485 protein-coding genes, 22 tRNA genes, 3 rRNA genes, 18 pseudogenes, 3 riboswitches and 7 other annotated features (2 of these 538 only partly in view) are annotated in these 461,373 nt (G+C 36.6%); of the genes and pseudogenes, 372 read left to right on the top strand and 156 right to left on the bottom strand.

Going from position 1 to position 461,373, the window contains the following annotated elements:
• From MKX37_RS24570 to MKX37_RS24545, 6 genes are all read left to right on the top strand, one after another.
• On the top strand, window positions 1-561 hold the 3' portion of the coding sequence (locus MKX37_RS24570; protein WP_002129765.1) for a hypothetical protein. The gene continues 6 nt to the left of window position 1, outside the view; 561 of the gene's 567 nt are visible here — the last part of the coding sequence; its start codon lies off the left edge, out of view; it ends in the stop codon at window positions 559-561.
• A 463-nt stretch (window positions 562-1,024) separates the two neighbouring features.
• Window positions 1,025-1,738, top strand: coding sequence for a CPBP family intramembrane glutamic endopeptidase (locus MKX37_RS24565; protein ID WP_002129764.1), 714 nt, complete (start codon window positions 1,025-1,027; stop codon window positions 1,736-1,738).
• Between the two features lie 143 nt (window positions 1,739-1,881).
• Window positions 1,882-2,067: a hypothetical protein gene (locus tag MKX37_RS24560; protein WP_001180552.1), complete on the top strand. Its 186-nt coding sequence runs from the start codon at window positions 1,882-1,884 to the stop codon at window positions 2,065-2,067.
• A gap of 13 nt (window positions 2,068-2,080) precedes the next feature.
• Window positions 2,081-2,329, top strand: coding sequence for a spore coat protein (locus MKX37_RS24555; protein WP_002015950.1), 249 nt, complete (start codon window positions 2,081-2,083; stop codon window positions 2,327-2,329).
• 247 nt (window positions 2,330-2,576) lie between these two features.
• A complete protein-coding gene (locus tag MKX37_RS24550) occupies window positions 2,577-3,527 on the top strand; it encodes an L-lactate dehydrogenase (RefSeq protein WP_438263245.1) in 951 nt (316 codons plus the stop codon).
• Window positions 3,528-3,549: 22 nt separating this feature from the next.
• Window positions 3,550-4,563 (top strand): PTS transporter subunit IIC, encoded by a 1,014-nt coding sequence (locus MKX37_RS24545; RefSeq protein WP_002089394.1) that lies wholly within the window; start codon window positions 3,550-3,552, stop codon window positions 4,561-4,563.
• Window positions 4,564-4,616: 53 nt separating this feature from the next.
• Here the strand turns inward: MKX37_RS24545 and MKX37_RS24540 are convergent, their stop codons facing one another.
• On the bottom strand, window positions 4,617-5,264 hold the full coding sequence (locus tag MKX37_RS24540; protein WP_002129758.1) for a phosphatase PAP2 family protein: 648 nt from the start codon (window positions 5,262-5,264) through the stop codon (window positions 4,617-4,619).
• A gap of 144 nt (window positions 5,265-5,408) precedes the next feature.
• On the opposite strand from MKX37_RS24540, the gene MKX37_RS24535 reads away from it, so the two are divergent.
• The 15 genes from MKX37_RS24535 to sufB all read left to right on the top strand — a co-directional run bounded on the left by MKX37_RS24535 (window position 5,409) and on the right by sufB (window position 18,375).
• Complete coding sequence (locus tag MKX37_RS24535; RefSeq protein ID WP_078422097.1) at window positions 5,409-5,936, top strand: hypothetical protein; 528 nt, start codon at window positions 5,409-5,411, stop codon at window positions 5,934-5,936.
• A 648-nt stretch (window positions 5,937-6,584) separates the two neighbouring features.
• On the top strand, window positions 6,585-6,950 hold the full coding sequence (locus tag MKX37_RS24530; protein ID WP_002124230.1) for an arsenate reductase family protein: 366 nt from the start codon (window positions 6,585-6,587) through the stop codon (window positions 6,948-6,950).
• Between the two features lie 41 nt (window positions 6,951-6,991).
• The gene (gcvH, locus tag MKX37_RS24525) at window positions 6,992-7,375 is read left to right on the top strand and encodes a glycine cleavage system protein GcvH (protein ID WP_000026895.1); all 384 of its coding nucleotides are present in this window, start codon (window positions 6,992-6,994) and stop codon (window positions 7,373-7,375) included.
• A gap of 618 nt (window positions 7,376-7,993) precedes the next feature.
• The gene (locus MKX37_RS24520) at window positions 7,994-8,338 is read left to right on the top strand and encodes a toprim domain-containing protein (RefSeq protein ID WP_000640865.1); all 345 of its coding nucleotides are present in this window, start codon (window positions 7,994-7,996) and stop codon (window positions 8,336-8,338) included.
• Window positions 8,339-8,341: 3 nt separating this feature from the next.
• The gene (locus tag MKX37_RS24515) at window positions 8,342-8,650 is read left to right on the top strand and encodes a thioredoxin family protein (RefSeq protein ID WP_002015940.1); all 309 of its coding nucleotides are present in this window, start codon (window positions 8,342-8,344) and stop codon (window positions 8,648-8,650) included.
• 152 nt (window positions 8,651-8,802) lie between these two features.
• Window positions 8,803-9,147, top strand: a complete 345-nt coding sequence (locus MKX37_RS24510; RefSeq protein ID WP_002015939.1) for a hypothetical protein — start codon at window positions 8,803-8,805, stop codon at window positions 9,145-9,147.
• Window positions 9,148-9,272: 125 nt separating this feature from the next.
• A riboswitch (SAM riboswitch) is annotated at window positions 9,273-9,380 on the top strand.
• 178 nt (window positions 9,381-9,558) lie between these two features.
• Window positions 9,559-10,584, top strand: a complete 1,026-nt coding sequence (locus MKX37_RS24505; RefSeq protein WP_002015938.1) for a methionine ABC transporter ATP-binding protein — start codon at window positions 9,559-9,561, stop codon at window positions 10,582-10,584.
• A complete protein-coding gene (locus MKX37_RS24500) occupies window positions 10,577-11,242 on the top strand; it encodes a methionine ABC transporter permease (RefSeq protein WP_002129754.1) in 666 nt (221 codons plus the stop codon). The genes MKX37_RS24505 and MKX37_RS24500 overlap by 8 nt, the downstream gene beginning before the upstream one ends.
• 22 nt (window positions 11,243-11,264) lie before the next feature.
• Window positions 11,265-12,077: a methionine ABC transporter substrate-binding lipoprotein MetQ gene (metQ, locus tag MKX37_RS24495; protein WP_002015935.1), complete on the top strand. Its 813-nt coding sequence runs from the start codon at window positions 11,265-11,267 to the stop codon at window positions 12,075-12,077.
• 73 nt (window positions 12,078-12,150) lie between these two features.
• Window positions 12,151-12,957: a methionine ABC transporter substrate-binding lipoprotein MetQ gene (metQ, locus tag MKX37_RS24490; protein WP_003192184.1), complete on the top strand. Its 807-nt coding sequence runs from the start codon at window positions 12,151-12,153 to the stop codon at window positions 12,955-12,957.
• A gap of 237 nt (window positions 12,958-13,194) precedes the next feature.
• On the top strand, window positions 13,195-13,980 hold the full coding sequence (gene sufC / locus MKX37_RS24485; protein ID WP_002034576.1) for a Fe-S cluster assembly ATPase SufC: 786 nt from the start codon (window positions 13,195-13,197) through the stop codon (window positions 13,978-13,980).
• Between the two features lie 15 nt (window positions 13,981-13,995).
• Window positions 13,996-15,288 (top strand): Fe-S cluster assembly protein SufD, encoded by a 1,293-nt coding sequence (gene sufD, locus MKX37_RS24480; RefSeq protein ID WP_002129751.1) that lies wholly within the window; start codon window positions 13,996-13,998, stop codon window positions 15,286-15,288.
• Complete coding sequence (sufS, locus tag MKX37_RS24475) at window positions 15,288-16,508, top strand: cysteine desulfurase SufS (RefSeq protein WP_002015930.1); 1,221 nt, start codon at window positions 15,288-15,290, stop codon at window positions 16,506-16,508. Before sufD ends, sufS begins: the two co-directional genes overlap by 1 nt.
• Entirely contained in the window at window positions 16,498-16,929 is a 432-nt protein-coding gene (gene sufU / locus MKX37_RS24470; protein ID WP_002089369.1) for a Fe-S cluster assembly sulfur transfer protein SufU, read from the top strand. The genes sufS and sufU overlap by 11 nt, the downstream gene beginning before the upstream one ends.
• A gap of 48 nt (window positions 16,930-16,977) precedes the next feature.
• Entirely contained in the window at window positions 16,978-18,375 is a 1,398-nt protein-coding gene (gene sufB / locus MKX37_RS24465; RefSeq protein WP_002015928.1) for a Fe-S cluster assembly protein SufB, read from the top strand.
• 78 nt (window positions 18,376-18,453) lie between these two features.
• Here the strand turns inward: sufB and MKX37_RS24460 are convergent, their stop codons facing one another.
• Together MKX37_RS24460 and MKX37_RS24455 are read right to left on the bottom strand one after the other, a co-directional pair.
• Window positions 18,454-19,200, bottom strand: a complete 747-nt coding sequence (locus tag MKX37_RS24460) for a VanZ family protein (protein WP_078422099.1) — start codon at window positions 19,198-19,200, stop codon at window positions 18,454-18,456.
• Window positions 19,200-19,529, bottom strand: a complete 330-nt coding sequence (locus tag MKX37_RS24455; RefSeq protein WP_078177962.1) for a PadR family transcriptional regulator — start codon at window positions 19,527-19,529, stop codon at window positions 19,200-19,202. Before MKX37_RS24455 ends, MKX37_RS24460 begins: the two co-directional genes overlap by 1 nt.
• A gap of 352 nt (window positions 19,530-19,881) precedes the next feature.
• Here MKX37_RS24455 and MKX37_RS24450 point away from each other — a divergent pair, with 352 nt between their 5' ends.
• The 3 genes from MKX37_RS24450 to yunB all read left to right on the top strand — a co-directional run bounded on the left by MKX37_RS24450 (window position 19,882) and on the right by yunB (window position 22,452).
• On the top strand, window positions 19,882-21,297 hold the full coding sequence (locus tag MKX37_RS24450; protein WP_206764595.1) for a bifunctional metallophosphatase/5'-nucleotidase: 1,416 nt from the start codon (window positions 19,882-19,884) through the stop codon (window positions 21,295-21,297).
• Between the two features lie 65 nt (window positions 21,298-21,362).
• Window positions 21,363-21,665 (top strand): YunC family protein, encoded by a 303-nt coding sequence (locus MKX37_RS24445; RefSeq protein WP_002015926.1) that lies wholly within the window; start codon window positions 21,363-21,365, stop codon window positions 21,663-21,665.
• Between the two features lie 55 nt (window positions 21,666-21,720).
• Window positions 21,721-22,452, top strand: coding sequence for a sporulation protein YunB (yunB, locus tag MKX37_RS24440; RefSeq protein ID WP_002129745.1), 732 nt, complete (start codon window positions 21,721-21,723; stop codon window positions 22,450-22,452).
• 57 nt (window positions 22,453-22,509) lie between these two features.
• On the opposite strand, the gene MKX37_RS24435 is transcribed toward yunB, so the two are convergent.
• A complete protein-coding gene (locus MKX37_RS24435; RefSeq protein WP_078422100.1) occupies window positions 22,510-23,493 on the bottom strand; it encodes a M23 family metallopeptidase in 984 nt (327 codons plus the stop codon).
• Between the two features lie 189 nt (window positions 23,494-23,682).
• Between MKX37_RS24435 and lipA the strand changes: the two genes are divergently transcribed.
• Window positions 23,683-24,579 (top strand): lipoyl synthase, encoded by an 897-nt coding sequence (lipA, locus tag MKX37_RS24430; RefSeq protein ID WP_002034580.1) that lies wholly within the window; start codon window positions 23,683-23,685, stop codon window positions 24,577-24,579.
• Between the two features lie 20 nt (window positions 24,580-24,599).
• Here lipA and MKX37_RS24425 read toward each other — a convergent pair whose 3' ends face one another.
• Together MKX37_RS24425 and MKX37_RS24420 are read right to left on the bottom strand one after the other, a co-directional pair.
• The gene (locus tag MKX37_RS24425; protein ID WP_002184734.1) at window positions 24,600-25,079 is read right to left on the bottom strand and encodes a YbaK/EbsC family protein; all 480 of its coding nucleotides are present in this window, start codon (window positions 25,077-25,079) and stop codon (window positions 24,600-24,602) included.
• Window positions 25,080-25,153: 74 nt separating this feature from the next.
• Window positions 25,154-25,708 carry a histidine phosphatase family protein gene (locus MKX37_RS24420; RefSeq protein ID WP_002184735.1) on the bottom strand — a complete coding sequence of 185 codons (555 nt, stop codon included), beginning with the start codon at window positions 25,706-25,708 and terminating at the stop codon, window positions 25,154-25,156.
• 133 nt (window positions 25,709-25,841) lie between these two features.
• On the opposite strand from MKX37_RS24420, the pseudogene MKX37_RS24415 reads away from it, so the two are divergent.
• Window positions 25,842-26,153: pseudogene (locus MKX37_RS24415) on the top strand (hypothetical protein); the annotation flags it as partial.
• A gap of 301 nt (window positions 26,154-26,454) precedes the next feature.
• On the opposite strand, the gene MKX37_RS24410 reads toward MKX37_RS24415, so the two are convergent.
• Window positions 26,455-27,270 carry a YhfC family intramembrane metalloprotease gene (locus MKX37_RS24410; RefSeq protein WP_002184736.1) on the bottom strand — a complete coding sequence of 272 codons (816 nt, stop codon included), beginning with the start codon at window positions 27,268-27,270 and terminating at the stop codon, window positions 26,455-26,457.
• Window positions 27,271-27,378: 108 nt separating this feature from the next.
• Here MKX37_RS24410 and MKX37_RS24405 point away from each other — a divergent pair, with 108 nt between their 5' ends.
• Window positions 27,379-28,110 carry a MerR family transcriptional regulator gene (locus tag MKX37_RS24405; RefSeq protein WP_002143625.1) on the top strand — a complete coding sequence of 244 codons (732 nt, stop codon included), beginning with the start codon at window positions 27,379-27,381 and terminating at the stop codon, window positions 28,108-28,110.
• Window positions 28,111-28,138: 28 nt separating this feature from the next.
• On the opposite strand, the gene MKX37_RS24400 is transcribed toward MKX37_RS24405, so the two are convergent.
• Complete coding sequence (locus MKX37_RS24400) at window positions 28,139-28,717, bottom strand: YhcN/YlaJ family sporulation lipoprotein (RefSeq protein ID WP_002129737.1); 579 nt, start codon at window positions 28,715-28,717, stop codon at window positions 28,139-28,141.
• 118 nt (window positions 28,718-28,835) lie between these two features.
• Here MKX37_RS24400 and MKX37_RS24395 point away from each other — a divergent pair, with 118 nt between their 5' ends.
• Window positions 28,836-29,138, top strand: a complete 303-nt coding sequence (locus MKX37_RS24395; protein WP_002015914.1) for a YutD family protein — start codon at window positions 28,836-28,838, stop codon at window positions 29,136-29,138.
• A gap of 124 nt (window positions 29,139-29,262) precedes the next feature.
• Here the strand turns inward: MKX37_RS24395 and MKX37_RS24390 are convergent, their stop codons facing one another.
• From MKX37_RS24390 to glpX, 3 genes are all read right to left on the bottom strand, one after another.
• On the bottom strand, window positions 29,263-29,760 hold the full coding sequence (locus MKX37_RS24390; protein WP_002129735.1) for a hypothetical protein: 498 nt from the start codon (window positions 29,758-29,760) through the stop codon (window positions 29,263-29,265).
• A gap of 373 nt (window positions 29,761-30,133) precedes the next feature.
• On the bottom strand, window positions 30,134-30,400 hold the full coding sequence (locus MKX37_RS24385) for a DUF3055 domain-containing protein (protein ID WP_002034592.1): 267 nt from the start codon (window positions 30,398-30,400) through the stop codon (window positions 30,134-30,136).
• 16 nt (window positions 30,401-30,416) lie between these two features.
• Window positions 30,417-31,388 (bottom strand): class II fructose-bisphosphatase, encoded by a 972-nt coding sequence (gene glpX / locus MKX37_RS24380; protein WP_002015911.1) that lies wholly within the window; start codon window positions 31,386-31,388, stop codon window positions 30,417-30,419.
• A gap of 147 nt (window positions 31,389-31,535) precedes the next feature.
• Between glpX and MKX37_RS24375 the strand changes: the two genes are divergently transcribed.
• The 4 genes from MKX37_RS24375 to MKX37_RS24360 all read left to right on the top strand — a co-directional run bounded on the left by MKX37_RS24375 (window position 31,536) and on the right by MKX37_RS24360 (window position 34,202).
• A complete protein-coding gene (locus tag MKX37_RS24375; protein ID WP_078422102.1) occupies window positions 31,536-31,976 on the top strand; it encodes a DUF86 domain-containing protein in 441 nt (146 codons plus the stop codon).
• A gap of 78 nt (window positions 31,977-32,054) precedes the next feature.
• A complete protein-coding gene (locus MKX37_RS24370; protein WP_002139296.1) occupies window positions 32,055-32,687 on the top strand; it encodes a helix-turn-helix transcriptional regulator in 633 nt (210 codons plus the stop codon).
• 107 nt (window positions 32,688-32,794) lie between these two features.
• Window positions 32,795-33,559 carry a TIGR01457 family HAD-type hydrolase gene (locus MKX37_RS24365; protein WP_002089349.1) on the top strand — a complete coding sequence of 255 codons (765 nt, stop codon included), beginning with the start codon at window positions 32,795-32,797 and terminating at the stop codon, window positions 33,557-33,559.
• 112 nt (window positions 33,560-33,671) lie between these two features.
• Window positions 33,672-34,202 carry a hypothetical protein gene (locus MKX37_RS24360; RefSeq protein ID WP_002184742.1) on the top strand — a complete coding sequence of 177 codons (531 nt, stop codon included), beginning with the start codon at window positions 33,672-33,674 and terminating at the stop codon, window positions 34,200-34,202.
• Window positions 34,203-34,234: 32 nt separating this feature from the next.
• Here MKX37_RS24360 and MKX37_RS24355 read toward each other — a convergent pair whose 3' ends face one another.
• On the bottom strand, window positions 34,235-34,816 hold the full coding sequence (locus MKX37_RS24355) for an NAD(P)H-dependent oxidoreductase (protein WP_002129727.1): 582 nt from the start codon (window positions 34,814-34,816) through the stop codon (window positions 34,235-34,237).
• Between the two features lie 286 nt (window positions 34,817-35,102).
• Between MKX37_RS24355 and MKX37_RS24350 the strand changes: the two genes are divergently transcribed.
• The 3 genes from MKX37_RS24350 to MKX37_RS24340 all read left to right on the top strand — a co-directional run bounded on the left by MKX37_RS24350 (window position 35,103) and on the right by MKX37_RS24340 (window position 39,449).
• On the top strand, window positions 35,103-35,891 hold the full coding sequence (locus MKX37_RS24350; RefSeq protein WP_002129726.1) for an ABC transporter ATP-binding protein: 789 nt from the start codon (window positions 35,103-35,105) through the stop codon (window positions 35,889-35,891).
• Complete coding sequence (locus MKX37_RS24345; RefSeq protein WP_002129725.1) at window positions 35,875-38,448, top strand: FtsX-like permease family protein; 2,574 nt, start codon at window positions 35,875-35,877, stop codon at window positions 38,446-38,448. Before MKX37_RS24350 ends, MKX37_RS24345 begins: the two co-directional genes overlap by 17 nt.
• Window positions 38,449-38,969: 521 nt before the next feature.
• Window positions 38,970-39,449 carry a GNAT family N-acetyltransferase gene (locus MKX37_RS24340; RefSeq protein ID WP_002015903.1) on the top strand — a complete coding sequence of 160 codons (480 nt, stop codon included), beginning with the start codon at window positions 38,970-38,972 and terminating at the stop codon, window positions 39,447-39,449.
• Window positions 39,450-39,468: 19 nt separating this feature from the next.
• On the opposite strand, the gene MKX37_RS24335 is transcribed toward MKX37_RS24340, so the two are convergent.
• Window positions 39,469-39,960, bottom strand: a complete 492-nt coding sequence (locus MKX37_RS24335; RefSeq protein WP_002015902.1) for a phosphatidylglycerophosphatase A family protein — start codon at window positions 39,958-39,960, stop codon at window positions 39,469-39,471.
• Window positions 39,961-40,080: 120 nt separating this feature from the next.
• On the opposite strand from MKX37_RS24335, the gene yutH reads away from it, so the two are divergent.
• On the top strand, window positions 40,081-41,082 hold the full coding sequence (gene yutH, locus MKX37_RS24330; protein WP_002089339.1) for a spore coat putative kinase YutH: 1,002 nt from the start codon (window positions 40,081-40,083) through the stop codon (window positions 41,080-41,082).
• Between the two features lie 59 nt (window positions 41,083-41,141).
• Here yutH and MKX37_RS24325 read toward each other — a convergent pair whose 3' ends face one another.
• Together MKX37_RS24325 and MKX37_RS24320 are read right to left on the bottom strand one after the other, a co-directional pair.
• Window positions 41,142-41,357, bottom strand: coding sequence for a hypothetical protein (locus MKX37_RS24325; RefSeq protein ID WP_001137788.1), 216 nt, complete (start codon window positions 41,355-41,357; stop codon window positions 41,142-41,144).
• A gap of 190 nt (window positions 41,358-41,547) precedes the next feature.
• Window positions 41,548-41,784: a NifU family protein gene (locus MKX37_RS24320; protein ID WP_000431159.1), complete on the bottom strand. Its 237-nt coding sequence runs from the start codon at window positions 41,782-41,784 to the stop codon at window positions 41,548-41,550.
• 206 nt (window positions 41,785-41,990) lie between these two features.
• On the opposite strand from MKX37_RS24320, the gene MKX37_RS24315 reads away from it, so the two are divergent.
• Window positions 41,991-42,299: a YuzD family protein gene (locus MKX37_RS24315; protein WP_000248590.1), complete on the top strand. Its 309-nt coding sequence runs from the start codon at window positions 41,991-41,993 to the stop codon at window positions 42,297-42,299.
• Window positions 42,300-42,351: 52 nt separating this feature from the next.
• Complete coding sequence (locus MKX37_RS24310; RefSeq protein ID WP_002015900.1) at window positions 42,352-43,146, top strand: nucleotidyltransferase domain-containing protein; 795 nt, start codon at window positions 42,352-42,354, stop codon at window positions 43,144-43,146.
• A 350-nt stretch (window positions 43,147-43,496) separates the two neighbouring features.
• Here the strand turns inward: MKX37_RS24310 and MKX37_RS24305 are convergent, their stop codons facing one another.
• Window positions 43,497-43,973 carry an SMI1/KNR4 family protein gene (locus MKX37_RS24305; RefSeq protein WP_002015882.1) on the bottom strand — a complete coding sequence of 159 codons (477 nt, stop codon included), beginning with the start codon at window positions 43,971-43,973 and terminating at the stop codon, window positions 43,497-43,499.
• 89 nt (window positions 43,974-44,062) lie between these two features.
• On the opposite strand from MKX37_RS24305, the gene MKX37_RS24300 reads away from it, so the two are divergent.
• The 4 genes from MKX37_RS24300 (at window position 44,063) to phnA (ending at window position 46,478) form a co-directional block, all read left to right on the top strand.
• Window positions 44,063-44,317: a DUF7660 family protein gene (locus tag MKX37_RS24300; RefSeq protein WP_078422103.1), complete on the top strand. Its 255-nt coding sequence runs from the start codon at window positions 44,063-44,065 to the stop codon at window positions 44,315-44,317.
• A 36-nt stretch (window positions 44,318-44,353) separates the two neighbouring features.
• Complete coding sequence (locus MKX37_RS24295; RefSeq protein ID WP_078422104.1) at window positions 44,354-44,728, top strand: hypothetical protein; 375 nt, start codon at window positions 44,354-44,356, stop codon at window positions 44,726-44,728.
• A gap of 353 nt (window positions 44,729-45,081) precedes the next feature.
• Window positions 45,082-45,855: a DUF2628 domain-containing protein gene (locus MKX37_RS24290; protein ID WP_078422108.1), complete on the top strand. Its 774-nt coding sequence runs from the start codon at window positions 45,082-45,084 to the stop codon at window positions 45,853-45,855.
• A 281-nt stretch (window positions 45,856-46,136) separates the two neighbouring features.
• Window positions 46,137-46,478, top strand: a complete 342-nt coding sequence (gene phnA, locus MKX37_RS24285) for an alkylphosphonate utilization operon protein PhnA (protein ID WP_002089332.1) — start codon at window positions 46,137-46,139, stop codon at window positions 46,476-46,478.
• A gap of 50 nt (window positions 46,479-46,528) precedes the next feature.
• Here phnA and MKX37_RS24280 read toward each other — a convergent pair whose 3' ends face one another.
• The 3 genes from MKX37_RS24280 to MKX37_RS24270 all read right to left on the bottom strand — a co-directional run bounded on the left by MKX37_RS24280 (window position 46,529) and on the right by MKX37_RS24270 (window position 49,300).
• Window positions 46,529-47,323: an ABC transporter permease gene (locus MKX37_RS24280; RefSeq protein WP_002129719.1), complete on the bottom strand. Its 795-nt coding sequence runs from the start codon at window positions 47,321-47,323 to the stop codon at window positions 46,529-46,531.
• The gene (locus tag MKX37_RS24275) at window positions 47,307-47,966 is read right to left on the bottom strand and encodes an ABC transporter ATP-binding protein (RefSeq protein ID WP_002129718.1); all 660 of its coding nucleotides are present in this window, start codon (window positions 47,964-47,966) and stop codon (window positions 47,307-47,309) included. Before MKX37_RS24275 ends, MKX37_RS24280 begins: the two co-directional genes overlap by 17 nt.
• Window positions 47,967-48,229: 263 nt before the next feature.
• Window positions 48,230-49,300 (bottom strand): NAD(P)/FAD-dependent oxidoreductase, encoded by a 1,071-nt coding sequence (locus MKX37_RS24270; RefSeq protein ID WP_002015890.1) that lies wholly within the window; start codon window positions 49,298-49,300, stop codon window positions 48,230-48,232.
• Window positions 49,301-49,728: 428 nt separating this feature from the next.
• Between MKX37_RS24270 and MKX37_RS24265 the strand changes: the two genes are divergently transcribed.
• From MKX37_RS24265 to MKX37_RS24235, 7 genes are all read left to right on the top strand, one after another.
• On the top strand, window positions 49,729-49,968 hold the full coding sequence (locus MKX37_RS24265; RefSeq protein WP_002015892.1) for a YuzB family protein: 240 nt from the start codon (window positions 49,729-49,731) through the stop codon (window positions 49,966-49,968).
• A 329-nt stretch (window positions 49,969-50,297) separates the two neighbouring features.
• Complete coding sequence (gene dapF, locus MKX37_RS24260) at window positions 50,298-51,164, top strand: diaminopimelate epimerase (RefSeq protein WP_002015893.1); 867 nt, start codon at window positions 50,298-50,300, stop codon at window positions 51,162-51,164.
• Between the two features lie 41 nt (window positions 51,165-51,205).
• A complete protein-coding gene (locus tag MKX37_RS24255; RefSeq protein WP_002034566.1) occupies window positions 51,206-51,559 on the top strand; it encodes a HesB/IscA family protein in 354 nt (117 codons plus the stop codon).
• 268 nt (window positions 51,560-51,827) lie between these two features.
• Window positions 51,828-52,586 carry a hypothetical protein gene (locus MKX37_RS24250; RefSeq protein WP_002129714.1) on the top strand — a complete coding sequence of 253 codons (759 nt, stop codon included), beginning with the start codon at window positions 51,828-51,830 and terminating at the stop codon, window positions 52,584-52,586.
• An 87-nt stretch (window positions 52,587-52,673) separates the two neighbouring features.
• Window positions 52,674-52,865 (top strand): hypothetical protein, encoded by a 192-nt coding sequence (locus MKX37_RS24245; RefSeq protein ID WP_002166530.1) that lies wholly within the window; start codon window positions 52,674-52,676, stop codon window positions 52,863-52,865.
• Window positions 52,866-52,897: 32 nt separating this feature from the next.
• The gene (locus MKX37_RS24240; protein WP_078203757.1) at window positions 52,898-53,083 is read left to right on the top strand and encodes a hypothetical protein; all 186 of its coding nucleotides are present in this window, start codon (window positions 52,898-52,900) and stop codon (window positions 53,081-53,083) included.
• 177 nt (window positions 53,084-53,260) lie between these two features.
• Entirely contained in the window at window positions 53,261-53,614 is a 354-nt protein-coding gene (locus tag MKX37_RS24235) for a YxeA family protein (protein ID WP_050001071.1), read from the top strand.
• A 30-nt stretch (window positions 53,615-53,644) separates the two neighbouring features.
• Here the strand turns inward: MKX37_RS24235 and MKX37_RS24230 are convergent, their stop codons facing one another.
• Complete coding sequence (locus MKX37_RS24230; RefSeq protein ID WP_002089319.1) at window positions 53,645-54,106, bottom strand: DUF523 domain-containing protein; 462 nt, start codon at window positions 54,104-54,106, stop codon at window positions 53,645-53,647.
• 231 nt (window positions 54,107-54,337) lie between these two features.
• Between MKX37_RS24230 and MKX37_RS24225 the strand changes: the two genes are divergently transcribed.
• Window positions 54,338-55,219 (top strand): helix-turn-helix domain-containing protein, encoded by an 882-nt coding sequence (locus MKX37_RS24225; RefSeq protein ID WP_078203759.1) that lies wholly within the window; start codon window positions 54,338-54,340, stop codon window positions 55,217-55,219.
• A gap of 16 nt (window positions 55,220-55,235) precedes the next feature.
• Here the strand turns inward: MKX37_RS24225 and MKX37_RS24220 are convergent, their stop codons facing one another.
• The 3 genes from MKX37_RS24220 to MKX37_RS24210 all read right to left on the bottom strand — a co-directional run bounded on the left by MKX37_RS24220 (window position 55,236) and on the right by MKX37_RS24210 (window position 58,456).
• Window positions 55,236-56,483 (bottom strand): MFS transporter, encoded by a 1,248-nt coding sequence (locus MKX37_RS24220; protein WP_003192140.1) that lies wholly within the window; start codon window positions 56,481-56,483, stop codon window positions 55,236-55,238.
• A 328-nt stretch (window positions 56,484-56,811) separates the two neighbouring features.
• Window positions 56,812-57,288 carry a GyrI-like domain-containing protein gene (locus MKX37_RS24215; RefSeq protein WP_078422105.1) on the bottom strand — a complete coding sequence of 159 codons (477 nt, stop codon included), beginning with the start codon at window positions 57,286-57,288 and terminating at the stop codon, window positions 56,812-56,814.
• A 178-nt stretch (window positions 57,289-57,466) separates the two neighbouring features.
• On the bottom strand, window positions 57,467-58,456 hold the full coding sequence (locus MKX37_RS24210) for an NAD(P)/FAD-dependent oxidoreductase (protein ID WP_033734311.1): 990 nt from the start codon (window positions 58,454-58,456) through the stop codon (window positions 57,467-57,469).
• A gap of 461 nt (window positions 58,457-58,917) precedes the next feature.
• Between MKX37_RS24210 and MKX37_RS24205 the strand changes: the two genes are divergently transcribed.
• The 5 genes from MKX37_RS24205 (at window position 58,918) to pepA (ending at window position 63,470) form a co-directional block, all read left to right on the top strand.
• Window positions 58,918-60,126: an NAD(P)/FAD-dependent oxidoreductase gene (locus MKX37_RS24205; protein ID WP_002067919.1), complete on the top strand. Its 1,209-nt coding sequence runs from the start codon at window positions 58,918-58,920 to the stop codon at window positions 60,124-60,126.
• Window positions 60,127-60,246: 120 nt separating this feature from the next.
• Complete coding sequence (locus MKX37_RS24200; RefSeq protein WP_002015875.1) at window positions 60,247-60,753, top strand: NUDIX hydrolase; 507 nt, start codon at window positions 60,247-60,249, stop codon at window positions 60,751-60,753.
• Entirely contained in the window at window positions 60,750-61,067 is a 318-nt protein-coding gene (locus MKX37_RS24195) for a YuiB family protein (RefSeq protein ID WP_002089308.1), read from the top strand. Before MKX37_RS24200 ends, MKX37_RS24195 begins: the two co-directional genes overlap by 4 nt.
• Window positions 61,068-61,153: 86 nt before the next feature.
• Window positions 61,154-61,780, top strand: a complete 627-nt coding sequence (locus MKX37_RS24190; protein ID WP_002129706.1) for a 3D domain-containing protein — start codon at window positions 61,154-61,156, stop codon at window positions 61,778-61,780.
• Between the two features lie 205 nt (window positions 61,781-61,985).
• Window positions 61,986-63,470, top strand: coding sequence for a cytosol aminopeptidase (gene pepA, locus MKX37_RS24185; protein WP_002129705.1), 1,485 nt, complete (start codon window positions 61,986-61,988; stop codon window positions 63,468-63,470).
• Window positions 63,471-63,638: 168 nt separating this feature from the next.
• On the opposite strand, the gene cdaS is transcribed toward pepA, so the two are convergent.
• The gene (gene cdaS / locus MKX37_RS24180) at window positions 63,639-64,244 is read right to left on the bottom strand and encodes a sporulation-specific diadenylate cyclase CdaS (RefSeq protein WP_002129703.1); all 606 of its coding nucleotides are present in this window, start codon (window positions 64,242-64,244) and stop codon (window positions 63,639-63,641) included.
• A 143-nt stretch (window positions 64,245-64,387) separates the two neighbouring features.
• On the opposite strand from cdaS, the gene MKX37_RS24175 reads away from it, so the two are divergent.
• Together MKX37_RS24175 and galU are read left to right on the top strand one after the other, a co-directional pair.
• On the top strand, window positions 64,388-66,112 hold the full coding sequence (locus MKX37_RS24175; protein ID WP_033709550.1) for a phospho-sugar mutase: 1,725 nt from the start codon (window positions 64,388-64,390) through the stop codon (window positions 66,110-66,112).
• 152 nt (window positions 66,113-66,264) lie between these two features.
• Window positions 66,265-67,152, top strand: coding sequence for a UTP--glucose-1-phosphate uridylyltransferase GalU (gene galU, locus MKX37_RS24170; RefSeq protein ID WP_002015869.1), 888 nt, complete (start codon window positions 66,265-66,267; stop codon window positions 67,150-67,152).
• Between the two features lie 106 nt (window positions 67,153-67,258).
• Here galU and MKX37_RS24165 read toward each other — a convergent pair whose 3' ends face one another.
• From MKX37_RS24165 to MKX37_RS24155, 3 genes are all read right to left on the bottom strand, one after another.
• A complete protein-coding gene (locus MKX37_RS24165) occupies window positions 67,259-68,107 on the bottom strand; it encodes a hypothetical protein (protein WP_002166534.1) in 849 nt (282 codons plus the stop codon).
• A gap of 149 nt (window positions 68,108-68,256) precedes the next feature.
• Window positions 68,257-68,850, bottom strand: a complete 594-nt coding sequence (locus MKX37_RS24160; RefSeq protein ID WP_002015867.1) for a biotin transporter BioY — start codon at window positions 68,848-68,850, stop codon at window positions 68,257-68,259.
• Window positions 68,851-68,900: 50 nt separating this feature from the next.
• On the bottom strand, window positions 68,901-69,644 hold the full coding sequence (locus MKX37_RS24155; RefSeq protein ID WP_002129698.1) for a DUF3298 and DUF4163 domain-containing protein: 744 nt from the start codon (window positions 69,642-69,644) through the stop codon (window positions 68,901-68,903).
• A 96-nt stretch (window positions 69,645-69,740) separates the two neighbouring features.
• Here MKX37_RS24155 and MKX37_RS24150 point away from each other — a divergent pair, with 96 nt between their 5' ends.
• The gene (locus MKX37_RS24150; RefSeq protein WP_002034550.1) at window positions 69,741-70,124 is read left to right on the top strand and encodes a hotdog fold thioesterase; all 384 of its coding nucleotides are present in this window, start codon (window positions 69,741-69,743) and stop codon (window positions 70,122-70,124) included.
• 36 nt (window positions 70,125-70,160) lie between these two features.
• Here MKX37_RS24150 and MKX37_RS24145 read toward each other — a convergent pair whose 3' ends face one another.
• Together MKX37_RS24145 and MKX37_RS24140 are read right to left on the bottom strand one after the other, a co-directional pair.
• On the bottom strand, window positions 70,161-71,537 hold the full coding sequence (locus tag MKX37_RS24145; protein WP_002015863.1) for a glycine--tRNA ligase: 1,377 nt from the start codon (window positions 71,535-71,537) through the stop codon (window positions 70,161-70,163).
• A gap of 345 nt (window positions 71,538-71,882) precedes the next feature.
• Window positions 71,883-72,596 carry a DNA alkylation repair protein gene (locus tag MKX37_RS24140; RefSeq protein WP_002015862.1) on the bottom strand — a complete coding sequence of 238 codons (714 nt, stop codon included), beginning with the start codon at window positions 72,594-72,596 and terminating at the stop codon, window positions 71,883-71,885.
• 118 nt (window positions 72,597-72,714) lie between these two features.
• Between MKX37_RS24140 and MKX37_RS24135 the strand changes: the two genes are divergently transcribed.
• Entirely contained in the window at window positions 72,715-73,182 is a 468-nt protein-coding gene (locus tag MKX37_RS24135; protein WP_002015861.1) for a hypothetical protein, read from the top strand.
• Window positions 73,183-73,285: 103 nt separating this feature from the next.
• Here the strand turns inward: MKX37_RS24135 and MKX37_RS24130 are convergent, their stop codons facing one another.
• Window positions 73,286-74,611: an ArsB/NhaD family transporter gene (locus MKX37_RS24130; RefSeq protein ID WP_002129696.1), complete on the bottom strand. Its 1,326-nt coding sequence runs from the start codon at window positions 74,609-74,611 to the stop codon at window positions 73,286-73,288.
• 290 nt (window positions 74,612-74,901) lie between these two features.
• Between MKX37_RS24130 and kapD the strand changes: the two genes are divergently transcribed.
• A complete protein-coding gene (kapD, locus tag MKX37_RS24125) occupies window positions 74,902-75,525 on the top strand; it encodes a 3'-5' exonuclease KapD (protein ID WP_002034559.1) in 624 nt (207 codons plus the stop codon).
• Window positions 75,526-75,565: 40 nt separating this feature from the next.
• On the opposite strand, the gene MKX37_RS24120 is transcribed toward kapD, so the two are convergent.
• Window positions 75,566-75,949 (bottom strand): kinase-associated lipoprotein B, encoded by a 384-nt coding sequence (locus MKX37_RS24120; protein WP_001209324.1) that lies wholly within the window; start codon window positions 75,947-75,949, stop codon window positions 75,566-75,568.
• A gap of 165 nt (window positions 75,950-76,114) precedes the next feature.
• On the opposite strand from MKX37_RS24120, the gene MKX37_RS24115 reads away from it, so the two are divergent.
• Together MKX37_RS24115 and MKX37_RS24110 are read left to right on the top strand one after the other, a co-directional pair.
• Window positions 76,115-76,291, top strand: a complete 177-nt coding sequence (locus MKX37_RS24115; RefSeq protein ID WP_000982764.1) for a hypothetical protein — start codon at window positions 76,115-76,117, stop codon at window positions 76,289-76,291.
• A gap of 68 nt (window positions 76,292-76,359) precedes the next feature.
• Complete coding sequence (locus tag MKX37_RS24110; RefSeq protein WP_002089287.1) at window positions 76,360-76,899, top strand: superoxide dismutase family protein; 540 nt, start codon at window positions 76,360-76,362, stop codon at window positions 76,897-76,899.
• Between the two features lie 117 nt (window positions 76,900-77,016).
• On the opposite strand, the gene MKX37_RS24105 is transcribed toward MKX37_RS24110, so the two are convergent.
• The gene (locus MKX37_RS24105; protein ID WP_063218138.1) at window positions 77,017-78,168 is read right to left on the bottom strand and encodes a MalY/PatB family protein; all 1,152 of its coding nucleotides are present in this window, start codon (window positions 78,166-78,168) and stop codon (window positions 77,017-77,019) included.
• Between the two features lie 117 nt (window positions 78,169-78,285).
• Here MKX37_RS24105 and MKX37_RS24100 point away from each other — a divergent pair, with 117 nt between their 5' ends.
• Window positions 78,286-78,537, top strand: coding sequence for a YugE family protein (locus MKX37_RS24100; RefSeq protein ID WP_002015854.1), 252 nt, complete (start codon window positions 78,286-78,288; stop codon window positions 78,535-78,537).
• Window positions 78,538-78,752: 215 nt separating this feature from the next.
• On the opposite strand, the gene MKX37_RS24095 is transcribed toward MKX37_RS24100, so the two are convergent.
• Together MKX37_RS24095 and MKX37_RS24090 are read right to left on the bottom strand one after the other, a co-directional pair.
• The gene (locus MKX37_RS24095; protein ID WP_002034539.1) at window positions 78,753-79,592 is read right to left on the bottom strand and encodes an alpha/beta fold hydrolase; all 840 of its coding nucleotides are present in this window, start codon (window positions 79,590-79,592) and stop codon (window positions 78,753-78,755) included.
• Window positions 79,593-79,855: 263 nt separating this feature from the next.
• On the bottom strand, window positions 79,856-80,848 hold the full coding sequence (locus MKX37_RS24090; RefSeq protein ID WP_033707944.1) for a 2-hydroxyacid dehydrogenase: 993 nt from the start codon (window positions 80,846-80,848) through the stop codon (window positions 79,856-79,858).
• 296 nt (window positions 80,849-81,144) lie between these two features.
• Between MKX37_RS24090 and MKX37_RS24085 the strand changes: the two genes are divergently transcribed.
• The 3 genes from MKX37_RS24085 to yugI all read left to right on the top strand — a co-directional run bounded on the left by MKX37_RS24085 (window position 81,145) and on the right by yugI (window position 83,426).
• Window positions 81,145-81,642 (top strand): Lrp/AsnC family transcriptional regulator, encoded by a 498-nt coding sequence (locus tag MKX37_RS24085; protein WP_002129688.1) that lies wholly within the window; start codon window positions 81,145-81,147, stop codon window positions 81,640-81,642.
• A complete protein-coding gene (locus tag MKX37_RS24080; RefSeq protein WP_002129685.1) occupies window positions 81,639-82,829 on the top strand; it encodes an aminotransferase in 1,191 nt (396 codons plus the stop codon). The genes MKX37_RS24085 and MKX37_RS24080 overlap by 4 nt, the downstream gene beginning before the upstream one ends.
• Before the next feature lie 252 nt (window positions 82,830-83,081).
• Window positions 83,082-83,426 carry a S1 domain-containing post-transcriptional regulator GSP13 gene (gene yugI, locus MKX37_RS24075; protein WP_002015848.1) on the top strand — a complete coding sequence of 115 codons (345 nt, stop codon included), beginning with the start codon at window positions 83,082-83,084 and terminating at the stop codon, window positions 83,424-83,426.
• A 112-nt stretch (window positions 83,427-83,538) separates the two neighbouring features.
• On the opposite strand, the gene MKX37_RS24070 is transcribed toward yugI, so the two are convergent.
• Window positions 83,539-83,772 carry a DUF378 domain-containing protein gene (locus MKX37_RS24070; RefSeq protein ID WP_002034535.1) on the bottom strand — a complete coding sequence of 78 codons (234 nt, stop codon included), beginning with the start codon at window positions 83,770-83,772 and terminating at the stop codon, window positions 83,539-83,541.
• A 281-nt stretch (window positions 83,773-84,053) separates the two neighbouring features.
• On the opposite strand from MKX37_RS24070, the gene MKX37_RS24065 reads away from it, so the two are divergent.
• Window positions 84,054-85,406 (top strand): glucose-6-phosphate isomerase, encoded by a 1,353-nt coding sequence (locus tag MKX37_RS24065; RefSeq protein ID WP_002015845.1) that lies wholly within the window; start codon window positions 84,054-84,056, stop codon window positions 85,404-85,406.
• Window positions 85,407-85,514: 108 nt separating this feature from the next.
• Window positions 85,515-85,928: a YugN-like family protein gene (locus tag MKX37_RS24060; protein ID WP_002131278.1), complete on the top strand. Its 414-nt coding sequence runs from the start codon at window positions 85,515-85,517 to the stop codon at window positions 85,926-85,928.
• Here MKX37_RS24060 and MKX37_RS24055 read toward each other — a convergent pair.
• Window positions 85,915-86,910, bottom strand: a complete 996-nt coding sequence (locus MKX37_RS24055) for a potassium channel family protein (RefSeq protein WP_002167466.1) — start codon at window positions 86,908-86,910, stop codon at window positions 85,915-85,917. The two genes, MKX37_RS24060 and MKX37_RS24055, sit on opposite strands and share 14 nt — an antisense overlap.
• 95 nt (window positions 86,911-87,005) lie before the next feature.
• Window positions 87,006-87,689: an MgtC/SapB family protein gene (locus tag MKX37_RS24050; protein WP_002034530.1), complete on the bottom strand. Its 684-nt coding sequence runs from the start codon at window positions 87,687-87,689 to the stop codon at window positions 87,006-87,008.
• Window positions 87,690-88,241: 552 nt separating this feature from the next.
• Here MKX37_RS24050 and MKX37_RS24045 point away from each other — a divergent pair.
• From MKX37_RS24045 to MKX37_RS23900, 30 genes and pseudogenes are all read left to right on the top strand, one after another.
• Window positions 88,242-89,793, top strand: a 16S ribosomal RNA gene (locus MKX37_RS24045).
• A gap of 146 nt (window positions 89,794-89,939) precedes the next feature.
• A 23S ribosomal RNA gene (locus tag MKX37_RS24040) occupies window positions 89,940-92,861 on the top strand.
• Window positions 92,862-92,962: 101 nt separating this feature from the next.
• A 5S ribosomal RNA gene (gene rrf / locus MKX37_RS24035) occupies window positions 92,963-93,078 on the top strand.
• Together the 16S, 23S and 5S rRNA genes with 22 tRNA genes alongside form the textbook arrangement of a ribosomal RNA operon.
• A 5-nt stretch (window positions 93,079-93,083) precedes the next feature.
• A tRNA-Val gene (locus MKX37_RS24030) sits at window positions 93,084-93,159 on the top strand.
• A 4-nt stretch (window positions 93,160-93,163) separates the two neighbouring features.
• A tRNA-Thr gene (locus MKX37_RS24025) sits at window positions 93,164-93,239 on the top strand.
• 10 nt (window positions 93,240-93,249) lie between these two features.
• Window positions 93,250-93,325, top strand: a tRNA-His gene (locus MKX37_RS24020).
• 24 nt (window positions 93,326-93,349) lie between these two features.
• Window positions 93,350-93,430 (top strand) — tRNA-Leu (locus tag MKX37_RS24015).
• A 29-nt stretch (window positions 93,431-93,459) separates the two neighbouring features.
• Window positions 93,460-93,534: transfer RNA gene (locus MKX37_RS24010), tRNA-Gly, on the top strand.
• A 16-nt stretch (window positions 93,535-93,550) separates the two neighbouring features.
• Window positions 93,551-93,639, top strand: a tRNA-Leu gene (locus MKX37_RS24005).
• 3 nt (window positions 93,640-93,642) lie between these two features.
• A tRNA-Arg gene (locus MKX37_RS24000) sits at window positions 93,643-93,716 on the top strand.
• Between the two features lie 11 nt (window positions 93,717-93,727).
• Window positions 93,728-93,801 (top strand) — tRNA-Pro (locus MKX37_RS23995).
• A gap of 14 nt (window positions 93,802-93,815) precedes the next feature.
• Window positions 93,816-93,888, top strand: a tRNA-Ala gene (locus MKX37_RS23990).
• 20 nt (window positions 93,889-93,908) lie between these two features.
• A tRNA-Met gene (locus MKX37_RS23985) sits at window positions 93,909-93,985 on the top strand.
• Between the two features lie 4 nt (window positions 93,986-93,989).
• A tRNA-Ile gene (locus tag MKX37_RS23980) sits at window positions 93,990-94,066 on the top strand.
• 17 nt (window positions 94,067-94,083) lie between these two features.
• Window positions 94,084-94,176: transfer RNA gene (locus MKX37_RS23975), tRNA-Ser, on the top strand.
• Window positions 94,177-94,203: 27 nt separating this feature from the next.
• Window positions 94,204-94,280, top strand: a tRNA-Met gene (locus MKX37_RS23970).
• A 3-nt stretch (window positions 94,281-94,283) separates the two neighbouring features.
• Window positions 94,284-94,359 (top strand) — tRNA-Asp (locus tag MKX37_RS23965).
• 15 nt (window positions 94,360-94,374) lie between these two features.
• Window positions 94,375-94,450: transfer RNA gene (locus tag MKX37_RS23960), tRNA-Phe, on the top strand.
• Window positions 94,451-94,464: 14 nt separating this feature from the next.
• Window positions 94,465-94,540, top strand: a tRNA-Thr gene (locus MKX37_RS23955).
• Window positions 94,541-94,550: 10 nt separating this feature from the next.
• Window positions 94,551-94,626: transfer RNA gene (locus MKX37_RS23950), tRNA-Lys, on the top strand.
• A gap of 13 nt (window positions 94,627-94,639) precedes the next feature.
• A tRNA-Gly gene (locus MKX37_RS23945) sits at window positions 94,640-94,710 on the top strand.
• Window positions 94,711-94,716: 6 nt separating this feature from the next.
• Window positions 94,717-94,793 (top strand) — tRNA-Ile (locus MKX37_RS23940).
• A 7-nt stretch (window positions 94,794-94,800) separates the two neighbouring features.
• Window positions 94,801-94,875 (top strand) — tRNA-Asn (locus MKX37_RS23935).
• Between the two features lie 6 nt (window positions 94,876-94,881).
• Window positions 94,882-94,972 (top strand) — tRNA-Ser (locus MKX37_RS23930).
• Between the two features lie 6 nt (window positions 94,973-94,978).
• Window positions 94,979-95,050: transfer RNA gene (locus tag MKX37_RS23925), tRNA-Glu, on the top strand.
• A gap of 137 nt (window positions 95,051-95,187) precedes the next feature.
• Window positions 95,188-95,250, top strand: a pseudogene (locus MKX37_RS23920) (RNA polymerase sigma factor); the annotation flags it as partial.
• A gap of 309 nt (window positions 95,251-95,559) precedes the next feature.
• Complete coding sequence (locus MKX37_RS23915; protein WP_012261907.1) at window positions 95,560-96,090, top strand: sigma-70 family RNA polymerase sigma factor; 531 nt, start codon at window positions 95,560-95,562, stop codon at window positions 96,088-96,090.
• Window positions 96,083-97,111, top strand: coding sequence for a DUF4179 domain-containing protein (locus tag MKX37_RS23910; protein ID WP_012261906.1), 1,029 nt, complete (start codon window positions 96,083-96,085; stop codon window positions 97,109-97,111). Before MKX37_RS23915 ends, MKX37_RS23910 begins: the two co-directional genes overlap by 8 nt.
• A gap of 170 nt (window positions 97,112-97,281) precedes the next feature.
• Window positions 97,282-97,538: pseudogene (locus tag MKX37_RS23905) on the top strand (IS4 family transposase); the annotation flags it as partial.
• A 423-nt stretch (window positions 97,539-97,961) separates the two neighbouring features.
• Window positions 97,962-98,906: an L-lactate dehydrogenase gene (locus MKX37_RS23900; RefSeq protein WP_002129674.1), complete on the top strand. Its 945-nt coding sequence runs from the start codon at window positions 97,962-97,964 to the stop codon at window positions 98,904-98,906.
• 173 nt (window positions 98,907-99,079) lie between these two features.
• Here the strand turns inward: MKX37_RS23900 and MKX37_RS23895 are convergent.
• Window positions 99,080-99,433: pseudogene (locus MKX37_RS23895) on the bottom strand (dockerin type I domain-containing protein); the annotation flags it as partial.
• Window positions 99,427-99,546, bottom strand: a pseudogene (locus MKX37_RS23890) (TasA family protein); the annotation flags it as partial. The pseudogenes MKX37_RS23895 and MKX37_RS23890, both read right to left, overlap by 7 nt.
• A 470-nt stretch (window positions 99,547-100,016) precedes the next feature.
• On the opposite strand from MKX37_RS23890, the gene glgB reads away from it, so the two are divergent.
• From glgB to glgP, 5 genes are all read left to right on the top strand, one after another.
• Window positions 100,017-101,954, top strand: coding sequence for a 1,4-alpha-glucan branching protein GlgB (gene glgB / locus MKX37_RS23885; protein ID WP_002167470.1), 1,938 nt, complete (start codon window positions 100,017-100,019; stop codon window positions 101,952-101,954).
• Window positions 101,902-103,032 (top strand): glucose-1-phosphate adenylyltransferase, encoded by a 1,131-nt coding sequence (glgC, locus tag MKX37_RS23880; RefSeq protein ID WP_002129671.1) that lies wholly within the window; start codon window positions 101,902-101,904, stop codon window positions 103,030-103,032. The genes glgB and glgC overlap by 53 nt, the downstream gene beginning before the upstream one ends.
• A gap of 18 nt (window positions 103,033-103,050) precedes the next feature.
• A complete protein-coding gene (gene glgD / locus MKX37_RS23875) occupies window positions 103,051-104,085 on the top strand; it encodes a glucose-1-phosphate adenylyltransferase subunit GlgD (protein WP_078206441.1) in 1,035 nt (344 codons plus the stop codon).
• A 137-nt stretch (window positions 104,086-104,222) separates the two neighbouring features.
• Window positions 104,223-105,653, top strand: a complete 1,431-nt coding sequence (glgA, locus tag MKX37_RS23870; protein ID WP_002129669.1) for a glycogen synthase GlgA — start codon at window positions 104,223-104,225, stop codon at window positions 105,651-105,653.
• Between the two features lie 18 nt (window positions 105,654-105,671).
• Window positions 105,672-108,080 carry a glycogen phosphorylase gene (gene glgP / locus MKX37_RS23865; protein WP_002129667.1) on the top strand — a complete coding sequence of 803 codons (2,409 nt, stop codon included), beginning with the start codon at window positions 105,672-105,674 and terminating at the stop codon, window positions 108,078-108,080.
• A gap of 249 nt (window positions 108,081-108,329) precedes the next feature.
• Here the strand turns inward: glgP and MKX37_RS23860 are convergent, their stop codons facing one another.
• Window positions 108,330-109,052 carry a lipase family protein gene (locus MKX37_RS23860; RefSeq protein WP_002089241.1) on the bottom strand — a complete coding sequence of 241 codons (723 nt, stop codon included), beginning with the start codon at window positions 109,050-109,052 and terminating at the stop codon, window positions 108,330-108,332.
• Between the two features lie 141 nt (window positions 109,053-109,193).
• On the opposite strand from MKX37_RS23860, the gene MKX37_RS23855 reads away from it, so the two are divergent.
• The gene (locus MKX37_RS23855) at window positions 109,194-109,964 is read left to right on the top strand and encodes a MerR family transcriptional regulator (RefSeq protein WP_002167472.1); all 771 of its coding nucleotides are present in this window, start codon (window positions 109,194-109,196) and stop codon (window positions 109,962-109,964) included.
• 23 nt (window positions 109,965-109,987) lie between these two features.
• Here MKX37_RS23855 and MKX37_RS23850 read toward each other — a convergent pair whose 3' ends face one another.
• Window positions 109,988-110,770, bottom strand: a complete 783-nt coding sequence (locus MKX37_RS23850; protein ID WP_002015806.1) for a TIGR00266 family protein — start codon at window positions 110,768-110,770, stop codon at window positions 109,988-109,990.
• Between the two features lie 321 nt (window positions 110,771-111,091).
• Between MKX37_RS23850 and cspD the strand changes: the two genes are divergently transcribed.
• Window positions 111,092-111,292 (top strand): cold-shock protein CspD, encoded by a 201-nt coding sequence (gene cspD, locus MKX37_RS23845; protein ID WP_001193051.1) that lies wholly within the window; start codon window positions 111,092-111,094, stop codon window positions 111,290-111,292.
• A 43-nt stretch (window positions 111,293-111,335) separates the two neighbouring features.
• On the opposite strand, the gene MKX37_RS23840 is transcribed toward cspD, so the two are convergent.
• Window positions 111,336-112,067 carry a yteA family sporulation protein gene (locus MKX37_RS23840; protein WP_002129658.1) on the bottom strand — a complete coding sequence of 244 codons (732 nt, stop codon included), beginning with the start codon at window positions 112,065-112,067 and terminating at the stop codon, window positions 111,336-111,338.
• 124 nt (window positions 112,068-112,191) lie between these two features.
• On the bottom strand, window positions 112,192-113,145 hold the full coding sequence (locus tag MKX37_RS23835) for a 1,4-dihydroxy-2-naphthoate polyprenyltransferase (protein ID WP_002129656.1): 954 nt from the start codon (window positions 113,143-113,145) through the stop codon (window positions 112,192-112,194).
• 193 nt (window positions 113,146-113,338) lie between these two features.
• Between MKX37_RS23835 and MKX37_RS23830 the strand changes: the two genes are divergently transcribed.
• From MKX37_RS23830 to MKX37_RS23750, 17 genes are all read left to right on the top strand, one after another.
• Entirely contained in the window at window positions 113,339-114,733 is a 1,395-nt protein-coding gene (locus tag MKX37_RS23830) for an isochorismate synthase (protein WP_002015812.1), read from the top strand.
• Entirely contained in the window at window positions 114,730-116,484 is a 1,755-nt protein-coding gene (menD, locus tag MKX37_RS23825; RefSeq protein WP_078421887.1) for a 2-succinyl-5-enolpyruvyl-6-hydroxy-3-cyclohexene-1-carboxylic-acid synthase, read from the top strand. The genes MKX37_RS23830 and menD overlap by 4 nt, the downstream gene beginning before the upstream one ends.
• Window positions 116,481-117,293 carry a 2-succinyl-6-hydroxy-2,4-cyclohexadiene-1-carboxylate synthase gene (menH, locus tag MKX37_RS23820; protein WP_002129651.1) on the top strand — a complete coding sequence of 271 codons (813 nt, stop codon included), beginning with the start codon at window positions 116,481-116,483 and terminating at the stop codon, window positions 117,291-117,293. The genes menD and menH overlap by 4 nt, the downstream gene beginning before the upstream one ends.
• A 68-nt stretch (window positions 117,294-117,361) precedes the next feature.
• The gene (gene menB / locus MKX37_RS23815; RefSeq protein WP_002089233.1) at window positions 117,362-118,180 is read left to right on the top strand and encodes a 1,4-dihydroxy-2-naphthoyl-CoA synthase; all 819 of its coding nucleotides are present in this window, start codon (window positions 117,362-117,364) and stop codon (window positions 118,178-118,180) included.
• Between the two features lie 121 nt (window positions 118,181-118,301).
• Window positions 118,302-118,460 (top strand): hypothetical protein, encoded by a 159-nt coding sequence (locus MKX37_RS23810; protein ID WP_033713152.1) that lies wholly within the window; start codon window positions 118,302-118,304, stop codon window positions 118,458-118,460.
• 212 nt (window positions 118,461-118,672) lie between these two features.
• Window positions 118,673-120,118: an o-succinylbenzoate--CoA ligase gene (locus MKX37_RS23805; protein ID WP_078421886.1), complete on the top strand. Its 1,446-nt coding sequence runs from the start codon at window positions 118,673-118,675 to the stop codon at window positions 120,116-120,118.
• On the top strand, window positions 120,119-121,225 hold the full coding sequence (gene menC / locus MKX37_RS23800) for an o-succinylbenzoate synthase (RefSeq protein WP_002129645.1): 1,107 nt from the start codon (window positions 120,119-120,121) through the stop codon (window positions 121,223-121,225).
• A 246-nt stretch (window positions 121,226-121,471) separates the two neighbouring features.
• A complete protein-coding gene (locus MKX37_RS23795; protein ID WP_002015820.1) occupies window positions 121,472-122,170 on the top strand; it encodes a response regulator transcription factor in 699 nt (232 codons plus the stop codon).
• The gene (locus MKX37_RS23790) at window positions 122,163-123,269 is read left to right on the top strand and encodes a HAMP domain-containing sensor histidine kinase (RefSeq protein WP_002164874.1); all 1,107 of its coding nucleotides are present in this window, start codon (window positions 122,163-122,165) and stop codon (window positions 123,267-123,269) included. The genes MKX37_RS23795 and MKX37_RS23790 overlap by 8 nt, the downstream gene beginning before the upstream one ends.
• A gap of 82 nt (window positions 123,270-123,351) precedes the next feature.
• Window positions 123,352-124,212 carry a D-Ala-D-Ala carboxypeptidase VanY gene (locus MKX37_RS23785; RefSeq protein WP_002167478.1) on the top strand — a complete coding sequence of 287 codons (861 nt, stop codon included), beginning with the start codon at window positions 123,352-123,354 and terminating at the stop codon, window positions 124,210-124,212.
• Between the two features lie 276 nt (window positions 124,213-124,488).
• Window positions 124,489-125,589 (top strand): amidohydrolase/deacetylase family metallohydrolase, encoded by a 1,101-nt coding sequence (locus tag MKX37_RS23780; protein WP_078421885.1) that lies wholly within the window; start codon window positions 124,489-124,491, stop codon window positions 125,587-125,589.
• A complete protein-coding gene (locus MKX37_RS23775; protein ID WP_033731546.1) occupies window positions 125,567-126,670 on the top strand; it encodes a DgaE family pyridoxal phosphate-dependent ammonia lyase in 1,104 nt (367 codons plus the stop codon). Before MKX37_RS23780 ends, MKX37_RS23775 begins: the two co-directional genes overlap by 23 nt.
• Window position 126,671: 1 nt before the next feature.
• Window positions 126,672-127,427 (top strand): 2-dehydro-3-deoxy-phosphogluconate aldolase, encoded by a 756-nt coding sequence (gene dagF, locus MKX37_RS23770; RefSeq protein ID WP_050000926.1) that lies wholly within the window; start codon window positions 126,672-126,674, stop codon window positions 127,425-127,427.
• Window positions 127,420-128,436: a sugar kinase gene (locus MKX37_RS23765; RefSeq protein WP_002129637.1), complete on the top strand. Its 1,017-nt coding sequence runs from the start codon at window positions 127,420-127,422 to the stop codon at window positions 128,434-128,436. The genes dagF and MKX37_RS23765 overlap by 8 nt, the downstream gene beginning before the upstream one ends.
• A complete protein-coding gene (locus MKX37_RS23760; protein WP_002015828.1) occupies window positions 128,436-129,161 on the top strand; it encodes a GntR family transcriptional regulator in 726 nt (241 codons plus the stop codon). The genes MKX37_RS23765 and MKX37_RS23760 overlap by 1 nt, the downstream gene beginning before the upstream one ends.
• A gap of 65 nt (window positions 129,162-129,226) precedes the next feature.
• The gene (gene gntP / locus MKX37_RS23755; RefSeq protein WP_002167483.1) at window positions 129,227-130,552 is read left to right on the top strand and encodes a gluconate permease GntP; all 1,326 of its coding nucleotides are present in this window, start codon (window positions 129,227-129,229) and stop codon (window positions 130,550-130,552) included.
• Window positions 130,553-130,731: 179 nt separating this feature from the next.
• The gene (locus tag MKX37_RS23750; RefSeq protein WP_002129632.1) at window positions 130,732-130,944 is read left to right on the top strand and encodes a YjcZ family sporulation protein; all 213 of its coding nucleotides are present in this window, start codon (window positions 130,732-130,734) and stop codon (window positions 130,942-130,944) included.
• A gap of 53 nt (window positions 130,945-130,997) precedes the next feature.
• On the opposite strand, the gene MKX37_RS23745 is transcribed toward MKX37_RS23750, so the two are convergent.
• The 6 genes from MKX37_RS23745 to MKX37_RS23720 form a co-directional block, all read right to left on the bottom strand.
• Complete coding sequence (locus tag MKX37_RS23745) at window positions 130,998-132,977, bottom strand: FtsX-like permease family protein (protein ID WP_078421884.1); 1,980 nt, start codon at window positions 132,975-132,977, stop codon at window positions 130,998-131,000.
• Window positions 132,974-133,726 (bottom strand): ABC transporter ATP-binding protein, encoded by a 753-nt coding sequence (locus MKX37_RS23740; RefSeq protein ID WP_000393251.1) that lies wholly within the window; start codon window positions 133,724-133,726, stop codon window positions 132,974-132,976. The genes MKX37_RS23745 and MKX37_RS23740 overlap by 4 nt, the downstream gene beginning before the upstream one ends.
• Before the next feature lie 19 nt (window positions 133,727-133,745).
• A complete protein-coding gene (locus MKX37_RS23735; protein WP_078421883.1) occupies window positions 133,746-135,704 on the bottom strand; it encodes an FtsX-like permease family protein in 1,959 nt (652 codons plus the stop codon).
• A gap of 68 nt (window positions 135,705-135,772) precedes the next feature.
• A complete protein-coding gene (locus MKX37_RS23730) occupies window positions 135,773-137,752 on the bottom strand; it encodes an FtsX-like permease family protein (RefSeq protein ID WP_078421882.1) in 1,980 nt (659 codons plus the stop codon).
• 94 nt (window positions 137,753-137,846) lie between these two features.
• Window positions 137,847-138,869: a sensor histidine kinase gene (locus MKX37_RS23725; RefSeq protein WP_002167488.1), complete on the bottom strand. Its 1,023-nt coding sequence runs from the start codon at window positions 138,867-138,869 to the stop codon at window positions 137,847-137,849.
• A 2-nt stretch (window positions 138,870-138,871) separates the two neighbouring features.
• A complete protein-coding gene (locus MKX37_RS23720; protein WP_000276730.1) occupies window positions 138,872-139,567 on the bottom strand; it encodes a response regulator transcription factor in 696 nt (231 codons plus the stop codon).
• A 414-nt stretch (window positions 139,568-139,981) separates the two neighbouring features.
• Between MKX37_RS23720 and MKX37_RS23715 the strand changes: the two genes are divergently transcribed.
• From MKX37_RS23715 to MKX37_RS23695, 5 genes are all read left to right on the top strand, one after another.
• Window positions 139,982-140,254 (top strand): autorepressor SdpR family transcription factor, encoded by a 273-nt coding sequence (locus MKX37_RS23715; protein ID WP_078421881.1) that lies wholly within the window; start codon window positions 139,982-139,984, stop codon window positions 140,252-140,254.
• The gene (locus tag MKX37_RS23710; RefSeq protein WP_078421880.1) at window positions 140,251-140,889 is read left to right on the top strand and encodes an SdpI family protein; all 639 of its coding nucleotides are present in this window, start codon (window positions 140,251-140,253) and stop codon (window positions 140,887-140,889) included. The genes MKX37_RS23715 and MKX37_RS23710 overlap by 4 nt, the downstream gene beginning before the upstream one ends.
• A gap of 24 nt (window positions 140,890-140,913) precedes the next feature.
• Window positions 140,914-141,552, top strand: coding sequence for an SdpI family protein (locus MKX37_RS23705; RefSeq protein WP_002034494.1), 639 nt, complete (start codon window positions 140,914-140,916; stop codon window positions 141,550-141,552).
• Between the two features lie 160 nt (window positions 141,553-141,712).
• The gene (locus MKX37_RS23700; RefSeq protein ID WP_002167491.1) at window positions 141,713-142,429 is read left to right on the top strand and encodes an ABC transporter ATP-binding protein; all 717 of its coding nucleotides are present in this window, start codon (window positions 141,713-141,715) and stop codon (window positions 142,427-142,429) included.
• Window positions 142,419-143,993: a putative ABC transporter permease subunit gene (locus MKX37_RS23695; protein WP_078421879.1), complete on the top strand. Its 1,575-nt coding sequence runs from the start codon at window positions 142,419-142,421 to the stop codon at window positions 143,991-143,993. The genes MKX37_RS23700 and MKX37_RS23695 overlap by 11 nt, the downstream gene beginning before the upstream one ends.
• A 65-nt stretch (window positions 143,994-144,058) precedes the next feature.
• On the opposite strand, the gene MKX37_RS23690 is transcribed toward MKX37_RS23695, so the two are convergent.
• A complete protein-coding gene (locus tag MKX37_RS23690) occupies window positions 144,059-144,931 on the bottom strand; it encodes an AraC family transcriptional regulator (protein ID WP_078421878.1) in 873 nt (290 codons plus the stop codon).
• A 305-nt stretch (window positions 144,932-145,236) separates the two neighbouring features.
• On the opposite strand from MKX37_RS23690, the gene MKX37_RS23685 reads away from it, so the two are divergent.
• Both MKX37_RS23685 and MKX37_RS23680 read left to right on the top strand, forming a co-directional pair.
• Entirely contained in the window at window positions 145,237-146,007 is a 771-nt protein-coding gene (locus tag MKX37_RS23685; RefSeq protein ID WP_000859658.1) for an ABC transporter ATP-binding protein, read from the top strand.
• Complete coding sequence (locus tag MKX37_RS23680) at window positions 145,994-147,943, top strand: ABC transporter permease (protein ID WP_033731526.1); 1,950 nt, start codon at window positions 145,994-145,996, stop codon at window positions 147,941-147,943. Before MKX37_RS23685 ends, MKX37_RS23680 begins: the two co-directional genes overlap by 14 nt.
• Window positions 147,944-148,008: 65 nt before the next feature.
• Here MKX37_RS23680 and MKX37_RS23675 read toward each other — a convergent pair whose 3' ends face one another.
• Window positions 148,009-148,467, bottom strand: a complete 459-nt coding sequence (locus tag MKX37_RS23675; RefSeq protein WP_001064712.1) for a hypothetical protein — start codon at window positions 148,465-148,467, stop codon at window positions 148,009-148,011.
• Window positions 148,468-148,775: 308 nt separating this feature from the next.
• On the opposite strand from MKX37_RS23675, the gene MKX37_RS23670 reads away from it, so the two are divergent.
• The 11 genes and pseudogenes from MKX37_RS23670 (at window position 148,776) to MKX37_RS23620 (ending at window position 160,578) form a co-directional block, all read left to right on the top strand.
• Complete coding sequence (locus MKX37_RS23670) at window positions 148,776-149,354, top strand: class I SAM-dependent methyltransferase (RefSeq protein WP_002129619.1); 579 nt, start codon at window positions 148,776-148,778, stop codon at window positions 149,352-149,354.
• The gene (locus MKX37_RS23665; RefSeq protein WP_000418950.1) at window positions 149,354-149,968 is read left to right on the top strand and encodes a DedA family protein; all 615 of its coding nucleotides are present in this window, start codon (window positions 149,354-149,356) and stop codon (window positions 149,966-149,968) included. The genes MKX37_RS23670 and MKX37_RS23665 overlap by 1 nt, the downstream gene beginning before the upstream one ends.
• A gap of 28 nt (window positions 149,969-149,996) precedes the next feature.
• The gene (locus MKX37_RS23660) at window positions 149,997-150,698 is read left to right on the top strand and encodes a response regulator transcription factor (RefSeq protein WP_000033680.1); all 702 of its coding nucleotides are present in this window, start codon (window positions 149,997-149,999) and stop codon (window positions 150,696-150,698) included.
• The gene (locus tag MKX37_RS23655; protein WP_078421877.1) at window positions 150,682-152,190 is read left to right on the top strand and encodes a sensor histidine kinase; all 1,509 of its coding nucleotides are present in this window, start codon (window positions 150,682-150,684) and stop codon (window positions 152,188-152,190) included. Before MKX37_RS23660 ends, MKX37_RS23655 begins: the two co-directional genes overlap by 17 nt.
• Before the next feature lie 115 nt (window positions 152,191-152,305).
• Window positions 152,306-152,671: a YxeA family protein gene (locus tag MKX37_RS23650; protein WP_078421876.1), complete on the top strand. Its 366-nt coding sequence runs from the start codon at window positions 152,306-152,308 to the stop codon at window positions 152,669-152,671.
• A gap of 200 nt (window positions 152,672-152,871) precedes the next feature.
• A complete protein-coding gene (mreC, locus tag MKX37_RS23645; RefSeq protein WP_003192006.1) occupies window positions 152,872-153,633 on the top strand; it encodes a rod shape-determining protein MreC in 762 nt (253 codons plus the stop codon).
• Window positions 153,634-154,307: 674 nt separating this feature from the next.
• Window positions 154,308-156,170 (top strand): annotated as a pseudogene (locus MKX37_RS23640) (FtsX-like permease family protein).
• A 77-nt stretch (window positions 156,171-156,247) separates the two neighbouring features.
• The gene (locus MKX37_RS23635) at window positions 156,248-157,069 is read left to right on the top strand and encodes a peptidoglycan-N-acetylglucosamine deacetylase (protein ID WP_078421875.1); all 822 of its coding nucleotides are present in this window, start codon (window positions 156,248-156,250) and stop codon (window positions 157,067-157,069) included.
• Between the two features lie 14 nt (window positions 157,070-157,083).
• Window positions 157,084-157,743, top strand: coding sequence for a YkyA family protein (locus tag MKX37_RS23630; protein ID WP_429721394.1), 660 nt, complete (start codon window positions 157,084-157,086; stop codon window positions 157,741-157,743).
• A gap of 210 nt (window positions 157,744-157,953) precedes the next feature.
• Complete coding sequence (locus MKX37_RS23625) at window positions 157,954-158,715, top strand: ABC transporter ATP-binding protein (protein WP_002143529.1); 762 nt, start codon at window positions 157,954-157,956, stop codon at window positions 158,713-158,715.
• 15 nt (window positions 158,716-158,730) lie between these two features.
• Window positions 158,731-160,578, top strand: coding sequence for an FtsX-like permease family protein (locus MKX37_RS23620; RefSeq protein WP_078421873.1), 1,848 nt, complete (start codon window positions 158,731-158,733; stop codon window positions 160,576-160,578).
• A 217-nt stretch (window positions 160,579-160,795) separates the two neighbouring features.
• Here MKX37_RS23620 and MKX37_RS23615 read toward each other — a convergent pair whose 3' ends face one another.
• Window positions 160,796-160,975: a cold-inducible protein YdjO-related protein gene (locus MKX37_RS23615; protein WP_002015777.1), complete on the bottom strand. Its 180-nt coding sequence runs from the start codon at window positions 160,973-160,975 to the stop codon at window positions 160,796-160,798.
• Between the two features lie 311 nt (window positions 160,976-161,286).
• Between MKX37_RS23615 and MKX37_RS27495 the strand changes: the two are divergent.
• The 4 genes and pseudogenes from MKX37_RS27495 to MKX37_RS23595 all read left to right on the top strand — a co-directional run.
• Window positions 161,287-161,457, top strand: a pseudogene (locus tag MKX37_RS27495) (FtsX-like permease family protein); the annotation flags it as partial.
• Between the two features lie 121 nt (window positions 161,458-161,578).
• The gene (locus MKX37_RS23605; protein WP_002143525.1) at window positions 161,579-161,833 is read left to right on the top strand and encodes a hypothetical protein; all 255 of its coding nucleotides are present in this window, start codon (window positions 161,579-161,581) and stop codon (window positions 161,831-161,833) included.
• 55 nt (window positions 161,834-161,888) lie between these two features.
• Window positions 161,889-162,647: pseudogene (locus tag MKX37_RS23600) on the top strand (hypothetical protein).
• A gap of 105 nt (window positions 162,648-162,752) precedes the next feature.
• A complete protein-coding gene (locus tag MKX37_RS23595) occupies window positions 162,753-163,262 on the top strand; it encodes a DUF2199 domain-containing protein (protein WP_078421872.1) in 510 nt (169 codons plus the stop codon).
• Window positions 163,263-163,303: 41 nt separating this feature from the next.
• Here the strand turns inward: MKX37_RS23595 and MKX37_RS23590 are convergent, their stop codons facing one another.
• Both MKX37_RS23590 and hpt read right to left on the bottom strand, forming a co-directional pair.
• Window positions 163,304-164,206, bottom strand: a complete 903-nt coding sequence (locus MKX37_RS23590) for a diacylglycerol/lipid kinase family protein (RefSeq protein ID WP_003192029.1) — start codon at window positions 164,204-164,206, stop codon at window positions 163,304-163,306.
• A gap of 84 nt (window positions 164,207-164,290) precedes the next feature.
• Complete coding sequence (hpt, locus tag MKX37_RS23585) at window positions 164,291-164,818, bottom strand: hypoxanthine phosphoribosyltransferase (protein WP_000687586.1); 528 nt, start codon at window positions 164,816-164,818, stop codon at window positions 164,291-164,293.
• Window positions 164,819-164,979: 161 nt separating this feature from the next.
• On the opposite strand from hpt, the gene MKX37_RS23580 reads away from it, so the two are divergent.
• The 6 genes from MKX37_RS23580 (at window position 164,980) to MKX37_RS23555 (ending at window position 169,707) form a co-directional block, all read left to right on the top strand.
• Window positions 164,980-165,195, top strand: coding sequence for a hypothetical protein (locus MKX37_RS23580; RefSeq protein ID WP_002129607.1), 216 nt, complete (start codon window positions 164,980-164,982; stop codon window positions 165,193-165,195).
• Window positions 165,196-165,380: 185 nt separating this feature from the next.
• Window positions 165,381-165,713, top strand: coding sequence for a hypothetical protein (locus MKX37_RS23575; protein WP_000410949.1), 333 nt, complete (start codon window positions 165,381-165,383; stop codon window positions 165,711-165,713).
• A 186-nt stretch (window positions 165,714-165,899) separates the two neighbouring features.
• On the top strand, window positions 165,900-166,379 hold the full coding sequence (locus MKX37_RS23570; protein WP_078421871.1) for an LPXTG cell wall anchor domain-containing protein: 480 nt from the start codon (window positions 165,900-165,902) through the stop codon (window positions 166,377-166,379).
• Between the two features lie 89 nt (window positions 166,380-166,468).
• On the top strand, window positions 166,469-167,089 hold the full coding sequence (locus MKX37_RS23565) for a class D sortase (RefSeq protein ID WP_000217367.1): 621 nt from the start codon (window positions 166,469-166,471) through the stop codon (window positions 167,087-167,089).
• A 54-nt stretch (window positions 167,090-167,143) separates the two neighbouring features.
• Complete coding sequence (locus MKX37_RS23560) at window positions 167,144-167,833, top strand: response regulator transcription factor (RefSeq protein WP_002143515.1); 690 nt, start codon at window positions 167,144-167,146, stop codon at window positions 167,831-167,833.
• On the top strand, window positions 167,830-169,707 hold the full coding sequence (locus MKX37_RS23555; RefSeq protein ID WP_002184777.1) for a sensor histidine kinase: 1,878 nt from the start codon (window positions 167,830-167,832) through the stop codon (window positions 169,705-169,707). The genes MKX37_RS23560 and MKX37_RS23555 overlap by 4 nt, the downstream gene beginning before the upstream one ends.
• A 208-nt stretch (window positions 169,708-169,915) precedes the next feature.
• Here the strand turns inward: MKX37_RS23555 and MKX37_RS23550 are convergent, their stop codons facing one another.
• Entirely contained in the window at window positions 169,916-170,587 is a 672-nt protein-coding gene (locus MKX37_RS23550; protein WP_002129599.1) for an energy-coupled thiamine transporter ThiT, read from the bottom strand.
• Between the two features lie 86 nt (window positions 170,588-170,673).
• Window positions 170,674-170,775: riboswitch (TPP riboswitch) on the bottom strand.
• Window positions 170,776-170,969: 194 nt separating this feature from the next.
• On the opposite strand from MKX37_RS23550, the gene MKX37_RS23545 reads away from it, so the two are divergent.
• The 3 genes from MKX37_RS23545 to MKX37_RS23535 are packed head-to-tail and all read left to right on the top strand — an operon-like array spanning window position 170,970 to window position 173,366.
• Complete coding sequence (locus tag MKX37_RS23545; protein ID WP_000060512.1) at window positions 170,970-171,197, top strand: FeoA family protein; 228 nt, start codon at window positions 170,970-170,972, stop codon at window positions 171,195-171,197.
• Window positions 171,194-173,182 (top strand): ferrous iron transport protein B, encoded by a 1,989-nt coding sequence (gene feoB / locus MKX37_RS23540; RefSeq protein WP_002167503.1) that lies wholly within the window; start codon window positions 171,194-171,196, stop codon window positions 173,180-173,182. Before MKX37_RS23545 ends, feoB begins: the two co-directional genes overlap by 4 nt.
• Before the next feature lie 16 nt (window positions 173,183-173,198).
• Entirely contained in the window at window positions 173,199-173,366 is a 168-nt protein-coding gene (locus MKX37_RS23535) for a FeoB-associated Cys-rich membrane protein (protein ID WP_000989601.1), read from the top strand.
• 35 nt (window positions 173,367-173,401) lie between these two features.
• Here the strand turns inward: MKX37_RS23535 and MKX37_RS23530 are convergent, their stop codons facing one another.
• Window positions 173,402-173,980, bottom strand: coding sequence for a lipoprotein BA_5634 family protein (locus MKX37_RS23530; RefSeq protein WP_002184778.1), 579 nt, complete (start codon window positions 173,978-173,980; stop codon window positions 173,402-173,404).
• A gap of 403 nt (window positions 173,981-174,383) precedes the next feature.
• Here MKX37_RS23530 and MKX37_RS23525 point away from each other — a divergent pair, with 403 nt between their 5' ends.
• The 5 genes from MKX37_RS23525 (at window position 174,384) to MKX37_RS23505 (ending at window position 177,210) form a co-directional block, all read left to right on the top strand.
• Complete coding sequence (locus MKX37_RS23525) at window positions 174,384-175,049, top strand: PspA/IM30 family protein (protein ID WP_002015754.1); 666 nt, start codon at window positions 174,384-174,386, stop codon at window positions 175,047-175,049.
• Window positions 175,050-175,129: 80 nt separating this feature from the next.
• On the top strand, window positions 175,130-175,534 hold the full coding sequence (locus MKX37_RS23520; protein WP_002015753.1) for a DUF350 domain-containing protein: 405 nt from the start codon (window positions 175,130-175,132) through the stop codon (window positions 175,532-175,534).
• Between the two features lie 21 nt (window positions 175,535-175,555).
• On the top strand, window positions 175,556-176,062 hold the full coding sequence (locus MKX37_RS23515) for a DUF4178 domain-containing protein (RefSeq protein WP_002129592.1): 507 nt from the start codon (window positions 175,556-175,558) through the stop codon (window positions 176,060-176,062).
• Between the two features lie 13 nt (window positions 176,063-176,075).
• Window positions 176,076-176,894, top strand: a complete 819-nt coding sequence (locus MKX37_RS23510; protein ID WP_078421870.1) for a DUF4247 domain-containing protein — start codon at window positions 176,076-176,078, stop codon at window positions 176,892-176,894.
• Window positions 176,895-176,991: 97 nt separating this feature from the next.
• Window positions 176,992-177,210, top strand: coding sequence for a hypothetical protein (locus MKX37_RS23505; protein WP_002167505.1), 219 nt, complete (start codon window positions 176,992-176,994; stop codon window positions 177,208-177,210).
• Window positions 177,211-177,348: 138 nt separating this feature from the next.
• On the opposite strand, the gene MKX37_RS23500 is transcribed toward MKX37_RS23505, so the two are convergent.
• Both MKX37_RS23500 and MKX37_RS23495 read right to left on the bottom strand, forming a co-directional pair.
• Window positions 177,349-178,221, bottom strand: a complete 873-nt coding sequence (locus MKX37_RS23500) for a YitT family protein (protein ID WP_000738210.1) — start codon at window positions 178,219-178,221, stop codon at window positions 177,349-177,351.
• Window positions 178,222-178,423: 202 nt separating this feature from the next.
• Window positions 178,424-179,458, bottom strand: coding sequence for a YdcF family protein (locus MKX37_RS23495; RefSeq protein ID WP_002129589.1), 1,035 nt, complete (start codon window positions 179,456-179,458; stop codon window positions 178,424-178,426).
• A gap of 745 nt (window positions 179,459-180,203) precedes the next feature.
• Between MKX37_RS23495 and MKX37_RS23490 the strand changes: the two genes are divergently transcribed.
• Window positions 180,204-181,016: an S-layer homology domain-containing protein gene (locus tag MKX37_RS23490; protein ID WP_002089166.1), complete on the top strand. Its 813-nt coding sequence runs from the start codon at window positions 180,204-180,206 to the stop codon at window positions 181,014-181,016.
• 84 nt (window positions 181,017-181,100) lie between these two features.
• A complete protein-coding gene (locus tag MKX37_RS23485; RefSeq protein WP_002129587.1) occupies window positions 181,101-181,334 on the top strand; it encodes a spore germination protein in 234 nt (77 codons plus the stop codon).
• A 169-nt stretch (window positions 181,335-181,503) separates the two neighbouring features.
• Here the strand turns inward: MKX37_RS23485 and cydB are convergent, their stop codons facing one another.
• Window positions 181,504-182,532: a cytochrome d ubiquinol oxidase subunit II gene (gene cydB / locus MKX37_RS23480; protein ID WP_033731502.1), complete on the bottom strand. Its 1,029-nt coding sequence runs from the start codon at window positions 182,530-182,532 to the stop codon at window positions 181,504-181,506.
• Window positions 182,522-183,871, bottom strand: a complete 1,350-nt coding sequence (gene cydA / locus MKX37_RS23475; protein WP_002129584.1) for a cytochrome ubiquinol oxidase subunit I — start codon at window positions 183,869-183,871, stop codon at window positions 182,522-182,524. Before cydA ends, cydB begins: the two co-directional genes overlap by 11 nt.
• A gap of 224 nt (window positions 183,872-184,095) precedes the next feature.
• Between cydA and MKX37_RS23470 the strand changes: the two genes are divergently transcribed.
• The gene (locus MKX37_RS23470; RefSeq protein WP_002015742.1) at window positions 184,096-184,659 is read left to right on the top strand and encodes a beta-class carbonic anhydrase; all 564 of its coding nucleotides are present in this window, start codon (window positions 184,096-184,098) and stop codon (window positions 184,657-184,659) included.
• Here MKX37_RS23470 and yidD read toward each other — a convergent pair.
• Window positions 184,656-184,892, bottom strand: coding sequence for a membrane protein insertion efficiency factor YidD (yidD, locus tag MKX37_RS23465; RefSeq protein WP_002112460.1), 237 nt, complete (start codon window positions 184,890-184,892; stop codon window positions 184,656-184,658). The genes MKX37_RS23470 and yidD overlap by 4 nt on opposite strands.
• Window positions 184,893-185,020: 128 nt before the next feature.
• On the opposite strand from yidD, the gene luxS reads away from it, so the two are divergent.
• The 4 genes from luxS to MKX37_RS23445 all read left to right on the top strand — a co-directional run bounded on the left by luxS (window position 185,021) and on the right by MKX37_RS23445 (window position 187,500).
• Window positions 185,021-185,494, top strand: a complete 474-nt coding sequence (gene luxS / locus MKX37_RS23460; RefSeq protein ID WP_001141371.1) for an S-ribosylhomocysteine lyase LuxS — start codon at window positions 185,021-185,023, stop codon at window positions 185,492-185,494.
• Between the two features lie 236 nt (window positions 185,495-185,730).
• Window positions 185,731-186,492 carry a MerR family transcriptional regulator gene (locus MKX37_RS23455; protein ID WP_002034457.1) on the top strand — a complete coding sequence of 254 codons (762 nt, stop codon included), beginning with the start codon at window positions 185,731-185,733 and terminating at the stop codon, window positions 186,490-186,492.
• Complete coding sequence (locus MKX37_RS23450) at window positions 186,489-187,184, top strand: DMT family transporter (RefSeq protein WP_002129582.1); 696 nt, start codon at window positions 186,489-186,491, stop codon at window positions 187,182-187,184. Before MKX37_RS23455 ends, MKX37_RS23450 begins: the two co-directional genes overlap by 4 nt.
• Window position 187,185: 1 nt before the next feature.
• A complete protein-coding gene (locus tag MKX37_RS23445) occupies window positions 187,186-187,500 on the top strand; it encodes a DMT family transporter (protein WP_002129581.1) in 315 nt (104 codons plus the stop codon).
• 27 nt (window positions 187,501-187,527) lie between these two features.
• On the opposite strand, the gene MKX37_RS23440 is transcribed toward MKX37_RS23445, so the two are convergent.
• The 6 genes and pseudogenes from MKX37_RS23440 to ytzI all read right to left on the bottom strand — a co-directional run bounded on the left by MKX37_RS23440 (window position 187,528) and on the right by ytzI (window position 189,212).
• On the bottom strand, window positions 187,528-187,758 hold the full coding sequence (locus MKX37_RS23440) for a YczI family protein (RefSeq protein ID WP_002129579.1): 231 nt from the start codon (window positions 187,756-187,758) through the stop codon (window positions 187,528-187,530).
• A gap of 11 nt (window positions 187,759-187,769) precedes the next feature.
• Window positions 187,770-187,992 (bottom strand): annotated as a pseudogene (locus MKX37_RS23435) (hypothetical protein).
• A gap of 29 nt (window positions 187,993-188,021) precedes the next feature.
• Window positions 188,022-188,255, bottom strand: coding sequence for a hypothetical protein (locus MKX37_RS23430; RefSeq protein WP_002129577.1), 234 nt, complete (start codon window positions 188,253-188,255; stop codon window positions 188,022-188,024).
• Window positions 188,256-188,595: 340 nt separating this feature from the next.
• Window positions 188,596-188,826 (bottom strand): DUF3953 domain-containing protein, encoded by a 231-nt coding sequence (locus MKX37_RS23425; protein WP_002089156.1) that lies wholly within the window; start codon window positions 188,824-188,826, stop codon window positions 188,596-188,598.
• 13 nt (window positions 188,827-188,839) lie between these two features.
• A complete protein-coding gene (locus MKX37_RS23420; protein WP_048517047.1) occupies window positions 188,840-189,070 on the bottom strand; it encodes a DUF3953 domain-containing protein in 231 nt (76 codons plus the stop codon).
• The gene (gene ytzI / locus MKX37_RS23415) at window positions 189,063-189,212 is read right to left on the bottom strand and encodes a YtzI protein (protein WP_002129575.1); all 150 of its coding nucleotides are present in this window, start codon (window positions 189,210-189,212) and stop codon (window positions 189,063-189,065) included. The genes MKX37_RS23420 and ytzI overlap by 8 nt, the downstream gene beginning before the upstream one ends.
• An 83-nt stretch (window positions 189,213-189,295) precedes the next feature.
• On the opposite strand from ytzI, the gene MKX37_RS23410 reads away from it, so the two are divergent.
• From MKX37_RS23410 to MKX37_RS23400, 3 genes are all read left to right on the top strand, one after another.
• Window positions 189,296-189,613 carry a hypothetical protein gene (locus MKX37_RS23410; protein ID WP_002089150.1) on the top strand — a complete coding sequence of 106 codons (318 nt, stop codon included), beginning with the start codon at window positions 189,296-189,298 and terminating at the stop codon, window positions 189,611-189,613.
• 84 nt (window positions 189,614-189,697) lie between these two features.
• A complete protein-coding gene (gene mutTA, locus MKX37_RS23405; RefSeq protein WP_002015736.1) occupies window positions 189,698-190,177 on the top strand; it encodes an antimutator 8-oxo-(dGTP/GTP)ase in 480 nt (159 codons plus the stop codon).
• A 108-nt stretch (window positions 190,178-190,285) separates the two neighbouring features.
• Window positions 190,286-190,822, top strand: a complete 537-nt coding sequence (locus tag MKX37_RS23400; protein ID WP_002167507.1) for a DUF3267 domain-containing protein — start codon at window positions 190,286-190,288, stop codon at window positions 190,820-190,822.
• A 108-nt stretch (window positions 190,823-190,930) separates the two neighbouring features.
• On the opposite strand, the gene MKX37_RS23395 is transcribed toward MKX37_RS23400, so the two are convergent.
• Window positions 190,931-191,605 carry an HAD family hydrolase gene (locus MKX37_RS23395; protein ID WP_002143495.1) on the bottom strand — a complete coding sequence of 225 codons (675 nt, stop codon included), beginning with the start codon at window positions 191,603-191,605 and terminating at the stop codon, window positions 190,931-190,933.
• A 93-nt stretch (window positions 191,606-191,698) separates the two neighbouring features.
• Between MKX37_RS23395 and MKX37_RS23390 the strand changes: the two genes are divergently transcribed.
• Both MKX37_RS23390 and MKX37_RS23385 read left to right on the top strand, forming a co-directional pair.
• Window positions 191,699-192,817, top strand: a complete 1,119-nt coding sequence (locus tag MKX37_RS23390) for a hypothetical protein (protein WP_002129569.1) — start codon at window positions 191,699-191,701, stop codon at window positions 192,815-192,817.
• A 226-nt stretch (window positions 192,818-193,043) separates the two neighbouring features.
• Window positions 193,044-193,271 (top strand): hypothetical protein, encoded by a 228-nt coding sequence (locus tag MKX37_RS23385; RefSeq protein ID WP_002129567.1) that lies wholly within the window; start codon window positions 193,044-193,046, stop codon window positions 193,269-193,271.
• Window positions 193,272-193,305: 34 nt separating this feature from the next.
• Here MKX37_RS23385 and MKX37_RS23380 read toward each other — a convergent pair whose 3' ends face one another.
• Genes MKX37_RS23380 through MKX37_RS23370 form a run of 3 tightly spaced genes read right to left on the bottom strand, consistent with a single transcriptional unit; the run spans window position 193,306 to window position 195,888 of the window.
• Window positions 193,306-194,112 (bottom strand): ABC transporter permease, encoded by an 807-nt coding sequence (locus MKX37_RS23380; protein ID WP_002129566.1) that lies wholly within the window; start codon window positions 194,110-194,112, stop codon window positions 193,306-193,308.
• Window positions 194,105-194,869, bottom strand: coding sequence for an ABC transporter ATP-binding protein (locus tag MKX37_RS23375; protein ID WP_002015726.1), 765 nt, complete (start codon window positions 194,867-194,869; stop codon window positions 194,105-194,107). The genes MKX37_RS23380 and MKX37_RS23375 overlap by 8 nt, the downstream gene beginning before the upstream one ends.
• 11 nt (window positions 194,870-194,880) lie before the next feature.
• Window positions 194,881-195,888: an ABC transporter substrate-binding protein gene (locus MKX37_RS23370; RefSeq protein ID WP_002089139.1), complete on the bottom strand. Its 1,008-nt coding sequence runs from the start codon at window positions 195,886-195,888 to the stop codon at window positions 194,881-194,883.
• Between the two features lie 120 nt (window positions 195,889-196,008).
• Here MKX37_RS23370 and MKX37_RS23365 point away from each other — a divergent pair, with 120 nt between their 5' ends.
• The 3 genes from MKX37_RS23365 to MKX37_RS23355 all read left to right on the top strand — a co-directional run bounded on the left by MKX37_RS23365 (window position 196,009) and on the right by MKX37_RS23355 (window position 197,358).
• Window positions 196,009-196,305: a DUF3986 family protein gene (locus tag MKX37_RS23365; protein ID WP_002089138.1), complete on the top strand. Its 297-nt coding sequence runs from the start codon at window positions 196,009-196,011 to the stop codon at window positions 196,303-196,305.
• Window positions 196,260-196,547: a hypothetical protein gene (locus MKX37_RS23360; RefSeq protein WP_048517045.1), complete on the top strand. Its 288-nt coding sequence runs from the start codon at window positions 196,260-196,262 to the stop codon at window positions 196,545-196,547. The genes MKX37_RS23365 and MKX37_RS23360 overlap by 46 nt, the downstream gene beginning before the upstream one ends.
• A gap of 193 nt (window positions 196,548-196,740) precedes the next feature.
• A complete protein-coding gene (locus tag MKX37_RS23355) occupies window positions 196,741-197,358 on the top strand; it encodes a YwbE family protein (RefSeq protein WP_078421869.1) in 618 nt (205 codons plus the stop codon).
• A gap of 43 nt (window positions 197,359-197,401) precedes the next feature.
• On the opposite strand, the gene MKX37_RS23350 is transcribed toward MKX37_RS23355, so the two are convergent.
• On the bottom strand, window positions 197,402-198,655 hold the full coding sequence (locus MKX37_RS23350) for a glycosyltransferase family 39 protein (protein WP_050000948.1): 1,254 nt from the start codon (window positions 198,653-198,655) through the stop codon (window positions 197,402-197,404).
• Window positions 198,656-198,946: 291 nt separating this feature from the next.
• Between MKX37_RS23350 and MKX37_RS23345 the strand changes: the two genes are divergently transcribed.
• Both MKX37_RS23345 and MKX37_RS23340 read left to right on the top strand, forming a co-directional pair.
• On the top strand, window positions 198,947-201,013 hold the full coding sequence (locus tag MKX37_RS23345; RefSeq protein WP_002184787.1) for an LTA synthase family protein: 2,067 nt from the start codon (window positions 198,947-198,949) through the stop codon (window positions 201,011-201,013).
• Window positions 201,014-201,243: 230 nt separating this feature from the next.
• Window positions 201,244-201,450, top strand: a complete 207-nt coding sequence (locus MKX37_RS23340; protein ID WP_078421868.1) for a peptide ABC transporter permease — start codon at window positions 201,244-201,246, stop codon at window positions 201,448-201,450.
• Between the two features lie 49 nt (window positions 201,451-201,499).
• Here MKX37_RS23340 and MKX37_RS23335 read toward each other — a convergent pair whose 3' ends face one another.
• Both MKX37_RS23335 and MKX37_RS23330 read right to left on the bottom strand, forming a co-directional pair.
• Complete coding sequence (locus tag MKX37_RS23335; protein ID WP_002129555.1) at window positions 201,500-202,309, bottom strand: alpha/beta fold hydrolase; 810 nt, start codon at window positions 202,307-202,309, stop codon at window positions 201,500-201,502.
• Window positions 202,310-202,330: 21 nt separating this feature from the next.
• On the bottom strand, window positions 202,331-204,358 hold the full coding sequence (locus tag MKX37_RS23330; RefSeq protein ID WP_003193647.1) for a catalase: 2,028 nt from the start codon (window positions 204,356-204,358) through the stop codon (window positions 202,331-202,333).
• Between the two features lie 172 nt (window positions 204,359-204,530).
• Between MKX37_RS23330 and MKX37_RS23325 the strand changes: the two genes are divergently transcribed.
• The gene (locus MKX37_RS23325) at window positions 204,531-205,760 is read left to right on the top strand and encodes an ATP-binding protein (RefSeq protein ID WP_002167513.1); all 1,230 of its coding nucleotides are present in this window, start codon (window positions 204,531-204,533) and stop codon (window positions 205,758-205,760) included.
• A 25-nt stretch (window positions 205,761-205,785) separates the two neighbouring features.
• On the top strand, window positions 205,786-207,003 hold the full coding sequence (locus tag MKX37_RS23320; protein ID WP_002143485.1) for an ATP-binding protein: 1,218 nt from the start codon (window positions 205,786-205,788) through the stop codon (window positions 207,001-207,003).
• 258 nt (window positions 207,004-207,261) lie between these two features.
• On the opposite strand, the pseudogene MKX37_RS23315 reads toward MKX37_RS23320, so the two are convergent.
• A pseudogene (locus tag MKX37_RS23315) lies at window positions 207,262-208,192 on the bottom strand (collagen-like protein).
• Between the two features lie 137 nt (window positions 208,193-208,329).
• Window positions 208,330-208,551: pseudogene (locus MKX37_RS23310) on the bottom strand (Nif3-like dinuclear metal center hexameric protein); the annotation flags it as partial.
• A gap of 455 nt (window positions 208,552-209,006) precedes the next feature.
• On the opposite strand from MKX37_RS23310, the gene MKX37_RS23305 reads away from it, so the two are divergent.
• The gene (locus tag MKX37_RS23305) at window positions 209,007-209,330 is read left to right on the top strand and encodes an iron-sulfur cluster biosynthesis family protein (RefSeq protein ID WP_002089124.1); all 324 of its coding nucleotides are present in this window, start codon (window positions 209,007-209,009) and stop codon (window positions 209,328-209,330) included.
• Between the two features lie 113 nt (window positions 209,331-209,443).
• Complete coding sequence (locus tag MKX37_RS23300) at window positions 209,444-210,349, top strand: DMT family transporter (protein WP_002167515.1); 906 nt, start codon at window positions 209,444-209,446, stop codon at window positions 210,347-210,349.
• Between the two features lie 28 nt (window positions 210,350-210,377).
• Here the strand turns inward: MKX37_RS23300 and MKX37_RS23295 are convergent, their stop codons facing one another.
• On the bottom strand, window positions 210,378-210,599 hold the full coding sequence (locus MKX37_RS23295; protein WP_002123250.1) for a hypothetical protein: 222 nt from the start codon (window positions 210,597-210,599) through the stop codon (window positions 210,378-210,380).
• Between the two features lie 292 nt (window positions 210,600-210,891).
• On the opposite strand from MKX37_RS23295, the gene MKX37_RS23290 reads away from it, so the two are divergent.
• A complete protein-coding gene (locus tag MKX37_RS23290) occupies window positions 210,892-211,275 on the top strand; it encodes an ATP synthase subunit I (protein WP_002129542.1) in 384 nt (127 codons plus the stop codon).
• Window positions 211,276-211,737: 462 nt separating this feature from the next.
• Here MKX37_RS23290 and MKX37_RS23285 read toward each other — a convergent pair whose 3' ends face one another.
• Together MKX37_RS23285 and pckA are read right to left on the bottom strand one after the other, a co-directional pair.
• On the bottom strand, window positions 211,738-211,935 hold the full coding sequence (locus MKX37_RS23285; RefSeq protein ID WP_002089120.1) for a hypothetical protein: 198 nt from the start codon (window positions 211,933-211,935) through the stop codon (window positions 211,738-211,740).
• A 296-nt stretch (window positions 211,936-212,231) separates the two neighbouring features.
• On the bottom strand, window positions 212,232-213,818 hold the full coding sequence (gene pckA / locus MKX37_RS23280) for a phosphoenolpyruvate carboxykinase (ATP) (RefSeq protein ID WP_002089118.1): 1,587 nt from the start codon (window positions 213,816-213,818) through the stop codon (window positions 212,232-212,234).
• 228 nt (window positions 213,819-214,046) lie between these two features.
• Window positions 214,047-214,168, top strand: a riboswitch (SAM riboswitch).
• 169 nt (window positions 214,169-214,337) lie between these two features.
• On the opposite strand from pckA, the gene metK reads away from it, so the two are divergent.
• Window positions 214,338-215,537 (top strand): methionine adenosyltransferase, encoded by a 1,200-nt coding sequence (gene metK, locus MKX37_RS23275; protein ID WP_002129540.1) that lies wholly within the window; start codon window positions 214,338-214,340, stop codon window positions 215,535-215,537.
• Window positions 215,538-215,578: 41 nt separating this feature from the next.
• Here metK and MKX37_RS23270 read toward each other — a convergent pair whose 3' ends face one another.
• Both MKX37_RS23270 and MKX37_RS23265 read right to left on the bottom strand, forming a co-directional pair.
• Window positions 215,579-215,758, bottom strand: coding sequence for a hypothetical protein (locus tag MKX37_RS23270; protein ID WP_000488702.1), 180 nt, complete (start codon window positions 215,756-215,758; stop codon window positions 215,579-215,581).
• Between the two features lie 6 nt (window positions 215,759-215,764).
• Entirely contained in the window at window positions 215,765-215,944 is a 180-nt protein-coding gene (locus MKX37_RS23265; protein ID WP_000424810.1) for a hypothetical protein, read from the bottom strand.
• A 237-nt stretch (window positions 215,945-216,181) separates the two neighbouring features.
• On the opposite strand from MKX37_RS23265, the gene MKX37_RS23260 reads away from it, so the two are divergent.
• A complete protein-coding gene (locus MKX37_RS23260; protein WP_002129538.1) occupies window positions 216,182-216,325 on the top strand; it encodes a hypothetical protein in 144 nt (47 codons plus the stop codon).
• Window positions 216,326-216,749: 424 nt separating this feature from the next.
• Here MKX37_RS23260 and MKX37_RS23255 read toward each other — a convergent pair whose 3' ends face one another.
• Window positions 216,750-217,475: a hypothetical protein gene (locus tag MKX37_RS23255; protein WP_254865749.1), complete on the bottom strand. Its 726-nt coding sequence runs from the start codon at window positions 217,473-217,475 to the stop codon at window positions 216,750-216,752.
• Window positions 217,476-218,112: 637 nt separating this feature from the next.
• Between MKX37_RS23255 and MKX37_RS23250 the strand changes: the two genes are divergently transcribed.
• Window positions 218,113-218,622, top strand: coding sequence for a MogA/MoaB family molybdenum cofactor biosynthesis protein (locus tag MKX37_RS23250; RefSeq protein WP_002129536.1), 510 nt, complete (start codon window positions 218,113-218,115; stop codon window positions 218,620-218,622).
• Window positions 218,619-219,221, top strand: a complete 603-nt coding sequence (locus MKX37_RS23245) for a molybdenum cofactor guanylyltransferase (protein ID WP_002129534.1) — start codon at window positions 218,619-218,621, stop codon at window positions 219,219-219,221. The genes MKX37_RS23250 and MKX37_RS23245 overlap by 4 nt, the downstream gene beginning before the upstream one ends.
• A gap of 282 nt (window positions 219,222-219,503) precedes the next feature.
• Here the strand turns inward: MKX37_RS23245 and MKX37_RS23240 are convergent, their stop codons facing one another.
• The 3 genes from MKX37_RS23240 to MKX37_RS23230 all read right to left on the bottom strand — a co-directional run bounded on the left by MKX37_RS23240 (window position 219,504) and on the right by MKX37_RS23230 (window position 221,847).
• Window positions 219,504-220,646, bottom strand: a complete 1,143-nt coding sequence (locus tag MKX37_RS23240) for a glycosyltransferase family 4 protein (RefSeq protein ID WP_002129533.1) — start codon at window positions 220,644-220,646, stop codon at window positions 219,504-219,506.
• A 12-nt stretch (window positions 220,647-220,658) separates the two neighbouring features.
• Complete coding sequence (locus MKX37_RS23235; RefSeq protein WP_002167520.1) at window positions 220,659-221,189, bottom strand: phosphatase PAP2 family protein; 531 nt, start codon at window positions 221,187-221,189, stop codon at window positions 220,659-220,661.
• Between the two features lie 145 nt (window positions 221,190-221,334).
• Window positions 221,335-221,847, bottom strand: a complete 513-nt coding sequence (locus MKX37_RS23230; protein WP_078421867.1) for a gamma carbonic anhydrase — start codon at window positions 221,845-221,847, stop codon at window positions 221,335-221,337.
• 74 nt (window positions 221,848-221,921) lie between these two features.
• Between MKX37_RS23230 and MKX37_RS23225 the strand changes: the two genes are divergently transcribed.
• Together MKX37_RS23225 and MKX37_RS23220 are read left to right on the top strand one after the other, a co-directional pair.
• A complete protein-coding gene (locus MKX37_RS23225) occupies window positions 221,922-222,725 on the top strand; it encodes an alpha/beta hydrolase (RefSeq protein WP_002129529.1) in 804 nt (267 codons plus the stop codon).
• 37 nt (window positions 222,726-222,762) lie between these two features.
• On the top strand, window positions 222,763-223,827 hold the full coding sequence (locus MKX37_RS23220) for a tetraprenyl-beta-curcumene synthase family protein (protein ID WP_002089107.1): 1,065 nt from the start codon (window positions 222,763-222,765) through the stop codon (window positions 223,825-223,827).
• A gap of 34 nt (window positions 223,828-223,861) precedes the next feature.
• Here the strand turns inward: MKX37_RS23220 and MKX37_RS23215 are convergent, their stop codons facing one another.
• The 6 genes from MKX37_RS23215 to MKX37_RS23190 form a co-directional block, all read right to left on the bottom strand.
• The gene (locus MKX37_RS23215) at window positions 223,862-225,163 is read right to left on the bottom strand and encodes a PepSY-associated TM helix domain-containing protein (RefSeq protein ID WP_078177749.1); all 1,302 of its coding nucleotides are present in this window, start codon (window positions 225,161-225,163) and stop codon (window positions 223,862-223,864) included.
• Between the two features lie 155 nt (window positions 225,164-225,318).
• The gene (locus MKX37_RS23210) at window positions 225,319-225,993 is read right to left on the bottom strand and encodes an aspartate/glutamate racemase family protein (protein WP_002184795.1); all 675 of its coding nucleotides are present in this window, start codon (window positions 225,991-225,993) and stop codon (window positions 225,319-225,321) included.
• A 24-nt stretch (window positions 225,994-226,017) separates the two neighbouring features.
• Window positions 226,018-226,698, bottom strand: a complete 681-nt coding sequence (locus MKX37_RS23205) for a hypothetical protein (RefSeq protein WP_002067629.1) — start codon at window positions 226,696-226,698, stop codon at window positions 226,018-226,020.
• A gap of 18 nt (window positions 226,699-226,716) precedes the next feature.
• Complete coding sequence (locus MKX37_RS23200; protein WP_078421866.1) at window positions 226,717-227,550, bottom strand: ABC transporter ATP-binding protein; 834 nt, start codon at window positions 227,548-227,550, stop codon at window positions 226,717-226,719.
• Window positions 227,551-227,735: 185 nt separating this feature from the next.
• Window positions 227,736-228,308 (bottom strand): class I SAM-dependent methyltransferase, encoded by a 573-nt coding sequence (locus MKX37_RS23195; protein WP_002184797.1) that lies wholly within the window; start codon window positions 228,306-228,308, stop codon window positions 227,736-227,738.
• Complete coding sequence (locus MKX37_RS23190; protein WP_002167527.1) at window positions 228,305-229,264, bottom strand: TIGR01212 family radical SAM protein; 960 nt, start codon at window positions 229,262-229,264, stop codon at window positions 228,305-228,307. The genes MKX37_RS23195 and MKX37_RS23190 overlap by 4 nt, the downstream gene beginning before the upstream one ends.
• Before the next feature lie 111 nt (window positions 229,265-229,375).
• On the opposite strand from MKX37_RS23190, the gene MKX37_RS23185 reads away from it, so the two are divergent.
• The 9 genes from MKX37_RS23185 (at window position 229,376) to leuS (ending at window position 239,517) form a co-directional block, all read left to right on the top strand.
• Window positions 229,376-229,639: a YtzC family protein gene (locus tag MKX37_RS23185; RefSeq protein ID WP_002089099.1), complete on the top strand. Its 264-nt coding sequence runs from the start codon at window positions 229,376-229,378 to the stop codon at window positions 229,637-229,639.
• Window positions 229,640-229,654: 15 nt separating this feature from the next.
• Window positions 229,655-229,804 (top strand): hypothetical protein, encoded by a 150-nt coding sequence (locus tag MKX37_RS23180; protein WP_001129345.1) that lies wholly within the window; start codon window positions 229,655-229,657, stop codon window positions 229,802-229,804.
• A gap of 129 nt (window positions 229,805-229,933) precedes the next feature.
• Window positions 229,934-230,695, top strand: a complete 762-nt coding sequence (locus tag MKX37_RS23175; RefSeq protein WP_002129519.1) for an ABC transporter ATP-binding protein — start codon at window positions 229,934-229,936, stop codon at window positions 230,693-230,695.
• A gap of 16 nt (window positions 230,696-230,711) precedes the next feature.
• A complete protein-coding gene (locus MKX37_RS23170) occupies window positions 230,712-232,571 on the top strand; it encodes an FtsX-like permease family protein (protein WP_002129517.1) in 1,860 nt (619 codons plus the stop codon).
• A gap of 345 nt (window positions 232,572-232,916) precedes the next feature.
• The gene (locus MKX37_RS23165; protein ID WP_000454225.1) at window positions 232,917-233,483 is read left to right on the top strand and encodes a tyrosine-type recombinase/integrase; all 567 of its coding nucleotides are present in this window, start codon (window positions 232,917-232,919) and stop codon (window positions 233,481-233,483) included.
• A gap of 34 nt (window positions 233,484-233,517) precedes the next feature.
• Window positions 233,518-234,015, top strand: a complete 498-nt coding sequence (locus MKX37_RS23160; protein WP_001026048.1) for a cation:proton antiporter regulatory subunit — start codon at window positions 233,518-233,520, stop codon at window positions 234,013-234,015.
• Between the two features lie 3 nt (window positions 234,016-234,018).
• Window positions 234,019-235,242: a cation:proton antiporter gene (locus tag MKX37_RS23155; RefSeq protein ID WP_078421865.1), complete on the top strand. Its 1,224-nt coding sequence runs from the start codon at window positions 234,019-234,021 to the stop codon at window positions 235,240-235,242.
• A 190-nt stretch (window positions 235,243-235,432) separates the two neighbouring features.
• A complete protein-coding gene (locus MKX37_RS23150; protein WP_002129512.1) occupies window positions 235,433-236,626 on the top strand; it encodes an MDR family MFS transporter in 1,194 nt (397 codons plus the stop codon).
• 198 nt (window positions 236,627-236,824) lie between these two features.
• Window positions 236,825-237,043, top strand: a binding site (T-box leader).
• Between the two features lie 65 nt (window positions 237,044-237,108).
• Window positions 237,109-239,517, top strand: a complete 2,409-nt coding sequence (gene leuS / locus MKX37_RS23145; RefSeq protein WP_078421864.1) for a leucine--tRNA ligase — start codon at window positions 237,109-237,111, stop codon at window positions 239,515-239,517.
• Window positions 239,518-239,544: 27 nt separating this feature from the next.
• Here the strand turns inward: leuS and MKX37_RS23140 are convergent, their stop codons facing one another.
• Complete coding sequence (locus MKX37_RS23140) at window positions 239,545-239,973, bottom strand: GNAT family N-acetyltransferase (RefSeq protein ID WP_033731463.1); 429 nt, start codon at window positions 239,971-239,973, stop codon at window positions 239,545-239,547.
• Window positions 239,974-240,139: 166 nt separating this feature from the next.
• On the opposite strand from MKX37_RS23140, the gene MKX37_RS23135 reads away from it, so the two are divergent.
• Complete coding sequence (locus MKX37_RS23135) at window positions 240,140-241,141, top strand: VrrB protein (RefSeq protein WP_078421863.1); 1,002 nt, start codon at window positions 240,140-240,142, stop codon at window positions 241,139-241,141.
• A 44-nt stretch (window positions 241,142-241,185) separates the two neighbouring features.
• On the opposite strand, the gene MKX37_RS23130 is transcribed toward MKX37_RS23135, so the two are convergent.
• The 5 genes from MKX37_RS23130 to MKX37_RS23110 form a co-directional block, all read right to left on the bottom strand.
• On the bottom strand, window positions 241,186-241,608 hold the full coding sequence (locus MKX37_RS23130; RefSeq protein WP_002034433.1) for a haloacid dehalogenase: 423 nt from the start codon (window positions 241,606-241,608) through the stop codon (window positions 241,186-241,188).
• Window positions 241,609-241,706: 98 nt separating this feature from the next.
• Window positions 241,707-241,892 carry a hypothetical protein gene (locus MKX37_RS23125; protein WP_002129504.1) on the bottom strand — a complete coding sequence of 62 codons (186 nt, stop codon included), beginning with the start codon at window positions 241,890-241,892 and terminating at the stop codon, window positions 241,707-241,709.
• A gap of 90 nt (window positions 241,893-241,982) precedes the next feature.
• Complete coding sequence (locus tag MKX37_RS23120; protein ID WP_016095960.1) at window positions 241,983-243,062, bottom strand: Ger(x)C family spore germination protein; 1,080 nt, start codon at window positions 243,060-243,062, stop codon at window positions 241,983-241,985.
• Entirely contained in the window at window positions 243,038-244,132 is a 1,095-nt protein-coding gene (locus MKX37_RS23115) for a spore germination protein (RefSeq protein ID WP_078421862.1), read from the bottom strand. The genes MKX37_RS23120 and MKX37_RS23115 overlap by 25 nt, the downstream gene beginning before the upstream one ends.
• Before the next feature lie 16 nt (window positions 244,133-244,148).
• On the bottom strand, window positions 244,149-246,353 hold the full coding sequence (locus tag MKX37_RS23110) for a spore germination protein (protein ID WP_078421861.1): 2,205 nt from the start codon (window positions 246,351-246,353) through the stop codon (window positions 244,149-244,151).
• A 152-nt stretch (window positions 246,354-246,505) separates the two neighbouring features.
• Here MKX37_RS23110 and MKX37_RS23105 point away from each other — a divergent pair, with 152 nt between their 5' ends.
• Complete coding sequence (locus tag MKX37_RS23105) at window positions 246,506-247,630, top strand: alpha/beta fold hydrolase (protein ID WP_016120921.1); 1,125 nt, start codon at window positions 246,506-246,508, stop codon at window positions 247,628-247,630.
• Between the two features lie 48 nt (window positions 247,631-247,678).
• Here MKX37_RS23105 and MKX37_RS23100 read toward each other — a convergent pair whose 3' ends face one another.
• On the bottom strand, window positions 247,679-247,861 hold the full coding sequence (locus MKX37_RS23100) for a hypothetical protein (protein ID WP_002129493.1): 183 nt from the start codon (window positions 247,859-247,861) through the stop codon (window positions 247,679-247,681).
• 199 nt (window positions 247,862-248,060) lie between these two features.
• Between MKX37_RS23100 and MKX37_RS23095 the strand changes: the two genes are divergently transcribed.
• From MKX37_RS23095 to MKX37_RS23070, 6 genes are all read left to right on the top strand, one after another.
• Entirely contained in the window at window positions 248,061-248,366 is a 306-nt protein-coding gene (locus MKX37_RS23095) for a rhodanese-like domain-containing protein (protein ID WP_000141214.1), read from the top strand.
• Window positions 248,367-248,442: 76 nt separating this feature from the next.
• Window positions 248,443-248,667, top strand: coding sequence for a spore germination protein (locus tag MKX37_RS23090; protein WP_000512595.1), 225 nt, complete (start codon window positions 248,443-248,445; stop codon window positions 248,665-248,667).
• Window positions 248,668-248,687: 20 nt separating this feature from the next.
• On the top strand, window positions 248,688-249,011 hold the full coding sequence (locus tag MKX37_RS23085; protein WP_002129489.1) for a hypothetical protein: 324 nt from the start codon (window positions 248,688-248,690) through the stop codon (window positions 249,009-249,011).
• A gap of 121 nt (window positions 249,012-249,132) precedes the next feature.
• The gene (locus MKX37_RS23080) at window positions 249,133-251,919 is read left to right on the top strand and encodes a BclA-related collagen-like exosporium protein (RefSeq protein WP_078421860.1); all 2,787 of its coding nucleotides are present in this window, start codon (window positions 249,133-249,135) and stop codon (window positions 251,917-251,919) included.
• A 197-nt stretch (window positions 251,920-252,116) separates the two neighbouring features.
• The gene (gene moaA, locus MKX37_RS23075; RefSeq protein WP_002129486.1) at window positions 252,117-253,130 is read left to right on the top strand and encodes a GTP 3',8-cyclase MoaA; all 1,014 of its coding nucleotides are present in this window, start codon (window positions 252,117-252,119) and stop codon (window positions 253,128-253,130) included.
• Window positions 253,131-253,146: 16 nt separating this feature from the next.
• Window positions 253,147-254,160 carry a molybdopterin-synthase adenylyltransferase MoeB gene (locus tag MKX37_RS23070; RefSeq protein ID WP_002067678.1) on the top strand — a complete coding sequence of 338 codons (1,014 nt, stop codon included), beginning with the start codon at window positions 253,147-253,149 and terminating at the stop codon, window positions 254,158-254,160.
• Window positions 254,161-254,202: 42 nt separating this feature from the next.
• Here MKX37_RS23070 and moaC read toward each other — a convergent pair whose 3' ends face one another.
• Window positions 254,203-254,688, bottom strand: coding sequence for a cyclic pyranopterin monophosphate synthase MoaC (gene moaC / locus MKX37_RS23065; RefSeq protein ID WP_002129484.1), 486 nt, complete (start codon window positions 254,686-254,688; stop codon window positions 254,203-254,205).
• A gap of 83 nt (window positions 254,689-254,771) precedes the next feature.
• On the opposite strand from moaC, the gene MKX37_RS23060 reads away from it, so the two are divergent.
• The 7 genes from MKX37_RS23060 (at window position 254,772) to MKX37_RS23030 (ending at window position 259,454) form a co-directional block, all read left to right on the top strand.
• A complete protein-coding gene (locus tag MKX37_RS23060) occupies window positions 254,772-256,061 on the top strand; it encodes a molybdopterin molybdotransferase MoeA (RefSeq protein ID WP_002129483.1) in 1,290 nt (429 codons plus the stop codon).
• Complete coding sequence (gene mobB, locus MKX37_RS23055) at window positions 256,025-256,546, top strand: molybdopterin-guanine dinucleotide biosynthesis protein B (protein WP_002164943.1); 522 nt, start codon at window positions 256,025-256,027, stop codon at window positions 256,544-256,546. The genes MKX37_RS23060 and mobB overlap by 37 nt, the downstream gene beginning before the upstream one ends.
• Window positions 256,543-257,007, top strand: a complete 465-nt coding sequence (gene moaE / locus MKX37_RS23050; RefSeq protein ID WP_002129479.1) for a molybdopterin synthase catalytic subunit MoaE — start codon at window positions 256,543-256,545, stop codon at window positions 257,005-257,007. Before mobB ends, moaE begins: the two co-directional genes overlap by 4 nt.
• Window positions 257,008-257,009: 2 nt before the next feature.
• The gene (gene moaD / locus MKX37_RS23045) at window positions 257,010-257,243 is read left to right on the top strand and encodes a molybdopterin converting factor subunit 1 (protein ID WP_002089064.1); all 234 of its coding nucleotides are present in this window, start codon (window positions 257,010-257,012) and stop codon (window positions 257,241-257,243) included.
• 99 nt (window positions 257,244-257,342) lie between these two features.
• Window positions 257,343-257,765, top strand: coding sequence for a DUF3888 domain-containing protein (locus tag MKX37_RS23040; RefSeq protein ID WP_002089063.1), 423 nt, complete (start codon window positions 257,343-257,345; stop codon window positions 257,763-257,765).
• Between the two features lie 33 nt (window positions 257,766-257,798).
• The gene (gene glcU / locus MKX37_RS23035; RefSeq protein WP_002129475.1) at window positions 257,799-258,656 is read left to right on the top strand and encodes a glucose uptake protein GlcU; all 858 of its coding nucleotides are present in this window, start codon (window positions 257,799-257,801) and stop codon (window positions 258,654-258,656) included.
• A gap of 12 nt (window positions 258,657-258,668) precedes the next feature.
• Complete coding sequence (locus MKX37_RS23030) at window positions 258,669-259,454, top strand: glucose 1-dehydrogenase (protein WP_002129473.1); 786 nt, start codon at window positions 258,669-258,671, stop codon at window positions 259,452-259,454.
• 74 nt (window positions 259,455-259,528) lie between these two features.
• Here MKX37_RS23030 and MKX37_RS23025 read toward each other — a convergent pair whose 3' ends face one another.
• Window positions 259,529-260,008, bottom strand: a complete 480-nt coding sequence (locus tag MKX37_RS23025; protein ID WP_002143447.1) for a CarD family transcriptional regulator — start codon at window positions 260,006-260,008, stop codon at window positions 259,529-259,531.
• 280 nt (window positions 260,009-260,288) lie between these two features.
• Between MKX37_RS23025 and MKX37_RS23020 the strand changes: the two genes are divergently transcribed.
• Both MKX37_RS23020 and MKX37_RS23015 read left to right on the top strand, forming a co-directional pair.
• On the top strand, window positions 260,289-260,525 hold the full coding sequence (locus tag MKX37_RS23020; protein ID WP_002089059.1) for a DUF2553 family protein: 237 nt from the start codon (window positions 260,289-260,291) through the stop codon (window positions 260,523-260,525).
• A 1-nt stretch (window position 260,526) separates the two neighbouring features.
• Complete coding sequence (locus tag MKX37_RS23015; RefSeq protein WP_000621751.1) at window positions 260,527-260,709, top strand: sporulation protein Cse60; 183 nt, start codon at window positions 260,527-260,529, stop codon at window positions 260,707-260,709.
• A 33-nt stretch (window positions 260,710-260,742) separates the two neighbouring features.
• Here the strand turns inward: MKX37_RS23015 and MKX37_RS23010 are convergent, their stop codons facing one another.
• Window positions 260,743-260,970: a DUF3973 domain-containing protein gene (locus tag MKX37_RS23010; protein WP_078421859.1), complete on the bottom strand. Its 228-nt coding sequence runs from the start codon at window positions 260,968-260,970 to the stop codon at window positions 260,743-260,745.
• Window positions 260,971-261,394: 424 nt separating this feature from the next.
• Here MKX37_RS23010 and MKX37_RS23005 point away from each other — a divergent pair, with 424 nt between their 5' ends.
• Together MKX37_RS23005 and MKX37_RS23000 are read left to right on the top strand one after the other, a co-directional pair.
• Window positions 261,395-261,826: an SRPBCC family protein gene (locus MKX37_RS23005; protein WP_078421858.1), complete on the top strand. Its 432-nt coding sequence runs from the start codon at window positions 261,395-261,397 to the stop codon at window positions 261,824-261,826.
• On the top strand, window positions 261,827-262,150 hold the full coding sequence (locus tag MKX37_RS23000; RefSeq protein ID WP_002015665.1) for an ArsR/SmtB family transcription factor: 324 nt from the start codon (window positions 261,827-261,829) through the stop codon (window positions 262,148-262,150).
• Between the two features lie 40 nt (window positions 262,151-262,190).
• On the opposite strand, the gene MKX37_RS22995 is transcribed toward MKX37_RS23000, so the two are convergent.
• Both MKX37_RS22995 and MKX37_RS22990 read right to left on the bottom strand, forming a co-directional pair.
• Complete coding sequence (locus tag MKX37_RS22995; protein ID WP_002112346.1) at window positions 262,191-263,633, bottom strand: MDR family MFS transporter; 1,443 nt, start codon at window positions 263,631-263,633, stop codon at window positions 262,191-262,193.
• Between the two features lie 212 nt (window positions 263,634-263,845).
• Window positions 263,846-265,117, bottom strand: a complete 1,272-nt coding sequence (locus tag MKX37_RS22990; RefSeq protein ID WP_002129466.1) for a BaiN/RdsA family NAD(P)/FAD-dependent oxidoreductase — start codon at window positions 265,115-265,117, stop codon at window positions 263,846-263,848.
• A gap of 283 nt (window positions 265,118-265,400) precedes the next feature.
• Between MKX37_RS22990 and MKX37_RS22985 the strand changes: the two genes are divergently transcribed.
• Together MKX37_RS22985 and MKX37_RS22980 are read left to right on the top strand one after the other, a co-directional pair.
• Entirely contained in the window at window positions 265,401-267,053 is a 1,653-nt protein-coding gene (locus MKX37_RS22985) for a putative polysaccharide biosynthesis protein (protein WP_002129465.1), read from the top strand.
• Window positions 267,054-267,094: 41 nt separating this feature from the next.
• A complete protein-coding gene (locus MKX37_RS22980) occupies window positions 267,095-267,823 on the top strand; it encodes a pseudouridine synthase (protein WP_002034388.1) in 729 nt (242 codons plus the stop codon).
• Window positions 267,824-267,905: 82 nt separating this feature from the next.
• Here MKX37_RS22980 and MKX37_RS22975 read toward each other — a convergent pair whose 3' ends face one another.
• Complete coding sequence (locus MKX37_RS22975; RefSeq protein WP_000805512.1) at window positions 267,906-268,127, bottom strand: DeoR family transcriptional regulator; 222 nt, start codon at window positions 268,125-268,127, stop codon at window positions 267,906-267,908.
• A gap of 357 nt (window positions 268,128-268,484) precedes the next feature.
• Here MKX37_RS22975 and pepV point away from each other — a divergent pair, with 357 nt between their 5' ends.
• The 4 genes from pepV to MKX37_RS22955 all read left to right on the top strand — a co-directional run bounded on the left by pepV (window position 268,485) and on the right by MKX37_RS22955 (window position 274,012).
• The gene (pepV, locus tag MKX37_RS22970) at window positions 268,485-269,891 is read left to right on the top strand and encodes a dipeptidase PepV (protein WP_002129463.1); all 1,407 of its coding nucleotides are present in this window, start codon (window positions 268,485-268,487) and stop codon (window positions 269,889-269,891) included.
• Between the two features lie 103 nt (window positions 269,892-269,994).
• A complete protein-coding gene (gene thpR, locus MKX37_RS22965) occupies window positions 269,995-270,540 on the top strand; it encodes an RNA 2',3'-cyclic phosphodiesterase (RefSeq protein WP_002129462.1) in 546 nt (181 codons plus the stop codon).
• A 287-nt stretch (window positions 270,541-270,827) separates the two neighbouring features.
• Complete coding sequence (gene pulA / locus MKX37_RS22960; RefSeq protein WP_002129461.1) at window positions 270,828-272,969, top strand: type I pullulanase; 2,142 nt, start codon at window positions 270,828-270,830, stop codon at window positions 272,967-272,969.
• Between the two features lie 245 nt (window positions 272,970-273,214).
• Window positions 273,215-274,012, top strand: coding sequence for a phosphotransferase family protein (locus MKX37_RS22955; RefSeq protein WP_002034382.1), 798 nt, complete (start codon window positions 273,215-273,217; stop codon window positions 274,010-274,012).
• Window positions 274,013-274,015: 3 nt separating this feature from the next.
• On the opposite strand, the gene MKX37_RS22950 is transcribed toward MKX37_RS22955, so the two are convergent.
• On the bottom strand, window positions 274,016-274,294 hold the full coding sequence (locus MKX37_RS22950; protein ID WP_002015625.1) for a YtzH-like family protein: 279 nt from the start codon (window positions 274,292-274,294) through the stop codon (window positions 274,016-274,018).
• Window positions 274,295-274,526: 232 nt separating this feature from the next.
• On the opposite strand from MKX37_RS22950, the gene trmB reads away from it, so the two are divergent.
• Both trmB and MKX37_RS22940 read left to right on the top strand, forming a co-directional pair.
• On the top strand, window positions 274,527-275,180 hold the full coding sequence (gene trmB / locus MKX37_RS22945; RefSeq protein ID WP_002015624.1) for a tRNA (guanosine(46)-N7)-methyltransferase TrmB: 654 nt from the start codon (window positions 274,527-274,529) through the stop codon (window positions 275,178-275,180).
• A 70-nt stretch (window positions 275,181-275,250) separates the two neighbouring features.
• Window positions 275,251-276,105 (top strand): YtnP family quorum-quenching lactonase, encoded by an 855-nt coding sequence (locus MKX37_RS22940; RefSeq protein WP_098632350.1) that lies wholly within the window; start codon window positions 275,251-275,253, stop codon window positions 276,103-276,105.
• 128 nt (window positions 276,106-276,233) lie between these two features.
• Here MKX37_RS22940 and MKX37_RS22935 read toward each other — a convergent pair whose 3' ends face one another.
• Window positions 276,234-276,545, bottom strand: a complete 312-nt coding sequence (locus MKX37_RS22935) for a PepSY domain-containing protein (protein WP_002015622.1) — start codon at window positions 276,543-276,545, stop codon at window positions 276,234-276,236.
• Between the two features lie 148 nt (window positions 276,546-276,693).
• Between MKX37_RS22935 and MKX37_RS22930 the strand changes: the two genes are divergently transcribed.
• The 15 genes from MKX37_RS22930 (at window position 276,694) to MKX37_RS22860 (ending at window position 291,267) form a co-directional block, all read left to right on the top strand.
• Window positions 276,694-277,767 carry a M42 family metallopeptidase gene (locus MKX37_RS22930; protein WP_002089046.1) on the top strand — a complete coding sequence of 358 codons (1,074 nt, stop codon included), beginning with the start codon at window positions 276,694-276,696 and terminating at the stop codon, window positions 277,765-277,767.
• 289 nt (window positions 277,768-278,056) lie between these two features.
• Window positions 278,057-278,566 (top strand): DUF84 family protein, encoded by a 510-nt coding sequence (locus MKX37_RS22925; RefSeq protein ID WP_002089045.1) that lies wholly within the window; start codon window positions 278,057-278,059, stop codon window positions 278,564-278,566.
• Window positions 278,567-278,649: 83 nt separating this feature from the next.
• The gene (locus MKX37_RS22920) at window positions 278,650-278,964 is read left to right on the top strand and encodes a thioredoxin family protein (protein WP_002015619.1); all 315 of its coding nucleotides are present in this window, start codon (window positions 278,650-278,652) and stop codon (window positions 278,962-278,964) included.
• A gap of 79 nt (window positions 278,965-279,043) precedes the next feature.
• Entirely contained in the window at window positions 279,044-279,856 is an 813-nt protein-coding gene (locus MKX37_RS22915; RefSeq protein WP_002129459.1) for a DUF1444 domain-containing protein, read from the top strand.
• On the top strand, window positions 279,853-280,467 hold the full coding sequence (gene ytpR / locus MKX37_RS22910; protein WP_002089041.1) for a YtpR family tRNA-binding protein: 615 nt from the start codon (window positions 279,853-279,855) through the stop codon (window positions 280,465-280,467). The genes MKX37_RS22915 and ytpR overlap by 4 nt, the downstream gene beginning before the upstream one ends.
• A gap of 144 nt (window positions 280,468-280,611) precedes the next feature.
• On the top strand, window positions 280,612-280,956 hold the full coding sequence (locus MKX37_RS22905; protein ID WP_002015616.1) for a hypothetical protein: 345 nt from the start codon (window positions 280,612-280,614) through the stop codon (window positions 280,954-280,956).
• A 40-nt stretch (window positions 280,957-280,996) separates the two neighbouring features.
• Window positions 280,997-281,953 (top strand): N-acetylmuramoyl-L-alanine amidase, encoded by a 957-nt coding sequence (locus tag MKX37_RS22900; protein WP_002015615.1) that lies wholly within the window; start codon window positions 280,997-280,999, stop codon window positions 281,951-281,953.
• Window positions 281,954-282,109: 156 nt separating this feature from the next.
• Window positions 282,110-286,204, top strand: a complete 4,095-nt coding sequence (locus MKX37_RS22895; protein ID WP_341089284.1) for a DNA translocase FtsK — start codon at window positions 282,110-282,112, stop codon at window positions 286,202-286,204.
• Between the two features lie 61 nt (window positions 286,205-286,265).
• A complete protein-coding gene (locus MKX37_RS22890; RefSeq protein ID WP_002015597.1) occupies window positions 286,266-287,384 on the top strand; it encodes a nicotinate phosphoribosyltransferase in 1,119 nt (372 codons plus the stop codon).
• Window positions 287,385-287,635: 251 nt separating this feature from the next.
• Window positions 287,636-288,946 carry a UDP-N-acetylmuramate--L-alanine ligase gene (murC, locus tag MKX37_RS22885; protein WP_002015598.1) on the top strand — a complete coding sequence of 437 codons (1,311 nt, stop codon included), beginning with the start codon at window positions 287,636-287,638 and terminating at the stop codon, window positions 288,944-288,946.
• Between the two features lie 172 nt (window positions 288,947-289,118).
• Window positions 289,119-289,667, top strand: a complete 549-nt coding sequence (locus MKX37_RS22880; RefSeq protein ID WP_078421856.1) for a GNAT family N-acetyltransferase — start codon at window positions 289,119-289,121, stop codon at window positions 289,665-289,667.
• Window positions 289,664-290,155 (top strand): GNAT family N-acetyltransferase, encoded by a 492-nt coding sequence (locus MKX37_RS22875; protein ID WP_078421855.1) that lies wholly within the window; start codon window positions 289,664-289,666, stop codon window positions 290,153-290,155. Before MKX37_RS22880 ends, MKX37_RS22875 begins: the two co-directional genes overlap by 4 nt.
• A gap of 77 nt (window positions 290,156-290,232) precedes the next feature.
• The gene (locus MKX37_RS22870) at window positions 290,233-290,637 is read left to right on the top strand and encodes a PH domain-containing protein (protein ID WP_078203656.1); all 405 of its coding nucleotides are present in this window, start codon (window positions 290,233-290,235) and stop codon (window positions 290,635-290,637) included.
• Complete coding sequence (locus MKX37_RS22865) at window positions 290,634-290,816, top strand: hypothetical protein (protein WP_078175974.1); 183 nt, start codon at window positions 290,634-290,636, stop codon at window positions 290,814-290,816. Before MKX37_RS22870 ends, MKX37_RS22865 begins: the two co-directional genes overlap by 4 nt.
• A 16-nt stretch (window positions 290,817-290,832) precedes the next feature.
• Complete coding sequence (locus MKX37_RS22860) at window positions 290,833-291,267, top strand: hypothetical protein (protein WP_002129451.1); 435 nt, start codon at window positions 290,833-290,835, stop codon at window positions 291,265-291,267.
• Between the two features lie 37 nt (window positions 291,268-291,304).
• On the opposite strand, the gene MKX37_RS22855 is transcribed toward MKX37_RS22860, so the two are convergent.
• The gene (locus MKX37_RS22855; RefSeq protein ID WP_002184819.1) at window positions 291,305-292,420 is read right to left on the bottom strand and encodes an aminopeptidase; all 1,116 of its coding nucleotides are present in this window, start codon (window positions 292,418-292,420) and stop codon (window positions 291,305-291,307) included.
• Window positions 292,421-292,607: 187 nt separating this feature from the next.
• On the opposite strand from MKX37_RS22855, the gene MKX37_RS22850 reads away from it, so the two are divergent.
• From MKX37_RS22850 to ccpA, 5 genes and pseudogenes are all read left to right on the top strand, one after another.
• Window positions 292,608-293,117, top strand: coding sequence for a DUF948 domain-containing protein (locus MKX37_RS22850; protein ID WP_050001013.1), 510 nt, complete (start codon window positions 292,608-292,610; stop codon window positions 293,115-293,117).
• Window positions 293,118-293,119: 2 nt separating this feature from the next.
• A complete protein-coding gene (gene ytxJ, locus MKX37_RS22845) occupies window positions 293,120-293,446 on the top strand; it encodes a bacillithiol system redox-active protein YtxJ (RefSeq protein WP_002145356.1) in 327 nt (108 codons plus the stop codon).
• Window positions 293,447-293,559: 113 nt separating this feature from the next.
• Window positions 293,560-294,576 (top strand): CamS family sex pheromone protein, encoded by a 1,017-nt coding sequence (locus MKX37_RS22840; RefSeq protein ID WP_002129446.1) that lies wholly within the window; start codon window positions 293,560-293,562, stop codon window positions 294,574-294,576.
• Between the two features lie 170 nt (window positions 294,577-294,746).
• Window positions 294,747-295,226 (top strand): annotated as a pseudogene (locus MKX37_RS22835) (bifunctional 3-deoxy-7-phosphoheptulonate synthase/chorismate mutase); the annotation flags it as partial.
• A 275-nt stretch (window positions 295,227-295,501) separates the two neighbouring features.
• The gene (gene ccpA, locus MKX37_RS22830) at window positions 295,502-296,500 is read left to right on the top strand and encodes a catabolite control protein A (protein ID WP_002034370.1); all 999 of its coding nucleotides are present in this window, start codon (window positions 295,502-295,504) and stop codon (window positions 296,498-296,500) included.
• 34 nt (window positions 296,501-296,534) lie between these two features.
• Here the strand turns inward: ccpA and MKX37_RS22825 are convergent, their stop codons facing one another.
• Both MKX37_RS22825 and MKX37_RS22820 read right to left on the bottom strand, forming a co-directional pair.
• Window positions 296,535-296,897: a DUF4288 domain-containing protein gene (locus MKX37_RS22825; RefSeq protein ID WP_078421854.1), complete on the bottom strand. Its 363-nt coding sequence runs from the start codon at window positions 296,895-296,897 to the stop codon at window positions 296,535-296,537.
• A 15-nt stretch (window positions 296,898-296,912) separates the two neighbouring features.
• A pseudogene (locus tag MKX37_RS22820) lies at window positions 296,913-297,020 on the bottom strand (DUF3949 domain-containing protein); the annotation flags it as partial.
• 111 nt (window positions 297,021-297,131) lie between these two features.
• Here MKX37_RS22820 and MKX37_RS22815 point away from each other — a divergent pair.
• On the top strand, window positions 297,132-297,404 hold the full coding sequence (locus tag MKX37_RS22815; RefSeq protein WP_002129437.1) for a DUF3917 domain-containing protein: 273 nt from the start codon (window positions 297,132-297,134) through the stop codon (window positions 297,402-297,404).
• 50 nt (window positions 297,405-297,454) lie between these two features.
• On the opposite strand, the gene mscL is transcribed toward MKX37_RS22815, so the two are convergent.
• From mscL to MKX37_RS22800, 3 genes are all read right to left on the bottom strand, one after another.
• Complete coding sequence (gene mscL / locus MKX37_RS22810) at window positions 297,455-297,856, bottom strand: large-conductance mechanosensitive channel protein MscL (RefSeq protein ID WP_002015591.1); 402 nt, start codon at window positions 297,854-297,856, stop codon at window positions 297,455-297,457.
• A 128-nt stretch (window positions 297,857-297,984) separates the two neighbouring features.
• Window positions 297,985-298,911, bottom strand: a complete 927-nt coding sequence (locus MKX37_RS22805) for a Gfo/Idh/MocA family protein (protein ID WP_002129436.1) — start codon at window positions 298,909-298,911, stop codon at window positions 297,985-297,987.
• A 136-nt stretch (window positions 298,912-299,047) separates the two neighbouring features.
• Window positions 299,048-299,728, bottom strand: a complete 681-nt coding sequence (locus tag MKX37_RS22800) for an ankyrin repeat domain-containing protein (protein ID WP_002167563.1) — start codon at window positions 299,726-299,728, stop codon at window positions 299,048-299,050.
• 171 nt (window positions 299,729-299,899) lie between these two features.
• On the opposite strand from MKX37_RS22800, the gene MKX37_RS22795 reads away from it, so the two are divergent.
• The 3 genes from MKX37_RS22795 to MKX37_RS22785 all read left to right on the top strand — a co-directional run bounded on the left by MKX37_RS22795 (window position 299,900) and on the right by MKX37_RS22785 (window position 302,438).
• On the top strand, window positions 299,900-301,354 hold the full coding sequence (locus MKX37_RS22795) for a sensor histidine kinase (protein WP_078421852.1): 1,455 nt from the start codon (window positions 299,900-299,902) through the stop codon (window positions 301,352-301,354).
• Between the two features lies 1 nt (window position 301,355).
• Window positions 301,356-302,045, top strand: a complete 690-nt coding sequence (locus MKX37_RS22790) for a response regulator transcription factor (protein ID WP_078421851.1) — start codon at window positions 301,356-301,358, stop codon at window positions 302,043-302,045.
• Between the two features lie 123 nt (window positions 302,046-302,168).
• Window positions 302,169-302,438 carry a hypothetical protein gene (locus MKX37_RS22785; protein ID WP_002129432.1) on the top strand — a complete coding sequence of 90 codons (270 nt, stop codon included), beginning with the start codon at window positions 302,169-302,171 and terminating at the stop codon, window positions 302,436-302,438.
• 66 nt (window positions 302,439-302,504) lie between these two features.
• Here MKX37_RS22785 and MKX37_RS22780 read toward each other — a convergent pair whose 3' ends face one another.
• The 4 genes from MKX37_RS22780 to acuA form a co-directional block, all read right to left on the bottom strand.
• A complete protein-coding gene (locus MKX37_RS22780) occupies window positions 302,505-303,365 on the bottom strand; it encodes an alpha/beta fold hydrolase (protein WP_078213659.1) in 861 nt (286 codons plus the stop codon).
• Between the two features lie 134 nt (window positions 303,366-303,499).
• A complete protein-coding gene (acuC, locus tag MKX37_RS22775; protein ID WP_002167566.1) occupies window positions 303,500-304,666 on the bottom strand; it encodes an acetoin utilization protein AcuC in 1,167 nt (388 codons plus the stop codon).
• On the bottom strand, window positions 304,663-305,307 hold the full coding sequence (locus MKX37_RS22770) for an acetoin utilization AcuB family protein (protein ID WP_002123078.1): 645 nt from the start codon (window positions 305,305-305,307) through the stop codon (window positions 304,663-304,665). The genes acuC and MKX37_RS22770 overlap by 4 nt, the downstream gene beginning before the upstream one ends.
• Before the next feature lie 17 nt (window positions 305,308-305,324).
• Window positions 305,325-305,957: an acetoin utilization protein acetyltransferase AcuA gene (gene acuA / locus MKX37_RS22765; RefSeq protein WP_002112293.1), complete on the bottom strand. Its 633-nt coding sequence runs from the start codon at window positions 305,955-305,957 to the stop codon at window positions 305,325-305,327.
• A 176-nt stretch (window positions 305,958-306,133) separates the two neighbouring features.
• On the opposite strand from acuA, the gene acsA reads away from it, so the two are divergent.
• The 7 genes from acsA (at window position 306,134) to tyrS (ending at window position 312,111) form a co-directional block, all read left to right on the top strand.
• Window positions 306,134-307,852: an acetate--CoA ligase gene (acsA, locus tag MKX37_RS22760; protein ID WP_002199135.1), complete on the top strand. Its 1,719-nt coding sequence runs from the start codon at window positions 306,134-306,136 to the stop codon at window positions 307,850-307,852.
• Window positions 307,853-307,996: 144 nt separating this feature from the next.
• Complete coding sequence (locus tag MKX37_RS22755) at window positions 307,997-308,461, top strand: GNAT family N-acetyltransferase (RefSeq protein ID WP_078421850.1); 465 nt, start codon at window positions 307,997-307,999, stop codon at window positions 308,459-308,461.
• Between the two features lie 185 nt (window positions 308,462-308,646).
• Window positions 308,647-309,204 carry a maltose acetyltransferase domain-containing protein gene (locus tag MKX37_RS22750; RefSeq protein ID WP_002129424.1) on the top strand — a complete coding sequence of 186 codons (558 nt, stop codon included), beginning with the start codon at window positions 308,647-308,649 and terminating at the stop codon, window positions 309,202-309,204.
• A 67-nt stretch (window positions 309,205-309,271) separates the two neighbouring features.
• Window positions 309,272-309,727, top strand: coding sequence for a hypothetical protein (locus MKX37_RS22745; protein ID WP_002129423.1), 456 nt, complete (start codon window positions 309,272-309,274; stop codon window positions 309,725-309,727).
• Window positions 309,708-310,253, top strand: a complete 546-nt coding sequence (locus MKX37_RS22740; RefSeq protein WP_078421849.1) for an RNA polymerase sigma factor — start codon at window positions 309,708-309,710, stop codon at window positions 310,251-310,253. The genes MKX37_RS22745 and MKX37_RS22740 overlap by 20 nt, the downstream gene beginning before the upstream one ends.
• On the top strand, window positions 310,234-310,479 hold the full coding sequence (locus MKX37_RS22735) for a hypothetical protein (protein WP_002129419.1): 246 nt from the start codon (window positions 310,234-310,236) through the stop codon (window positions 310,477-310,479). Before MKX37_RS22740 ends, MKX37_RS22735 begins: the two co-directional genes overlap by 20 nt.
• Before the next feature lie 77 nt (window positions 310,480-310,556).
• Window positions 310,557-310,785: a binding site (T-box leader), on the top strand.
• Window positions 310,786-310,854: 69 nt separating this feature from the next.
• Window positions 310,855-312,111, top strand: a complete 1,257-nt coding sequence (gene tyrS / locus MKX37_RS22730) for a tyrosine--tRNA ligase (protein WP_002015575.1) — start codon at window positions 310,855-310,857, stop codon at window positions 312,109-312,111.
• A gap of 78 nt (window positions 312,112-312,189) precedes the next feature.
• Here tyrS and MKX37_RS22725 read toward each other — a convergent pair whose 3' ends face one another.
• Complete coding sequence (locus MKX37_RS22725) at window positions 312,190-312,492, bottom strand: YjdJ family protein (RefSeq protein WP_002167568.1); 303 nt, start codon at window positions 312,490-312,492, stop codon at window positions 312,190-312,192.
• A 185-nt stretch (window positions 312,493-312,677) separates the two neighbouring features.
• On the opposite strand from MKX37_RS22725, the gene MKX37_RS22720 reads away from it, so the two are divergent.
• A complete protein-coding gene (locus MKX37_RS22720; RefSeq protein ID WP_000050938.1) occupies window positions 312,678-312,806 on the top strand; it encodes a hypothetical protein in 129 nt (42 codons plus the stop codon).
• Between the two features lie 379 nt (window positions 312,807-313,185).
• On the opposite strand, the gene rpsD is transcribed toward MKX37_RS22720, so the two are convergent.
• Window positions 313,186-313,788 (bottom strand): 30S ribosomal protein S4, encoded by a 603-nt coding sequence (rpsD, locus tag MKX37_RS22715; RefSeq protein WP_002015568.1) that lies wholly within the window; start codon window positions 313,786-313,788, stop codon window positions 313,186-313,188.
• A gap of 398 nt (window positions 313,789-314,186) precedes the next feature.
• Between rpsD and megL the strand changes: the two genes are divergently transcribed.
• Window positions 314,187-315,365 carry a methionine gamma-lyase gene (gene megL, locus MKX37_RS22710; protein ID WP_002015566.1) on the top strand — a complete coding sequence of 393 codons (1,179 nt, stop codon included), beginning with the start codon at window positions 314,187-314,189 and terminating at the stop codon, window positions 315,363-315,365.
• Window positions 315,366-315,564: 199 nt separating this feature from the next.
• On the opposite strand, the gene MKX37_RS22705 is transcribed toward megL, so the two are convergent.
• Window positions 315,565-316,044: a GAF domain-containing protein gene (locus MKX37_RS22705; RefSeq protein WP_002129416.1), complete on the bottom strand. Its 480-nt coding sequence runs from the start codon at window positions 316,042-316,044 to the stop codon at window positions 315,565-315,567.
• A 147-nt stretch (window positions 316,045-316,191) separates the two neighbouring features.
• Here MKX37_RS22705 and refZ point away from each other — a divergent pair, with 147 nt between their 5' ends.
• Window positions 316,192-316,830 carry a forespore capture DNA-binding protein RefZ gene (gene refZ / locus MKX37_RS22700; RefSeq protein WP_002088994.1) on the top strand — a complete coding sequence of 213 codons (639 nt, stop codon included), beginning with the start codon at window positions 316,192-316,194 and terminating at the stop codon, window positions 316,828-316,830.
• An 11-nt stretch (window positions 316,831-316,841) separates the two neighbouring features.
• Here refZ and MKX37_RS22695 read toward each other — a convergent pair.
• Window positions 316,842-317,150, bottom strand: a pseudogene (locus MKX37_RS22695) (EamA family transporter); the annotation flags it as partial.
• Between MKX37_RS22695 and MKX37_RS22690 the strand changes: the two are divergent.
• The 8 genes and pseudogenes from MKX37_RS22690 to MKX37_RS22655 form a co-directional block, all read left to right on the top strand.
• Window positions 317,149-317,667, top strand: a pseudogene (locus MKX37_RS22690) (LysR family transcriptional regulator substrate-binding protein); the annotation flags it as partial. The pseudogenes MKX37_RS22695 and MKX37_RS22690 sit on opposite strands and share 2 nt — an antisense overlap.
• A gap of 248 nt (window positions 317,668-317,915) precedes the next feature.
• Entirely contained in the window at window positions 317,916-319,625 is a 1,710-nt protein-coding gene (ezrA, locus tag MKX37_RS22685) for a septation ring formation regulator EzrA (RefSeq protein ID WP_002129414.1), read from the top strand.
• 422 nt (window positions 319,626-320,047) lie between these two features.
• Window positions 320,048-321,190, top strand: a complete 1,143-nt coding sequence (locus tag MKX37_RS22680) for a cysteine desulfurase family protein (RefSeq protein ID WP_002167571.1) — start codon at window positions 320,048-320,050, stop codon at window positions 321,188-321,190.
• Between the two features lie 6 nt (window positions 321,191-321,196).
• A complete protein-coding gene (gene thiI / locus MKX37_RS22675; RefSeq protein ID WP_002129411.1) occupies window positions 321,197-322,411 on the top strand; it encodes a tRNA uracil 4-sulfurtransferase ThiI in 1,215 nt (404 codons plus the stop codon).
• 79 nt (window positions 322,412-322,490) lie between these two features.
• A complete protein-coding gene (locus tag MKX37_RS22670; protein ID WP_000168891.1) occupies window positions 322,491-322,685 on the top strand; it encodes an alpha/beta-type small acid-soluble spore protein in 195 nt (64 codons plus the stop codon).
• 221 nt (window positions 322,686-322,906) lie between these two features.
• On the top strand, window positions 322,907-324,493 hold the full coding sequence (gene mbcS / locus MKX37_RS22665; RefSeq protein ID WP_002167572.1) for an acyl-CoA synthetase MbcS: 1,587 nt from the start codon (window positions 322,907-322,909) through the stop codon (window positions 324,491-324,493).
• 103 nt (window positions 324,494-324,596) lie between these two features.
• On the top strand, window positions 324,597-325,028 hold the full coding sequence (locus MKX37_RS22660; protein ID WP_003191807.1) for a VOC family protein: 432 nt from the start codon (window positions 324,597-324,599) through the stop codon (window positions 325,026-325,028).
• Window positions 325,029-325,116: 88 nt separating this feature from the next.
• On the top strand, window positions 325,117-326,685 hold the full coding sequence (locus tag MKX37_RS22655; RefSeq protein ID WP_050001020.1) for an amidohydrolase: 1,569 nt from the start codon (window positions 325,117-325,119) through the stop codon (window positions 326,683-326,685).
• 221 nt (window positions 326,686-326,906) lie between these two features.
• Here the strand turns inward: MKX37_RS22655 and MKX37_RS22650 are convergent, their stop codons facing one another.
• Window positions 326,907-327,710 carry an NAD kinase gene (locus MKX37_RS22650; protein WP_002015552.1) on the bottom strand — a complete coding sequence of 268 codons (804 nt, stop codon included), beginning with the start codon at window positions 327,708-327,710 and terminating at the stop codon, window positions 326,907-326,909.
• Window positions 327,711-327,915: 205 nt separating this feature from the next.
• Between MKX37_RS22650 and MKX37_RS22645 the strand changes: the two genes are divergently transcribed.
• The 5 genes from MKX37_RS22645 to ackA all read left to right on the top strand — a co-directional run bounded on the left by MKX37_RS22645 (window position 327,916) and on the right by ackA (window position 332,289).
• Complete coding sequence (locus tag MKX37_RS22645; protein ID WP_002129404.1) at window positions 327,916-328,554, top strand: DUF2953 domain-containing protein; 639 nt, start codon at window positions 327,916-327,918, stop codon at window positions 328,552-328,554.
• Between the two features lie 12 nt (window positions 328,555-328,566).
• The gene (ytfJ, locus tag MKX37_RS22640) at window positions 328,567-328,962 is read left to right on the top strand and encodes a GerW family sporulation protein (RefSeq protein ID WP_000350005.1); all 396 of its coding nucleotides are present in this window, start codon (window positions 328,567-328,569) and stop codon (window positions 328,960-328,962) included.
• Window positions 328,963-329,097: 135 nt separating this feature from the next.
• Window positions 329,098-329,598 carry a thiol peroxidase gene (gene tpx, locus MKX37_RS22635; protein WP_002015549.1) on the top strand — a complete coding sequence of 167 codons (501 nt, stop codon included), beginning with the start codon at window positions 329,098-329,100 and terminating at the stop codon, window positions 329,596-329,598.
• A gap of 211 nt (window positions 329,599-329,809) precedes the next feature.
• Entirely contained in the window at window positions 329,810-330,796 is a 987-nt protein-coding gene (locus MKX37_RS22630; RefSeq protein ID WP_002088985.1) for a class I SAM-dependent methyltransferase, read from the top strand.
• 299 nt (window positions 330,797-331,095) lie between these two features.
• The gene (gene ackA / locus MKX37_RS22625; RefSeq protein WP_002129402.1) at window positions 331,096-332,289 is read left to right on the top strand and encodes an acetate kinase; all 1,194 of its coding nucleotides are present in this window, start codon (window positions 331,096-331,098) and stop codon (window positions 332,287-332,289) included.
• Window positions 332,290-332,317: 28 nt separating this feature from the next.
• Here the strand turns inward: ackA and MKX37_RS22620 are convergent, their stop codons facing one another.
• Together MKX37_RS22620 and MKX37_RS22615 are read right to left on the bottom strand one after the other, a co-directional pair.
• Window positions 332,318-332,752, bottom strand: coding sequence for an NUDIX hydrolase (locus MKX37_RS22620; protein WP_050001021.1), 435 nt, complete (start codon window positions 332,750-332,752; stop codon window positions 332,318-332,320).
• Window positions 332,753-332,823: 71 nt separating this feature from the next.
• Window positions 332,824-333,459 carry a DUF1796 family putative cysteine peptidase gene (locus MKX37_RS22615; protein WP_002129398.1) on the bottom strand — a complete coding sequence of 212 codons (636 nt, stop codon included), beginning with the start codon at window positions 333,457-333,459 and terminating at the stop codon, window positions 332,824-332,826.
• Window positions 333,460-333,596: 137 nt separating this feature from the next.
• Here MKX37_RS22615 and MKX37_RS22610 point away from each other — a divergent pair, with 137 nt between their 5' ends.
• A complete protein-coding gene (locus MKX37_RS22610; RefSeq protein ID WP_002129397.1) occupies window positions 333,597-334,430 on the top strand; it encodes an EcsC family protein in 834 nt (277 codons plus the stop codon).
• 30 nt (window positions 334,431-334,460) lie between these two features.
• On the opposite strand, the gene MKX37_RS22605 is transcribed toward MKX37_RS22610, so the two are convergent.
• Window positions 334,461-335,123: a YitT family protein gene (locus MKX37_RS22605; protein WP_002015542.1), complete on the bottom strand. Its 663-nt coding sequence runs from the start codon at window positions 335,121-335,123 to the stop codon at window positions 334,461-334,463.
• A gap of 856 nt (window positions 335,124-335,979) precedes the next feature.
• On the opposite strand from MKX37_RS22605, the gene MKX37_RS22600 reads away from it, so the two are divergent.
• Window positions 335,980-336,174 (top strand): hypothetical protein, encoded by a 195-nt coding sequence (locus tag MKX37_RS22600; RefSeq protein WP_002034321.1) that lies wholly within the window; start codon window positions 335,980-335,982, stop codon window positions 336,172-336,174.
• Window positions 336,175-336,202: 28 nt separating this feature from the next.
• On the opposite strand, the gene MKX37_RS22595 is transcribed toward MKX37_RS22600, so the two are convergent.
• Window positions 336,203-336,520 (bottom strand): hypothetical protein, encoded by a 318-nt coding sequence (locus MKX37_RS22595; protein ID WP_002129395.1) that lies wholly within the window; start codon window positions 336,518-336,520, stop codon window positions 336,203-336,205.
• Window positions 336,521-336,687: 167 nt separating this feature from the next.
• Between MKX37_RS22595 and MKX37_RS22590 the strand changes: the two genes are divergently transcribed.
• The 3 genes from MKX37_RS22590 (at window position 336,688) to MKX37_RS22580 (ending at window position 339,730) form a co-directional block, all read left to right on the top strand.
• Window positions 336,688-337,893, top strand: coding sequence for an argininosuccinate synthase (locus MKX37_RS22590; protein ID WP_002164979.1), 1,206 nt, complete (start codon window positions 336,688-336,690; stop codon window positions 337,891-337,893).
• Window positions 337,890-339,278: an argininosuccinate lyase gene (gene argH, locus MKX37_RS22585; RefSeq protein WP_002129392.1), complete on the top strand. Its 1,389-nt coding sequence runs from the start codon at window positions 337,890-337,892 to the stop codon at window positions 339,276-339,278. The genes MKX37_RS22590 and argH overlap by 4 nt, the downstream gene beginning before the upstream one ends.
• 98 nt (window positions 339,279-339,376) lie before the next feature.
• Entirely contained in the window at window positions 339,377-339,730 is a 354-nt protein-coding gene (locus MKX37_RS22580; RefSeq protein WP_078421847.1) for a DUF3139 domain-containing protein, read from the top strand.
• Window positions 339,731-339,767: 37 nt separating this feature from the next.
• Here the strand turns inward: MKX37_RS22580 and MKX37_RS22575 are convergent, their stop codons facing one another.
• Complete coding sequence (locus tag MKX37_RS22575; RefSeq protein ID WP_002138616.1) at window positions 339,768-340,334, bottom strand: DinB family protein; 567 nt, start codon at window positions 340,332-340,334, stop codon at window positions 339,768-339,770.
• Between the two features lie 98 nt (window positions 340,335-340,432).
• Window positions 340,433-340,612, bottom strand: a complete 180-nt coding sequence (locus MKX37_RS22570) for a hypothetical protein (RefSeq protein WP_002129390.1) — start codon at window positions 340,610-340,612, stop codon at window positions 340,433-340,435.
• A 244-nt stretch (window positions 340,613-340,856) separates the two neighbouring features.
• Between MKX37_RS22570 and MKX37_RS22565 the strand changes: the two are divergent.
• Window positions 340,857-341,530 (top strand): annotated as a pseudogene (locus tag MKX37_RS22565) (hypothetical protein).
• Window positions 341,531-341,573: 43 nt separating this feature from the next.
• Here the strand turns inward: MKX37_RS22565 and MKX37_RS22560 are convergent.
• Window positions 341,574-342,032 (bottom strand): universal stress protein, encoded by a 459-nt coding sequence (locus MKX37_RS22560; RefSeq protein WP_001066676.1) that lies wholly within the window; start codon window positions 342,030-342,032, stop codon window positions 341,574-341,576.
• 147 nt (window positions 342,033-342,179) lie between these two features.
• Here MKX37_RS22560 and MKX37_RS22555 point away from each other — a divergent pair, with 147 nt between their 5' ends.
• On the top strand, window positions 342,180-342,971 hold the full coding sequence (locus MKX37_RS22555; protein WP_002034312.1) for an SDR family oxidoreductase: 792 nt from the start codon (window positions 342,180-342,182) through the stop codon (window positions 342,969-342,971).
• A gap of 214 nt (window positions 342,972-343,185) precedes the next feature.
• A complete protein-coding gene (ald, locus tag MKX37_RS22550; RefSeq protein WP_002015529.1) occupies window positions 343,186-344,319 on the top strand; it encodes an alanine dehydrogenase in 1,134 nt (377 codons plus the stop codon).
• 51 nt (window positions 344,320-344,370) lie between these two features.
• Here the strand turns inward: ald and MKX37_RS22545 are convergent, their stop codons facing one another.
• On the bottom strand, window positions 344,371-344,796 hold the full coding sequence (locus MKX37_RS22545; protein WP_078421846.1) for a hypothetical protein: 426 nt from the start codon (window positions 344,794-344,796) through the stop codon (window positions 344,371-344,373).
• Complete coding sequence (locus MKX37_RS22540) at window positions 344,786-345,055, bottom strand: helix-turn-helix transcriptional regulator (protein WP_002088966.1); 270 nt, start codon at window positions 345,053-345,055, stop codon at window positions 344,786-344,788. The genes MKX37_RS22545 and MKX37_RS22540 overlap by 11 nt, the downstream gene beginning before the upstream one ends.
• A gap of 132 nt (window positions 345,056-345,187) precedes the next feature.
• Between MKX37_RS22540 and MKX37_RS22535 the strand changes: the two genes are divergently transcribed.
• The 7 genes and pseudogenes from MKX37_RS22535 (at window position 345,188) to MKX37_RS22505 (ending at window position 348,322) form a co-directional block, all read left to right on the top strand.
• Window positions 345,188-345,616 carry a hypothetical protein gene (locus MKX37_RS22535; RefSeq protein WP_002129381.1) on the top strand — a complete coding sequence of 143 codons (429 nt, stop codon included), beginning with the start codon at window positions 345,188-345,190 and terminating at the stop codon, window positions 345,614-345,616.
• A 44-nt stretch (window positions 345,617-345,660) separates the two neighbouring features.
• On the top strand, window positions 345,661-345,993 hold the full coding sequence (locus MKX37_RS22530) for a cupin domain-containing protein (protein ID WP_016120887.1): 333 nt from the start codon (window positions 345,661-345,663) through the stop codon (window positions 345,991-345,993).
• Entirely contained in the window at window positions 345,990-346,784 is a 795-nt protein-coding gene (locus MKX37_RS22525; RefSeq protein ID WP_002129377.1) for a GNAT family N-acetyltransferase, read from the top strand. Before MKX37_RS22530 ends, MKX37_RS22525 begins: the two co-directional genes overlap by 4 nt.
• A gap of 3 nt (window positions 346,785-346,787) precedes the next feature.
• Entirely contained in the window at window positions 346,788-347,132 is a 345-nt protein-coding gene (locus MKX37_RS22520) for a DUF6176 family protein (protein WP_016120886.1), read from the top strand.
• 71 nt (window positions 347,133-347,203) lie between these two features.
• On the top strand, window positions 347,204-347,659 hold the full coding sequence (locus MKX37_RS22515; protein WP_016120885.1) for a GNAT family N-acetyltransferase: 456 nt from the start codon (window positions 347,204-347,206) through the stop codon (window positions 347,657-347,659).
• Between the two features lie 102 nt (window positions 347,660-347,761).
• Window positions 347,762-348,052, top strand: a pseudogene (locus MKX37_RS22510) (anti sigma factor C-terminal domain-containing protein); the annotation flags it as partial.
• 63 nt (window positions 348,053-348,115) lie between these two features.
• Entirely contained in the window at window positions 348,116-348,322 is a 207-nt protein-coding gene (locus tag MKX37_RS22505; RefSeq protein ID WP_002129372.1) for a hypothetical protein, read from the top strand.
• 45 nt (window positions 348,323-348,367) lie between these two features.
• On the opposite strand, the gene pepQ is transcribed toward MKX37_RS22505, so the two are convergent.
• Complete coding sequence (gene pepQ / locus MKX37_RS22500) at window positions 348,368-349,465, bottom strand: Xaa-Pro dipeptidase (protein WP_002184836.1); 1,098 nt, start codon at window positions 349,463-349,465, stop codon at window positions 348,368-348,370.
• A gap of 149 nt (window positions 349,466-349,614) precedes the next feature.
• Here pepQ and MKX37_RS22495 point away from each other — a divergent pair, with 149 nt between their 5' ends.
• Complete coding sequence (locus MKX37_RS22495; RefSeq protein ID WP_002129370.1) at window positions 349,615-350,298, top strand: metal-dependent hydrolase; 684 nt, start codon at window positions 349,615-349,617, stop codon at window positions 350,296-350,298.
• Window positions 350,299-350,338: 40 nt separating this feature from the next.
• On the opposite strand, the gene MKX37_RS22490 is transcribed toward MKX37_RS22495, so the two are convergent.
• Window positions 350,339-350,497, bottom strand: coding sequence for a hypothetical protein (locus MKX37_RS22490; RefSeq protein WP_002184837.1), 159 nt, complete (start codon window positions 350,495-350,497; stop codon window positions 350,339-350,341).
• A gap of 247 nt (window positions 350,498-350,744) precedes the next feature.
• On the opposite strand from MKX37_RS22490, the gene MKX37_RS22485 reads away from it, so the two are divergent.
• Window positions 350,745-352,058: a DRTGG domain-containing protein gene (locus MKX37_RS22485; RefSeq protein ID WP_002034295.1), complete on the top strand. Its 1,314-nt coding sequence runs from the start codon at window positions 350,745-350,747 to the stop codon at window positions 352,056-352,058.
• A gap of 213 nt (window positions 352,059-352,271) precedes the next feature.
• Complete coding sequence (locus MKX37_RS22480; RefSeq protein WP_002034294.1) at window positions 352,272-352,535, top strand: DUF3949 domain-containing protein; 264 nt, start codon at window positions 352,272-352,274, stop codon at window positions 352,533-352,535.
• Window positions 352,536-352,543: 8 nt separating this feature from the next.
• Here MKX37_RS22480 and MKX37_RS22475 read toward each other — a convergent pair whose 3' ends face one another.
• Window positions 352,544-352,849, bottom strand: a complete 306-nt coding sequence (locus tag MKX37_RS22475; protein WP_078421844.1) for a YtpI family protein — start codon at window positions 352,847-352,849, stop codon at window positions 352,544-352,546.
• Window positions 352,850-353,164: 315 nt separating this feature from the next.
• Here MKX37_RS22475 and MKX37_RS22470 point away from each other — a divergent pair, with 315 nt between their 5' ends.
• Window positions 353,165-354,097, top strand: coding sequence for a DHH family phosphoesterase (locus MKX37_RS22470; RefSeq protein WP_002167586.1), 933 nt, complete (start codon window positions 353,165-353,167; stop codon window positions 354,095-354,097).
• Between the two features lie 51 nt (window positions 354,098-354,148).
• Here the strand turns inward: MKX37_RS22470 and ytrI are convergent, their stop codons facing one another.
• Together ytrI and MKX37_RS22460 are read right to left on the bottom strand one after the other, a co-directional pair.
• The gene (ytrI, locus tag MKX37_RS22465; RefSeq protein WP_002088948.1) at window positions 354,149-354,652 is read right to left on the bottom strand and encodes a sporulation membrane protein YtrI; all 504 of its coding nucleotides are present in this window, start codon (window positions 354,650-354,652) and stop codon (window positions 354,149-354,151) included.
• Complete coding sequence (locus MKX37_RS22460) at window positions 354,649-355,062, bottom strand: YtrH family sporulation protein (protein ID WP_002015507.1); 414 nt, start codon at window positions 355,060-355,062, stop codon at window positions 354,649-354,651. Before MKX37_RS22460 ends, ytrI begins: the two co-directional genes overlap by 4 nt.
• 42 nt (window positions 355,063-355,104) lie before the next feature.
• On the opposite strand from MKX37_RS22460, the gene dnaE reads away from it, so the two are divergent.
• From dnaE to MKX37_RS22420, 8 genes are all read left to right on the top strand, one after another.
• Complete coding sequence (gene dnaE / locus MKX37_RS22455) at window positions 355,105-358,437, top strand: DNA polymerase III subunit alpha (RefSeq protein WP_033707218.1); 3,333 nt, start codon at window positions 355,105-355,107, stop codon at window positions 358,435-358,437.
• 133 nt (window positions 358,438-358,570) lie between these two features.
• Complete coding sequence (locus MKX37_RS22450) at window positions 358,571-359,779, top strand: NAD(P)-dependent malic enzyme (RefSeq protein ID WP_161793975.1); 1,209 nt, start codon at window positions 358,571-358,573, stop codon at window positions 359,777-359,779.
• Window positions 359,780-359,793: 14 nt separating this feature from the next.
• The gene (locus tag MKX37_RS22445; protein ID WP_002129364.1) at window positions 359,794-360,438 is read left to right on the top strand and encodes a FadR/GntR family transcriptional regulator; all 645 of its coding nucleotides are present in this window, start codon (window positions 359,794-359,796) and stop codon (window positions 360,436-360,438) included.
• 185 nt (window positions 360,439-360,623) lie between these two features.
• Window positions 360,624-361,493, top strand: coding sequence for an acetyl-CoA carboxylase, carboxyltransferase subunit beta (gene accD / locus MKX37_RS22440; protein WP_002015500.1), 870 nt, complete (start codon window positions 360,624-360,626; stop codon window positions 361,491-361,493).
• A complete protein-coding gene (gene accA / locus MKX37_RS22435) occupies window positions 361,481-362,455 on the top strand; it encodes an acetyl-CoA carboxylase carboxyl transferase subunit alpha (protein WP_000818787.1) in 975 nt (324 codons plus the stop codon). The genes accD and accA overlap by 13 nt, the downstream gene beginning before the upstream one ends.
• A 128-nt stretch (window positions 362,456-362,583) precedes the next feature.
• Complete coding sequence (pfkA, locus tag MKX37_RS22430) at window positions 362,584-363,543, top strand: 6-phosphofructokinase (protein ID WP_002015498.1); 960 nt, start codon at window positions 362,584-362,586, stop codon at window positions 363,541-363,543.
• 53 nt (window positions 363,544-363,596) lie between these two features.
• Window positions 363,597-365,354, top strand: coding sequence for a pyruvate kinase (gene pyk, locus MKX37_RS22425; protein WP_002015497.1), 1,758 nt, complete (start codon window positions 363,597-363,599; stop codon window positions 365,352-365,354).
• A 231-nt stretch (window positions 365,355-365,585) separates the two neighbouring features.
• A complete protein-coding gene (locus MKX37_RS22420; protein WP_002129362.1) occupies window positions 365,586-365,975 on the top strand; it encodes an FxsA family protein in 390 nt (129 codons plus the stop codon).
• A 474-nt stretch (window positions 365,976-366,449) separates the two neighbouring features.
• On the opposite strand, the gene ytvI is transcribed toward MKX37_RS22420, so the two are convergent.
• Complete coding sequence (ytvI, locus tag MKX37_RS22415; RefSeq protein WP_002129361.1) at window positions 366,450-367,568, bottom strand: sporulation integral membrane protein YtvI; 1,119 nt, start codon at window positions 367,566-367,568, stop codon at window positions 366,450-366,452.
• A 431-nt stretch (window positions 367,569-367,999) separates the two neighbouring features.
• Here ytvI and MKX37_RS22410 point away from each other — a divergent pair, with 431 nt between their 5' ends.
• The 5 genes from MKX37_RS22410 (at window position 368,000) to MKX37_RS22390 (ending at window position 373,097) form a co-directional block, all read left to right on the top strand.
• Window positions 368,000-368,461, top strand: coding sequence for a DUF441 domain-containing protein (locus MKX37_RS22410; protein WP_000625507.1), 462 nt, complete (start codon window positions 368,000-368,002; stop codon window positions 368,459-368,461).
• 419 nt (window positions 368,462-368,880) lie between these two features.
• Window positions 368,881-369,996, top strand: a complete 1,116-nt coding sequence (gene citZ, locus MKX37_RS22405) for a citrate synthase (RefSeq protein WP_012261808.1) — start codon at window positions 368,881-368,883, stop codon at window positions 369,994-369,996.
• Window positions 369,997-370,156: 160 nt separating this feature from the next.
• Window positions 370,157-371,449: an NADP-dependent isocitrate dehydrogenase gene (icd, locus tag MKX37_RS22400; RefSeq protein ID WP_002088934.1), complete on the top strand. Its 1,293-nt coding sequence runs from the start codon at window positions 370,157-370,159 to the stop codon at window positions 371,447-371,449.
• Window positions 371,450-371,468: 19 nt separating this feature from the next.
• A complete protein-coding gene (gene mdh, locus MKX37_RS22395; protein ID WP_002131240.1) occupies window positions 371,469-372,407 on the top strand; it encodes a malate dehydrogenase in 939 nt (312 codons plus the stop codon).
• Between the two features lie 216 nt (window positions 372,408-372,623).
• Window positions 372,624-373,097, top strand: coding sequence for a MaoC/PaaZ C-terminal domain-containing protein (locus MKX37_RS22390; RefSeq protein ID WP_002015489.1), 474 nt, complete (start codon window positions 372,624-372,626; stop codon window positions 373,095-373,097).
• Window positions 373,098-373,151: 54 nt separating this feature from the next.
• Here the strand turns inward: MKX37_RS22390 and MKX37_RS22385 are convergent, their stop codons facing one another.
• Complete coding sequence (locus MKX37_RS22385) at window positions 373,152-373,283, bottom strand: hypothetical protein (RefSeq protein ID WP_274606769.1); 132 nt, start codon at window positions 373,281-373,283, stop codon at window positions 373,152-373,154.
• 91 nt (window positions 373,284-373,374) lie between these two features.
• On the opposite strand from MKX37_RS22385, the gene MKX37_RS22380 reads away from it, so the two are divergent.
• The 19 genes from MKX37_RS22380 to MKX37_RS22290 all read left to right on the top strand — a co-directional run bounded on the left by MKX37_RS22380 (window position 373,375) and on the right by MKX37_RS22290 (window position 393,651).
• Window positions 373,375-373,611 (top strand): hypothetical protein, encoded by a 237-nt coding sequence (locus MKX37_RS22380; RefSeq protein ID WP_002129357.1) that lies wholly within the window; start codon window positions 373,375-373,377, stop codon window positions 373,609-373,611.
• A gap of 164 nt (window positions 373,612-373,775) precedes the next feature.
• Window positions 373,776-374,495: a two-component system response regulator PhoP gene (phoP, locus tag MKX37_RS22375; RefSeq protein ID WP_002129355.1), complete on the top strand. Its 720-nt coding sequence runs from the start codon at window positions 373,776-373,778 to the stop codon at window positions 374,493-374,495.
• Window positions 374,488-376,251, top strand: a complete 1,764-nt coding sequence (phoR, locus tag MKX37_RS22370; protein ID WP_002167588.1) for a sensory box histidine kinase PhoR — start codon at window positions 374,488-374,490, stop codon at window positions 376,249-376,251. The genes phoP and phoR overlap by 8 nt, the downstream gene beginning before the upstream one ends.
• 284 nt (window positions 376,252-376,535) lie before the next feature.
• The gene (gene polA, locus MKX37_RS22365; RefSeq protein WP_050001025.1) at window positions 376,536-379,169 is read left to right on the top strand and encodes a DNA polymerase I; all 2,634 of its coding nucleotides are present in this window, start codon (window positions 376,536-376,538) and stop codon (window positions 379,167-379,169) included.
• A gap of 12 nt (window positions 379,170-379,181) precedes the next feature.
• Entirely contained in the window at window positions 379,182-380,012 is an 831-nt protein-coding gene (mutM, locus tag MKX37_RS22360; RefSeq protein ID WP_002015480.1) for a DNA-formamidopyrimidine glycosylase, read from the top strand.
• Between the two features lie 72 nt (window positions 380,013-380,084).
• Window positions 380,085-380,717, top strand: coding sequence for a sporulation membrane protein YtaF (gene ytaF, locus MKX37_RS22355; RefSeq protein ID WP_016127523.1), 633 nt, complete (start codon window positions 380,085-380,087; stop codon window positions 380,715-380,717).
• A 53-nt stretch (window positions 380,718-380,770) separates the two neighbouring features.
• The gene (coaE, locus tag MKX37_RS22350; RefSeq protein WP_002129351.1) at window positions 380,771-381,373 is read left to right on the top strand and encodes a dephospho-CoA kinase; all 603 of its coding nucleotides are present in this window, start codon (window positions 380,771-380,773) and stop codon (window positions 381,371-381,373) included.
• Between the two features lie 109 nt (window positions 381,374-381,482).
• Window positions 381,483-382,511, top strand: a complete 1,029-nt coding sequence (locus MKX37_RS22345) for a glyceraldehyde-3-phosphate dehydrogenase (protein ID WP_078421843.1) — start codon at window positions 381,483-381,485, stop codon at window positions 382,509-382,511.
• A 385-nt stretch (window positions 382,512-382,896) separates the two neighbouring features.
• Window positions 382,897-383,280: an adenosylmethionine decarboxylase gene (gene speD, locus MKX37_RS22340; RefSeq protein WP_002003660.1), complete on the top strand. Its 384-nt coding sequence runs from the start codon at window positions 382,897-382,899 to the stop codon at window positions 383,278-383,280.
• A gap of 196 nt (window positions 383,281-383,476) precedes the next feature.
• The gene (gene nrdR, locus MKX37_RS22335; RefSeq protein ID WP_001203686.1) at window positions 383,477-383,938 is read left to right on the top strand and encodes a transcriptional regulator NrdR; all 462 of its coding nucleotides are present in this window, start codon (window positions 383,477-383,479) and stop codon (window positions 383,936-383,938) included.
• Between the two features lie 145 nt (window positions 383,939-384,083).
• Window positions 384,084-385,490 carry a replication initiation and membrane attachment family protein gene (locus tag MKX37_RS22330; RefSeq protein ID WP_002184851.1) on the top strand — a complete coding sequence of 469 codons (1,407 nt, stop codon included), beginning with the start codon at window positions 384,084-384,086 and terminating at the stop codon, window positions 385,488-385,490.
• Between the two features lie 33 nt (window positions 385,491-385,523).
• Window positions 385,524-386,462: a primosomal protein DnaI gene (dnaI, locus tag MKX37_RS22325; protein ID WP_002015473.1), complete on the top strand. Its 939-nt coding sequence runs from the start codon at window positions 385,524-385,526 to the stop codon at window positions 386,460-386,462.
• Between the two features lie 389 nt (window positions 386,463-386,851).
• Window positions 386,852-387,733 carry a putative sporulation protein YtxC gene (gene ytxC / locus MKX37_RS22320; RefSeq protein ID WP_002088921.1) on the top strand — a complete coding sequence of 294 codons (882 nt, stop codon included), beginning with the start codon at window positions 386,852-386,854 and terminating at the stop codon, window positions 387,731-387,733.
• A gap of 31 nt (window positions 387,734-387,764) precedes the next feature.
• Window positions 387,765-387,992, top strand: a binding site (T-box leader).
• Window positions 387,993-388,040: 48 nt separating this feature from the next.
• Entirely contained in the window at window positions 388,041-389,978 is a 1,938-nt protein-coding gene (thrS, locus tag MKX37_RS22315; protein WP_002034275.1) for a threonine--tRNA ligase, read from the top strand.
• A gap of 206 nt (window positions 389,979-390,184) precedes the next feature.
• Window positions 390,185-390,305: a sequence feature (ribosomal protein L20 leader region), on the top strand.
• A 63-nt stretch (window positions 390,306-390,368) separates the two neighbouring features.
• On the top strand, window positions 390,369-390,872 hold the full coding sequence (gene infC / locus MKX37_RS22310; protein ID WP_002015470.1) for a translation initiation factor IF-3: 504 nt from the start codon (window positions 390,369-390,371) through the stop codon (window positions 390,870-390,872).
• Between the two features lie 21 nt (window positions 390,873-390,893).
• Window positions 390,894-391,094, top strand: a complete 201-nt coding sequence (rpmI, locus tag MKX37_RS22305; protein ID WP_001125945.1) for a 50S ribosomal protein L35 — start codon at window positions 390,894-390,896, stop codon at window positions 391,092-391,094.
• 38 nt (window positions 391,095-391,132) lie between these two features.
• Window positions 391,133-391,489 carry a 50S ribosomal protein L20 gene (gene rplT / locus MKX37_RS22300; RefSeq protein ID WP_001138364.1) on the top strand — a complete coding sequence of 119 codons (357 nt, stop codon included), beginning with the start codon at window positions 391,133-391,135 and terminating at the stop codon, window positions 391,487-391,489.
• Between the two features lie 515 nt (window positions 391,490-392,004).
• A complete protein-coding gene (locus MKX37_RS22295) occupies window positions 392,005-392,496 on the top strand; it encodes a dUTP diphosphatase (RefSeq protein WP_002015469.1) in 492 nt (163 codons plus the stop codon).
• Window positions 392,497-392,565: 69 nt separating this feature from the next.
• Window positions 392,566-393,651, top strand: coding sequence for a M42 family metallopeptidase (locus tag MKX37_RS22290; protein ID WP_002129347.1), 1,086 nt, complete (start codon window positions 392,566-392,568; stop codon window positions 393,649-393,651).
• Window positions 393,652-393,692: 41 nt separating this feature from the next.
• On the opposite strand, the gene MKX37_RS22285 is transcribed toward MKX37_RS22290, so the two are convergent.
• Window positions 393,693-394,310: a TetR/AcrR family transcriptional regulator gene (locus MKX37_RS22285; RefSeq protein WP_002015467.1), complete on the bottom strand. Its 618-nt coding sequence runs from the start codon at window positions 394,308-394,310 to the stop codon at window positions 393,693-393,695.
• A gap of 295 nt (window positions 394,311-394,605) precedes the next feature.
• Between MKX37_RS22285 and MKX37_RS22280 the strand changes: the two genes are divergently transcribed.
• Window positions 394,606-395,259 (top strand): HlyD family secretion protein, encoded by a 654-nt coding sequence (locus MKX37_RS22280; protein ID WP_002129345.1) that lies wholly within the window; start codon window positions 394,606-394,608, stop codon window positions 395,257-395,259.
• A gap of 12 nt (window positions 395,260-395,271) precedes the next feature.
• Window positions 395,272-397,065, top strand: coding sequence for a DHA2 family efflux MFS transporter permease subunit (locus MKX37_RS22275; protein WP_002129344.1), 1,794 nt, complete (start codon window positions 395,272-395,274; stop codon window positions 397,063-397,065).
• A 21-nt stretch (window positions 397,066-397,086) separates the two neighbouring features.
• Here MKX37_RS22275 and MKX37_RS22270 read toward each other — a convergent pair whose 3' ends face one another.
• Both MKX37_RS22270 and MKX37_RS22265 read right to left on the bottom strand, forming a co-directional pair.
• Window positions 397,087-397,449, bottom strand: coding sequence for a hypothetical protein (locus tag MKX37_RS22270; RefSeq protein WP_002129343.1), 363 nt, complete (start codon window positions 397,447-397,449; stop codon window positions 397,087-397,089).
• Window positions 397,450-397,462: 13 nt separating this feature from the next.
• On the bottom strand, window positions 397,463-397,837 hold the full coding sequence (locus tag MKX37_RS22265; RefSeq protein WP_078421842.1) for an ammonia permease: 375 nt from the start codon (window positions 397,835-397,837) through the stop codon (window positions 397,463-397,465).
• A 146-nt stretch (window positions 397,838-397,983) separates the two neighbouring features.
• On the opposite strand from MKX37_RS22265, the gene MKX37_RS22260 reads away from it, so the two are divergent.
• Together MKX37_RS22260 and MKX37_RS22255 are read left to right on the top strand one after the other, a co-directional pair.
• The gene (locus tag MKX37_RS22260) at window positions 397,984-398,526 is read left to right on the top strand and encodes a sigma-70 family RNA polymerase sigma factor (protein WP_002129342.1); all 543 of its coding nucleotides are present in this window, start codon (window positions 397,984-397,986) and stop codon (window positions 398,524-398,526) included.
• A 21-nt stretch (window positions 398,527-398,547) separates the two neighbouring features.
• A complete protein-coding gene (locus tag MKX37_RS22255) occupies window positions 398,548-399,576 on the top strand; it encodes a DUF4179 domain-containing protein (protein ID WP_016127522.1) in 1,029 nt (342 codons plus the stop codon).
• 26 nt (window positions 399,577-399,602) lie between these two features.
• Here MKX37_RS22255 and MKX37_RS22250 read toward each other — a convergent pair whose 3' ends face one another.
• From MKX37_RS22250 to sspI, 3 genes are all read right to left on the bottom strand, one after another.
• The gene (locus tag MKX37_RS22250) at window positions 399,603-400,316 is read right to left on the bottom strand and encodes a CPBP family intramembrane glutamic endopeptidase (protein WP_002167594.1); all 714 of its coding nucleotides are present in this window, start codon (window positions 400,314-400,316) and stop codon (window positions 399,603-399,605) included.
• Window positions 400,317-400,455: 139 nt separating this feature from the next.
• Complete coding sequence (locus MKX37_RS22245) at window positions 400,456-401,013, bottom strand: HD domain-containing protein (protein WP_002129339.1); 558 nt, start codon at window positions 401,011-401,013, stop codon at window positions 400,456-400,458.
• A gap of 179 nt (window positions 401,014-401,192) precedes the next feature.
• A complete protein-coding gene (gene sspI / locus MKX37_RS22240; RefSeq protein WP_000009511.1) occupies window positions 401,193-401,402 on the bottom strand; it encodes a small acid-soluble spore protein SspI in 210 nt (69 codons plus the stop codon).
• Between the two features lie 82 nt (window positions 401,403-401,484).
• Here sspI and MKX37_RS22235 point away from each other — a divergent pair, with 82 nt between their 5' ends.
• From MKX37_RS22235 to MKX37_RS22210, 6 genes are all read left to right on the top strand, one after another.
• Window positions 401,485-402,282, top strand: a complete 798-nt coding sequence (locus MKX37_RS22235) for a TrmH family RNA methyltransferase (protein WP_002015458.1) — start codon at window positions 401,485-401,487, stop codon at window positions 402,280-402,282.
• 92 nt (window positions 402,283-402,374) lie between these two features.
• Window positions 402,375-402,603 (top strand) — a binding site (T-box leader).
• Between the two features lie 43 nt (window positions 402,604-402,646).
• Window positions 402,647-403,681: a phenylalanine--tRNA ligase subunit alpha gene (gene pheS / locus MKX37_RS22230; protein WP_002015457.1), complete on the top strand. Its 1,035-nt coding sequence runs from the start codon at window positions 402,647-402,649 to the stop codon at window positions 403,679-403,681.
• Window positions 403,682-403,699: 18 nt separating this feature from the next.
• Window positions 403,700-406,120 carry a phenylalanine--tRNA ligase subunit beta gene (gene pheT, locus MKX37_RS22225; protein WP_002129337.1) on the top strand — a complete coding sequence of 807 codons (2,421 nt, stop codon included), beginning with the start codon at window positions 403,700-403,702 and terminating at the stop codon, window positions 406,118-406,120.
• 151 nt (window positions 406,121-406,271) lie between these two features.
• Window positions 406,272-406,523, top strand: a binding site (T-box leader).
• 52 nt (window positions 406,524-406,575) lie between these two features.
• Window positions 406,576-407,967: an asparagine--tRNA ligase gene (asnS, locus tag MKX37_RS22220; RefSeq protein ID WP_002129336.1), complete on the top strand. Its 1,392-nt coding sequence runs from the start codon at window positions 406,576-406,578 to the stop codon at window positions 407,965-407,967.
• A 131-nt stretch (window positions 407,968-408,098) separates the two neighbouring features.
• Entirely contained in the window at window positions 408,099-409,001 is a 903-nt protein-coding gene (locus MKX37_RS22215) for an SDR family oxidoreductase (RefSeq protein ID WP_002129335.1), read from the top strand.
• Window positions 409,002-409,083: 82 nt separating this feature from the next.
• Window positions 409,084-409,218, top strand: a complete 135-nt coding sequence (locus MKX37_RS22210; RefSeq protein ID WP_002112167.1) for a YuzL family protein — start codon at window positions 409,084-409,086, stop codon at window positions 409,216-409,218.
• A gap of 217 nt (window positions 409,219-409,435) precedes the next feature.
• Here MKX37_RS22210 and rnhC read toward each other — a convergent pair whose 3' ends face one another.
• Window positions 409,436-410,374 (bottom strand): ribonuclease HIII, encoded by a 939-nt coding sequence (gene rnhC / locus MKX37_RS22205; protein WP_078421841.1) that lies wholly within the window; start codon window positions 410,372-410,374, stop codon window positions 409,436-409,438.
• Between the two features lie 123 nt (window positions 410,375-410,497).
• Here rnhC and zapA point away from each other — a divergent pair, with 123 nt between their 5' ends.
• The 13 genes from zapA (at window position 410,498) to srtB (ending at window position 426,592) form a co-directional block, all read left to right on the top strand.
• Window positions 410,498-410,767, top strand: coding sequence for a cell division protein ZapA (gene zapA, locus MKX37_RS22200; RefSeq protein ID WP_002112165.1), 270 nt, complete (start codon window positions 410,498-410,500; stop codon window positions 410,765-410,767).
• Between the two features lie 2 nt (window positions 410,768-410,769).
• On the top strand, window positions 410,770-411,309 hold the full coding sequence (locus MKX37_RS22195) for a CvpA family protein (RefSeq protein WP_002129333.1): 540 nt from the start codon (window positions 410,770-410,772) through the stop codon (window positions 411,307-411,309).
• Window positions 411,310-411,364: 55 nt separating this feature from the next.
• Window positions 411,365-413,083, top strand: a complete 1,719-nt coding sequence (gene polX, locus MKX37_RS22190) for a DNA polymerase/3'-5' exonuclease PolX (RefSeq protein ID WP_002129332.1) — start codon at window positions 411,365-411,367, stop codon at window positions 413,081-413,083.
• A gap of 19 nt (window positions 413,084-413,102) precedes the next feature.
• The gene (locus tag MKX37_RS22185) at window positions 413,103-415,463 is read left to right on the top strand and encodes an endonuclease MutS2 (protein ID WP_078213675.1); all 2,361 of its coding nucleotides are present in this window, start codon (window positions 413,103-413,105) and stop codon (window positions 415,461-415,463) included.
• Between the two features lie 196 nt (window positions 415,464-415,659).
• Window positions 415,660-416,349, top strand: coding sequence for a 23S rRNA pseudouridine(2604) synthase RluF (locus MKX37_RS22180; protein WP_078421840.1), 690 nt, complete (start codon window positions 415,660-415,662; stop codon window positions 416,347-416,349).
• Window positions 416,350-416,456: 107 nt separating this feature from the next.
• Window positions 416,457-416,707: a binding site (T-box leader), on the top strand.
• Window positions 416,708-416,820: 113 nt separating this feature from the next.
• The gene (brnQ6, locus tag MKX37_RS22175; RefSeq protein ID WP_002184862.1) at window positions 416,821-418,146 is read left to right on the top strand and encodes a branched-chain amino acid transport system II carrier protein BrnQ6; all 1,326 of its coding nucleotides are present in this window, start codon (window positions 416,821-416,823) and stop codon (window positions 418,144-418,146) included.
• A 460-nt stretch (window positions 418,147-418,606) separates the two neighbouring features.
• Window positions 418,607-419,341: a heme uptake protein IsdC gene (gene isdC, locus MKX37_RS22170; protein WP_002184863.1), complete on the top strand. Its 735-nt coding sequence runs from the start codon at window positions 418,607-418,609 to the stop codon at window positions 419,339-419,341.
• Window positions 419,342-419,364: 23 nt separating this feature from the next.
• Window positions 419,365-419,823 carry an NEAT domain-containing protein gene (locus MKX37_RS22165; protein WP_002167601.1) on the top strand — a complete coding sequence of 153 codons (459 nt, stop codon included), beginning with the start codon at window positions 419,365-419,367 and terminating at the stop codon, window positions 419,821-419,823.
• 32 nt (window positions 419,824-419,855) lie between these two features.
• The gene (locus MKX37_RS22160; protein WP_078421839.1) at window positions 419,856-423,074 is read left to right on the top strand and encodes an NEAT domain-containing protein; all 3,219 of its coding nucleotides are present in this window, start codon (window positions 419,856-419,858) and stop codon (window positions 423,072-423,074) included.
• A gap of 75 nt (window positions 423,075-423,149) precedes the next feature.
• Window positions 423,150-424,025, top strand: coding sequence for a heme ABC transporter substrate-binding protein IsdE (gene isdE / locus MKX37_RS22155; protein WP_002184866.1), 876 nt, complete (start codon window positions 423,150-423,152; stop codon window positions 424,023-424,025).
• Window positions 424,026-424,052: 27 nt separating this feature from the next.
• On the top strand, window positions 424,053-425,036 hold the full coding sequence (locus MKX37_RS22150) for a FecCD family ABC transporter permease (protein ID WP_050001077.1): 984 nt from the start codon (window positions 424,053-424,055) through the stop codon (window positions 425,034-425,036).
• Window positions 425,026-425,796, top strand: coding sequence for an ABC transporter ATP-binding protein (locus MKX37_RS22145; protein WP_078421838.1), 771 nt, complete (start codon window positions 425,026-425,028; stop codon window positions 425,794-425,796). Before MKX37_RS22150 ends, MKX37_RS22145 begins: the two co-directional genes overlap by 11 nt.
• Before the next feature lie 31 nt (window positions 425,797-425,827).
• Complete coding sequence (gene srtB / locus MKX37_RS22140; protein WP_002129321.1) at window positions 425,828-426,592, top strand: class B sortase; 765 nt, start codon at window positions 425,828-425,830, stop codon at window positions 426,590-426,592.
• A gap of 69 nt (window positions 426,593-426,661) precedes the next feature.
• Here the strand turns inward: srtB and isdG are convergent, their stop codons facing one another.
• Window positions 426,662-426,985: a heme oxygenase gene (isdG, locus tag MKX37_RS22135; RefSeq protein ID WP_002015426.1), complete on the bottom strand. Its 324-nt coding sequence runs from the start codon at window positions 426,983-426,985 to the stop codon at window positions 426,662-426,664.
• A gap of 247 nt (window positions 426,986-427,232) precedes the next feature.
• Between isdG and MKX37_RS22130 the strand changes: the two genes are divergently transcribed.
• Window positions 427,233-428,432, top strand: coding sequence for a class I SAM-dependent rRNA methyltransferase (locus MKX37_RS22130; RefSeq protein WP_002067464.1), 1,200 nt, complete (start codon window positions 427,233-427,235; stop codon window positions 428,430-428,432).
• Window positions 428,433-428,475: 43 nt separating this feature from the next.
• Here MKX37_RS22130 and MKX37_RS22125 read toward each other — a convergent pair whose 3' ends face one another.
• The gene (locus MKX37_RS22125; RefSeq protein WP_001014315.1) at window positions 428,476-428,670 is read right to left on the bottom strand and encodes a YwbE family protein; all 195 of its coding nucleotides are present in this window, start codon (window positions 428,668-428,670) and stop codon (window positions 428,476-428,478) included.
• Entirely contained in the window at window positions 428,671-428,844 is a 174-nt protein-coding gene (locus tag MKX37_RS22120) for a hypothetical protein (RefSeq protein WP_002015431.1), read from the bottom strand.
• Window positions 428,845-429,015: 171 nt separating this feature from the next.
• Between MKX37_RS22120 and MKX37_RS22115 the strand changes: the two genes are divergently transcribed.
• From MKX37_RS22115 to MKX37_RS22090, 6 genes are all read left to right on the top strand, one after another.
• On the top strand, window positions 429,016-429,708 hold the full coding sequence (locus tag MKX37_RS22115) for a response regulator transcription factor (protein ID WP_002184873.1): 693 nt from the start codon (window positions 429,016-429,018) through the stop codon (window positions 429,706-429,708).
• 1 nt (window position 429,709) lies between these two features.
• Window positions 429,710-430,645 carry a HAMP domain-containing histidine kinase gene (locus MKX37_RS22110; RefSeq protein WP_002184875.1) on the top strand — a complete coding sequence of 312 codons (936 nt, stop codon included), beginning with the start codon at window positions 429,710-429,712 and terminating at the stop codon, window positions 430,643-430,645.
• 125 nt (window positions 430,646-430,770) lie between these two features.
• The gene (locus tag MKX37_RS22105; RefSeq protein WP_002184876.1) at window positions 430,771-431,694 is read left to right on the top strand and encodes an ABC transporter ATP-binding protein; all 924 of its coding nucleotides are present in this window, start codon (window positions 430,771-430,773) and stop codon (window positions 431,692-431,694) included.
• Window positions 431,687-431,848: a hypothetical protein gene (locus MKX37_RS22100; protein ID WP_002184877.1), complete on the top strand. Its 162-nt coding sequence runs from the start codon at window positions 431,687-431,689 to the stop codon at window positions 431,846-431,848. The genes MKX37_RS22105 and MKX37_RS22100 overlap by 8 nt, the downstream gene beginning before the upstream one ends.
• Window positions 431,849-431,882: 34 nt before the next feature.
• Window positions 431,883-432,587, top strand: a complete 705-nt coding sequence (locus tag MKX37_RS22095) for an ABC transporter permease (protein WP_002165013.1) — start codon at window positions 431,883-431,885, stop codon at window positions 432,585-432,587.
• A 104-nt stretch (window positions 432,588-432,691) separates the two neighbouring features.
• Entirely contained in the window at window positions 432,692-433,387 is a 696-nt protein-coding gene (locus MKX37_RS22090; RefSeq protein WP_002184878.1) for an ABC transporter permease, read from the top strand.
• A 63-nt stretch (window positions 433,388-433,450) separates the two neighbouring features.
• Here the strand turns inward: MKX37_RS22090 and MKX37_RS22085 are convergent, their stop codons facing one another.
• Both MKX37_RS22085 and MKX37_RS22080 read right to left on the bottom strand, forming a co-directional pair.
• On the bottom strand, window positions 433,451-433,783 hold the full coding sequence (locus MKX37_RS22085) for a YfjL-like protein (protein WP_002165015.1): 333 nt from the start codon (window positions 433,781-433,783) through the stop codon (window positions 433,451-433,453).
• Window positions 433,784-433,917: 134 nt separating this feature from the next.
• Window positions 433,918-434,421: a DinB family protein gene (locus tag MKX37_RS22080; protein WP_002015442.1), complete on the bottom strand. Its 504-nt coding sequence runs from the start codon at window positions 434,419-434,421 to the stop codon at window positions 433,918-433,920.
• 185 nt (window positions 434,422-434,606) lie between these two features.
• Here MKX37_RS22080 and MKX37_RS22075 point away from each other — a divergent pair, with 185 nt between their 5' ends.
• Together MKX37_RS22075 and MKX37_RS22070 are read left to right on the top strand one after the other, a co-directional pair.
• Window positions 434,607-435,161, top strand: coding sequence for a sigma-70 family RNA polymerase sigma factor (locus tag MKX37_RS22075; protein ID WP_050001079.1), 555 nt, complete (start codon window positions 434,607-434,609; stop codon window positions 435,159-435,161).
• The gene (locus MKX37_RS22070; RefSeq protein ID WP_002165017.1) at window positions 435,154-435,825 is read left to right on the top strand and encodes a hypothetical protein; all 672 of its coding nucleotides are present in this window, start codon (window positions 435,154-435,156) and stop codon (window positions 435,823-435,825) included. Before MKX37_RS22075 ends, MKX37_RS22070 begins: the two co-directional genes overlap by 8 nt.
• Before the next feature lie 40 nt (window positions 435,826-435,865).
• On the opposite strand, the pseudogene MKX37_RS22065 reads toward MKX37_RS22070, so the two are convergent.
• A pseudogene (locus MKX37_RS22065) lies at window positions 435,866-436,279 on the bottom strand (ABC transporter substrate-binding protein); the annotation flags it as partial.
• A gap of 276 nt (window positions 436,280-436,555) precedes the next feature.
• Between MKX37_RS22065 and MKX37_RS22060 the strand changes: the two are divergent.
• From MKX37_RS22060 to uvrC, 8 genes are all read left to right on the top strand, one after another.
• Window positions 436,556-437,773 (top strand): BclA C-terminal domain-containing protein, encoded by a 1,218-nt coding sequence (locus MKX37_RS22060; RefSeq protein WP_341089250.1) that lies wholly within the window; start codon window positions 436,556-436,558, stop codon window positions 437,771-437,773.
• Between the two features lie 193 nt (window positions 437,774-437,966).
• Entirely contained in the window at window positions 437,967-439,652 is a 1,686-nt protein-coding gene (locus MKX37_RS22055) for a long-chain-fatty-acid--CoA ligase (RefSeq protein ID WP_002167615.1), read from the top strand.
• 106 nt (window positions 439,653-439,758) lie between these two features.
• A complete protein-coding gene (locus MKX37_RS22050) occupies window positions 439,759-440,346 on the top strand; it encodes a TetR/AcrR family transcriptional regulator (protein ID WP_012261773.1) in 588 nt (195 codons plus the stop codon).
• A gap of 11 nt (window positions 440,347-440,357) precedes the next feature.
• Window positions 440,358-441,134, top strand: a complete 777-nt coding sequence (locus MKX37_RS22045; protein WP_002088868.1) for an enoyl-CoA hydratase — start codon at window positions 440,358-440,360, stop codon at window positions 441,132-441,134.
• A gap of 78 nt (window positions 441,135-441,212) precedes the next feature.
• Window positions 441,213-441,986, top strand: a complete 774-nt coding sequence (gene etfB, locus MKX37_RS22040) for an electron transfer flavoprotein subunit beta (RefSeq protein WP_002184882.1) — start codon at window positions 441,213-441,215, stop codon at window positions 441,984-441,986.
• Between the two features lie 36 nt (window positions 441,987-442,022).
• The gene (gene etfA / locus MKX37_RS22035) at window positions 442,023-443,000 is read left to right on the top strand and encodes an electron transfer flavoprotein subunit alpha (protein WP_002015402.1); all 978 of its coding nucleotides are present in this window, start codon (window positions 442,023-442,025) and stop codon (window positions 442,998-443,000) included.
• A gap of 211 nt (window positions 443,001-443,211) precedes the next feature.
• On the top strand, window positions 443,212-443,526 hold the full coding sequence (gene trxA / locus MKX37_RS22030; RefSeq protein WP_000974757.1) for a thioredoxin: 315 nt from the start codon (window positions 443,212-443,214) through the stop codon (window positions 443,524-443,526).
• A 154-nt stretch (window positions 443,527-443,680) separates the two neighbouring features.
• Window positions 443,681-445,465, top strand: coding sequence for an excinuclease ABC subunit C (gene uvrC, locus MKX37_RS22025; protein ID WP_002129304.1), 1,785 nt, complete (start codon window positions 443,681-443,683; stop codon window positions 445,463-445,465).
• A 115-nt stretch (window positions 445,466-445,580) separates the two neighbouring features.
• Here the strand turns inward: uvrC and MKX37_RS22020 are convergent, their stop codons facing one another.
• On the bottom strand, window positions 445,581-446,030 hold the full coding sequence (locus MKX37_RS22020) for a YslB family protein (RefSeq protein WP_002015405.1): 450 nt from the start codon (window positions 446,028-446,030) through the stop codon (window positions 445,581-445,583).
• A gap of 309 nt (window positions 446,031-446,339) precedes the next feature.
• Between MKX37_RS22020 and sdhC the strand changes: the two genes are divergently transcribed.
• The 4 genes from sdhC (at window position 446,340) to MKX37_RS22000 (ending at window position 450,064) form a co-directional block, all read left to right on the top strand.
• The gene (gene sdhC / locus MKX37_RS22015; protein WP_002015407.1) at window positions 446,340-446,966 is read left to right on the top strand and encodes a succinate dehydrogenase cytochrome B558; all 627 of its coding nucleotides are present in this window, start codon (window positions 446,340-446,342) and stop codon (window positions 446,964-446,966) included.
• A gap of 13 nt (window positions 446,967-446,979) precedes the next feature.
• Window positions 446,980-448,773: a succinate dehydrogenase flavoprotein subunit gene (gene sdhA / locus MKX37_RS22010; RefSeq protein WP_078422019.1), complete on the top strand. Its 1,794-nt coding sequence runs from the start codon at window positions 446,980-446,982 to the stop codon at window positions 448,771-448,773.
• Window positions 448,766-449,527 (top strand): succinate dehydrogenase iron-sulfur subunit, encoded by a 762-nt coding sequence (gene sdhB / locus MKX37_RS22005; protein WP_002088861.1) that lies wholly within the window; start codon window positions 448,766-448,768, stop codon window positions 449,525-449,527. Before sdhA ends, sdhB begins: the two co-directional genes overlap by 8 nt.
• Window positions 449,528-449,620: 93 nt before the next feature.
• A complete protein-coding gene (locus tag MKX37_RS22000) occupies window positions 449,621-450,064 on the top strand; it encodes an acyl-CoA thioesterase (RefSeq protein WP_002088859.1) in 444 nt (147 codons plus the stop codon).
• Window positions 450,065-450,100: 36 nt separating this feature from the next.
• Here the strand turns inward: MKX37_RS22000 and MKX37_RS21995 are convergent, their stop codons facing one another.
• Window positions 450,101-450,880: a M15 family metallopeptidase gene (locus MKX37_RS21995; protein WP_002088858.1), complete on the bottom strand. Its 780-nt coding sequence runs from the start codon at window positions 450,878-450,880 to the stop codon at window positions 450,101-450,103.
• A 264-nt stretch (window positions 450,881-451,144) separates the two neighbouring features.
• Here MKX37_RS21995 and motA point away from each other — a divergent pair, with 264 nt between their 5' ends.
• On the top strand, window positions 451,145-451,939 hold the full coding sequence (motA, locus tag MKX37_RS21990) for a flagellar motor stator protein MotA (RefSeq protein WP_002129301.1): 795 nt from the start codon (window positions 451,145-451,147) through the stop codon (window positions 451,937-451,939).
• Entirely contained in the window at window positions 451,929-452,717 is a 789-nt protein-coding gene (motB, locus tag MKX37_RS21985) for a flagellar motor protein MotB (RefSeq protein WP_002184884.1), read from the top strand. Before motA ends, motB begins: the two co-directional genes overlap by 11 nt.
• Window positions 452,718-452,745: 28 nt before the next feature.
• On the opposite strand, the gene MKX37_RS21980 is transcribed toward motB, so the two are convergent.
• On the bottom strand, window positions 452,746-453,573 hold the full coding sequence (locus MKX37_RS21980) for a 5'-nucleotidase, lipoprotein e(P4) family (protein WP_078422018.1): 828 nt from the start codon (window positions 453,571-453,573) through the stop codon (window positions 452,746-452,748).
• Window positions 453,574-453,918: 345 nt separating this feature from the next.
• Between MKX37_RS21980 and MKX37_RS21975 the strand changes: the two genes are divergently transcribed.
• The 3 genes from MKX37_RS21975 (at window position 453,919) to MKX37_RS21965 (ending at window position 456,582) form a co-directional block, all read left to right on the top strand.
• Window positions 453,919-454,803: an ABC transporter ATP-binding protein gene (locus tag MKX37_RS21975; protein ID WP_016120853.1), complete on the top strand. Its 885-nt coding sequence runs from the start codon at window positions 453,919-453,921 to the stop codon at window positions 454,801-454,803.
• Window positions 454,804-454,805: 2 nt separating this feature from the next.
• Window positions 454,806-456,032, top strand: a complete 1,227-nt coding sequence (locus tag MKX37_RS21970) for an ABC transporter permease (protein ID WP_002167617.1) — start codon at window positions 454,806-454,808, stop codon at window positions 456,030-456,032.
• A 118-nt stretch (window positions 456,033-456,150) separates the two neighbouring features.
• Window positions 456,151-456,582 (top strand): Rrf2 family transcriptional regulator, encoded by a 432-nt coding sequence (locus MKX37_RS21965; protein ID WP_078422017.1) that lies wholly within the window; start codon window positions 456,151-456,153, stop codon window positions 456,580-456,582.
• Window positions 456,583-456,643: 61 nt separating this feature from the next.
• Here MKX37_RS21965 and MKX37_RS21960 read toward each other — a convergent pair whose 3' ends face one another.
• Together MKX37_RS21960 and MKX37_RS21955 are read right to left on the bottom strand one after the other, a co-directional pair.
• On the bottom strand, window positions 456,644-457,309 hold the full coding sequence (locus MKX37_RS21960; protein WP_002067333.1) for an aquaporin: 666 nt from the start codon (window positions 457,307-457,309) through the stop codon (window positions 456,644-456,646).
• 142 nt (window positions 457,310-457,451) lie between these two features.
• On the bottom strand, window positions 457,452-458,417 hold the full coding sequence (locus MKX37_RS21955; RefSeq protein WP_078422016.1) for a DMT family transporter: 966 nt from the start codon (window positions 458,415-458,417) through the stop codon (window positions 457,452-457,454).
• Window positions 458,418-458,518: 101 nt separating this feature from the next.
• On the opposite strand from MKX37_RS21955, the gene MKX37_RS21950 reads away from it, so the two are divergent.
• On the top strand, window positions 458,519-459,091 hold the full coding sequence (locus tag MKX37_RS21950; protein ID WP_002034214.1) for a helix-turn-helix domain-containing protein: 573 nt from the start codon (window positions 458,519-458,521) through the stop codon (window positions 459,089-459,091).
• A gap of 70 nt (window positions 459,092-459,161) precedes the next feature.
• On the opposite strand, the gene MKX37_RS21945 is transcribed toward MKX37_RS21950, so the two are convergent.
• Window positions 459,162-459,347 carry a PspC domain-containing protein gene (locus MKX37_RS21945; protein ID WP_002129290.1) on the bottom strand — a complete coding sequence of 62 codons (186 nt, stop codon included), beginning with the start codon at window positions 459,345-459,347 and terminating at the stop codon, window positions 459,162-459,164.
• A 213-nt stretch (window positions 459,348-459,560) separates the two neighbouring features.
• Here MKX37_RS21945 and MKX37_RS21940 point away from each other — a divergent pair, with 213 nt between their 5' ends.
• Together MKX37_RS21940 and MKX37_RS21935 are read left to right on the top strand one after the other, a co-directional pair.
• On the top strand, window positions 459,561-460,802 hold the full coding sequence (locus MKX37_RS21940; protein ID WP_002143281.1) for an amidohydrolase family protein: 1,242 nt from the start codon (window positions 459,561-459,563) through the stop codon (window positions 460,800-460,802).
• A gap of 112 nt (window positions 460,803-460,914) precedes the next feature.
• A protein-coding gene (locus MKX37_RS21935; RefSeq protein ID WP_078422015.1) for a purine/pyrimidine permease crosses the window boundary here: on the top strand, window positions 460,915-461,373 show its start. Its footprint extends 837 nt past the window's final position; the window shows 459 of its 1,296 coding nt (coding positions 1-459); its start codon is at window positions 460,915-460,917; its stop codon lies beyond the right edge, outside the window.

The raw sequence follows: 461,373 nt of genomic DNA, 5'->3' as shown, positions 1-461,373 counted from the left end.
GCAGGACATTTTGGCTTAGCGGCAGTAGTGAAAACAAAGTCACCTAAACTACCACTTTGGGCTCTCATGTTAAGCACACAATTATTGGATGTCATTTTTTTGCCGCTTTATGTTTTAGGAGTAGAGACAATTGAACCTATTAATAGTAATGGTTATGGTGAAGCGATCATTCACGCGGATTATTCACACTCTTTAATAGGAGCACTGTTTATTGCTTTTGTTGCAGGAATGGTGGGTATGATGTTTTGGGGCAAGCGGAGTGGCTTTGTTGTTGGGGCTGTAGTTTTTAGTCATTGGATTCTTGATTTACTTGTGCACCGTGCTGATTTGCCGCTACTTCCAGGGAATTTCGGAGACTTACCTATGCTAGGTTTTGGGTTGTGGCGATTTCCGGCTATTAGTATCATATTGGAATGTATTCTTATTGCGGTGGGTGGCATATTATACTTCAGATTTACCGTTTCCAGTGCGGGCGAACAAAAGAAATTTATAGCAAGAGTAACCGGCGGATTGGTAGTTATATTATTAATTCTTTCGTTACTTATAAGTATGGCGTTTTGAGTATGAATAGCCAGAAACCTTAGAAGCGATTCTAAGGTTTTTTAGTGCATATGATTCCAAAAGAACGGTAGGCTTTTTCTCATTAAATGATATTATCTTGCAGGTTTGAAAAATGTGTATATGGCTAAGGAAAAGCAAACGAAAATAAATGCGATAGGGTCTTGATAGGGATTAGGTTCAGAGCCCTTCTGGATTTCTGTAAGGAAGTCATGTGTTTTCATGTTCATTTCTCCTTTAATTAATAAGTTTTATATGATGCGAGGGTTATGGTGGATAGATAAGAAATTTTTGGAATTCCATCTAATAATTATTCTATAGTAATCTAGTTCCAAAAACTATATAATACAAAGCTTTCATAATATGTAAAATTGCATATTATTCTTTTTGAAAATCTTGTTATATTATCTATATATTTATATTAATAGTTTTTTGTTAAGGGAATGAAAACAAATGGAGGAATAGTATGAGAAAAACAGTGTTAGACGCGTATAATGCAGAAAGAGAAGTAGATAACATAACATATAAAAATCTATTTGTAACGATTGCAAGCATTCTAGGGTTCTCACTCTTAGGGGGATTATTCCTTGCTTTAGCCCTTGGAATTTTTGGAGAAGAGGTATTACGTGCTAATTTAGAGGGATATTATTTACTTCTATTTGATGCAGCTGTTGTTACTATTGTTTTATTTGCTTATAAACCAGTGCTTCATTTTATTAAGAACATTTGGGATGTATCTGTTTTAAAAAATGGGAAAACCTACTTGTATTTATTAATAGGTTTTATCATCATTGCATTAACTCAGTATGTAATGTTAGAGTTGTTTAACTTTGAAAGTGCAGAGCAGCAACGAGATCAATTAGGGAGCTTAGGACTTCAAAATAGTCTACAAAGTATTATATATGTGTTAAGTGTTGCTATAATTACACCAATTAAAGAAGAAATTTTATATAGAGGTATTTTGTATCGATTTTTTGAAAAGAAATATAGTTTTCTAGTTGGTACCATTATTTCTTCCTTCATCTTTGGGATTCTTCATGGTGGTTTTCCGATTACGGCAATGATTATGGGGATTGTATTTGCTATGTTATATAAGAAAACACAATCTATTGTACCTAGCATCATTTTACATATTGTATGGAACCTACTTGTGAGTATAAGTATGATTGTTTCTTTATAAAATTGAATGAATATTTAGCAGAAAAGATGAATGGCCTAGCTATTCATCTTTTATTTTGTTTATATGTGGGAAAAGTTAATGAATACAATCCAAAAAGAACCAAATACTAATGATGAATGAACAAAGAAAGGCGGGTATGTTATATGCAAAATTTAACAGAGCTTGAAGTGGAAAATTTACGTCATTTAATTGGTGGTCATGCGACGATTATTAACAAATTGGAACAGTATGCACAGGCTTGTACAGACCCACAGCTAAAGCAAATGCTACAAAAGGATGCACAAGATGCACGAAATACGAAACAACAATTAATGACTTTTCTAGGATAGGAGGAAGAGAGAAATGAATGAAAAAGATATGGTAAATGATTATTTAGCAGGGTTAAACTCAAGTTTAACAAGTTATGCAAATTATATTTCTCAGTCTGATAACGAACAGTTACATCAAACGTTAATTCAAATTCGTAATCAAGATGAGATGCGTCAACGTAATATGTATGAATATGCAAAGCAAAAAAGTTATTACAAGCCGGCAGCACCTGCTAATCCAATGATTGTGCAGCAATTGAAAAGTCAATTAAGTGCGGAATAGTGTGATGAATGAAACGAGCGAATGGATTCGCTCGTTTTTTTGTTTGGTATATGTCAATAAATACATAAAAAATATTTTTCCGGTTGTAACAAATATGATGAAAATGTAATATAACAATTCACAAAAAGGACAAAAACTTTGCTCAATATTTCACAAAGTATCCATGGTTTTTATCGTGAGAACCTCTATAATTAGGGGTGTAAAGAACGAAAGAAATAGACTACATGATCAATTAGGAGAGATTGCTATGAATAGAAACACAAGAAAAATTGCAATTATCGGTACTGGATTAGTTGGATCAAGCTGTGCGTATTCCATTGTAAACCAAGGGATTTGCGAAGAGCTATTGTTAATTGATATAAATCATGAACGTGCAGTTGGAGAAGCGATGGATTTATCGCACTGCATTAACTTTACAAATACAAGAACAAAAGTATATGCCGGAAGCTATGAAGACTGCAAAGATATGGACATTGTTATTATTACAGCAGGACCAGCGCCGAAGCCTGGACAAAGTCGTTTAGACACTTTAGGAGCCAGCGCTAAGATTATGGAGGGTGTTGTTGGCGGCGTAATGGAAAGTGGATTTGATGGCATTTTCTTACTCGCATCGAACCCAGTTGACATTATTACATATCAAGTGTGGAAGCTATCTGGATTACCTAGAAATCGTGTGATTGGTACAGGTACATCACTAGATTCTTCTCGCTTAAGAACAATTTTATCTGAAATGTTACATGTAGATCCTCGTAGTATTCATGGGTATTCATTAGGAGAACATGGTGATTCTCAAATGGTTGCTTGGTCTCACGTAACTGTTGGTGGAAAATCAATTCTGCAAATTTTAGAGGAACAAAAAGAACGCTTAGGTGAAATAGATTTAGATGAAATCGTTGAGAAGACTGCAAAAGCTGGATGGGAAATTTATAAGCGCAAAGGAACTACTTATTACGGAATCGGAAATTCTTTAGCTTATATTGCTCGCTCAATTTTCAATGATGATCACCGTGTTATCGCTGTTTCAGCCATTTTAGATGGTGAATATGGCGAATACGATATTTGTACAGGAGTACCAGCAATTATTACTAGAGATGGTATAAGAGAAGTGGTAGAACTAAACTTATCAGAAGATGAAGAAAGTCGCTTTGCAAAATCAAACGATGTTTTACGCGATTATGTGAAAACAATTGGTTACTAAATTATAGGAGAAGGTGAAACAAATGAAGGAATATATAATGTCTCGTGTGTTTAAAGCTTCAGCCGGAATCGCACAGGGTATTTTCGTATCCCTTGGAATTGGTTTACTGATCGAAAATATAGGAAGAATTGTTGATATCCCATTACTTATTACAATCGGAGTTGTTGCAAAATCACTTATGGCACCAGCAATTGGAGCAGGGATTGCCTTTATGCTCGGTGCAAACGGACTCGTAATTTTCTCAGCAATGGTAGCTGGAGCAATTGGAGCAGGTTCCATTTCAATTACTGAAGCTGGTCTCATCATTAAAACAGGTGAACCAATCGGTGCATTATTAACAGCGACTTTAGCAGTTTATATTGGTAAACGATTAAGTGGAAAAACTGCTTTAGATATGATGCTCGTTCCATTTGCAGCAATATTAGGTTCTGGTTTAGTCGGTATTTGGTTAGCTCAAAATATTAGCCCAGTTTTAAATACAGTTGGAGCATTCATTAAAGATAGTTCAGCTGGTAGCCCGTTTATCGCTTCTATCGTGATTGCTGTAGTTTGGGGATTGTTACTTATCTCTCCGGCTTCATCAGCTGCTTTAGCGATAGCACTTAGTTTAGACGGCGTTGCAGGCGGTGCAGCACTTGCAGGATGTGTTGCTCAATTTATCGGATTCTCTGTTATTTCAGCGAAAGAAAATAACTTAGGCGGCATATTAGCTCAGGCACTTTGTACTCCAAAAGTGCAGTTGCCGAACATTACTAAAAATCCAATGATTCTCGTCCCAACTGTCGTCGCCAGTGCAATAGTTGGCCCAGTATCGGCACTAATTTTCCAACTGGAAGCAGGAAAAGAAATTGCAGGTCTTGGATTAAGCTCTCTTATCGCACCAATTAATTTAATTTCCAGCCAAGGGTGGGAAGTTGTCCCAGCGATGGTAATCACTTATATCATCATTCCAGTAGCTGTTTCTTATATACTGTACATTGCTCTTAAAAAGGCAGGTCGTATTCATTCTGGTGACATGACTGTACCACAATCTTAATTTGAAAATCTCCTTAATATAGAGAAAAGCAGACTGAAGCCACAGTCTGCTTTTTACATTTTTTGATTTTGTTTTACTGGAACACGTACGGTTTCTTTTGCTAATAACAACTGAACGCCAAAGTAAAGTACGCTTGCAAGCGTCATTCCAGAAATGGCGTCTACAAATGCATGCTGCTTCGTAAATAATGTTGATAAAATAATAAGCGTACCGAAGAAAGTAAGGATGTAATATTCCAAAGTATGCTGTTCTCTACGCTTAAAGGCAGCTAACATAATTACAAATGTCGTAAGGACATGAATGCTTGGGAAGCAGTTTACTGGATGATCAATACTATAAATATAGCGGACTAGTTCGGAAAATACATCTGTTCCAACGACGGTTGGGCGTGGTACAGTTGTCTGCCAAAAAAAATAAATCGAAAAACAAGCAAGTTTTCCAAGAATTACACTACTTAAAGTGACATAATATTGCTTTCGATCAGCAAAACAGTAATAAATAAGTGCACCGTATAAGTATGGAAACCAAAGTAAGTAAGGAATAATAAATGCTTTCACAAATGGAATCCAATCATCTACTACAGTTGTGACATCTACTGCGTGAACAGTAGATTTATTTAATACATCGTAAAGGGGACTTACGAGTACGAGTAGAAGTATATAACTTAACGGAAGAAGAGATGAAAGTTTAAATTTCTTCATGATAATCTCCTATGTTTTAGTAATGTAAATAAATTCAATTGATTATAATATAGAAAATCCAATTGGGCTATCGATTTTACTTACATTTTCTTGAATTCACCTTACATTTTTGTCACTTGACTTAAAAGAGGGGGAGGGTGCTATATGAAGCGTTCACTGTATTTCTTAGTTTTTATATTGTTATGCCTAGTGAGTACTGGGTGTGCAAAGGATAAAGAAGGAGAGAATTTAGAATATAACGGGAGAGCACTCGTCATTGGAGTTGTTGGTGAAAAGCCGAAAGATACATTTAGAAATATAAAGTTTGAAAAAGTGAAGTTAGAGGAATTGGAAAAGAAAGCTAAGGAAGTGGATGGTTTTCTAATAATGAAAGATCACTTTCAAGAAGCTTCAACAGAGCAGTATAAAGATGTATTTTCATCGCTAAAGAAACCAGTATTTTTTATTGGTTTACAAGATAAATCATATTCAACTTTTATTACAAAAGGGATAGAGTATAACAGTGCACGAAAAGATGTAAATGCTATGTATGCGCAAGGTTTTGCAAATATTGGAAGTAGCGAAGGACAACAATGGGGAGTAGGTTTATCGAATGGTGGAAATACAGAAGAAAGTATTCATAATATGTATATAGTAGTATTTCAAACCATTTCGGACTATTTAAGTCGATGATGAAGGAGCCTGTAAAAGGACTTCTTATTTTTTAAATAAAGTGAAACTTTAATCAGTGGGGGGTGTCCATCCCCCCACTGATTATTAGCCCGCACCAATCAGGCTTTTACGGGCAGTTATCTCCCACCTAACTTCCTCGCATTTGCCGAATTTCGAGGTGGGAGTCTTACTGCCCGCAAATAGCGGGATAAACGTTTGTTTAAGATATATGTTCGGTATAGAAAATCATGTATTCCAAAGGTGATATAGAAAAACATGAAATTAATCAAACGTTTGTTTAAGAGGTATGTTCGGTATGGAAGAATTCATGTATTCCAAAGGTTGGGGTAGAAAAACATGAAATTAATCAAACGTTTGTTTAAGGTATATGTTCGGTATAAAAGAATCTACGTATTCCAAAGGTTGAGGTAGAAAAATATGAAATTAATCAAACGTTTGTTTAAGATATATGTTCGGCGTGGGATGAGAAAAAATTTAAAAAAATTATATATTTATTTTTTCTTAATAAATGGCGGAAAAATAAGAAAAATTAGCAGGATTATTAAAAATTATCACGAAATAAGTAAAAGTTTAGCGAATAATCGTTTGAAATAATAAAATGTTTTCTATATGATAAAGGTAAAGGTTAGTAAAAAAGTAGGTGAATTTATGACAGTAACATTTTATTCATATCCAAAATGTGGCACATGTCAAAAAGCAAAGAAATGGTTTGAGGCAAACGATGTAGCATATGAGATGATTCATATTGTTGAAAATCCACCGTCAAAAGAAGATGTACGTAATTTACATGAGAAAAGTGAATTACCATTAAAAAAATTCTTTAATACAAGTGGAATGCGTTACCGCGAACTTGGTTTAAAAGATAAGTTAAAGGATGCAAGCGAAGACGAAATGTATGAGCTTTTAGCATCTGATGGCATGTTGATTAAACGTCCAATTGTAACAGATGGAACGAGTGTAACACTTGGTTTTAACGAAGAGCAGTTTGAAAGTGTGTGGAAAAAGTACCAATAAGGTATTTTTACATAATTAATACATTCACTGGAGGTACAGTCATGAGCATTCCAAATAATTTACGTTACTCTGAAGAACACGAATGGGTAAAAACAGAAGGTAATGCGGTTGTTATCGGTATTACTCATTTTGCGCAAGGTGAGTTAGGCGATATCGTATTCGTTGAACTTCCTGAAGTAGGTGCAACAATCCAAGCTGACGAGCCATTCGGAAGCGTAGAATCTGTTAAAACAGTTTCTGAATTATACGCACCTGTAAGTGGTAAAGTTGTAGCAGTAAACGAAGAATTAAGTGACCAACCAGAACTAGTTAACGAATCTCCATACGAGGGTGCATGGATGGTTAAAGTTGAACTTTCTGATGCAAGCCAAGTTGAGAAGTTATTAACTGCAGAAAAATATGCAGAAATGACAAACCAAGACTAATTATAGTCGAAGAAAAAGGACAGCCTTTGTGCTGTCCTTTTTTATGTTGTGTACATAATGAATTTAAAAACATATATATTAATTATTATGTAGGAGAACGTTTTTGAAAAACTTTTTTCATGGAGGCTTCATGCTGAGCAAGCCGCTTGCGCTTTTCGTTATGATCCAGCTTCAGCGACTAGAACAGTCGGTCATTTCACTCCTTCACTTGAGGCAAAGAGCGCCTCTAGTTCAGGAGTTCCAATGCCCTCCTGTTCTGAACGAGCCGCTTGCGCTTTTCATTGTCTAGCTCCACCTCCTAGCCCTTCATGTCTAAGAACCTTCCGTACGAGAAGACAAAAAGCGTCTTCTGTACGAAAGAACCTTAGCCAACAGGGCTAAACAGTCGGTTCCGCTTTTCGTTATTGTCCAGCTCCAGCGGCTAGATTGTTCGGTGGCTTCGCTTCTTCCTACAAGGCAAAAAGCGCCTTTACGTCAGAAGCTCCATCCCCCTCACAATCTGAGCGAGCCGCTTGCGCTTTTCTTTTGCAAAAATAAACAGGAAACAACATGAAAATAACGAATATACTATATACTAAGTTAAAGGTTGTATAGTATATGGTGATCGGGTGATGACATATGATTTATGTGGAAAAAGTCATTATTGTAGAAGGTAAATCGGATAGAAGAAAGATTGAATCTATTATTCGTGAACCAGTGGAAATTGTTTGTACAAATGGTACAATTGGTTTGTCGAAAATGGATGAGCTCATTGATCAATTTTTTGATAAGGACGTATATGTGCTAGTGGATGCTGATGATGCAGGAGAAAAGTTAAGGAAACAATTCCGAAAAGAATTTCCGCAAGCAGAGCATATTTATATTGATCGCTCGTATCGCGAGGTGGCGACTGCACCTTCTTCACATTTAGCAAATGTATTATGGGGAGCAGACATTGACGTTTATACAGAATATTTACGGTAAGGAATGATAGAAGTGATTGATTGGACAGGTGCCGAAGCTACAGCCCTAATAGGAAATGAAGAAAAAACAGTGTTATATGTGTATACACCAATGTGTGGAACATGCCAATTGGCAAAGAAGATGTTAACGGTCGTTGAGATGACGATTGAAGATTTGAAAATTGGAATGTTAGATTTAAATTATGCCCCGCATTTAGCGAAAGAGTATGGGATAGAAAGTGTACCGTGTTTACTTATTTTTGAAAATGGGACACTGATGAAGAAAATATATGCATTTCATTCGGTTGAATATTTATATACGGAATTAAAGTAGGCGGCAAAGTTTTTGCCGCCTCGACATATTTCTTGGGAAATATGTCGACATGCGTGATAGATACAGTATTTGTCGAGCGAAAATAACAGGATTGCCCTTTAATAAGAGGGAATGGTATGTAATAGAAAGTGATATGAGGGATGTGGTTTAGGATGAAATTATATTCTTTGCTTCAATCATTTGTAAATTACGCTAATGGTCAATATCATTTAGAACCGCTTTTAAGGCAAGGAGAAAGAACTGTTAATTTTCGTTTTGGAGATGAATGCTGTTCGTTACAAATTTCAAGAGATTATATAGAACTTTTGAAAGAGGCGAGAGGAACGGAACAAATCGTTTGTTTAGAGGAAGAGGATGTACAAAAGTTAGTGACTGGAAATATGAGGTTGCAAAAGTTAATGAGTGATGGACGGGTACAATATTCTGGAACGTATCGAACGATGTTATTAGTTGAATCGATGTTTCATATATGTAAACCGATGTCAGTCGGAGCTTAAAATTCTGAAGTTTCTTTTTTTACGAAAATTTCTGTTGACAGAGCGTGTGGATATTGATACAATTCAATTCATAAAATATAGACAATTTCATAAATTTTAAATCAGACGAAAATTTAATCTGATTTCTCTTATTAAGAGAGGTGGAGGGACTGTGCCCTGTGAAGCCCGGCAACCGTCAACTTATGTTGAAATGGTGCCAATTCCTGCAAAGCAAATGCTTTGAGAGATGAGAGAGAGGGATAATGTTGTTATATACGCATATAAACCTTTCTGCTTCTCTAGAAGCGGAAAGGTTTTTTGTTGTTTGAATGCGGAGGACATTCAAATAATAAGAGGAGCTATAACGATGGACTACACGCATGAAAAATAAAAAAATGCGGAGTCTATCCAAACAAAAAAGGGGTGAACATCATGATCTTATTAGAAAATGTAAAGAAAATATATAAGGCAAAAAGCGGTGATGTCACTGCTGTAGATAACGCCAACTTAAAAGTAGATAAGGGTGAAATATTTGGTGTTATTGGATATAGTGGCGCTGGGAAAAGTTCGTTAATCAGATTGTTTAATCAGTTAGAGAAACCAACTTCTGGCCAAATTACAATTGCGAATCGTGTGATTTCAGCGATTACTGGAAATGAACTTCGTAAGGCAAGACAAGAAATCGGAATGATTTTTCAGCATTTCAACTTACTTTGGTCACGAACTGTGCGTGAAAATATCGCATTCCCACTTGAAATTGCAGGTGTCGATAAGGCGGAGAGAAGAAAACGTGTCGATGAGTTAATTCATCTTGTTGGATTAGAAGGAAGAGGAGACGCGTACCCATCTCAGCTAAGTGGTGGACAAAAGCAGCGCGTCGGGATTGCAAGAGCGTTAGCAAATAATCCACAAGTACTTTTATGTGATGAAGCAACGTCAGCTCTTGATCCGGAAACGACAGATCAAATTTTAGATTTATTGTTAGATATTAATAAGCGTCTCGGCTTAACAATTGTATTGATTACGCATGAGATGCACGTTATTCGCAAAATTTGTAATCGAGTTGCTGTAATGGAAAAAGGGAAGATCGTAGAAACGGGTCCAGTACTTGACGTATTCCGTAATCCACAGCAAGACATTACAAAACGATTTGTACAGCAGTTAACTGATTCTGAAGATACAAATGAAACGATTGAAAGTTTAATAGAAAAGTATCCAGATGGAAAAGTAATTCGTTTGCAGTTTGTCGGTGAAGCGGTAGAAAGACCGGTACTTCAAAGGTTAATGCAGCGCGGTGATATAGAAGTTAGCATTTTGCAAGGAAATATCGCGCAAACGAATAACGGATCTTACGGAAGTTTAGTCGTTCATTTAAATGGTGAAGAAACAGCGATCCAGCAAGCAATAGAAGGGATTCATCAAGATCAAGTAGAGCTGGAGGTGATTGCACATGGATAAGTTAATCGCAAATATTGATTGGAATCAAATGTTAGAAGCAACTGGTGAAACGTTATATATGACGGCAATCGCAGCACTTGCCACATTTGTTTTAGGACTTATTTTAGGACTATTACTCTTTATGACAGCGAAAGATAATTTATGGGAAAATAAAGCGATTAATACGGTGATTGGAGCGTTCGTAAACATTTTCCGTTCTATACCGTTCATCATTTTAATTATTTTATTAATCCCGTTCACAAAGATTCTTCTTGGAACAATACTCGGAGCGAGTGCAGCGCTGCCAGCTTTAATTATTGGAGCGGCACCATTTTACGCGAGAATGGTTGAAATCGCGCTTCGTGAGATTGATAAAGGTGTAATTGAAGCTTCAAAAGCGATGGGAGCAAAAACAAGCACAATTATTTTGAAGGTGTTAATTCCAGAATCGTTACCAGCGTTAGTATCTGGTATTACGGTTACGACTATTGCTTTAGTAGGCTATACAGCAATGGCAGGTGTTGTTGGTGCTGGTGGTCTTGGAACACTTGCTTACTTAGAGGGATTCCAGCGTGGAAATAACGATGTAACAATCGTTGCGACAATTTGTGTATTACTCGTTGTATTTTTAATTCAGTGGATTGGTGATAGTTTAACGACTCGAATAGATAAAAGATAATGAAAACAGGGGGATATTTCAAATGAAAAAATTATTACTTACAGCACTTATTTCAACTTCAATTTTTGGGTTAGCTGCTTGTGGTGGGAAAGATAAAGATGAAAAGAAACTTGTTGTTGGTGCTTCTAACGTACCGCACGCTGAAATTTTAGAAAAGGCAAAACCGTTACTTGAGAAAAAAGGAATTGAGCTAGAAATTAAAAAATTCCAAGACTACGTATTACCAAATAAATCGTTAGCGGATAAGGAATTAGATGCAAACTACTTCCAGCACATTCCGTATTTAGAAAAAGAGATTAAAGATAAGAAATATGATTTTGAAATAGCAGGAAAAATTCATTTAGAACCGATTGGTGTGTATTCTCAAAAATATAAGAGCTTAAAAGAACTTCCAAACGGGGCGACAATTATTATGAGTAATTCTGTTACTGATCATGGTCGTGGTTTAGCAATTTTACAAAAAGAAGGCATTTTAAAAATTAAAGACGGAGTAGAGCCAGTTAAAGCAACTCCAAAAGATATTGCGGATAATCCGAAAAACTTAAAGTTCAAAACAGATATCGAGCCTGGTTTATTGCCACAAGTGTATAACAATAAAGAAGGCGATGCGGTTCTAATTAATTCTAACTATGCAATTGATGCGAAATTAAACCCAGAAAAAGACGCGATTGCAATTGAAGGAAATGATTCTCCATACGCAAACGTAGTAGCTGTTCGTAAAGGCGATAAAGATAAAAAAGAGATTAAAGCTCTTATAGAAGTACTGCATTCTAAAGAAATTGAAGACTTTATTACTAAAGAATATAAAGGGGCAGTTGTTCCTGTAAAAGAATAATTGCGGAAAAAGGGCTGGTGTATGCCGGTCCTTTTTTTACTACATAAATATAGGGGAGAAAAGGGGACATCATATGAAAAAGATTCTATTGTCAGTTGTTACAGCACTGTCTGTATTTACATTAGCTGCTTGCGGGGGGAAAGATGAGAATAAGCTTGTCGTTGGCGCTTCTAATATACCGCACGCTGTTATTTTAGAAAAGGCACAGCCAATATTAGAGAAAAAGGGCATTAAGTTAGAGATAAAAAAATTCCAGGATTATGTTTTACCAAATAAGGCATTAGCTGATAAAGAAATCGATGCAAATTATTTTCAACATATCCCTTATTTAGATAAAGAGATTCAAGAAAAAGGATACAAAATTGTAAATGCAGGAAAAATTCATTTAGAGCCAATGGGCATTTATTCTAAGAAATATAAAAGCTTAAAAGAACTTCCAGATGGCGGAACAGTTATTATGAGTAATAACGTAGCGGAGCGTGGCCGTATGCTCGCATTGTTACAAAAAGGCGGCGCTATTAAATTAAAAGACGGTGTAGATGTTGTTAAAGCAACAGTAAAAGATGTTGTAGAAAATCCGAAAAATTTAAAGTTTAAAACAGATGTAGAACCTGGACTTTCACCGAAGCTGTACGAAAACAATGAAGGTGATGCTTTATTTATTAATTCAAACTACGCAATTGATGCGAAATTAAATCCAACAAAGGATGCAATTGCAATTGAAGGGTCAGACTCTCCTTATGCAAATATTATCGCAGTTCGTAAAGGTGACGAGAAGAAAAAAGAAATTAAAGAGTTAGTAGACGTATTGCATTCAAAAGAAATTCAAGACTTTATCAATAAAGAATATAAAGGTGCTGTACTTCCAGTAAATGAATAGGTGCTGGGAAGGACTGGGAATAACCCAGTCCTTTTTTCTTTATATATATAAGAAGAAAGGTGTATCATAAGAGGATGTAAAGGAAATACTTATATACATTTGTGAAAAAATTGTTACATTTTCTTAGTGTTTGCGATATCATTTTATTTGATATAAGATTAGAATGAGAATAAAATGAGAATATGAACGTTTTAGTAATTTTTAAAATGTATATAGAGGATTAATGGAGGTATTGAGATGGCTGGTTCTACATTAACGGTTAAAGACTTACACGTATCAATCGATGGCAAAGAAATTTTAAAAGGTGTAAACCTTGAAGTAAAAGGTGGAGAAATCCACGCAATTATGGGACCTAACGGAACAGGTAAATCAACTTTATCTTCTGCGATTATGGGTCACCCAAAGTATGAAGTAACAGAAGGTAGCATCATCATCGACGGTGAAGATGTATTAGAAATGGAAGTAGATGAGCGTGCGCTAGCAGGTCTATTCTTAGCAATGCAATATCCAAGTGAAATTAGCGGAGTAACAAACGCGGACTTCTTACGTTCTGCAATTAATGCACGTCGTGAAGAAGGCGATGAAATTTCTCTTATGAAATTTATCCGTACTTTAGATAAAAACATGGAATTCCTAGAAATGGATCCAGAAATGGCACAACGTTACTTAAACGAAGGTTTCTCTGGTGGAGAGAAAAAACGTAACGAAATTCTTCAATTAATGATGATTGAGCCAAAAATCGCAATCTTAGATGAAATCGACTCAGGTCTTGATATCGATGCATTAAAAGTTGTATCTAAAGGTATTAACCAAATGCGCGGCGAAGAGTTCGGCTGCCTAATGATTACGCATTACCAACGTTTATTAAACTACATCACTCCAGACTTCGTTCACGTTATGATGAACGGTCGTATCGTTAAATCTGGTGGCCCTGAGCTTGCACAACGTCTAGAAGCTGAAGGTTACGACTGGATTAAAAAAGAATTAGGTATTGAAGACGAAACAGCAGAGCAAGAAGCGTAAGAGAGGAGCATAAACATGACAATCGGTACATTACCTTTCGATCAAGAAACAATCCGTCAGCGCGCAAGCGAAGTAAACGAAGCTGCTTGGTTGACTGAGTTCCGCTTACAAGCTCTTGCACAAGCAACTGAACTTCCAATGCCAACGCCTGATAAAACGAAAATTGAAAAATGGGACTTTATCGGAAAAGGCGACGCTGCTAAGCAAGAGCCTGTAAGTTCTTTAACAGAGCTTCCAGAAGCAGTGAAAAACTTAATCGATGAAAATAACAGCGTATTAGTACAACGTACTGGTACAACTGCTTTCGTTTCTTTAGCAGACGAAGCAAAAGAAAAAGGTGTTATTTTTACAGACATCGTAACAGCTGCAACAGAGCATGCTGAATTAGTACAAAAGTACTTAATGAAAGACGGCGTGAAAGTAGACGAGCATCGTCTAACTGCACTTCATGCTGCATTAATCAACGGCGGTGCATTCGTATATGTTCCGAAAAACGTTGTTCTTGAAACCCCACTTCAAGCTGTATTCTTAGTAGACGGCGAAGAAGCTAACGTATATAACCACGTATTATTCGTAGCTGATGCGAACAGTACTGTAACATATGTAGAAAACTACGTTGCAAATGAAAATGCTAAAGGTATTGCAAATATCGTAGCAGAAGTAATCGTGGAACAAGGCGCACAAGTGAAATTCGGTGCGGTTGATCTATTAGCAAAAGACGTAACAACTTACGTTAACCGCCGTGGAATTGTTGGACGCGACGGCCGCATTGATTGGGCTTTAGGCCTTATGAATGACGGAAATACAATCTCAGAGAACGTTACGAACTTAATGGGCGACGGATCATATGCTGATACAAAAACAGTAACAATTGGTCGTGGTAACCAAACACAAAACTTTACAACTAAAGTTGTTCACTTCGGTAAACACTCTGAAGGTTGGATTTTAAAACACGGTGTACAAAAAGATAGTGCAACATCTATCTTTAACGGAATTGGTAAGATTGAACACGGTGCATCTAAATCAAATGCACAACAATCTTCTCGCGTTCTTATGTTAGATGAGAAAGCTCGCGGTGATGCAAACCCAATTCTTTTAATCGACGAAGATGATGTAATGGCAGGTCACGCAGCTTCAGTAGGCCGCGTAGATCCATACCAATTATACTACTTGATGAGCCGTGGGATTCCAAAACGCGAAGCAGAACGTTTAGTCATCCATGGATTCTTAGCACCTGTAGTAAATGAGCTTCCAATTGAAGGAGTAAAGGCACAGCTTGTTGAGGTAATTGAAAGGAAAGTTCGCTAATGAATATTCATGAAATACGCAAACAGTTTCCAATTCTTGATCAAAAAGTGAACGGCAAACAACTTGTTTATTTCGATAGTGCAGCAACTTCTCAAAAACCAATTCAAGTCATTGAAACGTTAGAACGTTATTATAAAGAATATAATTCTAACGTGCATCGCGGTGTTCATACGCTCGGTACGAAAGCTACGGATGCGTATGAAGGTGCACGTGAGAAAGTTCGCAAGTTTATTAATGCGAAATCAATGGAAGAGATTATTTTCACGCGCGGAACGACAACTGCATTAAATACAGTAGCAGCTAGCTATGGTCTTGATAATGTAAAAGAAGGCGATGAAATCGTCATCTCTTACATGGAGCACCATAGTAACATCATTCCGTGGCAACAAGTTGCGAAGAAAACTGGTGCAACTTTAAAATACCTTCCGCTTCAACTAGACGGTACAATTTCTTTAGAAGATGTTCGTCAAACAGTTACACCGAATACAAAAATCGTTTCTATCATGCACGTTTCTAACGTACTTGGAACGATTAACCCTGTAAAAGAAATCGGAGCAATCGCACATGAAAACGGTGCAATCATGATCGTTGATGGAGCACAAAGTGCACCTCATATGAAAGTGGATGTACAAGATTTAAACTGTGATTTCTACGCATTATCTGCTCATAAGATGTGCGGACCAACAGGTGTCGGCGTATTATATGGTAAGAAAGAATTGCTAAACAATATGGAACCAATTGAATTTGGTGGTGAAATGATTGATTTCGTAGACTTACAAGAGTCTACTTGGAAAGAGCTTCCGTGGAAGTTCGAAGCAGGTACACCGATTATCGGTAATGCAATCGGACTTGGTGCGGCAATTGATTTCCTAGAAGAAATCGGTCTTCATAATATTGAAAAGCATGAACATGAATTAGCGCAATACGCTTTAGAGAGACTATCAGAAGTAGATGGCGTTACAATTTATGGTCCAAAGCATCGCGCTGGTCTAGTTACATTTAATATTGAAGACGTACATCCTCACGATGTAGCAACTGTATTAGATGTAGAAGGCATTGCGGTTCGCGCAGGACATCACTGTGCACAACCGCTTATGAAGTGGCTAAAAGCTTCTTCTACAGCACGTGCGAGCTTCTATTTATATAATACAAAAGAAGAAATTGATACATTTGTTGAATCACTAATCAAGACAAAGGAGTATTTCACAAATGTCATTTAATAATTTAGATACGTTATATCGTCAAGTTATTATGGATCATTATAAAAATCCTCGTAACCATGGCGTGTTAGAAGATAGTGTTACCGTTAACTTGAACAATCCAACTTGCGGCGATCGTATTCAACTTACGATGAAAGTAGAAGAGGGTATTGTACAAGAAGCGAAGTTTGAAGGCGAAGGATGTTCAATTTCAATGTCTTCAGCTTCAATGATGACACAAGCAGTAAAAGGAAAGAAAATTGAAGAGGCCCTTAAGCTTTCTAAAATTTTCTCTGACATGATGCTAGGAAAAGAGTATGATGACAGCATTGATTTAGGAGATATTGAAGCATTACAAGGCGTATGCAAGTTCCCGGCACGTATTAAATGTGCAACATTAGCGTGGAAAGCGTTAGAAAAGGGCTTAAACGAAGATAAGTAATGTTAAAGGTTCCTAAAAACGAGGTTATATAAGGAGGGACACACCAACATGGCGAAGCAACTGCCAGATATCGGCGATTATAAATATGGTTTCAAGGATAAAGACGTTTCGATTTTCCGTGCTGGACGCGGTTTAACAAAAGAAATCGTTGAAGAGATTTCACGTATGAAAGAAGAACCACAGTGGATGTTAGACTTCCGTTTAAAATCACTGGATAAGTTCTATGAAATGCCAATGCCACAATGGGGCGGCGACTTAAACGACTTAGATTTCGATGAAATTACGTACTACGTAAAACCATCTGAGAAATCTGAGAAGTCTTGGGATGAAGTACCTGAGGAAATTAAAGCGACATTTGATAAATTAGGTATTCCTGAAGCTGAGCAAAAATATTTAGCTGGTGTATCTGCACAGTACGAATCTGAAGTTGTATACCACAACATGAAAGAAGACCTAGAAGATCTAGGAGTCGTCTTCAAAGATACAGATAGCGCATTAAAAGAGAACGAAGATATTTTCCGTGAGCATTTCGGAAAAGTAATCCCACCAACAGACAACAAATTCTCTGCATTAAACTCTGCAGTTTGGTCTGGTGGATCATTCATCTACGTTCCAAAAGGTATTAAAGTTGATACACCACTTCAAGCGTATTTCCGTATTAACTCTGAAAATATGGGACAATTCGAGCGTACGCTTATCATCGTAGACGAAGGCGCACACGTACACTACGTAGAAGGTTGTACAGCACCTGTTTACACGACTAACTCACTTCATAGTGCGGTAGTAGAAATCATCATTAAGAAAGATGCATATTGCCGTTATACAACAATCCAAAACTGGGCGAACAACGTATACAACCTAGTTACAAAACGTGCGGTTTGTGAAGAAAACGCAACGATGGAATGGATTGACGGTAACATCGGATCTAAATTAACGATGAAATACCCAGCAGTTATCTTAAAAGGCGAAGGCGCTCGTGGTTTAACATTATCTATCGCGATTGCTGGTAAAGGCCAACACCAAGATGCTGGTGCGAAAATGATTCACTTAGCACCAAACACGTCTTCAACAATCGTTTCTAAATCGATTGCGAAGCATGGTGGTAAAGTAACTTACCGTGGTATCGTACAATTCGGACCAAAAGCGAAAAACTCTCGCTCTAACATCGAGTGTGACACGTTAATCATGGATAACCAATCTACATCTGATACAATTCCTTACAACGAAATCAAAAACGATTACGTTTCACTTGAGCACGAAGCGAAAGTATCTAAAGTATCAGAAGAACAATTATTCTACCTAATGAGCCGCGGTATTTCTGAGCAAGAAGCTACAGAAATGATCGTAATGGGCTTCATCGAGCCATTCACTCGCGAACTTCCAATGGAATACGCAGTTGAAATGAACCGTCTAATCAAGTTTGAGATGGAAGGTTCTATTGGTTAATATTTAAAAGTGAAAGCGCCCTGCTGTGCAGGGCGCTTTTTTATGTTCTATAAGCTGAGATGGGTATATACCCCGAACCTAAATCGTATCCACCTTATCCACAGATTTAATACGCTCCCAAATATGTTTCATCCCAACGAAAGAACCATATCCAATTAAAGCACCTAGCATATTCAGTATGATGTCATCGATATCGAAAATACCACTAAAAGTAAGGAGTTGTAACGATTCGATTAATAAAATAAACTTAATAAAAATTTTGGATGCCATTTTTACATTGTTTATTTGTTTAAATAATAAAGGTAGAAGGAATCCGAATGGGATGAATATGATGACGTTTCCTAATGTATTCATAAGTACGATGTCTATATTATAAGGATCTAGTAGATGTGTTAGATCGAATCCATTTAAATAGCGGATTGTACTTTTGAGCGGAACTAAGTTTATTAATCCGCCGTGTATAAAGTGCCAGTCGCCTGTTTCAAAGAAGTACTTCAGACTATCAAAGTAAACGGCTGGCCTTCCGAGCAACAGTTTAAATAATAAAACAAAAGAATACGGTAAAAATAATCCCCAGCCAATCCACTGTACATATTTTTGCGTGGAAGATTGCATCGCTTTTTCAATTTCAGTTCCTAAAGTAGAGGCTTCTCCAAAATTTTGGATGGCTAATGTAGTAGCTTCTTCTTCTGATTTTCCTTGATTGAGAAATTCTTGCTTTAAGCTTGTAAGATGATCATAAATTTCAAAGTATAGTTCGTCTCTATCAGATTGCGATAGGCTTGTTTTTTGAACGATACTCTTTATGTATTCTTCAATCGTCATTAATTTAAAGCTCCTTTCTGACAAGTTTTAATAAGAGTTGTAACTGAATCCCATGCTGTTAGTTTTTCTTCTAAAATTTTCTTCCCGCTCGTAGTAATGCGATAAAATTTTCGTTTCATACCAGTTTCAGATTCACCCCAGTATGAATTGATGAAATCCTTTTGTTCCAAGCGTTTGAGTGCTGGGTAGAGTGTACCTTGGCTCATCGTGTATAAATCATTGCTGTTTTCTTTTAGCTTTTGAATAATTTCATATCCGTACGTATCGTGCTGTTTAATGATGGAGAGAAGTAAAATATCAATACTTCCTTTTAATATCTCTTTATCCATTTTATGGTTCACCACCTTATGATGAGATTGTAACACGACATATGTCGTATTACAAGGTATATGTGTAGGGTAATACTCCATCTAGTAGGCAGCAAAAAGCTCTTCGCCAATCCGTCCAACAAACTTCCTGACAAATAGGTCCCCAACACCGACTACAAAAAGAATCCCCCTCAAACTAATCAACAGACTAGAAAAAGTAATATAAAGTTTTCCATATTAAAAGGGCAATCTTTGGCTTTTTCTTATAATGCGAGTACAATGTAGAATAGCAAGAAAAGACGAAAAGTATTTACAGGATTATTGCGTACGTATAGCGTAAATGGCAGTAAGGAACTGAGAGGAGGTTTTTTCTCTGAATATAAATAAAGAAACAATCATCCACCTTTATCATACAAACGATATACATAGTCATTTTGAAAATTGGCCACAAATTTCTCGGTTTGTACAAGGGGAGAAAAGGAGAAGACAGGAAGCGGGAGAGACTGTTTTAACTGTGGATATTGGCGATCATGTGGATCGTTTTCATAGTATTTCGGAAGCGACAAATGGACTTGGGAATACAAAATTATTAAATGAGGCGTTATATGATTATGTAACGATCGGAAATAATGAAGGAATTACATTGGCGAAAGAGCATTTGAATCGTCTATATGATGATGCTGGGTTTGAGGTGCTCGTAGCGAATTTATTTGAAAAAGAAGGTGTACGTCCAGCGTGGGCGCAGCCTTATAAATTACATACAACGACAGATGGGATTACGATTGCCTTTATTGGATTAACGGTAGCTTATCCAGAGTTTTATCATATGTTAGATTGGCATATTGAAGATCCAATCATCCATTTAGAGTCTATTTTAGAAGAAGTTAAGGATACAGCTCATATTACTGTTGTGCTTTCTCATCTTGGAAAAAGTATGGATGAGTATATGGCGGAGCATTATGATATAGATGTTATTTTAGGGGCACATACGCATCATTTATTTGAGCGCGGTGTTCTTGTGGATAATACTTTGCTTTGCTGTTGTGAAAAGTGGGGACATTACGTTGGTCACGTTCAGCTTACTGTGGATAAAGAGACGAAGAGACTGTTGAAAAAAGACGGTAGAGCGATTAAGACAGAACGGTTAGGTGCTTATAGCGAGCCGTTATCCACAATTGAAATGCTAAAGGAAGAAAGTAAACAGATAATGGCTGAGCCTGTCGTTCATTTAAAAGAATCATTGCCGGTTGATTGGTTTAAGGAGACGACGTTTTCTCATATGTTGGCAAGTGCACTTAAAGAGTGGTGTAATGCGGATGTTGGGATGGTGAATGCTGGTGTACTTCTTGAGGGATTAAATGAAGGTGTTGTGACGCGCGGAGATATTCACAGAATTTGTCCACATCCAATTAATCCATGTTTATTAAAAGTGCCAGGAAAAACGTTACGAGAAGTTATTTTGAAAGCGCGTCGTCCGAATATGGAGAACCTTGAGGTGAAAGGATTCGGATTTCGTGGAAAAGTAATGGGGAAAATGATTTACGATGGTTTGGAAGTGATTCCAGATACGATTCCAGGGAATAAAATTTTACTAGAAGATGTATTGATTAACGGCGAATCGCTGGAATTAGACCGGATATATACGGTAGGAACGATTGATATGTTTACATTCGGATACTTATACCCAGAGCTATCCACACTTTCGGACAAACAATATTATATGCCGGAATTGCTTAGAGATGTACTAACAGACATGTTGATAACTTATACATCTTCAGTCAAACTATAGGCTAGTTAACTTGTAACACTCATTTTTCTCTTGTCATAAAGATAAGAAAGAGAGGAGTGTGAACTATGGTTAATGTAGAGCCAATTATAATTGATAACTATACGTTCATTGCTGTTAGCGTAAAACTTCCAAAGACAAATTTGCTAGCTGTAATGAGCGATAAAGGATATATTATGTGCGGTGCTTTAGATGTAGGTCTTCTAAATGAGAAGTTAGGTGATCGAGGAATTATTGCTGGCCGTGCGGTTGGTGTAAGAACGATTGAACAACTTCTTGAAGCACCGCTGGAATCAGTAACGACTGGAGCCGAAGCTTTAGGTATTCCGGTAGGCACAATCGGAAAAGATGCACTATTAAAAATGAGATAAGCATATATCATCCCTCTTTCTTGCATAGAAATAATATAAGAAGGAGGGTTTTCTGATGGGCATATTTCGTTCGAAAAATTCGCGGTTTCGAAGGGGACCGATTTCCTTTCGGTATATACTGCTTATTTCATTTATTATTTTTATCGTAATGGTAGTTCAAGGTTTATGGATTGTAAATAAAAGTATTCAGCCAACGTTAATTAAGTATGGGGAAACAGAGACTCATAAAATGGCAACAGCAGTTATGACGAAAGCGGTAAAAGACCGAATTAATGAAGGGTTTGATGTAGATTCATTAATGAAAGTACAAACGGATAGGAACGGGAAAGTATCTACAATTGATTTAAATACAAAACAAGTAAATGAAATATTAACATCGACTACTGCATACATAGAAAAATATTTACAACAAGTAGAAAAAGGGGATACGAAAGCACTTGGTATTTTTGAAGAGAATGGGGTATCTATGTCAGTTCCTTTTGGGCGCATAACTGATAATGCGCTTCTTGGTAATATAGGACCGGATATTCCGATTAATTTTACGCCAATTGGTCATGTGAATACGGATATTAAACAATTAGTTGAGCCGCAAGGAATTAATAATACAGCGATCAAAATTATTATGGAAGTGGAAGTGACGTTACAAGTTATGATTCCGTTACGCACGAAAGAAATTAAAGTGAAGCAAAACATTCCGATTGCAACGCGCATCGTTCAAGGTGAAGTGCCTACTTATTACGGAAGCGGGGGAGTTGTTGTACCAGATAAAAAGAAAACGGATAATTAGTCAGTAGTGTTCTATTGATTTATATTTATAAAAAATAACCGTAGCAATTTGCTACGGTTATCTTTTTGTATTTGCTCGTTCTTTTCGTTCCCAAAGGCTTAAATGCATGTATGGATCGAAAGCCCATTCTGTATAGCCATTGTCTTTATACATGCCGAAATGTAAGTGAGGCGGGAACTTTCCAGCTGTACCAGGAGGACCGTAGCCGGTACTACCGACAAATCCGATTACTTTTCCTGGTTCGACAATTTGTCCGAGGTGTATTTCTTTAGAGAACCCGCCTAAATGAGCGTAATAGTGGTAATTATTATGAAGGTCACGAATACCAATGCGCCATCCACCAAGGCGATTCCATCCTTTTGTTTCAATAACGCCATAGCAAGTTGATCGTACTGGTACGCCATATCCAGCAAAAATATCGGTTCCTTCATGAATCCTCCTGCCGCCAAAGCTTCTACCAGCACCGAAAGTACTACGATAGCTATGGTCACTGCGAATCGGGAGAGGGAAAGCATTACCTTCTAAATTAATGCGTCCATAATGTTTATAAATTCGGGCGTATTCTGTAATTAATTCAACTGTTTTTGCACGTCTATAATATTCCCAAAGCATAATGTTAATACGGTCTTCCGACGTTCCTTGTTTCTTTAAAATAGTTGCTGCTGTATGCAGAAGATCACGGTCGTTATTTGCATTTGCAAATCCATCTTTGTCACCATCTAAACCCATTCCGCCAAATAGAGAAATTGTATGGGGGAGAGTATCATTACTATTAACAGGTCCAGCCCATATTTCAGGTTTGAAATAAAGGGAAATGATGGCATCTGGTTTTTTCGGAATATTTTTTCTTACGCTCCGTATGTTTCTTTCGTATTGATCCATTGCGGCTAAGTAATACCACGGAATACCGGAAGATTGCTCAGTTTCTTTATATAGTGCCATGCGCTTTTCATATATGCTTTGCTGATTATCTTCACCGTAAGCGATGTTTTGGTGGAGAAGAAAGCAAATCGAAAGCAAAAGAGAAATTTTTCGAAGCATGAAATAGACTCCTTTCACAACATCACTCTTTTTAGTGTGGGATATACGGAGTATTTCATTATAGGGAACGATTGGAAAAAATCTTAGAATCTTCATTTGAGCAAATCGCTTTCATACGTTAGAATAGATATGTTACATTGAAAGAAGCGAACACGGTAAACTATTTCATATTGTGCGGAGTTGATAACCATGACAAAACAAACAGAGTATAAGCGCAAGCCCGAATGGTTGAAAATTAAGTTAAACACGAATGAAAACTATACAGGCTTAAAGAAAATGATGCGTTCTAAGAATCTTCATACAGTTTGTGAAGAGGCGAAATGTCCGAATATTCATGAATGCTGGGCTGTAAGGAAAACAGCAACATTTATGATCTTAGGTGCGGTTTGTACACGTGCTTGTCGTTTTTGTGCGGTTAAAACAGGCTTACCAACTGAGCTTGATTTACAAGAGCCAGAACGCGTAGCAGATTCTGTAGTACAAATGGGCTTAAAGCACGTTGTTATAACAGCGGTTGCACGTGATGATTTAAAGGACGGCGGAGCAGCTGTTTTTGCTGAAACAGTACGCGCTGTACGTCGTGAAAATCCATTCACGTCTATCGAAGTATTACCATCTGATATGGGTGGGGTAGAAGAAAACTTAAAAATGTTAATGGATGCAAAACCAGATATTTTGAACCATAACATTGAAACAGTACGTCGATTATCTAACCGAGTTCGCGCTAGAGCAAAATATGACCGTTCATTAGAGTTTTTACGTCGAGCAAAAGAAATGCAGCCTGATATTCCAACTAAATCGAGCATTATGCTGGGCTTAGGTGAAACGAGAGAAGATTTAATTGAAGCAATGGATGACTTACGTGCAAACAATGTGGATATTTTAACTCTTGGACAATACCTACAACCATCTAAGAAGCATTTACCAGTTATTAAATATTATCCACCAGCAGAATTTGCAGAGCTAAAAGAAATTGCACTTAGCAAAGGATTTAGCCACTGTGAAGCTGGTCCACTTGTACGCTCTTCTTATCATGCGGACGAGCAAGTACGTTCTGCAAAAGAAAAAACAGCAGAAGCGAAATAATGAAAAAAGAGAGCTAATCATTAGCTCTCTTTTTTCTTATACTCTAAAACTTTATTTTGACATGTGGATAAAATCTTTTTTAATTCCTCTGTGGATAATTCAATTGTAAATTCAGGTACACCAGGTGTAATTAAAATTTTATCGTAAGTATAAATTGAACTGTCCACAATAATCGTTACATTTTGTGAATAACCGAAAGGAGCTACACATCCAGGAGTGCAACCAGTCTCTTCTCTTAGCTCATTAGGAGAACAGAGAGATAAGCTCTCTCCTGTTATTTCCTTCATCTCTCCTCGGTTGAGGCGAGTGCCTTCTAACGTAAAGAATACGTAATGCTCCCCGGATTTTGATTTTAAAAATAAGCTTTTACTTGGAGTGCCTTGCAAACCAAGTCTTTCACGAACGATACGATCTGTTTCATAGTCAAGTACTGGTTCGTGTTCAAATTTTTCATAAGAAGCATTTGTTTTATGTAGTAAAGAAAGTACATCTTCATACATATGGAATGATACCCCTCTCTATTGTTAATACAGTCTCTTCTCATGGCGTCAACTGAGTGTTTTGGAAAGGGATACTACTTGGACGATGCTTCCCATAATCGTTTTATGAAACTTTGTTCATCGATTGTAATTTCGTAAACATCAGGATTCGTTAAAGTTCTCCATTCACTAAAGCCGATCGTACGATCAAAGTGCTTTAAAATGAGCGTAAGTAAGTTTCCATGTGTAACGAGTAGTGTTGTAGTATGGTTTAACTTTAAAACGTCTTGGATAAGCGATATAGCACGGTCCGTTGCTTGTTTTGTTGACTCTCCGCCTGAAAAGGCAATATCTATGTTTGTAAAAGTAGATTCTAGTTTTTGCATCCAATCATCCATCGGAACGTTGCTTAATATACGTTCAGCTAATCGTTCATCCTCTTCGATAGATAGGTTAGCTTGAATCGCATAGGGCCGAATGGAATCGATAGCTCGGACAAATGGGCTCGAAATAATATGATCTATTTGTAGCTGATTTTCTAAGAGGAATGCAGCAAGGGTGTTAGCTTGATCTTTTCCGGCAAACGTTAATTCGGCATCACGTTTTTGTCCAGTTGCGGAACAATGTCGTATTACAATAATTTTCTTCATAATTCATCCCCATCTTTCAAGTTGACGCTATATACTTCGACAAATGCGGAAAAAATTCCTTTTTATTGGAAACGGAATAGTGATCTAAGTATGTGGAAAAGTAATGTGGATAATGAAAATTTGAGGTGCAATTATGAAAAAAATGATATGCATTGTATTCAGTATTTGTTTTCTCGCGCAATTGTCCACAACATATGCACAATCAAATCAAAAATTAGACTATCCAAGCAATCAAAATAAGCCATTTGTGAGTGAGGATGTGTTTTACGAACAGTTAGATAAAAAGGTGTATAAAGAATATAAAAATGCAGCATATAGTGTTCGGAAAAAGATTTTATTTAAAGAAGTGCCCGATGAAGAATTTTCTTTCAGACAAAAAACAGCCGTGGGTTGTCGGAGTAGCGTGGTGTTTCAAGATTTTTTTATTCACCCTGATCGCCAAGTTTACCCCGCATTAACGGGCAGCAAGACTCCCACCGCAAAATTCAGTTTTAAAGAAAAGTAGTTAAATGGGAGATCAACTGCCCGTAAAAGCCCGATTGGTTCAACTAATAATCAGTGGATAAACCCCCACTGATTAAAGTTTCACTTTATTTTTTCGCTTCCTTTTCTCAAGATGAAGTAGATGAGTTCCATAAGTACATCGTTATAGATGCGGAAACAAAGAGGGAGCTGCAAGGGGGGAAAAGTTATCATCACTACGAAAATCCATATAAAAAATAACCCACCAACTGGTGGGTTATTTTTTACTCTGGCACACTTACTAATTTCGCTTTCATTTTACGAATAAGAATGAAACCACCAATCGCGAAGAGAAGAGTAATTCCTTCTGCTACAAAGATGTTAATCATTTTTGTTTGGTAAAGTGCCGCGAAAAAGTCTACAAGTGCGTGGAATAATATAGCGTAAACAAGGAAAATGTATTTCTTTTGTTTTACTGCGTATACGACAAGCATTGTGAAGGCAATTTGCAGCACGAGTGCCATAATTCTTTCTAGGCTACCGAGTAAGTATAAATAGGCAGGTTGTTCTATTAACATATCCTTTACAAGATTTAATTGTGGTAGTTTTTCTGCCATTTGAGCGAAGCTACCATTGTTAATAGCATTAGCGAATATAAGTGTCTGCAATGCAGAGAATCCGCCAACTAAAATGGATTCAATCCCGCCATGACCAATTCCATAAGCGAAGCCATCTTTATATTCTAGATATTTTTTTAGTAGGAAGAAGAAGGCAACGAAGCGTCCTAATTCTTCAAAAATACCAGCAGTTAGTCCGCCATAAATTGCAAAGACATACGGATTTTCTAAAAATGGAGCGATTGCTGGATTACCACGCATAAATAGGTGGAACGGTGTTTCGAGAATTTGGGTAAATCCAATAAAGATAAGAACACCAACGCCGACCACTTTCCAATTAATATTATATTTTTTACGGAAATAAACGAGTACAATAATTGGGACCAGAACCGAAACAACAAGTTGAAATATGATGCTGGCAATTACAGTATTTGAAACCATACTTTCACCGCTTTCTAATGTACGTACATATATATTATGCATGAAATGTAGGAGAATGTGGAGAGATGAATCTTTCAAAAACAAAATGAAATTTTTATTGACTCTAACGTTGCGTCATACTTTATCGTATGTATTAAGGGGGAGATACGCATGACAATGAGGGTAAAAGAAGTAGCTAATTTAGTTGGGATTAGTGTGCGCACACTGCATCATTACGATGAAATTGGGTTGTTAACCCCAGATGAGACGACAGAGTCTGGATATCGTCTGTATTCCAATGAAAATTTAGAAACGTTGCAGCAAATTTTGTTTTTTAAAGAGCTAGGCTTCCCTTTGAAGAAGATTAAAGAAATTATCATGAGTCCATCATTTGATCATGAAGAAGCACTACAACTTCATAAGAAAATGCTTCTTGAAAAGCGTGCCAGGTTAGATAAGGTGATAGCGACGATTAATAAAACAATTCAGCATACAAAAGGAGAGATTGATATGACGAATAAAGAGAAATTTGAAGGATTTGATTTTAGTCATAACCCGTACGAAGAAGAAGCACGGGAACGATGGGGAGATGAGGCTGTAGATAAAGCGAATAAAACAGCGAAGGGGATGTCTAAAGAGAAACAGGAGGAGTTTAATAATATTTACAGAAATCTAGCAACACTTCGAAATGGAGCACCTGATTCTAAAGAGGCGCAATCCGCAATCGGGGTATGGTACGATTACTTGCAAAACTTCGGTGAATATTCATTAGAGGCCTTTAAGGGACTCGGTCAAATGTATGTTGCTGATGAGCGTTTTACGAAAAATATTGATAAGTTTGGTGAAGGTTTAGCGCAGTTTATGTGTGATGCGATGGAGGTTTATGCGGATCGTAAGAAATAGTAAAAAGGTGGAGGTTTTCTCCACCTTTTTATTTTTTAATCATATCATTTAAAGTTTGATCCCCCGTATTGTTCAAATGAGGATTATCGCTCATTTCCCGTTTTAACATATCAAGACTTTGTTCATATTCTTTATCGTTTAAGCTACCAGATTGAAGACCTTGAATTTGAGAAATCAACTTTTGGTTTGTTGATACATATGCTTTATAATAGCGAGGAACGATGGACAAAGCAGTTTTATATACTTGATCTGTTACGAGTTTTGGATCCGTTGTGTTTGCACGGTATACAACGAACACTTCGTCGTCGGTAACGAGTGTAGCGGCATTGGTGACGTCAGGAAGTTTGACTGTCATGCTTGTAATCATTTCAGCGACTTTCTCACGGTTAATGGCGCCTACTTGTTTGTTAGATACTTCATGTTTTTGTTTAGATGAATAGCCCACCCTTGTGAGCCGTGTATTTGTATTTTCCGTATGATACATGTCGTTTTTGTTGGAAACAAGAACACGACTTCCTTCTTCACGCTCCATTTCGGCTTTATTAGTTGATTGGCAACCCACAAATAAGGAAAGAGTGAGAAGAGAGAGTATAATTTGTTTTTTCACGATGTAGCACCTCCTTCTCCATAGCATGCACTAATTTTCAATTTTTTGTATTTGAAATTGTTGGTTGTTATGCTTTGTGATACGATAAAAAGAAGAATGCTTAGAGAGGAAGTTCATAATGGAGCAAAAGCAAGAGATTCATACTACGGTGAGCGTTAATAATGTTCAGTACGAAGTGATTAAAAACTTTCGTGACGGTTTTAGTGAAGAAGCACTTAAAGAGCGCTATGCAGAAATTTTAAATAAATATGATTATATCGTTGGAGACTGGGGTTATGAGCAACTTAGATTGCGCGGATTCTTTGATGATAGTAATCAACGTTCGACATATGATACGAAAATTAGTACTTTATCAGAGTATTTATACGAGTACTGTAACTTCGGTTGTGCACACTTTGTATTGCGAAAAGTGAAGAAATGAAAAAATCCTCTTACGATTGTAAGAGGATTTTTTCATAGTAATTATGAGGAGACTGTTTACATTACATCTAAGTCATTCAATAAATCAATCGTACCTTTTCTCACCTTTAACATGAGAGTCCACCTTACAAACAAATTGAAATGTAATCACCTTCAGAAAGAGTTTTGTTTGGTTTCATTTGTTGTCCGTTCAATTGGATATGCCCATTTTTAATTTTATCCACAATGAGTGCACGGCTCCAATCTGAAATATATGTGGATAACACTTTATCAATCCGGTGGGAACCGAAAACTATGTCTAATACGATCGTTATTTCGGCTATACCACTTTCTTTGTATTGTGTAATGGAAATGGTAGTACTTGTTTCCGTTTGTTCTTGCTGAGTCATCTCGACAGTTTCGACGTGATCAGTAAATGATTTATAAATATGAAGTTTTTGATTCCACGTATGATCTTTCGGACATTTATAAATTGCAAATCGGTATATGTTCTTTCCGTTTGCGTTATGCCTGCGAATGTTCGTGTCGGTAAAAAGGGTAGTACGCCTGCAATTTTTACAATATTTTTCGATTGTTGCTAGTTCGTTTTCATATAAACTCCAAGAAAGTTGTACTTTCTGCATTTTCCTTCACCTCTTATATTAGTGGCAAAGGAACGTAATACAGCTATTTGGATGTCTTGTAGTATGAAGACATAAGAAGTAGAAAAAAATAAAAAGAGGTTCCCCCAAGAGGAACCTCCGTAAACATCATACTACAGATGCGTTACGTTCCTTCGTAATGGGAATGGGCAGACTACTCCCTTGAAAAAGCACGGTGCTTTTTTGAGAGTAATGCTATCCAATTGCTGATCCATTACAAAGTAAATGTTGGCATACGCAGATAACGTCCTTTCTATCCAAATAGATTTGTTCATAAGTATAACATATAAGATTGAAAATTCAAAATATAAATTGTAAAAAAACACCAGCTAACATAGCTGGTGCTCCAGATAAATTATATAAGTTCAAATAAAAATGAGCGTAATTCTTCTGCATTTTCTTCAGACATCGAAAATGCATGCTCTAAGTAGCCTTGTTCATTTAAATCGTCAGGACCGATGATAGCAAATTTGTTGCTTTGCATATCAAGGACTATCGTTTTACCGTAATGACGATCGGAGTATAGAAGCGCTAAATCATGACGCTCATTTTCCCCCAAAAAGCTAACGAAACGCGTTTTTGTAGCGACTGTATCGTCGTACAGAAAGAAACGTTCTTCCATACACATGGCTCCTTTATTAAATATCTAAGTTTAAGTGTGGTTTATGATCTAAATGGTGATGCGTTTTAATGAAACGTACTGTTCTTGTTTTGTAACGCATTACGATAGAATATGTTTCAGCTAAATCTCCGCCAAGGAATTTCACGCCGTCTAATAATTCACCAGCAGATACACCTGTTGCTGAGAAGATTGCATCATCACCAGATACTAAGTCATCTAACATAAGAAGTTGACGAGGATCTTCTAATCCCATTTCACGACAACGAGCTTCTTCTTCTTCGTTCATTGGAACTAAGCGAGCTTGCATTTCACCTTCAAGGCATTTTAATGCTGCTGCAGAAATAACGCCTTCTGGAGCTCCGCCAACACCTACGAATAAGTCGATACCTGTTCCAGGTAAAGCTGTTGCGATTGATGCACCAACATCTCCATCACCAAATAATTTTACGCGTGCACCTTTTGCACGAACACGGTCAATAATATCTTGATGACGTTCACGTTCTTGGATGATAACCGTTAGGTCACGAATTTTTTTATTGTTTGCTTCTGCTACAATATCAATTGTTTTTTCAATTGGATCATCTAAGCTAATTTTACCAGCTGCTTTTGGACCAACCGCGATTTTTTCCATGTACATATCCGGAGCATGAAGAAGGTTTCCTTTATCTGCGATTGCGATAACTGCCATTGCATTTGCAAGGCCTTTTGCAACGATGTTTGTACCTTCTAATGGATCAACGGCGATATCTACTTCTGGACCGTTACCTGTTCCTAGTTCTTCACCAATATACAACATCGGTGCTTCATCAAGTTCTCCTTCACCGATTACAACTGTACCTGCCATGTTTACTGAATCGAACATATCACGCATAGCTGTAGTTGCTGCATCATCTGCTTCGTTTTTCTTTCCGCGGCCCATCCACTGTGCGGATGCTAAGGCTGCTGCTTCTGTTACACGGACAATTTCTAGTGCGAGTTCACGTTCCAAGGTTGCATTCCTCCAATTTCAAAAATCATACAAATATAACTATAACAAATAACGAGGAAAAGGTGAATTCGAAAAATTGTCGATTTTTTCAGAAGAAAGCGTTACAATTAAAATGTAAATGCTTTAATTTCCAGGTAGGTGACATTCATGTACTTCGTAGACAGAAAGAAAATAGAACAAATGCTAGTATGTTTAGAACGAGCAACAAATACATTTCAAGAGAAAAAGACATATGAAACAGAGTTTGAATTTTATGCATTAGAGCGCATAGCCCATCTTATTATCGATTGTATATTAGATGTAGGGAATGCGATGATTGATGGATTTATTATGCGCGATCCAGGAAGTTACGAAGATATTATTGATATTTTAATGGACGAGAGAGTTATAAGTGGAGAAGAGGGAGCGCATATTAAAGAAATTATTCTTCTTCGAAAAATGCTTACGCAAGATTATATTCAAATGAATCATGATGAATTATATAAGACGATTCAAAAACATATCGCCGTGGTAGAGAAATACCCAGCGAATATTCACAGTTATTTAGAAAAGGAATTAGGACCTGTATCTGCATTTGTACCAGAATAATTGTGCTTATAAGATCCCCGGGAATTCCTTTGGGGATCTTATATTGTATAGGAGAAAGAAAAGGGAGAAGGGTGAGCTATGGGGGAAGCACGTACTACGAGAGAAGAGATTGTACAATTACTGAAGATAAAAGGAGAGCATACTGTAGCAGAATTAGCCGAAGCTTTAGAAATTACAGAGATGGCGATTCGTCGACATTTAAGTAAACTAGAAAATGATGAGCTAATTTATTCAAAGATGGTAAGGCAGCATGTTGGACGCCCAACATATTTGTATGGATTAAGTCAAAAGGGAGAAGATACATTCCCGAAAGAATATAAGCAGTTTGCTATTGATATGCTAGAAGATTTAGCTCGAATGGGCGATGAAAAAATGCTGCGTCACGTCTTGCAAGCGAGAACGAAACGAATGGAAGAACAGTTGCAAAAGAGGATAAGTAATCAAAGCAATTTAGCGTATAAAGTTCAAGAAGTAGCTGCTATGCAAGAGAGAAACGGTTATATGGTTCAAATAAAGCGAGATGGGGAGCATTCTTTCATATTTGAAAAGCAAAACTGTCCGTTAAAGGAAATTGCAGAGAGATTCCCGCAAGTGTGTGAAGATGAAAAAGATATGTATAAGCGGTTATTTGCAGATGCAAATGTGAAGACGTTAGCAAACATGTGCGTGGGCGATTGTAATTGTTCGTACCAAATAAAAGAGAAAAAATGAACGTTATGGGACGCTTTAGGGTAAAGCGTTTTTTTCTTTTGAAAAAGGGGTTAATATAAGAGTGGTATGATAGATGAGAACGTTAGCATAGAAGGAGAGACAAACAGATGTATAAAGGCTATTTAATTGACTTAGACGGTACAATGTATCGCGGTGAAGAGCAAATTGAAGAAGCAAGTGACTTCGTAAAAGCATTAGGGGAGCGCGGTATTCCATATTTATTCGTTACAAATAACTCAACTCGTAAACCAGAACAAGTTGCAGAAAAACTTGTTCGTTTCGATATTCCAGCGAAAGCGGAGCAAGTATTCACAACGAGTATGGCTACAGCGAACTTTATTTATGAGCGCAAACAAGATGCAACTGTATATATGATTGGTGAAGAGGGCTTACACGCTGCACTTGTGGAAAAAGGCTTTGAACTTGTGGATGAAAATCCTGATTTCGTCATTGTTGGTTTAGATCGCGATATCACATATGAAAAATTAGCAAAAGCGTGCCTTGCTGTGCGTAACGGTGCAACGTTTATTTCAACAAATGGGGATATCGCAATTCCGACTGAGCGCGGATTATTACCAGGTAACGGTTCATTAACATCAGTTGTTGCAGTATCAACAGGTGTGGACCCAATCTTTATTGGTAAACCAGAATCAATCATTATGGAACAAGCGTTAAAAGTGCTTGGCATAGGAAAAGAAGAAGCTTTAATGGTTGGGGATAACTACGATACAGATATTTTAGCGGGGATAAATGCTAGTATGCATACCCTTCTTGTCCACACTGGAGTAACAACTGTGGACAAGTTAACAGAATATGAAGTACAACCGACGCAAGTTGTGCACAACTTGACGGAGTGGATTGAGAAGATGTAATGAAATGCAGGTAACCGGAAGAGGTTGCCTGTTTTTTTATGCACAATTGCATATGTACTATAGGGATTTAAAATGTAAATTTTATATATAATGATGATAAGGGGGAATAAGAGTGTACTGGATGTCATGTATTATGTTTATTTTTACATTATGTGTTTTATTCTTTGTTCTATGGAAGATATATAAAATAAATGAAATGAAAAAAAGCGCGGGAAAGCTTATTGCAGCATATCCTCGGGTGAAACGACGTTGGATTGCCTTACTTGGACCAGCGTACTTTATCGGACAATGTATGTATATATATGCTCAATACGTAAGTGGTGATATTGGTACATTTGAACAGTTTCTCATTCAGTCAGGTAGTTATGCTGTAGCAAGTTGTTTTATGATTTTAATAGCGATCAATCTTATTAAAAGTGTACAAATATATGAAAAAGGTGTAATAGACGGATTGAACTATTATTCATACGAAGAATTAAAAGGCTATAAAACATCAACATGGGAAAATCCAAAAGAAAATATATTTTTATATCGCGGGCGAGAAAAAATGAATGATAATGTGAATTTACTTATTAGACAGGAAGATATGAATGAATTAGAAAGCATTCTTCAAAGATATATTCCGAAATTGATGATGAAATAAAAACTCCGGTTGTTATAACCGGAGTTTTTTTATTAAAACGCACGATTCACTACGTCTTTAACTTCTTCAAGATATTGTTTACGCACACTGTCATCCACAGAAGGAACACTTGTGTAGAATGTATGTTCCAGTGTTTCAATGCCTGTAAATTCAAAAATACCAGCATCAGTTGTTTTTTTCATTGCATCAAACATACCGCCTGCTGTGTATACTTCTTTCGAATTTCCCATCGTAGATAATAACAATCCTTTTTTACTGCTTAATAACTTTTCAATACCATTCTCACCGTAAGCATAAGCGAAGCCGTGGCTAAATACACGGTCAACGTATCCTTTTAAAATAGCAGGAAGACCCGCCCACCAAACTGGGTAAATGAATGTAATACTATCAGCCCAAGAGATATGCTTTTGTTCTTCTTTAATATCTTCTGGTGTGTTTCCTTGGGAAAATGAGATGAAATCGGAAGCACCTAATACTGGATTGAAGTTTAATTCGTATAAATCACGAACGCGTACTTCATGACCTTTTCCTTCTAATTCACTTTTTACAGTTTCTAAAATTGCATGGTTGAAGCTTTCTGTATTCGGGTGTGCATAAACGATCACATGTTTCATTGTTCTTCCTCCTAATTGTGGATATGTGAATAGTTTTTATATATTCGTGTAATTATTATGGTTACTTCCGTTGCGAGAGTCAACTTTTCTGACGTGAGAAATAAAGTGAAATTTTAATAGGTGGGGGGTGTCCATCCCGCACTGATTATTTGCTCACACTAATCGGGCACTTACTGCCGGTTAATATAAATGTTAGTATGTGACAAAAAAATACAAAATAGTAGGTATTTTGCATTTTCGAATAGAATATATAGATTGGTAAATAGAGAGAAAAGGGGATATCGGGATGAATATTATTGAAATTGAAGGGTTAGAAAAATCGTTTGATATTGGGGATAGTAAAGTAAAGATCTTAAAAGATATTAATGTTCAAATTCAAAAAGGTGACTTTGTTTGTATTATGGGGGCAAGTGGATCGGGTAAAACGACTTTACTTCAGCTGTTAGGTGGATTAGATATTCCATCGGTAGGTAGTATTCGAGTTGATGGTACGGAGATTTCAACATTAAAAGAAAAAGAGCTCGCTTTATTTAGAAGGCATAAAATCGGTTTTATTTTTCAGCAGTTTAATTTAATTCCAGTGTTTAATGCGGAGGAAAATGTAGGGTTGCCTTTACTATTAGATAATGTTTCGCAAAAGAAGGCAACGGTGACAGCAAATCGTTTATTAGAGCTCGTTGGATTGAAAGGAAAAGAAAAGCATTTACCAGCACAGTTATCAGGTGGGCAACAGCAAAGGGTTGCGATAGCAAGAGCTTTTGCAAATGAGCCGGCTATTATATTAGCAGATGAGCCAACAGGGGCGTTAGATTCAGAAAACAGCAAAAATATTATCGCGGCACTTCGCAATGCATGTGATGAATTAGGGCAAACAGCTGTCATTGTAACGCACGATCCGTTCGTAGCGGCCCATGCTGATAAAGTCGTTTTCTTATTAGATGGTGAGGTGATTCATGAGCATACTGAAAGTAAAGGGTGGAAATTTCGAAATATCCCGCAACAAGTTACTCAAATTCAAGAGATTATGAATCGTCACTTTAAAGTAGGAGGTAAAGGTGATGCGATGGGTAATTAAGTATGCGGTAAAATCGATGAAACAAAATTGGTTGCGAAATATGTTGATTGCCCTCGGTGCAGCTTTAGGTGTTATGTTAGCGACGATGTTATTACTAGGTAATCAATCAGTAGAGCAAAGTGTGAAGGAACAAGTAGTAAGTCGGTATGGAGATTATAATTTACAATTTGGCTATATAAAAAATGACATGTATTTAAATAATGAAAGTTTAAAAGGAATAGATGGCTTAGAAAATGCTGAAAAAATATCAAAAGCACTTATACCGTATCCTTTTCCACATTATAAAGAACTATCGGGAAAGCCATCTTATTGGGGTGTTGAGCAAGATTCTCCAGAAATGCATTCTTATAAAATATTAGAAGGACGATATCCGAAAGAAGGTGCTGAAGTAGCACTGACAAAAGGGTATACAGATCGTGAAAATATACGGGTAGGAGATACGATTAAACTGCCATTCCCGCAGCATGGTGAAAAGGCTGTGAAAGTTGTCGGTATTTTAAATCCACCGTTAATGGCGTCAATGGGGCATAGTGCTTATTTTCCAATCCATTGGCTTCAAAAAGAATTAAATTTACCAAATCAATTCAATCTTGTTCAAGTGAAAGTACAAGATGTAAATGTGAAAAAAGCAATTGCTTTTGATGTACATAAAAAGATTGAAAATATAAAGGTGGACCAACGTACTTATGTAGATAAGGCATTTGAACGACTAAATGTAATGAAGCCATTAATTTTTAGTTTAGGTGGTATTGCCTTATTTGTTGTAGCCCTTTTAATAATGGGAAGTTTCTTCTTATCTGTCAGAAGTCGATTTAAGCAATGGGCATTATTACGTGCACTTGGTAGTAATCCAAATCAAATTATATTAGTCGTTTTATTAGAGGCTTTATGTATTGGGGCAATCGGATCACTAGCAGGAGTTATTCTTGGAGCAGGTACGCAAACAATCGCCGCATCATTTATTAATAAATGGGTGAATATTGAGGGGGCAGTGAAAGAATCATTCTCGATTTCAGGCGAGATTTTACTCATTACGTTTTTACTAGGGATTGTTATGTCTATCATAGGGGCTATTATACCAGCCTTTATGGTTAGAAAGATTCCACCAGTTCAAGCGCTTAGGCCAGGTCTTCCTAGTAATGAGAAAAAAGAAAAAAGGTGGAGTGCTTTTAGTGGTAGCATTTTAATCATTGGTACTGTTATTGGACTAGCGGGTAACGTATTAGAGCGATATATCGGTTTTAATCCAAGTGCGATAGGTGCGCTGTTATTTGCGGTCGGTTTGTTATTTGCGATTCCGTTATTTATTCGGATGATAGCACCAGTGATTGCAAAACCACTTCAAATGATATTACGAATTGAAACGACGATTAGTAGCCGAAATGTAATTCGTTATCGAAATAAGGCAGCTGTATCGGTTGCTATACTAGCATTTGGTTTTATGTTAGCACTTGTTGGAACGATGTATATAAACTCTATTTACGAAGGCATGAAAGATGGGTTACAAAAACATTTACCAGCTGATTTAGTAATAAGAATTCCAATAGAGTCGCAAAGTACTGAAGTATTACCATTTAGTTGGATGGAGAAGGTTAAAAAAATTGATGGTGTAGAAGAGAGCGTAGCAAATGTTACTGACTTTACAGCGAAGCTTATAAATTATGATTTTAAAAAAGCGGATCAAGAGTGGTATGAAAATGTGAGGAAAGATGATTTTGAATATGATGTGATAGAAGTTGTGGGGAATGATATTGTTGCTTATCAAAAAGTAACAAAAGCGAAAGTGATTACAGGACAAGATTTAAATAAGCCATTACAAGATGGTGAGGGAGTCGTTACGAAGAGAACTGCTAAAACATTAGGGATTCAGTTGCATGATACGATTGAAGTACAAGGAAAAGGGAAAGAAAAACAAACGATTAAAGTCGTTTCGATTATTGAGCAAGGATTAAGGGGAAGAGGATTAGACATTTTCGTAAATGAACAATGGGTTCGTGATAAGTTTCACGTGCAAGGATATGAAGCAATTCAAGTTATGACAAATTCTAATCAATCATTTGAAGAGATTAAGAAGCAAGTAAAACAAATTACAAATAATAAAGAGAACGTAGAAGTTATTAATAGCCATGATTTATTAAAAGAACAGGAGCAGTTATTATCGCAAATGATGATGTTAATTCGCTTGTTAGTTGTAATTGTTTTCATTATTTCTGGTATAGGGTTAATGAATGCGATTGTCTCAAGTTTACATGAAAGACGTGCTGAAATTAGTATGATTCGTGCGGTAGGAGCTATTCCGAAGCAAATGAGACGGATTGTTTTATTAGAGGGCACTTTACTTGGAGCGATAGCTGGTTGTATTGGGGTTTTAGGTGGAATTGTATTTAGTTATATTGTGTTATCAAGCTTAGAGTTAACGGTTATTATCATTCCGTATAATCAAGTTTTAATATTGGCACTAGCTAGCATTATACTCGGAGCAGGAGCAGCAATGATTGCTTCATTACAATTAAGAAAGTTTAAATTGAGTGATACTTTAAAGGAGTTATCAGCATAAAAGATTATTATATCCCGCTCATACAAAGTACAAAGAAGACGAATAAAATGATAACAATACCGATACCAAAGTTAAATACAAGAGTACTATCCATATATGTAACCTCCTTGTTTGAAAGTAAAAAGCACTCTGGCTGGAGTGCTTTTTATTATCCGAATATGTCGCAACGAACGCCGCAACATATAGAAAGGGAATAATGCGTTTAAAGAGTTATATTAATTTATGCATTAATTTTGTAAATGAGCAGGTCCTGCTCAGGTATAGAAAAAAGACACTCTTTCGAGTGTCTTTCATGATGACAAAACGTGCCAATTGCTTGAGTTTGATAAGACGTTAATTTTCCGGTTAACAGTCTTTCTTAATCAAGAAGTGTAACAACAGCGATTCAAATAAATTTTAGCATTTTTTAAAGGGGTGTGCGTATGTAACTATGCATATTACGATTAGAGGAGAATCAAGTTTGGAAAATGAATGAGTAAATACATATAGATTAGTAGAGTATTTGATAAGGGGCGAGATGAATGGATATACATAAGTTAACAGAAGAAGAAGCGAAAGAAATAAATACGTGGAAGTATGAAAATCCCTATACGTTATATAGCTTTTCGGGAGATGCTGAAGTAATAGAAGAGTTGCTAGATGGAACGTATTACGGTTGTTGCGGAGAGAATGGAGAATTCATCGGCTATTTTTGTTTTGGAGAAAATGCACAAGTGCCAGGGGGAAGAGATGCTAATTTATATAGGGGAGAAGATGTAGTAGATATTGGGCTTGGAATGAAGCCAGAGTTAACAGGGAAAGGGATGGGAGAAATATTTTTTCAAGCGGGAATAGCATTTGCTACTGAGGAATTGAATTCGAAAATGTTTCGACTGAGTGTAGCGACATTCAATAAGAGAGCGATTAGGCTATATAAAAACATTGGATTTCAAGTAGGACCTCTTTTTTTGAGCCGTGGAAGAGAGTTCATGCTTATGGAATATGAAAGGCCGTCAGTATGAAACTGACGGCCTAGACCCCTTATTCCGAATGCTCAGCACGGTGCGCTAAACGACTTGAAGCAGCGGCAGCGATTCCGCCAACGATATCATCAAGGAATGTATGCACCTTTCCAGTTGATTTATCATTTAAGTATTCTAAAATACCTGGTTTTAATTTATCGATATATCCAAAGTTCGTGAAGCCAATTGACCCGTACACGTTAACGATTGAAAGTGCGATGACTTCATCAATTCCATATAGTCCTTCATCGCGTTTTACGATATCTTGTAACGGCTGACTTAACATTCCTTTTTCAGCAAGGACATCAAGTTCAATGCCTGTAATAAGAGCGTTTTGTACTTCTCGTTTTGATAGTACACGCTCAACGTTATAGCGACATTCTGACATCTCTAAATTTGCATGGTATTTCTTTTGAAGAAAATGAACAAGATCAGCAATATCGTCAATTGTTACACCGCGCTCTTGTAATAGTTGTAATGCTCTTTCTTGTAGTTGATTTGAGTCTTTCATGTTTATCACCTTTTTTTCTTTTTAGTATTTGTATACGTTTCGTTGCTTTATCATGTGCATAGGAATGAAAGGCGAGCACAAGCTCATATATATAAAGAAAAACCATAGGTGGCGACTGCGATGATTCAGCATATTTATGAGCATTATCACATGCATGTTAAAGAATTAATCCCCCTTGGCCCCTATAAAAGCTTTTGGATTCGCAACAAAATTTATGTACTTGTTCCAATTGGAGAAATGGAGGAAGAAGTACTTGTAGAGATGAAAAAGCTCAGTGATTATATGAACCAGCAAGGGGATATAACTGTTTCGACTTTCGTTCCGACTATACACGGCTACTATGTAAGTGAGATAGAAGAAAAAAATTACTGCTTATTAAAAGGTATGCGTATGTTAGAGCGACATGCTACATCATTAGGAAGTGAGCTTTCTATATTCCATAAACGTGGCGCATTCTTTCCAGAAGAAGTTGAGCAATTAAGCCGCATTGGTGAATGGAAAGCATTATGGGAAAAAAGGCTCGACCAATTAGAAAGGTTTTGGCAATCGCAAGTGATGAACCATCCTTCAGACGTATTCGATCAATTGTTTATTGAATCCTTCCCGTATTACTTAGGAGTTGCAGAAAATGCAATTCAATATGTTGTCGATACAGAAATGGACGATACACCACAAATAACTGACGCAGCAACAATTTGCCAAGAACGATTTACACCTTTATTATGGCAGCAAACGAAGCGTTTAAAACTTCCTTTTGATTGGGTATATGATCACCCAAGTAGAGATATAGCAGAATGTATTCGCTATATGATGATAGAAAAAAAGAAAGATTGGGAGCAAACGGTAGTTCAATTCATTACAGATTATGAACGTAATTATTCGCTCTCTTCATTTGGTTGGCGCTTATTATTCGCAAGGCTTCTGTTCCCGCTTCACTACTTTGAAACGATTGAACGATATTATCAAACAGGAAACGAAGAACAAAAAGGCATATATAGAGCCCGTTTAGAAATCATTTTACATGATGTGAAGCGCACTGAGCAATTTATGAATCATTTTTACGAGTCATTTCGTTTACCTGTTGATAAGTTAGGCATTAGGAAATTAGATTGGCTGTCTTAAAATGAAAAAAGAGACCGGGTGAGGTCTCTTTTTTATATATCACAATTGTATGTAATACATTATGCCCCTACCTGTTGATCTGCACATATATTTAAAATGAATTGATGTCTTTCGATTTTTTCATTTACTTTACTCAATAATTCTTGCTGGATTTCTTTAAATAAAAATTGATAACTTGCATTCCATGTTGGTATAACGGATGAAAGGTCTAATAAATACTCTTTTTTCTTTTCTAGTTCTTGAATTGTTAAGAAAGTGTTCCCCATTCTTGGCATGTGTCGTCCCCCTATGTTTTTTTCTGTATATGTGTGAACGATTCTATAGTATTAATTATCGCATTTTTTGAGAAGGATTTCCAATTTTGTTTTATGATGTTAAAGGGGAAGTGTTATTTGAATAAAAAAAGAGACCCATTTGGGTCTCTTTCTAGGAAGCGATTCTGAACGAGCCGCTTCTGCTTTTAGATTAAAATACTTGTTCTACTTCAATAACGCCTGGTACTTCTTCAAGTAGTGCGCGTTCGATACCAGCTTTTAGTGTGATTGTAGAACTTGGGCAGCTTCCGCAAGCACCCATAAGGCGTAATTTTACGATACCTTCTTCAATGTCTACTAATTCAACGTCTCCGCCATCGCGAAGTAAGAATGGACGTAATTTATCTAATACTTCTAATACTTGTTCTTGCATATGTGGGTTTTCCATTTTTATCGACTCCTTTCATCAGTTTTATTATAATCAAGATAGAGGGGAAAATCTATTTTTTCTGTTCTTGTTTTATTGTCGAAATTTTTTATCATGTTTACAACGTGTTTTTTCAGTATAGGGGTATAGAATAAATTTGTAAAATGATGTGCTTATGTACTAAGACATCTGAATATACTGTTGAAACAAGAAGTGGGGGAGAAGAAATGGTTAATGTGCAAGTGTATGGGACGAAAGTAATTTGTGCGAGCTGCGTTGGAATGCCATCTTCAACAGAAACGTTTGAGTGGTTACAAGCGGCGATTGGTCGTAAATATGAAGGACAAGAAAATAAATTTAATTTCGAGTATATTGATTTTCAAGAAGAACAAGAAGATGAAGATAAAAAAGCATTCGCAGAGCGCGTAGTGGAAGAAGATCTATTTTATCCGGTCGTTCTTGTAAATGGAGAAATTGTTGGAGAAGGAAATCCTCGTTTGAAGGATGTTTACGAAGAAATCGAGAAATATTTATAAAGCAGGAAGCCTTTGCGAATTTGCGAAGGCTTTTTTTATTGGAGGGATAGATGTGGAGAATGGAATAAAACATGCTTTACCAGAAGAAGTAAAGCAATTAATGGAGCAGTACATAGTAGAATTAAAAGAAATTTTTTCGGATGAAAAAATAGTCGGGGTATATATTTACGGATCAATCGCGCTAGGAGCATTTCATATAGAAACGAGCGATGTTGACTTTGTTACGGTAATAAGTGATTCCGTGAATGAAGCTGAAAAACAACAAATTATAGAACTGCATAAAAAAAATAGTAAAAGTACGTTAGGTAAAAGAATGGATGGTATGTATATTCCGCTTGCTGATTTAGGGAAATACAATGATGAAATGAATGAGTACGTGTATTGTGCAGATGGTAAGGCTGATATTGGTCATTGGGATATTAACGCGGTCACATGGTGGACATTGAAAAATCAAGGTATTACAGTTAGCGGGAAAGAAGTAGAAGACCTTTCCTTTCAAATAAAGTGGGACGATGTAGTAAATACGATGAAATACAACGTAGAACATTACTGGCTTGAAAAAGCGAAGCGTCCTTATTTATTTTTCATAGAAGAATGGGTAGAATCAGCTGTCGTTACGATGGGACGTATTTTATATACGTTAGATCATGAAACAATCGTTTCAAAAGATAGAGGATTACAATACTTATTAGAACGTTCAGCGAAAGAATGGGAGCCTTTATTAAAAGAGGTAGAGCGAATGCGAAATAATCCAAAGGGAAAGCGCAAGCTCTCTATTTGGAGGAGGGCTGATATGACGAAGAGGTATTTGCTGTGTTTGATTGAAGAGTGTAGGGGGAAGTGGTAGGTGAATAGTAAAAGCATCCTTCATATAAAGGATGCTTTTACTATTTTTACATAATGAAAAAGTACTTTGCAAGGAATGAGAAGTCGAAAGATAATCTAAAATATGGATAGTTTCATGTGAAACATTATGCAATAGACTGTTCTTTTTGATGTTTATCCCGCATTAACGGGCAGTAAGACTCTCACTTCAAAATTCGGCTGGAGCAAAGAAGTTAGATGGGAGATCAACTGCCCGTAAAAGCCCGATTGGTGAAGGCTAATAATCAGTGGTGGATGAACAAAACCCCCACTGATTAAAGTTTCACTTTATAATGAAATCTTGCACTATTGCGCACTCCTTTAGAGATAGGTTTACTCTTCATCTTCATCATAATTGTATGTAGTTAAATTTTGTAAGAAGCTTTCAAAATTAGGTGCTAATTCAATAATTTCCTCAAACTCATTATCGATAAATATAACTGGAGGATTTTCAGCTACGTTTCGATAGTCTAGTGCAATCCACGTATGTCCGTCACCAGATAAAAGCACGATATTCTCAGGCATGTCCCATTCCTGAATTAAATAATGGCTCTCTAAAATACTAGACTCATTTTCATCAAAAGAAATGCCATATAATCCAGAAACATTAACGTGATCGTCTGCCCAAGAATTTGGCTCTGAAGTAGGATGAGCATCTAATCGAAGAGTTCCTCCGTTTTGTTCTTTTAGAAGATTTATGTACGATTCTGGGAGCTTTACGTTTAGTACTTCTTCTGCTTTTTTTATTAGTTCGTCGTTAATAGGTGCTAATTTTAAATAGTCATCTTCTGCCCAAAGTGTAGTCTTCATATTTGGTCACCTCAAATAATAGTTTTAAGAATCTTATTTCATATATTATAGTTAGTTTAAATGACGAGCAATAGAAAGGGGGAATAAATATGGATGTATTTGAATACCTTGATCATGTAAATTCTAAGGAAGACTTGTTGAAGTTTCTTGTATATCTTCAAAAGGATTTCAAAGTGAATCAAGATGAATGGGAGAATATAGAGGTAGAGACTTATTTAGAGGCATTACATGGTTGGTTAGGTGCTTATGAAGGTGTTTATATAAATCAAGGGGAGAAGCTTTCAGAAAATATTCCATGGAAGTTTATTGCCCAGATGTTGCTTGCAGCAGCTTATTATGAATAAAATTAAATTTTAAAAAGATCTAATGGAGAAGATATTATGATTAACCACAATAAAATTAAACAACTTTTAGCACATGTAGATCGCGCTGAGGATAATGAAATTGAGTTAGAGTGTGAATTTGAACCTATGACAATCGAATTATTTAATAGTGAAGAAATAGAAGAAGGACAACTTGGTTATAGCTTTGATGAGGGAGGGCAAAACTTAGTCGGAAATGAAGAGGGAGATTGGAAAGACGGGTGGATTGTAATTGGGATAGATTCTTATCTCGGAGACCCGATCTTTGTAGATAGTAATGATGAGAATTGTCCGGTTTATACAGCTATGCATGGTGAGGGAGATTGGGAGCCAGAATGTATAGCTAAACGTATAGAAGATGTTATTGAGAAAGTGAAGGGTAATGTGGGATAGTTGTGTAAGTGGAAATATGTTTGAAATAGTAGAGAGCTAATTTGTGAAGTCTCTTAAGTCGAGATTTTAGGCTAGGTCATATTACAATAGTAGTTTAATAGGAGAAGGGTGTTTCAAAATGATTTTGATACATCCTTTTTTGCGAATATACAAGATGTTTAACGTAGTGTATTAAATATCTTATATATGAGTATTCTAATATATTTAATAGTAAAATGGAATATAGAATGGATAATTGTCGGAATGTATTCGATTTTTGTTCATTTTTATGAAATATAACTATTTTTTGTTAGATTCCTTCTTTTTATAGATATACAATAAAGTTATATAGAAATAAGAGAAGGATGATGTACGTGAAGGACACTGTTTTACAGGAAGCGATAGCTCCTAAAGAGTTACATAAAGTTGTGAGAAATAATACTGCATATTACGACTTTAAGTGGGGGAAAGCAAAAGATCCCGAGAAGGGAAATAGTTGGAACTGGATAGCCTTTTTCTTCCCATTATTGTGGTTAGCTTATCGCAAGATGTATAAATTATTTATTATTATTGCATTAGTAGGAGTTCCTACTTTAATTACCTCTGTTTTTATAGATATCCCGATGTGGATCGATTTTATTGTTTATTTCGGAACTATGCTATTTACTGGATGGCAAGGGAATCGTTTATATTACAAGCATACAGTTCGTGTTTTACATAAGGCAAAAGAGTTATCTGATGCACAACACAATTATTACTTCCAAACAAAGGGTGGCACTCATGTTGGGATTATGCTTGGATTAAATGCGTTATTATTTGTAGTATTTGGTGCAGCTGGTTATGGGTTATCGTATTTATCGACGGAACCAAATATAAAAGATGTAGTTCGTTTAAGTGATGAAGGGATTACATTGGAAGTTTTTACTGATGATCCAAAATGGACGTATGTAAAAAAAGAAGGACGTTTTGATATAGTAGAATTTACTGGTTATGATTATGAGGAAAAAAAGGATGTAAAGGTTAAGTTCGCTGTGTATTTAGATAAACAGAGATTTGAATGGAAAGAAATTTATTTAAACGATAAAAAGTTAAATGAAGAAGAAGCAGAAGAGTATCAATTTTATATTGAAGAAAATGCCTGGTATTAATATAAATAGATAATGATGTATCGCAAAAAGAAGAGTCTAATGAAGATTCTTCTTTTTATTTATGAGAAAGGATATGTAACAAGAAGAGAAAAACATTAGTAAACAAACGCCATACTAATTGAAATTTTGTAAAATACAATAAAAAATGAGAATTTGAGGTAGGCTTGTCAATAACGTGAGACTATGGCAGTATAAAGAAATGCTATACAAATTTTATTTATCGACATGTAAAAATCCGATTTGATTTTTACGTATAAATAATGAACGGAGGAAATGAATTTATGGCTACTTTACCAAATTGTCCAAAATGTAATTCAGAATATACGTATGAGGATGGCGCTCTTTTCGTATGTCCAGAATGTGCCCATGAGTGGGGTCAAGAAGCGGAAGCTGAAAGTAATGATGGTGCAAAAGTTGTAAAAGATGCGAATGGAAACGTTCTTCAAGATGGCGATGCTGTTACTGTAATTAAAGATTTAAAAGTAAAAGGAACTTCTTCAGTTGTAAAGATTGGTACGAAAGTAAAGAGTATCCGTCTAGTTGAGGGAGATCACGATATTGATTGCAAAATCGACGGTTTCGGAGCTATGAAGTTAAAATCACAGTTCGTTAAGAAAGCGTAAGATTAGCAAAGAAAAAAGACGCTCTGTAAGTAACTTGCAGAGCGTCTTTTTTATGATTGTACTTCAACTTCTTTCAACTGGCACCGCTTATTAAAGAACGTTTTATACCCAAGCTGTAAGAAGATAATAACAGAGAAAGCTGTACTTCCAGAAATGCCAAGTATAATCGCAATTTGATATTGGATAGCTGTAAATGGTGATACACCGGATAAAATTTGTCCTGTCATCATGCCGGGAAGACTTATAATTCCCATTCCGACCATGGAATTAATTGTTGGTAAAATAGCAGAATCGAAAGCGTCCCGTATGAGCGGAGCAGCTGCTTGTTTTGGAGTTGCGCCAAGCATAAGTGCACCTTCAATATGGTCTCTTTGTGATTTCATACTGTTTAAAAAGGTGTTTGCCCCGAGGCAAATACCTGTCATAGCATTACCGATTAGCATGCCGGCAATAGGAACGATATACTGCGGAGCATACCAAGGATCGTGTCCGATAATGACAAAGATAAATAGTAGAAGAGGGCCAATTGATCCAGCAATCATGGAGAGGGCAGCTACTCGTTTTAATTCTTTTGACATTGGAATATTAACTCGTTTATAAATATTGAAAATCGCAAAGGTAGTAATAGAAGTAATGAGAGCTATTGTATAAAACGGATTACTATTTTCAAATATGTATGTAAGAACATATGCGACTAGTACGAGCTGAATTGTCATACGTAATGTAGCAATTGTAATTTGTTTCTCACGCGGTATTCCTTTTAATTTCACAAGCCCGATTAAAATAAGGATGAAAATATATGCAGCTGCAAGTTGCCAAATTTGTAGTTCAATAACGCCCTTCAATTGATAGCACTTCCTTTCTAGTTGCACCGTTTGTTTTACTAATTTCAATAATATCGTCTGCGATTTCTTCTGGAAGTTGTTGCGAGTGCGTGATGAAGATAACTGTTTTTTTCTTTTCTCTTGCTAGCATAGTAAATTGTTTCATAACGCGGCGTTCTGTGTCACCATCTAGCGCCGAAGTTGGTTCATCTAATAAATAGACGGGCGGATCCATTAGTATAATACGAGCGAAAGCAAGTCTTTGTTTTTCGCCACCTGATAAAGAAGAGGCGTTATCTTCTAATTTTTTATCTAGGCTAACAGTCGTTAATGCGCCTTGCAGGGCGTCGTCATTTGGAAATGGCTTTTCAGAAAATCGAAGCCCCATTAATAAATTATCTTTAATTGTTCCATCAAAAATAGGCGGAGTTTGTCCGAGCATGACAACTTCACGGCGTAATTGAATGGGAGGATAATCTAAAATAGATTTTCCGTTATATTCAATTGTGCCAGATGTTGGTGATTGTAAATCGTTTAACATGCGAAGTAATGTGCTTTTACCACTACCACTTTCACCGATAATACAAGTTGTTTTTTCTTTTTGAATCTGTAAATAAGGAATGTGTAGAATATCTTTATATGTGATGTCTTTTAATATAAACATAAATTGCTCCTTTCTGATTCTAGTTATATCGTATCAAAAAGAGAGAAAAATAGAAAAATAAAGTCTCTTTAGAAGGAACATCTTTTTTCTTTGTTTTAAAACTTTGCGCGTGGCAGGAAAAGGCACTGACGGATCCTATACATAGCCAGTCCCTTTCGACCATTTAAAAAAATGCTTTTTTGTCGGTTTTTCATAGAATGACTGAGTAGTTACAAAAAATGAATAGAAAAAGGCTGTCTACTATGTAGGCAGCCTTTAAAGTATTAACCGTTATGATATTTGTACATCCAAAGAAGACCGGATTTTAATAATCTCGGTACACGTCCCATTAATGGTTGGTTTGCTAGTAAACCAAATCCATGTTTTTTGCCGAGAGAACCGAGAACACCTTTTAATTTAATAACAGGCAGTTCATCAGGAAGGGGTTCATTATTCCAACGTTTTAATAATATTTGGACAATTTGTTCTCCTTGACCTTCAGCAAGTTGAGCAGATGGTGCGTGTGGAAGTGCGGCACAATCTCCTACGACATAAACGTGCTCGTTATTTGGAATATTGTGATATTTCGTTAAAACAACCCGTCCGCTACCATCTTGTTCTACTGGAAGGTTTCGAACAACTTCATTTGCTTGAATACCAGCTGTCCAGACGATTGCATCACATTCAAGTGGTTCATCATGGTTGTATACAATGTTTGGTTCCACTTTTGTAATGTTAGAGTTTCGTATAATGGTAACTTTATGTTTTACAAACCATTCTTCTACGTATCTACTTAATTTCTCTGGATATGGGAATAAAATTCTATCTTTTCGATCAAATAAATAGATTTTTAAATCCGAACGGCTTTCGCGAAGTTCACTTGCCACTTCAACGCCGCTTAAACCAGCCCCAACGACAGCTACTGTTGCATTTGGTTCTAAGCTATTTAATTGTTCATATGTCTTACGTGTTTGTTCAATTGATTGTAGGCTATGTGTATATTCCTTTGCCCCAGGAACGTTATGATATTTATCTTCACAGCCAAGCCCGATAATTAAATCATCATATTGAATCGTTTCACCGCCATCGAGATGAACGGCTTTCGTTTCGAGGTCAATATTTGTTACTGTTCCGTATTGAATATTGAGACGTGGGTGCTCAGGAAACGGTATGCGAATATGCGTTTCTGAAATTGTACCCGCAACTAATGCATAATATTCAGTTTTAAAGCAATGATATGGTACTTTGTCGATTAATGTCACTTGTACATCATCTGGAAGTTGGTTGCTTGGAAGTAGCCGCTGCAGAATTCTCATTCCACCGTAGCCACCACCTAGTAGTACGAGGTGTTTCATGATGGATTACCCCTTTTCTGTTGAAATATCCCCTAATCATACAATTTTATATTAATAAAATATTTTGACTTTACACAATCAAATTATATCGAATTTGTGAACAAATAACAATGCATGAATGAATACTCTGTTGTACAATAAGAAGAAAAGTAAAGTAAGTGGTTTTCATTTTCTAGTTACTATTTACTATTTCATTATGAGTAGTATGTTATATAAAGAAGACCATCTATTATGAAGTGAAATAGTGAAGTAACTAAATAGTTTAGAATATATAACGAAAACAACAAGAAACAGCTTAGTTTTCTTCTTATAAATAAAGTGGAATGGTAACAAGTAGAGAGGGTTACTTATCCGTTTCGCAAATTAGGTATGCACATACCATATAAAGTAAATGGTAATTTGTTTAGAGATACAGGGGGGAGAGAGTTTTGATTAAACCATTAATCGAATTTTGTGTAGGTAACCTTGCAAGCGGTTCGCAAGCAGCTTTAGAAAAATTAGAAAAAGATCCTAATTTAGACGTAATGGAATATGGTTGTTTAGGATATTGTGGCATCTGTTTTGAAGGTCCATTTGCACTTGTAAATGGTGAAGTGGTACAAGGTGCAACAGTAGAAGAACTTGTAAATAATGTATATGATTATATGGATGAAAATCCAATGTTTTAAAGCGTTGCAAACAGGCAACGTTTTTCTTTTTTCATTTATCCCGCTATTTGCGGGCAGTAAGACTCCCACCTCAAAATTCAGCTGAAGCAAAGAAGTTAGGTTGAAGCCCTGTTGCCCGTCCCCCACTGATTAAAGTTTCACTTTATTAGGAGTGTTTATTTCGAAAAAAAAAAAGCCCTTTTAGAAGGGCTTTTTTCTTACACGATTTGTGTAAGAACGGCCTATTGCCAAAACACTGTCAAATATGAGAAACGGGGGACATTCATATTGTGTTCTAAAAGCATGCATTTTATACTTGAAATAATAAATTATTTTTGGAGTGAATAAAAATGAGCCAATTTTCTTTTACAAAAATGCATGGTCTTGGAAATAGTTATATATATGTAAATATGTTTGAGGAACAAATTAGAGAAGAAGATTTAGCAATTGTAGCGGAAAAGGTTTCAAATATTAATACTGGTATTGGTGCAGATGGAATGATTTTAATTTGTCCTTCTGACGTGGCACCAGTAAAAATGCGCATGTTTAATAACGATGGCTCAGAAGGAAAGAGCTGTGGAAATGGTTTACGCTGCGTAGCGAAATATGCGTATGAGCATAAACTAGTAGAAGGTAAAGTTTTCACAATTGAAACGTTAGCGGGTATTGTTACGGCAGAAGTAACGGTAGAAGATGACAAAGTTACATTAGCGAAAATCGACATGGGAGCACCTCGTTTAACACGTGAAGAGATACCGATGCTTGGTGAAGGAGAGACACCATTTATTCGTGAGAACTTCTTATACAATAATCACCGTTATGCATTTACAGCTGTTTCAATGGGGAATCCACATGCGGTTATTTTTGTTGATGATGTAGAAAAAGCGCCTCTTACAACGTTAGGACCGGTTCTTGAGACGCATGAAATGTTCCCAGAGCGAGTGAATGTTGAATTCATCGAGATTTTGAATGATGAAGAGATGAATTTCCGCGTTTGGGAACGAGGATCTGGTGTAACACAAGCTTGCGGGACAGGAGCATGCGCAGCTGTCGTTGCGGCAATTTTAAATGGGAAAATGGAACACGGTAAAGAAATTACGGTTCACTTAGCAGGCGGCGACTTAATGATCGCATGGACAGAAGAAGGAAATGTATTAATGAAAGGACCTGCGGAAATAATTTGCCGCGGAGTGTATGAGTACAAGATAGAAGCGTAAAGATGTATAATAGAATGAGAACAGAAAGGATGGTGTATTTCATGATTGAAGTAACAGAACAAGCAGCTTTTCAAATTAAAGATATGTTAAAAGATGCTGAAGATGGAGAGAAGTACGTGCGCCTTGCTGTACATGGCGGCGGATGTAGTGGTCTTTCTTACGGCTTAGGATTTGAAGTAGAACCAAAAGAAGACGACACAGTTCTTGAGTTTTTCGGTGTTGAATTTGTTATCGATAAAGAAAGTGCTCCGATTGTAAAGGGAGTGAAAGTTGACTATAAGCAATCTATGCTTGGCGGCGGATTCACAATCGACAATCCAAACGCGATCGCATCATGTGGATGCGGATCATCTTTCCGTACAGCGTCGAATGCTGGTAAGCCAGAAGATTGCTAAGTTTTTTCATCCCTTTATTCTAAGTGGAAATTGAATGGGTAGGTTGCATATAAAGACCTTCTTAGCGATGAAACCAAATCGTTAGGAAGGTCTTTTCTTTTGCGCTAAAAAGAAAAAGAGCATGACAAAGATAACGAATACATGCAAGAAGAAGGCTAAAGAGGATGCATGAAGGTGCAGGCTATATCGAATTGTATAGAACTGACTCGTTCCATATTAATTAAAATACGCTGATTACTAGAAATTAAAAACTACCGGAGGAATTACAATGAAGTCATTTAAGAAAGTACTGGTATTAGGGATGACGTTGGTTACAGCATCAATATTTGGAGCTTGTTCTAACGATACAGACGTGTTAACAAAAGCGGGGGCAAAGCAACAAGTGAAATCGGAAGCGGAAGTACTAAAAGAACAGAAGGAAACCCCTATGACTACGAGTGAACGTGACAGCATTAAATATGAGGACGCTACATCGTCACAGAAGCGTTATATTTCTCGTGACGAAGCCGAAAAGATTGAGGAAGGCATGACATATACGGATATCCTTAACAAGATTAACTACGGTGGTGAGAACATAAAACATTATAATAACAAGGAAAAACGCGTGTTTTATACTGAAAAGGATACGGATGGTACATATGAAATTATGGTTGAATTAAATACATATGGTTACGTTGTGAATATTGAACGCACTGCTATAAGGGATGCGGATAAAGAGAGTCCGGTATCTACGAAAAGCAGTGAAGAGCCTGTAAAGGAATATGAAGAAAAAAACGACCGCGTACCGTGGTATAAAGATGTAAATAACGATTCGGCGGAAGTAGACTATAATCACTATTTGAAAATCAAAAAAGGTATGCCTGCGAATCAAGTAAAAGCTGCGATTGGACAGCCACGTATGATTGAGAAATATAAATCGTATTCAGTATACGGCTATACCGGTTATGGCGGCGAAGGAACATTACGTGTAATCTTCGAACCAAATGGAACTGTTACGCAGGTAGTAGAAGATGGATTACAACGATAATAAATTAATTACGGGAACAATTGCAGTAAAGTTGTCGGTGGCTTTATAAAGTCTTGGAGAGAGAACCGTGAGTAATCGGAGAGGACAATGATGAACGAAGATAAGATAACGATAATTATGCTAGCAGTATTAACGATAGCGTTAGTATTTGTTGGGGTTTCATCCAAATTCAATAGCCTCATTGTGGACGCTATCGCCGTACTATTTTTGTTGATAGCTACTGCAGTAGGCGCAGCGGTTGTAACAGAACGTAGATTGCGCAAAAAGAATGGGAAGTAGCAGTTTTTTGTACGAGCGGGAGGGGACGCAAGATTGACGATGTTTTTGAATTCGTAGGGAGATATGTGATTAAACCTATAACTAAATTTGTAAGTTACATTGTAATAGATATCATAATAGAGTGCGTAATAGAGGGTGTAATAAGCGGTATAAGGAAATTACGTGATAAGATTCGTGACAAGTGGAAAAATTGGCGTGGAAGACGTTATTGGCGTTAATAGATTGTCATGACTAGGCTAGATGAGTGTCAATAACGTTTTCAATGAAAAAACACTGATTAAAGTTTTAATTTACTATCTTACAAAAGTGTAATGTTTATGTCATGTTTTTGAATTTCTTCTTTAAAGCGAAGGCCTTAAGATAACAATATAAGAAAAACATATGAGGTGAAGGAATTGAAAAGATATATTGCACTTTTTAGTATTTTAGTCGTATTTGCAAGCCTATTAGTTGGCTGTGATTTAAACCGTATGGGTAAAGATGAGTATTACGTTCAAATTACAGTAGATGGAAAAGAATATCATAGTAAAGCTGATAATGGTGAGACGTTTAAAGATTATCAATATAAGCTAACTGGTTTTGATAAAGACGGTAAAGAGAAAGAATTAGAATTCATAGCGCAAAAAAATCTTCGTAAAGAAGCATTCCTACGTGTATATCATTCAGATAAAAAGGGTGTATCTGCTTGGGAAGAAGTGAAGAAAGACGAGCTTCCTGCGAAAGTGAAAGAAAAATTAGGTGTGAAATAAGACGGATGGAAAAGGAATTGACGAACAGGGTCAATTCCTTTTTTTACTTTCAAAATCCTCTTCTGAAATGACTTTAAATCCGTGTCTTTTAAATAAAGCAGTTGTCACTCCGTAACCAGTTTGTTTATTGCCGTTAAATTCCCCTGTGTAAATAGTAGAACTACCACAAGATGGACTGCGTTCTTTTAAAATTATATATTCTGGGTTTAAATCTTTTATTTGTTCTAATGCTTTATAAGCACCACGCACGAAAGCTTCCGTGACATCTTGTCCTTCTTTCGTCATTACTTTTGCTTTTCCATCTAAAACATCATCGCCATTACCGCCGATAATTTCAGCAGAAGGGCGTGGTGTTGGTAAACCGCCTAATACTTCGGGACAAACGAGGATGGTGTCTTCCCTTTGTAATAACTCTTCTATTTGTGAAACGAGATTATCGTTACCGTCATAACGACAAGCAATACCACCTAAACAAGCACTAATTACAATCATATTTTCATCTCCAATAAAGTGAAAATTTAATCAGTGGGGGTTTTGTCCATCCCCCACTGATTATTAGTTGAACCAATCGGGCTTTTACGGGCAGTTGATCTCCCACCTAACCTCCTCGCATTCGCCGAATCTGGAGGTGGGAGTCTTACTGCCCGTTAATGCGGGATAAAAAATATTAAATATCACGCCAATTTCTCTTCCTATTTCTTACCTATAAGTGAGGTGATAAAAATGGGAAGCTTATATAATTTAATGAAACCATATAGTCAATTTCGAAGTAAAGAAGAGTTTAATACATATCAAAAACAAGTTTTGAAGTGCTATCGATTTCAATTGAATAAAACGGATTCTATCATTATTCATTTTTTAGGAAAGTATGCGGTGAATGAGAAACAAAAAACAGTTGGTGTTGCTTGTCCATTAATGGAGACGATTGCTACAAATGTTGGAAAGAGTATTCGTACGGTACGCCGCTCGATTGCAAAGTTAGAAGAACTAGGGATTATAAAACGTATTGCAACAAAAGAAAGATATAAGCGCGGGGGATATAGTGCAAACTTATATGTATTTCTTAAATCTGCAATTGACCGCATGGATGACCGTATGAAAATGTCCGCATGTGAAAGTGATGATCGTACAGATGGCTGTAGTGGAAACGAGCAAAAAAATGAGGGGGAAACAATTCTTTCTAAAAACATTCCACAAATAAAAGAGAAAAGAAAAGTAACGTACGAGCTTGATGAAACGTATTGTCGTCACGATATACCGAAGCCTTTTATATACGCACTGGTGCCGATGACGAGTAATCCGAAGAAGATTAATATATTTTGGAGTAAGGTGGAACTTGCTTATAAAAAGAGCGGATTACTAGAGCAAGGTGCTTTATTAGAGGGGATATTAGCTGATGAAGAAGCGTATGGAAATTTAATTTGGCGGGTGAAAAGTGTTGTGAGAGCGTATAAGTACGGAGAAATTCGTAAAGATGTTGGAGCACTATTGTATAGTACGATGCGAGATTTATTTTTAGAAATTGGATTAGAGTGGGGAGCGGCATTAAGGAGAAGTAAGGGAATACCGTTATTCGATCCATTTAAAAAAGAGTCATGCATATAATACATGACTCTAAGAGCTAATCGAACTTTCTTACAACTGGAACACGAATTGCTACAAATAGTACAAAGACGATAACAGCGATTGCACCGCTTTTCATAACCGTTACAATTGGAATGCCGATTCCAAGTGCAAGCGATGTAAATGCGTAAGAGAGCGGAATGAATCCCATCGATGAAAGCATGAGTAGGCTCATTACGCGTCCCATCATTTCTTCTTTTACTGTCGACTGAATCATCGCCATAAGTGGAACAATTGCCATTGCGATTGTAATACCGTAAAACATTCCAGCTAATAACGCTTGCCAAAGTACGGTGCTAAAATTGATGGCTAGGAAGAATACACCAGACAGTAGCATCATGATAATGCAAAATAGTCCACGTCTACGATTAATATTTTTTAATCCGACAATGACAGCTCCTATCGCCATCCCGCCGCCAACAGACGCTTCTAAGTAACTAAACTGAAGTGAATCACCGTGCAGAACGTTTTTTACGAAGAGCGGAAATCCTACTTGCATTGGGCCGATTAAAAATAAGTTTAAAAAGGCGCTACATATAAGGAAAGTTGAAAGAAATGGTGATTCTTTTACATATAAAATTCCCTCTTTAATAGAAGTAAACATGCCTTTATCTGTTTCATTTTTTTCGGGTACGGTAAATTGTATTTTTTGAACGAGTATTGCAGCGATAATGAGTAGCAGGATTGTAATTGAAAAAATTGTTTCATAGTTCGTAAATTTAATGAGAATACCGCCAAGTACAGGTCCTAAAATGACAGATGCTTGGTTTGTCATTTGAGTAAGTGAATTTGCTTGTGTTAAACGGCTCTTTTCTACAAGTTCAGGCAGAATAGATCCATCTGCTGACCAGAAGAAAGCGTCAGCAAGTCCGAAGAACAATGCGAATAAAGCAAATGTATATAGTGTTACATCACCGACGATGAACCAGGTGAGAATAGTTGCGACAAGAATAGCGCGAATAATATTAGAGTAAAACATGATATTTTTTTTCGGGAATTTATCAGCTAATGCTCCGCCGATAATCATAAAGATGAGCCTTGGAACACTAAGAGCCACGAAAACAATACCGAGTGAAGCCTCAAGGTTTAATGTTTTTGCTATGTACCATGTTTGTGAAAAAGTAAAAAAGGCTAAAGCAAAGCTTGAAAAGAGAGTAGCTGCCCAAAGAAAAAGGAAATTCGTATTTTTTAATAACGGTTTTCCGCTTCCTTCTAAAGCAGATTTATTTTGTTGTAGTTCCTCCATATTGCTTCCTTTCTATGTACCGATTTTAGACTGAAAAACCTATTAACAATCGTTTTATCCCGCGTTAACGGGCAGTAAAACTCCCACCTCAAAATTTGGCTAGAGCAAAGAAGTTAGGCGGGAGTCGGGCTGCCCGTAAACGCCCGATTGGTGAAGGCTAATACTCAGTGGGGGATGAACAAAACCCCCACTGAGTATAGTTTCACTTTATACAGTTTCTAATATTTCTATACTGCACTTTCTCATTGTAGACAATAATAATGAATTTGCACAGTGGCTATTTAACGACAAAAAAGAAGATACCAAAGGGTATCTTCTTTTTTGTCATTCAGGCTAAAGCAATATAAATATCCAATTGTACGTTATTTGGATCTACTGCATTTTCGTCATAAAGCTCAAAGTCTGTTGTAAAAGCACGTTTGTTTTCTTTCGACCATTGCCAAATATATTCCCAAGTTTCACAAATGACTTCAGACACAGGACCTTTTCTCGTTGTAAATACCGCATACGTAGCAGCAGGTATTGTTAAGGTTGTCATATTTTCAGGAACTTCTTCTAATGAAGAAACAGGCATGCCGATAGTAAATTGATATGTACCAGTTTCATCCGATTCGTAGTTTGAGTAGAAAGCGAATGTTTCTTTTGTTTGTTGATTTGGAATTTGATGCATGATTTTTTCTTGGAAGTATTGGTTCCAAAGTTGTGGGATTTTTCCTTCAGTAGATGCCTCTTTTTCATTTGTCGTCGTAATAGAAACGCCGATTGCTTGGAAAGCTTCTTTCTTAATGATAATAGGTTCTTTCATTATAAAATTCCCCTCCATTGAATGAAACGTACGTTCTGTTTTATTGTAACATATTCTAGGAGTATGTGGTATTTTTTTCTAAAGTACATAGCTGTGAAGAAAGAGAGGTAATTTGGATTAGGGATCTTTATAACAAAAGAACTCCTTTCACGTAAAAGGAGCTCTTTTCATTTCTATATTAAAACATACTTGAGCTATGCATTGGTTGAAGTTTTGCGTTTGGATCGAAGTAAGCTTTTGCATTGTTTACTGCTGTCGGTGCTTCACCAAAGCCGCAAGCAATGAGTTTTACTTTTCCTTCATATGTACAAATGTCACCAGCAGCGTAAATGCCAGGAATATTTGTTTCCATTTTTGAGTTCACGAGGATGCTGTTCTTTTGAATATCTAAGCCCCAATTTTTAATTGGACCAAGCGAAGAAACGAAGCCATAGTTTACGATTACGTCATCAACATCGATGATAACTTTTTCTTCTGTTTTTACGTGCTGAAGGACAACTTGTTCAATCGTGTCATCACCGATGAGTTCAACTGGAACGTAAGGTGTGCTTACTTCTGCACGGGAATTCATTAAGCTTTCTACGCTATGTTCATGTGCACGGAATTTATCACGGCGATGAACAATTGTAACTTTGTCCGCGATCGTTTCTAACATCATTGTCCAATCTACTGCTGAGTCACCGCCGCCGAATACAACGACGCGTTTTCCAGCAAATTTATTCATATCATCAACGAAATAATGTAAGTTTTTCTTTTCGTATTTTGCTGTGCCTTCTAATTCTAAGCGGCGTGGTTGGAAAGCACCATTGCCAGCAGTAATGATGACAGATTTAGAGTAGTGAGTTTGTTTATTTGTAACAAGTTTAAATATACCGTCAGCTTGTTTTTCAAGCGTATCAACAGCTTCTTCTAAGCAAATAGTTGGATCGAACTTTTTCATTTGCTCTTTTAAGTTATCAACTAACTCTTGTGCACGCACTTTTGGGAATCCAGCTACATCATAAATATATTTTTCGGGATATAGTGCGGATAATTGCCCTCCAAGTTGAGGTAAGCTTTCAATGATTTTTACACTTGCTTGTCTCATTCCGCCATAAAATGCAGTGAATAGTCCTGTTGGGCCACCACCAATAATCGTTATGTCGTAAACTTTTTGATTTTCTGTCACTTTCATTCCCCCTATAGATGGAATTTTAATATTGATTTCATATATTGTTCATATGTACACGAAAATCCTGCAAATGATGACACTTTCAAATAAATGATAGCATATTTCAGTTAATAATACTTCTGAAAACGACTGAATAATAAGTAAGTTTGCGTATAGATGTTTTAGAATCGTATAAAATACAACGGAAGGAAAATACATGAAAAAAAGGCTAAAAAACCCTTGAAAACGCTATGTTATTTTAAAATATCGATAATTCTCTAGGTGCTTGAATTATGGAATGAAACCGACTAATATAGGGAAGTATTATGTTAAATTTCTATGACAAATTTCGTACGATTTTTTGACTGCGTTTTGTTATGATATAGAATGTGATAAAATCCACATTCTTGACAAATAGAGTTTTTAGTACTTGGTATTATTTTTTATTACTATTATATAAAGAAAAGGGTTGTGATTTAGTGAAGACTCCAAAAATCGTAGTTTTAGGTGCAGGTTATGGCGGGATGATTACGACTGTTCGTCTGCAAAAAACATTATCTGTAAGTGAAGCTGAAATTACGTTAGTAAACAACAACAGCTATCACTACCAAGCAACTTGGTTACATGAGAGTGCAGCTGGTACATTACAAGATGATAAAATCTGTCTAGATATTCAAGACGTTATCGATACAAATAAAGTGAACTTTGTACAAGATACAGTAGTAGAGATTAAAGCTGCTGAAAAACGTATTATCTTAAAAGATGGTGAATTAGAGTATGATTACTTAGTAATCGGTCTTGGTTTCGAATCAGAAACGTTCGGAATTAAAGGATTAAAAGAGCATGCATTCTCAATCACTAACATTAATGCAACTCGTCAAATTCGTGAGCATATGGAAGAAAAATTCGCTCAATATGCGACTGAAAAACGTGATGAGTTAGTAACAATCGTTGTTGGTGGCGCTGGATTTACTGGTATCGAGTACGTAGGTGAGCTTGCAAATCGTATTCCTGAACTTTGCAAAGAGTACGATGTTCCACGTGAAAAAGCACGTATCATCTGTGTAGAAGCTGCTCCAACAGCACTTCCTGGTTTCGATCCAGCATTAGTAGAGTACGCTGTAAAACAACTTGAGAAAAAAGGTGTAGAATTCCGCATCGGTACAGCAATTAAGGAAGCAACTGAAGAAGGTATTATCGTTGCCAACGGTGATGATGCTGAACTTCTTAAATCTGAAACTGTAGTTTGGGCTGCAGGTGTTCGTGGTAATGGTATTGTGGAAGAGTCTGGATTTGAAGCAATGCGCGGACGTATTAAAGTGGATGAGTACATGCACGCTCCAGGTCATGAAGATGTATTCATGGTTGGTGATGCAGCGTTAATCATCAACGAAGAGATTAACCGTCCATATCCACCAACAGCACAGATTGCAATTCAAGAAGGTTATAATATTGCACACAATTTAACTGTGTTAGTTCGTGGCAAAGGTGAAATGAAAAAGTTCGCATTTGATAATAAAGGATCTGTATGTTCATTAGGTCATGACGATGCAATGGGCGTTGTTATGGGTAAAAAGTTAACAGGTTGGAAAGCTTCATTCATGAAGAAAGTAATCGACAACCGTTACTTATTCTTACTAGGCGGACCTTTATTAGTTCTTAAAAAAGGTAAATTGAAGTTCTTTTAATATATAGTAGAAAAAGCAGAAACGGCTATGAGCTGTTTCTGCTTTTTTCGTATTGAAAATATAGTATAATATATAAAAAAGAAAGAATATTCTGTTCGTTTTGATGGAGGAGGTTATATCATGGGGAAGCGAGGGAAAGTGTGGTTAGCTGTCAGTGGCTTAGTAGCTACAGAAGATGGGAGATGGCTATTCGTTAAGAAAAAATACGGTGGATTGAAAGGGCAATGGTCTTTACCTGCTGGTTTTGTTAATGAAGGCGAGACTGTTGATGAAGCTGTGAAACGTGAAATTTTGGAAGAGACAGGCATTGTTGCTCATGTAAAGGGGATTATTGGTATTCGCTCAGGTGTTATTCATAATGAAATTAGTGATAATATGATTATTTTTCTTCTAGAGCCAGAGGGAGAAGACGTTATCGTACAGGAGAAAGAATTGTCGGAAGTAGCTTTTTTACATCCAGAAAATATTGCAGATGATCAAAATACTTCTGTACTCATCAAATATTTATTAGAAGGAAGAGCAGAGTCGCATTTTGAAATGGACAAAACATTAAATCCAGGAGAGCAATTTGGTTATACGGCTTATCATGTGTTTACGGCGTATGCGAAGGAGAGGGAGAAGAAGTGAGTATACCGGTACTACTTATTTCAATGATGTTGTTCTTTATTTTATTTTTTGGAATTGGATTTTTACTCAACATGATTTTGCGAGCTACGTGGGTAATGGTTATTGTATATCCGATTATTTGTATGCTTATTATTAATAAAGCGAGTGTATGGGACTATTTTTCAAAGCCAAAAGAAACATTTTCTTCATTTGGGACAAGTGTATCGCATTTAGGACACGCAGATGTGTTTATTCTATCTACTGGATTAGTAGGTGCTGCTTTAGCAGGAATCATAATTAAAAAACTTCGAAAAAGTGGATATCAAATGTTTTAATCTCCAATCAATTTGGAGATTATTTTTTTGCATATTCCTTCATCGTATAGGGAATGATTAACGATGAAGGAGTGTGGAATATAAAAATGTTAAAACGATATTGTATTCGCATTATGATGACTTGTTTACTTGCATTCGCATTATGCGTAACATGGCAGGCTTTCACAGGAGTTTCTTTATTAGAGATTATAAAATTATATGAAGGAACAAGTGTAAAAGAAGTACATGCAGCAGAAATTGAGAAAAAAGTTGCTCCGAGTAAAGAAGTGATAAATGCTTTAGAGCAGGCAAATGACTGGTCTAAATATCGTGTTATAGAAATGACTGCAACTGGTTATACATCAGGTATAGAGTCGACTGGAAAGAGGCCGGGGCATCCAGAGTATGGCATTACATATTCAGGTGTTAAAGCAAAAAGGGATTTATATTCCACAATCGCTGCCGATTTACGCGTATTCCCGCTTGGGACAATTCTATTCGTGCCAGGTTACGGATATGGTGTTGTAGCTGATAAGGGCGGTGCTATAAAAGGAAATCGTCTCGATTTATATTATGATACGGTGAAAGATGTTTATAGCCAATGGGGTAAGAAAAAAGTAAATGTGTATATAGTGAAAATAGGAAATGGCAAGTTTTCGGAAGAAGAGTTAACGATGTTAAATCAAGACGAAACGATGCAAGTGTTTCGTGGACAATATTTAAAACAAAGATAGTCTAGTGGCAATAACGCTAGACTTTTTTCTTGTCTTATTTCACCATAGAAGATATTGGAGATAGCATCTTTATCCTGCTATTTGCGGCCGGTAAAACCCCCACTGATTAAAGTTTCACTTTATATGAAATAACAGAATTTAGAATTGTCGCATTTTATCGAAAATAAAGTTATAATGGACGTAGAGAAATTTAGGGGGTCTGAACATGTTTCAAGTACAAAAAGAATTAGTAAGTCATGAAGCGGTAATTGTTGCCTTATTTGAAGAAGATAAAAAGAGTAGCTTTGTACAAGAACTGGATAAAGCGTTTGAAGGACAATTACAAGTTTTATTAGAAGAAAAAGAACTTTCAACTAAGAAGAAAGCCATTTCAAAAGTACATAGCTTAGGAAAAACAAATGTTAAACGTTATTATTTTGTTGGTTTAGGTAAGAAAGAGTCATATACAACGGAAACGTTACGTGCTGCTCTTGGTAAGGCGTTTAAAGCATTACAAGCAGCAAAAGTACAAGATGCAGCAATCTTACTTGATTCTTTCGTGACAGATAAATTAGATGCGATTGATGTAGCTCATATTGCGGCAGAAGTACAAGGTCTTGGTACATATGAATTACAAACGTATAAAACAGATAAAAAGGATCGTGTAGAATTAGAGAAGTTTACGGCTATTACAGCAGAAGATGCACAAGAAATTGAAGCAGCATTAACTGTAGGATACGTACATGGACGTGCAACGAATTCAGCTCGTACGCTTGTAAATATGCCGCCAAACGTATTAACAGCGACAAAGCTTGCTGAGTATGCAGTTGAATTAGCAGAAAAATACGATATGGATTATAAGGTTCTTGAGAAAGAAGAGATGGAAGAGCTTGGTATGGGTGCATTACTTGCAGTAAACCAAGGATCTACTGAACCGCCAAAAATGATTGCTCTTATTTATAAAGGAAAAGAAGAGTGGAAAGATGTAATTGGATTTGTTGGAAAAGGGATTACATATGATACAGGCGGTTATTCTTTAAAACCACGTGAAGGCATGGTTGGTATGAAAGGTGATATGGGCGGAGCTGCAGCTGTTCTTGGCGCGATGGAGATCATCGGTGAACTTCGTCCAGAGCAAAATGTAATTGCTGTTATTCCATCAACTGACAACGTTGTAAGTGGTACAGCATTTAAGCCAGATGATGTTATTACATCTATGAGCGGAAAAACAATTGAAGTATTAAATACAGATGCAGAAGGTCGCCTAGCGTTAGCTGACGGTATTACGTATGCGAAGAAACTTGGCGCAAATTACTTAGTTGATGTTGCAACATTAACAGGCGGTGTAATTGTTGCACTTGGAAATCATACAACAGGCGCGATGACAAATAATGAAGAATTGTTTGAACAAGTGTTAGAGGCTTCTATGGAAACGGATGAGCCAATTTGGCAATTGCCGATTTTTGAACGTGATAAAGAACGTGTCAAAAACAGTAAATTTGCTGATTTAAATAACTCACCAGGCCGTGAAGGACATGCGGTTATGGCTGGGACATTCCTTGGTGAATTTGCAGAAGAAACACCATGGGTACACTTAGACATCGCTGGAACATCTGAAACATCAGGAGCACATGATTTAGGACCATCTGGAGCAACAGGTGCAATGGTGCGTACACTTGCAACACTTGTTGAGCGTTTCGGAGAAGAATAATTTTTGAAGAAAGGGCTGTCTCAAATTTTTGGGATAGCCTTTTCTTATTGATATGGTATGACTATTGTCAGTTTTTGTCGGTAAGTCGATATATTTGGAGTTACGGTTGATATAATTTCATTTACTATTTTACCGTTTCAAAAAGTGCTACATAGTGAAAGATTCGTCCTATAAAGAAATCGTATATAACGTCCCGCCTAAAGCGAATGAAGTACGCCCTGTTTCCTCAGAGACAACTAATATAAGTGCATCAATTTTCTCGGATAAGCCAATTGCAGCCCTATGACGTGTTCCTAGCTCAGGATTGATTTCCATGCTTTTTGTTAATGGGAGAATATTAGCTGCTGAGACAATATGATTATTTTTAATGAGAACGGCTCCGTCATGAAGAGGGTTCCCTGGATAAAAAATCGATTCAAGTAGTGGCGCGGTTAAGTGTGCGTTTAATGTCGTTCCAGTTTGAATGAAAGAATCAATAGCGTCACTTCGTTCCACAATAATAAGAGCACCGTGTTTTCGAGCGCTTAAATGTTGGACAGCTGTAGTGATGAAATGTGAACTTTCCGTATAAGGTGATAAATATGCTTGAATATAATATGTAGCTGCTAACGTCTGTACATTTGTTAACATATGATGAATATCTTCCATTTTACATAAAATACATTCATCTTCTTTATCGATTGCATGCTTCATGTTTGATAATTCTTTTTCAGCAATTTCAATCATCTGCTTTGTTTTTATTTTGAGCTCTTCTGACAAGCCCCATTCTTGCATAATCCTCATTCCCTTTGGTGGAGTATTTAACCATAGTGTATACAAATATTTATAGTAAAATCCTGCTAGATTTTAAAAAATATTGAGATTCAGGTTGTTTTTTTCATATAATGAAGGTACGACAGGCGAGAGGAGATGGAAGTATGAATTGGAAACAAGAATTTAGTCGCTGGCTTTCATATGCAGAATTAGACGCAGAATTAAAAGAACAGCTAGAAAACATGAAGCAAGATGAGAAGAAAATCGAGGATAGCTTTTATAAAAATCTAGAGTTCGGAACAGGTGGTATGCGTGGTGAACTTGGTGCTGGTACGAACCGTTTAAATGTATATACAGTTCGTAAAGCAACAAAAGGATTAGCTATGTTTATTGAAAAACTAGGTGAAGAAGCGAAAAAACGCGGTGTTGTTGTCGCGTATGATTCTCGTCATAAATCACCTGAATTCGCAATGGAAGTAGCTGCTACTCTTGGTGCACACGGTATTACAACATATGTATTTGAAAGCTTACGTCCAACACCAGTGCTTTCTTTCGCAGTTCGTCATTTACATACAGCAAGTGGAATCGTTCTTACGGCAAGCCATAATCCGCCCGAATATAACGGTTATAAAGTATATGGTGAAGATGGTGGCCAGTTGCCTCCAAAGGAAGCTGATGAGTTAATTAGCTACGTAAATGCAGTAGAGAATGAATTAACAGTTGAAGTTGCTGATGTTGAGCAATTAAAAGCTGACGGTTTATTACATATAATTGGACAAGAAGTAGATGATGCTTATGCAGCAGAATTGAACAATGTCATTATTAATAAAGAGATGGTGAAAGAAGTAGGAAAAGATTTAAAAATCGTCTTTACACCATTGCATGGAACATCAAATATTTCGGTACGCCGTGGTTTAGAAGAAGTTGGATTTACAGATGTAACAGTTGTAAAAGAGCAAGAGTTACCAGATCCAAATTTCTCTACAGTAAAATCACCAAACCCAGAAGAGCATGCAGCGTTTGAGTATGCAATTCGCGACGGTGAAAAAGTAGGCGCAGATGTGTTAATCGCAACAGATCCTGATGCAGACCGTCTAGGTGTAGCAGTTCGCAATCACGATGGTGAGTTCCAAGTATTAACTGGTAACCAAACAGGTGCGTTAATGCTTGATTACTTATTATCACAAAAGAAGGAAAACGGAACGCTTCCAGAAAACGGTGTTGTTTTAAAAACAATCGTAACGTCTGAAATTGGCCGTACAATCGCAAAAGCATACGGTTTAGATACAGTTGATACGTTAACTGGATTTAAATTTATCGGTGAAAAAATTAAGCAGTATGAAGAAAGCGGACAATATGAATTCCAATTCGGTTATGAGGAAAGCTACGGTTATTTAATCCGTCCATTCTGCCGTGATAAAGATGCGGTGCAATCCGTCCTATTTGCATGTGAAGTAGCTGCATACTACAAATCACAAGGTAAAACGTTATACGATGGTCTGCTAGAAGTATTTAAGAAGTATGGGTTCTTCCGTGAGGACCTTGTATCGTTAACGTTAAAAGGAAAAGATGGTGCCGAACAGATTCAAAAGATGATGGCAACATTCCGTGAGAATCCTCCGAAAGAAGTAGCTGGTTTAACAGTTGTTGCAGTTGAGGATTATAAAGAAAGCATCATTACAACGTTACAAGATGGAAATAAGGAAGAGATTCACTTACCGAAATCAAATGTGTTAAAATATCAATTAGAAGATGGTTCTTGGTTCTGCTTACGTCCATCTGGAACAGAGCCGAAAATTAAATTCTACTTTGGTGTACAAGATGATTCCTTACAAAATAGTGAACAAAAGTTACTTACTATTAAAGAAGATATTATGAATCGTTTATAATAGAATAGAGTGCTACTGATAGGAAAAGAGGAGAACGGAGAACGGCCTCCTCTTTTCTTGTAGTTTTGTTTGATGTAGAGGATTATTACGAGCGAGTGTTATAAATTTACACTTTACTAAGAGAATTAGAATGAAAAGCGAGGGTATTTGTCATGAAAAAAGTGAGAAAAGCAATTATCCCGGCAGCGGGATTAGGAACACGCTTTTTACCAGCAACGAAAGCAATGCCAAAAGAAATGCTTCCAATTGTAGATAAACCAACAATTCAATACATCGTAGAAGAAGCAGTAAAATCAGGCATCGAAGATATTATTATCGTTACTGGTAAAGGAAAGCGCTCTATCGAAGATCATTTTGATAACGCATTTGAATTAGAGCAAAACTTATTAGAGAAGAAAAAGTATGAGTTACTTGAAAAAGTACAAGCTTCTTCTAAAATGGTAGATATCCATTACATTCGACAAAAAGAACCAAAAGGATTAGGACATGCTGTTTGGTGCGCACGTAAATTCATTGGTGATGAGCCGTTTGCAGTATTATTAGGCGATGATATCGTTCAAGCTGAAAAACCATGTTTACGTCAATTAATGGACGAGTATGACAAAACACTTTCTTCTGTTATTGGTGTACAAACTGTTCCTGAAGCAGAAACACATCGCTATGGAATTATTGATCCGTTAGAGCAAGAGGGACGTCGTTATCAAGTTCGTAAATTCGTTGAGAAACCAGCGCAAGGTACTGCGCCTTCAAACTTAGCGATTATGGGACGTTACATTTTAACTCCTGAAATCTTTATGTTCTTGGAACAGCAACAAGTTGGAGCGGGTGGCGAAATTCAGTTAACGGATGCAATTCAAAGCTTAAATGAAATTCAACGTGTATTTGCATATGATTTTGAAGGAAAGCGTTATGACGTTGGTGAAAAATTAGGATTTGTTCAAACGACAATTGAAATGGCATTGCAACACCCAGAATTACGTGATGATATGCTAGTAATGATGAAGAAAGTTTTAGACGAGCAAATGAAGCAAGAGTCTTAATATAGTGATATAATCCCCTGTTGGATGAGTGGTAAAGGAACGTATTTACTGCTTAATCTAAAGGGGATTTTTTTGAGAAAAAAAAGACACTCTGGAAAGAGTGTCTTTAATTAGAACTTAAATTTTTATCGGTAGGATTCAATTCATTAGCCTTTGATTTAATTTCATCAGTAATAGCGATATTAATATTTCCAGCTGCTTTTTTGTATTCCTGAATTAATGTATTAACGTTTTGGTTGAATGTGATTAAACTGCCACTTGGAGATTGAGCTTGTTCATTGAGAGCTGTAATAATACCATATATTTTTTTATATTCTTCATAGGTTTCTTTATACTTATTTGGCTGTTCTTTTGCAGCTTCAGAGACTAACTTTAAATCCGTTCCCATATTGCTGTAAAACGTATCTACAGTTGCAACCGTCCCATCAATTTCTGTTCTCTTAGATCTAAGCGCATTATTGAAGTCATTTCTTTGATCAATCGCTTTTGACCATGTAGTTGAATACTCGGATAATACATAAGAAGCTGAATATCTAAAGGTTTCTATATCATTATAAAAAGATGCTGCAGCAATTAAGTAATCAGCTTCTTTTTTCTTTTGGGCTTGAATAGCTTGATATTCTTCCTCCATATTCGTTACTTTTGTTATCGTAAAGAGAAGGATGATAATTGATATAACTGATGTAAGAAAGAGTATTATAGATGTTAATAAAGATTTTTTTGCTGGTAATTTTCGTACTTTCTTAATTAACCCAATAACAATAAAGATTAAAGCTGCGCATAAACTAATTATAGTAAGTATTAAAAAGAAAAATGCTAGACCGTTTCCAAAGGTATATTGCATTCCTAACTCGCTATTTCCATATAATTTGTAACTGATGCTCATACCTAGTATGAAAAATAAAGATAGTACTCCGACACTTATTTTAATAAGTGTATTTTTTGATAGCTTCACTGATTTTCCTCCAAAATATTGTTTTAATTAGATGTGCAAAATGTAAGATTTGCTGAACTATCATAACAAAATTTATTTCTAATATGTGTCGTATATTGTCGAAAATAAAAAATGAGTTATTTCAGTATACTGAAATAACTCATTTTTTATTATGAAATCGTCGAATGAGAATGCTGATAAGCGGAACGACGTACAGCATAGTATATGCGAGGTGCGATAATAGCGCCGATAATTGTAAACGCAATATCCTTTACTGCGAACCACATCATAATCATCCAGGCAGCTTTATAACTCATATTACCACCCATGAAAATATTGACTGCCCCGTACATATAAGTAGTACCGATAATATACGTTAAAATGATTCCGACGAAAGAAGAAATTGCAAAGGTGCTGAATGTTGGTCGTTCTTTTTGTTCTACTAGTTTTCCTGATACGTAAGCAACGATAATAAATGCGATAATAAAACCACCAGTAGGATCTAAAAGTGCTCCAAATCCAGCTTTGAAGTTAGCGAAGATTGGCGCACCTGCTACTCCAACAAGCATGTAAACAGTCATTGATAATGCCCCAAGTCTACTCCCAAGAAGAAGACCTGCTAAAATTGCGAAAAATGGTTGCATAGATAATGGAATGCCCGCTATTTGTAAGAATGGTGCCCACGATACAATATTTGCACCAATAGCCATAAGAGCGACGAACATGGCAGCTAATGCTAAATCTAAAACATGAAGCTTCTTCATAATGTTAACCTCCAGTTGTGTTTAGGTTAACATTATCGTAGCGAAAATATTTACTTGTTGTCAATCAAAATATTTTGATAAGAAGGCTTTAAATAGTCTCTAAGCAATGTGTATGGAATACGAAACTGCGGAATTCCGCTTGAATAAGGAGCAATTTCATATAAAGAGAAATAAATTACAAGGTTATCCGGTTCTAAAAAGTAGTGAAACTTTTTAGTGCTCGTTACTTTTTCGACTGCATCAGGAAAATAAATGCTTTCATTTTGTTTAATTTGTCTTACAATCTCTGTGCGAATTATTTCTTTATATTTATCCTCTTGTTGAAATAAATCGTCTAAGTGTAATAATTTTTTTTCGTTTAAATCAAATGTATTTGCCTTCCACGTATACAGTCCGTGCGCTCCGCCTGTATATTGATAGTAATTCACATATAGGCTGAGGAAAGGTGGTTTGTTTAAAGCTACTTTATAGTCAACATTTGCAACGTATGGATGAAAAGGTGTGCTAGATCCTTCTGTTTCCTCATAATATTTCTTCGCTTCTTTTTCTAATTTACTTTTAAATTTAGTAGTAGAGTTTTTGTAATAGGAATTCAGCTTATTTTGAAATTTTGAATCAGAAAAGTTGTGAAAGGAAGGCCTATTAATTTGATATTCTATATAAGGTTTCTTACCTTTTTGCGTTACAGTCTTAACATTGATTGTCAGGTTGGATGCTTTGGCTGCTATTGCACAATTTGGTACAATAGTCAGCAAGGAGAACATAAGCAATAGTATACAAAATTTCTGTTTCATTTAGGTGAAACCTCCTTATATAAGTGTTATAGGTAGTTTGAAATTAAACAGGTAAAATTATACATTTGATCTAAGGTGAGAGAGGTTGAAAACGATATGTCAAAAACTTTAATGGATTCGCTTGGAATTGAGTTGTTAGAAATGACAGAGGATAAAGTAGTTGCTACAATGCCTGTTGATGAACGCACGCATCAGCCGTTTGGATTTTTACACGGTGGTGCATCTGTTGCATTAGCAGAAACTGTGGCAAGTGTTGGTTCATACAATTTAATTGATCAAGAAAAATGTATTTGTTTCGGATTAGAAATTAATGCAAATCATATTCGCTCAAAGCAAGATGGAATTGTAACAGCAATTGGAACACCGATACATAGAGGACAATCGACAATGGTTTGGGATATTCGCATCATTGATGAAAATGATGAGTTACTATGTATATCAAGATGTACAGTAGCAATTAAAGAAAAACGTGAAAAGTAAAAAGAGGCGGCTCAATAGAGCGCCTCTTTTTTATAATTAGAACTGGATTTTTTTCTCTAAGAAACCTTTTAGTTCGCTAATTGGCATACGAACTTGTTCCATTGTGTCACGGTCACGTACTGTAACAGCTTTGTCTTCAACAGAGTCGAAGTCGTATGTGATACAGAATGGAGTACCGATTTCGTCTTGACGACGGTAACGTTTACCGATAGAACCAGTTTCATCAAAGTCTACCATGAAGTCTTTAGCTAGTTCTGCGAATACTTCAGTAGCACCTTCAGATAGCTTTTTAGATAATGGTAAGATAGCTGCTTTATATGGTGCTAAAGCAGGGTGGAAACGAAGAACTGTACGAGAATCGTTTTCTAATTGCTCTTCTTCATATGCATCACATAAGAATGCTAATGTTACACGGTCTGCACCTAGAGATGGCTCGATGCAGTAAGGCACGTAACGCTCATTCGTTTGTGGATCGATATAGTTAAAGTCTTCGTTAGAGTGTTCCATATGACGTTTTAAATCGAAGTCTGTACGAGATGCAACGCCCCATAGTTCGCCCCAACCGAATGGGAATCTGAATTCAATATCAGTTGTTGCGTTACTGTAATGAGATAACTCGTCTTCACCGTGGTCACGAAGACGCATGCTTTCTTCAGTCATACCAAGTGAAAGTAACCAGTTTTTACAAGTTTCACGCCAGAATGCGAACCACTCTAAATCTTCACCAGGCTTACAGAAGAATTCAAGTTCCATTTGTTCGAATTCACGTGTACGGAATGTGAAGTTACCAGGTGTGATTTCGTTACGGAAACTTTTACCGATTTGGCCGATACCAAATGGAAGTTTCTTACGCATAGAGCGTTGTACGTTTTTAAAGTTTACGAAAATACCTTGTGCTGTTTCAGGACGAAGGAAGATTTCGTTTGTGCTAGACTCTGTAACACCTTGGAATGTTTTGAACATTAAGTTGAACTGACGGATTTCCGTGAATTCTTGGCTACCGCAATCTGGGCATTTTACTTCATGTTCTTTCATTAAGTCAGCCATTTGGTCGAAAGTAAGACCGTCAACGACCATTTCGATACCTTTTGCGTCTAATGCATCTTCAATTAATTTGTCAGCACGGTGACGAGCTTTACATTTTTTACAGTCGATCATTGGATCATTAAAGTTACCAACGTGACCAGAAGCGATCCAAGTTTTTGGGTTCATTAAAATAGCAGCATCTAAACCAACGTTGTGTGGAGATTCTTGAATGAATTTTTTCCACCAAGCTTTTTTGACGTTATTTTTTAATTCGATTCCAAGTGGACCGTAATCCCATGTGTTTGCAAGACCACCGTAAATTTCAGAACCAGGGAAAACGAAACCGCGATGTTTCGCTAAGTTTACAACTTGTTCCATTGAATACATAATAAAATCCTCCTTTTGAAAGTTAACGTATTTGCGATGACGTGATAGGTACTTTGGAAACGAGCAATATATGCTTTAAAAAACATAAAAAAACGCTCATCCCAAGGCTTAATCGCCTAGGGACGAGCGTTTGCCCGCGGTTCCACCCTAGTTGATACACAAAATGTGCATCCACTTTATCACGTATTGCTCGAGACTGCCGTTTCCTCGCAGCTTCAGGCTTTCACTATCCCTGAATCGCTTTTTATGCAAGTACTTATAAGTCCGTCATCGCTACTTATATTAATAATAATGAACATATTTTAACACGTTCTTTTTTAAATCTCAATAGAGGAACGTGCCCATCTAGGATAGAGTCTCGCCTATTTTTTCGTTATTTATTCCGTAATTTTGCTTAATATGCTTAATTGCTTCACGTTTACTAAGTGGAGCGAGCTCGTTAGTTTGAACGTATTCCCAAACTACATCTGGCTTTGTTTTTGCATATTCGCGAAGGACCCAGCCGATTGCTTTTTGAATGAAAAATTCTTTTGAGGAATGTAGTTGTCCGATAATCCAGAAAAGGAGTTCTTCATCCATTTTTTGTTTGTATTTTAGCTGGAATAAAATAGCGGCACGTTGTAACCATATGTTTTCTGATGCAATCCATTTTGGAATGTATGCAGAAATTAATTCTGGATGTTTTAAAAAGATAGCACCTAAAAATGTAGGGACGATGCTATCAACAGAATCCCACCAAGATTTTGTGACAATAAGTTCTTCTAAAAATGGGATGTGAGTTTCATTTATGTGTTTTTTATATTTTTGCATGATATCGAGTGCGGCAGCTTGAAATTCACGTTCTGGTAGGTCCCAAAGTTCACGCACGATAATTTGGAAGTCCTTTTTATCTGGGAGGGTATGTATTTGAATTACGTCTTTCAATAACTGTCTTCTCTCAGGAGTTTGAATACCGAGAAACGGGAAGTGATTTTTCATATAACGTGCCATCGGTTCTGCTTTTTCGGGATTTTGATGAGCTGTAAAATGCTCTTGTAATGCCTTTACAAATGGATGCATAGGTATGTACTCCTCTCTCATTATCTTTCTCTTCTTATTATACAAAGAGTTTGGTTAAATTTTAAAACATAACTTGCACTGTAATGAAATATGTTGAGAAGAGAGAGGAGAGGATAAGATGGAAGATCAAGGCGTACTAGCAGGTTTCTTTGCTCTTAGTTTTGCGTTTATTCTTGTTATAATAATTTGGGCAATTATTTCGTATTTGTTAACGGCTTTTGCACTTTATACGATGGCGAAAAATGATGGTGCAACTGATGGTGTTCTTGCTTTTATTCCGTTTATAAATAGTAAGATATGGGGTGATTTAGCGAAAGATAAATTACCAGATTTCTTGAAAGAAGAAGCAGGGTGGAAAGTATTTGGCATATATGTTGGATGCTTCATCTTTAATTTCGTACCAATTCTATATATATTAGCAACAGCTGTATCACTTGTACTGTCTATTTATCTTATCTATGCTATTTTGGATAGATACGGAACGAATTCCATACTGTTTACGATCATTCATACAATCACGTTTTCGGTTTTCTTGCCGATTCATTTGTTCATTATTCGGAATGAGCCGGTGAGGTATAACGAGTAGGCGTATCAAAGTTGCCCTGCGGTCGATATATTTGGTTCTATAATAATTCGGATATGCTGAAAAAAGAACGAAAGCGCCCTGCTGAGCAGGGCGCTTTTTTCTACTACATAAGATAGCGTAAGTAAATGTAAATGTGAGAAATGATTAATGAAACGATCATAATTGGGAAGCCGACTTTAAGGAATTCCATGTAGCTGAATTTATGTCCTTCACGACTTGCGATTCCGGCTACGATTACGTTAGCAGAAGCTCCGATTAATGTTCCGTTTCCACCTAAGCAAGCACCTAATGCTAATGCCCACCATAGTACGTCAATTTGTGCGTCAGAAGGTGATAAACCTAGCCCAACTGCCATATCGTTAATAAGTGGAATCATTGTTGCAACGAATGGAATGTTATCGATTGTTGCAGAGGCGATACCAGATACCCATAGAATAAGGATAGATGCGTGAGAAATATCTCCGCCTGTTATTCCAATTACTTTTTGAGCTAACATTTTGATAAGCCCGATATCGATAAGTCCTCCAACGAGTACGAATAGTCCCGCGAAGAAGAAGATTGTTACCCACTCTACACTTGCGAATACCTCTTCAATTTCATGTTCTTTCACACCGATTAACATAAGTACAGTAGCGCCAGTTAAGGCGATGATAGCTGCATCAATATGGAAAATAGAATGAGTCATGAAGCCTACAATAGTAAGGCCAAGTACTGTTAAAGATTTCTTCATTAATACTGGGTCTTTAATGTATTGTTTTTCATCTAAGCTCATTAACTTTTTAATTTGTACAGGATCAGCAATTAATTGCTTACGGTACATGAAGTAAAGCATTGTTGCCGTAACAGCAATAATGATGATCACGATAGGTGCTAAGTTGAATAAGAAAGCATTGAAATCTAAATGCTTATTTGCAGAACCAATCATAATATTTGGCGGATCACCAATTAATGTTGCTGTTCCTCCGATATTTGAAAAAATAATTTCAGAAAGTAAATATGGAACAGGATTTACTTGCAAGATGCGCGTAATAGATAAAGTAACTGGAACAACAAGAAGTACTGTTGTAACGTTATCTAAAAATGCTGAGCCAAGCGCGGTAAGTAAGGAAAGTGAAATTAAAATTTTAATTGGATTTCCTTGTGCTCCTTTTGCGGCTTTAATGGCAACGTATTGGAAGACACCTGACTTACTTGTAATGTTTACCAGTATCATCATACCGATGAGTAATGTAATTGTTCCCCATTCAATATGTTTCGTAAAGGCATTGTGTAAGTCAACGACCCCTGCAATTACCATGAATGCTGCACCAAGAAGTGCGATGACAGCACGGTTAATTTTTTCAGAAATAATAATGGCATATGTAATTAAAAAGACTGCGATAGCGAAATAATACTGCCAGTTTGCGAGTTCTTGCGTTGTTTCGTGCAAAACTCTCATCTCCTTTCATTCACTTTTCTTAGTGTGTCAAAAAATTAACTAGATGAAACACACATAACGTCATTATAAAGTAGAAAAATGGCGGATGTAAATGAAAGGGTTTATTTTGTCATATTTTCTGCATAGGTCATTTTTTCTTATTTTTAAAAATATTTGTGGGCATCTGACATATATATAAGATACATCCAATCTGAATATTTAAAATCGAATCAGCATTCGAGCTTGTTCGTGTAGGAGTGTCAAATAGAAAGGAATGACAAATATGATAAGGAAGGGATCGTATGGATGAACAACGATTTTTGTTTTTAGACTTTGAGTTTACGATGCCCCAGCATAGAAAAAAGCCAAAAGGTTTTTTCCCAGAAATTATTGAGGTCGGACTCGTTTCAGTTGTTGGTTGTAAGGTGGAAGATACGTATTCATCGCATATTAGACCGAAAACATTTCCGTCTTTAACGGATCGATGTAAAAAATTTTTAGGAATTAAACAGGAAGTAGTGGACAAAGGAATTTCTTTTCATGAACTTGTTGAGAAACTTGCAGAATATGAAAAGAGTGGTAAACCGACAATTGTAACGTGGGGAAATATGGATATGAAAGTCTTAAAGCATAACTGTGAAATGGCGGGAGTAGAATTTCCATTCTTTGGACAGTGTCGTGATTTATCGCTTGAGTATAAGAAGTTTTTTGGAGAGAGAAATCAAACAGGGCTGTGGAAAGCAATTGAGGCGTATGGAAAAGCAGGAACAGGAAAGCATCATTGTGCGCTTGATGATGCGATGACGACATATAATATTTTTAAGTTAGTAGAAAAAGATAAAGAGTATTTAGTCAAACCAGCACCTCCGACATTAGGGGAACTTGTTGATTTTTCGAAAGTGTTAAAGAAAGTGAGTACACAGTAACGACCAAATTGCAAAATATGTAATTTGGTCGTTTTGTTTTTTAAAGTTTGTAATCTTGCTTCAATTGCTGAAGTGTTTCTAGACTACGCCCCGCAAAAGGTGAATCATCTTCAGAAAATGAATTCATTTGAGTTTCTAATGCTAATTTTAGTGACTCTGTATAATCCGGAATTTCTCCTTCATATTTCTTCACCATTTGCTCTGGAATGTTCGTCTGTTCACGAAAAGCTAAAGCACGTCTTTCATGGAAGAATGGTACGTCAGCTTGTTTTACATTATGTAAATCACCTTGCACTGGATGTTTTAAAACAGCTAGTACTTTTACGACGTAACTGCCAGGACGGCTATTTGTAATTTCGCCGATGTATTTTCCAGTTTTATAAATACCAGTAACGATTTCACCAATTTCAAATGTTTCTCTCATATTTTTCACCTCAAGTTTATAGTAAGGAAAGTGCGCGAAGGAGTCAAAGAAATCATTCGCTTTCGGAACGCCCCCTTGAGAATATGAACTGGTTCAACTATAATTTAAAGATATATAACAGAAAATTCTGATGTTTTTTGAATCCTATAATAAGGAGTGTTCGTTATGATGCCTTTATATTTCCCTGAAGATAAAACGGAGTATATTATTCCAGGTATTGTTTGCGTTCTATTTATCATCGGTGCGGTTGCTACGTGGCGTATGTTTATTCGTGTATCAAAACGAGAAGCAGAGCGATTACAGAAAGTAGAAGAAAAGCTTTTAGCTGAAAAGAAACGGTAATTCATTTTTGTATGTTTCCCTCTATGCTCGGACAATCTAAGGGCAGAAAGCATTTTGGAGGGAATTGAATGAAAAGACGGCTTTTTTTCAGTTGTTGTTTATTATTTCTAATGGCGGGTTGTGACCAAGGGAAGCCGAAAGAAATTGATGTGAAATTACATAATGCTTCAGGTGATGAAGTTGGGACTGCAAAAGTAGCTCAGCAAACAAGTGGAGTGAAAATTACGATTAAAGCGGAAGGTTTTACACCAGGACCACACGGTATACATGTACACGAAATCGGAGAATGTAAAGCGCCTAGTTTCGAATCATCTGGGAATCATTTTAATCCAGATAATAAAAAACATGGGCTCTTGAATCCGAAAGGTGCGGAAAATGGTGATTTACCGAATGTAGTGGCGGATGGTTCTGGAAAGATTAAAGCAGAAATCGATGCTCCGCATATAACGCTTGAAGAAGGAAAAACGACGATTCATAGAAAAGATGGAGCGTCTATTATTATTACAGAAAACGCTGATGATGGTATGACGCAACCAACTGGTAAATCTGGTGGCCGAATTGCTTGCGGTGTTATCGTAAAAAAAGCGTCGGATCTGAAGAAAAAATAGAAGCTACCGTGAATGATAGCTTTTGTTGTAAAACCGCATGATAGTAAGTGGAATTATATCGATTTACCGAAAAAAGGAGGCTATCTCAATATCATTTTGGGATAGCCTCCTTTTTTGTTATGAGAATGTATGGTGTAGTCTGTTTAAAATTTCTTCTAAAACAGATCTAGGACAGCCAATGTTAATTCGGATATGGGCTTCCCCGCCCATTCCGTATTTCTCACCGGGCTCAATGATGATTTTACCTTTCTCTTCAAGCAATGCTGTTCGTTCATCTTGAGAAAGATCCAAGTGGGAACAATCAATCCACAGTAAAAAACTACCTTCTGGTTTAATTACAGAAAGAGCTGGTATGTGATTTTGAATATACTCACAAGCAAATTGAGCGTTATCTTCAACATACAATCGAATTTCATTTAGCCAATCATTACATTCTGTATAGGCACTTTGCATTGCTGTATAAGCAAATGTATTTAATCCGTGGAATCCTTGTCTATATTGGATAGACATAAAGGCATTACGGAGATTTTCATTCGGAATAATAATGATCGATGCTTGTAATCCAGCGATATTAAATGTTTTGCTCGGAGCCATACAAGTAATAGTGCGTGCTGCTAATTCTTCAGATAAAGAAGCAAACGGTGTATGAGTATGGCCTCTATAAATAATATCGGCGTGAATTTCATCCGCGACAACGGTTACATTATATTGCGTACATAACGTACCGAGCTTTGTTAGCTCCTCTTTCGTCCAAACGCGCCCGATAGGATTGTGAGGGCTGCAAAGAAGCATTAGTTTTACACCTTGTTTAAATTGAGTTTCTAGATGCTCGAAGTCTATCTTATATATGCCATTTTGTTTAAATAAGGGACTCTCACATAATTGTCTATTATTTGTTTTGACCATTTCAAAAAATGGTGGATAAATAGGAGGTTGTACTAGTACGGCTTCTCCTTCTTTCGTTATAGCTTGTATGCTCGTACTAAGAGCTGGAACGATACCTGCGCTAAATACAATCCATTCTTTTTGTATTTCCCAATTGTATTGGCTTTTCGTCCAATTACAAATGATATCCCCAATATTTTCAGGAGGAAGTGTATAGCCGAAAATAGGATGTTCTGTGCGTTTTTGTAATGCAGTTTGAATTGGTTTTGGTACTTCAAAATCCATATCGGCAATCCAAGCGTGGATGAGCTCTTCATTTTTATATGTATCCCATTTTGTACTATGCGTTCCGCGACGATTTACCGTTTTATGAAATAGTTGCATATGTTTGCTCCTTTCTTCTGTCAAACTGTTAAGTTATGAAAATTCTCACTCTTCTTATAGAATAGCTGATGTGATACGATAAAGAAAAGCATTAAAAAGTGAAAAGGCGGGAAGCAGATGGGTGCATATGACAAAATGATTGAGGTTGTGAAAAATTGGGATCCGTTTCAAATGGGACCGGAGTTTTATGAAACAGAAGCGAGCGATGTTGTAAACGTCGTAAGTGTGTTTGATGATCCGAAATACATCGCAAAGAAGATTCAACATATATACTTTATGTCTTTTGAAGAAGTACCTGCACTTGAAAAATGCGAAAAATTAGCAGTAGAGTTACTCGTACTAAAAGAAGGCGGAAGTTGTTCGTTATAGGCTGTCGGAATTTACGACAGCCTTTTTGTTTATTTTCATTTGTGCTGATTGATTAAAGCTTCACTTTATCCCGTTTTAACGGGCAGTAAGACTCCCGCCTCAAAATTAGGTTGAAGCAAAGAGGTTAGGCGAGAAATCAAACTGCCCGTAAAAACCCGATTGGTGAAGGCTAATAATCCGTGGGGATAGAGCCTCCCACGGATTAAAGCTTCACTTTATTGCGTCGCAAACGTAATAATTTCTTCATAAACATGATCGGGCTTTTCTTCAGGTAGTAGGTGCCCTGTATTTTCGTAAGAAATGAAAGTTGAATTAGGTAGGTCCTTATGGAGACGGTGTCCTACATGTACAGGGACGACGCGATCTTTTTCACCCCAAATGAGTAATACTGGGGTTTCGATTTTTTGTAATTCAGTTGAAGATAAGTCACCTTCACGGTCTCTTATCATTCGAGTTAAAGCAGGGAATATACGATCATCATAAAAAGGAGCAGCATAGCCTTCCATCATTTCATTGTCAATTAATGAATGGTCATGAACGACATTCATTAAGTTATGGACGATGCCCCTTCGAATAATCCAGTTCTTCACGTATAAGTGGAAGAACGGTAAATAAGAGGAGTACAGTAAAGGTAAGTTTGCGCGTGCTAAATAACTAGAGCTACATAGTAAAATCGTCTTTGAAATTAATTCAGGGCGTAGTCGGTTTACAAAGAGTGAAATTTGTCCGCCCATAGAATGGCCAACTAGTACAATATTCGAGAGAGATAAATGTTCGATTAAATCGATAATAATAGCTGCTAAATTGTGATAAGAATATTTAAAGAGATGAGATTTATCACTTTTTCCGAATGGTGGTAAATCAAGGGCAATTACTGTACCTTCCTTTGTTAGTAAAGGAATGAGTCGTCGATAGCTAAATGAGGAAGAGAGGAAGCCGTGAACGAGTACGAAAGTAGGTCGTTCTTTTTTAGTATTATGTTCATACAATTCGTAATGAATAGTAGTCCCGCGAGTGGAAAAAGTGAAGTAAGGGCATTTGCATTCATGGTTCATTTTTTGTCACTCCATTGATTTTTGTTCATATCATCTCCCGGTAAGAAACAAAATATGTTAACAAAAAAAGGCAAGATGACATCGTCATCTTGCCTTTCGCTTATTTATCCCGCTATTCGCCGGGCAGTTGACTCCCACCTCAAAATTCGGCGAATGCGAGGAAGTTAGGTGGGAGATAACTGCCCGTAAAAGCCCGATTGGTGAAGGCTGATAATCAGTGGGGGATGGGCAAAACCCCCACTGATTAAAGTTTCACTTTATAATTACCCACGCACAATATTAGGTGGTGTTTTTCCTTGTAATCCTGCTACTAAATTTTCAGCAGCTGTCATTGCCATTTGCTGCCGAGTTTTTAATGTTGCAGATCCGATGTGCGGTAAAGTTACAACGTTTTGTAATGATAAGAGCGGATTCTCTTTTTGAATCGGCTCTTGTGTAAATGTGTCGATGCCGGCTGCAAATATTTTCTTTTCTGTTAACGCATGAATTAATGCAGTTTCATCTACTGTTTTCCCGCGAGAAGCATTAATGAAAATTGCTGTTTCTTTCATTAATGAAAATTCCTTTTCACCGATAAGATGATACGTTTCATCTGTTAATGGAGTAAGAAGAATAATAAAATCAGATTGTTTGATTAAAGTTTGTAAATCACAATATGTAGCATCAAATTTTTGCTCAGCTTCTTCTTTACGGCGACGATTATAGTAAAGGACATTCATATCAAAGCCGAATTTCGCTCGTTTTGCGACAGCTTCTCCAATTCGTCCCATTCCGATAATACCAATCGTACTATGATGTACATCTAGTCCGAAGTGTTCTTTTCCAATTTCAGCGTTCCATTCACCATTTTTTACATAGGAATTGAGTTCGCAAACACGGCGACCAGCAGATAACATAAGAGCGAAAACGAGATCGGCTACTGTATCATCTAACACATATGGAGTATTCGTTCCGATAACATTTTGTTTTTCCATCGCTTTTAAATCAAAGTTATCATGGCCAACAGAAATGTTACTTACTACTTTTAAATTAGGAGCAACCTGCAATAACTCTTCATTTATAGTAGATCCGAAATTTAATAACCCATCTTTATCTTTTATTTTTTCTAATAGAACATCACGAGGTACTTTCTCATTTTGATCCCATTTTTCAAAATCACAGTGTTCTGATAAATAGTTTTCTACAAATGTTGGAACTGGTTCGGCAATATATACTTTTGGTTTCACGGTTCCATCCCCTTTCCTCTTTACCTGGATTGGTGTGTGCTAATAATCAGCGGGATAAAGCATTCCGCTGATTAAAGTTTCACTTTATCCCGCATTAATGGACAGTAAGCTTTCCGCCTTGAAGAACAGCTAAGGCAAAGAATATAAGTTGGAAAGCAACTATCCGTAAATGCCCGATTGGTGCGGGTTAATAATCAGCGGGATAGAGCATTCCGCTGATTAAAGTTTCACTTTATTTTGACATAATTCTCAAAAAAAATCTTCTTTTCAAACTGGAAAGAGTATTTGTATAATTTAGACAGAAACTAAAAGGAAGGATGATTTATATGGTGACAGAGAAAGAATTGGAATTATTAGCTTGTCTTGAAAAGAATAGTCGTTTATCTGTAGATACATTAGCGAAGTTGTTAAATATAGAAGTAGAAGAAGTGAAAAAAATGGTTGCGAAATTAGAAAGTGAAAAGATTATCGTGGACTATGTAACACATATCGATTGGACAAAAGTGAAAGAACATACTGGTTTAACGGCGATGATTGATGTGAAAGTTACACCGAAGCGTGGTGTCGGTTTTGATGCAGTAGCTGAACAAATTTATCGCTATTCAGAAGTGAAATCCGTTTATTTAATGTCTGGGACATATGACCTTTCTATTACATTAGAAGGAAAGACGATGGGAGAAGTAGCGATGTTTGTTTCTGAGAAATTAGCAACAATTGAATCTGTCGTTTCAACGACAACTCATTTTATTTTGAAGAAGTATAAACATGAGGGGATTATTTATGAAAAGACAGATGATGATAAGAGAATTGTGGTGACACCGTGAAGCAATTTGACCTATCTAGAGTAGCAGAATCTTTACAACCGTCCGGTATACGAAAGTTTTTTGATTTAGCGGCAAGTATGAAAGGTGTTATTTCACTTGGAGTGGGAGAGCCGGACTTTGTTACACCTTGGAATGTAAGGCAAGCATGTATTCGTTCTTTAGAACAAGGATATACGTCATATACAGCAAATGCAGGATTATTGGAGCTCCGTCAAGAAATAGCAAAGTATCTAAAAAAACAATTTGCAGTATCTTATGATCCGAATGATGAAATCATTGTTACAGTTGGAGCGAGTCAAGCGCTAGATGTAGCGATGCGTGCTATTGTAAACCCTGATGATGAAATACTTATTATTGAACCAAGTTTCGTTTCGTATGCACCGCTTGTTACGTTAGCGGGCGGGGTCCCTGTTCCAGTGGCGACTTCATTAGAAGATGAATTTAAAGTACAGCCAGATCAAATTGAAGCAGCTATTACAACGAAAACAAAGGCAATATTACTTTGTTCTCCCAATAACCCAACAGGCGCAATGTTAAATAAATCCGAATTAGAAAAGCTAGCTGTTATTGTTGAGAAGTATAATTTAATCGTGTTATCGGATGAAATTTATGCAGAGCTCGTATACGACGAAGCATATACGAGTTTCGCGAGTATTAAAAATATGCGTGACCATACGATTTTAATTTCAGGATTTTCAAAAGGGTTTGCCATGACGGGATGGCGTCTTGGGATGATTGCAGCCCCTGTTCAATTTTCAGAATTAATGCTCAAAATCCACCAGTATTCAATGATGTGTGCACCGACGATGTCTCAATTTGCAGCACTTGAAGCATTACGTGGGGGAAATGATGAAGTAATTCGAATGAGAGATAGCTATAAAAAACGTCGTAACTTTATGACGACATCTTTCAATGAAATGGGCTTAACATGTCATGTGCCAGGCGGGGCATTTTATGTCTTCCCTTCTATAGCTTCAACCGGACTATCTTCAGCAGAATTTGCAGAACAATTATTATTAGAAGAAAAAGTGGCTGTTGTTCCTGGAAATGTGTTTGGCGGGAGTGGTGAAGGATTTATTCGTTGTTCATATGCAACATCGCTTGAGCAACTTATGGAAGCAATGAAGAGAATGGAACGGTTCATAGAGAATAAAAAAAGGACAAAACACAATACGTTTTGTCCATAAAAGGGGGGGAATACTAGAAAGCCATGTGTTAGTATTCTATCCTAATATTGGAGAATTATACGTATTACAGGAAATTTTTTCGTGAATTTTGAATGAGTTCTATCAAAGTGGTATAATTTACTAATATAAGGTGGGAGTATCCTCGGTGTTTTACTTAGGATACTTACCACTAATCGGATATTTAACAATAAATACATCTGCTTTGCTATTTACAATTGTAGAGAAAATGGTAAACGTATGGGAGTGTTTCACATGTCAGAACAATATACAACGGGAGTGGTTGTAACAGGGAAAGTAACTGGAATTCAAGATTACGGTGCATTTGTAGCTTTGGATGCAGAAACACAAGGACTTGTGCATATATCTGAAATCACAAATGGGTATGTAAAAGACATTCATGACTTTTTAAAGGTCGGAGATACAGTAGAAGTAAAAGTACTTTCAATTGATGAAGAACACAGAAAAATGAGTTTATCGTTAAAAGCGGCGAAAAGAAAGCAAGGACGAATTCTTATACCGAATCCATCAGAGAACGGATTTAATACACTGCGAGAAAAGCTAGCAGAATGGATTGAAGAGTCGGAGGTAATAAAGTAAAAGAGGAACGCATATGAGCGTTCCTCTTTTACTGTGACTTATGATATATATATTTGCAAATATGATTGCATGCAATCATATTCGTATGTCGGAGGCGAAAAAGACATACTGACTATTGAATTTCATGTGTTTCTGGGTGAGTACCAAGATTCTCGGATGGTTTAAATAGTAAGCCGAGATTGATAAGCCCAGAAATACCAACGATGCCGTAAATAATACGTGCAAGAGCTGAGTTCTGTCCCCCGAAAATAGCTGCTACTAAGTCAAACTGGAAGAACCCGATTAGTCCCCAGTTAACAGCGCCGATTACAGTGAAGACTAATGCGATACGTTGCAAGGTACTCATGAAAAGCCCCCCTTAATGTGAAGCGTGAGCAAGCAAGGAGTTAATAAGGAAATTTAACTCCTTTATAGAATGGTATAGTTTTGTTGTTTTTATACATGAAAAATGTACGAAAAACGATGTATATACATCTATACCGAAAAATTCGAATTTTTATGCAAAAAATGAACTTTTTCTAAAAAATAAATAATGGTTACGTTTACAATTGTTGAATCGCTTGATTTACAACTTTAGTTTCGCTAAAGTGAATACAGAAATACATATACATAATTGGAGGGAAAAAGATGAGTACACATGTAACGTTCGACTATTCTAAAGCGTTATCCTTCATCGGTGAAAATGAACTAACTTATTTACGTGATGCAGTAAAAGTAACACATCATGCAATCCACGAAAAAACTGGAGCTGGGAACGATTTCCTTGGGTGGGTAGAGCTTCCGCTTCAATATGACAAAGAAGAATTCGCTCGCATTCAAAAATGCGCAGAAAAAATTAAAAATGACTCTGACATTTTACTTGTTGTAGGTATTGGTGGTTCTTACCTAGGAGCACGCGCAGCAATTGAAATGTTAAACCATTCTTTCTATAACACGCTTTCTAAAGAACAACGTAAAACTCCACAAGTGCTATTTGTTGGACAAAACATTAGCTCCACTTACATGAAAGATTTAATGGACGTACTAGAAGGTAAAGACTTTTCTATTAACGTTATTTCCAAATCAGGTACAACAACAGAGCCTGCAATCGCATTCCGTATTTTCCGTAAATTATTAGAAGAAAAGTATGGAAAAGAAGAAGCACGCAAACGTATTTATGCGACTACAGATAAAGCGCGCGGTGCTTTAAAAACATTATCTGATAATGAAGGCTACGAAACGTTCGTTATTCCAGATGATGTTGGCGGTCGTTTCTCTGTATTAACACCAGTAGGTTTATTGCCAATCGCTGTAAGTGGCCTAAACATTGAAGAGATGATGAAAGGTGCAGCTGCTGGCCATAATGATTTCGCGAAATCAGAACTTGAAGAAAACCCAGCTTACCAATACGCAGTAGTTCGTAATGCTCTATATAATAAAGGGAAAACAATTGAAATGCTTGTTAACTATGAGCCAGCACTTCACTACTTCTCTGAGTGGTGGAAACAGTTATTTGGTGAAAGTGAAGGAAAAGATCAAAAAGGTATTTTCCCATCTTCAGCAAACTTCTCAACTGACTTACACTCATTAGGTCAATACATTCAAGAAGGTCGTCGTGACCTATTCGAAACAGTTCTTAAAGTAGGTAAATCTACACACGAACTAAAAATCGAATTAGACGACAACGATTTAGATGGATTAAACTACCTTGCTGGTGAAACGATAGACTTCGTAAACACAAAAGCATACGAAGGTACATTACTTGCACATAGCGATGGCGGAGTACCAAACTTAATCGTAAACATCCCTGAATTAAATGAGTACACATTCGGTTACCTTGTATACTTCTTCGAAAAAGCATGTGCGATGAGCGGCTACCTATTAGGCGTAAATCCATTTGACCAACCAGGAGTAGAAGCATACAAGAAAAACATGTTTGCTTTACTTGGTAAACCAGGATTTGAAGAATTAAAAGCAGAATTAGAAGAGCGTTTAAAATAATGAAAAGCGATCGGGTCTCCGGTCGCTTTTTATTATTTTATTGAAAGGTACATCGGTATATTCAAACTAGAATGGGTATGCTAAAGGAAAAGTCTAGGAGGGATGGGCTTGATTCCGATTCAATCAAAATTAGAAGGATGTACATATGCGTTATATAAGTTAGAAGAGGTTATGAAACCACTTGGATATAGTATTGGCGGTAATTGGGATTATGATAAAGGATGCTTTGATTATAAAATCGACGAAGAAGAAGGGTATCAATTTTTACGCGTACCATTTACAGCGGTGGATGGGGAACTAGATGTGCCTGGTGTAATAGTCCGTCTTGAAACACCGTATATTCTTTCGCACGTATATCAAGACGAACTAGATGATAATGTTAATGCTTTAACAGCTGGAACGAGTGGATTGGATCAATTTGCGGAGCCGCAAGATCCAGATGGAGATGTGAAAAGAAAGTATGTCAATATTGGTAAAGTATTGGTACAAGAACTAGAAAATCATTTTTTTAATGGTGAATAACGATGAGTATGTCGCTTTCGATGAGAATGAAAGAATGAACTGGATTGATCATATATTGTTCGTCGCGCTTTACACCTAGTAAGAGAATGTTTTGCTTTAAAAGAGTATAGCTACAATTTGCAAAGGATTGTCCGGTGCAGGACGGGGGAATCTCCATCAGTTGTAATTTGTTATCAGAGATTTCATCGTAAAGTGAGAATAGTACACCTGAAATGGAAGGGAATAAAAGAGAAGCGGTAAATACATAGCTCGTTAATTTATTTCCTTCTATAATTTCTGATACGCCAGCTCTCGTTGCATTTTGGATTTGTTCAGAAGTAAGAAGTTCAGCGATGCAGTGAATGTTTGGATTAAGTCCTTTTGCAGTTAAAATATTTAAAATGGACTGTGTATCTGCTAAGCTTTCGTTCTTCTCTTTATCCGCTGTTATTAATATAGTGTGAGCTGTTGTAATGTTAGCTTTTAATAAAGTTTGATCGTGATGCGGACAACCTTTTATAAATTCTAAATGATGAAATGGCTTTGGAAGTAAAGAAAGTGTTTCATCAATTAAAACGATATCAAGGTTCGGTTGTAATATGTGCATTTGTTTTACAACATGTTTTGCACGCTCATTCCAGCCAACGATAATCATATGACCATTAGAGGTAGCAGCTGCTTCACCCTTAATTCTCATATATTGTTTATTAATCATGTCGGTAGCGAATAGAACCATATAATAAGAACAAAATCCCGTTCCTAATAAAATAATACATATACCAATAAGTTTTCCTATCGTTGTATGGGGGGCGAAATCGCCGTATCCAACGGTGAAAATGGTAACGATTGACCACCAAACCCCGTCGAACCATGTGGTGAAGTGAGATGGCTCTAATATATGTATAAGAAAGCCGGAGAAGGTAGTAAGTACAATAATAAAACAAATTAAACGAAATATAATGGAATCACGAAATGTATCTACTAAATTCGGACGGGATTTCAAGTTCCTATTCCTCCTTACTTTTCAGGACTACATTCATTGTTACCATTATAGAAAAAAGAAAAACTCTCTAATTAAAAAGAGAGTTCATTTCATAATTAATACATACTTTCAACTTCAGTTTGTTGAACACTTTCAAGATGCTGAAGAGCATAATAAACATCAGCAGTATGTCTTTTTTGATCGATAGACAATTTTAAATGTAAATAGTGCGAACCATTTTCCAATGTTTTGAGCTTCATGTTCTTAACTTTTATATCCATTTCTTTTATTTCTTCAATTACGGTCGGGATATTGTCCATATTTCGTACAACGAGTTTCACTGCGATATCACGTTGGCGAAATGATCTAGGACCGACGTATTTCATCGCTAATGGTATAAGTTCTACACTAATCATAAGGAAACACATTCCGAAAATAGCCTCGATATAGAAACCAGCTCCAACGGCAATGCCGATGCCAGAAGCACCCCAAATCATAGCGGCGGTCGTTAACCCCGCAATACTATCGTTTCCTCTGCGTAAAATTACACCGGCACCTAAAAAACCAATTCCTGATACAATTTGAGCGGCAAGTCGAAGTGGATCCATATTCATATGATCGGTATGTGGTAAGTTGTAAGCTGCTTTAATAGAAACAATGGTTAGGAGGCAACTAATAATAGAAATAACTAAACACGTTTTTAAGCCGAGTGGTTTACGTTTTAATTCGCGCTCTAAACCGATAGCGAATCCTAAAATAGCCGAGAGACCTAGTTTTATTAATAAGTCGGTGTAGTCCATGTATATTCCTCCTTGTATGATATGGTATATGAATAAAACGTTTATCCCACTATTTGCGGGCAGTAAGCCCCGCCTCAAAATTCGCCGAATGCGAGAAAGTTAGGTGGGGGACGACTGCCCGTAAATGCCCGATTGGTGAAGGCTAATAATCAGTGGGGGATGAATACCCCCCACTGATTAAAGTTTCACTTTATATAGAAAGAAACGTTTTTTGACAGAGTGACTTTCTATAGAATATATGTAGGAATTACTTAGAAATGAAAGAGATGTTTCGTTTAAGTATATGATATTAAAAAAGAAATGTAGTTGGTTTCAAAAAAGTTTTCAAAAGGTGTTGCATTTCATTTTTTCACATGATATATTAATAAACGTCGCTGATGCAGAAACGCAGAAAACGACAAAAAAGAAATTGAAAAACATAGTTGACATCGAAAAATGAAGATGTTAATATGATGAAGTCGCTTCTGAAGCGGCAGATAAGTTCTTTGAAAACTGAACGAAACAAACAACGTGAACGTCAATTTTTATTTTTAGATGCTAGACAAACTAACTTTATTGGAGAGTTTGATCCTGGCTCAGGATGAACGCTGGCGGCGTGCCTAATACATGCAAGTCGAGCGAATGGATTAAGAGCTTGCTCTTATGAAGTTAGCGGCGGACGGGTGAGTAACACGTGGGTAACCTACCCATAAGACTGGGATAACTCCGGGAAACCGGGGCTAATACCGGATAATATTTTGAACTGCATAGTTCGAAATTGAAAGGCGGCTTCGGCTGTCACTTATGGATGGACCCGCGTCGCATTAGCTAGTTGGTGAGGTAACGGCTCACCAAGGCGACGATGCGTAGCCGACCTGAGAGGGTGATCGGCCACACTGGGACTGAGACACGGCCCAGACTCCTACGGGAGGCAGCAGTAGGGAATCTTCCGCAATGGACGAAAGTCTGACGGAGCAACGCCGCGTGAGTGATGAAGGCTTTCGGGTCGTAAAACTCTGTTGTTAGGGAAGAACAAGTGCTAGTTGAATAAGCTGGCACCTTGACGGTACCTAACCAGAAAGCCACGGCTAACTACGTGCCAGCAGCCGCGGTAATACGTAGGTGGCAAGCGTTATCCGGAATTATTGGGCGTAAAGCGCGCGCAGGTGGTTTCTTAAGTCTGATGTGAAAGCCCACGGCTCAACCGTGGAGGGTCATTGGAAACTGGGAGACTTGAGTGCAGAAGAGGAAAGTGGAATTCCATGTGTAGCGGTGAAATGCGTAGAGATATGGAGGAACACCAGTGGCGAAGGCGACTTTCTGGTCTGTAACTGACACTGAGGCGCGAAAGCGTGGGGAGCAAACAGGATTAGATACCCTGGTAGTCCACGCCGTAAACGATGAGTGCTAAGTGTTAGAGGGTTTCCGCCCTTTAGTGCTGAAGTTAACGCATTAAGCACTCCGCCTGGGGAGTACGGCCGCAAGGCTGAAACTCAAAGGAATTGACGGGGGCCCGCACAAGCGGTGGAGCATGTGGTTTAATTCGAAGCAACGCGAAGAACCTTACCAGGTCTTGACATCCTCTGAAAACTCTAGAGATAGAGCTTCTCCTTCGGGAGCAGAGTGACAGGTGGTGCATGGTTGTCGTCAGCTCGTGTCGTGAGATGTTGGGTTAAGTCCCGCAACGAGCGCAACCCTTGATCTTAGTTGCCATCATTAAGTTGGGCACTCTAAGGTGACTGCCGGTGACAAACCGGAGGAAGGTGGGGATGACGTCAAATCATCATGCCCCTTATGACCTGGGCTACACACGTGCTACAATGGACGGTACAAAGAGCTGCAAGACCGCGAGGTGGAGCTAATCTCATAAAACCGTTCTCAGTTCGGATTGTAGGCTGCAACTCGCCTACATGAAGCTGGAATCGCTAGTAATCGCGGATCAGCATGCCGCGGTGAATACGTTCCCGGGCCTTGTACACACCGCCCGTCACACCACGAGAGTTTGTAACACCCGAAGTCGGTGGGGTAACCTTTATGGAGCCAGCCGCCTAAGGTGGGACAGATGATTGGGGTGAAGTCGTAACAAGGTAGCCGTATCGGAAGGTGCGGCTGGATCACCTCCTTTCTATGGAGAATTGATGAACGCAGTTCATCAATAAACGTTGACTTGTTTTGTTTCGTTCAGTTTTGAGAGAACTATCTCTCAAGTTTAAATGTATGTTCTTTGAAAACTAGATAACAGTGTAGCTCATATTTTTTTAATTTTAGTTTGGTTAAGTTAGAAAGGGCGCACGGTGGATGCCTTGACACTAGGAGTCGATGAAGGACGGGACTAACGCCGATATGCTTCGGGGAGCTGTAAGTAAGCTTTGATCCGAAGATTTCCGAATGGGGAAACCCACTATACGTAATGGTATGGTATCCTTACCTGAATACATAGGGTATGGAAGACAGACCCAGGGAACTGAAACATCTAAGTACCTGGAGGAAGAGAAAGCAAATGCGATTTCCTGAGTAGCGGCGAGCGAAACGGAATCTAGCCCAAACCAAGAGGCTTGCCTCTTGGGGTTGTAGGACATTCTATACGGAGTTACAAAGGAACGAGGTAGACGAAGCGACCTGGAAAGGTCCGTCACAGAGGGTAATAACCCCGTAGTCGAAACTTCGTTCTCTCTTGAATGTATCCTGAGTACGGCGGAACACGTGAAATTCCGTCGGAATCTGGGAGGACCATCTCCCAAGGCTAAATACTCCCTAGTGATCGATAGTGAACCAGTACCGTGAGGGAAAGGTGAAAAGCACCCCGGAAGGGGAGTGAAAGAGATCCTGAAACCGTGTGCCTACAAATAGTCAGAGCCCGTTAATGGGTGATGGCGTGCCTTTTGTAGAATGAACCGGCGAGTTACGATCCCGTGCAAGGTTAAGCTGAAGAGGCGGAGCCGCAGCGAAAGCGAGTCTGAATAGGGCGTTTAGTACGTGGTCGTAGACCCGAAACCAGGTGATCTACCCATGTCCAGGGTGAAGTTCAGGTAACACTGAATGGAGGCCCGAACCCACGCACGTTGAAAAGTGCGGGGATGAGGTGTGGGTAGCGGAGAAATTCCAATCGAACCTGGAGATAGCTGGTTCTCCCCGAAATAGCTTTAGGGCTAGCCTTAAGTGTAAGAGTCTTGGAGGTAGAGCACTGATTGAACTAGGGGTCCTCATCGGATTACCGAATTCAGTCAAACTCCGAATGCCAATGACTTATCCTTAGGAGTCAGACTGCGAGTGATAAGATCCGTAGTCAAGAGGGAAACAGCCCAGATCGCCAGCTAAGGTCCCAAAGTGTGTATTAAGTGGAAAAGGATGTGGAGTTGCTTAGACAACTAGGATGTTGGCTCAGAAGCAGCCACCATTTAAAGAGTGCGTAATAGCTCACTAGTCGAGTGACTCTGCGCCGAAAATGTACCGGGGCTAAATACACCACCGAAGCTGCGAATTGATACCAATGGTATCAGTGGTAGGGGAGCGTTCTAAGTGCAGTGAAGTCAGACCGGAAGGACTGGTGGAGCGCTTAGAAGTGAGAATGCCGGTATGAGTAGCGAAAGACGGGTGAGAATCCCGTCCACCGAATGCCTAAGGTTTCCTGAGGAAGGCTCGTCCGCTCAGGGTTAGTCAGGACCTAAGCCGAGGCCGACAGGCGTAGGCGATGGACAACAGGTTGATATTCCTGTACCACCTCTTTATCGTTTGAGCAATGGAGGGACGCAGAAGGATAGAAGAAGCGTGCGATTGGTTGTGCACGTCCAAGCAGTTAGGCTGATAAGTAGGCAAATCCGCTTATCGTGAAGGCTGAGCTGTGATGGGGAAGCTCCTTATGGAGCGAAGTCTTTGATTCCCCGCTGCCAAGAAAAGCTTCTAGCGAGATAAAAGGTGCCTGTACCGCAAACCGACACAGGTAGGCGAGGAGAGAATCCTAAGGTGTGCGAGAGAACTCTGGTTAAGGAACTCGGCAAAATGACCCCGTAACTTCGGGAGAAGGGGTGCTTTCTTAACGGAAAGCCGCAGTGAATAGGCCCAAGCGACTGTTTAGCAAAAACACAGGTCTCTGCGAAGCCGTAAGGCGAAGTATAGGGGCTGACACCTGCCCGGTGCTGGAAGGTTAAGGAGAGGGGTTAGCGTAAGCGAAGCTCTGAACTGAAGCCCCAGTAAACGGCGGCCGTAACTATAACGGTCCTAAGGTAGCGAAATTCCTTGTCGGGTAAGTTCCGACCCGCACGAAAGGTGTAACGATTTGGGCACTGTCTCAACCAGAGACTCGGTGAAATTATAGTACCTGTGAAGATGCAGGTTACCCGCGACAGGACGGAAAGACCCCGTGGAGCTTTACTGTAGCCTGATATTGAATTTTGGTACAGTTTGTACAGGATAGGCGGGAGCCATTGAAACCGGAGCGCTAGCTTCGGTGGAGGCGCTGGTGGGATACCGCCCTGACTGTATTGAAATTCTAACCTACGGGTCTTATCGACCCGGGAGACAGTGTCAGGTGGGCAGTTTGACTGGGGCGGTCGCCTCCTAAAGTGTAACGGAGGCGCCCAAAGGTTCCCTCAGAATGGTTGGAAATCATTCGTAGAGTGCAAAGGCATAAGGGAGCTTGACTGCGAGACCTACAAGTCGAGCAGGGACGAAAGTCGGGCTTAGTGATCCGGTGGTTCCGCATGGAAGGGCCATCGCTCAACGGATAAAAGCTACCCCGGGGATAACAGGCTTATCTCCCCCAAGAGTCCACATCGACGGGGAGGTTTGGCACCTCGATGTCGGCTCATCGCATCCTGGGGCTGTAGTCGGTCCCAAGGGTTGGGCTGTTCGCCCATTAAAGCGGTACGCGAGCTGGGTTCAGAACGTCGTGAGACAGTTCGGTCCCTATCCGTCGTGGGCGCAGGAAATTTGAGAGGAGCTGTCCTTAGTACGAGAGGACCGGGATGGACGCACCGCTGGTGTACCAGTTGTTCTGCCAAGGGCATAGCTGGGTAGCTATGTGCGGAAGGGATAAGTGCTGAAAGCATCTAAGCATGAAGCCCCCCTCAAGATGAGATTTCCCATAGCGTAAGCTAGTAAGATCCCTGAAAGATGATCAGGTTGATAGGTTCGAGGTGGAAGCATGGTGACATGTGGAGCTGACGAATACTAATAGATCGAGGACTTAACCATATAATATGAAGCAATGTTATCTAGTTTTGAAAGAATATAAAAAACTTGTTGACTTTAAATGTCGAATAAGTTATGATAATTCTTGTCTTAAATGAATACAGTCTGGTAATGATGGCAGAGAGGTCACACCCGTTCCCATACCGAACACGGAAGTTAAGCTCTCTAGCGCCGATGGTAGTTGGGACCTTGTCCCTGTGAGAGTAGGACGTTGCCAGGCAATTCGGAGGATTAGCTCAGCTGGGAGAGCACCTGCCTTACAAGCAGGGGGTCGGCGGTTCGATCCCGTCATCCTCCACCATTTAGCCGACTTAGCTCAATTGGTAGAGCAACTGACTTGTAATCAGTAGGTTGGGGGTTCAAGTCCTCTAGTCGGCACCAGAAAATCATGGCGGTTGTGGCGAAGTGGTTAACGCACCGGATTGTGGCTCCGGCACTCGTGGGTTCAATTCCCATCAGTCGCCCCATTTTTTCTTTTTAAATTATAATATGCGGGTGTGGCGGAATTGGCAGACGCACTAGACTTAGGATCTAGCGCCTTTGGCGTGGGGGTTCGACTCCCTTCACCCGCACTTTTAATAAAATAACTCAAACATGTCTTGCGGAAGTAGTTCAGTGGTAGAATACAACCTTGCCAAGGTTGGGGTCGCGGGTTCGAATCCCGTCTTCCGCTCCAATTTTCAGTATGACATGCCGGGGTGGCGGAACAGGCAGACGCACAGGACTTAAAATCCTGCGGTGGGTGACCACCGTGCGGGTTCGACCCCCGCCCTCGGCACCATATGCGCCCGTAGCTCAATTGGATAGAGCGTTTGACTACGGATCAAGAGGTTAGGGGTTCGACTCCTCTCGGGCGCGTTTTTTATTAACGGGAAGTGGCTCAGCTTGGTAGAGCACCTGGTTTGGGACCAGGGGGTCGCAGGTTCAAATCCTGTCTTCCCGATATTTTCAAAATATGGGGCCTTAGCTCAGCTGGGAGAGCGCCTGCCTTGCACGCAGGAGGTCAGCGGTTCGATCCCGCTAGGCTCCACTTATTTGAATATAACTTATGGCGGTGTAGCTCAGCTGGCTAGAGCGTACGGTTCATACCCGTGAGGTCGGGGGTTCGATCCCCTCCGCCGCTACCATAAAGGACCTTTAGCTCAGCTGGTTAGAGCAGACGGCTCATAACCGTCCGGTCGTAGGTTCGAGTCCTACAAGGTCCACCACTCAAAGTTCATATCTCGGAGGTATACCCAAGTTCGGCTGAAGGGATCGGTCTTGAAAACCGACAGGCGGCGAGAGTCGCGCGGGGGTTCGAATCCCTCTACCTCCTCCATTTTTTCTAAATTAAATATTATATCATCGCGGGGTGGAGCAGTACGGTAGCTCGTCGGGCTCATAACCCGAAGGTCGCAGGTTCAAATCCTGTCCCCGCAACCAAATGGTCCCGTGGTGTAGTGGTTAACATGCCTGCCTGTCACGCAGGAGATCGCCGGTTCGACCCCGGTCGGGACCGCCATTTTTTTTACATAAAGGCTCGGTAGCTCAGTCGGTAGAGCAGAGGACTGAAAATCCTCGTGTCGGCGGTTCGATTCCGTCCCGAGCCACCATTTTGAAATCGCAAGCCGGCTTAGCTCAATTGGTAGAGCAACTGACTTGTAATCAGTAGGTTGGGGGTTCAAGTCCTCTAGCCGGCACCACTTTCAAAATGAGCCATTAGCTCAGTTGGTAGAGCATCTGACTTTTAATCAGAGGGTCGAAGGTTCGAATCCTTCATGGCTCACCATTTTTAATTTAATGCGGGTGTAGTTTAGTGGTAAAACAAGAGCCTTCCAAGCTCTGGTCGAGAGTTCGATTCTCTTCACCCGCTTTTTATGGGCCTATAGCTCAGCTGGTTAGAGCGCACGCCTGATAAGCGTGAGGTCGATGGTTCGAGTCCATTTAGGCCCACCATAATTATTCCGCAGTAGCTCAGTGGTAGAGCTATCGGCTGTTAACCGATCGGTCGTAGGTTCGAGTCCTACCTGCGGAGCCATATTATAGAGAAGTACCCAAGTGGCTCAAGGGGCTCCCCTGCTAAGGGAGTAGATCGCGAACGCGGTGCGAGGGTTCGAATCCCTTCTTCTCTGCCAGATTTTGGCCCGTTGGTCAAGTGGTTAAGACACCGCCCTTTCACGGCGGTAACACGGGTTCGAATCCCGTACGGGTCATACTAAAAGAGATAGCATAATCTGCTATCTCTTTTTTGTTGTATAAAAGTGGACTTTGAATAGTCTGCTTTTTTTTTATGGATTTCTTGTATACTTTTTTCTATTTGAATCGTCTAACTAATAGAAAAGAGAGAGCGATGGAGTATGAAAAGCTTATTATAGAAACATCAAAAAGTATTTATAGATATTTGCTTAAAATAGAGCTAACATCACATGCCCATCAAGCTAAGATTTTAAGACACCCCCATAACGAGAATTTTACCTTTTTTACAGTTATTTATGAGAATTCAGCTCGTTTTTCCGTTTTGGGAGATCTTTTTTACTTTAAATTTGGTATGAACAAGCTATATATTTGGCTCTTATTTCTATCTGGATTTCTGGTGTCTTTTCTTTAATGCTGGATATTAATCATTGCAATAAGTTGTAGGAGATTTATGTATATGCACTTATTTTTGCAACCTTTTTATTCTCTCATTCGACTATATTAGTAAAGAGAGGAAGAAATAAAAATGGACATAGCCTATCTAGTAAAACAAGCAACAAGAGGAAATGATCAAGCATTTGAACAACTTATTACTTTTGTTCGCCCGAAATTATATCGAACAGCCTATTCTTATGTAAGAAATGAACAAGATGCACTGGATATATACCAAGAAACAATTTATGAAGCATATCTTTCACTGAGAAAATTAAAAAAGCCGGAGAAATTTCAAAGTTGGATTACCAAAATTCTTGTTTTTAAATCCATTGATTTTGTAAGAAAATCCTCTAGACAATTTGTTGCGAATGATGAAATATTTGCTAATTTATGTACAGAAGAAAGCATGAATAAATTAGAACAATCATTGGATTTAACCGAGGCATTTAATTTCTTAGATCCTACTTACAAAACTATTATTTTATTAAGGTATTATCACGATTTATCTATTAAGGAAATTGCTGAGGTTCTTAACTCTCCAGAAGGAACGGTAAAATCTCAATTACATCGAGCAAAGCAAGCCTTACGCCCCATTTTAAAGGAGGGATATAGTTATGAATAAAGAAGAATTTAATCACCATATCAATGATATTCCTATACCAGAAGACCGGTTAATTCAAAGAGAAAAAACAGCCATGCTTCAAGCTAAGAAAAATCAATACCGTAGAAAAAAAACAATCAAGTATTCTAGTCTTGTTGCTTGTGGAATATGTGTTTCTCTCTTAGGTTTTGGATTCATTTCTCCTGCTATGGCAAAGACTTTATCGAGTGTTCCAGTTATAGGCCCCATTTATGCACAATTTAATGATATTGCTTCTGATAAAATTGAAAAGGATGAGCTTGCTACATCAATTGAAAGACAAGATAACCATAGTGGTTTAACGATGAATGTGAAAGAAGCTGTTTACGATGGCGGACGTTTAGTGATCACGGTGGAATACAAAGGAGAAAATACTATTTCCAATAGCAATGAAGAGAAAGCTGGATTTAGTTATGTAACCATTAATGGGAAAGAGGTCAGAGCTGCAATTAGTTCTACTTCACAGAAGTCAAAAGGACGAAACACCATTATTGAGCAGCATGAATTCACTCTGGCTAATTACGGTGAATTTGGTGATAAAATTGATGTTTCCGTCCATGGAGAAGATTTATTTGGAAAAGCAGGAACATGGAATGTAGCATTTCCTCTTACAAAAGTTGAAGGTGAGATTCGTAAATTTACTCCTAATATAAAAACATTAACGAAAGATAATCTGTATGCATTAACAGTAGATCAAGTAACTTTTTCTTCACTTTCAACGAGGATTGATTTGACCTTTGATTATCCAAAAGAAATGGAAGCTAATGATAGTTGGCCAGCACTTGATTATACTGTCACTGATGATAAAGGAAAAATCTACGAAGGAGTCAGCTTGCAAGTTGGTAGCACGGGACTATACGGACACCATATTGTTTTAGCTCTTCCACCAATGGATAATCCTCCAAAATCCTTAACAATTAAACCTACGTATCTTAGTGGTCAAAATGATACTTTAAAAAATGGAGGTTCTGAAGATTTAAAAATGACTGTTTTACTACAATAATTGAAGGGCTTTGCTAGGTTTCCATGTCTATTGACGGTTAATAAGTGACGTTGTGTTAACTTGATGTGTATGGAAAAAACATCACTATCAAGCTAAGATAAATTTGTATCCATGTAATCAAAAAAACGCTATTCTTTTTGTAGAATTATACAGAAAGGATGGCGTTTTTGATGAAGTCTATCATTTCAAATGAACTGGACCTTTTCGCACAAGAGCTCCAGTAGTCCTACAAGAGATCGCCAAACAAGTTGGTTTTATACAGCGATCTAGCAAGTATCAAGCAAACGAACTCATTGCCCTTTGCGTATGGCTCAGTCAAGAAATTGCTAGCACATCATTTATACAATTGTGCAGTCAGTTAGAAGTTTCTACAGGTGTACTTATGAGCTCAGAAGGACTGAATCAACGCTTTAATCCAGAAGCTGTCTTTCAATAGGTGATCTACTGAAGGCAGCTTCTTTATGCTGTTATTATTATAGGGTTTTGTCGGTAAGTCGATATTCCTTGTCGAATCGTTGATATATTTTGAGTTACGGTAGATATATTCTAAAAATCGTTGATATATTTAAATAATCGTCGATATAATTTCACTTACCGATAAAAAACCTAAGAAAAACCCTTTCACAATCTAAAGAAAACGCCTCCATTGAGATGGATTTCACCCGCACTCTAATAACTTTACACCCTATGTGAAAAAGTTCACAAATAGGTCATAATTTGTGAAGGAATTCACAATAATCCGTGCTACAATATGTATGTAAAGAAGTTAAACAACATTAAATTAGTATTTTAATTAATTACTTAAACAATAATAAAAAATAGATATAAACAATTGAAAGGGGAAATTAACATGAAAAAAGGTATCAATCGCGTAGTATTAGTAGGAACAGGAGCTGTAGGTTGTAGTTACGCTTACTCAATGATCAACCAAGGTGTAGCTGAAGAATTCGTACTAGTAGATGTTAATGAAGCAAAAGCAGAAGGAGAAGCAATGGACTTAAGCCATGCGGTACCATTCTCTCCAGCACCAACAAAAGTTTGGAGCGGTAGCTATGCAGATTGTAAAGATGCAGATTTAGTAGTTATCACTGCTGGATTACCACAAAAGCCAGGCGAAACTCGTTTAGACTTAGTTGAGAAAAATACAAAGATCTTTAAACAAATCGTTCGCGGTATTATGGATAGCGGATTCGATGGAATCTTCTTAATCGCAACTAACCCAGTTGATATTTTAACTTACGTAACTTGGAAAGAATCTGGTTTACCGAAAGAGCGCGTAATCGGTTCTGGTACTACTTTAGACTCTGCTCGTTTCCGTTACATGTTAGGTGACTACTTAGATGTAGATCCACGTAACGTTCATGCTTACATCGTTGGTGAGCACGGTGACACTGAACTTCCAGTATGGAGCCACGCTACTGTAGGTGTACAAAAACTAGAAACAATCTTAGCGAACAACGAACAGTATAACCAAGAAGATTTAGATAAAATCTTTGAAAATGTACGCGATGCAGCTTACCACATTATTGAGCGTAAAGGCGCAACTTACTACGGAATCGGTATGTCACTACTTCGTGTAACTAAAGCAATCTTAAGCAACGAGAACAGCGTATTAACTGTATCGGCATACCTTGAAGGTCAATATGGTGAGAAAGATGCTTTCGTAGGTGTTCCAGCTGTTATTAACCGCGAAGGTGTACGTGAAATCGTAGAACTTGAGCTAAATGAAGAAGAAAAAGCGAAATTCGCTCATTCTGTAAAAGTATTAAAAGAAACAATGGCACCAGTACTATAATAATTGCTAAATAATTCAGAGGCGGGAAACTGCTTCCTACCTCTGAGTTTTTATATAATTTAATATAAATTCCTTTTCCGGTTTCCCTTGTATATCCCCAATATACCCCTTTTGCTGGATAAGGGTCGTTTATAGAAAAGAGCACTCTACTTTATATAGAGTGCTCTTTATTATTATTTTTTAGGTGTTAATCCTAATTTCTTTAAAATATCTGCCAGTGTACCGCTTTTTGATTTTTCTACAGGTGTTTGTGATTTTGCTGCATCTGGTCCTTTTTTCAAGAATTTCTTTTCTACGAAGCGAATGTCTTTTTCGTCGACGATGCCGTCATTATTAAGATCGCCATCTTTTACAGATACTCCTTTTTTACCATAGTTATTAGCGATAATTTCAGCATCTTTAATATCAATTATTTTATCGCCATTTACGTCGCCTGCAAGGTTTTCATCTGGACGAGCATATTAATATTGACCGAGTAGCTTACCATCTTTTTCAGTACCTAATTTCGTTGTTAGACGGTTTGAAATGAATTACCCGATGTTTCAGAATCACTGAAATAGGCGAATACACCGCCGAATGTAAGGGATAAGCCAAGTGAAGCTGTGACAACTCCCATTCCAACCTTTTGTTTTAATGACATAAGAAAGCCCCCTAATTTAATTTTTATCAGACTTTCGCCTGGAGCATCGATAGAGTAAACATAGTGTTTCAGTATGAATTATATTTGCGAAGGTTCAATGTTCTTTATTGAGAATGAGTATATGCTTATGAATTTTCCATTTCAATAAAATTGTGACAAAAAATATTGAGAAACATTTTTTTATGACAGATTATTTTGTTACGATTTTAAGTGATAAATAGCGAGTAAAATAGGATAAATCTTATGAAATAAAGGTTGAGAAATAAATAATAGGATGAAAGGCTAGTAGGAAATGAAGCGTTTGCAATGAATATTCGTCAAAATTCGATAATTTACACGGAAAATGTGAAAATTTTAAGTGAAATTTAAGAAAAAAACGAATATTTTTTAAAAAATAACAAGGATATTTCAGTTTTTCGCAGAAATGATAAAGAGTAAAAAATTTCTGTCATCTTAGTGAGGTGAACATATTGGATGTAATAAATTGTGAAGAAGTGAAACGAGATGAGTTTCATACAGAAAAGTACTATGACAGTTATAACATCTTTGGCGCACATATTGTGACGGAAGATGGGATGCGAGGTGTACGATTCACAGTATGGGCTCCTCATGCGAAAGCAATGAGTGTTGTTGGGGATTTTAATGAATGGGATTATGAGCAACATAAGATGCTACAAGTGACAGAAGAGGGGATTTGGTCCTTGTTTGTACCGCATATTGAAGAGAATGATATATATAAGTATGCGATTGAAACGATGGATGGTGACGTTATTTTAAAAGCGGATCCTTATGCAGTATATGCAGAAGTAAGACCAAATACGGCATCTGTAGTTTTTGATATAGAGGGATATGAATGGAATGATAAAAACTGGATTCGTAAGAGAAAGAAAAAATCGATTTATAAAGAAGCGATGACAGTTTATGAATTACATTTCGGTTCTTGGAAAAAGAAAGAAGATGGCGCTCTGTATTCTTACAGAGAAATGGCCGAGGAGCTCATTCCGTATGTGGTGGAACATCAATTTACACATATTGAAATTATGCCGCTTGTTGAGCATCCATATGATCGTTCTTGGGGATATCAAGGAACAGGATATTATGCAGCGACAAGTAGATTCGGCACGCCACATGATTTGATGTATTTTGTCGATGAATGTCATAAATATGGAATCGGTGTCATTTTAGATTGGGTACCGGGGCATTTTTGTAAAGATGCTCACGGTTTATATTTGTTTGATGGGACACCGACTTATGAATATAAAGATAGAGACGTACAAGAAAACCTTGTATGGGGAACTGTTAATTTTGATTTAGGGAAGAGAGAAGTACGTAATTTCTTAATTTCAAATGCGTTATTTTGGATGAAGTATTTCCATATTGATGGTTTCAGGGTAGATGCAGTTGCGAATATGCTGTACTGGAATAAAGAAGGAAAAGAGCAAAGCAATGAACACGCCGTTTCTTTCTTACGAGAGTTAAATGAAGCCGTGTTTGCAGAAGATGAAGAGTTTCTTATGACAGCGGAAGATTCAACAGCTTGGCCACTTGTAACAGCTCCAACATACGAGGGTGGACTTGGATTCAATTATAAATGGAATATGGGTTGGATGAATGACGTGCTGAAATATATGGAATGTGCGCCAGAGTACCGGAAATACATTCATGAGAAAATGACATTCTCTTTAATATATGCTCACTCTGAAAACTTCATATTGCCGCTTTCTCATGATGAAGTCGTTCATGGGAAAAAGTCGTTATTAAATAAAATGCCGGGAGATTACTGGGATAAGTTTGCTCAGCTTCGTTTATTATATGGATATTTCTTTACTCATCCAGGTAAGAAATTACTCTTTATGGGTGGAGAATTCGGGCAATTTGATGAGTGGAAAGACCTTGAAGATTTAGATTGGAATTTACATGATTTTGAAATGCATCGTAATATGCATGATTACTTTAAAGAGCTCATAGCATTGTATAAGCGCTCAAAACCACTTTGGCAGTTAGATCACTCGCCTGAAGGATTTCAGTGGATTGATGCTAATAATAATGAGCAAAGTATTTTCTCGTTTATCCGCCAAGGGGATAAGCAGGAAGATGCGTTAGTTGTCGTATGTAATTTTACGAAAGCTACATATGAAAACTATAAAGTAGGTGTACCAGATTTCGAGTACTATAACGAAATTTTAAACAGTGACTCGGCGCAATATGGCGGATCGGGGCAAGTTAATAAGAAACGTCTCAAGACGATTCTAGAGCCATATCATAATCAAGCGGCACATGTAGAAATTACAATTCCACCATTTGGCGTATCCATATTACGACCAGTGAAGACGAGAAAGGGGAGCAAAAAACAAGATGGCTCAAAAACAAAAGTGCGTAGCAATGTTACTAGCAGGGGGAAAAGGTAGTCGTTTAAGTGCATTAACAAAAAATTTAGCCAAGCCAGCTGTTCCATTTGGTGGTAAATATCGCATTATTGATTTTACGTTAAGTAACTGTGCAAACTCCGGTATTGAAACGGTGGGGATTTTAACACAATATCAACCGTTAGAACTTCATAATTATATTGGAATCGGAAATGCTTGGGATCTTGATCGTGTAAACGGTGGAGTCACTGTGTTACCTCCTTATGCGGAGTCTTCAGGTGTGAAGTGGTATACAGGTACGGCAAGTGCTATTTATCAAAACTTAAACTATTTAAGTCAGTATGAACCAGAATATGTCCTTATTTTATCAGGCGATCATATTTATAAAATGGATTACAGCAAAATGCTAGATTACCATATTGAGAAAGAAGCGGACGTTTCGATTTCTGTTATTGAAGTGCCGTGGGATGAAGCAAGTCGCTTTGGCATCATGAATACAAATGAAGAGATGGAAGTTGTTGAATTTGAGGAGAAACCGCAATTTCCAAGAAGTAATCTTGCATCAATGGGAATTTATATTTTTAACTGGGCTATTTTAAAAGAATATTTAGAGATGGATGCAAGAAACCCTGAATCTAGTAATGACTTCGGAAAAGATGTACTTCCGCTTTTATTAGATGAAGGGAAGAAGTTGATGGCGTATCCGTTTGAAGGATATTGGAAAGATGTTGGAACGGTGAAAAGCTTATGGGAAGCGAATATGGATTTACTTCGCGATGAAACATCGTTGAACTTGAACGATCGTAATTGGCGCATTTATTCTGTAAATCCAAACGAGCCACCTCAATATATTGCAGAAAAGGCAAAAGTAGAAGAGTCACTTATTAATGAAGGGTGCGTCATTGAAGGGGACGTGAAGCATTCTGTTTTATTCCAAGGAGTGACGGTGGAAGAAGGTAGTATGGTAATCGATTCTGTCGTTATGCCGGGGGCAAAGATTGGTAAAAACGTTGTGATTGAAAGAGCGATCGTTGGATCGGAAATGGTTATTGAAGATGGGACAATAATTCGTCCAGAAAAAAATGTTGATGATGTAGTACTAATTGCTGAAGGAAAATAGAAAAGGGGGATGAAATGAATGGGAGAAAAAATGTTAGGAATTATTAATGCAACGGGAAGTTTTCCTTCCTTAAAGAAAGTAACAGGGCATCGTTCATTAGCGGCGTTACCGTTTGGAGGCCGTTACCGCCTCATTGATTTCATGCTTTCAAATATGGTGAATTCTAATATTCATAGCGTGGCGGTTTTTACAAGTCATAAAAATCGTTCTTTAATGGATCATGTCGGTTCAGGAAAACAGTGGGATTTAGATAGAAAGCGTGATGGACTGTTTTTATTCCCACCGAACTGCCAATGTGATCATGACGAATTTGGATCTTTTGCACATTTTAGAAGACATATTGATTATTTTCTAAGAAGCAGAGAAGAATATGTTGTTATTACGAATAGCCATCTTGTAACAGCGTTAAACTTTCAAGCGGTGTTAGAGCGACATATACATACGTCTGCAGATATTACTGAAGTTTGTCATGAAGGGGTTTCGCTTCAAACATATGTGTTAAAGAAACAATTATTGCTAGACTTATTTGAGGCATATAAAGATGTGGAGCAATACAGTTTATTTGATGTAGTGAGAGAAAAGAGCGGGAAATCACTGCATATTACTACGTACGAACATACAGGATATGTAGCTATTATTGATTCTATTGAAAGTTACTATAAACATAGCCTAGAAATTTTGCAGCCTTCTATTTGGAAGCAATTATTTAAGAAAGAAGCACCAATCTTTACGAAAGTAAAAGATGAGCCACCAACTCGTTATATGAAGGGTGCAGTCGTGAAAAATACGATGATTGCAAACGGCAGTATTATTGAGGGTGAAGTAGAAAATAGTGTTGTCTCCCGTTCTGTTAAAATTGGAAAAGGTTCAATTGTTCGTAATAGTATTATTATGCAAAAGAGCCAAATTGGAGATAATTGCATAATAGACGGTGTTATTATCGATAAAGATGTGAAAATTGGCGACGGCGTAGTGTTAAAAGGAAATGCCGATGAGCCATATGTTGTAGAAAAAGGTAGTGTACAAAATAGTACAATCAACAGTTATTCGTAAATAGCAGGTGCATAATTAGTGGGGGATTTAGAAAACCCCCACTAATTAAGGTTTTACTCTATATGAAAACTTGAAGGGAGGAAGCTGTAAGAAGAGCGGTTTATGATGTATACGCTTTTCGTGCAGTGGAACAACAGGTGAATATTTTATTTGCAGTATCAGAATGTGTACCGTTTATTAAATCCGGAGGTCTAGCTGATGTAGCAGGAGCGCTTCCAAAAGAATTAAAAAAATTAGGAGTGAATGTTCGCATTATACTTCCAAACTACAGTCTTATCCCGAAAGAGTTAAGAGAAGGATGTACGCTTCATAAAGTAATTAGCGTTCCCCTTGGATGGAGAAATCAATATTGCGGGATTTTAAAAGGTGAGCAGGACGGGATTACGTATTACTTAATAGACAATGAATATTATTTTAAGAGAGATTCTCTATATGGCCATTATGATGATGGGGAGCGTTTTTCTTATTTTTCAAAAGCAGTTTTAGAGTGTATTCCGCATCTTGATTTCGAAGTAGATGTTCTTCATAGCCATGATTGGCATACAGCTATGGTTAATTTCTTACTTCGTGAAAAGTATCAAGATAACCCGTTATATGAGCATATTAAAACGGTATATACGATTCATAACTTGCAGTTCCAAGGTGTATTTCCTCCTGAAGTGATGTACGACTTACTGGAGCTTGGTCATGAATATTTTCATAGTGAACAGCTTGAGTTTTATGGAAACGTGAACTTTATGAAAGGCGGTATTATCGCATCTGACCAAATTACAGCGGTTAGCCCGACATATAAAGAAGAGATTCAATATGAGTTTTTCGGTGAGAAGTTAGATGGATTGCTACGAAAATATAATGATAAGCTTAGTGGCATTGTAAATGGAATTGATACGAGCGTATATAATCCAGAAACAGATCCATATATTATGGCTCAGTATAGTGCAGAATCGCTAGATGAAAAGAATGAAAATAAACGCGCATTGCAGCGTTATTTTGGTTTACCAGAAAAAGAAGATACACCAGTTATTTCGATGGTAACACGATTAACGAAACAAAAGGGGCTTGATCTAGTACGTACTGTATTCCGTGAAATAATGGAAGAAGATGTACAATGTATTATTTTAGGATCAGGCGATTCTGAATACGAGCAGTTCTTTGAATGGATGGCATACGAGTATCCAGAAAAGGTAAAAGTATATATTGGGTTTAATGAAGCGTTAGCGCACCAAGTGTACGCGGGAAGCGATTTGTTTTTAATGCCATCGCTGTTTGAACCGTGTGGACTTGGACAACTTATTGCGCTAGCATATGGCACGATTCCAATTGTAAGAGAAACAGGCGGATTAAATGATACTGTACATTCTTACGATGAGGACACTGGAATTGGGAATGGCTTTAGCTTTACGAATTTTAATGCGCATGACATGTTACATACGATTCTTCGTGCAATTGAGTTTTATCAAGATAAACCGGTATGGGATAAGCTTGTAAAGCAAGCGATGACTGAAGATTATAGCTGGGGGAAATCTGCTCTTGCATACAAGAAATTGTATAAAAGTCTCATGGAATAACATTGAGGTGGTGAAAAAATGTTTACTCATGTTGAAAGCTTCAAATCCGCTTTTCTAGAAAAATTAGAAACGATGTATGGGAAAAGTTTCAAAGATTCTACAACTCGTGATCAGTATAATACGCTCGGTCATATGGTACGTGAGTATATGAATAGTCAATGGATTGCAACGAATGAAAGGTATCGTTCTGGAGATCAAAAACAAATGTATTATTTATCCATTGAATTTTTACTTGGGCGTTTACTAGGCAGTAATATATTAAATTTAGGCATTCGAGATGTATGTGAAAAAGGACTTTTTGAACTTGGAATTTCTTTGCACGAGTTAGAAGAAATTGAAGCAGATGCTGGCCTTGGTAACGGTGGACTTGGACGTTTAGCAGCCTGTTTTCTCGATTCACTCGCTTCTTTAAACTTACCAGGACATGGCTGTGGTATTCGTTATAAGCATGGTCTGTTTGATCAAAAAATTGTTGATGGCTATCAAGTAGAATTTCCAGAACAGTGGCTTCTTCATGAAAACGTTTGGGAAGTAAGAAGGTATGACCAAGCAGTAGAAGTAAGTTATTTTGGAAACGTTGAACCACTAGAAATTGATGGACGTTTAGAGTTCAGGCATACAAATGCAGAAGTTATTATGGCAGTACCATATGACGTTCCAGTTGTAGGGTATGAAACGAGTACTGTAAATACGCTTCGGCTTTGGAATGCCGAGCCAGTTCCTTTCCCGCAAAATTGTAAAGATATTTTGAAATATAAGCGTGAAACAGAGGCCGTATCGGAGTTTTTATATCCAGATGATACGCATGATGAGGGGAAAATACTTCGTTTAAAACAACAGTATTTCCTCGTATCAGCAAGTTTGCAAAATATCGTTCGTATGCATAGGGAGAGACACGGTAGTCTTCGTCAGTTACATGAAAAAATCGCGATTCATATAAATGATACACATCCGGTTCTAGCAATTCCAGAACTTATGCGTATTTTATTAGACGAAGAAAAATTGACATGGGAAGAAGCTTGGCACATAACAACGCAGACGATTTCCTATACGAATCATACGACGTTATCAGAAGCGCTTGAGAAATGGCCAATTCGCATTTTTAAACCGTTATTACCGAGAATTTATATGATTATTGAAGAAATTAATGAACGTTTCTGTCATGAGCTTTGGGACCGTTATTCGTACGATTGGAAGCGTATTGAGGACATGGCCATTATTGCGCATGACCTTGTGAAAATGGCTCATTTAGCGATTGTTGGTAGCCATAGCGTTAACGGTGTGGCGAAAATTCATACAGAAATTTTAAAGCAGCGTGAAATGCGATTGTTCTATGAATTTTATCCAGATAAGTTTAATAATAAAACGAATGGAATTGCTCATAGGCGCTGGCTAATGAAGGCGAATCCACAGCTGACGAATCTTATTTCGGAAGCGATTGGAGAAGAATGGAAGAAAGAGCCAATTAAGCTGCAAGCACTGCAAAACTTCATACATGATACTAGTTTTCAAGAAAAGCTTGCAGGGGTAAAACAAGAGCGTAAGATTATTTTAGCGGAGAGCATTCATAATAAAATGGGGATCACTATTGATCCAAATTCTATTTTTGATGTGCAAGTGAAAAGGCTACATGCTTATAAACGACAGTTATTAAATGTTCTTCATATTTTGTACTTGTATAACCGTTTAAAAGAGGATACTAGTTTTTCATTTTACCCGCGTACTTTTATTTTTGGAGCGAAAGCATCACCTGGCTATTATTATGCGAAGAAAATTATTAAATTAATAAATGAGCTTGCAAGAAAAGTGAATACCGATCCGTACGTAAGTCAATTTATGAAAGTTATCTTTCTAGAAAACTACCGAGTTTCTTTAGCGGAAGATATATTCCCGGCGGCAGATGTAAGTGAACAAATTTCAACTGCAAGTAAAGAAGCATCGGGAACAGGTAACATGAAATTCATGATGAATGGTGCAATTACACTCGGAACGTTAGATGGAGCTAATATTGAAATAAAAGACCGGGTCGGTGATGATGCCTGCTTCATTTTCGGCTTAACAGCGGATGAGGTTCTTCATTACTACCAAAACGGTGGATATCGTGCAAGTGACTATTATCACCACAATATGCACATTAAAAAAGTAGTAGATCAGTTAACGAATGGTTTCTTTGCACAGTCGGGAGCTGAATTTGAAGCGATTTATGATTCTCTCGTTATTCAAAATGATGAATACTTCGTTCTTCGAGATTTTAGCCCATATGCTGAAAGACAAGAAGCTGTCGGAAGGGCCTACGAAAATAGGGAGAAATGGCTGGAAATGTCGATTTTGAACATTGCACAATCGGGGCATTTTGCGAGTGATCGAACAATTTTGCAGTACAGTAATGAAATTTGGGGTATTGGTAATACTGTTAAACTTTTTTAGATGAAGGCCCCTTTTGAAGGGGCTTTTATTTATTTTGCTTAAGAAAGGTAAGGCATGAACGTATATATTATACCTGTTCCGCCATATTCGCCTGTCGCAAAGTATGAAAATGTAAAGAAACCTGTAAACGAAAAAATTATTATAAGAAAAAGTGCAAAGAAAAATTTTAGCATGTAAGGTCCCCTCATCCGAAAGTAATTTCATAGATTATTATAGTATACAAATATTAAATTTCCAATTGTTTACTGGTTAAAAATGAGAGGTCAGACATGTTTTGTATGTTGTAATGGAATGGTTATTCGTAATGGATTTTGTATTTTTCGTAAATGTCATGTTGTGATGGACGTGTGCATATTCCCAGTCTTTATCATTAAAATGGACATTTCTTGGAGGGAGAAGAGGAACGACATCGAATAAATTGACAAAACGAAAGCTACTAGCTACTTGCAGTTTATAATAATTTCGAAAGGCGATATCTCCAACTTTTGGAGAGGCAAAGGTATAAAGACCGTACTGTGCGAAGGCAGTATTTATACGTGCATCTAGTATGTGTAGTGTAGCGAGTGCACCGCCTAAGCTATGGCCTGTTGCAAGAAGTTTCTTATGGGCTGGTAATGACACGAGCATATCCATAATGGAATCCCGGCAAGATTCATAAATTGAAAGAAAGCCATTATGGACATTTCCACTATTTAAAGCATATGGGTATGGCTTTTGGTTAACGAGTGAATCGATAATCCAATCTGTATCTGTTTGTGTGCCCCTAAAAGCTACAATAATTGTATCCTCAGATTCTAATATGAATCCGAACCATTCTGTCTTTTGAATGGCCTTTCCTTGAAACCCTTGTACATATTGGAACCCATCGGGTATTTCGAAAATGCCATTTTGTTTATATTGTTCATACGTTAGATCGCAGCAAGATGCTAACAATATGGCAGTGTCTTTATCAAAGGATAAAGGAGTACGCATCAAGAAAGCCCTCCTTAAGAAAAGGTATAGTTCAATATATGCAGTGAGGGACTTGATTCATTCTTTTTGAAAAAAGGCTTGAACCTACAGTTACGTGAGGGAGTATGATTTTTGTAAACATATTGTTAGGAGGAGTGTAGGATGAGCAAAAAGGAAGGCTATTCAATTGGTGAGTTTTCAAAGAGAACAGGTATATCAATACGAACACTACAGTATTACGATGAACTTGGCCTGCTTAAACCTGAAAAAAATATAAGTTCAGGACACCGTGTATATAAAGATAGAGATATATTAGCGCTCCAAAAAATAGTGAGTCTTAAAGTATTAGGATATAGTTTAGAAGAAATTCGTGTCATGCTCAATGTGAAAAGTTTGAATATAAGCTTAAAAGAAACATTACAAAATCAAAGAGTAGCCTTTGAAGAAAAGAAAAAACAACTTGAAGTTTCGATAAAGGCGATTGAACGAACAATGGTATACCTTGAGGAAGATGAAGAGGTAGATAGTAACATATTAATGAGCTTAATTAATAGTATCCAAAAAGAAAACGAACAACGTTTATGGCTTGAAGAATATGTATCAAAAGAAGTGGCTGATGGATTATATAATAAGCCGGAAGAAGAGGACATAGCACTTGATAAAGAGTTTATGCGTTTAGCAAAAGAAGTGAAAAGGTTATTTGGAAGACAAATTGAGGATTCAGAAGTGCAAAAATTGGTTGATGAACATATGAAAGCGACTCTTAAGTATGTCGGTGAAGAGACAATGTATTCTCTAGGTAAATTAGAGAATGTAGAAGAACAATATAATAATATGATGCCTTTTCCTTATACGGAAGAAGAAGGGGCGTGGCTTAATGAAGCGATGAAATACTTTATGATCCAAAATGGTTTGTATAGTCCACCTAAATAAAAAGTGCCCTATAAGGGCACTTCTTACTCTTTTCCATCTAATAAACGACCAAGTCCGCCTAAAACGCTACCTTCACCGCTGTTTTGAGCTGCTGGGCTTGTAAGGCGTGCTGCTAAGCGGCTAAGTGTTAAGGACTGAATCCAAACCGTTCCAGGACCTTCTAGCGTTGCGAAGAATAAACCTTCACCGCCAAATAGAGCTGTTTTTACTTTTCCAACGAATTGAACATCGTAGTTAACGTCTTTTGTCATTGCAACGAGACAACCTGTATCAATGCGAAGTTTCTCACCAGGTTTTAATTCACGCTTATATACAGTTCCGCCTGCATGCATGAAAGCTAGACCATCACCTTCAAGTTTCTGCATGATAAAACCTTCACCACCGAAGAAGCCAGTTCCTATTTTTTTAGTAAACTCAATTCCGATAGAAACACCTTTTGCGGCACAAAGAAATGCATCTTTTTGGCAGACTACTTTTCCTTGATATTCTGTTAAATCAACAGGAATAATTTTTCCAGGATAAGGAGCGGCGAATGATACGTGTCGTTTGCCATGACCTGTATTTGTAAATACAGTCATAAACATACTTTCACCTGTAACGAGACGTTTACCTGCGCCCATTAATTTACCGAATAGACCATTAGATGGTCCAGAACCATCACCGAAAATCGTTTCCATTTCGATATGATCTTCCATCATCATCATTGCGCCAGCCTCTGCGACAACGCTTTCTTCTGGATCCAATTCAATTTCAACAAACTGCATATCATCGCCATATAATTTATACTCGATTTCATGTGCTTGCATTTTTTCACCTCATCATATGTAGTAATTATATTGTACAGAAATCAAAGGAATTAGAATACTGTAGTTTTATTAATTTTTGAATAAAAATAGAATAAAAATTTAAGGTTATACTAGAATTATAAAAAACGATGGGACGAAAGTGTTCTCATTTGACGTTTTTGATATAGCATGATATAGTGAAAACACTATTGAGCTACATAATGTGGTACGGAAATAAAGCACGTTGTATTAAAGGCTGTAAGCTTGTTATACATTCATGTCCTTTATATCCACCTTTTCATGTGGATTCATAGTTTCATTTTTATTTAGGAGGTACATGACATGCAAACAGGTAAAGTTAAATGGTTTAACGGCGAAAAAGGTTTTGGCTTCATCGAAGTTGAAGGCGGAGAAGACGTATTCGTACATTTCTCAGCTATTCAAGGCGACGGCTTCAAAACTTTAGAAGAAGGTCAAGAAGTTTCTTTCGAAATCGTTGATGGAAACCGCGGACCACAAGCAGCTAACGTTACAAAAAACTAATTAGCTAGCGAAAAAAAGCATTCCGAATTTCGGAATGCTTTTTTTATGCTTTAGAACCAGACTCATCTGAAGATAATTCACCTTTAAAGGTGCGTTCTTCAAAGTCATCAAGCAATTGTTCATATTCTTCATGTTCTTCTGTTGCGAAAACTTGTGGGTTTTTTCCATACATATCTGTTCCAATAAAGTTTTCGAAATCCTCTACATACCCAACATTTTCTTCACTATTTACGTACATGCCATTATAGTTTTTTGAATCCTGTCTTTCTAAATCGGATGGTGTTTCTGATGTTCCGTAATTTGCGACGTCTTGCCAAGCATCTTCAGCATCGTACTCTACAGAATGATCTTCGTCGTGCTTATGAAACGAAGGATCTAGCACCTCTTCTTCAACTGGGCGCGTCTGCATATCTAATTTATTTGTAGTGTGCTGAATACACGTTGTAGCAGTTGGCATTGCTTCTAATCTTTCAAATGGAATTTCCTCACCAGACACTTCGCAAATTCCGTACGTACCAGCTTCAATTTTTTGCAGAGCATGTTTCGTATCTTCTAACTGTTTATGCCAAAATTCGATGAGTCCGAAATCTTTCTCACGTTCGTACAATTCTGTAGCCATATCACCTGGATGGTTGTCATAGCTAGACAATTCTCCTACTGAATCACGTTCAGATGCACGGTTTTCATCTTCATGAGTTTGTATCGTTTGTTCAACTTCTTGCTGTTGTTTTTCTAGAATAGATTTAAATTGATTTATTTGTTGTGGAGTTAACATAGTCGTCCACCTTCCTACAATTCAGTTTCTTTACATAGTATGAGCGTTGAGAGTAGGAATTATGAGATGAATTTCAGCCGGGAAGTCGGTATATGAAAAAAGGAGCCGCATAAGCAGCTCCTTTCTATAGGAAGTATCCAAGCAATAATCCGATTCCCATTAGGAGACCGAAAATTGTATTTGTTTTTGCTGTTGAAATCATCGCAGGTACCATTTCCATTGGAATGCTTTTGCCGATAAAGCCTTTCGTCGCTTTAAATGCTTTCGGTACACTTAAGAATACGATAAGCATCCATGGTGATACGATGTTAACGATGATTAAAGCGATTGTCCAAATGTAGGCAACGATAAACATAGAAGCAAGTACACCAACGGCTCTTTCGCGTCCAACGAGAATTGCTAACGTTTTACGACCATTTTCTTTATCACCATCTAAATCACGAATATTGTTAGATAGTAAAATTGCACCAATTAAAATGGAGCTTGGAATAGATAATAAAATCACTTCTGATGTTACTGCGCCTGTTTGGATAAAGAATGAAATACCAATAATAATGACACCCATAAATAATCCTGCTGTTAGCTCTCCAAATGGTGTGTACGCAATTGGAATAGGGCCACCAGTGTAAAGGTAAGCAACGGCCATACAAACAAGACCGATTGCAGCAAGCCACCAGCTAGAGTTCATACAAATATAAACACCTAATAGCGTTGCGATGCCTAAAAATCCGAATGCTAAGTTAAGAACGGTTTTTGGTTTAATGCCATCGCGGACGATAGCACCGCCTATTCCAACTGAACCTTCATGATCGAGTCCTCTTTTATAATCAAAGTATTCATTAAACATGTTCGTTGCTGCTTGAATGAGAAGGCAAGCAAGAAGCATCATAAAGAAAAGAGGAAGATGTATTTGATTTATACCTCCGACCTGCATTGCAAAAGCTGTTCCGATGAAAACAGGAACGAAAGCTGCTGTTAATGTATGGGGACGTAATAAACTCCACCAAATTCGCCAGCCTGTTTGTTTACTTGGCTTTGGCGACGTAGGAGAGGAATTCGTTTCGACGTTCATTTCCATGTTGAATCCTCCTTGGTCACATATTGTACACAATTAAGTGTAGAAAAAGCATCATTTAGTGTCAACGTTTATTTTCTAGGAAGAGAAGGTGAATTTCTCAGAAATGCTAAACGTTGACAGGCCTTTCCTTTGAGGTGTATCTTAAAATCAAGCGTAATTATGACTATTTTTCGCCCATAGGGGGGAGACAATTGTGATTCAAACGAAACGAAAAGGCTTACAAGAAGTTCTTGTTACAGCTATTAAGCGTGCGACTGATGAAAAAACATTAGTTAGTTTTGTAAAACAAATAGATTGGGTGGATCCACTTCTGTTTTATGCAGCAGGAAAAAGGATCGCATTCGAAAATAGATGTTATTTTGCAGACCCAGCTCAGCATGTAATATTTGCTGGAATTGGCTCTGTTTTCACTATAGCAAATTCTTCTCACAAACGCTTTCAAACTGCTCGTGACGAGTGGGATAAAGTAAAAGAGAAAGCATTCGTACAAAGAGAAGGATACGAATTTGGAACAGGTCCTCTTTTATTTGGTGGATTTTCATTTGACCAAGAAAAAGAAAAAACGAATCTTTGGAAAGAATTTGATGATACCACATTTTCACTACCAGCATTTTTATTAACTGTAAAAAATGAAAAGGCGTGGTTAACGATTAATCAGTTCGTTTCAGCTGAAGATTGTGCAGAAACTCTTTATAACGAAATTATTTCTGTAGAAGAGAGAATTTTACAAGAGAGTAAATGTGCACTAGTAGGATCAAAATTAACAGTTACTTCTAAAGTAGAAGTTGATCCGAGTGGCTGGATGAACGCGATTGGAAAAGTGCAAGATGAAATGAAGCAAGGGAACGTGCAGAAGGTTGTATTAGCAAGGGAGCTAAAATTAACGATGGATCAGCATATTGATTCCGTTCTTGTTTTAGAAGCGCTTCGCATTGGGCAACCGGATTGTTACGTATTTTCTTTTGATTATAAAGGAGCATGCTTCTTAGGGGCGACACCTGAGCGATTGATTCGAAAAGAAGGCGAGAAGTTCACATCGATGTGCCTTGCTGGTTCAATTGGTCATGGCAATTCTATAGAAGAAAGTAAACAAAATGGTGAGACGCTTCTTCATGATGAAAAGAATTTGGCTGAACACGGTTATGTAGTTAACATGATTCGAGGTGTGCTAAGTGAGCATTGCGAATCTGTTAATATTCCGGAGAGCCCAGGCTTATTAACGACGAAAAATTTAATCCATTTATATACGCCAGTAGAAGCAAAAGGTGATGCAAGTCTTTTAACGATGGTAGAAGAATTACATCCAACACCAGCTCTTGGTGGTACACCTCGTCATGAGGCGTTGAAATTAATTCGTGATGTAGAGCTTTTAGATAGAGGATTATATGGTGCACCAATTGGCTTTATAGATGATGAAGGAAATGGTGAATTTGCGGTTGCACTTCGCTGCGGATTATTAAATGGCGAGAAGGCATCCTTATTTGCCGGCTGTGGTATCGTAATTGATTCAGTAGCGCAGCTTGAATATGAAGAAACAAGTTTGAAGTTTAGACCGATGCTTGGTGCTTTGGAGGAATTAATGAAATGAACAATCATATAGAAGCATTATCATATTATTTAGGCGCGTTCGTGGACGAACTGACGCGTCTAAATGTATGTGATGTTGTCATTAGTCCTGGCTCACGGTCAACGCCGATTGCCTTACTAATGGAACAACATGAAGGAATGAAAACATATTTACATGTAGACGAAAGATCAGCAGGATTTTTTGCGCTCGGTATTGCGAAAGCAAAAAAACGTCCTGTTGCGCTATTATGTACGTCAGGGACGGCAGCAGCGAACTATTATCCAGCTGTATGTGAAGCGTTTCATTCACGAGTGCCGCTTATCGTATTAACAGCGGATAGACCGCATGAATTAAGAGATGTGGGTGCACCACAGGCGATGAATCAATTTAATTTATACGGTACTTTTGTGAAGCAATTTACAGAGATGGCACTTCCTGAAGCGAGTGAAGCAATGTATCATTACGCTCGAATGACAACGCAGCGTACGATAGCAAGTGCACTTCTAGCCCCGCAAGGACCTGTTCATCTTAATTTTCCAGTTCGCGAGCCGCTTATACCGGATTTCTCATTAGAAAGTTTATGGGATAAAGGGCGTGGTGAATATACAGGAGTAGTTCAGCAAGGGAACGTGACGATGCCGAGTGAATATGTAGATTCTCTTGTAGGGCGCCTTTCACATATGGAAAAGGGGCTTATTATTTGTGGAGACGGCAGTCATCCAGAAATAACAGAAGTTGTTATGAAAGTAGCTGAGAAAACAGGGTATCCAATTTTAGCAGATCCACTTTCTAACCTCCGTAGTGGTAATCATGATAAAACGATGGTTATAGATTGTTACGATACATTTTTACGAAATGAATTGTTAAAAGAAACGTGGAAGCCGAATGTTTTAATTCGTTTCGGAGGAATGCCTGTCTCTAAAGCATTAACGCAGTTCATCAAAAAACAAACGAAAGCTGTTCATATCGTTGTCGATGAATCTGGACAATGGAGAGATCCAGCTCTAGTTGCGACAGAAGTTGTACAAGCTAGTGACAGTGAATTTTGCAGAGCATTACTAGAGAAAATACCAGTTATGAAAAAGAATGATTGGTTCGGAATGTGGAAACAAATAAACGAGAAAACGAGAGAAACGCTTCGTGAGATGGAAACATATGAAACGGCATTTGAAGGAAAAGTAATTACGGACATTGTAAGTGTATTACCAGAAGGGGCAACGTTATTTGCGAGTAATAGTATGCCAATTCGCGATACCGATTCATTTTTCTTCACATCGGATAAAAACATTCAAGTAATGGCGAACCGCGGTGTAAATGGTATTGATGGAATCATTTCAACAGCTTTAGGAGCGAGTATTATTTGTGATCCGCTCGTATTAGTAATCGGTGATTTATCATTTTATCACGATTTAAACGGACTATTAGCCGCGAAACTACATGAGTTAAATATAACGATTGTTGTTGTAAATAATGATGGTGGAGGTATTTTCTCATTCTTACCACAATACGAGAAAAAGGAACATTTCGAATCATTATTTGGAACACCAATTGGGCTTGATTATGAACATGTTGTCAAAATGTATGGTGGTTCATTTAGCCGTGTAAATGGTTGGGAAAACTTCCGAGAAGAAGTACAAACTGGAACGAAAACGAATGGATTACACGTCGTGGAAATTTGTACGAATCGCGAAGAAAACTTGAAATTACATCGTGAACTATGGGCAAAAACAATGGACGTTATTACTACATCTTTGCAAGGTGAATCAAAATGAAAGTAACATTGCAAGGTGTATCGTATGAATATGAAGTAGCCGGAAGCGGGGAACCACTTCTACTTCTTCATGGTTTTACGGGAAGCATGGAAACGTGGGGTTCCTTTATTCCTTCTTGGAGCGAGCAGTTTCAAGTCATTCTAGTAGACATTGTTGGACACGGGAAAACGGAAAGTCCTGAAGATGTGATGCATTATGATATTCAAAATGTGGCACTGCAAATGAAAGAACTACTGGATCATCTTCATATTGAAAATGCGCACATACTTGGCTATTCAATGGGTGGTAGACTTGCGATTACGATGGCATGCTTATATCCAGAATATGTGCGTTCGCTTCTTTTAGAAAACTGTACAGCTGGACTTGAGAGTGCAAAGGAGCGAAAAGAACGCAAGGAAAAAGATGAACGACTTGCCGATAAAATTGAGCAAGAAGGCATCCGAAGTTTTGTATCGATGTGGGAAAATATTCCGCTATTTGAAACGCAAAAACGTTTAGTGCAAAACGTAAAAGAAGCGGTGCGAAAAGAACGACTTGCTAATAATCCAAAAGGACTTGCAAATAGTCTTCGCGGCATGGGAACAGGGGCTCAACCTTCATGGTGGAACGAATTGCAAAACCTAAAAATGCCTGTCCTTTTACTGAATGGAGAAAGCGATGAAAAGTTCTTTCGCCTATTAAAAAACATCGAAAAATGCATCCCTCATGCGAAATTTGTCAAAATTGATGGGGCTGGCCATGCAATTCATGTGGAACAACCGGAAAAGTTTGATACAATAGTAAAGGGATTTCTAAAAACTATGCAGTGATACTTTTTTCAGCAAGAAGGAAGTTGCACTTATAGCGGAGATCAGAAATATAAAAGGAGGTAATAGTAATGACTATTGAATGGGTAAAAGAAGGCAATTACGAAGATATTATTTATTCAACATACAATGGCATCGCAAAGATTTCGATTAACCGCCCTGAAGTACATAATGCATTCCGTCCTAAAACGGTAATGGAGTTAATCAATGCTTTTGCACACGCTCGTGATGATGCAAATGTTGGCGTTATCATTTTAACAGGTGAAGGTGGACGTGCATTCTGTTCTGGCGGCGACCAAAAAGTTCGCGGTCATGGTGGCTATGTAGGTGACGACCAAATCCCACGCTTAAACGTATTAGACTTACAACGTCTAATTCGCGCAATCCCTAAACCGGTTATCGCAATGGTAGCAGGTTATGCAATCGGTGGTGGACACGTACTTCATATCGTATGTGACTTAACAATCGCTGCAGACAACGCTGTATTCGGACAAACAGGTCCTAAAGTAGGAAGCTTTGACGGTGGATACGGAGCTGGTTATTTAGCTCGTATGGTAGGCCATAAGAAAGCTCGTGAAATTTGGTACCTATGCCGTCAATATAGTGCACAAGAAGCACTTGATATGGGCTTAGTAAACACAGTAGTACCATTAGAAGAACTTGAAGCAGAAACAGTACAATGGTCACAAGAAATTTTAGCAAACAGCCCAATGGCACTTCGTTTCCTAAAAGCTGCATTCAACGCAGACACAGACGGTTTAGCTGGTATTCAACAACTAGCTGGAGACGCAACGTTATTGTACTACACAACTGACGAAGCAAAAGAAGGCCGCGACGCGTTCAAAGAAAAACGCACTCCGGACTTCGGTCAATTCCCTCGTTTCCCGTGATCAAACCAAAAGCGGAAGCGGCTCGCTTAGAATGTGAGGGGGATGGAGCTTCTGACAGAGAGGCGCTTTTTGCCTCGTAGGAAGAAGTGAAGCCACCGAACATTCTAGCCGCTGTAGCTGGATGAAACCAAAAGCGGAAGCAGCTCGTTCAGAACAAGAGGGAGTTGGAACTCCTGAAAAAGAGGCGCTTTTTGCCTCACAGGAAGGCGTGAAACGACCGACTGTTCTAGCTGCTGTAGCTGGATGTTTTAAAAGCGGAGCCGACTGTTTAGCCCCGTAGGCTAAGGTTCTTTCGCACAGAAAGTGTTTTTTACTTTCTCGTGCGGAAGGTTCTTAGACGGAAGGGGCTAGGAGGCGCAGCTGGATGTGATGAAAAGCGGAAGCAGCTCGCACACAATGTGAGACGCAACCAAAAGATCACACCGGAAACAAAACAACTAAGAGACTTGATGTCATATCAGGTCTCTTTCTTTCATGAAAGGAGAATGAGTGATGGAGACGATGCCGAATTGGTTAATGCAACGTGCATTTTTAACACCTGATCGCACTGCAATTGAAATTGAAGAGGAGAAGGTTACTTTCGTGCAGCTGCATGAAAAAGTAGTATCTGTTTGTGAACACCTCACGCATGTAGGAGTGAAGCGGGCGCAAAAGGTGGCTGTTCTGATGAAAAATGGTATGGAGATGATTACAGTTATTCACGCCCTATCTTACATAGGTGCAGTAGCTGTGCTTTTAAATACGCGTCTTTCAAGAGAAGAGCTACTTTGGCAAATGGATGATGCGGAAGTTGTTTGTTTAGTGACGGATCAAGAGTTTGAGACGGAAAATGTTCCAGTATGTTCATTTGCTGAAGTGATGCAAGGACCGAAGGCGGAAGCATTTATACAAGAAGAATTCTCTTTAGAAGAAGCGATGACAATTATTTATACGTCAGGGACGACAGGGAAACCGAAAGGCGTTGTTTTAACGTACGGTAACCACTGGGCAAGTGCAGTCGGTTCTTCGCTTAATTTAGGGCTTCGTGATGATGATTGTTGGTTAGCTTGTATGCCAATGTTCCACGTTGGCGGGTTATCTCTTTTAATGAAAAATATTATGTACGGTATGCGCATTTTACTCGTTCCAAAATATGATGCTAATTTTATTCATAAAGCACTTCAAACGAGAGGCGTTACGATTATTTCTGTCGTTTCTAAAATGCTAACAGATTTATTAGAACGACTTGGCGAAGGTACATATCCATCTTCTTTACGATGCATGTTACTTGGGGGAGGACCAGCACCGAAGCCGTTATTAGAAACATGTGTGGAAAAAGGAATTCCTGTGTATCAAACGTACGGTATGACAGAAACATCATCGCAAATTTGTACGTTAACAGCAGATTACATGTTAACGAAAGTAGGATCAGCCGGAAAACCACTATTTCAGTGTCAGCTTCGTATTGAAAAAGACGGCGTAGTTGTGCCGCCCCGTGCTGAAGGAGAAATTGTAGTAAAAGGACCGAACGTAACAGGTGGCTACTTTAACCGTGAAGATGCGACGCATGAGGCGATCAGAAATGGATGGCTTCATACTGGTGACCTCGGTTATTTAGATGAGGAAGGATTTTTATACGTATTAGATCGACGCAGTGATTTAATTATTTCTGGCGGAGAAAATATATATCCAGCTCAAATTGAAGAAGTATTGCTCTCTCATCCGGCGGTAGTAGAAGCGGGTGTTGTCGGTATGGCTGACGAAAGTTGGGGACAAGTACCAGCTGCTTTTGTTGTAAAAAGTGGAGAGGTAACAGAAGAAGAAATTCTTCGTTTTTGCGAAGAGAAATTAGCGAAATATAAAGTGCCGAAGAAAGCATGTTTCTTAGAGGAATTACCACGAAATGCTTCGAAGAAATTGTTAAGACGAGAGTTAAGACAATTAGTGGAGGAGATGTAGGTGGAAATAAAAAAAGCGACACTTTATATAACGGAAATGCCGCTCATTATCCCGTTTGCGGCAAGTTACGGGACTTATGAAAAGCGTGAAAGTATCGTCATTGAATTAGAAGATACAGATGGATACATTGGTTTTGGTGAAGTCGTTGCATTTTCTGAACCGTGGTATACGGAAGAAACGGTGAAGACAGCGCTGCATGTACTTCAGGATTTTTTATTACCAGATTTATTGAAAGCTGAAATTTCTCATCCGAATGAAGTACCGTCTTTGTTCCAACATATAAAGAGAAACCGAATGGCAAAGGCCGGAATTGAAGGTGCTGTTTGGGATTTATATGCGAATCGTCAAAAGCAGTCGTTAGCGATATTGCTTGGCGGAAATAGGTCTGAAATTGAAGTCGGCGTTGTGATTGGGATCAATACGATTCCAGTTATGCTAAAACAAATCGAGAAGTACGCGGAAGAAGGATACGAGCGCTTTAAAGTGAAAATAAAGCCAGAACATGATTACGAATTGCTGAAAGAAATTCGTAAAGAGTTTCCGAATATCCCGTTAATGGCTGATGCAAATTCAGCTTATACATTAGCGGATACGGAGAAGTTGAAACGACTAGATGAATTCCAACTTATGATGATTGAACAACCGTTAGCGGATTACGATTTTCTTGATCATGCACAGTTGCAAAAGAAAATTGAAACACCGATTTGTTTAGATGAAAGCATCCATAGTTTAGAAGACGCACGTGTTGCGATTACGCTTGGCAGTTGCCGCGTCGTTAATATTAAACCAGGGCGAGTGGGCGGATTAACAGAGTCCGTTCAAATCCATAATTATTGTATGGAGCATAACATACCAGTTTGGTGCGGTGGTATGGTAGAAATGGGGATTTCACGAGCTCAAAATGTTGCACTTGCCTCTTTGCCAAACTTTACGATTCCTGGAGATATATCTGCTTCTAGTAGACATTGGGAGAGGGATATTATTTCACCGGAAGTGATGCTTGAAGGCGGAAAAGTAAGGGTACCGCAAAGTATTGAACGTGAGTATGAAGTAGATCGAGGCAGGTTGGAAGAAATAACAAAGCAGCGGATTATTTTTGAGCGATGAATGGGAGCTTTTATTAGTACTGACTACCTGCAAATAGCGGGATGATTTTGTCGTTAATTGTCGGTAAGTCGATATATTTAAAAAATCGCTGATATAATTTAAATTACAGTTGATATATTTTGAAAATCGCCGATATAATTTCATTTATCAAGGTTACTCTTACGGGTAGCCTTTTCTTATTGTACAAATTGGATAGACTAGTTTAAAATCGAGCGTATGAAAACAGAATAAAGTAGGGGGACTAAAATGAAGCGCATTTCAATTTTAATAGCTGATGATGAAGCGGAAATTGCTGATTTAATTGAGATACATTTAGAAAAAGAGGGTTACCACGTCGTTAAAGCAGCTGATGGAGAAGAAGCCATGCATATTATTCAAACGCAGCCAATTGACTTAGTGGTTTTAGATATTATGATGCCGAAAATGGATGGATATGAAGTGACGAGGCAGATTCGCGGCAAGCACCACATGCCAATCATTTTCTTAAGTGCGAAAACATCTGATTTTGATAAAGTGACAGGTCTTGTATTAGGCGCAGATGATTATATGACGAAACCTTTTACACCGATTGAATTAGTTGCACGTGTAAATGCACAACTGCGTAGATTTCTTACGTTAAATCAGCCGAAAGTAGCGGAGAATAAATCTGCTTTAGAAATAGGCGGAGTCGCTATTGATCCTGAGCGAAGAACAGTAAATGTGTACGGAGAGCCAATTGAATTAACACCAAAAGAATTTGATATTTTATATGTATTAGCAAGTCATCCGAAGAAAGTGTACAGTGTGGAAAATATTTTTCAGCAAGTATGGGCTGAAGGGTATTACGAAAGTGGAAATACAGTTATGGTACATATCCGTACTTTGCGAAAAAAGCTTGGGGAAGATAAAAGAAAGGATAAGTTAATAAAAACAGTGTGGGGGGTAGGTTATACTTTCAATGGCTAAAACGATGAGAAGCTTTCGCTCGAAGATGATTATGCTATTTGCGTTAAGTATGATATTAGCTGGTGGCGTAACGTATTTGATTTATGAGGGGCTACGTCTCTATTATAAATTAGCAGTTCGTTATGAGGATCCTTTAGCCCAATTTCGTTCAATGGTAAGACAAATTGGGGACATTAATTTCTTTTTAATTGTATTTATTCCTCTGTCCATTATGTTTTTCTTCTTTCTTACTAGACCGTATTTAAAATATTTTGATGAGATTTCGAACGGGATTCATCATCTTGCGAACGGAGATTTTTCAAATCAAGTTCGTGTTTCATCAAATGATGAGTTTGGATATATCGCACGCGAAATTAATGTAGCGAGTGAAAAATTAAAAGAAGCGGTTGAACGAGGAGACTTTGCGGAAAGTAGTAAAGATCAGCTAATTGTCAACTTAGCTCATGATTTAAGAACGCCGCTAACATCTGTTTTAGGGTATTTAGATTTAATTCTTAAAGATGAGAATTTGACGAAGGAACAAATTAAACATTTTTCCACAATTGCTTTTACGAAATCCGAAAGGCTTGAAATCTTAATTGATGAATTATTTGAAATAACGAGAATGAATTATGGCATGTTGCAAATTGAAAAAAGACCAATTGATATAAGTGAATTACTTATACAGTTAGATGAAGAATTATATCCGTTATTAGAAAAAAAAGGTTTAGAAGCGAGATTGAATATGGATTCGCATTTACCTATTAACGGTGACGGGAAATTGTTAGCTCGAGTATTTGAAAATCTTTTAACGAATGCGATTCGCTATGGATACGATGGAAAGTTTGTTGATGTGAACGGATATATTGATCATGAAGAGGTAGTTGTACAAATTATTAATTACGGAGATAGCATTCCAGAAGAGGATTTACCATATTTATTTGATATGTTTTATACAGGTGATAAGGCCAGGTCAGAGCAACAGGGCGGAACAGGCCTTGGGCTATTTATCGCAAAAAATATTATCGAACAGCATGATGGGACAATCTCTGCTGAAAGTAACGTAATTAGAACGATATTTGAAGTGAGATTACCAAAAGAAGAGAGCAAAGCAATTTAATAAAAATTTAAACTTTACCCCACTTTTTATTTTAATAGTTTTTTCTATTCTATACGTAAGTTACGTTAAGGAGGAACTAGAAATGAAAAAGTGGGTATTTATTTCTCTTTTTATAGTATGTACAGCATGTGTAGGCTTTTATATATTACCAGTATTTCAAAAGGAGATCGATGTTAAAATTGCAGAAAAAGATAACAAAGTAAAAGCCGCGAACACTGAAAAGATAGAGGTTACAGAGGAACAAATTTATAAAGGTGATCTATTATTAGTTAATAAAGATTACCCGGTTAAAAAAGATAGTGTTAGGTCCGATATTATAAATGTAAATCACAATAGTGAATTAGTAAGAGGCTATGTAATATTTGATAGAAATCTTCGCTTATCAAAGGGTGTTGTAAAAAAGTTTTTGAACGTTGTCGATGCAGCTGGGAAAGATGGAGTACAGCATTTCTTAATGAGTAGCGGTTACCGAGATTTTCAAGAACAAAGTAAATTATATAAAGAAATGGGATCTGATTATGCACTTCCAGCAGGATATAGTGAACATAATTTAGGTTTATCACTCGACGTTGGGTCTACTCAAAAGAAAATGGAGAAAGCTCCTGAAGGAAAATGGATTGAAGAGAACGTATGGAAGCACGGATTTGTTTTACGTTATCCGAAAAATAAAAGTAACATTACGGGCATTCAATATGAGCCGTGGCACATACGTTATGTCGGCTTACCACATAGCGCAATTATGCAAAAAAAGAAGATTACGTTAGAGGAATATTTGGACTTTTTAAAAGAGGAAAAAGAAGTTTCAACTGAGGTTGAAGGTAAGAAATATACGGTTTCTTATTATAAAGTTTCAGATCGTATGAACGTGAATGTTCCAGTAAATAAGCAATATGAAATTTCGGGGAACAATATGGACGGGGTTATTGTGACGGTTCAAGAATAGAGAAAAAGGCTGGTCCGTTTTGGGGCAGTCTTTTGGCATATAAGAAATAGATTGCCGTTTTTTGTCGGTAAATCGATATTCCTTGTCGAATCATTGATATAATTTCCTGTACTATCAACATTTTGTGGATTGTTTTTTTATTTACCATTAAACATTATAACGTTATATTTACTTTTCTTTTTTTTCGTGATACTCTAAATATGTGAAAGAGATATAAAATGAAATTTTAATGTAAGCGTATTCTTATGGCTTCTTATAGAAAAGGGTGGAAATACAATGACAGAACGATTCGTGCTACGTAATGTGAAGCGTGTGAACGGGGAAGAGATTGACATTGTAGTTGAAAATAATAAAATCGCACAGGTGACGAAAGCTGGTGCTGGCGAGGGTGGAAAGGTTCTTGATTACTCAGGTACTTACGTATCGAGTGGATGGATTGATTTGCACGTTCATGCTTTTCCAGAGTTTGATCCGTATGGCGATGAGGTAGATGAAATTGGCGTTAAGCAAGGGGTAACGACAATTGTTGATGCGGGAAGCTGCGGGGCTGATCGTATCGCAGATTTAGTACAAAGTAGAGAACAGGCAAAAACGAATTTATTTGCCTTTTTAAATATTTCTCGCATCGGTTTGAAACGAATTGATGAATTATCCAATATGGAATGGATAGATAAAGAGAAAGTAATAGATGCAGTAGAAAAGTATAAAGATGTAATCGTTGGATTAAAAGCGAGAATGAGTAAAAGTGTCGTTTGTGATAGCGGAATTGAACCGCTGCACGTAGCGAGTTCTTTATCTCGTGAAACATCATTACCGATTATGGTACATATCGGTTCAGCTCCTCCGCGTATTGAGGAAGTTGTACCTCTTTTAGAAAAAGATGATGTCATTACACATTACTTAAACGGGAAAGAAAATAATTTATTTGATGAAGAAGGCAAACCGCTACCTGTGTTGTTAGATGCAGTGAAACGCGGTGTTCATTTAGATGTTGGGCATGGTAATGCTAGTTTTTCTTTTAAAGTAGCAGAGGCAGCGAAGCGTTACGGTATTGCCTTTAATACAATTAGTACAGATATTTACCGGAAGAATCGTATACACGGTCCAGTTTACAGTATGGCCAACGTTCTTTCGAAATTCCTTTACTTAGGGTATCCGCTAGAAGAAGTAATTGATGCAGTTACGAAAAATGCGGCAGAGTGGCTGAAAAAACCAGAGCTTGGCCGTATTCAAGTAGGGGATATTGCAAACTTAACTTTATTTACGGTGAAAGATGAATCGATTACGTTAATTGATTCAGAAGGGGATCAGCGCGTTGCTGAAAGAAGAATTGATACGAAAGGGGTTGTAATCAATGGGTTATTCATTGAATGCTAAGTACGGATTAAAAAGAGTTATTAATGCGAGCGGTAGAATGAGTATTTTAGGTGTATCCGCTCCGACAAATACAGTGATGGATGCGATGAAGCATGGTGGACAAAATTATGTGGAAATTGCCGATTTAGTAGATAAAGCAGGAGACCATATTGCAAGAATTTTAGATTCAGAGGCAGCGGTCGTTGTGAACTCAGCATCGAGTGGAATTGCGCTTTCTATCGCTGGTATCGTTACAGAAGGAAATCGCCGTAAAAGTGAAAGACTTCATCAAGAAGTAATCGCGAAAAACGAAGTGATTATGTTAAAAGGTCATAACGTTCAATACGGTGCTCCTGTTGAAACGATGATTTATTTAGGCGGCGGTAAGCTCGTTGAAGTAGGTTACGCAAATGAAGGGAAAGCGGAGCATATTGAAGATGCAATTGGCGAAAATACAGCAGCTATTCTTTATGTGAAATCGCATCATGCAGTGCAAAAAAATATGATTTCTGTTGAAGAAGCGTGGGAAGTAGCGCAGCGAAATAATGTACCACTTATCGTTGATGCGGCAGCTGAAGAAGACATTCAAAAATACGTGAAGTATTCAGACCTAGCCATTTATAGCGGTTCAAAGGCGATTGAAGGACCTACTTCTGGTATTGTCGGCGGTAAACGAAAATATATTGAATGGCTAAAAGTGCAATTACATTGCAGCGGTAGAAGTATGAAAGTTGGGAAAGAAACAACTTTCGGTTTACTTCAAGCGCTTGATGAGTACGGAGTAAAAGAAGATAAGAGTGAACAAGAAAAAGAGTTGTTACAAGTACTTATGCCGCTGAAAGAGTTAAACGGTGTAAATGTAACAATCGTTCAAGATGAAGCTGGAAGAGCAATTTTTAGAGCGCGTATTCATATTAACGAGAACGAATTAAATAAAACTGCAAAAGATGTTGTGACCGCGTTACGCGAAGGGGAAATCGCAATTTACACACGTGATTACGGAGTAAGACAAGGATTCTTTGATATCGATCCACGTCCACTTCAAGGTGATGACATACATGTAATTGAAGAAAAAATGAGAGAAATTGTAGGGGGAAACTAAAATGACAAACATTCAAAAACGTTTTTATAAAGGCCGCGTAGCATTAAATGTATTAGCGAACAATATCCGAAATGCGAAAGATATTTTTGAAGCCGCAGAAGGTTATGTAGTAGTCGGAGTGTTATCAAAAGATTATCCAACAGTAGAAGAAGCAGTTACAGCGATGAAAGCATACGGAAAAGAAATTGATGACGCTGTATCAATCGGACTAGGAGCAGGAGATAATCGCCAAGCGGCAGTTGTAGCTGAAATTGCGAAGCATTATCCTGGTAGTCATATTAACCAAGTGTTCCCTTCAGTAGGAGCGACGCGCGCAAATCTTGGCGGCAAAGATAGCTGGATTAATAGTTTAGTATCACCAACAGGAAAAGTAGGTTACGTAAATATTTCTACTGGCCCAGTTAGTGCGGCTGGGGAAGAAAAAGCAATCGTTCCAATTAAAACAGCAATCGCACTTGTACGTGATATGGGCGGGAATTCATTGAAATACTTCCCAATGAAAGGTTTAGCGCATGAAGAAGAATATCGCGCTGTTGCGAAAGCATGTGCGGAAGAAGGATTTGCATTAGAGCCAACAGGCGGAATTGATAAAGAAAACTTTGAAACAATTGTACGTATTGCATTAGAAGCAAACGTAGAGCAAGTTATCCCGCACGTGTACTCTTCTATTATTGATAAAGAAACTGGCAATACGAAAACAGAAGATGTTCGTGAATTACTAGCGGTCGTGAAGAAGTTAGTTGATCAATATGCGTAAGAAAATTGCAGCATTCGGTGAAGTTATGATGCGCCTGCAAGTGCCAGGGTATGAATTGCTATCGCAAGCAAACACCTTAAATTACTCATTTTCTGGTACAGGTGTGAACGTTGCAGCAGCACTTTCTCATCTAGGGCATGAAGGTTTTCTTATTTCAACTTTACCGGAAAACTCTGTTGGGGATGCTGCGGTATCACATATTCAAAAGTTAGGCATTCAGGCACCGTTTGTTTCAAGAGGCGGTAAATATGTTGGTATGTACTTTTTAGAAAATGGATTTGGAGCACGCGCAAGCCGCGTTACATATTCGAACCGATTAGAAAGTAGTTTCAATACGGCATGTGAAGAGATGTACCAATTTGAAGAAATCGCAAAAGAAATTGATATCGTTCATTTTTGCGGGATTACCCTTGCGATGAATGATACTGTGCGCCATCATATGAAATCTTTGGCGAAGGCAGTTAAAGAAAATGGAGGCACTGTCGTTTTCGATTGCAACTATCGTCCATCGCTTTGGGGAGAAGATGGGTATGAACAGGCGAAGCCTCATTATGAAGAAATGCTAGGCCTTGCCGATATTGTAATGATGAATGAAAAAGATGCGATGTTTGTTCTCGGAATGAAAACGGAAGAGACGGAGCGAGAAGCACAGCTTGTTGATCTTATTCCAAAAGTCGCTGAAATATATAATATCGCTACAATTGCTGGGACACATCGTTCTATTAATAGCGATAATACACACTCACTTCGCGGATTCATATGTAAAGATGGGACGTTCACTTTTGCCAAAACACTTACGTTTTCTGTATATGATAGAATAGGTGCTGGAGATGCTTATACGAGCGGAATTATTCATGGCGAGATAGAAGAGTTTGCACCAGAGAAAGCTGTTTCATTTGCGTCAGCAGCTGGAATGCTTGCACATACAATCGTCGGTGATACGCCAATGTCATCAGAGAAAGATATACTTCGGGCAATGACGGCATCAGTAGGTGATGTAGAAAGGTAGTGGGTGTAACGGTGAACGTAACGAGAAAAAGAGGTCCATTATATTTACAAATTAAAAATATTATTCGTGATCGAATATTACATGGTGTTTATGCCATTCATACAAATATTCCTTCTGAACCACAATTAGAAGAAGAGTTCAAAGTGAGTAAAATTACAGTGCGAAACGCAATTAAAGAACTCGTTCAAGAAGGATATTTAGAAAAGAAAAGTGGTAAAGGAACGAAAGTCATTCGAAATACTTCTGCGACAAAGCTTTCAAAGGGAAAGAAATTTACAGAAGTGTTAGTGGAAGAAGGCTATAAAGTACAAAAGAAATTGCTAAAGGCAGAAGTGGTTCATAATGAAGAAGGAACAGTACCATTTCGTTTATTTGGTAAAGAGAGTTTTCGTATTGAGCGCCTATATGCTTTAAATGATACTCCGTACATTCATTATACGCACTATTTCTCAGCACAAATGGCAAGTACAGACTTAGCGGACTTTGACTTACAATCGCTTTATGATCTAGTCGAGGACCGTGGTATACATTTAGAAAACTTCAGAGATGAATTCGCTGTTGGATTTGCGCCTAATTTCGTTGCAGAAGCGTTAGGAGAAAAAGAGGGAACAGCGTTATTAAAACGTATGCGCTATTCTTACGATGAAGTTGGAGAAGTAATTGAATATAGTGAAGGCTACTACAATACGGAAATGCAGCATTACGTTGTAAATTATGATGTGTAAAAAGTGAAGAGGGACCAATTCCCTCTTTTTTTGTAAAAAAATTTCATATCGAAGGGGAATGGGATATGGATATATACTTATTAATCGTCACGTTAATTGCGATCGCAATTGTTATTTTAGGGGTATCATGGTGGAAATGGCATGCGTTTATTAGTCTAACAGTTGCTAGTCTATTTTTAGCTATTATGTCTGGGTTGAACTTGACCAAAATTGTTACTGCCTATGAAACTGGTGTTGGTAGTGTACTAGGGCATTTAGTTGGTATTTTGGCTCTCGGAACAATTTTAGGGAAAATGATGTCCGATTCAGGGGCTGGCATGCAAGTAGCAGATTTCTTCATTCGATTCTTCGGGGTGAAAAAATTACCTTGGGCAATGTTATTCGCCGGATTTGTTATAGGTATTCCAGTGTTTTTTGAAGTGGGAATCGTCATTTTATTACCACTTGTTATTTCAATTCGAAAAACAACGAAACAAAATATATTGTTAATTGCGTTACCTGTTATTGCTGGATTATCGATTGTACATGGGCTAGTGCCGCCGCATCCAGGTGCGATGACAGCAATCGGTATTTATAATGCGAATTTAGGAAAGGTACTATTGTATTCATTAATTATCGCGTTACCAACAGCAATTATCGCAGGACCGGTATTTGCAAAGTGGGTACATAAGAGGGTTATACCTGAAAATGAACCGGAGCTTGTTCGAGTTACGACAGTATCAACTGATTTACCGAGTCGTAAAGTTTCATTTTTTATTATTTTACTGCCAGTAGTTTTAATGATTTTATCAGTAGTCGCACCATATATTTCATTACCGAAAAAAATAACTGAATTTTTAGTGTTTGTGGGAAGTCCGGTAATCGCTTTACTTATTTCATGTTTCGCAGCGTTTTATTTGCTTGGCATAAAACAAGGAATTAATAAAAAGATGATTAAAAAATTAACAGATGAAAGTTTACTACCTGTCGGTTCCATTATTTTAATAATTGGTGCAGGCGGTGGATTTAAACAAATATTAATTGAAAGCGGCGTTGGAACAGCCATCGCTCAAATGGCAGAACATATTTCATTATCACCAATCGTCTTAGCGTTCATGGTAGCGGGATTAATCCGAATTGCAACAGGTTCAGCTACTGTAGCATTAACGACAGCAGCTGGAATTGTTTCACCGGTTATTCAGCACATGTCGGGTGTAAATTTAGAATTACTCGTTATTGCAACCGGTGCAGGTTCATTAATGTTTTCTCACGTAAATGATGCAGGATTCTGGCTTGTAAAAGAGTATTTAGGTTTGACAGTAAAAGAAACGTTTAAAACGTGGACGGTGCTGGAGACATTGTTATCATTTATTGCATTCGGCTTTGCGCTTTTACTTAATATGTTTGTTTAGAAGAAGGGGGTGCCTATTTAAAGGTATCCTCTTTTTGTGTTGGGGCTCTTTTCATGAAACAAGCCCGTTTTTAGGAGTGCCAAGCTTCCGATTTGCCCTGAAAACATAATATAAATGGAATCCCCTCATTTAGAGCAAGTTGAACTTGTTATGAATGATACTAAAGGAGGAATAGAGTAATGAGCGAAAAGTGTGAACACAGACATGATGATTGTAACCGCAGACATGATGATTGCGACCGTAGACGTGGCTGCGGCGGCGGTTTTGCGCTTCTAATCGTATTGTTTATTTTATTAATTATCATCGGTGCTAGCTGCTTCGGCGGAGGCGGCGGTGGTTGTGGTTACGGCGGTTATGGTGGATATGGCGGCGGCTATGGTGGATACTGCTAATTATTAAAAACTATTGGAAATAGCCTTGTGCAATATGCACAAGGCTATTTTATTCATATTTTTATATGCTGTGATAATTTATTAATGTACAGAGAGCGGATTAAGAAAAAGAAAATAATCTCGATAATCCCGAAAAAGGTGAGTACAATCAGTAACTCTTTTAGTAACGAGAAAGAAAACATGCTTTGTAAAAACTTAACCGCAAATAACGTGTGAACACCAGCAACGATGTAAGGAACGAAAAATAAAATTCCTAATTGAATCGTTGCGGAGTGAAACATTTCTGATTCAGTTAAGCCCAGTTTTGTAATCGTAATGTACTTTTGTTTTTCATTCGTTAAGTCGTTATACATACGGAAGTATAAAACGCTAGCCGCTCCGATAAAGAAGATAAAGCCAAGAAATGCCCAAATAAAGAATTGAGCAACTGCATTTTCTTTATTATGGAGTAACTCATCAGTAGCTGTATAAATATTAAAAGGGACGGGAGATGCATGCTTATCATCTTTATGTGCCTCATAATATTTTTCGGTGTCATTACTAATACTTTTTAATATATTTTTCGTTGGAATAATTGCATTTTCCCAATTATCCACGAAGTAGTTATAAACTGTAATGGTTTCAATATGAGGAATCATAGTATCGATTGCATAATCTTGCATAATAACTAAATTTGCTAATGCAAATGGTGGTGCTATTCCTTTGTTAATAAATCCCTTTATATAAAACTCCTTTTTATTGGATTCAAGCGTAATTGTATTTTGTTTTACAAATGGATTTGATACAAGGTTTAATAGCTCTGGTGAATAGCCAGAAATAATGTAAACTTCTTTTGAATCAAGGGTGATTGTAGGTCTCTTTAACTGCTTAGCAATTTCGTTATAATCACTCATTTTCATAATTGCAATCTCTTCTTTTGAAGCATTATCTTTTAAAAGCGTAAATTTATATTTTTTATATTGAAAATGAGCATTGGAAAGTTCGGATTCAATAGTATTAACGTGCTTTCGTTCAAGGGAATGATCCCCTTCTAATTTGTATGTGAAGGGAATAGGATATCGCTCTAGTATCGACGCTTTTGTATTATTATTCGCAGCAAATAGTCCGATAATAATCGTAAATGCAAGCGCAGATAGCATAGAAACGATAAAGAGTACATTAATATTACTACGGGTACGAGCAACTAAGTCTGAAATCCATAACATGTTTATTTGTTTCAAATAAAACTTTCTACGTTTCTTTAAAATATAGATAAGAAGAAGAAATGTTTGTGAAAAGAAAAAATATGTTCCGACTACTACGAGTGGCAAAATAGATAATATAATAAAGAAGACAGATCCGTTTTGCACATTTTTTTCGGTTACGTAGCCTTGTGGATAACCAGCAATATAATAACATAACCCTAAACAAGTTAAAGCAAATATCGAAATGAGTATAGACGGCCTTTTTTCGGCTGTCACTTTCTTGTTACCTTTAATAAGATGGACTGTTTTACGAGTCCGAATAAACATAGGTGTAAATGTAGAAACGATTAAAAATAAAATGATAAACGTTACGGTTGTCACGATAATCGCTTCTGTTGGCCAATATAAATAGAGACCTTTCGCACTTGTTAATTTTGAAGTGACTAATAAGAAAAAATTAGAGAACACTAGGCCACCTTGTATACCGATAAAGATGGACAATATCCCGATTATCATGTTTTCAGTAAATAACAGTCTTTTTAATTGTTTCTGTGAGATACCGAGAATCGTGAGTATCCCGAATTGCTGCTTCCGTACATTTAAAAATGTTCCAATTGAATATAAGAGAAAGAAGAACGAGAACATAACAATCACAAGCTGTGCTGTACTCGCTAAGTTCATTAGAGGATCCCGTTCTTGAAAGCTTTGTACATTTTGTAAGCGTGGATGATACGCGTATACAGTAAATGAAAAGAAAACCATAATAGAAAAAGCACTACTTACAAAATAAGCAAAATATGCTTTAGAATTACGCGAGACATTTTTAAATGCAAATTGCCAAAACGTCATCCACGCCTTCCTCCTAATAATGCTAAAACATCTAATATTTCTTGATAAAATTTCTCGCGATATAGTCCGCGGTGTAATTCATTGTAAAGCCCACCATCTTTAATGAAAATAACGCGGTTACAATAACTTGCTGCAAACGGATCATGAGTAACCATTAAAATTGTGGCATCCTCTTCTTTATTTAACTTCGTAAATAACTCCATTACATCGATTGCTGCTTTAGAATCTAAGTTTCCTGTCGGTTCATCCGCAAGTAGAAGTGACGGATGATGAATAACAGCGCGTGCTACCGCGGTACGCTGTGCTTGTCCTCCAGAAACTTCAAAAATACGCTTGTCCAAAATATGATCAATTCCAAGTTTCTTTGAAATGTTATCGAGTTTTTCGTCCATCTCTTTTAAAGGAACATTATCTAAAGTTAAAGGCAGTACGATATTTTCACCGATTGTTAGTGTATCTAATAGGTTAAAGTTTTGGAAAACAAACCCTAACTCTTGGCGGCGGAAAATAGCTAGTTTCTCTCTACGAAATGTGTGCGGTTTTTTTCCATTAATCACGACATCACCAGAAGTAGGGGAGTCAATTGTAGAGATAACGTTTAAAAATGTAGATTTACCGCTACCAGATGGTCCCATGATAGCAACAAATTCACCTTTATCTACATGTAAATTTATATTTTTTAAAGCGGTATGAGGGACCTTTCCTTCATACACTTTTGAGACGTTTTTTATGTGTAATACTTCTTCCATAATAATCACCTTTCTATTTTTAAAACTTAATATGTTGTGATAATTTTTGCATATAAAAGGAACGAATTAAAAGGAAAAAGATAATTTCAACCGTTCCAAAGATTACAAGTACAACTGTAATCTCAGCGAATAATGATAGATGTAATATCTCTTGTAACATCTTTGTCGCAAACATCGTATGGATCGATGCCATAATGTAAGGAACAAAGAAAAGAATCGCAAGTTGAATTGTAGCGGATTGCTTCATTTCGACTTCTGTTAAACCGATTTTTGTAATCGTTATATACTTTTCTTGCTCATTTGTTAAATCTGTATACATACGGAAGTAAAGAACACTGCCAGCTCCGATAAAGAAAATAACACCTAGGAAAGTACCAATTAAGAAAAACGAAGCAACATTTAATTTTGTTTTGTATAGAGAATCGCTTGCTTCACTTGCATGAAACGGTGGATGTTCTGCCTGAATAGCTGCATTGTCATTATCAATTTTTGTTATAAATGCTGAACCGATATTATGTGCCTTTTCCCAATCTGGAACTTTGAAGCTATATACACTCATCTGTTTTGAAGTAGTTGATAAGGCTTCTACATTTTCATCAGATAATACGAGAAGTTGTGATATTAAGCTATTCGGGAAAGGGTTATAACTGTTATATTCTTTCACTTGTAGATGTAAAGAGTTTTGAGTAAGTGTCAGAGTATTTCTCTTTTCTTGATCAAAAACTGTTCCAATGAATTGATCATCTATGTCTTTAATAAGGATATAAGACTCATTATTACTTACGGTGAGCGTTTCTAAATTTAATGCTTTAGCAAGTATATTATAGTCACTTTGTTTAATTGCATAATAGAGCTGCGCGTTATCTTCTGCCGAAGACACTTCATATATATCCGTTTTAAATTTCTTATAAGCAAACTGCTCTTCGTTAAATTTTTGTTCTAACCAATTTAAATGTTCATCGGCAAGCGTATTTTCAGTATGTGATAAATAAGTAAACGGGAAAGGATTTTGCCTTATTTCATCAAACTTTGTGAATTTCCCAAACCCATATAAGAATGTAATCATTGTGAAAGCGAGTGTCGATAACATCGTCACGATAAAGAGCATGTTAATATTTGTCCGAATCCGAGTTGCTAAATCAGAAACCCAAAGCATATTAATACGTTTCATATAAAATTTTCTTCTCGTCTTTAATATGCGAATGAGTAAGAAGCTAATTTGTGAGAAGAAAAAATATGTCCCGGCTGCAGCAAGTGATGGGATGACAAATATACAGGAGGCAGCGTACAAAAGCCCAGCGATATCTCCTAGTGACATAAAATATAGTGGGTTTGCTGCTAAAACATATCCAGATATTAAACATATCGCACCAAAGAGAGAGATGAGTACAGATGCTTTTCTTTCTTTTTGTTTTGTTCCTTCTTTTAAAAGACGTACAGCTTTTCTCGTACGGATTAGCATCGGTGTAAAAGATGATACGAGAATGAAGAGTCCAAGAAAGATAATTATAGTTAAAACGATAGCAGCTGTAGGCCACCAATATAAATATAAACCAGGCACATGCGTAATTTTGGCGGTAACTAATAAAAAGAACTGTGAAAAGACAAGGCCAAATTGAATGCCGAAAAATATGGATAGGCCACCAATTAGCATGTTTTCTAGAAATACGAGCCTCTTTAATTGCTTTGGAGATATGCCAAGTACTGTTAAAATCCCGAACTGTTTTTTTCGTACTTTTAAGAAAGTACCGATTGAATATAGTAAAAAGAAAAATGAAAAGAATACAATGACAACTTCTGAGATTGTCATTAATATGTTCAGAGCAGCATTCACGCCTGTCATATGCAATTTAGGATGAAATAAATAAACTGCAAACGAGAAGAAAATTGCAATGGAAAACGCACTGCTTATAAAATAGGCGAAATAAGCTCTAGCGTTCCGCGTCACGTTTTTAAATGCAAACTGCCAAAATGTCATTCACCTAAACCTCCTAATAGAGCGAAGATGAAAAGAGTATGAGAGATACTCTTTTCATAAAGTTTGTTTTAAATATTTTGCCCATTCGTATACTGTGATAATTTTTGCATATAAAGCGAACGAATGAATAAGAAAAATAGGATTTCAACGACTCCAAAAATAATAAGAACAGCTGAAATTTCTTTGAACAAAGATAAACCAATTACATCTTGAAGCATTTTTGTTGCGAACATTGTATGAATGGACGCCATAACGTACGGAACGAAAAATAAAATGCTAAGTTGAATGGTTGCAGATTTTTTCATCTCTGCATCTGTTACACCAATTTTTGAAATTGCTACATATTTTTCTTGTTCGTTCGTTAAATCTGTATACATTCTGAAGTAAAGAACGCTACCTGCTCCAATAAAGAAAATGACACCTAAGAATGTCCCGATTAGGAAGTATGCGGCACTTCCTGATGTTATTCTATATAGTGACCCTGCCGATTCAAAGGAGCGAATAAGAGGTCCTTTGTACTGGGATTTATCTCGATCTTTTTGCACCTTTTCTATAAAATCATCTGCAATTTTATACGTTTTTTCCCAGTTTTGTACTTTATAATTGTACGCTGATACATGTTTAGTTGTATTGGGGAAATTTTCTACAACAGCATCAGGTAAAACTAACGTTTGATATGAAAAGGTAGATGGAATTGCATTCACATATTCATAGCCTTTTACTCGTAATTTCGTATTTGTGCTAGAGAGTGTAATGTAGTCTCTGTTGTAGCTTTGCTCAAACTCATTAAATATGGTGATATAAGATGTCCCTGTTAAAACATATGCTTCGTTATCATCCATGAATAGTTGTTTTAATTGTAAAGAATCCGCAAGTTTGTTATAGTCACTTTGCTTAATTGCATATACGTCATTATAAATGGCTATACCTTGATCTTCTTTTAATGGTGCTTCATATAAATCAGCGTTTATTTTCTCATAAGAGAAATTTTCCCTTTGTAATTGCTGCTCAAGCCAATTCAAGTGTTCTGCAACAAAAGGATTCGCATCATAAGAAAAATAAGAAATTGGAAAAGGTGAAGTTTTAGTAACCTCTAGTTTAATAAATTTCCCGAATCCATATAAAAACGTAATCATTGTAAAAGCGACGGTAGATAGCATGGCCACAATAAAAAGCATATTAATATTTGTTCGAATACGGTTTGCTAAATCAGATATCCAAAGCATATTTATCCGTTTCATATAAAATTTTCTTCTTTTTTTCAAAATATAAATAAGTGAAAAACTAATTTGCGAAAAGAAAAAATACGTTCCCATTGTAACAAACGTTGGGATTACGAAGATACTTGAAACCATGTATATAACACCTATTTGCGGGCTTACTGAGACAAAATATTTAGGATTTCCAGCTAAAGCATAGCCGCCTAATAAACAGATAGCACCAAATAAAGAAATAAATATGGATGGTTTTCTTTCTTTTTGTTTTCCACCATTTGTTTTTAAAAGGTGTACCGCTTTTTTTGTACGAATAAGCATTGGTGTGAATGCAGATACAATGATAAAAAGACTAAGAAAAACGATGGTCGTTAAAATGATTGCGTTAGTAGGCCCGTATAAATATATACCTGGTACGTGCGTAATTTTCGCTGTCACTAATAAGAAAAATTGCGAAAAAACAAACCCAAACTGTATGCCGAAAAAGATAGATAAAATACCAATTAACATATTTTCCGTAAAAACGAGACGATGTAATTGCTTTTTCGATATACCTAAAATGGTTAAAATCCCAAATTGTTTTTTACGAACTTTTAAAAATGATCCAATCGAATATAGTAAAAAGAAGAAAGAGAAGAAAACAATTACTACTTCTGAAAATATCATTAACCCTGAAATTTCAGAGATCATATTGAAGTTTTGTAATTTCGGATGAAATAAATAAACAGCAAAAGAAAAGAAAACAGCAATGGAAAAGGAACTGCTTATAAAGTAAGCAAAATAAGCTCTTGAGTTGCGCGTTACATTTTTGAATGCGAATTGCCAAAATGTCATAATAAGTACCTCACGATAGAAGGCTGATATGTAGTTTTATTGCAAAAAATGTATGAGAGTAAATTCTCATACATTTTGCTAGCATATGTTACGATCATGCTTCGGTCACCTTCTCCGTATTTTCTGCTTGATTATTTGCAGCGTTGTGGAAGATGATTTTAATCGTCGTTCCTTTACCAACTTCAGAGTCTAGTTTCACAGAGTGACCTAAATAATCACAAATTTTACTTACAATATAAAGCCCCATACCAGTAGATTCTCCAAATGCACGACCGTTTTTTCCAGTGTAAAAAGGTTCAAATACTCTTCGAATATCTTCTTGCGGAATACCAACGCCTTCGTCACGAACTTCCAAAATAATATCTTTACCATTGCGATAAGCTGATAAGAAAACTTTCTTTCCGCGCTCACCAGAGTAGCGAACTGCATTTGTCATTAACTGATAAATAATGAACTTTAGCCATTTCGCATCAGAAGCAACTTTTAAATCTGAATGAACTTCTAAAACGGGGAAGACTCCGTTTCGAATGAATAGTTCTTTTAATCCGTTAATATTTTTTGTTACAGCATCTTTTAATGAAATCGTCTCAACATGGAAGTCCTCATGGAAGTTATTTAATCTTGCCATGTATAAAGCCATATCGAGCCCTTGATTTAATCGCTCTAGCTCTTTTTTGAATTTAGGGATTAAATGCTCATCTTCCATTTCAAGCACCATAAGCTGCATAACAGAAACAGGCGTTTTCATTTGATGTACCCAATGGTTAATAAATAATTGGTGTTCTTGCTGTTTTACTTCGAATGTTTGTAGGTCTTTTTGGAATAGGCGATATTGCGTACGAACGAGCTCGTTTACACTGTGGGGCATAGGAGCAGTCGCTCTTTCAATAAACGCATCTTCCATTTTCTCTGGTGGTTCACTTAATCTGTGGTACATTCTACGGTTACGAACGTAACGATAAGCGAGGAAACAGATGAATAAGTATAAGCTTAAAACGATGAAGTAAAACTTATTATTTTGAAATCCGTCTACTGCATCATAAAGAACGAAAATGATTCCGAAGTTTAATACATATAGTAGGAAAAATGCAAAATGATCACGTAAAAATAGCTTCATGTTTATTCACTCCAAGTTGCGTTAAAACGATACCCAAGTCCACGTACTGTTTCAATAGCATTTTCAATACCAAGCTCATTGAACTTTTTACGAAGACGCGTGATGTTTACGTTTAATGTATTTTCCTCAACGAAGCTTTCGTCGTCCCAAAGAGCGGCTAGTAAATCTTCACGACTCGCTGTACGCGGGAATTTAGATAATAGCATTTCTGCTAAAATTGCTTCTTTCTTCGTTAAAAGAACTTGCTCAGCTCCAAAATGAATTTCTGGACGCTCAGGGAATAGTTTTAGTCCTTCAACCTCAACGATACGTTCAGAAATATTTGGTGCATAATCACCGTAAATACGGCGTAATTGACCTTTGATTTTCGCCATTACAACGTCGTAGTGGAACGGCTTCGTAATATAATCATCCGCACCGCTTTCAATCGCCATAATTTGTTCCATTTCACCAGCACGAGCTGAAATGAAAATAATTGGACAAGTAGATTCATGACGAATTTGACGGCACCAGTAGAAACCATCGAATTTCGGTAAGTTTACATCAAGTAAAACAAGATGTGGTTTCACGGCGTTAAACGATTCCATAATATCATCGAAGTTCTCCGCAACAACAGCATCATAGCCATATTTTTGAATGTGAGATTGTAATAATGATGAAATATTTGGATCGTCTTCAACGATTAAAATTTTATACATATGTATATTCCTCCTAAAAAAACAATTGTAGCTATAGTGTATCATGTGTTTCAAGTCTTTTCATTATGTTGAAATGAGAGCTATATAAATATAAAAGTTTAAAAGACGACATAGAACTTGTCTTTTTAGGGGAGAGAGAGGATCCAGCCATGCATAGAAGCGGTCAGAGCCTTTTTTGCCCCGTACGAAGTAAAAACAAAGAAATCAAATGAATAGGCTTTCCTTTTTTGTTATACATAGCATAGTTGTGGCGTATTTATATGATGAAAGATTAAACAGGATTTATATAGTAAACAGTATGGGTCAAAAGTGGAAAAAGTAAAAAGGACCTTATATATAATTGACAATTGACTGAAATCATTTTAACATTTAGATAAATATCTAAATGTCTAATTAGTGAAAGGAAGAAAGACATTGAATCAAGCATTCAAAGCATTAGCAGACCCAACAAGGCGAAAAATTTTAGATTTATTAAAAGAAGGCGATTTAACAGCTGGGGAAATTGCTGAACAGTTCAACATGACAAAGCCAAGTATTTCACACCACTTAAATGCACTTAAAAATGCTGAACTTATTCAAGATGAAAAAAGAGGGCAATTCGTTGTGTACTCTTTGAACACAACTGTCTTTCAAGATTTATTGACTTGGGTGTTTAAGTTTACGGATAAGGGGGAAGAGGGGAAATGAAGAAGCATATATTTCCGTTATTATTAATTGCTTTAACGATTATTGCATGGTGCATCGCGTGGCCTTATTTACCGGGAGAAGTTCCAAGTCATTGGAATATTAATGGTGAGGTAGATGGACATATGTCAAAAATGGGAATGCTGATTTTTGATGTAGCAATTATGGTTTTCATATATGCACTAGTTACTGTATTGCCTAAGATAGATCCGAAGTACGACAACTACAAAAGATTTCCTAAAGCACTTGGAATGATAAATGGAGCAATTTTATTTTTCTTATTTACTATTAATATGATGACACTAGCAAATGCTTTAGGGTATAACATTCCAATTGGAATCGTTGTGAACATAATGGTCGGTATCCTTTTCATCGTACTCGGCAATTATATGCAGCAATGTAAACCAAATTTCTTCATAGGTATTAAGACGCCATGGACGTTAAGTAGTGAAAATGTATGGAGAAAAACGCATAGGATAGGATCAAAGATCATGATGATTGGCGGTATTGTAATCATATTTTCCTCGTTTCTACCGGGAATGTGGAAGATGATTTGTTTGTTAAGTGTTGTTGTTGTACTGGTTGTTGGTACGATGGTGTATTCCTATGTTGCTTATAAGAAAGAGATAGGAGCTTAATAGAAATTTTATGGGGGAGAGAGGATGAAAAGACACGTATTACCATGGAGTTTAATTATTGCAATTGCAATTGGCTGGTACATTGTATGGCCTTATTTACCGAAACAAATTCCACGTCATTATAATGCTGCAGGAATGGTAGATGGATATTTTTCTAAAGTAGAAGCGAGTTCAGTTTCAATAGGTAGTATGGTGTTGCTGTATTTGATATGGCTAGCTATGGGGTATATTGATGTAACGAAAGATAAGTATAAACAGCATGCTAAAGTCCTTTCTGCAATCCATTATGCAATTCTTTTGATAGGGTTCGGCTGTAATATATTTGCGCTATTAGCAGTGTCTAATTATATCGCATCGGGCTCCATTGCATTTAATTTCGGACTTGGAACATTGTTTTTAGTACTCGGCAATTATATGCAACAAACGAAGCCAAATGGCTTAGTAGGAATCCGGATGGACTGGACATTAGAAAATCCTGTAGTTTGGAGAAAAACACACAGATTTGCTTCGAAGGTATTTGTAATAGGTGCACTTTGTATATATGCTGGGGCGGTACTTCCAGATCCATTCAATATTTTTATGGGGATTGGAATAATATTAATATGCATCTTCATATCAACGATAAAGTCATATGCTATTTATAAAAAAGAAATGCAATTGTGAGCAATAAGGGATTGAACTGTACTAGTCAAATTTTATATTTATAGTTTCTATGTGTTAAGAAATTTTAATACTCAGTGGGGATAACGAAAAAGCTCGCTGAGTAAATTTTTCACTTTTAGGTCTGAAAATTCAGTTAAAAAGATAGTTTGGGGGAAATCACATGTTAGAAATTATAAATTTTAGCAAGACATACAAAGGTGGCAAAAAAGCAGTAGATCAGTTAAATATTACTGTTCAAGCAGGAGATATCTTTGGATTTATTGGGCATAACGGTGCGGGGAAAAGTACAACAATTAAGTCGTTAGTTGGAGTTATAGATTTTGAAGAGGGTGAAATTTTTGTTGATGGATATTCAGTAAAAAAGGATCCGATTGCATGTAAGAGAGTAGTGGCGTATATTCCCGATAATCCAGATTTATATGAGCAATTAACAGGAATTCAATATTTAAACTTTGTTGCGGATGTGTTTAAAGTGTCTGCAAAAGATCGGGAAAAGGAGATACAAAAGTATGGAGATGCTTTTGAGATTACACCGTACCTAGGTGATTTAATATCTTCTTATTCACATGGTATGAAACAAAAAGTGGCGATTATATCAGCGGTTTTGCATAAACCGAAATTATTAGTTTTAGATGAACCCTTCGTCGGTCTTGATCCAAAGGCTGCTGTAGTGTTGAAAGGTATTATGAAGGAGCTTTGTGAAAAGGGAAGTGCGATTTTCTTTTCTACGCATGTTTTAGATGTGGCGGAGAAGTTATGTAATAAAATAGCGATGATTAATAGAGGGAAATTAGCACTTTCAGGGGAAGTGAATTCTTTAATAAAGGAAGGATCATTGGAAGAGCTCTTTATGAAGGAGCTTGCTAATGAATATTAGTAGTCTAGATCTTTTAAAAATCCGCTTGATAACGCAGCTTGGTTTAAATACTTTTAAATACGAAAAAGATAAGAAAAAGAAGCAGAATAAGATTTTACTGACAGCATCTATTGCCTTAGTTGGTGTCATGTTAATGCTATATTGTGGGGCCTCGGCATATGGGTTGGTGAGACTAGGAATAAGTGAAATTATCCCAGTTTATGCACTAGTTATTAGCAGTGTATTGACGTTGTTTTTCACTATATTTAAGGCAAATGGAGAAATTTTTGCTTTTAAGGATTACGATCTTTTAATGTCATTACCGATTCGTGTAAGTACTATTATTACAAGTAGATTTTTGTATTTATATTTGCTGAATACGATCTTTTCAATCATAATTATGCTACCGATGGGGGTTGTTTATGGCATACATGAGAAGCCATCAGTTTCTTTTTACTTTATGTGGTTCGTCAGTATGTTTATAGCATCTTTAATTCCAACAACAATCGCAGCGGTCTTTGGAGCTGCGATTACGGCAATCGCTTCTAAATTTAAAAATACGAATAAAATAACTACGATTTTAAGTTTCATAGTAATTATTACATTCGGTTTCTTTATGCTAAAAAACGGAAATGCTCAATATAGCCTTAATGATATGAACGGAATAGGTGCAATTGTTTCGGAGCAATTAACTAAAGTGTATCCACTAGCTAACATGTTTCAACAAGCAATTGTTCATGCTGATATTGTAGCTTTCATCCTATTCGTTGGGATATCAGTTATTTGGTATTATCTTTTTGTAAAAATACTTTCGTTAAAATATAAGCAAATAAATACAGAGATTACCACTTATCATATGCTTTCAAATTATGAGATTCATGGCATGAGAAAAGAAAGTGTATTGGTCGCATTGTATAAAAAAGAGCTGAAACGTTTCTTCTCTTCTACAGTGTATGTCATAAATAGTGGAATGGGAGTCGTGATGGCGATAGCTTTCTCGCTAGCTATAGTTGTAGTAGGACCAAGTCAATTAATAGCGTACCCTGGAATTGAGACCCTGTTGCAAAAGGTTGCGCCATTTGCTATTGCAGCAGCGATTTCGATGACGTGTACAACATGTGTGTCATTGTCATTAGAAGGAAAAAATGTATGGATTATTAAGTCGTTACCTATTACGCCAAAGATGATTTATGACAGTAAAATACTTATGAATCTTTCATTAAGTATACCTGCATCACTTATCAGTTCCGTATTACTGATAATAGGGTTAAAACTAGATATTTGGAGTTCTCTTTTAATCGTAATAACACCGATAACATATTCATTCTTTTCGGCAGTATGGGGGATTTTTATTAATAATCGATTTGGTTATTATGATTGGGTATCAGAAACTCAAATAGTAAAACAAAGTGTAGGATCGTTTGTCGGTATGTTTGGTGGCTTAATTACGGCTGTTATACCTGCCTTGTTAATTGGTACTGCTACGATCTCGAACTATAGAGTATTTACTTTGGTAGTTATTATAGTGCTTGCGATTATTACTATTTTCTTGTATAAGAACGAGTCGAGAAGAAGTATAAAATAAAAAGCTGCTTTTCCTTTAAAGAGGAAGAGCAGCTTCTTTATTTTGAAAAATTTTAGACCTTTATATTACTTTTTTAAAACAGGTATCCATATCTCGCTTCTGAAATTCGGTGAGGATACGTCTTTACTTTCATTCCATAATATTTCGGGTCCTTCCGCTAGTTCATAATTCGAAGAAGGGAACCATTCGGAATAAATACGTCCCCACACATTTTGTAATGCATCAGGAAATGGACCGACAGCTTCAAATATAGCCCATGTTGAAGCTAATACTTCAAGTTGTGTGAATTGCTCTGGACAAGTTTTCGTTGTGGCAACTCCAATGTAGTGATCGAGTTCGCCTTTTTCTTCCATTCTTCCTTCAGAAAAATTCGTAGAAGCACTAATAATGCCTGTAGGTTCAATATTTGAAAGGGACTTTAATATGTCGATTGATTGGCTGTCTAAACTTTTCCACATAGAAGCAATTTCTTCGTTTACCCCATTAAAAACAATCGGTACTCGTTTTTGTATACCAATGATTTGAAATGGCCCTTTTTCTTCAATTCGATAGTTCATTTCATTTCCTCCTTGAATGGATAGTTGGAAGGTCATTGGTGAATAAGCTTTCAAAGAACGACTAGTACTTCGAGCTTCTGAAGGCGTTATTCCGTGCAAATTTTGAAATGCACGTGTAAATGAATCTGGTGAGTTGTATCCATATTTTATAGCGACATCAATGACTTTTGCATTGCTATCTTTTAGTTCAAAGGCAGCAAGGGTAAGACGTCTACAGCGAATATATTCTGATAGTGATATGCCAGCTAGAAAAGAAAACATTCTTTTGAAATGATATTCGGAGCAGAAAGCTATTTTTGCGACTTCTTTAAAATCAATTTCGTGTGTAAGGTTGTCTTCAATATACTGCATTGCCGCATTCATATTTTTAAGTGAATCCATTATATGACCTCCTTTGTATATAGAATATCAGGAACGAAATAGCTCCATCCGACATTTCATGCACAACTTTGTGGGGGCATTTTTAACCTTACAAAATTGTAATGTTCCTGTAAGGAGAATGAATGGATGGCATGATATCCCAATGTTATAGTAACAAAGTACTTTAGTACATTAGGTTAAATTCTGATGTCTTTACTTATGTGCCTTACATAACTGTCATGTTTGTGTAAGAAACATCGATAGTGGCAAGAGTAGAGAGTGTATATAGTTGAAAATAGAGAATAGAAGAAATGAGGGATGTCGAGATGAAAACAGTGTTAGAAGCAAAAAATATTGAAAAAGTATATGACACAGGTGGGAATAAATTTGCAGCTTTAAAAGGTATTAACTTACAAGTAAAAGAAGGTGAGTTCGTTGGAATTATGGGACCTTCTGGTTCAGGTAAGACGACTCTTTTAAATGTTCTTTCTACAATTGATAATGCGACGAACGGTGAGATTTTAATTGATGGAAAAGACATCGTGAAGATGAACGATGATAAGCTAGCGTTATTCCGCCGTGATCATTTAGGGTTCATTTTCCAAGATTATAACTTATTAGATACGTTAACGGTGAAAGAGAATATTGCGTTACCTCTTGCGTTATCAAAGGTGAAAGCGAGTGAGATTGATCGCCGCGTTCTTGAAATCTCAAAGAAATTCGGTATTGATCATATTTTAAGTCAGTTCCCATATCAAGTATCCGGTGGACAGAAGCAGCGCTGCGCAGCATCGCGTGCGATCGTTACAAGTCCTAGTATGATATTTGGGGACGAGCCGACTGGAGCACTTGATTCTAAATCAGCGACAGATTTATTAGAAAGTATGAAGTCGTTAAATGAATATGATAATTCTACAATTTTAATGGTAACGCATGATGCGTTTGCGGCTAGTTATTGTAAACGAGTTATTTTCATTAAAGATGGTGAGTTATATAAAGAATTACACCGTGGTGAATTAACACGTAAACAGTTCTTCCAAAAAGTCGTTGACGTAATGTCTTCCATTTCTGGAGGTATGGCTGATGACCTTATCTAGCATTGCCCTCCGCAACATACAGCGGAACTTTAAAGACTACTTTGTATATTTTGCATCTATGATATTTAGTATCGTAATTTACTTTACATTTAAAGCACTGCAATATAATTCACAAATGGAAAAAGCAGCGGAAGCATCAAAAAAGATTAGCGGTGCATTCCAAGTTTCCAGTGTAATGCTAATCATTTTCGTAGCAGTGTTTATTATATATTCGAACGGTTTCTTTACAAGAAAACGTAAAAAAGAAGTTGGGCTATATTCGTTACTTGGTATCCGAAAAAGACAGATCGGTAAAATGCTCTTTTATGAAAATATGTTAATGGGATTAATGTCTTTAATTATCGGGATTGCGATCGGTAGCGTCCTTTCGAAACTATTCCTTGAACTACTAGTAAGTATGATGGGATTAAACTTAAATGTTCATTTTGAAGTACCGATGGCTGCGATTATTGATACAGCAATTATTTTCTTTGTGATTATTTTATATACATCACTTCAAGGGTATCGTTTAATTTATCGCTTTAAGTTAATTGAACTTTTCCGCGCAGAGCGTGAAGGAGAAGCAATGCCAAAAGGATCCGTAATTATGGCGTTAATTTCAGTTTTCTTAATCGGCTCAGGTTATTTCTTAGCGTTAATGTTTATGAAGGCAGTTATGTATGCAAACTTTATGGCAGTCGCACTTTATATATTACTTGCGACAGTATTAGGTACGTATTTACTATTTATGTTCTTTACAGTATTCGTATTGAAACGTGCAAGAAATAATAAATCATCGTTTTATAACGGTATGAATATGATAACGACGTCACAGTTACTATATCGTATTAAAGGAAATGCAAAGTCACTTGCGACAATTTCTATTTTAAGTGCAGTAACATTAACGGCGGTTGGTACGTCAGTTACGATGTATTACAACACATTTACACAATCAAAAGCAGTTGCACCATACAGCTACTCTTATGAGAAGAAAGATGTAGAACTAGATAAGAAAGTAAATGCGATTTTTGCTGAAGAGAAAGAGAATCACCCTGTAAAAGATCAATTTGAAGTTGAGATGGTTCCTGTAAAAGGAAAGTTTGAAGGAGCTAAAGTCGATTTCATCTTTAATATGAACTACAGTATCTCAGAGAAATATCAATTTATATCTCAATCTGAATTCAACAAACTTGCGAAAAAAATCGATGCGGAAACAGTGAATATAGCTACTGGCGAAGCATTTATATATGATAGTTCTTATATTGAAGGGTATGAGTTTAGCCCTGAATATAAAGGAAATAAAGCGGTATTCCAAATTGGAAATGAAACGAAGACATTGACGATCCAAGGTGCAAATAATAATGCAATTACGAACTTAGGTGAATTAGTTGTTGTCGTTTCAGATGAAATGTATGAACAGGCGAAGCAAGCATTTGGAACACGTGTTGTAAAAAATATTGATGTAAAAGATGAAAGAAACAGTAAAGTATTAACAGAAAAATTAACAAAAGTGATGCCAGCTAGTGAATCAGAAATGGCACCACCATTTAGAGACTTCTATACTGGTTTCCATATGGGACTTGAAGCAACTGGACTAATGATGTTCATCGGAATGTTCTTAGGACTTGTATTCTTACTAGCAACAGGTTCTATTATTTACTTCAAACAGCTAACAGAAGCAAGTGCAGATCGTGAGCGTTACGTTGTCCTTCATAAAGTCGGTGTAACGAAACAAGAAATGAAAAAAGCTATTGCAAAACAAGTGAGCTTTATCTTTGCAATTCCACTAGTAATCGGAATTCTACACAGTTTGTTTGCATTAAAAGGTTTAGGGAACATACTACCATTTGAAATTATGATTCCGCTTCTAATTAGTATCGGAGTATACAGCGTTATTTATATCGGATATTACTTCTTAACAGTTCGCTCTTATTATAAGATTGTGAGCGCGAAGTAATGAAAGAGTTGTTTTATCTTAGTAAAAAAGCATCCGACTAACATGTTAGTCGAATGCTTTTTTGTCTATACGTGAGCTTTATTTTCGTCCGAACTATCAAACATGTCCATTACTTTAAAAATACCTTCCAATAGCAAGGTACATAGAATAGCGAAAATTAATACGGCATGAGGTGATAATTCAACTGATGTGAAGTTAAGGTCTGCCAACCAAAAGTAACCTACATAAAAACTTAGAAATGTGCTAACAGCCGAAAGTGTAAATCCTAAAAATCCTAATTCCTTTAATTTTTCCTCAGATAATTTACATAAACGTAAAACAATAGAGAAGAGAATTCCTACTATGAAAAATCCCATACATAATGCGAACAATGATATTATGCTTGGATACTTAACTTCATCGGGCATCCACTTTTTCATTCCCACTATTAAAAATGTAGGGACAAGAATAGGTAATAAAAGTGGTAGCACTATTTGTATAGCTGCAAATAATGCATTTGATTTATTATCGTTTTGATTATTCATAAAGCCTCCAAAAATGATTTCTATACTAATTTCAAATATCTTAGAGGATTCTAACATAAAAATAGTAACTTCGCTATACAAAATCGGAGTAGGAACATGATCATTCATGGTAAATAAACAAGCTGACTTATTTGTATATGTTTGATTCGCTTATCTTTGGAATTCAATTTTTTATGTTTGTTTATAGTAAAGATGAAGATTTCCTTCATCTTCATAAAATCTTAAGAAATCTCCTCAATATTTGTTAAGAAACGATAGTTATACTTAAACACAAGTTGAAAACTATTGAACGAATGGAGAGAGAGTATATGCAGCTCATAACATTCTTAAATGAATTTATTAAACATCCGAAACATACTGGTGCGATTGCGCCAAGTTCAAAGATATTAGCAAAGAAAATGGTAGATGTAATTGATTTTAATAGAGCGAAATGCATTGTAGAGCTAGGGCCTGGTACAGGAGCCTTTACGAAAGAAATTATAAAGAGAAAGAAGAAGGAGACAATATTTCTTCTTATTGAAATTAATGAAGTATTTTTCAAAGAGTTAAAGAGAAAATTTAAAGATGAGCAGAACGTGATTGTTATACACGGCTCAGCGGAAAATATAAAGAAGTATATGGAACAATTGAATATAGAATGTATTGATTACGTCTTATCGGGATTGCCTTTCACTTCTTTACCAGAAGAGGTTTCAAAGCGCATTTTAAACAGTGTAATGGAAACGATACATGAGAATGGAGAATTTATTACATTCCAATATTCACTTGTGAAAAAAGGATTTATACAGCATTTCTTCCCTGAAATTACACTAGAAAAAGTGTGGTTCAATTTCCCACCAGCTTACGTCTTTAGCTGTAAAAAAGAGCTAAGGGGAGCATATGCATAATGGAGCTACATGAATTAATGTCATACATTGAGCAGTATGGTTATTGGGCACTATTTTTTTGTTTATGGCTTGGTATTATCGGTATGCCGATTCCAGATGAAATGATTGTAATGAGTGGTGGATTTGTATCATCGATGGGTATATTGAATTTGATTCCCGCCTTTTTATTAACGTATTTAGGCGTTGTATCCGGCCTTTCTTTAGGGTATATACTCGGGAAAATCTTTGGCATAAAAGTGCTTAATAAATTGATGAAAAAGAAAAAGATGAAGTATCTTCTAAAATCGCAAGAGATGATAGGGAAATATGGTCATTATGCATTAGTTATAAGTTATTTTATACCTGTTGTGAGGCATATCGTACCGTATTTAGTAGGAATGAATAACATGTCTTTTAAGACATATGCGATTTATTCATATGTAACAGGATTTGTCTGGACGTTAGTTTATTTTGTACTAGGTTCTATATTTGGAAAGCATATAGAAGTGATAGTAACCCTTGCGACCGAGTACGGTATATATTTTGGTGGCATCGTTATTGTAGTTTGTAGTATTTCTTATGTGTATATGCATAAGAAGAATGCAGTAGTGAGTGAAATAAAGCAACATTCTTAGTTTGGTAAATGATGCTGGAGGAGATTTTGTGAGTAAAGGAACGATACTAATCGTGGACGATGAGAAGGAAATTAGAAAACTTATCGCTATCTATTTAAAGAATGAAGGATACGAAGTATTACAAGCTGTAGATGGTGAAGAGGGGTTAGAAATAGTAAAGAAAAGAGACGTGCATCTAATTGTACTTGATATTATGATGCCGAAAATAGATGGCATTCATATGTGTATGAAAGTGAGAGAAATAGCGGAAATGCCTATTATTATGCTGTCGGCAAAAACGCAAGATATGGACAAGATTTTAGGGTTAACAACTGGGGCAGATGATTACGTAGCAAAACCATTTAATCCGCTGGAACTCATTGCTCGGATTAAATCACAACTTCGGAGATATATGAAAATGAGCGGGACAAGCGTAAAAGATGAAAGTGTATTTGAAGTTGGAGATATAAAGATAAATATAGTAACGCGTCAGGTCATTATTGCAAATGAAGAAGTGAAATTGACACCGAGAGAGTTTGAGGTATTAGAATTGCTCGCACGAAATCAAGGAATGGTATTAAATGCAGCGCAGATTTATGAAAGAGTATGGAAAGAACAAGCTTTCCAATCCGATAATACCGTGATGGTACATATTCGGAAAATACGCGAAAAGATAGAGGCGATTCCAAGAAAGCCTCGTTATATTAAAACAGTATGGGGAGTTGGCTACAAGATTGAGAAAGATATTTGAACTGATAATATGGATGAATCAAATTTTTAAAAAAATGATAGGTAAAACAGTGAGTTATTTGGAAAAAAGTATACGGATACAGCTAATTGCTACATTTACTTTCTGTACGTTACTCGGTGTATTAGTAGGATGGTCTTCATCTTCCTTTTTCGAGGATGCGAATAAAATTTCTATCATTGATTATGCATCAGGTATGGAAGCCATTGATGGACAGACACAATGGCTTGTTGGAAGTATAACAGAGGAAGGTAAGGAAATTAATATACAAGAACTGCTTGATCAATCGAATCATCAAAATCAACTGAAAATTTTAATAATAGATGAGAATGGGAAAGTCGTTTATAAAACAAAGGGAGCGCCAGAAGAACAAATCAATCTTCATGAGACGATGCGTAATGTGATGGATTTTAAAATGGATCAAGTACGATATGTAGAGGCGCAAAATTTAATTCAAGATGGAACTGAACAAAAGCGTAAGGAGTTTACAACCTTTTACCCGGTTACTGTTAATACGAAAAATATGTATATCATTGCAAGTGGTATACCACAAGGAAATGTGAAGTATATAGTGAATGAGAGTAGCCCATTTCCATCTTTACTAGGTTTTATCACTTTTATACTGTCTTTCTTTTATATAACGAAAAGGAAGATGAATCAGATTGAAGCGATGGCAGAAGGAGTAAGGGAATTTTCGAAAGGTAATTTACAATATAAAATCAAACAGGCAGGTCAAGATGAAATAGGTTTATTAACTTCTAATATTAATCAAATGGCAGAAAAGCTTTTGGCTAATATAGAAAAGGAAAAACAAATAGAGAAGCAAAAAAGTGAATTGATTACAAATGTATCACATGATTTAAGAACACCACTTACTTCTATTATGGGGTATTTACGTTTACTAGGTGATGCGAAATATGAAAATAAAGAACAGCATGATGAGTATATAAAAATTGCTTTCTCAAAATCAGAGCAGTTGAAGATGTTAATAGAGGATTTGTTTGAGTATACAAAACTAACAGATGAAAATATGGCGTTAGATTCGCAAGAAGTGTGTATGAATGAACTACTTGATCAGTTAATAGAAGAGCTAGTACCACAAGCGGAGGAGCATAATCTTTCTTTTGTGAAAGAATTTCAGGAAGATCGTATATATGCTGTTGTGGACTCAGAAAAAATGGTACGTGTGTTTGAAAATCTTTTAATAAATGCAATTAAATACAGTATAGATAAAGCAGAAATTCGAGTTTTACTTCAAAGAGAAGAACAGCATATCAAAATTTCTATAGCGAATCATAGTGAAGAATTTACAAAAAAAGAATTAGAGAATTTGTTTGAGCGTTTTTATAAAAAAGATCAATCAAGAAGTAGAGCTGTAGAAGGTTCAGGTTTGGGGCTTGCAATTGCAAAAAGCATTGTTGAATTGCACAAAGGAGAAATTCGAGCAGAATATGAAAATGGGGTTATTCAATTTATTATCTTATTGCCAATTTAATTAGAAGAGCATTAGGAAATTTGGTTACATTTTAATAAGTAATAGCGCCGCCGCTATTGATTTAGAGGAAGTCCTTTAAGGGGAAGTATCTGAGAAGAGGAGAATAGAAAGTTTCATGAAAAATATAAGTGCGTTTATCGTATTGATTATAGTTGGAGTTACATTACTTATCGGGAAAGGTGGACCGATTGTAGATCAACTCAATCCATTTATTAAAGAAGATGTTTATTATGCTGTTGTTGATAATGATGGTAAATATGGAGCTGAAAACAAAGGTTTTGCTAGATGGGAATATAAATTCAAAGGATATAATGAATCTGGTCAAGAGCAAAAGATCGCGATGACTGCTTCAAAACATTTAAGAATAGGGTCATATTTAAAGATTAGATCTAAAGGAAGTTATGGTATGAAATGGGAGGAAGTACAAGTAGATGAAATACCTAATAAAGTAAAAGAGAAAGTACAAATAAAACATAATTAGTTATAGAAATTATAAGTTGCATTCCATGGATAAAGTAACGATCAAGCTTCGAATATAGTGGCAGTATATGATAATTTCTAAATTTTTTATAAAGAAGATAAAGTTTATCTGAACTTTATCCAAACTGCATTTCTTCTGTGTACAATGACTAGTATTCTATAGTATGTAGATAAAAAATAGTAAGGAGTAGCAGGATAATTATGCAGGTTTCTAAGAAGAAAATATTATTATTTCTTTCAATTATTCTTTTGGCTTTATTGATGGTGTATGTATGTACAAATAATAAGCATGTCCAAAATATTGTTCATAATATAGAAGACATCTATAAAGTATATAAAGAGAATCAGGTATTGAAAGGGAAAATTGAACATCAAGAATCGTTAAAGAGTAAAGTGCAAATGTTAAGTGAGGAGAAAGAAAGCCTTACTAAAATTATCAACAAAACGAAAGAATTAAAGGAACAGGGAAAATATAATTTCATTCAAGCTACAGTAGTAACCCGTGTAGCAGAAGAGTGGTATAGAGAAATTACTCTCGATAGAGGTTCACAACATGGTGTAAAGGCTGATATGGCTGTTATTACAGTGAACGGTTTTATCGGAAAGGTAGAGAGTGTAGATCAATATACATCTGTTGTGAAATTAATTACGAAAGATGAACGAACAAATCGTTTAGCAATCACCTTCCAAAATGATTCATCTATTTTAGGATTTGTTACAGGGTACGATAAGAAAAAACAAGCCCTTCGAATTGATAATATTCCATCAGATAAAGCGAAAGAAATAAAAATAGGTGATAGCGTTATTACCTCTGAATTAAGTCAGAAAATACCACCCGGTCTTGAAGTAGCAGAGGTGATAGAGCAAGAACCAGATCAATATGGTCTTGCTTATATTATTTATGCAAAACCAAAGGCAAATTTATATGATTTAGAAGATGTAATTTTAATAGAACCTAAATAATAGTTTTATATAGTGTCTATGAGAGGTGAATTAGAAACGAAGAGAATTAATGTAAAGTAAAGAGTAAGAGGGATAAGGGAAAATAAAATGGTACTAAATTTAATAATATGTAGTTATATCTTTATATCGTTTTTATTTTATCTTTATCTTATCTTTATCTCGGACAATTATAATGAAGAGGTAAACTGATGATAAGTGCAAAGTTATTAAGTATTACAGTGGGTCTTTTTTTGTCCATTTTTAATATTAATTATTTATATAACCTCTCCAGTAGGCTAGAAAACCTATACAATATCCTTCGAATTTATATTTGTAAATGCATTATTTGAGCGCGAGAATAATGGCTCTTCGAAAACGTTATTGACGCCATCTTCGTGAGAACAAAGTAATGGTATATGAATTGGGTTATAAAACATTTAATTCGTATATTATAATTTCATTAGAAATATACATTACAAAAATGTAAGGATAATGTAAGGGGAATCAATATTGCTGTTTGTAAAGAAAAGATAAAATGATAGTTAGTGTCTATAAAAATAGCATAATCGCAACACTGGCCATATGACAGGAGGCAATATGAAAAATTTAATATTTGATGAGAACGTTGTGCAAAAAGTACATAGTAAAAAGGTGAATGTAGTACACCATACTGTAGAGAAGCGTGGGCATAGAGTATGTTATTAAAACTTTCTATTTCCAGTATGAAAAAAATGATAAAGGATTACATCGTTTTACTAATAGGTCTTGTAATCTCAATTTCTATATTTTATATGTTTCAAACGCTTGCGTTAAATAAAGAATTTACAATGAATAACAGCATTATTGGTTCAATTGTATTTGTATTTCAAATAGGATCTATTTTGGTGGCGTTTATTACCTTCTTTTATATTTTTTATGCAAACTCATTTCTCCTCTCACTCCGGCGGAAAGAACTTGGCATGTATCTTGTATTAGGAGCAAAAAAGAGTAAAATCAGCCAACTCTTATTTTTTGAGACGTTAGCCATGGGAATGATTTCACTAGTATTAGGTAGTGTATTCGGAGCTATTCTTTCTAATTTCATAAGTGGGTTTTTAACAAAATAATTGGAAATATCAGCTGAAGGTTATCAAGCTTTTTATGGTCCTGCATTCAAAATAACATTTATATTCTTCAGTGCATTGTTTCTGCTTACATCTGTTGTGAATGCAATTCGAATAACACTTAAAACAGAATTAGATTTAATTCGTACAGAGCAAAAGGCGGAGCAGATACGAAAAAAGGGTCCTGTCACAAGGGCGTTAACTTTATGTAGTTTATTAGGACTAAGTGTAGGATATTATTTCGTAATCTTTGTAGGAATAAAAGGTGCTGGTGCCATTTTACTCCCATTATTCACAATTACATTGGGAACATATCTTATATTTATTTCTCTTTTACCCACGTTTGTTAATAGATTAAAAAAAACGCGCTATTTAAACGAAAAGAAATTAAGTGCATTTACATTTGCACAATTGCAGTTCCGTGTAAGTAGTTTGGCGAAAATATTAGGAACGGTAACGATGCTAATTGGACTAGGCGTGGGGGCAATGGCCGGTGGCATGTCTTTACAGAAAAATGTAATCCTTACAGCAGAAAAAATGCCAGGGTATGATATTACAATTCATGATCCAGAAGCAACGGATTATAAAGCTATGGAAAAAATGAAAATTATAGATAAAAAACAGTATAAATATAAAGTTGATAATGAGGCTGTTTACTATTTAAAAGAGGAATTATTAGAGAATCCTCCACTTCTATTCAGAAAGAAAGAGACAACACATATTTCTGAACAACTTCCATCTTCGAGCTATAGGATGTTTAAGGGAGAGGAAGTTGATCCATCTAGTTCTACGTTACCGATGAACTGGGACAAGATTGTGGATAGTGATTTTAGGTCGAATATTACTGTATATGATCGTAAGCCTGTCTATATTGTCGATAAAAACCGTTATGAAACAATTCAAGGGAATGAGCATACGTTTTTTATTGCTAAAGTAGATAATATTTTACAGTATAAAACAGAGTTAAAAGAGATGGATAATCGTCAAATTGAAAAAATAGCTGCTGCCACTAATAGGCCTAAAGCAGATGTATATTTACCAACGAACTATGGTGATTATGAATCTATGCTCGCCTTTTCAAAAGGAACTTCCTTTATGGGATTCTTTTTAGGTCTTGCTTTTTTAGCTATGATGGCAAGTTGTTTAATGTTTAAAATCCTTTCTGGGGCTACGAAAGATATAGGGCGGTATGAGATGCTTCGAAAAATTGGGGTGCGTAAAGAATTACTTATAAAATCTATGTATAAAGAATTAGGTATCGTATTTCTATTTCCAGCAATATTGGGTCTCATTCATGTTTTGGTAGGAATGAACATATTTACATTTGTTAAATTTTTTGTGAATCCATATGTGAACATATGGATGCCGATTTGTATATTCCTAGGAATTTATATAGTCTACTATTTAATCACTGTACAATTATATAAGAGGATTGTTCTTCCGAAGGAAAGATAAATATATAACGAGGAAGACTTGAAAAGCTAGATTAATATTTCATTAATAAGTAAGGGATGTAGAAAGGAATTAATAGAATGGGGAAATTGTTAAAGGTAAAAAACATAGTTGTAATGACAGTAGCTACAGTTGTAGTGGGAGGAGCTTTTTTCGTATTTCAATCGATAACCTCACCTGCAAAAGCGATAGCAAATCAAGAAAATTCAGTTCAGTATGCAAATGAACAAATAAAAGTGGAAATGAATAAGGTAGCACCAACGCAATTTAATGGTCAAACTAGGAAAATTGCCTATCTTACTTTTGATGATGGTCCAGGAAAGTATACGGCACAGTTACTAGATATATTAAAGGAAAATGATGCGAAAGCAACATTTTTTCTAATCGGTCAAAATGTAAAATCATATCCTGATTTAGTAAAACGAGAAGAAGTAGAAGGACACTATGTGGGAATGCATAGTATGACGCATAATAACAAGAAATTATATGCCCAGGGTGGCTATGTAGATGAAATGAAAGAGGATCAAAGTTTAATTGCTAGTATTCTTGGACATGCTCCAAAACTAACACGTCCGCCATATGGTTCGAAGCCTGGGTTACACGAAGAACTTCGTAATAAAGTTGTAGAAAATGGTCTTAAAGTATGGGATTGGACAATTGATTCATTAGATTGGGAATACAGTGGAATGCCGATAAATACGGCAACAGCAAAAATTGTTCAAAATGTACTGGCTGGTGCGACAGATCAAAAAGAAGTGATTTTGATGCATGACATTCATCCGCAGTCCGTTGCAGCAGTACCTGCTATTATTAAAGGTTTAAAAGAAAAAGGGTATGAATTTGAAGCGTATCATGAAGATGATCATTTCCCATTGAACTTTATGCATGATAAACGTATGTAACATAGGAGGAACTGATATTGATTTATAAAGCGTTAACGATTACGGGAATTATATCTATAAGCTTATTGACAGGGTGTTTTGGCGCAAAGCCAGAAGCAGAATTGTACGTCGCATTTGAAAACGCGATGAAGCAAGAAAAGATGGTTTCTGAAGATGTGAAAAAACTAGAGGTCTTAGAAAAAGAAGGTCAAGAGTTATACAATCAAATTATAAATGAGGGTAAAGATAGTAGCCAAGCAATTATGCCGAAGTTAGAGCAAGCTACAAAAAGTATTGATGAACGTGAAAAAGTATGGAACAAAGAAAAAGAAGCTTTTGGAAAAGCACAAGAAGAAGTAAAATTAGTTCATAAAAATATAGATAAAATGGAAGATGCAGCTCTTCAGAAACAAGCGAAAAACATACAGGATATTTATAAAAAGCGTTATGCATCTTTTAGTAAGATAAATGATTCGTATCAAAAATTAATGAAATCTGAAAGAGAATTATATAAAAGCTTAGGTGAAAAAGAAACGAACTTAAAAAAGGTTAGTGAAAAGATTAAAGATATAAATCAAATGAATGAAGAGATTCAACGAGAAAAAGAAAGCTTTAATGAATATACAAAGGAATATAATAAAGAAAAATTAGCTTTCTATAAGCAAGCAAAAATTAAAATAAAGGATGAGAAATAAACCCTTTATTTCTTACTCCAAAATAGAATAGAGAAATCAAAAGTCCCAAGCTACTAGCCTTGGGGCTTTTTCATATTCTTAAAGAAATGTTAAGAATATCCGCTGCTATTTATTAAGAAATGCTATCTATACTTAGAAATGGGTTAAGAAGTGCTCGGAAAATATGTAGGGAAAATAAAAGATAGGAAAAAGAAGTGTAGGAGGATATATATGAAAGCATCAGTTGTAGAGGTAAAGAATGTACAAAAGGTATACGGTAAAAAAGATGAGAGTCAATCACATGCACTAAAGAATGTATCGTTCTCAATTCAAGAGGGTGAATTCGTTGGAATTATGGGACCATCTGGTTCAGGAAAAACAACATTATTGAATGTAATTTCTACATTAGATAAGGCAACAGGTGGAATTGTTGAAATTGCTGGAATAGATATTACGAAAATGAAGCAGGGAGAATTATCTGATTTTCGCTCAGAGACACTAGGGTTTATCTTTCAAGATTTTAACTTACTTGAAAATTTATCAATCTATGAAAACATTGCATTACCGCTTTCTCTGCAAGGCGTTCATTCGAAAAGAATTGAATCAAAGGTGAAAAAGGTAGCAGAAATGTTAGGAATTTCAGAGATTCTTCAAAAATATCCGTCCGAAGTATCTGGTGGACAAAAACAACGCTCGGCAGCGGCCCGTGCACTTGTACATGAGCCAGCCATTATTTTAGGAGATGAGCCAACAGGAGCGCTTGATTCTAAAAATGCGAAAAGTTTATTAGAGTCGATGACCAACTTAAATGAAGAACAGGATGTTTCGATTATGATGGTTACACATGATCCATTTAGTGCGAGTTACTGCCGACGTATTTTATTCATCCAAGACGGAGAACTGTATAAAGAAATTCATCGCAGAGGTACGCGTGATGAGTTCTATAAAGAAATTTTAGATGTGCTTGCGGATTTAGGCACACAAAAAGCATAAGAAAGAAGGTTCAACATGTTATTCAAACTTTCCATGTCGGGACTAAAAAGTAAACGAAAAGACTATATGGTCTTATTAGTTGGGCTTATTATGTCTATTTCAATTTTTTATATGTTTCAAACGTTAGCGTTAAATAAAACGTTTATTGAAGGGAATTCTATGGATGGGATTTTTTCCGTCTTTCAAACGGGCTCATTTTTATTAGGATTTATTACATTATTTTATATTTTATACGCCAATTCATTTTTATTATCACTTCGGCAAAAAGAATTTGGTATGTATATGGTATTAGGGGCAAAAAAGCATAAAATTACATTGCTCATGTTTATTGAAACAATTGTATTAGGAATAGTATCTCTTATAGTAGGTGTGATAGTCGGTATAATCTTGGCACAAGGTGTTGGACATTTACTGATGAAGGAGCTGGAATTTACTGGCGGTGGTTATCATGCATTTTATGTACCATCAATCGTTGTTACTTTCATCTTTTTCATTGCATTATTTATGTTGTCCGCAATTATGAATGGTATGAAACTAGTGCGTAATTCGCCATTACAACTCGTTCACTCCAATAGTCAAACAGAGCGTACGTTTACTAAAGGGAAACTAACGAATATAGTAGCACTTTTATCAATTATTTTATTAGTAGTTGGTTATGTTTCGATGATATATATGAAGGAGCTAAAGGAATCAGGATTTATCATTGCTACAATTACAGTAACATTAGGAACTTACATGCTATTTGCATCATTTCTTCCGATTATTATTAACAGACTGAAAGCGAATAAAAATCGTAGTGAAAAAGGAATCAATGTGTTTACGTTTGCTCAGTTAAGTTTTTCTATTAATAGCTTAACGAAAGTATTAGCGACAGTTGCTATGTTAGTGGCTCTTGGTGCAGGTGCAATCTCCAGTGGTATGGCGTTTAAAAATAATGTCACAAATATAGTGGAGAGTGCAGAATACTATGATGTCGAAATTAAAAATCCCACAGCAGCAGAAAAGAAAATACTAGGTAGTATTACATTTAAAGAAAAGAATGAATATCGATACAAAGTAGATGAGCAGTTTATTTATCAGTTGAAAGAAGATTTGGAAAGAAATCGTCCGCTAACACGTACTGGAAATGACGAGAATAGTAGCCGATTCGTTCCTGTTTCGAGGGAACTAATTGCGGGATCCGTTTTAAGTCATAGCCAAGAAAAAAATGAGAATAATACCAATGTAATTCCAGAAGAATGGGGAAATGTTTTACGGTCTCTTCAAAAGACATATATGAATCCTAGTCAAAAGATAAAAATTGTAGATCAAAAGATGTATGATGGGATACAAGGTAAAGAAGAAATTATAATACTGGGGAAAACGGACAATTTTATAACGTATAAAGAAGAATGGAAAAAAATTGATGAATTAGAGCTAGCTAAATATAAAGATATGAAAGAAGTACATCTTTTGAGTAAATATATGCTGTATGAAGGATATTACAGTACTTACAGTGGAACAGTATTTATGGGTTTTTTCTTAGGCATAGCTTTCTTAGCGATGTTGGCAAGTTGTTTAATGTTTAAAATTCTTTCTGGTGCTTCAAAAGATATTATTCGCTATCAAATGCTTCGTAAAATTGGTGTACGTTATGAGCTATTAACGAAATCAATTTATAAAGAGTTATTTTTCATTTTCTTATTCCCAGCGATCGTAGGTATAACGCACGTATTAGTCGGAATGAACATGTTCTCGTTCTTAATAGATAATCCATATTTCCGTATTTGGCTGCCGATTATTATTTTCTTAGTCATTTATGTGTTTTATTATTTCATTACAGTTCAATTGTATAAAAAAATTGTTCTTCCGAAAGAAGTGTAGTGTGTAGTGAATAAGGGGGATGATGAATCGAGCTAAATTTAGGGGAATATTATATGGAATTTATAGTGATGAAGAAGTTATAAATTCAAAAAAGCAGCTATTCTACGTAATAGCTGCTTTTTTCATTATTTGTAATTAGGAAGCAACTTGTACTGTAGATAAGGAGAAACAAAATCCTCTATTTTTTCAGTATATAAAAGATAAAGAGGGAAAGGTATTATAACTTCTGTAGTAATCGTTCGCCGCTTTTCATGTCGCCTTTACACAACGGGCATTGTGGCTTATCTTCTAAAGAAAAGTTTTTACGCATCCATCCAAGGCAGTCGTCTGCTTCGCATTCCCACACAGCAATTGCTTCTGGTTCTTCTACAGGTTTATCATTTTTTCTCCAATACATGTGATCGCTTCTTTTATTTATTCATTATACTGTATTTTTTAAAAAATGCGAAGGTTAGTAATTGTTAAAGTATAGCGAAATAGCGATTATACAAGCTCAGGATTATAAATCATCGTTGAACGCCTTAGTAATAATTCAATTTGACACGGTGTATGCCGTCAACCTTCTCCGCATGTTTCTACCTCTTTTTCTTCTCTTATTTCAATTCAGATAAGCCTAAAGAACTATAAAGGAAAATGAGTATACTATCAAAAAAAATTTTAAGAGAACTGAATTAAAATAGATTTAATATGAGTAATTGAGGAATATATCCATTAGTAGTTAGAGTTTCACATAGTTTATTTGTGCTAAAAGGCTTATCGGCAGTACTTCCGTATGAAATTGCAGTCCCGTTATTAATTAGTATTGGTCTGTATAGCACCATGTATATTGGCTATTATTTCTTAACGGTTCGTTCTTATTTTCGGATTGTTAAGGAATAAAAATAGTGATGAAATTTCTCGTGAAACGAAAGGAAACATAGTGGGAATTATGTTCTCTTTCGCTTTTTTATTAGTTAAAATGAAGTGTGTATGACAATGGTATTTAAATGGAGTGTTATAATTGGGGATTTTAATTATAGTAGGATGCCTATTAATAGGCATCCTTTTGATTGGCCTAAGTATTTATAGGTTTGTAAAAGAAATAAAAGAAAAAGATTCAAAGAAAGATAAATGGACAGTAGTGGCACAAAATATTCTAGGGTTATTTAGTGATCCGCTGCACGGAGCACCATTCTACTTTTTAATTGGTGCGCTCTTTTTTGTAGTGGGGCTTTTATTTCTCTCTATGGGAATGGGCTGGGTTGAAATTGATTAGTTGGTGCTAGAGAATTAATTATATAATCGTAGTGGTATTAAGAAGGAGAGAGTAAATGCCAATTATAAGAGATATCCAATTAATGTTTCTAAAAAGAAAAGAGAATATAAGTAGCCTAGAGATATTAAAATTAACATCCTCAAGCAACTACGATGAAGAAATATCTTTTTTTAAAGAAACGAGCTGTATTACTTCTTTATATTGGCGACATATGCCAAAGTTAAGAACAGACTATGAAAAAGGTATCTTGATTCACTGTGTGGATGATATTTCATTATTAAATCAGTGGGAGAAGGAATATCAGATTTCCCCTGAATATATTAATGTTTTTGTAGATTATGGGAGTGAAAAGGATTTTTCGTATTTATCAAATCGAGAGAAAAAAGAATTAGCTCTTCGTATTGTACACTCTGAAATGAAGAATTTAGCTGTGAAATATGATTGGGATATAGAGGCGTTAGAAAAAGCATACAATAAGATACTGGATTTGGATTATAAAAATGAACTGGCATATATATAGAAGAGTAGTCCAAATAAAAAATATGTATGTAGTATAATTTGTCAGCATGAAGTGGCTTATGCTGATATTTACTTAGAAATAAGGGAGTATAGAACTAGAAGGTTAATTAGAAAAGACAAACTTATTAGAGAAGAAGACATGTATAAAATGTTTAATCATGTTAGTGACGTGGCTTGGAAATTAAACTATAAAGTGATGTTGATGAACGATAAAGGGAAAACTATGTGGATGTTAACCTTTTTGGAGAAAAACGATCCGGCTAATTTAGTTTGGAAAATTGAGAAGATAGATTAGAAAGAGGGATTCTTCCTACTATAGTAGAGTGTGATGAATATTATAAGACTCATTTAGATAATATTGAGAGTTAAATTTATATAAAAAATAGGAGAATAACAAAAGATGAAAAGAAGAAGAAAGTCCGGAGAAAAGATACAAATGACTCGCTTTACACTCCCTTTATGTTATGGAAGTGAAGCACCATATTATTACTACGAGGTAGCACCTCATGAAAGAGAGGGACGCTTCCATTTAACATCAGATCTTTGCATAATGGACGATGAACATTACTTCATTAGAGGGTGTTTAGAACTTCCTATAATTGATTACCACGAAAATTTCATCTGGGCTGTGTGGGTCTCACTTAGTAAAGAAAGTTATGATAAAGTACTAGAAAAGTGGGATGAAAGAGGGCGAGAAAATAGCGATCCTCATTTTGGCTGGTTATCTGTAGAAATACCAGTTTATCCAGAAACACTAAATTTAAAGACAAATATACATATAAGAGAAGTTGGAATGGCGCCGTATGTTGAATTAGAGCCAACCAATCACCCTTTAGCGATAGAACAAAGAAATGGAATTACTTTGGAGAGAGTGAAAGAAATACAAGAAATTATACAACGATATAATTAGATTAGAAGAGAAAAAACGAGTGATATCACTCGTTTTTTTCATTACACAATATTAGGATTATAAATCATCGTAAAGTGCGCTTGTAACAACTCAATATGACACGGTGTATGAAGAGAGCTTTCACCATCTGTATCTACTTCTTTTTCTTCTTCTGTTTCAATATGAATGGATTTAGCTTTGACGTGGAAGATGTCATTTTCATTTGAGTCTTCAAATAGTTTCTTTCCGATATAATCTTTAAACGCTTGAATGCCTGTTGATTTGACTACGAAAATATCAAGTGTTCCGTCATCACATTTTACGTTCGGAATAAAGGATGGGATACCCCCGAGATATTCACCGTTTCCAACCATCACAAGGACAGCTTCATCTTCATACACTTGTCCGTCGTAAGTAATTTTTACTGGGAATGGTTCAGCATTTTTTACAGTTCGAATGGTGCTTAAATAGTAACCAATTTTACCAAGCTTTGCTTTCTCTTCTGCATCAATATTGTTTGATACTTCAGATACGAGTCCAATGCCCCAGAAGTTTAAGAAGTGTTGTCCGTTTGCTTTTGCGACATCAATTGGTTTTACATGTCCTTTTGTAATGAGTTTCGCTGCTTCTGCAATATTTTGCGGAACGCCGAGTGTGCGAGAGAAGTCGTTGCAAGTTCCGCCTGGAATGATTGCAAGTGTAGGTCTAGTTTCAAGAGGGGCTAAGCCATTTGTGCATTCAAATACAGTTCCGTCACCACCGAAGACGATAATTAAATCTACTTTACTAGCAAACTCTTGGCAATATTTTGTTGCATCACCTTGCCTTTTCGTATGTAGGATGCGTAAATCAGGAAAAGCCGTAGCAAGAGGTGGTACGATTTTTGTTAAGTTCGTATGTAAATCGCCTTGTCCTGCTTTCGGATTTACGATGAGGAGTACTTTTTCAAATTTTGTCTTTGTCATTTTTATTCTCTCCCTTTGTCTTTTACGAATCGTGATAGAAAATAAACTTCCATCAATAATTGATGGAAGTTTACTCTATTTATATTACTCCGTTACAACTGAAGCGATAAATGGTAAGTTACGATATTTTTCTGCGCAGTCGATACCGTAGCCAACGATAAATTCGTCTGGAATTTGGAAACCAACATATTCAGCTTTTAAGTCCACTTTACGGCGTTCAGGTTTATCAAGTAACGTACAGAATTTCAATGCTTTTGGTTTATGCATGAAGAAGTGATCTTTTAAGAAGTGAAGTGTTAAACCAGAATCGATAATGTCTTCTACGACAATTACGTTTTTTCCAGTAATGTTTACATCGATATCTTTTAATAGTTTTACTTTTCCAGTTGTTTCTGTTTGATTTCCGTAGCTAGATGCAGAGATAAAATCGATAGTTACTTCGTTTTTAATATGACGAATTAAATCAGCAGCGAATACGAAAGATCCTTTTAATACAGCGATTACAACGATTTCTTCTCCTTCAAAATCACGTTCGATTTGAAGTGCTAGTTCTTTTACTTTTTCTTGTAATTGTTCTTCAGAAATTAAAGTGTCTTTTATTTCAATTTTCATTTGAATCCTCCTACAGTGTAAAACTTGTGAACATTTCGACTGTAAAGGATAGAAAGAAAAAAGTCAAAGAAGATATAAGGTTTTTACAGAAATGCCCACAAAATAGTCAGATGATATGATATACTGATCATATTAAGAAAACGCTTCCGTGAAGGGTGATTATGATGAAAAAGAAACAGTATACAAGTGTAACATTTATAAAAGCATTGCTTTTAACAATCGTTCTTGGTATGTTGGCTTACATAATTGATGTACCTGCAATTCGGATTTCATTAATTGGAATGACTTTAGTATTAGGCGCAATTTCCCACGGTATGATGTCACAGCTGCAAGAAGTTGGACTTGATGATATGAAAGATCATATAGATAAGAAATGAGAAACCTTCACGTATATAGAGTGAAGGTTTTTTCGTTTCTTACAAAAATGTAAGGTGATTTGTAAGACAAATCGATAGTTGCATAGTAGTGTTTTGGATAAACTATAAGTGTAAGGTAAAAGGCAAGCATATTTTAGGTAAATTAAGTTTTAGGCACTCTATATGTGAAAAAGGAGTAGGAGGGCATGGAGAAACATTGGACGACCTTTTCTTTTTTAGCAACTAGTAACACCGTAATGCTAGCTGGAGAAATGGATTTTTTGCATACGTTTGATCGAGAAGACGATCATTCTTCTTCTAAATTTACAATGAAATGGAGTAAGTGGAGCGATAGTTGTAAATTGGAAGAAGAGGCCCCTAACGAAAGGCAAAAAATTATTTTAACAAATCCTATTAAAGCATGGGTCGTTCAATGTCGTAAGTGTAACGTCAAAAATCACTTCAAGAAAACTGAGCCGAGACAATTAGTTATCACTCCGGCCCTTTCTACTTCTCAATCACGCGAAAGTAACAAATAAATATCGAGACACACACCCGAAAAAACATCGTATATATTACGGTGTTTTTTTATTTTTCTAAAATGAAATCTTTAACAGAATTCCATTTCATCTGCATCTTATATTTACATCTCTTGTTTATTCTAGTAATACATCCGGTGCGACGTGATGTGTTACTAGAATAAAGTATAAAAGGAGAGAAATAAAATGAAAAAAAAACTATTACCAATTTGTGCAATGGCACTTTTAACAGTAGGATATTCTTCAGTAGCGAGCGCTTCTACTGGAACATTAACAAAAGAAGAATCAGCGCAAATGCAGCAAGATAAAGCTAAAAAAGAAGAAGCAATTAAGGAACAGCAAAAGAGCGAAGTAGAGAAAAAAGAAGCAGCACAAGTACAAGAAAAAAGTGATATGGCTAAAAAAGAGGAAGCAATAAAAGCAGGGCAAAAGAATGATACAGCGAAACAAGAAGTAACACCACAAGTGCAAGAAAAGGAAGCTCTTGCAAAAAAAGAAGCAGCAATTAAGGCAGGGCAAAAGAATGATGCAGCGAAACAAGCTGTACAAGGTGAAAAATTACCAAACACAGCATCAAATAATGTAGCAATGATGGCATTAAGCGCATGTCTTGTAGCGATAGGGACATTATTTGGTTTGAACCGTCGTAATAAGATTAAGGCATAAATAAAATATTGTTCTATAAAGAATGGGATAATTTCATATATTAAAAATGGTAGGTTACTCCTACCATTTTTTGCATGGAGGGATTCACAGTGACAGTTCTAAATCGTATTGGATTTACGTTAATGATAGTAGGCTTATTAATGGGAGCCTATTACGCTTTTGAATGGTATAAAGGAAAAAGTTCTGCACAAGATTTAACGACAGAAGAAATTAAAAATTTTGAACAACAAACATCCAAGCAGCATTCTAGCGAAGTACCAGTAAATGCACAAGTACCTTCTTCTCAAATACAACATAAAGAAGGCCAAAAAGTGGCTATGTTAAATATCCCGAAAATAAAGAAGAAATTTTCTGTTTATTGGGGAGCGAATGATGCAACTTTGAAAAAAGGAGTTGGTATGTTTGTTAGTGATTTAACGACAACTCCATCTGGAGGAGGACATACTGTACTCAGTGGGCATCGAGATACTGTATTTACAGATTTAGGAGAGTTAAAAGAAAAGGATAACCTTATTTTGGAGTATGATAATAAAACTTACACATACGAAATTCAAAAGACATGGATTACACATGCGGATGATCGTACCGTTATTGTTAAAAAAGAAGAACCTACATTAACATTGACGACTTGCTATCCATTTGATTATATAGGGGATGCACCGGATCGATATATTATCGAGGCAAAGCTAATTACGAACAATTCAAAATAAAATTATAAAGTGCAAAATGCTAGCTACTTAAAATGAGAGGGGGAGACATAGATTATGTCAAAAAACATTTTAATTGTTGAAGATGAAGATATTTTACGCGAAATATTAAAGGATTACTTTTTGAGTGAACAATATAAAGTGCTTGAAGCGAGAGATGGAAAAGAAGCTTTAGTCTTATTTGAAGAAGAAGAGGTCGATTTAGTTATACTTGATATTATGTTGCCGGAACTTGATGGATGGTCTGTTTGCCGAAGGATTCGTAAGACGTCGGGGGTTCCAATTATTATGCTGACGGCACGTGTAGATGAAGATGATACATTACTTGGGTTTGAGCTTGGGGCAGATGATTATGTTGCGAAACCATATAGTCCGCCTATTTTATTAGCGAGAGCGAAACGATTATTAGAAAGCAGACAAGCATCAAAGAAACCTTTGGAAAATGAAGATGATACGTTATCAATTCATGGCATTCACGTCCATTTTCCGTCACGTACTGTTACTGTTGATGAGGCAGACATTACTTTAACACATACAGAATTTGAAATATTAGCTTATTTCATGAAAAATCAAGGGATTGTACTAACAAGAGAACAGTTAATTTCAAGAATTTGGGGGTACGAATTTGCTGGTGATGATCGAACGGTTAATAGCCATATTCGTAATTTGCGAAATAAATTAGGAGAAAAATCAAAGCACATTACAACTGTAGTGCGAACCGGTTATAAATTCGAGGGGAACATATGAGAAAAGGGATTGTACTTAAATTATTTACCCTTACAACAGCTCTATGTATGTTGATTTTAGCGACGATATTTATTGGTCAAACGATATTTTTTAAACAATATTATGCGAACCGAAAAGTAGAAGATATTAAAGTGAATTTAAATTCCTTTGAGAAGAATTATTTGAATTATGTAGGAAATGCAGAAGGAATTCAGAAGCTGGAGCAAGATTTTTTAAGAGAAAATAATACGTGGATTACGATATTAGATCAGAATGGGAATTTAAAACATGTGGATGATTTTTATTTTGAAGTAACGATAGACCGTAGGCAACAAAAGAGCTTTGGACAACAAATATTCAAGATTCCCTTAGGTAATCTCGTCAATATAGAGGAGATTGATAATAAATTATCAGAGAATTTTTCAGGACAAGAAATTTATTTTTCTGGAGTGAGAAAAGAAGAAAGTTTTATTCCATTCTCTTTCTCGTTAGGTAAGCAAAATTTAAGTGGATCTAATAAACCGTTAGAAAAAGCATTTAATGAGAAAATGATTAAATTAGATCAGGAGAAAAAGATTAAATTAGATCAGGAGAAAAAGAAAGCAGCTGAGGAACAAGTTGTTAAGGAAAAGAAGCCGGCCGTTCAGGAGCAAGCTGCTCAGGAATTAGATGCTCCCATAGTAGGACGTGTTACGAAAGTACAGTTCCCCGATGTAAAAGGTCCTGTGAATCCAATTTATAAAAATAGTTTATTCTTAGATAGCATAAAGGAATTTCAAACTGATTTATTATTAAAAGAGAATAATCATATACAGTATTCAACACAAATAATGGACTATGAAAAAAATGATATAAAATATAAATTATTAATTAAACCAAAAAAAGAAAAAGACGGATCGGTAACATATATATATGCGATGGCTTCTTTACAGCCTGTAGATGAGGCTGTACAAATGGTGCAAGATTATTACATCTATATTGTTGCATTTGTAGTCGTTCTAATTTTTCTAGCTTCGTTTTATTACTCAAAACAAATTGCAAAACCGCTACTAAAAATAAATGATACAACGAAGAAAATAGCTCATTTGGATTTCACAGAAAAAATTCCGATTACTTCAAAAGATGAAATTGGTGATTTATCGCAAAATATTAATACATTATCTAATAAACTACATTCACATATTGGACAGTTAGAACAAGATATTGAAAAAGAAAGAAAGTTAGAAAACACAAGGAAAGAATTTATTGCGGGTGTATCGCATGAACTAAAAACGCCGCTGAGTATTATGAAAAGCTGTATTTTCATTTTAAAAGATGGGGTAGCTGAACATAAGAAAGACTACTATTTTCAGGCGATGGAAAAAGAAGTAGACAAGATGGATATACTAATTTTGGATATGCTTGAATTAGCTAAATTTGAGTCTGGCACATATAACATGAAGATGGATTCTTTCTATATCGATGGAGTGATTGAAGAAATATGTGAACAGCTTTCATCGGAGATAGAGAAAAAAGAACTGAGTGTGCACAAACATATATGTCCAGCTGAAGTGGTTGGGAATCAAAATAGAATTGAACAAGTAATTGTGAACTTCATTACGAATGCAATACGTTATACACCAGATAAAGAGGATATTATTATTTCCACAATAGACGAGAAGAATTATATAAAAGTGTGTATTGAAAATAAGGGTGCCCACATTGAAGAAGAACAATTAGATAAAATTTGGGATCGTTTTTATCGAGTAGATGCGGCACGGAAACGTTCACAAGGTGGAACCGGGCTTGGCCTTGCGATTTCAAAAAACATTTTAGAGCTGCACAATGCTGAATATGGGGTCAAGAATACAAAAGATGGTGTGTTATTTTACTTCTATTTACCGAAAAAAGCGTAGACAATACTATCTACGCTTTTTTAATTTATTTTCATATTATCTTTACCTAATCTTTACTTCTAAACAGTATACTTTGAATAGAAAATGAGGTTATGTAAGGAGTCGATGAACCGTGCATAGCAATTGGCTAAGTATAATGGTATTTATTTTCTTTTGTGCATTTATTGTATTTTTAATTGATATTACGATGTGAAAAAAGAGCGCTAAGTTAAGCGCCCTTTTTTTGTGAATTTATTTGATAAGCACTTATGCTTTTGAATAATCTTGGTGAAGTGATAAATAAAAATATAAGTAAAACGGTACATAGAATATAGGAACCAATCATTGTGCTACCGTTAAATATTAAAGAATATAGAATAGCTGATTGACCTTTCGGTGCATATTGTCCCCAGAAAATAATACCGGCAATAAAGTGACAGAAGTAACGAGCTAGACTACCGATAAAAGTAGCAATGATAATGTATCCAATTACTTTCTTTCCTTGGTTTTGTTTTGATGAAGGCTTATCTTTACGGCTACTTAAGTTTGATTGTTCGTTTCCATTCTTATTAGATGCTAGAAGTGCTTTTTGAATTGGACGATAGAATAAACCAGCAAATCCAATGAATGCGAAAGCAACGAAGTATTCAATGATTACTTGAATTGGTGTGACGATAATGGCATCGCCTACGACAATTTGTAATAATCCCCAAATTAAGCCTCCTAAGAAAGCCATTTTGAAGCCCCAGCGGTATGCGATAATAAAGATAGGAATCATAGCGAATGAGATGGAACCGCCTGTTGCTGATATTTTGATTGAAAGTGGTAAAATATCGATGACCAAGGCGAAGGCTGCAAGAATAGCAGATTCGATCATCGCTTGTAAATTGGTGTTACGCATGTTGTCTCCCCCTAAATCCAAGTTGCAAAAAAAGAATAGATATCATAGGAGGATACGAAATACGTAAATAAAAAAAGAGGTGTGTATTTCGGACGTTTGCACAATTCCTGCGTTAGCATTAACTAACAGGTTCAAAGGGTCGGAACGAATTGTTCCCTCTCAGCGGTAAGGCTCCCCCTGTGATAACGAGATTCTTTATTTGCTATTGTTCATTGTAAGCGAAATGGATGAGAATGGCAAATGAATACCGTATGACAATTATTGAAATAGAATTGTAGCGAAATGTTAATAAATATGAAGCAAAAGGGTATAGTCCAATTGAAATAGAGTATGATATAATTTTCCTGAAAATAATTATCATTCTCTTCTGAGGGGGAAGGTTATGAGCTTAGTAGATATTAAAATTGGCGAGAAAGTGTTAGTAAAAAGTATTCAGTCTTTAGATCAGTTATTAAAGCGTAGACTAGCTGCTTTCGGTCTCGCGGAAGGAAGCGAACTTCGCTTGAAACAGAAAGCGATGTTTAAAGGTCCTTGTACATTGGAGTGTCGTGGACAGTTAATTAGTATTCGTCATTGTGACGCGAAAATGATAAAGGTGGAATTAGCGTGAATAAGGTTGCTTTGCTAGGGAATCCGAATACAGGGAAAACATCATTATTTAATGCACTTACTGGTTCTTATGAATATGTAGGAAACTGGAGCGGTGTAACAGTAGAAAAGAAGGTTGGTAAATTAAAAGATAAGCAAGGAACATTAATTGATTTACCAGGCGTTTATGATTTGAATCCAGTTTCACGTGATGAAGGTGTCGTTACGAATTTTCTACTAACAGATGAATTTCATCATATGTTAAATATAGTGGATTCTTCTCAATTTGAGCGAAATATGCATTTAACATTGCAATTACTTGAATTTGGTAAGCCCGTTTCAATTGGTTTAAATATGATTGATGTGGCAAAGCAAAGAGGAATTGTGATTAATGTAAAACGGCTATCAGAAATATTAGGTGTAACAGTCGTTCCTGTCATCGCAAGAACCGGAAAAGGCTGTGAAGAATTACTTACTACTCTTCATGAAGAGAAACAAAAAGAGAAAAAGCCATTCATTATTTCATATGGTGTACAAATGGATGAAGGAATTGGAGAGGTAATCGCTCTTTTAGAGACAGCGAATTATGAGCATCCGAGATGGTTAGCCCTTCAATTTTTAAGCAATAACGAAGTAGTAGAAAAAGAAATGAAAGCATTACCAATTTATAAGGAACTTATAGCCATTCGATCTCGTTTAGATGGAAAACTTGATTGTACGTTGGAAGAGCACATTTACAAGACTCGTGAAGCGTATATTGAAAAGTTAAAAACAAATGTTATGCAACATGAGAAAGAAGGAAAAATTCCTTTTTCAGAAAAAATTGATAGGTTAATTACACATAAAATTTTAGGACTTCCAATCTTTTTAGCAGTTATGTTTTTTATTTTTCAGGTTACGTTTACGTGGATTGGTACACCTTTATCTGATATGCTTGATGGATTTTTTGGCGGACAACTTACTGATTGGGTTACAGCTGGGCTCACAAGTGTTGGGGCTTCTGACTTTATTCAAGCACTCGTTACAGAAGGTATTATTGCTGGTGTTGGTGCGGTATTAGTATTCGTTCCACAAATCTTTGCACTATTCTTCTTCATTTCATTATTAGAAGACTCAGGATATATGGCACGAATTGCAGTTGTTATGGATAGAATTATGGAGTTTTTCGGTTTAAACGGAAAAGCATTTATTCCGATGATTATCGGCTTTGGATGTAACGTTCCAGGTATTATGGCAGCGAGAACGATTGAACAAGAAAAAGAAAGATTACTTACCGTTCTTGTAACACCATTTATGTCTTGTTCAGCACGTTTACCTGTATATGCATTATTTGCGGGAGTATTCTTCCCTAATAGTCAAGCGACTGTTGTGTTCTCTTTATACATTGCAGGTATTGTTCTTGCATTACTCGTTACAAAAATTATGTCTCTTACTATTTTAAAAGCAGAAAAATCTATTTTTGTAATTGAACTACCACCTTACCGTGTGCCGCAAGCGAAAACGTTATGGCTGAGCACGTGGGAGAAAGGTAAAGGATTTGTTCGTAAAGCGGGTACATTCATCTTCGGTGGTTCTGTTGTCATTTGGTTATTAAACTATGCAGGTCCATCAGGATTTGGTGTTGATATGGGAGACAGTTTCTTAGCGATGATTGGTGGATTTATTGCACCACTTTTTGCACCGCTCGGCTTTGGAACGTGGCAAGCTGCAGCATCCCTTTTAACAGGATTTTTAGCGAAAGAAGTTGTCGTTTCTACGATGGCAATTATTTATGCGGTTAAAGAAGATGTGCTAGGAAATGTAATGGGAGCACATTATACTGCGCTATCAGCCTATGCATTTATGTTCTTTATTTTATTATATGTTCCGTGCTTAGCGACAGTAGCTGTTATTAAACGTGAAACAGGATCGATGAAATGGACAGTTTTCTCTGTCGTTTATCCGCTCGTTGTTGCTTATGTATTAACGCTCATTATATACCAAGTTGGGTCCTTACTCGGATTCTAGAAGGAGATGTATCGCGGTGATGGTCAATATTATAATTGGAGCTATCATTTTTGGTTATGCAGCATATACGTTAGTTAATTTTGTAAAGAGAAGTAAAAAGGGAAAATGCGCAGCATGCTCTTTAAGTAAGTCATGTCAGTCGCAAACTTGTAGTCCAGATATGGAGCAAATTGCTCATAAATAGAAAAAAGCTTTGCGAATTTCGCAAAGCTTTTTTGTTTACTTTTTAATTTTTACAAGCTGAGAAGCTTCTACTCCGTTGTAACCAGGGAATTCTTTACTAGGGTCTTTATCGAATTTTAATACACCAACAGATTTTTCATCACCTTTTACATTTCCATAAGTTGCATCGTCAACAATTGCGAACATGTCTGCATATGCACGGCCACTTCCGATAATTGTGTTGCCTTCGTATTTTAATTTTGTCCCATCAAGTGTAGCATTTTCTACTTTCTCTTTTGCAAATAACACGCCTTCTTCTGTTGTTACAGCTGGTAATTTATCAAGTGGTTTTGTATCATCGTTTTTATCAACTTTGCTAAGTAATTCTTTTTTCACCAGTTCTTCACCAGTTTTCTTATCCATTACAAGAACTTTTTTACCCTCTAATGTTGTCATTTTCATTTTATAGAAGTCTTTTTCTTTCACTTCTTTTTTATTTTTATCTGTAACTTGTTGAATTTGCTCATCTGTTCCGTATAGTACAAAGCCGTTCGCTTTTTCTCCTAATAAAGAACAACCTGATAATGCTCCGAATGAAATTGCTGCTGCTAATCCGATTCCTACTAATTTTTTCATGATGATTGCTCCTTTTATATGTTTTATAGTAAATACATTTTTTGTATTAGTCCTGAAATTATGAGAAGCTTGTTTGTTGCTTCTGGTATTAGTGTATAAGAAATATTGAAACGTAACTATCGAGTTAGCTTACAGTAACATTACAATAATGTAATTTAGTGAAAGTGCATAAAAATATGTCAATTCTGAAGAGGATTAATGAGAATATATTAGGAATACAATGTTTTATCTAGAATGTCATATTATATTGGCTGTATTTTGGAAATAACATGTAAGGACATATTAGTTTTGTTATAATAAACACATAGGCTGTAAAAATGAATATTCTTTACTGTTAAGGGAGATTTTTCAGTTTTCCAAGTAGTGAATTTGAAATATGAGGTAAGTCATAGGAGGAATTAGAATGTCTGTATTTAAACGATTACGAGATTTAACAATGTCGAATGTATATTCATTAATTGAAAAAGCGGAAGATCCAGTTAAGATGACGGATCAATATTTACGCGATATGCAAGCGGATGTACAAGAAGCTGAGAAAAGTGTAGCAGCTCAAATTGCACTTGAGAAGAAATTCAAAATATTATTTGAAGAGCAAGAAGCACTTGTGAAAAAACGTGAAGAGCAAGCTCATATGGCTGTTCAAGCAAGCAATCTTGACCTTGCGCGTCGTGCTCTTGAAGAAAAACAAAATGCAGAGCAAAAGATGAATGAGTATAAAGCGAGCTATGAGCAAAACAAAGCAGCTGCTGATAACCTTCGTCTTAAGCTAGAAGAAATGCGTAAGCAATTAACAGAGCTGAAAAATAAACGTGAAACACTTGTTGCACGTGTAAATGCAGCGAAAGCACAAAAGAATATTAATCAGGCGATGTCTGGATTTGATTCAAATTCAGCAAAAGCTGGTTTAAGCCGTATGGAAGAGAAAGCACTTCAATTAGAGGCTGAAGCAGAAGCAAGCGGTGAAATTTACAAGAAAGAAAAGTCGTTAGATGATGAATTCGCAAGCTTAAACAAAAATTCTGTTGTTGACGATGAATTAGCTCGTATTATGAAGCAGTACGAGAAATAATATAGAATAGACAAAGAAACCGACATGTCTGAAGAGAATTCATGTCGGTTTTCTATTACTTTTTTAGAGGAGGTTTTGTAATGACGTGGATGAATGTTTTAGCTATGCTTGTATGGACTGGAGCGAGTGCGGTACTTTTATTTGCAATTATGTGGGTTGATTCGATTTTTACAAAATACAATGATTTAAAAGAAATGAAAAATGGAAATACAGCAGTGACAACGCGTTTCGTTATGAAATTATTTGCGCAAGGGTACATTTTATCTCAATCTATAACGAAAGCGAATGACTTATGGCAAGCGCTTCTTGCCTCAGCAGTTTCATTCGTTATTTTATTAATTGTAGAAATGTTCATTGAGTTTGTGTTAAAGAAAATGTCTGGTTTAGATTTAGAAGAAGGAACGAAAGAAGGCAGCTTAGCACATGCGTTGTTAGCTGGTTCATTACATATCGTTGGTGCACTTATTTTAGGTGCTTGTTTATAAAGAGAAAAGGAGGGGTAGATTGTGAGTTTATTTAAACGTATTAAAAATATAATGAAGAGTCCGGAGCCGCCGAAGCCAGAAAAGAGTCTTTTAACGTTGGCTCCTGGCGATATGATTGAAGTCTCGTTAGTCATGTACGAATTAACTGGGAAAATGAGCATGCATTCTCGCAAGGAGATTATTTTAACTTTGCAGGATGGGAAAGATATTCGTTATTTGAAAATTGAAGACCGTGAAAATACGTATTACAAATTGTATACACCGATTGATGGTCGTTTAGATTCAATCGATGAAATTCCGACGACGATTGAAATGGATGATATAGAGTATCATATGGAAGAACAATATAATGGACGTGTTGTTGTTATGGGGAAAACACCATTCGCTGCTTCAGAAGAACAGTACGTATGGGAATTCCAATCTGATAACCGCAAATTATTACGTGTTGAATGGCAAAATGGTCGCACAATGATGTATGAGGGAGAAGTAATTATTCCTGCTGATGTACAAATCATAAGAGCAACATAAGGGGGGCGTAATCATGTCAAACCGATTGTTTACCATGATTAAATCGTTCGTGATCCCTATACTTGCTATCGTTACATTACTTGTTATTGCCGGTTATGCTTTATCGGGCTGTCAAAGTGGTCAGGCGAAGTCAATTCAGGACCGTTACCCACTAGAGTCTGTCGCAAAGGATGGTAAACAAGAATCTTACGTGTATAGGGCCGCCAATCGGTCAGTTCCTGAAGTTGCAAAGGAACTTATAGCCGAAAGGAAACCGAAGCAAGCATCTAAAGAAGACGAAAATCAAATGTTCCTCGTTTATTCTGATAAAATGTATAATTTACAAAAGGATAAAGAGAAACCATCTGATACGTTAATTGAAATAAGCAATGAAGAATTTGTCCGTCAAAATTACCAACCATCCTTCTTACAAGGATATATCATGGGGAGTATATTAAACGATATATTCGGTTCACGCAAATCATCATACGGTGATTATCGCGGATATAATGACAGACAAAATCATAAACCGTTGATCCCGGAAAGACCACCTACGAAAGAGGAAAAGAAAACCCCGCCTCCAATTACGAAGGAAGGGAAAGGATCTATTATTAAGCGAGGCGATAATGTAGATCCGAAATCATCTGTAGGTGATAAAGGAAGTATTACGGAAAAAGGAAGTAAAACGACGCCACCGCCTTCTACCGGAAGCAAAGGGAAAATTACGAAAAACCCGGGTGGCTCGAGTGGATCTGATGTGAAGCCGAAATCATCCATTAAAACCCCACCAAAGAATACGTCGCCCCCGAAAACAAGGGTTGGCGGTTCAGGGAAAATTATGAAGAGAAGATAGTATAGAGACCGAAAAGTGGAATTTGCTTTTCGGTCTTTTTATTATGGGGATTAATTCCTTATAGCTGGTACAATTAAGTTATAAGGAGGAGATTATTATGAGTATATATAAAAGGTTTAGTTTGATTATGTTCCTCGTCTTATTCCTCAGTTTGTTTATTAGCACAACGATGAAATTTCACTTTATAGTAGGTATTCTATGGATACTGTGTACATGTACTCTCTTTCTATATGTTCCGCTTCGCTTTCAGCATGAAGTGCCCGCCTTTCAAAAGTACGTCGATTGGATTAAAAGCGGGGGAAGATGGGGGGAGTAAAATATATCAACGGTTTTTCGATTATATCTATCGTAGCTCAAAATATATCAACGATTCGAAAAGGAATATCGATTTACCAACTTCATAATAAAAAGAGGCTGCACCAATATTTTGGCACACCCTCTTTTTTCATAATGATTAATGAATATCACGTTTCTTAAAGTTACCGCCTTTTACTTCAGCTACGTCATAAACTGTAATAAAGGCATTAGGATCGATTTCATTAATCAGGTCCTTCATTTTACTTTCTTCTAAACGGTTAATTACACAAGAAATTTCTTTGAATTTCTCTCTTGAATAACCACCATATACTTCGTTATACGTTGCGCTTCGGCCTAAACGATCGCGAATTGTTTCTACCATTAATTCAGGCTCTTTCGTGATGATTTTAAATGTTTTCGAACCACTTAAACCAACTTCAACGATATGAATCACTTTCGAAGCGATAAAGTAAGCAATTGCCGAAAGGATAGCCCCTTGAAGACCAAATACTGTTGAAACAAAAATAAAGACAAACATATTTAAGAATAAAATAAGGTCACTTGTTCCAAAAGGTAACTTACGAGAAAGTAATACAGCTAGCATATCGATTCCATCTAATGCGCCGCCGTTACGTAAGGCTAGTCCCATACCGAAACCGATAATAATACCACCAACAACTGTAACGAGTAGTGTATCGCCTTCAATAATAGTTGGTATTCCGTGCATGACAACGGTACCTATTGCTAATGAAGCAATCCCGATGATGGAATAAATTGCAAAGCTTTTACCGATTTGTTTATATCCTAACCAAACGAAAGGAATGTTAATAACTGCGATTAGAGCTCCTAATGGCAATCCAAATAATCTTGAACTAACGATACTTAAACCAGTCACACCACCGTCGGATACGTTATTTGGAATTAAGACAGCTTCTAATCCGTACGCTGTGATAAATGCCCCAATAATAATCATCAAAGCTTTTGAAGCAATTTTCAGCTTATTGGGCTTACTCTTGATCATTTTTTTCATATAATTTCCTCGTTTCAAACTAGTTTCTTTTTCTTACATGTTTGCTAATCAGTTCGATTCATGCCTAACAACCATTTTAACATTATATTTGAAAAAATTCTCCTTTAATGGATGTATGCAGGGAATATTATCACCATAGTACCATTAAAATATTTTTGAAATTCGTATAAGAAATCCCATCCTTTTAAAGGATGGGATGTTGTTAAGAAAGTATAAAACTAACGACTGTTAGGAATAAAGCGAAACCTAAAATAGTTCCACATATTTTCATATGGCGCTTACGCCCCATAACGACAATTGCGACATATTCGCGAATCATTGCATTAGGCCAGTAATAAAAGGCTGTTTTTGATCCGATTCCTTGGCTATTAAGGCCAGCTTGTCTTGCATATATGCCAGCACGGAAAAGATGGAAATTATTCGTTGTAAAAATACTTTTATACTTACCTTCTGGTTTTAAAGAATCCATAATTTCTTTAGAGAACGACATGTTTTGATATGTGTTTACAGAACGATTTTCTTGTACCGTATGTTCAAGCGGAATGCCTTTTTCAACAGCATAATTTTGCATCGCTTCTGCTTCCGGAAGACCTTCATCAGGCCCTTGCCCACCAGAGAAAATGATTGTTGGTGGTGTATTCACAGCGGCTTGCTTCCAATAAAAGTCGATTGCTTTATTAATGCGACTTGCAAGTAAGGGTGGCACTTTGTCATTAATTAAGCCGCTACCAAGAACGATGATGAAATCTTGATTACGTCTCGGTCTATTGAATTGGTATAGAAAATAAGCGCTTAAGAAGTTAGATAAATGTATAAAGAAATACATAGTTACAAGAGAAATAGCAGCAAAAATAAATTGAAAATGCTCTGAGAATAAACTTGCTGGATTTATGATAGGGATTAGTATACAGAATAAAATCCCTAAAGCAGCAATTAAAGTTAAAGAGTTTGTAAAGCGTCTTCCTTCACGCCTCATCAAGATTCTCGCATTAAGAAATAGTCCAAACATTAGAGCAACGATGCCAAAAGGTATCATGAAAAGTAGAGCTAACATGGGTAGAATAACGATGAAATGTAAAGTGTTACTACCAGATGCAAACGAGGCGATTGCACAAAATAATAGAAATGAACAGAAAAAGGCATTAAATAAAAAGCCATTTATTATTTTTCGTGGATCTTTTAAGTAAGAGATAAGAAAAATAATAAACAATATAAGAGGAATGATTCCGAAAAACATAAATATAGTACACCTCAATTTGTATAATGTTTTATTGCATCCTTAATATTACATGATTTTGAAGATGTTGATAAAAAAATAACGATTTAGAATTTTCTCAACAATTGATATGGTTAAATATGGTAAAATGTATTCAAAGTGATATATTAAAAGTAAAATGGTTGAAGAGGCACTCTGTGGAGTGTCTTTTTCTTTTTGGTATGTAATTATGCATATTATGTTTATTTTCAAGGGAAGAGGATTAAAATATAAGTTGTGGATACACGCTATAAAGCAGAATTTTATATTAATATTTACCTCTACTCTTTTTGTACCTAACAATCTTGTAACAATTCATGATTCTGTTTTCTAGTGTGTGTTTACAAAAAGCGGGATGGGGTATATATAAACAGGGGAAAGGACGTCTTCTTGAAAGGCGTCTTTTTGTTTCTTAGTATAGATAATTTCCACTATTAACGTAGTGCAAACTATCTATACTAAACATTAGCAATCTTCCGTATAAAGATTATCAATTTACTATATATTCCAGTGGTGTTAAGCTACATATGAAAGGCTTTCTTTTTCAAAATATTACCCCTAATAAATTTTGAAAGAGTCAACTGTCTCCAAAATTGCCATTTGTGCTTAGCAAAAAAAGAATCCTTCGGGGTTCTTTTTTTGTATTCGACAGAATATGACAAAATGGATTTATATAATTTGTTATATTGTTAAATGGTTATTATGGAAAAGAGAAGGAGACTTAAGTATGGGATTTAAAAAATTACTTTTAACAGGTGCAATTGTTGCAACTACAGCATTTACTTCAATCGGGACAGCGCAGGCAAGTACTCAGTTTAAAGATGTTCCAAACAATCATTGGGCTTATAAGGCAATTATGGATTTAGCAAATAAAAACATTGTTGCTGGATATGGAAATGGGATTTTTGGATTTGGTGATGATGTAACTCGTGAGCAAGTTGCAGCCCTTATGTTCCGTCAATTAAAGCCAGCAGTAAAAGAACAGTATAATAATCCGTATAAAGATGTTACTGATCGTTCGACTCAGTTTAAAAAAGAGATTCTTGCTTTAACAGAGATCGGTGTATTCGCTGGAGATGACACAGGGAACTTTAGGCCGAAAGATTCGTTAACTCGCGATGAAATGGCACAAATTTTAACAAAAGGGTTTCAATTGCAAATTAGAGGGGATCATAATTTCCCGGATGTAGATAGAAATGGATGGGCGAATCCTGCGATTACTGCAGTTAAATCAAATTATATTACAGCTGGAACTGGTGATGGTAAATTCGCACCTAGAATGCATGTAAGTCGTGAGCAATATGTTCAGTTCTTATATAACGCGACATTACCACTTGAAGAAAGACCAGGAGCAAGACAAGAACAACCACAACCAGAGGTGAAGCCGGAACAAAAGCCAGAACCAAAACGCTTTGCTAACTGTAAAGAAGCAAATGATGCTGGAGTTTACGATATTACAAGAGATAGTCCGTATTACGGTAAGCATTTAGATCGTGATGGCGATGGAATTGCTTGTGAGAGAAAGAAGAGCGGTAAATAAGAAAAAAGCACTCAGCCTGAGTGCTTTTTTCTTATTCACACATGCTATTTTTTTAGGCGATTCTCATAGAATGGGAGTAACGAAATGAAAGTAGGTGATAAAATGCCAGCTATTGTGGAAGGGGTTATTATTGAGAACTGTAATGGGACAATTAACTTAGGTGATAAATATAACGTACATCCAATTGAAAAAACGAAAGCTTATAATGGATCGGGATCTTCAAATACCGGATTAAATGTGAGGACATTCAGTGGTATTAGTACGGCAGATGTAACGGATGACGATGTGTATGACCAAGTAATTCAATCTACGTTATAATTTTTATATGTAAAATTGCATAAAATGATGTGCTTGCCCTGTGATACAATTTAGTTGTGAGCTGTTAGTGATTCTTCTTTATCATAGTTGTTAGATTAGAAATGTAACATCTTATCGAAAATCATACGTAAAATAAAAAAGACACTTCGCTCGAAGTGTCTTTTTTATTTTAGTGATATCCTTTAGCAGAGTCTTTATGAATTTTATTTTTAAATATGCTGTAGCTCCAAAGCTGATATCCAATAACGATTGGTACCATGACGATTGCAACGAAGAACATAATTTTTAAATTTAATTGACTACCAGCTGCGTTGTATAACGTTGTACTATAAGCGTCGTTAATACGAGATGGTAACATTCTTGGGAACATACCTGCAAAACCAGTTGTCATAAACATTGCGATTGTTAAGCAAACGAATGTGAATGCAAGGCCGATTTTATGTTTGTACACCATAATAAGTGTGAGTACACTCATTAACATTGCAAGTACTGGAAGAATGAATAGTACAGGATATTCCGTGAAGTTTTGGAATAAATTTGTACGATTTGCAGTTGCGACATAGAAGATAGCTAAAATGATAGCAGCTGCCATTGAAAATGGTCTTGCGATTTTATAAGCACGATCAGATACTTCGCCAGTTGTTTTAATCATAATCCAAAGGGCACCAGATACGACGAATATAGCAGTGAAGAAAAGACCGCCTAAAATACCATAATGGTTTAGTAAGCTAAGTAAAGTTCCTTCATAACCATCTTTTCCGATTTGCAGCCCGTAATACAGGTTAGCGAATGTAACACCGAATAAGAAGGCGATTAGGAAACTACCAATTGTAAATGCCCATTTACAAGTTTTTTGCCAAATTGGTGAATCGTCTTTATGCATAAATTCAAGTCCAGCGGCACGAGCAAATAGTGCAAGTAATACTAAAAATAGTGGTGTATATAGGTAGCTAAACATATTTGCATATGTGACTGGAAAGGCAGCAAATGTTGCACCACCAGCTGTAATTAACCATACTTCATTACCACCCCAGAACGGGCCGATAGCTTCTTGTAATTGATTTCGTTCTTGTCGGTCTTTCGTAACGAATGGGAAAATCATTCCGTTACCGAGTGCGTAGCCATCAAGAATGAAGTACACTGTCCAAATTACGCCCCATAAACCGAACCAGATAATTGCAAGCATATCATGAGACATGAGCCGCACCTCCTTCAGTAGCAGGTTCTTCTAATGCAGCGGGTCCTTTTTTCGCGAACTTCAGCATTAAGTATACGTCTGCAATTAAGAGTAAAGTGTAGAACAATATTAAACTAATTAATGAGAACCAAATTTGTGGAACTGATATAGGTGACACGGATTCTGCTGTACGCATTAGTTTATAAACTGTCCACGGTTGACGACCTACTTCAGCGACAATCCAGCCAGCATTAATTGCAATATATGGAAGTAAAACAGACCACATTGTAATTTTTAAATAACGTTTTGAGTTTTCTAGTTTTCCTTTTCGGTTTAAATAGAAACCGTACCAAGTTAATGCCATAAAGAACATGCCAAGTGCAACCATTAAGCGGAAGCTATAGTACACGAGGTTAACATTTGGACGATCTTCTTTTGGAATATCTTTTAAACCAACAATTTCTCCATCAAATGAGTTTGTATAGAAGAAACTTCCGAGCTTTGGAATAGTAAGTAGTTCAAAGTTTTTTTCATTTTTCACATCCGGAATTTGAATGATTGAGAAGCCTTGTCCTTTTCCGGTTTCCCAAACAGCTTCCATCGCAGCTCCTTTTGCTGGTTGATATTTAGCAGCTGATACACCGGATTGATGGCCCATAAATGGTGTAATTGTTGCGGCGAATAAACCTAACATTAAACCAAATTTAAATGATTTTTTGAAGAATTCCACTTCGTTTTTACGTAGTAAGTGATATGCACTAATTGCCATAACGAAGAAAGCACCGACAATATAACAACCAATTACAGTGTGGAAGAACATATTCCATGCATATGGATTTGTAACAAGTGCCCAGAAGTCATTTAATTCAGCGCGGCCGTTACGTACTACGTACCCAACAGGATTTTGCATGAATCCGTTTGCAGTAATAATCCAAAGGGCAGAAATATTTGTTCCAAGTGCAACCATCCACATACAGAAAGCACGGAATTTTGGTGAGATTTTGTCTTTACCGAATAACCATATTCCCATGAAAGTAGATTCTAAGAAGAAGGCAACGAGTGCTTCGATTGCGAGAGGTGATCCGAAAATATCCCCCATATATTTGGAGTACTCAGACCAGTTTGTTCCAAATTGGAATTCCATCGTAATCCCAGTTATAATCCCCATTACGAAGTTAATTGTAAAAAGTTTTCCCCAGAAATTTGCCATTTTGCGGTATGTTGGATTCAATGTGCGGGCGTATTGAGTTTCCATACATGCTACTAAAATAACAAGTCCGATTGTCAAAGGTACAAATAAAAAGTGATAAAAAATAGTAATTGCAAATTGAAAACGACTTAGTAACAGAACGTCGGACATAATAAATATTCACTCCTTTTTTACATTATCTACAATCAGTTTATAGTGAAAAAATGTTTAAAGTATGTGAGACTTGTTACAAAGGTGTGTGTATATTTTGAAAGAATTATGTCGATTATCTGAAAATATCCTATTTTTACTATAAAGCAATATCCTTTTTGAGTTTTTCAAATTTTGGTACACTACATATGTAATGTAAATGAGAGAAAAGAGGGTTCTTTACTATGAAGTCATTAGAAGAGATTTTACAATACAATGAAAAATTCGTTGAAGAGAAAAAATACGAAGAGTATGAAACAGGAAAATTTCCAAATAAAAAAATGGTAATTATCTCTTGTATGGATACTCGTCTTGTTGAATTATTACCGAAAGCAATGAATATGCGTAACGGTGATGTGAAAATTATTAAAGTAGCAGGCGCTGTTATTTCACATCCATTCGGAAGTATTATGCGTAGTATTTTAGTCGCTGTATATGAGCTTGGAGCTGATGAAGTATGTGTTGTCGGTCATCATGATTGTGGTATGGCAAAAATTCAAGCAAGCAGCACAATTGAAAAAATGAAAGAGCGCGGCGTAACAGAAGAGAAATTAGATACACTTCGTTATTCTGGAATCGATTTAGAAAGATTCTTACAAGGGTTCTCTAGTGTAGAAGAAAGTGTAGAACATAGTGTGTCAATACTCCGCAACCATCCGTTACTTCCGGAAGAAGTACCTGTTCACGGTCTTGTTATAGATCCTGACACAGGAAAATTAGATTTAGTTGTAAATGGTTACGACAATTAAGAATTTACTTTGTCATCCTTTTTATCTGGGACAGGATCAAATCCTCCTGGATGGAAAGGGTGACATTTTAATATACGCTTACATGTAAGCCAAAATCCTTTGAAGGCACCGTGTTTTTGAAACGCTTCTAATCCATAATGAGAGCAAGTCGGATGAAAGCGGCACGTTGGCGGTGTCATCGGAGAAATGAACTTTTGATAAAAGCGTATAATACCGATAAAAATCTGTTTCATAATGGTCTCCTTTTCAGCATAGTCTTAAAGTATTATAGCACGACAGTACATAATACTTTACTAATGTGCATTTCCGTTATATCATATTGGATATAACGGAATTAAATTAAAAGCGGGAGAGATGTTGTATGCCATCAGTAGAAAGCTTTGAATTAGATCATACGATTGTAAAGGCACCTTATGTAAGACATTGCGGAGTTCACAACGTAGGTAGCGACGGTATTGTAAATAAATTCGATATTCGTTTTTGCCAACCGAATAAACAAGCAATGAAACCAGATGTTATTCATACGTTAGAACATTTATTAGCATTTAATTTACGTAAATATATTGATCGTTATCCGCATTTTGATATTATCGATATTTCACCAATGGGTTGCCAAACAGGATATTATCTTGTAGTAAGCGGAACACCGACGGTTCGAGAAATCATTGATTTATTAGAACTAACATTAAAAGATGCGGTTCAAATTACAGAAATTCCAGCTGCAAATGAAACACAATGTGGCCAAGCGAAGCTTCACGACTTAGAAGGAGCACAACGCTTAATGAACTTCTGGCTAAGCCAAGATAAAGATGAACTTGAAAAAGTATTTGGATAAAGAAAAACTGCCTGTGAAAGGGCAGTTTTTTTATTTGTAAAAGAGAAAGGTACAGATTTTATATAAAAACAATGAGTTTCACTTATGAGCATTTTTAAGAAATGAAAGGCAGTAGGTGAATATATTAATGAGAGCTCCTGTTTAAAAAACAGGAGTTTTTTGTGTGAATGGAGTATTGACTTTAACGTATACGTCAAAGTTTATAGTGAAGATAAATAAGGCGTGAGGAGGAAACGATGGATAAGTATAGCATTGGTGAAATTTCAAAAGAAACGAATGTAACGACGAGAACACTTAGATATTATGAGGAAATTGGATTATTAAAACCGTCGTACGTTGCCGAGTCAGGATATCGTTACTATTCAAAAGATGATGTAATTACATTGCAACAAATAACAACGTTTAAAAAGCTTGGTTTTAAGCTTTCGGAAATAAAAAAAGTGTTAAAAGAGGAAAAGGGAAATTCAGAAGAAAGATGGAAAAGTGCAATTCAAAATGAGATTCGAACAATACAAGCAGAAGTAAAAAGATTACAGGACTTAGAAAAACTATTATATACAACATTTCATTCCATTGAATTAACAGGGGAGCTTAAAACAGAGGATTTAATGTTATTTATAAAATCCGTACAGGGAATTGATCAGAGGGAGAAATTTTGGAAAAGGTATTTTAATGAGGAAGAGCAGCAGATTATTCAGGGCTTACCAACATTTGAAGAAAACGATAAAAGAACGAAAGAGTGGTTGCAAGTATTAAGAGAAATTCGTGAGCGTATAAATGAACCAGTAGATTCACCAGAAGTTCAACAATTGGCGGAAAAAGTAGTGGATTTTTCCATGCACGTATTTCAAGAGGATGAACAATTAATAAATAAGTATTGGGAATTAATTAGACCTGAAGAGGGGGAGATTGCAAAAGTATATGGACTTGATTCGGAAACAATGGAGTATATAGATGAAATGGTAGAGTATTATTTGAAAAAGGAGGAAGATAAATGACAGCTATGCAAAAAGAGAAGCTATATGGAAAGGAGCACGCACGATTAGAGCGGCAATACTTTTATAAACATGTGAGCATTTTCATTCTTGCACAGCTTTTATTTATTTTTGTAATAGGGCTTGTACCAGCTCAAGAGTTACCAAGTGGATCTTATATTCTTCATATGAAAGAATGGATTTTGAATAAACAAATAGGCTTTTATAAAAATGAAACTATTAATACCATTGTCAGTGTTTGGACATCGGTACTTATGATTCATTTTATATGGGCGATGTCTTACATTCTTTTTCCGAAAAAGAAACGTAGCTCTTCAAAACAAGAAATGCGACAAGAGGTAAAAGAAGAAGTGAAAAAGAAAAAGGAGATTAGTACAAATAGGGCGTGGCTGTATTTAGTATTTGGAGGCTTAATCGAAATATATTGGGCAACAGGATTAAAAACAAATTCGATGAGTATTTTGACACTTATTGCAATTTTATCTAGCTTTCATCTATTAATTGAAGCAACTAAAAGAATCCCAATTGGAACGGCATATGCAGTATTTACTGGAATTGGGACAGTGGGAACGATAGTAGTAGATATTTTATATTTTAAAGAGCCATTTTCGTTTATTAAAATTTTCCTTGTTTGTTTATTAGCATTATTTATTATCGGATTGAAATTTAGTGGCGACAAGGAAGAGGTGAAATAAAATGGCATGGATGTATTTAATTATAGCTGGGCTCTTTGAAATTGTCGGTGTAATTGGGATAAAGAAAGTAGCAAAAAATAATAGTTGGACGAATAATATTATTTTAATAGGTGGTTTTATTATTAGTTTTCAATTTTTAACGATGGCGCTTCAAGAAATTCAGTTATCCATCGCATATGCAGTTTGGACTGGAATCGGAACGCTCGGGGCAGCAGTTGTCGGTATTTTATTCTTTCAAGAACCTAAAAACGCTTTTCGGATTATTTGTATCGTTGGGATTATGGGGACGATTATTGGATTGAAAGTAGTGAGTTAAAGAAGAGCAAAATCTGCTCTTCTTTTTTTATGAAAGTAGACTAGACACCCCAACATATAAAATAAAGGCAGAACCGAGAAAATAAACAAATGCTTTTGCTTTTTGCCGCTCTTTTATTTCATCAATTCCAAAAAGGATAAACATAATACTTAAAAGGATAAATACGAATGGTAAAAGCATAGAGAAGTTTGAAAAGAGGCTAAATAGGGCGAGAATAAGAGCGATAGTCGCTATTATAATTCGAATGTTTTTTAACATGAAATCCTCCTTTAGAAGAACAGTATAAATGGAATGACAAAAATAATGGTAAACATACTTAAACCGATACTAATAGCTCCAATTTGCTTTTACTGCTTTTGAATCATCTCAATTCCTACTAAAATGCCATACAAATGGTAGGTGAAAAGATTTGTATGGCATTGTAAATGTACTGTATAAACATAGAATCAAAGTAATAAAAACGATGATTAGTTGTATTTGTTTTATGTGCATTTTAGCCCCTTTTAAGTAGAAAGAGTTAGTTACCTGGAGATAATAATTATAATAGCGACGATTAAAGTAAATACGCCAGAAAAGAAGGAGAGTGTACTATGTACTTTCTTTCCTTTCTGTTTTTCTTCTGCGCTCATGATGAAAGTCATAATAGATAAGGCAATAAGCATATAGGGCATCGTAACAAGCGGGTTTGTAGATATTCCATATAGAGCGAGAGAGATGACAATAAGAGCGGATATGATGCGAAATGTTTTTAGCATACTACCACCTATCTTCTTGTAGTTTTAAATTAGCCTTCAATGTAATAACAGTTCGTAGTTGGTATTTAAAGTTTCATTCTACATGTAACGAAGGTAGTTCGATATTACAATGAAGAGCATAAGAATAGAAACGAAAAAATGCGAGATACCCATTGATTTTCTTCCGGATTTCAGTTCATTAATTCCTAGAAGAATAAAGAAACAACTGAGAGCAAATTGCATGTATGGGAGAAGTGTGAAATTATCGGTAGCAAGAGAATAAGTGCAAAGAGAGATTGTGAGAAGCATGAAAAAATAGCGTATTCCAGTTAGCATCGAATTCCTCCTTTAAAGAGACTATTTATCGAAATATTTCTGAGAAGCCAAGAAATAAAGCAACAGCTCCTGCTAACAGAGCAAGTATGCTACCACCTTTTTGCTGTTTTAAGATTTCCTCTATACTAATAATGAAAGCCATCCCCCCTAAAAAGATGAACATATAAGGCATGATTTCCCTATTACCAGTAAAAAAGCTATAGATTGCTATAGATAAAGCAATAAGTGATAAAGTAATCCGTAATCCTTTCAGCATAAAAGACCCTCCTCTATTTTATGTAGGTAATGATAAAAACAAGCCAAATGAAAGCACCAGCAACAATGCAAATAAATCCGGTTCCTGAATCCTTCTTTTTTATTTGCTCAATTGCGATGAGAAACATTAAAGCTCCTAATAGAAATTGTGAAAGTGGTAGAAAGTTATTTTGACCTGTCAGTAAACTAATAGCGGATATGATGATGACACTGAGTGCGATTAAAATGCGTAGTATATTATGAATGCTCTTTACTGTTTTTTGTATAAGGGTTATCTTCTGGTTTATCAATCGAATGTTTGTAAGAATAGCCTTTATTAATCGTCATAACGGAGAGTACTAATACGATCAGTACGATTATAATGCCGATAATTAATATTTTGAGCATGAAATCCCTCCTTTTCTTTATTTTACATAATTTTGTAATTGATGAAAACAATAGAAATTAAAAGGATGAAAGAAGGGTGTTACATGGAGAATAAAAAAACATATTATATATCAGTTGGAAATGGTCAAATTTCGCAAGTGAAGACGGCGGATACGTATAATTTTGAAATTTATGCAAATGACGAAGAGATTACGGAGTTAAGAGAGTATTTTGATCAAGCGTATGAAGAGGACTTAGGTTCGTATGTACGCTCTCACGTTCCATTCGTTGAGTATCATCACGATTCGAATAATGATCGATATGATGAACAACTACAAAAAGCATATAAAATGATTTATGATCTAGGGAATCATGAAACGAAAGAATTAGTCGCACAAATGGGAATAATCAATGGATTGTAATTGGATAATATTATGCAGAAAAGCGAGAATATGCTACAATTTGTGGTAGGAAAAACTTGTAATCATCAATAGGGGAGTAATGGCATGTACAAATTTAAAGATTATTACCACAACACTGTACAATTATCGTTTGAACGTTACCCATTTTCTCCTGAGCCAAAGCATGTTTGGGTTGTATGCCGGTACGGGGATCAATGGTTATTAACGCATCATTTACGCCGTGGTCTTGAATTTCCAGGTGGTAAAGTAGAACTCGGGGAAACACCGGAAGAAGCGGCAGTTCGAGAAGTTCATGAGGAAACCGGCGGCATAGTTTCTGATTTAACTTACTTAGGGCAATACAAAGTATCCGGAAAAGACAAAATAATCATTAAAAACATTTATTTTGCAACAATTAGTGCGGTAGAGCAACATACGCATTACGAAGAAACGAAAGGGTCTGTGTTATTAAAAGACATTCCTGATAATATTAAAACTGATAGAAAATTTAGCTTTATTATGCGCGATGATGTATTAGCGCGTACGATGAAACATATAGAAGAAATCGGCTGTTTTACGAAGTAAAATGGCCGGTTTCTTTTTTTATGTTCAAAATGTAAATATATCTTTATATTATTTTGGGTATATTATACAATTTTGTAAAGATATATTTACATTTTAGGAGGTGAAAAGGTGGATAACAGAAAAGAAACAACTGTCTCTGTTTCAATGGTTAAATTAAATATTTATTCATTTTTTATAATATTTGCTCTGGCGATTGGAATTGGTTATTTACATGCGCTTTTTTCAGGTGAGTTTCAAATTGAAATTACATTGCCGATTATGTTTCTTTTGATTATTGGAATGATTATTCTCGTTTGTATTCATGAGGCAATACATTTAATTGGATTTCGTTATATCGGAGGTGTTCCGTGGAGTGAACTAAAATGGGGCGTCAATTGGAAATTAGGTGCTGCATATGCTCATTCTAAACAGGTGATTACAGTAAAGCAAATGAAGACAGTGTTAATGCTTCCGTTTTTACCAACTGGAATTTTACCAATTGTATTGGGATTAGCTATGAATCTGGAGCCACTCTCATTTTTAGGGATTCTACTAACAGCAGGTTGTATCGGTGACATTGCTTTATATAAAAAAGTTTCAAAGTTTCCAGATGATGCGCTAGTTAAAGATCATCCGAGCAAACCGCAGTTTACAGTATATGAATAATAAAGGAAGAGGAGGCATTTTTGAAAAATGGCCTCTTTTTTGTTTGTCAGCTTTTGTCGGTAAGCCGATGTTTCTTGTTGAATCGCTGATAAAGTGAAATTTCATTTACTATCGTCTTGTTTTTCTCTCCACCTCTAAAAACGAAAGCACCTCTAACAAATCATCCACCACACGTGAATGTTCAAAGTCACCCCAAAATGAATCTCTCTTCCAAACGCCAAGAATCCCTACTTGTTCAGAACCAAGCACATCATTTTCTGGATGGTCCCCAACGTAAAGGCATTCTTCTGCTTTTACGTTTAGCTTTTGTAAAGCCCGTTCGAAAATCTCAGGGTGAGGCTTTTTAATTCCTTCTGCTTCTGAAACAAGAATCGTGCTTGTATACGTATGTATGTTTAGTGCTCGAAGGTTGCTCATCTGAAATTTAGTAAAGCCGTTTGTAATAATACCAATTTTAATGTTTCGCTGTTTTAATTGTTGAAGTAGTTCATGCATGTTTTGGAAAGGAATACAATGATGTTGGAAGTTTGTAATGTAGTCGTGCAGCAGTTGCTCTTGCGTTAAAGTGGTAATGTTGTATTCGCAAAGGAGAGTGGAATATACCTTATCTTTCCACGTGTAACCATTATTGTCGAGTTCGAGAAAACGAGAGCAATACTCGAATTTTTCTATGTTTATCAAATGAAAGGCGAAGCGATTATATTGATCACGAATAAATTGCTCTAAAGATTGACGACGATCTAATAGTGTTCCATCTAAGTCAAATAAGACTGCTCGAATCATGGGAAACCTCCATACAGTTTTTATAATTAATTATCGCATATTCGTTAAAAAATGATTATGATATTTTTGTAGAATGGAATAATGGAGGGACGTATGAAGAAACTGTATGGCAAGTTAATGTGTTTTATGATTTCAATGGGCTTAGTAGCTGGATGTGATATGTCGGAGCAAACTTCGAAAAGAGAGAAAAAAGATGTGTGCGAAACGACAGAAGAATGCACACAAATAGGTGATAAAACACTTCAAAAAGTATATAAAAAGATAGATGGACTTTCAGAACTTGAAGTACTAGAGGATTATGATTTAGAAGGACATTCAAGTAACGATATGAAAGAAGCAGAAATGAAAAAAAAGGATGATGAAAATTATTTCTTTTTAGCTTCTTATTATATTGATGGTGATGAAATTGTAGATCCTTATTTCGATAAACTAGATCGCAAACGATTGAATAAGGCTTTTGCGGAGGATAAGGACGCGAAAGAAGAAGTATTAAAGCAACGTCAAGATAGGGATTATCATGAATCGTTATGGGAGATGTATAGCACGCTTATTCCTGCTAAGTATCGCACTGACATAAAAGAGTTTGATATGGTAACAGATGGATACGATGGAATTGTCGCTCATGTTATGCCGAGTATGGAGTATCCGAAAGAGTGGACCATTAGCTTAGATACGCTTGATTCTGCAGTAAATATCGATCAAGTGATGAAAACATTAATACATGAGACGGCTCACGTATTGACACTGGGACATAAACAAATACCAGTAAATGAAAAGTACTTAAAGGCTTTTGAAGAAGATAAAGATATTTCATCATACCAAAATAAATGTAAATCTCTTTTCTTACAAGAAGGATGTGCGAAGGAGAGCTCTTATATAAATCAATTTTATAATTCTTTCTGGAAACCAATTGACCAGGAGTGGACAGAAAAGAAAGTGGAAGAAAGCGAAGAAGCTCAAATTGAATTTTTTAAGGAAAAGCATGGTGAGTTTGTTTCACTGTATGGGACGACAAATGTAGCAGAGGATATTGCGGATACATTTACAGCGTTTATTTTACAAGATTCAAAAAAGGTGAAAGAAGGAACAGAATTAAAATATAAAAAAATTGCCTTCTTCTATCAATTCTCCGAGCTTGTAAAAATGAGAGCGGAAGTGTTAGCTGGGTTATATAATGTGTCGAAAACGATGGAACAACCAAGTGGACACTAATGCGAATTATGTGTTCGATATATTTTAGCCAAGGGAAAACGTGAAGAATTGTAGTTCTTTGCGTTTCTTCATGTTGATAAAATTGAAAATTCTGTCTTTTTTAAAAAAAGAAGAAGGAACTGAATCATTAAAATAGAATTAGTATAAAAACGTCACAAATTAGACACAATTATAATGCGCATAGTATAGGGGCTATAAGTTTACTCTCGAGGAGGTAATGAAACGTATGAAAACGATTCTTGCTGTTGCTGGTCTCATTTGGGTAATGTCTCACGGTTTTCCGATTTTTGAAGGGGAGCAAATTCGTAGTGCATTAAATAAAGAGTTTAATGATTATCATATTATTGATCGAAAAGATAATGTCGTTACGGTGCGTGTGAAAGATTGTTTCCATACAGTTACGGTTGCTAATGGGAATATTGCAGACGATTCGAAAATGTGTGATAAAAGGTAAGAGAAAGAAGCTGACTCTAGCATATCGCTCTAAGTCAGCTTTTTTTTCGTTTTCCAATAAGGAGTTTTTCAAATGCCTCGACAAATACATACATAAGAGTTGCGAGGACGCAAGTGAGCAATACACTGAGCAAGACGAGTGTGAAGTTAAAGACTTGGAATCCGTAGCTAATTAAATAGCCAAGTCCTTGTTTAGAAACGAGGAGTTCCCCGAAAATAACACCGACCCATGATAAGCCAACATTCACTTTTAACGTTGAAATAATTGCAGGGAAAGATGAAGGGAGAATAACGTGCTTATAGCATTGCCATTTATTTGCGCCAAATGTGTCCATGACCTTAATATAGTTGGAATCGACTTCTTGAAATGCGCTGTAAATAACGAGAATGGTAATGATGATAGAGATGATTACCCCCATTGCGATAGAGGATGAAATATTTGGACCGAAAATAACAATGATGATTGGACCGAGTGCAACTTTTGGCATTGCATTTAGGACGACGAGATAAGGATCAAGTACGCGGGCCAAAAGTGGCATCCACCAAAGGAGAGTAGCAATAATAGCTCCAAGTACAGTTCCGAGAATAAAACCTACTCCTGTTTCAAGTAATGTCGTCCATATGTGGACCAAAAGTGAACCGTCAATCCATTTCGTTAAAAAGAGATCCCAAATACTTGAAGGAGAACTAAAGAGTAAAGGATCAATCCATTCTTTTTTACTAGCTATTTCCCATAGTGCAAAGAAAAGAACAAGAAGTACAAGTTGTAAAGAGCGAGCTAACCATGCATGTTGTCTTTCTTTTTTTCGAAACTGTTCATGTAGTTGTTTTATATTATCCAAGTCGTTCCAGCTCCTTCCATATTTCTTGGAAGAGGGATGGGAAGTCATGGTGGTGGCGTGCTTCTAACGGCGATAAGGAACGGATACTTTCTGGGACGATGAATGTTTTTGCGATTTTTCCAGGGTTCGCCTGCAGTAAATAAATACGATCACTCATCGCAATTGCTTCTTCAATATCATGTGTCACAAGTAGGGATGTTTTCTTATAGTTACGTAGTAATGTGAAGACGAGATCTTCTAGTTTTAATTTTGTTTGATAATCAAGAGCGGAAAATGGTTCATCTAACAATAAAATTTTTGGGTCGGTCGCTAATGTTCGAACGAGTGCAGCACGTTGGCGCATACCACCGGATAGTTCACGAGGGTATTGCTGTTCTATATCATATAGGCCGACTTGTTTTAAAAGCTTTAATGTATGTTCTTTCGTATTTTCATCATAAACCTTCCGAATATGAAGTCCGAGCATAATATTTTCTTCAATTGTTTTCCACGGAAACAAGTAATCTTGCTGGAGCATATAGCCCATAGAGGGGGTCTTACTTGTAATCGGTTCACCATCTAAAAATACGATACCTTCAATTGGATCGAGTAGACCTGCGATGATGGAGAGGAGCGTTGTTTTTCCGCAACCACTTGGACCAAGGATTGAAATAAATTCGCCTTCGTCTACTTGCAAACTCATATCTTCAAGAATAAGTTTGGCATTTTCTTTTGCAAAAAAGCAGTGAGAAACGTTACGTATTTGTAAAAAGCTCATACACTTCGCCTCTATTTCTTAATAACGCTTTCGGCAATTTTTGTATTGACGAGCGCTTCATGTGGAACTTCTTTTTGTAATTCACCAGATTCTTTCATAATCGTTTGGAGTTGTTTCCATTCTGCATCATCTAATAATGGATTTGTCGCATAAGAATGTTGTTTTTTGTAGCGCTCAATTACTTTTACTGAAATGTCTTTTGAAGTGTCTTTAAATAGTGGTGAAACGGCATCGGCAATCTCTTCTGGACTATGTGTATCAACCCATTGCTGTGCTTTATATAGTGCGCGCGTGAATTTTTCTGCAGCAGCTTTATCTTTCTTTAAGAAACTTTCTTTTGCCATAAACGTTGTATAAGGGACAGTACCAGATTCAGCTCCGAAAGACGCGACGATATAACCTTTTCCTTCTTTTTCAAGTATACTTGCAGTCGGTTCAAAGAGCTGTACAAATTCTCCCGTACCAGATGCAAAGGCATTTGCAATATTAGCAAACTCGATATTTTGAATTAAGTTCGTATCTTTGCGAGGGTCAATGCCATTTTTCTTTAAAACGTATTCACCAACCATTTGCGGCATGCCGCCTTTACGCTGTCCTAAAAACGTAACGCCTTTTACGTCGTTCCAATTAAAAGAGTCTAATTTTTTACGGGAAACTAAAAATGTGCCATCTGTTTGTGTAAGCTGTGCAAAATTAATGACAGGATCTTTTGCTCCTTGTTGATGAACATAAATAGACGTTTCTGAACCAACGAGAGCAATATCAATTCCGCCAGATAAAAGGGTGGTCATCGTTTTATCTCCGCCAGCTGTTGTTTGTAAGTCAATATTTAAGCCTTCATCTTTAAAAAATCCTTTTTCAATTCCAACATATAATGGTGCGTAGAAAAGAGAGTGTGTAACTTCGCCAACGCGAATTTTTTGAGCTTGTTCTTTCGTACTTTCCTTTGTACTACTACAAGCAGCGAATGTGAAAACAGCTAGTAACATGATGCAAAAAACGGTTATTAATTTTTTCACTATATGACACCTCCTAGAAGTCAATCTACAAGCATAATATGTAGGTAAGTGCCCATATGTGAGTATATATAGCAGGAATTTTTTGGGTAGTAAAGAAGTACAAATATAAGGGGTGATAAAATGGATTACGAATACGATGATAGCGTACATTTACATCTTGATTATTTCGGAACTGAATGTGATATGGAATCGATTGCTTATAAGAGGAAGCATGAAGACGTGTGGGATGTGTATTTTAATTTTGGAGTATACGGTCTTCAGAAAGAGGAGATAGAGACAGGTCGGTTTATGGACGAATATGCTGGTTATTACGTTTTTTCTGTACATGCTCGTGATTTGAGCTGGGAATTTGGAAGTGCTCAGTTTGAGGAATGGGTTTTGAAGAACCGTATAGTAGAAAGAACGCTTCAAAAATAGGGAGGAATTTTGTATTTGAATTTCTCATCTTATTGCTTATTTGCGTAATTGGAATTTACATCATGCAAGTGCTTACTTACCGATTCGCAAAGAAAAATATTCATAAATATAAGGAAATGAAATGGATTTATATGTGGCTAGACATGACTATGAAAAAGGGTCCGAGATTAGATTTGTTTGATTTTGTACTTATAGTAATCGTAAGTATCATATGGAAAATATGGATGCTTCCTCTTGTATAGTAAACATGCTAATCATCGTATCCTAATAAATACCGAGAAGAACCTGTCACACGACAGGTTCTTCTCTATTTGGAGCATGTAGTGTTACATGGAAAATCCAATATATACGACAAATTACGACAAAGGGATTCATACATATTTGTTATTCTATTAAAGGTCATTATTTGTAATGTATATATAGGAGGATTTTTTAATGTTAAAAAAATTATTATTATTTTTACTTACGGGCTTATGTGTAGTTGTTTTAACAGCTTGTAAAGATGAAGAGGAAAAGCTGAAGGTAGCGGAAGAACAGAAAATAGATGAGAAGAAAGTTGAAGAAGATAAGAAGGTAGAAGAGGAAAGCAAACAAGAAGAGCAGCAAAAGGAAGAGGAAGAAAAACGTAAGCAGGAAGAGCAGCAAAGAGTAGAGGAAGAGAAACGTAAGCAAGAAGAGCAACAAAAAATAGAAGACGAAAAGCGTAAGCAAGAAGAGCAACAAAGAGTAGAGGAAGAAAAACGTAAGCAAGAAGAGCAGCAAAGAGTAGAGGAAGAGAAACGTAAGCAAGAAGAGCAGAAGGCTCAGCAACAGCAGTCGGCACAACAAGAGAGAACACAGAAACAAGAAAAAACAACAGAAGCAAGAGGTGGGAAACCGACAAGATCACAAATTTCGGTTGGTTCACATGTAGTTATTCAATTAGATAAAGATTATAGTAAAACAGTGAGCGGTGTTGTGAAAGATATTTTAACAAACACGGAAACACATACGTACGGAATTAAAGTCCGATTACAAGATGGACAAATTGGCCGTGTTCAAAGTGTTGGATAAATAAAAAAAGAGGTCGTCCATTTTTGGACGACCTCTTTTTTTATTATGCTTGACTAGTGCGGAAAAATGGAAGCTTCTGCACAGCGTAAACTAACCCGTATGCAAGAATTAAGCACATAAGAGGGTTAATGAAAAATCCGTAGCGATTAATCGCTAAGAATAAGTTTGAGAAGATGATGTAAATAACAGAACTTGCTACTAGCATCATAACGCGTTTATGTTTAAATGAATTTAGCATGCAGCAGAAACTGCTCAAGAATGTGCCTATGATGAAGACTTTATGACACATTTGCATAAATTTATGAATATGGTATTGGTCTACAGCAGGAGCTGTTTTGAATAATTCAATTGTTTTACCAACAGTGAACCACGAGAACCAATATGTGAAGTCCGTTTTAAATCCATTTTTGATTAAATCTTTTGCGTATGCATTTTTATCTTCTAAACCCTGGGCCTTCATTTGGTTAACTACATTTTCATAGCCGATTTTGTTAAATGGATCCGCACCGGCAATTAATGGGTCCGCACCTTGCGTTGAGAATAAGATAAATTGATTGAACGCTAAATAGTTACGAACAACCCAGGCACCGATAATAAAGAACGGGCCAATGAGCCATAATAATCCAATTCGAATTGAGTCTTTAAATCCATATGTGAACAAGACGACAAGAACAGGAATGAGCATCATTGGAGCTGGATTTGGACGGAACATAAGTAAAATGGAAACGACAATTCCGAACCATATATGGAATTTCACTTTATTATATTTCCATGCGAGAACAAATACATATATACTTAACGTTAATAAGAATATTGAAGGAACTTCGGTTAATAACGTACGGAAGTATGTATAGTTACTTGGATAAATAGCATATAAAATACTTGCGACAATTCCATAAATATTCTTTTCAAATAACTCTTTTCCTATTAAGAATACTAATAACACTGTGCCGAGGTTCAGTATCATATTAATGACGGTTGCCACGTAATAGTAAGGAAGTGATGTAACATCAGAAATAATCATAGCGCCAGCTAATAATAGTGGCTGACCTGGTGTGATGTATGCATTTTTTCCAGGAACTTCACTAGGCTCCAAATAAACATATCCAAAGACACCGTGTTTTAATAGCTGTTCAGCTGTTAACGAATAGTTGAACGCATCATATGCACCATATGTTACTTTGACTACTTCTCCATTTAATCCTGGCTGTTTTACTAGACAAAAAACATGCAACAGGAAAGAAAGTGCCAAAATTACATATACCGCTTTAGGCAAATTTTTAAACTTATTTAACAAAAATGAGCATCTCCCTTTTTATTATTTCCTTCGTATTTTCATGATAAAACCATATTAGTATTAAGGTTTTCCAAAACATAGTTATTATATCATAAAGTGGAATGAAGGAATTTAGTTTTTTAAGAATGAATAGTTGGTATTCCAAAAATTAACTGTTGATTAAGGGAGAATTAAGAAACTACAGTTATAGTAGAATCCAGTGTGAAGACGAAATGCATGAAGTATGTTATCTTAATAGCAACTGTTTTTACGGTGCGGGGTGAAATTAATAAACAGAAAAGAGGGAGTGAATTGAGGGATAATTATTCATTTCATCAGCCAAGAAGAAGTATATTAATTTCAGCGGTTTTAAGTGGTTTAGTAACCTTATATGTTGTACCCACACTTTTCTTGATTTTAAAATATTTTAGTTTAGATGCGATGAAAGATATGTTAAATCAAAAAATTGTTTTAAGTATAATGACAATTTTGATGTGGGTTGCACTACTATATGTTGCGTATTTAAATAAAGGTATAGTTAATAAATTTAAACCGATTATTCGGATTTATATTAGAATGTTTTTAGTAGCTCATGCGGTTACTTTTCTTTTTATTTTTATGCAAAATAATATGAATCTCGTAAATACACTGAATTGGATTTACAATTATAACGCACAGTTTATATTTAGTTTAATTGTAATTTATGCAATATATGTTTTGGTGTACAACGTACTTGGAAAAGTTTTTTTGAGTACTATTTTGACAAGCATTTTGCTAATCATTTTGGCTATTGTAAATCACTTCAAAATTGTTTTTAGGGGAGACCCACTATATCCTTCTGATTTTACACAGATTGGACATATGCAATCTGTTATACCGATGGTGATGGAATATTTTAGTTGGAGTTATATTTTTGTCGTTATCGTAAGTATTGTAGCTTGTATTATAGCGGGGATATATATTAGAAAATATATTCAAAGTGTAAAGATTCATCCAGGAGTAAGAGCCTTATTAGTAGTAGGATCCGTTTTTATATTATATGTGTATGGTAATTTTACGAATACGTTTATGAATAAATGGTTTCAAAAGTCAGGTATAGAGTTCGTTTTGTGGAATCAAAATGAAAATTATGCTTCAAATGGTTTTGTGCTAGGATTTATAAGTAATTTAGATACGACAGTCATTGAAAAGCCGAAAGATTATTCAAAAGAAAATATGCTTCAAATAGCAAACGATATAAAGAAACAATATAGTAGCAATATAGGGGCGCAGAAGCAAAAAGAGAAACCGAATATTATTTTTGTAATGAGTGAATCGTTTTGGGATCCAACGAAGTTAACGAACCTGTCCTTTAGTGAAGATCCTTTACCTAATTTGCATCATTATATAGAAAGTTTTCCTGGTGGACAAACTATTTCTCCTGCATTTGGAGGAAATACTGCAAACGTTGAATTTGAGGCATTAACGAGTTATTCAATGAGTTTGTTAAAACCAGGCTCTATACCATATCAGCAAGTCGTTACAAATAAGAAAGAAATTCCATCAATTCCTCGAGCATTGAAAAAAGAAGGGTATTATACAAGTGCAATTCATTCGTTCGGTCGCTCATTCTTTAAACGGGATGATGTATATAAAGTGTTAGGATTTGATAAGTTTAATGCACAAGATACGATGGAAAATGTAGAAGTTGATGGAGATTATATTAGCGATCTATCTATGAGTAAAGAGATAATAGCTGAATTAGAGAAGCAAAAGAAACCTACGTTTGTTCATGCAGTTACGATGCAAAATCATTTTCCATTTACAGAAGGAAGATTTGGTGAAAATCAAATAGAGATTAGTGGATTAGAAAATGAAGAGTCGAAGGCTGAATTAGAGACTTATACAGAAGGGTTAAGACGTTCAGATGAAGCTCTTCAATATTTAATAGAGGAGCTAGATAATTTAGATAGACCTACATTATTAGTATTCTTTGGGGACCATCTCCCATCACTAGGAACAAATAAATCTCTTTATAAAGAGACTGGTTATATAACAAATGAAAAAACGCCAAGTGAACGATTAGCGATGGCGCAAACGCCGTTATTAATGTATGCAAATTTTGATATGCCAAATGACAATTTAGGTTTAGTAAGTCCAATCTATTTTTCAAATCTTGTCTTTGATTATGCTGGATTAAATAAGGTACCGTTCTATCAATTTTTATCGAAGTTATATGGAGAAATTCCCGTACTTCGTGATGAATTGAAGATAGGAAAAGACGGAGAAGCAATAAAAAGTTTAACAGAAAAACAAAAAGAAATGTTAAAGCAATATGAGTTTATTCAATATGACTTACTCATCGGAAAGCAATATAGTAAGGATATATTATTTAAATAGGCGACAAAAAAGAACTTGTATACGATACAAGTTCTTTTTTCATAGTATTTAACGGGATAACCAGACAAGCTAGGTTTAGGGAGTATTACTTGTACATTTAGTATAAATTAAAATAGAGTCGTTTTAATAATTGATTTGTGAGAAGTATGTGAATTTTTCATCTAGTATATAATTGGACAATTTGTTTAATTTTAATAGAATCAGTTCCAGATTTGTGATTAATTTTTAGTTTGCAATTATTTGTTGTATGGATTTATAAACAAACAGGATTTCGAGTTGTTAGTATTTATGCGTTTAACGATAAGCGTGTTTATTTTTTATCTATTCTTTGTATGACTATTGTTCCAACTCTTCATTTTTTCCGCATTATCGTTTTATTTTTAATGGAAGAGAAGAATAAGTCATATGTGGAATTTGCTCGTGCAAAAGGTAGTTAAGAAAAAAGAATTTGCCGTAAGGGCAAATTCTTTTTTTACTGTAAAGGAACTATGAATTTAAAAATTTTATCAGTTCCTTATTTAATTCATCCGCTTGATCGATTGGAGAGCCGTGGCCACTATTTGTAAGAGGATATAGTTCAGAGTTTTTAATTCGCTCTTTTGTTAGCTCAGCACTTTTATAAGGGATGAGTTGGTCGTGAACACCGTGGAATATTTTTGTTGGGACGTTAATTTTACTTAAGTCTTTCGTTACGTCTTCGTTTGCAGCAGCTTGCAAAATTTTGATGAGAGCATAAGAAGCGGACTGCATACCGAGATAAGAAAACCATTCTAACGTGGCAGCGCCTAAGTTTCTATTAAAAAATGATAAAGATACATCACTTAGAAACTTAGGTAAATTTACATACATTTGAGCAATCAGAGCATCTGCTTGTTCTTTCGGTACGCCGTAAGGGGATTCTTGGTTTTTCACGAAAGAAGGAGAGACAGCATCCACTAATGCAAGTTTGGAAATACGACGCCCATTATATCGTGACATATACCGAATAGAGAGAGCGCCACCGACTGAGAAGCCGACTAACGTAGCATTTTCTATTTGAAGTGCATCTAATACAATTGCGATATCATCAGCTAAACGATCATAAGTGTAACCAGTCCATGGTTTATCAGACTGTCCGTTTCCTCGTATATCCATGGCGATGCAGCGGAAACCATGTTGTGGTAAGATATTAAATTGATATTGGTACATTTGATGATTTAAAGGCCAGCCATGAACGAAGAAGACAGGTTTACTTCCAGGGCCTGGGTTAATATCCTCAACAAAAATGTGTACATCTTTTTCCACTGTAACGAACATGATGTATCCTCCTCATGCATTTTAGTAGGCTCTCTCCCAAAATCGCTGTTTTGTCATTGCCTGAATAAATTCATTCGCAAGTAAGATAGGATTTTGTTCTGTTATAACGCCAGGTTTTCCTTCGATGTTTAAAGATTGAACAATAGTAGTTCCATTTTGGAAAGCGCCAATTGGCTTAAAGTGATTATACGATTCTACGACGAATGAACTTGCCTTGTTAAGAAAATGATCATTAATATTTCCGCCAATAAGAAGTAGCCCATCATAAAGAAGTGGTGATCCTGTTAAGAAAGTATCATTCACTTCCCACTGTCCATTTTGAGAGCCTTGAACAAAACCTAATCGTTCGGAAATAATAACGGGCTGAAGACCGGCTTGTTTGAATTGATTTATAATATATTGTGCGTTTTGACCGTCATATCCGTTTGCGACAATGACGCCTACTCGTAATGTATTTGGGCTGAATGTTGTATGTTCCATACTTAGTGCTGGTGAGGATTTTGTAACATTTGATTCTTGAACATTTGGCACTGTTGCCCCGACTGCTTCAGCTACTAAAGTAGCTAATTCTGTACTTATATGACCAATCATACCTACGACTTGTTGGCGAACTGATTTACTTTTTACTTTTCCTAATTCAAAGGAAAAGGCCTGCATAATATGGATTTTTTCGACGTGGCTCATACTATTCCAAAATAAACGGGCTTGTGAGAAATGGTCTTTAAAACTAGCGGCTGTTTCTCTTGTTTTATGTCCAGAAACAGTAGAAGGATATGTAACGAAACCGCCTTTCGTACCAGGTACAGTAAAGGGAGAGTTATTAGCTAAAGAGTTATTATGGTAAGCGACTTTTCCTTTATCAATTATATATTTAGACGCACCATCTCTTTGATTGTTATGAAAAGGACATACCGGACGATTAATCGGTAACTCTTGATAGTTTGTACCGACGCGTGCTAATTGTGTATCTGTATAAGAAAAGAGTCTACCTTGTAAGAGAGGATCATTTGTAAAATCGATACCGCGGACGATGCTTCCAGGGTGCAGTGCGACTTGTTCTGTTTCCGCAAATACGTTATCAACGTTTCGGTTTAACGTCATTTTTCCGATGATCTTAACAGGGAAGTCTTCTTCCGGCCAAATTTTTGTTGCATCTAATATATCGAAATCGTATTTAAATTCATCCTCTTCTTCTAAAATTTGAACGCCAAGTTCGTACTCAGGGTAGTTTCCGGCATTAATATTTTCCCATAAATCACGGCGATGATAATCTGGATCAGCGCCGCCTAGTTTTTGAGCTTCATCCCAAATTAACGAGTGAACGCCAAGCTTTGGCTTCCAGTGGAATTTTACGAATCGTGACTTCCCATGTTTATTAACTAAACGAAATGTATGAACGCCGAACCCTTGCATCATTCGAAAACTTCTCGGAATTGTGCGATCCGACATAATCCACATCATCATCGCAGCTGATTCTTGATTATTGGCGATAAAGTCCCAAAAAGTATCGTGTGCTGTTTGTCCTTGGGGAATCTCATTATGTGGCTCTGGTTTAAGAGCATGAATAAGATCCGGAAATTTAATACCATCTTGAATGAAGAAAATCGGAATGTTATTACCCACTAAATCGAAATTTCCTTCCTCTGTATAAAACTTAACAGCGAATCCTCGTACATCTCGGTTCGTTTCATTTGCACCTTTTGATCCAGCAACTTCAGAAAAACGAATAAAAATAGGTGTCTTTTTAGATGGGTCTTGTAAAAAATGAGCCATTGTTAAGTCTTCTAAAGAATCATATAGCTCAAAAACACCATGTGCTCCGTAACCGCGGGCATGAACGACTCTTTCAGGAATTCGTTCACGGTCAAAATGAGCGAGTTTTTCTCGCATCAGGAAATCTTCTAAAAGTGTAGGACCACGATCGCCGGCGGTTAAAGAGTTTTCATCATTTGAAATTTTGACACCCGTATTCGTTGTCATCTCTTTTCCTTCATTGTTTTTCGTAAAGGATTGTAACTGTTCTATCTTCTTATTTTCACGACCGTCCATATAAAGCACCTCCCATATTATACGTATTATTGTTCATGGTTTTTATGCTTACATATGGTATGGGGAAGTATGTTATCTATGGATTGATTTTCCTCATTTGTTCAATTTATCTTTGTTTGTCTATGAAAATCATTTATTATAATAAATGGTATTCTTTTGAAGGGGTGTTGAAGTGGAAGAGAGTTTTCTATCAGCTAAAGAAGAAAAGAAAAACGCTAAGATTTTCTTATGGGTAATACATGTTATTTTAATTGTATACGAGGTTGCATACGCGATTATATTAGAAGATACAATGCCTTTAGCAAATTGGCATAAAGGGATATGGAAGCTTGCATATATTATGGCTATATTAGGTATTAGTGTTTACTTATTTGAGAGAGAAAAAGCATATTTAGTTAAATATACATATTTATTTGCATACATGATCGCAGAGACTTTTAATATTGGATGGTATGCTTTTCATAATACAATAGCATTTGATGAAGGGAATGTAATTGAATATATTTTCATTTTCTTCGTACCGATCTTTTTGAGTAAAAGATATTTATTTGTCTTAGCGCCATTCCTTATAGGGAAATATATGATATACCTATTTGTATTTGGAGAACTTAACCTGTTTATGTCTCTTGTTATAAATATGGTGTTACTTTTCGTGTCATTTATTATTTTAAATCGATTTTTACAATATCTTTCAGCAGTAAAGGGACGTATTGCAGAGGCAAGTCAGTCACAAAAATTGGCGGTTATCGGAAAAATGGCAGCGACAGTCGGACATGAAATTAAAAACCCACTTGCTTCATTAAAAGGGTTTACGCAATTACAAAAAGAGAAACACGAAAAAGATGCAACATATGAACAAATGATTCTCGAAATCGAAAATATGAATAATATGATTAGTGAATTAATGGAGGTTGCTGCATGTAAACCTTCTGTTTATGAAAAACACATTGTAAGTGATGTTTTAGTACAAGCGGTAGAAAACATGCGCGGAAAAATGAACGAGTTAAATATAAATTGTACCTTTAATGAAGAGCAAAATAGAAGCGAAATTGAATGTGATAAACGCAAATTAAAAGGAGTATTTTTGTATATTATTAAAAATGCTTTAGAGGCAATGGAACATGGCGGAACATTAAAAATACAAGTTGAAAATAAAAAAAGAGATTATGTAATAGTAAGTATAGTAGATAGTGGTTTTGGGATAAAAAAGGATAATTTAGGACGAGTTAAGGATGCTTTTTATACAACGAAGCAAGATAGAATTGGATTAGGTCTTACGGTAGCAGAGCGAATTGTGACAGAGCACCTTGGAGAATTACACATTTCTAGTGAAGTAAAGAAAGGAACGAGAGTAGAAATACTGCTCCCGAAAAAATGTGAGCGCAATGTGACACAAGATTAAGAGGTGTTGTTAAAGGAGTTATCATATGGAAAAAGGAAATATATTTGAAAAAGAAGAGATAAAGGCATTAATAATATTTTTAAGCTTATTCTTCGTTATATTTTTTGCGTATGATTTTGCTGAAAAAGCTATTGTCCTTTTATCAGATAAAAATCAAAAACTAGCAGATGCTTTTGGAGAAGGATTAGGTTTATGGCTATATAGTTTTATGGTTGGATTATTCTTTATAGGACTTTATTTTATGAAATGGAAAAAGCCGTATATTGTGAAGTATATTATTTTAATTGGCTATAATATATTGGATTTTATTAATAACTTCATTATTTATTACGGAAGTGATGCGGAATTTGATGGCGGGAATATAGTAGAAGGATTCTTTATTTTATTTGCACCAATATTTGTGAATAAGAGGTACTTTTGGTTAGTTGCGGGAACTATTGTTGGAAAATATGCACTTATGGGATTCGTTGTTCAATCCTTTATTGTTCTTATCCCAATAGCATTATATAGCGTGTTTGTTATTATATGTTGGATTATATTTTTAAGATTCCAATCTTACGTTCGTACACTTGAAATGATGGATAAAGAAATACGAAATGTAGAGAAATTAGCAATGGTTGGAAAAATGGCGACAGTAATTGGCGATAAGATTAGAAGACCGTTAGAAAAATTGAAAAAACTTGTGAATAAGCAAGCGAAAAAATATCCAGAAGATAAAATTTATAGTGAAATTATGAGACAGGAAGTAGAGCGAATTCATACAATTGCTACAGAACTAAATGGGTTTGAGAAATCTAAATCGGTAGAATCCGAAACGTATAATATTAAAGAAATCATCTCTTATGTTATCAGGGTTATGGAAAAGCCAGCTTTAGAACAAGGAATAAAAATGCATGCTATTTATAGTAAAGATATACCATCAATTACATGTGAGGAAAAACGATTGAAACAAGTATTTTTTAATTTAATAAAAAATGCGATTGAAGCAATGTCAGTTGGCGGAACTATTACTGTAAAAGTTATAGTGGAAGATGTGATCATTGTTCAAATTATAGATGAGGGATGCGGCATTCCGAAAGATAAAATTCCGAAGCTAAATGAAGCTTTTTACACAACGAAAGAAACTGGAACAGGCTTAGGATTAGTAGTTACGGAAAAAATTATTAAAGATCACCACGGTAAATTGAACTTTGAAAGTGAAGTTGGAGTTGGAACGACTGTTGAGATTATGTTGCCGATTTAATTATAGTGGGATATTTTAAAAAGGGGAAATCACTTTCTTTAGAGTGATTTCCCTTTTCAGTGTGGAAGGAAGTACGGAATTTTAATAAACGGGATGTTTACAACATTGACAAACTGTACAAATTCATAATCCAAAATATGGGTGTTTTAAAGCGAGAGTATATAATAAATTTGTCTGTTATTTGTTTTAATTTATTTGCAATTTTTTTGGCCTCGGCATCGAGGTCCTTTTTGTAAATGAATGATTTGTAAGTGTGGATTATATATCAGTGATTAGAAAAATAGAATATACAGAACTTGCCGTAATCCCGGGGGTAATATAAAGAGATATCGCATCCCCCCTCGAAAACAGGTTTCCGGTTGTAATACTAGTCCAAGTTACAGTGGCAGGTCCAGGTGCTGGAGTAGGGTTATACACTTGAGGTTGTCTAGAGCCAATATCCGTAGGTTTAATTGAAAATGTCATAGTTCCCGTAATTTTATCTGTAGTAGTTAAAGTAATAGTAGATAGGATGTAACTAGAGGTAGGGGCAGAGAGGTTTGTTGGGACATTCCTGCAAATATCAATCGTATAAACAGCAGCGGGTAAGTTATTAATATTTATAGATGTAGCAAAACCAACTATATTTCCAGCTCCAGCAGTTACATACGGAATAACGTTAGAATCAATTCCTGGAGAACCTGCTATACGTTGAAACCCAGCATTCGTCCCTTGAAAAACAATACTTTTCGCTGTTGAACTACCAGCAGGTCCAGTAGTTCCGGTAGAACCAGTGGCACCAATAGTTCCGGTAGAACCAGTGACTCCAGTAGAACCAGTAGCTCCGGTAGCTCCGGTAGAACCAGTGACTCCGGTAGAACCAGTGGCACCAGTAGAACCGGTAGTTCCAGTAGAACCAGTAGGACCACCTTCTACCAATACGATATAATCTTGAGACACATTCGGAAATCCTTGAGGTGCATCTTTTTTTACAACATAGCCGCTCCTAACTATAAAAAGTGACAACTTGTCCCTTTTTATAGTTAGGAGCGGCTGCTAGACTAAAAGCGGTAGTACTTTGCAAACCGGCCCCGGTAGGCCCGGCATTGCCAGTAGGTCCAGTAGCACCAGTAGATCCAGTAGGTCCAGTAGCGCCGATAGAACCGCTGTTGCGTCTACCGTCACAACTAAAGCAATTGCGTTGGTACATATATTATCTCCTTTCTATATTTTTGAAAATCTAGTTTTAAAAGTAGAACTACTATATATATATTGTAGATTCTATATTTTGTGTGGTGGATCGTATTGTGTATATAGATTTTAAAAATAGGGGAGGTGTTATTAGTTTTATAACCACCAGGTCTCCTGCGGAATCAAAGTAACATCTACATCAAAATTCTCTTTAAACCAATCATACATCAATGTCTCTTTCACTAAATATTCAGAGGCAGAGTGTGACAAACCGATGAGTGACATATTTGTTTCTTTCGCATAATCCATAATGAGTGAGTATTTATGCCTACCATAATCATTGTCGATATGGCAATGGATTTCTCCTGTAATAAATGATTAAGTTATTGTTCTATTTCTTTTAAGGCTGGCATGTTTGATAATCCTCCTTAAGATAGTTCTTACTTTGTTATTTGTTTTTGTTTTTTATGGAAAAATAAGAAGCGGATAGGAAACAAATAAAACCTAGAATCCAGCCAATAGAAGGAGAATAGGGAAGTATATGTTGTAATACCATTCCGCTAGAAATAAAAAAGCTACCTAATAGACCTAAGAAAATGAGATATCGTTGTAGTTTGAACATCAGTGATACAACCTCCTTTATCACGTATTAACTGCCCGTAAAAGCCTGATTGGCGAGGGCTAATAATCAGAAGGGGATGGATACCTCCCTGATTAAAGTTTCACTTTATCACATATATTTTATAGTAGTCTTAATTTTCCGCATATAAAATTCAAGAAAAATGGTGGTACAATATATAAATGATACGAGAAGAGAGGATGTAGGTTAACACATGTACGTTACTGTAACAGAGGCAGCATATAAAAAGATTATGGATACGATTCCAAGTGAAACGAAATATATAAAGTTATTTTATGATAATGAAGGTTGCGGTTGTGTTATGAGCGGGATTATTGATTTAGTAGCCGTTTCAGAGAAAGATGAGCGCGATGTAGATATCGAATCAAGCGTACTAAACTTTATTGCAGATCGCACAAAGCTTGTATTTATGGATGATAAATTAACAGTTGATTGGCATGAAGTTGGAGGAACTTTCCAGCTGAAGAGCCCAAGCCAGTTTTATAATCCGAATATGAAGTTACATGTTCGAGTATAATGAAGAGAGAAGGAGTATATAATATGCTCCTTTTTCTTATGGATTTTTTCACATAATGAAATGTACATATAGTTGAATTTTCTGTATAATTCTCTTTGCGGAGGGGGTTGCGCATGAAAAGATGGGGAATTGAGTTATCAATTTTAAGTGTCGTTATTATTTGGGGGATTAACTATACGATTGCGAAATATGGACTTTTAGAATTTACAGCAATTGAGTTTACTGCAGTTCGAATGATGACAGCAGCACCACTACTGTTATTACTTACGTTCTTTATCGAAAAGTCACTTTATATGGAGCGAAAAGATATACCAAGATTAATCATCGTTAGCGTTGTAGGTATTGTACTGTATCAAACGTTATTTATGGAAACTGTAAAATACACATCCGCTACAAATGCTTCTTTACTCATATCTATTTCACCTATTTTTACAACTTTATTTGCGATTTTCTTGAAACAAGAAAAATTTTCTTCTCGAAAGTTAGTTGGTTCCATGATTGCCTTTATTGGTGCTACATTAGTTTTAGTAGCGGGGCATTCACTCGCTAGTTCTTTATACGGAAATGGGATTGGACTTATTACATCAATATGTTGGGGACTTTATCCCGTTTTAGCAGGGCCGCTTATTAAAAAATACTCAGCATTACGTGTTACTGCATGGTCGACATTAGTTGGAGCGATTCCGCTCTTATTGTTAAGTGGTCCACATGTATTTGTCATGCCATTTCACATTACACACGGAATGACACTATTTGCTTTACTATATTCTATTTTCTTTGTAACAGTATTCGGTTTAGTCATGTGGTATGTTGGTGTTCAAAAAATTGGTGCGTCACATACGATGGTATATATGTATATTACGCCGCTTGTAGCTGTTTTATTTGCAGCTGTATGGGCAAATGAATATGTATCGTTTCAACAAATAATTGGTGGAATCATCATTTTCTTCGGTCTATGGTTTGTGAAATCAGAGAAAGTAGAAGCTAATTCTATCGTGCAAGAACCTATATCAAAATAGGAAAACAGATCACCTATGATCTGCTTTCCTATTTTTTTATTTTTGGTAAAAATATGAGGAATAAAATGGCAGTAATAAGTGGGATTAAATTAAGAAAAGGAATGCGGAAGAGTGTAATAAGAATAATACCTGGAAGAAGAACACCGAGGACAGCATAGAAAATACTATGTTTTTTCGTGTACCAATACAAGGAAAGTCCAATAAGTGCAGGAACAATGAGATGAATGAGAGCCATTAAAAAATAAATCATTAGACGCCCCCTTTATTTATGTGCTTATTACATCATATCCGTATGTTCATAGATTGATATCAATTTTTTCATAATTGGACGAAAATGTTTTGAAAAACGTCACATTTATGAGGGATTCTATATTAGAAATCTTGTATAATATTATTTCCTAAAAGCATTTTAACAACATAAACATACCGTTTATGTTGTTTTTAATTTGAATGAAATAGATTTTAAGTAGTATGGACTCGAAAGAAATGAGTTATACAGCTTTTGTTGGATAAATATAAAAAACATTGAAGGGGAGTACAGCATGATTAGTTTGTCATTAAAATCGTTTAAAGTTCAATCATATTATCTACTAGGTATTCTGTTATTAGGCTGGATGTTAACACCGTTTTCAGCACATTTTCTAGGTGCAGGAATTGGACTTATTGTAAGCATGTATTGTGTTTGGATTTTAGGAAGGCGTATCGAAAAGCTTGGAGATAGTATAGTAAAGAAGACGAAAGCGCCGACGCTTGGTATGTTTAATCGCTTTGCAGCTGCAATTTTGGGTGCTATTATCATGTACGAAATTGAGCATCATATGGTAATGTGGGCATTTGCAGTAGGTATTCTGGGTGGTTATTTCTTAATCGTTATTAATTTAGGGTATTATAGTATGAAGGATGAGGAAGAATTAACGAAGGGCTGAAAAAGATAAAAAGATGAAAAGCCTCTTTTTAGATGGAATAGAGGATCCAGCGGTGGATAGAAGCGGTTAGGGCCTTTTTTAGCCACATGCGGTGCGAAACCAGAAGGAGCAAGTGAGCGAGAGATCTCTTTATATTTTCAAAGCCTTGATTTGTATGTGTGAAAATCCGAGTATATCAATTGAAAATTAGGTTTGGAACTTTTTTAGATGGAATAGAGGATTCGGCGGGGGATAGAAGCGGTCAGAGCCTTTTTTAGCCCCATGCGGTGTGAAACCAGAAGGATGTAGTGAGTGGGAAAATAGTTTATATGTTCGAAGCCGTGATTTATATATATGAAAATCTGGTTATTTAAATTGAAAATTGGCTTACTCTGGAATAAGGGATCCGGCGATGGATAGTACAACAGGAAGCGTAACTTTGTATAAAATATAGGTTTCCGCTTCCAATAAGTTAATATGAAATCACTTAGTAGTATGACTCTTAGGTTCTTTAAAAAAGTTGGATACAATACAACAAACTATTCCGGTAATTAGAATAATGTATTTTATCGTTTCACTTGTATGCTCGAATAAATTAACGTTAAGCATTACAAGTCCCCAAAACATTTGAATCGCTCCATAACTGAATAAAATTTTTCCTGTACGAGAAAAATTTTTCATGGGTCTCACCCTTTCCTTTATATGTAAAATATATCATAGGAAACTACAAATGAATGATTATAAAATGAATTTTCTGTAAGTTTATGGGTATTGGTATGCAATAGATGAAGAGATTAAAGTTTCACTTTATATAAGATATAGAAAGAAGCTTACGTTTTTAACGTAAGCTTCTTTTTTATGTAAGTGTGTGTAACCGTTAAGCCGCATTGGGTTTTGTCGGTGAGTACGCGGAACTTTACGGTTACACGACACTTATTCATATGAGTAAAAGGGTTATTCCAACAGAAAATTTGTAATTAAGCGATTGGACCGCCTAAGTTAATAATAGCTTCAGAAACGCTGTCGAATTTTTTGAAGTTTTCTTTAAATTCGTTTGCAAGCTCAATTGCTTTCGCCTTGTAAGCATCTTTATCAGCCCAAGTTTGTTCAGGCATTAATACTTCATCAGGTACACCTGGAACATGACGAGGTACTTCAAGGCCAAAGATGTCGTGTTTTGCAGTTTCAGCTTTAGCAAGTTCACCGCTTAGTGCTGCTTGAATCATTGCACGAGTGTAACCTAAGTTCATACGTTTACCAACGCCGTATTCGCCACCAGTCCAGCCAGTGTTTACTAAGAATACTTTCGCATCATGTTTCTCGATTTTTTCACCAAGCATTTCAGCATAACGAGATGCATCAAGCGGTAAGAACGGTGAACCGAAGCAAGTAGAGAATGTAGCTTGCGGAGATGTAACACCGCGCTCTGTTCCTGCTAGCTTACTAGTGTAACCGCTTAAGAAATGGTACATAGCTTGCTCTTTTGATAACTTACTGATTGGAGGCAATACGCCAGATGCATCAGCAGTTAAGAAAATAATTGTATTTGGATGTCCTGCAACACTTGGCAGTACGATATTGTCAATCGCATGCATAGGGTATGCAGCACGTGTATTTTCTGTTAAAGTAGTATCGTTATAGTCAGCGATGCGTGTTTGACCATCAATGACAACGTTTTCTAAAACTGAACCAAATTTGATTGCATCGAAGATTTGTGGTTCTTTCTCATGAGAAAGGTTTACACATTTTGCATAGCAACCGCCTTCAATATTGAATACACCGTTATCAGACCAACCGTGCTCATCGTCACCGATTAATTTACGGTTTGGATCAGCAGATAATGTTGTTTTGCCTGTTCCAGATAAACCGAAGAATAGTGCTACGTCGCCTTCTTCGCCTACGTTTGAAGAGCAGTGCATAGAAAGAATGTCTTGTTCAGGTAGTAAGAAGTTCATAATAGAGAAGATTGATTTTTTCATTTCTCCAGCATATTCTGTACCACCGATTAGTACGATACGTTTTTCGAATGAAACCATAATGAATGCTTCAGAATTTGTACCGTCAATTGCTGGATCTGCTTTGAAGTTTGGTGCAGAAACAATTGTGAACTCTGATTCGTGAGTTGCTAATTCTTCTTCATTTGGACGAATAAATAATTGATGTACGAACAAATTATGCCATGCATATTCGTTAACAACTTGAATTGGTAGGCGATAGTTGCGATCAGCGCCAGCAAATCCTTTGAAGATGAATAACTCTTCTTTTTCTTTTAAGTATTCTAAAACTTTTATATATAATTTATTAAAATGTTCTTCAGAGATCGGTTGGTTCACGGCTCCCCAAGCAATTTTGTCAGCAACCGATGCTTCCTTCACAATAAATTTATCCTTAGGAGAACGTCCTGTGTATTTTCCTGTTGAAGCAGAAACGGCACCAGTAGAAGTTAATTTCCCTTCGTTTCGCATTAATACTTTTTCCACTAATTGCGGAACACTTAATTGAATCTGTGCATTGCTTCCGTTCAATAATTCATGTAAACCAATTTGGACATTCACAGTACTCATATTTATATACCATCCTTTTCATTTAATGAAATATTTCTCGTAATCCCCATCAATAGTATAACACAATTATATAAATAATGTATACTATTTATTTATTTTTGTTTGTGTGAATGTATCATTTCCCTATTAATATTTCATTCTATGGGTATTGAGAAAAACTTTCAGGAAAATGTGAATATTAATTGACAAATGAATATCATTTCTTTAGTATAGGTTGGGACGGATACTCTCTTATCCCGAGCTGGCGGAGGGACAGGCCCGATGAAGCCCAGCAACCTCATTTGTAGTGGTAAATACAGGTGAATAGGTGCTAAAACCTGTGCGAGGCTAACGGTCTCGAACGATAAGAGCAAAGGGCAAAAAGCAGTATGCAAGTAGCAAATTAAACCTTTCCTCTATGTTAAGTAGGAAAGGTTTTTCTGTATGCTTGTGTGGGAGAATAAATGTATGTCGCAGTTTGTGGCAAATTAAGGATGAGTTCCGTACAATATATACAATTACTGTAGGGAGGTTTACCACATGACAAAAAAACGTCATCTGTTCACATCTGAGTCTGTAACTGAAGGACATCCAGATAAAATTTGTGACCAAATTTCTGATTCAATTTTAGATGCGATCTTAGCAAAGGACGCAAATGCACGTGTAGCTTGTGAAACAACTGTAACAACTGGTTTAGTATTGGTAGCGGGGGAAATTACGACTTCTACTTACGTAGATATTCCAAAAATCGTTCGTGAAACAATTCAAGGCATTGGTTACACACGCGCAAAATACGGATTCGATGCAGAAACTTGTGCAGTTTTAACATCTATCGATGAGCAATCTGCTGACATCGCTATGGGTGTTGACCAAGCACTAGAAGCACGCGAAGGTCAAATGACTGACGCTGAGATTGAGGCAATTGGTGCGGGAGACCAAGGTTTAATGTTTGGCTTCGCATGTAATGAAACACAAGAATTAATGCCACTTCCAATCTCGCTTGCTCACAAATTAGCTCGTCGTTTAACTGAAGTACGTAAAGATGACACATTAACATACTTACGTCCGGATGGAAAAACGCAAGTTACAGTTGAGTATGATGAAAATGGTAAACCTGTACGTGTGGATACAATTGTAATTTCTACACAACATCATCCAGATGTTACGTGGGAAGAAATCGATCGCGATTTAAAAGAGCACGTAATTAAAGCTGTAGTTCCAGCAGAATTAATGGATGGAGAAACGAAATTCTTCATTAACCCAACTGGCCGCTTCGTAATTGGTGGACCACAAGGTGATGCTGGTTTAACAGGACGTAAAATCATCGTTGATACTTACGGTGGATACGCTCGCCATGGCGGTGGTGCATTCTCTGGTAAAGATGCAACGAAAGTTGACCGTTCTGCAGCATATGCAGCTCGTTATGTTGCGAAAAACATCGTAGCAGCTGGTCTTGCTGACAAAGCAGAAGTACAACTTGCATACGCAATTGGCGTAGCACAACCAGTATCAATTTCAGTTGATACATTAGGCACTGGTAAAGTATCTGAAGACGTATTAGTAGAACTAGTTCGTAACAACTTCGATCTTCGCCCAGCTGGTATTATTAAAATGCTAGACTTACGTCGCCCAATTTACAAACAAACAGCAGCTTACGGCCACTTCGGACGTACTGATGTAGATCTTACATGGGAACGTACAGACAAAGCAGCTACTTTAAAAGAGCAAGCTGGTCTATAATATATGAAAAAAAGCTTTGCGCTGTGTGCGCAAAGCTTTTTTTATTTGGTTTTACTTACAATTTGAATGCATGAGCTACAATACACTTCGCCGTCTAGCTCAATATACTTTTTCATATTCGTCATACCACTTGCCGGAAATGGCATATGAATCCATGCTTTTTCATACGTTTGTATTTCCTTTTCACAGGATTTGCAAAGGATAGGTTTTTTACGGAACATAGGTGGTCACCCTTTCAGTTGGCGTGCTTTTCCTGCGCAAAAAGCACTGCAGAGTAAAAATAGTGTTGCGAATATAATGCTCACCAATGTAGCATACGGAATTACACCTTTTAAGGAAAAGCCAACAGTAATGGAAGCGACGAATAAGAGGATGAATGTTGTTGTTAGTTTTTTGTAAAGTTCCATAATAATTTAAGCTCCTTATTAAGAATTAATATGTTTGAAAACAAGATTTTCTATGATGAGAAAATACGTTACAATTAATTATAACATTCAAAATATTTTCAACTATATATTTTTACTCATTTTAGTTTATACCAGGAATATGGACGTGTTTTTAGTAATAATTAGGAATGTGAAGTCTAAAAAACGGTATGTTAATTTAAAGTGTGTAAAATCAATTTTTGAAGGGGGTATTTTGAAATGAATATATTTAATATTGTAACAAGAGTAATAGCACTTGTATTATTAGGGATTATAACTATAGTTTTTATTAATCTAAATAAAACACTAACTAATATGATGGAAGTTTTAGGGGCTTTACTTAATGCGTTAGGTGGTTCGTGAACCGAAGTTGAATTCTCGCTTAGGAGATATTGTTAGGTGAAAAATTAGAAATTATTAGAGAAGGTTAATAATAAAAATTTGAGAAAGACACTTAGAGATGGTTTGGGTATTGACTCGACCATCTTTTTACTGTTGATTAATAAAATGCTACTGATATTTGTTATCAAAACCATTTTTATGTAAGATAAAAAATGATTCTCTAAGTGTGTAGTTTAAATCAGTGCGCTAGGGAGAGGTATAAGTTTGTTTCTTTGGGTATGTAGAGAAGTCCTTAATTATCTTCTTAATAGCAGTTTCTTTTTAAACGGCAATAGCCTCCTAAATTGCCATATTTATTATGGAAATTTAGGAGGTGATTTTTCATGCATCACTACTTATATTCTTTTTTTTGTATATTTCCATTAATAAAAGTTTGTTAATATGTTTATCTGTCCGCTACATACATTGAAATTATATCAGTTGCATGAACAGTGCCACCTGATCTGAAGTAAGCATGACTTAATTTGACACCTAGATCACCGGATGTATTTGAAGTTCTGATACCCGGTCTCATTGTAGCGGATGTTGGCGTAGGGTTAAATAAGTTTTTATTTAATGTCCATCTACCATATTTTTCACTTAATAAAGAAGTACTTGTTATACTGAACCCACTTATATTAAAACTCCAACTAAAACTAGGAACAAAGCCAGATAAGCCGACTGATGCAGTAGGCCCTGATGTACTATCAGGACCATAATCTATTAATTTTTGGGCAGAAAACGGAACGGCTAATCTTGTCGTCCATTCTACAAAGGGAGGATTAGTTATAGTATTTTGGAGTTGGTTAGTGGAACTTACATCCCAAACAGATCCTGTAGTTCCGTTGATGTCTACATTAGAAGAGACTCTCGTAAATTGAACTTGTGATGTTAATTTTGCACCAGTTGAGAACGACCAGTTATAATCTCTAAATGCACTTCCAGAGCCAGCAGCATATGAAATATTAGAAGGTGTTTGCAATGTAGAATTTAGATTCGTACTTTTTTTATTTATTTCATTTAATGCTTCTTTTTGGATGCTTTGAATGTTTTCTGCTTTGGTATCAGATAGATAATAGCTTTTATAGTTTATATTGTTTATATAATAATCGGCAACTGCGAATAAATTCATTTCGGGATTCTCCGAACGCTCTAAAATATTAGTCTCAATTGGATTTCCATTATTATGATATAGTTGTATTTCAGCGGAATTTGTCGGCATTACAGACCGGACGTTTTTTACTGGAGTATCTTTTGATTCATTCCAGTTGGAAAGTTTTACTTGGGCAATCTCTGGCTGTTTTTCCTCAGCGCTACCAGCAGAGGCGAATGCAAATAAGGAACTTGATGCAAGTAGAAGAGAGAGAGAGAGGCTTTTTGGATAGTATTACTTTTCATTTTTATCACCCTTTTTATATTATTTAACAAGAAAGAGGGTTAAGGATATCTTTTTCTATTATCTTTCTTGTTAGGAACCATCTAATATTTCTATTTAAAGGTTTGGTATAAATAGGGAATATGATTAAGGAACTTAGATGAATAGTTATTTTTATCAATTAAAGTAATTATTTACCTTTATTGTAACAGATTACTTTTTGTTCTTGCGAGTAAAATTCAGAAAAAACAGTTTACTTATTTTTTGTGGGGAGTTTTTTTAACCTGATTAATAGTTTTTAGTCTTAAGGTAGAAGCACAAGTTTTTTACTTGCAACAGTATAAATATACGTATAATAAAGTAAAGAAAAATTTTTAGGAGGGGTAGATAAGACGTGAGCGTAACCGAACATAAAAAACAAGCTCCAAAAGAAGTGCGCTGCAAGATCGTGACGATTTCTGATACACGTACAGAAGAGACGGACAAGAGCGGACAACTATTACATGCATTATTAAAAGAAGCAGGGCATACAGTGACCTCTTATGAAATTGTAAAAGATGATAAAGAGAGTATTCAGCAAGCGGTGTTAGCTGGTTATCATCGGGAAGATGTTGATGTCGTGTTAACAAATGGCGGTACTGGTATTACGAAACGTGATGTGACGATTGAAGCAGTATCAGCGTTATTAGATAAAGAAATTGTTGGGTTTGGTGAGTTGTTCCGTATGATTAGCTATTTAGAAGATATCGGAAGCAGCGCAATGTTAAGTAGAGCGATCGGCGGTACAATTGGGCGCAAAGTTGTCTTTTCCATGCCAGGGTCTAGCGGAGCAGTTCGCCTTGCGATGAATAAATTAATTTTACCGGAATTAGGTCATATTACATTTGAGCTGCATCGCCAATGAGTAAGTATGCTGGAATTGTATTGGCAGGCGGTATGTCGAGTCGATTTGGTGAGCCGAAAGCGTTAGCGAGCTGGCAAGGGAGTACTTTTATAGAGCATATTTTGAAAGTGATGACAACTGCGTTACAAGAAGTTGTAGTCATTAGTCATTCTGATATAAAAGAGCGAGTAGAGCAACTTGTACAAGTTCCTGTTATAGAAGATATTCCGCATTATAAAGGAAATGGACCACTTGCTGGAATTGTATCAGGAATGGAATATATAGAAGCAGATTGGTACGCTATTATGCCTTGCGATGCGCCAAATGTTTCGCATGAATGGTTTACCATTTTACTAGAGCAAACGAGTAATGAATATGATGCGGTTGTTCCTATTATTAATGGAAGAAAACAACCGTTACTTGCAGCGTACCATAACCGTGTGAAAGACAAGATTTATGCTTTGCTTCAGGAAGAAAAAAGAAGTATGGGCCAACTTTTATCACAATGTAATGTGAAATATATTGTTGGTGAGGATGTACAGGCGAATGCAGATTGGTTTATAAATGTGAATACGAAAGCAGAATACGTACAGGCTCAAAAAGACCTTTCAAATGAATGAAAGGTTTTTTGATATACAGAAATTGGGGAACAATTGCTGTATATAGGTATGTGAGTAAGTAGATTTTAAGGGGAATCTCTTAAAATCTCTATACAGTAAAAATACTATATAACCATATATTAATTTTTATGGGTTTTTATTACAAGTCTGTTTAGTTATGTATCTTTTTGTTATAATGAATATAGGAATAAAATGATATTTCACCTTATGTATCATTTATTAAACTAAAATTTATAACTGTGTAATAAACTCCCTTCGTTTTTTGGAAGGGAGTTTTTCTGTTTAAGCGAGTAATTCTGATGCAGTGTGCTGAAGGACTTCTTCATATTGGTCAAGTAAGCCACGAAAGATCTCATCCCAGCTTTTTGATTTAGCATAAGACGAAGCTGCTATGCCCATTTGCATAAGCAGCTCTTCATTTTGCAATAAAGAATGGATGGAGGATAGAAAGGAATCTGTATCTTTTGGCGGACAAAGAATTCCCGTTTTTCCATCTGTAATAATATTTTTAACCCCGCCACTATTTGCACCAATGACAGGTGTACCGCATGCAAATGATTCAAGTACGACATTTCCGAACGTTTCAGTAGCTGATGGAAATACCATCATATGAGAACAAGCATATGCTTCAGCTAAATCCGTGCCTTGTAAATATCCAGTAAAAGTGACATTTGTTTTCGGAACAGCTTCACGCAAATTTGTTGCTAGAGGCCCGTCTCCAGCGATGAGCCAATGAATATCGTCACGTTCTTTGTTTGTCGTTTGAATAAGTGTTTGAAGAGTATCGATATCTTTTTCAGGAGCAAGGCGCCCGACGTAGGAAAGAATATATTTCGCTGTAATATTATATTTTTTTCGGAATAGGTCTTTATTGTAAGTTGGATGAAAGAGAGTACAATCTACACCACGTCCCCAAATATAGAGCTGTTGAAATCCTTTTTTCTTTAATTGATGTAATGTTTCAGGAGAAGGAACAAAGTTTTTTTGCATATGACTATGAAACCAGCTTAAATAGTTCCATAGCATATTGGAGAGAAATTCGATTTTGTAATAGCGTAAATAGGCGTCAAAATCAGTATGATAAGAACCGACAACTGGGATATTTAACTTTTTGGCATAATATAACCCACAAAGTCCCATATTGAAAGGCGTAGCGATGTGAATGATATCAGGTTTAAAGGCAAGAAGTTCCCGCTTAATGCGCGGAGTAGGAAAGGCAAAGCGACATTCTGGATATAATATTGTTAACGGGATACTTCTCATTTTGTTCACATTCGCTACGAAATTATCTTCTGCCGTATGCTGGGGGGCGAAAACAGAATAGGCGATATTTTCTTTTTGAAAATATTTAGTTAAACGTTCCAAAGTTTTCGCCACACCGTTGACTTGTGGTGTAAATGTATCGGTAAATATGGCGACTCTCATCATATCGCTCCTTTACATGAGTGGAATGAGTTGATAAAAAGAGATGATGCCAGAGCAAGTGCCAAGGCACATGCCTACAAATACATCTGACGGATAATGAAGCCCTAAATAAATACGGGAAATACCGACGCATAATGCTAACGGTAATAGAAAAGCAAGCAAGTTTGGATTATAGCAAATAAATGGAATGAGGACAGAGAAAACAGCCGTTGTATGTCCGGATGGAAAAGAATGATCTTTTAAAGGCTGTACTGGATATTTCGCATCTTGAATTGTTAAATAAGGACGTTTTCGTGGATACCATCTTTTTAATATTTGCACAGGAATATGGCTAATTGTTAAAGAAATAGCAGTTGCAATTGCAGCTTGATGCAAATTCCCTGTTGCGAAAATTAAAAAGAATAGGGTAAGTGCAATGGAAAAACTTGCACCACCGATATGGGTAATATTGCTGAAAAAGATGTTTAATGTTTTTTGATCAAAGTAGCGATTAATTCCTTTGAAGATGTAACATTCTATTTTATATAGTCCACTGACCTTCATGAGATTTTTCCTCCCTCATTTACATATATATGGAGTTATTAACTTCTATTTTAATAAGATTTTATTGAGGGGATAATAAGGTTTTGTAAAGAAAAAGTTAGATTTTTTCATAAAAAAAGCTGCCAGTCTTATGGCAGCGATAAAATCACTTTTGTAACGATTTATAATATTGTCCTTTTTCAACGTATTGTGTGCGGATACGTTCCATATCTTTACGGTCTTCTTCTGTTAATTCGCGAATGACCTTCGCAGGGCGACCGAAAGCTAACGTATTAGGAGGGATTTTCTTTCCTTGTGAAACGAGACTACCAGCACCGATGAAAGCTCCTTCACCAATTTCAGCGCCATCTAATATGATAGATCCCATTCCGATTAAAGCATCTTTTTCAATTTTGCAGCTATGTAAAATAACTTGATGCCCAACGGTAACGTCATCTTCTAAAATAAGAGGATACTGGGGGCTTTGGTGAAGTGTACATTGATCTTGTACATTTACTCTATTTCCAATTATCGTTGGTGATACATCACCGCGGATGACTGTATTAAACCAAATGCTAGATTCATCGCCAATTGTCACATCGCCTGTAATGGTAACATAGTCAGCGATAAAAGCACTACTCGCAATTTTTGGATTTTTTTCTTTGTAAGGATATATCATGTAAAGCCTTCCTTTCCTAGAGACTAGTTTTAGTGTATCAAATTATGAGAAAGAGTGAAATGGAGGAGGTCCGTATGTGGAATTATGAAGCAGAGGAAGCGAAAGCTGTAGTCGTTATCGTGCACGGCGCAATGGAATATCACGGACGTTACGAAGCTATAGCAGAAATGTGGAATCATATCGGCTACCACGTTGTGATGGGAGACCTTCCATCACATGGAACGACTTCGAGAAATAGAGGACATATTGATTCATTTGATGAATACATAGAGGAAGTTAAATTATGGGTGAAAGAGGCAAGGAAGTATCGATTACCTATTTTTATATTTGGTCATAGTATGGGTGGTCTTATTGTCATTCGTATGATGCAAGAAACGAAGAGAGAAGATGTAGATGGTATTATTTTAAGTTCACCATGTTTAGGTGTATTAACTGGACCTTCTGCTCCGCTTCGAGCTGCCTCAAAAATATTAAATGTTGTTGCTCCAAAATTGCAATTTGCAACGAATCTTACAGTGGAAATGTCAACTCGTAATCATGAAGTGAGAGATGCGATGGAGAATGATTCATTGTTCTTGCGCAAAGTATCAGTACGTTGGTATAGTGAATTGATTAAGTCTATCGAAATTGCGCATAAAAAAATAGGCGATTTTCCAGACGTTCCACTCTTGCTAATGCAGGCTTGTGAGGATAAACTTGTAGATAAAACACGTGTCCGTACTTGGTTTGATAATGTTAAAATAAGTGATAAGGCTTTTAAAGAATGGCCGAATTGTTATCATGAGTTATTAAATGAGTATGAGCGTGATGAAATTTTGAATTATATTCAGTCATTTACTGAAATACGCATCAATAACATAATAGAAACAAATAAGTAAATTATTTGTACATTGAATAGAGGAGATGAAGGAAGAAGTGAACGTACCGAGTAATCCCATAACGCTCATGGCGAAAGTATACCGTGATGTGTTTCCGGTAGTACACCATGAGCTAGCGATGTGGAAAGAGCGTGCCTACCATATTCCGAATGACGAGCTTCATAGTCAGGCAATCGCAAGTATTGAGAATAAAACGTTTCATTGCGAGGGCGGTGGCATTTTAGCGCTACTAGCAAATGAACATCGTGAGGAATGTATTCGTTTTATCGTAGCTTATCAAACGATTAGCGACTATTTAGATAATTTATGTGATCGTAGTACATCACTTGACCCGAAAGACTTTGCGGCTCTTCATGAGTCGATGGTAATGGCATTAAGCCCTGAAGTTGAAGGGGGCGGTAACTATTATCGTTATCGTGATGATCAAGATGATGGTGGTTATTTAGATGAGCTTGTTGAAACATGTCAGGATGTTTTAAAGAAAACGAAGCATTATGATAAAATTGCTCCAATTCTTCATGAACTTGCTTGTTATTATTGTGATTTGCAAATTCATAAACACGTGAAGTTAGAAGAAAGAGAACCACGCTTAAAAACATGGTTTGAAGCGCATAAAGAAAATTTACCACCGATGAGTTGGTTTGAGTTTTCAGCATGTGCAGGTTCTACGCTTGGAATTTTCTGTCTTGTAGCATATGCATTTCATGATGAGTTACATGAAGAAGATATTGTGAAAATTAGACAAGGGTATTTTCCATACGTACAAGGACTTCACATTTTACTTGATTATTTCATCGATCAAGAAGAAGACCGTATCGGCGGAGATTTGAATTTCTGTAGTTATTATGAAAACGAGCAAGCTATATTAGATCGTATGAAACATTTTGTAGAAGAAGCAGAGAAGAGCATTGGTGATTTGCCTCATGCGAAGTTTCATCGTCTCATAAGCCGAGGATTACTTGGTATTTATTTATCAGATCAAAAAGTATCAGCGCAAAAGAATATGCACAAAATGGCACGGCGCATTGTAAAATACGGAGGGCTCACTTCACGATTCTTCTACTGGAACGGGAAGATGTACCGAAAGAAAATGGCGCAGTGATGAAGAAAACCACTCTTGTAGAGTGGTTTTCTTATTATGATTGTATTTTTGAAAATACATATATGAGAAGTTCAATTGCGAAAATAACTAAAACAGATAGTCCGAATAAAGGCATGACAGCGCCTAGTATAACCATCATGATAAAGAAAACGATTATGCTTTTCTTATCTCTTTGCTTTGGCGGTGCTGCTAATTTTCCTTTTGGCTTTCTTGCTAACCACATTTTTATTCCGTAATAAATGAGAAGTAATAAAGATAATGTCGTTAGTAAGCATAATATTTTATTTGGCCATCCGAATAAATGTCCTTCGTGAAGCGGGATACCGTAAGTAAACCATTGTGCAAATAATCCATAATCACGATAGTCCGTTTTGGAAATAAGTTCTCCGCTATATTGATCAAAATAAGCTGTTATTTCTTCATTTGGTGCGACATGCATACCCGTAATACCGGAACCGCTTGATTTCGAAACGGTGAATACACCTTTCGGATCAGCCGGTAGTGAGATAACATATGGCTTCTTTATTTCAATTCCTTTTTGTAATTCATCGACAGAAATTGCTTTTGGCTCATTTGAATTCGATTCAGGAGGAGCTTCTTTTCTAGTTGCCCACGGTAATTCTTTTACCTTCGATTCAGGCGGTGCCATATACAATGTCGGATATCCAATCGATTCATTCGACGATGCGATTTTATAAATTTGGTTCCCCATAAATCCTGACCATGGTAATCCAGATGCGACTAACAAAACGAGTGGAATTGTAAATATAATACCGATAATAGAATGACGTCGTTTTGCTTTTTCTCGCTTAGTGGATGCGGGTGTGTTTTTGAATTGGCGTATACTCATATACAATCCAGTCACAATTAAAAAGATTGTCCAGCATGCCGCAAGCTCTACAGTATAGTTGACGACAGTACCACCAACTAAAAGAGAACTATGTAATTCCCGCATTATATTGGCAAAAGTTTCACTTGCATTTTGATCTCCAACAATTTGATTATTGCTATCTAAATACACATATTTTTGCTTTCCTGTATATTCATTTGCAATAGTAAGTCTCGTATTATAATCCCCATTAAACTCACTAATTTTCGCCACACTATAATGTGGATATTTTTTCTCTGTTAAGAAAAGCGAATCAGCCATCGAAATAGACTCTGTTTGGGCGCTCTTCCCAAAATATAAATCTTTATAGATGAAATCTTCAACTTCCTCCCGAAATAAATACCCAATTCCGCTCAGTGACAATGTAATAAGAAGCGGCGTAATAAAAAGCCCGGCGTAAAAATGCCACCTCCAAAAAATATAATGAAGCGAACGATTTACCTTCATACTTCAGTTCCCCTAACCTTCCCTATATGAATAAACTACTTATTTAATATAGCGAGATTAAGTGTGATTACTTTGAAATAATTGTGAAAAAAGTTAAAAGTTTTGGTTGTTTTTATCAAACATAAAACACATTTTAAAAAGGATGTGTTCTATGTTTATGAAGACTTTTTTATATTTGATGCATAGATCCTAACAACTGCTTTCGCAAGACATTGAGCGGAATCAACAAAGTCCTCACTCACCACCACATTCAAATCGGTACATGCGATAATAGCGGTATCTACTTCGTCTTTTAACTGTAAAACGAGCAGACTCCATAATTTACGAGCTTCCTCAATTTCTCCGCCTTTAATACAAGTAATAATTTGATTAATCATTTCTTGCCATTGTTCATTATGAATGTACTCTATATCACGTTTTGTAATTCCATCTTGGTAAATACTTGCTTGAACAGTCGCTTCTGTTGCAAGAAGAGCGACTCTTTTTGTATTTTCAGGAATTGCTTTTAACGTCTCATCGACTATATTCAAAATAGGAATGGTAATAGAACGCTGTAATTCCTCGAAATAAAGATGCGCTGTATTACATGGCATTGCGATGAAATCTACACCAGTACTTTCAAGTTTTTGCGCTCCTTCAATAATCGCTTTTTTCATCGCCGCATGATCAATAGGGCGATCCATATAAAACGGTGTTGGGCACGAATAAATCATCATATGAGGAAAGTCCATATCATGCTTTGCTCCATAAATTGTTTGGCACTCTGCTACAACTGTATCGACGAATGGTCCGGTTGATTTTGGACCCATTCCTGCTAGTATTCCAATCATTGTTTAGTCCCCTTTAATATGTAATCAAAAACGTTTTCTGCGAACGAGAAAAAGAAATAAAGTAAGTAATAAAAATGAATATACGATAGCCCAAGCTGTAAGCCATAGAGTGTGAGTAAGTATATTATATTTGTATTGTCCAAGCATTATAAAGCTTTCGACAGGTGGTAAAAACCATAGTAACTCTTTTTTTAACCGGATTGAGGCAATCGTCATAAGTAATATAAATGTAAGACTAAGCCAAGCGGTGCTTGCTTTTTGAATAATATTCCTAGTAAATAATGTTGCGATTGAAATTCCTAGTATAGATAAAGACATGTGAGCGAGAAATCCGACTAGAAATAAAGAAGCTGTCATTTTTTCATTAAACATTTGCAAAATAATTGGATAGATTACGGATATAAAAGATAAAACAGTACAAATAAGAAGAGCCGTAATATATTTACCAACGTATAATGCCGAAATATTATTTGTATGTGAAATAGTGATTTGTTCTTGTACAGGATCTTCAGTATGAAAAATTGTGACTGTAATCCAGGCGGATAATAAATAAAGTGCGAGTGCTGTTTCTAAGTATGTTGGTACAATGGGAGTTGGTTTATATGTATATACAAAAAGTAAGCTTATGCAGTACATCGCAATAGGAGGAATGTACTTATACGATTTCGTGTAGTCGAGAAAATGGTAACGAATAAGCGCAAACATAATAAACCTTCTTTCGATTTAAAAATTAGGCTGTAGCAGTGTGATAGATGCTTTTTTATGTAATAAAAACTGAAGTATTTCGTTTGCATATTCCTTTTCGATTTGTAATTGAATGAGGTTTTGATTTGAATTGTGTGTAACTTGTATAAATCCTGATTGCTTTTGTAGTTCTATAGCTGAAAATGTTTCGTGAACAATTGCCTCAATATAGACCTGTTCTGTTGATTTTTGCACAGAGGTATCTTCCGCAATTGTATGATTTGCTAATGTCACAATTCTATCGGCGAAGTTTTCTAGTAGTTGTTTTTCGTGACATGTGAAGAGTATAGATATGCCTTGTTGTTTTAATGAGAGTAAAATATGCTCTAATTCTTGCTGAGAGTTAGGGTCGAGTCCAGAAAGAGGTTCATCTAGAATTAATAAATGGACGTCCGTAAGTAATGCTTGCATAATGCCTGTTTTTTGTTTCATACCTTTTGAAAAGTTTCGTACAACGTAATGCTTTGCATGATGTAGATGAAAAGATTCAAGGAGCATCGGAATTTTATTTCTTAAATATTTTGTTGATAAACCGTGAATGTGGCCGAGATGATATAAATAATCCTCTAATGTAAAACGAATTCCTTCAGGAAAATGTTCAGGGACATAACTGATTTGTATATGTTCTTTTCTTTGAAGTGTCCCTGCCGTAGGTGGAATAAAGCCTGCAATTATTTTGAGTAAAGTACTTTTTCCAGTCCCGTTCCCACCAATAATAGCGAGTGCTTCTCCTTCTGGAATGGATAAATCGATGTTGTCTAGTATAAGTGATTTGCCATACTTCTTTTGAATTCCCCTTAGTTCTACTAGCAAAGTTCTATCCTTCTTTCTTCAAATATTGTATACATCCATTATATAGGAGAATAAGAAAAAGACGTGCAATGAATGCACGTCTTTTTTTGTTATGTTTTGTCGAATGATCGATATATCTGAAAAATCGTTGATATAATTATCCTGCTATTTGCCGGACAGTAAACCTCACTGATTAAAGTTTCACTTTATCGCTTCTCAATCGCCACAATAAATGGCGGGTTATTTTGCTGGTTAATGAAGCCGTATCGCAAAACGTGAGCTTCTTTTTGATCTAGTTCTTCTGCAAATTTAAGTACAGCGTCGCGTTCTACTTGTCCTTCTGGATGTCCGTGGTAAATGACAAGGACGATGATTCCTTCAGGTGCCATTACTCCTAGTAATTGTTCAATTGCCGAGAGTGTTGAGTTCGGTTTTGTAACGATATGCTTGTCACCACCAGGAAGGTAACCTAAGTTGAAGATAGCGCCTGTTACTTTTCCTTTTGCATCTTCTGGTAGTACGGATAGAAGCGTATCGTGACTATCGTGAACTAAAACAGTACGTTCAAAAAGCTCTTTTTCTTTTAGGCGGATAGTAGAGCTTTCAATTGCTTCTTTTTGAATATCAAATCCAAATACTTTGCCGTTATCTCCAACGATTTCAGCTAGGAAGCAAGTGTCATGTCCATTTCCTAAAGTTGCATCTACAGCGTAATCGCCTTCTTTAACAGCCGTTTGCAGCAGCGAGCGAGCAAACGGTAATACACGTTCTAATTTCATTTTTGTTTCTCCTCATTTGCATATTTTCCTTGCCAGCTTCCGCGGCGTACAAATTCTGCATCGATGGAATTTAATACTTCCCATTTATTTAAGCTCCACATTGGGCCAATCATTAAATCAGGCGGACCGTCACCTGTGATGCGGTGCACAATTACATCTTCTGGAATAATTTCAAGTTGGTCAACAACGAGACTTACGTAATCTTCAAGAGAAAGGAACTCGAGTTGTCCTTTTTCATATTGCTTCACCATTGGCGTTCCTTTTAATAAATGAAGTAAATGAATTTTAATTCCTTGTACGTCAAGCTTCGCTACTTCACGAGTTGTTTCCATCATCATGTCGTAATCTTCAAGTGGAAGACCGTTAATAATATGAGAGCAAACTCTAATGCCATGTTTGCGTAATTTATTTACGCCTTCCACATAAGATGGATAATCGTGAGCACGGTTAATAAGATTTGCAGTACGTTCATGAACAGTTTGTAGTCCGAGTTCAACCCAAAGGTACGTACGTTTATTTAAGTCCGCTAAATATTCAACGACATCGTCTGGTAAACAATCTGGACGAGTTGCGATAGAAAGACCGACAACGTCTTTTTCTGCTAGAAGCGGTTCGAATTTTTCTTTTAACACTTCAAGTGGTGCATGTGTATTTGTGTAAGCCTGAAAATAAGCGATACATTTTCCGTCTTTCCACTTTGAGTGCATTTTTTCTTTCATTTCATGATATTGCGTTATAACATCATCGCGGCGATCGCCAGCGAAGTCACCAGATCCAGCAGCACTACAAAACGTGCAACCACCGTAAGCAACTGTACCGTCACGGTTCGGGCAATCGAAGCCAGCATCTAATGAAACTTTAAAGATTTTTTCACCAAATTCATTTCGTAAGTGGTAATTCCATGTATGATAACGTTTATTGTCGTTTGTATATGGAAAAGGGTTTTGAACCTTCATTACTTTCCCTCCTAAGACGAGTCAAAATGAAACAAAATCCATTATAACATACTCATAAGGTTCATATGGAAGGGACACACTAAAGGGGAATTGAAGCAAGGAGGGACAATTATGGCAGAGCGTCAATCACTTGAAGAGTATATTACACAGGCAGAACAAGCGGTGGAATATGCGAAAGAACAATTAGACCAAGGCATGAGACAAGAGCATTACAATACGATGGAGTATTCGGATGCTCAGTTACAATTAGAACAAGCATATAACGACTTACAAACTATGCAGCAACATGCGAATGATGAGCAACGTGAGCAATTAAATAGAGCACGTATGGCAATTCGCCAATTGCAACATCAAATGATTATTACACCGCACTAATAAGGAGTGAATGTAATGGCGAAACGTTCAGATCAAAATAATCCAGAGCAAAAAACGCAAAATGGACATAACGCTGAATTTTCAAATGAACTTGATCCAGTTGTTCAAGTGAAACAGCGTAACAGTAAAAAAGGACAACCTCAAAGATCGAAGCAATCAGAGTAAACCAGGTCGAAATACGACCTGGTTTTATTTTATTACAAAAGTGTAAGGTAATTGTAATGTTAACAAATAGCAGTTCACCTCCAAAAGGAGCAAAATAGGTAATGGAAAAACAAACGTAGGAGGATATATATGACGAAACCAGTTGTAGACGTGAAAAACGTTCAAAAAGTGTACGGTAAAAAAGGTGAGAACCAATCACACGCATTAAAAGGCGTATCATTCTCAATTCAAGAGGGTGAATTTGTTGGGATTATGGGACCTTCTGGTTCTGGTAAAACGACATTATTAAATGTAATTTCAACACTAGATAAAGCAACAGGCGGCGTTGTGGAAATAGCAGGTACGGACATTACGAAAATGAAACAAGGTGAGCTTTCTGATTTCCGTTCACAAAAATTGGGGTTCATCTTCCAAGATTTTAACTTATTAGAGAACTTATCTATTTATGAAAACATTGCACTTCCACTTTCACTTCAAGGTGTTTCATCACGTAATATTGGACCGAAAGTAGAGAAAGTAGCGGATATGTTAGGGATTACAGAAATTCTTCAAAAGTATCCAACTGAAGTATCCGGTGGACAGAAACAGCGTTCAGCAGCAGCACGCGCACTAGTGCATGAGCCGGCAATTATTTTAGGAGACGAGCCAACAGGAGCTCTTGATTCGAAAAATGCAGCAAGTTTACTTGATGCGATGACAAACTTAAATGAAGAACAAGGCGTATCTATTATGATGGTTACGCATGATCCATATAGTGCAAGTTACTGTCAGCGTATTTTATTCATTCAAGATGGTGAGCTATATAAAGAAATTCATCGCGGTGGTACGCGTGAAGAGTTCTACAAAGAAATTTTAGATGTACTTGCAGATTTAGGTACACAAAAAGCGTAAGAAAGGAGGTTCCAGTATGTTATTTAAACTTTCCATGTCAGGGCTAAAGAGTAAGCTGAAAGATTATATTGTCTTACTTGTTGGTCTTGTCATGTCGATTTCAATTTTTTATATGTTCCAAACGTTAGCGCTGAATAAAGCGTTTATCGAATCCAATTCTGTTATTAAGTCTATTGGTTTCGTATTCCAAGCAGGTTCATTTTTATTAGCAATTATAACGTTCTTCTACATTTTATATGCAAACTCTTTCTTATTATCTCTTCGTCAAAAAGAGTTTGGTATGTACATGATGTTAGGTGCAAAAAAGCATAAAGTTACATTACTTATGTTTATTGAAACGATTGTATTAGGTGCTGCGTCTCTTGCGATTGGACTTACAGTTGGTGTAGGACTTGCAGAAGGTATCGGACAGTTATTAATGAAACAATTAGAATTTGCTGGTGAAGGCTATAAGGCATTTTATCTACCATCTATGACCGTTACTTGCATTTTCTTCTTTGCATTATTTGTATTATCAGCAATTATGAACAGTATTAAGTTATCACGTATTTCAGTACTGCAACTTGTACATGCAGATGCACAAACAGAACGTGTTGCGGTAAAAGGAAAAATGACAGGTGTCGTTGCAATCCTTGCTGTTATTTTATTAGGAATTGGCTATGCATCAATGATTTACATGGAAAAACTAAGAGAAATGGGAATCCTTATTGCATTAATTACAACAACAACTGGTACTTACATGCTATTTGGATCACTTCTCCCAGTTATCATTAGAAAGTTAAAGAGTAATAAAAAGCGTAGTGAAAAAGGACTTAATGCTTTTACGTTTGCACAATTAAATTTCCGTATTAATAGCTTAACGAAAGTACTTGCAACGGTAGCGATGTTAGTTGCTCTTGGAGCGGGTGCAATTTCAGGTGGTATGGCGTTTAAAAATAACGTTATAAAAATGGTTGATGGTTTAGTAATATATGATTCAGTTATTCATAACCCAACAGCTGAAGAAAAGAAAATTTTAGATGGTATTACATTTAAAGAGAAAAATGAATATCGTTACAAAGTTGATAATAAATACGTTTATTATGTAAAAGAAGATTTAGAGAAAAAACCTCCTTTCGTACAAGATACAAAACAGATGGAAAGTATGAAGGATTTAGGAAAAATAAAGAAAGTTTCAGAGGAACTACCAGTAGGTGCAGTTTCTAGAGAAATGAATGAAAAAGATGCGAGTGCTAAAGAACTTCCAGAAGAATGGAACGAGGCTTTCAGAACAATTCAGCCATTTTATCTATATGAAGATCATGCAATTAAAATTGTAGATCAGAAAATGTACGATACTGTAAATGGTAAAGAAGGAATCGTAGTTACTGGAAAAACAGACGATTTTGTAGCATACACAAAAGAATGGAAAAAACTTGACGAGTTGCAGCTAGTTAAATATAAAAATGTAAAAGCTGAAAGATTAGATAGTAAATATCAATCTTACAATGGATTCTACGGCATTGCGAGTGGAACAGTATTTATGGGATTCTTCCTTGGAATTGCGTTCTTAGCAATGATGGCAAGTTGTTTAATGTTTAAAATTCTTTCTGGTGCATCAAAAGATATTACGCGTTATCAAATGCTTCGCAAAATCGGTGTGCGTCGTGAGTTATTAACGAAATCGATTTATAAAGAATTATTCTTAGTATTCTTATTCCCAGCAATTGTGGGGATCGCTCACGTATTAGTTGGTATGAATATTTTCGGATTTATTTTAATGGATCCTTACTTCCGTATTTGGGTACCAATCGTAATTTTCGTAGTTATTTATGCGATTTATTACTTCATTACAGTTCAATTGTATAAAGGAATTGTTCTTCCAAAAGAAGATTAATAGGTAAAAAGCCGAGTGAAAGTGCTCGGCTTTTTGTATTTTCAGAAAAAACACTTTAATGTTACTGAAATATATAATATAATGTAAATAAGTAACATAATATGAAAGTATCAGCAACCGAAAAATGAAAGGAGGAATCCGATCTGTAGAAAGAAGCTGAACTTGTACTCCCCCTATTTTTTCTACCCACACCGTATTTGTACAATCATAAATTTCAAAATGAAAAATTGTCGTAAGAGTATATTGTGAAAATAATGGATAATACATGGAAATCTCATAGCATGATAAGGTAAAATGGACAGGATAATGAGAAAATTACCGTTCATAAGATGAGGAGATACATGTATGGAAGTTGTAGAGGCATTAAAAGATATAAGCCAAATTGAGGCTATGAAAAAGTACTTAAAAGAGCACTCGCAGCGAGATTATCTTTTATTTGTTATTGGAATTAACACTGGATTAAAGATTACTGAGCTACTTAGTATGAAATTTGAAGAGGTATTAAATGAAGATAAGACTGTTAAAGAGTTTTATTCTCTTCCTGTGAAAGATGAAAAATTTAAACAAGATATTTATTTAAATACAAAAGTAAAAGAAGCCCTTTTAGAGTATGTAAAATCTATTGATGCTCAAAGAGAAAACTACGTATTTCAATCTAATAAAACGACAAATTCAATCTCACGCCAACAAGCATATCGTGTTATCCATAGCGCAGCTGAAGCGGTTGGGATTGTTGGAAAGATTGGAACGAATTCAATGCGAAAAACATTTGGATTTCATGCGTACAAAAGAGGAATAGCGATTGCGCTATTGCAAAAGCATTTTCATCACGCAACTCCATCAGAAACGCTCAAGTATTTAGGAATCTCAAAAGATGAGAAGTTTAAAACAGAGATTGATGTAGATTTGTAAAAGCCGTAACTAAAAACTTTAGGAGGCGGAAAATATGAATATTAGAGAGAGTGAACTACCGGGCATTGGATGTAAATTCGAAGTGATAACAAAAGGTAATGAAAAAATGGTTATCGTTATTCATGATGATGGCCGAAGAGAAATGTATCATTTTGATGCGGATCACGATGAGAGTATTTCAAGCATTTCTCTTCGTGATTCTGAAGCGAGACAAATTGCGGCTATATTAGGCGGAATGGTATATAGGCCGCAAGCGCTAGACACAATTGAGATGGCTTTTGAAGGATTATCAATTGAATGGTTTAAGGTGGAGAATAATGCACCAGTAGTACAACAAACAATTGGTAGCTTACATGTCAGAAAAACGTATAACGTAACGATTATTGCTATTTTGAAAAAGAATATGAAGAAATTCTTTAATCCAGGTCCAGACTCTATTATTGAAGCTGGCGATATGCTCGTATTGTCGGGTGAAAGACATGAAGTGAAAAGAATTATTAATGAATTGCTTTCAGCAGGAGGTGATTCCTAATCGATGGATACTTTAATTTTTGAAGTTGGAACTGCGTTAGTATTAGTAGCTTTTGCAGCTATCCTCGCTGCGAAGTTAAAGTTCTCGATTATTCCGTTTCTCATTATACTCGGTATGTTAGTGGGGCCTCATGCCCCAGATTTAGGACTTATCGATTTAAGGTTTATTGAAAGCGGAGAAGTTATTTCCTTCCTCGGCCGTGTAGGCGTCATATTCCTCCTATTCTATTTAGGCTTAGAATTCTCAATAAAAAAATTAATTAAATCAGGAAAGTCGATTGCTTTTGGGGGTAGTGTTCATATATCGCTTAATTTCATATTAGGTTTACTTTATGGATATGTTATGGGCTTCCCCTTACTAGAAACATTAATTATTGCTGGAATTATTACAATCTCATCGAGTGCAATTGTAGCGAAAGTAATCGTTGATTTAAGAAGATCTGGTAATAAAGAGACAGAGCTAATTTTAGGAATCATTATGTTTGATGATATCTTTTTAGCTGTATATTTATCAGTTGTTTCAGGATTAGTACTCGGAGGTGCAACATCATTTGTAGGTGCTCTTACATCCGTACTAATCGCAGTAGGATATATGTTACTATTCTTTGTAATCGCTAGAAAAGCTACGCCGTTCCTAAATAAAGTATTAGATATTTCGTCAAACGAAATTTTTATTATCGTAATATTCGCTATTTTATTCTTTGTAGCAGGATTTTCAGAAACAATTCATGTTGCGGAAGCGATTGGGGCTTTATTGTTAGGACTCGTCTTTTCAGAAACAGAGCATAGTGACCGGATCGAGCATCTCGTCGTCCCGTTTCGTGATTTCTTTGGAGCTATATTTTTCTTCAGCTTCGGTTTAAGTATAGATCCGTTTTCGCTTGGAGGAGCAGTATGGTTGGCATTAGGAGCAGTTTTCATTACTCTCATCGGTAATTTTACAGCTGGAATGATTGCAGGGCGTAAAGCCGGGTTATCGCATAAGACTTCTACGAATATCGGTTTAACACTTATATCACGTGGGGAATTCTCCATTATTGTCGCGAATCTCGGAATAGCGGGTGGCTTAATGGCAACGATTAAACCATTCTCAGCTTTATATGTTTTAATATTGGCGTCGCTAGGGCCATTATTAACGAAGGAGTCTGGGAGAATATACTCTCTACTAGACAAAATATTTAAATGGAGTGCGAAAGAAAGTGCAAAACGTAAAAAGGAAGTTGGATAACCTCTCGCGAGGGAACGATTCCATTATTTATAGATTAATATTTTACAAAGACGATTAGAATACATTCTAATCGTCTTTGTGCTATTATCTGAATTTCATCAACTATTAATCAGTTGCCTTCCTATTTAAAAACGACTACAATTTTACTGTTATATATATGAACGAAAAAAAGAGAATAGGAGGGGAGACTATGCCAAGGAAAGTATGGCTATTAGTAGCTGGGATGATTATTAATGTCACGGGTGCTTCTTTTTTATGGCCTTTTAATACAATTTACTTACATGATAGTTTAGGGAAATCTTTATCAGTAGCCGGAATGGTATTAATGATCAACTCGCTTACTGGTGTAATCGGAAACTTGCTCGGCGGTGTTTTATTTGATAAATGGGGCGGTTATAAATCAATTTTAGTAGGGATTGTCATTACACTTGTATCGATTTTAGGTCTTGTATTTTTCCATGGTTGGCCATTATATGTTGTGTGGCTAGCATTAATCGGATTCGGTTCTGGAATGGTGTTTCCATCGATGTATGCGATGGTCGGTACGGTTTGGCCAGAAGGCGGGAGACGAGCGTTCAATGCAATGTATGTTGGACAAAACGTTGGGATTGCGATTGGAACAGCGTGCGGTGGATTAGTTGCGTCTTATCGTTTTGATTATATTTTCTTAGCGAACTTTATTTTATATTTTATTTTCTTCTTAATTGCGTTTATTGGATTTCGTGGTATGGAAGCAAAAAAAGAGCAAGAGGTACAAAAAGAATCCGAAACGAAAAAAGGTTGGTCACTTACACCTGGCTTCAAAGCGCTTCTAATCGTATGTGTAGCATATGCTTTATGCTGGGTTACATACGTACAGTGGCAAGGGGCAATTGCGACTCATATGCGAGAATTAGATATTAGCCTCCGCCATTATAGTTTATTATGGACGATAAACGGAGCGATGATTGTTTGTGCGCAGCCACTTGTTAGTATGTTAATTCGCTGGATGAAGCGTTCTTTAAAACAACAAATTATGATTGGAATCGTCATTTTTGCGGCGTCGTTTATTGTTTTAAGCCAAGCGCAGCAATTTACGATGTTTCTCATTGCGATGGTGACATTAACAATTGGTGAATTATTCGTATGGCCGGCAGTTCCGACCATCGCAAATATACTTGCACCGAAAGATAAGCTAGGATTTTATCAAGGTGTTGTAAATAGCGCAGCGACTGTAGGGAAAATGTTCGGACCGGTCGTTGGCGGAGCGATTGTTGACTTATACAATATGGAAGTATTGTTTATTGCGATCATGGTAATGCTTGTAGTAGCGCTTATAGCAACGAGTATTTATGATAGACGAGTAAAAGTAGAAGAAACAGTTGAAGAAAAAATTGCAGTTTAGTTTGACGGAACATGCAACATGTTTTAGAATATATTTAAATAAATAGTAATAAAATATCCTTTGGAACAAGGGAGTTAGCTCGGCTGTCCTAAGACGAATTCGTTAGTTAGCAAGAGTAACGATTAACCGAGAAGCCCTCGCTTCAAGTAAGCTCTTAAGAGATACTAAGTGGTGGGTAGTTCACATTAACTCATATTTGTAATAACAGTGAGAAGGAGTAGTAGTAATAGAAGCTGGTTTAGAGAGTTGACGGTCGGTGCAAGTCAATCCACGTTTCGTTATGAACTCGCCTTTGAGTTGCAGTTGTGAAATCATTAGTAGCAATTGCCGTTAATCCACGTTACGGATCTAAGCGAATGTATTTATTACATTAATTTAGGGTGGTACCGCGGGAATCTATAACCTCTCGTCCCTTTCTAGGGATGAGAGGTTTTTTGTATTTTGGGCGGTGAAAATAAATAGAATTTCAAGGAGGGTATCTCATGAGCTTTAATCATCAAGAAATTGAGAAGAAGTGGCAAGGGCATTGGGAAGAGAATAAAACATTCCGTACGCCAGATGAAACAGAAAAACCAAAATTTTATGCACTAGATATGTTCCCATATCCATCAGGTGCAGGCTTACACGTAGGTCATCCAGAAGGTTATACAGCGACAGATATTTTATCTCGTATGAAGCGTATGCAAGGATATAACGTTCTTCATCCAATGGGATGGGATGCATTCGGTCTTCCAGCAGAGCAATATGCACTTGATACTGGGAACAGCCCGGCTGAATTTACAGAGCTTAATATTAATACGTTCCGTAATCAAATTAAAGCATTAGGCTTCTCTTACGATTGGGATCGTGAAGTAAATACAACAGATCCAACCTACTACAAGTGGACACAATGGATCTTCCTAAAACTATTTGAAAAAGGTTTAGCTTACGTTGATGAAGTACCTGTAAACTGGTGCCCAGCACTTGGTACAGTACTTGCAAACGAAGAAATCATTGACGGTAAGAGTGAGCGTGGTGGACATCCAGTTGAGCGTCGTCCGATGAGACAGTGGATGTTAAAAATTACAGCTTACGGAGATCGTCTATTAGAAGATCTAGATGAGCTTAATTGGCCAGAAAGCTTAAAAGACATGCAACGTAACTGGATTGGTCGTTCTGAAGGTGCAGAAGTACACTTCAACATCGACGGTACAGATGAGAAGTTCACAGTTTTCACAACGCGTCCTGATACACTATTTGGAGCAAGCTACTGTGTACTGGCTCCAGAGCATGCACTTGTTGCTAACATTACAACACCAGAACAAAAAGAAGCTGTAGAAGCTTACATTAACTCTGTTAAAATGAAGAGCGATTTAGAGCGTACAGAACTTGCGAAAGAAAAAACTGGTGTATTTACTGGTGCTTACGCAGTTAACCCAGTAAACGGTGAGAAATTACCAATCTGGATCGCTGATTATGTTCTTGCAACTTACGGAACAGGTGCTGTAATGGCAGTTCCAGCTCACGATGAGCGTGACTATGAATTCGCATCAACGTTCAATCTTCCAATGAAGGAAGTTGTAAAAGGCGGAGACATTTCGAAAGAAGCATATACAGGTGATGGTGCGCACGTAAACTCAGCATTCCTTGATGGTTTAAATAAAGAAGAAGCAATTGTAAAAATGATTGAGTGGCTTGAAGTAACAAGCGCAGGAAATCAAAAAGTAACGTACCGTCTACGTGACTGGTTATTTAGTCGCCAACGTTACTGGGGTGAGCCAATTCCAGTAATCCATTGGGAAGATGGTACAATGACAGCTGTGAAAGAAGAAGAATTACCATTAGTTCTTCCGAAAACAGAGAATATTCGTCCTTCAGGTACAGGTGAATCACCACTTGCAAACATTGAAGAGTGGGTAAATGTTGTTGATCCTGAAACTGGTAAAAAAGGTCGTCGTGAAACAAATACAATGCCACAATGGGCTGGTAGCTGCTGGTACTACCTACGCTACATCGATCCAAACAACAGCGAAGCACTTGTAGACCCTGAAAAAGTAAAACAATGGCTTCCAGTTGATATTTATATCGGTGGAGCAGAGCACGCTGTACTTCACTTACTATATGCTCGTTTCTGGCATAAAGTATTATATGATATCGGTGTAGTTCCAACGAAAGAACCGTTCCAACAATTATTCAACCAAGGTATGATCTTAGGTGAAAACAACGAGAAAATGAGTAAATCAAAAGGTAACGTTGTAAATCCTGATGATATCGTAGCAAGCCACGGTGCAGATACACTTCGTCTATACGAAATGTTCATGGGACCATTAGATGCTTCAATCGCTTGGTCTGAAAATGGTCTTGAAGGAGCTCGTCGCTTCCTAGACCGCGTATGGCGCCTATTCATTCAAGAGAACGGTGAATTGAGTGAGAAAATTACTGATGCACCAAACAAAGATCTTGAAAAAGCTTACCACCAAACAGTGAAGAAAGTAACAGAAGACTATGCAGAGCTTCGCTTCAACACAGCGATTTCTCAAATGATGGTATTCATCAACGATGCATACAAAGCTGAAACACTTCCGAAAGAATATGTAGAAGGTTTCGTAAAAATGATTGCACCAGTTGCACCTCACATCGGGGAAGAACTATGGAGCAAACTTGGATACAGTGAAACAATCACATATGCAAGCTGGCCAACATTTGATGAGTCTAAACTTGTAGAAGATGAAGTTGAAATCGTTGTTCAAATTATGGGCAAAGTTCGCACAAAACTAACAATGAGTAAAGACGCATCAAAAGAAGAAATGGAACAACTTGCACTTGAGGCAATCAAAGAACAAATTGAAGGAAAAACAGTTCGTAAAGTAATTGTTGTTCCTGGAAAACTTGTTAACGTTGTTGCAAACTAATTAATTATTAATAAAAGCTCAGAGCGTTTATGCTCTGAGCTTTTTTGCGTGAAAAATAAGCTCAGGATCACCTTCATCTAAGTTTTCGATCATTCCACTACGCATAAATCCATTTGCTTTAAAAACTTTTTGCATATTTGTATTCGATTTGTTCGTTGAAGAAAATATTTTTTGAGTAGGAGAATGTCTTAACATATATGAGATTAATGAGCTTGCATGACCTTGTCTTCTTTTCGTTGGCGAAACAATGATTAATGAGAGGAAAGTATAACCAAAGAAATTTGTATCGTATGTTAGAAAACCAGAAATGGAATTGTCCTCTTTTGCAATGATGCAGGTTCCTTCATCAATAGCGTGTTTAATATAATCTCGTCTACTATCGTCTCCGATTACATTAACATCTATATGTACGATTGAATCTAAATCGTCGATGGAAGCTTTTGCTATGTTCTCCAATGGAAATGCCCCCTTTCAAGTGAAAGAAAAATAATCAGTCAATTAATCCTATCATGAATGGAGAACGAAGAAAAAGGTGCGGAATTCCTATATAGACAAACACCTATTCTTCTATAGGAAATATGATAAAAAAGGTAGGTTAAATTGAGCAGAAGAGGTGAAAGGAATGAAAGGGATGGACAATAATGCACCACATGGCTTCTTCGGAGGTGGATCGGATAGTTATGGACAAATGATGTTTATGGGAGGAGATGGTCAACACGGATATGGCGGAATCCCAAGTTGGATGGGAGGAGCAGCTGGAGGATTTCCGACGTCAGTGGCGGGTGTACAAACAGGATTCCCAACGTCAGTAGCTGGAGTGCAAACAGGATTTCCAGCAGTAGTAGGAGGTACACAAGGAGGAGTGCCTGTAGGTATGCCAACTACATTTCCATCTTTCGTTGGCGGTGTACAAACAGGATTTCCTGTACCTGGCGTTGGTGTTGTAGCTGGTGGAATCGGCGGATTCCCTCAAGGTGTTCACGGTCATCATGAGCATCACGGCCATCATCAACAACACGGTCATCATCAGCACCACGGTCATCATCAGCATCATGGCCATCATCAACAACACGGCCATCATGGTCACCAAGGCCATCATCAGCACCACGGTCATCATCAACAACAAGTACATCATCATGGTCATCATCAAATTCATCCGCAGGCTGTTCTTTTCCAAACACACCAACACCATCACCAAGGCCACCATCAGCACCAAGGCCACCATCAGCACCACGGTCATCAAGATCACCACGGCCACCATCAGCAACAAGTACATCACCAAGGTCATCATCAAATTCACCCGCAGGCTGTCCTTTATCAAACTCATCAAGGTCAACACCATCACCAAGGCCAACATCATCACCAAGGTCAACATCATCACCAAGGTCAACACCATCACCAAGGTCAACATCATCACCAAGGTCAACACCATCACCAAGGTCAACATCATCACCAAGGTCAACACCAACATCAAGGTCAACAACAACATCAAGGTCAACAACAATACCAACAGTATCAGCAGCAACAACAGCCTTGGGCAGGTGGAATTGGAGCAGGAACGGCAGCAGGAGCAGCAGCTGGTACTGCAGGAGCAGCAGGACACGCGGGACACGTGGGTCATTAATAGACCAAAGAAAAAAAGACATAATAAAAAACTGCTAGGAGATCCTAGCAGTTTTTTTCTGCCTCTTGACGTTGGCGTTCGATTTCCGCACGAAGTTGTGGTTCCGGTGCTTGCCATCCTTCTGGTTTCATAATTTTGCCGTCGCCCTCGCGGAATCGAGGCTTTCCATCAGGGAATAGTTTTGCCATGTTAGCATTGTTTACAATTTCGAATCCTTTATCTGGACGTACGCCCATTTCTGCAAACGTTCCGAATGCAAAGTAAATAAGGTCAATAAGTGCATCATATTGATCTTCAACAGTTGTTGCTTCTAGAAATTCTTCTAGCTCTTCTTGCATAAAGCTAGCACGAATTTTTGCACGCTCTTCTGTTAGTTTTGTTGGAGTACTTGTCACAGGATGTCCGAATTCTTCATGCATTTTTGCAACAAGTTCGTATCCTTTATCTAAACCTTTTTCGTTTGTCATGTTGTTTCATCCTTTCTTACGTTATGCCGAATTTTATTGTAACATAAGGTAGTTATTAAATAAAAAGAACATCTTATGAGAAATAAGATGTTCGCTCGTTATTCTTCTTTCTTAATTAAAACGGATAAAATAAGATCGATGCCAAACATTCCGATGAGTAGCATTGGTATAACTACAAGTAAATAACGTGTGAAAGAAACATTTTTTAAGTATGTATGAGCAAATAAAAAGACGCCGAGAAATAAAATACCATTTAAAATAGGTTTTACTAATTTTTTAGACATAAGCTCCCCCGTAAATATCCCTTTTCTCTATTTAAAAATAAAAACTCCTCTTTCCGTTGTATCATGCTGGAGAGAGGAGTTCAATCATTATCATTCAATTACACCAGAATTTGTAATGTTGACAGTATATTTCACTTGAATTGGAACATCTTTATACATTCTTCGCCACTCTTCTAATTTGAATGAGCGATAATGTTGTCTATATTTTGCCCCCAGTCCAAGAGGATCAACATTTAGAGATTTAAATTGTTTAATAAGTTTTGTAGCTTTCACGTCTAATTGCTTTTCGACTGACTTAGCTATTTTTGTTGTATTTTTTTTGTTTTCTAAATTAAATTTTCTAGAGAGCTCCTGAATACGAGCTTCCATTTTCACATGAATATAGAAAGAAGGTTTTCCGTTTTTTATGTTTACTTCGTAGGTAGGGACGGAACGGATATTATTAATCATTGCATAGCCAGGATTGGTTTTAAATTCATGTGAGTCTAAGCGGTGCTTTTCTAGTAGTCCTTTGAAAACAAACATATCTTGGTACTTGATTGTTCCAACTAACTTATCCTTTTTTAAGAGACCGATACCAGTAATTTTTATTTTATCTCCATGTTTTTTCAGGATAGGCATATAAGAATCTTGTCCTTCACGGTAGTACCGAAAAGCACCTAAATATAAATTGTCAGTTGGTAAAGGGCCGGTTTCCATATTATGTTCTAACATTTTTTTTATATAAATTGCAACATTATAAGATGTACTGTATTTTCCTTTAAATAGTTCAGTACCACTTCCTTCTAATAGTCCCACATACAGTGAATTACCAATATTCACATCACGAATTAATGTGTCAAAGGAGGTGGATAATCCTTTTTTAGCAACCTTTGTTGTGAATAAGGCAACACGCATTTGACCGCTTGCGAACGGTTGCGAAGATTCTAAAGATGTATCTGCCTTTACTTGTTTTACTGCGTTTCCTGTTCCCTCATAAACTTGAACTTTATTGCCCTTTTTTTGTATAGGACAAACAAATGTAACTTTTACTTTATTATCTTTTGCTGTATCGAAGACAGTTCCTTGAATGAGTTGAACATCATCAATAATATTTTTTTGTAAGCAACCAGTTAGACTGAAGATACTGATGCAAATAAGAAGTATTAATTTTCTTTTGGTTTTTTCCATTTTCTTTTCACCCACACAATAATAAATAGAATTGGGATGTATACATATATAAGCCAAAAACTAACTTTAGATGTATTGCTAATAAAATCATTAATATCATGCCTGTTCGTTAAAAGTTGTGAAACAACTAAGGTGATAAGCATAAAGGCGATTAAAATGCTACGTTGCTTAACACGAAAGATTTCATGAGTTCCTCTAGTAGCAGCCCATAAAGGTAGAATAAAGCTCGTAACAATAACGAGAGCATAAGCGGAAATAGCAATATACTCAAGTCGCTCTATAAAAGGAAGCTTAATAACTTGTGTCATTGAAAGTTGAGACCAAATTGTTTTGAGTAGTTGTTTTTCACTAAAGAAAGTAAAAGCGAGAATAGTACTAAACAAATATAAGCAGTTAGAGAATAATGCCCCATATTGTGCGAATTTATGGGACTTCTCTGGCTCTTTAACAAACGGATAAACCATAAGAAAAATTTCAAACCCTGTCATACTATAAATAGATAGTTTGGCCGCTTTCAAAATATCGGTAAAAGAATGTGAAAACATCGGAAGTAAATTATCCCAATGTGCGAATTTCAAAATAAAAAGACTTAGAAAAAGATATCCTAAGGTCCCGCCAACAGAAATGACACAAATGCCTGTAATGACGCGGAAGCCTGATGAAATAATGTAATAACTTATTAAGCATAAAAAGAATGTGAGCATCCAGGTGGATGCACTAGGAAACATCCATACTTGAATAATTTCGACATATGTTCTAACTACAGAAATACTTACAATAAAAAAATAAGCCATAAAGATGATACTAATGCCGTTTCCTAGCCATTTCCCAAATGTTTGCCGATGTAAATCAATTAAATTTCCGTTTGTTTCTTTTAATAAGAAATACATCATCCATATAAGAATATGGATACCGATTCCTGTAATTAAAACTCCCATCCAGCCGTCGTATCCAGCTGCCTTTGCAATGATTCGAGCGAATCCGAGAACACCAGCACCAAATTGTGCACCGTGAATTAAAAAGAAAACGAAGACGGGTGATATTTGGTGTTCTGCTTTAATTGTACTCATCGATGCACCTCATTTCTTAATCATCAAAATCTGACGTATGTTTTGTAGAAATTCCATTAGTTGCTTTCTTTACGTGTTGCGGTCTTGCTTGAACATCTCGAGTATCAATCATTGTTAATGGAAAACGAATCCAAGAATCTTTAAAGGATTGTTGTCTCGTTGGATAAAAGAGAGCGTACGGCTTACGTAAAGAAGTAAGCCTAAACAAATGGGTAAATAAAAAGATAAATCCAAGAGATATACCGAAGAGCCCACCTATTTCTGCAAATGCGAGAAATGGGAAACGTAGTAAACGAACAGCGTTACCCATTTTATAAATGGGCGTAATAAAGGAAGCTAACGCTGATAAAGCAACGATAATTAATAAAATATTACTCGTTAAACCAGCTTGTACAGATGCTTGCCCAATTACAATACCGCCTACAATACCTAGTGTTTGTCCAACTTTCATTGGTAATCGCGCGCCAGCTTCTCTTAATAAATCAATCGCAAGTTCCAAGAAAAGTGCTTCTATTAAAGGGGGAAATGGTACTTGAGCCCTTGATAAAATCAATGTTTCAAGTAAGTCACTCGGAACCAATTCATAATGATAATTCAAAACTGCAACGTATAATGGAGTTGCACAAATTGAGAATAGAACAGCGATCAATCTTAAAATTCTTGAGAATGTAGCGTACAGCCAAGAAACGTTATAGTCTTCTGGTGAAATGAAAAAATCGAAATATGATACAGGCGTTAATAGGACACTTGGAGAACCATCAACAAAAATAGCGATTTTTCCATCAATAAGTGCTTTTGTGACTCTATCAGTGCGTTCTGTATTTATATAGAGAGGAAAAATTGACTTTTCACCCATTAATTCCTGTATATAAGCACTATCGTTAATTTGATCATATTCAAGAGCTCGAAGTGATTCTTCTAGAAAGTCTACATTATCTTTTTCGGCAAGGTTGTCTAAATACATCATGACAACCTTTGTTTTTGAAAACTCTCCAATAATCATCTCTTTTGTGTGTAAATCTAAAACAGGAAGACGTTTTCGTACTAAATTAATATTCGTATCAATATCTTCTACGAATCCTTCTTGTGGCCCGATAACGGTGGATTCATTTAATGGAGGAGTTGGTGCACGATAATTATCAATTGCAATGTTTGCAAGCATACATTTTTGATCTTGCTGATTTAATTGAATAATTGCATGCCCCTTTAAAACCATGTCCTCAATTTTTTGTAAGTCGTTCGTAATCGTTATACCACTCATTGGAATATGTTCTTTTAATTCTTCTAATGGAGCGCAAGGACGTTCCAAAAGAGTAGGCATTAAATACTTTTGCAATTTCTCACCATCAAGTGAAGGACGATAGTAAGAAATCCAATAAGGCATCGTGTCATCGTCAGATGTATGGTAATTAACAAAGTCACTAGACTGTTTCATCTTCTCTATTAAATCTTGTAGAGAATGAATATGGTCACTTTCTGGTTTGCTAAAGTCATAAATGCTGTTACTTCCTGAGCTTTGCTGTTTGTTTTGAGAATTATCATCTTGCTTAGAATTTTGCTGTTTGTTTTGAGAAGTATCATCTTGCTTAGAATTTTGCTGTTTGTTTTGAGAAGAATCACCTTGTTTAGAACTTTGCTGTTTGTCTTGAGAAGAATCCTCTTGTTTAGAACTTTGCTGTTTGTCTTGAGAAGAGTCCTCTTGTTTAGAACCTTGCTGTTTGTTTTGAGAAGAATCCTCTTGCTTAGAACTTTGTTGTTTGTTTTGAGAATTATCCTCTTGTTTAGAGTTTTGCTGTTTGTCTTGAGAAGAATCACCTTGTTTAGAACTTTGCTGTTTGTCTTGAGAAGAATCATCTTGTTTAGAACCTTGCTGTTTGTTTTGAGAAGAATCCTCTTGCTTAGAACTTTGTTGTTTGTTTTGAGAATTATCCTCTTGTTTAGAGTTTTGCTGTTTGTCTTGAGAAGAATCCTCTTGTTTAGAACTTTGCTGTTTGTCTTGAGAAGAGTCCTCTTGTTTAGAACCTTGCTGTTTGTTTTGAGAAGAATCCTCTTGTTTAGAATTTTGCTGCTTATTTTGAGAATTATCCTCAGTTTGTTCCGTACTTTTTGGCTCGCCATTCTTATCTTTGTTATGTTCCTTTTGATCATCTGGCTGTTGTTTCGAATCATCTGTCTCTTTTGTATTTGAGTTTTTTTTCTTACGTAACCAATTCCAAATCATATGTATGCCCTCTTTGATCTTGTAATATAGTGCTATTTTGTGGCTAATTTTGTATATTATTCATTTATTTATGAAAAGAAGGAGGAGATTGGTTTGTATAGAAAAAATCCTTTAGTAAGCAGTTCATAATATGACGGGAAGAAGGCGAGTCTGTGCAAATTGTAAAAAAGGAGAAGTTTGTTTTAAAAGAATTTGTGTTTGAAAATGGTAGGGAAATTCCTGTTCAAATGGGGTATGAGACGTATGGCACTTTAAATAGAGAAAGATCAAATGCGATTTTGGTTTGTCACTATTTTAGTGCAACAAGTCATGCGGCAGGAAAATATACAGAGCATGATGAGGAAGCTGGTTGGTGGGATGGATTAATTGGACCTGGAAAAGCAATTGATACAAATAAATATTTCGTTATATGCACTGATAACCTTTGTAATGTACAGGTGAAGAATCCCTACGTAATTACAACGGGACCAAAATCGATAAATCCGATGACTGGTTTTGAGTATGCGATGGATTTTCCAGTTTTCACATTTTTAGATGTAGCACGTATGCAATATGAGTTAATAAAAGATATGGGGATTGCTAGGCTACATGCTGTAATGGGACCGTCGGCAGGTGGGATGATTGCGCAGCAATGGGCTGTTCACTATCCTCATATGGTAGAGCGAGTGATTGGAGTTATTACGAATCCACAAAATCCAATTATAACGTCGGGAAATGTAGCGCAAAATGCGATTGAAGCAATTCAGCTTGATCCAAACTGGAAAGGTGGAAAGTATGGAGAAGAGCAGCCAACGAAGGGTCTTCATTTAGCAAATCGAATGATGTTTATGAATGCGTTTGATGAACATTTTTATGAAACGGCATTCCCGCGGAACAGTATAGAAATGGCACCTTATCAGGAATTTTCTGCATTAACATCATTTGAGAAAGAGATTAATAAAGTGACATGCAAAAGTATAGATTTAGTAGATGCAAATTCGTGGATGTACACTGCGAAAGCAGTCTTATTACATGATATTGCGCATGGATTTTCTTCTTTAGAAGAGGCTCTTTCTAATATAGAAGCGAATGTACTCATGATTCCGTGCAAACAAGATTTACTTCAGCCACCTCGTTATAATTATAAAATGGTAGACATTTTGCAAAAGCAAGGGAAGTACGCAGAAGTATATGAGATAGAAAGTATAAATGGGCATATGGCAGGAGCGTTAGATGTTCATTTATTTGAAAAGAAAATTTATGAGTTTTTAAACCGGAAAGTATCTAGTTTTGTGTAGGAAATAATTAATGTGGAAAGGTGCATGATTTATAGTAGGCACCTTTTTTTACATGATTTGCAGACGGAAAATATATGAAGCGATTGATAAACCGAAGAAAGCTATACTAAGTAATAGAAATAAGAATGACATTTCTTGAGGGGATTTTATCTTTTTATTATTTTTCATACTAAGAGCAATAACTGCAAAAACTAAGAAAATGATGCCCATAATGAAAAGAAAAAGTGTCATTTTAACTGGCTCCTTTCATCAAACAAGTATATTGAGGATACAATGCGTCAGTTATGTTTGTAAAGAATAAGTTTTGCTGGAAAATTGAGAAATAAATGTTCCATTCTTTGCGTTCCTTCCTTCGCGTGCTAAAATTGATGAGAAATGATTGTTTAAAGAAGAAACTGAAGGTTTTATTGTATATAAGGAGGAACTACATATGACAGAAGTAAAAACAATTACTACAGAAGAAGTGCAAGAGCGTTTAGAAAATGGAGAAACATTATTTTTAGTAGATGTAAGGGAAGATGAAGAAGTAGCGGCAGGGAAAATTCCAGAAGCTGTACATATTAAAATGGGCGATATTCCAAATAAAGTGGATTTCTTTGAGAAAGAGAATGAATATATCTTTATTTGCCGTTCGGGAATGCGTAGTGAAAATGTATGCCATTATTTAAATGAGCAAGGGTTTAAAACGGTGAATATGGTTGGCGGTATGCTTCAATATGAAGGCGAAACTAAATAAGTAGCTGCAAAAACTTGAAACGTGTTTGTTTCAAGTTTTTTTCTTTTGCATACAGTATACAAAAGGGGGAGGCGAAATGGGAATTAACATGCGTAAAGTAAAAATTATAAATAATACAGGAGCTGTTAATGTTGGCGACTGTTATGATATCTCACCTTTAGCTGTGGCAAAAATATATGCTGGTGCTGGAGGATCGAGTGCGGCTGTTTTTTTAAATGGGAAACGACAGCCAGAAGCTGTGATTAGAACATCAGTGTTTCTTCCGCCATTAGCGACGAGTACACGTACATTAGGTGCATAAAGGAAAGGTAGAGTGTAAGTATGCCTGCACGTATTAAAGAATTTATTATCGTTAATAATACTGGGAATATATTTACAGGGGATAATTTGAGTGATACTTCATTTACTGCTTCGAAATCGTATAGTGGTTCAATGGGGTGCACTTGGATTGACGTTGTTACAGTAATAGGGACGGAGACGAAGCTTTGTTTACAACCGGGAGATTCGGTGACGACAACCTATACACGAGGTACCCCTGCTGGTACTGTAACGGGAACAAATATGGGGCAAGGTGCAAATGTATCGAGTATATCGCAAGCTGTCCCTAATACAGATAATATGGATTCAGCTGCTGGACTCCCTTAAGGAATTAAGGGAGTTTTTATTATTTAGAATAAAAATAGTCTTTGAGATTGTTTTTGTAAATACATATTAAGAAGAAGAGGTTTGTTTAAAGTAAAAAAGATGGTGTGTAGGTGGTGAAAGTGTGAAAGAGCGCGATAGACAAAATTCATTAAACTCTAATTTCAGAATTTCACCGAATCTTATTGGACCTACTTTTCCTCCCGTTCCAACGGGATTTACTGGCATTGGGATTACTGGTCCAACCGGTCCACAAGGCCCGACTGGCCCACAAGGACCAAGGGGATTTCAAGGTCCGATGGGGGAGAAGGGCCCGACAGGACCTCAAGGAGTGCAAGGGATTCAAGGACCAGCTGGACAAATGGGTGCAACAGGACCAGAAGGACAGCAGGGCCCACAAGGATTAAGGGGACCACAGGGAGAAACTGGAGCGACAGGACCTCAAGGAGTGCAAGGGTTACAAGGTCCAATTGGTCCGACCGGAGCGACTGGGGCACAAGGTATACAGGGGATACAGGGATTACAGGGGCCGATTGGAGCTACCGGGCCAGAGGGACCTCAAGGAATTCAAGGAGTGCAAGGGGTACCGGGTGCAACAGGTTCACAAGGAATACAAGGAGCTCAAGGGATACAAGGCCCACAAGGAACGAGTGGAAATACGGGAGCAACAGGAGCGACTGGTCAGGGGATTAGTGGTCCGACTGGAATAACAGGTCCAACAGGGATAACTGGCCCATCTGGAGGACCTCCAGGTCCGACTGGAGCAACTGGTGCGACAGGGCCAGGAGGTGGACCGAGTGGAAGTACAGGTGCGACGGGAGCGACTGGAAATACTGGAGTAACTGGAAGTGCGGGAGTGACTGGAAATACAGGTCCGACTGGAAGTACAGGAGAAACAGGAGCACAGGGCCTGCAAGGAATACAAGGGGTTCAAGGGCCAATTGGACCAACGGGTCCAGAAGGTCCGCAAGGTATTCAAGGTATTCCTGGTCCGACAGGAGTAACTGGTGAACAAGGAATCCAAGGGGTTCAGGGAATTCAAGGGATAACGGGGGCAACTGGAGATCAAGGTCCGCAAGGTATACAAGGGGCCATAGGACATCAAGGTATAACAGGAGCAACAGGAGATCAAGGCCCACAAGGAATACAAGGGGTACCTGGTCCAACCGGGGACACAGGCTCACAAGGAGTCCAAGGAATTCAAGGGCCAATGGGTGATATAGGACCAACAGGCCCAGAAGGCCCAGAAGGACTTCAGGGTCCGCAAGGAATCCAAGGAGTGCCAGGATCAGCTGGAGCAACAGGTCCAGAGGGCCCACAAGGAATCCAAGGAATTCAAGGACCAATAGGAGTAACAGGTCCAGAAGGCCCACAAGGAATTCAGGGAATACAAGGGATTCAAGGTATAACAGGAGCAACCGGAGCACAAGGAGCAACTGGAGTTCAAGGTGTTCAAGGGAATATAGGAGCAACAGGTCCAGAGGGCCCGCAAGGAGTGCAAGGTACTCAAGGGGATATAGGTCCAACAGGTCCAATGGGTCCACAGGGAGTTCAAGGTATCCAAGGAATTCAAGGACCGACGGGTGCGCAAGGAGTGCAAGGCCCACAAGGAATTCAAGGAATCCAAGGGCCGACAGGAGTAACTGGAGATACGGGTACAACAGGGGTGACAGGGGAAGGGACTACAGGAGCAACTGGAGTAACTGGTCCAACAGGTGTAACTGGTCCATCAGGAGGCCCAGCCGGACCGACTGGCCCAACAGGTCCATCAGGTCCGACGGGAGTGACAGGTCCATCAGGTGGACCACCTGGTCCGACAGGAGCGACAGGTGTAACGGGAGGAGTAGGAGATACGGGAGCAACAGGGGCGACGGGTGTGACCGGAGCAACTGGAGTAACTGGTGCAACCGGAGCAACGGGGCTGCAGGGTCCACAAGGAATACAAGGAGTACAAGGAGACATAGGCCCAACTGGTCCGCAAGGTGTTCAAGGTCCACAAGGGATCCAAGGTATAACGGGAGCAACGGGAGATCAAGGGCCGCAAGGAATTCAAGGCCCGCAAGGAATCCAAGGTCCAACAGGTCCTCAAGGAATCCAAGGAGGTCAAGGCCCACAAGGGATACAAGGGGCAACAGGTGCAACCGGAGCACAAGGCCCACAGGGAATTCAAGGGATACAAGGAGTGCAAGGTCCGACTGGTCCACAAGGCCCAACCGGAATACAAGGTGTGCAAGGAGAAATAGGTCCAACAGGTCCGCAAGGTGTGCAAGGTTTACAAGGTCCACAAGGCCCAACCGGGGACACAGGTCCAACAGGCCCACAAGGCCCACAAGGAATTCAAGGTCCAACGGGAGTAACAGGAGCGACAGGTTCACAAGGAATTCAAGGTCCAACGGGGGCAACAGGAGCGACAGGTTCACAAGGAATCCAAGGTCCAACGGGAGCAACGGGAGCAACGGGAGCAACGGGAGCAACAGGAGCAACAGGGGTGACTGGAGTTAGTACAACTGCAACGTATTCCTTTGCAAATAATACTTCAGGAAGTGCTATTTCCGTGTTGTTAGGCGGTACGAATATACCATTACCGAACAATCAAAATATTGGACCGGGAATAACAGTTAGTGGTGGAAATACTGTGTTTACCGTTACAAATGCAGGTAATTATTATATAGCCTACACAATTAATATAACGGCAGCTTTACTTGTAAGTTCGCGTATAACTGTAAATGGAAGTCCGCTAGCAGGAACAATAAATTCACCGGCAGTGGCTACAGGTTCATTTAATGCGACAATTATTAGTAATTTAGCTGCGGGCTCTGCTATTAGTTTACAGTTATTTGGATTACTTGCAGTGGCTACATTATCTACGACAACGCCAGGAGCTACTCTAACTATTATTAGATTAAGTTAATAAGCAAAAAAACCTTGGAACTTTTATGTTTCAAGGTTTTTTATCCCTCTATTTGTGGGCTAATAATCAGTGGGGATGGACAAAACCCCCACTGATTAAAGTTTCACTTTATTCACTTGAGCAAAAACATCGCGGTTCAAAAATATATTATAATAGAATGAAGAGAGGTATAAATTTGGCAGAAAGGGAGAGTGGCGATGCAGGAGAAGGTTAAAGATTTTTTCGGACGCCCACTTCAAGATTTACGCATCTCTGTCATTGATCGTTGTAATTTACGGTGTACGTATTGTATGCCAGCCGAAGTGTTTGGTCCTGATTATGCTTTTTTGAAAGATGAGTTTTTACTGACATTTGATGAAATAGAGCGATTAGCAAAAGTATTTGTTAGCATCGGTGTACGGAAAATTAGACTTACTGGTGGCGAACCCTTGCTCCGTAAGGACTTAGCAAAACTTATCGAACGTCTCGTGAAAATTGACGGTTTAGTAGATATAGGATTAACGACAAATGCGATTCATTTAACGAAGCAAGCGAAGGCGTTAAAAGAAGCTGGGTTACACCGAGTAAATGTTAGTTTGGATGCGATAGATGATAATGTGTTCCGCGCAATTAATGGCCGGAATATGAATACGAAGCCAGTGTTAAAAGGAATTATGGCAGCGAAAGAAGCAGGCCTTGAAGTGAAAGTAAATATGGTTGTAAAAAAAGGAATGAATGATCATCAAGTACTTCCGGTTGCTACGTATTTTAAAGAACAAGGAATCACGCTTAGATTTATTGAGTTTATGGATGTTGGCAGTACGAATGGATGGAATTTTGATCAAGTTATTACGAAACGAGAATTAATTGATATGATTCATGGGGTGTATCCAATTGAGCCAGCTGAAGCTCATTATTTTGGTGAGGTTGCGAAGCGGTATCGATACGTTGGAACGAATGTAGAGGTTGGTTTTATTACCTCCGTTTCTGAGTCATTTTGTTCTTCTTGTACGAGAGCAAGAATTTCGGCAGATGGAAAGTTTTATACTTGCTTGTTTGCGACAGAAGGAATGGATTTAAGGAAACTTCTCAGGGAAAACCTTTCGGATAATGAGTTATTAAAAGCTATACAATATGTATGGGAGAATAGAAAAGATCGATATTCAGATGAACGGACAGAAGAAAGTGCGAAAAATCGTCCGAAAATTGAAATGTCTTATATAGGAGGATAAGAAAGGGGGATGTCGTATGCAAGAGCGATATTCAAGACAAATGTTATTTTCTGGTGTTGGGGAAGAAGGGCAACGGAAAATAAGAGGGAAGCACGTGCTCGTCATCGGTGCTGGTGCGCTCGGAGCAGCGAATGCAGAAGCAATTGTTAGAGCAGGTGTTGGAAAAATTACAATTGCGGATCGTGATTATGTAGAATGGAGTAATTTACAAAGGCAACAATTATATACAGAAGAAGATGCGAAGCATTATAAGCCGAAAGCAATAGCGGCAGCAGAACATTTAAAGGCAATTAATTCCGAAGTAGAAATTGTACCGGTTGTGACTGATGTAACGGTGCAAGAAATGGAAGAGTTAATTAAAGGTGTAGATTTAATATTAGATGCGACAGACAATTTTGAAACGCGCCTTCTTATTAATGATATATCCCAGATGTATAACGTTCCATGGATATACGGAGGATGTGTTGGAAGTTACGGAGTAACTTATACAATCTTGCCAGGAAAAACGCCGTGTTTTCGATGTTTAATGGAACATCCGGCGAGCGGAGCGACATGTGATACGGCCGGTATTATACAGCCAGCAGTGCAATTAGTAGTTGCACATCAAATAACGGAAGCCTTGAAAATATTAGTAGAAGATTTTGAGGCACTTCGTGAAACGATGCTATCATTTGATCTTTGGAATAATCAACAGATGGCATTTAAAGTGAATAGGCAGAAAAAGGATACATGTTTATCCTGTGGAAAGTTACGTACATATCCGAGTTTAACATTTGAAGCACAAACGAAAACAGAAGTATTATGTGGGCGAAATACAGTTCAAATCCGTCCAGGTGTGCGTCAGGGTTTTAATTTAGAAGAAATTAAAAAGCGCTTACAAAAAAGTGTGGATGTAAAAGCAACGCCGTATTTATTATCATTTCCAGTGGAAGAATATCGTTTTGTTTTATTTACAGATGGCAGGGCGTTTATTCATGGTACGAATGATATGAATGTTGCGAAACGACTATATGCAAGATATATAGGTTGAACCTAAAGGGGAATCCTTTAGGTTCAAATGGAAAAGGTAGGATTAAGAATTTCTAATATAATCTCCATTTTTTCCGCCCGTTTTTTCAAGTAAGTACGTTTCGCCAATAATCATACCTTTATCAACGGCTTTACACATGTCATATACAGTAAGAGCGGTAGCGGAAGCGGCTGTTAAAGCTTCCATCTCAACGCCGGTACTACCTTCTGTTTTAACTTTTACTTCAATAAGTAGCCGATACTGTTCTTCTGACTGTTTCCAATCGAAAGAGACGTCAACACCTTTTAATAATAAAGGATGGCACATTGGGATAATATCAGAAGTACGTTTTGCAGCCATAATACCTGCGATTTGTGCGACGGCTAATACGTCACCTTTACCAATTTCGTTGCGTGAGATTTTATCAAAAATTTCTTTTGTAACGAGAATGCTAGAGCATGCTATTGCTGTTCGAACGGTTATTTTTTTGTCACTTATATCAACCATTTTAGCGCGCCCTTGGTCGTTGAAATGTGTGAATGAAGACATGGAATTCCTCCTTGAAGTAATTGCGATTTAATATATAAAGTGTAATCGAGATTAGATATTTTGCAAATATGAGGTGAGAAACAATGGTAGAAAAACGAATCCCGATTCAAGTTGCTGAGGCTGTAGAGCGGGTTATGAAATATGCTAAGCATGGTGAAGTAGAAGAAGTTTCTATTACAGAAAGTTATGGGAGGATTCTTGGAGAGGATGTTGTCTCAGATCACGACGTTCCTCACTTTGATCGTTCTCCTTACGATGGTTTCGCAATTCGAGCAGAAGACACGAAGGAAGCGAGTCAAGAGCAGCCGATTGAATTTGAAGTAATAGGAGAGATCGGAGCAGGATCTGTTTTTACAGAAGAAGTAGGGGCTTTTCAGGCGGTTCGTATTATGACAGGAGCAGCTATTCCAGAAGATTGCAATGCAGTCGTAATGCTAGAACTGACGGAAGGATTCGAGAGGAACGAAAGTACATATATGAAGCTAAAACGTCCTTTCCAAAACGGTGACAATGTGTCATTTAAAGGAGAAGATATAAAACAAAATCAAGTCCTCGTTAAGAAAGGTGTTGTAATCAATCCAGGTGTTGCCGCATTATTAGCGACGTTTGGATATAGCACTGTGAAAGTTGTAAAACAGCCTGTTGTCGGTATTGTAACGACAGGAAGTGAATTACTAGAAGTGCATGAGGCGTTAGAGCCAGGGAAAATTAGAAATAGTAACTCTTACATGATTGCCGCTCAAATTATGAAAGCTGGCGGGAAAGTGCGTTACTATGGACAACTTGCCGATGAGTTAGATGCATGTTTTACAGCTGTTAAATCAGCGATGGATGAGGTTGATATTTTAATTACAACGGGCGGTGTTTCAGTAGGGGATTACGACTATTTGCCAGCTATTTATGAAAGGTTACAGGCGAATGTACTCTTTAATAAAATAGCGATGAGACCGGGGAGTGTAACGACAGTAGCTGAAGTTGATGGAAAGCTACTCTTTGGTTTATCAGGTAATCCGTCAGCTTGTTATGTAGGTTTCGAATTATTTGTGCATCCAATTATGAAAACGTATTTGCATGTGAAGGAGCCTCACGTATATAGAACTGATGCTATTTTACAAAAAGATTTCCCGAAACCAAATCCGTTTACTCGTTTTGTAAGAGCAAAAGCGAGTATTGTTAATGGGGCACTACAAGCGATGCCAGTCGGTTTAGATAAATCGAGTGCAGTCTCTTCACTTGCGGATGCAAATGCTTTTATCGTGCTGCCTGGAGGAACGAGAGGATTTGAAGCAGGAATGAAAGTGTCTGTATTATTGTTAGAATGCTCTGAGGGAAGTGATTGGCCGTGGACAAAGCCTCTTCAATCTTACAAATAGTAGGGTATCAAAATAGCGGGAAAACAACACTTGTAGAGAAGATGGTGCATGCATTAACTGAAAGAGAAATGAAGGTTGCTACAATTAAACATCATGGTCACGGGGGCTTTCCTGAAGTAGCGCAAAAAGATAGTGAAAGACACAGAAAAGCTGGTGCTGTAGTAAGTAGTGTAGAAGGTGCCGGATTACTATCTTTGTCCTCTTTGCGAGATGAATGGTCCTTGCAAGAAATTATCCGCTTGTACGAATTTTTTGAAGTAGATACGATTTTAATAGAGGGCTATAAAGCTGAGAACTATCCGAAAGTAGTGTTACTTCGTTCTGCGGAAGACGCTGAACTTTTACATAAAGTAGAAAATATAGCGGCAGTTATTACGTGGTATGATGCTTCGTCAAATGTACGAGAAGAATATAAAGTATTTCATATAACAGAAGAAAAATTGTATATAGACTGGTTTTTACAAACGGCTAGGGGTGCAAAATGATAAATACGTATTATGAAGTAATTGATACAGAAATCTCGATTGAAGAGGTGACAAAGAAAGTAGTTCGCCGTGAATGTGGTGCTGTTACAACATTTATCGGGACAGTTAGGGAGTTTACGAAAGGGCGTCGTACACTATACTTAGAGTATGTAGCTTATAAGACGATGGCAGAAAAGATGCTACAGAAAATTGGGTCAGAAGTGAAGGAGAAGTGGCCCGGTACACATGTTGCGATTACGCATCGCATCGGCACGCTGCAAATTTCTGATATAGCGGTTGTTGTTGCTGTATCAACGCCTCATCGCAAAGAGGCTTATGAAGCGAATGAATATATTATGGAGCGTATTAAGCAAATTGTTCCAATTTGGAAAAAGGAGTTTTGGGAAGATGGTGACTCATGGATTGGTGACCAATTAGAAAAAACACCATATCCAGCAGGAGAGCCTGGGAAGGAGTTATAAATATGATTCGAGTATTGTTATTTGCGAACTTGCAAGAAGAAGCAGGAACGAGTGAATTACAAATAGAGAAAGAAAATATTACTGTTGCAGAGTTAAAAGATATTGTTGCGAAAGAATATAATGTACCAGTGTCAGCGCCAATTATGGTTGCGATTAATGAAGAGTACGCAAATGAAGATGACACGATACACACTGGTGATGTAGTTGCACTAATACCACCAGTGAGTGGTGGTTAATATTGGATTTATGCTATAAAAAACGACTTTCCTAAATAGGGAAAGTCGTTTTTTTATGGCATTTTGGAGAACACTATCTTATAGGAAAAGGAGGAAGTTATGAAAAAGATATGTGTAATGATTGCAATGATATGTTCTGTTTTTTTCTTTTCTCCAAGCAATTCTTTGGCAAAGGAATCGACGGAACAGCTTTTAGAAAGTGCGTTACTGAATCGATATTACTCGGTTATAAGGCAAGTGACAGAAGATCAATATGAATGTGACTCAGTTACAAATATAAAGCGTCTAGGCAAGAAAGATGAGTTTGTTCCTAGGTTTGAAGTTACGATACAATTTCTTACATTTCAAGGGGCACATAATCCGCCGAATGATAAAGTTACACTTACTTTGGAAGACAATTTAGATCACATAAAGATAAAGAAAGTGGAGCGAGAAAAGAATGTTTCTGGTGCTATTGTAGAAAAGATTTGTGCACGAAAAAACGAAAAAATAAAAGCTCACTCTAATGATTTAGAGCGATAACCTATGACATTTTGTAGAGAAAGGTAATGAGCGATGGATATACTTTTAGCGATTTTACCAGCTATATTTTGGGGGAGTATTGTGCTATTTAACGTGAAACTGGGTGGGGGACCGTATAGTCAAACGCTCGGTACAACGTTCGGTGCACTTATCTTCTCAATTGTTGTTTATATTTTTATGAAGCCGGTATTAACTCCGACCGTTATTGGAGTTGGAATTGTATCTGGCTTATTTTGGGCACTTGGTCAAGCGAATCAATTAAAAAGTATTGATTTAATGGGTGTTTCTAGAACGATGCCGATTTCAACAGGGCTTCAATTAGTCGCAACAACATTATTTGGGGTTATCGTGTTTCATGAATGGTCAACGACGATATCGGTCGTTCTTGGAGTTTTGGCGCTCGTTTGTATTATTATCGGGGTTATTTTAACATCGCTTCAAAGTAAAGAAGAGAAGAATGCAGAGCAAGCAGGAAATTTTAAAAAAGGAATTATTATTTTATTAATTTCAACAGTCGGTTATTTAGTTTACGTAGTAGTTATCCGGTTATTTAACGTGAACGGTTGGTCGGCTTTATTACCACAAGCGGTCGGTATGGTATTAGGCGGGATTTTACTCACATTTAAACATCATCCATTCAATAAATATGCGATTCGAAATATTCTTCCAGGATTGATTTGGGCAGCTGGAAATATGTTTTTATTCATTTCGCAGCCAAGAGTTGGGGTCGCAACAAGCTTTTCCCTTTCACAAATGGGAATTATTATTTCGACGCTTGGCGGGATTTTTATATTAGGTGAAAGGAAAACGAAGCGTCAATTAATTGGGATTGTTATTGGTATCGTTTTTATCATTGCAGCTGGAATTATGCTGGGGATTGCGAAAGGTTAAGGAGGTATTAAAATGTATAGCGATTTAGAAGGGAAAGTCGTCGTTATTACAGGATCAGCAACTGGTCTTGGAAGAGCCATGGGAGTAAGATTTGCTAAAGAGAAGGCGAAAGTTGTTATTAACTATCGCTCAAGAGAGTCAGAAGCGAACGATGTATTAGAAGAAATAAAAAAGGTAGGTGGAGAAGCGATTGCTGTAAAAGGTGATGTGACGGTCGAGGCAGATGTTGTGAATCTCATTCAATCTGCTGTGAAAGAGTTTGGTACGCTCGACGTTATGATTAATAATGCAGGGATAGAAAACGCGGTACCCTCGCATGAAATGCCGTTAGAGGATTGGAATAAAGTAATTCATACAAATTTAACAGGTGCTTTTTTAGGAAGTCGTGAAGCGATTAAATATTTTGTGGAACACGATATTAAAGGTTCGGTTATTAATATGTCTAGTGTTCATGAGAAAATCCCGTGGCCATTATTTGTGCATTATGCGGCTAGTAAGGGAGGTATTAAGCTTATGACAGAAACGTTAGCGTTAGAATATGCACCAAAAGGTATTCGGGTAAATAATATTGGTCCTGGTGCAATTAATACGCCAATTAATGCTGAAAAATTTGCTGACCCGAAAAAACGTGAAGACGTAGAAAGTATGATTCCAATGGGGTACATTGGAAAACCTGAAGAAATCGCAGCAGTAGCAACGTGGCTCGCTTCAGCAGAGGCAAGTTACGTAACTGGAATTACGTTATTTGCAGATGGTGGAATGACTTTATATCCATCGTTTCAAGCGGGGCGTGGGTAATATGAAAGGCCAAAGAGATTTAACTCTTTGGCCTTTTTTACGCAAAAAAAAATAGCGGTCGGCTATTTTTAAAATTAATGATTGATTGTATCTTGAAGAAATTCTGTTGCTTGATGTTCTGAAACATTCTGTACGAGCGCAACTTCACTAATAACCATTTTACGCGCATTATCTAGCATTTGTTTTTCGCTCGCATTTAATGCTCTTTCTTTATTGCGACGAAGTAAATCACGAACAACTTCTGCACTATCTTGAAGATTGCCGTTCTTCATTTTTTCCATATTCATTGTATATCTTTGTTTCCAAGAGAGTGAGGGGTCTGATTCCCCATGATGAAATTCAAGAAGTATACCATCTAACGTACCTTTATCGACGATATAACGTATACCTGATTTTTGTAATTGATTTATCGGAAGCATTACTTGCATATCTTTACTAATGATGCGTATAACACAATATTGACGCGTAGTGCCTAATATTTCTTTCTCTTCAATTGCTTCGATGATTCCTGCACCGTGCATTGGATAAACGATTTTATCACCAATTTGAAACAAATCATCCACCTCCGTATGTGGTAACTACTTTTAATGATAACATACTAGGATAAAAATGTCAAATTTTATATAATATCACATCTGATATACTGTAGTCAATATATAAAAGTCGTTTTTTTGTTTGTTTTTTTGCTCTTATAAGTTGAATAAATAGGGGGAATTTTTTTAGAAAAATAGTACAGGCGCAGAAAGAGGGCATATCCACTTATTTTTAAGCATAAAATATAAAATCGCTAATACAATATACCTAAATCCGTTCTTTGCAAGGGAGGGAGAGAAGGTGGGGCGCACAATTAGAATTGATATTACAAATAAAGTTGTAGCTAAATTTAGGCAAGATTATTTGGAATTATATACGAGTAAGTTTATGATAGGTAAGTTTTATGTCTATACTGAAGATAAACAATATGTGTTAGAAGACGGATATATATATGAAGATGGAAAGTTTTATCGCATCATAGATACGCACCGTGGCAATAAACAAGCGGCGGAGGGCTGCGATCTAGGATGGTGTTAACATGATTCGTGTGAAAGTGTTTGATGAAAGTCATGAAAAAGACTTAGAAGACGCTGTAAATGTATTTTTGAAAAAAATTGATGATAGTAACTTTGTAGATATTAAGTACCAAGTCGGTGTTTCTATTAACGATGACGAAAACCAAATTTATTGTTTTTCAGCAATGATCGTTTATAAAGCATAAAAAAGAGCTGGGGAGCCAGCTCTTTTTTATGCTTTACGTTGGGACAACATGTGTCGGTAATACGTTCATAATAGATTGAGTTGTGCCTAATTTCTTTGTCGCTAAAAGAGGCGCCCTTGTTTCATGGTTTTGGGCATCTGTACACATACCAAGGTGATAACGATCACCTAAAAATGGATCAATATAAAAACCGTTTTTAAAAACTTTATCATTCGGGTGTTTTTCATGGTGAATTTCAGAACAGTTAATGCAATAGAACATAGCTTTCATCTCCTTTTTATTTTTGTTTGAAAAAGTGGGTCGGTAGTCATTTCGCTCCTAAGGAAATGTTGAGGAGAAGAGAAATAACTACCTACCCAAATGGCGGGCATACTCCTTCTGATTTTTACATATCTCGCGTATTGTCCCCGAGGGAAGGAGGAGAGACGAAGTACAGATGAGATAAGTTAGGCGCTTCTCTCAATAGGAGTGATAGAGTTTCATATTGAGGGAATTTTCTATTTTTCATTGCCTTTGTGAGTATATTATGAAGGAATGGTGAGAGGGTGTTTGTCCTGTTGAAAAAATGTTGAGAATTTCTCAACAGTGAAAAAGAGTCTTTCTTGACATGAAACCAAAAGGTGTTATATTGTTGATGTGAAACTAAAAGGTGTTATATTTTAATGCCGAATAAAGGAGATATAAAATGGAACAACAAAATACATTAAATGATATTAAACAAACAATCGTTTTTAACGCGCCTATTCAAAAAGTATGGAATGTAGTATCGACTGCAGAAGGAATTGCGTCATGGTTTATGCCAAATGATTTCGAATTGGCGGTAGGATATGAGTTTCATGTGCAATCACCTTTCGGACCATCACCATGTAAAGTGTTAGAGATTGATGAGCCGAATTATTTATCTTTCTCATGGGACACAGATGGCTGGGTTGTTTCATTTAATTTGAAAGACCTAGGAGATAATAAAACAGAATTTACGTTAATTCACGGCGGCTGGAAACATCCTGATGAAATCCTTCCGAAAGCGAATGCGAAGAGCTCTATTATTCGCGATAGAATGAATGGTGGCTGGGTAGCGATTGTAAATGAAAAACTGAAAAAGGTTGTCGAAGGTTAAGTGTCCTCGTCAGCAGCGAAATATGATGTATTTCAAGCAATTGCTGATCCAACCCGCCGAGAAGTGTTACGGTTATTAAGTGATAAAGAGTTACCAATTTCAAAAATAACGGATCATTTTCCGATGAGCCGTACTGCAGTTGTAAAGCACCTTCATATTCTTTCAGAAGCGAATTTAGTGAGTGGAAGAAAGAGTGGAAGAGAGAAGATATATCGTTTGCACCCAGAACCATTAGAGGAATTACAGCAGTGGCTCTCGTACTATGAACGATTTTGGGATAATAAATTGTCCGTGCTTAAACATATTGTGGAGAATGAAGAGTAGATTTTATGCAAAAAGGATGACCAAAATGGTCATCCTTTTTTTATTGTTCACTTGTTTGTTTAGCTGGCTTTAATAGGATCCAAGCGATAATTAATGTGAATACCGCTAATACGAAAGTGCTCATATAAATGACGTGTACACTTGATGCTAATGCGGATTGTGACTCGGTTGCTACGTTTGCTGTAGCCCCTCCATGTCCGCCAGAAGAAACAAGATCAAGGTTTTTAATGCCACGTGCATGAATCATCGTATTGAAGATCGTTCCGAAGATTGCAGCTCCTAGTGTTTGACTAAATGTATTAATAAATGTATTTAAACCAACTGCCGTTCCGCGCGTATGGGCCGGTACAGCTGCTTGAATTGTTACCATGTAAATTGGTGTAACAAGCCCCATTCCTAAGCCGAATAATCCGACTGCAACATAAATAAGGAATGATGGTGAATCTGTTGATAATGTAAATAATAAGAAAGTAGCAACTGATAAAATGCTAGCTCCAAGTAAAATAATTTGTTTCGTTTGTAACTTGCCAACTAAGTTACCGGAGAACATAGCACCGAATGTCCACATAACAGGAATCGGCATTAAAATGAGTCCAGCCTCTGTCGCATTTTTTCCTAAAACACCTTGGCTCCAAATTGGAAGATACACTGTAATACTAATAATCATTGCGCCAGCAATAAGTGTTAGTATGTTTATTGTAGATAATGTACGGTTAGAGAAAAGTGCTAGCGGAATTAATGGCTCCGGAGACTTTTTCTCGATGTATAAGAAAATAATGAATGAAACAGCGGCAAAGATTAATAGGCCGATAATTGAAATGTCTCCCCAGTTTTGCTTACTGCTACCTGTTAATAATGCGTATAGTAAAGCAATTGTACTTAATGAGAAAACTGTCGCACCAAGATAGTCGATATGTTGCTTAGCGGCGGACTTAACAGATTCCTTATAAGAAGTGGCAAACATTAAGCAAGCGATAATTCCAAAAGGAACGTTTAAGAAGAAAATATAGCGCCAAGAAAGAGAATCGACTAAAAATCCACCTACTAACGGCCCAATAACACCAGATACACCCCAAACGGCACTCATCCAGCCTTGTGCTTTCGCGCGGTCTTTCGCTTCGCTATATAGATCTCCAATAATCGTCATTGTGATCGGCATAACAGCACCAGCCCCTATACCTTGAAGAGCACGGAAGAAGATTAATTGTTCCATTGATGTAACGACTCCGCAAAGTGCAGAACCGATTAAGAAGATTGTTGCTCCGATGAGCAGAACTTTTTTACGGCCGAATAAATCAGCTAGCTTTCCGTATATTGGAGTCGAAACAGCTGTTGCAAGCATATAGATTGCATATACCCAACTAACAAGTTCGACACCTGACAAATCACTCGTTATACGAGGGATCGCTGTACTAACAATCGTTCCTTCTACCGCAGAAAGAAACGTCATTAGCATTAAAGACATCATGACTTTTTTTCTCATTTGTTTTCCCCTTACCCTTTTTCGAATATTCAACAATATAAAATATAAAGGTACTAAGGTATATAAAGCAACAAAAAAGCAATGGGAAGTTAGGAGGAAGGGATATTTTTGAAGAAACGGTCGACATATTTAAAGTATCGCCGATATAATTTCGTGTATTACTTTGCTATTTCAACATACTAAAAAAAGAAACAGGAGTCCCTGTTTCTTCTTTAATATTGCATTTTTGAATTTTGTCCTGCTGTTGTTCCGGCAATTCGGCCAGTAACAAGGGCAGATGTAATGTTATAGCCGCCAGTATAACCGTGAATATCAAGAACTTCTCCACAGAAGTATAAACCATTCGTGAATTTCGAAGCCATTTCTTTCGGGTTAATTTCTTTAACGGATACCCCTCCGCCAGTAACGAATGCTTTTTCAATTGACTGCGTACCATTTACATGGACGGTAAATTCTTTAAAATCTTTCACAAGTGCGCGAATCTTCTCATGAGAAACTTGTCCAGCTTGTTCGCTACCGTCAATTTCATTTTTTTCTAATAAGAATAGGAAGTAACGTTCAGGAACATAGCCTTTTAAAACGTTTTTAATTCCTTTTTTCGGATCTTCTTTCATTTGTTTCAGCATGCGCTGGAACAGTTGCTCACTATTTTCTTCTGGCAATGCATCGATACTCATGTGCACTGTGTTCGTTTTAAACTTTTTCATCGCTTTCACAACGAATTGGCTACAGCGAAGAGCAGCAGGACCAGATAGGCCGAAGTGAGTGAAAAGCATGTCCATTTTATGAGAAATGATAACTTTTCCTTTCGGGTTTAATACACTTAAGTTTACATCTCGTAAAGCAAGACCTTGTAATGTGCGGTCACGAATAAACGGTTCGTTTGAAAGAATTGGTACTTCTGTTGGGAAAAGTTCTGTAATTGTATGCCCAGCTTTTTCAGCCCAAGCGTATCCGTCTCCAGTAGAACCAGTTTGAGGAACAGATTTTCCGCCAACAGCGATAACGACGTGATTCGTTTCTAACACTTCACCTGTTTGCAGAATAACAGCCTTCGTTTGACCGTTTTCATACTCGATCGTTTCGACAGGCGTATTCGTACGTATTTTCACACCTAAGTCTTTTAATCGTGTTAACAGTGCATCTACAACAGATTGCGCTTTATTTGATACTGGGAACATGCGGCCATGATCCTCTTCTTTCAGTTGTACACCGAGATTTTCGAAGAATGTAATAATATCTTCATTACTGAAAATAGAAAAAGCACTGTATAAGAAGCGACCATTTCCAGGTATATGTTTAACGATTTCATCAAGTGGTAGACGGTTCGTTACGTTACAACGACCACCACCAGAAATCGCAAGTTTACGTCCTAGTTTATTTCCTTTATCAAGAAGTAAGACGCTTGCGCCTTCTTCAGCAGCACCGATTGCAGCCATTAGCCCTGAAGGACCGCCGCCGATGACAATAACATCATAATGCATAATATATCGACCTCATTTTCTACATTTCCTGCCTAAAAGAATAGCATGTTTTCCCTTAAAAGAAAAATAGAGTGAAGTACTGCTTAAGAGGAGAATTGTGGTACAATACAAAAGTTAGAGTTCAGCATTATCCTGCTATTTATGGGCAATAAGACTACTACCTTAAGATTTTGGAGAAGTAAAGAGGGAGTTAAAGCAGCCTGTAAATGCTTGAATGGTTAGTAGGAGGAGAGTCTCCCACTAATTATAGTTTCACTTTATGTAGATGTAGGAGGATTTTCGTATGTCCGATTCAAAATTTCTGCGCGGAACGCTTATTGTGACGTTAGGGACATTTTTAGTAAAGTTCTTAGGCATGATTTACGTTTTTCCGTTTCATGCATTAGTAGGCACAGAAGGCGGAACGCTCTATACATATGGATACATTCCATATACGATATTTTTAAGTATCGCAACGGCAGGAGTGCCGCTTGCTGTTTCTAAGTTTGTTTCCAAATATAATGCACTTGGAGATTATAAAACGAGCCGGAGAATGTTCCGCTCGGGAATGGTTATGATGATAGTAACAGGAGTTCTTTCCTTCTTAGTACTGTACATGACCGCACCATTATTTGCAGAAGCAATGCTTGGTAAACAAAGTTTACAAAATAAGATAGAAGAAGTTACGACGATTATTCGCCTCGTAAGTTTTGCGCTTATTGTTGTGCCGGCAGCAAGTTTGATTCGTGGTTATTTCCAAGGCCACCAATCGATGGGACCGACTACGGTTTCACAAATTATTGAGCAAATTATTCGTATCGTCTTTTTATTAGCGGGTAGTTTCATCGTTATTAAAGTACTTGGCGGTACAGTAGCAACGGCAGTTGGGGTTGCGACATTCGCTGCGTTCGTTTCAGCAGTTGGAGCACTTGGCGTATTAATTTGGTACTGGTTAAAACGTAAAAAATATTTGGATCAATATTTAATTGAGCAAACTGTACCAGAATCGACGGTAAGTACCGCTCAATTGTTTAAAGAGTTGTTTGCATATGCAATCCCTTACGTTGTAATTGGATTAACAATTCCTTTATATCAACAAATTGATACATTGACATTTAACTCTATTATGCAGGCGATTGGTCAAGGAGATATCGCAGAGCGAGCACTCGGTATTTTCACGATGTGGACGCATAAATTAATTATGATTCCAGTATCACTTGCAACAGCGTTTAGTTTAACGCTCGTGCCAGCGATTACAAAGTCGTTTACTGAAAAGCAATACCGTTATTTGAAATTACAAATTACACAAACATTCCAGGCGAATATGTTTTTAACATTGCCAGCAGTTGTCGGTATTTCTACACTTGCATATCCGATTTACACTGCTTTCTACGATTCAGACCCACTAGGTGGACAAGTATTAATGTGGTATGCGCCAGTTGCATTGTTATTCGCTTTATTCACAGTAACAGCAGCAATTCTGCAAGGGATTAACCAGCAGAAACATGCGATTGTTGCGCTTGTGATGGGTGTTATTTTGAAATTTGCATGTAACGTAATCTTTATTCGTTATTTCGGTACAGTTGGGGCGATTTTGGCTACTGCAGTCGGCTTCTTAGCTTCCGTATGGTATACGAATAGACAAATTAAAAAACACGCACACTATTCATTTGGTGTTGTATATAAGAGAACATTCCAAATTGCAGTCTTAACACTTGTAATGGTTATTGCTGTAAAACTATCACAATGGCTTCTATCCTTCATGATTTCGCCTGATGGCCGTATTGGTGCTCTTATTACAGTTGCGATTTGTGCAGGTATTGGTGGTCTTGTTTACGGATTGTTAGCGATTCGCACAGGAGTACTAGAAAGAGTATTTGGCGGAGAAGCTTTAGAGAAAATCCAGCGTAAACTTGGTAGTAGATTCAAAATAAAGTTGAAATCAAAAGGGGCGTAAATACGTCCCCTTTTCTATGATAAATAAAGAAGGTGAAGAACATGAGATTAGATAAATTATTAGCGAATATGGGACACGGAAGTAGAAAAGAAGTAAAGAAATTACTGAAAGACGGCGTTGTGAAGATTGATGGAACGCCAGTGAAAGATGCGAAGTTTCATGTGAATGTAGAAGAGCAAGAGGTTATGATTCACGGTGAAGTTGTGGAATATAAAGAGTTTGTTTATTTAATGATGCATAAACCACAAGGTGTTATTTCAGCGACAGAAGATGATAACCACGAAACAGTAATAGATTTATTAGAATTAGAAGATGCGATTTTCGATCCATTCCCTGTTGGAAGGCTCGATATTGATACAGAAGGTTTCTTATTAATCACAAATGATGGGAAGTTAACGCATCAACTATTATCTCCGAAAAAGCATGTGCCGAAAAAATATTATGCACACATTTCAGGTGTTGTAACGGAAGAGGATGTAATAGAATTCGCTAAAGGTGTTATTTTAGAAGATGGCTATGAAACGAAGCCAGGCGAACTTACAATTTTAAAAAGTGATGATATTTCTGAGATTGAACTCGTTATTACAGAAGGAAAATTCCATCAAGTGAAGCGTATGTTTGAAGCGGTAGGGAAAAAAGTAGTTTATTTAAAGAGAACAGAGATGGGACCTTTAATGTTAGATGAAGAGTTAGAACTTGGGCAATATCGTGAATTAACAGATGAAGAAGTAGAAATGTTAAAGACGTATCAAGTAGATAACGAAAAGTAATGCCAATTTCAGAGCATAGAAAAGACCCCTTTCTAATGAGTTAGAAAGGGGTATGTATTTATTTACATACAATTATTTTTTATTATGAGGTCATTCTCACTTTCTTTCCTGTCGTTGTCCACTTGCCGCGGCAAGGGCTATACACGAGTTCATTAAACTGCAACACATTTAGATCACGTTGTATTGTTCGCGGTGTGATCCCGAACTCATCTACAAGGTCTTTCGTTGTTACCGTACCGTTTTCATTGATGTACATATAAATCGATTTAATGCGTGTTAGCATACGAGTAGTTGTAGGTTTCAAGAGAAAACCGCTCCTCTACTAGTTTTTTTGACCCCATTCAGGAAAGAAGGTCGTTACTACCATTGTACTCTACATGATAAAATTCATGCTTTAACTTACTTAAATTTTACAAAAGTTTAACAAATATTCATATAGAAAAATATTGGTAGTTGACATTGTATGTCTGGTCAGTCAACTAACTCATAAATTTCTACGTAAAACGCCAAATTCCTGCAAATTTTTTTAAAAAAATAAAAGAAAAACTAATAAGAAATATCTGAAATATTACAATTGTCCGTTATTAGGTTTTCATGTATGGCATAAGAGATTTTCGTTTGCTATGATGAAAGAGACAATATAGTGAAGGATGGATGCGTAATGTCGACGATTAATTGGACAGAAGAAGTTACAAAACGAAAAGATGATTTAATTCGTGATACACAAAAATTTTTACAAATTAAAAGTGTATGGGAAGAAGAATCTGCGAAAGAGGGCGCACCATTTGGTGAAGGTGTAGAAAAAGCCTTATCTTTCATGTTACATAAAGGAGAAGCAGAAGGTTTCTGTTCTAAAAATTTAGAAGGATATGCAGGTCATCTTGAAATGGGACAAGGAGAAGAATTAGTAGGTATTCTTTGTCACGTTGATGTTGTACCAGAAGGAGATGGCTGGACAACGCCTGCGTATAGTGCGGATATTCGCGACGGGAAGATTTTTGCACGCGGTGCAATTGATGATAAAGGGCCGACGATGGCAGCTTATTATGCGATGAAAATCGTTAAAGAATTAGGCTTACCTCTTTCAAAACGTGTTCGTATGATTTTAGGAACAGATGAGGAAAGTAATTGGAAGTGTGTAGATCATTATTTTAAAAATGAAGAAATGCCAACAATCGGTTTTGCGCCGGATGCAGATTTTCCGATTATTAATGCGGAAAAAGGAATTTCTGACATACAAGTTGTGCAAAGTGGTGGCGAAGAGAAAGAAGGCACATTTAAGCTTATTTCATTTGAGTCAGGTCGTCGTTTAAATATGGTTCCTGATTTTGCAGAAGCAGTTATTACAGGAGAAGATGTAAATACACTTACAGTAGCATATGAAGAGTATTTACAAACTGCTAAAAAAATAGGTAAAGCAATTGTAGAAGGAAAGACGGTGACGTTGCAAATCAAAGGGATTTCAGCTCACGGATCTACTCCGGAAAAGGGAGAAAATGCAGGTTTATTATTGGTAAACTTCTTAACGAAAGTTTCTCTTGATGGAAAAGGGGCTTCATTTGCCTCGTTTGTAGCAGAAACATTTACAGGTGATATTATTGGAGAAAAAGCTGGTATTTCTTATAAAGACGATATTAGCGGGCCGTTAACAGTGAATGTTGGTCGCCTGTCTTACTCGCAAGAAAACGGTGGTAATTTAGGATTAAATGTACGCTATCCAGTTACAACTAACTTTGAAGAAACAATTGCAAAGTTAAAAGAATATGTTGGTACTCATGGATTTGAAGTAGCGGATTATTCTAACTCTCGCCCGCATCACGTTGACAAAGATCATACGTTAATTCGTACTTTGCAACGTGTATATGAAGAACAAACTGGTGAAAAAGCTGAATTGTTAGCAATTGGCGGTGGTACTTATGCTCGTTCATTGAAAGCTGGTGTTGCATTTGGCCCGTTATTCCCAGGAAAAGAAGAACTTGCGCATCAAAAAGATGAGTACATTGAAATTGAAGATTTATTAAAAGCGACAGCGATTTATGCTCAGGCAATTCATGAATTAGCGAAATAAAAGATATTTAAATAATGACCGCTCTCTACTTTAGAGGGCGGATTCTTTTTAGCTGAATGAGATAAGGAAGAAAAGCAACAATAACATAAAGGAGACGATGTAGATGGTGCCGCATTATTTTGTCGCAGTAACTTTACCACGTCATATAAAAGAAATTCTTTCTAATTATAAAGAGGAAATGAAGGATGAATTAACATTTCGCTCGTGGGTACATGAAGAAGACTATCATATTACCCTTTCATTTTTAGGAAGTGCGACAGAGGAACAGTTAGAAGGAATAAAGAATGGATTACAAACACTTACAGAAAAAACGGAATTATCGTTCACGTTACAAGGACTTTCTACATTCGGACAGGTGGACCAGCCGCGTATATTTTGGGCGGGGATAAGTGATAATCAAGATTTGTTTAGTTTACAAAAGCAAGTGCATACAATTTGTGAAGAAAATGGCTTCTCTCTAGATACACGTCCTTATCATCCACATATTACTGTTGCGCGTAAATGGGTAGGAGAAAAAGTGTTTGATCTGACAAATGTAAAAGAGTTACCTGTAACATCATTTCAAGCAGATACAATTACTTTGTATGAATCTCACGTTAAGGAAACGCCGAAGTATAAATCGATTACTGAAATAAAACTACAAAAATAGAATGTATGAAAACGTTTTTTATACAGGTGAATATACTATAGGGAATAATGTGTTACTGTATAGAGCTTCGCTGATAAGAAAACCCTTATCACTTGCAGCTCGTTTCACCCCCTATTTGCGGGCAGTAAGACTCCCATCTCCAAATTAGGATGAAGCAAAGAAGTTAGGTGGGAGATCTACTGCCCGTAAAGGCCCAATTGGTGAAGGCTAATAATCAGTGGGAGTAAAGCGTTCCCATTGATTAAAGTTTCACTTTATTTTAATTTTGAGAATGATGGTGATTTTTTATGTTGAAAGTAAAACGTCCATTTGATGCCTATTTAGATGAAATGAATAAAATTACAATTTTGCTCCCGCATGCGTATGGAACAAGCCGGACATTTCGTTTACAAGAAGGAAGCAATGTGAAAGAGTTACCGATTGTTCATACTATTGCTCTTCCAGATGCAACGAAGTATGAATGCTTTATAGAAGAGCCGATAGATGTGGGGAAGTATTATACAGTACGGGATGAACGGAATGAAGAAACAGATTTACAAATAGGCGCTGTGATTCGAACAGTAGTTTTCGATGAAAAATATTATTACGAAGGTACCGACTTAGGTGCTGTGTATAAAAAAGAAGAAACAATATTTAAAGTATGGGCTCCGACTGCAAGGCTTGCGAAAGTACGGATTTATAAAAGTGATAAAGAATATATTGATTATGAAATGTACAGAGAAGAAAACGGAGTGTGGATTCATACATTACAAGGTGATCATGATGGAGCACGATATACATTCCTTGTTTGTATTAATTTAATATGGAACGAAGCGGTTGACCCTTATGCAAAGTCTGCGACGATAAATGGAAAATACGGCGTCGTTATCGATTTGGAAAAAACGAATGTGACAAAACGAGTAGAATTATCACCATTACAGTCAATGACAGATGCCATATTGTATGAACTGCATATTCGTGACGCTACTATTCACCCAAACAGTGGGGTGAATAAGAAAGGGACATATAAAGGGCTAATGGAAGAGGAGACAGTAGGGCGAAATGGGACATTAACAGGATTGTCTTATATAAAAGATTTAGGCGTTACACATGTTGAACTATTACCTTTACATTGTTTTGGTGGTATAGATGAAGTGAATCCTGCTTCCGCATATAATTGGGGCTACAATCCGTTATATTACAATATACCAACAGGATTTTATGTTACAAACCTTTCTGATCCATATAACAGGATAGTAGAGTGTAAACAACTAATTGAAACATTTCATGATCACGGCATTCGAGTGATTATAGATGTTGTATATAATCATGTTTATGAAAGAGAATTATCATCATTTGAGAAGCTTGTCCCGGGATATTATTTTCGTCATGGGGAAGACGGTATGCCTTCTAATGGGACGGGAGTTGGAAATGATATAGCATCTGAACGGAAAATGATGAGGAAATTTATTATAGAATCTGTTTTATATTGGCTTACTGAATACAATGTTGATGGATTCCGATTTGATTTAATGGGAATTTTAGATGTTGAAACGATGAATGAATTAGAAAAAGAAGTACGAAAAATAAAGCAGGATGCGCTGTTATTAGGTGAAGGATGGGATTTGCAAACACCGCTTCCTCTTGAAGAGAAAGCGACGTTAAATAATGCGAATAAAATGCTATGTATCGCACAGTTTAATGATCAATTTCGTGATGGAATAAAAGGAAGTACTTTTAATATAAATAAACGTGGCTTTGCATTTGGTGGGCATGTAGACTGTAATCATTTGCAGTATATAGTAGCTGGTAGCCTTTTAAGTATGAAAGAAACAGGATTGTTCCTAGAGCCAGTACAAAGCATCAACTATGTAGAATGTCATGACAATATGACGATGTGGGATAAACTAGTGCAAAGTAATCCAGAATCAGAAGAAATTTTGAAAAGGCGTCATCGTTTAGCAACCGCAATGGTTATTCTTTCACAAGGGATTCCTTTCTTACATGCGGGGCAAGAGTTTTATCGTACGAAGCAAGGGAACGAAAATAGCTATAATGCAAATGATGAAATTAATCAATTAGATTGGGATCAAAAAGAGAAAGAGATGGAGACCGTTAACTATATAAAAGGGTTAATTGCGATTCGCAAAGGGCACGGGGCATTCCGATTACAAAATGCGGACCTTATAAAAAAGCATATGACTTTTTTGCAAACATCTACAGAAGTACTGGCATACCACCTAGAGCATGTAGAATTATTTGGACCGTGGAAAGAGATTGTAGTTTTATTTAATAGCGGTTTAGAAGCTAAAACGGTGCAGCTTCCAAAAGAAGAAACGTGGCATGTGTTAGTAAACGAAAAGCAAGCGAAAATAGAGCCAATTTCTTCATTTAGAGGAAAGGAACTTCAATTGGCTCCAATTAGCACGTATATATTGACGATAATGTGACAAATCGCTACTTGACGATGAGAATGTAATAAATGTAGAATTGACAAAGGTGACGATTTTCATAAGTTGTCATTCTATGATTGATTTTGTAAAATAAACTAGAAGAACAGGTGATTTATCCTGTTTTCGGCTTATGCCAAGTTTTTTCATTCAAATACAGTAAAATATATGAATCCACAACATGCGTAGAAATGTTGCGGTTTTTCTTTTCATAACTATAAAAGATAAGGATTTGTTAACGGGTAATGAATATGGAATGGTTGGAACAATTATTAGGAAAAGAGTGGAGTCTTATACCGGCTGGTGGAGTAACGGGCGATGCATATATTGCGCAAAACGGACAACAAAAGTTATTTTTAAAGCGGAATACATCGCCCTTTTTAGCGGTATTGTCAGCAGAAGGAATTGTTCCAAAATTACTTTGGACAAGAAGGGTAACGAACGGTGATGTAATTTCTGCTCAAAAATGGCTTCCGGGACAGAAGTTAGAGCCAGAGGATATGAAACTAGAACGTGTTGCGAAACTTTTGAAGAAAATACACTCCTCTAAAGCGCTTGTGCAGATGATTCAAAGGCTAGGAAAGCAGCCGCTTCATGCGCAAGAGTTATTACAACAATTACAGCTCGTTTTAAGAGGAGATATAAGAGTTGATGAAACAATTCAGCAAGGCCTGCAATATTTAACGGAGTCATTAAAAGATATTGAGTACAATGAATTCGTTGTATGCCATTGTGATGTAAACCATAACAATTGGATATTGTCGGACGAAGATGAATTGTTTTTAATTGATTGGGATGGGGCTGTTATTGCTGACCCAGCTTTAGATCTTGGTATGTTATTATATTGGTATGTTCCGCGCCATGAATGGAGTGAGTGGCTCGGATATTATGAGATTGAACTAGATGAATCATTGCTTAGGCGTATGAGATGGTATGTGATAGCACAAACGATTTTATCTATGCAATGGCACACAACAAAAAAGCAGCAAGCAGAAGCTAAATATTGGCATCAATATTTACAGCAACTACTTGCTTCAGAATAATACTTAAGAAAAATTGTCCATTCCAGCAATCCACTGAGTAAGTTGTTCTTGATTATTGGAAATATGGTTGTCCAAATTAGAGGAAGATTTACCCGATTGACTATAAGAATATACATCGTTTAGCATTACTTTAGTGTCACTACTTATACTATCGTTTGCGAGTAACGATTGAATGAGTCGCTCTAATTGCTCGCATTCAGAAACTGTCCCGCAGCAATCACTTTGATGGTTGATTAAAATATCTTTTAACACTTCTAATTGATGCTGTTGATTAATTGGCATGAACGGATCATCCTTTCGAGTGTTTTTCTCTCCCTAGAAATGTAAGAGAAAAAGCTGTTTCGTCATGGAATGTTTAATGCTTTATGTAGTTTTTATCAAAATGGTACATCTTATACTTGAGAGAAACGGACCGAGTGCTCGTACGTACTTGGTTTTTTGTTTGATAGATTGATTAAAACAGAAAGAAGGAATTTTTCCTTTAAAATAGTTTTGTAAAGAGAGGGAGACATCTATGCGTTTAAGACATAAGCCTTATGCAATGGATCGAATTAATGAGTATTCACATATCGTAATTGGAAACCCAGAGGAGAGCGCTGGTAACTGGAAAGAAATATTTGGAAATGAACAGCCAATTCATATTGAAGTAGGTACAGGACGTGGCCGCTTCATGTATGATATGGCAAAAGCAAATCCGCATATTAACTATATTGGAATTGAAAAATTCACAAGTGTTGTTGTAGATGCACTTGATAAATTAATTGAAGAAGAAGTACCGAACTTAAAGTTAATTAATAAAGATGCTGAAGATTTAACAGTTTTCTTTGCGAAAGGTGAAATTGACCGCGTTTATTTAAACTTCTCAGATCCATGGCCGAAGAATCGTCATACGAAGCGTCGTTTAACGTATAAAACATTTTTACGCAATTATGAAGAAGTGTTAGTAGATGGCGGAGAAATTCATTTCAAAACTGATAACCAAGGTTTATTTGAATATTCTATTATGAGTATGGCTGAGTATGGTATGTTATTAACTTACCTTAGCCTAGATCTTCATAATAGTGATTATGAAGGAAACATTATGACAGAATACGAAGAGAAATTTTCTAGTAAAGGTCATCGTATTTATCGAGTTGAAGCAAAATATCGTACGGAGCCTATGCAGTAATGCATAGGTTTTTTATATGAAAAATAATCGGAATATTATGTTAAAATTAAATGAAAAAGGGGGATGGGATATGGAACAGTTACAAATTGGAAATATAAAAGTGACGTGGCTAAAAGGTGGGAATACACATTTAGATGGAGGCGCGATGTTTGGAGTTGTGCCAAAAATACTTTGGTCACGAAAATATAAACATAATGATACAAATCATATTTATTTACGAACAGATCCGTTACTCTTACAAACGAAAGAAGGAAACATACTTATTGATTCAGGGATAGGGAATGGTAAATTGAATGAGAAAATGAAGCGAAATCAAGGTGTAACAGAAGAATCATCAGTTAAGGAATCTTTGGAAAAATTGGGACTGTATACTGAAGATATTCATTACGTCTTAATGACGCATCTTCATTTTGACCATGCATCTGGTTTAACAAAATGGGAGGGAAATCACCTTGTTCCGGCGTTTCCGAACGCAACGATTTATGTAAGTGAGACTGAATGGAATGAAATGAAAAATCCGAATGTTAGATCGCGTAATACATATTGGAAGGAAAATTGGGAGCCAATCGTTGATAAGATTGTTACGTTCAGGAAAGAAATAGAAATTACGGATGAAATAAAGATGGTGCATACGGGTGGTCATAGCGATGGACATGCCGTTGTCATCCTTGAAAGTCAGGGTGAAACGATGCTTCATTTAGCGGACATTTTACCGACGCATGCACATCAAAATGTATTATGGGTAATGGCATACGATGACTATCCAATGACATCGATTGAACATAAACAAAAGTGGATGAAGTATGGTGCTGAAAAAGAGGCGTGGTTTACTTTTTATCATGATGCATATTACCGTGCAGTAAAGTGGAATGAGGAAGGGCATATAGTGGAGAAAATAGAGAGACAAACAAATATAGAAGCTTAATATTAATAAGAGGAAGGTGTCCAAAAATATTTATTGGAACAATCTCCACTTATTATGTATTGCTGTTATTATCAGCTTTTGTTGGTAATTCTAAAAAAAAAGAGGTTCACCTAATGGGAAACCTCTTTTTATGCTGCTATAACCTCTAAAACAGTACCTGTTTTAGCATCAACTAAAAATTCAAATCGTTCTTGTATTTCATCTAACATCGTTGTAAGACCGCCGCGATAAACTTCGTACGCGACATCATATTTTTCAAATGCCTCTGGAACCATATGTACCCAAGAGCCAGTAATTTCACCTTTATGACTTAATGCTTGTTTCACCATTTTCAATGCTTTTTCTGAAGAAATATGGGATTGTTCTTGTACTTTGTTTGCAACGAAATAACCAGCTGCGAATCCAACGCCAAGACCTGTGACTAAACCTTTCCAGCTCATATATTCACCTCAATTCTGTAAAATAAAAATAGTGTACCAATAATAATTATAATGCAAATGCAACTAAAAAAGAAGAAACTAGAAACATTTCGAAAATTTCGTTACAATAAAAGAGGTATTCTACTAAGGTTTGAAAGAAGGGGACTTCGTGAATAAAGAGACATTACAATTATTTCGTACGTTAACAGAATTACAAGGTGCATCAGGTTTTGAACATGATGTGCGCAGTTTTATGAAGCAAGAATTAAGCAAATATGCTGATGAGATTGTGCAAGACGGTTTAGGTAGCGTATTTGGTCTGAAAAAAGGGGACGAAACTGGCCCGCGCGTTCTTGTAGCAGGTCATATGGATGAAGTAGGTTTCATGGTTACGCAAATTACGAAAAATGGGATGCTTCGTTTTCAAACGTTAGGTGGCTGGTGGAGCCAAGTACTATTAGCTCAGCGTGTACAAGTTATGACGAAGAATGGTCCTGTTATTGGGGTTGTTGGTTCCATTCCTCCTCATTTATTAAGTGATGCGCAACGTGCAAAACCGATGGATATAAAAAATATGTTAATTGATATAGGTGCAGATAGTTATGAAGATGCGATTGAAATTGGCATAAAGCCAGGGCAACAAATCGTTCCAATCTGCCCATTCACGCCAATGGCAAATGAAAAGAAAATTATGGCGAAAGCTTGGGACAACCGCTATGGATGTGGCCTTGCTATCGAATTGCTAAAGGAATTAAAAGATGAAACATTACCAAACACATTATACTCTGGTGCGACTGTACAAGAAGAAGTAGGTCTTCGCGGAGCACAAACTGCTGCAAATATGATTCAACCAGATATTTTCTATGCGCTTGATGCAAGTCCAGCAAATGATGCATCTGGTGATAAGACGCAGTTCGGTCAATTAGGAAAAGGCGCTCTTCTTCGTATTTATGACCGTACAATGGTAACACATAGAGGAATGCGTGAATTCATTTTAGATACAGCAGAAACACATAACATTCCGTACCAATACTTTATTTCACAAGGTGGTACAGATGCGGGCCGTGTGCATACAAGTAACTCTGGTATCCCATCAGCAGTAATTGGTGTTTGTGCACGCTACATTCATACACATGCTTCTATTTTACATGTTGATGATTATGCGGCAGCGAAGGAATTAATTACGAAGCTTGTGAGAGCAACGGACAAAACGACGTTAGAGACAATTAAGAATAACGCGTAAAGAGGAAGGGTGAAAAACCCTTCTTTTTTTAGGTTGAATAGATGACCCAGCGATGAATGGGAGCGGTCAGTGCCTAGTTGGTGCTCGAATGGTGTATTAAGACCTTGGATAGGAAGAGAGAGGAAGGCTGTTTTTGGAAAACCTTTTCTTTTTTTAGGTGGGAGAGATGACACAGAGATGCGTGTGTGCGGTCAGGCGCACTACGGTATAAATCTCAGTCATGAAGACTGATTTGGTGTTCGAGGCTAGTATTAGGATAGAATGATGAATTTATATAGAGGTGAATGAAATGAAGGTAGTAGTTGGATCGAAGAATAAGACGAAGGTTGGGGCTGTAGAGAAGGTTTGGGAAGATGCTGAAATTACATCTCTTTCTGTTCCATCAGGAGTAGCAAATCAGCCTTTTTCAGATGAAGAGACGATGCAAGGAGCAGTAAATAGAGCGAAGAGAGCATTGCAGGAAGGTGCAGCTCATATCGGCATTGGGCTAGAAGGCGGCGTTATGAAAACGGAGCATGGGTTATTTATGTGTAACTGGGGTGCTTTAGCGACGATTGAAGGTAAAACATTTGTTGCGGGCGGGGCGCGTATTAAGTTACCAGACGATTTTTTAGCACCGCTTGAAGAAGGAAAAGAGCTAAGTGAAGTGATGGAAGAGTTTGTAGAGCGAAAAGATATTCGTAGTCACGAAGGTGCTATCGGTATTTTTACAGATGATTATGTCGACCGAACGGAATTATTTGTACACGTTGTTAAGTTACTTGTTGGGCAATATAAGTATGATGAAAAGCAAGCATAAACCTTGCACCATGCGCGATGTATGGTAGTATAAAGAAAAGATTATAGTGTGAAAAAGTGCACTCGTTAGAGGAGGAAATATAGATGAAATCATTAGAAAGCATGGAACAATTCCAAGAATTAAAAAATGAAGAGAATGTAGTCTTCATGTTCTCAGCAGAATGGTGCCCAGATTGCCGTTTCGTTGATCCATTTATGCCAGAAGTGGAAGAGAAGTATAGTGACTTCTCATTTTACTATGTAGATCGTGATGAATTTATTGATTTATGCGTGAAAGTAGACGTATTTGGCATTCCAAGCTTTGTAGCGTACAATAAAGGTGAAGAAACTGGACGCTATGTAAATAAAGATCGTAAAACACAAGAGCAAATCGAAGAGTTTATTGAAGGTTTAAAATAAGACAATTAGCCAATTGAATTGTAAAAACAACCTCTACCTTCGCGGGGGAGGTTATTTTTTTGGAAGGGAGGAAAAAGAGATGAAAATGACAAGTAAAAAGATGAAAGACGAGTTAATGAAGAAATTATCTCGACCAGAATGGGACTTTCATTATGATAGCGAGAAAGAAGTTCTTCGTATTGAACAAACAGACTCGAAAAAAGGTATTAATGTATCACTTCCAGGAGTAGTTGCAAAATGGGAAGTGAACAAAGAAAAAGCAATTGAAGAGGTCGCTTATTACGTACAAGAAGCGCTAATTGCAATGCATAAAGAAGAAAATAGCACGGCGAAAATTTTACCTGTTATTCGCTCTACTTCTTTCCCGAAACAATCAGAAGAAGGAAATCCGTTTATTATGACGGACCATACGGCGGAAACACGTATTTACTATGCGCTAGATTCTAATAAAACATATCGATTAATTGATGAGCGCTTATTGCAAAAATTAGAGCTTACAGAGGAACAAGTACGTGAAATGGCATTATTTAATGCTCGCTCATTAGGCTATGAATTTAAGCAGGAGACAGTAGCAGGTAATACATTCTACTTTTTAAACACAAATGATGGATACGACGCGAGTCGTATTTTAAACGAATCGTTACTACACTCGATGCGTGAAAAGATCTCTGGTGATATGGTTGTTGCAGTTCCTCACCAAGATGTATTAATTATTGCTGATATCGTCAACGAAATCGGTTATGATATTATTGCACAAATGACAATGAAATTTTTTGCCGAAGGGCATGTTCCGATTACATCACTTTCATTCGTATATGAAGATGGGGACTTTGAACCAATCTTTATTTTAGCGAAGAATCGGAAGAAGACAGATGGAAAAGAGAAAGGATGAACGAAGTGAACGTTTTTTACAACCTTGAAGGAATTGGTGACACTTTAATTGTTACCTTACAAGATATTACTTTAGAAAACCGTACATTTGACCGCAAAGGAGATGTTGCTCGCGTATACGATCGTGAAAGCAACGTAACAGCAGGATTCAACATCTTTAATGCGTCTTCTTATGTAGAAGTAACAGACAACGGAAACGTTACATTAACGAAAGAGTTTGTTGAAAAAATTAACGGAATTTTAGCGAAGAATGGCTTTGAAGAAAAAGTAGAAGCTGATTTCACGCCGAAATTTGTTGTAGGCTATGTAGCTGAAAAAGAGAAGCATCCAAATGCTGATAAATTAAACATTTGTACAGTAGAAATCGGTACAGAAACATTACAAATCGTATGTGGTGCACCAAACGTTGATGCAGGACAAAAAGTTGTTGTTGCAAAAATCGGTGCTGTAATGCCAAGTGGTATGTTAATTAAACCAGCTGAACTTCGCGGTGTTCCTTCTTCTGGAATGATTTGCTCTGCACGTGAATTAGAGCTTCCAGATGCTCCAGAAGAAAAAGGTATTCTTGTATTAGAAGATAGCTTTGAAGTTGGACAAGAATTTAAATTTTAATTGATGTTAGAAAAAGTAGTCTCGCATATGTGAGGCTATTTTTTTTGTACGAAATTTCTAGGATTGTAACGTTTCCTCTCAAAATCTATATTGTATTTCAAAAATGGATTAGGTAAAATTTAGAAAAAAGAAGGGGGTAGACGTATGAAACAACAACCAAAAATTGCAGAACTTCTGAAACGAATTGAAACTTCAAAACAGCAAGATATCGAACTAGGTTCCTATGAAATATATGTGTTTAGCGAAAATGAATTAGAAAAAGGACAAATCGGTTATCGATATGATAAACATAAAAATTCATTAATAAGTGAAGAAAGTGGAAAATGGAAAGAGGAATGGATTGTTATCGGATATGAAACGGATATGGGGGATCCTGTTTTCGTAAATGTAGCTGATGATGCTTATCTAGTCTATACCGCAGAGCGTGGTACAGAAACGTGGCAACCCGTTCATATTGGAAATATGGATGAAATTATAAAACAATTATAAGAAAAACTTTGAGACCGGTGCAAAGTGATAGGAGAGAAAAATGAAGTATATAAAAATAATGAGCGCTATTGCAGTCATTGGAATATATATGGGAGGTTGTTCGCAAGAAGAGCCGAAAAAAGAAACAACATCTTCTATACAAGAAAAAAACAAAGATAATAAGGAAGACGCACCGGTAGAAAAGCAGCAAGAAGAACAAGAAAAGAAAGAACAACCGCAAGCAATTCAAACGAATGAGCAAGTGGAACATAAGCAGGAGGAAGTGCCGGCCGAGGAAAAGAAAGAGGAAACTACGCCGCTGCAGCCAACTGAGCAACCAGTACAAAATAATGAACAAAAAGTAGAGAGTAATGAAAAACAAGAAAAGTTTCTCGTCGTTATTGATCCAGGGCATCAACAAAAAGCGAATTTAAATTTAGAGGCAATTGGTCCAGGAGCAACTACGCAAAAATATAAAGTAACAGACGGAACAGCGGGGGTTGTAACGAAAAAGAGGGAATCAGTTCTTGTATTAGAGATGGCTTTTATATTGAAAGAAAAACTGGAAGCAAAAGGTATACAAGTATTGATGACGAGAACGTCACATGAGGTTGATATAAGTAATAAGGAACGAGCAACATTCGCGAATGATCATAAAGCGAATTTATTTTTGCGCCTTCATGCAGATGGTTCTGAAAATCCAAATCAAAGTGGATTTGCTGTATTGACACCGGCAGAAGGAAGTCCGTATACGAAAGAGATTTATGCTGAAAGTCTTCAAATCTCTCAAACGATAGTAAATAAAATGAGAGAGAATCATCAAGTGAAAGTAAATGGAATTAAATTTCGGGATGATCTTTCTGGATTTAATTGGTCAAAAGTTCCAGGAGTACTATTAGAACTTGGATTTATGTCAAACCCTGAAGAAGACAAAAAATTATCTGACCCACAGTATGTAAATTCTTTATTGCAAAGTGTAACGGATAGTGTGGATGAATATCGGAAGGGTAAAGATTAAACGAGGTCTTACATGTAAGACCTCGTTTTTCTATATGAAAAACAATCGTGAATTAGAATATTATGGATAAAACTAATATGCTTAATTTTACCTGCACTTTTTGCCGAATGCTGATACAATAAAGGATGTTACTATTTAGTAGAAAGAGTGGTAAACATGTTAGATTGGATGAAAAAGCTGTTTAACAAAGAGGAAGAAAAAACAGTGATGAATAAAGAAGTACCGGCACAAATTGAAAGTCAGCCGAAAATTCCTCGTGTAAACCACTACACTGAAGCAAGAGAAGCACAAATGGCAAGTCGGAATGCAGGGAAATGTCGTTTTCCATTAATACCAGATAATGGCTTCGATGAGGAGGATGTAAGAGAACTGCCTAACTTTGAAGAACAACCTATTCAAAGAGGAGCATATGAAGAACAGCCTACTCAAAGAGGAATAAAAGTGGAAAGAAGCAGACGACCGTATGTGGAAACAGAAGCACCTACATATGAGGAACCGGAATTGCAATATGAACCGGAACCAGAGCCTGTCGTAAAAAAAGCATTCGTACCGTCGCAAGAAAGTAACCGTAGACCATTTCGTCCAACAGAAATGATTTCTCCGATTTATGGATATAACCGTCCTTCAGTAGAAACGAAGGTTGTGCAGGAGGAAGAAAAGGTAAGAGAAGATCTTGAAATATCTGTTGAAGGAAAAGCTGTTGTTGACGCATGGTTAGAGAAAAAGGGATATACATTATCTGACTTTTCGGGAGTTCTACAAGGAAGTTCATCTGTTAAGAACGGAGTGAGCGAACGAAGTAATAAAGTAGAAGAAAAATCGGTTGTGGATACATGGTTAGAGAAAAACGGTTACGAAGTTGAACGTCAAGCCCCTTCATTAGAAGAAAGCCTAAGTGATGATTTGCTTCATAAAACAGTAGGACAGCATGTGGAAAAAGAGGCTACAATTGTACAAGCCTTGAAGCAGGAGCAAGATGTAGTGGCGTTATCATCTACAGAAGATAACGAAGAAACTTTACAAGAAGAGTCAATAGATTCTAAAGTAGAGCATGTGTATTCGATATTAACAGAAGAAAATGAATGTAATACAGAAATAGAAGAAACTGTTGCTGAAGTTGCAGCAAATCAAGTCGAAGAAGAAACCTTAGAAGATGTAGTGATTGTAAAAGCAGATGAAAAGCTTGAAGAAACAATTACTATAGAAATACCAGATGCTTTTGAAGAAGAAGCTAAGGAAGCAGAAGAAGTTGTGGAATTAGAGAAACCTGAGGAAGCAGCAGAAGAAGTTGTGGAATTAGAGAAATCTGAGGAAGCGACAGAAGAAGTTGTGGAATTAGAAGAAGCTAAGGAAGCGACAGAAGAAGTTGTGGAATTAGAGAAATCTGAGGAAGCGACAGAAGAAGTTGTAGAATTAGAGAAATCTGAGGAAGCAGCAGAAGAAGTTGTGGAATTAGAGAAACCTGAGGAAGCGACAGAAGAAGTAGTGGAATTAGAAGAAACTGAGGAAGCAATAGAAGAAGTTGCAGAATTAGAGGAAGCTGAGGAAGCGACAGAAGAAGTTGTGGAATTAGAGGAAGCTGAGGAAGCAGCAGAAGAAGTTGTAGAATTAGAGAAATCTGAGGAAGCGACAGAAGAAGTAGTGGAATTAGAAGAAACTAAGGAAGCGACAGAAGAAGTTGCAGAATTAGAGAAATCTCAGGAAGCGACAGAAGAAGTTGTGGAATTAGAAGAAGCTAAGGAAGCGACAGAAGAAGTAGTGGAATTAGAAGAAACTAAGGAAGCGACAGAAGAAGTTGCAGAATTAGAGAAATCTGAGGAAGCGACAGAAGAAGTTGTGGAATTAGAAGAAGCTAAGGAAGCGACAGAAGAAGTAGTGGAATTAGAAGAAACTAAGGAAGCGACAGAAGAAGTTGTGGAATTAGAGGAATCTAAAGAAGCAGAAGAAGTTGTGGAATTAGAGAAATCTGAGGAAGCGACAGAAGAAGTTGCGGAGTTAGAGGGTACTAAGGAAGAAGAACCAATTTCTCAAGAAACAGTAATTGAAGAAACGATGAATACAGATTTAGTGGAAAATACACCAGTTGCAGAGCAACCAGTGATTTCTCAACAAGAAACAATTACGTTCAAGGAAGAAAGTGAAGTATTCGTACCAGTTTCAGAAACGGATGAGCAAACAAAGAAAGATGTTCAAAACTTTGCGAACGTTTTAATTGAAGAAGCGGAAGAAAAGAAGCAAGTTGCTGAAGAACAGCCTGCTTTACAAATAGAAGAACCGAAACGTGAGAAAAAACGTCATGTCCCATTTAATGTTGTCATGTTAAAGCAGGATAGAAAGAAATTAATGGAAAGACATGCGGCAAGAACGAACGTAATGCAATCAACTGTCAGTGAGCGAGTGGAAGAAAAGCCAGTGCAGCAAGTGGTAGTAGAACCACAAGCAGAAGAAAAGCCAATGCAGCAAGTGGTAGTAGACCTGCAAGTGGAAGAAAAACCAGTGCAGCAAGTGGTAGTAGACCCGCAAGTGGAAGAAAAACCAGTGCAGCAAGTGGTAGTAGACCCGCAAGTGGAAGAAAAACCGATGCAGCAAGTGGTATTAGAAGCCCAAGTGGAAGAAAAACCAATGCAGCAAGTGGTAGTAGAAGCTCAAGTGGAAGAAAAACCGATGCAGCAAGTGGTAGTGGAACCGCATGTGGAAGAAAAACCGATGCAACAAGTAGTGGTGGCTGGACAAGTACAAGAGTCAATTTCAAGTACGGAAGTACAAGAGAAAGCATATGTTGTAAATCAAAAAGAGAATGATATGCGCAACGTACTACAAGCGCCACCGAAGTATGAACTTCCGCCATTAACGTTGTTGTCAATTCCACAGCAGGCAGCATTAGATAATACGGAGTGGCTAGAAGAACAGGAAGAATTATTAAATACGACATTTAATAATTTCCATGTTGGAGCACATGTTATTAATGTGTCACAAGGGCCGGCGGTAACTCGTTTTGAAGTACAACCAGACCCAGGTGTGAAAGTAAATAAAATTACAAATTTAAGTGATGATATTAAGTTAAGTTTAGCTGCGAAAGATATTCGAATTGAAGCGCCAATTCCAGGGAAGAGTGCAATTGGAATTGAAGTTCCAAACAAGGAAAGTAAGCCAGTATTCCTGCGTGAAATTTTAAGAAGTCCTGTATTTACAAAGAGTGAATCACCGCTTACAGTTGCGCTGGGGCTTGATATTTCCGGTGATCCAATTGTAACGGATATTCGAAAAATGCCACATGGACTTATTGCGGGTGCAACTGGTTCAGGGAAAAGTGTGTGCATTAACGCGATTTTAACGAGCATTTTATATAAAGCGAAGCCGCATGAAGTGAAGTTGATACTAATTGATCCGAAGATGGTTGAGCTTGCACCATACAATTCTGTTCCACATCTTGTAGCACCTGTTATTACTGACGTAAAAGCAGCTACAGCTGCGTTAAAGTGGGCGGTTGAAGAGATGGAACGTCGTTATGAATTGTTTGCTCATGCTGGTGCTCGTGATTTAACTCGTTACAATACGATTGTAAGTGGTAGAGAAATCCCAGGTGAGACATTACCTTATATTGTAATTGTCATTGACGAGTTAGCGGACTTAATGATGGTTGCTCCTGGTGATGTGGAGGAAGCGATTTGTCGTATTGCACAAAAAGCGCGTGCTTGTGGTATTCACTTATTAGTTGCGACGCAGCGTCCATCTGTAGACGTTATTACAGGTTTAATTAAATCAAACATTCCAACGCGTATTGCGTTTACAGTATCATCTCAAGTTGATTCGCGTACGATCATCGATATTGGGGGCGCGGAGAAGTTACTTGGTCGTGGTGATATGCTATTTTTAGGAAACGGCACATCTAAACCAGTTCGTGTACAAGGTGTATACGTATCAGATGATGAGATTGAAAGAACAGTTGATCATGTGAAAAAGCAAATGAAGCCAAACTACTTATTTAAGCAAGAGGATTTATTAGCAAAATCAGAGCAGAGTGAGTCTGAAGATGAACTATTTTTTGATGCATGTCAATTTGTTGTAGAGCAAGGGGGAGCGTCCACATCTTCTGTACAGAGAAAATTCCGCATAGGTTATAATCGCGCGGCACGTCTAATTGAAGAGATGGAGTCGCAAGGGATTATTTCTGAAGGAAGAGGAACGAAACCGAGAGATGTCCTTATTTCTGAGGATGAATTCGCTGCTATGCAGGAAACAAATGTATAGGAAACGGTTTTGCTGTATACTAATAGAAAATGTTGGATAGTAAAGTAGGGAGTAAAGCGACATGAAAGAAATTGAATTAAAATTAAAAGGTGAAATAAATCGACTAACAAATAAAACATTTAAATTTGATGAACGTGTTGGAGAAGGCTGGTTCTCTGCCGTTTACTTTTTAAAAACTAGAGAAATCATTGAAGAATTTCGCCCGAAAAGCGTTGTAACAATGCAGTTTTTTCAAAAAGAACATGCAGTTCTTTGCGGAGCAGATGAGGTAATCGCATTGCTACAAACATTTGCCAAAAATCCTGAGGAATTAGAAATTCATTCTTTAAAGGATGGCGATAATATTAGTCCGTTTGAAACAGTTTTAACAATTCATGGTCCTTATGAATACTTCGGCTTTTTAGAAGGTGTAATTGATGGGATTTTAGCTCGTCGTACATCAGTTGCGACAAACGTATATAACGTTGTCCAAGCTGCACGTAGTGTAGATAAAGAAAAACCGGTTATTTTCATGGGAGATCGTGACGATCATTATACGCAACAAGCTGGTGACGGCTATGCGGCATACATCGGAGGTATGAGCGCGCAAGCGACGCATGCAATGAATGAATGGTGGGGCAGAAGTGGTATGGGGACGATGCCTCACGCTTTAATTCAAATGTTTAATGGTGATGTTGTTGAAGCTGCAAAGGCATATCATAAAAAATTCCCAGAAGATGAATTAGTCGTACTAATTGATTATAACAATGATGTCATCACAGATGCACTTCGCGTAGCGCGTGAATTTGGATCAACATTAAAAGGTGTACGTGTCGATACGTCTCGCACAATGATTGATCAATACTTCATTCGTCACCCAGAAGTACTTGGAACATTCGATCCACGTGGTGTAAATCCATCACTTGTATTTGCACTTCGTAAGGCTCTTGATGAGGAAGGGTTCCAACATGTAGATATCGTTGTAACTGGTGGGTTTGATGAGAAGCGTATTCGTGAATTTGAAGCTCAAAATGTTCCTGTCGATATATACGGAGTAGGAAGTAGCTTATTAAAAATGAATATTGGTTTTACTGGTGATAACGTAGAATTAAATGGAAAACCAGAAGCAAAAGCTGGTCGTAAATACCGTCCAAATTCACGTCTAGAGCGTGTTCAATTAGAAACAAAAGAAGATATGTAAAAGCGAGAAAAACTGATAGGTGATTGACCCTATCAGTTTTTCTGTTATCATAGTATAGCGGCTTGTTTTTTGCTATAATAAATGTGTTATGGACATAAAAGAAGTACGTACGAGTTTATCACTGATAAGTGAATATAAAAAGAAATTCACTGCATCAGAAATGTATGATGATTACCAAAATAAGAAAAGATTCATATACTGTCTTATAGATAGGCCGTTGTATTAGTTCGAAATGTTGGAGGTTCTTTAAGATGACAGTTTACCATTTTGTAGGAATTAAAGGAACAGGAATGAGTTCATTAGCACAAATTCTTCATGACATGAAGCATACTGTTCAAGGGTCTGATTATGAAAAGCGTTTCTTTACACAAACAGCATTGGAAAAGCGTGGTATTTCCATCCTTCCTTTTGATAAGAATAATATTAAAGAAGGACAAGTGATTATCGCAGGAAATGCATTTCCTGATACGCATGAAGAAATCGTAGCAGCAAAAGAATTAAATATCCCAGTACATCGTTACCATCACTTCTTAGGTGATCTTATGAATCAGTACACAAGTGTTGCTGTAACTGGTGCACATGGAAAAACATCAACAACTGGTTTGTTAGCCCATGTAATGCAAGGTGCACACCCAACATCATACCTTATTGGAGATGGAACGGGGCATGGGGTAGAAAATAGTAAGTATTTTGTATTTGAAGCTTGTGAGTATCGTCGTCATTTCTTGTCTTACTATCCAGACTATGCAATCATGACAAATATCGATTTCGATCACCCAGATTACTTTGCAGACATCAATGATGTATTTAATGCATTCCAAGAGATGGCATTGCAAGTGAAAAAAGGTATTATTGCATGTGGTGATGATGAAGAACTTCAAAAAGTTCAAGCGAAAGTACCTGTTATTTTCTATGGATTTGGAGAAGATAATGATTTCCAAGCACGTAACATTCAAAAGAGAACTGATGGTACTATATTCGATGTATTCGTTCGTAATACGTATTATGACACGTTCAAAATTACAGGATACGGCGATCACAGCGTATTAAATGCATTAGCAGTAATCGCGCTTTGCCATTATGAAAACGTTGATGTAGAAGCAGTTAAGCATCAGCTAACAACTTTTGAAGGCGTAAAACGTCGCTTTAATGAAAAGCCAATGGGAGAACAAGTTATCATTGATGACTATGCACACCATCCGACAGAAATTAATGCAACGATTGAAGCAGCACGTCAAAAACATCCAGAGCGTGAAGTTGTCGCTGTATTCCAACCACATACATTCTCACGTACAGAGAAATTTTTAGATGAGTTCGCGGAAAGCTTAAGTAAAGCTGACCAAGTATACTTATGTGATATTTTCGGATCAGCACGTGAAAACAAAGGTGAATTAACAATTGAAGATCTGCAAAAACGTATCGATGGCGCAGAACTAATTACAGATACAACAACGGATGTGTTAAAGAAACATAAAAACGGCGTTCTTATTTTCATGGGCGCAGGTGACATCCAAAAATTCGAAGCAGCTTACGTAAAAGAAGTTCAAGTTGCAGAGAAGTAAGAAAAAAGACGCATAGCTATGGCTGTGCGTCTTTTTTGTGCTGTTGTGGGTGTACAGCGTTGTCGAATCTAGTTGGTAAGCCGATATATTTCAAAAAACGTTGATATATTATGGTGCATTTCTTTAGTTTTAAATGTTAGAATAATAAGAAAACTAAAAGGAGCTAAAAAATATGTTCACACTTCGAGTAGATGACGAAATCGAACTACAACTATTAGAAAAACATCATAAAGAGGGACTATATGAATTAATAGATCAAAATCGTAATCATTTAAGAAGATGGCTTCCATGGGTAGATGGGACGAAATCAGCTGATGCGTATAATGAGATTTGTCCGATGTGGTTAAAGAAGTTTGCAGAGGGAGACGGTTTTGAAAGTGGCATACGTTATAAAGGAAAGCTCGTTGGGATGGTAGGCATTCATCCGGTAAGTTGGGGGAAGAAAGCGGCAAGTCTCGGATATTACCTTGCAGAAGATGCTGGTGGGACAGGTATTATGACGCGTAGCGTGAAAGCTGTACTTCACTATGCATTTGAGAATTTAAAATTAAATAAAATAGAAATTAGATGCGGTGTTGAAAACGTGAAAAGCCGAGCTATTCCAGAGCGTTTAGGTTTTAAGTTAGATGGTATTTTAAGAGATGAAGAATGGTTATATGATCATTTTCACGATATCGCTGTATATAGTTTACTAGCTTCAGAGTGGAAGGAGATTCGATGAACGAGAAGTTACGCATTATTCCGTATGAAAGTACGTTTCAAGATGAAGTAGTAGATCTTATCGTTCATATTCAGCGAAAAGAGTACAATGTCCCTATTACGAAAGAAGAGCAGCCGGACTTACTTGAAATAGAAACGTTCTATCAAAGGGACAACGGAAATTTTTGGGTAGCAACTTATGATGGGAAAGTAGTTGGAACGATAGCTTTATTAGATATTGGGAAGCATCAAGTAGCGCTAAGAAAAATGTTCGTGAAGAAAGAGTTCCGCGGAAAAGAATGGGGCGCATCATATACGCTACTTCAAACGGCAATTTCTTGGGCGAAAGAAAAGAACTTGAAAGACATTTATTTAGGAACAACAGTGAAATTTTTAGCAGCGCATCGCTTTTATGAAAAGAATAATTTCCAAAGTGTGAGTATAGAAGAGTTGCCAAAAAGTTTTCCAGTGCTAGAGGTAGATAAGAAATTTTATAGGTATACTGTTTAAAAAGGTCATTCATAAATGGCCTTTTTTTATGAACTAAAATGGAAATGATGGTATAATTTGGATTAGGGGGTGTGGGTATGAACTTTCCAATTCAGAGAAGTAAGTTAGGAATAATTTTCGTTAGTATAACGTTAGCTTTTATGGTGATATATCCAATAGTTATGTTCTTTACAAGAAAAGGGGATTGGGCTTCAGCTCTAATTGGGATGGGATTATGTTTTATTGTAAATGTCCCTCTCGTTTGGGAAATGTTCATTAAAAAACATAAAGTAGAAAATGGTATTTTAAAATACGGAATTTTAAATGACGACGTTGTATTAAAAGATATAAGAGTTATTCGTCAAGTTGGAAAATCATTTGAGATTACAACGAATGCATATAAAGTACATATGATTGCGATGCCGCAAGATCCGGATGAATTTTTGGCGCTTATCGCGAAAGAAAATCCATATGTGAAAATAGAAATGATAGGTAAGAAATGAAATATGTAAAACTTTTGTTTTGTTTGGAAATTTTGTTTGTGCTTGTTGGTTGCACTAGAGTATATATGAAATGGGATTTGCCCTTATATGTCCCAATATTAATAGGTACTATCGCAGTGACGCTTTTATTTTATTTTCATTTTCAGCAAACAAAAAGCGAGAAAAATAGCTCCATATAAAGTAGGGGGATTAGAAATGAAAAAGATCTATATGTTGTTTTTATTTCTGCTAACTGCATCCATTCTTTTAATAGGATGTAGTGCGAAGAAAGAGAAGTCTGATGTTAGTTTAGAAAAGGCACAAAAAATTGAAATTGAATCGCTTATTGATTCGAGTGATAAAAAAACAATTACCGATAAGAAAGAAATCACAAAGTTGTTTGAATCAATCAAAATGGATGAGTGGGAAATGGAATCGGCTCCTTTAGATACTCCGCAAGGGAAAACGTTTAAAATGTATCAAGAGGATACACCGAAATTATTGGATTCGGGTAAAGATAAAAAAGAGTTACATGAAATTGGTACTATGACAGTATATAAAGATGTCCCTTATGTCGAAGTTGAAATGAAAAATAAGAAAATGAGTTTTAAAGTGCCAGAAGATGTGGCGAAAGATTTATTACAATATTAATAAAAAGACGCTCGGAGAAAATTCCGAGCGTTTTTCATTATTTTAAGTTCTCTGGGTTTAAAGCTTCTAGTTCAGTTACAACGAAGCGTCCGTCTTTACGGATTAATACGTCGTCGAAGTAAATTTCACCGCCGCCGTATTCAGGGCGCTGAATGCATACTAAATCCCAGTGAATGTTAGAGTTGTTGCCGTTCCATGCATCATCATAAGCTTGTCCAGGTGTGAAGTGGAAGCTGCCATCGATTTTTTCATCGAATAGGATGTCTCCCATTGGATGTAAGATGTATGGGTTTACGCCGATTGCGAACTCACCAACGAAACGCGCGCCTTCGTCTGTATCGAAGATTTTGTTAATGCGCTCTGTATCATTTGCAGTTGCTTCAACGATTTGACCGTTCTCAAATTTAAGTTGTACATTTTCAAATGTATAACCGTTGTAAGGAGATGGTGTATTGTATGAAACTGTACCGTTAACAGAATCGCGAACTGGTGCAGAGTATACTTCACCATCTGGAATGTTTAAATGACCCGAGCATTTAATAGCTGGAATGTCTTTAATAGAGAATGTTAAGTCAGTTCCAGGGCCAGTTAAGCGAACCTTATCTGTTTTATTCATTAATGTAACAAGGCTATCCATCGCCTTATCCATTTTACCGTAGTCTAAGTTACAAACTTCGAAGTAGAAGTCTTCGAAAGCTTCTGTGCTCATTTTAGCAAGCTGCGCCATAGAAGCATTTGGGTAGCGAAGAACAACCCAGCGTGTTTTCGGAACACGGATGTCTCTATGAACTTTTTTGCCAATTGTTTGGCCGTGAACTTTCATACGTTCACTTGGAACGTCAGCTTGTTCGTTAATGTTATCACCAGAGCGAAGGCCGATATAAGCGTCCATATCTTTCATTACGCTCGCTTCATATGCAGCGATTTGTTCGAAATGTTCTTCAGTAGCACCCATTAATAAAGAGCGATCTACTTGATGATCTTTTAAAGAAACGAATGGGAAACCACCAGCTGCATATGCTTCTTTTACAAGTGCAGTTACAAGTTCTTTTTGTAAGCCAAAGTTTTCAATTAATACTTTTTCGCCTTTTTGTAAACGAATAGAGTAGTTAATTAAATTGTATGCTAACTTTTCAATGCGTGGATCTTTCATATGTAAAGCCTCCCTACTAATTATGTATCCTCTCCTATTGTAACCTACTTAGTGGAATTTGTTGAATCATTTATGTTAAAGTTAACGAATAAGTATGAAAATTCTAATGAAAAGATAGGGATTAGAATGAAACGGAAAATGATTGTATAATGGGAGAAAGTATGAAAAAGATAAAGGAAGTGATGAAATGCAAGTTCTTCTATATGTAAGTGCGGCTATTATCGCGGTTGCTTTCGCAGTATTAGTAGTGTATGTATGCAGAACGTTGTTATCGGTTCAGAAGACGTTAGAAAACGTTGCGAGCACGTTAGAAGGTTTAGAAAAGCAAATGCAAGGAATAAGCGTAGAGACGGAGCAATTATTACATAAGACAAATGCGTTAGCTGATGATATTCAACAGAAGTCACAGTCGCTAAATAAAGTAGTAGAAGGTGTGGATGGAATCGGAACGACGATCCACTCTTTAAATACGAAGCTTCGCAACGTTTCAGAGTCTGTTACGGACGAAATTGAAAATAATGCAGATAAAGTGGCACAAGTTGTACAGTGGAGCAGTGCAGCAATTGAAGTATACAACCATTACCGTACTACGAGACAAGAGAAAAAGGTTGAAAAAGAAGAGCGTAAACTTGAGAGAGCTGAGCAGAAGGCTGAAAAGAGAGAGAAGCGCTCTAGACTTCGCATGAGAGGTGAGTAACGATGAGTATGATGAAGATTGAAACGATTGAAGAACTTGAAGCGTTAGTAGAAAAGAACGAGCCTTACGTTCTTTTTAAGCATAGTACGACATGCCCAATTAGTCACGGTGCATATACTGAGTTTCAAGCGTATTGCGGTGAAGAAAGAGAAGTGCCAGCATATTACTTATACGTACAAGATGCGAGAGATGTTTCGAACCATGTTGCAGAGCAGTACAGCATTAAGCATGAATCTCCGCAAGTGTTATACATAAAAGATGGAATGGTAGTATGGCATACATCGCACTGGAATATTAAAAAAGAAGCTTTAGAAGAGAATGTAAAATAGGGAGAGGCAAGCGAAGGGCTTGCTTCTTTTTTATTTTGTTGCAATATATTTAGTGGTACACTAGAGATACTTTAAAACTAAGTAAATTGACTTTTGAAAGTGGGTTTTAAGCAATGAAGAAAATGGCATTATGCATCGCAAGCTTAAGTTTATTACTGGGGGCTTGCAGCAATAATACTATTGAGAAGAAGGATGAAGTTGTACAGAAAGATACGAAAGAAAAAAGTATGATTCCAAGAACTGCTGTTTCTAAGGATTACTATAGAACTGTTATTCCTTTAAAAGAACAAAAGGTAATTAATACAGTTAATGTTAAAACTAATTCTAAACTAGATTTAGCAGAATATGAAAATGGTTTAATGGATATTGCTTCAAAACAATTCGATACAGAAAATTACGTATTACAATTAAATCAATATATTCCAGAGAAAACAATTGATGAATTAGTTACGAAACAAGAAGTACCAGTTTTGACTAATATTATAGAACAGGACTACTTCGGCAAACAAAATTCAAATGAACTAAGCTTATCTGGCGTTGTTATTGGTTTATCTATGTCTTCAAGTGTATCTAATGAGGAAGCTATTTCTAAAGGTACTGAAGTCGCTAAGGGGCTTATAGAAGCTATTAATAAAAATGATAAATATAACAAATCTCCAATTACGTTTGCTATATTTAAGCAAGAAAGTACAAGTTCTTTAAAGAATGGTACTTATATTTCAAGCGCTACTGTTCAAAAGAACGAGACTAATCTTGGAAATTGGGATACTATTGATGAAAAGTCGTATTCGTATCCTTCTCAAGAATTTGAGGGGGCACATGGAGAAGATAATGATAAGCTAAAGGATTTTTCTAAAGCAATGAAGGCATTTTCTCCAGGAGATTATATCCCTGTTAATGCTAAGATTTCTTATAAGCAAAATAAGATGGATAAATTAAAGATGGATATTGTCGTTAAATATAACGGTAAGTCAGAATTAATGGCACTCTCTCAAACGGCTGCTCAAAGTATGTTAGAACAATTTCCTAAAGATGCTAAAGTTCAATTACAAATAAAGTCCGAGAATAAAATCGAGGCTGTTATTATAAAAGAGAAGAACAGCGATAAACCGTTTGTTTCTTTCTTATAATGAAAAGACAGTTTTTAAGCTGAGGCTACTGAAAAAGTGAATACTTCGAGAAAAACCTTTCGAATTTCCTAAAGATGTTGAAAGAAGAAAGGAGGTCATTACCTGTACATAGTAGAGAATGACCTCTTTTTTCTTATGAAATAGACTCTTTCAGTGCCTTCTTTAAAGTGTCAGATTATGTTGATGTTATTCAAATTGGCGCTCGCAATATACAAAACTTTGAACTGTTAAAGGCAGCTGGTGCTGTAAATAAACCAATATTATTAAAGCGTGGTTTATCAGCAACAATTGAAGAATTTATTAATGCAGCAGAATATAGTATGGCAGAGGGGAATGGTACTATCATTTTATGTGAGCGTGGTATTCGCACATATGAAACAGCAACGCGTAATACGCTTGATATTTCCGCTGTGCCAATTTAAAAGAAAGAAACACATTTACCTGTTGTTGTCGATGTAACGCATTCTACAGGGCGACGTGGCCTTCTATTACCGTTTGCAAAAGCGGCTATGGCAATTGGTGCTTTTGCTATTATGGCTGAAGTACATCCAGACCCAGTAGTTGCATTATCAGATGAAGCGTAGCAAATGGACATTCCAGAATTCAATGAGTTTATGAAAGAATTAAAAGCATTCGGAAGTAAATTATAAAAAGATTTCTTAGTCTATGTAGGCTTGTTACATAGCTTTTTTACAAAAATTGACCTTTTTTGCATAAAAAATACGAAAATACGAGAAAAGAAGCGAATTTTTTCGAAACTTTTGCGGGAAAATATTGTATGACCCTGTGTTTTTAGCGTATCATTAGTAAAAGGAAGAACTCGGGACGATTGTTGGCATCTGCAAATAGAGTTGATGTCTTTTTTTCATTCAAGTGAACCGATACATAAAAATAGATAACATAAATAGAAGGAGTGTGCGAAGAGATGAACGTAACAATCTATGATGTAGCGCGTGAAGCAAATGTTTCAATGGCTACCGTATCACGCGTTGTGAATGGTAACCCAAATGTAAAGCCTACAACAAGAAAGAAAGTATTAGAAGCAATTGATCGTTTAGGATACCGCCCGAATGCGGTAGCACGTGGACTAGCAAGTAAGAAGACAACTACAGTGGGTGTTATTATTCCTGATATCTCAAATACGTTTTATGCAGAACTTGCTCGTGGAATTGAAGATATCGCAACAATGTACAAATATAACATCATTTTAAGTAACTCTGACCAGAACAAAGAGAAAGAGTTCCACTTATTAAATACGATGCTTGGGAAACAAGTGGACGGGATTGTTTTCATGGGTGAAGATATTACAGATATTCACGTTGAAGAGTTCAAAAAATCTCCAGTACCAATTGTATTAGCAGCGTCATTTGATGAACAAAATGAAACGTCATCAGTAAATATTGATTATACACAAGCAGCTTACGATGCAATGAAGCATTTTATTGAGCAAGGACATAAACGTATCGGTTTCGTCTCTGGTCCTTTCATTAATAAAGCAGGAAGCGCGAAGAAGTTACAAGGTTATAAAAAAGCTTTAGAAGAAGCAGGTATTTCATATGATGAAAATCTTATAATTGATGGAGATTACACATATGATTCAGGTATAGAAGCGTTTGAAAGACTTTGGGGCATGGATGAAAAACCAACAGCAATCTTCGTATCTTCTGATGAAATGGCACTAGGTGTAATCCACGCAGCACAAGACGCGGGATTAAACGTACCAACGGATATCGAAGTGCTTGGTTTTGACAACACACGTCTTGCATTAATGGTTCGTCCGCAACTTTCGACAGTTGTACAACCAATGTATGATATCGGTGCAGTAGCAATGCGTCTACTAACGAAATATATGAACAAAGAAAAAGTAGAAGATCACTCAGTTATCTTACCTCACCGTATCCAATTTAGAGATTCAACGAAGTAAGAATAAGAGAGCTCACAGCGATAGCTGTGAGCTTTTATTCATATTCAGGATAATGGTGTTTAATTACTGTATCTACACTTTCAGTTTTCTTAACATGTAAAAAGCGTGCATATAATTCTTTTCCTGTCTCAAATGGTGTGTCATCTAATTCGAAAACATGCAACACTTTTCTAAACGTCCATGTTACTTGCTCACCGTACATATTATCGTACGTATCTTCAGACTGTAGAGCTATCTTTTCACCTAGCTCATGAGCTTCCTCTAAACTGTTCGCCTTAACGAGAATGATACTTTCTTCAAAAAGTGTATCGTGATTCTCTTCATAATGTTCATCAATTTTACTAGGATTAGGCTCACCTGAATGGACAGATTCAAATAATAATTTTACAGCATACACATGAGATCAGTCTCCTTATGCTGAATGTTTTACTTTATAAACAATACTCGCGATAAGTGAAGCGGGTATTGTAAATACGTTGCTTTGATAATGGTAATATATTTGGGATTCTTTATAAGACATTCGCTACAGTTGGGGTTATTCCTTGTTATATGTCACACAAGTGCAAATTTAACTATTATAGGGCAATGTCATGTATAATAGAAAGAAAAGGCTTGTGAGGGGGGAGAAGAGATGATCGTTCTTTGGATAATTACGCTTTGCATGACTGCTATTTTTGCATATATGACGTTAAAACAAAATGGCTTAAAGCGATTTGTTCCAGGAAGTATTCTTGCAGGAATCGCCCTTATCACGTATGTAATTTCTATTTTTATTGAAAGTGTATCAGTGGACATGAGCACAAGTTTAATGTTCATGGGTATTACACTATTTGCAGGTAGCATTATGGTACTTATGGTTGCAGGTATTATTGCATTTATTCATATGAATTCGGAAACGTTATAGCATATAAAAAAAGGCATGTCCCGAGGGGGCATGCCTTTTTATCCGTTCAATTATGCTCTATCTTTAGAAGAGTTTTGTTGTTTTAGTAAGTCGCGAATTTCGCCAAGAATTTCTTCTTCTTTTGTTGGTTCTGGAAGTTCTTCTTTCTTTTCTTCTTCTTCTCTTTTAGATGTTAGTTTGTTGAAAACTTTAACAAACATAAAGATAGCAGCTGCAATAATTAAGAAATCAAAAATAGTTTGGATGAAGTTACCATACATAATAGATGATTTACCGAATGTAAGTTTTAAATCTGTAAAGTTAACGCCGCCCAGTACCATACCAAGTAATGGTGTGATGATATCTTTAACTAAAGAACTAACGATTTTACCGAATGCAGCACCGATTACAACCCCGACAGCTAAATCGATTACATTCCCTTTGAATGCGAATTTTTTAAACTCGTTCCACATGTGTTAATCCCATCCTTTCCACGATTCAATATGAAATTTATAATTCCTATCAACATATTCTATAGAAATTTGTGATAGAAATAAAGAGGAAATGGGAATGAAAGTAAATTCTGAAAAATGTATCCGTTTTAATTTTTGCTTACAGCTTGCAGTAGAGATTGGAGCATTTGTTGAGATTTTAATCCTTCTAATCCATCTACAATAGGCTGTGTATCACCTTGTACACATTGGATAAAATGATGAACAGCATCTTCAAATCCGCGCTGCTTTAACGTTGTCTCCCATGATGGTGAACCACTTTGTGAAACGGAGTTTTCTTGCTCAATTTCAAATGTGTTCATATTTTTTACGCGAATGATTTTACCTGCCGTTACAAGTTCAATTTGTTCTAAATTTGTACCTGCATGGCGGTGCATCGCCGTAGAAAGTAAAAGTCCATTTGCAGTTGTATATGTATGATGTCCGTAAAGAAGTTCGTTCTTTTCATTGATTTGCATCATATTATGAACGATGTTAAGGTCATCGTTAGCTAACCAGCGAGCAGTATCTACAATATGTAAGTAATCATCTAACATAGTAAAGTCATACGTATATGGCCCCACCTTATTTGTGCGGTGCTTTTCAATTCGAATCCATGAAGTATCATTAGCTTGCTCTTTGGCAGTAACGTACATAGGAACGAAACGGCGATTAAATCCCACCATTAACTTTCGATTATACTTTTCACTCATTTCAACTAGCTTCTCTGCTTGCTCAGTAGTAGCAGCTAGCGGCTTATCAACATAAACATCGATTCCTTTTTTCAGAAGTTCAGAAACGATTTCATAATGTGTAGCAGTTGAACTATGAACGAAAGCCGCATCACATTCTGAAGCGAGTGCCTGAAGGTTAGCGAAATCTTGAATACGATATTGCTCGCAAATTTGTTTTCTTTTATTAACATTAGGTGTAAACGCTCCCACAAAAGTCCAATCAGTTTCCTTTGTCAGTGTTGGAAGGTAAGCCTTTTGTGCAATACTACCTAATCCAATCATTCCAATACGAGGTTTGCTCATGTTTTTTTCCCACCCTATTATAAATATATAAGTTGTCTAGCTGTATAGCTATGTGACGAAATAACTGTAGCATAGACTGGGGAGAATGGCAAAAAATAGATTTAAAAATGATACGTTTTTTATAGGAAATGAGCTTTTATTTATTTGTCGCTAACAAAATCTTCTCTATCTCTTCAAAGTTATGAACACGGGCATGCTCTAGCGGGGTAACACCATCGTTGTCGGGAATATTTACATCTGCACCGTGCTCAATAAGAAGCTGAATGACTTGTTGCTGTGTTTCGTTTCCATTACTTAGTACGATGGCTTCCATTAAAGCGGTCCACCCGAGATTATTTACATGGTTAACATCAATAGTTGTTCGCGTAAGGAGTTCTTTAATAACATCAATATAGCCATGTTCTGAGGCGGGGATAAGAGCTGTTCCGCCGTAACGATTTGTAAGCGATGGATCTGCACCGGCATCAATCGTTAGTTTTAAAATATCAAAGTAACCTTCTGCACCGGCGTATAGAAAGGGATTGTTTTTCATATCGTCTTGGATATTTACGTCAGCCCCTGCTTCAATAAGCACTTTTGCAGTTTTTACATCATTTTTGTATGTAGCAATCATAAGAGAAGTACGTCCTTTATTGTCCGTTATATTTATGTCAGCCCCTTTTTTGAGTAATGATATAACAGTATTCGTTTCTTGTTTCTCAGTAGCTGTTAGTAGTGCTGTCTCCATGTTTGTCATCTCCTTTTTAACTTCTTGTTCTTGTGAGCATCCTTGTAAAAAAATTACGCAACATATCATGCTTAATGTTTTTTTGAACATGGAATTTCAACCTCCTTTTGCAAGCAATTCGGTATCCTAATTTAAACTGTAAAATAGGAACATTAAATTTTTATAAACTGGTGCTAAAATTACTATAAAATCGCTTGAGTATTTGAACATATATTTTTATGCTTATGAATAACAAGGTTTGTTAAAGTGAGGATGTAAGATATGTCTATTAAAACAAGATTTTTATTTTCTTATATCGCTGTTATTCTCGTTTCCATCACGCTCATATTAGTCGCGGGATTTTTAATTGTTTTTTCCATAACAGGAGACTTGGAATCAGTGAAAAATTTCTATAAAAGTTCCTATATTCAAAAGCCGCTTACGCCAGAAGAAGAGAATACGTATATTGAATTGAAATTAGCGGCAAAGAAAAATCAATCACAACTATTAGATGAATCGTTCGTTTCATCACTTGAAAAAGAAGGTGTGAAAATAGTTGTAAGAAAGGGAGAAACCATTTCTTATGCTACAAAAATATTTGAAGGTGTATCTTTAAAAGAAGCCATTCCGAAATTTGAATCAGCAAATATTAATAGTCGTGGTACAACGGAACTAGGCGATACATTTTATCGATATGTAAAATTTGATTTTTATTTTCCCGGAGATGAAGAAGGGAGTATATTTGTACTAAAAAGGCAGAGTTCATTTGTCGATCTTACACAAAAATTATTTCCAATTTTGTTCGGATCGCTTTTACTGTTAGCCATTTTACTCATAGGGTTATTAAGTTATTTCGTCTCAAGAAGTGTGATAAAACCAATTTTTGTATTGAAAGATGCGACTGGGAGAATTAAAGAAGGGGATTTAGATTTTCAAATTCCAGTTACATCCTATGATGAGATTGGGCGATTAAATCAAGGGTTTGAGGAAATGAGGAAGAGATTAAAAGAGTCGATAGAGATGCAAACACAGTATGAAGAAAATCGAAAAGAACTCATTTCAAACATATCTCATGATTTAAAAACACCGATTACATCTATTATTGGATATGTAGAAGGCATAAAAGATGGAGTCGCAAATACGCCAGAAAAAATGGATAAGTATTTAACGACCATTCATACGAAGGCAAAACATATGGATACACTCATTGATGAGCTCTTTTTGTTTTCAAAGCTTGATTTGAATCGAGTTCCCTTTCAGTTTGAAACGATAGAGTTAAACGTGTTTATGCAGGAATTATTAGAAGAGATGCAGATGGATTTAAGTGAGGAAGGTATAGAAGTTTACTTACAATTACAATCATCACCACTATATGTAACGGCTGATTGCGAAAAGATAAATAGAGTTATATCAAATTTGATTCATAATAGTGTGAAATACATGGATAAAGAAGAGAAGAAAATTACTGTAACAGTATTGAGTGATAACAATAAAGTTATTGTGAAAGTGATGGACAATGGGTCAGGTATAGAAGCTGATACGCTGCCGTATATATTTGAGCGGTTTTATCGTGCAGAGCAATCGCGAAATTCTAGCACAGGTGGAAGTGGACTTGGCTTAGCGATAGCGAAGCAAATTGTTGAAGAACATGGCGGGGAAATTTGGGCGGAAAGTAAGCTTGGGGAAGGTACAAGTATTTTCTTCTCATTGAAAAAAGTACAGGAATGTGGTGAGTAGAATGAAGAGAATTTTACTAGTAGAAGATGAAATAAGTATTGCAGAATTACAGCGAGATTATTTAGAAATTAGTGATTTTCAAGTTGATGTAGAGTATTCAGGTGAAATAGGTCTACAAATGGCTCTTCAGGAAGACTATGATTTAATTATTTTAGATATTATGCTTCCGAAAATGAATGGTTTTGAAATTTGTAAACAAATACGTGCTATAAAAGACATTCCGATTTTACTTGTTTCAGCAAAGAAGGAGGATATAGATAAAATTCGCGGACTCGGTTTAGGCGCGGATGATTATATAACGAAGCCGTTTAGTCCAAGTGAATTAGTCGCAAGAGTAAAAGCACATATTTCTCGTTATGAAAGATTATCAGGAAATGTGAGTAAGCAACGCGATACGTTATATATTCATGGAATTTCTATCGATCAGCGAGCGAGAAAAGTTTTTATAAACAATGAAGAAATTGCGTTTACAATGAAAGAATTTGATTTATTAACATTCTTTGTAACGCATCCAAACCAAGTATTAAATAAAGAACAGTTATTTGAACGTATTTGGGGACTAGAATCAGCTGGCGATTTAGCCACTGTCGTTGTTCACATTAGAAAGCTACGTGAAAAAATTGAAAGAGATCCTGCTCACCCGCAATATATTGAAACAGTGTGGGGAGCTGGTTATCGCTTTAACGTGTAATGTACCTGCCAAGTAATTGGTAGGTTTTTTATGTTATTCGAACAAAAAGGGAATAATAGGTGATTTATGTTAAGATATAAAGAGAGATAAAACATAGGAGAGCATGAGAGGGCGTGCTACATTTTGGGAGATACATTAAAAGATAATAAATCAAACAAGGCTTTAAAGATTGGAACCAATATCATACTTATCTTATTAATTATCGGTGCAATACAAATGTTTTATGATGAAGATTCTACGAATGATCATTTCGGTGGGTTATTTATGATGGTCTTTTTTGGAATTAAAATAATTTCTAATTTTATGATGAGTATAAAAGCAGGAGATAAAAAGTCGATATTCATTGATGTAGGCTTAATGATTTTTTTGTTCTTCTTGTTGTTTCTAGTGTGAAATATTTCTTTTGAAAAAAGTTCATATTCTTATAGAGGCTGTGAGCTTTCCTTAGTAATAACGGTACTAGTGTAACGATTTATAAAATGTTTGAGTAGTAGAAGTAAACTGAGCAGCTTCTTCTAAAAAAGGATAATGGTTACTCTCCTCAAATATCACAAAGATAGAATTACGTATACCCTCATGCATCTCGATAGAATATTGGATCGGGCACTGTACATCATGTCTTCCGCATATAATAAGGGTCTTTGTTTGGATGGAAGGTAAATTCTCTCTTAAATCAAATGACGGATATTCATTGGCGAAAGTATTCATCCGGCTAGCGGACATAGTTTTTTTGATTGGTTTACAAAAATAAAATTTGTAGTTTTCGGGTTTATACAATGATAATTTTGTTCTCTTAGTAGATAGTTCTTTCCGTTCTTCACTTGTAAGGTGAGGGCTTTTTAAAGTTTCGATGAGTTGTTGCATATAATGAAACTGAGGATGTGCTGGGTGATAAATGCAAAATAGTGTTTCGGTATAGTTACTTGCTGCGGCTCCAACGATGACTAATGATTGTAAGGAATTTGGATATGTAATCGTATATAAAAGTCCAAGCATACCGCCTGTTGAGTGGCCAGCGAAATGCCATGTTGGGAGTTGTAAAGCTTCTCGTATTGCTTCTAAGTCGTGAACGGTTTCAATCATACTTAATTCTTTTTCTGAATTGGCTTTTGCTGAGTTACCAGCGTTTCGTAAATTAATGAGCAATACACGATGCGTAGCAGTGAAAACATCCGCAAAGTAATCGCCAGTTTCATTAAATTGTGAATAGTGATGTGTAATGCAAAGCGGTTCGCCATTTCCTTTTGTAAAGATTTCAAATGTGCCACGTTTCGTGTTGATTATTTGTTGTGTCCACATAATATCACGACCTTTTCTCATAAAAGTTGGACCGGCTAATTCTTAAATAAAATATATCAGCGAATCTCAAAATATATCGACTTACCGACAGAAAACGACAATAATAGCTAGCTATAAATAAAAGGAGGCTGTTCAAAAGCGAGCCTCCTCTCTGTTTAATATAAAGATTTTGTCATATTATTCCGAATAATTTCAAGAGATTTCGCTACAGTTAATGCATTTTTTTCTTCGATTTCTGGTTTTCTAGGGATAGGTTGATACATGTTGTCTGGATCTTCCCATGTAAGGGGAAGGTCGGTTTCTGCTTGTCCTTTCCAAGCGTCAATCCATTCTGGAGGGAGATAACCTGAGATGTTTTGGATGTTGTTCATTTCGAGCCAAATGAGTGCCCAAGCTCTTGGTACGACGCGCCAGTGATCATAGCCACCACCGCCGACAGCAATCCAGCGCCCGTCGCAATATTCATTAGCGATTTCACGAGCGAGCTTCGGTATTTCACGGTAAATGTTCATCGTTGCGCAAAGGTGTGTAAGTGGATCGTAATAATGTGCATCAGCACCATTTTGCGTTAAAATAATATCCGGTTTAAAGTATGCTGCCACTTCTTTTACAACTGTTCGATATGAATCTAAAAACGATTCGTCTTCTGTAAAAGCGTCGAGTGGAACGTTAAAAGAATAATTATATCCATTTCCTTGTCCACGTTCATTTACTGCGCCAGTTCCAGGAAATAAATAACGCCCAGTTTCGTGTAATGAAATGGTGCATACGTTAGGATCGTCGTAAAAAGACCATTGTACCCCGTCACCGTGATGAGCATCTGTATCAATATATAAAACGCGTAAACCGTATTTCTTCTGAATATATTTCATTGCGATAGAGCTATCGTTATAAATACAAAAGCCAGATGCTTTCCCGCGAAAGCCATGATGTAAGCCGCCGCCTAAATTAAGCGCATGCTTTACTTTTCCGGAAAGAACAGCATCGACAGCTGTTAATGTTCCGCCAACGAGTAATGCACTTGCTTCATGCATATTTGGAAACATTGGTGTATCTTCTGTTCCAAGCCCATATGTCATCGCAATTGATTTTTCTAGCTTTCCTTCTCCAGCAAGTTTTACCGCATTTATGTACTCCTCTGTATGAATGAATGCAATTTCCTCATCTGTAGCCATTCTTGGCGAGATGACTTGAGAAGGGGAGATAAAACCACTCTTTTGTAATAAGTCATACGTAAGTGTGACGCGTAGTTGGTTAAAAGGATGATCAGGGCTAAAAGAATAGCCCCGAAAGTCATCCGAATAAATGAAGGCGCTGCTCATGCTTGCATCCCCATTATGTTTGGCCATAATACGCGGTAGCCCTCTGCTTCGAGTGCATCGATCACTTTTAGAGGATTCATCGTTTGAATGCGGAAAACGAGTACTTTATCATTCTCATCTTTTGCTGGATAGACGAGAACGCTCACAATATTTATTTGTAAATCACTAAAAATAGCAACGACTTTTCCAAGAATACCAGGTTCATTTTTCACTTGAATTTCAATTTGTGAACTTGGTTGATGAGCTCCTGTTAATTTTACTAACGTGTGCAGCACTGTAGATTCAGAAATGATACCTACGAGTTTTCCAGCTTTCGTAACAGGAAGACAGCCTATTTTATTTTCAAAAAATAAAGTCGCAATTTCCTCAACGAAATCGAGAGGGTGACAAGTCATAACAGGGTGTTTCATTATGAGTTCAAGCGGTTGCTTCAGCATATCGAGTGAAACTTGTTCATCTAAAATAGACGGACTTGCATCTCTTACATCTCGATCAGAAATAATGCCTACTACGTGATTATTTTGATCGACAATTGGAATGTGCCGAATACCTTTCGTACGTATCGTTCGGATTGCTGTTTCAATTGTATCGTTTGGATGTAGTGTTACTACATTTTGATTCATAATTTCTTCTACAATCATTCCAGTTGCCCCCTTTATTAATACATAAAACGATTGTGAAAACGTAGACGATCAAATGCTTGAATGGAATCCGTATCGACGCGTTTACCGATGCGAACCATTAAACAGTTAGCCGGGTGTGAACAAATTTCAGGATCGTCTGTAGCCATCCATTGTAAACCACCAGCATTCATCATTTTTTCCATTACTTTTCGGTATTCCCAAACATTTAAGCCTGTTTGTTTTAAATCCCAGTGCCAATAATATTCAGTCGTTAGTATAATGTAATCTTCCATATGATCGTCCATCATTGAAACTTCTAATAAATTTTTTCCGACAGAGCAACCACGAAAGGCTGGGACAACTTCAATCGCCCCGAGTTCAATTAAGTTTTCAATCTTTCCTTCTGACCATCGCTCGAGCGGATCAGGATATAAGTATGTAACATATCCAACGATCGTTTGGTCATGTCTAGCAATAATGAGACGAGCTTCTGGTAATTTAGAAATTTCGACAATTGCTTTATATTGCTGCTCGGCAGGACGAAACGCAATTAAGTCTGGATGAAATTCATACATTTCAAGATTATGTGTAGAGACAGGACCTTCAATAATTAAAGTGCCTTTCGCTGTTTTTAAGTTTCTGGCATTATATATTTTTTTATGAATCAATTTATTGCTCACCACCTTGAGGGTTTGTGAATCTATTAATATCGTACTTTATAATATATGCGATGTGAATCGAATTTTGTCATTAAAAATTTGTCTAAAAATCAACAAAAATACTGAAAATTTTAAATAATGTCATTATAATAGATAATAGAATACATAGGAGGGGGATGTAAAGTATGAAAGTGGAAACGCTTCCTGTCATTAAAGGAGAAAATAATTTGCCGAATTATGAAGAGGCATACGCGAATTTTAACTGGGAAGAGGTTAATAAAAATTTTACTTGGAATGAAACAGGACGAGTAAATATGGCGTATGAGGCAATTGATAAGCATGCGAAATCAGATCGAAAGAATAAAGTAGCACTTTATTATCAAGATGGATCGCGAAAAGAGAAATATACGTTTAAGGAAATGAAGGATTTTTCTAATAAAGCAGGAAATGTCCTGAAAAACTATGGCGATGTTGAGAAAGGCGATCGCGTTTTTATTTTTATGCCGCGTTCCCCAGAATTATATTTCGCGCTTTTAGGTGCAGTGAAATTAGGGGCAATTGTTGGACCATTATTTGAAGCATTTATGGAAGGCGCAGTTCGCGATCGTTTAGAAGATAGCGAAGCGAAGGTGTTAATTACAACTCCTGAATTGTTAGAGCGCATACCATTAAATGATTTACCTGCTTTAAAAACAGTCTTCCTTGTTGGAGACAATGCAGAAGAAGGCGGTAAAACTGTAGCGTTCAATCCTTTATTTGAACAAGCTTCAAAAGAATTACATATCGAATGGTTAGGCCGTGAAGACGGTTTAATTCTACATTACACATCTGGTTCTACTGGTAAGCCAAAAGGCGTCCTCCATGCGCAAAACGCAATGGTTCAGCACTATCAAACAGCGAAATGGGTATTAGATTTAAAAGAAGATGATGTATATTGGTGTACAGCTGACCCAGGCTGGGTAACTGGAACAGCTTACGGTATTTTTGCACCGTGGTTAGTGGGAGCATCAAATGTTATTTTAGGCGGGAGATTTAGTCCAGAGGTATGGTATGAAGCACTGCAAGATTACGGTGTAACAGTTTGGTATAGTGCACCGACAGCGTTCCGTATGTTAATGGGAGCTGGACAAGACGCAATTAAAAAATATGATTTATCACAAGTGCGTCACGTATTAAGTGTTGGTGAGCCATTAAATCCAGAAGTAATTCGCTGGGGTATGAGCGCATTTGGACTTCGTATTCATGATACGTGGTGGATGACAGAAACAGGTGGACAAGTTATTTGTAACTATCCTTGTATGGAAATCCGTCCAGGTTCAATGGGGAAACCAATTCCGGGTGTGAAAGCAGCGATTGTTGATAATGAAGGAAATGAAGTGCCTCCATACACAATGGGGAACTTAGCGATTGGTAAAGGTTGGCCAGCTATGATGCGTGGAATCTGGAATAACCCACAAAAATATGATTCTTACTTCATGCCGGGAGATTGGTACGTATCAGGTGACTCAGCTTATATGGACGAAGATGGATACTTCTGGTTCCAAGGACGTATTGACGATGTAATTATGACGTCAGGTGAGCGTGTTGGTCCGTTTGAAGTAGAAAGTAAATTAATCGAGCACGCTGCTGTTGCAGAAGCCGGTGTAATTGGTATTCCTGATCCAGTACGCGGGGAAATCATTAAAGCATTTATCGCGCTTCGCGTGGGATACGAACCATCTGATGAATTAAAAGAAGAGATTCGTCAATTTGTGAAAAAAGGTCTAGCAGCTCATGCAGCTCCAAGACAAATTGAATTTAGAGATAAATTACCGAAAACGAGAAGTGGTAAAATTATGCGCCGCGTATTAAAAGCGTGGGAATTAAACTTACCAACAGGTGACTTATCGACGATGGAAGATTAGAGAATATTTAAATGTAAGTATTATCGTGATTTGAAATTTTGAAAATAGAAGGTAAGCAAACATATTAGTTATGTTTGCTTACCTTTTTCAATGGGATTAAAGATTTAAAATAAAGAATAATTAACATAGCGGGAGGAGAAATACGTGATTACACTAAAGCCTATGGCCGAAGAGGAGTTTCAGCGTTATTGTGAGTATGCGATTGAAGATTATGCGAAAGAGAAGGTTGCTGCTGGAAATTGGAGTGAAGATGAAGCTGTTAACTTGTCCAAAATAGAATTTGACCGGCTGTTACCAAAAGGTGAAAAAACCGAGTACAATTACTTATACTCTATCTTTCATGATCAAAATCTAGTTGGAATGATTTGGATTGCGCAAAAAGCGCCTACAAGTAATGAGGCAGGTTTTATTTATGACTTTATTATTTTTGAGCAATATCAAGGGTTAGGGTATGGTAAAAAGGCAATGAAAGAACTTGAAGTGATTGCTAAAGAATTAGGAATGAAAAAAATTGGACTTCATGTTTTTGGTCATAACAAAGTTGCTCGTGGATTATATGAAAAGTTAGGCTATGAAATTTCAAATATAAATATGATTAAATCTATTTAAGAAAGCTATTTATAAGTATTAAAAGGGGACTTCCTATAAAACAGTTGACTTTCGTTACGTAATTTGACGCCGAAAAGAACCGGATTTTTTATGGAAGAAAGAGTGTGTTTGAACCACACTCTTTCTTTTTGTATGCTATTATAAGAATGGATAACTTATATATATAAGTTAAAGGGGGCAGTAAAATGAAAACAGAAAAAGAAAAGATGATACAAGGGGAAATGTACATACCGGCTGATCCAGTTTTAGTAAAGGACAGGGAGCAAGCTCGTATATTAACGAGAAAATTAAATGAAACACCAGAAGTAAAGCTAGAAGAACGTAGTGCAATCGTAAAAGAATTATTCGGAACGACTGGAGATAACATTCATCTTGAATCTTCTTTTAGATGTGATTACGGTTATAACATTCACGTTGGTGAAAACTTTTACGCAAACTTTGACTGTACGATTTTAGACGTATGCCCAGTTACAATCGGAGTGAACTGTATGTTAGCTCCAGGTGTTCACATTTATACAGCAACGCATCCGCTTGATCCAGTAGAGCGCATAAGCGGATCAGAGTACGGAAAACCAGTTACAATTGGCGATAACGTATGGATTGGCGGAAGAGCGATTATTAATCCGGGCGTAACAATTGGAGATAATGCTGTCATCGCATCTGGCGCTGTTGTAACGAAAGACGTGCCAGATAATGTAGTAGTTGGCGGGAATCCTGCGAGAATCATAAAAAAAATAAAATAATATTTGAACGAAGCGCCTTCCTCGTCTGTATACATTTATGAAAGAATAGATGAGGGAGGATTTTTATATGTCCAATAAATTGATGCTTACTTTTGCTTTAATTGGAATTATAGTTGTGTTTTCTTGTGGTATGTTATTACCTATACCAATTGGATTTAAAATTTCAATGATTACATTTGGGATTATTATGATTGTTATTTTTTCAATCCTTATTCCGTTTGATAAGAAGTATATTGTACGAAAAAATGGAAATAAAATTGATTTTACAAAAACAAAAATATATTTTCGTTGGAATGTATTTGATACAATTTCGGTCTGTCTTGCAGTGTATGCATGTATATGTGTGCTAGCGTTAAATATTTTAGTTTCAACCGGCCATACGATTCAAAACCCATATATTCAATTTTTTACGAATCAGTCACAAGCATGGGTCATTGTCGCAAGTGCATATTTAATTTCCCGTATTTCATTAACGTTAAAAGGAATAAAGGAGATCAAAAAAAATGGCGCAGATTGGGATTGAGGAGGAGCTCATGCTTGCATACCAAAATGGAGATAAGCAAGCTGGAGAAAAACTATATGTTTTAATCAAACCAGCGCTATATACATTTTTGTATCGATTTAATCGTGATGAACAACTGAGTATAGATCTCGTTCAAGATACGTTTTTGACTCTAGAGCGTAAGAAACATATGTATGAAACCCGAAAAGGAAAAATTAAAACGTATTTATTTCAAATCGGTTACCGTCTTATGATTAATAAATTAAATAGAAGAAAAAAGTGGCGTTCGCTCTTACCGTTTTTAGTACCAATGCAAGAGGTAGAGTTTTCCCACGAAGACTGGCTTACGGTAAGAGAAGCAATTTTGAAAGTTCCTGAAGAACAGCGAGCGGTCCTGATTCTTTCTTATTATCATGATATGCAGCAAAAAGAAATTGCAGAGGTACTGGATATTCCTGTTGGAACAGTGAAGTCGAGACTTCATAATGGGATAAAGAAATTAAAACAATTGCTGGAGGTGGATGAAATTGAACGAAAATCCCTTTAAGAATGAATATAAATTAAAGCAGCATTTAGATAGCGATCATGTAGAAATACCGGATTTTCCAAAAACGGTAAGCCGCTTCGAGCGATTTCTTGGATTTCTTGCTTCTCCAGCGAAAGATCCTGTGGAAGCGACGATTGGGAATGATTTATCGGTTGTGTTTCATGTGTCGTTATTAGTTGGTGTTCCAGTTATTTCTCTTATTACGATATTCCTTGCGACTTTATAAAGGATTGGTAGGGAAAGAACTCATACCTCTATTTGACACGCCTATATAAATGATGGTATAAAGAAAAGTATATGAATAATTGAGCGTGGAAAGGGAGAAGTAGTGATCATTTCCCTGTTTTAGAGAGCTGATGGTCGGTGGAAATCAGCACATAGATGATCGCGAATTACGCCCCTAGAGCATCTTTTTTCGATTGAAGTGTATTCAAAAGGGAAAAGACGGTGCTAAGCCGTTATGTAAATAAGGTGGTAGGCTTTTTTTGCCTGCAACTAGGGTGGTAACGCGATAATCAAAATCGTCCCTTATTTAAGGGGCGATTTTTTTATGTTTTCAACCTTCACGCCAGTAATGAACTTAAAGGAGAGTATGTAGGATATGGGTATTTTACAAGATCTTGAATTTCGCGGTTTAATTAATCAGCAAACAGATGCTGAGGGACTTGAGCAATTATTAGAAAAAGAAAGCGTTAAATTATACTGTGGTTTCGACCCGACAGCGGATAGCTTACACATCGGTCATATGTTACCAGTATTAATGTTACGTCGTTTCCAATTAGCTGGTCACCAACCAATTGCACTTGTTGGCGGTGGTACTGGCATGATCGGTGACCCAAGTGGTAAAAAAGCAGAGCGTACATTAAATACGAAAGATACAGTTGCTTACTACACAGAAAGCATTAAAAACCAACTTTCAAACTTCTTAGAGTTTGAAAACGTGGACAACCCAGCAACAATGGCTAACAACTATGATTGGCTTGGTAACTTAGATGTAATTTCATTCTTACGCGATATCGGTAAAAACTTCGGTTTAAACTATATGTTAGCAAAAGATACAGTAGCATCTCGTTTAGATACTGGTATTTCATTCACTGAGTTTAGTTATATGATTTTACAATCATACGACTTCTTAAACTTATACCAAAACCATAATTGCCGTCTACAAATCGGTGGTAGTGACCAATGGGGTAACATTACAGCTGGTCTTGAATTAATCCGTAAATCAGAAGAAGATGCGAAAGCGTTCGGTTTAACAATTCCACTAGTTACAAAATCTGACGGTACGAAGTTTGGTAAAACAGAAGGCGGCGCAATTTGGTTAGACCCAGAGAAAACAACTCCTTACGAGTTCTACCAATTCTGGATTAACACAGATGACCGCGACGTTGTTAAATACTTAAAATACTTCACATTCTTATCTCATGAAGAAATTCTTGAGCTTGAAAAGCAAGTAACTGAAGCACCAGAAAAACGTGCAGCACAAAAATCATTAGGATCTGAAATGACAAAACTTGTTCATGGCGAAGAAGCGTTAGAGCAAGCAATTAAAATTTCAGCTGCATTATTCAGTGGCTCTGTAGCAGAACTTACTGCAAGCGAAATCGAGCAAGGATTCAAAGACGTACCATCTGTAGAACGTACTGCAGAAGATACAGTATTAATCGACTTACTTGTAGAAAGCAAAATTTCACCATCTAAACGTCAAGCACGTGAAGATGTAACGAACGGTGCAATCTACGTAAACGGTGAGCGTACACAAGCGTTAGACTACGTTGTAACAGAAAACGACCGCATCGAAGGTAAATTTACAATCATTCGCCGCGGTAAGAAGAAATATTTCTTAATTCGTTACTAATCAGAAACGAATTTAAAACAAATAGTACCCCGAATGGTAGGCTGAAAAGTCTATCGTTCGGGGTTTTTATGTATGCATTTAAATTGCCTCATGATTTCTTTTAAATAGAATATGAAGAATTAATACGAGCATGTAAAGTAAGCTAATTAGCATAACGACAAATGCCCCGGGATAAAATTTTGCCGCATATATAAAGAAATCGATTTGATAAATATCGTCATAATGTGAAACGTACCCTTTAAAATAATTCGTAAACTTAGCGCTATATTTCCATTCATCAGGATTATCTATTAAATTACTCCCTTGATACCAACTCATAAGTGCTGAAGTAATAAACAGCATAAATGCACTGCCTAACTGAACCATTTGGTTTATTGTCAAAAAAAACACCCCCATTTTATGGTTATTATAACGTGATAATTTGCCTTAATAAACTATTCTGTAGATAAAATATAGTTAGCAATCCTGTAACCTTTTTGTTGTAATCTCCTTTTCGAGTTCATACGGAAATCACATGTAAGCGATATGATAAACGTATAACAAATAGAAAGGAGTGGTAAAACAAAATGTCACTAGAAGCGCTCATTATTTTTTCTTTGCTAAACGCTGGTCAGCTTGCAGAGCATTCGAAGGTGGATGTACATAAAGAGCAGAAAGATGCTTATGTATATGTTCAAAAAGAGGAAAATAAATAATTTTAATATATAAATAAAAGCTACCAGAGAGAACGTTTTAGTTTCTTTGGTAGCTTTTTCTATTGAGATATAATTTGGAAGTAATGAAAAAAGGAGTAGTCTGAAAATGAAATGATTATATGTTTAAGGAAATAAGTATAACAGCATGTAATGAAGATGGATTATAAAATTTTGCACAATAAACGGAGCTAGTATTAAAGAGAATCCAATCGTTGGAATGAATAAAAGAGAAGTAAGGACGATTATCCATAACTCATGAAAAAACTTCCTTGAAGTATCTTACTATACATACGATATTTATATAAATAAAAAAAGCCCAGGACCCTTGATAAACAAGGTTCCTAAGGCTTTTAATAATACTCTTTGCAGAGTACCGAGATTAACGAGAGTAGAACTCTACGATTAATGCTTCGTTGATTTCAGCTGCTAACTCAGAACGCTCAGCGTGACGAGTGTAAGTAGCTTCTAACTTATCAGCATCGAAAGTTAAGTATTCTGGTACGAAGTTGTTAACTTCGATCGCTTCTTTAACAACAACAAGGCTGTTAGATTTTTCGCGAACGCTGATAGTTTGGTTAGGTTTAACGCGGTAAGATGGGATATCTACGCGAGCGCCATCAACCGTGATGTGACCGTGGTTTACTAATTGGCGAGCTGCACGACGAGTGCGAGCTAAGCCCATGCGGTAAACTAGGTTGTCAAGACGAGCTTCAAGAAGGATCATGAAGTTTTCGCCGTGCTTACCAGGCATTTTACCTGCTTGGTCAAATGTGCGACGGAATTGACGCTCAGTCATGCCGTACATGTGACGAAGTTTTTGTTTCTCTTGTAATTGTAAACCGTATTCTGAAAGTTTCTTACGTTGGTTAGGACCGTGAGGACCTGGTGCGTAAGGGCGTTTTTCTAATTCTTTTCCTGTGCCGCTTAGAGAGATTCCAAGACGACGAGACAGTTTCCATGCTGGACCTGTATAACGAGCCATAGTTGACTCCTCCTTTAAAAATGTTTTTATTTTCGTAAAATAAAAACAGACGTAATCGATATTTACGGGTATTTTGTTTTCATGTACCTTCGCTCCAGCAGCAGGGAGTTACGAGATACACCTCCGCAGAGGAACAAAATACAAACGATAAACTCACATTACAAGGCTGCCTTTTTATTTTACACAAACGCTATTATATCTTTTACTTACAGTTTCGTCAAGAGACTCCCTTTTTGTTTTATGCAGATAAATTTTGGAAATTAACAAGAAGGAATTTAAAACAATATAAAAGAAAAGATAGAAACACAAATAAAACGCTTACATAAAATGTAGTAAAAACGTTCATCAGATTTTTCCTGGTGGATATGTGGCAATAAAGACATAAGGGGGATGTTTTTATGAAAAAGAAACATATAGAGACAGCATTAATTCATCATGGATATGAATCAAATGAAAATAAAGGGAGTTTAACACCACCTTTATTTCAAACTTCTACATTTACGTTTGAGACAGCACAGCAAGGGGAAGCGAGTTTTGCGGGAGAAGATCCATCTTATATTTATTCAAGGCTTGGGAATCCAACTGTGAAATTATTTGAAGAACGTATGGCTGTTTTAGAAGGTGGAGAGGAAGCGCTGGCGTTCGGTTCAGGTATGGCAGCCATTTCAGCAACTTTAATCGGTTTTCTAAAGGCTGGAGATCATATTATTTGTTCAAATGGATTATATGGATGTACTTACGGTTTTTTAGAAGTATTAGAAGAGAAATTTATGATTACTCATTCGTTTTGTGATATGGAGACAGAGACTGATATTGAAAATAAAATTCGTCCAAATACAAAGCTCATTTTCGTTGAAACACCGATTAATCCAACGATGAAATTAATTGATTTAGAAAAGGTGATCGGGGTAGCGAAGCGCAATGATTTGCTTGTTATTGTTGATAATACGTTTTGTTCACCTTATTTACAAAGACCTCTTGAACTTGGTTGTGACGCCGTCGTCCATAGTGCGACAAAATATATTGGTGGTCACGGGGATGTTGTAGCGGGTGTAACAATTTGTAGAACGAAAACGTTAGCTGACAAAATCCGTCCGATGCGAAAAGATATCGGCGGTATTATGGCGCCGTTTGACGCGTGGTTATTGTTACGCGGATTAAAAACATTAGCAGTAAGAATGGATCGTCATTGTGATAATGCGGAAAAAATTGTATCGTTTTTGAAAAATCATGAAGCAGTAGAAGGTGTTTGGTATCCGGAGGGAGAATTAGCATCTCGGCAAATGAAACGAGGTGGGGGCGTTATTTCTTTTTCAATTAAAGGTGGAAAAGAGGAAACACAGTCGTTTATCAATGACCTCCATTTTATTACAATTGCCGTAAGTTTAGGTGATACAGAAACGTTAATTCAGCATCCAGCGACGATGACACATGCAGCTATTCCGGCTGAACTAAGAAAAGAAATGGGTATTTTTGATAATTTAATACGCCTATCTGTCGGCTTAGAATCATGGGAAGATATCGTTTCTGATTTAGAACAGGCACTAAAGAAGATATCTACTGTTAGTAATCAATAAAGTGAAACTTTAATCAGTGGGGGTTTTGTCCATCCCCCGCTGATTATTAGCCCTCACCAATCGGGCTTTTACGGGCAGTTATCTCCCACCTAACTTCCTTGTATTCACCGAATTTACTGCTCGTTAATGCGGGATAAAAAAGAGTGAGCTATCGGTTTCGTACGTTACGTACGTAATCGATAGCTCACTCTTTTCTTTATTAAATATGTTTTAGGAGTGTTTCCACAAACTTTTCTAAATAGTGCTGATCTACTTCATCGAAACGATTTTTTTCAGGACTATCAATATCAAGCACACCAATGATATTTCCTTCTTTTATAATCGGTACAACGATTTCAGAATTAGAGGCACTATCGCAAGCGATATGTCCTGGGAATTGGTGAACATCTGCTACAAGTTGCGTTGTTTTTGTTTCAGCTGCAACGCCGCAAACACCACGTCCGAACGGAATACGCACGCAAGCTGGCATCCCTTGGAATGGTCCAAGAACAAGCTGATTTCCTTCTGTTACATAAAAGCCAACCCAATTAACGCGATCTAAAAATTGATTTAATAGTGCGGACGCATTTGATAAGTTTGCGACTACGTTCGGTTCGCCAGTTAATAATGCATCCAGTTGTTTAATTACTGTCTCATATTGCTCTTCACGAGATCCTGCATAACTTTCTTTTGTAAACATGGAAACAACTCCCTTTTTAGCGAGATATGTAAAACGATAGCAAAATACGATGTATTTCACATGACTTTGTCGATAGAAAATTAAAGGAATTTGTCTTAAAAGTCAAGAAATTTAAACTATAGCTGTTCATTGAGAGGAAGTGAGCGCATGAAACAGACGAAACAAAAAGTAATTGATGCGGCAATATCGTTGTTTAACACGAAAGGTTATGATGGAACGTCGGTGCGAGAAATTGCAAAGCGAGCGGATGTGAATGTAGCGAATATTTCATATTATTTTGCTGGAAAGCAAGGGTTATTAGAACAGCTTATTACTGATTTTTTAGAAGGATATATTCACGTAATTGAAACGTCATTTGAACAGAGAGAATATTTATCGGCTAAAGATGTGATGGTGCAAATGGTGCGCGGGATTTTACGATATCAATTTGATAATAGAGAACTGACACGTTTTTTTTATAGAGAGCTTTCGCTTGATACGACATTAATTCGTGAAGTGATGACCGTCTATTTTTCTAGAGAAAGATATTATATAGAGCAAATCATTAAACAAGGACAAATGAAGCAAGAATTTAAAAAGGTATCTTTTACAATGTTTATGACGCAATTAAAAGGCATGATGAATATGCCGTTTTTATATCCACAATATATATCAGAGGTGCTACACTCATTTCCGTCTGAGACGTTTTTCTTAGAAATGTATACGAAGGAAATTGAGCAATGGATGGAACGAACATTATATAAAGCGAGTATGTATTATGAACTACCAAGAGCTGTTCATATGTGAAAAATCCCCACCTAACGAACTGAGGTGGGGATTTTTATATGTTGTTTTCTTTGCCATAAATTGTTGCATACTAGCGCAATAATTGTTAATGAGGCAACGGCAATTTCTATGTTATCGACAGTATAACTTTGAAACATAGAACCGATAAGTGCAAATACAGGAACTAAATTCATAAATAATATGCCGTTAATAGATGAAATATATCGATTTCCCGTGTTCCAGCAAAATACAGTGATACCCCCCGCAACAATCGACATATAAAGGAGTTCAAAACGAACGCTCATAACGGTATGTAGTGACGGTACAGAAATTATATTTGTACCGAGTTTAGCGGCTCATTACATATCAAAGTGTAAAGACTTATTAGAGGATACATATGAAATAGAATGGAAAATTGAGCATATGAAAGTATTAATAGAGTTATTTAAAGAGTGAAAAGTTGAAGCGATGTTCATCGATTCAGTAGTAGAAGGCGCTACATATATAAAAGAAATGCGGGAAGAAAAAATCGTTTGTGCTGTTTCAAATGATCATCCGTATAGAGTGAAAAAGGTAATCCGAATGAAAGAGTTGCAAAATGAACAGCTAATTGTATACCCAGAAATATGTGATGTAAGGAAAATGATTATGAATGTGTTTCAATGTATGGGCGCGAAACCAATAATTGCGATGGTAGGAGCTGGACTTGGTATAACATTGCTTCCGGAAACCGCTTTACAGTAAGCCGTAATGCAAGGTAACGTACGTGCGATTTCTGTAGAACCACCACTAATGCGAAAGATTTATTTCGTCTCTCATATGAAAGAGAGCTCGTTATCCTGCATTAACTGCCCGTAAAAGTCTTACCTTTATTGCATTCATTTGAGGACGGATAATGGAATAAGTGGAATATTAAGAAATATTACAATCACATGTAAAGAAACATGAAATTTTAAAAAAAACTAGGTCAAAAACACGTCATTACATGGTATGATTAGAACATTGTTAGTTGTTAAATATAGGGGAATTCCCTTTTTATACATAATGCCTTCCATTTCATAAACGGAACGGACAAAAAAAGAGATATAACTAGGAGGCTTTTTTGCATGGATTCTATCCTGACGATCGTTATCATTGTAGTAAGCTCTATTCTAGTGCTGCTCATGATAGAGCTTGTGATAAGAAATCGTTCATATAAAGATATTGAAGCACTGGAGCAGTGGAAACAAGAGATAAAAGATAAACCTGTGGCAGATGAACTAAAGCGGGTAAAAGATTTAAATATGACAGGTCAAACGGAAGAGCTGTTTGGTAAATGGCGTGAAGAGTGGGATGAAATTGTATCAACAACTCTTCCGAAAGCTGAAAAAGATTTAGGGCAAGCGCGAAAATTCGCCTCGCAATTCTCCTTCCGCAAAGCAAAGCATGCGATGAAAGAATCCATAAGTGGTTTAGATGACGCTGATAATCGTATTACAGACATTTTAAATGAATTACAGCAACTGTTAGAAAGCCATGAGAAAAATAGCGCGGAAATTGAAGGGTTACGTGATACATATCGTAGTATGAAAAAGAGCGTTCTTGCTCATCGACACATGTATGGAGCAGCTGAGCAAAAAATTGAAGAGATGTTAGATGTTGAATCCGAGAAGTTCAAAACTTTTGAAGAGGCAACAGATAATGGTGATTATTTAAAAGCGAGAGAAATTGTTATTAGTTTAGAAGAAGGTTTAGCAAGTTTAGAAATCGTTATTCATCAAATTCCGGATTTATTGGTAGAGTGTCAAGCGACATTACCAGTTCAGCTGGAAGATTTATTACAAGGTCATGATGATATGATAAGACAAGGCTATGTATTAGAGTATTTGGAAATCCCTAAAGAAGTCCGCGATATGACGACACAACTACACACATGTTTAATGGATATACAGGAACTTCATATAACAGAAGCAGCAGAAAAAGTAGAGAACTTAAAAACTCGTTTAGACAGTTTTTATGATCAACTTGAACAAGAAGTGCATGCGAAACATTATGTGGAGCAAAAAACACTGTCTGTTTATGAAGATTTAGAAGAAATTCGTACAGAAACAATTGAAACGAAAATAGAAACACAACTTGTGAAACAAAGTTATCAATTACAAGACAAAGATATTGAGTCACAAAAAGTAATTGAAAAGCAAATGCATATTTTAATGAAACGTTTTGAAGTGTTACAAATACGCGTTGCTGAACAAGATATTGCATTCTCTATTATTCGTGAGGAACTAGAAGAGGTTTATGAGCAATGTGAAACTTTAAAAGTACTTCATGCAGAATATAAAGAAATGCTGCAAACGATGCGCAAAGAAGAATTTGAAGCACGTGAGAAGTTACAAGAAATGCGAAATACAATTTTTGAGACGAAACGTTTTATGCAAAAGTCGAATTTACCAGGTCTTCCAGAGAGTATTATGGAAGATTTACAAAAAGGGCAAATGGCGATGCAGGCTGTATATGAGCAATTAGAAGTAAAGCCGTTAAATATGAATACTGTAAATAGCAGTTTAGAAGAAGCATACACAGTTGTGAATGGTGTATCTGAAATGACAGAAGAATTAATTGGACAAGCTTATTTAGTTGAAAAACTAATTCAATACGGTAACCGATACCGCAGTCATGATGAGAATCTTGCAGAAAGCTTAAATTATGCGGAGAAATTATTCCGTGAATATCAATACGATGCAGCTTTAGAACAAGCGGCTTCTATATTAGAGCAACTTGAACCTGGTGTTGTTCAAAAAATAGCTGAATATGTAGACAATGAGCAAACCCTTTAATAAAGGGTTTGTTTTTTTGTGTAATTTTGAAGTCGATGTTGCTATAATGAATAGCGGAATACAGTAAGGTTGTTCGTTTCAAAATAAAGTGAAACTTTAATCAGTGGGGGGCATCCCCCCCACTGATTATTAGTTGAACCAATCGGGCATTTACGGGCAGTGGATTTCCCACCTAACTTCTTTGCTCCAGCTGAATTTTGAGGTGGGAGTCTTACTGCCCGTTAATGCGGGATAAAGTGAAACCATAAGTGATGGGGTTTCATCCACCACTGATTATTAATCTTCACCACTCAGTATGCCTGCAAATGGCCGGGGGAAATGTACACTTTTATATAAAAACGGAACCTTTGAGTAGTCTTAGCGTAATTACACGTATTTGTGATATGATTATATGATGTGATAGCGCTGAAAGGGGAAGAACGATGATCTATTTTGATAATAGTGCGACGACGAAGCCATATCCAGAAGCGCTTCAATCGTACGTAACGGTTGCAGGGAAATATTTTGGTAATCCTTCTTCTATCCACTCGCTTGGAGGAGAGGCAGAGCGTCTATTAACACAATCGAGAACGATTGCGGCACAGCTCCTTCACGTTAAACCTTCTGAAATTATTTTCACATCAGGTGGAACGGAAGGGAATAACCTTGCGATTAAAGGGATAGCGATGAGGAATCGTTCGCGCGGCAAACATATCATTACAACAAATATTGAACACGCGTCTGTGTTTGAAGCATATAAACAATTAGAAGATCTCGGTTTTGATGTAACGTATTTACCGGTTAACGAGCACGGTGTTGTATCGGTAGAAGATCTAAAACGAGCACTTCGTGAAGATACGATTCTTGTGTCAATTATTCACGTGAACAACGAGACTGGAGCGATTCAGCCCGTTGCTGAAATTGGAACATTATTAACGAACTATCCGAAAATAAGATTCCACGTGGACCATGTACAAGGGATAGGAAAAGTACCACTTGATTTATACGCTTCTCATATTGACCTTTGTTCAATATCTGGACATAAATTTCATAGCGTAAAGGGGACAGGTCTTCTTTACGTACGTGATGGTGTAAGATTAGATCCAATCTTATCAGGTGGTCAACAAGAGCTCAAGTATCGTTCAGGTACAGAAAATTTACCTGGTATTGTAGCGATGGTGAAAGCACTTCGTATGACGATGGAACAAGTGAAAGAAAAGATAGTTCATTTGCAAAATTTACAAACAGAGCTGGTCCGTTTCTTTAAAGAGATGGAAACTGTAACGATTAATACATCACTTGAATATGCGGCACCGCACATTTTAAATGTATCATTTGTCGGTTTAAAACCAGAAGTAGTCGTTCATGCTTTAGAAGAGCATGGTGTATATGTATCGACGAAGTCTGCTTGTTCTTCAAAAGCAAATGAAGTGAGCAGAGTACTAGTGGCAATGGGAGTACCGCACGCCGCAGCTACAAGTGCGATTCGCATTAGTCTAGCACCAGACAACACGATGGAAGAAGTAAAACAATTTGAAGGTATTGTTAAAGAGACGATGCCAAAATTATATGAAGTGATGAGGTAAAGAAATATGATGACATATGAATATATTTTAGTTCGTTATGGAGAAATGACGACAAAAGGAAAGAACCGTTCTAAGTTTGTAAGTACGTTAAAAGATAATGTGAAATTCAAATTAAAAAAATTCCCAAACATTAAAATTGATGCAACACATGATCGTATGTACATTCAGTTAAATGGTGAAGACCATGAAGCAATTTCTGAAAGATTGAAAGATGTATTTGGTATTCATAAGTTTAACTTAGCAATGAAAGTACCATCAGAATTAGAAGATATTAAAAAAGGTGCATTAGCAGCTTTCTTACAAGTAAAAGGTGATGTGAAAACATTTAAAATTACAGTGCACCGCTCTGATAAGCGCTTCCCAATGAAGACGATGGAGTTACTTCCAGAAATCGGTGGGCACATTTTAGAAAATACAGAGGATATCACAGTAGATGTTCATAATCCAGATGTGAATGTACGTATAGAAATTCGCAGTGGTTACAGCTATATTATGTGTGGTGAGCACATGGGAGCTGGCGGTTTACCAGTTGGTGTTGGCGGAAAAGTAATGGTACTTCTTTCTGGTGGTATCGATAGCCCGGTAGCAACTTACTTAACGATGAAACGCGGCGTATCTGTGGAAGCAGTTCACTTCCATAGTCCACCTTTCACAAGCGAGCGCGCGAAACAAAAAGTAATCGATTTAGCACAAGAGTTAACGAAATACTGTAAACGTGTAACACTTCACCTTGTTCCATTTACTGAAGTGCAAAAAACGATTAATAAAGAAATTCCATCTAGCTATTCTATGACAGTTATGCGTCGTATGATGATGCGTATTACAGAGCGTATTGCAGAGGAGCGTAATGCACTTGCAATTACGACTGGTGAAAGTCTTGGACAAGTAGCGAGCCAAACGTTAGATAGTATGCATACGATTAACGAAGTGACAAACTATCCTGTTATTCGTCCGCTTATTACGATGGATAAATTAGAAATTATTAAAATTGCAAAAGAAATTGGAACGTATGATATTTCAATTCGTCCATATGAAGACTGCTGTACAGTATTTACACCAGCAAGTCCATCGACGAAACCGAAGCGTGAGAAAGCAAATCGTTTTGAAGCGAAGTACGATTTCGCGCCGTTAATTGAAGAGGCTGTAGAGAACAAAGAAACAATGGTATTACAAACAGTAGAAGTAGTGGCTGAAGAAGAAAAATTCGAAGAACTTTTCTAAACCCATAAATTACCACATTCAAATGTGCATGAAGTCATGTTGTTTATCACACTCTATACTCACAAGGAGGTGATACAACATGGCAAGCACAAATAAATTAGCAGTATCTGGTGCTCAAGCAGCATTAGATCAAATGAAATACGAAATCGCTCAAGAGTTTGGTGTTCAACTTGGAGCTGATGCAACATCTCGCGCTAACGGATCTGTTGGTGGCGAAATTACTAAACGTCTAGTTTCACTAGCTGAGCAACAATTAGGCGGTTACCAAAAATAATCCCATATACGATGGCTTAGAAAGAGCGGGTTCTCCCGCTCTTTCTTTTTGTCGTTTTCGTCGTTATTTGCCGGTGAATCGTTATATTAAAAACATCGTCGCTATACATTCATACATCATTTCGACATAAATATAAAAAAATTGTCAAAAGAAGAGGGTTCAAAATTTACTGAAAATTCTTTATTATATAAGGGAGGCATAGAAATAAAGGAGGATGTTATATGAAGAGAGAGGAATTGTTAGCGCCGCCGTCTTATAATTTAGTTTCGGAAATAGAGAAATATACGAGTGATAAAGAGAAGCTTGCTTTAATTTGGCAAGATGATAAAGGGAATAGACGAGAGATTACATATTTTGAATTAATGCAAGGTGCGAATAAAATTGGAAACGCTTTTATAAAAAGTGGCTTACAAAAAGGGGACAAGCTCCTTATTATGATGCCGCGCTTAATTGAAGCTTACATGACGTATATTGCTGCGATTAAAGCAGGATTTGTCGTTATTCCAAGCTCAGAAATGTTGCGTAAAAAAGATATTGAGTACCGTATTGGGCACGGAGAAGTGAAAGCAATTGTAAGTTACGAACCGTATATTGGACAATTCGACGGCGTAGAAGCGGTGGAATCTCTTCAAAAATTCGTTTTGAGCGAGCGTTCAGTAGATGGATGGACGAATTTAAAAACAGCATTAGAAACGGAAAGTGATACGTTAGAAATGGCGAAGACGGATAAAGAAGATATGGTCTTTTTATCTTATACGTCAGGGACGACAGGAAATCCAAAAGGAGTTGTTCATACGCATGCATGGGCATACGCTCATTTACGTACAAGCGCCCCGAACTGGCTCGGAATCGAAGAAGAAGATGTTGTATGGGCAACGGCTAGTCCAGGTTGGCAAAAATGGATTTGGAGCCCGTTTGTAGCGACTCTCGGTTCAGGTGCAACAGGATTTGTATACAATGGTAAGTTTGAACCAAAAACGTATTTAAATTTATTAGGCGATAATAAGGTGAATGTGCTTTGTTGTACGCCGACTGAGTATAGATTAATGGCAAAGGTAGAAAATTTAAGTGAGTACAATTTAGAAGCGTTACATAGCGCTGTATCAGCTGGTGAGCCGTTAAACAGGGAAGTTATTGAAACGTTCCAAAGGCATTTTGATATTACGGTAAGAGACGGTTATGGGCAAACGGAAAACACATTACTCGTTGGGATAATGAAAGGGATGGACATTAGACCAGGATCAATGGGGAAACCGACGCCAGGAAACCATGTTGATATCGTAAATGAAGAAGGAACTCCTGTACAGGTAGGAGAAGTTGGTGATATTGCAGTTCACATTGAAACACCAGCACTCTTTAAACAATATTATAAAGACGATGAGCGCACAGCGATGCAATTCCGCGGTGATTATTATATTACCGGTGATAAAGCGAAAAAAGATGAAGAAGGCTATTTTTGGTTTGAAGGTCGCGGTGATGATATTATTATTAGCTCTGGTTATACAATCGGACCGTTTGAAGTCGAAGATGCACTTGTAAAACATCCATATGTAAGAGAATGTGCGGTTGTCGCAAGCCCTGATGAAATTCGCGGAAGTGTCGTGAAGGCATTTATCGTATTAAGAGAGAATATAGACAAGAACGAAGAAACATTAATTCCAGTGCTCCAACAACACGTCAAAGAATTGACTGCACCATATAAATACCCTCGCAAAATTGAATTTGTAGATGAACTACCAAAAACGATTTCCGGAAAAATTCGCCGTATTGAACTTAGAAAACAAGAGATGGAGCTGCCTTCAAAATAATTTTGAAAATAGTGAAGTAAATAGTTGAATGAAATGTTAAATGTATGATATTATAAAAACGAACATAAGTTCGATTTTATAAATTAAAAAAAGAGGTGTCCGTATGATTTTAGGTATTAATCCGTACTTAGTTTTAGATGGTGGTGGGCAAGAGGCTGTACAGCTTTATAAAGAGGCGTTAGACGCAAAAGTAGAAGTAATGCAAACTTTTGGTGAGATGCCTGAAAATCCAGAATACCCAATTCCAGCTGAAGCGAAAGAGCGCGTTGCACATGCTCATTTGAAAATTGGTAATACGGAACTTATGATTTCTGATACATTCCCAGGTCAGGGGCATACGATTGGATCTCAAGTGACAATTGCAGTTCGAATTAGTAATGCAGAAAAAGCGAAAGAAGTATTCGATAAGTTACAAGAAGGTGGAGAAGTTATTATGCCACTTCAAGAAACTTTCTGGAGCCCAGCTTACGGACAAGTAAAAGATAAATTTAGCATTGAATGGCAAATTACAACGAATCCTACTGAACAAAATTAATTTTTGGAAAAGTACCATTTTTAATCGAAATGGTGCTTTTTTTATACGAATGAATTTCGTAGACTAAAGGGAAAAGGGGGATGAGTATATGGGAGAAATTTGGTATGGCGGTACCATTTACACTATGCGAGAAGAGAATGAAAAAGTAGAAGCTATTTACGTTGAAAATGGCGTCATTGTTGATATAGGGAATAAAGAAGAGTTAGAAAACCGATATTCAGAAGTGAAGTTATATGACTTAAAAGGGAAAACGATGATTCCAGGGCTGGTTGATAGCCATATGCATCTTATTGGGCATGGGGAGAGGTTGCTTCGTCTAGATCTATCAAATTGCAAATCTTATAGCGAAGTACTTACTCTTGTTCAGAAGCGCGTAGAAGAAGCACCAAAAGGATCTTGGATTATCGGAGAAGGATGGAATGAAAATAATTTTACAGATACAAAACAAGTTCATGTACGTGATTTAGATGAAATCTCTAAAGAACATCCGATTTTATTAAAGCGTGTTTGTCGTCACGTGACATGGGTGAATTCATACATATTGCAAGAAGCGAACATAACAGAAGCGACGCAAGATCCAAAGGGCGGGAAAATTGGCCGTGATGCGTCAAATAATTTAACAGGACTTTTATATGAGCAAGGACAAGAGTTAATTAAACATGTTCAGCCCGAAATAGATGGAGTGTATTTGCAAAGTGCTCTGCAAACAGCGATTTCAGACTGCTGGCAATACGGACTCGTTGGCGGACATACGGAAGACTTAAATTATTATGGCGGCTTTCAAAAAACGTACAATGCGTTTTCACACGTTATAAAAGAAATGCGGTTTAAAGCGCATTTACTCGTTCACCATGAAGTAGCGAATGAACGAAAAGAATATGAAAATGAGCACTATATTGAATTTGGTGCGATGAAAATTTTTTCTGACGGCTCTTTTGGCGGAAGAACAGCTTTATTAAGTGAACCGTATGAAGATGCGAAGGAAACAAATGGAGTTGCCATTTTCTCACGTGAAGAGCTTGCAGGTTTAGTGAAAAAAGCACGAGATTTACATATGCCAGTTGCGATTCATACAATTGGTGATTTATCGCTTGAATATGTCATTGATGCGCTTGAATTACATCCACCAGCAGAAGGATTACGTGACCGTATTATTCATTGTCAGCTAGCTCGTGAAGAGTTGATTGAAAGAATGAAACAATTGCCAGCTATTATTGATATTCAACCAGTCTTTGTTTCATCGGATTTTCCATCAGTGATTGAAAAACTAGGAGAACGCCGTCTTCGTTATGCGTATGCTTGGAAGACGTTACTGGATGCAGGATTACACTGTAATGGAGGCTCTGATGCTCCAATTGAACAAGTGAATCCGTTTTTAGGTATATATAGTGCTGTTACACGTAGAAGTTTTATTGATGGTGTATGCTATATGCCAGAAGAAAGATTAACGGTATATGAGGCTGTTTCTTTATTTACAACAGGAAGTGCGTATGCAATTGGAAAAGAAGGAAAGCGAGGACAAATTACAAAAGGATATGAAGCAGACTTTACGATATTAGACCGCAATATTTTTGAAATTGAGGCGGAAGAAATAAAAGAAGTACAGGCAGAAATGACCGTCATTGATGGGAAGATTGTTTATAGAAAAGACGTGTGAAAATTTGAGGGAGCGGCTCCGAAAATACATTTTGGTGCTGCTTCCTCTTTTTAGATAGGTTGATGATGTCGGTAAATTGATATTTTGGGTAAAATCGTTGATATAATTTCATATACTGTTGTCCTGTTCCAAAATGTTTTGTGAAACAGCGTCAAGTTGCATTTGATAAATAAAAAACCCTCGAATTATGGAAATTCCATAATTCGAGGGTTTTTTGATTACTATAAAAACGTTCTCTGTACTTTTTCCCAGAAAGAGTTGTTTTTTAATTTAACAGTTTTAATTTGTTTATCGCTTAAACGAACAACGGCTTTTTCCACTTGTTTAATGCTAAGTGCTTCGTTATCCATTCCGATAACAGGATAATCATTTCCATCTGGTTTAAGTGTTAAAGTTAACGTACGCTCGTGATTTAAAAGGAACGGTGACCCGAGTGTACGGTATGTGTTGTTATTTAAAGATGCTAGTTCGCTTACTTGGAAACATGGGATAAGTGGATCGACAACTGCACCATGTAATGATTTATTGTAAGCGGTACTTCCTGTTGGTGTGGAGATAACTAATCCATCACCTCTAAAGGTTTCGAAATGTAAATTGTCGACGTGTACATCTACGACAAATGTTTTAATGATACTAGAGCGTAATGTGAATTCATTTAAACAATGGAAAGATGTACCGTGATCTACATCTACTTTAATTGTTGGATATTTTCGCACTTCAATTTCGTTTTTTGTAATTTCTTGAAGGGCTGTATCAACGTGATCGATGTGGAAATCGCAGTAGAAAGAAATTTCATCTTTCGTAGAAATACCTGCGTATAAGCAATCTTCTCTAAAGCCGGTTTTACGAACGGCTTGTAAGAAAGTCCCATCATCTCCAACGCTGACGATAGCGTTTGCATTTTTTGGATGATCTAATATGGTAAATCCATTCTCCTCTAAAATACGATATACTGGTTTCATTTTTTCAACGAGCGTTACTTTGTCATCACCATAAAAGAAAAATAAATTGCGACGATTTGCCATTATGTATCCCTCCACTGCAGTTAAATTTTCTAGTCTTAGTGCTACATATCGTCAGAGTATGTTTCTGGATGATATGTTCAAATAGTATATTTCGATATAAATTGTCAAAATTCCTTTTTATTTTTAGAAAAATTTTTATATTCAATTTTATCAAAGTCTGTTTAATGATGAATAAACTTGTCGATAATGGGTATGGAGTGAAAGGATGGTACGAATGAAGTGGCTCGTAATTGGAATGATAATTCTTCTACTTTTTATTTTGCTTATACTATTATCGAAAATATCGCTTAAGGTGACGTTTTTATATTCAGAAATGGAAAAACAATGTTTGTTTCAAGTGAAAATATGGATGATTCGATATACGTTTGATGTATTGGAAAGAATTGAAAAACAGCAGAAGAAGACAGGACAAAAAATTAAAAAAGCTGAAGAGGACGGCGGAATAGATAATAAAATTATGGCACAACTCGATAGTATAGGGGAACTGATAAAAAAGCTTCAAGACGTTCATACTATTGTTAAAGATTTTCTCAAAAGAGTGAAAATCAATGGTTGGAAATGGCATACGCAAATTGGAGCAGGCGACGCGGCTAGTACTGGAATTGTCACTGGATATGCATGGGGGACAAAAGGAATGGCTGCTGGAGTTGTAGGACAATATATGCATATTGTCGACGTACCAGAATTTGAAATTACTCCTGTTTTTCAAGGAAAGGGATTTGCATCAAGATGCGAGTTAACAGCATCTTTTCGTATATTCCGTACTGTAAAAACAGCGATAAAATTACTCATGTTTATGAGAAAGCAAAAATCTGGTATGACAGAAAAATCTGTTCAAGCATAGGGGGGATATAGAATGGACCATCCAATTCAAGGTTTAATGACAACCGCAATGCAGCATTTAAAACAAATGACTGATGTAAATACAATTGTTGGTGACCCAATTAAAGCGGCAGATGGAAGTGTAATTCTTACAGTTTCGAAAGTCAGTTTTGGATTTGCTGCTGGTGGAAGTGAATTTGGTAAAGTAGAACATTCAGGCCGTCATCCATTTGGCGGGGGAAGTGGTGGAGGAGTTTCTATTAATCCTGTTGCCTTTCTTGTTATAAATGGAGAAGGTGTGAAAGTATTACACTTAGATAAGCAAACACACGTCATCGATAAAATAATTGAATTAGCGCCACAAGCTGTTGATAAAGTGAAAGAAATGATGGATAAACGAAAAGAAGATGATCCTGAATTTCAAATTTAACGAATAAAGAAGCTGATCAGTGGATTAGCTTCTTTAATTTTTTTGTAAATAAAGCGATTTTATTTGCATTATCGATAGGGACAAACTATCATTTACATTGTACATATTTTGTTTAAAATAAGGGAGGATTTTTAAGTGGCAAATGTAACTTTTAAAGGTAACCCAATGACTTTAGTTGGAACAGAAGTTAAAGTTGGCGATCAAGCGCCTAACTTCCAAGTATTAGCAAATGACTTATCTCCAGTAAGTTTAGAAACATACAAAGGTGAAGTGAAATTAATTAGTGTTGTACCTTCAATCGACACAGGTGTATGTGATGCACAAACTCGTCGTTTTAACGAAGATGCAGCAGGTATTGAAAACGCGAAAGTATTAACAATTAGCGCTGATTTACCATTCGCTCAAAAACGCTGGTGTGCAGCAAACGGTTTAGAAAATGTTGTAACACTTTCTGATCACCGTGACCTTTCATTCGGTGAAGCTTACGGCTTAGTAATGAAAGAACTTCGTTTACTTGCTCGTGCAGTATTCGTAGTAGATAGCAATGACAAAGTAGTTTACGCAGAATACGTAGGCGAAGGTACAAGCCATCCAAACTATGAAGCAGCATTAGAAGCAGCTAAATCTGCGAAGTAATGCAAATGAAGACGACCTCTCATTAAAGTTTTACTTTAGAAGAGGTCGTCTTTTCTCATGTATTGTTAACTGAACCAATATATGAGAAAAGACGTTACATCATAAACAACTTGAAGGGGAGCTCTTTGCAAGAGGTCGCTTTTTCTTTTGGGAAAAATTTAGATTATGGTATGATATAAGTTATGTGTAAAAGAGAGAAGGAGGAATGTACGTGAGTCAGGCAGTAGAAACATTATTTTCTATTTTTGATTCTTCTACGGTAGTTTTACGTAAAGAATTAGATGTAACATATTTAGAGGCGCTTGTAGAAACAGGTGATAACTTGTTTGAAGGAGCGATTTTACAAGAGGAATTATCCGAATCAACAATTGAAAGGTTGAATCGTGAATATAGTACGTTTAATGAAGAAACATATAAAGGGGAAGAAATTCGTAAAGCATTTCAGCTAGCCATTTTAAAAGGAATGAAAGAGGGCGTACAAGCGAATCACGAAATGACGCCAGATGCAGTTGGAATGTTCATGAGCTACTTATTCCATAAATTTATGCAAGGTCAAAAAGAAATTACTGTTTTAGACCCTGCAATTGGAACTGGTAACTTAATGACTACATTGTTTAATAGCGCCAAAGAAGAACTAACAATGAGTGGATTTGGTGTAGAAGTGGATGAGGTGTTAATTAAACTTGCTTTAGTAAATGCAAATTTACAAAAGCATGCAATCGAATTCTTCCACCAAGATGGACTAGCACCACTTTATATTGATCCAGTTGATGCAGTCGTTTCAGATTTACCAATTGGTTATTATCCAAATGAAATTGTTGCAAGTGAATATACATTAAAAGCAGATGAAGGAATGTCATATGCACATCACTTATTTATTGAACAAAGTGTGAAACATACGAAAGAAGGCGGGTATTTATTCTTCTTAGTACCAAACTTCATTTTTGAAAGTGATCAAGCGCCAAAGCTACATGCATTCATTAAAGAGACATGCTTTATTCAAGGATTATTACAGCTTCCTGTTTCCATGTTTAAAAACGAGAAAAATGCAAAAAGTATATTTGTTCTCCAAAAGAAAGGCCAAGGTGTAACAATGCCGAAACAGGCACTACTAGTGGAATTACCTAAATTCTCTAACATGAAGGCTATGGAGAACATTATGGATCAATTGAATACTTGGTTTGCAACACATAAATAATACGATATATATGTAACAGGGTTAGTAATTAATGTAGTACAGTTTTATAGGATATGTAATGTTTTTTAATATATACAAGATTTAACTGAATTTTTTTGAAATCTGTAATATATTTTTTTTCTTGGTGTTATAATTTTTTCACTTGAAATATATGTCGGACGATGTTTAAATTAAAATCGTGAGTATAAAATTTACTAATGATGAAACGTTTTCATAATGAGTGAATTTAATTAGATAAAATCGAGCGGTTTGTGGAATGATCCACACAACTACCAAGAGAAAAAGGGGCGAAAGACTAGATGTCAAAAATCATCGCGATTAACGCAGGAAGCTCTTCCTTAAAGTTCCAATTATTTGAAATGCCAAGTGAAACAGTATTAACAAAAGGTTTAGTAGAACGTATCGGTTTAGAAGATAGTATCTTCACTATTACTGTAGATGGCGAAAAACAAAAAGAAATTACAAACATCCCAGATCATGCAGTAGCAGTTAACATGCTTCTTAAGAAATTAACTGAAAACGGAATCGTAAAATCTCTTGATGAGATTGGCGGTATCGGTCACCGTGTTGTACACGGCGGCGAAAAATTTGCTGATTCTGTTTTAATTGATGCTGAAGTATTAGCTGATATCGAAGAATTAAGCGATTTAGCACCACTTCACAACCCAGCAAACCTTGTTGGTATTAAAGCATTCCAAGAAGTACTACCAAACGTACCAGCAGTAGCAGTATTTGATACAGCATTCCACCAAACAATGCCGGAATCTGCATTCCTATACAGCTTACCATATGAATACTATGAGAAATTTGGCATCCGTAAATACGGTTTCCACGGAACTTCTCATAAATACGTAACAGAGCGTGCGGCTGAATTATTAGGTCGTCCACTTGAAAGCTTAAGCCTACTTTCTTGTCACTTAGGTAACGGTGCAAGTATCGCAGCAGTAGAAGGTGGTAAGTCTATCGATACTTCTATGGGCTTCACTCCACTTGCTGGTGTAACAATGGGTACACGTTCTGGTAACATTGACCCTGCGTTAATTCCATACATCATGGAAAAAACAGGCCAAACTGTAGAAGAAGTAGTTAGCGTATTAAACAAGAAGAGTGGTATGTTAGGTCTTACTGGTTACTCTAGTGACCTACGTGACATCATTGCGAAAGAAGAAGAAGGCGACCACCGTGCGAAAGTAGCACTTGACGTGTTCGTGAGCCGTATCCATAAATACATCGGTTCTTACACAGCTCGTATGAAAGGCGTTGACGCTATCATCTTTACAGCTGGTGTAGGTGAAAACAGTGCAATTATTCGTGAGCGCGTATTAGAAGGCCTTGAGTACATGGGCGTATACTTCGACGTAAAACGCAATAACGTATTCGGTGAAGAAGCATTCATCAGCTTCCCACACTCTCCAGTAAAAATTATCGTAATTCCAACTGACGAAGAAGTTATGATTGCTCGTGACGTATTACGTCTTGGAGATATTGGTTAATATACTATATGAAAAAAAAGACGAGATCCTATAGGATCTCGTCTTTTTTCTTTTGGATATATTTCAAAATTCCATCCGGATATAGTAATTTTTCTTTTTGAATGAATGCAGTGAGGGAAATCCATTTTGCATATGACAGTGTTTGTTCATCTGATATATTCAGTATTTCCATTTCATATAGTGACATGTCTAATAAGCGTAAAGAATATAGCTGAATGATTTCATGACCAATTTCTCCATCTAGATGAAAGATGTTTTCTAAGCAGCCTAAATAATTGGTGATTTCCACTTCTGTGTGAAGCTCTTCTTGAAATTCGCGAATAACAGTATGTGCTGATTTTTCACCAAGTTCAATTGATCCGCCAAGAGGTCGGTAATATGTTTCATCGCCTGTATGATATTCTTGTACGAGAAGGCGACCGTGATGTATAGCGATGCCAAAAGCTTTTGCACGTGGATACATATATAATCACTCCTTATTTATTTTGTATAAGGATGATTATAAGGCAGGGTGTGATAAAAGGTGACGTGTATTTAAGCGTTTGGCCGAATTGTGATGCCATTAAATAAGTCATTCCAAAATGCTTCATTGTACTGGTATATATCCATCACTGGGCATTTTATAACACAAATATTTTGTAATCCCCAATCTTCTTGGGCGATAGTTGGTACATCTTCAGGAATGAGTAATAGGACAGAGAATGTATGTTTAACTATTTGAGATAAAATTTGTTCCAAGGAACGTGCTTCTTCGTATGTTCCTCCCGTTCGAATAAACAATGTGGATTCTGCCGTTTCGATTGTAGTTAGAAAACGATTAATTCGATGCTCATAGTTTAACTTAATTTCTGTATAAGAAGGCCAGGATGTTGGTGTGTTTACATCTGTTTTAAAGTCGTGACAGGAGTCGATTTCATATAGGTTGTCACGGAGTCTTAATTTCGCATCATCATCCCAAAATGAGATGAAGGATAAGTTTTCGAACTGTAAAAAACGGTCAAATCGATTTTGTAATAATAAATTCACTTTTTCTAATGAAGGGCTTAGCATAAAATCGATAACACCAAAAAATGGTGATAATTCGAATTGATATAAAGCCCAAGCAGGCCAGCAGTTTTGTCCTAAGCTGAATACTGCATTATATTCTTTTTTTATATTGGATAGATTCATGTGATTCATCTCATCCTTTTTGCTAATATTTTATGTCACTAAAAAATGGTATGTGAATAAAGATAGACAAGCATATTTGCAAAGAAGAAGCAGAAATATGTTACAATAGAAAAAAATCGAACGAGGTGGTTGTTACGATGCGATCGAAGCGAGAACAAGCCATTTTAGACAATATAAAAGAGTGGGAAGGGCAATTAGTAGAGCAAGAAGCGACCGATTTTCAAAAGATGTTTGATAAGTGGTTGCATACGACAATTGCGAAACTGCCTGAGAAAAAACGAAAAGACTTTTTTACGAAAGCAGATGGATGGCTCTTTCATTTGCATGCGCTTATTCAAAGTTCACAATCACAGCTAGATGCACGTAATCGTATTTTAGGAACGTCGAGATTATTTGATGAATCGATTGAGCAACTTGAAGATTTGAAGGCGTTATCTATTGATCAATTAACATACATAGCAGAGCAGCAAACAGCACGTCATCGTCTATATTCATTCGTACAAGGCGGAGCAACAGGTGCTGGTGGTTTATTATTATTAACGGCTGATTTTCCGGTTATGATTGCGTTAAATGTGAAGGCTGTCCAACTTGTTGCGACATCATTTGGGCATGATGTGAACAAGCCGTATGAAATGATGCTTGCGTTAAAGGTATTCCATGCAGCATTATTGCCGGCGAGACTTCAGCAATATGCATGGTACAATTTACTGAGAGAACTCGAACAAGAGGATTCATTCTTCTATGAAGGAGACGAAGCAGTATTAAAGCCAGCTTCTACTGAGGTTGTGTTAAAACAAATTTTGAAGACGTTTTCGATTTATGCTCTTCGTCGTAAAGTATTCCAAGGCATTCCTGTACTCGGAATGGCGATTGGCTCTACAGTGAACTATCGCTTAACGAGGAATGTTACTGAATTTGCAAATAAGTTTTATCAAGTACGCTACATATTAGAAAAAGAAAAGAGAGCATGAAAAAAGCGAGAGGCCGAAGCCTTTCGCTTTTTAGTTTGTCGCATGTTTTTTGGATATTGGAATAGAAACGGGTTGCTTTGCTGCTTTCTTTTCTGTTTTTGGATAGTAAATTAAATCCAATGTTTTTGCCTGTACGGCAATCGAAAGAATAGTAAAAGCAATTTCTGTCCAATTTAAATAATATAATGAAAGCGCAAGAACAATCGCGTCAAAGACGAAGAAAATTTGCCCAATTGTAAACCGAGTTCGTTTACTTAATATAATTGTTAAAATATCGTCTCCACCGGTTGCACCGCCAAATCGCAATATAAAACCGAGTCCAATACCAGCTAACGCACCGCCAACTACTGCAGCTACAAATAAATTATTTGATAAATCTACCGTAAAAGGAGAATAATTTTCCATAAGGGAATAAAATACTCCAAATGAAAGTGAACCTAAGAATGAATAGCCAACCATTTTTCTACCTAAAAATGAAGCACATAGTAAAATAATAGGGATATCCATTACTACAGTTGAAATAGATGGTGAAATATCATAAAAATTTTGGATAAATAGTGCAATACCTACAAAGCCACCTTCTGTTAAGTGGTTTTGGAAGTGAATGTGATATAGCGCTGCTGCTAATATAAATGAACCGATTAAAACCATAAAAACTTCTTTAATAATTTGTCGACTTTGGATGTTCCTCATCGTTATTCCTTCTTTCCGTAGTTAGTAGTCCTTTTGGTGTTGTAAACTAACTACGAGCTCACATGTAGCTTTCAGTTAGTTTACGAAAAAAACTAACTACGCTATATGTCGCTGAAGAAATAACGAATAATCCTCTCGTCCATCAATTCTCCCTACCTTCGTTTTAGTTTAAGTCTTAAAGCGACTAAACAAAACGGGGAGTAGGATTCTTCATTTAGCAATCCTGCTCTTCTTTGTTTTGTTTAGCTAGTAACAATTAAGTCCTAAACAAAACGCTATGTGTAAGAAGAGTCTTTTTTTTGCCAAATTATCCTTCGGGCAATCATAATTTCCCCACTCTCGTATTTTTTTCGCTAGACTAAAGTATCTGAGCTGAAAAATACGCTACGTGTATGATTCGTCAATACGATGCCACATGCTCCTTCGAGCGATCATGATATCAAAATCCCTTCCTTCAAGATTTATATTATTATATCATACTTTCAAAAAATACATGCGGATGGAAACCGACAATAACCGGAGGGAATCTACAAAAAATGTTATGTTTAAATATTTTTGTAGAAAAGCCTAAGTTATTTCGTAGAACTGGACAACTTTTAGAAGTTTGTCCAATAAGTAAGAAAAGAAGGGTTTTTATTCAATTGTATTGTTCTCATCACTTTTATCTTTAAAAAATGCATCCCAGCTAATGATACTTAAAAAAGTTAAAGCGATAATAATGAAAGCTCGCATAAGTTTGAGACCTCCTTTTGTACATAGTATATGAATAATTTGTTTCGGAATGTGTCATTTTTTTACAAGCTCTAACTATTATGAGAGTATATTAATATAGATAGATGAGGGGGAGAATGGAGATATGCTAAAAGACATGTTTAAAAGAAAAGAATTAAAATGTGTTTCATGTCAGAAAAAGATTCAATATGAAGAAGAGCTAGTTGCTTTTGTAAAGTTGCCGAAAGAAAGAAGTATATTAGTAGGCCCGTTTGATGTATGTTTAGCAAAAACGGCGCAAGAAATATATTGCAAAGCTTGTTACGACAAAAAAGCATGACCCAAATTAATTGAGGGGCATGCTTTTTTCATTGGTGTGCTTTTCCCTCAGATACGTTTTGGGTTAGACGATACCAAAGCCAAAGATCGTTAATAATTGAAGCAAGATCGGCAATTTCTGAATTTAGCTTGCAAGAAATTCCAAAGTCTTCTTCGTTATTTAAGTGGTGTTGTTTAGCGTTAATATGGTGCTCAAGTTCCTTTATGCGATCAGGTATTTTTCCGCGAACTTGCTCCCATTTTAATAAAATAGAATGCTGCGCTTGTTCAGAGATGTCTTCCCATTTTTCTTGTATGTTCGGTACTTCAATTCCTAGATGTTCATTGTATATAAAATACTTTTTCATAGACACCCCTCCATTTTCCTTCCTCTATTTTACATAAAAAAAGAAAGAAGTTCGACGGAATTGTTTGAAAAAATTTTATAAATTCCCCTTGATTCATTTTATGAAAGGTGATAAAGTTTGGATTATTATAAGAAAAAATGAATATTTATTCTTTAGGGGGATGCAAAATGGAGAAGAAAAAAGTTGTATTAGCATATTCCGGAGGTCTTGATACTTCCGTTGCAATTAAATGGTTACAAGAGAAGAATTATGATATTATCGCGCTTTGCTTAGATCTAGGAGAAGGTAAAGACTTAGCGTTTGTAAAAGAAAAAGCACTTTCAGTAGGTGCAATTAAATCATATATGATTGATGTTCAAGAAGAATATGCGAATGAATATGCATTGATAGCGATGCAAGCTCACACGTTATACGAAGGGAAATATCCTCTTGTCTCTGCATTATCTCGTCCGCTTATTGCAAAAAAATTAGTAGAAATTGCAGAGCAGGAAGGCGCAAGTGCAGTTGCACATGGATGTACAGGGAAAGGGAATGACCAAGTTCGTTTTGAAGTTTCTATTCAAGCGTTGAATCCATATTTAGAAGTTATTGCGCCTGTACGTGAATGGAAATGGTCACGTGAAGAAGAAATTGCATATGCAAAAGAAAATGATATACCGATTCCAATTAATTTAGATAGCCCGTTTTCAATCGATCAAAACTTATGGGGACGCAGCAACGAATGTGGAATTTTAGAAGATCCATGGGCAGCGCCGCCAGAAGACGCATACGAGATGACGTTGGCATTAGAAGATACACCGAATAAACCAGAGTTTGTAGAAATCGGATTTGAAGCAGGGGTACCGACGACTTTAAACGGCACTGCATATTCACTTTCAGAACTAATTAAAACGTTAAATGCCTTAGCTGGAAAACATGGCGTTGGACGTATCGACCATGTAGAAAATCGCCTTGTCGGTATTAAATCTCGTGAAGTATATGAATGCCCAGCAGCAATGACATTAATAACAGCGCATAAAGAACTTGAAGATTTAACACTTGTGAAAGAGGTCGCTCATTTCAAACCGATGATTGAGCAAAAACTAACAGAATTAATTTATAACGGTTTATGGTTCTCACCTTTAAAACAAGCGCTCAATGCTTTCTTACAAGAAACGCAAAAAAATGTAACAGGTACAGTACGTGTGAAATTATTTAAAGGTCATGCGATTGTAGAAGGGCGTAAATCTGAGTACTCTTTATACGATGAAAAATTAGCAACGTATACTGCCCAGGATGAATTTAATCATGATGCAGCAGTTGGATTCATTTCATTATTCGGTTTACCTACGAAAGTATACAGTCAAGTGAATCAAAAGAAGGTGGAAGCGTGAGCAAACTTTGGGGCGGACGTTTTACAGAAGAAGCGGAAGCGTGGGTTGAAGAGTTTGGAGCATCCATCTCCTTTGATCAACAATTAGTAAATCAAGATATAAAAGGGAGTATCGCACACGTAACGATGTTAGCAAAGCAAGGCATTGTTACGAAAGAAGAAGCAGAGAAAATAAAGATAGGGCTTCAATATTTACTAGAGGAAGCGAAACAAAATAAATTGAATTTCTCAGTCGAGGCTGAGGACATTCATTTAAACATTGAAAAGATGTTAATTGAAAGAATCGGTGAAGTAGGAGGGAAACTTCATACAGGCCGAAGCCGTAACGATCAAGTAGCGACAGATATGCATTTGTATTTAAAAGAAAAAGTAGAAGATATTATAAAAGCTACAAAACAATTGCAAACTGTTCTTGTTCATCAAGCGGAAAATAACATTGAAACAATTATGCCCGGCTATACGCACTTGCAACGTGCACAGCCGATTTCATTTGCGCATCATATTCTTGCTTACTTTTGGATGTTAGAGCGCGATGTGAATCGTTATGAAGATTCGTTAAAGCGTATTAACATTTCACCATTAGGAGCAGGAGCACTAGCTGGTACAACATTCCCGATTGACCGAGAATATAGTGCGGAGCTTCTCGGATTTAATGGAATCTATGAAAATAGTTTAGATGCGGTAAGCGATCGTGATTTCATATTAGAGTTTTTAAGTAACTCATCTATGCTTATGATGCACTTATCACGCTTTTGCGAAGAACTTATTTTATGGAGTAGCCAAGAATTTCAATTTATTGAAATGAGCGATCAATACGCAACAGGAAGCAGTATTATGCCGCAGAAGAAAAATCCGGATATGGCGGAACTTATTCGTGGTAAAACGGGCAGAGTATACGGTAATTTATTCAGTTTACTTACAGTAATGAAAGGATTGCCGCTCGCTTACAATAAAGACTTACAAGAAGATAAAGAAGGAATGTTTGATACAGTGAAAACAGTAGAAGGATGCCTTCATATTATGGCAGGCATGCTTGAAACGATGACTGTAAACAAAGAAAAAATGGGGCAAGCTGTGACGCAAGACTTCTCTAACGCAACAGAAATTGCCGACTATTTAGCAAGCAAGGGACTGCCGTTCCGTCAAGCTCATGAAATTGTCGGGAAACTAGTTCTTCATTGTACGCAAAAAGGAATCTATTTATTAGATGTACCACTTGAAACGTATAAAGAAATGAGTCCGTTATTTGAAGAAGATTTATATGAAGTTCTTTCACCTTATGCAGCTGTAAAGCGCCGTAACAGTGCTGGCGGGACAGGATTTGAGCAGATTGAAAAGGCTTTGGAGAAGGCGAAGGGGTTAACTAAAGAAGTTATTAGGAATTGAGTTGGAAAGTAAGCCAGTCTGTGAAAGTCTGGCGTACTTTCTTTTTTACTAGTGTGTAAGTTATAGTATAGTGAAAAAACACAATTTAGGGGAAATTTATGAAAAAAATAGTATTTATCATTTTACTGTTAATTAGCTTAATTGCAAACGTGAAAGTATTTCTTTTGGACAAATATATGTTTGTTGGTGAACAAGAAAAGCGAGAAGAAGCGATTATCGCAACGATGTGGCACTTGCAAGAGAAAGGATATAAAGAAAGTGATATTTCACACATAAAACCGGCCTTTTATAGTAAAATCGGTTCTTACGGTATGAATGTACAGTTTAAAGATGAACCAAATGAATCGTATACATATAGAGTTTCGAAAGATGCTAAAACAAATAAAATAACTGTACACCAAGATAGCAATGAGCCAGGTGGTATGGGTGGGAAGCATCAAGAGCTTAAATAGATATAGGAGACTGCTGATAAGTAATATGAGCAGTCTTTTATATTTTTAGAAGGGAGTCGAGCATTTTATAGTTGTTCTTCATAATGCTAAAATGATGCTTCTCATGAATCGCTAATAGTTGGATAGATTGAATAAGGTTAGGATAGTGAGCAATTGGATCTAAAAATACGATATGTCCTGCAATATCTTCTTCTATATTTTGAACTAGTTTTTTTATTTCATCTGTTTCACGTGAAAGTAATTCTTCTAATTCGTTTACATTCATAGAGTAATAGACCTTTTTTGAAGGGATTAAAATCCAAGGAGCTTTCATTCCTTTACCGTGTTTTTCTTTATATTCGGCATAAATGTCATGCATGTCAGTTGCAAATGGGGCGTTTTTTCTTAGTTTGGCATAAGGGATAAGAGTGAAAGAGAATTTAATCGCTACTTTTAGCATCCTTGCAATTAAATATAAGTGATAAAAGTGTTCACCAATAGACCATTTTCCGTCCTCTTTTCTATGCCATAGTTGTTCTTGTGAAAGTGAATGAAGCTCAGGAAGGAACTGGTTTCTTTGCACATGTAATGTGTGAAAATGTTTTGAGATATTTTCAGATTTCATATTCTGGTATCCTCTGCGTTTTTTTCCTAATTATAACATTTTTCGTATAGATGTAATTAAGCCTAGAACAATATGTTCTAGGCTTAAAGCTTCATTGATTAATCATACTTGTGGCGATCTTCTGTAATTCGAATGTATTCAATATCCATTAAATCTCTAAGTAATGCACCGTGACTTAGTTCAACACCATGTTTTTCTTTAAAATGCTCGCGAATCATATCTAACATTTCGATTTCTTTCCCATTCACATCTAAAATAATGCGTTCATAATCATCCATGTAGCATCCTCCTTTTCTAAACACATATATTTTGTCCGTCTATTTCTAAAAAATGTATGTTAACCTAATGTTAGGAAATGAGAAAGGAATGGAAGATGAGACGTATTTATCCCGCATTAACGGGCAGTAAGACCCCCACCTCAAAATTCAGCGAAAGCAAAGAAGTTAGGTGGGGGATCAACTGCCCGTAAAAGCCCGATTGGTTCAACTAATAATCAGTGGGGGATGAACAAAACCCCCACTGATTAAAGTTTCACTTTATTTTGTAGGGTTAATTTTGTACACGCTAATTGTATTACACGTTGCATTCCCGATCGTATTTTCATTTGAGAATTTAGAAACAGTACACGTTGCGATATTTATCTTTATTCTATTTGTAGTAGATTGCTGTATTTCTGTATGGCTTTCTAGAAAAAAGAAAGTACAAGAAGTAAAAGATAAAAAAGAAATAGAACGGAAAAAGAGAAAACGTTCATTTTGGATGATGACGTATTGTTTTTCTTTAGTGATTGCTGCTGCATTTTTTAGTGAGCATATTCCACTAGAAAGATTGGATATTGAATTTTGGGCAATTATATTTACATGTTATTTTTTCATGCACTTTCTTCCTTATATGAAAGAAAAGCGAGAGAACAAGAGAGTAAGAGAATAGAAGAAGACATAAAGAAACTTGGAGAACACAAGTGGTATTTAAAATCTAAAATCATATATGTTCTTTGTTTTATTACGCCGCCAATTGGTTATTTGTATGTTTTTTTACTTCGCAAAAAAATGACAGAAGATGCAAAACAAACGTACTTAACGGTTGCGACGTTAATGATGGCGTTATGGTCTTTGAAGTTCCTTCCGCCTTATGTGTTTGCAGTTGTCATTGTTGTTCTAGCTTGTCTCGTATTTGTAGTGAAATATGTGAAATGAAAAACACCAAGCCCATGTGGACTTGGTGTTTTTTTATTATAAATTAAAGATCACCTTGCTCCTCGTCACCACGAACAACAAGGACATCGCATTTCGCATAGCGAATAATATGTTCAGAGACGCTACCAATTAGGAAACGTTCTACAGCATTTAAACCAGTTGCACCACACATAATTAAATCCACTTTATGGTTTGGAGCGATTTCTTTTGAAATTTTAGATTTAGGATTACCAAATTCTAATACAGTTTCCACTTTTTCAAGACCAGCTTCAAGCGCAGTTTTTTTGTAGTCTTCTAATAAGTCTTCTGCAAATAGATTTGCACGTTCAGCAATTGCGCGGCTATAAGCCTCTACTGCTGAGTATGCTTTTACATCAACGATATGAGCAATTGTTAATGTTGCGTTGTTTCGTTTTGCAACTTGAATTGCTTTTTTAAAGGCTTTTTCTGCTTCTTTAGAACCGTCCACCGCAATTAAAATATTTGTATATGTATTATTCATAGTAAATTCCTCCCAATCATTTTTATTACCGTTTACAACTTTATTATAAAACAAATTTTGGTAATGTGCTTGTTGGAAACGTTACAGAATTTTGAAAACTTTGCCTTAATTCATTTTAGTTGTAATTGAAGCGAGAACTTGTTACATATGGAGTATAGCAATTTAAAAGGAGGCATGTTTGTGAGACACGCGCTCATTACAGCCGGTACGAAAGGTTTAGGAAAGCAAGTAACAGAAAAGTTATTGGCTAAAGGATATTCAGTAACAGTAACATATCATAGCGATACAAGTGCTATGGAAACAATGAAAGAAACATATAAAAATATGGAAGAACGTCTACAGTTCGTGCAAGCTGATGTCACGAAAAAGGAAGATTTACATAAAATAGTAGAAGAAGCGATGAGCCGTTTTGGCAAAATTGACTTCTTAATTAATAATGCTGGTCCTTACGTATTTGAAAGGAAAAAATTAGTCGATTACGAAGAAGACGAATGGAATGAAATGATCCAGGGTAATTTAACAGCGGTGTTTCATTTATTAAAACTTGTCGTACCGATTATGAGAAACCAGCAATTTGGCCGTATTATTAACTATGGATTTCAAGGGGCAGATAGCGCGCCTGGATGGATTTATCGTTCAGCCTTTGCAGCTGCGAAAGTCGGACTTGTTTCTTTAACGAAAACAGTCGCATACGAAGAAGCTGAATACGGTATTACTGCGAATATGGTATGTCCTGGTGATATAATTGGTGAAATGAAAGAGGCAACGATTGAAGAAGCACGAAATCTGAAAGGTAGTAACACACCAATTGGTAGATCTGGAACAGGGGAAGATATCGCAAGAACCATTTCGTTTTTATGTGAGGACGATTCTGATATGATTACTGGCACGATTATTGAAGTAACAGGCGCTGTTGATGTTATTCATAGACATCGATAGAATTAAATAAAGTGAAGTTTCGAATAATTGGACAGTTTATCCTTTATACTGAGAGGTACGGATAATACTGTCCTTTCATGTAAGATTAAATCTATCGGAAAACTTGTATTATTTTTTTGTCAAATATTGAGATATTATGTTAGAATATAAGAGTATAGAAAGCGCTTTAAAAAATGATTCAGGGGTCATTTCATAACTCAAGGGGGAACTAATAATGCGTATCGGAATTCCAACAGAAATTAAAAACAATGAAAACCGCGTGGCAATGACGCCAGCGGGAGCTGTACATTTAGTACAAAATGGTCATGAAGTTTTTGTTCAAAAAGGATCAGGTGTAGGATCAGGCTTTACAGATGAAGAATACGTACAAGCTGGTGCGAAACTTGTTGAAACTGCTGAAGAAGCATGGAATCAAGATATGGTTATGAAGGTAAAAGAGCCAGTTGAAAGTGAATACGGTTATTTCCGCGAAGGTTTAATTTTATTCACATACTTACACTTAGCTCCAGAGCCAGAATTAACGAAAGCATTAATTGATAACAAAGTGGTATCAATTGCATACGAAACAGTACAATTAGACAATCGTTCTTTACCATTACTTGCACCTATGAGTGAAGTAGCTGGTCGTATGTCTGCGCAAATCGGTGCACAGTTCCTTGAGAAAAACAAAGGTGGTAAAGGTATTTTACTTGCAGGTGTTCCAGGGGTGAAACGCGGTAAAGTAACAATTATCGGCGGTGGTCAAGCTGGTACAAACGCAGCGAAAATTGCAGTAGGTTTAGGTGCAGATGTAACAATCATCGACTTAAGTGCAGAACGTCTTCGTCAATTAGATGACATTTTCGGAAACCAAGTGAAAACGTTAATGTCTAACCCGTATAACATTGCAGAAGCTGTAAGAGAATCTGACCTTGTAATCGGTGCAGTATTAATCCCAGGTGCAAAAGCGCCAAAACTTGTAACAGAAGAAATGATTCAATCAATGGAACCAGGTTCTGTCGTTGTAGATATCGCGATTGACCAAGGTGGTATTTTCGAAACAACTGACCGTATTACAACTCACGACAACCCAACTTATGAGAAACATGGTGTTGTTCATTATGCAGTTGCAAATATGCCAGGTGCGGTTCCACGTACATCAACTCTTGCATTAACAAACGTAACAGTACCATATGCAGTACAAATTGCTAACAAAGGCTACAAAGAAGCTTGCCTAGGCAACACTGCATTATTAAAAGGTATTAACACATTAGATGGCTACGTAACATTCGAAGCAGTTGCAGAAGCGCACAGCTTACAATATGCAGATGCAAAAGAGCTTCTTGAAAAAGCTCCTGCTTTATCATAATAGAAATAAAATAAAGACCTTTCCTTTGTAGGAAGGGTCTTTTTGTTTAAACTAATTATCTAATTTCTTCACAATTTTCAAGCCGAACATCATTGTGAAGAAAAGAATTCCAAACAAGTAATACAGGGCATACTCTACTCGTATCGTCGAATTTTTGTCAGTAATATATAAAATAAATAGTATCGCAGAGCCGATTAAATGAGAGAGACCGAAAATTTGCGCCATAAGCTTTAAGCCCATTTTTTCAATTCTTTCATCTGTCTTAGGTAATGGGTATTGCTCGGACTCTTTCTTTTTTTTCTTAAAGAATATTCGTTTCACTACTAATAGTACCAAGGCTAAGAGTATGTATACGCTAGCGAATAGAAGGACAGAACGAATCTTTTCTTCATCACTACTATTGAAATAAAGAAAGGCCGATCCTAACACTAAAATAGTAAGATGCGAAGCAAACCCTTGGATAAAATTATTTTTCATTTTTTTCCTCCCCAGTCTTATCTAATTGAAATAAATCCTCCACTTTACAGCCGAAAAACTCACATAATTTCAATGCTAATTCTAAACTCGGGTTGTATTTATTCTTCTCGATAGCGATGAGGGATTGTCTAGTGATTTGAACAGAGGAAGCTAATTGCTCTTGGGTGATGTCTCTAACGACGCGGAATTGTTTTACTTTATTTTTAATCAAATATACAAAGTCTCCTTTTTGTAAATTTGTTACATTTATAATATCCATTTTTAGGTAAAAAAGTAAATAAAACTTTACAAAAAGTAAATAAAACTTTACGAGAAATATTGCTTGTTATGATGTTGTTTTTTGTGATAATTTGGAATTAAATGAAAAATGAAAGTCGATAGAGGAGATTCAATGGGGAGCAAAAAGAGTAAGAAAAAGCAAGCTAAAAGACAAAAGTATATAAAGAAAAAACAGGAACAGAACATACCTCTTTCAAAAAAAGTAGTCATTATGATAGAAAAAACATTTCGGTATATTTGTATGGCTCTGTATGTGATTTTGTGTATGTATTCATTTGGACTGTTTTACAGTTTTGAGATAACTCCTAATATTATTGAGAGTAGTCTAGTTTTTATCCTTGTTGTAATAGAATTGGTTTTATTCGTTATATTCTTTCATAAAGTATGGCCTAGTTATGAAAGTAAGAGAGATAGGAAAAGAAAAAAGAGAAAAAAATCTTCATCCGATTCAAGCTCATCAAGTGGATTCGGTGACTACAGTAGCAACGATTGTAGCAGCTCAAGTGATGGTGGAGGAGATTGCGGAGGTGGTGGAGACTAAGTTAGTTTTTCAGAAGAACGACTAATGAAAGGATGAGACAAAAGGTGGAAACTGCAAATTTATTAGAATTAACAAAGGACATTCAAGAACAACATAAAAACTTCGTCGTTTCAAATGTAAATAATCATTGCTTACGAATCGCCGTATTTACTGGTGAATATGATTGGCACTATCATTCTAATTCGGACGAATTATTCATTGTATTAGAGGGAGAATTACTTATTGATTTTCAAGATGGGGAGACAGCAATTTTAAAACCGAACGATTCCATCTTAATTCCAGCAGGAACAATTCATAGAACGAGAGCATTCAAGAGAACGGTAAATCTTTGTTTTGAAAATATAGAGGCGGATACGATTAAAGTGGAGCAATTATGAAAAAATTATCTGTAGCCCAGTATAGAAAAATCCTTCCGATTTTAGAAGGTCATACAAGGACAACAACCTTTGCTCATGCGGTATGTGATCAAATGATAGATGGTGAAGTTTTTGCAAACGAGAAGTTAACAGCAGGACTAATTCGTACAGCTAATGGTATCTATTATTTATTTGGTGATACGGATGATCAAAATTATAACGAATATTTATTTGCATATTTAAAAATGGCTATTGAAAAAACAGAGAAGAGATTTACATTGTTCACTTCGAGTGACGAGTGGGAAATGATGTTAGAAGAGCGTTTTAGTAATGCATTTCGGAACATCCCACGAATGACATTTCAATTTCAAAGAGAAGTTTTTGAAGATAGAAAAATAGAATTAAATAAAAATACATATGAAATTAAACGTATTGATAAAAGTGATATAGAACGAAGTAATGAATTTACAGAGGATTATTATAAAGAATATTGGGGATCAAAAGAAGTGTTTTTAAATAACGGCTTTGGTTTTTGTATAGAACAAGATGGGATGATTGTAGCCGAATGCGTCTCAATATTTAGAGGGAATGGTTTTGCTGAAATTGATATTGCAACACATGAAGCACATCAAGGGAAAGGGTTAGCTCAAGCTGTCGCAACACGTTTCATTGAACAGTGTATACAAAATCATATTACACCATGCTGGGATTGTAATGTAGATAATATTCCCTCGCAAAAATTAGCTAGTAAATTAAGCTTCCATAATCCAGTAGAATATGTTTTGTTTGTCCGCAAGAAAATGGGGGAATAAAAGATGAACGTAGAATTAACAAGATTCAAAGTCAAGCCAGGTAAAAGTCATCGCGTAGATGAATGGATGCAGCTTCTTAATGATAATATGAAAGAAGTGCTTTTGACATTAAACGACGAAAAGATGTATGTAGAGACAATTTTCCGGGAAATAAGAGATGGAGAAGAGTACTTATATTGGTATTCTGTGCAAGGAGAAGGCGGGGCTCATGTCGAAAATTCTCATCATGCAATTGATAAAAAGCACTTAGCGTTTTGGTATGAATGTATTGATGAAGAAGCACTGGCTGTCGATCTGAAGACGGAAGTCGTTATGATTCAAGATGTTGTGAAAGAAGCGATGAAATAATAGAGTAGTATTTTGTAAAGATAAACCATCCTCTTTTTTTGTGAAATATATATTATTGGGGATGCTGTAAGATGCGAATTAGTCATAAATATATCACTCTCAATGAAATAGAAATAATCAGAGACTCATTAGATAAATTGCATGAATATCATAACAGTAAATCAAAATATTTTTCTGGTGATTATCCAAGAATGACATTTGAGGAACGTATTGAAGATTATAAAAAAAATTCAAAGTACGGAGAATATAGAATTGAACTATTGATTGAGTTAGAAACAGATAATATATTAGGCTTTTGTATAGCGTATAGTAAAAGCGTAAGTGGGAAGATTGAAGTTTTATTTGTTGATGAAAAATATCGAAGAAACGGATTCGGTTTGAAATTAATGAATAGTGCAGTGGAATGGTTTAAAGAAAAGCAAGTAGATGACATTGAATTAATAGTAGTGTACGGAAATGAAGCTGTATCGTTTTATCAAAAGCTGGGATTTTATCCACGTTCAATTATTATGACAACTAAATCATAAAGATATTATGAGAATATATCTTTTAAATGAGTGGAAGTTTTTATTTCGAAAAAATTGATTTGTATGTTAAAAAATTAAAATATATGTGCTTTTTATTATGAAAATTTTTTTGGATTTGAAGGGAGTTATGCAAAAGTAACAGAAGGTGTGAAAAATGATTTAACAATAAACTCAAAAGAGTTTCTGTACCAAATGAAGTCTTTAGCAAAAAATAGTGAAGGTATACCAAGTGATTATTTTGAACAATATTATAAAGAAATAAAAAACATCAAACCAAAAGACCTACCAATATACGGTGTAGTTGTAACAGGGAAAACAGAGGATTTACAAGGTTTACAAGGAGCCCCATATATTAAAGCGGCTGTTAGAGGTGTAACAGTGGAGAAATATTAATTACAGTTAATTAATGTGAATAATCAGAAAATTTATGTTATAATATGGGAAAAGGAGGCTTATATGAGGCAAATACATGGAGCAATTTATATTTACATAACAATGTTTTTCGTAGGAGCATCTTATGGATTAGGGCATGTGTATTCGCATCCTATATTAACTTTTTTAAGCGGAGCATGTATGGTGTTTGCGTTTCTTGTGCACCTTTTCTCAGTATGGATCGTGAAATTTCAAATAAATATTAGTGAGATAGAAGAAGGCACTTTTTAAAGGGCCTTCTTTAATAAAAAGGTAGCGATCACGCTACCTTTTTTCTTATTTCACAAATTGTAATTCTTTCGGGAACTTCGTTAAGATTTCTGATCCGTCTTTTGTGATGTAAATATCATCTTCAATACGAACGCCGCCTACGTTTGGTACGTAAATACCTGGCTCGATTGTGAAGACCATACCTTCTTTTAATAGAGACTCATTGCCTTCTTTTACATCTGGATATTCGTGTACGCTAATTCCAAGTCCGTGACCAAGTCGGTGTGGGAAGAAGTCTCCATAACCTGCATCTGCGATAACAGAGCGAGCGGCGTTGTCAATTGCACCAAATGTAACGCCTGGTTTACATGCTTCAACTGCTTGTAGTTGTCCAGCAAGTACAGTGTTGTAAATGCGAGTTTGTTCTTCAGAAAGTTCACCAAATGCTACTGTACGCGTAATGTCAGAGCAATAACCTTCAATGATTACACCTAAATCAAATAGTACGAAATCACCGCGTTTCATTTTGTTTGCACCTGGAATACCGTGTGGAAGAGCAGAGTTCGCACCTGCTAATACCATCGTGTCAAATGACATTTTATGTATGCCTTTTGTTTTTAATTCGTGTTCAATGATTGCTAATACTTCTAGCTCACTACGATTTTCTTTAATTGCATTTACACCAACTTCAACAGCATAATCTGCCATTTTAGCCGCTTCACGCAAAATAGAAAGTTCTTTTTCGTCTTTAATTAAGCGAAGTTCGCGAACTTTCTCTTCAGCTGATTTGAAAGCTGCATTTGGGAATAACTTTGTTAATTCTTCGTAACGTTCTACGTTTAAATGTTCTTTTTCAATTGCAACTGCATTTGCATCAATACCACGATCTTTAATTGCTTTTGCAATCATATCCCATGGTCTGTCCGTATCAGTAAATCCGATAATCTCATGTGCCCAGCCAGCGTTACGTGCTTGGCCTTCTTCCATTTTAGGACAAATTAAAATAGGCTCTTTTTCTTGGAATACAAACATACCAAGTAGTCTTTCATGTGGTTCACAGTGGAAGTTTGTCATGTAGAAGACGTTCGGTGTAGAAGTTAAGAACGCAGCTTCTACGTTTTTTTCTTTTAGCCATTGCATTAAATTTTCTAATCTAGCATTCATCGATTGGCACCCCCGAGATATTTAATTACAAATATAACTTTACATCGGACGAAAGCGTTATGACAAGTAAATCGATGTTAGAAAAGACAGGGAATTGAGAAATCATGTAGAATAAAAAGTGTGAATGTGAATAGGGGAGGAATGTAATGATGAAAGTATCGTATCACGGGCATTCAGTTGTAAAGATTGAAACGAATGGAAAAGTTATTTTAATTGACCCATTTTTAACGGGAAATCCGAAAACAGATTTAAAGGCTGAAGATGTAAAAGTTGATGCGATTATTTTATCGCACGGACATGGTGATCATGTTGGGGATACAGTAGAGCTTGCGAAGAAAAATAATGCAGTTGTAGTAGCACCGTTTGAACTAGCAACATTTTTAGGATGGCAAGGTGTAAATACACATCCAATGCATATTGGAGGTTCACATGAATTTGACTTTGGAAAAGTGAAATTTACTCAAGCATTCCACGGCTCTAGTTATATTGATGAAGAAAATAAGACGATTACATATACAGGTATGCCAGCTGGTATTTTGTTTACAGCAGAGGAGAAAACGGTATATCATGCAGGAGATACTGCTTTATTCTCTGATATGAAGTTAATTGGAGAACTGAATAATATTGATTTAGCATTTTTACCAATTGGCGATAATTTCACAATGGGGCCAGAAGATGCTGTGTTAGCAGCAAAATGGATAGAGGCGAAAACAGTTGTACCGATGCATTACAATACGTTCCCAGTTATTGAACAAGATCCATATCAATTTGTAGGAAAGCTACAAAATTGTACAGGGAAAGTATTAGAAGCTGGAGAAAGTATTACACTATAAAAAAGAAACCCTTCATTTGAAATGACAAGTGAAGGGTTTTTTATGTGTGTAGTACAGTTTTTAAAGCCTGTATTTGTTTAGCTGATTCTTCTCGTTTTGTACGTGGCTGTTCAGGTGTTTCATTCAATTCCATCGCAACTTTTTTCCCATCTACGAAAGCTAAAAACACAGCACCTATAACCTCTAAAAACTTTTTCATAATGTATTCGCTCCTTTGTTTCATTTCTTGTCTTAATTGTATATTGAAGCGTGTGGACAAAACATCGAACGAGATGACAATACCATTACATTGTTGTAATAGAATGACTGGTGTAATGTAAGGAGCATTTTGTTATAAAAAAAATAGTACAGACATACAAAGAGAGAGTGTAACAGTTTTGGAAATATAGTATACTGAAAATACAACACATGAAGAATTTAGGGAAAAGAAAGTATGGTGAAACCATTTGGCTACCAAACATAATCAAATTTTAGAACATATTAATAGCCTGCCAGTAGGGCATAAAATTTCTGTGCGGCAAATTGCGAAAGATTTAAGTGTAAGTGAAGGGACCGCTTACCGTGCAATTAAAGACGCAGAAAATAAAGGATATGTTAGTACAATTGAACGTGTCGGAACAATTCGAATTGAACAAAAGAAGAAAGAGAATATCGAAAAACTGACATATGCAGAAGTCGTTAACATTGTCGATGGTCAAGTACTTGGAGGCAGAGAAGGACTACATAAAACATTAAATAAATTCGTAATTGGGGCTATGAAATTAGAAGCGATGATGCGCTATACAGAAGCAGGGAATTTACTTATCATCGGTAACCGTACGAACGCACATCAATTAGCATTAGAAACAGGGGCTGCTGTATTAATTACAGGTGGATTTGATACAGAAGAGCATGTGAAAAAGTTAGCAGATGAATTGAAATTGCCAATTATTTCGAGTAGTTATGATACATTTACGGTCGCAACGTTAATTAACCGTGCAATTTATGATCAACTTATTAAGAAAGAAATTGTACTAGTTGAAGATATTTTAACACCAATTGAAGAAACACTATATTTAAAGCCTAGTGACATAGTGCAGAAATGGCATGAGTACAATGAAGAGACGATGCATGGACGTTATCCAATTGTGGATGAAAATAAAAAGGTGTTAGGTATCGTAACTTCGAAAGATATGATTGGTGTTGCGAAAGAAACACCGATTGATAAAGTTATGACGAAACACCCTATTACGGTAAACGGAAAAATGTCTGTCGCAGCTGCAGCACGTATGATGGTGTGGGAAGGTATTGAATTACTTCCTGTTGTGGAGGATGGAAATAAATTGCAAGGTATCATTAGTCGTCAAGATGTACTTCAGGCCTTGCAGATGATTCAGCGTCAACCACAAGTTGGTGAAACGATTGATGACATTGTAACGAATCAATTTATGACGCCGAAAGAAGCAAAAAATGAGCATTTATATCAATTTTCAGTGACACCACAAATGACGAATTCAATCGGGACGTTATCTTACGGTGTATTCACAACAATTGTGACAGAAGCAACAAACCGCGTCATTCGTGCGCAGAAGAAGAGCGATTCAATTGTTGAGAACTTAACAATTTATTTCGTAAAACCGGTTCAAATTGATAATGTTGTATCGGTTCATCCGAAAGTATTAGAAATTGGCCGTAAATTTGGTAAGGTTGATGTAGAAGTACATCATGAAGGTAATGTTGTCGGGAAAGCATTACTTATGGTGCAGTTAATCGATAAATAAAAAGGTGGAACAAATCGCTTTGGTTTGTTCCATCTTTTTTGTTTTATTGGGTTTTGAAGCTGTTGCTAAAGATGTGGAGGAGTTTTAGCTGGAAATATATATATAAGGAGAGATGATTGTATAATTAGAAAAAACAGAATATTAATCCGTTTAGAGTGTATACTATGATATAATTAGATTGTAAGATAATGGATGTCGGAAGGGGGATGCAATATGTCATCAGAATTACTCTTTTTTGGTGGTATCGCACTCTTTTATTTCCTTGTGATGATACCAATTCAATACTTATACTTACAAGGATTAAATGAAAAAAAGAAACGAACAGGATTATCTCAGCAAGAACTATACAAACAGATGTCTTTTGGAGAAGAACAATTACATTTTCACGTGCAAGGTAATCCCTTTAATATACCATCTGCGTTTGTTGCATATATGATTTTGAAAGTGAAGGGACGTAAAAAAGCATCACAATGTTGATGCTTTTTTTACGTTGTTTTATAAGATTCGGCTTCTTTGACTGCTAATGGTAGAAAATGTTTATATTGGCGGAATCCATTAAATGTACTCGCGCTGCCAAGTAACATAAACAAAACACCAACGATAATGCGTGCAGTTGAAAGTTCTAAAAAGAATTGGTTTATCCCAAAGAATAGGACGAATAAGCCGAGTGCCATTGCGGATTTTCCAGAGAGCCAACCTTTCTCCATTGGACGGTCTGTACGAAAGAATTTTGTTTTATAGAAGAGGTACAACACAAATGAGATGATAATACAAAAGACGAATACTGGCATAATACACGCTCCCATCGATTGGTATAAAAATAACAATTTAGAAAAAAGAAAAATCTAAACTTTCTAACTTTTATTATAAAGCAATTGTTCGCATGTATGAAATGTTTTCCGTTATAATGGGGGATAAAGTGAAACTTTAATTAGTGTGGGGAGATCCCACGTGCTAATTATTAGCCCTCACCAATCGGGCTTTTACGTGCATCCAGGCTCCAAATTAATTTTGCCCCATTGTTTTTAATACTTTTGAGGTGGGAGTCTTACTACACGTTAATGCGGGATAAAATGAAGAAGTTGAATAAAAAGGAGATTATACATATGCATGAGCAAATTTTAGGAGCAATTAAAGAGTTTGATACAATTATTATTCATCGTCATGTACGTCCGGATCCGGATGCGTTAGGTTCTCAGTGCGGACTTGGTACAATTCTGCAAGAATCGTTTCCAGAGAAAAATATTTATATGGTTGGGTACAACGAGCCTTCTTTATCGTTTTTACGAGTAATGGATGATATTGAAGATAGTGTATATGAAGATGCACTTGTTATCGTTTGTGATACAGCGAACCAAGAGCGTGTTTGTGATCAGCGTTATGCAAAAGGAAAGATGTTAATTAAAATTGATCATCATCCAAATGAAGACCCGTACGGAGATATTACATGGGTGGATACGACAGCAAGTTCTACAAGTGAAATGATTTATGAATTTTACAGTTATGGAAAAGATAAAGGATTAACGATTTCAAAGGAAGCAGCTCGCCTTATTTTAGCGGGTATTGTTGGAGATACAGGTCGTTTCTTATTCCCAAATACAACAGCGAAAACACTTCGTTACGTAAGTGAGCTCGTTGACATGGATGTGAAATTCACAGATTTATACAATGAAATGTATAAGACGAAAGAAAAAATTGCTCGTTTAAACGGTTATATTTTACAAAACTTTACGATGGTAGAAGAAGGTGCAGCGTACATTAAATTAACGAAAGAGGTATTAGAAGAGTTTGATGTACTTTCTACTGAAGCATCTGGTGTTGTCGGAGCACTTGGTAATATTGATGGATTAAAGGCATGGGTTCTATTTTTAGAGGAAGATGATGTTATTCGTGTTCGTCTTCGTTCAAAAGGACCAGTTATTAATAAGTTAGCAATGCAATATAATGGCGGAGGACATCCGATGGCTTCTGGTGCAAAAGCATCTTCTTGGGAAGAAGCAGATCGCCTGTTTGCTGATTTACGTGAGCTGTGTAGATAAAAATTGTATGTTGAACGAAAGAGAAGGAGAGGCACAGAAGCCCTCCTTTTTTTATTTTTCTTTCTCTATATCAATACTAATTTCAAGTACGGTATCAAAAGAGACTGTGTCTACTTTAAAGCGGTATATACGATCGTAATGTTTGTACGTTTTATTTTCGATGACTTTTTTGAGCAGGTCTTTATTTTTTGCGATGCTTTGAATGTTTTTCGTTAAAAGATGCTGGAGATCATTATGGATAGAAGTGGTCATGTTTTCAAGTGTAAGATTGTCTAAATCATATTTTTTTCGATTTATAATTTTTATTTTGATTTCTTGAATTGTTAAGAGCCGTTTATTTTCTGTGTTCAATTTCTCTTGGTCTTCGAGAAGGACGTGGAGTTTTGCTTCTTGTTTTTCGATAATTTCTTTTTGTTCTGCTATTTTACTAGTTTGTTCTTCTTGAAATACACCGTATATGTACAAAAAAACAAACCAGCTCAATACTCCTCCAACAGCAGCGCCAGCTAAAACTAAATACCACCTTTTGGCTGTATTGGCACTGGGTACTCTCATACATGTTCCTGTGTAAGCCATTTAATAATAATAAGACCAGTTTGCATACCGCCAGTTGCAAAAAAAATAAGGAGAATTTGTTTTACGATATCTTTCATATCTCCGCCAAAGAAGCTTCTTTCAAAGCTATAAAAGGTATCGAACGTTCCGCCAATTGCTGCAACGAGTGCCCAAATTCTTAAATTTTGGGCGAATTGATTAATATAAGTTAGAGTTGGTTTTCCGATGAGAAATGCACCAAATCCGCCTATTAATGAACCACCAAGTATAACTCCAAAGGCAATAAAATAACTAATAATAAGCAGAGAGAAAAAAGTATGTTCTCTTACATCCATCGTCATTCCCCTTTCTTCTTCATATATATGGACAAAGTATGAGAAGTATGTTTTGATTTCCGCTTTCCTCATCACCTATAATAAAAGTAGTCACATAGGTAAAGAGAGGGTACAACAGTGAAGTTTGTGCATTTACAATGTCAAACCGTTTTTAGTTTATTAAAAAGTGCTTGTAAAATTGATGAGCTTGTCATTCGGGCGAAAGAGCTTGGATTTTCATCGCTGGCCATTACAGATGAAAATGTTATGTATGGAGTTATTCCGTTTTATAAAGCATGCAAGAAAAATGGTATACAGCCTATTATCGGCTTAACAGCTTCTATTTTTAGTGAAGAAGAAGAAAGGTCTTATCCACTTGTCTTACTTGCTGAGAATGAAATAGGCTATCAAAATTTATTAAAGATCTCTAGCAGCATTATGACGAAGTCAAAAGAAGGTATCCCGAAGAAGTGGCTTGCTCATTATGCGAAAGGGTTAATTGCAATTTCACCAGGGAAAGACGGAGAGATTGAACAGCTATTATTAGAAGACAAAGAGAGTCAGGCTGAAGAAGTAGCTCATACGTATCAAAATATGTTCAGCAATTTTTATATAAGTTTGCAGCATCATGCAATTCAAGATGAACTGCTTTTACAAGAAAAACTGCCTGAATTTATTAATAAGGTAAACGTTCCAGTCGTTGCAACAAATGATGTTCGCTATATTAATCAAAGTGACGCACTTGTTCATGAATGTTTATTATCTGTTGAAGGCGGAACGAAAATGACTGATCCAGATAGACCGAGAATGAAAACGGATCAGTATTATTTAAAGTCATCGGATGAAATGGGAGCACTATTTTCTCATGCTGAGGAAGCGGTTCAAAATACAATAACAATCGCGGAACGTTGCCAAGTAGAAATTCCTTTCCATGTAAATCAATTACCGAAATTTCCTGTTCCATCTAACGAGACGAATGATACGTATTTGCGCCGTGTTTGTGAAGAAGGCTTGCAGAAACGCTATGGTACGCCGAAAGAAGCGCATATAGGACGTTTGGATCATGAATTAAATGTTATTTCTCGTATGGGATTTAGCGATTATTTCCTCATCGTATGGGACTTTATGAAATATGCACATGAAAATCATATTTTAACTGGGCCAGGCCGTGGATCGGCAGCTGGTTCACTCGTTTCTTACGTATTGGAAATTACAGATATTGATCCGATTGAATATGAATTATTATTTGAAAGGTTTTTAAACCCTGAACGTGTGACACTTCCAGATATTGATATTGATTTTCCAGATATAAGACGTGATGAGATGATTCGATATGTGAAAGATAAATATGGTCAGCTTCGTGTTGCTCAAATTGTAACGTTCGGAACTCTTGCAGCGAAAGCCGCAATTAGAGACATTGCTCGTGTAATGGGGCTCCTGCCAAGAGATATTGACATATTTTCAAAACTTATCCCATCAAAGCTTGGTATAACGTTAAGAGATGCATATGAGGAATCGCAATCGCTCCGTGAGTTTATACAAGGGAATCTGTTACATGAGCGTGTGTTTGAAATTGCAAAACGTGTAGAGGGATTACCGCGTCATACGTCTATTCATGCAGCTGGCGTTATTATGAGCCAAGAACCGTTAACGGGAAGTGTAGCGATTCAAGAAGGGCATAACGATGTTTATGTTACGCAATATCCAGCTGATGCATTAGAAGAACTTGGATTGCTCAAGATGGACTTTTTAGGCTTACGTAATTTAACGTTACTTGAAAATATTATAAAATTTATTGTTGAAAAAACTGGGAAACAAATTGATATAAGAAATTTACCTCTGCAAGATGAAAAGACGTTTCAATTGTTAGGAAGAGGGGATACAACAGGTGTATTCCAGCTTGAATCAGGTGGTATGCGAAATGTACTTCGTGGGTTAAAACCGAATGAATTTGAAGACATAGTCGCTGTTAACTCGTTATACAGACCAGGACCGATGGAACAAATTCCAACCTTTATTGAATCGAAGCATGGGAAAAGACGAATTGAATATTTACATCCGGATTTAAAGCCGATTTTAGAAAGAACATACGGCGTAATTGTATACCAAGAACAAATTATGCAAATCGCATCGAAGTTAGCTGGATTTTCGCTTGGAGAAGCGGATTTGCTGCGCCGTGCAGTGAGTAAAAAGAATCGTGATATTTTAGATCAAGAACGTAAGCATTTTGTTCAAGGTTGTTTGGAAAACGGATACGATGAGACATCTTCAGAACAAATTTATGATTTAATTGTAAGATTTGCGAATTACGGTTTTAACCGAAGTCACGCTGTAGCTTACAGTATGATCGGATATCAGCTTGCATATTTAAAAGCAAATTATACGCTGGAATTTATGACTGCGTTATTATCAAGTGCAATTGGAAATGAAGATAAGATTGTGCAGTATGTACGAGAAACGAAGCGGAAAGGTTTTCACGTTTTACCGCCGTCTCTTCAGAGAAGTGGTTACAACTTCCAAATAGAAGGGAATGCGATTCGATATAGTTTACTTTCGATTCGGAATATCGGAATGGCTACCGTGACGGCATTACTCGAAGAACGAGAGGAAAAAATGTTCGAAGATTTATTTGAGTTTTGTCTTCGTATGCCATCAAAATTTGTAACAGAGCGAAATTTAGAAGCGTTTGTCTGGTCTGGTTGTTTTGACGGTTTTGGTGTTTCGAGGACGACGTTATGGAGAAGTCTTAAAGGAGCGTTGGAGTATGCAAATCTTGCACGTGATTTTGATTTAGGGGATGCTGTTCCGAAATCAAAATACGTACAAGGAGAAGAGCTATCCTTTATTGAACAGTTAAATAAAGAGAAGGAAGCACTCGGTTTTTATTTATCTAGCTATCCGACAGCGCAGTATGCGGAACTAGGAAAAGAATTAGAAATTCCATCTCTTGCTCAGGCGATGCGACATAAGAAAAAAGTACAAAGAGCGATCGTATATATAACAAGTGTGAAAGTTATTCGTACGAAAAAGTTGCAAAAGATGGCGTTTATTACATTCTGTGATCAAAATGATGAAATGGAAGCCGTTATTTTTCCAGAAACGTATATACATTTTTCAGACAGGTTACAAGAAGGTGCAATCGTTTTAGTTGATGGTACGATCGAGCAAAGAAATCATAAGTTGCAATGGATCGTGAATGGACTATATCCGCTAGAAGAAATGGATGTTTATGAAGGAATGAAAGAAGCGTCTGTTTACGTGAAATTGCCGTCTCAATATGAAAAAAAGCTTGTAAATCAAGTTACCAAAATATTGTTTGATTATTCAGGTTTTACGAAAGTACTAATTTATTATGAAAAGGAACATAAAATGGTACAATTATCTCGAAGTTTATCGATTCATCCAAGTGAAGAATGTCTAGGAGCACTTCGTGAAATTGTCGGTGACGAAAATGTCGTTGTGAAAATATAATGGACAATTTCCCTACACTTCGATTATTATAGTAGTAGTGTTCGTGGTCAGACCACTTGGAGAAATTGATATCAGCAAGCATAATTTGAGGAGAGTGGATAGTTTGTCAACACTTCGTGAAGAAGCACTTCACATGCATAAAGTGCATCAAGGAAAATTAGAAACTGTATCAAAAGTAAAAGTAGAAAATGCAAAAGATTTAAGTCTTGCATATTCTCCAGGGGTTGCAGAGCCTTGTAAAGAAATTTATGACGATAAAAGTAAGGTATATGAATATACAATGAAGGGAAATATGGTAGCAGTTGTGACAGATGGAACGGCTGTACTTGGTCTTGGTAACATTGGACCTGAAGCATCTCTTCCAGTAATGGAAGGTAAAGCTGTATTATTCAAGAGCTTTGCTGGTGTAGATGCATTCCCGATTGCCTTAAATACAAACGATGTAGATAAAATTGTTGAAACTGTAAAATTAATGGAGCCAACTTTTGGCGGTGTAAACTTAGAAGATATCGCAGCGCCAAACTGCTTCGTTATTGAAGAACGTTTGAAAAAAGAGACAAACATTCCAATATTCCATGATGATCAACACGGAACAGCTATCGTAACAGTAGCAGGCCTTGTGAACGCGCTGAAGTTAGTTGGAAAGAAAATGTCTGACATTAAAGTTGTCGCAAATGGTGCAGGTGCAGCAGGTATTGCAATCATTAAACTTTTATATCGCTATGGTGTACGTGACGTTATTATGTGTGACCGTAAAGGTGCAATCTATGAAGGTCGTCCTGTCGGTATGAATCCGGTGAAAGATGAAGTTGCAAAATATACAAATAAGAGTCGTATAGAAGGTTCTTTAGCTGATGTTTTACAAGGTGCGGACGTATTCATTGGTGTATCTGCAGCAGGTGCATTAACTGAAGAGATGGTTCGTACAATGAATGACGATGCAATTATTTTTGCAATGGCGAATCCGGTTCCAGAAATTATGCCAGAATTGGCAAAAGCAGCGGGCGCAGCTGTTGTTGGAACAGGTCGTTCTGACTTCCCGAACCAAGTAAATAATGTACTAGCGTTCCCAGGTATTTTCCGCGGTGCACTTGATGTACATGCGACACAAATTAATGAAGAAATGAAGATGGCAGCTGTACAGGCCATTGCAGAGCTTGTATCAGAGGATGAGTTGAATGCAGATCATATCATTCCAGCACCATTTGACGCGCGTGTAGCGCCTCAAGTAGCGGCTTACGTTGCGAAAGCAGCAATGGAGACAGGAGTAGCTCGCCGTCAAGTAGATCCAAATGAAGTCGCTGAGAAAACAAAACAATTAGCGCTGATTGGTAAAGAATAAGCGAGGAATTTCCATTGACATCATCAAATACAAAAGTATATCTCGAAATTGTAAAAAAAATCCGTTCCATTATGGAAGAGGATTGTTTAGTAGCAGGGGATCGGTTGCCATCTGAGCGTGAGTTAAGTTCACGCTTAAATGTTGGACGTTCCTCTGTAAGAGAAGCATTACGTGCGTTAGAACTGGTAGGATTAATTGAAACGAGACGTGGTGAGGGAACGTTTATTCGAAACTTTTACGATAACGGTCTTGTACAATTAATTGCTCCGTTCTTGCTGCAAGATGAGAAAACAATTCGTGATTTATTACAAACAAAACGATTGCTTGAGAAAGATATGATTCGACTTGTATGTAATTTACCGAAAGAAACGTTTTCTGAAGTACTAAGTAAATTACACCAAGTGCTTGAAGAAAATGAAAGCTCAATTCCGGTGCTTCATCAAACGTTCTTTAAAACACTTATTGAACAATTCAATAATTATTTACTCTATCGCATTTGGATGATCGTAAATGATTACGTTGCAACTCTTTCTTGTGAAGTTTCAGGAGATTCTATCGAAATGTATAGAAAGCTTTATGCTACTTTGGAAGTGAAACAAGAAAATGATGCGTTAAAAATTTACGATGAATTAGTAGAGAATATACAGTTTCACTCGTAATGTATAAAATTTGTCGAAATGACCATGACACGTTATGACAAACATTCTACCGCATAGCGGTTAAAGTTAAACGTAAAGAGAGAGGTTATTAGACAGATTGAGAAGATAAGGCTAACATCAAACATTGGTGTTAGCCCCATTTTCTTCTTACGCTAACCTTAGCTCTCAATGAAGGGGGTCAAATTGTGCTAAGAGATTTATTCGTGAAAAAGAAAAAGTACGCTGCAATACCTTCAGAACAAGTACGAAAAGATGTACCAGATGGCGTTATGACAAAATGTCCGAAATGTAAAAAAATCATGTATACGAAAGAGCTTCTTAAAAATTTAAAAGTATGCGTGAATTGTGGATATCATCATCCGATGAATGCATGGGAACGCCTTGATAGTATATTGGACGAAGGTTCATTTCGTGAGTATGACAAAGAGATGGTTTCACTAAATCCACTTGAGTTTCCGGGATATGAAGAGAAACTAGAAAACGATCGTAAGAAGACTAAATTGAATGAAGCGGTTGTAACTGGTGAAGGAACAATTGATGACATGCTTGTTGTTGTTGCAGTAATGGATTCTCGTTTTCGAATGGGCAGCATGGGCTCTGTTGTAGGAGAGAAAATTGCCCGTGCGGTTGAAAAGGCATACGACTTACAAGTTCCATTTATTATCTTTACTGCGTCGGGTGGTGCTCGTATGCAAGAAGGGATATTAAGTTTAATGCAAATGGCAAAAACAAGCGTAGCTTTGAAAAAGCATAGTAATGCAGGAGGGTTATTTATTTCTGTTATGACTCACCCAACGACGGGCGGGGTTTCAGCGAGTTTCGCTTCACTTGGTGATTACAATCTTGCAGAGCCAGGTGCACTTATCGGATTTGCTGGTAGACGCGTAATTGAACAAACAGTGCGTGAGAAACTGCCGGAAGATTTCCAAACGGCAGAATTTTTACTAGAGCACGGTCAATTAGATGCGGTGGTGCATCGTGATGATATGAGAGAATCACTCCGTAAGATTTTAGAAGTTCATCAAGGAGGGGAAATGGCTGTATGGCAGAGCTAGAATTTGAGAAACCAGTTGTTGAGCTAAGAAATAAGATTCGTGAACTGAAAGACTATACGAAAAACAGCCAGATGGACTTCAGTGAGGAGATTCGTATTTTGGAAGACAAGCTAGAAAAACTAGAGGAAGATATATACGGCAATATGAAAGTATGGGACCGTGTTCAAATTGCTCGTCATGCAGAACGACCGACAACGCTCGATTATATTGAGCACTTATTTACTAATTTTTTTGAATGTCATGGAGATCGCCTATTTGGCGACGATGCAGCGATTGTCGGCGGCATTGCGAAATATAAGGGGATGCCCGTAACTGTAATTGGGCACCAACGCGGAAAAGATACGAAAGAAAATATTCGTCGTAATTTTGGGATGCCTCATCCAGAAGGATATCGAAAAGCACTGCGTCTAATGAAACAAGCGGAAAAGTTTAATCGTCCCATTATTTGTTTCATCGATACGAAGGGAGCTTATCCTGGTAAAGCAGCTGAAGAACGTGGACAAAGTGAGGCAATTGCCCGTAATTTATTTGAAATGGCGGGTTTAACTGTACCTGTTATTTGTATCGTTATCGGTGAAGGTGGTAGCGGTGGTGCGTTAGGTCTTGGAGTAGGAGATTACATTCATATGCTGGAAAATTCCACTTATTCTGTTATTACACCAGAGGGTGCGGCGGCGATTCTTTGGAAAGATGCTGGTAAAGCAAAAGAAGCTGCAGAAGCGATGAAAATTACAGCATTAGATTTGAAAGAATTAGGTGTAATTGACGAAATTATTCCAGAGGCAAAAGGCGGAGCACATCGTAATGTTTTGAAACAATCAGAAAATATAGATTTAATGCTTAAGAAAACTTTTGAACAATTAAGCGGAATTTCGAAAGATGAATTAATCGAAAAACGTTATGAAAAATATATGAAAATTGGGCAAGTTTCGTTTTCAAACGCTTCCATTGGGATAAAATAAGAAAAGCGTGCGTTCCTCTTCGCGAATGCACGTTTTTATTATGAAAAGACACATCTTCTCCATTGTGTTTTTGTATTTTTTCGTGTTATTTTATTATAAGGCAAATAATCTTTATGAGGTGAGTACAAATGAAACGTATTGGTGTATTAACAAGTGGTGGAGATTCACCTGGTATGAATGCTGCCATTCGTGCAGTTGTTCGTAAAGCGATTTTCCATGATATTGAAGTATATGGTATTTACCATGGATACGCTGGTTTAATTTCTGGTCATATTGAAAAATTAGAACTTGGTTCTGTTGGCGATATTATCCACCGTGGTGGTACAAAATTATATACAGCAAGATGTCCTGAGTTTAAAGACCCAGAAGTACGACTAAAAGGAATCGAGCAATTAAAGAAACATGGTATTGAAGGACTTGTCGTTATTGGTGGAGATGGTTCGTACCAAGGCGCAAAAAAATTAACTGAGCAAGGATTCCCATGTGTAGGTGTACCAGGTACAATCGACAATGATATCCCTGGAACAGACTTCACAATTGGTTTTGATACAGCTTTAAATACTGTTATTGATGCAATTGATAAAATCCGTGATACAGCTACATCTCATGAACGTACATATGTTATCGAAGTAATGGGACGTCACGCTGGAGATATCGCATTATGGGCTGGTTTAGCTGATGGTGCAGAAACTATCTTAATTCCAGAAGAAAAGTATGACATGGAAGATGTTATCTCTCGTCTGAAACGCGGTAGTGAACGTGGTAAAAAGCACAGTATTATCGTTGTAGCTGAAGGTGTTGGAAGTGCAATTGACATCGGTAAGCACATTGAAGAAGCAACAAGCTTTGATACTCGTGTAACTGTATTAGGTCACGTACAACGTGGTGGATCACCAAGTGCACAAGACCGTGTATTAGCTAGTCGTCTTGGCGCAAGAGCAGTTGAATTATTAATTGCTGGTAATGGCGGACGTTGTGTTGGTATTCAAAATAATAAACTTGTTGATCATGACATTATCGAAGCGTTAGCTCAAAAGCATACAATCGATAAAGATATGTATCAATTATCTAAAGAATTATCTATCTAATCGGCTTAATGCCTTGTATTTGGGAACGGTTTCATAATTTTCGGAGGTGCAATATGCGTAAAACTAAAATTGTATGTACTATAGGTCCTGCTAGTGAAAGTATTGAGAAATTAGAGCAATTAATGGAAGCGGGTATGAACGTTGCTCGTTTAAACTTCTCTCATGGTAGCCATGAAGAGCATGGAGCTCGTATTAAAAATATTCGTGAAGCTTCAAAGAAAACTGGTAAAACAGTTGGTATCTTACTTGATACAAAAGGTCCAGAAATCCGTACACATGACTTCGTAGACGGACAAGCTGAGCTTGTAACAGGTGCAGAAGTAATTCTTTCTACTGAACAAGTATTAGGAACTGCAGAGAAGTTCTCTGTATCTTATGCTGGTCTTTATGATGATGTTGATCCAGGTTCTCGTATTCTAATCGATGACGGTCTTATCGAACTAGAAGTAATCGAAAAAGCTGACGGAAACATCCGTACAAAAGTATTAAACAGCGGAACTGTAAAAAATAAAAAAGGTGTTAACGTACCAAACGTAAGCATTAAGCTTCCTGGTATCACTGAAAAAGACGTGCAAGATATCGTTTTCGGTATCGAGCAAAAAGTTGATTTCATCGCAGCATCTTTCGTACGTAAAGCATCTGATGTATTAGAAATTCGTGAATTATTAGAAGGGCATAACGCTCAATACATCCAAATCGTACCAAAAATCGAAAATCAAGAAGGTATCGACAACATCGATTCAATCTTAGAAGTTTCTGACGGTTTAATGGTTGCTCGTGGTGATATGGGTGTAGAAATTCCACCAGAAGAAGTACCATTAGTACAAAAACGTCTAATCAAAAAATGTAACGTATTAGGCAAACCAGTTATTACTGCAACACAAATGTTAGATTCTATGCAACGTAACCCACGTCCAACTCGTGCGGAAGCAAGTGACGTAGCAAACGCAATCTTCGATGGAACAGATGCAATCATGCTTTCAGGTGAAACTGCTGCGGGTCAATACCCTGTAGAAGCTGTAACAATGATGGCTAACATTGCGGTACGTGTTGAAAAATCATTACAATATGAAGATATGTTCAAAAAACGTATTAAAGAGTTCACACCAACAATTACAGATGCAATTAGCCAATCTGTTGCGCACACAGCACTTGCTCTTGATGTAGCTGCAATCGTAGCTCCAACAGAAAGTGGACATACTGCGAAAATGATCTCTAAATACCGTCCGAAATCTCCAATCGTAGCTGTAACATCTGACGAGCAAGTAGGACGTCGTCTTGCACTTGTTTGGGGTGTTCAAGCATTTATGTCTGAGAAACGTGCAGCTTCTACTGACGAAATGTTAGATACAGCAATTCAAACAGGTATGGATGCGGGTCTAATCGGACTTGGAGATACTGTAGTAATCACTGCTGGTGTTCCGGTTGCTGAAACTGGTACAACAAACTTAATGAAAATCCACGTTGTTGGTGAAAAAGTTGCTAAAGGGCAAGGAATCGGTCGTAAATCTGCAAAAGGTAAAGTAGTTGTAGCGAAAACAGCTGCTGAAGCTGTAGCGAACGTAAACAAAGGTGATATCCTTGTTACAACAAGCACAGATAAAGATATGATTCCTGCAATTGAAAAAGCTGCTGCTCTAGTTGTAGAAGAAGGCGGTCTAACAAGCCATGCAGCTGTTGTAGGTGTATCAATCGGTATTCCTGTTATCGTTGGTGTAAACGGCGTAACAACAACTTTAAAAAATGGCCAAGAAGTAACAGTTGATGCAGCACGCGGAATTGTTTATAATGGACATGCGGAAGTGCTATAAGAAGTAATACGGAGAGAAGGATCGGAGTCCTTCTCTTTTTTTTACACAAAAATGGATAGAGATAGCTTTAAATACCTGAAATCGCTTTGAAAAACGTTTATTATAATGTTTAGTGGAAGAGGGTTATTTGTCCTTTATGAAGCTTGTATGAGCGTTTTAAGGGGCTTATAAGGGGTTTTGCAAGGGTGATACTTTCAAACCTTTTAAATGAAATATGAAGGAGTGCGAGCTATGAAGTGGTTACTGTTCTTACTTATTTTAGTGCCGGCGATTGAGATTACGGTGTTAATAGGATCGAGTCATGTAATAGGTTTATGGTCTACGTTCGCTATGATTGTATTTACGGGTATTGTGGGTGTATATTTGGCGAAACGACAAGGGTTTAAAGTACTTAGAGAGATTCAATTTAGGCTAAATAGAGGAGAAATGCCGGGTGATGCGGTTCTAAATGGTATTTTTATATTCGTAGGAGGTATTCTTTTAGTACTGCCTGGATATGTGACGGATATAATAGGTTTTATCTTTGTTGTTCCTATAACGAGGGCTTTATTGAAGCCGGCTGTTATGAAGTGGATTGATTGGAAATTTAGAAAGAGAACTACTATTATTGTTCAGAAATAACGCGTAGATTATAGCGATCTACGCGTTATTTTTTTATTTGCTATTTATAGTCAATCGTTAGCTTCCTGCTCGGGTTGGATTTTTGTTAGTTATTAAACGATAGGATGCAGAGGGTTCTTGTGAATGAAAAGTGTTACATTAGGATGCTGTTTTTTGCTTGTAGTAAGATTCGACTAGTGAGCAGAAGTTAGACAGGAGAAGAAAAATTACTGATTAAAGGGTTCATCTGCCTCGTTTTGTATATTTATTCGTTTACATAAAAAGTAATAAATGTAAGTAATAATTATAAAATATATAGAATAAAAATGTATTTTCGTCCTAAAATATGCGTTTTTATGCAAAAAAATAAGAGGATTATCCTTTTTTGGGAAATTCTCTTATAGATGTAGGTAGTACAAAAAAGTACAGTGAGTAATCAGTGGGAATTTCCCACTGATTACAGTTGATTTTTTATTGTGTATGAATTAGGAAATATTATTTTGATGGTGAACCCTTAATGAATTTCCATAAGTCGTGGAATACATGAGCTTTGTGTAATGTATTAAGTAGTACTAATATGACTGGACCGATGATTAATCCTAAAAAACCAAAGAGCTTAAAGCCGACAAATAGAGCGATGAGTGTCGCTAATGGATCTAGTCCAATATTAGATGAAAGTACTTTTGGCTCCATGATTTGTCTTTGGACAATCACGACGATGTATAGGATGAGAAGACCGATGGCGAATGCAGTATCGCCTGTGAAAAATACGTATATAACCCAAGGAACGAATACGGCTCCAGTTCCTAAATACGGGAGTAAATCTACAACCCCTGTAATAATCGCGATAGTAATTGCGTATGGCACGCGTAATATTAAAAGGCCGATTAGTACAATGATAGTTGTCATAGATACGAGTGTAAGTTGCGCTTTAACAAAACCAAACAAAGCTTTTCTTAAATCGACAAAAATAGTTTTTCCGTATCCATGCAAACGATTAGGTAGAAGTTTTCTTACTTTATGAGCAAGACGGTGCCAATCGTAACTAATGAAGAAGGTGGCTAATAAGACGAAGACAAGGACAGTTAAAGTTGTTGGTAATGCACTAATGAAATTTGTTAACCCACTTATAATGGCGGTTAAAAGTTCTTTCATTTGTGTCGTTGCTTCGGTGCCTAAGTTTTGAATGTTTTGTGTAATAGTGTATCGCTGTGGTTCTCCGAGATGATTAAATTTAGAGATTAAATCATCATAGAGAGGCATAATATGATTAAGTGCAAATTGTTGGGCGAATGCAACGATATCTGGAAACTTAACTGTAACAATTTGTAGTAAGTACGTTGTGGCAGATATTGCTTCAGTTACAAGGTATGTAACAAGTCCAACGATAGCTCCGAATACGAGAATTAAGCTAACGAGTACCGCTAATGCGCGAGGGAATTGTAGTTTTTGATTAAGGAAATTGACGACAGGATTAATCAAATAAGCGAATGCAAAAGCGATAATAAAAGGGTAGATAAGACCTGACATGTACAGCAATGCATAGAACCCAACTACCGTTGCTACAATGACAAATATGAGTCGTAATATCATATATAGTAAGTTTCGGTTCAAAGATGTATACCTCCCATTCCAATTTGGATTATCCTAATTCGTTCAACTTATAACTAGTGAGATTCACTGATCAAAGTTTCACTTTATGTTATAGTGGAATGATGGATTTAGCCTGCTTCTGCAGCGGATTAATGACTACAGAAGCTTGTTGGTGATGCTTCTACTATATGGTAAAAACTTCATTTTCTCTCCTTTTTATTTTACCTGTTTCTTATTATAAAAGAAAGGAGAGACATCCGCTTTTAAATGTATATGCATGCTTTATTTTTTTCTGGTTAAAGTCTTGTTTGTAATTTTGAAATGCGCATGAAAATCAATTTGTTTCTTTATTATAATTGGTAAATACGCATCGATATAGCATGTATAACGATAGGTTTAAAGGTATTTTTGTTTGGAAGCGAGTTCATTATTTTCAGAAAGGAAGTGCAAACATGATTAGTCAGTCAACGTTATTTTTATTCATACTACTTATTATAGGACTTATTGCTAAAAACCAATCGCTTACTGTAGCTATTGGAGTGTTATTCTTATTGAAATTTACGTTTTTAGGAGATAAAGTCTTTCCTTATCTACAAACGAAAGGGATTAACCTTGGTGTAACAGTCATTACAATAGCAGTGCTCGTACCGATTGCGACAGGGGAAATAGGCTTTAAACAACTCGGAGAAGCAGCGAAATCGTATTATGCATGGATTGCTTTAGCCTCAGGTGTGGCGGTCGCTTTGTTAGCGAAAGGCGGCGTACAATTATTGACGACGGACCCACATATTACAACCGCACTTGTTTTTGGGACAATTATAGCTGTAGCTTTATTTAATGGAGTCGCTGTAGGTCCATTAATTGGGGCTGGAATTGCCTATGCAGTTATGAGTATTATACAGATGTTTAAATAAGGAATTTTATAGTAATATAAAATTTTTGAATTCTTTCTGTTCACAAAAGTCAGATAATTGTTTATAATAGGATTAGAAACTTTGAAAAGTTACATAACAGCAGAGACTTTACACCAGATAAAATAAAAACAACATAAAACAATTTTATAATGATATTGTTTTATGTTGTTTTTATCATAAACTCTTCGGAATTCATTTTCCTCACTAACTTGTTGTTCTGAGCGTGAGGATTCGGGGAGACATTCACGCTCATGCTTTCCATGTAAGCAATGGACAAAAAGAGGGGAACATCGCAATAAATTTGCATGAACGTGCATTTTGCTTGCCTAAAGAGTGAACGAGCGTTCATAATTTATAAGGGGAGCAAATAGATATAAGGAGCAAGGTTGGGAGAATTTTCAGGAAAAGGAGAGAATGTCATGACTGTTATTCGAGGTTTAGAAGGGGTAGTAGCAACAACATCATCTGTGAGCTCTATTATTGATGATACATTAACTTATGTTGGGTATAATATTGATGATTTAGCTGAGAATGCTACGTTCGAAGAAGTAGTGTACTTATTATGGCACCGCAAGCTTCCTAACGAAAAAGAACTAGCGGAATTTAGTGGAACAGTATCTGAATACTATAAGGTACCAGGTGAGGTTTTAACATATTTGAAACAAGTAGATTTAAAAATCGCGCACCCGATGTCGGTTTTACGAACTGCGATTTCCATGCTATCATTATATGATGAGAGCGCTGAAATAATGGATGGAAAGTCTAATTATTTGAAAGCGGTTAAATTACAGGCTCAAGTCGGAACTTTAATTGCGGCTTATGCAAGAATTCGCAAAGGTTTAGATGTTGTTGAGCCAAGAAAAGATCTATCATTAGCTGCAAACTTCTTGTACATGTTAAATGATCGTGAGCCAAATGAAGTTGAAATTGAGGCTTTTGATAAGGCACTTGTACTTCATGCCGATCATGAGTTAAACGCTTCTACATTTACTGCACGTGTTTGCGTAGCTACACTTTCAGATGTGTATTCTGGTATTACAGCAGCAATCGGTGCATTAAAAGGTCCTCTTCACGGCGGGGCAAATGAAAATGTAATGAAGATGTTAACTGAAATTGGCGAAGAAGAAAATGTAGAATCATATATTCATAATGCTCTTCAAAATAAAGTGAAAATTATGGGATTTGGTCATCGCGTATATGAGCATGGTGATCCACGCGCGAAACACTTACGCGAAATGTCTAAGAGATTATGCGTGCTTTTAGGAGAAGACAAATGGTATAATATGTCTATCAAAATTGAAGACATTGTAACAAAAGAAAAAGGTCTTCCACCAAATGTTGATTTCTATTCAGCTTCTGTATACCATTGTTTAGGAATTGACCATGACTTATTTACACCTATCTTTGCAATTAGCCGTATGTCAGGCTGGTTAGCTCATATTCTAGAACAATATGAAAACAACCGTTTAATCCGTCCGCGTGCTGATTATGATGGACCGACACATCAAGTGTACGTTCCGCTAGCGCAACGATAAGCGAAAAACACTATTTTGATAGTGAAAATACGCTTTCAAAAGTCTGATTTTTTTGGGAAGATGTAATGATTAGAATATTTAAATTTGACTAACGGTTTGAACTGAGGGGTTATTCCCTCAGTTTCATACATATGAAATTTCAAACATGGGGGTTATCACATTGACGACAGGTGAAAAAATTACTGTAACTAATGGTGTTATGAATGTACCAAACAATCCGATTATTCCATTTATCGAAGGAGATGGAATTGGTCCTGATATCTGGGCTGCAGCATCTCGCGTAATAGAAGCAGCAGTTGAAAAAGCTTATGATGGTGAGAAGAAAATCGTTTGGAAAGAAGTGCTTGCAGGGGAAAAAGCATTCAACCAAACAGGCGAGTGGTTACCAGAAGAGACTTTAAATTTAATTCGTGAATATTTAATCGCAATTAAAGGTCCACTTACAACTCCAGTTGGTGGTGGTATTCGTTCTCTAAACGTTGCGCTTCGTCAAGAGTTAGATTTATATGTATGTCTACGTCCAGTTCGTTACTTTGAAGGTGTTCCTTCACCTGTAAAACGTCCGGAAGATACTGATATGGTTATTTTCCGTGAAAATACAGAAGACATTTACGCTGGAATTGAATATGCACAAGGTTCTCCAGAAGCAGAAAAAGTTCTTGCTTTCTTAAAAGAAGCAATGGGTGTTAATAAAATCCGCTTCCCAGAAACATCAGGGATTGGTATTAAACCAATTTCAGAGGAAGGGACAAAGCGTCTTGTTCGCGCTGCAATTCAATATGCAATTAACGAAAAACGCTCTTCTGTTACATTAGTTCATAAAGGAAACATTATGAAATTTACAGAAGGTGCTTTCAAAAACTGGGGTTACGAAGTAGCTGAACAAGAATTCGGCGACAAAGTATTTACTTGGGCTGAATATGATCGCATTGTTGAAAAAGATGGAAAAGATGCAGCGAATAAAGCGATGGCAGACGCAGAAGTGGCTGGGAAAATCATCGTAAAAGATTCTATTGCAGACATCTTCTTACAACAAATTTTAACTCGTCCACGTGAGTTTGATGTTGTTGCAACAATGAACTTAAACGGAGACTACATCTCTGATGCACTTGCTGCACAAGTAGGTGGAATTGGTATTGCACCTGGTGCAAACATTAACTATGTGACTGGACATGCTATCTTTGAAGCTACACATGGTACAGCTCCAAAATATGCAGGTTTAGATAAAGTAAACCCATCTTCAGTTCTTCTTTCTGGTGTATTATTATTAGAGCACTTAGGATGGAACGAAGCTGCAAATTTAGTAACTGATTCAGTTGAGAAAACAATTGAATCAAAAGTAGTAACTTATGATTTCGCACGCTTAATGGAAGGTGCAACAGAAGTGAAATGTTCTGAGTTCGCTAATGAACTTATTAAAAACATGGATGTAGCGATAATCAAAAACGCATAATTAAAGCGGGGGGTAAATTATGACAATCAAACGCAAGAAAGTTTCAGTCATCGGTGCAGGATTTACAGGAGCAACAACAGCATTCTTATTAGGACAAAAAGAACTTGCAGATGTTGTATTAGTGGACATTCCACAGCTGGAAAATCCAACAAAAGGGAAAGCGTTAGATATGTTAGAAGCGAGCCCAGTACAAGGTTTTGATGCTAACATTATTGGTACATCTGATTACGCAGATACTGCTGATTCTGACGTTGTCGTTATTACAGCAGGTATTGCGCGTAAGCCTGGTATGAGCCGTGATGACTTAGTAGCAACAAACTCTAAAATTATGAAAAGTATTACGCGCGACATTGCGAAACATTCACCAAATGCGATTATTCTTGTATTAACAAATCCAGTTGATGCAATGACATATTCTGTATTTAAAGAAGCAGGATTCCCGAAAGAGCGTGTTATCGGTCAATCGGGTGTATTAGATACAGCTCGTTTCCGTACATTTATTTCACAAGAGTTAAACCTTTCTGTGAAAGACATTACAGGATTTGTTCTTGGTGGACATGGTGACGATATGGTACCTCTTGTACGCTATTCCTATGCAGGTGGCATTCCGTTAGAAACATTAATTCCAAAAGAGCGTTTAGAAGCAATCGTAGAACGTACACGTAAAGGTGGCGGTGAGATTGTAGGCTTATTAGGAAACGGTAGTGCATATTACGCACCAGCAGCTTCTTTAGTTGAAATGACAGAAGCGATCTTGAAAGATCAACGCCGTGTATTACCAGCTATTGCGTACCTTGAAGGTGAATATGGTTATAGTGACCTTTACTTAGGGGTACCAGTAATTCTAGGTGGTAACGGAATTGAAAAAATTATTGAATTAGAACTTCTTGCAGATGAGAAAGAAGCGTTAGATCGCTCTGTAGAATCTGTACGTAACGTTATGAAAGTTCTTGTTTAATAATTAAATATAAGTGGAAAAAGATTCGGGGCCCCGAATCTTTTTCTACTATATATTGAAATGTTTTTTTGAAATAATATGAAAACGCTATCATTTGGTGTATCCTATAATGAAACTATAGACTTATACTATACATTGCCCTCATCACAGTAAATTTCGGATAAGGTATCGCTTTTAGTAGGATAATAAGGTGAAAAAATCGGAGGGGGTTGTAACATGTTAAAGAAAAAAGTTCAAATTGGTCGTAGAATGGATGAAATTACAGTAGGAGAGAAATTATCTATCACTGAAAAAATTGAGGATAAAGATTTGTTATTGTACTTAGGGTTAACGAATGATGCCAATCCATTATATATTCAGCATGATTACGCATCCCAAACTCCGTATGAAAAGCCGATTGTCCCAAGCATTATGCTAACGGGACTGATTACAACGGCGGTTACGAAATATTTACCAGGTCCAGGTAGTCATATTACTAGGAAGGACCTTACGTTCGTGAAACATGTTCACCATTATGAAACGTTACAAATCCACTTTGAAGTTGTGGCTGTTTCAGAGGAGGAACATACAATTGATATGCTTGTATTTGCTCATGATGAAAAAGGAGAAACTGTTGTAAAAGGTTCATTAACAGTAACACCACCTTTTAAATCTGTTTCCATTATGGAAAAAGCATTAGATAATTTTTAAAATATGAAAATATGAATAGCGCTAGCATACCTTTTATAAGGGGCTAGCGCTATTTTAGTTGAAAAATCCTTCTTTGAACCCTTCAGCAAATTCTGAACAACCTGTTTTAATCGTATCCCTGCTAGGTACGTTAAAAGTAAGGAAACATGTTACTACTAAAGTTAAAATAGGTAGTAATATTCGCATAATAGCCCCCTTTTATCGAATTTATTTATATATTTAAATTAATAATATGGTTATTGGTAATTGAAGTCAATTAAGGGGGAGGTTTTTTTAGATGAAGTGGAAAAGAGAAGACGTTATCTTTGAAACGATAAGAGAAGCTGAAGTATGGGCCGATTCAATCGCAAATGAAATGTACGGGAAAGTATTTGATGGATATGAAACACCAGATTATAAAATAGCGTATGCTCTTTCGTTTTTCCTAGCGCAAAATCGAGAGTTTATAGTTCATACGGAAGAAGAGTTTAAAAAAGATAGATTCATCTATAAAGTTTGGATAGCGACCGGATAGAGGGAATGAAGTTACGATTGCTTTTATTTTCCGAAACTCTAGTACGAACGAGCTCCATGAATAGACAATTATATTGAGGGAGACCTTGTTTTCTAGTATGATGAGAATAACGGGGAAAATACTAGGATGAAGAAGGTTTCAAGTCTATAACTTGGAGGAAAAGAATGAACAATCGTATTTTAGTAGTTGATGATGAGGAATTTATCTTAACTTTAATTGAATTTAATTTACAACAAGCTGGGTTTGAAGTTATTACAGCAATGGATGGAGAAATGGCGCTTCAAAAAGCGACTACAGAACGCCCAGATTTAATTATATTAGATTTAATGCTTCCAAAAATGGATGGTATGGAAGTTTGTAAAGAATTACGATTGCAGCGTATTATGACGCCGATTTTAATGTTAACAGCAAAAGATGATGAATTTGATAAGGTGCTAGGTCTTGAGCTTGGGGCTGATGATTATATGACGAAGCCATTTAGTCCAAGGGAAGTTGTTGCTCGTGTGAAGGCGATTTTGCGCCGTACGAAATTACAGCAGGAAGAACAAGTTTCAGAATCGCCAGATGAAGAGAGCATCAAAATTGGAGAGCTTAAAATTTTACCGGAGTTTTATGAAGCGTACTTCCAAGGAAGGAAACTGGAATTAACACCGAAAGAATTTGAGTTACTTGTTTATCTTGCGAAAAATAAAAGTCGTGTATTAACTCGTGACCAATTATTAAGTGCTGTATGGAATTATGATTTTGCCGGTGATACAAGAATTGTTGATGTCCATATTAGTCATTTGCGCGATAAAATTGAACAAAATACGAAAAAACCGACGTACATTAAAACGATACGTGGTTTAGGTTATAAATTAGAGGAGCCAAAAGTGGATGAATAAGTTTCGTTCCAGGCTTCTTTTTACATTTGTTTCTCTTATCGTTTTTATTTTAGTTGGACTAGGTGTATTATTAGAAACTGTATTTGAAAACTACTATATAGATCATGCTAAAGAGAGAATGATAAAAGAGACACAGTATGTTGCGGTATTAGCAGAAGAGCAAGGGTTTGATGCTGTTTTAAAAAAGCCTTATGTATTTGAAAAGTTAGAAGAAAAAATACCAGCTTCTATTATATTTGTTGATGAAAAAAAGAAAGTTCAATATAGCGGAGGGCAACCATCTGCATTTAATCAAGAGATGATTAAAGAACTTTCTTCTGAAGCAGCAAAACAACGAAGTAAAGTGATTACGCAAGAAACAGATCAAAAGAATGAATTTTATCATGCGGTGTTCGTTCAAGATCTAGCAGGAAAACAAGGATATATTTTGGTGAAAAGTACAATTGAGCCATTGAAAGACGTACATCAAAAAACGTGGGGATTATTAATTATAGGATTTGTTATCGCTTGTCTCGTAGTCGTATTTTTAGGTATGAAAATTACTGGGCAATATATTAGGCCGATTGAATCGGTTACGAAAGTTGCCATTGAATTAGCGAAGGGAAATTATAAAGCACGCGCTTATGAAAGTCATTCGGATGAAACAGGGATGCTGAGTAAAGCGATTAATATTTTAGCTCGTAATTTACAAGAGATGACTCTTGAGCAGGAAATGCAACAGGATCGTCTGCATACGTTAATTGAAAATATGGGAAGTGGAATGATTTTAATTGATAGCCGCGGTTATATAAACCTTGTAAACCGTTCTTATAAGGAAACTTTCCACGTAACAGATGAAGAATATTTAGATCGCTTATATTATGAATCGTTTCATCATACAGAAATTATTGAGCTTGTGGAAGAAATCTTTATGACAGAAGTGAAAGTGCGTAAACAAATGTTATTGCCGCTTGGAATTGAGCGAAAGCATTTCGAAGTATATGGAGCGCCAATTATTGGGACGAACCATGAATGGAAAGGTATTGTTCTTGTGTTCCATGACATAACAGAGTTAAAGAAATTAGAACAAATGAGAAAAGACTTTTTAGCGAATGTTTCTCATGAACTAAAGACGCCAATTACTTCTATTAAAGGTTTTTCAGAAACGCTCTTGGATGGGGCTATGGATAATAAAAAATTCTGCGAACATTTCTTACATATTATTTTAAAAGAAAGTGAACGCATGCAAGGATTAATTGAAGATTTATTAGACTTGTCAAAGATCGAACAACAAGGGTTTAAACTAAATATGGGGACCGTTGATATGAAGGAACTTCTTGAAGATATTCATATGGTGCTTGATAATAAAGCGGGAGAAAAAGAAATCTCTTTACAAGTGAATGCATTAAAACGTGTCTCTGTCATTGGGGATCCAGGTCGCTTGAAACAAATCTTTATTAATTTAATTAATAACGCGATTGTATACACACCGGCTGGAGGCGTTGTTTCTGTTGAATTGGCAGAAGATAAATATAATGCTTATATAAAAGTATCTGATACTGGAATTGGTATTAGTAAAGAGGAAATCCCACGTATTTTTGAACGCTTTTACCGAGTGGATAAAGCAAGAAGTAGAAATACGGGTGGAACGGGTCTTGGTTTATCAATTGTAAAACATTTAGTTGAAGCGCATCAAGGTACGATTACAGTGGATAGTGAGGTTGGGGAAGGAACAACATTTACAGTTGTTTTACCAAAATCAGCTACTGAAAAATAGGATGAAGGATATTTACAATATATTAACAATGGCTTAATTAAATATTAATAAAGCTCTGTTAATATAATATATGAAAACCCCTTCATCCAAGGAGTAATTTTGGACGAGAGTAGTTATGCTATTCTCGTCACTTCCCTTTATGCCAATGTAAGTCTGTTTATATATGATAGAAAAAAACCGTTATTTTTCTTCTCTCTATTAGTCATGTTAATATAGAGAGAGGACAGGAACGGTTTTTTTCTGTGGGAAAAATCGTTTCAAATATGTATGGGGAGGTTTGTAGTTTGGAAAAAAAAGTCGTATTAGTAGATGGTAATAATATCGCGTATCGTGCTTTCTTTGCACTACCGCTTTTAAATAACGACAAAGGTATACATACGAACGCAATTTATGGTTTTACAATGATGTTAATGAGGATACTAGAGGAAGAAAAACCGACGCATATGCTTGTGGCGTTTGATGCGGGGAAAACAACATTCCGTCATAAAACGTATAGTGATTACAAGGGAGGGCGTCAAAAGACTCCACCTGAGTTATCAGAGCAATTCCCGTTTATTCGTGAGGTGCTTGATGCATTCAATGTACCGCGTTATGAGCTGGAAAATTATGAAGCGGATGACATTATGGGAACGTTAGCGAAAGAAGCGAGTGAGCAAGGGTTTCATGTTAAAGTTATTTCAGGAGATAAAGATTTACTGCAACTTGTTTCAGATAATACACTCGTATGTATTCCTCGCAAAGGGATTACGGAAGTAGATGAATATACGAAAGAAGCTTTATTTGAGAAATATAGCTTATCACCAAAGCAAATTATCGATATGAAAGGTTTAATGGGAGACCAATCGGATAACATTCCAGGTGTACCAGGTGTTGGTGAGAAGACAGCCATTAAATTATTAACGCAATTTGAAACAGTAGAAGCAGTATATGAAAACTTAGATCAAGTGAGTGGAAAGAAATTAAAAGAAAAGTTAGAAGCGAATAAAGAACAAGCTCTTATGAGTAAAGAACTTGCGACTATTATTACAGACGCACCGATTACTGTGCATGTAGATGATATGGAATATAAAGGGTATGAACCAAGCGATTTGATTCCAATGTTCGAGAATTTAGGATTTACATCCCTTTTAAATAAGTTAGGTGTTACGCCGGAGGAAACGGCTCCAGCTGAATTAGATGATATTACATTTGATATTGTAGAAGAAGTTACAGAAGAAATGCTTCAGCAAGATAGTGCGCTTATTGTTGAAGTGCAAGAAGATAATTATCATAAAGCCGATATTCAAGGTTTTGGTATTCAAAATGAAAATGGTTGTTACTTCATTCCAGCCGATGTTGCTCTTAAATCGGATGCTTTTAAAGAGTGGCTTGCAAATGGAGAAATGAGAAAACATACATTTGATGCGAAGCGTGCTATCGTTGCTCTCAAGTGGAAAGGTGTAGATATTCAAGGGATTGACTTTGATTTATTAATTGCCGCTTATTTACTTGATCCAGCCGATACAGATAAAGATTTCCGTACTGTAGCGAAAATGAAAGAAACGCATGCCGTAAAATCTGACGAAGAAGTTTACGGGAAAGGTGCGAAGCGTGCTGTTCCGGAGCTAGAGGTAGTAGCGGAGCATGTAGCTCGTAAAGTGCATGTATTATATGATGTAAAGCAAACGTTCTTAGAAGAATTAAAAAAGAACGAGCAATATGAATTATTTACGGAATTAGAATTACCACTTGCACGTGTATTAGCTGATATGGAAGTGAAAGGTGTAAAAGTTGATACGGAGCGTCTTCGTAATATGGGAGAAGAACTTGCAGGTAGATTAAAGGAAATGGAACAGGAAATTTATAAGCTTGCGGGAACAGAATTTAATATTAATTCACCGAAGCAACTTGGGGTTATTCTGTTTGAGAATTTAAACTTACCAGTTATTAAAAAGACGAAAACAGGTTATTCTACGTCGGCGGATGTATTAGATAAACTTATGGATCGTCATGAAATTATTCCGAATATTTTACATTACCGTCAATTAGGAAAGCTAAATTCAACTTACATTGAAGGTTTATTGAAAGTCGTACATGAAGATTCATCTAAAATCCATACTCGTTTTAATCAAGTGTTAACGCAAACAGGTCGATTAAGTTCAACAGATCCGAACTTACAAAATATCCCGATTCGCTTAGAAGAAGGAAGAAAGATTCGTCAGGCATTCGTTCCATCAAAAGAAGGATGGATCATGTACGCGGCTGATTATTCACAAATCGAACTTCGTGTGCTTGCTCACATTGCAAATGATCCAGGGTTAGTTGAAGCGTTCCAACATGACATGGATATTCATACGAAAACAGCTATGGATGTATTTGGTGTTGGGAAAGACGAAGTAACATCTAACATGAGACGACAAGCAAAAGCTGTTAACTTCGGAATTGTGTATGGTATTAGTGATTATGGTCTTTCGCAAAACTTAGGAATTACAAGAAAAGCAGCAGCGGAATTTATTGAAAAGTATTTAGAAAGTTTCCCTGGTGTACAAGAATACATGGATGAAATCGTAAAAGATGCGAAACAAAAAGGATATGTGGTTACATTATTAAATCGTCGCCGTTATATTCCGGAAATTACGAGTCGTAATTTCAATTTACGTAGCTTTGCTGAGCGTACAGCTATGAATACACCAATTCAAGGTAGTGCGGCTGATATTATTAAAAAAGCGATGATTATTATGGCAGATCGTCTAGAAGAAGAAGGATTACAAGCGCGTCTTCTTCTGCAAGTACACGATGAATTGATATTTGAAGCACCAAAAGAAGAAATTGAAAAATTAGAGAAGCTTGTACCTGAAGTAATGGAGCATGCAATTGAACTAGCCGTTCCATTGAAAGTTGATTATTCTTACGGTCCAACTTGGTACGATGCGAAATAAGGACGTGATGAAATGCCGGAATTACCAGAGGTTGAAAACGTTAGACGGACGCTTGAAAATCTTGTAACAGGAAAAACGATTGAAGATGTCGTTATTACTTATCCCAAAATAGTAAAACGACCGGATGATGCAGAAATTTTTAAAGAAATGCTAAGAGGCGAGACAATTGAAAATATAAAGCGAAGAGGTAAGTTTTTGCTTTTGTATGTAACGAACTATGTAATTGTTTCACATTTGCGCATGGAAGGTAAGTTTTTACTTCATCAAGAGGATGAGCCGATTGATAAACATACGCACGTCCGTTTCTTATTTACAGATGGAACTGAATTACATTATAAAGATGTGAGAAAGTTTGGTACGATGCATCTCTTTAAGAAAGGTGAAGAGTTGAATCAAATGCCTCTTGCTGACTTAGGCCCGGAGCCATTTGATGCTGAATTGACACCGCAGTATTTACAAGAAAGATTGCAAAAAACAAATCGTAAAATAAAAGTCGTATTATTAGATCAGCGTCTTTTAGTAGGGCTTGGAAATATATATGTAGATGAAGTGTTATTCCGTTCTCAAATTCACCCAGAACGAGAAGCTGCATCTTTAACAGAAGAAGAAATAGAAAGAATTTACGAGGCGATTGTTACAACGCTGGGCGAAGCTGTTAAGCGAGGCGGAAGTACAATTAGAACGTATATTAATTCACAAGGACAAATTGGTTCGTTCCAGGAACTTCTAAATGTATATGGGAAAAAAGGAGAACCGTGTGTGACTTGCGGTACGCTATTAGAAAAAACAGTTGTTGGCGGAAGGGGAACACATTACTGCCCAATTTGCCAACCTAGAATATAGAAAAGGGATAACATCGGATAGGCATTTGTCATATACATAGAGCAGAGCTATGTATAAGGGAGGAGCTTACCGATGTACCTTTATTTATCTCTTATTTTATTAGCTTTTACATTAAGCTTAGATAGCTGTAGTGTAGGGCTAACATACGGGTTAAGGAACGTAAGAATTCCACTAAGATCAATTATAATTATCGGGATCTGTTCAGCAGCTGTAATGCTCGTTTCCATGGGAATTGGACATATGATCGCGAAAATATTTTCACCTGTTATCGCAACGCGTATCGGCGGATTTGTTCTTATTGGAATAGGTATTTGGGTATTATATCAATTTTTTCGAAGTGATAAAAAAGAAGAACCGAAGCAAGAGGAAAAGGTTTGGAAACTAGAAATTGCTTCGCTAGGGTTAGTGATTCAAATTTTGCGGAAGCCGACTGTTGCAGATTTTGATAAATCAGGAACTATCTCTGCAGGAGAAGCGCTACTTCTCGGTATCGCTCTTTCTATAGATTCGTTTGGTGCTGGAATTGGTGCATCTTTATTAGGTTATGCACCCGCGATGATGGCGGTATTAGTCGCGGTTATGAGTTCTTTATTTTTATTTATTGGAATGAAGCTCGGTACGATTTTATCAAATATGAAATGGTTACAAAAATTTACATTCCTGCCTGGGGTATTACTCATTATTATTGGAATTTGGAAAATGTAAGTATGGGCGTGGAACATTAGTTTCGCGCCTTTAATATTGTGAGGAGGATTATTATGACAGTAGTAATTGGATTAACAGGAGGCATTGCAAGCGGAAAAAGTACGGTATCAGAAATGTTTCGTGAAATGAGTATACCGGTTATTGATGCAGATATTATTGCGCGAGAAGTTGTAGAACGAGGAAAACCGGCATATAACAAAATTGTAGAGGTGTTCGGAACGGAAGTGTTACAAAAAGATGGAGAGCTTGATCGACCAAAGCTTGGGAGTGTCGTTTTTTATAATGAAGAAAAACGATTGCAGTTAAACGAAATTGTTCATCCTGCGGTGCGTGAAGAAATGAATGCACAAAAGGAGATGTACATAAAAGAAAGTATGCAAGCGGTTGTGTTAGATATCCCTCTTTTGTTTGAAAGTAAATTAACAAATCTCGTTGATCGTGTTTTAGTTGTAGCAGTCACACCGAATACGCAATTGGAACGTTTAATGAAACGAAATAACTTTTCAGAAGAAGAAGCAACGGCTCGTATTCAATCTCAAATGCCATTAGAAGAAAAAGTAAAGAAGGCAGATGAGGTAATTTATAATGATGGCACAATTACTGGAACGAAAACACAATTAGCTTCTATTTTGAAAGAATGGAACATTATTGATTAAAAAATTGTGAAATTAATGAAAATGCTTAGTGACATATCTCCTTTTTGTGTTATACTATTATTGGGATTGGAGATAAATAGTATAACGCATTCAAGGGGGATAACATATTATGACTCGTGTGGCAATTAATGGATTTGGACGTATCGGGAGAATGGTATTTCGTCAAGCAATAAAAGAAAGCGCATTCAAAATTGTAGCAATAAATGCAAGCTATCCATCAGAAACGTTAGCGCATTTAATTAAATATGATACAGTTCATGGAAAGTTTGACGGAACAGTGGAAGCATTTGAAGATCACTTACTAGTTGATGGGAAAATGATTCGCCTTTTAAACAACCGCGATCCAAAGGAGTTGCCTTGGAAAGATCTAGGGGTTGAAGTTGTAATTGAAGCAACTGGTAAATTTAACTCTAAAGAAAAAGCAATTCTTCATGTTGAAGCTGGAGCGAAAAAAGTTATTTTAACAGCACCTGGTAAAAATGAAGATGTAACAATCGTAGTTGGTGTGAACGAAGACCAATTAGATATCACAAAGCATACTGTTATTTCAAATGCATCTTGTACAACAAACTGTTTAGCGCCTGTTGTAAAGGTGTTAGATGAGCAGTTCGGAATTGAAAACGGTTTAATGACAACTGTTCACGCTTATACAAATGACCAAAAAAATATTGATAACCCACATAAAGATTTAAGAAGAGCGCGTGCTTGCGGACAGTCCATCATTCCAACAACGACGGGTGCTGCAAAAGCGCTAGCAAAAGTTCTTCCACACTTAAACGGAAAACTTCATGGTATGGCACTTCGTGTACCAACACCAAACGTGTCTCTTGTTGATTTAGTAGTAGACGTAAAACGTGATGTAACAGTTGAAGATATTAATGAAGCATTCAAAACTGTTGCAAACGGTGCATTAAAAGGAATTGTAGCATTCAGCGAAGAGCCTTTAGTGTCTATCGATTTTAATACAAATACACACTCAGCTATTATTGATGGTTTGTCTACAATGGTAATGGGTGATCGTAAAGTGAAAGTACTTGCTTGGTATGATAACGAGTGGGGCTACTCTCGTCGTGTTGTAGATCTTGTAACGTTAGTTGTTGATGAATTAGCGAAACAAAAAAATGTGCAACATATTTAAGTGAACGAGAGAGGGCAAGTGAAAATTTGCCCTCTTTTTTATTTTTTTCTGAAAAGGAAAAAAATTATATAAGTATATTTTTAAATAGTGGACATACCACGAAACGTTGGGATTACTGTATTCGTGAATCATTAATTTTTTTTAGGGAAAAGTAAAGAGGAAAATATGACAGAAAATCGAAAAAACTGTTGTTGCAAAATGAAAATAAACAAAGTATACTAACACTCGTAAACTTAAGAGCTGAGGTACGTAGTCACTACTTAAAGGGTTAGGACCTCTCTGGACTAACTTTCCCCCGTGGTAGTGGAGCAAGCCAAATTGCAAATTAGTTTTCAATTCGAACAGTTAGAATAAATTTACAAGGGGGAACTGTAGAATGGATACTATGGATACGATGGGTCGTCACGTGATTGCTGAACTTTGGGATTGCGATTTCGACAAGCTTAATGACATGCCGTATATTGAACAATTATTTGTGGATGCAGCACTAAGAGCTGGTGCTGAAGTACGTGAGGTTGCTTTTCATAAATTTGCACCACAAGGTGTAAGTGGAGTAGTAATTATCTCGGAATCACATTTAACAATTCATAGCTTTCCGGAGCACGGTTACGCAAGTATTGATGTTTATACTTGTGGGGATCGTATTGATCCAAATGTTGCTGCAGAATATATTGCAGAAGGTTTAAACGCGAAAACGCGTGAGAGCATCGAGCTTCCTCGAGGCACTGGTAGCTTCGAAATTAAGCAGAGAGAAACAAAAGCTCTTTAAAAAAGAACATAATTGATTTAAAATGTAAAGAGGTGTATAATGCACCTCTTTTTTAGTTTATATAAAATAGGATCACGATATGTAATAACTTAGAGTGGTCATTATAGAAGAATGAGTTATATAATATTGTATATATATTTTCACATGTAGGTGAGTAGCGAAAGAATAAAGATTATAGTGTAAAGGAGTGAATGAATTGCGTTGTCCATCCTGTTTTCATAATGGAACAAGAGTGTTAGATTCGCGTCCGGTAGACGAGGGGCGCTCTATTCGAAGAAGAAGAGAGTGTGAAAGTTGTTTAAGTCGCTTTACGACATTTGAAAGAGTAGAAGAATCACCTCTTATCGTTGTTAAAAAAGAAGGAACACGAGAAGAGTTTAATAAAGAGAAAATTTTACGCGGTTTAATTAAAGCGTGTGAAAAAAGACCTGTATCTTTAAGGCAGTTAGAGGAAGTAACACAAAGTGTGGAGCGTGAACTTCGTAACTTAGGTATATCAGAAGTGAAAAGTGATATGATTGGTGAAATTGTTATGGAAGAACTTCGTGATATTGATGATGTTGCGTACGTACGTTTTGCTTCTGTGTATCGTCAATTTAAAGATTTAAATGTATTTATTGAAGAATTAAAAGATATACTGCAAAAAGAGAGAGAGTAGAAGGAATCTCTTTATATACTGTAAGTAAACGAGATAAGAGAGCTAGAAGCGGAAGCTAATAGCTCTTTTTCGCTAATAAATTATATAATAAAGATAGAACGAGTGAAATGTAGGCTAGATTGGATGAGAGAAAGGAAAAGCAAGAATGGAAAAACAGTCATGGATGGAGCTATTGCCGATTGATCGTTATAAAGTAAGTGCGAAAGGGTTGTTACATAATTACGACCGGAAAGTATTAACGATGTTGTATCAGCCGTTAATAGGTAGTAGAGCTTTTAGCTTATACATGACACTATGGGGAGAGTTAGAGCAAGATCGTGTGTTTGGAAAAGAGAATACACATCACTCCCTTATGGTGACTATGCAAATGCAACTTCCTGAAATATATGGGGAACGAGTAAAGTTAGAAGCGATTGGTCTTTTAAATGTATATATTAAGAAAGAAAAAGATATTCGGATGTTTATATATGAATTGCAACCACCTTTATCTCCGAAGCAGTTTTTTGATGATATTGTTTTAAGTATCTTTTTATATAATCGCTTGAGTCGGACAAAATACAACCAAGTAAAGCAATATTTCTTAGAAGAAGAATTCGATTTTGCTTCTTATGAAAATGTTACGCGCTCCTTCAACGATATATTTGATTCGTTTAACCCAGGTCAGTTTGAATATGCGCAAGAAGAACTGCGTATCCCGAAAACGACAATTATGCCAAGTAACGAGAATGGGGATGCTCCGAAAGTTTGGAACGATTTCTTTGATTTCTCGTTATTTGTAGACGGACTATCAGCCCTTGTTCCTAAAAAGGCGATTACAGATCAAGTGAGAGAATGTGTTATTACACTCGCTTATGTGTACGGTGTGGATGTGTTATCGATGCAAAATATCGTTCTTGGCGCAGTGACAGAAGTGCAAACAATTGATATCGAAAGGCTTCGGAAGGGAGCACGCGATTGGTATCAATTCGAAAATGGTCAAGCGTTACCTGTATTAAGTGAAAGAGTGCAACCTCATGCTGCTCGTACAATGAAAGAGAAAGAGCCATCTACGCAAGAAGAGATGCTAATGAAACAGTTAGAGGAAATCTCGCCAAAACAACTATTGAAAGAGATTTCAGGCGGTGCAGAGGCGACGAAAGCGGACTTGCAAATCGTTGAGGATGTAATGACAAATCAAAAGTTAACGCCAGGGGTTGTGAATGTACTTATTTATTACGTTATGCTACGCTCAGATATGAAGCTTGCTAAAACATATGTCGAGAAGATTGCTGGACATTGGGCGCGAAAAAAGGTCGGTACAGTAGGCGAGGCGATGGCGCTAGCGAAAGAAGAGAATCGTCAATATCAAGAGTGGGCTGAGACGAAGAAAAAAGGTCGTACAGCGAAGAAAACAGTGCGAAAAGAAATGGTACCAGATTGGCTTAAAGAAGAGTCGAAAGAAGAAGAGAAAGAACCTGTAAAAAATGACGTAAGTGCGAAAAAAGATGCAAGTACGTTAGAAGATGAACGGAAACGATTAGAAGAAGTATTGAAAAAATATAAGCGTGATTAATAAAAGAAAATGAACGCTCTTTGAGGTGAGAAAATGGAGCATATTCAAAATTCATTTACGAAATTAATGGAAAATAAAAACTTTAAAAATAGATATGAAGTCTTAAAGGCAGAAGTGATGGCGCACCCTCGTGTGAAAGAATTTATAGACGAACATAAAGGTGAAGTAACGACTTCTATGATTGAACGAAGTCTTGTGAAGTTATATGAATATATTGGACAAAGTGTAGGGTGTGCGGATTGTCCAGATTTAGGGTCATGTAAAAATATGCTACAAGGATATGAGCCGAAGCTCGTCATTCAAGGTAAGATGATTGATATTCAATACGATCGTTGTATTAGAAAAGTAGCATATGATGAGAGAAAAAAATATGAAAAACTCGTTCAAAGTGTATATATGCCGGTTGACATTTTGCAGGCAACTATGGAAAATTTAGACCCTTCAGATTTAGATGCACGTATTGATGCAATAGGTGCAACGAATGAATTTTTAAACACATACGAACCAGGTAAAAAAGCACAAGGTTTATATTTGTACGGTAAATTTGGTGTAGGGAAAACGTATCTTTTAGGGGCAATTGCAAATGAGCTTGCGCGAAAGAAAATTAGTTCGATGCTCGTATACTTCCCTGAATTTTTACGTGAAATCAAAAGTTCGATTCAAGATAATTCGATTAGCGGAAAGATTGATGCTGTCAAACGTGTACAAGTATTAATGTTAGATGATATCGGGGCAGAAGCGATGTCAAGTTTTGTACGTGATGATGTACTCGGTGCAATCTTGCAATTCCGTATGTTGGAAAACTTACCGACGTTCTTTACATCTAACTTTGATTTCAAACAGTTGGAACATCATTTAACGTATACACAGCGCGGTGAAGCAGAAGAGATGAAAGCGGCCCGTATTATGGAACGAATTAAATATTTAGCGAAGCCAATCCCAATTGGCGGGAAAAATCGTCGTAATAAGTAAAGAGCGAGCTGAGAAGCTTGCTCTTTTTTATCCTGCTATTGGCGGGCAGTAAGACTCCCACCTCAAAATTCGGCTGTAAAGCAAAGAAGTTAGGTGGGAGCCCTGCTGCCCGTAAAAGCCCGATTGGTGCGGGCTAATAATCAGTGGAGGATGGACAAAACCTCCACTGATTAAAGTTTCACTTTATTTTAATCATTTTTTCAGAGTAGCTTGTATCATTTTTTTCTCCCTCCCTTAATATATATAAAATTAGCAAGCCATATCGAGTGGATGTTCTAACGATGGGAGATAGGTTTCTACTAAGAGTGAACTTCCATAGATCGGACTCTTATAGGATTTGTAACGTATAGATGCAATCCTTTAGAGCGGGGATAAAAGGGGGGACAAAAGTGATTGAAATTTGCTTCGAAGAAAAAAATGATGCTGTGTACGTATACAGACAACTAACGAAAAGAACAGAATCCTTATATAAGGAAACAAGTGTATATTTAAATGAACAAAAGGTTGTTATTCATATACCATTATGTGAATCAAATTATATTGAAAAGATTTTATTGCCAGTATTACTATATTTCATTATGAATGTGAAACAAAATGAATGGATTCATACCATTTTAAAGGAAAAGTTTTTTTATGAAGAACAAGAAGAGTGTCATCAAATATTGCATATGGCACATGAGATTTTAAAGGAAAGAAGAAAAGGAGTAGCTAGTGATTTAACACGTCAAAAATTTGAATCTTATATTGCGTCGTCTTTGAATGATTGGCTTTGTGATCCGCTCTCATTCTCGTTTTCATCATACGTTCGTTTTCGTCTTCGTACATATAGGGAAATGGTAACTAAGCTTGCTGAAGTTGCAATTGATGAGTATAAGATGGAGCAGGAATACCAAATATTCATTGAGACACTTCGCCAACAAGTAAGTAGCCGGAAGTCACGTTTGTCCTGTGTACATCTTATTTTTGATGAAAGTTTTATTTTCTATGATGATAAAGGTAGGCGTTTAAAACAGGAGAAATTGGTTCAATATATAGATGAAGAATTATTAAAGAAACAGGATGTATATATCGATACGAAAGTAATTGCACCACTTCTTTCTATTTCGCCGAAAAAGATTTATTTATATACGAAAGAACAAGATCATAATATGATTATTACTTTGCGAAATGTATTTCAGGAACGAGTGCAACTACATGGATTACATGAATTTGAGCGCAATGTGAAAAATTTAAAAAATAAAGGTAACGCCCTTGATTTTCTAAGTTTTTGAGCATATAATTACCTACATAAATGAAATATATTGAAATGTCATGATGAGGACATGGGTAGTTTTCTACGATTTTCAGAGAGGGAAGCCTTAGGGTGTGAGCTTCCTAGTACGGGATAATTACTTACCACCTCTAAACTTTAGCAGTGAACGTTTTTCTAGTAATTGCTAACGGACAACACCGTTATGTTGAACTTGAGCAATTAACAATAAGGTTAATTGGAACAAGGGTGGAACCACGAATTCAACACTCGTCCCTTTTTATGGGATGAGTGTTTTTTATTTTGAAAAAAAAGAGGAGTGACCAGTGATGGCAGATGTAGTTAAAATTACTTTCCCTGATGGAGCTGTGAAGGAGTTTCCAAAAGGAGTAACAACTGAAGAAATCGCAGCTTCTATTAGCCCAGGCTTAAAGAAAAAAGCTGTGGCTGGAAAATTAAACGATGAGATGATCGATCTTGTTACACCAATCGAAGAAGATGGTGCAGTTTCTATTATTACATTAGATTCTGAAGATGGCTTATATATTTTACGCCACTCAACAGCTCACCTTTTAGCACAAGCGTTAAAACGTTTATATAAAGATGTTAAGCTTGAGCTTGGCATTGGTCCAGTAATCGAAAATGGCTTCTACTACGATATTGATATGGAAGAAGCAATTACAGTTGAAGACTTCAAAAAAATCGAAAAAGAAATGCAAAAAATCGTGAACGAAAACTTAGAAATCGTTCGTCATGAAGTGCCACGTGCAGAAGCACTTCGTCGCTTTGAAGAAATCGGCGATGAGTTAAAATTAGATTTAATTAACGATCTTCCAGAAGATGCAGTTATTTCAATCTATGAGCAAGGCGAATTCTTCGACCTTTGCCGTGGTGTTCACCTTCCATCTACAGGGAAGATTAAAGTGTTTAAATTATTAAGTGTTGCTGGTGCTTACTGGCGCGGCGATAGCAATAATAAAATGTTACAACGTATTTACGGTACTGGATTCGTTAAGAAAGCAGAATTAGATGAGCACTTACGTATGCTTGAAGAAGCGAAAGAGCGCGATCACCGTAAATTAGGTAAAGAGTTAAAACTATTTACTAATAGCCAAAAAGTAGGACAAGGTTTACCACTTTGGTTACCAAAAGGTGCAACAATTCGCCGTATTATCGAGCGTTACATCGTTGATAAAGAAGCAAGCTTAGGCTATGATCACGTATACACTCCAGTATTAGGAAGTAGAGAGCTTTATGAAACTTCTGGTCACTGGAACCATTACCGTGATGGCATGTTCCCATCAATGGAAATGGATAATGAAGAGTTAGTTCTTCGTCCAATGAACTGCCCTCACCATATGATGGTTTATAAAAATGATATTCACAGCTACCGTGAATTACCAATCCGTATTGCGGAACTTGGAACAATGCACCGCTATGAAATGTCTGGAGCATTATCTGGATTACAACGTGTACGCGGAATGACTTTAAATGATGCGCACATTTTCGTTCGTCCAGATCAAATTAAAGAAGAATTAAAACGTGTTGTAAACTTAACGTTAGAAGTGTACAAAGATTTCGGTTTAGAAAACTATTCATTCCGTCTATCTTATCGTGACCCAGCAGATACTAAAAAGTATTATGCTGATGATGAGATGTGGGAAAAAGCACAAGGTATGTTAAAAGAAGCTATGGATGAAATGGGTCTTGATTACTATGAAGCTGAAGGTGAAGCGGCATTCTATGGTCCGAAACTTGACGTTCAAGTTCGTACTGCTCTTGGAAAAGACGAAACACTTTCAACTGTACAATTAGACTTCTTACTTCCAGAACGCTTTGAATTAACTTACGTTGGTGAAGACGGTAAACAACATCGTCCAGTTGTAATTCACCGTGGTGTTGTATCAACTATGGAACGTTTCGTAGCCTTCTTAATTGAAGAATACAAAGGTGCATTCCCAACTTGGTTAGCTCCAGTTCAGGCGCAAGTAATTCCAGTTTCTCCGCAAGTACATTTAGACTATGCGAAGAAAGTACAAGATGAATTACGACGTGCTGGTATCCGTGTTGAATTAGACACTCGTGAAGAGAAAATTGGTTACAAAATCCGTGAAGCACAAATGCAAAAGATTCCGTACATGCTTGTAGTAGGTGACAATGAAGTTACTGAAAATGGCGTTAACGTACGTAAATATGGTGAACAAAAATCAGAAACAATCGCATTAGATGCGTTTGTTGACATGATTAAGGTAGAAGGAAAACGATAAGAAAGAGCCGCGGTATACCGCGGCTTTTTTATGTATTATAAAAAAGAAAATCTAGAAAAAATAACCAAACAATACTTATCATAAAAAAGTATTGCAAGTATGCTGGTTGTTTGTTACAATATTTCTTGTTGTTAGTAAAACACATCGCGTCTTCTTGACAGACGTCATGTCCTATGATAAACTCATCAAGGATAATAGAATATGGTTTTGACAAGTAGAAGCACCCGCTTCTCACCTGATGGACGCATTCGCAGTTAGCAGGTAAATGTATTTCTTACTAAAGATATTACAAGTGTGGGTGCCGTGTGCCCGCACTTTTTTTGTTCGGGTTCTACAATTGCAAAACGTATTCTAAGAAAACCTTGGAGGTGGCTTACTATTAGCAAGGATATGATGATTAACGAGCAAATTCGTGCACGTGAAGTACGCTTAGTTGGCGCAAACGGCGATCAACTTGGAATCAAGTCTCGTAATGACGCTTTAGACTTAGCTGCAGGTCTTAATCTTGATTTAGTATTGGTTGCTCCAAATGCGAAACCACCAGTATGCCGCATTATGGACTACGGTAAATTCCGCTTTGAGCAACAGAAGAAAGAAAAAGAACAGCGCAAAAATCAAAAAGTAATTAGCATGAAAGAAGTTCGTTTAAGTCCAACAATTGATGAACATGACTTTAACACAAAACTTCGTAATGCTGTCAAGTTTTTAGAGAAAGGCGACAAGGTTAAAGCGTCAATTCGCTTTAAAGGACGTGCCATTACTCATAAAGAAATCGGTCAACGTGTTTTAGATCGCTTCTCAGAAGCTTGTGCTGAAGTTAGTACAATTGAATCTAAGCCTAAAATGGAAGGACGTAGTATGTTCTTAGTTTTAGCACCGAAAAACGATAAGTAATAGATAGAGGAGGAAATACCTATGCCTAAACAAAAAACTCATCGCGGCGCTGCAAAGCGTTTCAAAAAGACTGGATCTGGTAAACTGAAGCGTTCTCACGCTTACACAAGCCATTTATTCGCTAACAAATCTACAAAAGCTAAACGTAAACTACGTAAAGCTGGTGTAGTTAGCGCTGGTGACTTCAAACGCATTCGTCAAATGCTTGACAACTTAAAATAAGTTCGGCTGATATATAGAACAAACTAGGAGGTAATATTATGCCAAGAGTAAAAGGTGGTACAGTTACTCGTCAACGTCGTAAAAAAGTTATAAAATTAGCAAAAGGTTACTACGGTTCTAAGAGTACATTATTTAAGGTTGCTAACCAGCAGGTTATGAAATCTCTAATGTATGCATTCCGTGACCGTCGTCAAAAGAAACGTGACTTCCGTAAATTATGGATTACACGTATCAACGCAGCAGCTCGTATGAATGGTCTTTCTTACAGCCGCTTAATGCACGGTTTAAAAAATGCTGGCATCGAAGTTAACCGCAAGATGCTTGCTGACTTAGCTGTTCATGACGAAAAAGCTTTCGCTGAATTAGCAACAGTTGCAAAAAACAACATTAACTAATTGTTTAAAACCTTAGAAGATTTTCTTCTAAGGTTTTTTTGTTTGCATTTATTGTAAAATCCTCCACTTATTATCGTTATTTCTTGCTCAAGTATATTAAGATGTGCTTGTAAGAATTTTTGTAACGATAACGAGGAGACTTTTACATGAAAGTAGGAAAGATTAACGGATGTGTCGTTATCGATATGACAAAATCAATATAAAAGCTATAGCGATATAAAAGAATATATATATAAAGTCAGGAGAATCCTCCTGACTTTTTTTATTTGAACTCATTCGTGAGAAGTGCATCTTTCCTAGCAGAAACGACACTGCTATAATGGAAAGATGATATGGAACTTTCATCAAGTGAACAATATATGAGTGATGATTGAAACGTATTTGCAAATTAAGGACAAGCTATCTTTATAAAGATGTAGGTAGCTGACTTGTTAATAAGAAACGAAAAATAATAATGAACTTTGAGATGAAACAACATTGTTGCGGAAAATGCGATGTTGGAGGAGGACAATAGAATGGACTTACTACAACTATTTAAATTACAAAAAGAATTAGATGACCGTATTGTGAAAGAACATGACTTACAACCGAAAAAATTGTTAAAAGAAAAAATGTTAGCTCTTCTTGTAGAAATTGGAGAACTTGCAAATGAAACACGTTGTTTTAAATATTGGAGCAATAAACCAGCTTCAGAACGTGAAGTAATATTAGAAGAATACGTAGATGGTTTACATTTTATTTTATCAATCGGAATCGATTTAGGAATTGATAAAAACTTCTTATTCTATAAATGTGCGCAAACGAATAAAACACAAGTGGAAATTTTCTTAGACACATATGCGAAAGTAATTCGTTTTACAGATCAACCTTCTATTACGAACTATATTGAACTATTTACAAGCTATCTTCGCCTTGGACAAGCGCTTGAATTTGAACAAGATGAAATTGAAAAAGCATATTTAGATAAAAATGAAGTAAATCATCAGCGTCAAACACAAGGATACTAATTTAATTTTTGAATATTTCAATTTCCTTTTGTATAATAAAGTGACTGAAGAAAAAGGAGGGTGTTGGCAATGATAAAATTAGACGATACATTGACAATGCTAAAAGAATTAACAGACGCACGCGGTATTGCGGGTAACGAGCGCGAACCACGTGAAGTAATGAAGAAATATATTGAGCCGTTTGCAGATGAACTTTCTACTGACAATTTAGGAAGTTTAGTTGCGAAAAAAGTTGGGGAAGAAAACGGCCCGAAAATTATGGTTGCAGGTCATTTAGATGAAGTCGGCTTTATGATTACGCAAATTGATGACAAAGGCTTCCTTCGTTTCCAAACGGTGGGTGGCTGGTGGTCGCAAGTTATGCTTGCACAGCGCGTAACGATTGTAACGCGTAAAGGAGATGTAACAGGTGTAATTGGTTCAAAACCACCGCACATTTTACCTCCAGAAGCTCGTAAAAAGCCAGTTGAAATTAAAGACATGTTCATCGATATTGGTGCTTCTAGCCAAGAAGAAGCGATGGAGTGGGGCATACGACCAGGAGATCAAGTTGTACCGTACTTCGAATTCCAAGTGATGAAGAATGAAAAGATGTTACTTGCAAAAGCATGGGATAACCGAATTGGTTGTGCAATTGCAATTGACGTATTAAAACAATTAAAAGATGAAAAGCATCCAAACGTTGTATACGGCGTTGGTACTGTACAAGAAGAAGTTGGTCTTCGTGGTGCGAAAACATCTGCAAACTATATTAAGCCCGATATCGCATTCGCAGTAGATGTAGGTATTGCTGGGGATACACCAGGTGTAACGGCAAAAGAAGCGCAAAGTAAAATGGGCGATGGACCGCAGATCATTTTATATGATGCTTCTGTTATTGGTCATACAGGTTTACGTGATTTCGTAGTTGATGTTGCTGATGAATTACAAATTCCATACCAATATGATTCTGTAGCGGGCGGGGGAACGGATGCAGGAGCAATTCACATTTCTGTAAACGGTATTCCGTCTATGGCAATTACGATTGCGACACGCTACATTCATTCTCATGCAGCGATGTTACATCGTGATGATTATGAAAACGCAGTGAAGTTAATTGTAGAAGTTATTAAACGTCTTGATAAAGAGGCTGTACATAACATTACATTTAATTAATAGAAAAAAGCGAAGGATAACCTCCTTCGCTTTTTTCATTTTTAAAACGGTCTTTCTAATCCTGCTGCAGTATGAGCTCCTAAAATAATTAAGCGAGTTAATTGCATTGCCATGAAATGTGGGGTATAAATCATGCCTCTTTTTAACCATGACATAATCATTCCGATATGAGCGCCTGTAACATAACTAATAAGAATATCACGAGGGACCATAAGGTCTTCATCATCTGGCTGGGAAATAGATAGGCTTAATGTTAAATGTGTTTGAATTGTTTTCATCATTTTATAAGAATAGTTTCCAGCTGCCTTATCGCCGAGCATAACGTTATAGAAATTAGTATTGTCTGCGATATGCTCAAACAAAGCTAAAAAAGTTGGATGCGGTGAATCAAAAGTGAGCTGAAAATCTTCTTTATTTCGATTTTGTGGTTTAATTACTGCAGCTAGTTTTTCTAACATTTCTTCTATGCTTTTTTCTAATAAATCATATTTATCATGGTAATGGCTATAAAATGTAGCACGATTTACAGGAGCGCGTTCCGCGATATGTTGCACAGTTACATTTTCGAAGCCCTTTTCGCCTACTAAAGCGACAAAAGCATCCTGTATGAGTTGTCTCGTTCGTTTTACACGTGGATCATTTGTATTTTTAATAGACATTTTTACTTCACCTCGTTTAATTTTTTAACCTTAAACAACACATGTATAGTGTAATGTTGTTTAAACAACATATAGGTTTAAATTGTTGGTTGTAGATTCGGGATAATTATTTATAATTATAAACGATAGTCCTTTAGAAATCAGCACCGCTAGGATGCAGACAAAACATAGTTTGCGTCGTAAAAGGTGTGCTTTTTTTGTTTAAAGGTTAATATAATTAACAATTAAACAATATAAACACTAAGGATATAAATAGTTTAGAAAAAATTATATGCGATATAAGGAGAGGAATGCAATGAATCAGTTTCGAAGAATGGTAATTATCAACATTATCACATTAATTGTATTAGTTGGCGGCGGTATTGGCGGTTATTACTATTACAATCAAACAGAAAACTATTTAAAAACAGAAAATGCAAAGATTGACGGGAAAGTAATCCCAATTGCATCACCAGCAGCAGGTAAATTAACAGACTGGAAAGCTGAAGTAGGAAAAAACTACAATGAGAACGATAAATTAGGTGCGGTTACTGTAGCAGGAGCAAATGGTGAGCAAACAGTAGATGTAACAATTCCACAAAATGCAACAGTTGTACAATCAAACGCAACAACTAATGCGTTCGTTGGGGCAGGTAGCCCAATTGCTTATGCATTTGATATGAACAATTTATGGGTAACAGCAAATATTGAAGAAACAAATATTGATGATGTTCAAAAAGGCCAAACAGTAGATGTGTATGTAGATGCATACCCAGATACAACGTTAACAGGAAAAGTAGAACAAGTTGGATTAACAACGGCGAATACATTCTCGATGTTACCATCAAGTAACTCAACAGCGAACTATACGAAAGTAAAGCAAGTTGTACCAGTTAAAATTTCTTTAGATCATAGTAAATCAGTAAATATTGTTCCTGGAATGAATGTGTCAGTTCGTATTCATAAGTAAGGGGGAGATGAGATGTCCTCAATTGCAATTGTAGGATATGCACTATTTTGTATAATCGTCTTCTTCCTTATAAATCGTCTTTTACGAAAGAAAAAAACGAATGTGGGAGAAGAACAAGTCCCAGCCGTAAGTAAGATAGAAGTAAGTCAAGCAGAAACAGTAGAGAAAGAACTTGAACAAAAACAAGAAACAGAAGCTTCTAACGTAGTGGAATTAGAAACAGGGAAGCAAGAGCAAGTAAAACAGGAAAAAGAAATGCTGAAGAGACAATTGCCGGTAGAGAATGTGAATGTAAAGGCAGTTGTAGCTGTACTAATTCTCGGTATGTTCGTTTCTATTTTAAACCAAACGATCATTAATGTTGCATTGCCTCCATTAATGAACGAATTTAACGTATCAACTTCAACAGCACAATGGTTAATTACAGGCTTCATGCTTGTAAATGGAATTTTAGTACCAATCAGTGCATTTTTAGTTTCACGATTTACGTATCGTAAATTATTCATAGCAGCAATGTTATTCTTCACTGTAGGATCTATCATTTGTGCTACATCAGGAAACTTTACAATGATGATGACGGGCCGCGTTATTCAAGCGGTTGGTGCGGGTATTTTAATGCCAGTTGGTATGAATATCTTCATGACATTATTCCCGCCTAATAAACGCGGAGCAGCTATGGGGTTACTTGGGGTAGCGATGATTTTAGCACCAGCTATCGGACCAACTGTAACAGGTTGGGTAATTGAAAACTATAGCTGGAACTTAATGTTCTATGGGATGTTTGTTATCGGTTTAATTATTACGTTCTTATCTTTTAAATTCTTTACACTAGCTCAGCCAGTGTCTAAAACAAAGTTAGATGTATTCGGTGTTATTAGTTCAAGTATTGGACTAGGTAGCTTACTGTACGGATTTAGTGAAGCTGGAAATAATGGCTGGACTAGTGCAGAAGTTGTTATAACACTTATCATCGGTGTCATTGGTTTAGCTGTATTTATTTGGAGAGAGTTAACAACAGACAATAAAATGCTTGATTTACAAGTGTTTAAATATCCGACGTTCACTTTCACATTAGTAATTAACGCGATTGTAACGATGGCCTTATTCGGAGGTATGTTATTACTTCCAGTATACTTGCAAAACATTCGCGGTTTTACACCGATGGAATCTGGTTTATTATTACTTCCAGGATCATTAATTATGGGGATCATGGGACCAGTTGCAGGTAAACTATTTGATAAGTATGGTATTCGTCCGTTAGCAATTGTCGGATTAGCCATTACAACATTTGCGACATATAAATTTACAACGTTATCGATGGATACACCGTATAGCGTTATTATGACGGATTATATTATACGCTCAATTGGTATGTCATTCATTATGATGCCAATTATGACAGCTGGTATGAATGCACTGCCGATGAAATTAATTTCTCACGGTACAGCAACGCAAAATACGTCAAGACAAGTAGCTGGTTCAATTGGAACAGCGATATTAATCACGCTTATGACGCAACAAACTACTGCTCACGTAGCGGATTACGGCAATATGTTAACAACGTCAAACCCGATTTTAGTTGATAAAGTACACGGTATGGGCCAAAGCTTAGCGGCATTAGCCGGATCAGCTCAAGCAGGAGATGCGATGAGTACACAACTATTATTCGGACAAATTTCAAAGCTATCTGCAATTAACGGTATTAACGATGCCTTCTTAATTGCAACAATATTAGCCGGTATTGCTTGGGTGTTATCGTTCTTCTTACCATCAGGCAATAAACCAAATAGAAAAGCAGGGAATTAATTTCCCTGCTTTTTTGTCTTTTTAAAGAGTGAGATATAAAAAATGATAACCAGCTACGGAGCACAGCCCTGTTATAAACAAAATTGTTCCCATAGCACGAATGCTGGATATTTGTCTTCCACTTATAATAGCTAATAGTCCAGCTAAAGAGAAGAAACACCAATATAAAGTTCCTGAAATTGGAACCATCCCCTCTAAATCTATTCCAAAACCTATACAAATGATAGGAACAACGATAAGCGATATGCTAATCAAACCAGCTATAACGATAAATGATTTTCGATATTTCATTCCGGCAGCAATTAAAAAAATGCCAACGATGCCTTCACATAATAACAAAATAGGGGCTAAGATAAGCCAAATAAATAAGTTGGTAGATTCCATATGTAATAACCCCTTAACGAATAAAAGATGAATCAGGCATGGACATGAGTTGATAGCAAATAGCTGCAAACAGTCCTATTGAGAAAATAATGAATCCCATGCTGCGTATACTCTTAATTTTTGAACGTACCCCATTCAATCCTGCTAATAAACCAGCTAGAGAGAAAAGTATCCAATATAGGACAGGTGGAATGTGGAGAACGGTCTCTCCATTGATCCCTTTGTTCAAAAAAATAAAAGGCATTATAACGAATGAAAAGCAAATAATCCCCATTAAGATAACAAGTAATTTCCGATATTTAATTCCTGTTACCATTAAAAAAATACCACCAGCAATCCCGCATAGTAAGAGAAGTGGCGTAAAAAGTATCCAAATAATACTGAACATATGTAAACTCCTTTAAGTGAATTAAGTTATATTTTACTACATGAGGTTTATTTTGGATATTATTAATAAATATGTATAAATTGATAGAAATGAGAAGCAACGATACGAATTAATAGATGTAGAGAACGTTAGAGAGGAGGGGACATATGAAAATTAAAGAAGAGAACGTTGCAATGCAACTACGGAAAAGGAACGAAAAAGCATTATATTTTATTATCGACCGGTACGGCGGACTTATAAAAAGTATTATTCAGAAGCATTTAGCCTCTTTTCAAGATGTACAAGAGGAATGCATGGATGATGTGTTATTGGCAATTTGGAATCATATTGAAAAGTATGATGAGGAGAAAAATACTTTAAAAAATTGGATTGCAGCTATTACAAAATATAAATCTATCGATTATGCGAGGAAATATGCGAAGACAGTAAATGAAAAAGGATTAGATCAAATAGGTGAAATAGCGGTACATACCGATACTACTAAAAATGAAATTAGTAATGATATGGAACATATATTAGATCATTTAAAGAAGAACGATAAAGAAATCTTTATGAAGCATTACGTTGAAGAAGACAGTGTAGAAGAGATTGCAGAGAAAATGGGGATGAAAACTTCTTTTATATACAATCGTCTGTCGAGAGGCCGGAAGAAGCTAAGGGCATTATTTTTACATAATCGAATGAAGTAAATAAGAAAAGGGGTGAAGGAAATGAAAGATCCGTATGAAATGTTAAATGATCTAAAAATTGATGAAAATGAATATAAAGAAGTTAACTTAACTCATATAGAGAAAAAGAAAATACAAAAGCGAATTAGCAAAAAGATAAGAAAGAACAAAGGTCATACGAAACGTAATATAGCTATTGTAACATCGGCTGCGGCATTATTTATTATGATGATGACTGTAGATATGAGAAGGATGATTGCGGATATACCGTTAATCGGAAGTAAAATGGAAGACTACGTAAACAGTAGAGGGGAACCTTTAAAAGAATATAAAACGACAATAGGACAAACAGTTTATGATAACGGTGTAGAAGTAAGGTTAGATGAAGTGATGATAGATGAAGGGCAGATTATTGTTAATAGTACGTTTAAGTCTAACAGTGTTAATCTGGGAGATATTTTTTTACCGTACCCAGATGTTTATATAAATGGAAAAGAGTTAAATGGTAGTGGTGGTGGAGGTAAACAAAGAGTAAATGATTATACATACACATTTTTTACTACTACAAATTTGAAAGATTCACAAATGAAGCCAATGGAATTGGATGGGGAACTAGATATACAAATTATATATAGAAGACTTATGCCGTTAAAAGATAAAACCTCAATAAAAGGAGAATGGGGCTTTTCCTTCAAAGCATCTGGAGACAAATTAAAAGCTGAAACGAAAACAATCCCAATCCATAAACATTTTAAATTAGAAAATGGTCAAAAAATAGAAGTGGAAGATTTAAAAGTTTCTCCTATATCTACGAAGTTGAATTATAAAATGTTGAATGGAACGAAATTAGAGGTGAAATTTATCGCGAAAGATCAAGATGGAAACGAGTTAATACCCGACTCAGGTCTTACATTATCGAAAAATAGTTATTGGCGATTTGAAAAACTAGAAGATAGTGTAACGAAAATTATTCTGACGCCTGTTCTAACTTCTGGTGAAGAGGGAGAAAAGAAAACGAATTACCGAAAAGTGTTAACGGAAGAAGAGTTTGAAGTTGTGATAAAAGAGTGAAAGAGGTATCGCGATGATACCTCTTTTTAACTCAAGAATGCCAACATATTATTCATAATATGAAATAACATAGCTGGAATAATGGATTTTGTTTTTTTACATAAAATAGCCATTAATAATCCCATGAAGAAAGTAATTACCATTACTCCAAGTGAGTATGTATGAGCGATACCGAAGAAGAAGCTTGTTATGATGGCTGCAATCCAAAATGGAAAGCGCTCTGAGAAGAAGCGAAGTATAAAGCCACGGAAAATAAGTTCTTCAAAAATTGGTGTGAGTATGGCGAAGCCGAGAAGTAATAATATTTGATACTGCTTAAAAACGTCTAAGTTTAGTGCGGAAGATTGCTGCTTTGTTGCGTCTTGGAACACATAATTTAACAAGATGTAATTGAGTATAATGTTTATAGCGAAGAAAAGAAGTAAGTATACGTATGTACGCCATTCTTTAAGTACTTTAAAGTTAAAAGATTTTAGTAGTAATTTTTTTGCGGGTTCGAATTTGAAAATAAAGAATAACAACACGGCTAGTTGTAATACGATACTTGCAGTATTTGCAATAGATTCATACAGGGCAATTTGTTTTTTATCTGTAAGACCGGCTGTATAAATTGTTAAGGGCATTGCGAGGAACACAGTAATAAGTCCGGTTCCGAAAAAAGCGAATAAAACGGAGCTAATAAATTGTCCCCATGACATAGAGTATTTCTGTTCATTAGAGAGTTGTGTAGCGGGTTGCATTTGTAAAACCACCTCTTTATATTTGTATATTTAATTATAAAGTATTTTACTTTTGAGTGTAACATTTAAATATTACATACAAAGGTGTATTTTTCGCAAAATAATAAAAGAGGTATCACCCTATAGTGATGCCTCTTTCTCATTGATAACTATGTTCTGCCTTGTCATTCAATTTCTTTTGCTCTATTTGTAATTCACGCTCTACCAATCGGTCTAATTGCTGAATTGCTTTCAATGCTTTTTCATAAGAAATCGTTCTATAATGGTGCGCTCCGCCCGGTTCTTCATCTGCTTCGTCTGCCCATTTAATAATGTTTTGAAGAGATGTTCTTTCAATTTCTTGCTGTACTAAGAAAGAATCTGTATGAAGAAGAATCGCAATAGAAATTTCTTTTGCTAGTTTAGGATGTTCTCCTAATCTAATAAGCAATTTATGAGATCTTTCTGCCCCTTTAATCGCATGTATATCATTCTTTTTATACAAGTCATAGTCCCATTCGCCGCCTGTGTACCACGTATGATGCCCGATATCATGAAGGAAGCCAGCCTTTGTCGCAGCATCGACTGAGGCGTGATGCTTTTTGGCTAAGTGAAACGCATGGTAAGCGACAGCAATCGCGTGGACCATTCCAGAACGGTTTACATATTTTTGCGTAATGTGATGTTTAAAAATTTGTTCAAGCGTAATACGGTGCATAAAACATTCACTCCTTTTATCCAATGATGTATATGAAGAAAAATCGATCGGTTTAAATGTATTTTGAACATTGTACTCCATCGGGGTAGCGTTAGTAAAGTAGAAATGTTTAGGAGAAGAAAAATTTTATAGACATAAAAGGTCACCTTAGTTTTTTTTCTAAGGTGACCTTTTATTGCTTATTTTTTTAATCCTTGCTCCAGTGTTCCTAACATTTCGTGTTTTTCATTTTCATCAGCATTTTTCCAAATGACTTCGAATAAAACGCCAAGACCTGGAAGCATTTTTTCTTCACCGCTTTGAATTGCATCGACAATCGTTTCTTGTAATTGGTCTTGTGAATTTCCAGATACATTCGCTAATACCGCGCCGCGTAAATTAAAACTCATTATCTTCACCTCTTCTTCAGAATTGAAACTGACGTTAGTTTTTGTTCTTTTTTATGTAAATATGTATGAAAAATAGGCTATAATGATAAGACAAGAAGAGAGGGAAATACATATTATGAAAAACATTGATTCAGTACAAAACCCGCGTGTGAAGCAGTGGAAAAAGCTGCAGACGAAAAAAGAGCGCGATAACAAAGCTTTATTTTTTGTAGAAGGATTCCATTTAGTAGAGGAAGCGTTAAAGGCAGGAGTTGTAACAGAACTTATCGTTTCAGATCAGACAGATCTTCCGAAAGATTGGACAGTTAATGATGTTGAAATGTATATTGTGCCTGAAGCAATTGTAAAAGTACTCCGCGAAACAGAAACAACGCAAGGTGTATTTGCTGTTTGTGAGAAACATGAGAAAGAAGTAGCTCTTACTGATGGGAAATTTCTTTTATTAGACGGCCTTCAAGACCCAGGTAATTTGGGAACGATTATTCGTACAGCGGATGCAGCTGGTATTCATGCCGTTGTGCTTGGAGAAGGGTGCGTTGATGTTTATAATAGTAAAGTACTACGATCTACACAAGGTTCTATTTTCCACTTACCGGTTGTAAAAGGGAACTTAGAAGAATGGGTAGACAAGTTAAAAGAAAATAACGTCCCTGTATATGGAACAGCTCTTGAAAATGGAGTTCCATTTGGTGAAGTAACCCCGGCTGGAAGTTTTGCATTAATTGTAGGGAATGAAGGAAGCGGCGTACGCCAAGAAATTCTGGCGAAAAGTGATCAAAACTTGTATATTCCGATTTACGGCGGGGCAGAATCATTAAATGTTGCGGTTGCAGCAGGGATTTTAACGTATTATTTACAAAGCCCAGTTGCGAATCGATAAAAAACTTCTTATAATAAGTTGAAGTACATGTTCATAAAAAAGTGGTGAAATGAGTATCGAACTTTTTTGAACATATAATAAAAGTATATTAATGAAAAACGTTGATAGAGAAGAGTAGCTTACAAAATCGCCATATAGGGAGAGAGTGCCGTAGACTGAAAGCATTCTTATGGTAGATGGAAGTGAATTCACCTCTGGAGTTGGCGCCAGGACCATTTATATGTAAAGGCGTTCCGGTCAGAATTGATCGTTATAACTAATGAGTGGGCAGACTTGTTCTGTCAATTTAGGGTGGTACCGCGAATTTACCTCGTCCCTTTTTGGGAGCGGGGTTTTTTTATTTTTAAAATTAGGAGGGTTCCAAATGGAAGCACGTTTAAAAGAGCTAAAGCAAAAAGCGTTAGAGCTTATTGAAGAAGCGAAAGAGCTAAAGGGCTTAAACGACGTACGCGTAGCGTATTTAGGGAAAAAAGGTCCAATTACAGAAGTATTACGCGGCATGGGAAAATTATCAGCAGAAGAGCGTCCACGTATGGGAGCATTAGTAAATGAAGTACGTGAAGCGATTCAAACGCGTCTAGAAGACAAAATTGGCAACTTAGAAAAAGCAGTAATTGAGGCGAAATTAGCTACTGAAACAATTGATGTTACACTGCCAGGTCGTCCTGTTGAAACAGGTTGTCACCATCCGTTAACAGCAGTTGTTGAACAAATTGAAGATGTATTCATCGGTATGGGTTATGAAGTAGCTGAAGGGACGGAAGTAGAAAAAGACTACTACAACTTCGAAGCATTAAACTTACCGAAAGATCACCCAGCGCGTGATATGCAAGATACATTCTACATTACAGAAGAAACGTTACTACGTACACATACATCTTCTGTGCAAGCACGTACGATGGAAAAGAATAAAGAAAAAGGACCGATTAAAATTATTTGTCCTGGTAAAGTGTATCGCCGCGATGACGATGATGCGACGCATTCACACCAATTCATGCAAATTGAAGGTCTTGTAATTGATAAAAACATTCGCATGAGTGACTTAAAAGGTACACTGCAAGTATTCGTGAAAAAGATGTTCGGTGAAGATCGTGAAATCCGTCTTCGTCCAAGTTTCTTCCCATTCACAGAGCCGTCTGTAGAGATGGATATTTCTTGTATGATGTGTCACGGTAAAGGTTGTGGCACTTGTAAAGGGACTGGCTGGATCGAAATTTTAGGAGCAGGTATGGTTCACCCGAACGTACTTGAAATGGCTGGTTATGATTCAAAAGAATATCAAGGTTTCGCATTCGGTATGGGCGCAGAGCGTATCGCAATGTTGAAATACGGCGTAGATGACATTCGTCATTTCTATACAAATGATGTACGTTTCTTACAACAATTCAAACGAGCGTAAGGGAAGGAGAGGATAAATATGTTCGTATCATATCGTTGGTTACAAGAGTATGTAGATATTAAAGATGTAACAGCACAAGAACTAGCAGACAAAATCACGAAAAGTGGTATTGAAGTAGAAGGTGTTGAAGTATTAAATAAAGGTGTAAAAGGTGTTGTAGTTGGTCACGTATTAGAATGTGAAAAACACCCAGAAGCTGATAAATTAAGCAAATGCTTAATCGATATCGGTGAAGAAGAGCCGGTTCAAATTATTTGTGGAGCTGCTAACATTGCAAAAGGTTTAAAAGTACCAGTTGCAAAAGTTGGCGCTGTACTTCCTGGTAACTTCAAAATTAAAAAAGCAAAACTACGCGGGGAAGCTTCTCACGGTATGGTTTGTGCTCTTCAAGAGCTTGGTATTGATGGGAAATTCGTTGCGAAAGAATATGCAGACGGTATCTTCATCTTCCCAAGTGATGCTGAAGTTGGTGCAGATGCACTTGAAATTTTAAATTTAAATGATGAAGTACTTGAGCTTGGTTTAACACCAAACCGTGCAGATTGCTTAAACATGTTAGGTGTTGCATATGAAGTAGCTGCTATTTACGGCCGTGAAGTAAAACTTCCAGCTATCGACTTACAAGAAACAGCAGAAAAAACTTCTGATTACATTTCTGTAAGTGTAGAAGCGAAAGAAGAAAACCCATTATATATTGCAAAAATGGTTAAAAACGTAAAGATTGGTCCATCACCAATGTGGATGCAAACTCGTCTTATGGCAGCTGGCATTCGTCCAATTAGTAATGTAGTTGATATTACAAACTACATTTTAATGGAATACGGTCAACCGTTACATGCATTCGATTACGATAAATTAGGTTCAAAAGAAATCGTTGTTCGTCTTGCAAAAGAAGGCGAAAAGATTCAAACATTAGATGCTCAAGAACGTACGTTACAAAGCCACCATCTTGTAATTACAAATGGCACAAAAGCGTTAGCTGTTGCTGGTGTAATGGGCGGAGCGGATTCTGAAGTTGATAGCGAGACAGTAAACGTTCTAATTGAGTCTGCATACTTTGCAGGTCAAACAGTGCGCCGTACATCAAAAGACTTAGGTCTTCGTAGCGAATCAAGTGCACGTTTTGAAAAGGGAATCGACCCAACACGTACATTTGAAGCAATTCAACATGCAGCTGCTTTAATGGCAAAATACGCTGGTGGAGAAGCACTTGAAGGTGTAGTAGAAGCTGATAACTTACAAGTACAAGAACGTACAGTATCTGTTACAGCTGAAAAAGTAAACCGTGTATTAGGTACAGATATTTCTGCGAGTGAAATGGGTACAATGTTCACAAACCTGAAATTCCCATTCACAGAAGTAGAAGGAACATTCCATGTAAATGTACCAGCACGTCGCCCTGACATTACAATTTCAGAAGACTTAGTAGAAGAAGTAGGTCGTCTGTATGGTTATGATCACATTCCAGTTACATTACCATCTGGAACAATGACACGTGGTAAATTAACATCAGCACAAACGAAACGTCGTAAAGTACGCCGCTTCCTAGAAGGTGCTGGTTTATATGAAGCAATCACATATTCATTAACAAGCGCTGACAAAGCGAAACAATATATGGTTGAGCCGAACGAAAAAGCTCCTGTAAATCTTGCGCTTCCAATGAGCGAAGAGCGTAGCCAACTTCGTTTAAGCTTAGTGCCACAATTGTTAGAAGCAGTTTCATACAATGTTGCACGTAAAAACGACAGCGTTGCATTATATGAAGTAGGTTCTATCTTCTTACCAACAGAAGCAGGAGAACTTCCGAAAGAAGAACAACATCTTGCAGGTGTTATGACAGGTCTTGCTCTTCACCATGCATGGCAAGGTGAGAAGAAAGTTGTAGACTTCTTCGTTGTTAAAGGTGTATTAGAAGGATTATTCGACGTACTTGGCGTGGCAAATCAAATCACTTATGCACCAGCAAAACGTGAAGGTATGCACCCAGGCCGTACAGCTGACATCGTATTAGATGGTGAAGCAATCGGATTCATCGGTCAATTGCACCCGGAAACAGAAAAACAATTAGATGTGAAAAATACATTCGTATTCGAATTATCTCTTGCAAAAGTATTCGGTGCAGACGCTGAGGAAACTTACTACTTAGCAATTCCACGTTTCCCATCTATGACACGTGATATGGCTGTTGTAGTAACAACAGAAACAAAAGCTGGTGAAATGAAGCAAGTCATTGCTGAAGCTGGCGGAGAACTTCTGAAAGACGTAGCACTATTCGACTTATACGAAGGTGAAAAAATGGAAGAAGGCAAGAAATCACTTGCATTCTCTATGAACTACTTCGATGCAGAACGTACATTAACAGACGAAGAAGTAACAGAAGCGCATAACCGTGTATTAACAGCGGTAGAAGAGAAATTTGGTGCGGAGTTACGTAAGTAAAAAAAATTGCCGGATTAATTCCGGCAATTTTTTTATGGCACGATTGTCGGAAAATGTCGGTAAGTCGATATATTATAAAAATCGCTGATATATTTTCTGGCATCTTGCATCTTTCTCTCGAATGTAGTACATTAATTTTAGTTTAACAAAACGAAAGACGATGATAAGGAAAAGTAGTATATACTATAATCCAAAGCGAGTCAGGGACGGTGAGAGCCTGATGAGGCGGTATATGTGAAGAACACCTTGGAGTTGCTAACCGAAATTGAAGCTTGTATTCAAGAGTAGACTTAGACGGGAATCCGGCCTGTTACAAACCGGGAAGTATGTATTACATACGAGTTAAAGTTGGTCTTTATGACAAATTGGGTGGTACCGCGAAGTTTAACCTTTCGTCCCTTTATGGATGAAAGGTTTTTTTGTATTTAAATATATGAGTAAAGGAGAATTTTACTATGGAAAACACATTAGTAAAAAGTCTGTATAGAGATACAGATAAATACGCAGATCAAACAGTACAAGTATCGGGTTGGATTCGTAACTTACGTGATTCAAAAGCATTTGGTTTCATCGAATTAAACGACGGTAGCTTCTTCAAAGGTGTTCAAATCGTTTTCGATACAGAATTAGAGAACTTCAAAGAAATTGCAAAGCTTCCACTAAGCTCTTCAGTTAAAGTAGAAGGTAAAGTAATTGCAACACCTGGAGCGAAGCAACCATTTGAAATTAAAGCAGAAAAAATTGATATCGAGGGCTTATCAGATTCTGATTACCCACTTCAAAAGAAGCGTCATACGTTTGAATACTTACGTACAATCGCTCACTTACGTCCAAGAACAAATGCATTCTCAGCAACATTCCGCGTGCGTTCTATCGCAGCATTTGCAATTCACCAATTCTTCCAAGAGCGTGGATTTGTACATGTTCACACACCAATTATTACTGGTAGTGATACAGAAGGTGCAGGCGAAATGTTCCGCGTAACAACGCAAGATTTAAACAACGTAGCAAAAGGTGAAGACGGACAAGTTGACGAATCAAAAGACTTCTTCGCTAAAGAAACAAACTTAACAGTAAGTGGACAGCTGAACGCTGAAGCTTATGCATTAGCATTCCGTGATGTGTACACATTCGGACCTACATTCCGTGCGGAAAACTCAAACACAACTCGTCACGCAGCGGAGTTCTGGATGGTTGAGCCTGAGATTGCATTCGCTGAGTTAGGCGATGTAATGGATCTTACAGAAGATATGCTGAAATATGCAATGAAATACGTACTAGAGCATGCACCAGAAGAAATGGACTTCTTCAACAGCTTCGTTGATAAAACAGTTCTAGAGCGCATGAACAATGTGATTAACTCTGACTTCGGTCGTATCACTTATACAGAAGCAATTAAAGTACTTCAAGAATCAGGTGCTGACTTTAAATACCCAGTAGAATGGGGTATTGACTTACAAACAGAGCACGAAAGATACTTATCAGAAGAAATCTTTAAACGCCCTGTATTCGTAACGGACTATCCGAAAGACATTAAAGCATTCTACATGCGTATGAACGAAGATGGTAAAACAGTAGCAGCTACTGACCTTCTAGTTCCTGGCATCGGCGAATTAATCGGCGGAAGTCAACGTGAAGAAAGAATGGACGTTTTAGTAGACAGAATTAAAGAACTAGGTATGAACGAAGAGGACTACTGGTGGTACTTAGAACTTAGAAAATACGGCGGTACAAAACACGCTGGATTCGGTCTAGGTTTCGAGCGCTTCCTAATGTACATCACTGGTATGGCTAACATCCGTGACGTAATTCCATTCCCAAGAACTCCAGGTTCTTCTGAGTTTTAAGATATCAAAAAAGCGAGAGCAACTGCTCTCGCTTTTTTTGTTTGGAAAAATGTTGTTCATAGGTTCGTTCATATCTCACATATAGTAAAACGAATGAAATATTTATGGGCAAGGGAAGGGGTTTTTGTACAATGGGGGAGATTCCAAGTCATACAAAGTGGACACTGCATGACAAGTATGTGGTGATTACTGGTGCAACAAGTGGTATTGGATTAGCGGCAGCTAAGACATTTGCAGAGCGCGGTGCCAAACTAGGAATCATTGCACGTAACGAGGAAAAAGCGAATGCTGCTATTGCTCAAATTAAGGATGTAACGAATGGGGATGTGATGATAGATCTATTTTTAGCTGATATGGCTTCCCAACAATCTATACGCCGGGTAGCTACTGATATTTTGGAAAGGTGTCCGAGAATAGATATATTAGTGAATAATGCTGGTGCTTTATTTCAAACAAGGCAGCTTACAGAGGACGATTTGGAGATGACTTGGGCGGTTAACCATTTAGGTCCATTCCTAATCACTAATTTGCTGTTGGAGCGTTTAAAAGAAAGTGCTCCTGCTCGTGTTATCACCACCGCATCTCACGGTCACAAAATGGCTAAAAAGGGAATTGATTTCGGTGATTTAGATGCAGAACAACTTTATCGTGGTGTTAAGAAATTTATGGGTGGTCCTACAATGCGTTATGCTCAATCAAAACTAGCAAATATTTTATTTACCGCTGAATTGGCAAAGAGGTTGGAGGGGACGGGTGTTAGTGCATACAGCTTCGATCCAGGGCTAGTGGCTACGAATTTCAACCAGGACAATGGTCTAGTTGCTCGCTTAACTATGGCAGCAATGAAACCTTTCTCTCGTACACCCGAGAAAGGTGCTGAAACTCTAATATGGCTAGCAGAATCAACTGAATTTACTGATCATAGTGGTTATTACTATGCCGATAAGCAAATAGGAAAAATGTCTGAAGCTGCCTTGGATAAGGATGCCGCAAAACGTCTATGGGACATTAGTGAAAAACAGACAGGAGGATAAAAGAGTAGCCAGTATATGTTCAGATGGTTATGCTGAATAGTTTTTTACTCTTAAGTGAAAAGTAATCTTGGGGGTGATTGTAATGAGTAAGAAAGTGAAAACAGACCATTCTAGATCAAGCTTAGGTTCTCCGGAAGTGGAAGGACAAGGAACGACTACGCATGAAACGGGTTCTTATAAAGTACCTTCATCAAATAAGAAGCAGAAACGAAGTTAAACATAAAAAGGGAGTCATGGAGACTCTCTTTTTTAGGTGAATAGTAAATGAATATATATCAGTCTAAATTTAAATATATAGATATACAGAATGAGTGCGGCGAAAATAGGAACGTGTGAGATCCTATTTATCCATTTTTCATTCATAAAAGGCGAAAAGAATTCAATTCTTTTCGCCTTGTTTAGTTCATCCATATCCTGTCGATACTAAAAAGTAGTTATTTTTTCAGTAACCGAAACGCCTTCTCTGTATTAGCAAAATGCACTTTCACAAATTCAGGTAGTCTTTCTTTACCGACTTTTTGAATTAATTTAGCAGCGGCAATATCAACTTGTTTACCAGCACCTTTCGGAAGTTGCATACCAGCTTTTTTGCTTAGTTCGTCAAATTGTTTTACGAATGAGTAACGAGCTAAAATGGAAGCGGCGGCTACTGCTAAATGGACACTTTCACCTTTTGTAGCGAAGTAAACATTTTCACGCTGTACCTGTTTTTGTTTCGCTAAATATTTATAGTATGTATCAGGCTGTGTAAATTGGTCGATTAAGATACCCTCAGGTGTTGTAGGTGCAATTTTAGCCAATAAGTTTGTGATGGCTTTGTTATGCAGTAAAGCTTTTAGTTTACCTTGGTTGTTTCCTTTATCAAATAGCTCGTTATATTTTTCATTATGAAGAACGAGGGAGCCGTAAGGAACAACGTGAAGGAGTTGTTTTGCAATCTCAGCAATTTGAGCATCATTTAAGTTTTTGGAGTCTTTTACACCAAGTTCTTTTAAAAGTGGAATTTGCTTTGCATCCACATATACAGCAACTACTGTCATCGGTCCGAAGTAATCACCAGTACCTACTTCGTCTGATCCTAGAATAGACATTGTGCCGATGGAAACGGGCGGCGCATAACGATGTGAATTGACCGATTTTTTTACAGCTGATTTTGGTGTTTGAGAGACAGTTTGCCAACGAGAAGCTTCTGCTTCAGCACGTCCACCCTGAAACATCACTTTTCCTGATTTATAAGCTGTAATTGTGCAAGATTGAACTTTTGCCATAAAGATACCGCCTTGCGGAATTTTGGGGCTAAGTGCTTGTTTGTATTGTTGTTTCATGTCTTCAATTACTGTAGAACTTGTTTGTATTACGATAGAATTTGACAAAATGGTCGCTCCTTTTTTATGTTGTTATTTTTATCATATCGGATTGTTCTTTCTGTTTCCATATTATGATGGTTCATGGTATGATAAACTTTAGGATTCTGTACGTGATTGGAGGCCGGTGAGTTGTCACAACAAAAGGGAAATAAAAGTCGAATTAATGTAGAAATATATGGCCAACAGTATTCAGTTGTTGGCGATGAAAGTACAAGTCATATCCGCATGGTAGCAGCGATTGTGGATGATAAAATGCGCGAACTCAATGCCAAGAATCCTTCGCTTGATACGAGTAGACTAGCGGTATTGACGGCGGTAAACGTCATACACGATTACATAAAATTAAAAGAAGAACATGAGAAGTTGAAAGAAAGTATGACACAAAAAGGAATTGAATAAACATGATTGATATTATTATCATTTTATTGCTTGTTATGGGATTCTTCCTCGGTTTACGCAGAGGATTTATTTTGCAACTTGTAAAGTTAACAAGCTTTATTATCGCATACCTCGTTGCATACTGGTATTGTAAAGATTTAGCGCCAGCACTTGCGAAAATTATTCCGTATCCATTTGATAAGAATGTTTCTGTTCCAGAATGGATAGATGCGAATAATATTGAGGGTGTCTTCTATCAAGCAATTGCGTTTATCGTATTATTTATTATTACAAAAATCGCACTTTCACTACTTGGTAATTTACTGAATATGTTTGCAGAAATCCCAGTTTTAAAGCAAGTCAATGCGGTTGCTGGGGCACTTCTTGGCTTTTTAGAAGTGTATATCATTCTGTTTGTCTTAATTATTGTTGGAACAATTCTTCCAATTGAACAAATACAAACACCATTACAAAAATCATCAATTAGCAAAATAATTGTAGACGATACACCGATTCTTTCTGAAAAGGTGAAGGAACTATGGCAGACAGGTAGCAGAGTGTAACTTCTCTTTTTTCGGAAAGAGAAGTTTTTTTCTATGAAAGAAAGGCGGGGCAATGATGAAAGTGAATAAAAAACAAGTTATCAAATTACTAGAGACAATCGGCCTATTTATGGAACTAAAGGGCGCGAATCCATTTAAAATATCTGCATTCCGTAAAGCGGCGGCAGCACTAGAAAGTGATGACCGTAGTCTTTCTGAAATTGAAGATTTCACAAAGATTCCAGGTATCGGAAAAGGAACGGCAGCAGTTATTCAAGAATATATAGAATCGGGAACATCTGAAGTACTACAAGAACTTGAAAAAGAAGTACCAAGCAGTTTATTACCACTATTAAAACTACCAGGCCTTGGTGGTAAGAAGGTGGCCAAGTTATACAAAGAACTTGGTGTTGTTGATATGGAAACGTTAAAAGCTGTTTGTGAAGAAAATAAAGTACAAGCTTTAGCTGGATTCGGTAAGAAAACAGAAGAGAAAATATTAGAAGCAATTGATCAAGTAGGCTCTCGTCCAGAGCGTTTACCAATTGCGATGGTATTGCCTATTGCCGGGGAAATAGAGGAGAAATTGTCGAATGTTGCTGAAATAATTCGTTTCTCACGCGCTGGTAGTTTACGCCGTGTTCGTGAGACAGTGAAGGACTTAGATTTCATCATTGCAACGACAGAGCCAGCAGTAGTGCGTGAACATTTACTACAATTTGATAATATGATTGAAGTGATTGCAAGTGGAGATACGAAAGTATCTGTTCGTCTTCAATATGAATATGATATTTCAATTGACTTCCGCTTAGTAAAACCAGAAGAATTTATTACAACTCTTCACCATTTCACCGGATCAAAAGACCATAACGTAAAAATGCGCCAAATTGCGAAAGATAGAGGCGAGAAAATTAGTGAATACGGTGTGGAAATCTTAGACACAGGTGAAGTGAAAACATTCGAAACAGAAGAAGCATTCTTCGCCCACTTTGGCCTTCCATTCATCCCACCAGAAGTGCGTGAAGATGGAAAAGAAATTGAATTAATTAAAGAGTATCCGAACTTAATTCAGTTCTCTGATATACAGGGTGATTTACATATGCATACAACGTGGAGTGACGGTGCTTTTTCAATTGAAGAAATGGTACAAGCGTGCCGCGCTCATGGATATAAATTTATGGCAATTACTGATCACTCGCAATACTTGAAAGTAGCGAACGGTTTAACGAAAGAGCGTCTTCGTGAACAAGCGAAAGAAATTGAACGTATGAATGAAAAGTATCCAGACATTACAATTTTGCGCGGGATTGAAATGGACATTTTACCAGATGCGACACTTGATTTTGACGATGAAGTATTAGCAGAACTAGATTATGTCATTGGAGCTATTCACTCAAGCTTCTCACAAGACCGTGAAACGATTATGAAGCGTCTTCGCACTGCACTTGAGAATAAGCATGTCACAATGATTGCCCATCCGACAGGACGTCTTCTTGGGCGCCGTGAGGGTTACGATGTAGATACAGATTTATTAATCCAGCTCGCAAAAGAAACAAATACAGTTTTAGAATTAAATGCAAATCCAAACCGTCTAGATTTAAGCGCGAAATTATTAAAACAAGCACAAGATGCTGGTGTAAAAGTAGCGATTAATACGGATGCCCATACACTTGAAATGTTAGAAGATATGGAAACAGGTGTAGCAGCAGCGCGTAAAGGTTGGATTCAAAAAGATAACGTGATTAACACATGGGATATTGAACGTTTATTAGACTATATTAAACGTAATAAGTAATACAGGGGGGACCTGCAACATGTTAGAACGAACGTTGCGTGTATTAGAATACAATAAAGTAAAAGAACAATTACTTGAACATACAGCATCTTCACTTGGTCGTGATAAAGTGAAGAATTTAGTGCCAAGCACAGATTTTGAAGAAATTGTGGAATTGCAAGAAACAACGGATGAGGCAGCGAAAGTCATCCGTTTAAAAGGACATGTACCACTTGGAGGGATTTCTGATATTCGTTCAAATATTAAGCGTGCGAAAATTGGAAGTATGTTAAGTCCTTATGAATTAATTGAAATCGCAAGTACGATGTACGGTAGTCGCCAAATGAAACGTTTCATTGACGATATGATTGACAACGGTGTTGAGCTTCCAATTTTAGAAACACATGTCGCGCAAATTGTGTCTTTATATGATTTAGAAAAGAAGATTACAAATTGTATTGGTGACGGCGGTGAAGTAGTCGATAGCGCAAGTGACAAATTGCGTGGTATTCGTAATCAAATTCGTACTGCGGAAAGCCGTATTCGTGAGAAATTAGAAAACATGACGCGTTCTTCAAACGCGCAAAAAATGTTATCAGATGCAATTGTAACGATTCGTAACGAACGCTACGTAATCCCGGTAAAACAAGAATACCGCGGCGTATATGGTGGTATTGTTCACGACCAATCTGCTTCTGGACAAACATTATTTATCGAACCGCAAGTAATCGTGGAATTAAATAACGCACTTCAAGAAGCACGTGTGAAAGAAAAACAAGAAGTAGAACGCATTTTAATGATGTTAACGGAAGAAGTGGCAGTGGAAGCTGATATTGTTTTATCAAACGTAGAAGTAGTTGCAAATCTTGATTTTATTTTTGCGAAAGCTCTTTATGCGAAGCGAATTAAAGCGACGAAGCCAATCGTAAATAATGAACGCTACATGGATTTAAAACAAGCACGCCATCCGCTTATTGATCCGGAAATTATCGTGCCAAATAACATTATGCTTGGTAAAGACTTTACAACAATCGTTATTACAGGACCGAATACAGGTGGTAAAACAGTTACACTGAAAACAGTCGGTATTTGTGTCTTAATGGCGCAATCTGGTCTTCATATTCCAGTAATGGATGAATCAGAGATATGTGTATTTAAAAACATCTTTGCTGATATCGGTGATGAGCAATCGATTGAACAAAATTTAAGTACATTCTCTTCTCATATGGTAAACATTGTAGATATTTTAGAAAAAGCTGATTTTGAAAGTTTAGTCCTATTTGATGAATTAGGTGCTGGGACAGATCCGCAAGAAGGGGCTGCACTAGCGATTTCTATTTTAGATGAAGTATGTAACCGTGGTGCTCGCGTTGTTGCAACGACGCATTACCCAGAATTAAAAGCATATGGATACAATCGTGAGCAAGTTATTAATGCGAGCGTTGAGTTCGATGTGAATACATTAAGCCCAACGTACAAATTATTAATCGGTGTACCAGGACGTAGTAACGCCTTTGAAATTTCGAAGCGTCTTGGTTTGTCTGATCGCGTTATTGATCGCGCTCGTAACCATATTAGTACAGATACGAACAAAATCGAAAATATGATTGCAAAGTTAGAAGAAAGCCAAAAAAATGCAGAGCGCGAACGAAAAGAAGCGGAAGAGCATCGTAAGCAATCTGAAAAACTTCATCGTGAATTACAGCGTCAAATTATTGAATTTAATGATGAGCGCGATGAAAAATTATTAAAAGCGCAAAAAGAAGGGGAAGAAAAAGTCGAAGCTGCAAAGCAAGAAGCAGAAGGCATTATTCAAGAACTTCGTCAATTGCGTAAAGCACAGCTTATAAACGTGAAAGACCATGAGCTTATTGAAGCGAAGAGCCGTCTAGAAGGTGCGGCGCCAGAGCTTGTGAAGAAACAAAAAGTAAACGTGAAAAACACAGCGCCAAAACAACAATTACGCGCAGGTGATGAAGTAAAAGTGTTAACGTTCGGTCAAAAAGGTCAATTGCTTAAAAAAGTAAGTGATACAGAGTGGAGCGTACAAATTGGTATTCTGAAGATGAAAGTGAAAGAATCCAATATGGAATACATTAATACACCGAAGCAAACTGAGAAAAAAGCAGTCGCAAGTGTGAAGGGTAGAGATTATCACGTGTCGTTAGAGCTAGACCTTCGCGGCGAACGTTATGAAGATGCAATGATGCGCGTTGAAAAATATTTAGACGATGCACAGCTTGCAAGCTATCCTCGTGTATCAATTATTCACGGCAAAGGAACAGGAGCGCTTCGCCAAGGTGTACAAGATTACTTGAAGAAACATCGCGGTGTGAAAACCTACCGCTACGGTGACATGGGCGAGGGAGGCCTAGGCGTAACAGTTGTCGAATTAAAATAGCAAACAACCAAACAAAAGGGGAAACCATTATATGTTTATGGACAAACTTGCAAAAGTATTGTTAGCTTGTTGCGGAATATTTTTGGTAATTGGGGTTATTTATTTAGTTGTTTTTGCGAAGTAAAGGAGCGTCAATCTTGGCATAATGATATCGCCATGGATTGACGCTTTTAATCTATAAGAAAAGGAACAAAACATGAAAATCAACCAATACATAAGCGAAGTAAAATCCTGCTCAAGACGTGAAACAGACCGTCTCATTAAAGCAGGACGTGCCTGTATTAACGGTGAAGTATGTACGCACGGTGCACTCGTTAATGAAGGTGATATTGTAACGATTGATGGGCAAGTTATTGTAAAAGAAGAGAAAGAAAAGGTGTATATTGCCTTCCATAAACCAGTCGGAATTACTTGTACAGCAGCTGAACATATTGAAGATAATATTATTGATTATATCGATTATCCAGAACGAATCTTTCCTGTTGGACGATTAGATAAAGCATCGGAAGGACTCATCTTATTAACGAATGACGGTGCGATTGCGAATCAAATTTTGCACGGTGATCATGAGCATGAGAAAGAATATGTTGTCACTGTTGATAAGCCGTTTACAGATTGGTTTATTGATGAGATGTCCAGCGGTGTAAAGATTAAAGATGGAATGACGAAGCCATGTAAAGTGACGAGAGTTAATCAGTCTACATTCCGCATCGTTTTAACGCAAGGAATGAATAGGCAAATTCGTAGAATGAGTCGTGCTTTCGGATTTACTGTAACAAAGCTAAAGCGAGTACGCATTATGAATATAGAGCTAAATGAGCTTGAAGCTGGAAAATGGCGAGACATTACACCTAAGGAATTAGAAATATTAATAGGGCAGTTATAGGGAGGAAAGTTTTCTCCCTATATTTTTTTGTCAGAAAAAATAAAACTATTGATTTTTTAAAAAATAGCCCATATAATAAAAAACAACAAGTTTCGACAACATATTTTATAAAAGTAATGATGAGGACATGAGTTGTTTTTGACGATTCTCAGAGAGGGAAGCCTTAGGCTGTGAGCTTCCTAATACGGAAAGACAAACTTACCACCTCTAAACTTCAAGAGTGAACTGCAGATGCATTGTAATTCTTGGCGGATAAAACCGTTATCAATTTACACGAGCTATAAAATGAGCTTATTTCGTTATAAATTCATTTTATTAGAATAAGGGTGGAACCACGATTTCAACACTCGTCCCTTTGTTAGGGACGGGTGTTTTTTGCGTTCTTTTACGGGGAAGTATGCTTGAAAGAGGATATGTGACGGATTTTAATTCAGAATATTTTGTCAATAAAATAATTAGGAGGTAGTAGAAATGAAGTCATCTTTAAAGTTTTCTGAGATGTTTGCAATAAGCTTAATGTTATTTGCACTGTTTTTCGGTGCCGGTAATATGATTTTCCCACCAGCGTTAGGGCAAGGTGCTGGAACAGATGTATGGATCGCGTTATTTGGCTTTATCGTAACAGGTGTAGGACTGCCTTTATTAGGAGTTATTGTTATAGCTCTAAAGGGAGATATTAATGAATTAGCAAGACGTGTACATCCTGTATTCGCGCTAATTTTCATTACTGCAATTTATTTATGTTTAGGCGTATTTGTTAGTGTGCCACGTACAGGGACTGTTGCTTATGAAATGAGTGTTGCACCGTTTTTACCAAGTGAGATAGCTGGTCAATCCTATCCACTTGTTATCTTTACATTTATTTTCTTTGCAGTAACTTTCTATTTAGCATTAAACCCATCGAAATTAGTGGGGCGCATTGGTAAAGTGTTAACTCCAATTTTATTAGCTGTTATTGCAATTATTGTAGCGAAAGCAATTATGACTCCAATGGGAGAGTTTGGTGCCCCTACAGAAGCGTATAGTGCCCCACTCTTTAAAGGTTTTATTGATGGATATTTAACTTTAGATGGACTTGCAGCACTTGTTTTCGGAAATGTTGTGATCAATGCTTTAAAAGCAAAAGGCATTACAAATAAGAACAGTATTGCGAAAGTAACAATCTTTGCAGGATTTATTGCAGCACTTGGCTTACTTCTTGTTTATTTAGCACTTGCTTACCTTGGAGCTTCAAGTGTTTCACTTGGAATGGGAGCAAACGGCGGAATTATTTTAACAAACGTCGTGAATCATTTATTTGGTAGCTACGGAACATTATTACTAGGTATCGCAATTACTGCAGCATGCTTAACAACTTCTGTCGGTATTGTAGCAGCTTGTGGAGAATATTTTTCTTCGTTATTACCAAAGCTTTCTTATCAAAAAGTCATTTTCATTTTCTCTGTATTAGCATTTATGGTAGCAAATCTTGGTTTAACTCAGTTAAACGCATTAGCATTACCAATCTTAATTGCAATTTACCCAATTGGTATCGTACTGATCGTATTATCACTTGTTGAAAACTATATTCGTCTTCCATTAGCTATGTATGTAGGCGGTATTGTAGGCGCATTTGCAATTAGCTTCTTTGATGGATTGCATAATGCAAATCTTCAAGTAGCGGCCCTTGCTCCTATCTTAGATAAAATTCCATTATATAGTGTAGGGATTGGTTGGCTAGTTCCGGGTATCATTGGAATTGCAATTGGATATGTAGTTTCTTTATTTCAAAAGCAAGAAATTGCTGTAGAAAAATAAGGGAAAGAGGCTTTCTTTAAAAGAAAGCCTCTTTTTTTGTAGAAAAATTATATATAGAAGAATTCAGATATTAAAAATTTTATACGTAATATAGTTGACAAAAAAATTACCAGTAGGCTAAGATTGACTTAGTTGTGGAAATATTGGAAGGGAAGAGGTTTTCTATGACTATATCATTTTTGTAAGAAGAGGTGATAGAACGATAGAATTAGGCGGTTTATTTTTTTTGAAATTCGTTGAGAATGATAATCAATAAAATGATGAAAGAGTTTTATGTTTATTCTTATAGGAAAAATTGGTGGGATTATTTTTTTATCTATCAATGAGAATGATAATCAATATATTTCTAACTACATAGTGTTACTCGTTATAAAATAGAGATAGAAAGATTATTTTTTTTCTTATATATTGAGAATAATTATCATTTTCAAAAAAGAAAAACAAGGAGGCAGTAAGGTAAATGAGAAAGTTTTCGGTATTACCCGCTTTTATTATGACATTCGTATGTATGCTAGCTTTTCTCGTAGTGCCATTCGGACAAGCTTCGGCAAATGTAGCTGACGGTACTTACGATATTAACTATGTCATACAAAAAGCAGAAAATGATTCAGCTTCAATGGCAAATGATTATTTTGAAAAACCAGCTAAGTTAATTGTAAAAAATGGTGAGATGAGAGTACAAATTCCTATGAATCATAGTGCTTGGATTACAGAATTTAAAGCACCAGAGAACGGGAACTTTGTTGATGCAAAAGTTGTTAGTAAAGATGAATCTGCAGATAAAAGAACTGTAGAGTTTAAAATAGACGACTTATCTAAACCAGCAGCTGTAAAAATTCATGTTGTTGTACCGAACGTAAATTATGACCATAACTACACAATTCGCTTTGCGTTTGATGCAAATGTAAAAGCAGTAGGTGGAGAGAATAAGGAAACTGCTGCAACAAAAAATGAAGATCAAACTCAAAAAAATACACAAGTAAAAGAAGAAGTGAAGAAAGAAGAGAGCAAAGAAACAAACAAAGAAACAAGCAAAGAAACAAACAAAGATGTAAATAAAGGAACAAATGAAAGTGGGAAAGCTGAAAAAACAGATAACCCAAAAACAAGTGATGAAGCACGTATCGGATTATTTGCAGCATTACTTCTTATTTCAGGTGTTTTCTTAGTTCGTAAAGTGAAGTTAGGTAAATAAATCTTTGGAAGGGCGATGAATATATGTTTAAACAATTTAAAATGATTATTGCCGTATTTGCTGTCTTATTTACGTTTATAGCAACACTAGGGTTACAAGATGCAAAAGCTGCTACACAACTAGCTGATGGAAAATATAATATTGCTTTTACTGTATGGAAAGGCGATAAAGATGAATCATCTAGAATGAATAGTTATTTTGAAAGTCCGGCAACATTAACAGTTAAAGATGGAAAACAATATGTTTCATTCAAAGTGAAAGATAGTACTTCTATTAAAAGTTTACAAGTAGAAAAAAATGGTCAATTCGTAGAAGCTACTGTGTTAAGTGAAAATACAAAAGAGAATACTAGAGTTGTAGAATTTGAAGTTGCTGACTTGTCAAAAAAACTAAATGGCAAGGTGAAAATTAATATCCCAATTATTAATTATAACGCTTCATATGATATTCGTTTTGTATTTGATGGGAACAGCATTAAATAATTGGAAATTTTTAAAAAAGGAGAGTCATTCTATTGAACAGGTATTTTAAAATTGTTGTTGCAATGTTTCTAACGATTTTCACATTCGTATCAACGCTACAACCACTTGCAGTTCAAGCTGCTAGTCAACTAGCTGACGGTGAATACTCAATCGGTTTCAAAGTTCTTAAAGACACATCAGATGAAGAATCTATGATGAATCAATACTCTGTAAGTCCAGGAACTTTAAAAGTGAAGAATGGGAAAAAGAAAGTATCCTTTACGTTAGAACATAGTTCATGGATTACAAAGTTTGAAACCGAAAAAAGTGGTCAGTTTGTTGCGACAAATGTAATTAGTGAAGATCAAGAAAAAGATACAAGAGTCGTAGAATTTGATGTGGACGATGTAGAGAAGGTATTAAATGCGAAAGTAAAAGTAGACATTGATTTTTTAAATTATCATCATGACTATGATGTACGTATTGCATTTGATCAAAATAGTATTACACCGATTCATGTAGAACAACCAAATGAAAAAGAGGACCCAGCTAATAAGCCAGATCCAAATGAAAATCCGGATCCGAGTCAGAAGCCCGACCAAAAGCCTGACCCAGATCAACAACCAAATTCTAACACAATTAAAGATGGAGAGTACAGCATTCCATTTAAAGTGTTAAAAGATCAAACAGATGAAGAATCTAAGATGAATACTTACATGGTAAATCCAGGGGTATTAAAAGTAGAAAACGGTAAGAAAAAAGCAATTGTAACGTTAAAAAATAGCTCATTAATTAAAAATTTCCAAACGGAAAAAGATGGCGCATTTGCTGATGCAAAAGTAGTGAGTGAAGATAAAGAAAAAGATACAAGAGTAGTAGAGTTTGAAGTAGACGATTTATCTAAAAAACTAAATACAAAAGTATTTATTGAAGTGGCATCACAAGGTTACAAGCAAACACATAATGTACAACTTTTATTTGAACAGGATAAACTTGAACAAATTAAAAATGAAGAGAAACAACCGGAAGTAGAAAAACCAGATACTGAAACAATTAAAGATGGAGAGTACAGCGTTCCGTTTAAAGTGTTAAAAGATCAAACAGATGAAGAATCTAAGATGAATACTTACATGGTAAATCCAGGGGTATTAAAAGTAGAAAATGGTAAGAAAAAAGCAATTGTAACACTAAAAAGTAGCTCATTAATTAAAAATTTCCAAACGGAAAAAGATGGTGCGTTTGTTGATGCAAAAGTAGTGAGTGAAGATAAAGAAAAAGATACAAGAGTAGTAGAGTTTGAAGTAAACGACTTATCTAAAAAACTAAATACAAAAGTATTTATCGAAATGGCATCAAGAAACTATAAGCAAACACATGATGTGCAACTTTTATTTGAACAAGATAAGCTTGAACAAATTAAAAATGAAGAGAAACCAGAAGTAGAAAAACCAGAAGTAGAGAAACCAGAAGTAGAGAAGCCAGAAGTAGAAAAACCAGATGCTGAAACAATTAAAGATGGCGAATACAGCATCAATTTTAAAACATTAAAAGATCAAACAGATGAAATATCAATGATGAACACATATACAAAAAGTCCAGGTGTGTTAAAAGTAAAAGATGGTAAGAAGTATGTATCATTTACGTTAACGAATAGCGCTTGGATTACAAAGTTTGAATTTGATAAAAATGGTTCGTTTGTTGATGCGAATGTATTAAGTGAAGATACGAAAGCTGATACACGTGTAGTAGAAGTGGAAGTAGCAGATTTATCGAAAAAATTAAACGCAAAAGTAAAAGTCGACATCGATTCAATGAATTATCATCATTTCTATGATATTCAATTTGCATTTGATAAAGATAGCATTAAACCGTTAGATAACCAAGGCGGAAATGATAACCAAGGCGGAAACAACAACCAAGGCGGAAACAACAACCAAGGCGGAAACGACAACCAAGGTGGAAACGACAACCAAGGCGGAAACGACAACCAAGGCGGAAACGACAACCAAGGCGGAAATGATAACCAAGGTGGAAACAACAACCAAGGCGGAAACGACAACCAAGGTGGAAACAACAACCAAGGCAATAATACAACAATTGATCCAAACGCTCTTAAAGACGGTGAATACAGCATTGGCTTTAAAGTATTAAAAGATCAAACAGATGAAATATCAATGATGAATACATACACAAAAAGCCCAGGTGTATTGAAAGTAAAAGATGGTAAGAAATATGTATCGTTTACATTAACAAATAGTACATGGATTACAAAGTTTGATTTTGAGAAGAATGGCTCGTTCGTTAATGCAAAAGTATTAAGTGAAAATAAAGAGCAAAATACAAGAGTAGTAGAAGTAGAAGTAAATGATTTGTCTAAAAAATTAAATGCAAAAGTAAAAGTAGATATTGATTCAATGAATTATCACCATTTCTACGATGTTCAATTTGTATTTGATCAAGATAGTATCAAAGCTTTAGGGAACCAAGGTGGAAACGATAACCAAGGTGGAAACGATAACCAAGGCGGAAACGACAACCAAGGTGGAAACGATAACCAAGGTGGAAATAATAACCAAGGCGGAAATGATAACAAAGAGGGAACTAACAAACCGAGAGTAATAATTGATCCAAAAAATTTAATAGATGGTCAATATGACATTACATTTAAAGTGTTAAAAGACAAGACAGATGAGTTTTCGAAGATGCATGACTATACTGTAAATCCAGCGAAATTGATCATAAAAGATGGTAAAAAGTACATTGAAATGACGTTGAAAAATAGTGCGTGGATTACGAAATTCCAAACTGAAAGCAATAGTCTTTTTGCTGATGCAAAAGTAGTAAGTGAAGATAAAAATGCAAATACGCGAGTAGTACAATTTGAAGTAGAAGATTTATTTAAAAAATTAAATGCAAAAGTGAAAGTAGACATTGATGAGATGAACTACCATCATTTCTACGATGTCCAAATTCAATTTGATACAAATAATATTGGTGCGTTAGGAACAATTAAAGAGGATCCAAAAAAAGATCCGAAAAATGATCCGAACAATCCAGTGATTACACCGAAAGTAGATAATGTAAAAAAAGTAGATAATCCTGATTTTAACCGAAATGCAGATGATAAGAAGAAAAAAGAAGATCAAAAAAATGATCCAAAAAAAGAGAAAAACTCAAAAACGGCAGATACAGCACAACTAGGTTTATACATGGTGCTACTGCTCGGTTCACTTGCTTTACTAGTTCGCAAATATAGAGCAGGTAGATTGTAATTTTTGGAGTCTTGATGCATGTTTGCATGCATCAAGACTTGTTTCATATTGTTTGGAAAGGAGTGGTGATTAAGAGTGAAGAAAATTGCAAGTGTACTAATGGCTATCATTTTATTAGTGAGTATAGCTGGATGCCAGGCGCCCAAAAAAGAAACAGCGAAGCAGGTAAAGAGTGAGGGTAAAGAGAGGATTGTCGCAACGACAGTTGCTGTTACTGAAATTATGGATGCGTTAGAAGTAGATTTAATTGGTGTACCAACAAGTACTAAAGATTTACCAAAGAGATATAAAGGTTTACCTGAAGTTGGGAATCCAATGAGTCCTGATATGGAAAAGGTAAAATCATTAAAGCCGTCAGAAGTATTATCCGTGACAACACTTGAATACGAATTAAAGCCAGTTTTTGATGGTGTAGGTATGAAAGCAAACTTTTTAGATCTAACAAGTTTAAAAAATATGCAAAATTCCATTAGTAATTTAGGTAAGCAATATGGACGTGAAAAGCAGGCTGAAGCAGTTGTAACTAAGTTAGATAACAAGGTTGCAGAGATTCAAAAAGCAGTAAAGGGAAAGAAAGAACCGACAGTGCTTATTTTATTAGGTGTACCGGGGAGTTATTTAGTAGCAACAGAGCATTCTTATATTGGAGATTTAGTGAAACAATTAGGTGGTAAAAACATTGTACAAGGTGAACAAGTAGAGTATTTAGCTTCTAATACAGAGTATTTAAAAAAAGCTGATCCAGACATTATTTTACGAGCGGCACATGGTATGCCTGATGAAGTTGTAAAAATGTTTGATAAAGAATTTAAAACAAATGATATTTGGAAACACTTCGCTGCAGTTAAAAATAATCGTGTTTACGATTTAGAAGAGCGTTTATTTGGAACGACAGGAAATTTAGCAGCGACTGAAGCGCTAGATGAATTGAAAAAAATGATGTATCCGTGATGCATTTTAATATAAAGGAAGATTAGCATGAATAAAAAATTTTGGAGTTTCTTCATTGTTACTGTATTGCTTATTGTTATGACATCATTGTCAGCAACGAAAGGGAGTTTAGAAGTAGGTATTGTTGAGCTTGTACAAGGGATATTTACAGGGGGAAATGAAGATGTTGAAGTGATTAAAGATTTACGTTTCCCACGTATTATTATTGCACTATTTACTGGAGCAGCTCTTGCTGTTTCGGGTGTGCTTTTTCAAGCTGTTATGAAAAACCCACTCGCTGATGCTGGGGTAATCGGGATATCTTCAGGAGCAAGTTTTATGACACTTGTTATTATTACGTTATTCCCGCAATTCTTTTTCTGGACACCAGTATTCGCCTTTTTAGGTGGTGCGTTTGCATGTTATCTCGTTTATGCATTTTCATGGAAGTCAGGGTTAAGTCCGCTTCGCATTATTTTAGTTGGTATAGCTATTAATGCAATGTTCACTGGATTAAATGAATCGTTCATTACGATTTGCGGATACTTCATTAAGAGTATTAAGCAAACGACGACTTCTAACATAACGATGAAGACGTGGGGCGATGTAGAAATAATGGTTACATATGGAACAATTGGTCTTATTCTTGCTCTGTTTGTAGGAGCTTGGTGTAACTTATTATCGCTACAAGATAAGACTGCGAAAAACTTAGGTTTGCACGTGACGAGAGTTCGTCTTATTATTTCTGCTATTGCAGTACTTTTAGCAGCAGTATCAACAGCGATTGCAGGTGTTATTGCTTTCGTAGGATTACTCGTTCCGCACATTTCAAGACAACTAGTCGGTTCGGATCATAAAGTATTAATTCCATTTTCTGCTCTTGCAGGAGCGTTATTAATTTTGACGGCGGATACGATCGGAAGGTTAATTGTGCCACCTAACGAAATTCCAGCAGCGACGATTATGGCAGTGATTGGTGGCCCATTCTTAATATTCTTGCTTAGAAAGAGTGATAAAGTTCATGGAAATTAAAAATGTAACCTTTTCGTATGATAATGTAACGGATCGATTAAAGTCGGTTAGTAGTGAAATAGAAATTGGTAAAATTACAACAATTATTGGTCCAAACGGTTGTGGGAAATCAACATTACTAGGTGTTATGTCGCGAAATCATGATCCCCGTAGTGGAGAAGTAATGCTAGATGGTAAAGCTATTAGCCAGTATAAGCCGAAAGAGTTTGCTAGAAAGCTAGCGGTCGTTCATCAGCAAAATGAGGCGCCAGCAGATATTACAGTTGAAAAATTGACGAGTTTTGGGCGTATGCCATATAAAAATATTTTTTCTACACAAACGGATGAGGATAGCGAAGCAATCGAAAGGGCTTTAGCATGTACGAATTTGCTAAGTAAACGTGATAAGGAAATTCATGCTTTATCTGGTGGAGAAAGACAGCGTGTTTGGATTGCCATGACGTTAGCTCAGAAGACGCCAATGCTCTTTTTAGATGAACCGACAACATATTTAGATATTTATTATCAACTTGAAATATTAGAGTTAGTAAAAGAATTAAATGAAGCACAAGGATTGACAATCGTTATGGTATTACACGATATTAATCAGGCGATTCGCTATAGTGATCATATCATTGTTATGAAAGACGGCGAAATTGTTACAAAAGGCAAGCCGAATGATGTTGTGACAGAAAGTATGATAAAGACGATATACGGTGTAGATGTCGTTGTAAAGCAAGATGAAGATACAGGATTGTATATGGTCCCAATGGGTATTTAAACATGCGAACAATCCGTTTTGAGGTGATAATTTGAGTAGCAAAAAAGAAAGGAAGAAGAATTCTTTTTTTCAACGAATACTTACAGTTGTTTTTTTAGGTACCTTTTTCTATTCAGTATATGAATTAGGTGATATTTTCATGGATTACTATGAAAATCGTAAAGTAATGGCCGAAGCACAAAACATTTATGAAAAAAGTCCGATGGAAGAGCAATCACAAGACGGGGAAGTACGTAAACAGTTCAAAGTTCTGCAGCAAATTAACCAAGAAATAGTTGGATGGATTACGATGGATGATACACAAATTAATTATCCAATCGTTCAAGCAAAAGACAATGATTACTATTTATTTCGAAATTATAAAGGTGAAGATATGAGAGCAGGAAGCATTTTTATGGACTATCGTAATGATGTGAAATCTCAAAATCGAAATACTATTTTATATGGTCACCGTATGAAAGATGGTTCTATGTTTGGAAGTTTAAAGAAAATGTTGGATGAAGATTTCTTCATGTCGCATCGTAAATTATATTACGATACATTATTTGAAGGATATGATCTTGAAGTGTTTTCGGTGTATACAACAACAACTGATTTTTATTACATTGAAACGGATTTTAGTAGTGATACGGAATACACATCATTTTTGGAGAAAATTCAAGAAAAATCGCTGTACAAAACGGATACAAAAGTGACAGAAAGTGATCAAATCGTAACACTCTCGACGTGTGACTATGCACTTGATCCAGAAGCGGGAAGATTAGTAGTACATGCGAAACTAGTAAAAAGACATTAAATAAAAAAAGTATAGAATATGAGAAGTGGTAACACTCTTCATATTCTATACTTTAAAAAAGAAATATGCTTACTGTGCTGCAGCCATTGGCATACGTACAACTTTTACATCATAGTAAGCAATTTTATTATCAAGAATATAGTCTGGCATCCCGCCTTGATGTGAGTGAGCATCTTTAAATGCTGAGCTCTTTGTCCAACCTTGGAAATCTTCTTTTGCATTCCAGCGAGTGCTAATTGTTACTTCATCATAATCAACTGTATTTTGCGTTAAAAGAACTTCTAATCCTAAAAATCCTGACATTGTTTCGACTTTACCCACTTTATTAAAACGCTCAATTAATTTATGGCCATTTCCCTTTGTAATTTTAGTTGTATTTGTAACAATAATCATGTTTATTCCTCCTATAAATGTAGCCTTTATTTTCAAGAACTCATATACATTAAATGATAATGAAAATCATTATCATTGTCAATAGTAATAATGAAATATATAATTTTTTTTCGGTTATGTGAGAGGATGAGCTAGTTGTACTAGCAAAGCAATAATATGGTATAGTGAAACGAGGCTTTTTTCAGCCTCGTTTTTTACATTGCTTCCTACTAATTAGAAAGCATTCAAATGGAAAGGAAGACATTACATGCGATCTGAAGTAACTATAAAAATAAAACCGAAGTTTATAAAAGAAATTAAAAGTGGATATCCACTTATTTTAAAAGATGCTATTCAAAATTTAAATGATGTACGTGAAGAAGGAACAATCATCAACGTAGTAGATGAGAAGAACCAATTCATCGGAAAAGGCTATTATGGAAAACAAAATAAAGGATATGGATGGATTTTAACGAGAAAAGAGAAAGAGCAAATTAATCAACCTTTCTTTGAAAGTAAAATCAAATCTGCTTTACATAAACGAAAAGATTTTTATAAATCAAATGATACAACAGCATTTCGTGCCCTGAATGGTGAGGGCGATGGCCTTGGTGGTTTAATCATCGATTATTATGACGGCTATTACGTAATAAGTTGGTATAGTGAAGGGGTTTATACTTTCCGCGATGAGATTATAGCAGCACTTCAAAAAGTAGCAAATTTCAAAGGGATTTATGAGAAAAAGCGTTTTGATACGAAAGGGAAATACATTGAAGGTGATGATTTTGTCGCAGGAGAGCGCGGTGAGTTCCCACTTATCGTAAAAGAGAACGGTGTAAACTTTGCTGTATATTTAAATGACGGGGCGATGGTTGGTGTGTTTTTAGATCAGCGTAACGTTCGAAAACAAATTCGTGATAAATATGCAAAAGGAAGAACGGTTTTAAATATGTTCTCTTATACTGGGGCTTTCTCTGTATTTGCAGCGCTTGGCGGTGCAAGTAAAACAACAAGTGTGGACCTTGCAAATCGTAGTTTAAGTAAAACGATTGAGCAGTTTAGTGTAAATGAAATTGATTATGAAGCACAAGATATTATTGTAGAAGATGTATTTCTGTATTTCAAATATGCAGCTAAGAAAAAGATGAAATTTGATATGGTTGTACTTGATCCCCCAAGCTTTGCACGCTCGAAAAAATATACGTTCAGTGCGGCGAAAGATTATAAAAACTTATTAAAAGAAACAATTGCCATTACAGAAAATAACGGTATTATCGTTGCTTCTACAAATTGTAGCGCATTCGATATGAAAAAGTTTAATGGCTTTATCGATACAGCATTTAAAGAAATGAACGGTAAATATAAAATATTAGAAGAACATTCTTTACCAGAAGATTTCCGTACAATTGATCAATTTAAAGAGGGAGACTATTTAAAAGTAGTTTTCATCGAAAAAATTAAAGGTTAATGAAAATAAGAAAAGGAGCTCAAGTTTAAATGAGCTCCTTTTCTTATTGAATGATATTTTGGACTCTGCCAACTTGCCCGTCCTGCAATCGTACTTTAATGCCGTGCGGATGAGAGGGTGAGTTAGTTAAAATATCTTTTACAATTCCTCTTGTTAGCTTGCCTGTACGTTGATCTTGTTTTAATACAATATCAACTTCAAGGCCTGATGAAATGTTAGATCGTTTTTGCCCGTTCATTTATACACCTGTACGTCTACGTTGGTTGTTTGTTTTCTTCGTTTGTTGGTTTTGTAATTTTTTCGTTTCTTGACTTTGACTTCCATTATTTGAGCCGTTTCCATTTCCTTGCTTTTTCTTTGCAAGTTGTTCGCGCATTAAATCAGCTAAGCTTACTTTTTTGTTTTCTGACATGATAAGTCTCCTTTATATAAAGTTAATTATGAACAATAGTAGTGAATTTCATCATATCATTGTTAGGGAAGGAAGGGAAGTTGGTTTGAAAATTCATATAATTCTTTCCAGTATTCATTCGTTACGATACAATTAAAATGTTAATGTTTGTAAAAAAAAGGGGATAGAAATATGTCACATCATATTTTATTAGTTGAAGATGATATCTCAATTCAGGAGATGGTTGAAACATATTTAATAAAAGAAGGCTTTCAAGTTACAATCGCATCTGACGGAGAAGAAGGAGTTACCGCATTTTTTAAAGGTTCATTTGATTTGATCATTCTCGATATTATGATGCCAAAGTTAGATGGCTTAGAGGTTGTGCGAATCATTCGAGAAAAAAGTGCCGTCCCAATTTTAATGATGTCGGCAAAAGATACAGATGTTGATAAAGCTGTTGGATTAGGACTTGGAGCAGATGATTACATTTGTAAGCCATTTTCTATGATTGAATTGGCTGCACGTGTAAAAGCGGGGATTCGGAGGTCTACGAAATATTCGGCTACAGAAACAACAGAAAAGAGGATTCAGATTGGTGATTTAACAATCGATCCAATTAATTTTACGGTTGAAAAAAATGGGAAGCATCTCAAACTTACGTTAAAAGAATTTGAGATTTTAAAACTGTTCTTAAAGAATCAAAATCGTGTATTTACAAAAGCACAAATATATACGTTAGTTTGGAATGAAGAGTATTACGGTGACGATAACGTTATTAATGTTCATATGAGAAGATTACGTGAGAAAATTGAAAGTGATCCATCTAATCCAGAATATATTAAAACATTATGGGGCATCGGCTATAAGTTGGAAGTGATGTAGTATGGTTGTATTTTTAACAGTGGTGATTATTATATTGCTTATCGTTATTTACGTGCAATATAAAATTAGAAAAAATAGTAGTAGGAATTTACGCTACACGTATGAGAAGTTAAATCGAATTGTAAAAGAACAAACTGGTGAGAAGCTATTAATTATGACAGATGATCTAGAATTGCAAAAGTTATTAGTGGCGATTAATCATTTATTAGATGCAAAACAGAAAACGAATGCAGATCATGCGAAAGTGGAAATTTCGATGAGAAAAATGCTTTCAAATATTTCACATGATTTGAAAACACCACTAACAGTTATTCTGGGATATACCGAAATGTTAAATAAGGATAAAACGATAAATGAGGAAGAGCAGCAAATATTACTCGAAAAGGTGCATGTAAAAACACTAGAAGTGATGGAACTGATTCATAAGTTTTTTGATTTAGCAAAATTAGAATCCGGTGACAAAGCAATCGAGATGACAAAAGTAAATATGAATGAAGTTTGCCGCGAGAAGATTTTATCTTTTTATGATTTAGTGACGACGAAAGGATTTCAAGTTCATATTGATATACCAGAAAGAAATATATTTGCACTTGGAAATGTAGAAGTATTAGGTAGAGTATTGAATAATTTAATATCCAATGCAATTACATATGGAGACGATGGAAAGACACTTGGTGTGACGTTAAGAGATGATGAAACGAGTGTGTATATAGATGTATGGGATACAGGAAAAGGAATTGATGAATCTCATATTGATAAAGTGTTTGAGCGTATGTACACACTTGAAGATTCCAGAAATAGATTGTACCAAGGGAGCGGTTTAGGGTTAACGATTACGAAAAGACTTGTGGAAGCGATGGATGGAAAAATACATCTTTCTAGTAAGCCGTATGAAAAAACAATTTTTACTGTTGTATTAAAAAAGATGCTGTTTTAGCTTGTAGAGAAGTAGATTCTACAAGCTTTTTTTCAGCGTAAGGAATTTGTAAGGAACGGGTAAGAAAAAAGAGAATTCCGTTGTCTATTATAGAAGTATAAGGTAGTGCGAAAGGAGATAGTGACATGACATATATATTAAAAACGAATCAGTTAACGAAAGTGTTTAAAGGGAAAGAAGTAATTTCTAGCGTTAACATGCATGTGAAAAAAGGAGAGATATACGGTTTCTTAGGGCCGAATGGTGCAGGTAAAACAACGATTATGAAAATGATTACAAATTTAATAAAACCGACGAGCGGTGATATTGAAATTTTCGGTGAGAAGTTAACAGACACATCTTATGAAGTATTAAAAAGAATGGGGACAATTATCGAATATCCAATCTTTTATGATAAATTAACGGCGAAGGAAAACTTAGAATTACATTGTGAATATATGGGGTATTACGATAAAAACGCAATTGATCATGCTTTAAATTTAGTAAAACTGCACGGTATAGATGATAAAAAAGTAAAAGATTTTTCATTAGGGATGAAGCAACGACTTGGTATTGCAAGGGCGATCATGACAAAGCCAGAACTACTCATTTTAGATGAACCGATTAATGGTTTAGATCCAATTGGTATTAAAGAGTTACGAGATTTATTTAAAATGCTTTGCAAAGAATATGGTATTACGTTATTAGTCTCTAGTCATATTTTAGGCGAGATGGAACTAATGGCAGATACAATCGGTATGATTCAAAATGGAAAGCTAATAAAAGAAGTTTCAATGAAGAGTATTAACGGAAAACAAACAGAGTACATTGAAATTACTGTTCCTGATGTGAAGCGTGCAGCTTATATTTTAGAAGATAAACTCGGTATAAAAAATTACAAAATAATGAGTGGAAATATGATTCGTGTGTATGATACGGCAGCGTCTCAGCAAGCTATTTCAAAAGCACTTATTATGAACGATGTAGAAATTGAAAGTATTAATAAGAAACATAGTTCCTTAGAAGAATATTTCTTAAATGTAATGGATGGAGAGGGCATTCATGCTTAATGGATTGTTAGTGAATCTAGTAAGTGGATTGATTGTAATGTTCATAAGTGGGATTTTATATTATAGAAAACCTGAGCGGAAATGGATTTTAATTTTATTAGTGATAGGAATGTTAAGCGTAGTTACTGCTGGAATTAGAATGTTAGTAGCGTAGAGGCAGTTATATAAGGAATGGAGGCATGGTTTACATGTTTAAATTAATGAAGCTTGAATGGAAGAAACATCAATTATCTAGTTATTTTAAAAGTGTAGCAATTTGTATTATAGCAATTTTCACCGTAGTAAACCTCATGGCGTTGGGAGCGAAAGACGAGGTAGATGGGCTATTCTCTGACTTCACGCAACAAATGGTTTTAATAAACACTGTTATTAGGATAACATTCATTATTTTTAGTTCGGTCATTTTATCACGTTTAATAATTGATGAGTATAAGAACAAAACAATACAACTATTGTTTATGTACCCACTGCAAAGAAAAATGCTAATGAGGGCGAAATTAACAATTGTTTTTTGTTTTTGTTTTGTGAGCACGATTATCGCTACTTTCAGTATTAGTTTACTCGTATATTTTGTGAGTCCAATGATGGGGCTGATTGAAACGCCAGCTACGATAGGTGAAATAATAGCTATCGTTCCAGCTACTTTTATAAATGCATTTATGATATCTGGTATAAGTTTAATTCCTTTATTTTTTGGGATGAGAAAGAAATCGACACCGACAACAATTACTTCTGCAGTAATAATTGGGATGCTAATTAGTAGTAACTTTGGTTCTGGAAACGGTCAAGTAAGTATGTTTAATTTTATCGCTATCCCAATAGTGCTCTGTTTATTAGGGATTTTTATTAGTTATCTTTCATATCGTAAAATCGACAAGATTGATGTGGCGTGAAGCAAGCTTAAAACAACAACGAACTGGGGTATGAATAGTGAAAAAAATAATAGTAATTGCAATTTTAAGTTAATTTCAGTGGCTTACATGAAAGGAGGACTATCATGCTACGTCTTATGAAGCTAGAATTGAGGAAGTTTAAGCTTGGATGGTATGTGAAGAGAGCGGTTATTGCAAATATCGTTATACTGGCACTACTAATCTTCGTTAGTATCGTTGCTCAAATAGAAGGGGATCCAAAAATAAGGGATCCGCAGATAATTTTGTCGATGGCTAGTGCGTTAGTAAGAGCAACATTTATTATTTTTGGTGGCGTACTAATAGCCAAGTTAATAATTGATGAATATAAAAGTAAAACAATACTACTCATGTTTTCTTATCCAATTAACCGAAAGAAAATGATGGCTAGTAAGTTGGCTATTACAGCGACATTAACATTTATAACAGTTATTTTATCGAACATTTTAGTAGTAGGAATTTTCTTTGGGATAGATAGTTATTTTTCAATTCTTCCTAATTCATTCACAGTAGATCAATTGATTCAAGAAGGGATAAATCTTATTCCTTTAGCCATTGCCACGGCAGGAATAAGCTTAATTCCTCTATATTTCGGGATGCGTAAACGTTCTGTGCCAGCTACAATCGTTTCTTCTATTATCGTTGTATTAATCGCAATTAATAACCCGCCCATATTTCCTATAGCGACGTTTCTTCCTCTTCAATTCACATTTGCAGCGATTGGAGTTGCGATTGCATATTACGGAATTAAAAATATAGAGAAGGAAGATATAACAGTATGACAAGAATACGTAAAAAAGAGTTGGCGTTATACCAACTCTTTTTTGTATATGTATGCTTCGTTACTACTCTGTAAATTTATAGTGTTTGCTTAAATACTCTTGCACTCCTGGAGAAATGTTAAAGTTATTAGAACCTTTATATTCGATAGTAAACTCTCCATCTTCAATTGTTTCAAAGGCGATTGCATAGCTATCCATTTTAGAATCGTAAGAAGTATTTTTGACTTCTGCATCTAGATCAAAGTATTTTGTAATATATTCTTTTGATTCCGTAACTGCTGTTTGTTTTCCCCAAGGGGTACCATAACTTGTGAAATAAAGAGATACACCGATAACTCCAATGATAGAAGTTAGTAAGAGAGTTCTTATTGTTATTTTTTTGTTTTTTGTATTCAATTTAGTTCCCTCCAATTAATATGAATTTATCTTAACGTATTTTCTCATAAAATACCATTTAGTAGAAAATAGTTTCACATGAAACAAGTTACAGAAAAAGACAAGGTGCATAAACACCTTGTCTTTTTCTGTCGTTACATTTGGGGAGCTTCCATTCCAGTAGCAGCCCATTCTTCTTTTGCAGGACCATAAACGCCAGGGACTGTTAAGCCAGCTTGACGCATTAAAACAGTCATCTGTCCGCGGTGGTGATTTTGATGATTGATGAGTGTCATTAAAAATATAGAATTCGGCATAGGACGACCAAAGAAGTTATTAATAGTAGCTAAGTCTTTATCGGTCCACTCACTTTGAAGTGCTTCAATAAAAGCCGTATTCACTTTGCGATACCCATCTGCAATTGTTTTTGCTGAAGTTGGTACAGGATAATCTTTCGTTTCTCCTTCAAACTTAAGTCCTGTCCCTGATAGCATAATAGGAAGTGCTGTAACGATATGCCAAGCGACTCTCCCTAAAGTCCAGTGCCCAGGTGCAATTTCTTGTGATAAAGATTCATCGGTTAATGCATCGAGCATCTTCTGAGTAGACTCAGCCTCGTATGTCCATGATGTTAAAAAATCTTCAATAGTTTGGTACATAGTTATCCCTCCTGTTTTTCGCTCGTATATTAAATTCGTGAGAGATAATATAATCCCTGTTTCATAAGCGATACTTAATTAAGCATTGCTACAATATAAAAATAATTAGAGAATATTTGTAAAAGTGTCAGAAAACCGCTCTATTCATTCGTATATATAATGAATAGAGAATGGAGTAAAGAGTGGTGATAAGGGTGAAGGATATAGAAATAGTAGAAGGTCTTCGAAAACAAGACATGTTAGCGTTACATACAGTCATTGATCAATATGGAGATTTAATTTATAAGGTGGTTCATAGTGTTTTAGATACGGCACAGAGTAAGGTGCTAGTGGATGAATGTGTTGACGATATTTTATTAATCGTTTGGTACAACATTAATAGTTATGATGAAAATCGTGGGAAGTTTAGAAATTGGCTTATATCTGTTGCGAAATTTAAAGCCATTGATTATAAACGAAAAAGTAATAAGGTCTATCAATTACAAGAGTTTCAGCAAGACATATATGTAGAAGGAAAAAATGTTAATTTAAAAAAAGAAGAGCTAGATTGTAATTTTTTCGTTTTGATTAAAGAATTGAACGAAGAAGATAAGAAAATTTTTATAAAAAGGTATTTAGATGAATATAGTGTACAAGAAATAGCGCTTGAGTTCGGTATGACACGAGATACGGTGTATAGCAGGCTTTCAAGAGGGAGAAAAAAATTGAAGAAGATGTTGGGAGGGAATAGGGATGAATAAAGAAAAGTTCCTTCAGGAATTAAATAATTTGCAGTATAGTGATGATTTTGTAGATGACGATATAAATGATGAAAAAATAGATGAAAAGAAAATAAATCGTACAAAAGAAGTTGTAACAAAAAAAATTTTAATGAAACGATGTCATGAGGTTGTAAAAGAAGGATTACAGGGAAGTGAAGAGATTTTATATAGTATGTTTGCTGAAAATCCTCGCGTGAAAAATTGGCAGACAGGAACAGCGATGAGCTTAGGGGTAGGCGTTCTTGCAATGAACTTCGGTATTAATAATATGCTAATCGTTACAAATGAACGATTGTACGTGTTTTTTGTCGATCGTTATTATAATGACGTTGATCTAAAGGTATGTTTATTAAATGAAATAGCTTCTATGAAAACAATATTAGACCGTAAAGGTGGTAGTGAATTTCTGTATATAAAGTATAAAAATAATAGAGAATACGTATTGTTAGGAAACGCTGATGATTACAGAGAGCTATTTCAAATAGTAGGTGGATTGAAAATGGCAAGCGGAATAGAACTAAGGTTACAGGATAAGAAATTAAAGAGACAGTTAACTTTAAAACGAAGTGTGTTTAATATAATCATGTATTCAATTGTTATATACTTTATTTACAAAGCTTATATTAATTTTATCCCGCATTAACGGACAGTAAAACCCCCACTGATTAAAGCTTCGCTTTTGCATCTGCAAAGTGATCGTTATTGCTTGTTGATGGATCGAACATAACTGTAGGAGCGATTTGCTCTAATTCGTTTTTAATTGCTTTACCACGGAATGAAGTTATGATAATTAAATCTGGTTTTAGACGGCTGATTTCCTCTAAGTTTGGTTGTTGAAGTGTCCCAACATCTACAACATCCTTACTCGGTTTTGTTTCTGTATTTACCCATGTATTATAATTCTTAATGTCTGCCATCCATACTGGCTGAACACCAAGTGCTAATAAGTCTTCTGAATATCCCCACTCAAGTACAACAACTTTTTTCGCTGATTTATCTAACTTCGTTTCCCCTTCAGCGTGTTTAATTGTTATAGCTTGATTTGTATTGTCCGCTTTTGTTTCTTTTTTCTCCTTTTTTTGTTGTTTGTATCTGATATACGATTTATACGAATTTTAATATATCGTATTGAAGTGCATACGTGTATCAAGGTTGAAGGAGCTGAAATTCCTTTAATGAGGAAGGCGAAAGTACAAGCGAAGGGAGAGCGTATTGCATGTAATATTTATTAGAATGTAAGGAAAAAAACTTTGTTTATAAAAGGTTTGTTCCAGAGCGGGTAGTTGATAAGGAAAATAAAAACTGATTTTTATTAGAAAGATATTTTTAATTAGTGGGCTTACTTAAAAAATCGAACACGAAGGAGGGTCAACATGTCTTTATGGAGTAATAATGCAAATGGATATTGTGGATGTAATAATCAAAATGGTGTGCATGTTGATTCATGCTGTTTTAGTTGCGATGGGACAGTTCCTAAGTTCGGTCCAACAGGCGAAACGGGAGCAACAGGAGCAACAGGAGCAACAGGAGCAACAGGAGCAACAGGAGCAACAGGAGCAACAGGAGCAACAGGAGCAACAGGAGCAACAGGAGCAACAGGAGCAACAGGAGCAACAGGAGCAACAGGAGCAACAGGAGCAACAGGAGCAACAGGAGCAACAGGAGCAACAGGAGCAACAGGAGCAACAGGAGCAACAGGAGCAACAGGAGCAACAGGAGCAACAGGAGCAACAGGAGCAACAGGAGCAACAGGAGCAACAGGCCCAACAGGAGCAACAGGCCCAACAGGAGCGACAGGTCCAACAGGAGCAACAGGAGCAACAGGAGCAACGGGAATAACGGGAGCAACAGGTTCAACGGGAGCAACAGGAGCAACAGGAGCAACAGGAGCAACAGGAGCAACAGGAGCAACAGGAGCAACAGGAGCAACAGGAGCAACAGGAGCAACAGGAGCAACAGGAGCAACAGGAGCAACAGGAGCAACAGGAGCAACAGGAGCAACAGGAGCAACAGGAGCAACAGGAGCAACAGGAGCAACAGGAGCAACAGGAGCAACAGGAGCAACAGGAGCAACAGGTGAAACAGGAGCGACGGGAGTAACGGGAGCAACAGGAGTAACGGGAGCAACAGGAGCAACGGGAGCAACAGGTGAAACAGGAGCGACGGGAGTAACAGGTACAAGTATCACGGCAACGTATGCATTTGCGAATAATACATCGGGTACGGCAATATCAGTATTACTTGGTGGGACAAATGTCCCACTTCCAAATAATCAGAATATCGGTCCAGGAATTACAGTGTCGGGGGGGAACACAGTATTTACGGCCGCAAATGCAGGGAATTATTATATTTCATATACAATTAATATAACGGCCTCATTATTAGTCAGTTCGCGAATTACAATTAATGGGGCACCGCTTGCTGGGACTATCAACTCTCCTGCATTAGCAACGACTTCATTTAGTGCAACAATTATTACGACTCTTGCAGCGGGGAGTGCAATTAGTTTGCAGTTGTTTGGATTGTTAGCTGTTGCCACGTTATCAACGACTACACCTGGTGCAGTTTTAACGATTATAAGATTAAGCTAAGTAACGTGAACTCTCTTATTCTTTTAAAATTAGGAGAGTTTCTACATATAATAAGAAGTTAAGGAAGTAAAGCATAGTTATAAAAAAGTCAGAATATTATGATTGTAACGATGTTACGACTATAATATAATGAAAACAACCATCATGAATGAACATTCATTTATTTTCACAAGTATTGGAAGGGGGAATGAGAGTGGAAAAACCTTGGTTGCAGAGTTATCCAGAGGAAATCCCAGGTACGATTTCATATGATATTCAGCCACTTCATGGATATTTAGAGAAAATGGCTGCTCGTTATCCAGAAAAGAAAGCGCTTCACTTTTTAGGTAAAGATGTTACATTTTCAGATTTCCATGACAAGGTAAAGAAATTTGCGAATTACCTTCAAAGGCTTGGTATTGAAAAAGGCGATAGAGTTGCGATTATGTTACCGAATTGTCCGCAATCTGTAATTGGTTATTATGGTACTTTGCTTGCGGGGGGGATTGTTGTACAAACGAATCCTCTTTATACAGAAAGAGAGCTTGAGTACCAACTTCATGACTCAGGGGCAAAAGTTATTCTTTGCCTGGATTTAGTGTTTCCGAGAGTTACTAATGTTCAAACGGCAACAAAGCTTGAGCATATTATCGTAACCCGTATTGCAGATTTTTTACCATTCCCTAAAAATTTACTTTATCCATTTGTACAAAAAAAGCAGGCAAATCTTGTTGTGAATGTGTCGGAAAGCGAAACGATTCATCTTTGGAAATCGGTAGAAAGAGAAAGTAATGCTGATGTTGAAGTTTCATGTGATCCTGAAAATGATCTAGCCCTTTTGCAGTATACAGGGGGAACGACAGGGTTTCCAAAAGGGGTTATGTTAACGCATAAAAACCTCGTTTCGAACACTTTAATGGGAGCGCATTGGTTATATAATTGTAAAGAAGGAGAAGAGGTAATTCTTGGTGTTCTTCCGTTTTTTCATGTGTACGGGATGACAGCTGTAATGAATTTAAGTATTATGCAAGGATATAAAATGGTGCTTATTCCGAAGTTTGATATGAAAATGGTTTTTGAAGCAATTAAGAAACATAAAGTTACACTATTTCCAGGAGCACCAACCATTTATATTGCTCTATTAAATAGTCCTCTTTTAAAAGAATATGATATTTCTTCAATTCAGGCTTGTATTAGTGGTTCTGCACCGCTTCCTGTAGAAGTGCAGGAGGAGTTTGAGAGAGTTACAGGTGGTAAATTAGTAGAGGGTTATGGATTAACGGAGTCATCACCAGTTACACATGGGAATTTTTTGTGGGAAAAGCGTGTGCCGGGAAGTATTGGGGTACCGTGGCCGGATACAGAGGCAATCATCATGTCACTTGAAACAGGAGATTCATTACCTCCAGGTGAAATTGGTGAAATTGTTGTAAAGGGCCCACAAATTATGAAAGGGTATTGGAATAAGCCAGAAGAAACGGCAGCTGTACTGCAAGATGGCTGGCTCCATACAGGTGATGTAGGATACATGGATGAGGATGGCTTTTTCTATGTGAAAGATCGTAAGAAAGATATGATCGTTGCTAGTGGCTTTAACGTATATCCTCGTGAAGTAGAAGAAGTGTTATATGAACACGAAAAGGTGCAAGAAGTGGTAACAATCGGTGTTCCTGATCCGTATCGAGGGGAAACTGTAAAAGCGTTTGTTGTTTTGAAAGAAGGCGCTGAGTGTTCTGAAGAAGAATTAGATCAGTTTGCACGTAAATATTTAGCAGCTTACAAAGTTCCGAAGGTATATGAGTTTAGAAGTGAGTTGCCGAAGACGACAGTCGGAAAAATTTTACGTCGTGTCCTAATAGATGAAGAGAAGAGAAAGAATGAGGATGAGCAAACGGGCTAAGGCCCTTTCTTTTTGAAAAAATAGGATTGACACTTTTCTAAATAGTCAGTATTATAAGAATATGAATGACTATTCATTCAGTCATCTTCTTGAAGGGGACAGTAAAGTGAAGAAAAATAGACCGAAATACAATCAGATTATTGATGCTGCAGTCATTGTGATTGCGGAGAATGGATACCATCAAGCGCAAGTTTCTAAAATTGCAAAGCAAGCTGGGGTAGCTGATGGCACGATTTATTTATATTTTAAAAATAAAGAAGATATATTAATATCCTTATTCCAAGAGAAGATGGGAGAATTTGTTGAAACAATTCGTCAAAAAATAGCAGGAATTGAAAGCGCTGTAGCGAAGTTATTCATGTTGGTAGAAACGCACTTCTTGCTGTTGTCACAAAATGATCCTCTTGCTATCGTTACGCAATTAGAGCTAAGGCAGTCCAATCAAGACTTGCGCCTTAAAATAAATGAAGTATTAAAAGGCTACTTACAAGTTATGGATGAGATTTTAGAGACAGGTATAAAGCAAGGTGAATTTCAGGCGGATTTAAACGTTCGCGTGGCAAGACAAATGATCTTTGGAACAGTAGATGAAGTTGTGACCAATTGGGTAATGAGCGATCATAAGTATGATCTGGTCGCACTTTCAAAAACGGTACATGGGCTACTTATTGCAGCTTGTGGTTATCGTCAATAATGGGAGGGATCATGTTGAAATTCCTATCTGTAAAAGTTGAAGATCATATCGCGGTGGCGACGTTAAATCATGCGCCAGCTAATGCGATGTCTTCACAAGTTATGCATGATGTTACTGAATTAATCGATCAAGTGGAAAAGGATGATAACATTCGTGTTGTTGTTTTACATGGTGAAGGACGCTTCTTCTCAGCAGGGGCAGATATTAAAGAATTTACATCTGTTACTGAAGCGAAGCAAGCAACAGAGTTAGCACAGCTTGGACAAGTTACGTTTGAGCGTGTTGAAAAATGCTCAAAACCAGTTATTGCGGCAATTCATGGAGCGGCACTTGGCGGCGGCCTTGAGTTTGCTATGTCTTGCCACATGCGCTTTGTAACTGAAAGTACAAAGCTTGGTTTACCTGAATTAACACTTGGATTAATTCCTGGTTTTGCAGGTACACAGCGCTTACCACGTTATGTTGGTAAAGCGAAAGCTTGTGAAATGATGTTAACAAGTACACCAATTACTGGTGCAGAAGCATTACAATGGGGACTTGTTAACGGAGTGTTTTCTGAAGAATCCATTTTAGAAGATACGCTTAAAATTGCAAAACAGATTGCTGGAAAAAGCCCAGCAACAACTCGTGCTGTGCTAGAGTTATTACAAACGACAAAATCGTCTCATTATTATGAAGGTGTACAGCGTGAATCACAGATTTTTGGTGAAGTATTTACGAGTGAAGATGGAAGAGAAGGCGTAGCAGCGTTTTTAGAAAAACGTAAGCCTTCATTTAGTGGTAGGTAGTCCAATTATTTTTTTAATAAAAATTAACAGAATTTTAAAATTGATAGAATCTTTCTGAAAAATAAGGGGGTAAATGGAATGAACATCTACGTACTCATGAAACGAACATTTGATACAGAAGAAAAAATCGTAATTAAAAACGGTGCAATTTACGATGGCGAAGCGGAATTCATCATCAACCCTTACGATGAATATGCGATTGAAGAAGCGATTCAAGTAAGAGATGCACAAGGTGGAGAAGTTACTGTTATAACAGTTGGTGGCGAGGATAGTGAAAAAGAACTTCGCACAGCATTAGCGATGGGCTGCGATAAAGCGGTACTAATTAACATTGAAGATGATGTTGAGAATGGTGACCAATTTACAACAGCAAAAGTGCTTGCTGAATATTTAAAAGATAAAGATGCAGATTTAATTTTAGGCGGAAACGTTGCGATTGACGGTGCATCTGGACAAGTTGGTCCACGCGTAGCTGAAGCGTTAAATATTCCGTACGTAACGACAATTACAAAACTTGAGATTGACGGTACAAACGTGAAGATTGAGCGTGACGTTGAAGGTGATACAGAAGTTATTGAAACGTCATTACCAGTTTTAGTAACGGCACAACAAGGTTTAAACGAACCGCGTTATCCATCGCTTCCAGGTATTATGAAAGCGAAGAAAAAGCCACTAGAAGAAGTAGAATTAGATGATTTAGATCTAGAAGAAGATGATGTGGAAGCAAAAACAAAAACAATTGAAATCTATTTGCCTCCTAAGAAAGATGCAGGAAAAGTGTTACAAGGCGAGCTGCAAGATCAAGTAAAAGAACTTGTATCGTTGCTCCATACAGAAGCGAAAGTAATCTAATAAAATACGAAATTATATATGCAGGAGGGAAAATCTATGGCTCGTAAAGTATTAGTAATGGGTGAAGTTCGTGATGGATCGCTACGTAACGTTTCGTTTGAAGCGGTAGCAGCAGCAAAAACAATTGCAGAAGGCGGTGAAGTGGTAGGTCTTCTAGTTGGAGACAGCGTTGCCTCTTTTGCAAATGAATTGATTCATTACGGTGCAGATCGCGTTGTGACAGTTGAAAATGATAAATTAAAATCATATACATCTGATGGATATGCACAAGCGTTTTTAGCTGTATATGCTGAAGAAAAGCCAGAAGGCATTGTATTTGGACATACGGCACTTGGTAAAGATTTATCACCAAAATTAGCAGCGAAATTAGAAGCTGGTTTAATTTCTGACGTAACGGCTTTAGAAGTTGAAGGTGGAAATGTTATCTTCACTCGTCCGATTTACTCTGGTAAAGCATTTGAGAAGAAGATCGTAACAGATGGTATATTATTTGCGACAGTGCGTCCAAATAACATTGCAACTCTTGAAAAAGACGAGTCTCGCACAGCTGACGTGTCTTCTATTACAGTTGATGTGAAAGATTTACGTACAATCATTCAAGATGTTGTCCGTAAAACTGCAGAAGGTGTTGATCTTTCTGAAGCGAAAGTTATTATAGCTGGTGGACGTGGTGTGAAGAGTGAAGAAGGATTTAAACCGTTAAAAGAATTAGCTGACGTACTAGGCGGCGCTGTTGGAGCATCTCGTGGTGCTTGTGATGCTGAGTACTGTGATTATTCATTACAAATTGGTCAAACAGGTAAAGTTGTTACACCAGACCTATACATTGCATGCGGGATTTCTGGTGCGATTCAGCATTTAGCTGGTATGTCTAATTCAAAAATAATTGTTGCGATTAATAAAGATCCAGAAGCTAGTATCTTCAAAGTAGCTGACTATGGTATTGTCGGTGATCTGTTTGAAGTATTACCTCTTTTAACAGAAGAGTTTAAAAAGTTAAAAGTACATTCATGATTTGAGTACCCTTGAGTTCCAAGTGAAGTACCCCTATATATAGAAAAAGATGAGAGATCCCCTGTCTCTCATCTTTTTAGTATTTCATCCATATTTTTATATAGTATAAAGGAACATTTTTTTGTTACAATACATAACGATACATAATATTCGCCACGTATAAAAGTTAATGATATACTCTTGGTAGAATATACTTGAAGGAGGAAATAAAATGGCAATTATAAATGCAAATGACCAAAGCTTCGCAGCTGAAACTAGCGAAGGTGTTGTACTATTAGATTTCTGGGCGCCTTGGTGCGGACCTTGTAAAATGATCGCTCCTGTATTAGAGGAAATCGATTCAGAGTTAGGCGAGAAAGTAAAAGTAGTAAAAGTGGACGTTGATGAAAACCAAGAAACTGCTCGTCAATTCGAAGTAATGAGCATTCCAGCTCTTTTCGTATTAAAAGACGGTAAAGTGGTTGATCAAGCGTTAGGATATAAACCGAAAGAAGCGTTAGTAGAATTAGTTTCTAAACACTTCTAAAATAAAGAAGCTACCATTTGGTAGCTTTTTTTATTTTCTTTTTTACAACCTTTCCGTTACAATAAAAGAACGTATGTTGGGTGTTTTGGCATAGTATGTTTTTATGTGAAAATAAAAATGATAAGCATAAGCATGTAGAAATGGAGGGAGACGAGTGCACGAGCATTTAAAAGAGAAGTTAGCAATTTTGCCCGATCAACCTGGTTGTTATTTAATGAAGGATAAGCAGGGAACGGTTATATATGTCGGAAAAGCAAAGGTACTCAAAAATCGTGTGCGCTCGTACTTTACTGGTTCGCATGATGGGAAAACACTTCGGCTTGTTGGAGAAATTGTTGATTTTGAATATATTGTGACTTCCTCAAATTTGGAGGCTCTTATTTTAGAGTTAAATTTAATAAAAAAATATGATCCAAAATATAATATTCAATTAAAAGATGATAAAACATATCCTTTCATTAAAATTACAGCTGAAAAACAGCCGCGCTTACTCATTACGCGAAATGTAAAAAAGGATAAAGGAAAGTACTTTGGACCTTATCCAAATGCGCAATCGGCACATGAAACAAAGAAATTATTAGATCGTATGTATCCACTTCGTAAATGTTCAAATATGCCAGATAAAGTTTGCTTGTATTATCATATGGGTCAATGTTTAGCACCTTGTGTGAAAGAAGTAACGGATGAGCAAAACAAAGAAATTGTTGATGAAATTATTAAATTCTTAAACGGTGGGCATAAAGAAATTCGTTCAGAATTAGAAACGAAGATGTATGAGGCTTCAGAAAAGCTAGAATTTGAACGGGCGAAAGAGTTGCGAGATCAAATTGCTCATATTGATGCAATTATGGAAAAGCAAAAGATGATTATGAGTGATTTAGTGGATCGTGATGTGTTTGGATATGCAGTTGATAAAGGGTGGATGTGTGTTCAAGTTTTCTTCGTTCGAAAAGGAAAGCTAATTGAACGTGATGTTTCTATGTTCCCGATTTATGATGAACCAGAAGAGGGATTTTTAACTTTTATCGGTCAATTTTATGAAAACAGTAGTCATTTCAAGCCGAAGGAAATTGTTGTTCCAGGAAGTATAGATTCAGAATTAGTAGAGCGCTTTTTAGAAGTTGAAGCGACACAGCCGAAGCGTGGGAAGAAAAAAGACCTTGTAGAATTAGCAAATAAAAACGCAAAAATTGCACTAGAAGAGAAATTTCACTTAATTGAACGTGATGAAGAGCGGACGGTTAAAGCCATTGATAATTTAGGGAAGCAGCTGGGCATTGAAACCCCATATCGTATTGAAGCGTTTGATAACTCGAATATTCAAGGGACAAATCCCGTTTCCGCAATGATTGCTTTTATCGATGGGAAACCAGCGAAGAAAGAATATCGGAAATATAAAATTAAAACGGTTCAAGGTCCTGATGATTACGAATCTATGAGGGAAGTTGTAAGACGCCGTTATACGAGGGCGCTTAAAGAGAATTTACCTTTACCAGATTTAATCATTATTGATGGTGGAAAAGGCCATCTGGCCGCTACAAGTGATGTTCTGGAGAACGAACTCGGTTTATATATTCCGATGGCAGGGCTTGTAAAAGATGACAAACATAAAACCTCCCATTTAATTATTGGAGATCCACCTGAACCTGTGATGCTTGAGAGGAATAGCCAAGAATTTTATTTATTGCAACGCATTCAAGATGAAGTGCATAGATTTGCAATTACATTCCATCGCCAGTTGCACGGGAAATCGGTCATTCAATCAGCATTGGATGATATTCCAGGAATCGGCGATAAACGAAAAAAGGTATTGTTAAAACATTTTGGCTCGTTAAAAAAGATGAAAGAAGCTTCCATAGCTGAATTTGTCGAAGCAGGTATGCCGAAAAATGTTGCAGAGATGATATATACTTATTTAACAGATAAGAAGACGTTGTAGTTTACAACGTCTTCTGTTTTTTGGTATAATTTCTGAAGATTTAAAATAAAATCATCTGAATGAATATACAAAAAAGTCAACTAAACTTATATGTCTAGTTGACTGTAGGTAGATGCTACACTTCAATGAGATCTTTTATATCCCATTTAACAAGAAATGTAATAGAGTCTGAACGCTTTTTCTGTTCCTCATAGGACTCTGCAACGACGTTTCTTTGTCTTTGAATTTGCTCGGCGATAAATCCAGCTTCTAATTGATAAGATGAATGTCTTTTTTGTTTTTGACGCTCAGTAATAAGTGTACCTTTAAGTTGAAACTGCATTTCACGACGTTTATGTTCAATGATGCTTAAAGTGCCCCAACCAGCTTTTTCAAAAAACTGAATGACTTCTTCAATTGTTTCTAGCGGATATTTTCTCGCAAGGTTTCTACCGGCCCAGTATAAAATACCATCTAAATCGTTACCAATTAAATCAGGTAGTAATTCTTCACGTAGCAATTCATAAGCGAAGGCGTTCAATGAAACATCTTCTAAAGATGTTATATCGATTGTATTTTTGCTCACAATATTCCCCTCTTTCTATAGGGATTATTATATAACATTTTTCATTTATAAAAATAGATTTTTCTTTGGGGAAATCTGAATATATAAGAAAAAAAAAGAATTGGCAAATTATATGCAAATTATGTGCAAATTATGTATACGTTTTCTTGACGCTTCGACAAAAATAGGGGTAAAATGAACTTGTTATCAAATTATGCTGAAATATTTCGAATAATTTTTTCAGTTTTTCTTATGCCAATAGTGAAAAAACATTATTGTTGTAAATTAATCTGAAAACAGCAGTCAAACATTCAAGGGGGTAATGGGGACATGAAAGGCCGCGAGTATACGTTTCGTAAGTGGCACTCATTAATGGGGGTCATTCCGGTTGGTGTCTTTTTGACGCAACATTTAATTGTAAACAACTTTGCAACAAGAGGAGCAGAGGCTTTTAACAAAGCTGCAGGCTTTATGGAGCTCCTTCCATTCCGGTATGCGCTAGAAATTTTCATCATCTTTTTACCTATACTGTACCATGCTATATATGGCTTATATATTGCATTTACAGCTAAGAACAATGCGGTATCTTACGGCTATTTCCGTAACTGGATGTTCGTCTTCCAACGAATTTCAGGTATCGTTACGCTGATCTTCATTTCTTGGCACGTCTGGGAAACTCGTATTCAAGCATTGTTAGGTAAAGAGGTAAACTATGATATGATGGCAGATATTTTAAACAACCCATTTATGTTTGGTTTCTATTTAGTTGGTGTTGTTTCAACAATTTTCCACTTTGCAAATGGACTATGGACATTCTGTATAAGCTGGGGAATTACAGTATCTCCACGTTCACAAAGAATCTCTACTTATGTAACATTAGCTATTTTCTTAGGTCTATCTTATGTAGGTGTGAGTGCATTATTAGCGTTCATCGATCCACAGCTAGCAAACCAGTAAGGAGTGGGAGAGCATGAAAGGGAAACTTATAGTAGTCGGCGGTGGCTTGGCCGGCTTAATGGCAACGATTAAAGCGGCAGAAGCAGGAGTAAATGTTGAACTATTTTCTTTAGTACCAGTAAAACGTTCACATTCTGTATGTGCCCAAGGTGGAATTAACGGTGCCGTAAATACAAAAGGTGAAGGGGATTCTCCATGGATCCACTTTGACGATACAATTTATGGTGGGGACTTCTTAGCGAACCAACCACCAGTTAAAGCGATGTGTGATGCAGCACCTGGTATTATTCATTTAATGGACCGCATGGGTGTTATGTTCAACCGTACGGAAGAAGGACTTCTGGATTTCCGTCGTTTCGGTGGAACACAACATCACCGTACAGCATTTGCTGGCGCAACAACTGGTCAACAATTACTATATGCATTAGATGAGCAAGTACGTCGTCATGAAGTAGCAGGACTTGTAACGAAATATGAAGGTTGGGATTTCTTACGAGCTGTTGTAGATGATGAAGGTGTGTGCCGAGGAATCGTCGCGCAAGACTTACAAACTATGGAGGTAAAAAGTTTCCAAGCTGATGCCGTGATTATGGCAACAGGGGGCCCTGGTATCATCTTTGGAAAATCAACAAACTCTATTATTAATACAGGTACAGCAGCGTCTGCTGTATATCAACAAGGTGCATATTATGCGAACGGTGAGTTCATTCAAATTCATCCAACGGCAATTCCTGGAGACGATAAGTTACGTCTTATGAGTGAATCTGCACGTGGTGAAGGTGGACGTGTTTGGACGTATAAAGATGGTAAGCCATGGTACTTCTTAGAAGAAAAATATCCAGCTTACGGAAACCTTGTACCTCGTGATATTGCAACGCGTGAAATCTTTGATGTTTGCGTAGAGCAAAAGCTAGGTATTAACGGTGAAAACATGGTGTACTTAGATCTTTCTCATAAAGATCCGAAAGAACTAGATATTAAACTTGGTGGAATTATTGAAATCTATGAGAAATTTACAGGTGATGATCCTCGTAAACTACCAATGAAAATCTTCCCAGCAGTTCACTATTCAATGGGCGGATTATGGGTTGATTATAAGCAAATGACAAGTATTCCAGGTTTATTTGCAGCAGGTGAGTGTGATTATTCTATGCACGGTGGTAACCGCCTTGGTGCGAACTCATTATTATCAGCAATTTACGGTGGTATGGTAGCAGGACCGAACGCAATTGAGTATATGAAAGGTCTTTCTAAATCATCTGATGCTGTTTCATCTACTGTATATGAGCAAAATGAATTAATTGAAACAGAGAAATTTAACAATATTTTAATGCTTGATGGTAACGAAAATGCATATGTTCTTCATAAAGAGCTTGGAGAATGGATGACAGATAACGTTACAGTAGTTCGTGAAAATAAAAAGTTACTAGAAACTGATGCGAAAATTGAAGAGTTAATGGCGCGTTACAAACGCATTAACATTAACGATACAGCAAGATGGAGTAACCAGGGTGCTTCATTTACACGCCAACTTGCAAATATGTTCGAGTTAGCACGTGTTATTACAATTGGCGCATATAACCGTAATGAAAGCCGCGGAGCGCATTACAAACCAGAATTCCCAAATCGTGATGATGCAAACTTCTTAAAAACTACGATGGCGAAATTTGAGGGAGAAGGAAAGGCACCAGCATTCCATTACGAAGAAGTGGATGTTTCATTAATTAAACCACGTAAACGTGACTATTCCTCAAAACATGATGTAGCTGCTAAGGGTGAAGAGAAGGGGGATAAACAACATGTCTGAGAAAACAATCCGCCTCATCATTACGAGACAAGATGGCCCAGATGCACAAGAGTTTGACCAAGAGTTTGAAATTCCATATCGTCCTAATATGAATATTATTTCGGCGCTTATGGAAATTCGCCGTAATCCTGTCGACTCAAAAGGGAACCAAACAACTCCGATTGCATGGGATATGAACTGCTTAGAGGAAGTATGTGGAGCATGTTCGATGGTGATTAACGGAAAACCACGTCAATCATGTACAGCCCTTATTGACCAGTTAGAGCAACCAATTCGCTTAAAGCCGATGAAGACATTCCCGATTGTACGTGATTTACAAGTTGACCGTAGCCGTATGTTTAACGCGTTAAAACGTGTTAAAGCTTGGATTCCAATCGACGGTACGTACGACCTAGGACCAGGTCCAAGAATGCCAGAGAAAAAGCGTCAATGGGCATATGAACTTTCGAAATGTATGACATGTGGTGTTTGCTTAGAGTCATGTCCGAACGTAAACAGTAAGTCTGACTTTATTGGTCCAGCACCGCTTTCACAAGCACGTTTATTTAACTCGCATCCAACTGGTGAAATGCATAAAGCAGATCGCTTACGTGCAATTATGGGTGATGGAGGACTTGCAAACTGTGGTAACTCTCAAAACTGTGTGCAATCATGTCCGAAAGGTATTCCATTAACAACTTCAATTGCAGCATTAAACCGTGATACAACAATTCAATCGTTCAAAGATTTCTTTGGTAGCGACAATAACTATTAATAAATATTGCCTCTTCATGTTGAAGAGGCAATATTTATAACTTTATATTTCTGTTTATTCAGTTTATTTTAAGGGCGAAAAGGAGAGGGAACGATGAAGAGAATTTCTTATATTGAAGACTTTGAGCAATGGGAAAGTGGTTTTTCATTTTATAATCCTGTCAAAGTTCGTTTTGGTGAAGTAGATATGTTTGGACATGTAAATAATGTCGTTGCTTTTACATATTTTGAAGAAGCGCGTATCGCATTGTTTAAAGAACTCGGATTTATGCAAGAATGGACACATGAATCATCAGAAACGATGATAGTCGTCGCAGATCTACAATGCAATTTTATTAAACAAATTTATTTTGATGAGCAGTTGAAAGTATATGTAAAGGCGGGAGCGGTTGGGAATTCCTCTTTAGATTTACACTATATGGTCAAAAATGCAGAAGGAGAAGTTTGTTTAGTTGGACGCGGTATGATGGTCCAAGCATCGAAAAAAACTGGAAGAGGCGAACCGTGGCCTGAGGAATGGAAGGAATTGCTATTATAATAGAATAAAAGAAAAATAAGAGAGCGATTCGCTCTCTTATTTTTTGTCCTCCATCGCCTCTTCTAATGTTAGGTGGTGCTTATATATGTATGTGGCGTATGGATTACCGACGTAGCGTAAGTGCCACGGTTCATATGCATACTCTGTTGTTTTTGTTTTATCCTCTAAATAACGAATGACAAATCCGAACTCATGGGCATGTTCTGCAACCCATTTTCCTTCTGCTGTCTCTCCGAAGATTGGTTCTAATTGGAATTTAGCAGATTTTGAGCTAATATCCATTGCTAGACCGGTTTGATGCTCACTTGTTCCAGGAATTGCACTTACCGAATCAGCCTCAGCTTTTCCTTGGCGTTTAATATATGTATTATGTAATGACTGTTGGCGTTTGTAAGAACGGTAACCTGAAACTGCTGTAAGTTCTAAACCTTCTTCTTTCGCTGCTTGGAACATTTTTTCAAGAGCGTCTGCAGCATCTTTGCGAAGTAATGTTTTCTCTTTATCTTTTGGACTAGTAAATGGTACGTTCGGTTTCGTCAAATCTTCTGGAATGTACCCATCTGGTAATTTACGATGTTTATTGACTAATACAAGAGCAGAATCTGGATTTGTTACAACGGAAAAATTATCATCTAGTTTCTTTGCATTATGATCAGCTTTTTGAAAAGCAGGAATCTCTTCTTTTTGGTGGTTATTATGTTTTTGATTTTCGACAGCTTTCGCTTCGTTTTGTAGTGGTGATTTAGAACCAAAGTAAACGAAAGATGTGATACCGATTACAATAGTAGCGGCAGAAATAATTATTATTTTTTTCATGATGCCCTGTAATCACAGTCCTTTCTTAATAAAATATGTATCGTTTTTATTATAAGTCTAGTTTGTTGAAAAAGAAATATAAGAGTCGTAACGTAATAGAAATGCAAAGAAAATGTCAGAAAATGTGTGAAAATGTAGTATTTTTTCATATAATTCATTTCTTATCTTTCATGAAGTTCATTTTTTATGTAATATATGTATATAAGAAGATGTAGCGATTATTGAGAATAAAAGACCTCTGGTATAGACTAGGAGTGGATGGGAATGGATTTTGCAACAATTATTGGAATCATTTTAGGAGTATTAGCGGTAGTCGTAGGGATGGTCGTCAAGGGCGCTGACATAACAGCCTTACTAAATCCTGCCGCAGCACTAATTATTTTCGTCGGTACATTTGCTGCAGTGTGTATTGCATTTCCGATGAATCAACTAAAAAGAGTTCCAAAATTATTTAAAGTTCTTTTTGGTTCAAATAAAAAAGATTTAAGTTATGAACAATTGCTAGAATTATTTGTTCATTGGACATCTGAGAGTAGAAAATACGGTATTTTGTCTTTAGAGCAACAATTAGATGAAATTGAAGATGAATTTCTTTTGCGTGGTATGAAATTTGTTATTGATGGTGTATCTGCAGAGGATTTAGAACAAATTTTAGAAGCCGAATTAGAAGCGATTGAAGAGAGACATGCAAAAGGGGCTGCTATTTTCTCGCAAGCTGGTACATATGCACCTACACTAGGGGTTTTAGGTGCTGTTATTGGTCTTGTAGCTGCACTTGGAAATTTAACTGATATTGAAAAGCTAGGGCATGCTATTTCAGGTGCGTTTATTGCAACGATTTTCGGTATTTTTTCAGGTTACGTATTATGGCATCCGTTTGCAAATAAATTAAAGCAAAAGTCTGCTGCTGAATTAGAGAAGAAACGTTTAATTATTGATTGTTTATTAATGTTACAAGAAGGTACATATCCGTTTATTATGAAGAACCGCATTTTAGGTGCACTTTCTGCAACTGAGCGTAAAAAGCTAGAAAAAGGAGCAGAAAAAAATGCGGAGTAAGAAAAATAGAAGAGGTAAAAAGAAAAAACATGATGAGCATATCGATGAAACTTGGTTAATTCCATATTCTGATATGTTAACGTTGTTATTTGCATTGTTCATCGTATTATTCGCAATGAGTAGTATAGATGCTGCGAAGTTTAAACAAATGGCAGTTGCTTTTCGAAGTGAGTTAGCCGGTGGAACAGGAAATAAAGAATTTTTAAGCGATCAAAAACCAAATGAGGAAAAAGAATTATCAGCAAATAGCCTTGAGGCAGAACAAGCAAAAAAACAAGCGGAAGATAGAGCTAAAGAAAAAAAAGAAATGGATGAGTTGAAAGCATTACAAAAAAAGATTGATCAATATATTAATGAGAAACAACTATCCTCTTCTTTTCAAACTAAGTTAACTGAAAAAGGATTAATGTTAACGATATTAGAAAATGTACTATTTGATTCAGGGAAAGCAGATGTGAAGTTGGAATCGTTAGGGATTGCAAAAGAGATGTCTAACCTACTTGTTTCAGCATCACCTCGTGAAATTACAGTATCGGGTCATACAGATACGGTTCCTATCGCAAATGCTCAGTTTGCATCAAACTGGGAGTTAAGTACACAGCGTGCAGTTAATTTTATGCAGGTGTTACTCCAAAATAAAGAATTGCAACCAGAAAAATTTAGTGCAGTTGGTTATGGAGAATACCGTTCAATTGCACCAAATGATACGCCAGAAGGAAAAGCGAAAAATAGACGTGTAGAAGTATTTATTTTACCTTTAACAAGAAATATGCAATAAAAGAGGATGGCGAAGGCCATCCTCTTTGTTATTTTGCATCAAATGATTTTAAATTGTCACGACGGATTTTGTCTTTTTCTGCATCTGATTTTTTGAAATTATAGTCATATAGAGCACCTTCCCAATCACCGTACATTGGATTAGGGAAAATGATGAATTTCTCACCAAATTGTGCTTTTGATTCTGCTACTGTTTCATTGCGATCTTTTACAGATTTTCCATCAAAACCAGTGAAATCAGATAAGTTGTCACCGAAGAATAGGACGATGTCATGTGTTTGAGAAACAAGTTCACGACGCTTTTCTTTCCCTTTTTCTTTCGGGTCCTGTAGTAATATATGTTCTTTCGTTGCTTGAGGAGCCCCTACACGCTCAAGGTTTTTAATTGTTGCATCTAGTTGATTCGTTTTACGATTTGAGATGTAGTAAATATCTACACCTTTAGACTCTGTATATTTTAAGAAATCAATAGCGCCTGGAAGAGCGTCAGCTTCAGCCTTATTAATCCAATCGTCCCATTTATAAGGATAGCCTTTTCCTGTTTTTACGCTCATTGCTTGATGAGGACTGTTATCTAAAACAGTTTCATCTAAATCAAGTACGATAGCAGGTTTTTTGCCTGTCCCTTTTGCAAGAGCTGCATCAAGCTTAAATTGACCAATATTGTATCCTTGGTAGTATAGTGCTTTCGTTTCGCCAGCTGTTTGATACCATAAATCAGCCATTAATTGCTGGTCTGTTAATTGTACTTTCTCTTCTTTTGCCACTGTTTTCTCAGCTGTTCCTGAACATGCTACAAGCGATGTGGAAAGAACGGCTATAGATAATAAACTGGTAATACCCCTCTTCATCTTCATATGTATCCTCCTCGATGTTAGAAAATCATTTTATATTATATATTAAAATATGATATTTTTTTATGAACATTTGCATATTGTCTTTTGTATATGTAGTAGTTTGTCCTATATTAGAAAGGTCAGTTAAATAATAATAATAATTATTTTGACAAGTTTTATTGTCGTAATGACAATTAAAATTGACAAAAACAGGATTTTTATTTACAATTTTAACTAAATGAAACAAATGATGGGTTAGATGTAGTGATACATATAAGAGAATGAAATATAGTACTATATTTCATTCTGAACAATCATAGGCTTTAACAGAGGGTACGAATGATACTAAAGGGGAGGCTTTATACATTGAGTTTACAAATTCAAAACTTAACAAAAATATTCGGAGAATCTAAAGCGGTTAATGGTTTGCAAATCTCGTTACCGAAAGGTGAAGTGTTAGGGTTACTTGGCCGAAATGGTGCAGGGAAAACAACGACAATTAAAATGTTACTAGGTTTATTAACGCCAAATGAAGGTTCTATTACGTGGGATGGAAAATCATTTGGTGATAGCGGGGTAACAATTGGATATTTACCAGAAGAAAGAGGATTATATACAAAAAGTAGAGTAATAGATCAGTTGCGATATTTTGGCAGATTAGAAGGAATGACGAAAAAAGAAGTGGATCTTGCAATTGATTACTGGTTAGAGCGCTTAGCAATCCCAGAATATAAATTCAAAACAGCAGGAGAACTTTCGAAAGGGAACCAGCAAAAAATTCAATTGATTGCTGCTCTTCTTCATGATCCAGAACTTCTTATTTTGGATGAACCATTTAGCGGACTTGATCCAGTTAATGCTGGAATGTTGGCTAGTATTATTGGAGAACAAGTACAGAGCGGAAAGACAATTATTTTATCTAGTCACCGTATGGAGCAAGTAGAGGCTTTTTGCCAACATGTATGTATTTTGAAAAAAGGTGAAGCGGTCGTAGAAGGACAATTAAGTGATATTAAGAAAGAATACGGTTTTCGTAATTTAACAATCGAAGATACAAAAGAGAATGAAAAAGGATTAGAAGCTATACATGTTTCATATGAAAAACAACAAGGCCTTCTTTATGTGAAAGTACAAGATGATGCAGAAGCTCTAAAGATTTTGCAACAATTGCAAGAACAAGGTGTTGGTTTACGACAATTTAAAATGTTAGAGCCGACGTTAAACGAAATCTTTGTAGAGAGGGCGAAATAAAGATGCGTAAATTTTCTCATGTATTTTCATTTTATTTTAAAGAAGCATTTTTATCTAAAAAATCATTAATTACGAGTGCGATTTTATTTTTGGTTGTGTTTGGGATTTTTGCATTTAATCATTTTACTTCAGGCGATGATAAAAATAAGGATAAAGATAAAATTGCAGTTGTAGTAGAGAGTTCCACATACAAAGTACAAAAAGAAGAGCTAAATAAGCTATTGCCATCAGCAAAAATAACGGTCGGTTCAAAAGATGATTTTGATAAACTACATAAGCAAGTAGAAGAGGGAGATTTAGATGGTCTATTCCATGTGACGGAAAAGGATGGGACTCCAGCAGTTACATATATGTATAATGGATTTCCAAGCCAAGCGACTTCTGCGATTATGGCGGGTTATTTAAAACAACAATATACGAAGGTGACGATTGCAAAAAATAATGTTTCACCAGAAATTGCGCAGCAATTACAAGCAGAAATTCAAGTGAAGCAAGAAGCGATAAAAGATCGTACATCTTCTTTCGGAATTGCATATTTCTTTACATTTGCTTTGTATATGTTTATTGTAGCTTTCGGAAATACAATCGCAATGAATATTGCATCTGAAAAGGCGTCACGTGTAATGGAAGTAATGCTTCCGAAAGTAAAGCCTCTTACGATGATGTATGCGAAAATTTTGGCGGTTGTTTCAACGGCGTTATTACAACTTGTAATATTGGCGTGTGGTTATCTTATTCCTTATTTGTTAGGTTGGGTCGATTTAGAAAGTGCTTCATTACTTGGCGTTCCAATTGACTTTACAAAATTAGATGCAAAGGTTATAAGTATGTTTCTTGTTTATTTCATTACGGGGTATTTACTTTATGCGATGATGTACGCTGCGGCTGGAGCTGTTGTGTCTAAGACAGAGGATTTACAAGCTGTATCTTTCCCGATAATGATTTTGATCATGGCTGCATTCTTCATTAGTATTAAATCATTAAGTGATCCAAATAGTACTATTGTTGTTGTAAGTTCGTATGTTCCGTTTTTCACACCGATGGTCACCTTCTCGCGGATTGTAGCCGGTGAAGCAGGTATGCTAGAGATTACGATAACATTAGTAGTTTTATTGGCGACAATTGGTATATTAAATGCTGTTACAAGTCGTATCTATGTAAATGGTGTAATGAATTACTCTGATAAAGTGAAGTTTAAAGATTTAGCGAAATTTATAAAGCGTCAATAATAGAGGGAAAGCATGATTTTCTAATGGAATCATGCTTTTTCTTTATGTATAAATTAAAAATAGTATATAATAATAAGAGTTGTCTTTTAATAGAATGAATAAAAAGGAGGGTGTGCAGATGGGAATTAGTAGTCGTTTTACAGTAGGTGTTCATATGTTAACGTTACTTGCAATAGATCGAAACTCTCGCTGTACCTCTGAATGGATTGCTGGTAGTGTGAATACAAATCCAGTTGTGATTCGTCGCATTACAGGAATGTTGAAGAGAGCAGGACTTGTTGATGTACAAGCTGGTAAAGGTGGTACGACACTTGCTCGTGATTTAGATGAAATTACATTACTTGATGTATATAAAGCTGTGGAAGTTGTAGAAGAAGGACATCTATTTTCTTTCCATGAAAATCCCAACATTGAATGTCCAGTAGGAGCTAATATTCAATCGGTATTAGAGATTATTTTAATACAATCGCAAGAAGCGATGGAAAACGTACTTGCAAATGTAGCGGTGCAGCAATTAGTTACAAATTTAAAGTCGAAAATTAAAGAATAAAAAAAAGCGAGCTTCCTCATGATGAGGGCTCGCTTTTTTTTATTCGGAAATATTGAAAGTTCTATTTTTCCGTATTTAAAATAAACTTTCCTACAACAGCTGCTACGATACCACCAAAAATTGGGGCAACGATGAACACCCATAGTTGAGAAATTGCTTCTCCGCCAGCGAATAGAGCTGGTGCGATACTACGAGCTGGGTTAACAGATGTTCCAGTTAACGGAATACCTAATAAGTGAATTAATACTAATGTGAAACCAATTACTAGTCCAGCTAAAGAAGAACTTCCCTTTTTACCTGTTACAGCAACGATAACTAAAACAAATACGAAAGTTAAAATGAATTCAACTAAAAATGCTCCAGATAAACCAAGAGTTCCAAAACTATTTTGTCCTAAATTATCTAAAGGTAATTTAGCAGATCGTAAAATTGTTACTAACGTTGCAGTTCCTAATAAACCACCTAAAATTTGAGCTAATAAATAATAGCTAAGTTCCATAGCGTTCATTCTTTTGTTGATGAACATAGCGATTGATACTGCTGGGTTAATATGACATCCAGAAATTGTTCCAATGCTATATGCCATAGCCACGATAGATAATCCGAAAGCCATAGCGATACCTAATGTTCCAATTCCTTCAATTCCGCCACCAATGACAGCTACTCCAGTTCCGAATAATACAAGTACAAATGTACCAATAAATTCAGCAATTGCTTTTTTTAACATAATTTACCTCCTATTAATGCACATGAAAGGTATTATAACATAGGTTTTAGTATAAACAGCTAATGAAATACTATTCTGATAAGGCGAAATAGGGAGATAATAAAAATAGATATGGTTCTATGAAGAAGAACCATATCTATTTTTATGCTGATTTTTTTTGTTTAATGACTGGAACAGAACGGTTTAAAACACTATTTACGATCATTCCTAGCATGATAATAATCATCCCAATCAGTGACAGCCCGCTAGGGAATGAACCATTTAAGAAAATAATCTCACCAAGCACAGTGAAGACCATCGTTCCAGCTTGTGTTGCTTCAACAGCTCCAAGTAAAGCAAGATTGTCTTTTGCTAAGTCAGTAGCAAAGAAAAATGTCATCGTCGCAATAACGCCGGAACATAATGCTAACAAAAACCCTTGAAGCATTTGGCTGGATGTTGGAATACCGGTAGTAGAAAATCCGTATATACCAAGTAAAATTGTAATAGGGAGACTTCCAATTGCCATTCCTAACACACGTTGGAATGTATCAAGACGTCCACCAACAAGTTCCATCATTTTTCGGTTGCCAAACGGATATAAGAAAGCAGCTAACACGACAGGTAAAAACCCTGAAATGAACTGAGTCATTGTAATGTGGCCTGCTGCAGTCGCTTGCATACAAATTACACCAAGTAAAATAAATAATGCTACATATAAACTGCGAAGTGGAATTTTTCCACGTACAAGTTTTGTACCTGATTTCGTTTCTATTTTAACGAAAAATAATGGTGATAGTAGTAAACCTGCTAATATCGTAACTTGCCAAGTTCCAGCAACGAGCCAAGCTGGAGAAAAAACAGCTGCGAAACTTAATAAAGAATAGAAGCCGATGCCAGCGACCGAGCCCCACCCGATCCATACAAATGGATGTTTTTTTAATTCTGCCCATAAAGCTCCTAAGTTTTTGCGAAATAAAACGATAAGGAATAAAATAGGAAGAGCAAATAGAAAACGGAAGGAAGCAGTCCAAGCCCAGCTTGTTCCAGATACATTCATTGCTCTGTTAATAATAAAGGTTGCAGAAAAAAAGGCCGATGATAAAAGACCTAGTAATATTGCGCGCATGAAGTATGGCACTCCTTTCGGAATTGAGTATTTATGTATAGTATAATATACTTAAAGTTAATAAAAGTAAACTATTTTATATTTTAAGGTGGTTTTTATATATGAAAGAAAATGAAGATATGCAAACGAAAGAAGTAATTCAGCAAGTAGGTCAGCTATTAAGACAAATTCGAAATGAACAAAAATTAAGTTTAGAAGAATTAGCCCAAAAAACAGGGGTTAGTAAATTAACATTAGGGAAAATTGAGAGAGGTGAAACGAATCCAACGTTAGCTGTTATTTGGAAAATAACGAAAGGGTTATCGATTCCTTTATCGAGATTAATGGTTGTTGGAGAACCTGTAGCTGTTGCGCGCTGCGGAGAAGGATTTGCAGTAGATGTAGGACAAGCATGGCATTTAGAAACGATGTTCCGTTACACGAAAGAAACAGGGATGGAAATGCACCGTGCTTGTTTAAGAGCGAATAGTATATATGAACCGGAAGCTCATCATGAAGGAGCAATTGAGCTTGTAACAGTAATGAAAGGGAAAGTTTCTATTCAAGTTGAGAATGACGTATATGTGCTAAATGAGTTTGACTCCATTCAGTTTGAAGCTAATAAGAAACATAGTTATAAAAATGAAGAGGATGAAGTAGCGGTATTACATTTAACGATGAAATATTCTTCATGAAAAAATCCCCTATAGAAAAATCTATAGGGGATTTTTTATACGCTATGCTCAAATATATGAAAGAATGTTATTAGTAAGAGCGTGGCATAAGTAATAAACAAATAAAATAAACTAAAAACCCCGTCCCAAAACATAAAATAGCAATGACCCAAAGTATGCGAATGAGAGTAGAGCTAATATCAAAATATTCTCCTAAACCACCGCATATACCAAATAACATTTTATCAGTTTCGGATTTATATAACCTCTTCGACATATTATGATCCTCTCCTTTTTATATCACCGCTGTTATGTATGAGTGATACAGTGTACTTTTATTCTATATGGAAATTTATGAGAAGACCATTAGGTTATATTACATTTTTTTGTGAAAGGACAATACAATGGATTAATTGTCTTAATTTTCAGTTGGTATTAAAATGAAAATGAGGGTGTGACGTATTTTCTAATATAAGGTGGGGAAATGGTAATGACATTATATTGGTTGACTAATGTAAAGCTTGAAACAGGTTATACATATGAAGAAGCGAAAATTTCACAAACGGAAACTGAGATATGCAGTCTTCTTATTGAAGATGGGCGAATTAAAAGAATTATATCGGGAATCGCCCAAGAGGAAGGAACGTTAACTTTTGATGCTAATCGTTTATTAGTTTTACCAGCTTTTGAAGAGATGCATATTCATATTGATAAAACATATTATAGTGGGCCTTGGAAAGCTTGTATGCCAGCAGAAAATATTTTTACACGTTTTAATGAAGAAAAAACGATTTTACCAAAGCAATTAGCAACTGCTCAAGACAGGGCGGAAAATATGCTAGAGTTATTGCTTCGAAATGGCGCAACAAATATTAGAACGCATTGTAATGTGGATCCGGTTATTGGACTTCGTAATTTAGAGGCAACGTTAGCGGCTTTAGGAACATATAAAGATCGGTTGTCTGGTAGAATAGTTGCATTTCCGCAACATGGATTATTGCGAAGTAATTCTATGCAACTTGTGAAAGATGCGATGCGTATGGGCGCACAATTAGTTGGCGGAGTGGACCCAGCTACAGTAGATAATGATATTGAAAAATCATTACATACGATTATGGACATTGCGGTAGAATTTAATGCGGATGTTGATATTCATTTGCACGATGCGAATAATCTTGGAACGTTTACAATGAAGAGATTAGCAAGTCTAACGGAAGAAGCAGGATGGCAAGGTCGTGTAACAATTAGTCATGCGCTTGGACTTGGTGGTGTTACTGATAAAGAAGCTGAAGAAGTGGCAGAAAGACTAGCAGCATTAAAGATTGATATCACTTCAACCGTTCCAATCGGTAAACAAGTAATCCCAATTCCATTATTAGATCGAAAAGGAGTTAAAGTTTCATTAGGAAATGATAGTATTACAGATCATTGGTCTCCGTTCGGCACAGGTGATATGCTTCAAAAGGCAAATCGATTGGCAGAACGATTTGGTTGGAGTGATGAAAGGTCTTTAGGGAAAGCTCTTTGTTTTATTACTGGAGGGAAAGAAACGTTAAATAATGAAGGAAAACGAGTGTGGCCGAATGTAGGGGATGAGGCAAGTTTTGTTTTAACGAATGCAACATGCGCCGCGGAAGCAGTGGCTCGTCAAACAGAGAAGCGTGTAGTTATGTATAAAGGGAATGTTGTTATAGGGGATTTAGATCAAGTGAAATCTGATAATCTTGTATAGAGGAATCGTTTAGATGTTTTTAGAAGGGTTCTAATTGTGAAAATAGAACCCTTCTTTTTTATTTAGTAGAAACAGGGAAGTACTATACTTCCTTATAAGGAAGCAAGAAGGGATGAAAAGTTTGGACAATCAACATAATCAAAATCATATTATGGGAACTTTGCAATGGTTTATTTTTTTATTAGCAAACTCAATCGCGCTACCAATTGTCGTTGGCGGATTATTTCATCTTACGACGGAAGAAGTATTTTATTTAATGCAACGTACGTTTTTCGTAGTTGGTATATCTTCTTTTTTACAAGGATGGCTTGGACATAAGCTTCCGATTGCGGATGGACCAGCTGGATCTTGGGTTGGTGTATTTACCGTGCTTGCTTATGCAACTGTAGGGCAGGATCAATTACATAGTACATTGCAAATTTTAGAATTAGGAATGATGGTTGCGGGAGTTGTTTTAATAGGGCTAGGAGTAACGGGAGTTATCGGGCGTATTTTATTTTTATTTACGCCGCTCGTGACAGGGACGTTCTTACTTTTATTATGTTTACAATTAAGTGGTGTATTTTTAAAA

The organism is Bacillus sp. FSL R5-0709, from assembly GCF_038004785.1.
Taxonomy (GTDB): Bacteria; Bacillota; Bacilli; order Bacillales; family Bacillaceae_G; genus Bacillus_A; species Bacillus_A mycoides.
The sequence above is the reverse complement of the archived record's forward strand: the minus strand, read 5'-3'. Positions and strand labels throughout refer to the sequence as shown.

Excerpts from the sequence above, each read along its gene's own strand:
- MKX37_RS24395 (WP_002015914.1), top strand. The coding sequence starts at position 28,836 with ATGGAGCAAAAGCAAGAGATTCATACTACGGTGAGCGTTAATAATGTT.
- glgP (WP_002129667.1), top strand. The coding sequence starts at position 105,672 with ATGTTTACTCATGTTGAAAGCTTCAAATCCGCTTTTCTAGAAAAATTA.
- pepV (WP_002129463.1), top strand. The coding sequence starts at position 268,485 with ATGTCGACGATTAATTGGACAGAAGAAGTTACAAAACGAAAAGATGAT.
- MKX37_RS24535 (WP_078422097.1), top strand. The coding sequence starts at position 5,409 with ATGAAGCGTTCACTGTATTTCTTAGTTTTTATATTGTTATGCCTAGTG.
- MKX37_RS23520 (WP_002015753.1), top strand. The coding sequence starts at position 175,130 with ATGACGTGGATGAATGTTTTAGCTATGCTTGTATGGACTGGAGCGAGT.
- MKX37_RS23580 (WP_002129607.1), top strand. The coding sequence starts at position 164,980 with ATGATGAAAAAGAAACAGTATACAAGTGTAACATTTATAAAAGCATTG.
- trmB (WP_002015624.1), top strand. The coding sequence starts at position 274,527 with ATGCGTTTAAGACATAAGCCTTATGCAATGGATCGAATTAATGAGTAT.
- MKX37_RS22615 (WP_002129398.1), bottom strand. The coding sequence starts at position 333,459 with ATGAATCTATCCAATATAAAAAAAGAATATAATGCAGTATTCAGCTTA.
- MKX37_RS24540 (WP_002129758.1), bottom strand. The coding sequence starts at position 5,264 with ATGAAGAAATTTAAACTTTCATCTCTTCTTCCGTTAAGTTATATACTT.
- MKX37_RS22660 (WP_003191807.1), top strand. The coding sequence starts at position 324,597 with ATGATTTTAGGTATTAATCCGTACTTAGTTTTAGATGGTGGTGGGCAA.
- MKX37_RS23615 (WP_002015777.1), bottom strand. The coding sequence starts at position 160,975 with ATGTATTGGAGAAAAAATGATAAACCTGTAGAAGAACCAGAAGCAATT.
- sdhB (WP_002088861.1), top strand. The coding sequence starts at position 448,766 with ATGTCTGAGAAAACAATCCGCCTCATCATTACGAGACAAGATGGCCCA.
- MKX37_RS24405 (WP_002143625.1), top strand. The coding sequence starts at position 27,379 with ATGACAATGAGGGTAAAAGAAGTAGCTAATTTAGTTGGGATTAGTGTG.
- MKX37_RS24215 (WP_078422105.1), bottom strand. The coding sequence starts at position 57,288 with ATGAAAGAACCTATTATCATTAAGAAAGAAGCTTTCCAAGCAATCGGC.
- MKX37_RS23590 (WP_003192029.1), bottom strand. The coding sequence starts at position 164,206 with ATGACAAAGACAAAATTTGAAAAAGTACTCCTCATCGTAAATCCGAAA.
- MKX37_RS22265 (WP_078421842.1), bottom strand. The coding sequence starts at position 397,837 with ATGTTCAGTATTATTTGGATACTTTTTACGCCACTTCTCTTACTATGC.
- megL (WP_002015566.1), top strand. The coding sequence starts at position 314,187 with ATGAAAAAGAAACATATAGAGACAGCATTAATTCATCATGGATATGAA.
- rpsD (WP_002015568.1), bottom strand. The coding sequence starts at position 313,788 with ATGGCTCGTTATACAGGTCCAGCATGGAAACTGTCTCGTCGTCTTGGA.
- MKX37_RS23625 (WP_002143529.1), top strand. The coding sequence starts at position 157,954 with ATGAAAGCATCAGTTGTAGAGGTAAAGAATGTACAAAAGGTATACGGT.
- MKX37_RS24155 (WP_002129698.1), bottom strand. The coding sequence starts at position 69,644 with ATGAAACAGAAATTTTGTATACTATTGCTTATGTTCTCCTTGCTGACT.
- MKX37_RS23135 (WP_078421863.1), top strand. The coding sequence starts at position 240,140 with ATGAAAGGGATGGACAATAATGCACCACATGGCTTCTTCGGAGGTGGA.
- leuS (WP_078421864.1), top strand. The coding sequence starts at position 237,109 with ATGAGCTTTAATCATCAAGAAATTGAGAAGAAGTGGCAAGGGCATTGG.
- MKX37_RS22185 (WP_078213675.1), top strand. The coding sequence starts at position 413,103 with ATGTTAGAACGAACGTTGCGTGTATTAGAATACAATAAAGTAAAAGAA.
- ccpA (WP_002034370.1), top strand. The coding sequence starts at position 295,502 with ATGAACGTAACAATCTATGATGTAGCGCGTGAAGCAAATGTTTCAATG.
- MKX37_RS23285 (WP_002089120.1), bottom strand. The coding sequence starts at position 211,935 with ATGAAAAATTTTTCTCGTACAGGAAAAATTTTATTCAGTTATGGAGCG.
- MKX37_RS22060 (WP_341089250.1), top strand. The coding sequence starts at position 436,556 with ATGTCTTTATGGAGTAATAATGCAAATGGATATTGTGGATGTAATAAT.
- isdG (WP_002015426.1), bottom strand. The coding sequence starts at position 426,985 with ATGATTATTGTTACAAATACAACTAAAATTACAAAGGGAAATGGCCAT.
- MKX37_RS22955 (WP_002034382.1), top strand. The coding sequence starts at position 273,215 with ATGAATATGGAATGGTTGGAACAATTATTAGGAAAAGAGTGGAGTCTT.
- MKX37_RS23290 (WP_002129542.1), top strand. The coding sequence starts at position 210,892 with ATGATTAGTTTGTCATTAAAATCGTTTAAAGTTCAATCATATTATCTA.
- acuC (WP_002167566.1), bottom strand. The coding sequence starts at position 304,666 with ATGAGCAGCGCCTTCATTTATTCGGATGACTTTCGGGGCTATTCTTTT.
- MKX37_RS24455 (WP_078177962.1), bottom strand. The coding sequence starts at position 19,529 with ATGGATAAAGAGATATTAAAAGGAAGTATTGATATTTTACTTCTCTCC.
- trxA (WP_000974757.1), top strand. The coding sequence starts at position 443,212 with ATGGCAATTATAAATGCAAATGACCAAAGCTTCGCAGCTGAAACTAGC.
- MKX37_RS22925 (WP_002089045.1), top strand. The coding sequence starts at position 278,057 with ATGAAGGTAGTAGTTGGATCGAAGAATAAGACGAAGGTTGGGGCTGTA.
- MKX37_RS21950 (WP_002034214.1), top strand. The coding sequence starts at position 458,519 with ATGAAAGAAAATGAAGATATGCAAACGAAAGAAGTAATTCAGCAAGTA.
- moaA (WP_002129486.1), top strand. The coding sequence starts at position 252,117 with ATGCAGGAGAAGGTTAAAGATTTTTTCGGACGCCCACTTCAAGATTTA.
- mdh (WP_002131240.1), top strand. The coding sequence starts at position 371,469 with ATGACAATCAAACGCAAGAAAGTTTCAGTCATCGGTGCAGGATTTACA.
- MKX37_RS23150 (WP_002129512.1), top strand. The coding sequence starts at position 235,433 with ATGCCAAGGAAAGTATGGCTATTAGTAGCTGGGATGATTATTAATGTC.
- MKX37_RS23305 (WP_002089124.1), top strand. The coding sequence starts at position 209,007 with ATGTACGTTACTGTAACAGAGGCAGCATATAAAAAGATTATGGATACG.
- mscL (WP_002015591.1), bottom strand. The coding sequence starts at position 297,856 with ATGTGGAACGAGTTTAAAAAATTCGCATTCAAAGGGAATGTAATCGAT.
- MKX37_RS22120 (WP_002015431.1), bottom strand. The coding sequence starts at position 428,844 with ATGTCAGAAAACAAAAAAGTAAGCTTAGCTGATTTAATGCGCGAACAA.
- MKX37_RS24375 (WP_078422102.1), top strand. The coding sequence starts at position 31,536 with ATGTACTTCGTAGACAGAAAGAAAATAGAACAAATGCTAGTATGTTTA.
- MKX37_RS23445 (WP_002129581.1), top strand. The coding sequence starts at position 187,186 with ATGGCATGGATGTATTTAATTATAGCTGGGCTCTTTGAAATTGTCGGT.
- MKX37_RS24200 (WP_002015875.1), top strand. The coding sequence starts at position 60,247 with ATGGGGAAGCGAGGGAAAGTGTGGTTAGCTGTCAGTGGCTTAGTAGCT.
- MKX37_RS24410 (WP_002184736.1), bottom strand. The coding sequence starts at position 27,270 with ATGCATAATATATATGTACGTACATTAGAAAGCGGTGAAAGTATGGTT.
- MKX37_RS23195 (WP_002184797.1), bottom strand. The coding sequence starts at position 228,308 with ATGAAATTAGAACGTGTATTACCGTTTGCTCGCTCGCTGCTGCAAACG.
- MKX37_RS22245 (WP_002129339.1), bottom strand. The coding sequence starts at position 401,013 with ATGCACCGTATTACGCTTGAACAAATTTTTAAACATCACATTACGCAA.
- MKX37_RS22575 (WP_002138616.1), bottom strand. The coding sequence starts at position 340,334 with ATGAAATCTGAAAATATCTCAAAACATTTTCACACATTACATGTGCAA.
- MKX37_RS22470 (WP_002167586.1), top strand. The coding sequence starts at position 353,165 with ATGCATGAGCAAATTTTAGGAGCAATTAAAGAGTTTGATACAATTATT.
- luxS (WP_001141371.1), top strand. The coding sequence starts at position 185,021 with ATGCCATCAGTAGAAAGCTTTGAATTAGATCATACGATTGTAAAGGCA.
- rpmI (WP_001125945.1), top strand. The coding sequence starts at position 390,894 with ATGCCTAAACAAAAAACTCATCGCGGCGCTGCAAAGCGTTTCAAAAAG.
- MKX37_RS23500 (WP_000738210.1), bottom strand. The coding sequence starts at position 178,221 with ATGAAAAAAATGATCAAGAGTAAGCCCAATAAGCTGAAAATTGCTTCA.
- MKX37_RS23130 (WP_002034433.1), bottom strand. The coding sequence starts at position 241,608 with ATGACAAACGAAAAAGGTTTAGATAAAGGATACGAACTTGTTGCAAAA.
- infC (WP_002015470.1), top strand. The coding sequence starts at position 390,369 with ATGATGATTAACGAGCAAATTCGTGCACGTGAAGTACGCTTAGTTGGC.
- MKX37_RS24105 (WP_063218138.1), bottom strand. The coding sequence starts at position 78,168 with ATGCAACTATTTCATAAAACGGTAAATCGTCGCGGAACGCATAGTACA.
- MKX37_RS23545 (WP_000060512.1), top strand. The coding sequence starts at position 170,970 with ATGAGCTTAGTAGATATTAAAATTGGCGAGAAAGTGTTAGTAAAAAGT.
- MKX37_RS22215 (WP_002129335.1), top strand. The coding sequence starts at position 408,099 with ATGGGGGAGATTCCAAGTCATACAAAGTGGACACTGCATGACAAGTAT.
- MKX37_RS22560 (WP_001066676.1), bottom strand. The coding sequence starts at position 342,032 with ATGAATAATACATATACAAATATTTTAATTGCGGTGGACGGTTCTAAA.
- MKX37_RS23795 (WP_002015820.1), top strand. The coding sequence starts at position 121,472 with ATGAAGCGCATTTCAATTTTAATAGCTGATGATGAAGCGGAAATTGCT.
- MKX37_RS23900 (WP_002129674.1), top strand. The coding sequence starts at position 97,962 with ATGAAAAAAGGTATCAATCGCGTAGTATTAGTAGGAACAGGAGCTGTA.
- MKX37_RS23485 (WP_002129587.1), top strand. The coding sequence starts at position 181,101 with ATGAAAGTAGGTGATAAAATGCCAGCTATTGTGGAAGGGGTTATTATT.
- MKX37_RS23205 (WP_002067629.1), bottom strand. The coding sequence starts at position 226,698 with ATGTTTGCGCTTATTCGTTACCATTTTCTCGACTACACGAAATCGTAT.
- coaE (WP_002129351.1), top strand. The coding sequence starts at position 380,771 with ATGACAGTAGTAATTGGATTAACAGGAGGCATTGCAAGCGGAAAAAGT.
- MKX37_RS23675 (WP_001064712.1), bottom strand. The coding sequence starts at position 148,467 with ATGAATAATCAAAACGATAATAAATCAAATGCATTATTTGCAGCTATA.
- MKX37_RS22745 (WP_002129423.1), top strand. The coding sequence starts at position 309,272 with ATGTCCAATAAATTGATGCTTACTTTTGCTTTAATTGGAATTATAGTT.
- gcvH (WP_000026895.1), top strand. The coding sequence starts at position 6,992 with ATGAGCATTCCAAATAATTTACGTTACTCTGAAGAACACGAATGGGTA.
- MKX37_RS24435 (WP_078422100.1), bottom strand. The coding sequence starts at position 23,493 with ATGCTTCGAAAAATTTCTCTTTTGCTTTCGATTTGCTTTCTTCTCCAC.
- MKX37_RS22480 (WP_002034294.1), top strand. The coding sequence starts at position 352,272 with ATGTCATCAGAATTACTCTTTTTTGGTGGTATCGCACTCTTTTATTTC.
- MKX37_RS24225 (WP_078203759.1), top strand. The coding sequence starts at position 54,338 with ATGGGAAGCTTATATAATTTAATGAAACCATATAGTCAATTTCGAAGT.
- MKX37_RS24070 (WP_002034535.1), bottom strand. The coding sequence starts at position 83,772 with ATGAGTACCTTGCAACGTATCGCATTAGTCTTCACTGTAATCGGCGCT.
- MKX37_RS23725 (WP_002167488.1), bottom strand. The coding sequence starts at position 138,869 with ATGAAGCTATTTTTACGTGATCATTTTGCATTTTTCCTACTATATGTA.
- MKX37_RS22580 (WP_078421847.1), top strand. The coding sequence starts at position 339,377 with ATGAAAAAAATAGTATTTATCATTTTACTGTTAATTAGCTTAATTGCA.
- MKX37_RS24050 (WP_002034530.1), bottom strand. The coding sequence starts at position 87,689 with ATGGACTACACCGACTTATTAATAAAACTAGGTCTCTCGGCTATTTTA.
- MKX37_RS24140 (WP_002015862.1), bottom strand. The coding sequence starts at position 72,596 with ATGCATCCATTTGTAAAGGCATTACAAGAGCATTTTACAGCTCATCAA.
- brnQ6 (WP_002184862.1), top strand. The coding sequence starts at position 416,821 with ATGAAGTCATCTTTAAAGTTTTCTGAGATGTTTGCAATAAGCTTAATG.
- MKX37_RS22525 (WP_002129377.1), top strand. The coding sequence starts at position 345,990 with ATGAAAAAATTATCTGTAGCCCAGTATAGAAAAATCCTTCCGATTTTA.
- sufB (WP_002015928.1), top strand. The coding sequence starts at position 16,978 with ATGGCGAAGCAACTGCCAGATATCGGCGATTATAAATATGGTTTCAAG.
- cdaS (WP_002129703.1), bottom strand. The coding sequence starts at position 64,244 with ATGCAAGAATGGGGCTTGTCAGAAGAGCTCAAAATAAAAACAAAGCAG.
- MKX37_RS23365 (WP_002089138.1), top strand. The coding sequence starts at position 196,009 with ATGGATTACGAATACGATGATAGCGTACATTTACATCTTGATTATTTC.
- MKX37_RS23850 (WP_002015806.1), bottom strand. The coding sequence starts at position 110,770 with ATGCAAGCACATGAAATCGAGTATAAATTATATGGCGATGATATGCAG.
- MKX37_RS22805 (WP_002129436.1), bottom strand. The coding sequence starts at position 298,911 with ATGAGCAAACCTCGTATTGGAATGATTGGATTAGGTAGTATTGCACAA.
- metQ (WP_003192184.1), top strand. The coding sequence starts at position 12,151 with ATGAAAAAGATTCTATTGTCAGTTGTTACAGCACTGTCTGTATTTACA.
- MKX37_RS22790 (WP_078421851.1), top strand. The coding sequence starts at position 301,356 with ATGAAGAGAATTTTACTAGTAGAAGATGAAATAAGTATTGCAGAATTA.
- MKX37_RS23805 (WP_078421886.1), top strand. The coding sequence starts at position 118,673 with ATGGAGACGATGCCGAATTGGTTAATGCAACGTGCATTTTTAACACCT.
- MKX37_RS22385 (WP_274606769.1), bottom strand. The coding sequence starts at position 373,283 with ATGCGAATATTACTACCTATTTTAACTTTAGTAGTAACATGTTTCCTT.
- MKX37_RS23260 (WP_002129538.1), top strand. The coding sequence starts at position 216,182 with ATGAATATATTTAATATTGTAACAAGAGTAATAGCACTTGTATTATTA.
- MKX37_RS24460 (WP_078422099.1), bottom strand. The coding sequence starts at position 19,200 with ATGACGATTGAAGAATACATAAAGAGTATCGTTCAAAAAACAAGCCTA.
- MKX37_RS23860 (WP_002089241.1), bottom strand. The coding sequence starts at position 109,052 with ATGCGTACTCCTTTATCCTTTGATAAAGACACTGCCATATTGTTAGCA.
- MKX37_RS22505 (WP_002129372.1), top strand. The coding sequence starts at position 348,116 with ATGAGGCAAATACATGGAGCAATTTATATTTACATAACAATGTTTTTC.
- MKX37_RS22210 (WP_002112167.1), top strand. The coding sequence starts at position 409,084 with ATGAGTAAGAAAGTGAAAACAGACCATTCTAGATCAAGCTTAGGTTCT.
- MKX37_RS23745 (WP_078421884.1), bottom strand. The coding sequence starts at position 132,977 with ATGACGTTTTGGCAATTTGCATTTAAAAATGTCTCGCGTAATTCTAAA.
- MKX37_RS23855 (WP_002167472.1), top strand. The coding sequence starts at position 109,194 with ATGAGCAAAAAGGAAGGCTATTCAATTGGTGAGTTTTCAAAGAGAACA.
- MKX37_RS23395 (WP_002143495.1), bottom strand. The coding sequence starts at position 191,605 with ATGATTCGAGCAGTCTTATTTGACTTAGATGGAACACTATTAGATCGT.
- MKX37_RS22275 (WP_002129344.1), top strand. The coding sequence starts at position 395,272 with ATGTCCTCAATTGCAATTGTAGGATATGCACTATTTTGTATAATCGTC.
- MKX37_RS23490 (WP_002089166.1), top strand. The coding sequence starts at position 180,204 with ATGGGATTTAAAAAATTACTTTTAACAGGTGCAATTGTTGCAACTACA.
- sufD (WP_002129751.1), top strand. The coding sequence starts at position 13,996 with ATGACAATCGGTACATTACCTTTCGATCAAGAAACAATCCGTCAGCGC.
- MKX37_RS24255 (WP_002034566.1), top strand. The coding sequence starts at position 51,206 with ATGATTGAAGTAACAGAACAAGCAGCTTTTCAAATTAAAGATATGTTA.
- MKX37_RS24100 (WP_002015854.1), top strand. The coding sequence starts at position 78,286 with ATGGGTGCATATGACAAAATGATTGAGGTTGTGAAAAATTGGGATCCG.
- MKX37_RS24065 (WP_002015845.1), top strand. The coding sequence starts at position 84,054 with ATGAGTACACATGTAACGTTCGACTATTCTAAAGCGTTATCCTTCATC.
- MKX37_RS23525 (WP_002015754.1), top strand. The coding sequence starts at position 174,384 with ATGTCTGTATTTAAACGATTACGAGATTTAACAATGTCGAATGTATAT.
- MKX37_RS22295 (WP_002015469.1), top strand. The coding sequence starts at position 392,005 with ATGGACTTACTACAACTATTTAAATTACAAAAAGAATTAGATGACCGT.
- MKX37_RS22890 (WP_002015597.1), top strand. The coding sequence starts at position 286,266 with ATGAAAGAAATTGAATTAAAATTAAAAGGTGAAATAAATCGACTAACA.
- MKX37_RS23040 (WP_002089063.1), top strand. The coding sequence starts at position 257,343 with ATGAAAAAGATATGTGTAATGATTGCAATGATATGTTCTGTTTTTTTC.
- gntP (WP_002167483.1), top strand. The coding sequence starts at position 129,227 with ATGGATATATACTTATTAATCGTCACGTTAATTGCGATCGCAATTGTT.
- MKX37_RS24115 (WP_000982764.1), top strand. The coding sequence starts at position 76,115 with ATGATGCCTTTATATTTCCCTGAAGATAAAACGGAGTATATTATTCCA.
- pheT (WP_002129337.1), top strand. The coding sequence starts at position 403,700 with ATGTTCGTATCATATCGTTGGTTACAAGAGTATGTAGATATTAAAGAT.
- MKX37_RS24305 (WP_002015882.1), bottom strand. The coding sequence starts at position 43,973 with ATGAAGACTACACTTTGGGCAGAAGATGACTATTTAAAATTAGCACCT.
- MKX37_RS22940 (WP_098632350.1), top strand. The coding sequence starts at position 275,251 with ATGGAACAGTTACAAATTGGAAATATAAAAGTGACGTGGCTAAAAGGT.
- MKX37_RS21980 (WP_078422018.1), bottom strand. The coding sequence starts at position 453,573 with ATGAAGATGAAGAGGGGTATTACCAGTTTATTATCTATAGCCGTTCTT.
- MKX37_RS23005 (WP_078421858.1), top strand. The coding sequence starts at position 261,395 with ATGGAACAACAAAATACATTAAATGATATTAAACAAACAATCGTTTTT.
- MKX37_RS23595 (WP_078421872.1), top strand. The coding sequence starts at position 162,753 with ATGAAAAGAAGAAGAAAGTCCGGAGAAAAGATACAAATGACTCGCTTT.
- MKX37_RS22390 (WP_002015489.1), top strand. The coding sequence starts at position 372,624 with ATGTTAAAGAAAAAAGTTCAAATTGGTCGTAGAATGGATGAAATTACA.
- MKX37_RS22860 (WP_002129451.1), top strand. The coding sequence starts at position 290,833 with ATGAAAAAGATCTATATGTTGTTTTTATTTCTGCTAACTGCATCCATT.
- MKX37_RS23360 (WP_048517045.1), top strand. The coding sequence starts at position 196,260 with ATGGGTTTTGAAGAACCGTATAGTAGAAAGAACGCTTCAAAAATAGGG.
- MKX37_RS23240 (WP_002129533.1), bottom strand. The coding sequence starts at position 220,646 with ATGAGAGTCGCCATATTTACCGATACATTTACACCACAAGTCAACGGT.
- MKX37_RS23650 (WP_078421876.1), top strand. The coding sequence starts at position 152,306 with ATGAAAAATATAAGTGCGTTTATCGTATTGATTATAGTTGGAGTTACA.
- dapF (WP_002015893.1), top strand. The coding sequence starts at position 50,298 with ATGAGCCAATTTTCTTTTACAAAAATGCATGGTCTTGGAAATAGTTAT.
- MKX37_RS23385 (WP_002129567.1), top strand. The coding sequence starts at position 193,044 with ATGAAAACGATTCTTGCTGTTGCTGGTCTCATTTGGGTAATGTCTCAC.
- motA (WP_002129301.1), top strand. The coding sequence starts at position 451,145 with ATGGATTTTGCAACAATTATTGGAATCATTTTAGGAGTATTAGCGGTA.
- MKX37_RS22545 (WP_078421846.1), bottom strand. The coding sequence starts at position 344,796 with ATGAAAAATAATTTTATCCAAGGGTTTGCTTCGCATCTTACTATTTTA.
- MKX37_RS22655 (WP_050001020.1), top strand. The coding sequence starts at position 325,117 with ATGGGAGAAATTTGGTATGGCGGTACCATTTACACTATGCGAGAAGAG.
- glcU (WP_002129475.1), top strand. The coding sequence starts at position 257,799 with ATGGATATACTTTTAGCGATTTTACCAGCTATATTTTGGGGGAGTATT.
- MKX37_RS22255 (WP_016127522.1), top strand. The coding sequence starts at position 398,548 with ATGAAAGATCCGTATGAAATGTTAAATGATCTAAAAATTGATGAAAAT.
- MKX37_RS24175 (WP_033709550.1), top strand. The coding sequence starts at position 64,388 with ATGAATTGGAAACAAGAATTTAGTCGCTGGCTTTCATATGCAGAATTA.
- MKX37_RS22540 (WP_002088966.1), bottom strand. The coding sequence starts at position 345,055 with ATGGATATTATAAATGTAACAAATTTACAAAAAGGAGACTTTGTATAT.
- MKX37_RS24270 (WP_002015890.1), bottom strand. The coding sequence starts at position 49,300 with ATGAAACACCTCGTACTACTAGGTGGTGGCTACGGTGGAATGAGAATT.
- MKX37_RS22720 (WP_000050938.1), top strand. The coding sequence starts at position 312,678 with ATGTCACTAGAAGCGCTCATTATTTTTTCTTTGCTAAACGCTGGTCAG.
- MKX37_RS22270 (WP_002129343.1), bottom strand. The coding sequence starts at position 397,449 with ATGGAATCTACCAACTTATTTATTTGGCTTATCTTAGCCCCTATTTTG.
- MKX37_RS24110 (WP_002089287.1), top strand. The coding sequence starts at position 76,360 with ATGAAAAGACGGCTTTTTTTCAGTTGTTGTTTATTATTTCTAATGGCG.
- MKX37_RS22195 (WP_002129333.1), top strand. The coding sequence starts at position 410,770 with ATGATTGATATTATTATCATTTTATTGCTTGTTATGGGATTCTTCCTC.
- MKX37_RS22795 (WP_078421852.1), top strand. The coding sequence starts at position 299,900 with ATGTCTATTAAAACAAGATTTTTATTTTCTTATATCGCTGTTATTCTC.
- sdhC (WP_002015407.1), top strand. The coding sequence starts at position 446,340 with ATGAAAGGCCGCGAGTATACGTTTCGTAAGTGGCACTCATTAATGGGG.
- MKX37_RS23125 (WP_002129504.1), bottom strand. The coding sequence starts at position 241,892 with ATGTCTAAAAAATTAGTAAAACCTATTTTAAATGGTATTTTATTTCTC.
- MKX37_RS23175 (WP_002129519.1), top strand. The coding sequence starts at position 229,934 with ATGACGAAACCAGTTGTAGACGTGAAAAACGTTCAAAAAGTGTACGGT.
- MKX37_RS23840 (WP_002129658.1), bottom strand. The coding sequence starts at position 112,067 with ATGTTAACTCCACAACAAATAAATCAATTTAAATCTATTCTAGAAAAA.
- MKX37_RS22330 (WP_002184851.1), top strand. The coding sequence starts at position 384,084 with ATGGAAAAACAGTCATGGATGGAGCTATTGCCGATTGATCGTTATAAA.
- MKX37_RS23775 (WP_033731546.1), top strand. The coding sequence starts at position 125,567 with ATGGGTTATTCATTGAATGCTAAGTACGGATTAAAAAGAGTTATTAAT.
- MKX37_RS23115 (WP_078421862.1), bottom strand. The coding sequence starts at position 244,132 with ATGAGTACAATTAAAGCAGAACACCAAATATCACCCGTCTTCGTTTTC.
- MKX37_RS23720 (WP_000276730.1), bottom strand. The coding sequence starts at position 139,567 with ATGTATAAAATTTTAATCGTTGAAGACGATCCAAATATTTCATCATTA.
- MKX37_RS24365 (WP_002089349.1), top strand. The coding sequence starts at position 32,795 with ATGTATAAAGGCTATTTAATTGACTTAGACGGTACAATGTATCGCGGT.
- MKX37_RS22645 (WP_002129404.1), top strand. The coding sequence starts at position 327,916 with ATGGTACGAATGAAGTGGCTCGTAATTGGAATGATAATTCTTCTACTT.
- MKX37_RS22150 (WP_050001077.1), top strand. The coding sequence starts at position 424,053 with ATGAATAAAAAATTTTGGAGTTTCTTCATTGTTACTGTATTGCTTATT.
- MKX37_RS22740 (WP_078421849.1), top strand. The coding sequence starts at position 309,708 with ATGGCGCAGATTGGGATTGAGGAGGAGCTCATGCTTGCATACCAAAAT.
- mreC (WP_003192006.1), top strand. The coding sequence starts at position 152,872 with ATGCAGGTTTCTAAGAAGAAAATATTATTATTTCTTTCAATTATTCTT.
- MKX37_RS22865 (WP_078175974.1), top strand. The coding sequence starts at position 290,634 with ATGAAATATGTAAAACTTTTGTTTTGTTTGGAAATTTTGTTTGTGCTT.
- MKX37_RS23750 (WP_002129632.1), top strand. The coding sequence starts at position 130,732 with ATGAGCGAAAAGTGTGAACACAGACATGATGATTGTAACCGCAGACAT.
- MKX37_RS23705 (WP_002034494.1), top strand. The coding sequence starts at position 140,914 with ATGAAAAGACACGTATTACCATGGAGTTTAATTATTGCAATTGCAATT.
- glgD (WP_078206441.1), top strand. The coding sequence starts at position 103,051 with ATGGGAGAAAAAATGTTAGGAATTATTAATGCAACGGGAAGTTTTCCT.
- MKX37_RS22475 (WP_078421844.1), bottom strand. The coding sequence starts at position 352,849 with ATGCCAGTATTCGTCTTTTGTATTATCATCTCATTTGTGTTGTACCTC.
- galU (WP_002015869.1), top strand. The coding sequence starts at position 66,265 with ATGAAAAAAGTGAGAAAAGCAATTATCCCGGCAGCGGGATTAGGAACA.
- MKX37_RS24390 (WP_002129735.1), bottom strand. The coding sequence starts at position 29,760 with ATGCAGAAAGTACAACTTTCTTGGAGTTTATATGAAAACGAACTAGCA.
- hpt (WP_000687586.1), bottom strand. The coding sequence starts at position 164,818 with ATGAAAATTGAAATAAAAGACACTTTAATTTCTGAAGAACAATTACAA.
- phoR (WP_002167588.1), top strand. The coding sequence starts at position 374,488 with ATGAATAAGTTTCGTTCCAGGCTTCTTTTTACATTTGTTTCTCTTATC.
- MKX37_RS23155 (WP_078421865.1), top strand. The coding sequence starts at position 234,019 with ATGGATACTTTAATTTTTGAAGTTGGAACTGCGTTAGTATTAGTAGCT.
- yutH (WP_002089339.1), top strand. The coding sequence starts at position 40,081 with ATGATTCAGCATATTTATGAGCATTATCACATGCATGTTAAAGAATTA.
- MKX37_RS21995 (WP_002088858.1), bottom strand. The coding sequence starts at position 450,880 with ATGAAAAAAATAATAATTATTTCTGCCGCTACTATTGTAATCGGTATC.
- MKX37_RS23505 (WP_002167505.1), top strand. The coding sequence starts at position 176,992 with ATGAGTATATATAAAAGGTTTAGTTTGATTATGTTCCTCGTCTTATTC.
- ackA (WP_002129402.1), top strand. The coding sequence starts at position 331,096 with ATGTCAAAAATCATCGCGATTAACGCAGGAAGCTCTTCCTTAAAGTTC.
- MKX37_RS23245 (WP_002129534.1), top strand. The coding sequence starts at position 218,619 with ATGAGTAAGTATGCTGGAATTGTATTGGCAGGCGGTATGTCGAGTCGA.
- MKX37_RS22800 (WP_002167563.1), bottom strand. The coding sequence starts at position 299,728 with ATGTTCAAAAAAACATTAAGCATGATATGTTGCGTAATTTTTTTACAA.
- MKX37_RS24545 (WP_002089394.1), top strand. The coding sequence starts at position 3,550 with ATGAAGGAATATATAATGTCTCGTGTGTTTAAAGCTTCAGCCGGAATC.
- MKX37_RS24500 (WP_002129754.1), top strand. The coding sequence starts at position 10,577 with ATGGATAAGTTAATCGCAAATATTGATTGGAATCAAATGTTAGAAGCA.
- MKX37_RS23010 (WP_078421859.1), bottom strand. The coding sequence starts at position 260,970 with ATGTTCTATTGCATTAACTGTTCTGAAATTCACCATGAAAAACACCCG.
- ezrA (WP_002129414.1), top strand. The coding sequence starts at position 317,916 with ATGGATTCTATCCTGACGATCGTTATCATTGTAGTAAGCTCTATTCTA.
- yugI (WP_002015848.1), top strand. The coding sequence starts at position 83,082 with ATGTCAGAACAATATACAACGGGAGTGGTTGTAACAGGGAAAGTAACT.
- pheS (WP_002015457.1), top strand. The coding sequence starts at position 402,647 with ATGGAAGCACGTTTAAAAGAGCTAAAGCAAAAAGCGTTAGAGCTTATT.
- motB (WP_002184884.1), top strand. The coding sequence starts at position 451,929 with ATGCGGAGTAAGAAAAATAGAAGAGGTAAAAAGAAAAAACATGATGAG.
- refZ (WP_002088994.1), top strand. The coding sequence starts at position 316,192 with ATGAAACAGACGAAACAAAAAGTAATTGATGCGGCAATATCGTTGTTT.
- MKX37_RS23470 (WP_002015742.1), top strand. The coding sequence starts at position 184,096 with ATGAAGTCATTAGAAGAGATTTTACAATACAATGAAAAATTCGTTGAA.
- MKX37_RS23230 (WP_078421867.1), bottom strand. The coding sequence starts at position 221,847 with ATGATATATCCTTACAAAGAAAAAAATCCAAAAATTGCGAGTAGTGCT.
- thpR (WP_002129462.1), top strand. The coding sequence starts at position 269,995 with ATGGTGCCGCATTATTTTGTCGCAGTAACTTTACCACGTCATATAAAA.
- pepA (WP_002129705.1), top strand. The coding sequence starts at position 61,986 with ATGTTTCAAGTACAAAAAGAATTAGTAAGTCATGAAGCGGTAATTGTT.
- MKX37_RS23570 (WP_078421871.1), top strand. The coding sequence starts at position 165,900 with ATGAAAAAAAAACTATTACCAATTTGTGCAATGGCACTTTTAACAGTA.
- MKX37_RS23695 (WP_078421879.1), top strand. The coding sequence starts at position 142,419 with ATGAATATTAGTAGTCTAGATCTTTTAAAAATCCGCTTGATAACGCAG.
- MKX37_RS23730 (WP_078421882.1), bottom strand. The coding sequence starts at position 137,752 with ATGACATTTTGGCAATTCGCATTCAAAAATGTAACGCGCAACTCAAGA.
- MKX37_RS23810 (WP_033713152.1), top strand. The coding sequence starts at position 118,302 with ATGAAACCAAAAGCGGAAGCAGCTCGTTCAGAACAAGAGGGAGTTGGA.
- MKX37_RS22600 (WP_002034321.1), top strand. The coding sequence starts at position 335,980 with ATGCTAAAAGACATGTTTAAAAGAAAAGAATTAAAATGTGTTTCATGT.
- MKX37_RS23090 (WP_000512595.1), top strand. The coding sequence starts at position 248,443 with ATGGGAATTAACATGCGTAAAGTAAAAATTATAAATAATACAGGAGCT.
- ytaF (WP_016127523.1), top strand. The coding sequence starts at position 380,085 with ATGTACCTTTATTTATCTCTTATTTTATTAGCTTTTACATTAAGCTTA.
- MKX37_RS22070 (WP_002165017.1), top strand. The coding sequence starts at position 435,154 with ATGAATAAAGAAAAGTTCCTTCAGGAATTAAATAATTTGCAGTATAGT.
- glgC (WP_002129671.1), top strand. The coding sequence starts at position 101,902 with ATGGCTCAAAAACAAAAGTGCGTAGCAATGTTACTAGCAGGGGGAAAA.
- MKX37_RS24245 (WP_002166530.1), top strand. The coding sequence starts at position 52,674 with ATGATGAACGAAGATAAGATAACGATAATTATGCTAGCAGTATTAACG.
- MKX37_RS22900 (WP_002015615.1), top strand. The coding sequence starts at position 280,997 with ATGAAGTATATAAAAATAATGAGCGCTATTGCAGTCATTGGAATATAT.
- acsA (WP_002199135.1), top strand. The coding sequence starts at position 306,134 with ATGAAAGTGGAAACGCTTCCTGTCATTAAAGGAGAAAATAATTTGCCG.
- MKX37_RS22280 (WP_002129345.1), top strand. The coding sequence starts at position 394,606 with ATGAATCAGTTTCGAAGAATGGTAATTATCAACATTATCACATTAATT.
- asnS (WP_002129336.1), top strand. The coding sequence starts at position 406,576 with ATGGAAAACACATTAGTAAAAAGTCTGTATAGAGATACAGATAAATAC.
- MKX37_RS24565 (WP_002129764.1), top strand. The coding sequence starts at position 1,025 with ATGAGAAAAACAGTGTTAGACGCGTATAATGCAGAAAGAGAAGTAGAT.
- MKX37_RS22985 (WP_002129465.1), top strand. The coding sequence starts at position 265,401 with ATGTCCGATTCAAAATTTCTGCGCGGAACGCTTATTGTGACGTTAGGG.
- MKX37_RS23265 (WP_000424810.1), bottom strand. The coding sequence starts at position 215,944 with ATGGAACTTTACAAAAAACTAACAACAACATTCATCCTCTTATTCGTC.
- MKX37_RS22105 (WP_002184876.1), top strand. The coding sequence starts at position 430,771 with ATGACATATATATTAAAAACGAATCAGTTAACGAAAGTGTTTAAAGGG.
- MKX37_RS22610 (WP_002129397.1), top strand. The coding sequence starts at position 333,597 with ATGCGATCGAAGCGAGAACAAGCCATTTTAGACAATATAAAAGAGTGG.
- MKX37_RS22620 (WP_050001021.1), bottom strand. The coding sequence starts at position 332,752 with ATGTATCCACGTGCAAAAGCTTTTGGCATCGCTATACATCACGGTCGC.
- MKX37_RS23355 (WP_078421869.1), top strand. The coding sequence starts at position 196,741 with ATGTTAAAAAAATTATTATTATTTTTACTTACGGGCTTATGTGTAGTT.
- MKX37_RS23120 (WP_016095960.1), bottom strand. The coding sequence starts at position 243,062 with ATGGAAAAAACCAAAAGAAAATTAATACTTCTTATTTGCATCAGTATC.
- polX (WP_002129332.1), top strand. The coding sequence starts at position 411,365 with ATGAAAGTGAATAAAAAACAAGTTATCAAATTACTAGAGACAATCGGC.
- MKX37_RS23915 (WP_012261907.1), top strand. The coding sequence starts at position 95,560 with ATGGACATAGCCTATCTAGTAAAACAAGCAACAAGAGGAAATGATCAA.
- MKX37_RS23765 (WP_002129637.1), top strand. The coding sequence starts at position 127,420 with ATGCGTAAGAAAATTGCAGCATTCGGTGAAGTTATGATGCGCCTGCAA.
- MKX37_RS22380 (WP_002129357.1), top strand. The coding sequence starts at position 373,375 with ATGAAGTGGAAAAGAGAAGACGTTATCTTTGAAACGATAAGAGAAGCT.
- MKX37_RS23670 (WP_002129619.1), top strand. The coding sequence starts at position 148,776 with ATGCAGCTCATAACATTCTTAAATGAATTTATTAAACATCCGAAACAT.
- MKX37_RS24145 (WP_002015863.1), bottom strand. The coding sequence starts at position 71,537 with ATGTATTCAATGGAACAAGTTGTAAACTTAGCGAAACATCGCGGTTTC.
- MKX37_RS22260 (WP_002129342.1), top strand. The coding sequence starts at position 397,984 with ATGAAAATTAAAGAAGAGAACGTTGCAATGCAACTACGGAAAAGGAAC.
- MKX37_RS23530 (WP_002184778.1), bottom strand. The coding sequence starts at position 173,980 with ATGAAAAAATTAGTAGGAATCGGATTAGCAGCAGCAATTTCATTCGGA.
- MKX37_RS24120 (WP_001209324.1), bottom strand. The coding sequence starts at position 75,949 with ATGAGAGAAACATTTGAAATTGGTGAAATCGTTACTGGTATTTATAAA.
- MKX37_RS23835 (WP_002129656.1), bottom strand. The coding sequence starts at position 113,145 with ATGGAAATGAACGTCGAAACGAATTCCTCTCCTACGTCGCCAAAGCCA.
- MKX37_RS23225 (WP_002129529.1), top strand. The coding sequence starts at position 221,922 with ATGTGGAATTATGAAGCAGAGGAAGCGAAAGCTGTAGTCGTTATCGTG.
- MKX37_RS22555 (WP_002034312.1), top strand. The coding sequence starts at position 342,180 with ATGGAGTATAGCAATTTAAAAGGAGGCATGTTTGTGAGACACGCGCTC.
- cydB (WP_033731502.1), bottom strand. The coding sequence starts at position 182,532 with ATGTCTCATGATATGCTTGCAATTATCTGGTTCGGTTTATGGGGCGTA.
- MKX37_RS23210 (WP_002184795.1), bottom strand. The coding sequence starts at position 225,993 with ATGATTGGAATACTAGCAGGAATGGGTCCAAAATCAACCGGACCATTC.
- MKX37_RS23430 (WP_002129577.1), bottom strand. The coding sequence starts at position 188,255 with ATGCTAAAAACATTTCGCATCATATCCGCTCTTATTGTCATCTCTCTC.
- MKX37_RS21955 (WP_078422016.1), bottom strand. The coding sequence starts at position 458,417 with ATGCGCGCAATATTACTAGGTCTTTTATCATCGGCCTTTTTTTCTGCA.
- MKX37_RS23510 (WP_078421870.1), top strand. The coding sequence starts at position 176,076 with ATGTCAAACCGATTGTTTACCATGATTAAATCGTTCGTGATCCCTATA.
- MKX37_RS23555 (WP_002184777.1), top strand. The coding sequence starts at position 167,830 with ATGAGAAAAGGGATTGTACTTAAATTATTTACCCTTACAACAGCTCTA.
- MKX37_RS22080 (WP_002015442.1), bottom strand. The coding sequence starts at position 434,421 with ATGTACCAAACTATTGAAGATTTTTTAACATCATGGACATACGAGGCT.
- MKX37_RS24135 (WP_002015861.1), top strand. The coding sequence starts at position 72,715 with ATGGAAGATCAAGGCGTACTAGCAGGTTTCTTTGCTCTTAGTTTTGCG.
- MKX37_RS23060 (WP_002129483.1), top strand. The coding sequence starts at position 254,772 with ATGGTAGAAAAACGAATCCCGATTCAAGTTGCTGAGGCTGTAGAGCGG.
- MKX37_RS22855 (WP_002184819.1), bottom strand. The coding sequence starts at position 292,420 with ATGAAAGATCCACGCATTGAAAAGTTAGCATACAATTTAATTAACTAC.
- MKX37_RS22595 (WP_002129395.1), bottom strand. The coding sequence starts at position 336,520 with ATGAAAAAGTATTTTATATACAATGAACATCTAGGAATTGAAGTACCG.
- moaC (WP_002129484.1), bottom strand. The coding sequence starts at position 254,688 with ATGTCTTCATTCACACATTTCAACGACCAAGGGCGCGCTAAAATGGTT.
- isdC (WP_002184863.1), top strand. The coding sequence starts at position 418,607 with ATGAGAAAGTTTTCGGTATTACCCGCTTTTATTATGACATTCGTATGT.
- MKX37_RS22915 (WP_002129459.1), top strand. The coding sequence starts at position 279,044 with ATGAAAATGACAAGTAAAAAGATGAAAGACGAGTTAATGAAGAAATTA.
- MKX37_RS23255 (WP_254865749.1), bottom strand. The coding sequence starts at position 217,475 with ATGAATTTATTCGCAGTTGCCGATTATTATATAAACAATATAAACTAT.
- MKX37_RS23560 (WP_002143515.1), top strand. The coding sequence starts at position 167,144 with ATGTCAAAAAACATTTTAATTGTTGAAGATGAAGATATTTTACGCGAA.
- MKX37_RS23295 (WP_002123250.1), bottom strand. The coding sequence starts at position 210,599 with ATGATTTATTTTTTAATGGCTCTCATTCATCTCATTGTTCCTGCACTT.
- MKX37_RS24160 (WP_002015867.1), bottom strand. The coding sequence starts at position 68,850 with ATGAAGAAGCTTCATGTTTTAGATTTAGCATTAGCTGCCATGTTCGTC.
- MKX37_RS21940 (WP_002143281.1), top strand. The coding sequence starts at position 459,561 with ATGACATTATATTGGTTGACTAATGTAAAGCTTGAAACAGGTTATACA.
- ytfJ (WP_000350005.1), top strand. The coding sequence starts at position 328,567 with ATGGACCATCCAATTCAAGGTTTAATGACAACCGCAATGCAGCATTTA.
- MKX37_RS24550 (WP_438263245.1), top strand. The coding sequence starts at position 2,577 with ATGAATAGAAACACAAGAAAAATTGCAATTATCGGTACTGGATTAGTT.
- MKX37_RS24295 (WP_078422104.1), top strand. The coding sequence starts at position 44,354 with ATGATTAACCACAATAAAATTAAACAACTTTTAGCACATGTAGATCGC.
- MKX37_RS22095 (WP_002165013.1), top strand. The coding sequence starts at position 431,883 with ATGTTTAAATTAATGAAGCTTGAATGGAAGAAACATCAATTATCTAGT.
- sdhA (WP_078422019.1), top strand. The coding sequence starts at position 446,980 with ATGAAAGGGAAACTTATAGTAGTCGGCGGTGGCTTGGCCGGCTTAATG.
- MKX37_RS22290 (WP_002129347.1), top strand. The coding sequence starts at position 392,566 with ATGATAAAATTAGACGATACATTGACAATGCTAAAAGAATTAACAGAC.
- MKX37_RS23425 (WP_002089156.1), bottom strand. The coding sequence starts at position 188,826 with ATGCTGAAAGGATTACGGATTACTTTATCACTTATTGCTTTATCTATA.
- MKX37_RS22110 (WP_002184875.1), top strand. The coding sequence starts at position 429,710 with ATGGTTGTATTTTTAACAGTGGTGATTATTATATTGCTTATCGTTATT.
- pepQ (WP_002184836.1), bottom strand. The coding sequence starts at position 349,465 with ATGAATGCTAGATTAGAAAATTTAATGCAATGGCTAAAAGAAAAAAAC.
- MKX37_RS23665 (WP_000418950.1), top strand. The coding sequence starts at position 149,354 with ATGGAGCTACATGAATTAATGTCATACATTGAGCAGTATGGTTATTGG.
- MKX37_RS22420 (WP_002129362.1), top strand. The coding sequence starts at position 365,586 with ATGAAGTGGTTACTGTTCTTACTTATTTTAGTGCCGGCGATTGAGATT.
- pfkA (WP_002015498.1), top strand. The coding sequence starts at position 362,584 with ATGAAACGTATTGGTGTATTAACAAGTGGTGGAGATTCACCTGGTATG.
- MKX37_RS22100 (WP_002184877.1), top strand. The coding sequence starts at position 431,687 with ATGCTTAATGGATTGTTAGTGAATCTAGTAAGTGGATTGATTGTAATG.
- MKX37_RS24520 (WP_000640865.1), top strand. The coding sequence starts at position 7,994 with ATGATTTATGTGGAAAAAGTCATTATTGTAGAAGGTAAATCGGATAGA.
- MKX37_RS23450 (WP_002129582.1), top strand. The coding sequence starts at position 186,489 with ATGACAGCTATGCAAAAAGAGAAGCTATATGGAAAGGAGCACGCACGA.
- accA (WP_000818787.1), top strand. The coding sequence starts at position 361,481 with ATGGCAGAGCTAGAATTTGAGAAACCAGTTGTTGAGCTAAGAAATAAG.
- phnA (WP_002089332.1), top strand. The coding sequence starts at position 46,137 with ATGGCTACTTTACCAAATTGTCCAAAATGTAATTCAGAATATACGTAT.
- MKX37_RS22680 (WP_002167571.1), top strand. The coding sequence starts at position 320,048 with ATGATCTATTTTGATAATAGTGCGACGACGAAGCCATATCCAGAAGCG.
- MKX37_RS23190 (WP_002167527.1), bottom strand. The coding sequence starts at position 229,264 with ATGAAGGTTCAAAACCCTTTTCCATATACAAACGACAATAAACGTTAT.
- MKX37_RS24250 (WP_002129714.1), top strand. The coding sequence starts at position 51,828 with ATGAAGTCATTTAAGAAAGTACTGGTATTAGGGATGACGTTGGTTACA.
- rplT (WP_001138364.1), top strand. The coding sequence starts at position 391,133 with ATGCCAAGAGTAAAAGGTGGTACAGTTACTCGTCAACGTCGTAAAAAA.
- MKX37_RS22090 (WP_002184878.1), top strand. The coding sequence starts at position 432,692 with ATGCTACGTCTTATGAAGCTAGAATTGAGGAAGTTTAAGCTTGGATGG.
- MKX37_RS22345 (WP_078421843.1), top strand. The coding sequence starts at position 381,483 with ATGACTCGTGTGGCAATTAATGGATTTGGACGTATCGGGAGAATGGTA.
- MKX37_RS22520 (WP_016120886.1), top strand. The coding sequence starts at position 346,788 with ATGAACGTAGAATTAACAAGATTCAAAGTCAAGCCAGGTAAAAGTCAT.
- yidD (WP_002112460.1), bottom strand. The coding sequence starts at position 184,892 with ATGAAACAGATTTTTATCGGTATTATACGCTTTTATCAAAAGTTCATT.
- MKX37_RS21970 (WP_002167617.1), top strand. The coding sequence starts at position 454,806 with ATGCGTAAATTTTCTCATGTATTTTCATTTTATTTTAAAGAAGCATTT.
- MKX37_RS23550 (WP_002129599.1), bottom strand. The coding sequence starts at position 170,587 with ATGCGTAACACCAATTTACAAGCGATGATCGAATCTGCTATTCTTGCA.
- MKX37_RS23735 (WP_078421883.1), bottom strand. The coding sequence starts at position 135,704 with ATGACATTTTGGCAGTTTGCATTTAAAAACGTGACGCGGAACGCTAGA.
- MKX37_RS21965 (WP_078422017.1), top strand. The coding sequence starts at position 456,151 with ATGGGAATTAGTAGTCGTTTTACAGTAGGTGTTCATATGTTAACGTTA.
- MKX37_RS23740 (WP_000393251.1), bottom strand. The coding sequence starts at position 133,726 with ATGGAAGAAGTATTACACATAAAAAACGTCTCAAAAGTGTATGAAGGA.
- MKX37_RS22770 (WP_002123078.1), bottom strand. The coding sequence starts at position 305,307 with ATGATTGTAGAAGAAATTATGAATCAAAATGTAGTAACACTACATCCA.
- MKX37_RS24505 (WP_002015938.1), top strand. The coding sequence starts at position 9,559 with ATGATCTTATTAGAAAATGTAAAGAAAATATATAAGGCAAAAAGCGGT.
- MKX37_RS24230 (WP_002089319.1), bottom strand. The coding sequence starts at position 54,106 with ATGATTGTAATTAGTGCTTGTTTAGGTGGTATTGCTTGTCGTTATGAC.
- tyrS (WP_002015575.1), top strand. The coding sequence starts at position 310,855 with ATGGGTATTTTACAAGATCTTGAATTTCGCGGTTTAATTAATCAGCAA.
- sufC (WP_002034576.1), top strand. The coding sequence starts at position 13,195 with ATGGCTGGTTCTACATTAACGGTTAAAGACTTACACGTATCAATCGAT.
- MKX37_RS23215 (WP_078177749.1), bottom strand. The coding sequence starts at position 225,163 with ATGAAGGTAAATCGTTCGCTTCATTATATTTTTTGGAGGTGGCATTTT.
- MKX37_RS23410 (WP_002089150.1), top strand. The coding sequence starts at position 189,296 with ATGGAGAATAAAAAAACATATTATATATCAGTTGGAAATGGTCAAATT.
- MKX37_RS24385 (WP_002034592.1), bottom strand. The coding sequence starts at position 30,400 with ATGGAAGAACGTTTCTTTCTGTACGACGATACAGTCGCTACAAAAACG.
- MKX37_RS24220 (WP_003192140.1), bottom strand. The coding sequence starts at position 56,483 with ATGGAGGAACTACAACAAAATAAATCTGCTTTAGAAGGAAGCGGAAAA.
- MKX37_RS23165 (WP_000454225.1), top strand. The coding sequence starts at position 232,917 with ATGGAAGTTGTAGAGGCATTAAAAGATATAAGCCAAATTGAGGCTATG.
- MKX37_RS24300 (WP_078422103.1), top strand. The coding sequence starts at position 44,063 with ATGGATGTATTTGAATACCTTGATCATGTAAATTCTAAGGAAGACTTG.
- MKX37_RS24425 (WP_002184734.1), bottom strand. The coding sequence starts at position 25,079 with ATGTATGAAGATGTACTTTCTTTACTACATAAAACAAATGCTTCTTAT.
- thrS (WP_002034275.1), top strand. The coding sequence starts at position 388,041 with ATGGCAGATGTAGTTAAAATTACTTTCCCTGATGGAGCTGTGAAGGAG.
- MKX37_RS24555 (WP_002015950.1), top strand. The coding sequence starts at position 2,081 with ATGAATGAAAAAGATATGGTAAATGATTATTTAGCAGGGTTAAACTCA.
- MKX37_RS22125 (WP_001014315.1), bottom strand. The coding sequence starts at position 428,670 with ATGAACGGGCAAAAACGATCTAACATTTCATCAGGCCTTGAAGTTGAT.
- MKX37_RS23780 (WP_078421885.1), top strand. The coding sequence starts at position 124,489 with ATGACAGAACGATTCGTGCTACGTAATGTGAAGCGTGTGAACGGGGAA.
- MKX37_RS23495 (WP_002129589.1), bottom strand. The coding sequence starts at position 179,458 with ATGTTTTTCGGAATCATTCCTCTTATATTGTTTATTATTTTTCTTATC.
- MKX37_RS23790 (WP_002164874.1), top strand. The coding sequence starts at position 122,163 with ATGGCTAAAACGATGAGAAGCTTTCGCTCGAAGATGATTATGCTATTT.
- MKX37_RS21960 (WP_002067333.1), bottom strand. The coding sequence starts at position 457,309 with ATGTTAAAAAAAGCAATTGCTGAATTTATTGGTACATTTGTACTTGTA.
- moaD (WP_002089064.1), top strand. The coding sequence starts at position 257,010 with ATGATTCGAGTATTGTTATTTGCGAACTTGCAAGAAGAAGCAGGAACG.
- murC (WP_002015598.1), top strand. The coding sequence starts at position 287,636 with ATGACAGTTTACCATTTTGTAGGAATTAAAGGAACAGGAATGAGTTCA.
- MKX37_RS22590 (WP_002164979.1), top strand. The coding sequence starts at position 336,688 with ATGGAGAAGAAAAAAGTTGTATTAGCATATTCCGGAGGTCTTGATACT.
- MKX37_RS24335 (WP_002015902.1), bottom strand. The coding sequence starts at position 39,960 with ATGAAAGACTCAAATCAACTACAAGAAAGAGCATTACAACTATTACAA.
- MKX37_RS22180 (WP_078421840.1), top strand. The coding sequence starts at position 415,660 with ATGAAAATCAACCAATACATAAGCGAAGTAAAATCCTGCTCAAGACGT.
- MKX37_RS22905 (WP_002015616.1), top strand. The coding sequence starts at position 280,612 with ATGAAACAACAACCAAAAATTGCAGAACTTCTGAAACGAATTGAAACT.
- MKX37_RS23085 (WP_002129489.1), top strand. The coding sequence starts at position 248,688 with ATGCCTGCACGTATTAAAGAATTTATTATCGTTAATAATACTGGGAAT.
- cspD (WP_001193051.1), top strand. The coding sequence starts at position 111,092 with ATGCAAACAGGTAAAGTTAAATGGTTTAACGGCGAAAAAGGTTTTGGC.
- MKX37_RS22535 (WP_002129381.1), top strand. The coding sequence starts at position 345,188 with ATGGGGAGCAAAAAGAGTAAGAAAAAGCAAGCTAAAAGACAAAAGTAT.
- MKX37_RS24315 (WP_000248590.1), top strand. The coding sequence starts at position 41,991 with ATGGTTAATGTGCAAGTGTATGGGACGAAAGTAATTTGTGCGAGCTGC.
- MKX37_RS24560 (WP_001180552.1), top strand. The coding sequence starts at position 1,882 with ATGCAAAATTTAACAGAGCTTGAAGTGGAAAATTTACGTCATTTAATT.
- MKX37_RS24320 (WP_000431159.1), bottom strand. The coding sequence starts at position 41,784 with ATGGAAAACCCACATATGCAAGAACAAGTATTAGAAGTATTAGATAAA.
- menD (WP_078421887.1), top strand. The coding sequence starts at position 114,730 with ATGAACAATCATATAGAAGCATTATCATATTATTTAGGCGCGTTCGTG.
- yunB (WP_002129745.1), top strand. The coding sequence starts at position 21,721 with ATGGGCATATTTCGTTCGAAAAATTCGCGGTTTCGAAGGGGACCGATT.
- MKX37_RS23910 (WP_012261906.1), top strand. The coding sequence starts at position 96,083 with ATGAATAAAGAAGAATTTAATCACCATATCAATGATATTCCTATACCA.
- etfA (WP_002015402.1), top strand. The coding sequence starts at position 442,023 with ATGGCTCGTAAAGTATTAGTAATGGGTGAAGTTCGTGATGGATCGCTA.
- MKX37_RS23710 (WP_078421880.1), top strand. The coding sequence starts at position 140,251 with ATGAAGAAGCATATATTTCCGTTATTATTAATTGCTTTAACGATTATT.
- mutM (WP_002015480.1), top strand. The coding sequence starts at position 379,182 with ATGCCGGAATTACCAGAGGTTGAAAACGTTAGACGGACGCTTGAAAAT.
- MKX37_RS22285 (WP_002015467.1), bottom strand. The coding sequence starts at position 394,310 with ATGTCTATTAAAAATACAAATGATCCACGTGTAAAACGAACGAGACAA.
- MKX37_RS22000 (WP_002088859.1), top strand. The coding sequence starts at position 449,621 with ATGAAGAGAATTTCTTATATTGAAGACTTTGAGCAATGGGAAAGTGGT.
- MKX37_RS22980 (WP_002034388.1), top strand. The coding sequence starts at position 267,095 with ATGAGATTAGATAAATTATTAGCGAATATGGGACACGGAAGTAGAAAA.
- MKX37_RS22870 (WP_078203656.1), top strand. The coding sequence starts at position 290,233 with ATGAACTTTCCAATTCAGAGAAGTAAGTTAGGAATAATTTTCGTTAGT.
- MKX37_RS22780 (WP_078213659.1), bottom strand. The coding sequence starts at position 303,365 with ATGAGAAAAGGTCGTGATATTATGTGGACACAACAAATAATCAACACG.
- MKX37_RS23235 (WP_002167520.1), bottom strand. The coding sequence starts at position 221,189 with ATGAAGGTCAGTGGACTATATAAAATAGAATGTTACATCTTCAAAGGA.
- kapD (WP_002034559.1), top strand. The coding sequence starts at position 74,902 with ATGGATGAACAACGATTTTTGTTTTTAGACTTTGAGTTTACGATGCCC.
- moaE (WP_002129479.1), top strand. The coding sequence starts at position 256,543 with ATGATAAATACGTATTATGAAGTAATTGATACAGAAATCTCGATTGAA.
- pyk (WP_002015497.1), top strand. The coding sequence starts at position 363,597 with ATGCGTAAAACTAAAATTGTATGTACTATAGGTCCTGCTAGTGAAAGT.
- MKX37_RS22605 (WP_002015542.1), bottom strand. The coding sequence starts at position 335,123 with ATGAGGAACATCCAAAGTCGACAAATTATTAAAGAAGTTTTTATGGTT.
- metK (WP_002129540.1), top strand. The coding sequence starts at position 214,338 with ATGACAAAAAAACGTCATCTGTTCACATCTGAGTCTGTAACTGAAGGA.
- speD (WP_002003660.1), top strand. The coding sequence starts at position 382,897 with ATGGATACGATGGGTCGTCACGTGATTGCTGAACTTTGGGATTGCGAT.
- MKX37_RS22935 (WP_002015622.1), bottom strand. The coding sequence starts at position 276,545 with ATGAGCTGGAAAGGTTTAGTCACAGGTCTTGGCGTTGGATTCGCAGCT.
- MKX37_RS22490 (WP_002184837.1), bottom strand. The coding sequence starts at position 350,497 with ATGAAAAAGTTTTTAGAGGTTATAGGTGCTGTGTTTTTAGCTTTCGTA.
- MKX37_RS22875 (WP_078421855.1), top strand. The coding sequence starts at position 289,664 with ATGAACGAGAAGTTACGCATTATTCCGTATGAAAGTACGTTTCAAGAT.
- MKX37_RS24190 (WP_002129706.1), top strand. The coding sequence starts at position 61,154 with ATGTTAAAACGATATTGTATTCGCATTATGATGACTTGTTTACTTGCA.
- mutTA (WP_002015736.1), top strand. The coding sequence starts at position 189,698 with ATGTACAAATTTAAAGATTATTACCACAACACTGTACAATTATCGTTT.
- MKX37_RS24370 (WP_002139296.1), top strand. The coding sequence starts at position 32,055 with ATGGGGGAAGCACGTACTACGAGAGAAGAGATTGTACAATTACTGAAG.
- MKX37_RS22650 (WP_002015552.1), bottom strand. The coding sequence starts at position 327,710 with ATGGCAAATCGTCGCAATTTATTTTTCTTTTATGGTGATGACAAAGTA.
- MKX37_RS23375 (WP_002015726.1), bottom strand. The coding sequence starts at position 194,869 with ATGAGCTTTTTACAAATACGTAACGTTTCTCACTGCTTTTTTGCAAAA.
- MKX37_RS23440 (WP_002129579.1), bottom strand. The coding sequence starts at position 187,758 with ATGTTAAAAAACATTCGAATTATAATAGCGACTATCGCTCTTATTCTC.
- MKX37_RS23110 (WP_078421861.1), bottom strand. The coding sequence starts at position 246,353 with ATGATTTGGAATTGGTTACGTAAGAAAAAAAACTCAAATACAAAAGAG.
- MKX37_RS23180 (WP_001129345.1), top strand. The coding sequence starts at position 229,655 with ATGGCGAAACGTTCAGATCAAAATAATCCAGAGCAAAAAACGCAAAAT.
- MKX37_RS24350 (WP_002129726.1), top strand. The coding sequence starts at position 35,103 with ATGAATATTATTGAAATTGAAGGGTTAGAAAAATCGTTTGATATTGGG.
- ytxJ (WP_002145356.1), top strand. The coding sequence starts at position 293,120 with ATGAGTATGATGAAGATTGAAACGATTGAAGAACTTGAAGCGTTAGTA.
- MKX37_RS22705 (WP_002129416.1), bottom strand. The coding sequence starts at position 316,044 with ATGTTTACAAAAGAAAGTTATGCAGGATCTCGTGAAGAGCAATATGAG.
- MKX37_RS22920 (WP_002015619.1), top strand. The coding sequence starts at position 278,650 with ATGAAATCATTAGAAAGCATGGAACAATTCCAAGAATTAAAAAATGAA.
- MKX37_RS23170 (WP_002129517.1), top strand. The coding sequence starts at position 230,712 with ATGTTATTTAAACTTTCCATGTCAGGGCTAAAGAGTAAGCTGAAAGAT.
- MKX37_RS23320 (WP_002143485.1), top strand. The coding sequence starts at position 205,786 with ATGGAAAAAGGAAATATATTTGAAAAAGAAGAGATAAAGGCATTAATA.
- MKX37_RS23390 (WP_002129569.1), top strand. The coding sequence starts at position 191,699 with ATGAAGAAACTGTATGGCAAGTTAATGTGTTTTATGATTTCAATGGGC.
- MKX37_RS23680 (WP_033731526.1), top strand. The coding sequence starts at position 145,994 with ATGACCTTATCTAGCATTGCCCTCCGCAACATACAGCGGAACTTTAAA.
- MKX37_RS22880 (WP_078421856.1), top strand. The coding sequence starts at position 289,119 with ATGTTCACACTTCGAGTAGATGACGAAATCGAACTACAACTATTAGAA.
- ald (WP_002015529.1), top strand. The coding sequence starts at position 343,186 with ATGCGTATCGGAATTCCAACAGAAATTAAAAACAATGAAAACCGCGTG.
- MKX37_RS22950 (WP_002015625.1), bottom strand. The coding sequence starts at position 274,294 with ATGCCAATTAATCAACAGCATCAATTAGAAGTGTTAAAAGATATTTTA.
- MKX37_RS23335 (WP_002129555.1), bottom strand. The coding sequence starts at position 202,309 with ATGTTCGTTACAGTGGAAAAAGATGTACACATTTTTGTTGAGGATATT.
- MKX37_RS22145 (WP_078421838.1), top strand. The coding sequence starts at position 425,026 with ATGGAAATTAAAAATGTAACCTTTTCGTATGATAATGTAACGGATCGA.
- MKX37_RS23300 (WP_002167515.1), top strand. The coding sequence starts at position 209,444 with ATGAAAAGATGGGGAATTGAGTTATCAATTTTAAGTGTCGTTATTATT.
- MKX37_RS22670 (WP_000168891.1), top strand. The coding sequence starts at position 322,491 with ATGGCAAGCACAAATAAATTAGCAGTATCTGGTGCTCAAGCAGCATTA.
- MKX37_RS22045 (WP_002088868.1), top strand. The coding sequence starts at position 440,358 with ATGTTGAAATTCCTATCTGTAAAAGTTGAAGATCATATCGCGGTGGCG.
- MKX37_RS22495 (WP_002129370.1), top strand. The coding sequence starts at position 349,615 with ATGAAAGTATCGTATCACGGGCATTCAGTTGTAAAGATTGAAACGAAT.
- MKX37_RS22570 (WP_002129390.1), bottom strand. The coding sequence starts at position 340,612 with ATGGATGATTATGAACGCATTATTTTAGATGTGAATGGGAAAGAAATC.
- MKX37_RS23070 (WP_002067678.1), top strand. The coding sequence starts at position 253,147 with ATGCAAGAGCGATATTCAAGACAAATGTTATTTTCTGGTGTTGGGGAA.
- mbcS (WP_002167572.1), top strand. The coding sequence starts at position 322,907 with ATGAAGAGAGAGGAATTGTTAGCGCCGCCGTCTTATAATTTAGTTTCG.
- MKX37_RS22840 (WP_002129446.1), top strand. The coding sequence starts at position 293,560 with ATGAAGAAAATGGCATTATGCATCGCAAGCTTAAGTTTATTACTGGGG.
- MKX37_RS22250 (WP_002167594.1), bottom strand. The coding sequence starts at position 400,316 with ATGCAACCCGCTACACAACTCTCTAATGAACAGAAATACTCTATGTCA.
- sufS (WP_002015930.1), top strand. The coding sequence starts at position 15,288 with ATGAATATTCATGAAATACGCAAACAGTTTCCAATTCTTGATCAAAAA.
- MKX37_RS24445 (WP_002015926.1), top strand. The coding sequence starts at position 21,363 with ATGGTTAATGTAGAGCCAATTATAATTGATAACTATACGTTCATTGCT.
- MKX37_RS22990 (WP_002129466.1), bottom strand. The coding sequence starts at position 265,117 with ATGCATTATGATGTTATTGTCATCGGCGGCGGTCCTTCAGGGCTAATG.
- MKX37_RS23575 (WP_000410949.1), top strand. The coding sequence starts at position 165,381 with ATGGAGAAACATTGGACGACCTTTTCTTTTTTAGCAACTAGTAACACC.
- cydA (WP_002129584.1), bottom strand. The coding sequence starts at position 183,871 with ATGTCCGACGTTCTGTTACTAAGTCGTTTTCAATTTGCAATTACTATT.
- pckA (WP_002089118.1), bottom strand. The coding sequence starts at position 213,818 with ATGAGTACTGTGAATGTCCAAATTGGTTTACATGAATTATTGAACGGA.
- MKX37_RS24510 (WP_002015939.1), top strand. The coding sequence starts at position 8,803 with ATGAAATTATATTCTTTGCTTCAATCATTTGTAAATTACGCTAATGGT.
- phoP (WP_002129355.1), top strand. The coding sequence starts at position 373,776 with ATGAACAATCGTATTTTAGTAGTTGATGATGAGGAATTTATCTTAACT.
- MKX37_RS22515 (WP_016120885.1), top strand. The coding sequence starts at position 347,204 with ATGCGAATTAGTCATAAATATATCACTCTCAATGAAATAGAAATAATC.
- MKX37_RS24355 (WP_002129727.1), bottom strand. The coding sequence starts at position 34,816 with ATGAAACATGTGATCGTTTATGCACACCCGAATACAGAAAGCTTCAAC.
- MKX37_RS24345 (WP_002129725.1), top strand. The coding sequence starts at position 35,875 with ATGCGATGGGTAATTAAGTATGCGGTAAAATCGATGAAACAAAATTGG.
- MKX37_RS23635 (WP_078421875.1), top strand. The coding sequence starts at position 156,248 with ATGGGGAAATTGTTAAAGGTAAAAAACATAGTTGTAATGACAGTAGCT.
- MKX37_RS23095 (WP_000141214.1), top strand. The coding sequence starts at position 248,061 with ATGACAGAAGTAAAAACAATTACTACAGAAGAAGTGCAAGAGCGTTTA.
- MKX37_RS23785 (WP_002167478.1), top strand. The coding sequence starts at position 123,352 with ATGAAAAAGTGGGTATTTATTTCTCTTTTTATAGTATGTACAGCATGT.
- MKX37_RS22410 (WP_000625507.1), top strand. The coding sequence starts at position 368,000 with ATGATTAGTCAGTCAACGTTATTTTTATTCATACTACTTATTATAGGA.
- MKX37_RS22450 (WP_161793975.1), top strand. The coding sequence starts at position 358,571 with ATGCATAAAGTGCATCAAGGAAAATTAGAAACTGTATCAAAAGTAAAA.
- ytpR (WP_002089041.1), top strand. The coding sequence starts at position 279,853 with ATGAACGAAGTGAACGTTTTTTACAACCTTGAAGGAATTGGTGACACT.
- MKX37_RS23015 (WP_000621751.1), top strand. The coding sequence starts at position 260,527 with ATGATTCGTGTGAAAGTGTTTGATGAAAGTCATGAAAAAGACTTAGAA.
- MKX37_RS24530 (WP_002124230.1), top strand. The coding sequence starts at position 6,585 with ATGACAGTAACATTTTATTCATATCCAAAATGTGGCACATGTCAAAAA.
- MKX37_RS21945 (WP_002129290.1), bottom strand. The coding sequence starts at position 459,347 with ATGTCGAAGAGGTTATATAAATCCGAAACTGATAAAATGTTATTTGGT.
- MKX37_RS24085 (WP_002129688.1), top strand. The coding sequence starts at position 81,145 with ATGGTGACAGAGAAAGAATTGGAATTATTAGCTTGTCTTGAAAAGAAT.
- ytrI (WP_002088948.1), bottom strand. The coding sequence starts at position 354,652 with ATGAGAGTACCCAGTGCCAATACAGCCAAAAGGTGGTATTTAGTTTTA.
- MKX37_RS22995 (WP_002112346.1), bottom strand. The coding sequence starts at position 263,633 with ATGAGAAAAAAAGTCATGATGTCTTTAATGCTAATGACGTTTCTTTCT.
- MKX37_RS24340 (WP_002015903.1), top strand. The coding sequence starts at position 38,970 with ATGGATATACATAAGTTAACAGAAGAAGAAGCGAAAGAAATAAATACG.
- lipA (WP_002034580.1), top strand. The coding sequence starts at position 23,683 with ATGACAAAACAAACAGAGTATAAGCGCAAGCCCGAATGGTTGAAAATT.
- pulA (WP_002129461.1), top strand. The coding sequence starts at position 270,828 with ATGTTGAAAGTAAAACGTCCATTTGATGCCTATTTAGATGAAATGAAT.
- MKX37_RS24150 (WP_002034550.1), top strand. The coding sequence starts at position 69,741 with ATGTCAAAAACTTTAATGGATTCGCTTGGAATTGAGTTGTTAGAAATG.
- menB (WP_002089233.1), top strand. The coding sequence starts at position 117,362 with ATGACTATTGAATGGGTAAAAGAAGGCAATTACGAAGATATTATTTAT.
- MKX37_RS24275 (WP_002129718.1), bottom strand. The coding sequence starts at position 47,966 with ATGTTTATATTAAAAGACATCACATATAAAGATATTCTACACATTCCT.
- MKX37_RS23620 (WP_078421873.1), top strand. The coding sequence starts at position 158,731 with ATGTTATTCAAACTTTCCATGTCGGGACTAAAAAGTAAACGAAAAGAC.
- MKX37_RS22165 (WP_002167601.1), top strand. The coding sequence starts at position 419,365 with ATGTTTAAACAATTTAAAATGATTATTGCCGTATTTGCTGTCTTATTT.
- MKX37_RS23700 (WP_002167491.1), top strand. The coding sequence starts at position 141,713 with ATGTTAGAAATTATAAATTTTAGCAAGACATACAAAGGTGGCAAAAAA.
- MKX37_RS22750 (WP_002129424.1), top strand. The coding sequence starts at position 308,647 with ATGAAAACAGAAAAAGAAAAGATGATACAAGGGGAAATGTACATACCG.
- MKX37_RS23185 (WP_002089099.1), top strand. The coding sequence starts at position 229,376 with ATGGCAGAGCGTCAATCACTTGAAGAGTATATTACACAGGCAGAACAA.
- thiI (WP_002129411.1), top strand. The coding sequence starts at position 321,197 with ATGATGACATATGAATATATTTTAGTTCGTTATGGAGAAATGACGACA.
- MKX37_RS22115 (WP_002184873.1), top strand. The coding sequence starts at position 429,016 with ATGTCACATCATATTTTATTAGTTGAAGATGATATCTCAATTCAGGAG.
- MKX37_RS24515 (WP_002015940.1), top strand. The coding sequence starts at position 8,342 with ATGATAGAAGTGATTGATTGGACAGGTGCCGAAGCTACAGCCCTAATA.
- MKX37_RS22130 (WP_002067464.1), top strand. The coding sequence starts at position 427,233 with ATGCGATCTGAAGTAACTATAAAAATAAAACCGAAGTTTATAAAAGAA.
- dagF (WP_050000926.1), top strand. The coding sequence starts at position 126,672 with ATGACAAACATTCAAAAACGTTTTTATAAAGGCCGCGTAGCATTAAAT.
- dnaI (WP_002015473.1), top strand. The coding sequence starts at position 385,524 with ATGGAGCATATTCAAAATTCATTTACGAAATTAATGGAAAATAAAAAC.
- MKX37_RS23455 (WP_002034457.1), top strand. The coding sequence starts at position 185,731 with ATGGATAAGTATAGCATTGGTGAAATTTCAAAAGAAACGAATGTAACG.
- MKX37_RS23690 (WP_078421878.1), bottom strand. The coding sequence starts at position 144,931 with ATGGATTCACTTAAAAATATGAATGCGGCAATGCAGTATATTGAAGAC.
- MKX37_RS23100 (WP_002129493.1), bottom strand. The coding sequence starts at position 247,861 with ATGACACTTTTTCTTTTCATTATGGGCATCATTTTCTTAGTTTTTGCA.
- MKX37_RS24325 (WP_001137788.1), bottom strand. The coding sequence starts at position 41,357 with ATGCCAAGAATGGGGAACACTTTCTTAACAATTCAAGAACTAGAAAAG.
- sufU (WP_002089369.1), top strand. The coding sequence starts at position 16,498 with ATGTCATTTAATAATTTAGATACGTTATATCGTCAAGTTATTATGGAT.
- MKX37_RS24095 (WP_002034539.1), bottom strand. The coding sequence starts at position 79,592 with ATGAACCATGAATGCAAATGCCCTTACTTCACTTTTTCCACTCGCGGG.
- menH (WP_002129651.1), top strand. The coding sequence starts at position 116,481 with ATGAAAGTAACATTGCAAGGTGTATCGTATGAATATGAAGTAGCCGGA.
- metQ (WP_002015935.1), top strand. The coding sequence starts at position 11,265 with ATGAAAAAATTATTACTTACAGCACTTATTTCAACTTCAATTTTTGGG.
- MKX37_RS22895 (WP_341089284.1), top strand. The coding sequence starts at position 282,110 with ATGTTAGATTGGATGAAAAAGCTGTTTAACAAAGAGGAAGAAAAAACA.
- MKX37_RS22815 (WP_002129437.1), top strand. The coding sequence starts at position 297,132 with ATGATCGTTCTTTGGATAATTACGCTTTGCATGACTGCTATTTTTGCA.
- ytzI (WP_002129575.1), bottom strand. The coding sequence starts at position 189,212 with ATGCTCAAAATATTAATTATCGGCATTATAATCGTACTGATCGTATTA.
- MKX37_RS23030 (WP_002129473.1), top strand. The coding sequence starts at position 258,669 with ATGTATAGCGATTTAGAAGGGAAAGTCGTCGTTATTACAGGATCAGCA.
- MKX37_RS23160 (WP_001026048.1), top strand. The coding sequence starts at position 233,518 with ATGAATATTAGAGAGAGTGAACTACCGGGCATTGGATGTAAATTCGAA.
- sspI (WP_000009511.1), bottom strand. The coding sequence starts at position 401,402 with ATGAGTTTTAATTTACGCGGCGCGGTATTAGCGAATGTATCTGGAAAT.
- MKX37_RS23685 (WP_000859658.1), top strand. The coding sequence starts at position 145,237 with ATGAAAACAGTGTTAGAAGCAAAAAATATTGAAAAAGTATATGACACA.
- MKX37_RS23330 (WP_003193647.1), bottom strand. The coding sequence starts at position 204,358 with ATGGACGGTCGTGAAAATAAGAAGATAGAACAGTTACAATCCTTTACG.
- etfB (WP_002184882.1), top strand. The coding sequence starts at position 441,213 with ATGAACATCTACGTACTCATGAAACGAACATTTGATACAGAAGAAAAA.
- citZ (WP_012261808.1), top strand. The coding sequence starts at position 368,881 with ATGACTGTTATTCGAGGTTTAGAAGGGGTAGTAGCAACAACATCATCT.
- MKX37_RS22235 (WP_002015458.1), top strand. The coding sequence starts at position 401,485 with ATGATAAGACAAGAAGAGAGGGAAATACATATTATGAAAAACATTGAT.
- MKX37_RS22850 (WP_050001013.1), top strand. The coding sequence starts at position 292,608 with ATGCAAGTTCTTCTATATGTAAGTGCGGCTATTATCGCGGTTGCTTTC.
- MKX37_RS23270 (WP_000488702.1), bottom strand. The coding sequence starts at position 215,758 with ATGTTCCGTAAAAAACCTATCCTTTGCAAATCCTGTGAAAAGGAAATA.
- MKX37_RS24420 (WP_002184735.1), bottom strand. The coding sequence starts at position 25,708 with ATGAAGAAAATTATTGTAATACGACATTGTTCCGCAACTGGACAAAAA.